Source organism: Mycobacterium sp. Soil_C_30 (assembly GCF_057656995.1).
Genome location: NZ_JBDGJH010000002.1, coordinates 174,145 through 525,395, shown reverse-complemented (window position 1 = coordinate 525,395; position 351,251 = coordinate 174,145). Strand labels below are relative to the sequence as shown.

General features: G+C 66.7%; 335 protein-coding genes, 3 tRNA genes and 8 pseudogenes. 146 read left to right on the top strand and 200 right to left on the bottom strand.

All coding sequences use genetic code 11. The features are described 5' to 3' along the window. Positions 1-165 precede the first annotated feature (165 nt). From AC3A6P_RS05500 to map, 3 genes are all read right to left on the bottom strand, one after another. Positions 166-732: an alpha/beta hydrolase gene (locus AC3A6P_RS05500; protein ID WP_487689293.1), complete on the bottom strand. Its 567-nt coding sequence runs from the start codon at positions 730-732 to the stop codon at positions 166-168. Positions 733-803: 71 nt separating this feature from the next. Then, entirely contained in the window at positions 804-1,472 is a 669-nt protein-coding gene (locus AC3A6P_RS05495; RefSeq protein WP_487689291.1) for a hypothetical protein, read from the bottom strand. 48 nt (positions 1,473-1,520) lie between these two features. Continuing rightward, positions 1,521-2,381 (bottom strand): type I methionyl aminopeptidase, encoded by an 861-nt coding sequence (map, locus tag AC3A6P_RS05490; protein WP_487689289.1) that lies wholly within the window; start codon positions 2,379-2,381, stop codon positions 1,521-1,523. An 80-nt stretch (positions 2,382-2,461) separates the two neighbouring features. Between map and AC3A6P_RS05485 the strand changes: the two genes are divergently transcribed. Beyond that, positions 2,462-2,821, top strand: a complete 360-nt coding sequence (locus AC3A6P_RS05485; protein ID WP_487689404.1) for a PaaI family thioesterase — start codon at positions 2,462-2,464, stop codon at positions 2,819-2,821. Here AC3A6P_RS05485 and AC3A6P_RS05480 read toward each other — a convergent pair. The 6 genes from AC3A6P_RS05480 to dxr all read right to left on the bottom strand — a co-directional run bounded on the left by AC3A6P_RS05480 (position 2,818) and on the right by dxr (position 9,839). Beyond that, on the bottom strand, positions 2,818-3,399 hold the full coding sequence (locus tag AC3A6P_RS05480) for a DUF1707 SHOCT-like domain-containing protein (RefSeq protein ID WP_487689287.1): 582 nt from the start codon (positions 3,397-3,399) through the stop codon (positions 2,818-2,820). The genes AC3A6P_RS05485 and AC3A6P_RS05480 overlap by 4 nt on opposite strands. 21 nt (positions 3,400-3,420) lie before the next feature. Then, positions 3,421-5,235, bottom strand: a complete 1,815-nt coding sequence (locus AC3A6P_RS05475) for a penicillin-binding transpeptidase domain-containing protein (protein ID WP_487689285.1) — start codon at positions 5,233-5,235, stop codon at positions 3,421-3,423. Positions 5,236-5,369: 134 nt separating this feature from the next. Further along, on the bottom strand, positions 5,370-6,224 hold the full coding sequence (locus tag AC3A6P_RS05470; protein ID WP_487689283.1) for a GNAT family N-acetyltransferase: 855 nt from the start codon (positions 6,222-6,224) through the stop codon (positions 5,370-5,372). 48 nt (positions 6,225-6,272) lie between these two features. After that, entirely contained in the window at positions 6,273-7,430 is a 1,158-nt protein-coding gene (gene ispG / locus AC3A6P_RS05465) for a flavodoxin-dependent (E)-4-hydroxy-3-methylbut-2-enyl-diphosphate synthase (RefSeq protein WP_487689281.1), read from the bottom strand. 28 nt (positions 7,431-7,458) lie between these two features. After that, on the bottom strand, positions 7,459-8,679 hold the full coding sequence (locus AC3A6P_RS05460; protein WP_487689279.1) for a M50 family metallopeptidase: 1,221 nt from the start codon (positions 8,677-8,679) through the stop codon (positions 7,459-7,461). Continuing rightward, the gene (gene dxr / locus AC3A6P_RS05455) at positions 8,676-9,839 is read right to left on the bottom strand and encodes a 1-deoxy-D-xylulose-5-phosphate reductoisomerase (protein WP_487689276.1); all 1,164 of its coding nucleotides are present in this window, start codon (positions 9,837-9,839) and stop codon (positions 8,676-8,678) included. The genes AC3A6P_RS05460 and dxr overlap by 4 nt, the downstream gene beginning before the upstream one ends. A 188-nt stretch (positions 9,840-10,027) precedes the next feature. Between dxr and AC3A6P_RS05450 the strand changes: the two genes are divergently transcribed. Together AC3A6P_RS05450 and AC3A6P_RS05445 are read left to right on the top strand one after the other, a co-directional pair. Then, positions 10,028-10,717 (top strand): fasciclin domain-containing protein, encoded by a 690-nt coding sequence (locus AC3A6P_RS05450; protein WP_487689274.1) that lies wholly within the window; start codon positions 10,028-10,030, stop codon positions 10,715-10,717. 505 nt (positions 10,718-11,222) lie between these two features. Then, on the top strand, positions 11,223-11,795 hold the full coding sequence (locus AC3A6P_RS05445) for a fasciclin domain-containing protein (RefSeq protein WP_487689402.1): 573 nt from the start codon (positions 11,223-11,225) through the stop codon (positions 11,793-11,795). 154 nt (positions 11,796-11,949) lie between these two features. Here the strand turns inward: AC3A6P_RS05445 and AC3A6P_RS05440 are convergent, their stop codons facing one another. The 3 genes and pseudogenes from AC3A6P_RS05440 to puuE form a co-directional block, all read right to left on the bottom strand. Continuing rightward, positions 11,950-12,159 (bottom strand): GyrI-like domain-containing protein, encoded by a 210-nt coding sequence (locus AC3A6P_RS05440; protein ID WP_487689272.1) that lies wholly within the window; start codon positions 12,157-12,159, stop codon positions 11,950-11,952. Between the two features lie 269 nt (positions 12,160-12,428). Continuing rightward, positions 12,429-12,554: pseudogene (locus tag AC3A6P_RS05435) on the bottom strand (MerR family DNA-binding transcriptional regulator); the annotation flags it as partial. A 76-nt stretch (positions 12,555-12,630) separates the two neighbouring features. After that, the gene (puuE, locus tag AC3A6P_RS05430) at positions 12,631-13,551 is read right to left on the bottom strand and encodes an allantoinase PuuE (RefSeq protein WP_487689270.1); all 921 of its coding nucleotides are present in this window, start codon (positions 13,549-13,551) and stop codon (positions 12,631-12,633) included. A gap of 70 nt (positions 13,552-13,621) precedes the next feature. Between puuE and AC3A6P_RS05425 the strand changes: the two genes are divergently transcribed. Both AC3A6P_RS05425 and AC3A6P_RS05420 read left to right on the top strand, forming a co-directional pair. After that, positions 13,622-14,926, top strand: coding sequence for a cryptochrome/photolyase family protein (locus AC3A6P_RS05425; RefSeq protein ID WP_487689268.1), 1,305 nt, complete (start codon positions 13,622-13,624; stop codon positions 14,924-14,926). Positions 14,927-14,984: 58 nt separating this feature from the next. Next, on the top strand, positions 14,985-15,239 hold the full coding sequence (locus AC3A6P_RS05420) for a DUF2631 domain-containing protein (protein ID WP_487689266.1): 255 nt from the start codon (positions 14,985-14,987) through the stop codon (positions 15,237-15,239). Between the two features lie 101 nt (positions 15,240-15,340). On the opposite strand, the gene rlmN is transcribed toward AC3A6P_RS05420, so the two are convergent. From rlmN to pyrH, 4 genes are read right to left on the bottom strand one after another with little or no spacing between them, the layout of a single operon-like run. Next, entirely contained in the window at positions 15,341-16,432 is a 1,092-nt protein-coding gene (gene rlmN, locus AC3A6P_RS05415; RefSeq protein WP_487689264.1) for a dual-specificity RNA methyltransferase RlmN, read from the bottom strand. A gap of 42 nt (positions 16,433-16,474) precedes the next feature. Then, entirely contained in the window at positions 16,475-17,344 is an 870-nt protein-coding gene (locus tag AC3A6P_RS05410; RefSeq protein WP_487689262.1) for a phosphatidate cytidylyltransferase, read from the bottom strand. Positions 17,345-17,350: 6 nt separating this feature from the next. Next, complete coding sequence (gene frr, locus AC3A6P_RS05405; RefSeq protein ID WP_487689260.1) at positions 17,351-17,908, bottom strand: ribosome recycling factor; 558 nt, start codon at positions 17,906-17,908, stop codon at positions 17,351-17,353. A gap of 53 nt (positions 17,909-17,961) precedes the next feature. Continuing rightward, positions 17,962-18,690, bottom strand: a complete 729-nt coding sequence (gene pyrH, locus AC3A6P_RS05400) for a UMP kinase (protein ID WP_487689258.1) — start codon at positions 18,688-18,690, stop codon at positions 17,962-17,964. Positions 18,691-18,968: 278 nt separating this feature from the next. On the opposite strand from pyrH, the gene AC3A6P_RS05395 reads away from it, so the two are divergent. From AC3A6P_RS05395 to AC3A6P_RS05375, 5 genes are read left to right on the top strand one after another with little or no spacing between them, the layout of a single operon-like run. Further along, the gene (locus AC3A6P_RS05395) at positions 18,969-20,558 is read left to right on the top strand and encodes an ABC transporter substrate-binding protein (RefSeq protein ID WP_487689257.1); all 1,590 of its coding nucleotides are present in this window, start codon (positions 18,969-18,971) and stop codon (positions 20,556-20,558) included. Then, positions 20,555-21,562: an ABC transporter permease gene (locus AC3A6P_RS05390; protein WP_487689400.1), complete on the top strand. Its 1,008-nt coding sequence runs from the start codon at positions 20,555-20,557 to the stop codon at positions 21,560-21,562. The genes AC3A6P_RS05395 and AC3A6P_RS05390 overlap by 4 nt, the downstream gene beginning before the upstream one ends. After that, on the top strand, positions 21,559-22,386 hold the full coding sequence (locus AC3A6P_RS05385; protein ID WP_487689255.1) for an ABC transporter permease: 828 nt from the start codon (positions 21,559-21,561) through the stop codon (positions 22,384-22,386). Before AC3A6P_RS05390 ends, AC3A6P_RS05385 begins: the two co-directional genes overlap by 4 nt. Continuing rightward, on the top strand, positions 22,386-23,153 hold the full coding sequence (locus AC3A6P_RS05380; RefSeq protein WP_487689253.1) for an ATP-binding cassette domain-containing protein: 768 nt from the start codon (positions 22,386-22,388) through the stop codon (positions 23,151-23,153). Before AC3A6P_RS05385 ends, AC3A6P_RS05380 begins: the two co-directional genes overlap by 1 nt. Next, on the top strand, positions 23,150-23,797 hold the full coding sequence (locus AC3A6P_RS05375; RefSeq protein WP_487689251.1) for an ABC transporter ATP-binding protein: 648 nt from the start codon (positions 23,150-23,152) through the stop codon (positions 23,795-23,797). The genes AC3A6P_RS05380 and AC3A6P_RS05375 overlap by 4 nt, the downstream gene beginning before the upstream one ends. On the opposite strand, the gene AC3A6P_RS05370 is transcribed toward AC3A6P_RS05375, so the two are convergent. From AC3A6P_RS05370 to fmdA, 6 genes are all read right to left on the bottom strand, one after another. Beyond that, on the bottom strand, positions 23,755-25,773 hold the full coding sequence (locus AC3A6P_RS05370; protein ID WP_487689249.1) for a primary-amine oxidase: 2,019 nt from the start codon (positions 25,771-25,773) through the stop codon (positions 23,755-23,757). The genes AC3A6P_RS05375 and AC3A6P_RS05370 overlap by 43 nt on opposite strands. Next, entirely contained in the window at positions 25,770-27,275 is a 1,506-nt protein-coding gene (locus AC3A6P_RS05365; protein WP_487689246.1) for an APC family permease, read from the bottom strand. The genes AC3A6P_RS05370 and AC3A6P_RS05365 overlap by 4 nt, the downstream gene beginning before the upstream one ends. 34 nt (positions 27,276-27,309) lie before the next feature. Then, positions 27,310-28,050 (bottom strand): ABC transporter ATP-binding protein, encoded by a 741-nt coding sequence (locus tag AC3A6P_RS05360; RefSeq protein ID WP_487689244.1) that lies wholly within the window; start codon positions 28,048-28,050, stop codon positions 27,310-27,312. A gap of 7 nt (positions 28,051-28,057) precedes the next feature. Beyond that, a complete protein-coding gene (locus AC3A6P_RS05355; RefSeq protein ID WP_487689241.1) occupies positions 28,058-28,624 on the bottom strand; it encodes an ABC transporter permease in 567 nt (188 codons plus the stop codon). Next, positions 28,621-29,820, bottom strand: a complete 1,200-nt coding sequence (locus AC3A6P_RS05350) for an ABC transporter permease (RefSeq protein ID WP_487689239.1) — start codon at positions 29,818-29,820, stop codon at positions 28,621-28,623. The genes AC3A6P_RS05355 and AC3A6P_RS05350 overlap by 4 nt, the downstream gene beginning before the upstream one ends. 127 nt (positions 29,821-29,947) lie before the next feature. Further along, complete coding sequence (gene fmdA, locus AC3A6P_RS05345) at positions 29,948-31,201, bottom strand: formamidase (RefSeq protein ID WP_487689237.1); 1,254 nt, start codon at positions 31,199-31,201, stop codon at positions 29,948-29,950. A 61-nt stretch (positions 31,202-31,262) separates the two neighbouring features. On the opposite strand from fmdA, the gene AC3A6P_RS05340 reads away from it, so the two are divergent. Beyond that, positions 31,263-31,547, top strand: a complete 285-nt coding sequence (locus AC3A6P_RS05340) for an FmdB family zinc ribbon protein (RefSeq protein ID WP_487689235.1) — start codon at positions 31,263-31,265, stop codon at positions 31,545-31,547. Here AC3A6P_RS05340 and AC3A6P_RS05335 read toward each other — a convergent pair. Then, on the bottom strand, positions 31,533-32,957 hold the full coding sequence (locus AC3A6P_RS05335; RefSeq protein ID WP_487689233.1) for an amidase: 1,425 nt from the start codon (positions 32,955-32,957) through the stop codon (positions 31,533-31,535). The genes AC3A6P_RS05340 and AC3A6P_RS05335 overlap by 15 nt on opposite strands. A gap of 55 nt (positions 32,958-33,012) precedes the next feature. On the opposite strand from AC3A6P_RS05335, the gene AC3A6P_RS05330 reads away from it, so the two are divergent. Beyond that, a complete protein-coding gene (locus AC3A6P_RS05330; protein WP_487689231.1) occupies positions 33,013-33,723 on the top strand; it encodes a sensor domain-containing protein in 711 nt (236 codons plus the stop codon). Positions 33,724-33,847: 124 nt separating this feature from the next. On the opposite strand, the gene tsf is transcribed toward AC3A6P_RS05330, so the two are convergent. Both tsf and rpsB read right to left on the bottom strand, forming a co-directional pair. Then, positions 33,848-34,675, bottom strand: coding sequence for a translation elongation factor Ts (tsf, locus tag AC3A6P_RS05325; RefSeq protein WP_487689229.1), 828 nt, complete (start codon positions 34,673-34,675; stop codon positions 33,848-33,850). A gap of 18 nt (positions 34,676-34,693) precedes the next feature. Beyond that, positions 34,694-35,521: a 30S ribosomal protein S2 gene (rpsB, locus tag AC3A6P_RS05320; protein ID WP_487689227.1), complete on the bottom strand. Its 828-nt coding sequence runs from the start codon at positions 35,519-35,521 to the stop codon at positions 34,694-34,696. Between the two features lie 289 nt (positions 35,522-35,810). Here rpsB and AC3A6P_RS05315 point away from each other — a divergent pair, with 289 nt between their 5' ends. Together AC3A6P_RS05315 and AC3A6P_RS05310 are read left to right on the top strand one after the other, a co-directional pair. After that, positions 35,811-36,305 (top strand): peptidoglycan DD-metalloendopeptidase family protein, encoded by a 495-nt coding sequence (locus AC3A6P_RS05315; protein WP_487689225.1) that lies wholly within the window; start codon positions 35,811-35,813, stop codon positions 36,303-36,305. Positions 36,306-36,315: 10 nt separating this feature from the next. After that, the gene (locus tag AC3A6P_RS05310; RefSeq protein WP_487689223.1) at positions 36,316-37,287 is read left to right on the top strand and encodes a TIGR03621 family F420-dependent LLM class oxidoreductase; all 972 of its coding nucleotides are present in this window, start codon (positions 36,316-36,318) and stop codon (positions 37,285-37,287) included. On the opposite strand, the gene AC3A6P_RS05305 is transcribed toward AC3A6P_RS05310, so the two are convergent. From AC3A6P_RS05305 to AC3A6P_RS05290, 4 genes are all read right to left on the bottom strand, one after another. Then, entirely contained in the window at positions 37,271-38,080 is an 810-nt protein-coding gene (locus AC3A6P_RS05305; RefSeq protein ID WP_487689221.1) for an alpha/beta fold hydrolase, read from the bottom strand. The two genes, AC3A6P_RS05310 and AC3A6P_RS05305, sit on opposite strands and share 17 nt — an antisense overlap. A gap of 300 nt (positions 38,081-38,380) precedes the next feature. Next, positions 38,381-39,304: a tyrosine recombinase XerC gene (locus tag AC3A6P_RS05300; RefSeq protein WP_487689219.1), complete on the bottom strand. Its 924-nt coding sequence runs from the start codon at positions 39,302-39,304 to the stop codon at positions 38,381-38,383. Between the two features lie 54 nt (positions 39,305-39,358). After that, on the bottom strand, positions 39,359-40,207 hold the full coding sequence (locus AC3A6P_RS05295; protein WP_487689398.1) for a siderophore-interacting protein: 849 nt from the start codon (positions 40,205-40,207) through the stop codon (positions 39,359-39,361). Between the two features lie 69 nt (positions 40,208-40,276). After that, positions 40,277-40,930 (bottom strand): cytochrome b, encoded by a 654-nt coding sequence (locus tag AC3A6P_RS05290; protein WP_487689217.1) that lies wholly within the window; start codon positions 40,928-40,930, stop codon positions 40,277-40,279. Positions 40,931-41,007: 77 nt separating this feature from the next. Here AC3A6P_RS05290 and AC3A6P_RS05285 point away from each other — a divergent pair, with 77 nt between their 5' ends. Continuing rightward, entirely contained in the window at positions 41,008-41,970 is a 963-nt protein-coding gene (locus AC3A6P_RS05285) for a GlxA family transcriptional regulator (protein ID WP_487689215.1), read from the top strand. A 7-nt stretch (positions 41,971-41,977) separates the two neighbouring features. Here the strand turns inward: AC3A6P_RS05285 and AC3A6P_RS05280 are convergent, their stop codons facing one another. Further along, positions 41,978-43,048: an NAD(P)H-dependent amine dehydrogenase family protein gene (locus tag AC3A6P_RS05280; RefSeq protein ID WP_487689213.1), complete on the bottom strand. Its 1,071-nt coding sequence runs from the start codon at positions 43,046-43,048 to the stop codon at positions 41,978-41,980. Between the two features lie 103 nt (positions 43,049-43,151). Between AC3A6P_RS05280 and AC3A6P_RS05275 the strand changes: the two genes are divergently transcribed. The 7 genes from AC3A6P_RS05275 (at position 43,152) to AC3A6P_RS05245 (ending at position 48,358) form a co-directional block, all read left to right on the top strand. Next, positions 43,152-43,754, top strand: a complete 603-nt coding sequence (locus AC3A6P_RS05275) for a TetR/AcrR family transcriptional regulator (RefSeq protein ID WP_487689211.1) — start codon at positions 43,152-43,154, stop codon at positions 43,752-43,754. A gap of 69 nt (positions 43,755-43,823) precedes the next feature. Then, the gene (locus AC3A6P_RS05270) at positions 43,824-44,519 is read left to right on the top strand and encodes a hypothetical protein (protein WP_487689209.1); all 696 of its coding nucleotides are present in this window, start codon (positions 43,824-43,826) and stop codon (positions 44,517-44,519) included. Between the two features lie 217 nt (positions 44,520-44,736). Then, positions 44,737-46,269: a nitric oxide reductase activation protein NorD gene (locus AC3A6P_RS05265; protein ID WP_487689207.1), complete on the top strand. Its 1,533-nt coding sequence runs from the start codon at positions 44,737-44,739 to the stop codon at positions 46,267-46,269. Then, the gene (locus AC3A6P_RS05260) at positions 46,266-47,048 is read left to right on the top strand and encodes an AAA family ATPase (protein ID WP_487689205.1); all 783 of its coding nucleotides are present in this window, start codon (positions 46,266-46,268) and stop codon (positions 47,046-47,048) included. The genes AC3A6P_RS05265 and AC3A6P_RS05260 overlap by 4 nt, the downstream gene beginning before the upstream one ends. 16 nt (positions 47,049-47,064) lie before the next feature. Further along, complete coding sequence (locus AC3A6P_RS05255) at positions 47,065-47,193, top strand: hypothetical protein (RefSeq protein ID WP_487689203.1); 129 nt, start codon at positions 47,065-47,067, stop codon at positions 47,191-47,193. Positions 47,194-47,306: 113 nt separating this feature from the next. Next, positions 47,307-47,912, top strand: coding sequence for a hypothetical protein (locus tag AC3A6P_RS05250; protein WP_487689396.1), 606 nt, complete (start codon positions 47,307-47,309; stop codon positions 47,910-47,912). 20 nt (positions 47,913-47,932) lie between these two features. Next, positions 47,933-48,358, top strand: a complete 426-nt coding sequence (locus AC3A6P_RS05245) for a hypothetical protein (RefSeq protein ID WP_487689201.1) — start codon at positions 47,933-47,935, stop codon at positions 48,356-48,358. A 1-nt stretch (position 48,359) separates the two neighbouring features. Here the strand turns inward: AC3A6P_RS05245 and dprA are convergent, their stop codons facing one another. From dprA to rplS, 7 genes are all read right to left on the bottom strand, one after another. Beyond that, entirely contained in the window at positions 48,360-49,517 is a 1,158-nt protein-coding gene (dprA, locus tag AC3A6P_RS05240) for a DNA-processing protein DprA (protein WP_487689199.1), read from the bottom strand. Further along, positions 49,514-51,025, bottom strand: a complete 1,512-nt coding sequence (locus AC3A6P_RS05235; RefSeq protein ID WP_487689197.1) for a YifB family Mg chelatase-like AAA ATPase — start codon at positions 51,023-51,025, stop codon at positions 49,514-49,516. Before AC3A6P_RS05235 ends, dprA begins: the two co-directional genes overlap by 4 nt. Beyond that, on the bottom strand, positions 51,025-51,402 hold the full coding sequence (locus tag AC3A6P_RS05230) for a YraN family protein (protein WP_487689195.1): 378 nt from the start codon (positions 51,400-51,402) through the stop codon (positions 51,025-51,027). Before AC3A6P_RS05230 ends, AC3A6P_RS05235 begins: the two co-directional genes overlap by 1 nt. A gap of 219 nt (positions 51,403-51,621) precedes the next feature. After that, positions 51,622-51,927: a DUF2469 domain-containing protein gene (locus AC3A6P_RS05225; protein WP_019346355.1), complete on the bottom strand. Its 306-nt coding sequence runs from the start codon at positions 51,925-51,927 to the stop codon at positions 51,622-51,624. A 43-nt stretch (positions 51,928-51,970) separates the two neighbouring features. Beyond that, positions 51,971-52,684 (bottom strand): ribonuclease HII, encoded by a 714-nt coding sequence (locus AC3A6P_RS05220; RefSeq protein ID WP_487689193.1) that lies wholly within the window; start codon positions 52,682-52,684, stop codon positions 51,971-51,973. Continuing rightward, positions 52,685-53,554 carry a signal peptidase I gene (lepB, locus tag AC3A6P_RS05215; protein ID WP_487689191.1) on the bottom strand — a complete coding sequence of 290 codons (870 nt, stop codon included), beginning with the start codon at positions 53,552-53,554 and terminating at the stop codon, positions 52,685-52,687. A gap of 61 nt (positions 53,555-53,615) precedes the next feature. Further along, positions 53,616-53,957 (bottom strand): 50S ribosomal protein L19, encoded by a 342-nt coding sequence (gene rplS / locus AC3A6P_RS05210; RefSeq protein ID WP_487689394.1) that lies wholly within the window; start codon positions 53,955-53,957, stop codon positions 53,616-53,618. 316 nt (positions 53,958-54,273) lie between these two features. Between rplS and AC3A6P_RS05205 the strand changes: the two genes are divergently transcribed. Beyond that, entirely contained in the window at positions 54,274-55,212 is a 939-nt protein-coding gene (locus AC3A6P_RS05205) for a serine hydrolase (RefSeq protein ID WP_487689189.1), read from the top strand. Here AC3A6P_RS05205 and trmD read toward each other — a convergent pair whose 3' ends face one another. The 5 genes from trmD to AC3A6P_RS05180 all read right to left on the bottom strand — a co-directional run bounded on the left by trmD (position 55,213) and on the right by AC3A6P_RS05180 (position 57,728). Then, entirely contained in the window at positions 55,213-55,890 is a 678-nt protein-coding gene (trmD, locus tag AC3A6P_RS05200) for a tRNA (guanosine(37)-N1)-methyltransferase TrmD (RefSeq protein WP_487689187.1), read from the bottom strand. It lies immediately after the preceding gene. 6 nt (positions 55,891-55,896) lie between these two features. After that, a complete protein-coding gene (rimM, locus tag AC3A6P_RS05195) occupies positions 55,897-56,427 on the bottom strand; it encodes a ribosome maturation factor RimM (protein WP_487689186.1) in 531 nt (176 codons plus the stop codon). Positions 56,428-56,440: 13 nt separating this feature from the next. After that, positions 56,441-56,683 carry an RNA-binding protein gene (locus AC3A6P_RS05190; RefSeq protein ID WP_197380899.1) on the bottom strand — a complete coding sequence of 81 codons (243 nt, stop codon included), beginning with the start codon at positions 56,681-56,683 and terminating at the stop codon, positions 56,441-56,443. Continuing rightward, complete coding sequence (rpsP, locus tag AC3A6P_RS05185; protein ID WP_487689184.1) at positions 56,680-57,129, bottom strand: 30S ribosomal protein S16; 450 nt, start codon at positions 57,127-57,129, stop codon at positions 56,680-56,682. Before rpsP ends, AC3A6P_RS05190 begins: the two co-directional genes overlap by 4 nt. 179 nt (positions 57,130-57,308) lie before the next feature. After that, complete coding sequence (locus AC3A6P_RS05180) at positions 57,309-57,728, bottom strand: nuclear transport factor 2 family protein (protein WP_487689182.1); 420 nt, start codon at positions 57,726-57,728, stop codon at positions 57,309-57,311. Positions 57,729-57,842: 114 nt separating this feature from the next. Here AC3A6P_RS05180 and AC3A6P_RS05175 point away from each other — a divergent pair, with 114 nt between their 5' ends. From AC3A6P_RS05175 to AC3A6P_RS05165, 3 genes are all read left to right on the top strand, one after another. Further along, positions 57,843-59,453, top strand: coding sequence for a diflavin oxidoreductase (locus tag AC3A6P_RS05175; RefSeq protein ID WP_487689180.1), 1,611 nt, complete (start codon positions 57,843-57,845; stop codon positions 59,451-59,453). A 47-nt stretch (positions 59,454-59,500) separates the two neighbouring features. Then, a complete protein-coding gene (locus AC3A6P_RS05170; RefSeq protein WP_487689178.1) occupies positions 59,501-60,403 on the top strand; it encodes a D-alanyl-D-alanine carboxypeptidase family protein in 903 nt (300 codons plus the stop codon). A gap of 69 nt (positions 60,404-60,472) precedes the next feature. Beyond that, positions 60,473-61,318, top strand: coding sequence for a D-alanyl-D-alanine carboxypeptidase family protein (locus AC3A6P_RS05165; protein ID WP_487689176.1), 846 nt, complete (start codon positions 60,473-60,475; stop codon positions 61,316-61,318). Here AC3A6P_RS05165 and AC3A6P_RS05160 read toward each other — a convergent pair. Genes AC3A6P_RS05160 through AC3A6P_RS05135 form a run of 6 tightly spaced genes read right to left on the bottom strand, consistent with a single transcriptional unit; the run spans position 61,315 to position 67,848 of the window. Further along, entirely contained in the window at positions 61,315-62,382 is a 1,068-nt protein-coding gene (locus AC3A6P_RS05160) for an amidohydrolase family protein (protein ID WP_487689174.1), read from the bottom strand. The genes AC3A6P_RS05165 and AC3A6P_RS05160 overlap by 4 nt on opposite strands. Before the next feature lie 2 nt (positions 62,383-62,384). Further along, positions 62,385-63,947: a signal recognition particle protein gene (ffh, locus tag AC3A6P_RS05155; protein ID WP_487689172.1), complete on the bottom strand. Its 1,563-nt coding sequence runs from the start codon at positions 63,945-63,947 to the stop codon at positions 62,385-62,387. 24 nt (positions 63,948-63,971) lie between these two features. Next, positions 63,972-64,910 carry a S1C family serine protease gene (locus AC3A6P_RS05150; protein WP_487689170.1) on the bottom strand — a complete coding sequence of 313 codons (939 nt, stop codon included), beginning with the start codon at positions 64,908-64,910 and terminating at the stop codon, positions 63,972-63,974. 12 nt (positions 64,911-64,922) lie between these two features. Next, positions 64,923-65,900, bottom strand: a complete 978-nt coding sequence (locus AC3A6P_RS05145) for a VWA domain-containing protein (RefSeq protein ID WP_487689168.1) — start codon at positions 65,898-65,900, stop codon at positions 64,923-64,925. Beyond that, positions 65,897-66,820: a DUF58 domain-containing protein gene (locus tag AC3A6P_RS05140; RefSeq protein ID WP_487689166.1), complete on the bottom strand. Its 924-nt coding sequence runs from the start codon at positions 66,818-66,820 to the stop codon at positions 65,897-65,899. The genes AC3A6P_RS05145 and AC3A6P_RS05140 overlap by 4 nt, the downstream gene beginning before the upstream one ends. Then, positions 66,817-67,848: an AAA family ATPase gene (locus AC3A6P_RS05135; protein ID WP_487689164.1), complete on the bottom strand. Its 1,032-nt coding sequence runs from the start codon at positions 67,846-67,848 to the stop codon at positions 66,817-66,819. The genes AC3A6P_RS05140 and AC3A6P_RS05135 overlap by 4 nt, the downstream gene beginning before the upstream one ends. A 104-nt stretch (positions 67,849-67,952) precedes the next feature. Here AC3A6P_RS05135 and AC3A6P_RS05130 point away from each other — a divergent pair, with 104 nt between their 5' ends. From AC3A6P_RS05130 to AC3A6P_RS05120, 3 genes are all read left to right on the top strand, one after another. Next, a complete protein-coding gene (locus AC3A6P_RS05130; protein ID WP_487689162.1) occupies positions 67,953-68,654 on the top strand; it encodes a response regulator transcription factor in 702 nt (233 codons plus the stop codon). Next, a complete protein-coding gene (locus AC3A6P_RS05125) occupies positions 68,654-69,862 on the top strand; it encodes a HAMP domain-containing sensor histidine kinase (protein ID WP_487689160.1) in 1,209 nt (402 codons plus the stop codon). The genes AC3A6P_RS05130 and AC3A6P_RS05125 overlap by 1 nt, the downstream gene beginning before the upstream one ends. 87 nt (positions 69,863-69,949) lie before the next feature. Beyond that, positions 69,950-70,855, top strand: coding sequence for an alpha/beta hydrolase (locus AC3A6P_RS05120; protein ID WP_487689158.1), 906 nt, complete (start codon positions 69,950-69,952; stop codon positions 70,853-70,855). Positions 70,856-70,870: 15 nt separating this feature from the next. Here the strand turns inward: AC3A6P_RS05120 and AC3A6P_RS05115 are convergent, their stop codons facing one another. From AC3A6P_RS05115 to ftsY, 4 genes are all read right to left on the bottom strand, one after another. After that, entirely contained in the window at positions 70,871-73,387 is a 2,517-nt protein-coding gene (locus AC3A6P_RS05115) for a [protein-PII] uridylyltransferase (protein ID WP_487689156.1), read from the bottom strand. Between the two features lie 80 nt (positions 73,388-73,467). Then, positions 73,468-73,806, bottom strand: a complete 339-nt coding sequence (locus AC3A6P_RS05110) for a P-II family nitrogen regulator (RefSeq protein ID WP_003881099.1) — start codon at positions 73,804-73,806, stop codon at positions 73,468-73,470. A gap of 51 nt (positions 73,807-73,857) precedes the next feature. Beyond that, complete coding sequence (locus AC3A6P_RS05105) at positions 73,858-75,210, bottom strand: ammonium transporter (RefSeq protein ID WP_487689151.1); 1,353 nt, start codon at positions 75,208-75,210, stop codon at positions 73,858-73,860. A 214-nt stretch (positions 75,211-75,424) separates the two neighbouring features. Continuing rightward, positions 75,425-76,828 carry a signal recognition particle-docking protein FtsY gene (gene ftsY / locus AC3A6P_RS05100; RefSeq protein WP_487689149.1) on the bottom strand — a complete coding sequence of 468 codons (1,404 nt, stop codon included), beginning with the start codon at positions 76,826-76,828 and terminating at the stop codon, positions 75,425-75,427. A gap of 34 nt (positions 76,829-76,862) precedes the next feature. On the opposite strand from ftsY, the gene fni reads away from it, so the two are divergent. Continuing rightward, on the top strand, positions 76,863-77,879 hold the full coding sequence (fni, locus tag AC3A6P_RS05095; RefSeq protein ID WP_487689147.1) for a type 2 isopentenyl-diphosphate Delta-isomerase: 1,017 nt from the start codon (positions 76,863-76,865) through the stop codon (positions 77,877-77,879). Here the strand turns inward: fni and smc are convergent. The 13 genes and pseudogenes from smc to AC3A6P_RS05030 all read right to left on the bottom strand — a co-directional run bounded on the left by smc (position 77,876) and on the right by AC3A6P_RS05030 (position 92,715). Further along, a complete protein-coding gene (smc, locus tag AC3A6P_RS05090) occupies positions 77,876-81,484 on the bottom strand; it encodes a chromosome segregation protein SMC (RefSeq protein ID WP_487689145.1) in 3,609 nt (1,202 codons plus the stop codon). The two genes, fni and smc, sit on opposite strands and share 4 nt — an antisense overlap. A gap of 201 nt (positions 81,485-81,685) precedes the next feature. Beyond that, the gene (locus AC3A6P_RS05085; protein WP_487689143.1) at positions 81,686-81,967 is read right to left on the bottom strand and encodes an acylphosphatase; all 282 of its coding nucleotides are present in this window, start codon (positions 81,965-81,967) and stop codon (positions 81,686-81,688) included. Next, the gene (locus AC3A6P_RS05080) at positions 81,964-82,377 is read right to left on the bottom strand and encodes an OsmC family protein (RefSeq protein ID WP_487689141.1); all 414 of its coding nucleotides are present in this window, start codon (positions 82,375-82,377) and stop codon (positions 81,964-81,966) included. The genes AC3A6P_RS05085 and AC3A6P_RS05080 overlap by 4 nt, the downstream gene beginning before the upstream one ends. 96 nt (positions 82,378-82,473) lie before the next feature. Continuing rightward, positions 82,474-83,322, bottom strand: coding sequence for a bifunctional DNA-formamidopyrimidine glycosylase/DNA-(apurinic or apyrimidinic site) lyase (gene mutM / locus AC3A6P_RS05075; RefSeq protein WP_487689139.1), 849 nt, complete (start codon positions 83,320-83,322; stop codon positions 82,474-82,476). 9 nt (positions 83,323-83,331) lie between these two features. Further along, entirely contained in the window at positions 83,332-84,045 is a 714-nt protein-coding gene (gene rnc / locus AC3A6P_RS05070; protein ID WP_487689137.1) for a ribonuclease III, read from the bottom strand. Next, positions 84,042-84,638, bottom strand: a complete 597-nt coding sequence (locus tag AC3A6P_RS05065) for a YceD family protein (RefSeq protein WP_487689135.1) — start codon at positions 84,636-84,638, stop codon at positions 84,042-84,044. The genes rnc and AC3A6P_RS05065 overlap by 4 nt, the downstream gene beginning before the upstream one ends. Positions 84,639-84,679: 41 nt before the next feature. Beyond that, entirely contained in the window at positions 84,680-85,417 is a 738-nt protein-coding gene (gene sepIVA, locus AC3A6P_RS05060) for a cell division protein SepIVA (protein ID WP_487689133.1), read from the bottom strand. A 122-nt stretch (positions 85,418-85,539) separates the two neighbouring features. Further along, a complete protein-coding gene (coaD, locus tag AC3A6P_RS05055) occupies positions 85,540-86,016 on the bottom strand; it encodes a pantetheine-phosphate adenylyltransferase (protein WP_487689131.1) in 477 nt (158 codons plus the stop codon). Between the two features lie 20 nt (positions 86,017-86,036). Then, on the bottom strand, positions 86,037-86,600 hold the full coding sequence (rsmD, locus tag AC3A6P_RS05050) for a 16S rRNA (guanine(966)-N(2))-methyltransferase RsmD (RefSeq protein WP_487689392.1): 564 nt from the start codon (positions 86,598-86,600) through the stop codon (positions 86,037-86,039). Continuing rightward, complete coding sequence (locus AC3A6P_RS05045) at positions 86,597-89,980, bottom strand: pyruvate carboxylase (protein ID WP_487689129.1); 3,384 nt, start codon at positions 89,978-89,980, stop codon at positions 86,597-86,599. Before AC3A6P_RS05045 ends, rsmD begins: the two co-directional genes overlap by 4 nt. A 201-nt stretch (positions 89,981-90,181) precedes the next feature. Continuing rightward, positions 90,182-90,823 (bottom strand): vitamin K epoxide reductase family protein, encoded by a 642-nt coding sequence (locus tag AC3A6P_RS05040; protein ID WP_487689127.1) that lies wholly within the window; start codon positions 90,821-90,823, stop codon positions 90,182-90,184. 2 nt (positions 90,824-90,825) lie between these two features. After that, positions 90,826-91,557, bottom strand: a pseudogene (locus AC3A6P_RS05035) (DsbA family protein); the annotation flags it as partial. Positions 91,558-91,623: 66 nt separating this feature from the next. After that, the gene (locus tag AC3A6P_RS05030) at positions 91,624-92,715 is read right to left on the bottom strand and encodes an alpha/beta hydrolase (protein ID WP_487689125.1); all 1,092 of its coding nucleotides are present in this window, start codon (positions 92,713-92,715) and stop codon (positions 91,624-91,626) included. A gap of 129 nt (positions 92,716-92,844) precedes the next feature. Between AC3A6P_RS05030 and AC3A6P_RS05025 the strand changes: the two genes are divergently transcribed. Next, entirely contained in the window at positions 92,845-93,696 is an 852-nt protein-coding gene (locus AC3A6P_RS05025) for an aldo/keto reductase (RefSeq protein ID WP_487689123.1), read from the top strand. 128 nt (positions 93,697-93,824) lie between these two features. Further along, complete coding sequence (locus AC3A6P_RS05020; protein ID WP_487689121.1) at positions 93,825-94,382, top strand: class I SAM-dependent DNA methyltransferase; 558 nt, start codon at positions 93,825-93,827, stop codon at positions 94,380-94,382. Here AC3A6P_RS05020 and AC3A6P_RS05015 read toward each other — a convergent pair. Genes AC3A6P_RS05015 through AC3A6P_RS05005 form a run of 3 tightly spaced genes read right to left on the bottom strand, consistent with a single transcriptional unit; the run spans position 94,310 to position 98,851 of the window. After that, on the bottom strand, positions 94,310-94,981 hold the full coding sequence (locus tag AC3A6P_RS05015) for an HNH endonuclease family protein (protein ID WP_487689390.1): 672 nt from the start codon (positions 94,979-94,981) through the stop codon (positions 94,310-94,312). The genes AC3A6P_RS05020 and AC3A6P_RS05015 overlap by 73 nt on opposite strands. A 29-nt stretch (positions 94,982-95,010) precedes the next feature. Further along, positions 95,011-97,203: an ATP-dependent DNA helicase RecG gene (gene recG / locus AC3A6P_RS05010; protein WP_487689119.1), complete on the bottom strand. Its 2,193-nt coding sequence runs from the start codon at positions 97,201-97,203 to the stop codon at positions 95,011-95,013. Position 97,204: 1 nt separating this feature from the next. Beyond that, a complete protein-coding gene (locus tag AC3A6P_RS05005) occupies positions 97,205-98,851 on the bottom strand; it encodes a DAK2 domain-containing protein (RefSeq protein WP_487689117.1) in 1,647 nt (548 codons plus the stop codon). Positions 98,852-99,105: 254 nt separating this feature from the next. Here AC3A6P_RS05005 and rpmB point away from each other — a divergent pair, with 254 nt between their 5' ends. Both rpmB and AC3A6P_RS04995 read left to right on the top strand, forming a co-directional pair. Beyond that, on the top strand, positions 99,106-99,303 hold the full coding sequence (rpmB, locus tag AC3A6P_RS05000; protein ID WP_068916327.1) for a 50S ribosomal protein L28: 198 nt from the start codon (positions 99,106-99,108) through the stop codon (positions 99,301-99,303). Positions 99,304-99,374: 71 nt separating this feature from the next. Then, positions 99,375-99,608 (top strand): hypothetical protein, encoded by a 234-nt coding sequence (locus AC3A6P_RS04995; RefSeq protein WP_487689115.1) that lies wholly within the window; start codon positions 99,375-99,377, stop codon positions 99,606-99,608. Between the two features lie 66 nt (positions 99,609-99,674). Here the strand turns inward: AC3A6P_RS04995 and AC3A6P_RS04990 are convergent, their stop codons facing one another. Together AC3A6P_RS04990 and AC3A6P_RS04985 are read right to left on the bottom strand one after the other, a co-directional pair. Then, the gene (locus tag AC3A6P_RS04990) at positions 99,675-100,355 is read right to left on the bottom strand and encodes a uracil-DNA glycosylase (RefSeq protein WP_487689113.1); all 681 of its coding nucleotides are present in this window, start codon (positions 100,353-100,355) and stop codon (positions 99,675-99,677) included. A gap of 9 nt (positions 100,356-100,364) precedes the next feature. Next, positions 100,365-101,342, bottom strand: a complete 978-nt coding sequence (locus AC3A6P_RS04985) for a thiamine-phosphate kinase (protein WP_487689111.1) — start codon at positions 101,340-101,342, stop codon at positions 100,365-100,367. Between the two features lie 82 nt (positions 101,343-101,424). On the opposite strand from AC3A6P_RS04985, the gene AC3A6P_RS04980 reads away from it, so the two are divergent. Then, a complete protein-coding gene (locus tag AC3A6P_RS04980) occupies positions 101,425-101,661 on the top strand; it encodes an Lrp/AsnC ligand binding domain-containing protein (protein ID WP_487689110.1) in 237 nt (78 codons plus the stop codon). A 20-nt stretch (positions 101,662-101,681) separates the two neighbouring features. After that, positions 101,682-102,221 (top strand): DUF3515 domain-containing protein, encoded by a 540-nt coding sequence (locus tag AC3A6P_RS04975; protein ID WP_487689108.1) that lies wholly within the window; start codon positions 101,682-101,684, stop codon positions 102,219-102,221. A gap of 6 nt (positions 102,222-102,227) precedes the next feature. Here AC3A6P_RS04975 and AC3A6P_RS04970 read toward each other — a convergent pair whose 3' ends face one another. Genes AC3A6P_RS04970 through AC3A6P_RS04960 form a run of 3 tightly spaced genes read right to left on the bottom strand, consistent with a single transcriptional unit; the run spans position 102,228 to position 105,517 of the window. Continuing rightward, positions 102,228-103,349 carry a D-alanine--D-alanine ligase family protein gene (locus AC3A6P_RS04970; RefSeq protein ID WP_487689106.1) on the bottom strand — a complete coding sequence of 374 codons (1,122 nt, stop codon included), beginning with the start codon at positions 103,347-103,349 and terminating at the stop codon, positions 102,228-102,230. A 48-nt stretch (positions 103,350-103,397) separates the two neighbouring features. Beyond that, complete coding sequence (locus AC3A6P_RS04965) at positions 103,398-104,501, bottom strand: cystathionine gamma-lyase (protein WP_487689104.1); 1,104 nt, start codon at positions 104,499-104,501, stop codon at positions 103,398-103,400. A 5-nt stretch (positions 104,502-104,506) separates the two neighbouring features. Then, positions 104,507-105,517: an NAD(P)H-dependent glycerol-3-phosphate dehydrogenase gene (locus tag AC3A6P_RS04960; RefSeq protein WP_487689102.1), complete on the bottom strand. Its 1,011-nt coding sequence runs from the start codon at positions 105,515-105,517 to the stop codon at positions 104,507-104,509. 125 nt (positions 105,518-105,642) lie between these two features. On the opposite strand from AC3A6P_RS04960, the gene cofC reads away from it, so the two are divergent. Genes cofC through mutT1 form a run of 3 tightly spaced genes read left to right on the top strand, consistent with a single transcriptional unit; the run spans position 105,643 to position 109,518 of the window. Further along, complete coding sequence (cofC, locus tag AC3A6P_RS04955; RefSeq protein ID WP_487689100.1) at positions 105,643-106,305, top strand: 2-phospho-L-lactate guanylyltransferase; 663 nt, start codon at positions 105,643-105,645, stop codon at positions 106,303-106,305. A gap of 33 nt (positions 106,306-106,338) precedes the next feature. Continuing rightward, positions 106,339-108,522 carry an RNA degradosome polyphosphate kinase gene (locus tag AC3A6P_RS04950; RefSeq protein WP_487689098.1) on the top strand — a complete coding sequence of 728 codons (2,184 nt, stop codon included), beginning with the start codon at positions 106,339-106,341 and terminating at the stop codon, positions 108,520-108,522. 30 nt (positions 108,523-108,552) lie between these two features. Then, complete coding sequence (mutT1, locus tag AC3A6P_RS04945) at positions 108,553-109,518, top strand: 8-oxo-(d)GTP phosphatase MutT1 (RefSeq protein ID WP_487689096.1); 966 nt, start codon at positions 108,553-108,555, stop codon at positions 109,516-109,518. Positions 109,519-109,595: 77 nt separating this feature from the next. On the opposite strand, the gene AC3A6P_RS04940 is transcribed toward mutT1, so the two are convergent. From AC3A6P_RS04940 to leuC, 3 genes are all read right to left on the bottom strand, one after another. Then, positions 109,596-110,321: an HU family DNA-binding protein gene (locus AC3A6P_RS04940; protein ID WP_487689094.1), complete on the bottom strand. Its 726-nt coding sequence runs from the start codon at positions 110,319-110,321 to the stop codon at positions 109,596-109,598. Positions 110,322-110,542: 221 nt separating this feature from the next. After that, positions 110,543-111,139, bottom strand: a complete 597-nt coding sequence (gene leuD, locus AC3A6P_RS04935) for a 3-isopropylmalate dehydratase small subunit (RefSeq protein ID WP_487689092.1) — start codon at positions 111,137-111,139, stop codon at positions 110,543-110,545. Between the two features lie 37 nt (positions 111,140-111,176). After that, positions 111,177-112,595, bottom strand: a complete 1,419-nt coding sequence (gene leuC / locus AC3A6P_RS04930; RefSeq protein ID WP_487689090.1) for a 3-isopropylmalate dehydratase large subunit — start codon at positions 112,593-112,595, stop codon at positions 111,177-111,179. A gap of 89 nt (positions 112,596-112,684) precedes the next feature. Here leuC and AC3A6P_RS04925 point away from each other — a divergent pair, with 89 nt between their 5' ends. Then, positions 112,685-113,386 (top strand): IclR family transcriptional regulator, encoded by a 702-nt coding sequence (locus AC3A6P_RS04925; RefSeq protein WP_487689088.1) that lies wholly within the window; start codon positions 112,685-112,687, stop codon positions 113,384-113,386. A 46-nt stretch (positions 113,387-113,432) separates the two neighbouring features. Next, positions 113,433-113,936, top strand: a complete 504-nt coding sequence (locus AC3A6P_RS04920) for a pyridoxamine 5'-phosphate oxidase family protein (RefSeq protein ID WP_487689086.1) — start codon at positions 113,433-113,435, stop codon at positions 113,934-113,936. Between the two features lie 14 nt (positions 113,937-113,950). Here the strand turns inward: AC3A6P_RS04920 and AC3A6P_RS04915 are convergent. From AC3A6P_RS04915 to AC3A6P_RS04895, 5 genes are all read right to left on the bottom strand, one after another. Then, a tRNA-Glu gene (locus AC3A6P_RS04915) sits at positions 113,951-114,026 on the bottom strand. A gap of 99 nt (positions 114,027-114,125) precedes the next feature. Further along, positions 114,126-114,197, bottom strand: a tRNA-Gln gene (locus AC3A6P_RS04910). Positions 114,198-114,339: 142 nt separating this feature from the next. Next, entirely contained in the window at positions 114,340-115,794 is a 1,455-nt protein-coding gene (gene gltX, locus AC3A6P_RS04905; RefSeq protein WP_487689084.1) for a glutamate--tRNA ligase, read from the bottom strand. Next, positions 115,791-116,585: a fumarylacetoacetate hydrolase family protein gene (locus AC3A6P_RS04900; protein WP_487689082.1), complete on the bottom strand. Its 795-nt coding sequence runs from the start codon at positions 116,583-116,585 to the stop codon at positions 115,791-115,793. The genes gltX and AC3A6P_RS04900 overlap by 4 nt, the downstream gene beginning before the upstream one ends. 116 nt (positions 116,586-116,701) lie before the next feature. Beyond that, the gene (locus tag AC3A6P_RS04895; RefSeq protein WP_487689080.1) at positions 116,702-117,895 is read right to left on the bottom strand and encodes an alpha/beta hydrolase family protein; all 1,194 of its coding nucleotides are present in this window, start codon (positions 117,893-117,895) and stop codon (positions 116,702-116,704) included. Positions 117,896-117,981: 86 nt separating this feature from the next. Between AC3A6P_RS04895 and AC3A6P_RS04890 the strand changes: the two genes are divergently transcribed. Next, positions 117,982-119,190 carry an MFS transporter gene (locus AC3A6P_RS04890; RefSeq protein WP_487689078.1) on the top strand — a complete coding sequence of 403 codons (1,209 nt, stop codon included), beginning with the start codon at positions 117,982-117,984 and terminating at the stop codon, positions 119,188-119,190. 1 nt (position 119,191) lies between these two features. Here AC3A6P_RS04890 and AC3A6P_RS04885 read toward each other — a convergent pair whose 3' ends face one another. Continuing rightward, positions 119,192-119,578, bottom strand: coding sequence for a MarR family winged helix-turn-helix transcriptional regulator (locus AC3A6P_RS04885; protein ID WP_487689076.1), 387 nt, complete (start codon positions 119,576-119,578; stop codon positions 119,192-119,194). Between the two features lie 243 nt (positions 119,579-119,821). On the opposite strand from AC3A6P_RS04885, the gene AC3A6P_RS04880 reads away from it, so the two are divergent. Continuing rightward, positions 119,822-121,015, top strand: a complete 1,194-nt coding sequence (locus AC3A6P_RS04880; RefSeq protein ID WP_487689074.1) for an MFS transporter — start codon at positions 119,822-119,824, stop codon at positions 121,013-121,015. On the opposite strand, the gene AC3A6P_RS04875 is transcribed toward AC3A6P_RS04880, so the two are convergent. From AC3A6P_RS04875 to serA, 3 genes are read right to left on the bottom strand one after another with little or no spacing between them, the layout of a single operon-like run. After that, entirely contained in the window at positions 120,997-121,533 is a 537-nt protein-coding gene (locus AC3A6P_RS04875) for a hypothetical protein (protein ID WP_487689388.1), read from the bottom strand. The two genes, AC3A6P_RS04880 and AC3A6P_RS04875, sit on opposite strands and share 19 nt — an antisense overlap. Positions 121,534-121,577: 44 nt before the next feature. Beyond that, positions 121,578-122,588 (bottom strand): 3-isopropylmalate dehydrogenase, encoded by a 1,011-nt coding sequence (locus AC3A6P_RS04870; RefSeq protein WP_487689072.1) that lies wholly within the window; start codon positions 122,586-122,588, stop codon positions 121,578-121,580. Next, entirely contained in the window at positions 122,585-124,171 is a 1,587-nt protein-coding gene (serA, locus tag AC3A6P_RS04865; RefSeq protein ID WP_487689070.1) for a phosphoglycerate dehydrogenase, read from the bottom strand. The genes AC3A6P_RS04870 and serA overlap by 4 nt, the downstream gene beginning before the upstream one ends. A 31-nt stretch (positions 124,172-124,202) precedes the next feature. Between serA and AC3A6P_RS04860 the strand changes: the two genes are divergently transcribed. Together AC3A6P_RS04860 and AC3A6P_RS04855 are read left to right on the top strand one after the other, a co-directional pair. Then, entirely contained in the window at positions 124,203-125,660 is a 1,458-nt protein-coding gene (locus AC3A6P_RS04860; RefSeq protein WP_487689068.1) for a phytoene desaturase family protein, read from the top strand. 42 nt (positions 125,661-125,702) lie between these two features. Next, the gene (locus AC3A6P_RS04855; protein ID WP_487689066.1) at positions 125,703-126,404 is read left to right on the top strand and encodes a class I SAM-dependent methyltransferase; all 702 of its coding nucleotides are present in this window, start codon (positions 125,703-125,705) and stop codon (positions 126,402-126,404) included. Positions 126,405-126,439: 35 nt separating this feature from the next. Here the strand turns inward: AC3A6P_RS04855 and ilvC are convergent, their stop codons facing one another. Genes ilvC through AC3A6P_RS04840 form a run of 3 tightly spaced genes read right to left on the bottom strand, consistent with a single transcriptional unit; the run spans position 126,440 to position 129,864 of the window. Then, positions 126,440-127,441, bottom strand: coding sequence for a ketol-acid reductoisomerase (gene ilvC, locus AC3A6P_RS04850; RefSeq protein ID WP_487689386.1), 1,002 nt, complete (start codon positions 127,439-127,441; stop codon positions 126,440-126,442). Between the two features lie 54 nt (positions 127,442-127,495). Continuing rightward, on the bottom strand, positions 127,496-127,996 hold the full coding sequence (gene ilvN, locus AC3A6P_RS04845) for an acetolactate synthase small subunit (RefSeq protein ID WP_487689064.1): 501 nt from the start codon (positions 127,994-127,996) through the stop codon (positions 127,496-127,498). Beyond that, positions 127,996-129,864, bottom strand: a complete 1,869-nt coding sequence (locus AC3A6P_RS04840) for an acetolactate synthase large subunit (protein WP_487689062.1) — start codon at positions 129,862-129,864, stop codon at positions 127,996-127,998. The genes ilvN and AC3A6P_RS04840 overlap by 1 nt, the downstream gene beginning before the upstream one ends. Positions 129,865-130,118: 254 nt before the next feature. Between AC3A6P_RS04840 and AC3A6P_RS04835 the strand changes: the two genes are divergently transcribed. Further along, complete coding sequence (locus tag AC3A6P_RS04835) at positions 130,119-130,538, top strand: PH domain-containing protein (protein ID WP_487689060.1); 420 nt, start codon at positions 130,119-130,121, stop codon at positions 130,536-130,538. On the opposite strand, the gene AC3A6P_RS04830 is transcribed toward AC3A6P_RS04835, so the two are convergent. Next, a complete protein-coding gene (locus AC3A6P_RS04830) occupies positions 130,535-131,398 on the bottom strand; it encodes a DoxX family protein (RefSeq protein ID WP_487689058.1) in 864 nt (287 codons plus the stop codon). The two genes, AC3A6P_RS04835 and AC3A6P_RS04830, sit on opposite strands and share 4 nt — an antisense overlap. A gap of 145 nt (positions 131,399-131,543) precedes the next feature. On the opposite strand from AC3A6P_RS04830, the gene AC3A6P_RS04825 reads away from it, so the two are divergent. Beyond that, positions 131,544-132,665, top strand: a complete 1,122-nt coding sequence (locus AC3A6P_RS04825) for a PQQ-dependent sugar dehydrogenase (protein ID WP_487689057.1) — start codon at positions 131,544-131,546, stop codon at positions 132,663-132,665. 209 nt (positions 132,666-132,874) lie between these two features. On the opposite strand, the gene gatB is transcribed toward AC3A6P_RS04825, so the two are convergent. From gatB to gatC, 5 genes are all read right to left on the bottom strand, one after another. Continuing rightward, entirely contained in the window at positions 132,875-134,383 is a 1,509-nt protein-coding gene (gene gatB, locus AC3A6P_RS04820) for an Asp-tRNA(Asn)/Glu-tRNA(Gln) amidotransferase subunit GatB (RefSeq protein WP_487689055.1), read from the bottom strand. A 16-nt stretch (positions 134,384-134,399) separates the two neighbouring features. Continuing rightward, positions 134,400-134,522, bottom strand: coding sequence for a hypothetical protein (locus tag AC3A6P_RS04815; RefSeq protein ID WP_487689053.1), 123 nt, complete (start codon positions 134,520-134,522; stop codon positions 134,400-134,402). A 78-nt stretch (positions 134,523-134,600) separates the two neighbouring features. Beyond that, a complete protein-coding gene (locus AC3A6P_RS04810) occupies positions 134,601-135,632 on the bottom strand; it encodes an ATP-dependent 6-phosphofructokinase (protein ID WP_487689051.1) in 1,032 nt (343 codons plus the stop codon). A gap of 17 nt (positions 135,633-135,649) precedes the next feature. Next, positions 135,650-137,134 carry an Asp-tRNA(Asn)/Glu-tRNA(Gln) amidotransferase subunit GatA gene (gene gatA, locus AC3A6P_RS04805; protein ID WP_487689049.1) on the bottom strand — a complete coding sequence of 495 codons (1,485 nt, stop codon included), beginning with the start codon at positions 137,132-137,134 and terminating at the stop codon, positions 135,650-135,652. After that, a complete protein-coding gene (gene gatC / locus AC3A6P_RS04800) occupies positions 137,131-137,430 on the bottom strand; it encodes an Asp-tRNA(Asn)/Glu-tRNA(Gln) amidotransferase subunit GatC (RefSeq protein ID WP_487689047.1) in 300 nt (99 codons plus the stop codon). The genes gatA and gatC overlap by 4 nt, the downstream gene beginning before the upstream one ends. A gap of 81 nt (positions 137,431-137,511) precedes the next feature. Between gatC and AC3A6P_RS04795 the strand changes: the two genes are divergently transcribed. Beyond that, positions 137,512-138,171, top strand: coding sequence for an ACT domain-containing protein (locus tag AC3A6P_RS04795; protein WP_487689045.1), 660 nt, complete (start codon positions 137,512-137,514; stop codon positions 138,169-138,171). Here the strand turns inward: AC3A6P_RS04795 and AC3A6P_RS04790 are convergent, their stop codons facing one another. The 7 genes from AC3A6P_RS04790 to ligA are packed head-to-tail and all read right to left on the bottom strand — an operon-like array spanning position 138,172 to position 145,348. After that, positions 138,172-138,897: a hypothetical protein gene (locus tag AC3A6P_RS04790; RefSeq protein ID WP_487689043.1), complete on the bottom strand. Its 726-nt coding sequence runs from the start codon at positions 138,895-138,897 to the stop codon at positions 138,172-138,174. It abuts the gene before it with no gap. After that, entirely contained in the window at positions 138,894-139,799 is a 906-nt protein-coding gene (locus AC3A6P_RS04785) for a hypothetical protein (RefSeq protein ID WP_487689041.1), read from the bottom strand. Before AC3A6P_RS04785 ends, AC3A6P_RS04790 begins: the two co-directional genes overlap by 4 nt. Further along, the gene (locus tag AC3A6P_RS04780) at positions 139,796-140,887 is read right to left on the bottom strand and encodes a hypothetical protein (protein WP_487689039.1); all 1,092 of its coding nucleotides are present in this window, start codon (positions 140,885-140,887) and stop codon (positions 139,796-139,798) included. The genes AC3A6P_RS04785 and AC3A6P_RS04780 overlap by 4 nt, the downstream gene beginning before the upstream one ends. Then, positions 140,878-141,363, bottom strand: a complete 486-nt coding sequence (locus AC3A6P_RS04775; RefSeq protein WP_487689037.1) for a hypothetical protein — start codon at positions 141,361-141,363, stop codon at positions 140,878-140,880. The genes AC3A6P_RS04780 and AC3A6P_RS04775 overlap by 10 nt, the downstream gene beginning before the upstream one ends. Beyond that, positions 141,353-142,216, bottom strand: coding sequence for a DUF58 domain-containing protein (locus AC3A6P_RS04770; RefSeq protein WP_487689035.1), 864 nt, complete (start codon positions 142,214-142,216; stop codon positions 141,353-141,355). The genes AC3A6P_RS04775 and AC3A6P_RS04770 overlap by 11 nt, the downstream gene beginning before the upstream one ends. Before the next feature lie 8 nt (positions 142,217-142,224). Then, a complete protein-coding gene (locus AC3A6P_RS04765) occupies positions 142,225-143,223 on the bottom strand; it encodes an AAA family ATPase (RefSeq protein WP_487689033.1) in 999 nt (332 codons plus the stop codon). Between the two features lie 19 nt (positions 143,224-143,242). Further along, a complete protein-coding gene (gene ligA, locus AC3A6P_RS04760; RefSeq protein WP_487689031.1) occupies positions 143,243-145,348 on the bottom strand; it encodes an NAD-dependent DNA ligase LigA in 2,106 nt (701 codons plus the stop codon). A 57-nt stretch (positions 145,349-145,405) separates the two neighbouring features. On the opposite strand from ligA, the gene AC3A6P_RS04755 reads away from it, so the two are divergent. Beyond that, positions 145,406-145,822, top strand: a complete 417-nt coding sequence (locus tag AC3A6P_RS04755) for an MmcQ/YjbR family DNA-binding protein (protein WP_487689029.1) — start codon at positions 145,406-145,408, stop codon at positions 145,820-145,822. Continuing rightward, on the top strand, positions 145,819-147,435 hold the full coding sequence (locus AC3A6P_RS04750) for a 4-coumarate--CoA ligase family protein (RefSeq protein WP_487689027.1): 1,617 nt from the start codon (positions 145,819-145,821) through the stop codon (positions 147,433-147,435). The genes AC3A6P_RS04755 and AC3A6P_RS04750 overlap by 4 nt, the downstream gene beginning before the upstream one ends. Before the next feature lie 161 nt (positions 147,436-147,596). On the opposite strand, the gene AC3A6P_RS04745 is transcribed toward AC3A6P_RS04750, so the two are convergent. Next, a complete protein-coding gene (locus tag AC3A6P_RS04745; protein ID WP_487689025.1) occupies positions 147,597-148,274 on the bottom strand; it encodes a TetR-like C-terminal domain-containing protein in 678 nt (225 codons plus the stop codon). A gap of 69 nt (positions 148,275-148,343) precedes the next feature. On the opposite strand from AC3A6P_RS04745, the gene AC3A6P_RS04740 reads away from it, so the two are divergent. The 4 genes from AC3A6P_RS04740 to AC3A6P_RS04725 all read left to right on the top strand — a co-directional run bounded on the left by AC3A6P_RS04740 (position 148,344) and on the right by AC3A6P_RS04725 (position 154,795). Next, positions 148,344-150,323 (top strand): alpha/beta fold hydrolase, encoded by a 1,980-nt coding sequence (locus tag AC3A6P_RS04740; protein ID WP_487689023.1) that lies wholly within the window; start codon positions 148,344-148,346, stop codon positions 150,321-150,323. A gap of 562 nt (positions 150,324-150,885) precedes the next feature. Next, positions 150,886-152,478, top strand: coding sequence for a linalool dehydratase/isomerase domain-containing protein (locus AC3A6P_RS04735; protein WP_487689021.1), 1,593 nt, complete (start codon positions 150,886-150,888; stop codon positions 152,476-152,478). Between the two features lie 69 nt (positions 152,479-152,547). Next, the gene (locus AC3A6P_RS04730) at positions 152,548-152,937 is read left to right on the top strand and encodes a SaoD/DsrE family protein (RefSeq protein WP_487689019.1); all 390 of its coding nucleotides are present in this window, start codon (positions 152,548-152,550) and stop codon (positions 152,935-152,937) included. A gap of 250 nt (positions 152,938-153,187) precedes the next feature. Further along, positions 153,188-154,795 carry an AMP-binding protein gene (locus AC3A6P_RS04725; protein ID WP_487689017.1) on the top strand — a complete coding sequence of 536 codons (1,608 nt, stop codon included), beginning with the start codon at positions 153,188-153,190 and terminating at the stop codon, positions 154,793-154,795. Here the strand turns inward: AC3A6P_RS04725 and AC3A6P_RS04720 are convergent. Then, positions 154,792-156,099, bottom strand: a complete 1,308-nt coding sequence (locus AC3A6P_RS04720) for a PucR family transcriptional regulator (RefSeq protein ID WP_487689015.1) — start codon at positions 156,097-156,099, stop codon at positions 154,792-154,794. The two genes, AC3A6P_RS04725 and AC3A6P_RS04720, sit on opposite strands and share 4 nt — an antisense overlap. A 142-nt stretch (positions 156,100-156,241) precedes the next feature. Between AC3A6P_RS04720 and AC3A6P_RS04715 the strand changes: the two genes are divergently transcribed. The 13 genes and pseudogenes from AC3A6P_RS04715 to AC3A6P_RS04655 all read left to right on the top strand — a co-directional run bounded on the left by AC3A6P_RS04715 (position 156,242) and on the right by AC3A6P_RS04655 (position 168,974). Continuing rightward, on the top strand, positions 156,242-157,762 hold the full coding sequence (locus AC3A6P_RS04715) for a flavin-containing monooxygenase (RefSeq protein ID WP_487689013.1): 1,521 nt from the start codon (positions 156,242-156,244) through the stop codon (positions 157,760-157,762). Next, a complete protein-coding gene (locus tag AC3A6P_RS04710; protein WP_487689011.1) occupies positions 157,759-158,625 on the top strand; it encodes an alpha/beta fold hydrolase in 867 nt (288 codons plus the stop codon). The genes AC3A6P_RS04715 and AC3A6P_RS04710 overlap by 4 nt, the downstream gene beginning before the upstream one ends. Positions 158,626-158,665: 40 nt before the next feature. Continuing rightward, positions 158,666-159,187: pseudogene (locus AC3A6P_RS04705) on the top strand (acyl-CoA dehydrogenase family protein); the annotation flags it as partial. A gap of 198 nt (positions 159,188-159,385) precedes the next feature. Next, positions 159,386-160,513 (top strand): zinc-binding dehydrogenase, encoded by a 1,128-nt coding sequence (locus AC3A6P_RS04700; protein WP_487689009.1) that lies wholly within the window; start codon positions 159,386-159,388, stop codon positions 160,511-160,513. A gap of 230 nt (positions 160,514-160,743) precedes the next feature. Beyond that, positions 160,744-161,793: an NAD(P)-dependent alcohol dehydrogenase gene (locus tag AC3A6P_RS04695; RefSeq protein ID WP_487689007.1), complete on the top strand. Its 1,050-nt coding sequence runs from the start codon at positions 160,744-160,746 to the stop codon at positions 161,791-161,793. Positions 161,794-161,976: 183 nt separating this feature from the next. Beyond that, a complete protein-coding gene (locus tag AC3A6P_RS04690) occupies positions 161,977-163,029 on the top strand; it encodes an AraC family transcriptional regulator (protein WP_487689005.1) in 1,053 nt (350 codons plus the stop codon). 146 nt (positions 163,030-163,175) lie between these two features. Next, the gene (locus AC3A6P_RS04685; RefSeq protein ID WP_487689004.1) at positions 163,176-164,129 is read left to right on the top strand and encodes a 3-hydroxyacyl-CoA dehydrogenase; all 954 of its coding nucleotides are present in this window, start codon (positions 163,176-163,178) and stop codon (positions 164,127-164,129) included. Positions 164,130-164,175: 46 nt separating this feature from the next. Continuing rightward, positions 164,176-165,099: an alpha/beta fold hydrolase gene (locus tag AC3A6P_RS04680; protein ID WP_487689002.1), complete on the top strand. Its 924-nt coding sequence runs from the start codon at positions 164,176-164,178 to the stop codon at positions 165,097-165,099. A gap of 20 nt (positions 165,100-165,119) precedes the next feature. Continuing rightward, complete coding sequence (locus tag AC3A6P_RS04675) at positions 165,120-166,034, top strand: metal-dependent hydrolase (RefSeq protein ID WP_487689000.1); 915 nt, start codon at positions 165,120-165,122, stop codon at positions 166,032-166,034. Further along, complete coding sequence (locus tag AC3A6P_RS04670; protein WP_487688998.1) at positions 166,031-167,152, top strand: PDR/VanB family oxidoreductase; 1,122 nt, start codon at positions 166,031-166,033, stop codon at positions 167,150-167,152. Before AC3A6P_RS04675 ends, AC3A6P_RS04670 begins: the two co-directional genes overlap by 4 nt. Before the next feature lie 160 nt (positions 167,153-167,312). After that, a complete protein-coding gene (locus tag AC3A6P_RS04665) occupies positions 167,313-168,230 on the top strand; it encodes a short-chain dehydrogenase/reductase (protein WP_487688996.1) in 918 nt (305 codons plus the stop codon). A gap of 272 nt (positions 168,231-168,502) precedes the next feature. Next, a pseudogene (locus AC3A6P_RS04660) lies at positions 168,503-168,577 on the top strand (hypothetical protein); the annotation flags it as partial. Positions 168,578-168,779: 202 nt separating this feature from the next. Continuing rightward, positions 168,780-168,974 (top strand): hypothetical protein, encoded by a 195-nt coding sequence (locus AC3A6P_RS04655; protein WP_487689412.1) that lies wholly within the window; start codon positions 168,780-168,782, stop codon positions 168,972-168,974. 321 nt (positions 168,975-169,295) lie between these two features. Here AC3A6P_RS04655 and AC3A6P_RS04650 read toward each other — a convergent pair whose 3' ends face one another. Next, positions 169,296-169,967, bottom strand: a complete 672-nt coding sequence (locus AC3A6P_RS04650; RefSeq protein WP_487688994.1) for a TetR/AcrR family transcriptional regulator — start codon at positions 169,965-169,967, stop codon at positions 169,296-169,298. 117 nt (positions 169,968-170,084) lie between these two features. On the opposite strand from AC3A6P_RS04650, the gene AC3A6P_RS04645 reads away from it, so the two are divergent. The 7 genes from AC3A6P_RS04645 to AC3A6P_RS04615 all read left to right on the top strand — a co-directional run bounded on the left by AC3A6P_RS04645 (position 170,085) and on the right by AC3A6P_RS04615 (position 177,816). Beyond that, on the top strand, positions 170,085-171,068 hold the full coding sequence (locus AC3A6P_RS04645) for an enoyl-CoA hydratase/isomerase family protein (RefSeq protein WP_487688992.1): 984 nt from the start codon (positions 170,085-170,087) through the stop codon (positions 171,066-171,068). Continuing rightward, entirely contained in the window at positions 171,065-171,982 is a 918-nt protein-coding gene (locus AC3A6P_RS04640; protein ID WP_487688989.1) for an alpha/beta hydrolase, read from the top strand. Before AC3A6P_RS04645 ends, AC3A6P_RS04640 begins: the two co-directional genes overlap by 4 nt. Next, positions 171,979-172,587 carry a carboxymuconolactone decarboxylase family protein gene (locus AC3A6P_RS04635; protein WP_487688986.1) on the top strand — a complete coding sequence of 203 codons (609 nt, stop codon included), beginning with the start codon at positions 171,979-171,981 and terminating at the stop codon, positions 172,585-172,587. The genes AC3A6P_RS04640 and AC3A6P_RS04635 overlap by 4 nt, the downstream gene beginning before the upstream one ends. Further along, positions 172,584-174,077, top strand: a complete 1,494-nt coding sequence (locus AC3A6P_RS04630; RefSeq protein ID WP_487688983.1) for a class I adenylate-forming enzyme family protein — start codon at positions 172,584-172,586, stop codon at positions 174,075-174,077. Before AC3A6P_RS04635 ends, AC3A6P_RS04630 begins: the two co-directional genes overlap by 4 nt. After that, the gene (locus AC3A6P_RS04625) at positions 174,074-175,093 is read left to right on the top strand and encodes an NADP-dependent oxidoreductase (protein WP_487688982.1); all 1,020 of its coding nucleotides are present in this window, start codon (positions 174,074-174,076) and stop codon (positions 175,091-175,093) included. The genes AC3A6P_RS04630 and AC3A6P_RS04625 overlap by 4 nt, the downstream gene beginning before the upstream one ends. Beyond that, positions 175,090-176,721 carry a GMC oxidoreductase gene (locus AC3A6P_RS04620; RefSeq protein ID WP_487688979.1) on the top strand — a complete coding sequence of 544 codons (1,632 nt, stop codon included), beginning with the start codon at positions 175,090-175,092 and terminating at the stop codon, positions 176,719-176,721. Before AC3A6P_RS04625 ends, AC3A6P_RS04620 begins: the two co-directional genes overlap by 4 nt. Positions 176,722-177,126: 405 nt before the next feature. Further along, a complete protein-coding gene (locus tag AC3A6P_RS04615; protein ID WP_487688976.1) occupies positions 177,127-177,816 on the top strand; it encodes an SDR family oxidoreductase in 690 nt (229 codons plus the stop codon). 4 nt (positions 177,817-177,820) lie between these two features. Here AC3A6P_RS04615 and AC3A6P_RS04610 read toward each other — a convergent pair whose 3' ends face one another. Further along, complete coding sequence (locus AC3A6P_RS04610; protein ID WP_487688973.1) at positions 177,821-178,249, bottom strand: tautomerase family protein; 429 nt, start codon at positions 178,247-178,249, stop codon at positions 177,821-177,823. 157 nt (positions 178,250-178,406) lie between these two features. On the opposite strand from AC3A6P_RS04610, the gene AC3A6P_RS04605 reads away from it, so the two are divergent. Continuing rightward, on the top strand, positions 178,407-179,141 hold the full coding sequence (locus AC3A6P_RS04605; RefSeq protein WP_487688970.1) for a TetR/AcrR family transcriptional regulator: 735 nt from the start codon (positions 178,407-178,409) through the stop codon (positions 179,139-179,141). Between the two features lie 217 nt (positions 179,142-179,358). On the opposite strand, the gene AC3A6P_RS04600 is transcribed toward AC3A6P_RS04605, so the two are convergent. Then, a complete protein-coding gene (locus tag AC3A6P_RS04600) occupies positions 179,359-179,934 on the bottom strand; it encodes a TetR/AcrR family transcriptional regulator (RefSeq protein ID WP_487688967.1) in 576 nt (191 codons plus the stop codon). A 111-nt stretch (positions 179,935-180,045) separates the two neighbouring features. Between AC3A6P_RS04600 and AC3A6P_RS04595 the strand changes: the two genes are divergently transcribed. Both AC3A6P_RS04595 and AC3A6P_RS04590 read left to right on the top strand, forming a co-directional pair. After that, complete coding sequence (locus tag AC3A6P_RS04595; protein WP_487688964.1) at positions 180,046-181,290, top strand: NADH:flavin oxidoreductase/NADH oxidase family protein; 1,245 nt, start codon at positions 180,046-180,048, stop codon at positions 181,288-181,290. Next, positions 181,287-182,147, top strand: coding sequence for an alpha/beta fold hydrolase (locus AC3A6P_RS04590; RefSeq protein WP_487688961.1), 861 nt, complete (start codon positions 181,287-181,289; stop codon positions 182,145-182,147). Before AC3A6P_RS04595 ends, AC3A6P_RS04590 begins: the two co-directional genes overlap by 4 nt. 8 nt (positions 182,148-182,155) lie before the next feature. On the opposite strand, the gene AC3A6P_RS04585 is transcribed toward AC3A6P_RS04590, so the two are convergent. Beyond that, a complete protein-coding gene (locus AC3A6P_RS04585; protein ID WP_487688959.1) occupies positions 182,156-182,602 on the bottom strand; it encodes a MarR family winged helix-turn-helix transcriptional regulator in 447 nt (148 codons plus the stop codon). Between the two features lie 31 nt (positions 182,603-182,633). Between AC3A6P_RS04585 and AC3A6P_RS04580 the strand changes: the two genes are divergently transcribed. The 3 genes and pseudogenes from AC3A6P_RS04580 to AC3A6P_RS04570 all read left to right on the top strand — a co-directional run. After that, complete coding sequence (locus AC3A6P_RS04580; RefSeq protein WP_487688956.1) at positions 182,634-183,200, top strand: PaaI family thioesterase; 567 nt, start codon at positions 182,634-182,636, stop codon at positions 183,198-183,200. Positions 183,201-183,216: 16 nt separating this feature from the next. Beyond that, positions 183,217-183,711, top strand: coding sequence for a MaoC family dehydratase (locus AC3A6P_RS04575; protein ID WP_487688954.1), 495 nt, complete (start codon positions 183,217-183,219; stop codon positions 183,709-183,711). 108 nt (positions 183,712-183,819) lie between these two features. Next, positions 183,820-184,191 (top strand): annotated as a pseudogene (locus AC3A6P_RS04570) (aldo/keto reductase); the annotation flags it as partial. A 557-nt stretch (positions 184,192-184,748) separates the two neighbouring features. On the opposite strand, the gene AC3A6P_RS04565 reads toward AC3A6P_RS04570, so the two are convergent. The 3 genes from AC3A6P_RS04565 to AC3A6P_RS04555 all read right to left on the bottom strand — a co-directional run bounded on the left by AC3A6P_RS04565 (position 184,749) and on the right by AC3A6P_RS04555 (position 186,644). Next, positions 184,749-185,069 (bottom strand): ArsR/SmtB family transcription factor, encoded by a 321-nt coding sequence (locus AC3A6P_RS04565; RefSeq protein ID WP_487688951.1) that lies wholly within the window; start codon positions 185,067-185,069, stop codon positions 184,749-184,751. Then, the gene (locus AC3A6P_RS04560; RefSeq protein WP_487688948.1) at positions 185,066-185,548 is read right to left on the bottom strand and encodes an SRPBCC family protein; all 483 of its coding nucleotides are present in this window, start codon (positions 185,546-185,548) and stop codon (positions 185,066-185,068) included. Before AC3A6P_RS04560 ends, AC3A6P_RS04565 begins: the two co-directional genes overlap by 4 nt. Before the next feature lie 70 nt (positions 185,549-185,618). Then, the gene (locus AC3A6P_RS04555) at positions 185,619-186,644 is read right to left on the bottom strand and encodes a uroporphyrinogen decarboxylase/cobalamine-independent methonine synthase family protein (RefSeq protein WP_487688945.1); all 1,026 of its coding nucleotides are present in this window, start codon (positions 186,642-186,644) and stop codon (positions 185,619-185,621) included. Between the two features lie 22 nt (positions 186,645-186,666). Here AC3A6P_RS04555 and AC3A6P_RS04550 point away from each other — a divergent pair, with 22 nt between their 5' ends. Next, positions 186,667-187,302, top strand: a complete 636-nt coding sequence (locus AC3A6P_RS04550; RefSeq protein ID WP_487688943.1) for a sensor domain-containing protein — start codon at positions 186,667-186,669, stop codon at positions 187,300-187,302. Between the two features lie 26 nt (positions 187,303-187,328). On the opposite strand, the gene AC3A6P_RS04545 is transcribed toward AC3A6P_RS04550, so the two are convergent. The 5 genes from AC3A6P_RS04545 to AC3A6P_RS04525 form a co-directional block, all read right to left on the bottom strand. Further along, positions 187,329-188,168 (bottom strand): bifunctional allantoicase/(S)-ureidoglycine aminohydrolase, encoded by an 840-nt coding sequence (locus tag AC3A6P_RS04545; RefSeq protein ID WP_487688940.1) that lies wholly within the window; start codon positions 188,166-188,168, stop codon positions 187,329-187,331. A gap of 185 nt (positions 188,169-188,353) precedes the next feature. After that, positions 188,354-189,826 carry an NCS1 family nucleobase:cation symporter-1 gene (locus AC3A6P_RS04540; RefSeq protein ID WP_487688937.1) on the bottom strand — a complete coding sequence of 491 codons (1,473 nt, stop codon included), beginning with the start codon at positions 189,824-189,826 and terminating at the stop codon, positions 188,354-188,356. Between the two features lie 63 nt (positions 189,827-189,889). Further along, positions 189,890-191,665, bottom strand: a complete 1,776-nt coding sequence (gene gcl, locus AC3A6P_RS04535; protein WP_487688935.1) for a glyoxylate carboligase — start codon at positions 191,663-191,665, stop codon at positions 189,890-189,892. Next, positions 191,662-192,546 (bottom strand): 2-hydroxy-3-oxopropionate reductase, encoded by an 885-nt coding sequence (locus AC3A6P_RS04530; protein WP_487688932.1) that lies wholly within the window; start codon positions 192,544-192,546, stop codon positions 191,662-191,664. Before AC3A6P_RS04530 ends, gcl begins: the two co-directional genes overlap by 4 nt. After that, positions 192,539-193,351 carry a hydroxypyruvate isomerase family protein gene (locus tag AC3A6P_RS04525; protein ID WP_487688929.1) on the bottom strand — a complete coding sequence of 271 codons (813 nt, stop codon included), beginning with the start codon at positions 193,349-193,351 and terminating at the stop codon, positions 192,539-192,541. Before AC3A6P_RS04525 ends, AC3A6P_RS04530 begins: the two co-directional genes overlap by 8 nt. A 257-nt stretch (positions 193,352-193,608) precedes the next feature. Here AC3A6P_RS04525 and pucL point away from each other — a divergent pair, with 257 nt between their 5' ends. The 8 genes from pucL (at position 193,609) to AC3A6P_RS04485 (ending at position 203,530) form a co-directional block, all read left to right on the top strand. Further along, positions 193,609-194,520, top strand: coding sequence for a factor-independent urate hydroxylase (gene pucL / locus AC3A6P_RS04520; RefSeq protein WP_487688927.1), 912 nt, complete (start codon positions 193,609-193,611; stop codon positions 194,518-194,520). 164 nt (positions 194,521-194,684) lie between these two features. Further along, complete coding sequence (uraD, locus tag AC3A6P_RS04515; protein ID WP_487688925.1) at positions 194,685-196,619, top strand: 2-oxo-4-hydroxy-4-carboxy-5-ureidoimidazoline decarboxylase; 1,935 nt, start codon at positions 194,685-194,687, stop codon at positions 196,617-196,619. 11 nt (positions 196,620-196,630) lie between these two features. Next, a complete protein-coding gene (gene uraD / locus AC3A6P_RS04510; RefSeq protein WP_487688923.1) occupies positions 196,631-197,131 on the top strand; it encodes a 2-oxo-4-hydroxy-4-carboxy-5-ureidoimidazoline decarboxylase in 501 nt (166 codons plus the stop codon). Then, a complete protein-coding gene (uraH, locus tag AC3A6P_RS04505; protein ID WP_487688921.1) occupies positions 197,132-197,455 on the top strand; it encodes a hydroxyisourate hydrolase in 324 nt (107 codons plus the stop codon). Between the two features lie 84 nt (positions 197,456-197,539). Next, the gene (locus tag AC3A6P_RS04500) at positions 197,540-199,024 is read left to right on the top strand and encodes a xanthine dehydrogenase small subunit (protein ID WP_487688918.1); all 1,485 of its coding nucleotides are present in this window, start codon (positions 197,540-197,542) and stop codon (positions 199,022-199,024) included. Further along, positions 199,021-201,408: a xanthine dehydrogenase molybdopterin binding subunit gene (gene xdhB, locus AC3A6P_RS04495; protein WP_487688915.1), complete on the top strand. Its 2,388-nt coding sequence runs from the start codon at positions 199,021-199,023 to the stop codon at positions 201,406-201,408. The genes AC3A6P_RS04500 and xdhB overlap by 4 nt, the downstream gene beginning before the upstream one ends. Positions 201,409-201,419: 11 nt before the next feature. Next, the gene (gene xdhC, locus AC3A6P_RS04490) at positions 201,420-202,244 is read left to right on the top strand and encodes a xanthine dehydrogenase accessory protein XdhC (RefSeq protein WP_487688912.1); all 825 of its coding nucleotides are present in this window, start codon (positions 201,420-201,422) and stop codon (positions 202,242-202,244) included. Further along, a complete protein-coding gene (locus AC3A6P_RS04485) occupies positions 202,244-203,530 on the top strand; it encodes a guanine deaminase (protein ID WP_487688909.1) in 1,287 nt (428 codons plus the stop codon). The genes xdhC and AC3A6P_RS04485 overlap by 1 nt, the downstream gene beginning before the upstream one ends. Before the next feature lie 59 nt (positions 203,531-203,589). Here AC3A6P_RS04485 and AC3A6P_RS04480 read toward each other — a convergent pair whose 3' ends face one another. Then, positions 203,590-205,551 (bottom strand): HNH endonuclease signature motif containing protein, encoded by a 1,962-nt coding sequence (locus AC3A6P_RS04480; RefSeq protein ID WP_487688906.1) that lies wholly within the window; start codon positions 205,549-205,551, stop codon positions 203,590-203,592. 345 nt (positions 205,552-205,896) lie between these two features. Then, complete coding sequence (locus AC3A6P_RS04475; protein ID WP_487688903.1) at positions 205,897-207,174, bottom strand: DUF6986 family protein; 1,278 nt, start codon at positions 207,172-207,174, stop codon at positions 205,897-205,899. A gap of 72 nt (positions 207,175-207,246) precedes the next feature. Between AC3A6P_RS04475 and AC3A6P_RS04470 the strand changes: the two genes are divergently transcribed. Continuing rightward, positions 207,247-208,008, top strand: a complete 762-nt coding sequence (locus AC3A6P_RS04470) for an IclR family transcriptional regulator (RefSeq protein ID WP_487688900.1) — start codon at positions 207,247-207,249, stop codon at positions 208,006-208,008. 24 nt (positions 208,009-208,032) lie between these two features. On the opposite strand, the gene AC3A6P_RS04465 is transcribed toward AC3A6P_RS04470, so the two are convergent. The 4 genes from AC3A6P_RS04465 to AC3A6P_RS04450 are packed head-to-tail and all read right to left on the bottom strand — an operon-like array spanning position 208,033 to position 212,112. Beyond that, complete coding sequence (locus tag AC3A6P_RS04465) at positions 208,033-208,464, bottom strand: DUF5078 domain-containing protein (RefSeq protein WP_487688897.1); 432 nt, start codon at positions 208,462-208,464, stop codon at positions 208,033-208,035. Further along, a complete protein-coding gene (locus AC3A6P_RS04460; RefSeq protein WP_487688894.1) occupies positions 208,461-208,799 on the bottom strand; it encodes a DUF732 domain-containing protein in 339 nt (112 codons plus the stop codon). Before AC3A6P_RS04460 ends, AC3A6P_RS04465 begins: the two co-directional genes overlap by 4 nt. Then, entirely contained in the window at positions 208,796-211,690 is a 2,895-nt protein-coding gene (locus AC3A6P_RS04455; protein WP_487688891.1) for an MMPL/RND family transporter, read from the bottom strand. The genes AC3A6P_RS04460 and AC3A6P_RS04455 overlap by 4 nt, the downstream gene beginning before the upstream one ends. Then, entirely contained in the window at positions 211,687-212,112 is a 426-nt protein-coding gene (locus AC3A6P_RS04450; protein ID WP_487688889.1) for an MmpS family transport accessory protein, read from the bottom strand. The genes AC3A6P_RS04455 and AC3A6P_RS04450 overlap by 4 nt, the downstream gene beginning before the upstream one ends. 271 nt (positions 212,113-212,383) lie before the next feature. Between AC3A6P_RS04450 and AC3A6P_RS04445 the strand changes: the two genes are divergently transcribed. Continuing rightward, positions 212,384-213,046, top strand: a complete 663-nt coding sequence (locus AC3A6P_RS04445; protein ID WP_487688887.1) for a TetR/AcrR family transcriptional regulator — start codon at positions 212,384-212,386, stop codon at positions 213,044-213,046. Between the two features lie 3 nt (positions 213,047-213,049). Here the strand turns inward: AC3A6P_RS04445 and mnmA are convergent, their stop codons facing one another. The 6 genes from mnmA to AC3A6P_RS04415 form a co-directional block, all read right to left on the bottom strand. Next, a complete protein-coding gene (mnmA, locus tag AC3A6P_RS04440; RefSeq protein WP_487688885.1) occupies positions 213,050-214,108 on the bottom strand; it encodes a tRNA 2-thiouridine(34) synthase MnmA in 1,059 nt (352 codons plus the stop codon). Further along, entirely contained in the window at positions 214,108-215,304 is a 1,197-nt protein-coding gene (locus AC3A6P_RS04435; RefSeq protein ID WP_487688882.1) for a cysteine desulfurase family protein, read from the bottom strand. Before AC3A6P_RS04435 ends, mnmA begins: the two co-directional genes overlap by 1 nt. A gap of 56 nt (positions 215,305-215,360) precedes the next feature. Further along, positions 215,361-216,197 (bottom strand): lysophospholipid acyltransferase family protein, encoded by an 837-nt coding sequence (locus AC3A6P_RS04430; RefSeq protein ID WP_487688880.1) that lies wholly within the window; start codon positions 216,195-216,197, stop codon positions 215,361-215,363. Further along, positions 216,194-217,015: a GNAT family N-acetyltransferase gene (locus AC3A6P_RS04425; protein WP_487688877.1), complete on the bottom strand. Its 822-nt coding sequence runs from the start codon at positions 217,013-217,015 to the stop codon at positions 216,194-216,196. The genes AC3A6P_RS04430 and AC3A6P_RS04425 overlap by 4 nt, the downstream gene beginning before the upstream one ends. 170 nt (positions 217,016-217,185) lie before the next feature. Then, a complete protein-coding gene (locus AC3A6P_RS04420; protein ID WP_487688875.1) occupies positions 217,186-218,142 on the bottom strand; it encodes an electron transfer flavoprotein subunit alpha/FixB family protein in 957 nt (318 codons plus the stop codon). Positions 218,143-218,184: 42 nt separating this feature from the next. After that, the gene (locus AC3A6P_RS04415) at positions 218,185-218,976 is read right to left on the bottom strand and encodes an electron transfer flavoprotein subunit beta/FixA family protein (RefSeq protein WP_487688872.1); all 792 of its coding nucleotides are present in this window, start codon (positions 218,974-218,976) and stop codon (positions 218,185-218,187) included. 239 nt (positions 218,977-219,215) lie between these two features. Here AC3A6P_RS04415 and AC3A6P_RS04410 point away from each other — a divergent pair, with 239 nt between their 5' ends. The 3 genes from AC3A6P_RS04410 to AC3A6P_RS04400 are packed head-to-tail and all read left to right on the top strand — an operon-like array spanning position 219,216 to position 222,801. Next, complete coding sequence (locus AC3A6P_RS04410) at positions 219,216-220,028, top strand: class I SAM-dependent methyltransferase (RefSeq protein ID WP_487688869.1); 813 nt, start codon at positions 219,216-219,218, stop codon at positions 220,026-220,028. Then, on the top strand, positions 220,025-221,578 hold the full coding sequence (locus tag AC3A6P_RS04405; RefSeq protein WP_487688867.1) for a 1,4-alpha-glucan branching protein domain-containing protein: 1,554 nt from the start codon (positions 220,025-220,027) through the stop codon (positions 221,576-221,578). Before AC3A6P_RS04410 ends, AC3A6P_RS04405 begins: the two co-directional genes overlap by 4 nt. Then, positions 221,575-222,801: a glycosyltransferase family 4 protein gene (locus tag AC3A6P_RS04400; RefSeq protein WP_487688864.1), complete on the top strand. Its 1,227-nt coding sequence runs from the start codon at positions 221,575-221,577 to the stop codon at positions 222,799-222,801. The genes AC3A6P_RS04405 and AC3A6P_RS04400 overlap by 4 nt, the downstream gene beginning before the upstream one ends. Here AC3A6P_RS04400 and AC3A6P_RS04395 read toward each other — a convergent pair. From AC3A6P_RS04395 to AC3A6P_RS04380, 4 genes are read right to left on the bottom strand one after another with little or no spacing between them, the layout of a single operon-like run. Beyond that, positions 222,787-223,203 (bottom strand): EVE domain-containing protein, encoded by a 417-nt coding sequence (locus AC3A6P_RS04395; protein WP_487688861.1) that lies wholly within the window; start codon positions 223,201-223,203, stop codon positions 222,787-222,789. The genes AC3A6P_RS04400 and AC3A6P_RS04395 overlap by 15 nt on opposite strands. Next, on the bottom strand, positions 223,203-223,520 hold the full coding sequence (locus tag AC3A6P_RS04390) for a DUF202 domain-containing protein (RefSeq protein WP_487688859.1): 318 nt from the start codon (positions 223,518-223,520) through the stop codon (positions 223,203-223,205). Before AC3A6P_RS04390 ends, AC3A6P_RS04395 begins: the two co-directional genes overlap by 1 nt. Beyond that, the gene (locus tag AC3A6P_RS04385) at positions 223,517-223,876 is read right to left on the bottom strand and encodes a YidH family protein (RefSeq protein ID WP_487688857.1); all 360 of its coding nucleotides are present in this window, start codon (positions 223,874-223,876) and stop codon (positions 223,517-223,519) included. The genes AC3A6P_RS04390 and AC3A6P_RS04385 overlap by 4 nt, the downstream gene beginning before the upstream one ends. 13 nt (positions 223,877-223,889) lie before the next feature. Continuing rightward, on the bottom strand, positions 223,890-224,627 hold the full coding sequence (locus AC3A6P_RS04380; RefSeq protein ID WP_487688854.1) for an acyltransferase: 738 nt from the start codon (positions 224,625-224,627) through the stop codon (positions 223,890-223,892). An 85-nt stretch (positions 224,628-224,712) separates the two neighbouring features. Between AC3A6P_RS04380 and AC3A6P_RS04375 the strand changes: the two genes are divergently transcribed. Further along, positions 224,713-226,002, top strand: a complete 1,290-nt coding sequence (locus tag AC3A6P_RS04375; protein WP_487688852.1) for an outer membrane protein assembly factor BamB family protein — start codon at positions 224,713-224,715, stop codon at positions 226,000-226,002. A 27-nt stretch (positions 226,003-226,029) separates the two neighbouring features. Here AC3A6P_RS04375 and AC3A6P_RS04370 read toward each other — a convergent pair whose 3' ends face one another. From AC3A6P_RS04370 to AC3A6P_RS04335, 8 genes are all read right to left on the bottom strand, one after another. After that, entirely contained in the window at positions 226,030-226,719 is a 690-nt protein-coding gene (locus AC3A6P_RS04370) for an esterase (protein WP_487688849.1), read from the bottom strand. Positions 226,720-226,737: 18 nt separating this feature from the next. Continuing rightward, entirely contained in the window at positions 226,738-227,949 is a 1,212-nt protein-coding gene (locus AC3A6P_RS04365; protein WP_487689384.1) for a class I SAM-dependent methyltransferase, read from the bottom strand. Next, entirely contained in the window at positions 227,907-228,881 is a 975-nt protein-coding gene (locus tag AC3A6P_RS04360) for a class I SAM-dependent methyltransferase (protein ID WP_487688847.1), read from the bottom strand. The genes AC3A6P_RS04365 and AC3A6P_RS04360 overlap by 43 nt, the downstream gene beginning before the upstream one ends. A gap of 10 nt (positions 228,882-228,891) precedes the next feature. Then, positions 228,892-229,632: an enoyl-CoA hydratase gene (locus AC3A6P_RS04355; RefSeq protein ID WP_487688844.1), complete on the bottom strand. Its 741-nt coding sequence runs from the start codon at positions 229,630-229,632 to the stop codon at positions 228,892-228,894. Between the two features lie 148 nt (positions 229,633-229,780). Further along, positions 229,781-230,599 (bottom strand): NUDIX hydrolase, encoded by an 819-nt coding sequence (locus AC3A6P_RS04350; protein WP_487688841.1) that lies wholly within the window; start codon positions 230,597-230,599, stop codon positions 229,781-229,783. After that, positions 230,596-231,435, bottom strand: a complete 840-nt coding sequence (locus AC3A6P_RS04345) for an ABC transporter ATP-binding protein (protein ID WP_487688838.1) — start codon at positions 231,433-231,435, stop codon at positions 230,596-230,598. Before AC3A6P_RS04345 ends, AC3A6P_RS04350 begins: the two co-directional genes overlap by 4 nt. Further along, positions 231,396-232,067, bottom strand: a complete 672-nt coding sequence (gene yczE / locus AC3A6P_RS04340) for a membrane protein YczE (protein ID WP_487688835.1) — start codon at positions 232,065-232,067, stop codon at positions 231,396-231,398. The genes AC3A6P_RS04345 and yczE overlap by 40 nt, the downstream gene beginning before the upstream one ends. Beyond that, a complete protein-coding gene (locus tag AC3A6P_RS04335; RefSeq protein WP_487688832.1) occupies positions 232,064-232,228 on the bottom strand; it encodes a hypothetical protein in 165 nt (54 codons plus the stop codon). Before AC3A6P_RS04335 ends, yczE begins: the two co-directional genes overlap by 4 nt. Positions 232,229-232,313: 85 nt before the next feature. Here AC3A6P_RS04335 and yczR point away from each other — a divergent pair, with 85 nt between their 5' ends. After that, positions 232,314-233,759 carry a MocR-like transcription factor YczR gene (yczR, locus tag AC3A6P_RS04330; RefSeq protein WP_487688830.1) on the top strand — a complete coding sequence of 482 codons (1,446 nt, stop codon included), beginning with the start codon at positions 232,314-232,316 and terminating at the stop codon, positions 233,757-233,759. 2 nt (positions 233,760-233,761) lie between these two features. On the opposite strand, the gene AC3A6P_RS04325 is transcribed toward yczR, so the two are convergent. Genes AC3A6P_RS04325 through ctaD form a run of 3 tightly spaced genes read right to left on the bottom strand, consistent with a single transcriptional unit; the run spans position 233,762 to position 238,970 of the window. Next, the gene (locus tag AC3A6P_RS04325; protein WP_487688827.1) at positions 233,762-235,885 is read right to left on the bottom strand and encodes an EAL domain-containing protein; all 2,124 of its coding nucleotides are present in this window, start codon (positions 235,883-235,885) and stop codon (positions 233,762-233,764) included. Positions 235,886-235,943: 58 nt separating this feature from the next. Then, on the bottom strand, positions 235,944-237,173 hold the full coding sequence (gene serB, locus AC3A6P_RS04320) for a phosphoserine phosphatase SerB (RefSeq protein ID WP_487688824.1): 1,230 nt from the start codon (positions 237,171-237,173) through the stop codon (positions 235,944-235,946). 51 nt (positions 237,174-237,224) lie between these two features. Continuing rightward, a complete protein-coding gene (gene ctaD / locus AC3A6P_RS04315) occupies positions 237,225-238,970 on the bottom strand; it encodes an aa3-type cytochrome oxidase subunit I (RefSeq protein WP_487689382.1) in 1,746 nt (581 codons plus the stop codon). 134 nt (positions 238,971-239,104) lie between these two features. Here ctaD and AC3A6P_RS04310 point away from each other — a divergent pair, with 134 nt between their 5' ends. From AC3A6P_RS04310 to AC3A6P_RS04300, 3 genes are all read left to right on the top strand, one after another. Next, the gene (locus AC3A6P_RS04310; RefSeq protein ID WP_487688822.1) at positions 239,105-240,193 is read left to right on the top strand and encodes an ABC transporter substrate-binding protein; all 1,089 of its coding nucleotides are present in this window, start codon (positions 239,105-239,107) and stop codon (positions 240,191-240,193) included. 21 nt (positions 240,194-240,214) lie between these two features. Next, positions 240,215-240,490, top strand: coding sequence for a YciI family protein (locus AC3A6P_RS04305; protein ID WP_487688820.1), 276 nt, complete (start codon positions 240,215-240,217; stop codon positions 240,488-240,490). Between the two features lie 131 nt (positions 240,491-240,621). Further along, positions 240,622-241,668, top strand: coding sequence for an NAD(P)-dependent alcohol dehydrogenase (locus AC3A6P_RS04300; protein ID WP_487688817.1), 1,047 nt, complete (start codon positions 240,622-240,624; stop codon positions 241,666-241,668). A 3-nt stretch (positions 241,669-241,671) separates the two neighbouring features. Here AC3A6P_RS04300 and AC3A6P_RS04295 read toward each other — a convergent pair whose 3' ends face one another. Further along, positions 241,672-243,450, bottom strand: coding sequence for a penicillin-binding transpeptidase domain-containing protein (locus tag AC3A6P_RS04295; protein WP_487688813.1), 1,779 nt, complete (start codon positions 243,448-243,450; stop codon positions 241,672-241,674). A gap of 161 nt (positions 243,451-243,611) precedes the next feature. On the opposite strand from AC3A6P_RS04295, the gene AC3A6P_RS04290 reads away from it, so the two are divergent. Continuing rightward, a complete protein-coding gene (locus AC3A6P_RS04290; RefSeq protein ID WP_487688808.1) occupies positions 243,612-245,198 on the top strand; it encodes an APC family permease in 1,587 nt (528 codons plus the stop codon). Between the two features lie 65 nt (positions 245,199-245,263). Here AC3A6P_RS04290 and nrdF read toward each other — a convergent pair whose 3' ends face one another. The 4 genes from nrdF to AC3A6P_RS04270 all read right to left on the bottom strand — a co-directional run bounded on the left by nrdF (position 245,264) and on the right by AC3A6P_RS04270 (position 249,324). Then, positions 245,264-246,226: a class 1b ribonucleoside-diphosphate reductase subunit beta gene (gene nrdF / locus AC3A6P_RS04285; RefSeq protein WP_487689380.1), complete on the bottom strand. Its 963-nt coding sequence runs from the start codon at positions 246,224-246,226 to the stop codon at positions 245,264-245,266. A gap of 125 nt (positions 246,227-246,351) precedes the next feature. After that, a complete protein-coding gene (locus AC3A6P_RS04280) occupies positions 246,352-247,896 on the bottom strand; it encodes a flavin-containing monooxygenase (protein WP_487688805.1) in 1,545 nt (514 codons plus the stop codon). A 1-nt stretch (position 247,897) separates the two neighbouring features. Next, complete coding sequence (locus tag AC3A6P_RS04275; RefSeq protein WP_487688802.1) at positions 247,898-248,539, bottom strand: TetR/AcrR family transcriptional regulator; 642 nt, start codon at positions 248,537-248,539, stop codon at positions 247,898-247,900. A gap of 44 nt (positions 248,540-248,583) precedes the next feature. After that, the gene (locus AC3A6P_RS04270) at positions 248,584-249,324 is read right to left on the bottom strand and encodes a TetR/AcrR family transcriptional regulator (RefSeq protein ID WP_487688799.1); all 741 of its coding nucleotides are present in this window, start codon (positions 249,322-249,324) and stop codon (positions 248,584-248,586) included. Between the two features lie 177 nt (positions 249,325-249,501). On the opposite strand from AC3A6P_RS04270, the gene AC3A6P_RS04265 reads away from it, so the two are divergent. From AC3A6P_RS04265 to AC3A6P_RS04250, 4 genes are all read left to right on the top strand, one after another. Next, positions 249,502-250,689, top strand: coding sequence for an NAD(P)/FAD-dependent oxidoreductase (locus AC3A6P_RS04265; protein ID WP_487688796.1), 1,188 nt, complete (start codon positions 249,502-249,504; stop codon positions 250,687-250,689). 276 nt (positions 250,690-250,965) lie between these two features. Next, positions 250,966-251,367 carry a VOC family protein gene (locus tag AC3A6P_RS04260; protein ID WP_487688793.1) on the top strand — a complete coding sequence of 134 codons (402 nt, stop codon included), beginning with the start codon at positions 250,966-250,968 and terminating at the stop codon, positions 251,365-251,367. A gap of 10 nt (positions 251,368-251,377) precedes the next feature. Then, on the top strand, positions 251,378-251,794 hold the full coding sequence (locus AC3A6P_RS04255) for a VOC family protein (RefSeq protein WP_487688791.1): 417 nt from the start codon (positions 251,378-251,380) through the stop codon (positions 251,792-251,794). Further along, positions 251,791-252,267: an SMI1/KNR4 family protein gene (locus AC3A6P_RS04250; protein ID WP_487688789.1), complete on the top strand. Its 477-nt coding sequence runs from the start codon at positions 251,791-251,793 to the stop codon at positions 252,265-252,267. Before AC3A6P_RS04255 ends, AC3A6P_RS04250 begins: the two co-directional genes overlap by 4 nt. Here the strand turns inward: AC3A6P_RS04250 and AC3A6P_RS04245 are convergent. Then, complete coding sequence (locus tag AC3A6P_RS04245; protein ID WP_487688786.1) at positions 252,264-252,977, bottom strand: LysR family substrate-binding domain-containing protein; 714 nt, start codon at positions 252,975-252,977, stop codon at positions 252,264-252,266. The two genes, AC3A6P_RS04250 and AC3A6P_RS04245, sit on opposite strands and share 4 nt — an antisense overlap. A 28-nt stretch (positions 252,978-253,005) precedes the next feature. Here AC3A6P_RS04245 and AC3A6P_RS04240 point away from each other — a divergent pair, with 28 nt between their 5' ends. The 6 genes and pseudogenes from AC3A6P_RS04240 to AC3A6P_RS04215 all read left to right on the top strand — a co-directional run bounded on the left by AC3A6P_RS04240 (position 253,006) and on the right by AC3A6P_RS04215 (position 256,332). After that, positions 253,006-253,392, top strand: coding sequence for a DUF5997 family protein (locus AC3A6P_RS04240; RefSeq protein WP_487688784.1), 387 nt, complete (start codon positions 253,006-253,008; stop codon positions 253,390-253,392). 29 nt (positions 253,393-253,421) lie between these two features. Next, the gene (locus tag AC3A6P_RS04235; RefSeq protein WP_487688781.1) at positions 253,422-253,769 is read left to right on the top strand and encodes a WXG100 family type VII secretion target; all 348 of its coding nucleotides are present in this window, start codon (positions 253,422-253,424) and stop codon (positions 253,767-253,769) included. A 12-nt stretch (positions 253,770-253,781) separates the two neighbouring features. Beyond that, on the top strand, positions 253,782-255,626 hold the full coding sequence (locus AC3A6P_RS04230) for an RNase A-like domain-containing protein (protein ID WP_487688779.1): 1,845 nt from the start codon (positions 253,782-253,784) through the stop codon (positions 255,624-255,626). Next, on the top strand, positions 255,623-255,952 hold the full coding sequence (locus tag AC3A6P_RS04225; RefSeq protein ID WP_487688777.1) for a contact-dependent growth inhibition system immunity protein: 330 nt from the start codon (positions 255,623-255,625) through the stop codon (positions 255,950-255,952). The genes AC3A6P_RS04230 and AC3A6P_RS04225 overlap by 4 nt, the downstream gene beginning before the upstream one ends. Positions 255,953-255,991: 39 nt before the next feature. Continuing rightward, positions 255,992-256,126 (top strand): annotated as a pseudogene (locus tag AC3A6P_RS04220) (LppU/SCO3897 family protein); the annotation flags it as partial. A 35-nt stretch (positions 256,127-256,161) separates the two neighbouring features. Further along, positions 256,162-256,332, top strand: a complete 171-nt coding sequence (locus AC3A6P_RS04215; protein ID WP_487689378.1) for an LppU/SCO3897 family protein — start codon at positions 256,162-256,164, stop codon at positions 256,330-256,332. Positions 256,333-256,341: 9 nt separating this feature from the next. Here the strand turns inward: AC3A6P_RS04215 and AC3A6P_RS04210 are convergent, their stop codons facing one another. After that, on the bottom strand, positions 256,342-256,506 hold the full coding sequence (locus tag AC3A6P_RS04210; protein WP_487688774.1) for a hypothetical protein: 165 nt from the start codon (positions 256,504-256,506) through the stop codon (positions 256,342-256,344). A gap of 108 nt (positions 256,507-256,614) precedes the next feature. On the opposite strand from AC3A6P_RS04210, the gene AC3A6P_RS04205 reads away from it, so the two are divergent. Continuing rightward, on the top strand, positions 256,615-256,962 hold the full coding sequence (locus AC3A6P_RS04205; RefSeq protein WP_487688771.1) for a contact-dependent growth inhibition system immunity protein: 348 nt from the start codon (positions 256,615-256,617) through the stop codon (positions 256,960-256,962). Positions 256,963-257,006: 44 nt separating this feature from the next. Here the strand turns inward: AC3A6P_RS04205 and nrdE are convergent, their stop codons facing one another. The 4 genes from nrdE to AC3A6P_RS04185 all read right to left on the bottom strand — a co-directional run bounded on the left by nrdE (position 257,007) and on the right by AC3A6P_RS04185 (position 260,899). Further along, on the bottom strand, positions 257,007-259,175 hold the full coding sequence (gene nrdE, locus AC3A6P_RS04200; protein WP_487688768.1) for a class 1b ribonucleoside-diphosphate reductase subunit alpha: 2,169 nt from the start codon (positions 259,173-259,175) through the stop codon (positions 257,007-257,009). Further along, the gene (gene nrdI / locus AC3A6P_RS04195; protein WP_487688766.1) at positions 259,142-259,603 is read right to left on the bottom strand and encodes a class Ib ribonucleoside-diphosphate reductase assembly flavoprotein NrdI; all 462 of its coding nucleotides are present in this window, start codon (positions 259,601-259,603) and stop codon (positions 259,142-259,144) included. Before nrdI ends, nrdE begins: the two co-directional genes overlap by 34 nt. A 38-nt stretch (positions 259,604-259,641) precedes the next feature. Further along, positions 259,642-259,884, bottom strand: coding sequence for a redoxin NrdH (locus AC3A6P_RS04190; RefSeq protein WP_487688763.1), 243 nt, complete (start codon positions 259,882-259,884; stop codon positions 259,642-259,644). 457 nt (positions 259,885-260,341) lie between these two features. After that, the gene (locus AC3A6P_RS04185) at positions 260,342-260,899 is read right to left on the bottom strand and encodes an NADPH-dependent FMN reductase (RefSeq protein WP_487688760.1); all 558 of its coding nucleotides are present in this window, start codon (positions 260,897-260,899) and stop codon (positions 260,342-260,344) included. 87 nt (positions 260,900-260,986) lie between these two features. On the opposite strand from AC3A6P_RS04185, the gene AC3A6P_RS04180 reads away from it, so the two are divergent. From AC3A6P_RS04180 to AC3A6P_RS04170, 3 genes are read left to right on the top strand one after another with little or no spacing between them, the layout of a single operon-like run. Then, positions 260,987-261,592, top strand: a complete 606-nt coding sequence (locus AC3A6P_RS04180) for a TetR/AcrR family transcriptional regulator (RefSeq protein WP_487688758.1) — start codon at positions 260,987-260,989, stop codon at positions 261,590-261,592. Between the two features lie 4 nt (positions 261,593-261,596). After that, a complete protein-coding gene (locus AC3A6P_RS04175; protein ID WP_487688756.1) occupies positions 261,597-262,652 on the top strand; it encodes a DNA polymerase IV in 1,056 nt (351 codons plus the stop codon). Positions 262,653-262,701: 49 nt separating this feature from the next. Further along, positions 262,702-263,880 (top strand): AAA family ATPase, encoded by a 1,179-nt coding sequence (locus AC3A6P_RS04170; protein WP_487688754.1) that lies wholly within the window; start codon positions 262,702-262,704, stop codon positions 263,878-263,880. Here the strand turns inward: AC3A6P_RS04170 and AC3A6P_RS04165 are convergent. Both AC3A6P_RS04165 and AC3A6P_RS04160 read right to left on the bottom strand, forming a co-directional pair. Further along, the gene (locus AC3A6P_RS04165) at positions 263,846-264,742 is read right to left on the bottom strand and encodes an SDR family oxidoreductase (RefSeq protein WP_487688751.1); all 897 of its coding nucleotides are present in this window, start codon (positions 264,740-264,742) and stop codon (positions 263,846-263,848) included. The two genes, AC3A6P_RS04170 and AC3A6P_RS04165, sit on opposite strands and share 35 nt — an antisense overlap. 29 nt (positions 264,743-264,771) lie before the next feature. Then, the gene (locus AC3A6P_RS04160) at positions 264,772-265,416 is read right to left on the bottom strand and encodes a TetR/AcrR family transcriptional regulator (RefSeq protein ID WP_487688748.1); all 645 of its coding nucleotides are present in this window, start codon (positions 265,414-265,416) and stop codon (positions 264,772-264,774) included. A 149-nt stretch (positions 265,417-265,565) separates the two neighbouring features. Here AC3A6P_RS04160 and AC3A6P_RS04155 point away from each other — a divergent pair, with 149 nt between their 5' ends. Next, complete coding sequence (locus AC3A6P_RS04155; RefSeq protein ID WP_487688744.1) at positions 265,566-267,050, top strand: cytochrome P450; 1,485 nt, start codon at positions 265,566-265,568, stop codon at positions 267,048-267,050. Positions 267,051-267,072: 22 nt separating this feature from the next. Here AC3A6P_RS04155 and AC3A6P_RS04150 read toward each other — a convergent pair whose 3' ends face one another. The 7 genes from AC3A6P_RS04150 to AC3A6P_RS04120 form a co-directional block, all read right to left on the bottom strand. Next, positions 267,073-267,558 carry a homocitrate synthase gene (locus AC3A6P_RS04150; RefSeq protein WP_487688741.1) on the bottom strand — a complete coding sequence of 162 codons (486 nt, stop codon included), beginning with the start codon at positions 267,556-267,558 and terminating at the stop codon, positions 267,073-267,075. Between the two features lie 166 nt (positions 267,559-267,724). Then, positions 267,725-268,792, bottom strand: coding sequence for a phosphotransferase family protein (locus AC3A6P_RS04145; RefSeq protein ID WP_487688738.1), 1,068 nt, complete (start codon positions 268,790-268,792; stop codon positions 267,725-267,727). Positions 268,793-268,874: 82 nt separating this feature from the next. After that, the gene (locus tag AC3A6P_RS04140) at positions 268,875-269,723 is read right to left on the bottom strand and encodes an SDR family NAD(P)-dependent oxidoreductase (protein ID WP_487688736.1); all 849 of its coding nucleotides are present in this window, start codon (positions 269,721-269,723) and stop codon (positions 268,875-268,877) included. Position 269,724: 1 nt separating this feature from the next. Then, the gene (gene poxB / locus AC3A6P_RS04135) at positions 269,725-271,458 is read right to left on the bottom strand and encodes a ubiquinone-dependent pyruvate dehydrogenase (RefSeq protein ID WP_487688733.1); all 1,734 of its coding nucleotides are present in this window, start codon (positions 271,456-271,458) and stop codon (positions 269,725-269,727) included. Between the two features lie 13 nt (positions 271,459-271,471). After that, positions 271,472-272,851 (bottom strand): FadR/GntR family transcriptional regulator, encoded by a 1,380-nt coding sequence (locus AC3A6P_RS04130; RefSeq protein WP_487688731.1) that lies wholly within the window; start codon positions 272,849-272,851, stop codon positions 271,472-271,474. Continuing rightward, positions 272,852-275,017, bottom strand: coding sequence for an acyl-CoA dehydrogenase family protein (locus AC3A6P_RS04125; protein WP_487688729.1), 2,166 nt, complete (start codon positions 275,015-275,017; stop codon positions 272,852-272,854). 17 nt (positions 275,018-275,034) lie between these two features. Beyond that, entirely contained in the window at positions 275,035-275,793 is a 759-nt protein-coding gene (locus tag AC3A6P_RS04120) for an SDR family NAD(P)-dependent oxidoreductase (RefSeq protein WP_487688726.1), read from the bottom strand. 182 nt (positions 275,794-275,975) lie between these two features. Between AC3A6P_RS04120 and AC3A6P_RS04115 the strand changes: the two genes are divergently transcribed. The 6 genes from AC3A6P_RS04115 (at position 275,976) to AC3A6P_RS04090 (ending at position 284,082) form a co-directional block, all read left to right on the top strand. Beyond that, positions 275,976-277,526 (top strand): molybdopterin-dependent oxidoreductase, encoded by a 1,551-nt coding sequence (locus tag AC3A6P_RS04115; RefSeq protein ID WP_487688723.1) that lies wholly within the window; start codon positions 275,976-275,978, stop codon positions 277,524-277,526. 20 nt (positions 277,527-277,546) lie between these two features. Then, positions 277,547-279,067 carry an ATP-dependent DNA ligase gene (locus AC3A6P_RS04110; RefSeq protein ID WP_487689376.1) on the top strand — a complete coding sequence of 507 codons (1,521 nt, stop codon included), beginning with the start codon at positions 277,547-277,549 and terminating at the stop codon, positions 279,065-279,067. A 70-nt stretch (positions 279,068-279,137) separates the two neighbouring features. Continuing rightward, positions 279,138-281,441, top strand: a complete 2,304-nt coding sequence (locus AC3A6P_RS04105; RefSeq protein ID WP_487688721.1) for a carbon starvation CstA family protein — start codon at positions 279,138-279,140, stop codon at positions 281,439-281,441. Then, entirely contained in the window at positions 281,387-281,599 is a 213-nt protein-coding gene (locus tag AC3A6P_RS04100; RefSeq protein WP_487688718.1) for a YbdD/YjiX family protein, read from the top strand. Before AC3A6P_RS04105 ends, AC3A6P_RS04100 begins: the two co-directional genes overlap by 55 nt. 18 nt (positions 281,600-281,617) lie before the next feature. Beyond that, positions 281,618-282,544, top strand: coding sequence for a hypothetical protein (locus AC3A6P_RS04095; RefSeq protein ID WP_487688715.1), 927 nt, complete (start codon positions 281,618-281,620; stop codon positions 282,542-282,544). 137 nt (positions 282,545-282,681) lie between these two features. Next, positions 282,682-284,082: a DEAD/DEAH box helicase gene (locus AC3A6P_RS04090; RefSeq protein ID WP_487688712.1), complete on the top strand. Its 1,401-nt coding sequence runs from the start codon at positions 282,682-282,684 to the stop codon at positions 284,080-284,082. A gap of 4 nt (positions 284,083-284,086) precedes the next feature. Here AC3A6P_RS04090 and AC3A6P_RS04085 read toward each other — a convergent pair whose 3' ends face one another. Continuing rightward, complete coding sequence (locus tag AC3A6P_RS04085) at positions 284,087-284,719, bottom strand: hypothetical protein (protein WP_487688709.1); 633 nt, start codon at positions 284,717-284,719, stop codon at positions 284,087-284,089. Positions 284,720-284,846: 127 nt separating this feature from the next. After that, positions 284,847-286,070 carry an MFS transporter gene (locus AC3A6P_RS04080; protein ID WP_487688707.1) on the bottom strand — a complete coding sequence of 408 codons (1,224 nt, stop codon included), beginning with the start codon at positions 286,068-286,070 and terminating at the stop codon, positions 284,847-284,849. A gap of 335 nt (positions 286,071-286,405) precedes the next feature. Here AC3A6P_RS04080 and AC3A6P_RS04075 point away from each other — a divergent pair, with 335 nt between their 5' ends. Continuing rightward, on the top strand, positions 286,406-287,524 hold the full coding sequence (locus tag AC3A6P_RS04075; RefSeq protein WP_487688705.1) for an ROK family protein: 1,119 nt from the start codon (positions 286,406-286,408) through the stop codon (positions 287,522-287,524). 15 nt (positions 287,525-287,539) lie between these two features. On the opposite strand, the gene AC3A6P_RS04070 is transcribed toward AC3A6P_RS04075, so the two are convergent. The 10 genes from AC3A6P_RS04070 to AC3A6P_RS04025 all read right to left on the bottom strand — a co-directional run bounded on the left by AC3A6P_RS04070 (position 287,540) and on the right by AC3A6P_RS04025 (position 299,103). Further along, the gene (locus AC3A6P_RS04070; protein WP_487688703.1) at positions 287,540-289,504 is read right to left on the bottom strand and encodes an HNH endonuclease signature motif containing protein; all 1,965 of its coding nucleotides are present in this window, start codon (positions 289,502-289,504) and stop codon (positions 287,540-287,542) included. Between the two features lie 144 nt (positions 289,505-289,648). Continuing rightward, positions 289,649-290,626: a 2-hydroxyacid dehydrogenase gene (locus AC3A6P_RS04065; protein WP_487688700.1), complete on the bottom strand. Its 978-nt coding sequence runs from the start codon at positions 290,624-290,626 to the stop codon at positions 289,649-289,651. After that, positions 290,623-291,969: a glucarate dehydratase gene (gudD, locus tag AC3A6P_RS04060; protein ID WP_487688698.1), complete on the bottom strand. Its 1,347-nt coding sequence runs from the start codon at positions 291,967-291,969 to the stop codon at positions 290,623-290,625. Before gudD ends, AC3A6P_RS04065 begins: the two co-directional genes overlap by 4 nt. Before the next feature lie 23 nt (positions 291,970-291,992). Further along, the gene (locus AC3A6P_RS04055) at positions 291,993-292,808 is read right to left on the bottom strand and encodes an IclR family transcriptional regulator (protein WP_487688695.1); all 816 of its coding nucleotides are present in this window, start codon (positions 292,806-292,808) and stop codon (positions 291,993-291,995) included. A 39-nt stretch (positions 292,809-292,847) separates the two neighbouring features. Next, positions 292,848-293,570 carry a sulfite exporter TauE/SafE family protein gene (locus AC3A6P_RS04050; RefSeq protein ID WP_487688692.1) on the bottom strand — a complete coding sequence of 241 codons (723 nt, stop codon included), beginning with the start codon at positions 293,568-293,570 and terminating at the stop codon, positions 292,848-292,850. A 16-nt stretch (positions 293,571-293,586) separates the two neighbouring features. Then, positions 293,587-294,600: an ABC transporter ATP-binding protein gene (locus AC3A6P_RS04045; protein ID WP_487688689.1), complete on the bottom strand. Its 1,014-nt coding sequence runs from the start codon at positions 294,598-294,600 to the stop codon at positions 293,587-293,589. Then, positions 294,593-295,615: an ABC transporter ATP-binding protein gene (locus tag AC3A6P_RS04040; protein WP_487688687.1), complete on the bottom strand. Its 1,023-nt coding sequence runs from the start codon at positions 295,613-295,615 to the stop codon at positions 294,593-294,595. Before AC3A6P_RS04040 ends, AC3A6P_RS04045 begins: the two co-directional genes overlap by 8 nt. After that, complete coding sequence (locus AC3A6P_RS04035) at positions 295,616-296,599, bottom strand: ABC transporter permease (protein ID WP_487688684.1); 984 nt, start codon at positions 296,597-296,599, stop codon at positions 295,616-295,618. It abuts the gene before it with no gap. Between the two features lie 12 nt (positions 296,600-296,611). Continuing rightward, entirely contained in the window at positions 296,612-297,541 is a 930-nt protein-coding gene (locus tag AC3A6P_RS04030; RefSeq protein ID WP_487688681.1) for an ABC transporter permease, read from the bottom strand. 20 nt (positions 297,542-297,561) lie between these two features. Further along, positions 297,562-299,103 (bottom strand): ABC transporter substrate-binding protein, encoded by a 1,542-nt coding sequence (locus AC3A6P_RS04025; protein ID WP_487689374.1) that lies wholly within the window; start codon positions 299,101-299,103, stop codon positions 297,562-297,564. A 407-nt stretch (positions 299,104-299,510) separates the two neighbouring features. On the opposite strand from AC3A6P_RS04025, the gene AC3A6P_RS04020 reads away from it, so the two are divergent. Beyond that, positions 299,511-300,491, top strand: a complete 981-nt coding sequence (locus AC3A6P_RS04020; RefSeq protein ID WP_487688678.1) for a 2-hydroxyacid dehydrogenase — start codon at positions 299,511-299,513, stop codon at positions 300,489-300,491. 6 nt (positions 300,492-300,497) lie between these two features. Here AC3A6P_RS04020 and AC3A6P_RS04015 read toward each other — a convergent pair whose 3' ends face one another. The 4 genes from AC3A6P_RS04015 to AC3A6P_RS04000 form a co-directional block, all read right to left on the bottom strand. Continuing rightward, entirely contained in the window at positions 300,498-301,430 is a 933-nt protein-coding gene (locus AC3A6P_RS04015; RefSeq protein ID WP_487688675.1) for a LysR family transcriptional regulator, read from the bottom strand. A 76-nt stretch (positions 301,431-301,506) separates the two neighbouring features. Then, the gene (locus AC3A6P_RS04010; RefSeq protein WP_487689372.1) at positions 301,507-302,784 is read right to left on the bottom strand and encodes a glucarate dehydratase family protein; all 1,278 of its coding nucleotides are present in this window, start codon (positions 302,782-302,784) and stop codon (positions 301,507-301,509) included. Then, on the bottom strand, positions 302,781-303,725 hold the full coding sequence (locus tag AC3A6P_RS04005; protein WP_487688672.1) for a 5-dehydro-4-deoxyglucarate dehydratase: 945 nt from the start codon (positions 303,723-303,725) through the stop codon (positions 302,781-302,783). The genes AC3A6P_RS04010 and AC3A6P_RS04005 overlap by 4 nt, the downstream gene beginning before the upstream one ends. Before the next feature lie 27 nt (positions 303,726-303,752). Next, positions 303,753-305,366: an aldehyde dehydrogenase (NADP(+)) gene (locus AC3A6P_RS04000; protein WP_487688670.1), complete on the bottom strand. Its 1,614-nt coding sequence runs from the start codon at positions 305,364-305,366 to the stop codon at positions 303,753-303,755. A gap of 179 nt (positions 305,367-305,545) precedes the next feature. Here AC3A6P_RS04000 and AC3A6P_RS03995 point away from each other — a divergent pair, with 179 nt between their 5' ends. Together AC3A6P_RS03995 and AC3A6P_RS03990 are read left to right on the top strand one after the other, a co-directional pair. Beyond that, entirely contained in the window at positions 305,546-306,778 is a 1,233-nt protein-coding gene (locus AC3A6P_RS03995) for an acyl-CoA dehydrogenase family protein (protein WP_487688668.1), read from the top strand. Further along, positions 306,779-307,909, top strand: coding sequence for an acyl-CoA dehydrogenase family protein (locus tag AC3A6P_RS03990; RefSeq protein WP_487688665.1), 1,131 nt, complete (start codon positions 306,779-306,781; stop codon positions 307,907-307,909). It begins immediately after the preceding gene. A 51-nt stretch (positions 307,910-307,960) separates the two neighbouring features. Here AC3A6P_RS03990 and AC3A6P_RS03985 read toward each other — a convergent pair whose 3' ends face one another. Then, on the bottom strand, positions 307,961-308,425 hold the full coding sequence (locus tag AC3A6P_RS03985; protein WP_487688662.1) for a YbaK/EbsC family protein: 465 nt from the start codon (positions 308,423-308,425) through the stop codon (positions 307,961-307,963). Positions 308,426-308,546: 121 nt separating this feature from the next. On the opposite strand from AC3A6P_RS03985, the gene AC3A6P_RS03980 reads away from it, so the two are divergent. Next, on the top strand, positions 308,547-309,362 hold the full coding sequence (locus AC3A6P_RS03980; RefSeq protein WP_487688659.1) for a mycofactocin-coupled SDR family oxidoreductase: 816 nt from the start codon (positions 308,547-308,549) through the stop codon (positions 309,360-309,362). A 10-nt stretch (positions 309,363-309,372) separates the two neighbouring features. On the opposite strand, the gene AC3A6P_RS03975 is transcribed toward AC3A6P_RS03980, so the two are convergent. After that, a complete protein-coding gene (locus AC3A6P_RS03975) occupies positions 309,373-310,614 on the bottom strand; it encodes a cytochrome P450 (protein WP_487688656.1) in 1,242 nt (413 codons plus the stop codon). A gap of 136 nt (positions 310,615-310,750) precedes the next feature. Here AC3A6P_RS03975 and AC3A6P_RS03970 point away from each other — a divergent pair, with 136 nt between their 5' ends. Further along, positions 310,751-311,338 (top strand): TetR/AcrR family transcriptional regulator, encoded by a 588-nt coding sequence (locus AC3A6P_RS03970; protein ID WP_487688653.1) that lies wholly within the window; start codon positions 310,751-310,753, stop codon positions 311,336-311,338. A gap of 11 nt (positions 311,339-311,349) precedes the next feature. On the opposite strand, the gene purU is transcribed toward AC3A6P_RS03970, so the two are convergent. The 7 genes from purU to AC3A6P_RS03935 are packed head-to-tail and all read right to left on the bottom strand — an operon-like array spanning position 311,350 to position 318,560. Next, complete coding sequence (gene purU, locus AC3A6P_RS03965) at positions 311,350-312,258, bottom strand: formyltetrahydrofolate deformylase (RefSeq protein WP_487688650.1); 909 nt, start codon at positions 312,256-312,258, stop codon at positions 311,350-311,352. Between the two features lie 18 nt (positions 312,259-312,276). After that, complete coding sequence (locus AC3A6P_RS03960; protein WP_487688647.1) at positions 312,277-313,392, bottom strand: TIGR03364 family FAD-dependent oxidoreductase; 1,116 nt, start codon at positions 313,390-313,392, stop codon at positions 312,277-312,279. 15 nt (positions 313,393-313,407) lie between these two features. After that, positions 313,408-314,424, bottom strand: a complete 1,017-nt coding sequence (locus AC3A6P_RS03955; protein ID WP_487688644.1) for a zinc-binding dehydrogenase — start codon at positions 314,422-314,424, stop codon at positions 313,408-313,410. Next, positions 314,400-315,998, bottom strand: coding sequence for a phosphonate ABC transporter, permease protein PhnE (gene phnE / locus AC3A6P_RS03950; RefSeq protein WP_487688641.1), 1,599 nt, complete (start codon positions 315,996-315,998; stop codon positions 314,400-314,402). Before phnE ends, AC3A6P_RS03955 begins: the two co-directional genes overlap by 25 nt. Further along, positions 315,995-316,828, bottom strand: a complete 834-nt coding sequence (gene phnC / locus AC3A6P_RS03945) for a phosphonate ABC transporter ATP-binding protein (protein WP_487688639.1) — start codon at positions 316,826-316,828, stop codon at positions 315,995-315,997. Before phnC ends, phnE begins: the two co-directional genes overlap by 4 nt. A gap of 3 nt (positions 316,829-316,831) precedes the next feature. Beyond that, positions 316,832-317,800, bottom strand: coding sequence for a phosphate/phosphite/phosphonate ABC transporter substrate-binding protein (locus tag AC3A6P_RS03940; RefSeq protein WP_487688636.1), 969 nt, complete (start codon positions 317,798-317,800; stop codon positions 316,832-316,834). Between the two features lie 28 nt (positions 317,801-317,828). Then, positions 317,829-318,560 (bottom strand): phosphonatase-like hydrolase, encoded by a 732-nt coding sequence (locus AC3A6P_RS03935; protein ID WP_487688633.1) that lies wholly within the window; start codon positions 318,558-318,560, stop codon positions 317,829-317,831. Positions 318,561-318,669: 109 nt separating this feature from the next. Here AC3A6P_RS03935 and AC3A6P_RS03930 point away from each other — a divergent pair, with 109 nt between their 5' ends. Continuing rightward, entirely contained in the window at positions 318,670-319,404 is a 735-nt protein-coding gene (locus tag AC3A6P_RS03930) for a GntR family transcriptional regulator (RefSeq protein ID WP_487688630.1), read from the top strand. Here AC3A6P_RS03930 and AC3A6P_RS03925 read toward each other — a convergent pair. Then, complete coding sequence (locus AC3A6P_RS03925; RefSeq protein WP_487688627.1) at positions 319,401-320,267, bottom strand: SDR family NAD(P)-dependent oxidoreductase; 867 nt, start codon at positions 320,265-320,267, stop codon at positions 319,401-319,403. The genes AC3A6P_RS03930 and AC3A6P_RS03925 overlap by 4 nt on opposite strands. A gap of 57 nt (positions 320,268-320,324) precedes the next feature. Here AC3A6P_RS03925 and AC3A6P_RS03920 point away from each other — a divergent pair, with 57 nt between their 5' ends. Next, positions 320,325-320,981 (top strand): TetR/AcrR family transcriptional regulator, encoded by a 657-nt coding sequence (locus AC3A6P_RS03920; protein WP_487688625.1) that lies wholly within the window; start codon positions 320,325-320,327, stop codon positions 320,979-320,981. A gap of 45 nt (positions 320,982-321,026) precedes the next feature. Here AC3A6P_RS03920 and AC3A6P_RS03915 read toward each other — a convergent pair whose 3' ends face one another. Beyond that, a complete protein-coding gene (locus tag AC3A6P_RS03915; RefSeq protein WP_487688622.1) occupies positions 321,027-321,689 on the bottom strand; it encodes a DUF899 domain-containing protein in 663 nt (220 codons plus the stop codon). A 201-nt stretch (positions 321,690-321,890) separates the two neighbouring features. On the opposite strand from AC3A6P_RS03915, the gene AC3A6P_RS03910 reads away from it, so the two are divergent. Next, positions 321,891-322,649 carry an SDR family oxidoreductase gene (locus AC3A6P_RS03910; protein ID WP_487688619.1) on the top strand — a complete coding sequence of 253 codons (759 nt, stop codon included), beginning with the start codon at positions 321,891-321,893 and terminating at the stop codon, positions 322,647-322,649. On the opposite strand, the gene AC3A6P_RS03905 is transcribed toward AC3A6P_RS03910, so the two are convergent. After that, a complete protein-coding gene (locus tag AC3A6P_RS03905; RefSeq protein ID WP_487688616.1) occupies positions 322,646-323,395 on the bottom strand; it encodes a hypothetical protein in 750 nt (249 codons plus the stop codon). The genes AC3A6P_RS03910 and AC3A6P_RS03905 overlap by 4 nt on opposite strands. Before the next feature lie 212 nt (positions 323,396-323,607). Here AC3A6P_RS03905 and AC3A6P_RS03900 point away from each other — a divergent pair, with 212 nt between their 5' ends. From AC3A6P_RS03900 to AC3A6P_RS03865, 8 genes are all read left to right on the top strand, one after another. After that, positions 323,608-324,624, top strand: coding sequence for a tripartite tricarboxylate transporter substrate binding protein (locus AC3A6P_RS03900; RefSeq protein WP_487688614.1), 1,017 nt, complete (start codon positions 323,608-323,610; stop codon positions 324,622-324,624). A 13-nt stretch (positions 324,625-324,637) separates the two neighbouring features. Next, entirely contained in the window at positions 324,638-325,183 is a 546-nt protein-coding gene (locus tag AC3A6P_RS03895; RefSeq protein ID WP_487688611.1) for a tripartite tricarboxylate transporter TctB family protein, read from the top strand. 12 nt (positions 325,184-325,195) lie between these two features. Continuing rightward, positions 325,196-326,725 carry a tripartite tricarboxylate transporter permease gene (locus tag AC3A6P_RS03890; RefSeq protein WP_487688608.1) on the top strand — a complete coding sequence of 510 codons (1,530 nt, stop codon included), beginning with the start codon at positions 325,196-325,198 and terminating at the stop codon, positions 326,723-326,725. Next, positions 326,725-327,645, top strand: coding sequence for a 5-dehydro-4-deoxyglucarate dehydratase (gene kdgD, locus AC3A6P_RS03885; protein ID WP_487688606.1), 921 nt, complete (start codon positions 326,725-326,727; stop codon positions 327,643-327,645). The genes AC3A6P_RS03890 and kdgD overlap by 1 nt, the downstream gene beginning before the upstream one ends. Beyond that, positions 327,642-329,237, top strand: coding sequence for an aldehyde dehydrogenase (NADP(+)) (locus tag AC3A6P_RS03880; protein WP_487688604.1), 1,596 nt, complete (start codon positions 327,642-327,644; stop codon positions 329,235-329,237). Before kdgD ends, AC3A6P_RS03880 begins: the two co-directional genes overlap by 4 nt. An 89-nt stretch (positions 329,238-329,326) precedes the next feature. After that, positions 329,327-330,466 (top strand): L-talarate/galactarate dehydratase, encoded by a 1,140-nt coding sequence (locus AC3A6P_RS03875; protein ID WP_487689370.1) that lies wholly within the window; start codon positions 329,327-329,329, stop codon positions 330,464-330,466. Between the two features lie 32 nt (positions 330,467-330,498). Further along, the gene (locus AC3A6P_RS03870) at positions 330,499-330,879 is read left to right on the top strand and encodes a nuclear transport factor 2 family protein (RefSeq protein ID WP_487688601.1); all 381 of its coding nucleotides are present in this window, start codon (positions 330,499-330,501) and stop codon (positions 330,877-330,879) included. Between the two features lie 72 nt (positions 330,880-330,951). Beyond that, on the top strand, positions 330,952-334,254 hold the full coding sequence (locus AC3A6P_RS03865) for an ATP-binding protein (protein WP_487688599.1): 3,303 nt from the start codon (positions 330,952-330,954) through the stop codon (positions 334,252-334,254). Here the strand turns inward: AC3A6P_RS03865 and AC3A6P_RS03860 are convergent. Beyond that, positions 334,196-334,864 carry a hemerythrin domain-containing protein gene (locus tag AC3A6P_RS03860; protein ID WP_487688596.1) on the bottom strand — a complete coding sequence of 223 codons (669 nt, stop codon included), beginning with the start codon at positions 334,862-334,864 and terminating at the stop codon, positions 334,196-334,198. The two genes, AC3A6P_RS03865 and AC3A6P_RS03860, sit on opposite strands and share 59 nt — an antisense overlap. Positions 334,865-334,967: 103 nt before the next feature. On the opposite strand from AC3A6P_RS03860, the gene AC3A6P_RS03855 reads away from it, so the two are divergent. After that, complete coding sequence (locus AC3A6P_RS03855; protein ID WP_487688594.1) at positions 334,968-335,492, top strand: nitroreductase family deazaflavin-dependent oxidoreductase; 525 nt, start codon at positions 334,968-334,970, stop codon at positions 335,490-335,492. A gap of 38 nt (positions 335,493-335,530) precedes the next feature. Continuing rightward, on the top strand, positions 335,531-336,649 hold the full coding sequence (locus AC3A6P_RS03850; protein WP_487688591.1) for an NAD(P)-dependent alcohol dehydrogenase: 1,119 nt from the start codon (positions 335,531-335,533) through the stop codon (positions 336,647-336,649). A 51-nt stretch (positions 336,650-336,700) separates the two neighbouring features. Here the strand turns inward: AC3A6P_RS03850 and AC3A6P_RS03845 are convergent, their stop codons facing one another. After that, positions 336,701-337,339, bottom strand: coding sequence for a hypothetical protein (locus AC3A6P_RS03845; protein ID WP_487688589.1), 639 nt, complete (start codon positions 337,337-337,339; stop codon positions 336,701-336,703). 9 nt (positions 337,340-337,348) lie between these two features. Further along, positions 337,349-338,995 carry an alpha/beta hydrolase gene (locus AC3A6P_RS03840; RefSeq protein WP_487688586.1) on the bottom strand — a complete coding sequence of 549 codons (1,647 nt, stop codon included), beginning with the start codon at positions 338,993-338,995 and terminating at the stop codon, positions 337,349-337,351. Between the two features lie 208 nt (positions 338,996-339,203). Here AC3A6P_RS03840 and AC3A6P_RS03835 point away from each other — a divergent pair, with 208 nt between their 5' ends. Then, positions 339,204-339,428, top strand: coding sequence for a hypothetical protein (locus AC3A6P_RS03835; RefSeq protein WP_487688583.1), 225 nt, complete (start codon positions 339,204-339,206; stop codon positions 339,426-339,428). 165 nt (positions 339,429-339,593) lie between these two features. Continuing rightward, complete coding sequence (locus AC3A6P_RS03830) at positions 339,594-339,845, top strand: hypothetical protein (RefSeq protein WP_487688581.1); 252 nt, start codon at positions 339,594-339,596, stop codon at positions 339,843-339,845. Between the two features lie 1,289 nt (positions 339,846-341,134). On the opposite strand, the gene AC3A6P_RS03825 is transcribed toward AC3A6P_RS03830, so the two are convergent. From AC3A6P_RS03825 to AC3A6P_RS03815, 3 genes are all read right to left on the bottom strand, one after another. Then, positions 341,135-341,989: a hypothetical protein gene (locus AC3A6P_RS03825; RefSeq protein WP_487688578.1), complete on the bottom strand. Its 855-nt coding sequence runs from the start codon at positions 341,987-341,989 to the stop codon at positions 341,135-341,137. Between the two features lie 210 nt (positions 341,990-342,199). Beyond that, entirely contained in the window at positions 342,200-342,784 is a 585-nt protein-coding gene (locus tag AC3A6P_RS03820; RefSeq protein WP_487688575.1) for a TIR domain-containing protein, read from the bottom strand. A gap of 15 nt (positions 342,785-342,799) precedes the next feature. Continuing rightward, positions 342,800-343,666 carry a DUF4231 domain-containing protein gene (locus AC3A6P_RS03815; RefSeq protein WP_487688572.1) on the bottom strand — a complete coding sequence of 289 codons (867 nt, stop codon included), beginning with the start codon at positions 343,664-343,666 and terminating at the stop codon, positions 342,800-342,802. A gap of 737 nt (positions 343,667-344,403) precedes the next feature. Here AC3A6P_RS03815 and AC3A6P_RS03810 point away from each other — a divergent pair. Both AC3A6P_RS03810 and AC3A6P_RS03805 read left to right on the top strand, forming a co-directional pair. Continuing rightward, a pseudogene (locus AC3A6P_RS03810) lies at positions 344,404-345,454 on the top strand (IS110 family RNA-guided transposase). Between the two features lie 261 nt (positions 345,455-345,715). Then, positions 345,716-345,862 (top strand): annotated as a pseudogene (locus AC3A6P_RS03805) (tyrosine-type recombinase/integrase); the annotation flags it as partial. A gap of 144 nt (positions 345,863-346,006) precedes the next feature. On the opposite strand, the gene AC3A6P_RS03800 reads toward AC3A6P_RS03805, so the two are convergent. Beyond that, positions 346,007-346,438 carry a hypothetical protein gene (locus tag AC3A6P_RS03800; RefSeq protein ID WP_487689410.1) on the bottom strand — a complete coding sequence of 144 codons (432 nt, stop codon included), beginning with the start codon at positions 346,436-346,438 and terminating at the stop codon, positions 346,007-346,009. Here AC3A6P_RS03800 and AC3A6P_RS03795 point away from each other — a divergent pair. After that, the gene (locus tag AC3A6P_RS03795) at positions 346,437-346,748 is read left to right on the top strand and encodes a tyrosine-type recombinase/integrase (protein ID WP_487688569.1); all 312 of its coding nucleotides are present in this window, start codon (positions 346,437-346,439) and stop codon (positions 346,746-346,748) included. The two genes, AC3A6P_RS03800 and AC3A6P_RS03795, sit on opposite strands and share 2 nt — an antisense overlap. Before the next feature lie 67 nt (positions 346,749-346,815). On the opposite strand, the gene AC3A6P_RS03790 is transcribed toward AC3A6P_RS03795, so the two are convergent. The 3 genes from AC3A6P_RS03790 to pgm form a co-directional block, all read right to left on the bottom strand. Beyond that, positions 346,816-346,891: transfer RNA gene (locus AC3A6P_RS03790), tRNA-Ala, on the bottom strand. 54 nt (positions 346,892-346,945) lie between these two features. Continuing rightward, the gene (locus AC3A6P_RS03785) at positions 346,946-348,217 is read right to left on the bottom strand and encodes an MFS transporter (RefSeq protein WP_487688566.1); all 1,272 of its coding nucleotides are present in this window, start codon (positions 348,215-348,217) and stop codon (positions 346,946-346,948) included. After that, positions 348,214-349,860 carry a phosphoglucomutase (alpha-D-glucose-1,6-bisphosphate-dependent) gene (pgm, locus tag AC3A6P_RS03780; protein ID WP_487688564.1) on the bottom strand — a complete coding sequence of 549 codons (1,647 nt, stop codon included), beginning with the start codon at positions 349,858-349,860 and terminating at the stop codon, positions 348,214-348,216. The genes AC3A6P_RS03785 and pgm overlap by 4 nt, the downstream gene beginning before the upstream one ends. Before the next feature lie 74 nt (positions 349,861-349,934). Here pgm and AC3A6P_RS03775 point away from each other — a divergent pair, with 74 nt between their 5' ends. Then, on the top strand, positions 349,935-351,116 hold the full coding sequence (locus tag AC3A6P_RS03775) for an RtcB family protein (protein WP_487688562.1): 1,182 nt from the start codon (positions 349,935-349,937) through the stop codon (positions 351,114-351,116). Positions 351,117-351,251: the final 135 nt, after the last annotated feature.

The window sequence follows — 351,251 nt, the reverse complement described above, 5'->3', positions numbered from 1 at the left end:
AACCACGCGTGCGTGCCAGTCAGACCCAGCACGCACCGGCAGTGAGCGCTTGCGCGAACGACGCGTGCGTGCCAGTCAGACCCAGCACGCACCGGCAGTGAGCGCTTGCGCGAACGACGCGTGCGTGCCAGTCAGACCCGGCACGCACCGGAGTGAGCGCTTGCGCTACCAGGTACTACTGCGGAGCACGATCTCGGCAGCCAACTGGGCGGTCCCCTCGTGGGCATTGCGCCGGGTGATCATGTCGACCATCCGGAAGTCGCCATAGACGAACCGCTGGCTCGCGCGGGCATTCGCCCGTGCCGCCGACGAACTCACCAGCACGGTGGTGTTCACCTCCACCGCGGGGCAGTCCGGGTCGCGGACCGTCCCGGTTTTGTCCGGCACCCGCGGGTGCCCGCGATCGATGACGATCAGCGCGGTGAAGCGGTCCAGGCGCGATGCGGCCAGTTCCCAGGCCAAGTCGGCCCCGGCCCGGTCGCCGACCAGCACCGCCCAGCGCACCCCGATGACGTCGAGCACTCCGAGGACCGACTTCGCCGACAATCGGGTGTCGGCCCCCACCACCACCGTCCGCAGGTTGGCAGTGTGGAGGCGGGCGCACACCCCGTCATAGGCGGCGGTGGCCAGGTCGGCGGCCGCCAGCAGGACCACCACCGGGCCTTTCTGCGGTCCGGAGATGTCAACGGGGATGGCGAAGCCCTCGACGGTCGGGATCATCGTCGCGGGCATTGCGCCACGCTACAGGGCAACACGCCGGCGGGGCGTAGTTTCGCCGGCTTTGAGATTCCTCTCAGAGCGAATCAGGCCGCGGCGATGCGCTCGGACTGCTTCTTCACCACGTCCAGAAACGTCTGTGGCAGAGACGCTTTGACGCTGATGTCGGGATTGGGGGTCGGCATGCTCAATCCGAACATGGCCATCGGGCCGACGTTGGCGAACGCCATGAACATGCTGCTCTCGGTACCGCCGAGATCCATCGTCTGCTGGTACACCAAGCTGCCGTCATCGGATGGCAGCTTCTCCGTGGTCATCGGAATGCCGGCCGAGCTGGGGTCGAAGAACGTCTGGAACTCGGCGCATCTCTCCGCGGTCTGGGCCAGCGCGTCGAGATCCAGATGCCAGGAGAGGACGGTCATGACGATCCGCGCCCCGTCGTAGGTTGCGCTGTACTGCACAGCGCTGCCCGGCCCGCGTTGAGCCGATTTCGCGATGACATTGGTCAGGCCGTCGGAGCAGCCGGCCGGCTTGGACAGCATGGCCGGCGGTCCGCCTGCCCCGTCCGGCCGGCCGGGTTCGAAGGTGATCCGGTCGTAGCGCACGCCCTCGGGGAAGTCCGGGGCGGTCAACACCACCTTCTCCAGGGTGGCCCCGGGCCATGTGGGGGTGCCTGCGACCACGGTGCTGCAGGACGACACCAGGACCATCACCAGGGTGAGACAGGCGAGGACGGCGCTGTTGCGGCGGGTCACCGCTTCAGGCTACCGGCGCCATGGCGGGCAGCCCGGCTGCTCACCAGGTCAGGGCGCCAGCGTCAGGATGTCGGCGCCGTCGTCGGTGACCACCAGGGTGTGCTCGAACTGTGCGGTCCAGCGTTTGTCCTTGGTGGCGACCGTCCAACCGTCGCTCCAGATCTCGTAGTCCAGCGAGCCCAGGTTGATCATCGGTTCGATGGTGAAGGTCATGCCCGGTTCCAGGACGGTCTCGACGGCGGGCTGGTCATAATGCAGCACCACCAGTCCGTTGTGGAAGGTCTCGCCGATGCCGTGGCCGGTGAAATCGCGAACCACGTTGTAGCCGAAGCGGTTTGCATACGACTCGATGACGCGCCCGACCGCCGACAGTTGCCGTCCCGGCTTGACCGCCCTGATGGCGCGCATGGTCGCCTCATGGGTGCGTTCGACGAGCAGCCGGTGCTCCTCGGACACGTCGCCGGCCAGGAAGGTGGCGTTGGTGTCACCGTGCACACCGTCGATGTAGGCCGTCACATCGATGTTGACGATGTCGCCATCCTCGATGACGGTGGAGTCCGGGATGCCGTGGCAGATGATCTCGTTCAGCGATGTGCAGCACGACTTCGGGAAACCCTTGTAGCCCAGGGTCGACGGGTATGCGCCGTGGTCGATCATGTACTCGTGCGCCACCCGGTCCAGGTGATCGGTGGTCACACCGGGAGCCACGGCCTTACCCGCTTCGGCAAGAGCCGCCGCGGCGATCCGTCCGGCCACCCGCATCTTCTCGATCACCTCGGGTGTCTGCACCCACGGTTCGCTGCCCTCTTTGGCCGTCGGCTTCCAGGCGTACTCGGGGCGCGGGATCGATTTGGGCACCGGCAGCGTCGGGGAAACCTCACCGGAACGAAGAGCAGTGCGTACAGCCATGAGGTCAGGGTAGCGGGGAGAACGTTCATCTCGTAAGAAGAGAATGCTGATACCGTGCGGGAGTGCACATGCTTGATCAAATGGGCTTCCGCGACATCGAGGTCGGTACCGATCGCCTGGTTCTCGAGGTCGACAACCGCCCGGATCTGGCCAACCGCCGCGGCGCACTCCAGGGAGGCCTGGTCGCGACGATGATCGACATCGCGGCGGGCAGGCTGGCCGGTGATCTGGTGGGTGACCATCAGGACGTCACCACCGCCGACATGACAGTGCACTTCCTGGCCCCGGTGGTGCAGGGGCCGGCCCGTGCGGTGGCCACCGTGGTGCGGGCCGGGAAGAGAATCATCGTGACCGCAGTCGACGTCACCGACGCCGGCCGCGACCGGTTGGCCGCGCGAGCCACGCTGAGTTTTGCGGTGCTGGACCGGCGCGACACCTAGCCGTTACGCCGTCGCCAGCCTTTGCGTGGGCCGCGGATGTCCACCCCGCCGCACACCACCTTGCCGGTGAGGATCACATGCGGATTGCCTTCGGCGGGTGCGTCTTTGCGGTGGTCGTGGGCGCTGCCGACGATCACCTCGACGTCGTCGATGGAGGCGCTGGCTCCGTCGGGCAGCCGCAGATCCAGCCCGCCCATACGCAGGTCGAGTTCGATGACGACGATCGGGCCGCCGAACCGCGCCCGGGTCAGGTCCAGGTCCACCGACCCCATCCGCCGTACCAGCGCCAGCCGAGTGGGCACGGTCCATTCGCCGTGGCGTTTCAGCGAGCCCAGGACGCCGCGCAGTTCCACGCGGTCGGCGACGGAGGTGACGATGGCACCGGGGCCCGGGAGGTCACCGACCAGGACGTCGAGTTCGGACTGCAGACGGGCCGCCGAGACCTGCGCGGAGCGCTCCTCGAACTCCCCGATGTCGATCAGCCCGAGGGCCACCGCATTGTGCAGCCGGCGCAGCGTTCCGTTGCGGTCCGCGTCGGAGACACGCATCGCGGTGGTGTGTTCGTCGATTCCAGTCATGGCCGACTCCAACGGTACCGCTCAGGTCAGGTAGTCGCCCGGGAGACTGTCGAGCATCTGCCGGGTCATCCGCACCGCGTACTCCGAACTCCCGCCGCCGACGATCAGCGACGCGAAGGCCATGTCGCCGCGGTAACCGGCAAACCACGAATGCGAACCGCCGGCGAACTCGGCCTCACCGGTCTTTCCGTAGATCATCCCGGCGTCGGCCAGATCCTTGGCGGTGCCGTTGGTGATCACCAGCCGCATCATCGACCGCAGCCCGTCGAGCAGTTCGGGGCTGATCGGCCTGGCCTCGCCCGTGACCTTGGTTTCGTGCCCGACGATCAGGTGCGGCACCGGCGTCTTACCGGAGGCGACGGTGGCCGCGACGAGCGCCATCCCGAATGGGCTCGCCAACACCTTGCCCTGGCCGAAGCCGTCCTCGATGCGCTCGGTGAGGTTCACCGTCGGGGGTACAGAGCCGGTGAAGGTGGTCAGGCCCTCGATCTCGTAGTCCTGCCCCAGCCCGTACTGAGCCGCCGCCACCGTCAACCCGTCACGCGGCATGCGGCTGGCCAACTCGGCGAAGGTGGTGTTGCAGGAGCTGGCGAACGCCCGCGACAGTGGCACCACACCGAGGTCGAAACCGCCGTAGTTGGGCACGATGCGGTGCCCGATCTCGGCAGTGCCCGGGCAGCCCAGCAGCGTATTGGGTGAGGCCATATCGCGGTCCATCGCCGCACCCGCGGTGACGATCTTGAACGTCGATCCCGGCGGATACTGACCCGTGGCGGCGACCGGTCCGTCAGCGTCGGCGGCGGCGTTCTGGGCCACCGCGAGGATCTCCCCCGTCGACGGCTTGAGCACCACCAGCATGGCCTTCATCCCCTGGCCGTTGACGGCGTTCTGCGCGGCGTCCTGCACCGCCCGGTCCAGGGTGATGGAGATCGACGGGGCGGGTGACGGCGCCACCTCGTTGAAGATGTCGACGTCGACACCGTTCTGGTTGACGCTGACCACCCGCCAGCCGGCATCGCCGTCGAGTTCGTCGACGACGGCCTTCTTGACCTCGTTGATGATTGCGGGAGCGAAGCTCGGGTCCGTCGGCAGCAGGTCCGCCTGCGGAGTGATCACGACGCCCGGCAGCTGGCCGATGGCCGGGGCCACCCGGTCGTTGTCGGCCTTGTTCAGCGTGCCGAGGCTCAGCGCCCCGGCGGTCGAGCTGGCCTCCTCGGCGAGGCGCTGGGGATCCAGGGTGTTGTTGAACGGGCGCAGAGCGTCGGTGACCAGTCGTGCGGTGTTCATCAGGTCGCGGCCGGCCTTGGCGGCGTCGAGCTGATAGTGGTACAGGTTGCCGGGCACCAGGACGTCGGAGCCGCCGAGCTCGTTGACCGAGGCTCGCCGCGGCGGGTCGGACCTCAGCTGCAGCGACTGGTTCTCCCCGAGCTTGGGGTGCAAACCGGTTGCCGCCCAACGCACTTCCCACTGTCCCTCGTCGCGCACCATGTTTAGCTGGCCGTCATAGGTCCAGATACGGCCCTTGGGTAGGTGCCACGTGTACCGGTAGTTCACGCTACCGATGTCCTCGGTGTACTTGGCCCCGGTTATCTGGGCGTCGAGGTGTTGGGCTTGCAGCCCGCCCCACGCGTCGTTGAGGGCAGCGCGGGCTTCGTCGGGCTTGTCGGTGAACTGCGAGGCGCCGGTGGTGTCGCCGGTGGCCAGCGCGGCGAAGAAGCGTTCGGCCGCGGGGGTGGGTCCGTCCGGGCGCGGCGTGCACGCGGTGAGCCCGATGCCGAGCGTCGCGACGGCCAACGTTGCCGTTACGCGTGTTACTAGTGATCCATTTGTGACCATTGAGGCTGATGTTAGGGCGGGGATGCACCGCCGCCGGGGAGGCACACCGGTGGTGTCGCGAGGTTTCGTCGAGGCTGCTTGCACGCCCGGGAATCACGCCCGAACACCGGCGTCAGCGCAGTATCAAACCCGAGTCAGTCGAGCAGCACGGTGGCGAACGTGCCCACCTCGGTGAAACCCACACGCGCATAGGCAGCGCGGGCCACGGTGTTGTAGTTGTTCACATACAGGCTGGCCACCCGGCCACCTGCCACCACCGCCGCCGCCAACGCTGCGGTACCCGCCGCACCCAAGCCCTGGCCCCGCCGCTCGGGATGCACCCAGACACCCTGGATCTGGCCGACGCTCGGCGACTGCGAGCCCACCTCGGCCTTGAACACCACCTCACCGTGCTCGAAACGGGCCCAGGCCCGGCCGGCGGCGATCAGCCCGGCCACCCGGCGCCGATACCCGCGGCCGCCATCACCGATTCGGGGGTCGATGCCCACCTCGCCGATGAACATGTCGATGGCCGCGACCAGGTAAGCGTCCAGCTCATCGATGCGCACCCGTCGCACCAGAGGATCGATCGGCGACGACGGCGCGGCGGCCAGCGCCAGCAGCGGTTGCTCATCGCGGACGTCGCGGGCTGGGCCCCAAGCACTTTCGAGGCGCTGCCACATCGGCATCACCAACTCGGCGCGACCCACCAGAGACGAGCAGCGGCGGGCACTGCTCATCGCTTTGTCGGCGAACGCGTGCAGGTCGGCTGCCGAACCGCGCAGCGGGATCAGGTTGGCACCGGCGTAACAGAGGGACTCCTCGGCCCGTCGCCGCGTCCACAACTCACCGCCGATGGCGCCCGCGTCGATACCGTGGTCGGCGACCCGGGCCGCGACCATGCAGGAGCCCACCGGGTCGTCGTCGAACACCCGGTTGACGGCCGCGGCGTCGCGCACCACAGACACCCGCCGCTCGTCGACCAGACGAAACAGAGGTGGAGCCGACATGAGGACTCTTTCTCAAGACAGCGGCCCCCGGATAGCCGCCAACCGCCTCTAGCTTACGGTCACCACCGGCGGACCGGTGGTAGTTAGCTCATCACCGCGTTCCTCGGCGATTCGCAGTGCCTCTTCGATCAGCGTCTCGACGATCTGCGCCTCGGGCACGGTCTTGATGACCTCACCCCGGACGAAGATCTGCCCCTTGCCATTTCCGGAAGCCACGCCAAGATCGGCCTCACGGGCCTCGCCGGGGCCGTTCACCACACAGCCCATGACGGCGACGCGCAGCGGGACGTTCATGCCCTCCAGTCCGGCGGTCACCTCGTTGGCCAGGGTGTAGACGTCGACCTGGGCGCGCCCGCAGGACGGGCACGACACGATCTCCAGGCCGCGCGGACGCAGGTTCAGCGATTCCAGGATCTGGTTGCCGACCTTGATCTCCTCGACCGGCGGCGCGGACAGCGAGACGCGGATGGTGTCGCCGATGCCTTTACTCAGCAGCGCACCGAACGCGACGGCGGACTTGATGGTGCCTTGGAAGGCCGGGCCGGCCTCGGTGACGCCGAGGTGCAGCGGGTAATCGCACTGCGCGGCCAGTTGCTCGTAGGCGGCCACCATGATCACCGGATCGTTGTGCTTGACGCTGATCTTGATATCGCCGAAGCCGTGCTCCTCGAACAGCGAGGCTTCCCACAACGCGGACTCGACGAGCGCTTCCGGGGTGGCCTTGCCGTACTTCTTCAGCAGCCGCGGATCCAGGGAGCCGGCGTTGACACCGATCCGGATCGGGATGCCCGCGTCCCCGGCGGCCTTGGCCACCTCCTTGACCCGGCCGTCGAACTCCTTGATGTTGCCGGGGTTGACCCGCACCGCCGCACACCCCGCATCGATGGCGGCGAAGATGTACTTGGGCTGGAAGTGGATGTCGGCGATCACCGGGATGTTCGCCTTCTTGGCGATCACCGGCAACGCATCCGCATCTTCCTGACGCGGGCAGGCCACGCGCACGATGTCGCAGCCGGAGGCGGTGAGTTCGGCGATCTGCTGCAGCGTGGAATTGATGTCGTGGGTTTTGGTGGTGCACATCGACTGCACGGCGATCGGATGATCACTGCCGATGCCGACGTCGCCCACCATCAACTGACGCGTCTTGCGCCGCGGGGCAAGCGTGGGCGCTGGGGCTGCCGGCATACCCAAGCCGATGGAGGTCATCAACTCTTCCTTTTCTCAGTACGACCGACTACTGGAACAGCCTGATCGGGTTGACCAGATCTGCGGTCACGGTCAGCAGCATGTAGCCGACCACCACCACCAAGACTACGTACGTGGCGGGCATCAGCTTGAGGTAGTTGACGGGGGCGGCGGCCACCTTGCCGCGCGCCGTGCGCAACATGTTGCGGATCTTCTCGTACACCGCGATCGCGATGTGCCCGCCGTCGAACGGCAGCAGCGGAACCAGGTTCACCGCGCCCAGCACGAAGTTCAGCTGCGCCAGGAAGAACCAGAACGCCACCCACAGGCCCGCGTCCACGGTGTCGCCGCCGATGATCGAGGCCCCGACCACGCTGATCGGGGTCTCGGGGTCACGCTCGCCGCCGCCGATGGCATCCACCAGCGCACCCACCTTGGTCGGGATCTGGGCCAGCGACTTGCCCAGTTCGACGGCGAGGTCCCCGGTGAACGCGAACGTAGCCGGTACCGCCGAGAGCGGGTTGTAGTGGGTGGGGCCGAACTGCGCGGCGCTGACACCGATGGCGCCGACCTCGATGGTCTGCTCAGCGCCGTCAGTGCCGGTGATGCGCTGGGTCTGCGTGACGTCGACGACGGTGCTGAAACTCTGCCCGTCGCGTTCCACCACGAAGGTGGTGGGCGCCTTGAGGTCGCGGACCGCGGTCACCATCTCGTCGAAGTTGGCGACCGGGGTGTCACCCACCTTGACGATGGTGTCGCCGGCCTGGATGCCGGCCTGCGCGGCCGGACCGGTACCCGTGCACTCCCCCAGTTGGCCGCGTGTGACTTCGGGTGCCACACAAGCGGTTTGGCCGACGATCGCGGTGGTGGGCGGGTGCAGGTTGGGCAGACCCCAGATGACGGCGATGGCATAGATCAGCACCAGGCCGATGATGAAATTCATACCGGGCCCGGCGAACAGCACCGCGACCCGTTTCCACGTCTTCTGCTTGTACATCGCGTACCGGCGGTCTTCGGGTGACAGTTCCTCGACCGAGGTCATACCGGCGATATCGCAGAAGCCGCCCAGGGGTATCGCTTTGATGCCGTACTCGGTCTCACCGAGGCGGTTGGGCCGCCACGTCGACCACAGCGTGGGCCCGAAACCCACGAAATAGCGACGCACCTTCATTCCGGTGGCGCGCGCCACCCACATGTGTCCGCATTCGTGCAGCGCCACTGACACCAGGATGGCCAGTGCGAACAGCACGATGCCTAACGCAAACATCATTCTGTGGTGAGGACCTTCCGTGAGACGCGCTCCATCTGGGCTTGAGCGGCTTGCCGTGCCCAGCGTTGCGCGTCGAGTACATCGTCCACGGTAGCCGGTTCGGCTGCCCATTGATCCGCGGCGTGCAGCACGTCACTCACCGTTCGCACGATCGACGGAAACGAGATGCGACCGGCGAGGAACGCCTCGGCGGCTTCTTCGTTGGCGGCGTTGTACACCGCCGTCATGCAACCGCCGACGGTGCCGGCGTGCCGGGCCAGGTCCACCGCGGGGAACACGGCGTTGTCCACCGGCTCGAACTCCCAGGTGGAAGCGGTGGTCCAGTCGCAGGCCGACGCGGCGCCGGGGACACGGGCGGGCCAGCCCAGCGCCAGCGCGATCGGCAGTTTCATGTCCGGCGGGCTGGCCTGAGCCAGCGTGGACCCGTCGCAGAAGGTGACCATCGAGTGCACGATCGACTGCGGATGCACCACCACTTCGATCCGGTCGTACGGGATACCGAACAGCAGGTGCGTTTCGATCAACTCCAGACCCTTGTTCACCAGCGAGGCCGAGTTCAAGGTGTTCATCGGGCCCATCGACCAGGTGGGGTGGGCCCCGGCCTGTTCGGGTGTGACGGCCTCCAGGGCCTCGGCGCGCCAACCACGGAACGGCCCGCCGGAGGCGGTCAGCACCAGGCTGGCGACTTCGTCGGCGGTGCCACCACGCAGGCATTGCGCCAGCGCGGAGTGTTCGGAGTCCACCGGCACGATCTGGCCGGGGGCGGCCGCCTTGAGCACCAGCGGGCCACCGGCGATCAGCGATTCCTTGTTGGCCAGCGCCAACCGGGCGCCGCTGTGCAGGGCAGCCAGGGTCGGCTTGAGACCCAGGGCGCCGACCAGTGCGTTGAGCACCACGTCGGCCTCGGTGTTCTCGACGATGTGAGTGGCCGCGTCCGGTCCGCGGTACGCCGCCTCGACGACCGAGTCCGGGTCTGCGACCGCGACGTTACTCACTCCGGTCTGCTGCGCCTGCTGCGCCAGCAGGTCCGGGTTGCCGCCGCCGGCTGCCAGGCCGACGACCTCGAATCGGTCCGGGTTGGCAGCGATGACCTCGAGCGCCTGGGTTCCGATGGACCCGGTGCTGCCGAGGATCAGAACCCGCAGGCGGTTGGTTACCACCGCACTATTGTGCCGCGCCGGTGCAAACCGGCGTTCCTGCCTCGACGGAACGGCACAAAATATGACACAAGCGTGACAAACAGCCTCTGACGGCCGTCCGGGGCCCTCGGCGATCCGAATCGTGGGTACAGGAGCCGCACGGGATCCTGCCCGTTTGTCCACAGAAGAAGACAAGGAAGTCGCCGATCATGCTTACGATTCAGCACCGGATCTTCGCCGCCGGTTTCGCCGCCGCCACCGCCCTCGTCATGACAGCGTGTTCCAGCGAACAGGCCGAGAGCAACGTCTCCTCGGCCACCAGCGCAGCATCGTCGGCCGCCGAGGCGGCAACGGGTGAGTCCAGCACCTCGGCTGCCCCCACCAGTGCGATGGCCGATCCTGCCGCCAACCTGGTGGGCGCCGGCTGCGCAGCATATGCCGAGCAGGTGCCCGAGGGACCGGGATCGGTTTCGGGTATGGCCCAGGACCCTGTGACCGTGGCGGCGTCCAACAACCCGATGCTCAAGACGCTGACGCAGGCGCTCTCCGGTCAGCTGAACCCGGGCGTCAATCTGGTCGACACCCTCAACGGAGGCGAGTTCACCGTGTTCGCACCGACCGATGACGCGTTCGCCAAGATCGACGCCGCCACGCTCGAGCAGCTCAAGACCGATTCGGATCTGCTGACGTCGATCCTCACTTATCACGTGGTGCCCGGGCAGGCCGCCCCCGACCAGGTGGTCGGCGAGCACGTCACCGTGCAGGGTGCGCCGGTGACGGTCACCGGCGAAGGCGACGAACTCAAGGTCAACGACGCGGGACTGGTTTGCGGAGGTGTGCAAACCGCCAACGCGACCGTCTACATGATTGATACTGTGTTGATGCCGCCAGCAGCCTGACGGCCCGAGACCGGCAAGGCAGCCCGAACCCCCGACCGGGCTGCCTTGCCTTTCTCTACATGCACTCGAAAATGGTTCCGAGACAGCCGGTCCGACACTTCGTCGGGCCCTATAGCCGGTATCTCCCCGTGCATCCTGCCCGTGCTGCCGGTTATCTTCTTCAGCTGCGCCAGCGGACCATCGCAACCACCCGAGCCGACGGCATGCGGCCCCTATCTGGGAAGCACTTGCCCTGCGGCGCTGCAGAATTCGTGCCTTTCGAGCTCCCGCCCCAGACCTATCCGGACGTGGGCAAGGTGGTGAACAACGGCGGCCCATGGGCACTGGGTTGTGAAAGCGCGACGGTGCTGAGCCGAGAATGACTCATTGCGTTGGACTTTCACGCCAGAGACTTTGTTTACGCTTCACACCCATCCGGCTGTGAAGCTGCTGCGAATCACATGTGTCAGAGCACTCTGATTTTCAACGAAGCAGCCGAAGGAGTCGACGTTCGATGAAGACACAGATGAAGACCGCCACCGGAATTGCCGCCGCGATACTGGGATTCGCGGTCACCGCCGCGCCCGCCGCAGTGGCCGAACCCATGGGTCCCGTCGGCCCGGGCTGTGCGGCCTACGCAGAGCAGAACCCGACCGGTCCGGGTTCGGTGACCGGCATGGCGCAGGATCCGGTGACCGTCGCCGCGTCCAACAACCCCATGCTCACCACATTGACCGCGGCCGTCTCAGGTCAGCTCAATCCGCAGGTGAACCTGGTGGACACCCTCAACGGTGGCGAGTTCACGGTGTTCGCCCCGACCGATGACGCGTTCGCCAAGATCGATCCCGCGACCATCGAGACCCTCAAGACCGACGCACCCCTGCTGACGAACATCCTCACCTACCACGTGGTTCCGGGCCGGGTCAGCCCTGATCAGGTCGCAGGAACCCACGTCACCGTGCAGGGCGCGCCAGTCACCGTCGCCGGCCCGGCCGATCAGTTGACGGTCAACGACGCCTCGGTGCTGTGCGGTGGAGTGCAGACCGCCAACGCGACCGTTTACCTTGTCGACACCGTGCTGATGCCACCGGCCGCCTAATCGGTCAAAGCGTCCGACCGTCGACCAACCAGGTCCGCCCCGACGACGGCCGAGGCCGCATCGGAAACCCAAAAAACCGATGGCCGCGGCCATCTCGTCGGGGCGGGCCGGGTTTGCCCGCCCCGTACACCGGGATGCCGCCCCTGCCCCACACTCACACATGGGCTCCGGGTGCATCCGCACGGAACACCGGCCAACACAGGTCGGTCACCCACTGCGCGGAGTCCGTTGTGTCCCAGAAGAACCGGTGGTAGTACTCCCGCAGGGGCCCGTCCACACTGATCTCGTGCTGCCGCGCGTACTGACCGAGCTCGCTGTACGCCAGATCGACGTCGCCGTGCGGACCGGCATACCGGGTGACCACCAGCTCGGCCTGCGGCACCACCGTCGCTTGCACCCGCCCCTCTCCACGATCGCCACCGCTGGCGTCTCGGGCACGGTCCGCCGCTCGACGTGGGCGGCGGTCGGTTCCAGGATCGCGCGCGGCGATTCGACGGCGCGGCGGGTGGCCGCGAGCTCGGCTTCCAGCCGTCGCAGGTGCTCGCCGATCAGGACGTTGCGTTCACCGGGCGCCGCCGACAGCACGGAACGCACATCGGCGATCGGCATGTCCAGGTCGCGTAGCCGGCGGATCACCTGTGTGGTGGGGACCTGATCGTGCGTGTAATACCGGTAGCCGGTGGCCGGGTCGACGTACGCCGGCGCTACCAGCCCGACGTCGTGATAGTGCCGCAGTGTCTGCACACTCAGCTGGGTCATTCGGGAAAAATCCCCGATGGACAGCATCTCGGTCATGGGTTCATCGTCAGGTCTCCCCCAACCGGAGTGGCAACCGTCACGGCGGCGGGAAGTGCTGCACCCAGTGCCGGGCGATGTCCACCCGCCGGGTGATCCACACCTTGTCGTGCGCCTGGACGTGATCCAGGAACCGCTCCAGCGAGGCGATCCGCGCGGGCCGGCCCACCAACCTGCAGTGCAGCCCCACCGACAGCATCTTGGGTGCGCCCGCGGCGCCTTCGGCGTACAGCACGTCGAACGCGTCGCGCAGGTAGGCGAAGAACTCGTCACCGGAGGGAAATCCGCTGGTGGAGACGAACTTCATGTCGTTGGTGTCCAAGGTGTACGGCACCACGAGGTGAGCGCGCCCATCGACCTGCGTCCAGTAAGGGAGGTCGTCGGCGTAGGAGTCGGAGTCATACAGGAAACCGCCGTGTTCGACGACCAGCCGCCGGGTCTGGGGAGAGTCTCGCCCGGTGTACCAGCCCAGCGGTGCTGCCCCGGTGAGTTCGGTGAACAACGCCACGGCTTCGGCCAGGTGCTCCCGTTCCAACTTCTCGTCGGCCAGCTGGTAACTCAGCCAGCGCAGTCCGTGACAGGCGATCTCGTCGCCGCGTTCCAGGAAGGCAGCCACGGCCTCCGGGTTGCGCGCCAAGGCCATCGACACCCCGAATATCGTCAACGGCAGCTTGCGCCTGTCGAAGGTGCGCAGGATACGCCACAACCCGGCGCGTGAGCCGTACTCGTAGAGCGACTCCAGGCTCATGTGCCGATTCGGAAACGACTGTGCACCAATGACTTCCGAGAGGAACGTTTCAGACCCCGGGTCGCCGTGGAGGACGTTGTTCTCGGCGCCCTCCTCGTAGTTGAGGACGAACTGCACGGCGATGTTGGCTCCGCCGGGCCAGTGCGGATGGGGCGGGTTGGCTCCGTACCCCACCATGTCGCGGGGGTAGTCGTGCAGGGTCATGGCCGCCATTGTGTCAGCGTCACAGAGCCGTCATCGACTGAGAGTTTTCCCTTCCTGGAAATCGGGCAGCATCTCAGGCATGACACGGCTGTTGTGGTTCCGGCGCGATCTCCGTCTGGGCGATCTCCCTGCGCTGCTCGACGCGGGCGCCGAGGACGCGGAGGTGCTGGCCTGTTACGTCCTGGATCCCCGGTTGACGGCCTCGTCGGGGCCTCGACGCGAGCAGTTCCTCTACGACTCACTGCGGGAACTGCGCGACGCCCTCGACGGCCGGCTGCTGGTCATCCGCGGCCGTCCCGACACCGAGATCCCGGCGTTGGCCAAGGCCGTCGAAGCCACGTGGGTCCACGTCTCGGCGGAGTTCACGCCATTTGGCCGGGCCCGTGACGAGGCGGTGGCCAAAGCCCTCGGCGACATCCCGCTGGAGGCCTCGGGTTCGCCCTACCTGGTGTCCCCGGGGCGGCTCACCAAAGACGACGGCTCGACCTACAAGGTGTTCACCCCGTACTTCCGCAGGTGGCGCGAAAGCGGCTGGCGCGCCCCGGCGAAGACCGGTCCGGCGTCTGCACGCTGGATCAACCCGGCCGACGTGTCCGGGGTCGGTGAGCACCTCGAGATCCCGGACCCCGGCACCGAGTTGCCCTACCCCGCCGGGGAGAAAGCCGCCAGACGCAGGTGGAAGCGCTTCGTCGACGACGGCCTGACCGGGTACGCCGACCAGCGCAACCGCCCCGACCTGGACGCCACCAGCCGCATGTCGGCCTATCTGCACTTCGGCAACATCCATCCCCGCACGCTGGCCGCCGACCTCACCAGCAAGGCCGAGGGGCCCGCCGCGTATCTGCGCGAACTGGCCTTCCGCGACTTCTACGCCACGGTGCTCGCGGAATGGCCGCGCAGCGTCTGGTGGAACTTCAACTCCGACTTCGACGCCATCGAGGTCGACCAGGACGATGAGGCGCAGGCGCATTTCGCTGCGTGGAAGGACGGCCGGACCGGCTTCCCCATCGTCGACGCCGGCATGCGGCAGCTACGCGAATCCGGGTTCATGCACAACCGGGTCCGGATGATCACCGCGTCCTTTCTGGTCAAAGATCTGCACCTGCCGTGGCAGTGGGGGGCCAAGTGGTTCCTGGAGCAGCTGCTCGACGGCGATATGGCCAGCAACCAGCACGGCTGGCAGTGGGCGGCCGGTAGTGGCACCGACGCCGCGCCGTACTTCCGGGTGTTCAATCCCGATACCCAGGGCAAGAAGTTCGATCCCGACGAGGTGTACGTGCGGCGCTGGGTGCCCGAGTACGGCACCGACGACTACCCGCAACCGATCGTCGACCACAGCGCTGAGCGCGCTGAAGCGCTGCGCCGGTACAACGCGCTCGGCTGAATCGGCGTGTGCCAGAATGACCGGAGGAATTCCGGCCCCGATCGTGAGGAGCTCAGCAGTGGTCAGCACCGAGGTGCAGCGCTACGACGACGTCGATACTGCCGATGTGCCGTCCGCCCACTGGGGTTGGAGCACGATCAAGCACAGCACCTGGCACTTGGCCGGGCTGTTCATCATCTTCTTCCTGCTGATGATGCTGCACGGCAATCACCAGGGCCACGTCGAGGACTATTTCCTGATCGGATTCGCCGTCATCTCGACGATCTTCCTGGTCCGCGACTGGTGGGGCCGCCGCCGCGGCTGGCTGCGCTAGACGTACTTTCGGCCGCGAACCGGAGAGCCGCTACACGAGTGTGGACTTGATTCACGCCTCTACGTCGTGAGCGTGCCTCAAGTCCACAGTCACCGCGGTGTCTAGCCTTCGGCCGCCAGCTGGCCACACGCGGCGGCAATCTCCCGGCCCCGCGTATCTCGCACCGTGCACGACACGCCCTTGGCGCGCACCCGTCTCACGAACTCCCGCTCCACCGGTTTGGGGCTGGCGTCCCATTCGCTGCCCGGGGTGGGGTTCAGCGGGATCAAGTTGACGTGCACCAGCGGCCCGAACGCGGCATGCAGCTTCTTGCCCAGAAGGTCGGCACGCCACGGCTGATCGTTGACGTCGCGGATCAACGCGTATTCGACCGACACCCGACGGCCGGTCCGGTCGGCGTAATACCGTGCCGCGTCCAGCACTTCGTCGATCTTCCACCGGTTGTTCACCGGCACCAGGGTGTCGCGCAGCTCGTCGTCGGGCGTGTGCAACGACAGCGCCAGCGTCACGCCCAGCTTCTCGTCGGCGAGCTTGCGAATCGCCGGCGCCAGACCGACCGTCGACACCGTGACCGACCGCGCCGAGATGCCGAAACCGTGGGGCGCCGGCTCGATGATGCGGCGCACCGTGGCCACCACCCGGTTGTAATTGGCCAGCGGCTCACCCATGCCCATGAACACCACATTGGACAGCCGACCGTCGAACTCGTCGCGCACCGCGGCCGCCGCGGAACGCACCTGCTCGACGATCTCGCCGGTGGACAGGTTGCGCATCAACCCGCCTTGGCCGGTGGCGCAGAACGGGCAGGCCATCCCGCAGCCGGCCTGCGACGAGATGCACACCGTGTTGCGGTCCGGATAGCGCATCAGCACCGACTCGAACGTGGTGCCGTCGACCGCACGCCACAAAGTCTTGCGGGTCTCGCCGGCGTCACACTGGATCTGCTTGGCGACCGTGAGCAGTTGGGGAAACAGCGCTTCGGCGATCTGCGAACGCACCCCGGCGGGCAGATCGGTCATCTGCTCAGGGTCGGCGATCAACCGGCCGAAGTATTGCGACGCCAGCTGCTTACCCCGGAAGGCGGGCAGCCCCAGTTCGGCGACGGCGGCAGCGCGGGCCGCCGAGTCCAGATCGGCAAAATGCCGCGGGGGCAGTGCCCGCCGCGGCGCATCGAATACCAACGGAAGATTCATGATCGCAGTCCAGTATGCCGCCAACGGCGCCCTGAACCCGAATCACGCCAGGACGGCCAGCACGATCCAGGTGGCGGCGGCGGACGGAAGGATCGAATCGATGCGGTCCATGATGCCGCCGTGGCCCGGCAGCAAGGTGCCCATGTCCTTGATGCCGAGGTCCCGCTTGACCTGGGATTCGACCAGGTCACCGAGGGTGCCGGTGATCACCAGGAAGATACCGAGCGGGATTCCCACCCAGGCCGGCTGCTCGAGCAGGTAGGTCACCGCCAGCACCGACGCGGTGACGCCGGCCACCATGGAGCCGGCGAAGCCCTCCCAGGATTTCTTGGGGCTGATGGCCGGCACCATCGGGTGTTTACCGAACAGCACGCCGGCCACATAACCGCCGATGTCGGAGAACACCACTGCCAGAAGCATGCAGAGGACCCGGGCCCACCCGTCCTCGGGATAGATGAGCAGCACTCCGAAGGCACCGCACAGCGGAATCCAGGCGGCCAGGAACACCGTCACCGCGACGTCGCGCAGGTAGTTCAGCGGCGCAGTGGTGAGCCCCTGCGCCAGCAATCGCCAGATGAGGCAGACCAGCACCGTGCCGCCGAATCCCCCCAGCGCCCCGGCGGCGCCGAACGGCCACGTCAGCCAGATAGTGGCCTGACCGCCCACCAGCAACGGCACCACCGGGATGACGAAACCGCCCTCCCGGAGCCTGCGAACCACCTCGTGGGTGGCGACCGCGATGGCGACGGCCACGACGCCGATCCACACGTAGGGGGCAAACAGCAGGATCGCGATGAGCCCGAAGCCCAGGACGCAACCGACCGCGATGGCCGCCGGCAGATTACGTCCGGCGCGCGAGGCCTTGGGGGCGGGCTCGCTGCCAGTGTCGGTATTAGCCACGGGGGTGCTCACTGGAAGTCAGACTTCCAGCAACTCACCTTCTTTGTGCTTGACCAATTCGTCGATCTGGCTGACGTACTGCTGGGTGCTCTTGTCGAGGTCCTTCTCCGCGCGGGTGACCTCGTCCTCGCCGGCCTCGCCGTCCTTCTTGATGCGGCTCAGCTCATCCATGGTCTTGCGGCGGATGTTGCGCACCGAGACCTTGGCGTCCTCGCCCTTGGACTTGGCCTGCTTGACGAGTTCGCGACGACGCTCCTCGGTGAGCTGCGGGATGGCGACCCGGATGACGTTGCCGTCGTTGCCGGGGTTGACGCCGAGGTCGGAGTTGCGGATCGCATCCTCGATGGCACGCAGCTGATTGGCCTCGTACGGCTTGATGACCACCAGACGCGGCTCGGGCACATTGATGCTCGACAGTTGCGTGATGGGCGTCATCGATCCGTAATACTCGATGTTGATGCGGGAGAACATGCCCGGATTCGCGCGGCCGGTTCGGATGGACGCCAAGTCATCACGCGCGACCGTCACGGCCTTTTCCATCTTCTCCTCGGCATCGAAGAGCGCCTCGTCGATCACGGTTTCGTCTCCCGTCGCTTCGTTCGCCTCGTCAGTCGCCCCCTACGCATGCGTCAAGTGGTGACCAGTGTCCCGATCTTCTCACCTGCGACGGCCCGGGCGATATTTCCGTCGGTCAACAGGTTGAAAACCAAGATCGGCATGCCATTGTCCATGCACAAGCTGAACGCGGTGGCATCGGCCACCTTGAGTCCCTGGTCGATCACTTCGCGGTGCGTGACCGCGGTGAGCAGCGTGGCGTCCGGGTTGGTCCGTGGGTCGTCGGTGTAGACCCCGTCCACCGCCTTGGCCATCAGGACCACCTCGGCGCCGATCTCGAGTGCCCGTTGCGCGGCCGTGGTGTCGGTGGAGAAATACGGCAGGCCCATGCCCGCGCCGAAGATCACCACACGCCCCTTCTCGAGGTGTCTGCGGGCCCGCAAGGGAATGTAGGGCTCGGCCACCTGGCCCATGGTGATCGCCGTCTGCACCCGGGTGTCGATGCCTTCCTTCTGCAGGAAGTCCTGCAGCGCAAGGCTGTTCATCACCGTGCCGAGCATGCCCATGTAGTCCGAGCGGGTGCGCTCCATCCCCCGTTGCTGCAGTTGCGCACCGCGAAAGAAATTGCCGCCCCCGATGACCACCGCGACCTGTACGCCTTCGCGAACCACTTCGGCGATCTGCCGGGCCACCAACGCGACCACATCGGGATCGAGCCCCACCTGCCCGCCACCGAACATCTCACCGCCCAGCTTGAGCAGCACCCGCGCGTACTTCGGCCGGGGTATCGCGGTTGTCGTCATCAGCCTCCCCCATCGGATTTCGAGAAATCTCAGACATGCAATCGCCATCCGGGCCAGTGCCTGGACGGCTGGTCCTATCCTGCCTCATCGTCTCGCGCCCGACTGCACAGCGGGGCATACCCGCCCGGGCGCGCCTCGACCCTGCGGCCCCGGCCGGGACAGCACCTCGCAGAACCTCCACCACGGCGGATCGCCGACGTGGTGCAGGCCACGCTCGCAGACCCCTCATCGACTATGTTTCATCTGATCAAGTGAACAGATGGGCGAGAAGGGTGGCGATGACCGACCACAAGCGAACACGCAGCTGTCTCCGGCTCACCGCCCTGTCCACACTCGTGTTGGCGGGCTGCGCCGCACCGTCGTCCTCGGAGTCCCCGGATCAGATCGTTCTCGCCGAGGCCCAGGAACTCGGCAGCTACAGCCCGTTCGTCAGCTATGGCGAACTGGGCGTCTCCCCCATCTACGAGGGCCTGCTGCGACCGCAGGCCGACTCCGACGCCGAGATTCCCGACCTGGTGCCCGCCCTGGCCGCAGCGCCCCCGGAATCGATCGCCCCCGGACGCTGGCGCCTGCAGCTGCGCCAGGGAGTCACGTTCTCCGACGGCACCCCGTTCGACTCCGCCGACGTGGTGGCCACCTACGCCGCCCTCAAGGATCCCGTCGTCGCCGCCGAGATCGCGACCAACGTGGCTCCGCTCACCGCCGTCACCGCAGCCGGCCCGCATGCCGTGACCATCGACGTCGACACCGAAACCGACCCGTCCCCGTATCTGCTGACCGGCATCGTGCCGTCGGAGAAGGTGGAGCAGGCCCCCGCGGCGGACTGGGCCCTCAACACCGCACCGGTGGGCACCGGCCCGTATCGATTGGACAGCCTGCGACCCGACCAGGCGGTGATGGTGGCACGCGAGGACTACTGGGGCGGGAAGCCACAGGTGACCCGCATCGTCTACACCCACACCCCCGACGACAACACCCGCGCGCAGCGCATCACCACCGGCGAGGTGGACGGCGTGAATCTGCCGCCCAAGCTCATCAAGTCGGTGAACAGTGACGATGTGTCCACTGTCGCGGTGAAATCGGCTGACTGGCGCGGGGTTTCGTTTCCCGCCGGTCTCCCGTTCACCGCCGACCCACAAGCCCGGCTCGCGATGAACCTCGGTGTCGACCGCACCGCCGTCATCCGCGACGTGCTCGACGGCCACGGCCGGCCTGCCGACACCCCCATCGGCGACGTCTACGGCGGTGCCTACAACCCGGATGCCACTTTCCCTTTCGATGCGACACAGGCCGGCGCGATACTCGACCGCGCCGGCTGGCGCCCCGGACCCGACGGGATCCGTGAAAAGGACGGCGCGCGAGCCGAGTTCGAGCTGCTGTACAACGCCTCGGACACGCTGCGCCGCGACCTGTCCGTCGCATTCGCCGCCGCCATGAAACCGCTTGGCGTCCAGGTCAACCCGCGGGGCAGCAGCTGGGATGAGATCGACACACTCTTCGACACCTCCGCGGTGTTGCTCGGTGGCGGTTCGACCCCGTACAGCATCGACTCCCAGGTCTACGACACCCTGCACACCCGGGTCGCGGATTCCTCGCCGTACTCGAACCCCGGAAACTTCACCGCACCCGGTCTCGACGAGTTGCTGGAGCGGGCCCGCCAATCCGCTTCCGGCGAGGGCAAAGACGCGCTCTACCGCGAGATCCAGGCCAGCTATGTCGCGCAGCCGTCGAATGTGTTCCTGGCGTTCCTGGATCACACCTACACCTATCGCGACCTCGGTTGGAATCAGACGGCGCCGATCCTCGAGCCACACTCCCACGGGGTGACCTGGGGGCCGTGGTGGCAGCTGAACGCCTGGACCCGATGAGCGCCACGCTGACCGCGGACTGGCGTCGCAATCGACTACGGCCCGCCGCCCGACTTCTCGGAATCCGTTCGTTGATCGCCATTCCGGTCACACTGGCGGTGTCGGTGGGCATGTTCGGCGTGGCCGCACTGTCCCCGTTCGACCCGCTGGCGGCCTACCTGGGCAACAACTACCAGTTCGCCACCCAGTCCCAGCGTGAGGCCGTGCGGGCGGCCTACGACCTGGACCAGCCGTGGTGGCAGGCCTGGTGGCACTGGCTCACCGCGGCGCTTGACGGGGATCTGGGCTGGTCGTCCACTCAGTCGCTGCCGGTGGGTACCGTACTGGCCGAACGGATGCCGTTCACCCTGGGCCTGTCGGGCACCGCACTGCTCCTCGGCGCACTGATCGCCCTGGTTCTGGGGTGTGTCGCCGGAATGCGGGGCGGACTCATCGACCGGCTGTGCAACGGCTTCGCGGTGACGTTCGCGGCGGTTCCGCCGTTTGTGGTGTCGCTGGCATTGGTGACCGTGTTCGCCGTCGGCTTGCGCTGGTTGCCCACCTCGGGCGCCAGACCGCCGGGTGGTGACTACACCGTCAGCGGCGTGCTGACGTATGCCGTGCTGCCGCTGACTGCGCTGGTGGTCTCGCAGATTCCGTGGCTGCTGCTGGCCACCAGGGCGGCGGTGCTCGAGGCGCGGGACTCCGACGCGGTGCGGGCCGCCCGCGCCCGCGGTGTGCACGGCTGGCCACTGTTGCGTGCCCACATCGCACCGGTCTCGGTGCTGCCGACATTGGCGCTGCTGGGCACCCGACTTCCTGAGCTCATCGCCGGGGCCGCGATCGTCGAGACCATCTTCGGCTGGCCCGGAGTGGCCGCCGTCCTGGTGGATTCGGCTGCCGCGCTGGACTTCTCACTGATGGCAGCGCTGACGGTCGGTGCGGCGCTGGCCGTCCTGCTCGGCTCGGCGCTGTCCGATGCCGCGGCAGTCGCCTTGGATCCCCGGATCGGACTGCGCGCATGAGCTCGTCGATCCTGCCCCGGCGGGCCGTCGTCGGTTGGCCGTGGATTCTGTTGGCGACCATCGCGCTGGCCGCGGTGGCGATCCCACTCGGCGCGGGAGAACAGCTGGCCGATTTCGGCCGGGCACTGCAGCCACCCAGCGCCGCCCACCCCGCCGGTACCGACCATTCCGGCTATGACCTGTTGGTCAGGACCGCGCAGGGGCTGCAGATCTCGCTGTTGATCGCGGCTACGTGTGCAGTGGTGGCGACCGTGCTGGGCGCCGCGATCGGCGTCGGTTCGGCGCTGGCGGGCGGGTGGGTCGACGCAGCGGTCATGCGTGTCGTCGACGGAGTGAACGCCCTCCCACATCTGGTGGTGGGCATCGTGATCGCGGCGATGTGGCGCGGTGAGCCGTTGGCCATCATCGCCTCGATCGGTCTCACCCACTGGCCGGCTGTCGCCCGGGTGGTGCGCGCCGAACTGCTCGCGGTCACCGACGCCGGTTGGGTGCAGACCTCCCGGTTGGCCGGGGCGTCACGCTGGTTCATCGCGCGGCACCACCTGGCACCGGCGGTGACGGGTCAGGCGGTGGTCGCGATGGTGATGCTGCTGCCGCACGCGGTCTGGCACGAGTCGACGCTGTCGTTCCTCGGCGTCGGGCTGTCCCCAGACCGCGCGAGCCTGGGCACTTTGTTGGGACAGGCGCGTGGTGACATCCTGGCCGGAGCGTGGTGGACGCTGGTGGTACCTGCCGGCGCGTTGATCCTGACCGCGTTGTCCTTCGCCGCGGCCGCCTCCGCGGTGCGCCGGCGCAGTGAACCACCCAGCGGGCAGGTGTGGTGATGACATACGCCGCGCAGCTTCGTTCGTTCACCGTGGACATCGCCACCCGCCACGGTCGGCACTCCCCCGTGGTGCGCACCCTCGATGAGGTGGACCTGACGGTCACCGCGGGCAGCCTCACCGCGCTGATCGGCGAGTCCGGATGTGGGAAATCCCTTGTCGCGGCAGCCCTGTGCGGTCTGCTGCCGCCGGGTTCGCAGGCGCGCGGTCACATCCTCATCGGCGACCGGGATTTCAGCGCCGCCGAGGAGCGGGATTGGCGGGCGGTCCGCGGCCACCACATCGGGCTCGTGCCGCAGTCGGCGGCGACGTCGTTCACCCCGGTGCGCACCGTGGGCTCACAACTCACCGAGGTGTGCCGCCGGCTCGACGCCGACCGCAATGCCGCTGAACTGCTCCTCGCGGCGCATCTACCCGTAGAGGCCGGAGCGCTGTACCCGCACGAGCTGTCCGGCGGCATGGCCCAGCGCGCCGCCATCGCCGCTGCCGTGGCGGGCCGTCCGGCGCTGTTGATCGCCGACGAACCGACCTCCGCGCTGGATCTCGGGCACGCCGCGGCAGTGTGGGAACTGCTCGGTGCGATCGCCGCTTCCGGTGCCGGCGTCTTGGTCATCACCCATGACCTGGCGTCGCTGCTCGACGCCGGCGTCTGTGACGATGTGGCGCTGATGCGCGACGGTACCGTCATGTGCCAGGCGCCGCTGGCCGAGATGGCCGACAGCGCAGACCCGTACATCGGTTCGTTCTTCGCCGGAGTGCGCTCATGAGTACAGCCCTGACGGCCGAGGACATCTCGGTTGCCTTCGCCGGCCGGCCGGTACTGCGCGCGGTCAACCTGACCGTCCGCGCCGGCGAGATCGTCGGCGTGACGGGGCCGTCGGGCTGCGGTAAGACGACGCTGCTGCGGGTGCTGGCGGGGCTGCGCCGGCCCGATACCGGCAGGGTGCGCTACGGCAAGAAAGCCGTCGCACCAACGGGTTCGGTCGGTATGCTGGCCCAGCACCCGCGGTTGGTGTGCAATCCACGGTGGACGTTGCGCGCCATCGTCGCCGAGCCGGCCCGGATCCGCGGCACGGTGGCCGACGTCGAACGCATCAGCGCCCGCGTCGGACTGCGCACCGCGCTGCTGGAGCGCCACCCGGCCCAGGTCAGCGACGGACAACTGCAGCGCGCCTGCATCGCACGAGCCCTGTTGGCGGCCCCGCGCTTCCTGTTGTGCGACGAGCCCACCGCGATGCTGGATCCGATCGCAGCCGGTGCTATCGCCGATCTCCTCGAGCAGATCGCCGCCGAGGGCACCGGAGTGGTTCTGGTGAGCCACAATCCGAGGCTCGTCGATGCCCTCGCCGGCGATGTGGTGCAGCTGGGTCAGGACTCCCGCGCGACCTCCGCCACCGGCAACCCTGCGTGATGGGACGCATGGCACGCCTTGGGTGGTGACGGCGGCAGGTCCAGCGCCGGATTGCCGTCGAAGAATCCGATCGGCTTGAGATGGAACCCGGTGTACGCACACGGCATCACCGGCCAGTCCTCCGGTCGCACGACGTGATGTGCGCCCAGGGTGTACCAGAGCACCACGTCACTGTCCTCGAGCGGCGCATCGTCGGCGACGAACTCCGGCAGCCCCTGGACGTCGGCCGATTGGTACATGTAGTCACCGGCGGCAAACTTCTCGGCCGGGTCGTACTTCGTCACCCAGAGGTTGTGCTGCAGGAACCTGGCCCGGTCGTAGATGTAGGAACCCTCCTGCACCATCACCGGTACGACATCCTTGGGCACCAGCTTGTAGGCCACCGGGATGCCGAGCTCGTTGCGCTTCGACGGGTTGGTCACCTTCCAGTATCGGCCGGTCGACCAGTTCCAGTCCCGTGCGCCGTCGGCCTCGGAGGCCACCAGCGTGTCCTGGGTGATCCACGCGTTTTTGTGCGGGTTGCGTGCCGGATCGGGCTCTGGGACCGAATCCACCTCGTACACACTGTTTCCCGCGCCGTCGATGCTCATGTCGAGCCGGAAGTTGAAGAAGTGCTGATGGTTCGGACCGTAGATGCCGGGCGCCACCATCTTGCCCCAGCGCGGCTGCTCGCCGGGCGCCATCTCGACGGACCCGGTGGTCAGCACACCCGACAACTTCACCTCGACCTCGATGGAAGCGTCGTTGTAGAAGTACCAGAAGAAGCCGTACTCGTAGTTACCGACGGTGCAGATCATCGAGATCACCAGCCGCCGCGACCGCCGCACCTCCACCTCTTCGGTCCGGAAATCCGTGTGCTTCCAGGAGATCCCGTAGTCCTCCTCGTGCATGCAGATCGCGTTCGGGATCGTCACCGCACTGCCGCTGGAGTCGTTGACCGTCCCGTCGAAGTAGTGGATCTCGCCCAGGCAGTCACAGCCCAGGGTCAGCGGGTTGGCCGAGAAGCCCATCCCCACCTCGCCCATGTCGAAGACGTTCTTGTTCCAGTGCGTCGGTGAACTGTCCCCGTAGGGCACCACCATTTCCGACAGCGACCCGCGGTACAGGATGGGCCGGGTCTGGCCACGATCGGTGTAGGACACCTCGTGGATGGTCAGGCCCTCCCGCGGATTGAACCCGATACGCAGTGACCATTTCTGCCACTGCACGTTCCAGCCGTCGACGGTGAAACTCGGCCCGTCGGGCTGGGTGATCTCGATCGGCTTGACGTCATCGCGGAACTGCGTGAACGCGGGGCGGTTGTCCGGATCGAACATGAACTGTTCGGAGTAGTTGCCGGCCTTGGGCGGTAGCGGCACCACGCCGTGGTCCTCGATGTCGAGCACCTTCATGGCATCCAGATCGAAGGTGACGATCAACCCCTCGACCGGCCTGGCGTAGCCGTGTTCGGACGGCGCGGCCCGCATGAATGTCAACGGCCGGCAGATCAGCGGTGAGTTGTCGTAGTGGTCCTGCGCCCCGTAGTAGCCGGCCGGCCACGGGTCGATCATCGCCAGGCTGAAGTCGGTGACGCCGCGCTTGCGCATGGCTTCCTGCCAGCGGGGGTCCTCCCGGACCTTCTCCTCCACACCGGTCATGTGCTCCACCAGATACGACGGGAAGCGGCCCGGGACCTCCTTCCACGCGTCGATGGTGCCCGCCACGACGTCGACGATCGCCTCGTAGATCATCTTGGCGTCGTACATCGTGACGAACGCCTGACGGGGCAGCGGGATCGCGGGATCGAACGTCAGCGCCGGCGTCTTCTCCGGCTCGGCCAACTGGATCATCACGAATTTCAGTGTGGGGGTGCCATATTCGGATTCGGTGATGATCCTGGCCGCCGCCTCGATTTCCGCGCCGGACAGGGGGTCCAGTGGATAGCGGACTGAATCACCGGTGCCCGGCGTGTTCAGTAGGGTGCTGTCCATGGTCATTTGGTAGTGCCTTCCGATTCTGTGAGGTCGAACACCGCGAGGTGCGCCAGCGAGTCTTCCTGGCTGGTCTTGTGCGCCGAACGCCGCCCGAAGATGTAGACGACGAGGCCGAGGGCGAACATGCCCAGGCTGATCCCGCCCACCCAGGTCATCCAGGTCGCGGTCGGAACATCGATCCACGGCGTGACGAACGAGTAGTAGATGCCGCCGATGGTGCCCAGGGAACCGACGATGACGACCGCCCACACGCCGGCCATACCGCCGGGGATGCGCCAGAACGTCTCGTTCTCATAGCGATCGGCGTACTTCTTGCGGGCCACGACCACCGGGATCAGGAAGAAGAACCCGGACAGCAGCCACACGGTGCTCAGTCCGCCCTGCAGGTAGATGGTCACGTTGGCCATGCTGCTCTGCGAGTACAGCCCGACCAGGATCAGCGACGAGATGACACCCTGGATCAGGATGGCGGTCACCGGGTTACGGGTGCGCGGATTGAGGTGGGTGAAGATGCGCGGAAGGTGCCGCTCCAGGCCGGAGACGAAGATCAACCGCGAGTAGGCCACCTGGTATGTCATCAACGCGACGATGATGATGAAGGCCAGCACGATGGCGCAGACTTCCATCAGGCCGGGGAAGCCGGCGACGTCGAGCATGCCGATGATCCCGGTCACCGGGTCGATCTCGTCGCTGGGCAGCGCCATCATGGTGCCGAGCGTGGTCAGCAGGTAGATGGCCACCAGAGCCGTTGAGCCCCAGAGGATCATCCGGGGTCCGCTGCGGCGCACCGACAGGAACTCCGCGCCCATGTTGTACGGGGTCTCCACACCCAGCAGGTACAGCAGCACCGTGCCGTAGAGGAAGCCGGCCACCGCGAAGTTGGGGATGGTGGCCTCGGCCCAGCTGAACGGCGTGGCCGAGCCGTTGTTCACGGCGAACAGCAGACCGCAGATGAAGATGGTGAGTGTCAGCACGCCGTAGACGACGAAGACGATGTTCATGATCTTCTGATTGGCGGCCAGTTTGGCCAGCGCCAGACCGATCACCGTCCACAGGATCACCAGCTGCAAGATGATGCTGGTGGTCAGGCCCAGTTCGGTGTGGAACGCCAGCAGCAGGAACTGCAGCACCACCGCGGGCGAAGACGCGGCGTTGAGGATCACCGGCACCCACGACAGGTAGCCGCCGATGAAGCCCCAGGTCTCGCCCATGGTGCGGTAGGCCCAGATGTACACCCCGCCCTGGCCGGGCCACAGGTTGCCCAGCTCCACCACGGCCATACCCGCGGGGATCAGAAAGGTCAGAATGCCCAGGACCCACATCGGGATCGCGGTCCATCCGCCTGCGGCCATCACCGACGATCCGGTGACCCAGCAGATGATGAAAACGTAAGCGGCGGTGAGCCCGAAGGTGCTCATCACCTTGGGCAGGATTTGTTCGGGGACGAGCTCGGTGGTCATGAGTTTGTCGCGGTCGGCCGGTGGCGCGGCCTCTGCTTGTGTCATCGAATCTCCGAAAGGGTTGGGAGCGAAGGGGGGACTAGTTGAGGATCTGTCCGTCTTTCATCCGGACGACACGGCTCGCTTCATCGGCCACCGTGGGATCGTGGGTGCTGGCGACCACGGTGACGCCCAGCGTCGAACACAGGTCGCGCAACATGCGCACCACCGTCTCCCCCGTTCGGTGGTCCAAATTGGCGGTGGGCTCGTCGGCCAGCACCAGCGTCGGATTGCTGATCAGCGACCGCGCGATGGCGGTGCGTTGTTGTTCCCCGCCCGACATCTTGGTCGGCTGATGGTTGATCCGGTGACTCAACCCCACCAGCTCGAGCAGTTCGGTGGCCCGCTTGCGCAGCGACTTGCGGTCATACGGCTCGAACATCAGGGGTAGCTCGACGTTCTCGACCGCCGACAGGAACGGGATCAGGTTGTAGCTCTGGAAGATGAACCCGATGGTGTCGTGCCGCAGTGCGGCGAACTGGCTCTCGGACAGTTTCGACGTGTCCTGGCCGGCGATCTTCACGGTGCCCTTGGTGGGACGGTCCAGGCCGCCGATGATGTTGAGCAACGTCGACTTACCGCTGCCGCTCGGCCCCATCAGGCAGACGAATTCGCCCGGCATCACCTTTAATTCGGCGGCCACCAACGCCTTGACCACCTCGTCGCCCAGCTTGTGCAGCTTCCAGACATCGTTGATCTCGATCACCGGTTTCTTCGCCGTCTCGGTGTCGACGATCGAAACAGTGGCCTCGGATTCCGCTGACTCGTCCAGTGCGGTCATGCGCTGACTAACCTCCTGCGCTCAGGGATCGGATGGGGGGACGCGAAGCCGCGTTCCAGGTGGGCACCATGCTGGTCGCGAGGGCGGCGACGATGCTGACCGCCACGGCGATCGCGGCACCGAACCCCAGACCGCCGTAGGAGATGCCCGTGGGCACGAAACCCGCCAGGGCCGCCACGATTCCGGTGACCACGGCCAGCACGGCGCCCAGCAGAGCCCCCAGGATCGCCGCCACCACCGGTTCGACCAGCAGCGCGGCGACCACGGGGCCGCGCGGGATCCCGTTGGCGCTGAGCACACCGAGCTCGCGGGTGCGGTGAGCGACCGTCCTGGTGGTGGCCACCGCGACCTCGACGACACCGACGAGCAAGACGGTGACCGCGATCAGGATCACCGCACGGTTGATCTCGTCGGCATGTCCCAAAGTGGCGGACTGGGCGCTGATACCGGCGGACATCCCGAACACCAGGACCACCAGATAGGCACCGGTGGCGGTGGTGACGATGGGCAGCACCATCTCGCGGATACGCCGGCGTGCCGACAGGTACCCGTAGGCCAGCCCCTTGCTGATCATCGAGCCTCCAGGAGATCAACGGGTTTCTGTTGCAGCAGCCGATGCACCGGGACCAATGCGCCGACTATCGCCATGGCGGGCAGGAACGCCGCGACCATGGCCGAGGCCTGCGCCCAGGCGGTGACGGTGGCGATCTCCGGGATCACCAGTGCCACAGCAGCTCCGGCCCCCAGCACGCCTACCAGATAGGCGGCGACGAAGACCACCGCGGATTCGACGAGGAAGAAGTAGAGGACCTCATCGGCGAGCCCGATACTGCTCATGATCCCGAACTCGCGTTTGCGTTCCTGGACCGCCGCCAGGAACGACGACACCGCGATGACAAAACCCAGGCCGAGGCCGACGATCGAAATGAGGCCGAGGGTTGAACTGGTGACCTTGCCGGAGAACAACGCCGAGAATTTCTGTTCGAAGGTCAGCGGACCGGAACCGCCCACGGTGTCATAGATCAGGCCCGAACCCGCCGGATCGGGTTGCACCGAGGGATCGGGGGTCGACGGCATCCCCACCTCGTCGGCGAAGGCCTGCGCCAGATCGCGGCGGCTCTCCTGGCCCGCCGGGGCCTCGACCGTCCACCACCCGTGATCGCCGACCACCGTCTGCGCCAGCTCCGCCGGCACCAGCATGGACTGCCCCGGTCCGGAGACGTCCACCGTCAGGTCCTGTCCACCCACCGTCACCAAGTCACCCGGTGAGACGCCGAGGCGCTGCGCCAGATCGGCACCGAGAACGGCTTGGCCCGAGCGGATTTCGTCGCGCCCCCGCAGTGACACCACGGACCCGTCGACGGTGGTCACACCGGAGAGTGTGCGCACTCCCCGCCAGCCGTCGGGGATGCTGATGGCCGGGGCCGGCCCGTCGGCGACCAACGCCTGGGCCTCCTGGTCGAAGTGCACGCCCGCAGCCGGAACCGCCCACAGCGCCGAGCCGTCCAGGACCTCGCTCACGGAGTCGGCCCCGGTGATGGCGAAGCTGGCCGCGATGGTCCGCACCACCACCACGCAGGCGATGGCCAACGCGATGCCCAGCACCGACAGGACGAACCGTTCGGGCCGGCGTCGGATGTTGGCGAACGCGAACCGCACCAGGCACATGAACGTGTTGCCGGGTGCGGTCGCGACCGCCGGTGCTCGTGAGGTTGTCGCTGTGGGCGCAATGGTCTCCACAGCAGGAATGCTGAGATCGCCCTGTTTCATTGACTGCCGCGCGGAATGTCCAACGCGTTAACTCGGGCGGGCCCGGGTTAAGTCGGTGTGTCAGGAAGACAACGGATTTCGTTGCCCACCGACACAGCAGTACACAGCAACCTCAGAGGTACGACCTTCAGAAACTGGCGTGCGGTGCGCCGATTCCGGGGTCGATCTGCACCGGACCCGACGCCGACGGCGCCACCGGGAAGTCGAAGATCGCCGTCGGGATGTAGACGGTGGCACACGAGTTGGGGATGTCGACGACGCCGGACAACCGTCCCTCGATGGGAGCCGACCCGAGCAACAGATAGGCCTGCTCAGGGCTGTAGCCGAATTTGGTCAGGTATTCGATTGCGTGCAGGCACGCCCGCTGATACGCCAGGTCGGAGTCGAGGTACCGCTGTTCGCCGTCCAGCGTCACCGAGGTTCCGGAGAAGGCGATCCACTCCGAGTACTGCGGATCGGTGTTGCCCGGCATGAAGATGGCGTTCTCCCGCACACCGTAGGTGTCCATGCCGCCCTTGATGAGGTCGACGTGCAGATCCAAGAAGCCGCCCATCTCGATGGCCCCGCAGAAGGTGATCTCCCCGTCGCCCTGCGAGAAGTGCAGATCACCGAAGGACAGATTGGCCCCGGGGACGAAGACCGGATAGAAGACCCGGCTACCTTTGGTGAGGTTCTTGATGTCCTGGTTGCCGCCGTTTTCCCGCGGCGGCGCGGTACGCGCGGCTTCGCCTGCCACTCTTGTGAATTCGTCTCCGCTCAAGGAGCCCAGGATGGCCTGCTCGGGCTCCGGCGGAAGTGCCAGGGGCGGTACCCGGTCCGGGTCGGTGGCGATCAGCGCCCCCTCGCGGGCGTTCCAGGTGGCCAGCAGCTCGGCGCTGGGCGCGGTACCCATCAGACCGGGATGGACGATGCCGGTGTATTTGACCCCGGGCACGTGCCGGGAGGTGGCACTCTGACCGGCGAAGTCCCAGATGGCCTTGTACGCGTCGGGGAACTGGTCGGTGAGGAACCCGCCGCCGTTGAGTTTGGCGAAGATTCCGGTGTAGCCCCAGCCCTGGCCGGCCAGCGGACCGGAATCCTCCTGCGGTATCGGCCCGACGTCGAGGATGTCGACGATCAGCAGGTCGCCCGGTTCGGCCCCTTCGATGGCGAACGGCCCCGACAGGCAGTGCACGCCTTTGAGGGGCGCATTCAGGATGTCTTCGGCGGAATCGTCGTTGCGGATGGCGCCGTCGAACCATTCGCGGCAGTGCGCGCGGAAGGTGTCGCCGGGTTTCACGGTCACGGCGGCCGGGATGTCCGGATGCCAGCGGTTGTGACCGACGATCGGTTGGTCGGTGAACTTCTTGGTTGAATCCAGCGGGAACAGCAACTCGGGCACGCGGACCTCCTCTATTCGTTCCGGGACACCTCCATGGAACCGGAGGATTAGGCTCGACGCCATGCCCACCTATTCGTTCCGGTGCGAGCAGGAGTGCCCCGACTTCACCGCGCAGTTCCCCATGACGGCGATTCCCGATCAGCAGCTCTGCCCGGAGTGCGGCACTTCCGCGCGCCGGCGCGTCGGAAGTCCTTCACTGGGCAACGCCAACAGTGCAGCGATGCGCTTACACGACGCCACGCGGGGCAGCGCCGACAATCCGGCGGTGGTGAAGAGCCTGCCGCCGGGTCCGCGACGCGCTGCGGTGACCACCAATCCCCTGCACCGTCGACTACCCCGACCGTGAGTCCTGTATCCGCGGAAACGGTTGCGCCTCTTCGAGTTCGAAGGCCAGCTCCAGCAGCGTCGTCTCCCCGCCGGCCGGGGCGGTGAACATCATGCCGACCGGCAGCCCGGCTGCCGACTGCGCCAGGGGCAGGGAGATCGCCGGGTCACCGGTGATGTTCTGCAAGGGAGTGAAGGCCACCCAGTCGGAGAGCCGGCCGATGATCTGCTCGTAGTCCGCGGTGGGGTCCAGATACCCGATCCGGGGCGGCTCGTCCGCCAGCGTGGGGGTGAGCAGGACGTCGTATTCGCGAGCCAAGGCGGACAGGTGCCTTCGGGTCCTGGCCAGCCGCAGCAGAGTCAGCGGCAGCCGGTGCAGATTGCCCGCGGCGTGGCGATCGAGCCCGAGGGTGAGGTTGTCCAGCTTGGTGCGGTCGAAGGAGCCGCCGAACCTGCGTTTGCCCCCGCGCACCAGGGCCATGGCCAGCAGTGCCCAGTAGAGCACGAAGTCGTCTTCGAACGAGGTCGGCACCGGCGGCGCGACGTCGAGGAGTTCGACCCGGTGGCCCAGCCCTTCGAGCAGCGTCGCCGTCTTGAGGGTCAGATCGCGGATCTCGGGACCGCATTCCCGGCGGATCGAGGAGGTGAACACCGCCACCCGCAACCGGGTGCGGCCCGGGCCCGTCACGTCCCCGATCGGTGGCAGCCTGGTGTTGCGCCACGTGCGCTCCACCTCGCGGTAGAAGGCCGCGGTGTCGCGCACGGTGCGGGTCACCACTCCGTTGGCGACGATCCGGATCGGCATCTGCCTCATGTCCTTGTCGAGCGGCAACCGTCCGCGGGTCGGCTTGAGCCCCACCAAGCCGTTGCAGGAGGCGGGGATCCGAATCGACCCACCGCCGTCGTTGGCGTGGGCGATCGGCACGACACCGGCGGCGACGAACGCCCCCGCCCCCGACGACGAGGCACCCGCGGTGTGCTCGGGATGCCAGGGGTTGCGCACCGGTCCCAGTCGCGGATGCTCGGCTGCGGCGCTGAACCCGAACTCCGACATCTGCGTCTTGCCCAACGGTATGAGACCCGTCGCCAGGTAGGCGCGGGAGAAGTCGCCGTGGGCGCTCTGGGCCCGGGGCAGCCACGCGTCGGTGCCTTCCATGGTCGGCATCCCCGCGACGGCGACATTGTCCTTGATGAATGTCGGTACGCCGTCGAAGAATCCGCCGTAGGGCGTCGGTGCGGCGGCGCGGGCACGGGCCTCCTCGAACGCCCGGAACGCCACGCCGTTGAGGTGGTCGTTGACGGCTTCGACGCGGGCGATGGCGGCCTCGACGGCTTCGGCGCGGCTGATCGCGCCACGCGCGATGGCCGCAACAGTGCCCACGGCATCGAGGTCGGCGAGGGCATCGTCGGTGAATGCGGAGATCCGGGTCACACTCCCGACGCTAGCAATACACGTGTCTAATAAGAAATGTCGGTACGGTGTCGTCGTGTCCCACAGCAAATGGACCCGGTGGCTGGCCGCGGCGCTGTGCGCCGGCGCCGTGACCGGGTGCAGCACGACGGTGGCCGGCGTACCGGTCAGCGAGGGCGTCGACGAGACCATTTACCGCGACGTGACGGTCAACGACCTGCCCCAGCTGCTGCTCAAACCCACCGAGTTCGACGACATCCTCGGGACCGGCAACATGGCGATCAGCGACACCTCCGAACGTGCGGTGGCCCTCGACCCCGGGCAGACCGTCACCGGTGACGCCGGCTGCCTGGGAGCCGCGTTCTCGGCGATGGCCGATGTGTACCGCGGCACCGGCTACGTCACCGCCCTGGGCCAGCGGGTCACCCAGCCGGACGACAGCGCCGACTACATCGCATTCCAGTTCGTCGCGCTCTACCCCGGCGTTCGCGGCGCCGAACGCTTCCGCCGCGAGTCCGAGACCACCTGGCAGGGCTGCGCGGGCAAGCCCGTCAGCCTCAAACAATCCGACACCGTCACCGACACGTGGACCATCGGCGACACGTCCACCTTCGGCGGCATCGTGTCGGTGGTCAACATGCAGGAGGGCGGCGACGGCTGGGCCTGCTCACGCTCTCTGGGTGCGCGGTCCAATGTGGTGGCCGATGTGGCGGCGTGCGGCGCGGACGTGACCGTCGAGAGCAGCGCCACGATCGTCGCCAAGATCCTCGGCAAGATTCCCGGCTGACAGGCCGGCGGGGCACCGGAAAAGGAGAAACCCCGCGCCTGACCGGGATCACCGGCCCCGAACGCGGGGTCTCTGTGTCTGAGCGGATTGGTGTGCCGCTCAAGCCTGTTCTGCTAGTTGCCGGTTACTGCTGGCCGACCTCGAACCGGACGAACCGGGTGACGGTCACGCCGGCCTCGTCGAGCAGCGCCTTGACCGACTTCTTGCTGTCGGACACCGACGGCTGATCCAGCAGCACGACGTCCTTGAAGAACCCGGTGAGCCGGCCTTCGACGATCTTGGGCAGCGCCTGCTCGGGCTTGCCTTCCGACTTGGCGGTCTCCTCGGCGATGCGACGCTCGTTGGCCACGATGTCCTCGGGCACCTCGTCACGCGTCAGGTACTTGGCCTTCAGCGCGGCGATCTGCAAAGCCACGGCGTGCGCCGCTTCCTTGCCCTTGGCAGCGTCGGAACCGGTGTACTCGACCAGCACGCCGACGGCCGGCGGCAGGTCAGCGGCCCGCTTGTGCAGGTAGGCCTCGACCGTGCCCTCGAAGAACACGGCACGACGCAGTTCGAGCTTCTCACCGATCTTGGCCGACAGGTCAGCGACGGCCTGCTCGACGGTGCTGTCGCCCAGCTTGGCGCCCTTGAGCGCGTCCACATCGGCGGCCTTGGCCTCGATAGCAGCCTCGAGAACCTGGTCGGCCAGAGCCTGGAACTCGGCGTTCTTGGCCACGAAGTCGGTCTCGGAGTTGAGCTCGATCAGCGCGCCGCCCTTGGCCGCCACCAGACCTTCGGCGGTGGCACGCTCTGCGCGCTTGCCGACGTCCTTGGCGCCCTTGATGCGGAGCAGCTCGACGGCCTTGTCGAAGTCGCCGTCGGACTCGACGAGCGCGTTCTTCGAGTCGAGCATTCCGGCGCCGGTCAGCTCCCGCAGGCGCTTGACGTCGGCAGCGGTGTAGTTAGCCATATGAGCCTTCCTTCGAAATTACGAAGCGTCGGGGGTGGTCTCAGCGGACGGAGCCTCGGCGCCGGCGCCGGTGGTGGCACTGGCGAGCAGCTCCTGCTCCCACTCGGCCAGCGGCTCGCCGGCAGCGGCTTCGGGCTTGCCGTCGCCGCTGTTGATGCCGGCGCGCGCCTGCAGACCCTCGGCGACCGCGGAGGCCACGACCTTGGTCAGCAGCGCAGCCGAGCGGATGGCGTCGTCGTTACCCGGGATCGGGTAGTCGACCAGGTCGGGATCGCAGTTGGTGTCCAGGATCGCGATGACCGGGATGTTCAGCTTGCGGGCCTCGCCGACGGCGATGTGCTCCTTGTTGGTGTCGACGACCCAGACGGCCGACGGCACCTTCTGCATATCGCGGATACCGCCGAGGCTGCGCTCCAGCTTGTTCTTCTCACGCGTGAGCATGAGGATTTCCTTCTTGGTGCGACCCTCGAAACCACCGGTCTGCTCCATCGCCTCGAGTTCCTTGAGGCGCTGGAGGCGCTTGTGCACGGTGGAGAAGTTGGTGAGCATGCCGCCGAGCCAGCGCTGGTTCACGTACGGCATGCCGACGCGGGTGGCCTCATCGGCGATGGACTCCTGCGCCTGCTTCTTGGTGCCGACGAACAGGACGGTGCCGCCGTGGGCGACGGTCTCCTTGACGAACTCGTACGCCTTGTCGATGTAGGTCAGCGTCTGCTGCAGGTCGATGATGTAGATGCCGTTGCGGTCGGTGAAGATGAACCGCTTCATCTTGGGATTCCAGCGACGGGTCTGATGCCCGAAGTGGGTGCCGCTGTCCAGCAGCTGTTTCATGGTCACGACGGCCATGGTTGTGCCCAGCTTTCATTGTCGGTTGTCGTTCGGCCTCGGGTGATGCCGAACCCTGGCGTCTGCGTGCATGCCGGACCCGTGGTGGACACGGGACCGCCCGGCATGCGGATGCAACCCTCAGAAGTTCGGGGCCGCGGCGCAGGCGCGCGAAGTCAACTCACTCGCGCGAGTTGCGGGTAGAAGTTTACACCCTGCTAACAGGTGCTTTGTCCACACAGCGGCGCCGATCCCCAGGTCCGCCGCGGGTGGCTGGCGGACGTCGACGGCAACGCGCTGAACTGCGGAGATGCGCGTTCTGCTGACTGTACTGGTGGTTCTGGCGACTTTGGGCGCCGGGACGGCCGGTGCGGATGCCACCCGGTTGCAGTGGCCGCTGCGGCCGGCCCCCGCCGTGCTGAGACCATTCGACGCACCGGCGCCGAACTGGAAACCCGGTCACCGCGGCGTCGATCTGGGCGGCGCCGACGGCCAGCCCGTGTATGCCGCAGCGCCGGCGGTCGTGGTCTTCGCCGGCGTCCTGGCCGGACGCCCGGTGGTGTCACTGCAGCACCCCGGTGGGCTGCGCACCACCTATGAACCCGTGCAGGCTACGGTGCGGGCCGGCCAGCCGGTTGACGTCACGACGGCGGTCGGGACGCTGACATCCGGCCACGCCGGCTGCGGTGCACCGGCGTGCCTGCACTGGGGCGCGATGTGGGGTCCGGCCGCACGCGCCGACTACGTGAACCCACTCGGGTTGTTGACCACCACACCCGTGCGCCTCAAGCCCCTGCCGCCTTAACGTCGAGATCATGACGGCACCGACGAGCGCCCACCGCACCCGACCGCCTCGATTCGGCGTCACGGCCGCGGCGCCGCGGGGTCCGGACTGGGCCCAGTTCGCCGCCGGAATCGAAGCCGCCGGATTCGATGTCGTGACACTGCCTGATCATCTGGTGCCGACGCTGGCGCCGTTCGCCGCTTGTGCTGCCGCCGCGACGGCCACCACCCGGCTGCACACCGGCACCCTGGTGCTCAACAACGATCTGCGGCATCCGGTCGACACCGCCCGGGAGGCCGCGACGCTGGCCGCGTTGTCCGGTGGCCGCTTCGAACTGGGCCTCGGCGCCGGCCACATGAAATCGGAGTACGACGCGGCCGGGCTGACCTTCGATCCGGGCGCCACCAGAGTCGCCCGGCTGATCGACGCGGTGGAGATCGTGTGTGCCCTGCTCGACGGCCGCACCGTTGATGTCGAGGGCGCGCACTACCGCGTCCGCGCTGACGCCGGCGCACTCGTCGCACCGCCGCCACACCATGTACCGCTTCTCGTCGGCGGGAACGGCACCGAGGTGTTGCGCCTGGCGGGCCGGTGCGCCGATATCGCCGGATTTGCCGGCTTCAGCCACAACCGCGACGCCACTCGAGTCCGGTTGACCCATTTCGATTCCGAGGGCCTGCTCGATCGCATCGCCGTGGTGCGCGAGGCCGCCGGTGACCGCTTCGAGAGCATCGAGCTCAACGTGCTGATCCAGGCGGTGGTGCACACCACCGATCAGCACGGCGCTGCCCAGGAGCTGGCCGCCGCCTTCGGCTCCGGGGTCACGGCGGACGAGGTGCTGGCGTCACCGTTCGTGCTGATCGGCACCCATGAGCAGATGGCCGAGGCACTGGCCGACCGGCAGCGCCGATTCGGAGTCAGCTACTGGACGGTGTTCGACACCTGGGGCGATCGACCGTCCGCGGTTCCCGATCTGACCGAGGTGATCACTTTGTTGCGCTGACCCGGTCCAGGAAACCGAGGATCGCCGCGACCACCGTGTCGGGCTGATCGCGTTGTACCCAATGCCCCGCTCCCGCAACCACTTTCAGCTCCGCATCCGGGATCAGCGCGGCCGCTGCTCTCGCACGTGCCACCGGAACACCGGAGTCGCGGTCGCCGTGCACGATCAGTGTCGGCGGTCGCACATCCGCGAGCCGGCTGCGGTAGTCGGTGGCGAGGCGGTTCCAGCGGATCTGTTCACGCTGCCACTGCGCGAACGCCTCGAAGCCGCACCCGGACCGCGCTGCCGTCATCACCTGGCCCATCAGCTCGGTTGTGCGCTGGGCAGGATCACGCACCAGCGACGACATGCTCCACGCCATGCCCGCTCGACTGGCGGCCAGGCCCCGCGTCATCGCGCCCAGGAGCCCGCCGCGCAGCAACGCCCAGGTGAGCACCTGCCGGGGCAACGACCACAAACCGTCGCTCAAGCGCGGCATGAGCCCGTAGCTGCCCAGCAGCATCACCCCGCGCACCGCCTCCGGCCGCGCCAGCGCGTGACCGACAGCCATGCCCCCGCCCAGCGACAAGCCGCCGATGACATGCGGTCCGGCCGTGGTGGCAGCCACGAATTCGCCGACGTAGTCGACCAACCGCTGTTGCGAGGCCGGCCACGGCGCCGGCGGGCTCAGGCCGTAGCCGGGATGGTCGGGAGCCAGTACTCGGTATCCCGCAGCGGCGAGCCTGGGCGCCAGCCCAGCCCACGACAGCACGGCGTTGTCGACGCCACCACCGTGCAGCAACACGACGGGCACATCGGAATCTCTTGAGGGGGGCCGCCATTCGATGTAGGACACCTGACCCCAGGACAACTCGACGGTCGATCTGCGCGCGTCGATATGCTGCCCCTTTTGTTTCGACCGATGGGGCGATCCTAACCGGCCCGGCAGACTGGCCGCATCGGCGAGTTGAGGAAACGCCCCCCGGCAGCCGCGGTCTCGCGAGTCCGTCGACGTGCTGCTGGAGGCTCCCTGAACCCATCGTGGACTCGAACCCGAGCGCGGCCAACTCGCATTCGCACCGGCCCCTGACGTGCGACGACGGGCCGTCAGGTTTCAGGCCCGGGGATGGGCTTGATCGTGCACCGCACGCAACCGCGCCACCGTGACATGGGTGTACAGCTGAGTGGTGGCCAGCGTGGAATGGCCCAGCAGTTCCTGCACGATGCGCAGATCGGCGCCGCCCTCCAGCAGATGCGTGGCCGCGCTGTGCCGCAGACCGTGCGGGCCCATGTCCGGAGCTCCGTCCACCGCCGAGACGGTCTGATGCACGACGGTGCGAGCTTGCCGGGCATCCAGTCGGCCCCCTCGGGCGCCAAGGAGCAGCGCCGGCCCGGAGTTCCGGTTCATCAACGCGGGTCTGCCGTCGGAAAGCCACACCCGCAGCGCATCTTCGGCGGGTTCACCGAACGGGGCGGTGCGTTGTTTGTCGCCCTTGCCGAGCACCCGCAGCAGCCGCCGGTCCAGATCCACGTCATCGACGTCCAAGCCACACAGCTCGCTGACCCGGATACCCGTCGCGTACAGCAGTTCGACGATCAGACGGTCCCGCAGGGCAAGCGGATCACCTTCCTGCGCACCGGTTTTGGCGGCAGCCATGGCGGCCAGCGCCTGGTCCTGACGCAGCACCGACGGCAGTGTCCGTCGAGCCTTGGGCACTTGCAGTCGCGCGGCAGGATCGGTCTCGAGCAGTCCGCGCCGGGCCGCCCAGGCGGTGAACGTCTTGACCGCCGAGGTACGCCGGGCCAGGGTGGTGCGCGCGGCCCCCGCGCCGGCCTGCGCGGCCAGCCAGGCCCGCAGCACCGGCAGGGACAGGTCTCTCAGGCCTGCGGTCGGCGCGCGTTCGGCGGCGAACTCGAACAGTGACCGCAGGTCGCCGAGATAGGCACGTTGGGTGTGCGGCGAGCGGCCACGTTCCAGCGCCAGGTACTCGGCGAACTCATCGAGCACCTGTTCGAAGTCGTCTTCTCCGCGCGGCACTCCCCTACCGTCGCAGACGCCGGCCCCCGAGCGGCTCAGGTCACCTGCGCGTGTCTATCCCTCGCCACCCTCGGCCTTGGCCAGTTCCTGCTTCCACTGCCGGAACGTCTCCTCGGTGCGGCCGCGGCGCCAGTATCCGGAAATCGATGCCCACTTGGCGTCCACACCACGTTCCTTACGGATGTACGGCCGCAGGTTGTGCATCACCGCCTGCGCCTCACCGTGAATGAAGACGTGCACCTGACCGGGGAGCCAGGGTGCGCTCTTGACGGCCTCGATCAACGGGGCGTGGTCGCCGGCATGGTCCTCGGGTACCAGGTCCGCGCGCCCACCCCGGTAGATCCAGTGCACCTGCACGCCTTCGGGCGCGGGCAGGGGCAGCTCGTCGTCGGGTCCGGCGACCTCGATGAACACCTGCCCCGTTGCGTCGGCGGGCAGTGCGTCCAGCGTCGAACTGATCGCCGGGATGGCGGATTCATCGCCGGCGAGCAGATGCCAGTCGGCGGCCGGGTCGGGCGAGTAGGCACCGCTCGGTCCCAGCAGATAAACGCGTTCAGCCGGCTGCACCCTGCCGGCCCACGCGCCGGCGATGCCGTGGTCGCCGTGGGTCACGAACTCGATGGCGATCTCGCGGGCCCGGGGGTCGGCGTAGCGCACGGTGTAGGTGCGCAGGGTCGGCTGGTCGTGCGCCGGGAGTTTCTTGAAGCTGTCCATGGTCAGCGGGGTGGGCAACGAGGCCATATCCACCGCGGAAGGGATGAACAGGATCTTCACGTAGGAGTCGGCGAACTCGCTCGGAGTGAAGGTGTCGAATCCATTGCCTCCCAGAACAACTCGCACCATATGGGGTCCCAGTTGCTCAGTTCGCACTACTTCGAACGCGTGTAGTGGTCGGCCCGCCACATCGCCTCCCATCGTCGTTTGCTTAGACCATCGACTATACGAGCCGGGCGAGGCGCAGCGGTTGGTCCCTCACAGCATGCGGCGCAGCTCACCATTGCGACGGAACACCGTGTGGCGCAACACCAGGGCGACGTGCACCCCGATGATTCCGAGAAACACCACCTGCGCGGTGATGTGCAACCAGAGCCAGTCCACGCTCACCGCCACCAGGAGCAGGCCCGACACGGGCACCAGAAACAGCGAGGTGAGCAGGAGCTTCTCGGCCGCCGACTCCACCGTCCGTTCCCGCGCCGAGAGGTAGGGCGCCCACGGGGGAAGCGGAGCGGTGGTCCGCCACAGCACCCGCGCCAGCCCCAGAGCCAGCAGCGTCACCCCCAGGAGTACGTGGGCTTCGGGCAGGGAGATTCCGTCGCGCACACCCGCGCCGCTGAGCAGGTCGGACACCGCCACACCCACATAGTCGTCCTCCCGCGCATCGAGTTGATCCTCCAGGCCGTCGATGTACGCGTCGAACGCATCCTCACTTGCCTCGCCACCACGCTCGGCTGCCTCCTCACCGCGGTCCTCGAGTTCGTCGATGCGCTCGTCCTCGCGATCGATGGCGGCGTCGTCGGCCTCCATGGTGAGGCCGACGCCGAACTGCGCGGCGACGGCGAGCACGGTGGCCCAGTGCAGCAGCTTGGTGACCGCGCCGTAGCCGTGCGGACCGTTGCGCAAACGCATGCTGGTTACTGTCCCGCGACGCTCACTGTTTTGTTGGCCGAACCCGATCCCGACTACCTTCAGCTAGACTGAAGCTTGTGCACACAGTGGTGGTGGTTGCGTTACCCGACACCGTGGCGTTCGATCTCACCGTGCCCGTCGAGGTGTTCGGGCGCGTGAGGCTGCAGTCGGGCGAGCCGGCCTATCGTGTGGTGGTGTGCGGGCTCGAACCCGAGGTGGGCGCGGGCCCGTTCCGCATCGTCACCGACCGCGGCCTCGATGCGCTGGACCAGGCCGACACCATCGTGGTGCCCGGCCGCAACAACGTGACCACCCCGCCGCCGCATCCGGTGGCGGGAGCGCTGCACGCCGCGTTCGCCCGTGGCACCCGAATCGTGTCGATCTGCTCCGGCGCCTTCACGCTGGCTGCCACCGGCCTGCTCGACGGTCGCCGGGCCACCACACACTGGGTCGGCACCGAGGCATTCCGGTCGATGTACCCGAAGGTGCTGCTCGACCCGGATGTGCTCTACGTCGACGAGGGGCAGATCTTGACCTCGGCCGGCGCATCGGCGGGCATCGACCTGTGCCTGTATGTGGTGTACCGCGACCACGGCGCGGCCGTCGCCGCGGAGGCGGCCCGCCTGTCGGTGGCTCCGTTGCACCGACGCGGCGGTCAGGCCCAGTTCATCGTCCAACCCGTCTCTCCTCCTGCGGGTTTCGGTCCCCGCCAGGATCTCGACGACGTGCTCGGCTGGATCGAGTCCCATGCCCATCGCGAGCTCACCCTGGACGAGATCGCCAGGCAGGCGGCCTTGAGTGTGCGCACACTCAATCGACGGTTCCAGGCCGCAACCGGCCGGACTCCGATGCAGTGGGTGACCAGTGTCCGCGTGCGTCATGCTCAACAACTGTTGGAGACAAGCGATCTGGGGGTGGAGTCGATCGGGCGCCGCGTCGGGTTCAGTTCAGCGGCGAACTTTCGGGAGCAGTTTCGGCGGCTCACCGGGGTTCCGCCACGGCGCTACCGCGAGTCGTTCCGCGGTCCGCTGGCGGGTTGACCCGGCTTCACCACATGAGCCCGCGGATCAACTCCACCGGTGGGATGTCCTCGAGCGCGATGAGCCCGTGCGGCGCGCGGCACACCCAGTCGATCGCGTTGACCACCCGTGCCGCCGTCGAAAGGCAGCCGGCATCGGTGAGGTCCATCGCCGGGTGAGACACATGGGTGTTGAGCACCACGCGCGGTTCGCCCTCGACGATCACCCGGTGTACACCCGGCTGGTTGTCGGGCGGATATTCCCAGTCGGGTGCCGAGGCGGCGGTGAGCCGGTTGATGTGTTCCATGGTGATCACGGCAACCCCGTCGCGGACACCCTCTACCGCGAACCGGACCGCCGCCATCTGCCCCGGTTCCACCGTCGTCATCGGGCACTCGATGCGCTGGTCGGCGAACCAACGCTGCGAACGCTCGCGAATCTCGTCGAGCTCGATACCCAGTTGGTCGGCGAGATTGCGTATCAGGCCTCCCCACATGGACGCGATGACGCCCGGCATCAACGCCAGCGGTGTCTCCTCGGATGTGGAACCGAAACCCATTGTGACGCCCGTGAACTCGTAGTCGTCATAATTGCCGTAGTCGAAGATCTCCTGCACAGTGACCGACCTGGCCCGGGTGACGAGGCTCAGCGCGCTGTGCACTTCGGTGTCGCCGGAGTAGCCCGGATCGATACCGTTGACGAACAACGACGTGTTGCCGGTCTTGCACGCTGCCACCAGAGGAGCACACAGCCAGTCGTCGGCGAAGCGGGGAGCCACCAGCCACACCATCGACGTGGCGACTACGTTGACACCGGCGGCCAGAAAAGCCGACATCTGTTCGATTGCGACCGTCGGACGGGTCTCCCCCTGGGCGGTGTACACCACGCAGTCGGGCCGCAGCGCGATCAGTGCGTCGATGTCATCAGTGGCCAGAATCCCCGTCGCCTCGTCGAGGCCGCACAGTTCGGCGGCGTCGCGACCGATCTTGTCCGTCGCTGCGGCGTGCACGCCGACCAGTTCGATATCGGGCCTTCCGATGATGGCCCGCAGGGAGTGGCGTCCCACATTGCCCGTCGAGAACTGGACCACTCGGCGCATCTGTCCCCCGATCGCGGCAGTGGATACCTCCGACCAGAGTCAAACACAGATCCCGGATCGTACGGGCGTTTCACCGAACAGCGGCACGGGTTATCGTCGCACCATGGCAGTGGTGGACCGACCTTCGGCGCGAGAAGCCAAGCGTCTGCAGACGCGCGAGCGGTTGATGGGAGCCGCCATCGCGGAGTTCAAACGGTCCGGCATGGCTGACGCCGACGTCCGCGCGATCGTGGCCGCCGCGGGAGTTGCCCACGGCACCTTCTTCTTTCACTTCCCCACCAAGGAGCATGTACTGCTGGAACTGGAGCGGCGCGAGGAGGAGCGCATCGCCAAACAGCTCCGGCGTTTCGTCGCGGCGGACAACACGCTGTCAGAGATCCTGGACGAGGCCGTCCGCCTGGTCGTCGGGCTGGAGCGCCGACTCGGGGCCGTGTTGTTCAAAGACTTCCTGGCCCTTCACTTCTCCCAGAAGCGGCCGCAGACCGAAGGCACCGGCGACCACCCGGTGGTGGTGGCCGTCGGACAGGAGATCGAACGTGCCCAGGCCACCGGTGAGGTCGATCCCGACGTCAACCCGTTGAACAGCGCGGTGTTCTTTCTGCTCGGGCTCTACGCGCTGTTGACCACCACGCACGGCTGGGCGTCCCAGACCGCGCTGCTCGACGACTACGTGGTCAGGACGATGCGCAGCATCGAAGCGCGCTGATTGGTTGACTTAAGTCAGTTCGGGTGCCACTCTCGAGGCCGGGTTCATCGGCATCGAGGGGACGTTCACATGCCTGCATCAAGCCTGCACCGAACCGGCATGGGCCTGGATGAGCACCTGGAGCAGTCGCAGACCGCTCAACGACAGGCTGACAAGTGGCTGATCTCCGGCAGTTTGCTGATCGGCACCGCCGCCCTGGGCGTCCTCGGACTTCCGCTGTTTCTGCGAGGGGTGTGGTTGTTACGCCGGGCCCAGCGCGACGGCCTGACCGTGCGGCCCATGCTGGTGACGTTGATCGGATATCTCGTCATCATCGACGCTGCGATCAACACGGTTGGGTGGGCGTTGGACCTGGTGGCGAACCACACCCTGCTGGCCCGCGTACTGCTCAACGGCTGGGGAAACATGTTCGACGCCGGGTATTTCTGGCATTACAACGAGCTCTGGCTCGGTGGTGCCGCCGGACCCGGGGAGAAGGCACTCGAGGTGGGGCTCATCCTCACGGTGTTCACCATGCGAATCGCCGCAGCGATCGGCTTCTTGCAGATGAAAAGGTGGGGCCACCAGTGGATGATCATCACCTGCTGGATGGGTGTGGTGATCTGGTGTACGTACGTGTTCAACATGACGATGTTTGCCGACGTTCGGTTCGCCGGCACCGTGCTGCCGGTTGTCGGTTGGTGGCTCTATGACATCTTCTACATCACACCGTTCCTGGCCATCCCCTACCTGCACTCGGTGAACCGGGAGATCTTCTCCGACTGAAGCGCTCTACTTATTGACTTGAGTCAGTGAGATTGTTAGAAAGAACGGGCCGGGCGCGGGGGTGGCGACATCAGTGACATCGCCTGGCAGACCGGGAGGTTCGAAGATGGACTGGATCTGGGAGATCCTGCGTTACGTCGCGGCCTGGGGCGGCACCGGGTTGATCATCTGGTTCTGGTACTGGATGTTCTCGAACCTGGGCACGTTCTGAGCCGTCGTGACCGAGGCCGCAGATACACGCGCACAGAGCCTTGAACGCACCTGCGCGGTCACCGCGGTGGCACTCAGCGGCGGCCGCCGGCGGGGCGTGCACCTGGTGACCGGGCGGCAGCGACATTTCGGTGTCAACGTCGCAGTCGATACCGTCCGGGTGCCCTACCCCCCGCCCGTCCCGGAGTGGACCCGCAGGTCACTGACATGCGGTGTGGCCCTGCAATGTTCACCGTCCAAAGAGCGGCTGACCCGGTACCGGCTCAACGAGCTGTCGGCCCGCGAGCTGCGCGCGTTGGCCCTTGTCGAGGCCGGCGTCGCCGCGGGATGGATCGCGGCGAACTGGCCCGGACTGCTGCCCGAGGTACGCCATCAGCTCCCCCATCTCGAGATCACGCCCGCAGACACCGAGGCCGCCGACATGCTCGCCACTGCCGTCGCGATGGCCCGCACCGACACGCCGCTGGAGGTGCCGCCACTGATCGGCTCGCTGCCCTTGGCCTTCACCGCGCCGCAGGCGCTCTCGGACAAGCTGCGCCGCACGTTCGGCAGGATGCCCTGGACTTCCACGCAAAAGCGCCTTCCCCGCGCGCATTCGGTACCCGTCGGCGGCGACGGCGGCGTGCGCAACCCCAACCTGCCGCCACCGAGCCGGCCAGAGGACAACGACCTCGACGTCACTCCCCAGCACCGCCCGGGCATCCCGTACCCGGAATGGAACACATGGACCGACAGTTTCCTCCCCGATCACGTGGCGGTGCTGGAACGAGCACATCGCAACCGGCACCGGCCACCCGGTGCGGTATCGGCAGAGCTGCGAAAGTGGTTCCAGCAGCCCACTCATCGTGTGATGCGGGGCGGACTGGAGGACGGTTCCGACCTCGACGTCGACCGCTACGTCAGTCACTACATGAACTCACTCACCGGGGAGGCCGGTCAACCCCGGTTCTTCCGTGCGGAGACGCGCAGCGACCGTGATGTCACGACGGCGCTGCTGCTCGACGGCAGCTCCTCGCTGGGCGTCCACGGCGGCCAGATCTTCTCACTGGAACTCGCGTGCGCCGACGCGTTGTCGCGCGCCATGACCGCGGCGCACGAGCGACACGGCATCTTCACCTTCACCGGCAACACCCGGCATCGCGTCGAAGTGAACTGCCTCAAAGACTTTCATGACCGCCGGTTCGTCCCACCCGGCAGCCTCGGCCTGGTCACCGGTGGGTACACCCGCCTCGGGGCGCCGCTGCGTCACCTGACCCACCGGCTGGCCGCCCAGCCCTCCCAACGCCGACTGCTCATCGTGCTGGGAGACGGGCTGATGTCCGACGAGGGCTACGAGGGTCGCTACGCCTGGGCCGACACCGCCCATGCCGTCGAAGAGGCCGCCGACGCCGGGGTGAGCGTGTACTACGTCGGTGTCGGACCCACCCGGGTAGATCCGCTGCCGGAGGTGTTCGGCCCGAGGCGTTCTCAGCGGATTCGCCGCGTCGAGGATCTGCCGCGGGTGCTCGCCCATGTCCACCGCGAGCTGGTCACCGCATGACCACAACGACCTATCTCGCCCACGGCACCGAGGTCGAGTTGTTCGAACGGGCCTTCCATCAACGACTTCCCGTGATGCTCACCGGCCCGACCGGCTGCGGGAAGACCCGCTTGGTGGAGCACATGGGCGCACTGCTGGGGCGGCCGGTGGTCACGATCAGCTGTCATGACGACCTCACGAGTTCGGATCTCGTCGGGCGGTTCCTGGTGACCGGTGGCGACGTGGTGTGGAACGATGGTCCGCTGACCCGGGCGGTCAAAGCCGGTGCCATCTGTTACCTGGACGAGGTGGTCGAGGCCCGGCAGGACTCCCTGGCCATCCTGCACTCACTGACCGATCACCGGCGCACCCTGTATCTGGACCGAGCCGCCGAAATAGTGTCCGCACCAAAAGATTTCATGCTGGTGTGTTCCTACAACCCGGCATACCGCAGCTCCCTGAAGGAGCTCAAACCGTCGTTTCGGCAACGGTTCGTCACCTTGGCGATGACCTACCTGCCGGCCGCGCGCGAAGCCGAGGTGCTCGTCACCGAGGCGGGCGTCGACCTGGCCGTCGCACACCGGCTGGTGCGCTGCGCCACCGCAATCCGAACTGCCGACGAGGTGTTCCACTTCGAGCCGCCGTCCACCCGGACGCTGGTCACCGCCGCGCAACTGATCGCGGCTGGGACGACCGAACCGGAAGCCGCCGAAGTCTGCATGCTCGCCCCACTCTCCGGCGACGGCGCCGTGACCGACGGACTGCGAGAGATCGCGGCGGCCGCCCTGGCAGCCCTCTAGGAAAGGAGTACCAGCCATGGACCAGAAGGAGAAGAAACGCAAGCGGGCGTTGATCGTCCTCCAGATCGTCATCTACGGCTACCTGCTTGCGATGTTCCTCATCCAGCTCTACATGTCCTTCACCCGCGGCTGGTGGGAGTTGTGAACCTCCCTGGGCTCAGCACCGGCGCCGGCAACAGCGGGCACGCGGTCGCCACCGCGGCCCTCGATGACCACCACGATGCATCGCGTGCCGCCCAGCGCCGCGCGGACAAGTGGATGATCGTCGGCGCCGCGCTGATGGGCATGTGGGCACCGGGCCTGATCGGCTTCCCCATCTTCATGCGAGGTGTGTGGTTGCAGCGCCAAGCGCTGCGCGCAGGTCTGTCGGTGCGTCCGATGATCGTCACCCTGATCGGCTACCTGGTGTTGATCGACGGGATGCTCAACAGTCTGGGCTGGGCACTGGATCTGGTGGCGAACCACACCCTGATCAACCGTGTGCTGATGGTGGGCTGGGGCAACATGTTCGACGCGGGGTACTTCTGGCATTACAACGAGGCGTGGGTGGGTGGCGCGGCCGCCCCCGGCGAAAAAGCCTACGTCGCCGGGCTGATCTTCACGGTCTTCGCCATGCGCGTCGCGGCAGCGATCGGCTTCCTGCAGATGCGCCGATGGGGTCACCAATGGATGATCGTCACCTGCTGGATGGGCGTGGTGATCTGGGCGGCGTACGTCTTCAACATGACGATGTTCGCCGACGTGCGCTACGCCGGTGTGGTGTTCCCGGTCATCGGGTGGTGGCTCTACGACATCTTCTACATCACCCCCTTCCTGGCAATCCCTTATCTGCACACGGTGAATCGCGAGATCTTCACCGACTGATCCGTTGAAGGAGCATCGCCATGACCACCTCATCACCCCTCAAAGACGCTGCGTCCGAAGCTCTTCCGCCGGGGACCACCCCGTACTACGCGCGGATGCACAAGTACATCAAACGAGCAGTCCTGGTGTGCCTCGTGGCATTGGTGATCGAGGGCGCGTTCACCCTGCCCTTCATGGCGGTGTGGTACGGCTACCCCACATTGAGCCTCACCGAGGTGTGCAGTGAGCTCCTCAAGGTCCGCTACTCCGATGACACCCTGGAGTGCAAACACCCCTACCCCCCGCTCGGACCGCCCGAGGGCGCCGAGGGCAAGGACACTGCTCAGGACATCTGGGGTATCCAGCCGGTGCCTCAGTACAACCGCATCGGCTTCCGCGAACTGGTCCGCATCCACGAGGAGCGCGAAGCGCGTCAGGCCGCCGAACAGCAGTCGAACACACCCTGAGTCACCCTGCCATCGTCGTTGATTTCGTGATCCGCCACCTCCCCTCGTGGCGTTCCAGTAGCCCGCCGAGCTCCAGCAGTGCGAGTTGACCGAGTACCTGCACCGCGGGCACACCGGCGGCGACCGCGATCTCCTCGGCTGACCGGGCACCCCGCCTGGGCAGCGCCTCGTACACCCGCTGCTGCAGCGGGTCGAGGCCGTCCAGTGCGGTGACCGGCCGTGCTGGTTCCTCGGCCAGCTCACCGATGCGACCCATCACCTCGACGATCTCCTGGGCGCGCGTCACCAGCACCGTCTCCCGGTGGTGACGAAGCAGTTCGTGACAGCCCGCCGACGCCGCTGAGGTCACCGGGCCGGGGACCGCGCACACCGTGCGCCCGAACGTCCGAGCCCACGCCGCAGTGTTGGCGGCACCGCTGCGCAGGCCGGCCTCCACGACAACCGTAGCGCCAGACAGCGCGGCCACCAGCCTGTTTCGCGTCAGGAAGCGATAGCGCGCCGGCCGCACGCCCGGTGGGTACTCGCTGAGCAGCAGGCCGCTGCCGGCGATGCGGTGCAGCAGCGCCGAGTGCCCCGCCGGGTACGGCACATCGATACCACCGGCGAGCACCGCGACCGTAACCCCCTCGCACGCCAACGCCGCCCGGTGCGCGGCGCCGTCGATACCGAACGCGCCACCGGAGATCACCGCGACGTCACTGTCGACGAGTCCGGCCACCAGATCGGCAGTCACCTGCTCGCCGTAGGTGGTGCACGCCCGCGTGCCGACCATGGCCACCGCACGGTCGGTACGATCCGCCAGGTGCTCCGGGCCGATGGCCCACAACACCAGCGGTGGGTGGTCCTCGGGCTTGCGTTTGCCGTCCGAACGATGCCCATCGAAGGCCAGCAGCGCCCACTCGGGCCACTGCTCGTCATCCGGGGTGATCAATCGGCCACCACGACGCTTCAGGATCTCCAGATCATCAGCGGCGCTGTCGATCTCATGCCTGGCCCGCACGTGGCCGAGCAGCCCGTCGTCCACCTGTCCGCGGCGCACTCGTTCCGCCGCCTCGACGGGGCCGACTTCGGTGACCAGGGCGGCCAACGGTGGGCACGGCGGCTCGGCCACCCGGGACAGATACGCCCAGGCCAGTAACGCGGTGCGGTCCTCGCTCATCGCGCAGCCCCCGGCTGGCGAAAGCTCAACGCCATTCCCACATCGGCCAGGTTCGGCATCGCTCGGCCGCCCAGATCGGCGAGGGTCCAGGCGACTCTCAAACAGCGATCGACGCCCCGGATGCTCAACAGGCCACGGTCCAGCGCCGAGGCCAGTGGCTCCATGACCGATTTCGACGGCCGGTAGCGCCCTCTGCGCAGCAGCACGCCGCTGACCTCGGCATTGGTTCGGATCCCGTGGGATCTCCAACGCGCGGTAGCCGCTGCCCTGGCCGCCGCGACCCGTTCCCGCACAACGGCGGTGGGTTCACTGTCTTCGACGTTGAAGGCCGTGGTGCGTACCGGTTGCAGTTCGACCCGAAGATCCACCCGGTCCATCAGTGGGCCGGACAGCTTGCCGAGGTAGCGCCGCTTGTTCGCGGGAGCACACAGGCAGTCCCGCGGATCCGCCGGCGCGCACGGGCACGGATTGGCGGCCAGGACAAGCTGGAACCGGGCCGGGTAGTGCGCCACACCGTCACGACGAGCCAGGCGAATTTCGCCGTCTTCCAGCGGGGTTCGCAATGCCTCCAGCACACTCACACCGATCTCGGCGCATTCGTCGAGGAACAGGACGCCGCGGTGAGCCCGGCTGATGGCCCCCGGGCGCGCCATCCCGGATCCCCCACCGACCAGCGACGCGACACTCGAGGTGTGGTGCGGCGCCACAAACGGCGGCCGGGTGATCAGCGGCGTCGACTCCGACAACACCCCAGCCACCGAATGAATGGCCGTCACCTCCAGCGACTCCGACTCGCTCAACGCCGGCAACAGCCCCGGAAGCCGTTGCGCCAGCATCGTCTTGCCCACCCCCGGCGGGCCGGTCAGCATCAGGTGATGCGCCCCGGCTGCGGCGACCTCCACCGCGAACCGCGCCTGCGTCTGCCCCACCACATCGGCCAGATCCGCCGCGGACTCCACCGCCGGCGCCGCCACCGGGACCCGGCCGGGCAGCTGACCGCCCTCCAGCCACGCGGTGAACTGCCTCAGGCTGCTGACTCCGTAGACCTCGATACCGTCCACCAGACTGGCCTCGGCCAGGTTGTCCACCGGCACCACCGCCGCCTTCCAGCCGTCCCGCTGCGCCGCCAACAGCGCCGGCAACACCCCGCGCACCGGACGCACCCGGCCATCGAGTGCCAATTCACCCAGCAGCACACACTTTTCGAGTCGGTGCCACGGCTTCCCACTCTCGGCCGACATCACCGCCGCAGCCAGCGCCACGTCGTACACCGATCCCATCTTCGGCAACGTGGCCGGCGACAACGCCAACGTCAACCGCGACATCGGCCAATTCCCACCACTGTTGGTGATCGCCGAACGCACCCGATCTCGCGATTCCTGCACCGCCGCATCCGGCAGCCCTACCAGGTGAACTCCCGGCAGGCCGGAGTTGATATCCGCCTCGATCTCCACCGTCTCACCGGCCAGCCCGCGCACCGCCATGGAGAACGCCCGCCCCAGCGCCATCACCCCACCCCGACCACATGGCTGAGTTCCGGCTGCGGTGACCGACCCACCCGAACCCCGATCACGTCGATACGCACACCCGCCCAGCGCCGGTCCTGGCCGGCCAGCCACAACGACGCCAACCGACGCAGCCGGCGCACCTTGGCCGCCGTCACCGCCTCGGCCACCCCGCCGAAACCGTCCCCCGAACGCGTCTTCACCTCGACGAACACCACCGTGTTCGACGACATGTCCGCAGCCACGATGTCCAGCTCGCCGTACCGGCAGCGCCAGTTCCGGCTCACCACCTGCAGACCGGCGGCCTGCAGGTGCTCCACCGCGAGCTGCTCACCGAAGGCACCCAGCTCGGTCCGGCTCAGAGAATTCCGAATAGTCATGCCCGCAGACTGCGACCGTCCGCCGACATCGTGCACCCGCACACTGCCGGATCCGCGCTCAGCGGCCCCAGTTATCCACAGTCAGAACACCATCCACAGGGCGGCACGAACATCCGGAGTCTGCCGGGGCTCCTCCGGTTCCACGAACCAACGGCCCCTGCGGCTCATTCACGCCCGGGTTTCGACGTCGACCCACCCCGGTGCCGGAGTTGTCGCCGCCTACTCCGGCAGCCGCAGCTCGGGCTTTTCGACCTCTTCGATGTTGACGTCCTTGAAGGTGATCACCCGAACCTGCTTGACGAAACGTGCCGGGCGGTACATGTCCCACACCCAGGCATCGGCCAGCCGCAACTCGAAGTACACCTCGCCGTCGGAGTTGCGTGGGATCAGTTCGACGCTGTTGGCCAGGTAGAACCGACGCTCGGTCTCCACGACGTAGCTGAACTGGCCGACGATGTCCTTGTATTCGCGGTACAGCGAGAGCTCCATCTCGGTCTCGTACTTCTCGAGATCCTCAGCGCTCATCGGTCCAGCTGTCCTTCATGTCGGTCAGTCCCCTCATCTTGTCCTACCCGAAGTCGGTGCGCTGTTCCAGCACAGCGTCCACGTCGGCAAGCTCGGCCACCTGCATACCCGCCACCCGGCGCACGTTGATGAACGAGCGCCGGTGCTGCGCGCACGGCCCCAGTTCGGCGAGGGCGGTGCTGTGGGCGGCCGTGCTGTATCCCTTGTGCTCGGCGAAACCGTACCCCGGGTGCTCGGTGTCCATCTTCACCATCAGCCGATCCCGGCTCACCTTGGCCAGCACGCTGGCCGCGGCGATACACGCCGCCGCGGCATCACCGGAGATCACCGGCAGCGACGGCATCGGCAGGCCGGGCACGCGGAACCCATCGGACAGCACGTAACCGGGCCGCAGCGCCAGACCGGCGACGGCCCGGCGCATGCCTTCGATATTGGCGACATGCACTCCGCGCCGGTCCACCTCCGTCGACGGGATGAACACCACGTGATAGGCCAGGGCATAGCGCCTGATCAGCGGGAAAAGCCGCTCCCGCTCCTTTTCGTTCAGCTTCTTGGAATCGTCGAGACGCGCCAAGCTGGTCAACCGGTTGGGTCCCAGCACACAGGCTGCCACCACCAAGGGACCGGCACAGGCACCGCGGCCCACTTCGTCCACCCCGGCCACCGGTCCCAGGCCACCCCGATACAGCGCAGATTCCAGGGTGCGCAGACCCGCTGACTTGCGGATCACGGTGCGCGGCGGCCAGGCAGCAGGCACTCAGGCACCTTGACGGGACTCGGCCCCTAGTACGGGGGCGGCCGCCGTTTGGGGATCGAATGTCGTGACACCACCCCAGCGCGACGGCGGCCATGCGATGAACCGCGCCTTGCCGATGACGTTCTCCACCGGGATGGTGCCGTTCATCGGGTCACCCGTGCAGATCAGGCCCTTCTGGGCATCCACCGGTGAACTGGTGCAGTGTGCGCGGGAATCGGCCGAGTGGGTGCGGTTGTCGCCCATGACCCAGAGGCGGTTCTCCGGTACGGTCACCGGTCCGAACTCGTTACCCAAGCAGGGGTACACCGCCGGGTCGGCCATCATGGTGTTCGGGTCGAGGTAGGGCTCGTCGAGCGCTCGGCCGTCCACCGTCAGTCCGGTGTCGGCGCGGCACTCCACTGTCTGGCCGCCGACGGCGATGATGCGCTTCACCAGATCGTTTTCGTCCGGGGGGACGAAGCCGACGAAGGACAGCGCGTTCTGCACGGCGCGAATCGCCGGGTTGTCCGAGCGGATCGACTTGTATCCCACACTCCAGGACGGGGGTCCCTTGAAGACGATGACGTCGCCGGGTGCGGGATCGGTGAACCGATAACTCAGCTTGTCCACCATGATCCGGTCACCCACACAGCCGGGACAGCCATGCAGCGTCGGTTCCATGGACTCCGACGGGATCAGGTAGGGCCGCGCCACAAACGTCAGCATCACGTAATAGAGCACGAGAGCGATGGCAACCAGAATCGCACCTTCGCGCAGAGCGGAGTGCTTCTTCTTGGGCTTCTCGTCGTCGGCGGCGCGATCCACCTCATCGGCGAGATCGGTCTGTTCGTCAGTCCGATCGGGGTTGGCCGAGTCTTCGGTTTCGGTCACGGGATCAGCGTAGTCAGCGTCACCCGGGACCGGAGTATGCGGCGCTCAGGAGCGCGCAAGGTCAGCGCTTTTCCTTGATCTTGGCCTTCTTGCCACGGAGGTCGCGCAGGTAGTACAGCTTGGCGCGCCGGACGTCACCGCGGGTCAGCACCTCGACCTTGTCGATGTTGGGCGAGTGCACCGGGAAGGTGCGCTCGACGCCGACGCCGTAGCTCTCCTTGCGGACGGTGAAGGTCTCACGGATGCCACCGCCCTGACGACGGATGACGGCACCCTTGAAAACCTGGATGCGCTCCTTGGTGCCCTCGATGACCTTCACGTGCACGTTCACGGTGTCGCCGGGGCCGAAGGCCGGGATGTCGTCGCGCAGCGACGCCTGGTCGACGAAGTCCAGCGTGTTCATCGGTGACTCTTCCTTGCGGTCGCGGCCGCGGACAGCGCCCCGCACACTGTGCAAGACGGATCCTTGGCCGATGGGTCGGGCTTTCGGTCTATGTCGCTGCAGGCGATGCTTCGAGCCCGCGCAGACAACTTGTCAATTGTGCCAGACGCGGCGCACGCAATGAAATCGTGTCCTGAACGAGCCTCCTGCGAGGCGATGACGAGGCTGGCTATCCACGCCTGGGTGAGCCTATGCGATTACTCTGGTTTGACGGGCGGGCTTCAGTCATACAGGCCCCGGGGCGCCCACAACAGAACCTTCCGCATCGAGGAGAAGCATGCGTCGGCGGGCGTCACTACTGGTGAAGGGGACAACGGCCCTCATCAGTACAGCTCTGGTCGCCAGCTGTTCGGCCTGCGAGGCCAGGGTGTACGGCTCCCCCGGTCACGACAGCCCGGCCGGCCCGCAGATGTCGGTGGTGGCGCCGCAGGCTCCCGCCGAGGCGGCCGGCAGCCCGGCCGTCCAGTCCGCACCATCGTTCAACGGTCTACAGTCCCGCGCCGATCAGGCGGTGGCCGCAGCCTCCGAGGAAGGCGCCGATATCGGCGTCATGGTCCTCGACCGCGAGACGCGCGAGCAGGTGTCCGCGGGACGCACCTCCGGCTGGGCCACGGCGTCGGTGGTCAAACTGTTCATCGCCGACGATCTGCTGCTGCGCGAGCCGAACCTCTCACCCGAGGATCGCAAGTCACTCGATGTCATGCTGCGTTCGTCGGATGACAGCGCCGCCGAGGTCTTCTGGAATCGTGGTGGTGGCAGTGCGATCGTGAACCGCGTCACCGCCCGTTACGGCTTGGCCGACACCTCCCCGCCGGGCAACGGCCGGTGGTTCAACACCATCACCTCGGCGGCGGATCTGGTGCGGTACTACGACATGATGCTCGCCGGAAAGGGTGGTCTGCCCCCGGAACGGGCCAGCATCATCGTCAACAACCTCGCCGCCTCGACACCCACCGCACCCGACGGCACCCAGCCCGGCGGCATCTACCCTCAACGCTTCGGGATCCCCGAAGGGCTGCCCGCCGAACGGGTTGCGGTCAAACAGGGTTGGATGTGCTGCATCGGATCAGACTGGATGCATCTGTCCACCGGCATCCTGGGCCTCGACCGCCGCTACATCATGGTGATCTACGCCTTGCAGCCGGTGGGAGCCGAGGCGGCCCGGAAGACCATCACCCAGGCGGTTCGATCTATGTTCCCCGCCGGCAGCGTCTAGCTAGCCGAGCAGGTCCGGGCGCCGTTGTCGGGTGCGCTCCTCGGCGGCTTCGCGGCGCCACCGCGCCACCCTGGCGTGATCGCCGGACAGCAGCACTTCAGGCACATCGAGCCCACGCCAGCTCGGCGGGCGGGTGTAGCTGGGCCCTTCGAGGAGCCCGTCGGAATGTGAATCCTCTTGGTGCGACTTGGGATTGCCGATCACATCCGGTAGCAGCCGGATTACGGCTTCCAGCATCACCAGGGTCGCCACTTCCCCGCCGTTGAGCACGTAATCACCGATGGACACCTCTTCGACCCGCATCCGCCGGGCCGCATCGTCGGCGACGCGTTGGTCGATGCCCTCGTAGCGACCGCAGGCGAACACCAGATGCGATTCAGCGCTCCAGCGTGCCGCGGTCTCCTGCGTGAACAGCCGGCCCGCCGGCGTGGGAACCACGAGAAGCGTTTCCGGGGAACAGATCTCATCGAGTGCAGCACCCCAGATGGGGGCCTTCATCACCATGCCGGGGCCACCGCCGTAGGGCGAGTCGTCCACGGACTTGTGCACGTCGTGGGTCCAGCGCCGCAGGTCGTGGACCCCGAGTTCGATCCGGCCCGATTCGATGGCCTTCCCGGGCAGCGATTGCCGCAGCGGAGCCAGGTAGTCCGGGAAGATGGTGATGACGTCTATCCGCACGGCGCCTCAGGGAAGATCTTCGATGGCCAGCAGCCCGTCGGGCGGATCTATCTCGATCACGCCGTCGGTCAGCGACACCCTCGGCACGATCGCGGTGACGAAGGGGACCAGTATCTCGCGTCCCTCAGGGGTTTTCACCGACAGGAGTTCACCCGCGGCGGTGTGCAACACCTCGGCGACGGTGCCGACGCCGGCGCCGTCCACGGTGCGCACCGAAAGACCCTCGAGTTGATGGTCGTAATACTCGTCGGGTTCGCTGATGGGCGGCAGGTCGTCGGAGTCGACGAGGAACAGGGTGCCACGCAACGCGTCGGCGGCGTCGCGATCGGCGACGCCGGCCAACCGCACGAGCAGCCGCCCTCCGTGCTCACGCACGGAGTCGACGACGAAGTCCCGCTGCGCTCCCCCACGGGATGCCCTGCCGCGCAGGGTCTTTCCGCGCGCGAAGCGGCCGCCGGGATCATCGGTGCGCACTTCGACCACCACCTCACCGGTGATGCCGTGCGCCTTGACGATACGACCGACGACCAGCTCCACGAGCTTCTGCGCCCTACTGGTCGGTGTCCACCACGTCGACGCGGATCCCACGGCCTCCGATACCGGCGACCAGGGTGCGCAGCGCAGTGGCCGTGCGACCGCCGCGACCGATGACCTTGCCGAGATCGTCGGGATGCACGTGCACCTCGACGGTGCGGCCCCGGCGGTTGGTCACCATGTCGACGCGGACGTCATCAGGGTTGTCGACGATTCCGCGGACCAGGTGCTCCACGGCGTCGACGACGACAGCACTCATTCGGCGGCGGTCTCGGCGGTCTCGGCAGGCGCCTCGGCGGCAGCCTCGTCAGCCTTGGGCGCCTTCTTCTTCTTGGGCGTGATGGCCTCGCCGGACGGAGCGCCATCGGCCTGGGCCAGCGCTGCGTTGAACAGATCCAGCTTGCTGGGCTTGGGCTCTTTGAGCTTCAGCGTGCCCTCGGCACCCGGCAGACCCTTGAACTTCTGCCAGTCGCCGGTGATCTTCAGCAGGGCCAGCACCGGTTCGGTGGGCTGGGCGCCGACGCCGAGCCAGTACTGCGCGCGCTCGGAATCGATCTCGATCAGGCTCGGCTCTTCCTTCGGGTGGTAGCGGCCGATGACCTCGATGGAGCGACCGTCGCGGCGGGTGCGCGCGTCGGCGACGGTGATGCGGTACTGGGGATTGCGGATCTTGCCGAGACGGGTCAGCTTGATTTTCACAGCCATGGGGAAAGAACTCTCCTGTTGAGATGCCACGCTGCAATTCAGCGATCGGGGCAGGCTGCCCGGATCCGGTTTTGCCTCACGTGTGTGACCGCCGCACAGCCTGGGTCGTACGGCAGACAGCCGACCATTGTGCCAGAGTCGGCTCCCCCAACAGAAATCGTCGGCCGGAGGCTCTCGACCTACACCAGCTTGTCGAAACACTTGGTCTCGACGCGGCGGGTCAACCGCCATCCCTGGGGGGTGCGGATGAATTCGTCGTCGTACCAGAGGCCGCAGAACAGCACCTGCTTCTGGTCGCCACCGAGCACCATCGGGTTGAAGCAGATCACCCGGGAGGCCGCAGCGTCACCGGAGAAGGTGATCGACAGATTGCCCAGCATGTGGGAGTACGCCGGGAAGTTCGGCAGGACTTCCGCCAGCCACGCCTTGACCTCCGGATATCGGCCGTCGATACCGCCCATGGCGCGGTAGTCGATGTACGCGTCCTCGGTGAACACGTTGTCGAGGTCGTCGAATCGCCGGGTGTCGATCGCTGTCGAGTAGTCGACCAGCAGCTGCTGGATCTCCAGGCGGTCGGAGATCTCCTCGAGGCTGAGCATGCGCACAATTCAACACTCTCGGTAGCGAAAGTCGCCAGAGGAACGCACCCGATTCCCCGGCAATCCCAGTAAGGTCGCCCTAACTTAGGTCTACCTAACTGAAGGGTGTGAGTGTTGTCCGAGCAACCCGCGTTCTCTGTGACCGTCGGATACGGCTCCGAAACCGGCGGAGCCGAGCAGCTCGCCGGGCTGTTCACCGCCGCCGCCGAAGCGGTCGGGATCGCGGTCACCGCCGTCGAACTCAACGCCGTCGACGCGCGAGACCTGGCCACCGCGACCCACTTCATCGCCATCACGGCGACCTACGGCGAGGGCGAGTTCCCCTACAACGCCTCGCTGTTCTGGGAGATGCTCGAGTCGGACAGCGCACCGCGACTCGAGCAGCTGACCTTCGCCGTGCTGGGTCTCGGCGACAAGTACTACATCGACTTCGCCAACGCCGGGAAGCTGCTCGACGCGCGGCTCGTCGAGCTGGGAGCGACGCGGCTGATCACCCGGGTGGACTGCGATGTTGACTTCGATGACGACGCCGCAGCATGGACCACCGATGTCATCGCGCTCCTGTCGGCCGCGGCGGACGATTCGGGCGAGCCGATCAGCACCGACGCCGACGACCGCCGTGTCCACCCGTTGTGGAACCGCACCAACCCGTTCCCCGCCCAGCTCAGCGCCCGACGGCTGCTCACCGGAGACGGCTCCGACGACGAAGTGTGGCACTACGAAATCGACCTCGCCGACAGCGGAATGACCTACCAGGCCGGCGACTCGTTGGGAATCCATCCCGTCAACGACCCGGAACTGGTCGAGGCGCTCCTGGCGAAGCTGGGTCGCGACGCCGCCGACACCGTGCCCGGTCACGACCTGCCGCTGGGCACGCTGCTCGCCGAGCACTTCGAGATACGCACCCCGTCACGCGCCCTGCAGGCACTTGTCGCCGCCCGGACGCCGGACGCCGAGGCCGCCGCGGCGCTGGGCGGCGACGACCACACGGCACTGGACACCTGGCTCTTCGGTCGCGATCTGCTGGACCTCCTCGACCTCGCCGCATTGACCGCCGACGAGGTTCTCGCCACGCTGCGGCCGCTGCAGTACCGCGACTACTCGATCGCCTCGAGCCCACTCGCTCATCCCGACCGGGTGCATCTGACCGTGGCCACCGTGCGCTACCACCGCGGCGAGCGTCAACGCTCGGGCGTCGCCACAGGGCACCTGGCCGACCGCGCCCAGCAGGTGCGCATCCACCTGCAACCCAACAACAACTTCCGGTTGCCCGCCGCCGACGTGCCGATCATCATGGTCGGCCCCGGCACCGGGATCGCGCCGTTCCGGGCGTTCCTGCAGGAACGCGCCGCCACCCGCGCCACGGGAAGGTCGTGGCTGTTCTTCGGGCACCGCCGCCGGGCCAGCGACTTCCTGTATGAGCAGGAGCTGCAGGAGTACCTGGATTCAGCGGTGCTCGGCCGCTTGGACGTGGCGTTCAGCAGAGACTCCGACGCCGCGCGCTACGTCCAGCACCACATGCTGGCGCAGGCGGATGAGGTGTTCGCCTGGTTGCAGGACGGCGCACATCTCTACGTCTGCGGTGACGAGAAGCGCATGGCCAAAGACGTTCATCACACACTGCACGAGATCGTGGCGTCCGCCGGCGACATGGACGCCGACGCCGCCCACGCCTACGTCAACAACCTCACCAAAGAGCATCGCTACGGCAGGGATGTGTACTGACGCGGAGAATTCTGAGCCGGCCGCGATTCGGGTTAGGCTCCGTCTTCATGCGCAAGCTGTTGGTGAGTGTGTCGGTCACCCTGGGTCTGGCGTTGATCCTCGCCCTGGTGGCCTTCGCGCCGTCCGCGGACGCCGAGCCCGCGGGCGAGATCACCGCCGCTCAACCCGTCGGTTCGGTGCCCGTGCCCGGTGGACCGGCCCAGGCCTGGATCATCGCCGACATGGACACCGGGCAGGTGCTCGCCGGTCGCAACCAGAACAACACCTACGCCCCGGCGAGCACCATCAAGACGCTGCTGGCGCAGGTGATCCTCGACGAGGTGCCACTGGATGCGACGATCGTCGCCGAGGACGCCGACACCTTGGTCGAGTGCAACTGCGCCGGTGTACTGCCCGGCCACACCTACACCGCCCGCCAGCTCCTGGAGGGCCTGCTGCTGGTCTCCGGCAATGACGCGGCGAACACGTTGGCGCGCATGGTCGGTGGCAGCGGGGCCGCGGTGGCCAAGATGAACGCCAAAGCCTCGATGCTGGGCGCACACGGCACCAGCGCCGGCTCACCCTCGGGCATCGACGGCCCCGGTATCAACATCTGGTCCACCCCGCATGACCTGGCGGTGATCTTTCGCTCGGCGATGGCCAATCCGGTGTTCGCGCAGATCGTCGCGCAGCCCACGGCGGTGTTTCCGAGCAAGACCGGCGACCGGGTGCTGGTGAACCAGAACGAGCTGCTGCACCGGTATCCCGGAACCCTGGGCGGGAAAACCGGTTTCACCGATCTGGCACGAAAGACGTATGTGGCCGCCGCATCCCGTAATGGACGCCGCTTGGTGATCGCGATGATGTACGGGCTCGTCGTCGAGGGCGGCCCCACCTACTGGGATCAGGCCGGTGCCCTGCTGGATTGGGGCTTCGCGCAGAACAACGGCGCCAACATCGGCATCCTCTGAACCGGAAGTTGCTGATTCGCAACCGTTTCGAGATCACCACCGGGCGCAAAGTGGTTACGCTCGGCGGTCGTGCCCCTCAGTCCGCTCGCGGTGATTCTGAGCCTGTTGACCTTCACCGCGTCGGTGCTGGTCGCCAAACCGGCTGCCGCCGCCCCGGAGGTGGCGCCCGCGGGAGCGGTCACCGCCCCTGACGGTCCGGCGCAGGCCTGGATGGTCGCCGACATGGACACCGGCGCGATCCTGGCCGGCAAGAACCCGACCGCGGTCTCCGCGCCCGCCAGCACCATCAAGGTCTTGTTGGCGATGACCGTCCTGGACCATCTGAACCCGAACGCGGCGGTGCGGGCCGCACCCGTGCACACCCAGGTGGAATGTTCGTGCGTGGGCCTGGTGCCCGGTCAGGTGTACACCACCACGCAACTGCTCGCCGCCATCCTGATGGTGTCGGGTAACGACGCCGCCAATCTGCTCGGCGACATGCTGGGTGGCTACCGCCCCGCCATCATGCGGATGAATGCCAAAGCGAAATCGCTTGGTGCACAGAGCACCAGGGCGCTGTCACCGTCAGGACTCGACGGACCCGGCTGGGAATCGCTGACCACTCCACGCGATCTCGGTGTCATCTTCCGCGCCGCGCTGAGCTATCCCCTGCTGGCCCAGATCATGCGGGCGCCCTCGGCGCAGTTCCCCGATCGCACCGGCTACAAGACCATCCACAACCAGAACGAGCTGCTGGAACGCTACCCGGGAGCCCTGGGCGGCAAGACCGGTTTCACCAACCTGGCAGGCAAGACCTATGTGGGTGCCGCCCAACGAGGCGATCGGCGACTGGTGGTGGTGCAGATGAAGGGCAGCGGCGACCTGTACGGCCAGGCGATGGGCCTGCTGGACTGGGGTTTCAGCCAGCCTGGCTAGAACACCCGGCCGCGCAGGATCACCACGTCGGGCGCACTGAGTATGGTGGCGCTGCTGCGCGGATCTTCGGTGTAGCACACCAGATCTGCCGGGGCGCCGTGCTCCAGCCCGGGCCGGCCCAGCCAGTCCCGCGCCGTCCACGACGCCGCACCGAGCGCCTCGGTGGCCGTCATCCCGATGCCCTTGAGCGCCTCCACCTCATCGGCGATCCGGCCGTGAGCCACCATGCCGCCGGCATCGGTGCCGGCATAGATCGGGACGCCCGCCTCGCGAGCGGCAGCCACCCGCTCGCCACAGCTGGCGTAGAGATCGTTCATGTGCCGCGCGTAGGTCGGGTACTTGGCCGCCGCCGCAGCGATGTTCGGGAAATTCTCGATGTTGATCAGCGTCGGCACCAGCGCGGTGCCGTGCTCGAGCATCAGTTCGATGATGTCCTCGGTGACCCCGGTACCGTGCTCGATACAGTCGATCCCCGCGTTGATCAGCCCCGGTAGCGCGTCCTCACCGAACACGTGGGCGGTGACGCGGGCCCCTTCGGCGTGGGCGACGTCGATGGCGGCCTTGAGGATCTCGTCGGACCACAAGGGGGCCAGATCACCGACCCCGCGGTCGATCCAGTCGCCGACCAGTTTCACCCAGCCGTCGCCGAAGCGCGCCTGTGAGGCCACCACGTCCGGAAGTTGCGCTTCGTCCTCGATGTCGATCGGCAGACCGGGGATATAGCGCTTGGGTTTGGCGATGTGCTTGCCCGCGCGGATGATTCGCGGCAGGTCCTCGCGATCGTCGAGGGCGCGGGTGTCGATCGGTGAGCCCGCGTCGCGCAGCAGCAGTGCGCCGGCCTCGCGCTCGGTCTCGGCCTGCGAGATCGCCTCGTCATGCGTGGTGGGTCCACCGGGCCCCAGCCCGACATGGCAGTGGGCGTCGACCAATCCGGGGATGATCCAGCCCCCGTCGAAGATGGTCTCGGCACCGGAAACCGGTTCCGCGGAGAGCGTTCCGTCGACCACCCACCACTGCACCGGTTCGCCGTCGGGCAGCGACGTACCCCGCAGGTGCAGCCGCACGTTTACTTCTGTCCCGGGAACTTCAGCTTGGAGAGGTCGAAATCGGCCAGCCCGGGCGGCAGTTCGTCAAGGCCCTTGGGCATCGACGACAGATCGGGGAAGCCACCGGGCAGGCCGGCGCCGAGCGGGTTACGCGCCTTCGGCGGCGTCGGTCCCCTGCCCTTGCTCTTGCCCTTGCCCTTCTTGCCCTTGGCGCTCTTGCGATTGTTTCCCTTGCGGCCGAACGGCATTCCCATCTGGCCGGCCATCTGGGACATCATCTTGCGGGCTTCGAAGAAGCGGTCGACGAGTTGGTTGACCTCGGACACCGTGACACCGGAACCGTTGGCGATGCGCAGCCGGCGGGAGGCGTTGATGATCTTGGGATCGTCGCGCTCGGCCGGCGTCATGCCGCGGATGATGGCCTGCAGGCGGTCGAGCTGCTTGTCATCGACGGCGGCCAGGGCGTCCTTCATCTGCCCGGCGCCGGGCAGCATGCCCAGCAGGTTGCCGATCGGGCCCATCTTGCGGATCGCCAGCATCTGCTCGAGGAAGTCCTCCAGCGTCAGCTCACCGGAGCTGATCTTGGCGGCGGCGTCCTCGGCCTGCTGCGCGTCGAACACCTGCTCGGCCTGTTCGATGAGCGAGAGCACGTCGCCCATACCGAGGATCCGGCTGGCCATCCGGTCGGGGTGGAAGACGTCGAAGTCCTCCAGCTTCTCGCCGGTGGATGCGAACAGGATCGGTACCCCGGTGACTTCCCGCACCGACAGCGCGGCACCACCGCGGGCGTCACCGTCGAGTTTGGTCAGCACGACGCCGGTGAAGCCGACGCCGGAACCGAACGCCTCGGCGGTGGCCACGGCATCCTGGCCGATCATCGCGTCGAGCACGAACAGCGTCTCGTCGGGCCGCACGGCGTCGCGGATCCCCGCGGCCTGGGCCATCAGGACGTCGTCGATACCGAGCCGGCCCGCGGTGTCGACGATCACCACGTCGAAGTGCTTGGCCTTGGCCTCGGCCAGACCGGCCGCGGCGACGCTGACCGGGTCGCCGGGACCCGACCCCTCGGTTTCGGGAGCGCTGGGAGCGGTTCCCGGATGCGGGGCGAACACCTGCACGCCGGCCCGCTGGCCGACGATCTGGAGCTGGTTGACCGCGCCCGGGCGTTGTAGGTCGCAGGCCACCAGAAGCGGCGTGTGCCCTTGTCCGCGAAGCCATTTGGCGAGTTTGCCAGCCAGGGTGGTCTTACCGGCGCCCTGCAGGCCGGCCAGCATGATGACCGTCGGCGGGGTCTTGGCGAACCGCAGCTGGCGGGTCTCGCCGCCGAGGATGCCGATGAGCTCCTCGTTGACGATCTTGACGACCTGCTGGGCCGGATTCAGCGCACCGGAGACCTCCGCGCCCTTGGCGCGTTCCTTGATCCGGTTGATGAACGCACGGACGACGGGCAGTGAGACGTCGGCTTCGAGCAGCGCGAGCCGGATCTCCCGGGCCGTGGCGTCGATGTCGGCGTCGGTGAGCCGGCCCTTGCCGCGCAGGCCCGTGAGCGCACCGGTGAGCCGATCGGACAGGGATTCAAACACGGGCCAAGCCTACTTGGTACCCGCTCAACCGTTGGCGATGATCTCCCTGGCCACCTCGATCGCCCGGTCGATGGGCACCGCGAACCCGATGCCGATGTTGCCCGCTTCGGCTCCCCCGACGGTGGCGATCGCGGTGTTCATGCCGATCACCTGACCGGCCATGTTGGCCAGCGGTCCCCCCGAGTTACCCGGGTTGATGGACGCGTCGGTCTGCAGCAGCTGCTGTTCGGGCTGCGAACCCAGCCGTGCGGTCCGGTCGACAGCGCTGATGATGCCCGCGGTGACGGTGCTGGCCAGGCCCAGCGGCGCGCCGGCGGCGATCACCGGCTGCCCGATCGCCAGGCCGTTGCTCACCCCAAGCGCTGCCGGCGGTGGCGGATCGCCGGCCATCTCCAGCACCGCAACATCCATCTGCGGGTCCGTGCCGACCACCCGGGCCGCGCCGCGACGGCCGTCGGACAGCCGCACCAGCACTCGCTGGTACCCCTCGACCACGTGACTGTTGGTCATGATGCGGCCCTGGTCGTCGATGGCGAATCCCGAGCCGCGGCTGTTACCCGCTGCCACCTGCACCACGCTGGGCAGCAGCGCCTGGGCGGCGACCTGGGCGTCCGGCGCGGGCCCCCCGGGGGCCGCGACGGGTGCGCTCTGCCGGATCTGCGGGCCGGTGTTCATCTCGGCGGCCGCCCAGAGCCCGGCACCGGCGCCGGCGCTGCCGCCCGCCAGCAGACAGGCGGTGACGAGCAGCGCGGTGCCGGTTTTCGACCGGCGAGGCGCCGCCGGTGCCGCAAGGGGTGACGGCACCGGCGGCGCGGTTCGGGGAGCCCCGTCCTGGATCCGTGTCGGGACAGCAGGGATGGTCGGGACCGTCGGGGCTGCGGGCCGTGGCGGAGGTTCGGGGGCACTGCCGGGGGCCAGGAACGCCGGCCCGGCCGGGCGCCTGCCGAGATCGAATTCAGACATGTGTACTCCTCATCAGACGAGTCGGGAGAACCAGCGCATCGACAGGCCCGCGGCCACGATGCCGAGAGCAAGAGCGATCGCCGCCACGAACGGTGTGACCTCTCGCCATTCGGTGCGCCAGCCGATGGAGGAGCCGATATCGCGGTAGACGTCCTGCAGTTCGTCGCTGCTTGCGGCCGAGTACGCGATACCGCCGGTCGCCTCGGACAGCTCGGCCAGGGTCTGCGAGTCCACCGGCACCGGGATGGCGTAGCCGCCTTGCGACAGACCACCGTCCAGAACACCGTCCTCGGTTCCGTAGGCGATCGTCGAGACGGGCACGCCGGCGGCCACCGCCGCCAGCGCCGCGTCGTCGGTACCCCGGCCGCTGGTGTTGCTGCCATCTGAGAGCAGCACGATGTGCGCGGGCAACCGCTCCTGGCCCTCTTCCGGTTCCTGCTCGGGATCGGCGGCGACCGCCCGGATCTGATCCAGCGAGGTGAACACCCCCTCGCCGATCGCGGTCCTGGACTGGGTGCCCAGCATCTGCAGGCTGGCTCGGGCCGCGTCGTGATCGGTGTCCGGGGCGTGCACCACCGACGTGGCACCGGCGAAGGTCACCACACCCACGTTGAAGGTGTCGGGCAGCTGCTCGATGAAGTCGCCGGCCGCGGCCACCGCAGCGGTCAACCGGTCCGGGCTGACATCGCGGGCTTGCATGGACTCCGAGGTATCCAGCGCCACGATGATCGTGGCCCGCTCGTACGGCACCCGCACCGGCATCTCCGGCCGGGCGACGGCCAGGCCGCACAACGCGAGAGCGGCCAGCAGGAAAGCCGCGGGCAGATGCCTGCGCCACTGCGGTCGATCGGGGATCACCCTGTCCAGCAACGGAAGTGCCGCATACCGCACCGCGTAGCGCTGCCGTCGGCGCAATGTCACCACGTAGGTGAGCGCCAACAGCGCAACCGGCACCAGCATCAGGAGGCCGATCGGAAACAGGAACGTCATCGCGCCCGCCCCCTCGGCGCGCGCCTGCGGACCGTGCGTTGGCGCTCCCGCAGGAATCTGGCTAGGTCGCGGATCCAGTCACTGCCCGTGCTGGCCCGCAGATGATCGGCACCGGCTGCACGGATCGCGGAGCCGACGGCGTCGCGGTGAGCCGCGGCCGCATCCCGGTACTGCCTGCGCAGCCGCCGGTCGGAGGTCCAGACCTGGCGTTGCCGACCGGATTCGGGGTCCACCAGCGTCACCGCGCCGATATCGGGCAATTCCATCTCCCGCGGATCGACGATCTCGACAACGATCACGTCATGGCGGCTGGACAGCCGCCGCAGCGGGCCCTGCCAGTCGAACGGACCGTCGTTCGCCCCGTCGGGGTCCATGAAATCCGAGACCACCACCCGCAGCCCAGGCCCGCCCCGGCGCGACCCGAGCGAACTCACCGCTTCGGCCAGCCGGGGGGCGCCGGCGCCGGTGCGCACAGCTGAAGACACCAGCGTCTGCGCGGCGCGCGAGGCCGCCAGCTTGGCCTGGTCCGGCCGGTGCCAGCGCAGGCCGTCGGCGCCGAAAGTGGCCACGCCCATCGTGTTTCCAGGAGCATCGGTGAGCAGCCCCAGGGCCCAGACGATCCGGGCGGCCAGATCGGTCTTCTCGTCGCTGACCGTCCCGAAGGCCATGCTGGGGCTGGTGTCGACCAGCACCCAGGTGTCCAGACGGTTGTCGGCACGCGGTCGCCAGACATGGGGCTCCCCGGCACGGGCGGTGATGTTCCAGTCGATGCGCCGCACGTCGTCACCGGGCTGATAGCGGGCCACCTCTTCGCGTTCGGAGCCAACCCCGAGGCGCATCCCCTCGTGGTCACCGGCCAGCAGGCTGTCCACCCGGCGGCGCAACCCGAGATCCAGCGCCTGCCAGGGGTGGGCGGTCACGACGCCACCTCGGCGAGATCCTGGCTGTTCGGGGCGATCACCGGCGGAGCCACGCAGTCCAGCAGCGCGGCGATCACCGCGCGCGGATCCACCCCGTCGGCCACCGCGTCGAAGGTCAGCACCATCCGGTGCGCCAGCACGTCGGCCGCGATGTCGGCGACGTCACCCGGCAGCACGTAATCGCGTCCGCGCAGCACCGCCAGCGCACGGCTGGCCGACAGCAATCCGAGCGATCCGCGGGGGCCGATACCGTACTCCAGGACACCGCCGATGGAGTCCGCGCCGTAGTCGGCGGGCCGGCGGGTGGCCATCACCAGCCGGACGATGTAGTGGGCGACGGCATGGTGGACGAAGACCTCCTCGGTGGCGCGCTGCAGCCGCAGTACATCGGCCGGGGTCATCAACCGGCGCGCCCGCGGCGGTGTCGATCCCATGCGGGCCAGGATGGCCAGTTCCTCGAGCTCATTGGGGTGCGTCAGGTCGATCTTGAGCAGGAACCGGTCGCGCTGGGCTTCGGGCAGGTGGTACACGCCGTCTGTCTCGATCGGGTTCTGGGTGGCCAGCACCAGGAAGGGTTCGGGCAGCGCGAACGTGCGCCCGCCGATGCTGACCTGGCCTTCGGCCATCGCCTCCAACAGCGCTGACTGCACCTTGGCCGGCGCCCGGTTGATCTCGTCGGCCAGCACCAGATTGGCGAAGATGGGGCCCAGCTCGATGTCGAAGGTTTCCGTCGACGGCCGCCACACCCGGGTGCCCACTATGTCGGCGGGCATCAGATCCGGGGTGAACTGCAACCGGTGAAACGTCCCGCCGACCACGGTCGCCACGGTCCGCACCGCCAGCGTCTTGGCCAGTCCCGGAACACCTTCCAGCAGGATGTGCCCGCCGGCGAGCAGCCCCACCAGCAGCCGCTCCAGCATCGAATCCTGACCCACCACAACGTGTTTCATCTCGAACAGGGCACGCTCGATGAGTGCCCCGATGGCGGGTGCCGACACGGCACCCGGGTCGTCGACGTCATTGCTCATGCCGACACTTCATCAACAGAGGGCGAAAACCCCCGAAAACCTCAGCGAAAGCGGACCGAAAGTGAAGTGGTCGACCTGCGGCGGCGCCGCTACGCTCGGCGCATATGCGGGTACTGATCGTCGAAGACGAAGAGGGGTTGGTCAGCGCTCTCCGCATCGGCCTGCAGCGGGAAGGTTATGCGGTGGACACCGCGCTCACCGAGGCGGAGGCCACCGAGCGGCTGGCAGTCAACTCCTACGACGTGGCGCTCGTCGACGTGAACCTGCCCGACGGTGACGGCCTTGACCTGGCACGACGGTTGCGTGGGGGCGAGATCGAGTCACCGGCCGGCCGGGACATCCGGATCGTCATGCTCACCGCGCTCGGCACCCTGCCCGACCGGGTGCGCGGTCTCGACGCCGGCGCCGACGACTACATCGTCAAGCCGTTTGCACTGGCCGAACTGACCGCACGGCTGCGGGCCGTGCTGCGCCGGGAGGTGTCCGGGGACTCTTCGGTGCTGCGGCTGGGCGACATCACCGTGGACACCGCGCGCCAGATCGTGCGCCGGGGCGGGCGCGAGGTCGATCTGACCCTCAAGGAGTTCTCGGTGCTGCGGTACCTGATGACGCGCCCGGATCACGTGGTCTCCGCCGAGCAGATCCTCGAACACGTCTGGGATGAGAATGCCGACCCATTCACCCAGACGGTGCGGGTCACCGTCGGCACCTTGCGGCGCAAGCTCACCCTTGGCAGCGAACAGCAGGTGCTGCACACGCTGGTCGGGCGCGGTTACCGGCTGCGCACCCCTGCACAGACCGCGTGATGCGCACCATCCGCGTGCGGTTGGCGCTGACGACCTCGCTGTGGTTGTCGGTCATCTCCGCGGTGATCTTGGCCGGGGTCTACTTCGCTCTGTCGAAGACCATCGACGCCGCCCCGCTGGACCCGGTGACGGTGAAGAAGTTCGACCGCAAATCCGACGGGACCATGGTGTACCGGGTGGGCGAGAGCTTCCAGGCCGCCGACCTGGAGAGCGTGCAGCGGGCGGTGAACTACTCGACGCTGGAGACGCTGCGCAATTATTCACTGCTGGCTCTGGGCGCGATCTTCCTGATCAGCCTGGTGGTCGGGTGGTTCGTCGCCGGCCGGCTGCTGCGGCCTGTCGGCGAGATCACCGCCACCGCGAATCGCCTGTCGGCCAGCGATCTTTCGCAACGCATCAACGCCAAAGGCCCCAAAGACGAACTGCGTACCCTGGCCGACACCATCGACGGGATGTTGGACCGACTCGACGAGGCGTTCCGCACCGAACGCGCGCTGGTCGAGGACGTCTCGCATGAACTGCGCAACCCGGTGGCGGTGGTGCAGGCCAACGTCGAGGCGGTGCTGGCCGACGAGCACGCCACCGCCGAGGAGCGGGCCCACGCGCTGGCGGTGATCTCCCGGGCGACCAGCCGGATGTCGCGACTGCTGGAGGATCTGCTGGCCACGGCGCGGCGGCGGTCCGGTTCGTTCGCCGATCAGAAGGTGGACCTGCAGAGCTTCTGCAGCGATGTGGTCGACGAGCACCGCCTGCTGGCCGGCGAACGGCCACTGCAGGTGATCACCCGCCTGTCCCCCGGTCCGGTGGTGTACGCCGATCCGGAATCACTGGCCCGCGCCCTGGCCAACCTGCTGTCGAATGCGATCAGGTTGGCGCCCAGGGACTCTGAGTTGACCATCGCCAGCGGCAGCACCGGTGGGTGGGCGTGGGTGGCGGTGCGCGATCAAGGGCCCGGTATCGCCGAAGCCGACCAGCAGCGGGTGTTCGACCGGTTCCGGCAGGGGCACACGGCCACAGAAAAAAGAGGGGGCCGGGGTTCGGGCCTGGGGTTGGCCATTGCCCGCCAGATCGTCGAAAGCCATGAGGGCAAGCTGGCGTTGTTCAGCACCCTGGGAGTCGGCAGCACCTTCGTGATCTGGCTGCCGGACCGAGCGATCGCCGACCGGCCCGAGCGCACCGCCCAACCACTGTCGGCGTGCCCGCTCTGACTGCTCGATCTTCAACCCCGGGCCACACGGGAGTAGCGTGGCCCGTGCACCAGCGGGCTGTGTCTGCCACCGTCGAAGGAGCTGGTCATGCAGCGTCGCGATATCGAGTTCAACGCCGAAGGTGTCACCTTGCGCGGCTGGTTCTATCCCGGTCGGGATACCGGGAGTTCGCGCCCCACAGTCGTTATGGCTCACGGCTTCTCCGCGGTCAAGGAGCAGTATCTGGACCGCTACGCCGACGTGTTCGCCACCGCCGGTCTCAACGCGCTGGTGTTCGACAATCGTAACTTCGGCGCCAGTGACGGTACCCCGCGCCAGGAGATCGACCCGTGGCAGCAGGTACGCGATTACCGCCACGCCATCACCTACGCGACCACCCTCCCCGAGGTCGACGTCGGCCGCATCGGTGTGTGGGGCAGCAGCTACTCCGGCGGGCACGTCCTGGTGGTGGCCGCCCTGGATCGCCGCGTCAAAGCGGTTGTGAGCCAAGGCTCTCTGGTCGACGGGCGCCAGAACTTCCGCCGTCTGGTGCGCGCGGACTTCGTCGCGGGTTTCCGAGCGCAGTTCGACGCCGACCGCCTTGCCCGCTTCACCGGCGAACCACCGGTCATGGTGCCCGTCGTCGACGCGGATCCGCTCGCCCCATCGGCACTCCCCACCCCGGACTCCTATGAGTGGTTCACCGAGAGCAGTCGCGCCCTGGCGCCCTCCTGGAGGAACGAGGTGACATTGCGCAGTGTGGAAATGCTCAATGAATACGTGCCCGCCGACTTCATCGCCCACATCGCCCCGACCGCGCTGTTGCTCGTAGTCGCCGCTGACGACCGGCTCACCCCCACCGATCTGACGATCGCTGCCTACGAACGCGCCCGCGAACCCAAACGTATCGCGATCCTGCCCGGCGGCCATTTCGACATCTACACCCGAGGATTCCAGCGGTCCAGCACGCTGGCCTTGGAGTGGTTCCTCGAACACCTCGCCGCAGTTCAGTGAGCCGAAGCGATCTTTCTAGCTGGCTTCCTCCACCGGCTTGGGCTTGGCCGGCGGCGGCGCGGGCAGCACCGCCAACAACTCCTCTTTCAACCGCTCGCGCTGTGCGCCGTCCTCATCCGGGGTGGGCAACAGGATGCAGAACGCGTCGACCACCGACGATCCCAGCGTCGTCACCTTGGCCCAGGCGATGTCCACGCCGGCACGTTCGAACACCGCGGTGAGCGTGGTCAACAGCCCGGCGCGGTCGGTGGTGCGGATCTCGACCAGCAGTTCGTTGGACTGCCCCGCGCGCCCGTCGTGCCACAACACCCGCGGCGGCGCGGCAGGCGCGTTCACCGGAACCGCGGCGCGCACCTCACCGGCACGTCCGCCGGCGGCAGCCAGGTCGAGATCCTTCTGGGCCAGGTTGGCCACCACATCGAGATCCCCGTCGATTGCCAAGATGAACTGCTGACGCAGAAGCTCGGCGGCCGGCGGGGAGCCGAAGTGCGGGGACACGACAAAAGTGTTGATCGCCGAGCCCTGGTGACTGTTCACCGACGCCGAATGCACCCGCAAGGAGTTCAGCGCCAGCACGCCGGCAGCTTTCGACAGCACGCCACGCCGGTCCGGCGCGATCATGGTCACGTTGTACGTGTGGGCGGCCTCACCGGCCGTCAGATCCACGTGGACACCGACCTCCGTGGCCAGTTCGAGGTACCGCGGGTCCACCGGGTCGGCTTGGGGCAGAGGATCTCCGGCCATCACCAGCCGGCAGCGCCGCACCAGATCGCCGATCAGAGAGGCCTTCCAGTCGCCCCAGACGCCGGGACCGGTGGCCAGCGAGTCGGCTTCGGCCAGTGCGTGCAGCAGCTCGAGCAGCACGGTGTCTCCGCCGAGTGCGGTGACCACCGCGCTGATGGTGTCCGGGTTCTGCAGGTCCTTGCGGGTGGCGGTCTCGGCCAACAGCAGGTGATAACGCACGATCGCCGACAGCGTTTCCACATCGGAGGGCCACAGTCCGAGCCGGGTGCCGATCTGTGTGGCGAGTTCGGCGCCGATGATGCTGTGGTCGCCACCGCGACCCTTTCCGATGTCGTGCACCAGCGCACCGAGGACCAACAGGTCGGGGCGCGACACCCGGGTGGTGAACACGCTTGCGCGCGAGACGGTTTCCACCAGGTGCCGGTCGACGGTCCAGATGTGGACGACATCGCGCGGCGGCAGGTCCCGAACCGCGCCCCATTCCGGGAAGAGCCTGCCCCACAGTCCGGTGCGATCGAGGGCCTCCACGGTGGCTACCGCGGCGGGGCCCGCGGCCAGCAGCACCAGCAGATCCTTGAGCGCCTGCCGCGGCCATGGAGTGCGCAGTTCCGGCGCGGAATCGGCAAGACGGGACAAGGTGGACACCGACATCGGCAGTCCCGTCGTCGCCGACGCGGCGGCCACCCGCAGAATCAGCCCAGGGTCTTTCTCGGGACGGGCGTCCCTGGCCAGGATCACCTCACCGTTGAACTCGATGACGCCCTCGTCCAGGGGCCGCCGCACCGGCCGACGCAGTGCCGCAAAACCCCTGCGAGGCAGCGCATTTCCGGCTGTCCGCAGCCCGGCGTCGACGTAGTAGCTGACCGTTCGGGCGGCGTCGGAGAGCATCCGGGCCAGATCGAACCGGTCGCCGATGCGCAGCGCCGCACCGATCTCGTCGGCGTGCTGAGCCAACAGCTGGTCGCGACCGCGCCGCGATGCGCGGTGCAGTTCGGTCCGGACATTCAGCAGCGCCAGGTGCGCCCCGCCGAGTGACCCCGTGGGCGAGGCCAGCGAATGGCTCGGATACACGTCGGCGAGTTGGGCGATCGCCAACGCGTTGAGGAGCTGGACATCGCGCAGCCCGCCGCGTCCGCACTTGAGGTCCGGTTCCGCGCGGTGCGCGATCTGACCGCTGCGCTGCCATCGGGCCTGAGTGTGCTCGACGAGTTCCTCGAAGCGGGAAGCGATCCCGGTGCGCCACTGTCTGCGTGCGCCGCCGATCAGCAATGCCGACAGCGCGGAATCTCCGGCGATGTGCCGCGCTTCGAGCATCGCCAGCCCCGCAGAGATGTCCTCGGTGGCCACCTTCAACGCCTCGGGTACCGTACGCACGCTGTGATCGAGCCGAATATTGGCGTCCCACAACGGGTACCAGAGATGCTCGGCGACCGCGGAGACCACCTCAGCGGGCATATTGTCGTGCACCAGGGTCAGATCGAGATCCGAATAGGGCACCATTTCACCGCGGCCCAGCCCGCCGGTAGCCACGATGGCGAACCCGCTGGTCGGGGTGATCCCGATCTCGGTGGCCTTGGTGGTGAGCCAGAATTCGTGCAGATCCAGCAGCGCGTCACGCAGGGCCGGCGAATCCAGTTGCCGCGTCCCACCGTCCAGCAACTGCTGGACCGCCTTGGCGAGGTCATGCGCCGGGCGGGGTGGCTCGTTGAGAGATTGTTCGTCGAACGAGCCCGCCGCCGGGGCTCCCTTGCGGGAGTCACCGGCGGCGGGATCTGGTTTCTGCTTCATTTCGTCCTCATGTGTTTCCGTTACCGACCAACGCTCACTCGGCGCACGGCCTGGAGAGGACGTTCAGAAGTTGTTGCGACTCAAAGGGCGTCGGCCCCGCGCTCGCCGGTGCGGACGCGGACCACGGTGTCGACCGGGCTGACCCACACCTTGCCGTCACCGATCTTTCCGGTACGCGCGGCCTGCACGATGACGTCGACCACCTTGTCCACGGCGGAATCATCGACGACCACCTCCACACGAACCTTGGGCACGAAGTCGACGGAATACTCGGCGCCGCGGTAGACCTCGGTGTGTCCCTTCTGGCGGCCGTAGCCCTGCACCTCGCTGACGGTCATCCCGAGGATACCCGTCTGCTCCAGGCCCGTCTTAACGTCTTCGAGTGTGAACGGTTTGACGATCGCAGTGATCAGCTTCATTTGGTCGATCCTTCCAGAGTCACTGTGAATGCCACTGTCCATGGTCCCCGATCACACGAGTTCATAAGCAGTTTCCGCATGCTCGGTCTCGTCGATGCCGGTGTCCTCGTCCTCTTCGCTGACCCGCCAACCCAGCGGCTTGACGATGAAGGCGATGATGGCGGTGAGGACGGCGGTGAAGATCAACGCCACCAGAGCGATCACGATCTGCACGACCAACTGCTGGATGCCGCCGCCGTAGAACAGGCCGGTTTCGGTGGCCAGCAGGCCGATTCCGACGGTGCCCCACAGGCCGGCGACCAGGTGGACACCCACCACGTCGAGCGAATCGTCGTATCCGAACTTGTACTTCAGGCCGATGGCCAGCGCCGAGAGGATGCCGGCGACGGCGCCCAGGATCAGCGAGCCGATCGGGGACAGCGAACCGCAGGCGGGGGTGATGGCCACCAGGCCGGCGACGATGCCCGATGCGGCACCGACGCTCGTGGCGTGGCCGTCGCGGATGCGCTCCACCAGGAGCCACGACAGCATCGCGGCGGCGGTGGCGGCGGTGGTGTTCACCCAGACCAGGCCGGCGAGCATGTCTGCCGCGCCCTCGGAACCGACGTTGAAGCCGAACCAGCCGAACCACAGGATGGCCGCACCGAGCATGACGAACGGGATGTTGTGGGGACGGAAGGCGGTCTTGCCGAAGCCGCGGCGCTTACCGAGCAGGACGGCCAGAACCAAGGCGGCCATACCGGCGTTGATGTGCACCACGGTGCCACCGGCGAAGTCGATCGGCGACACATTCGCCGCGCCTTCGTCGTCGACACCGAAAATCATTGCCGCGATGCCACCTTCAGCACCGGAGAGCAGGCCGCCGCCCCAGACCATGTGGGCCAGCGGGAAGTACACCAGGGTCACCCAGATGCCGCCGAACACCAGCCAGGTGCCGAACTTCATGCGCTCGGCCACCGCGCCGCTGATCAGTGCCACGGTGATGACGGCGAAGGTCAACTGGAATGCCACCCAGACGATGGCGGGCACGGTACCGAAACCACCCAGCACATAGGTGCTCACACCGTCGACCTCGCGGGTCTCCAGCAGCTGCGTGAGGCCGAATAGCGAGAACGGGTTGTCGAAGATGCCGAGGATGTCGCTCTCGCCGGTGTGCCCGGAAGCGAAGGACATCGAGTATCCCCACAGCACGTAGATGACGCTGACCACGCCGAGCGAACCGAAGGACATCATCATCATGTTGAGGACGGACTTCTGCCGTGAGAGGCCGCCGTAGAAGAACGCCAGGCCCGGGGTCATGAACAGAACCAGGGCAGCGGATGTGAGTACCCAGGCGGTGTCGCCGGCGCTCAGTCCTTCCGGCCCGAAGGGCAGAAAGGCATCGTCGGGTAAGGCTAAGACCACTTTGTGTGAACCTCCTTGAAATACGCCGATCGGATCGGCCTCGCAGAGAAGGTTCTTTTGCCGTGGTTTCATCGGTGATTCTGTTGTGTTTCACCCAAGTGAACGCACAGCCGTTAAGCGTTACGCTCGTGTTTCACCCTTGACGGACAGCGAAATTGACGCGCGCATGGCAGACTGTAAAGCTCTTTCGGTCGGGCTAAAGGGACGCAGGCGGTCAGCCCAGCAGAGCGTCGACGAACGCCCCCGGCTCGAACGGCGCCAGATCGTCGGGCCCTTCACCGAGACCGACGAGTTTCACGGGAACACCGAGTTCCTGCTGCACCCGGAAGACGATGCCACCCTTGGCCGTGCCGTCGAGTTTGGTCAGCACCACCCCGGTGATCTCCACCACGTCAGCGAACACCCGGGCCTGCGCCAGGCCGTTCTGCCCGATGGTGGCGTCGAGAACCAGCAACACTTCGTCCACGGCGGCGCGCTTACCGACCACGCGCTTCACCTTGCCGAGCTCGTCCATCAGGCCGACCTTGTTGTGCAGGCGGCCGGCGGTGTCGATGACGACGACGTCGGCACCGCCCTCGATGCCCTTGTCGACGGCATCGAAGGCCACCGAGGCGGGATCGGCGCCTTCGGGTCCGCGGACCACCTCGGCGCCCACCCGCGACGCCCAGGTCTGCAGCTGATCGGCCGCCGCCGCACGGAACGTGTCCGCGGCGCCGAGCACCACCCGGCGGCCGTCGGCCACCAGCACCCGCGCCAGCTTCCCGACGGTGGTGGTCTTCCCTGTGCCGTTGACGCCGACGACCAAAAGCACGGACGGCGCATCGGCGTGGGGCAGTGCCCTGATCGACCGGTCGAATTCGGGGTGCAACTCAGCCATCAGAGCCTCCCGCAGCACCCGGCGGGCATCGGCATCCGTACGCACGCCGGCCGACGCCAGCTTCGACCGCAAGGTCTGCATCACCGACGCCGCGACAACGGGCCCGAGGTCGGCGATCAACAGGGTGTCTTCGACTTCTTCCCAGGAGTCCTCATCGAGGTCGCCTCCGCCGAGCAGGCCCAGCACACTGCGTCCGAGCGCGTTCTGGGATTTGGACAGCCGGCCGCGCAACCGGTCCAACCGCCCTTCGACGGGCGCGATGGTGTCCAGCACCGGAGCTGGTTCCGGCTCGGGCTCCGGCAAGGGCGCGGGTGCCGGCGCAGGCTCCGGCTCGGGGGTGGGCTCGGGCTCGGGCAGCGGTTGCGGCTCGGGCAGCGGCGCGGGCTTCGGGGCCGGCGCGGGTTCCGGTGGCGCCACGGTCCCCGGTTCGGGAAGCTGTACATCGGCAATCGATCGTTTGGGGGCATCCCGCGGGATCGTGGCATCGTCACCGACGGCGGGCAGGCCATCGGTGTCGATCCGCTCGGGCGGTCGAACCTTCTCAGGAGCCGGTGGCGCGGACTGGCTGAAGGTGATGCCCGATGTCGCGGTGTACCCACCGGAACGATCGACCGGTTTCGTGGTGTCCGGTGGCGGTGTCAGACTTATGCGCCGCTGTCGGTAGCGCACCAACCCGACAACCAGCGCAGTGACGAGCAGAACGGCGACAACCGCAATTGCGATCCAGAGACCTTCAGACACCCGGTCATTCTCCCAAAACGGGTATGTGGTGACGATGGCGCCCGAGGGGTCACCCACCCGCAAGCTTCGACACATCGACGTGTGCCTCACCCAGGCCGTCGAGTACACCGACGTCACGACCGGTTTCGAGGCCTACCGGCTGCCCTACAACGCGCTGACGCAGACCAGCCTGTCGGACGTGGACGCCGGCGTCGAGTTCCTCGGCGCGACGTTGCGCTCCCCCATCCTGATCGGGGCGATGACCGGCGGCGCCGAACTGTCCGGGGTGATCAACCGCAACCTCGCCGCGGCCGCTCAGCAACTGGGCCTGGCGATGATGCTGGGTTCACAGCGCATCATGCTCGACGACGAGGCCGCCGCGTCCAGTTTCGAAGTCCGTGACGTGGCTCCGGACGTCCTGCTGGTCGGCAACATCGGGCTGGCGCAGCTGAGCCCGTCCGCGCTGCCCTACCTGGACAAGGCGCTGGCCCGCGTGGGAGCCGACGCGCTCGCGGTGCACACCAACCCACTGCAGGAAGCTGTGCAGGACGGCGGTGACACCGATTTCACCGGCACACTGAGCCGGCTGACCGATCTGACGCACTCGCTGGACTATCCGGTTCTGGTGAAAGAAGTCGGGCACGGTCTCGGCGCCGTGGCCGCCCGTCAGCTGCGCAGCAGCCGCATCGCGGCCGTCGACGTCGCCGGCGCAGGCGGTACCTCGTGGGCCCGGGTGGAGCAACTGGTCCGCTACGGCGAAGTCCGCCACCCCGCGCTGGCGGAATGGGGCGTGCCGACCGCGGTGGCGCTGCGTGAGGTGCTGCGTGAACTTCCCGGTGTCCCGGTCATCGCGTCCGGCGGCATCCGGACCGGCATGGACGCCGCCAAAGCGCTGGCGCTGGGCGCCACCGCAGTGGCGATCGCGCGGCCGCTGCTGACCCCCGCCGTGCAGTCCGCCGACGCAGTGGTCGACTGGCTGGGCAGCTTCATCGACGAGCTGCGCATCTGCCTGCACGGCTGCGGTGCGGCCGACCTCACCGAGCTGCGGGCTCTGGGGCTCGCACCCCGCTAATCCGGGCTCGCCTCGCTCCTGCCCGCTTTGACCAGCTCCTGACCCCGCATCCGCTGCGAGATCACCTGCGTGATGCCGTCGCCCTGCATGGTGACGCCGTACAGCGCGTCGGCGATCTCCATGGTCGGCTTCTGGTGGGTGATGACGATCAGCTGCGATTTCTCCCGGAGCTGTTCGAACAGCCCGAGCAACCGGCGCAGGTTCACGTCATCGAGGGCGGCCTCCACCTCGTCCATCACGTAGAACGGTGACGGCCTGGCCCGGAAGATCGCCACCAGCATCGCCACCGCTGTCAACGACTTCTCGCCGCCGGAGAGCAGCGAAAGGCGTTTGACCTTCTTGCCCGGCGGGCGGGCCTCCACCTCGACGCCGGTGGTCAGCATGTCGCCGGGGTCGGTCAGCAGCAGACGACCCTCTCCGCCCGGGAACAGCGACGCGAACACCTGCTCGAACTCACGCTCCACATCGGCGTAGGCCTCGGTGAACACCTGCAGGATGCGGGCGTCGACATCCTCGACCACATCAAGAAGGTCCTTGCGCGCCGCCTTGACGTCTTCGAGCTGCGTGGACAGGAAGTTGTACCGCTCCTCGAGGGCGGCGAACTCCTCGAGCGCCAGCGGGTTGACCCGGCCCAGTTCGCGGAGTTCCTTCTCGGCGCGCTTGGCGCGGCGCTCCTGGGTGTCGCGGTCATAGGGCATGGGTGCCGGGGCGGTCACCTGTTCGCCGCGCTCGCGGGCCTGCTCGTATTCAGCCATCTCGAGTTCGGAGGGCGGCAGCCCGATGTGGGGACCGTATTCGGCGACCAAATCGCCTGGCGCCATGCCGAATTGCTCGAGCACCGTCTGCTCGAGCTGCTCGATCCGCAGCGCCGCCTGGGCCTTGGCCACCTCGTCGCGGTGCAGCGAATCGGTCAGGGCGGCGATCCGGTTCTTCAGGGCGTCCACCTCTTCACGCGCGGCGGCCATGGCCGTGGCGCGCTGCTGACGTTCGGCGGCCAGCTGATCACGGGTACGCGATGCCACGGTCACCACCCCGGCCAGGCGCTCGGCGAGGATGCGACCGGAATCACCGACCGCCGAGGCGATGGTTGCGGCATGCTCACGCGCCTCGCGGGCCCGCGCTGCCCTGGCCCGCGCCTCACGCTCGCCCGCGGCGGCACGGCGCAGTGAATCAGCCCGTCCGCGAACGGCGTTCGCGCGTTCCTCAGCCGTGCGCACGGCCAGTCGGGCCTCCACTTCTGCGGCGCGCACGGTGTCCACGACGGCGGTCAGGCGTTCCCGGTCGACGGGCTCGTCGGCCTCGACGGACGGCACGTCTTCGGCGTTGTGCAGCCGCTCCTCCAGCTCCGTGAGTTCGGCAACCGTCTGAGCCCGGCTGCTCTCCAGTTCGTCACGCTGCTGAATCTGCCTGCGCCAGTCATTGTCTGCGTTGCGGGCCTCCACGCCGAGCCGGCCCAACTGCTCGTAGATCTGCGAGATGGCGGCATCGGATTCGTTCAGCGCCGCCAAGGCGTGTTCGGCGGCGTCGTGCCGCGCCGCCTGCTCGGCGGTCGCCCCCGCCAACGCTGCCGCCAGTTCCTCGACTTGTGTTTCAGCAGCGGCCAATTCGGCACGCGACTTCTCGATCTCGGAGGTGATCTCGAGGGTGCTCGGTTTGCGGTCCGAACCCCCGGCGACCCAGCCCGGACCCACCAGGTCTCCGTCGACGGTCACCGCGCGCAACTCGGAGCGGCGCGACACCACATCGAGGGCACCGCTCAGGTCGTCGACCACCACGATGCCGGTCAACAAAGCGGTGAGGGCACCGCGCAACCGGTCCGGCAGGTCCACCAGATCCAGCGCCCAGCGCGCACCGTCGGGCAGTTGGCCGTCGACCCGCGTGACGTTCTCGGGCCAGTCCCCCAGTACGATCGCCGCGCGGCCGCCGTCGGCCTCCTTCAGTGCCGCGACGGCCGAGGCCGCCGCCTCGAAGTCGTCGGCGGCCAGCGCGTCGGCTGCGGCGCCGAGCACCGTGGCCAGCGCCACCTCGTAGCCGGCGTGCACCTTCATCAGTTTCGCCACTGAGCCGAAAAGGCCGGCATCAGAACGGTTCTCGGTCAGCCAGGCGGCGCCGTCCCGGCGTTCCAACCCGACGGCCAGCGCGTCGATCCGAGCACGCAGCGAAGCAACCTGACGTTCAGCGCTGCGTTCGGCGGCCTGCAGTTCGGCAACCCGCTCATCGGCCAGGCGCACCGCCGCGACCGTGCGGTCGTGGTGGTCGTCAAGGCCCACTTCGCTCTGATCGAGTTCACCGACGCGACCCTGCACCGTTTCGAACTCGGCCTGGGCCCGTTCGGCCCGCTGCCCCGCGTCCTCGATCCCCTCTGAGAGCCGGGCGATGCGCTCGTCGGTGGACTCGACGCGAGCCCGCATGGTCTCGACCTGACCGGCCAGCCTGGCCAGCCCCTCCCGGCGGTCGGCTTCGGCGCGGACGGCGGCGAGGTGGGCACGTTCGGCGTCGGCGGCCTCGCGTTCGGCCTCACCGAGTTCCTCACGCGCTGCCTCCAGCCGGGCCCGGGTTTCGGCCAGCTCCGCCAACAGCTGCTGTTCGAGCTCGGCCACCTCATCGGCTTCCGCGTCGAGCTCATCGGGATCGCGACCGCCGGTGTGCACCGGTTCGGCTTCCAGCAGCTGGGTGCGTTCGGTGGCGATGCGCACGGTGGCGCCGACCCGTTCGGCAAGTGCGGAGAGCCGGAACCACATCTGCTGGGCCCGTTCGGCCCGGTCGGTCAGGGTGCCGACGGCGGTCTCGTGCTCGGTGAGCTCATCGGTGGCGACCGCCAGACGCTCGGAGGCCTCCTCGTGCTCCTTGCGCAGAGTGGCCTCGGTACCACCCACACCTTCGAACTCGATCTGGCGTTTCACCAGGTCGTCGGCGGCCAGCCGCAGCCGGGCGTCGCGCAGGTCGGCCTGGATGGTCTGGGCGCGGCGGGCCATCTCGGCCTGGCGGCCCAGCGGCTTGAGCTGGCGGCGCAACTCGGTGGTCAGGTCGGTGAGCCGGGCCAGGTTGGCGGCCATCGCGTCGAGCTTGCGGACCGCCTTCTCTTTGCGTTTGCGGTGCTTGAGCACGCCGGCGGCCTCTTCGATGAAGGCCCGCCGGTCCTCGGGGCGCGACTCCAGGATCTGCGATAACCGGCCCTGGCCGACGATGACGTGCATCTCCCGGCCGATGCCGGAGTCCGACAGCAGTTCCTGGACGTCCATCAGCCGGCAGCTGGTGCCGTTGATCTCGTACTCCCCGGCGCCGTCGCGGAACATCCGGCGGGTGATCGACACCTCGGAGTATTCGATGGGCAGCGCATTGTCGGAGTTGTCGATGGTCAGTGTGACCTCGGCGCGCCCGAGCGGTGCCCGGGTGGAGGTGCCGGCGAAGATGACGTCTTCCATCTTGCCGCCGCGCAGCGTCTTGGCACCCTGTTCGCCCATCACCCAGGTCAGGGCATCGACGACGTTCGACTTGCCGGAACCGTTGGGGCCGACGACGCAGGTGATGCCAGGTTCCAGACGCAGAGTCGTGGGCGACGCGAAGGACTTGAAGCCCTTCAACGTCAGACTCTTGAGGTGCATGGCGTGCCAGAGTACCGCTAGTCGGTCGACGAGCCGGCGAGGCACGAGCCGGGGAGAGAGGGCCGACTACGCAACATTCAGTCGGTCGACGAGCCGGCGAGGCACGAGCCGGGGAGAGAGGGCCGACTACGCAACATTCAGTCGGTCGACGAGCCGGCGAGGCACGAGCCGGGGAGAGAGGGCCGGACTGACAAAGAGGAACTAACGCTCGCTGAATCCCCGGATCTGTTCCCCGGGTGCCGACCAATCGGCGATCACCTTGTCCACCCGCCCCGGTGTGGTGTCCCCACGCAACAGCTCGAGCAAACGCTCACCCGCCTCCCGCGGGCCCTGCGCCACCACCAGCACACGGCCGTCGGGCTGGTTACTGGCGTAGCCGGTGAGCCCCAGTTCGAGGGCTCGCGAACGGGTCCACCACCGAAAGCCCACCCCCTGCACGTTGCCGTGCACCCAGGCCGTCAGCCGGGCTACGTCCTCAGTCACGGTCGTTTGTCGGCAATCTCGAAGGTGACTTCGGTACCGGACTTGAGCGTGCGTCCCACGGTGCACACCTGATCGATGGCGCGGTTGACGACGGTGCGCACCCGTTCCGCTTCGGCCTGCGAGAGTCCGGACAGGTCGATCTCGAGGACCTCCTGCAACAGCGGGTAACGCTCCTGCTCGCGGTCCGGCGGGCCCGACACCTTGACGGTGGCCTGGTAGTCGTCACCGAGGCGGCGGGCCAGCGGCACGTCGCTGGCCATCCCACTGCACGCGGCCAGCGCAATCTTCAGCAGCTCCCCCGGGGTGAAGACACCCTCGACGTCCTCGGAGCCCACCAGCACTTCCGCGCCACGGGAGCTCTTCCCGGTGTAGCGGCGGGTCCCGGTGCGTTCCACCCAAAGTTCCGTCATGGTGCCTCTTCCCTATTCGGCGCGAGCGCGCGCTCTTGTACGCAACACGCCGAGCTCTGGTGTACAGACACGCGCGCTGGCGGGTTGTTGAACGTATCAACCACGCGGGCGTGGCTGGCATTTCGGGCAGTAGAACGAGGAGCGGTTCATGAACTTCTCGCGGCGCATCACCGCGCCGCAGCGCCGGCACGGTTTCCCCTCGCGACCGTAGGCGTCCAGCGAGCGGTCGAAGTACCCGGACTCGCCGTTGACATTGACGTACAGCGAGTCGAATGAGGTGCCGCCCTGACCGAGTGCGTCGCGCATGACATCGCCGGCGTGGTCGAGGATGCGGGCCAGCGTCGGCTTGGTCAGCGTCTCGGCGATCCGCACCCCGTTGACCTTCGCCCGCCACAGCGCCTCGTCGGCGTAGATGTTGCCGATGCCCGAGACCACCGTCTGGTCCAGGAGCTGACGCTTGATCTCAGAGTGCTTGCCGCGCAACACCTTCACTACCGCATCGCGGTCGAATGCGGGGTCCAGCGGGTCACGGGCGATGTGCGCCACGGGTTCGGGGACTTCGGTGCCGTCCACGGTCACCAGTTCGGTCAGCATCCACCCGCCGAAGGTTCGCTGGTCCACGAAGCTCAGCGCGGTGCCGTCGTCGAGCAGTGTGGCGATGCGCAGGTGTTCGGTGCGAGCGACTTCGCCCAGCAACATCTGACCGCTCATTCCCAGATGCACCACCAGCGCCTCGCCGCTGCCGAGGGTCAGCCACAGGTATTTGCCCCGCCTGCCGGTGCCGGTGATCTCGTTGTCCAGCAGCCGCGCCGTGAGGTCCGCCGGGCCGGCCTCGTGTCGCCGCACCGCCCGCGGGTGGTGCACCCGCACCGCGGAGATGGTGCGCCCGGCAACGTGATTCTGCAGGCCCCGTCGGACGACTTCGACCTCGGGAAGTTCAGGCATCGAGCGTTCTCACGCCTCGTCGTCGTCGAGTTCGACCAGCGCCTGCCAGGCCTGGGCCGCGGCCTTCTGCTCGGCTTCTTTCTTGGACCGGCCCACGCCGGTGCCGTATTCCATGTCCTTGACGATCACCGTGGCGGTGAACTGTTTGTCATGGTCGGGACCGGTGGAGGTCACCGCATAGGTCGGCGAACCCAAACCCTTTGCCGCACAGAGCTCTTGCAGGCTGGTCTTCCAGTCCAGCCCGGCGCCCAGAGTCGGTGCCGTGTCGAGCAGCTGGCCGAACAGCCGCAGGATGACCTTGCGCGCGGTGTCGATGCCGTGCTGCAGGTACACCGCACCGAGCAGCGATTCCATGCCGTCGGCCAGGATGCTCGACTTGTCGGCGCCGCCGGTGTTCATCTCGCCGCGCCCCAGCAACAGGTAGGAACCCAGTCCGTCCGGGGTCAGCCCGCGGGCCACACCGGCGAGGGCCTGGGTGTTGACCACGCTGGCCCGCAATTTGGCCAGGTCACCTTCGGTGAGATTGGGATGGCGATGGAACAGCTCGTCGGTCACGGTGAGGCCCAGAACCGCATCGCCGAGGAATTCCAGACGTTCGTTGGTGGGCAGGCCGCCGTGCTCGTAGGCATAGCTGCGGTGAGTCAGCGCCAGGGTGAGCAACTCGGCACCGACATCCACTCCGAGCGCGTCGATGAGGGGCTGGCGATCGTCCTGCGCAGTCATTCCCTGGATTCTCCCGAGGCCTCATCGGGCAGCAACGCCGCCAGCTTCGCCCAGCGCGGGTCGATGACGTCGTGGTGATGTCCGGGCTCGGCGGTGGCGAGCGGTACCCCGCAGGTCTGGCACAGGCCGGGGCAGTCCGGGCTGCAGACCGGCGAGAGCGGTAGCTGCAGCACCACGGCGTCCACGATCGACTGTTCGAGGTCGATGGTGTCGTCGACGACGTGGCCCACTTCGTCTTCCTCCGTCGTCGCCTCGGTGGTGCTGTCCGGATAGGCGAAGAGCTCGGTCAGATCGATCGTCACCGTTCCGGAGATCGGGGACAGGCAACGGGCGCACTCACCTGCGGTGGGGGCGGTGACGCTGCCGGTCACCAGCACCCCTTCGGAGACCGACTGGAGCTCGAGATCCAATTCCAGCGGTGCGCCCGGTTCGATCGCGATGAGGTCGAGGCCGATGCGCGACGGGCTCAGGACGGTCTGGGAGATCTGCATCATCGAGCCGGGCCGACGGCCCAGCCGCGAGATGTCGAAGGTCAGGGGTGTGTGGCGATGCGCTGCCGCGCTGTTGGACGCCGCTTTCTTGAACACCGACATGACGGTAATTCTACGGCGCACCGACTGGCGGCCACGCCAGCTCAGCGTTGCACGTAGTCGTGGGTGCCCGCGGCGGTACGCAACTGGTGCCGGCCCCGGCCGACCGAGCGCAGCGTTCCGTTGAGGTAGTCCTCGAACTCGGCGAGTTTGCTGTCGACGTAGATGTCGCATTCTCCGCGCAGGCGGTCGGCCTCGGCGTGGGCGGCGTCGATCAGGCGTGCGGACTCAGCCTGTGCGGACTGCACCACCTCGGTCTGCGACACCAGACGCTGCTGCTCCTTGATGCCCTCCTGCACGGCCTTCTCATAGGAGATGTTGCCGCTCTCGACCAGCCGGTCCGCTTCGGCCTTGGCGCGGCCCACCGCGGTCTCGTAATCGCGTTTGGCGTTGGCGGCCAACCGATTTGCCTCTTCGCGGGCCTCACCGACCATGCGCTCGCAGTGCTGGCGCGCCTCGGCCACCATCCGGTCGGCTTGCGACTTGGCGTCGGCGAGCAACCGGTCGGCCTCGCCTCGGGCATGCCCGAGGGTGGAGTCGGCCTCCGCAGTCGCCGAGGACACCAGGCCGTCGGCGTGCTGCTTGGCGTCGCGCAGCATCGTGTCGCGTGCGTCGAGCACGTCCTGAGCGTCATCGAGTTCGCCGGGAATGGCGTCTTTGATGTCGTCGATCAGTTCGAGCACGTCACCGCGCGGGACAACACAGCCGGCGGTCATGGGCACGCCGCGCGCCTCTTCGACGATGGCACCCAACTCATCGAGCGCTTCAAATACTCGGTACACGGCGCACCCTCCAGGCCTCGTTGTTGTTACAAGTGTGCCTGGTGTTGCGCCTGTGACTGTGGTGGCGACACCGGTGTGTCGCCACTTTGATGGACAAACCCGGCATACCCGGCCTCATTATGTCAGCCGCGCAGCTTGGCCTGCAGTCGTGCGTTCACCGGTTCCGGCAGCAGATCGGTGACGTCGCCACCCAACGAGGCCACCTCTTTGGCCAAGGACGACGACACGAACGAGTACTGCGGCGTGGTGGCGACAAAAAACGTGTCCACCCCGGCGACGTGCCGGTTCATCTGCGCCATCTGCAATTCGTACTCGAAGTCGGTACCGGTGCGCAGTCCCTTGACGATGGCGGTCAGCCCGCGCGCCTTCACAAAATCCACGACGAGCCCCTGCCCGGACTCGGCCCGCAGGTTCGGCAGATGTGTCGTCGACTCCTCGATCAGCGCGATTCGCTCCTCGAGGGTGAACATGCCTTTTTTGTTGGGATTCACCAGGACCGCGACGACCACCTCATCGAACTGCGCTGCGGCGCGTTCGAAGACGTCGATGTGTCCGAGAGTGACGGGGTCGAAGGAACCTGGGCACACGGCGCCGCTCATGGCACCCGACGCTAGCAGGGCTAATGTCCGTCGACCCGTTCGGCCATCTCCACTCTGGTGTCGCCGTAGCTGCGCGACCGCCACGCCAGCCAGCCGCGGGGCCAGCCGATCGGCTCGCTGCCTGTCGGCCGTTCCACCACCGCAACTGTTCCCGTTGTCGCCCAACCGTTTTCATCGAGCGAGGCCACCAGTACCTCCAGGTCGGCGGTGCGCACGTCATACGGCGGATCCGCGAACACCACGTCGACGGGCGCCCCCGCTCCCCCGGCGACCACCGAGTCGACGTGTCCTCGGCGCACCGCGGCGCCGGGGAAGCCGAGGGCCGTGATGTTCTGCGTTATCACCGCTGCGGCCCGCTGATCGCTCTCGACGAACAACGCCGAGCCGGCTCCGCGCGACAACGCCTCCAACCCCAGGGCCCCCGAGCCGGCGTAGAGATCAAGCACTGCCAGCCCGGTGAAATCCAGCCGCGCGACAAGCACATTGAACAACGACTCGCGCACCCGGTCAGTGGTCGGCCGGGTACCTCGGGGCGGCACGAGCAGCCGCCTGCCCCCGGCGGTTCCGGCGATGATGCGGGTCAGCTGACGACCACCAGGAGGTCACCGCCTTCGACTTGGGCGGTGGTCGAGACGGCGACGCGTTCGACGGTGCCGGCCTTGGGTGCGGTGATCCCGGCTTCCATCTTCATGGCTTCGATGGTGGCGATGGTCTGCCCGGCCTCGATGGCGTCCCCGGCGGCCACGGTGACGGTGACGACACCGGCGAACGGCGCGGCCACGTGGTCGGGGTTGCCGCGATCGGCCTTCTCCGCGGTGGGCACCTCGGAGGCGATGTTGCGATCCCGCACCACGACCGGGCGCAGCTGGCCGTTCATGATGCACATGACCGTCCGCATACCGCGTTCGTCGGCATCGGAGATGGCCTCCAGCCCGATCAGCAGCTCCACACCCTTCTCCAGCTGCACCCGGTGCTCGTCACCGTGGCGCAGGCCGTAGAAGAACTGGTTGGCACTGAGCTGGCTGGTGTCGCCGAACTGTTCGCGGTGCGCCTCGAACTCCTTGGTGGGGCCGGGGAACAACAACCGGTTCAGCGTGGCTTGGCGCTTGCCGCCGGGCTGGGCCAGCACCGCCTCGTCCTCGAGTGACAGCGCGGTTTCCGGCTTGGCCGGGCCGCGGCCGGCAAGGGCCTTGGTGCGCAACGGTTCCGGCCACCCACCCGCGGGATCGCCGAGTTCACCGCGCAGGAACCCGATCACGCTGTCGGGAATGTCATAGCGGGCGGGATCGGCGGCGAACTCCTCGGCCGAAATACCCGCACCCACCAACGCCAAAGCCAGATCCCCGACCACCTTCGAGCTCGGGGTGACCTTCACCAGCCGGCCCAGGATCCGGTCGGCAGCCGCGTAATTGGCCTCGATCTCCTCGAAGCGGTCCCCGAAGCCCAGCGCGATGGCCTGCTGCCGCAGGTTCGACAGCTGCCCACCGGGAATCTCGTGGGTGTACACCCGGCCCGTGGGCGCCGGAAGACCGGACTCGAAGGGCGCGTAGACCTTGCGCAACGCCTCCCAGTACGGCTCCAACTCACACACCGCACCCAGATCGAGTCCGGTGTCGCGGTCGGTGTGCGCCGCGGCCGCCACGATCGAGCTCAACGCGGGCTGGCTGGTGGTGCCCGCCAGCGGCGCCGCCGCCCCGTCCACCGCGTCGGCGCCGGCCTGCCAGGCCGCCAGATAGGTGGCCAACTGCCCGCCCGGGGTGTCGTGGGTGTGTACGTGCACCGGCAGGTCGAAGTTGCTCTTGAGCGCGGAGACCAAGGTGGCCGCCGCCGGGGGACGCAACAGTCCGGCCATGTCCTTAATCGCCAGCACATGCGCACCGGCGTCCACGATCTGCTCGGCCAACCGCAGGTAGTAATCCAGGGTGTAGAGGTCCTCGGCCGGATTCGACAGATCCCCGGTGTAGGACATCGCCACCTCGGCCACCGCGGTGTTGGTGGCCCGCACCGCATCGATGGCCGGGCGCATCGACTCGATGTTGTTCAGCGCATCGAAGATCCGGAAGATGTCGATGCCCGTCGAGGTCGCCTCATCGACGAACGCGCTGGTGACGATCTCCGGATACGGGGTGTAGCCGACGGTGTTGCGGCCCCGCAGCAGCATCTGCAGGCAGATGTTCGGCAGCGCCTCCCGCAACGCCGCCAACCGCTCCCACGGATCCTCTTTCAAGAACCGCAGCGCCACATCGTAAGTCGCGCCACCCCAGCACTCCACCGACAACAGCTGCGGCATCATCCGCGCCACATACGGCGCCACCATCAACAGACCCGTGGTCCGCAACCGGGTGGCCAACAACGACTGATGCGCATCCCGGAACGTCGTATCGGTGACCCCGACCGCCGCAGAGTCCTTGAGCCACTGAGCAAAACCCTGCGGACCGAGTTCGGCCAGCTTCTGCTTGCTCCCGGCCGGCGGGGCCACCGACAGGTCGATACCGGGCAGCTTGTCCTGCGGATACACCGTCGACGGGCGTTCACCATGCGGTTTGTTGACCGTGACATCGGCCAGATAGTTCAAGATCTTGGTGCCGCGGTCGGCACTCGAGCGCGCGGTCAGCAGTCCCGGGCGCTCGTCGATGAAGCTCGTGGTGACCCGCCCGGCCACAAAATCGGGGTCATCCAGCACCGCCTGCAGGAACGGGATGTTCGTCGACACCCCACGAATACGGAACTCCGCCACCGCCCGCCGAGCCCGGCGTACCGCGGTCGGGAAATCGCGGCCCCGACACGACAGCTTCACCAACATCGAATCGAAATGCGCACTGACCTCCGCACCCAGCAGGGTGCCGCCGTCCAGGCGGATCCCCGCACCACCCGGTGACCGGTAGGCGGTGATCCGGCCGGTGTCCGGACGGAACCCGTTGGCGGGGTCCTCGGTGGTGATCCGGCACTGCAGCGCCGCCCCGTGCGGCACGATCGACTCCTGGCTCAACCCCAGATCGGCCAGCGACTCCCCCGCAGCGATCCGCAACTGCGACGACACCAGGTCCACATCGGTGATCTCTTCGGTGACCGTGTGCTCCACCTGAATCCGCGGATTCATCTCGATGAAGACGTGGTTGCCGCGCTCATCGAGCAGGAACTCCACCGTGCCCGCACACGAATAACCGATCTGACGCGCGAACGCCACGGCGTCACTGCAGATCCTGTCGCGCAACGCCGGATCCAGGTTCGGCGCCGGCGCCAACTCGATGACCTTCTGATGACGCCGCTGCACACTGCAGTCGCGCTCGAACAGGTGGATCACGTTGCCCTGGGTGTCGGCCAGGATCTGCACCTCGATGTGGCGGGGATTGATCACCGCCTGCTCCAGGAACACCGTGGCATCGCCGAACGCCGACTCCGCCTCACGACTGGCAGCCTCGATCGCCTCCCGCAGCCCCGACGGCTCAGCCACCCGGCGCATCCCGCGCCCACCGCCACCGGCCACCGCCTTGACGAACACCGGGAACTCCATGGTCTCCGCGGCGGCCAACAACTCCTCGACATCCGCCGACGGCGCCGACGACGCCAACACCGGCAGGCCCGCCTCACGCGCGGCCGCGATCGCCCGCGACTTGTTGCCCGTCAGCTCCAACACCTCGGCACTGGGCCCGACGAAGGTGATACCCGCCGCCGCACACGCCGCCGCCAACTCCGGGTTCTCCGACAGAAAGCCGTAACCGGGATACACCGCATCCGCACCGGCCGCCACCGCCGTGGACACGATCTGGTCCACCGACAGATACGCCCGGACCGGATGACCGACCTCACCGATCTGATACGACTCATCGGCCTTCAGGCGGTGCACCGAATTGCGGTCCTCATACGGATACACCGCAACAGTGCCGACCTTGAGTTCGTACGCCGCGCGGAACGCCCGGATCGCAATTTCACCGCGATTGGCCACCAATACCTTTGAGAACACCCCAGCAATCTACCTGAGGGCGCACGTCAAGCGAAAGGTGCCTGAACAAATAGGTCATTCACTCTTGTGTAAACCGCACCTGGCAAATATGCGAATTTTGCAAACATCCATGTTGGCAACGCGGCTACCGACAACAGGAACGCCGCCGGCTGCTCCGTGGCGAACTCGGGCAGCGCAGCGGCGCAAACGAACACTCGACGGTCAGATCAGGGTCGACCAGTAATCCCAGAAGCGCACCAGGATCATCAGCACAACCGCGGTGAACCACAGCGCAACGATCGACCAGCGCCATTGATACAAACCGCGCAACACCACGTTCCCGGCCAGCGGACGAAGAGCGATCGACGCGGACACCACGAACAGCGGGATCATCACGGTCCAGACGACCATGCAGTACGGGCACAGCGCGCCGATGCGGTACAGGCTCTGGAAGATCAGGTAGTGCACGAAGACGACGCCCAGGGCGTTGCCGACCGCCAGCCCGACCCAATACCACTGCGGCAGCCGCACCTTGGCCACCGCGAGCACGCCCGAAACGATGACAACGGTGAAACCGACCAGGCCGATCAGCATGTTGGGAAAACCGAAGACCGACGCCTGCGGGGTGACCATCACCGAACCGCATGACAGCACCGGATTCAAGCTGCACGACGGCACATACGACGGATCGATGAGCAGCTCGATCTTTTCGATCGTCAGCGTGGTCGCGGCGGCCAGGCCGACGATGCCGGCGATCAGGATCCACAGGGCGCTCGGGCGTCCCACCGCGACGCCCGCACGCGACACCTGCTCGCCCGCCGGGGCCGGCGAAGGCGCTACGTGTGCGTCGGGTGTTGCGGTCACGGCACGTTGGGAATGTCGCCGACGATCTCCTCGACCTTCTTCACCAGGTCATCAGGAGTGCTGTACTGGTAGTCCTCGCCGTTGATCCGCACGCTCGGGGTCGAGTTGATGCCGGCGGCTGCGGCCAGCCCGTCCACCACATCGTTGTAGTTGCCGTTGTTGATGCACTCGGCGACGCCGCCCGCGACACCGGCCTGACGCGCGGTCTCGATCAGCGAGGCGTTGTCCGGAGCAGGCGAGCCCTCGGCCGGCTGCTGGGCGAACAAGGCCCCGTGGAACCGCCGGAACGAGTCCTTCATGGGGCTGTTGTCTTCCTCGGCAACGCAGTACGCGGCGTTGGCAGACCGGGTGGAGTAGTTGTTGTTGGTCGGCGTGTCCAGGATCGCGACCATGTGGTAGTCGATCGCGACGCCACCGTTGTCCACCAGCTTGTTCAGCGTCGGGCCCATGGTCTGCTCGAAGGTCCGGCAGTGCGGGCACTGGAAATCCTCGTACAGCGAGATCACGGCTTTGGGGTCACTGGAGCCCTCGTTGGTGATCACGTTGGCGGCCGCCACCCGCACCGCTTGGACCTCACCGCCCTGCTTCTTGTCGCTCGACATGACGATGTAGAGCACGAGCGCGACGGCGAAGACGACCACGACGGCGGTCAGCCCGATCTGAATCGCCAGGTTGCGTTTGCGCTCGCCCGCCTTCAGGTCGTACTTGGCGGGACGTTTGGGTTTGGTGGCCACAGTTTTGGTGATCCTCGTAATCGCGGGTTTGGCGTCTCCAGCGTACCGGCGCAGCGATACCGCTGGTTACCCGCGCCGCAGATGGGCCCGCAGCGCGGAGGTGATGTCCGCGACACTACGTTCCACCCCGCCGCCCAGACCGGCGAAATTCATGAATCCATGCACCATCGACCCCATTCGGCGCAGGTCGACGGGCACCCCGGCGCGTTGCAGCGCCGCCGCATACAGATCGCCCTCGTCACGCAGCGGATCGAAGCCGGCGGTCACCACCAGGGCCGGCGCCAACCCGGCGACATCCTCGGCGAGCAGCGGCGAGACCCTCGGGTCGGTGACTGCCAGCCCCGAGCGCGCGAGGTACCGGTCGCGAAAGACCGCCATGTCGTGGCCGGTCAAGATGAAACCGTCGGCGAAGAGGGTGCGGGAACGGGTCTGGGCACCCAGATCGGTGACGGGGTAGAGCAGCATCTGCAACGCCGGAGCCGGCACCGGGCTGTTCCTGGCCCACTGCGCGACCACGGCCGCCAGACCGCCGCCCGCGCTGTCCCCACCGACAGCGATTCGATCAGCCGGGACACCAAAATCCTCGGCGTGCTCGGTCACCCAGGTATAGGCCGTGCAGCTGTCGTCGACGGCCGCAGGGGCCGGGTGCTCCGGAGCGAGGCGGTAGTCCACCGAGAACACCTGTGTCTGCGCGTCGTGACACAAGCGCCGGCACAGCGCGTCATAACCGTCCAGGTCGCCGAGCATGTAACCGCCGCCGTGGAAGAACACCAGGGCCGACGACGAGTCACCGGCGCGGTAGTGGCGCACCGGGATGGCGCCGGCTGGGCCCGGCACCGACAGTGTGGTGATGTCGACCGACCGCACCGGACCCCCGAGTTCGACGCAGGTGTCGTGCATGACACTCCGGCTCGACGCCACATCGTCGTCGACGACGATGCCGGGGACACCGCTGAGCCGAAGTCCGGCCACGAACAGCTGCAGCGTGGGATCGAGGGTGTTGCCGTCGATGGTCACCGTGCGGAAGCCGGTCAGGGCCCGTTTCACCAAGGGCGGCAGCACGGACATCAGTGTGGGCGTGAGGCGGGTGCCGGCTTTCAACACCGGCAGCGGAACCCGTCTACGTCGCGCCGTCGTGTGAGTCATCACATTCACCATGGCCGAACACGGTAACCCGCCGAAACACCGCGGTCGTTGATTAGGAGACGTTAGACCTACGTAATACTGTGCTGTTGAGAACGGGCCGGGATGGCCCGGCGATACCACTTAAACCAACAGGTAGGTGAGATGACGTCGAACGGCCAGTCGGGGGCGACTGTTCCTTCCATCGGGCTCAATGACGAGAACATCATGCCGGCGCTCGGCCTTGGTGTCGGGGAACTCTCGGATTCCGAAACCGAGCACGCTGTCTCGACGGCGCTGGAGCTCGGGTACCGGCTGATCGACACCGCCGCGGTGTACGGCAACGAAGCGGCGGTGGGGCGTGCCATCGCCAAGTCCGGCATTCCGCGGGCCGAGGTGTTCGTCACCACCAAGCTGGCGGTCGCCGATCAAGGATTCCAGTCATCGCAGGACGCGTTGAAGGCCAGCCTGGAACGGCTGGGCTTGGATTATGTGGACCTGTACCTCATCCACTGGCCGTACGCCGAAGGCGGTAAGTACGTCGACAGTTTCGGCGGACTGATGCGGCTGCAGGCCGACGGCTTCGCCAAGTCCATCGGTGTCTGCAACTTCACCGCCGAGCACCTGTCGAACATCGTCGACCTGGCGTTCTTCACCCCCGCGGTCAACCAGATCGAGCTTCACCCGCTGCTCAACCAGGCTGCGTTGCGCGCGGTCAATGCCGACTACGGCATCGTCACCGAGGCCTACAGCCCACTGGGGATCGGCAAGGTGCTGGCTAATCCGGCGGTGACGTCGATCGCCGCGTCGTACGACAAGTCGCCGGCACAGGTGCTGATCCGGTGGAACCTGCAACTGGGCAATGTCGTCATTCCGCGGTCGTCATCGGCCGAACGCATCGCCGAGAACCTCGACGTCTTCGACTTCGAGCTCAGCACCGGTGACATGGACACCTTGAACGGCCTCGACGAGGGCACCCGGTTCCGGCCGGACCCGGAAACCTACACGGGCCCCTGAACATTTCGGCCCACCCCTCCACGCAGTACGACGCCATCGCGGCCGAGTACGCGGAGGCCTTCGGCGGCGCGCGCCACCCGTTCGACCGAAAACTGCTGTGCGACTTCGCCAGTGGGCTGGCTGGGCCGGTGATCGACGTGGGCTGCGGCCCTGGCTACGCGGCGGCCGAACTGGCGGCGGCGGGCCTGGACGTGCTGGGCGTCGACCGATCGGGCGCCATGATCGACATCGCCCGCGGCCGCTGCCCGCAGGCCCGATTCACCGTGGCCGACATGTTCATGTTGCCGGTACCGGACTCATCGTGTGCGGCGGTGTGCGGTTGGTACTCGATCGTGCACACCCCGGCTGCCGAGCTCCCCCGGCTGTTCGGCGAGTTCCGCCGGGTGCTCACCGACACGGGCCGGGTGTTGTTGGCATTCCAGACTGGCGCTCCGACATTGGAATTGACTTCCGCGTTCGGACACGACGTGGATCTGCGGTTCCTTCGTCACGACGTCGAAGCGGTGGTGCGCGCGCTGAGCGGCGCCGGTTTCACCCCACGGTGGCAGCACATCCGCGCCCGGAACGTCGCGGCCCGGGAGACGGCGGATCAGGCCTTTGTTCTCGCGCGGGTTCAGCCCGCCGGGCAGGTTTCCGCGCCCTCGCGCAGTGCCGCCGCCGAGGCCTCGTCGATGGTCAGCGCGTAACCGCGCAGCACCTCGACGAACTGGACCGCGTACTGGCAGTGGAACGCCGAGTTCGGTGGCATCCAAACCGCGGGTTCGCTGTCGCCTTTGTCCTGGTTCGCCCCGCCGGCCACGGCCAGCAGATTGGCGGGGTCGTTGGCGAACCGCAGCCGCATGGCGTCGGTCCAGTTGCGCGCCCCCATGTCCCACGCCAACGCCAACGGCACGATGTGGTCGATCTGCACCGACGCACCGATCTGGTTGCCGCGGGTGAAGGCGACGACGGCGTTGGTGTACGGGTCGTGCAGGGTGCCGGTGGCCACCGCCGTCGGACAGCGTTTGATGTCGGTGTAGGTCTTCTCGACGAGATCGCGTTGCAGGATGTCGTTTCGGGTGTCGCAGCCGTTGCGGCCCCCCGGGGCGTCGTTGTCGTCATCCCATGCTTCTCCGAACGCATCCCTGCGGTAATCGTTGACTCGTATCCTGGTGGGCACCACCATGATTCCGGCCAGCACATCGGATCCGGGCGCCACCGTGGGGATATCGGCCTGGGCGACGGAAGCACCGTCGGCGCTCTCCGAGACCACCTGATAGGCGACGATCACCGACAGCACGGCCATCAGGGCCAGCCACACCTGCGTGGAGCGCTTCACGACTTCTCCATGTAGGCGATGCGCTCCTGAGTGAAATACTCGGCCAGCCTCGCCAGCCCGGGATCGGTGGGCATCTGCGGGTAGACCAGTTCGCAGAAGGCGCGGGCTTCCTCGATGATCTCGCGGTGCTTGTTCAATGACAGGAATCGCAGATGAAGGGAGCGGCCGGACTGGTTCTGGCCCAGGACGTCGCCCTCGCGGCGTTCCTCGAGATCGAGATCGGCCAACTCGAAACCGTCCAGGGTGGAGGCCACCGCTTTGAGGCGCCGCCCCGCGTTCGACGATTCGGGGAACTGCGTCACCAGTAGACACAGGCTGGGGTGGCTACCGCGCCCGATGCGGCCACGCAATTGATGCAGCTGGCTGATCCCGAAGCGGTCGGCATCAGCCACCACCATCATCGTCGAGTTCGGGACATCCACACCCACTTCGATGACCGTGGTGGACACCAGCACATCGATGTCCCCGGCCTTGAAGGCCGTCATTACCGCATCCTTCTCGTCCGCCTCGAGCTTGCCGTGCATCAGCCCGACCCGCAGATCCTTCAACGGACCGGTACGCAGGAATTCATAGAGGATGGTGACGGGAATCGGGCGCGGGCCCTTCTCCTCGGTGACGGTGTCCTCGATCCGCGACGCCACCACATAGGCCTGCCGGCCGGCCTGCACCTCCTCGACGATCCGCTGCCACGCACGGTCCAGCCACTTCTTGTTCTGGCCGGTGAACACGGTGGTGGTGCTGATGGGCTGCCGGCCCCGCGGGAGTTCGCGCAGGGTCGACGTTTCCAGATCTCCGTAGACGGTGAGGGCCATGGTTCGCGGGATCGGCGTTGCCGTCATCACCAGCAAGTGCGGAGTCAGTCCGTCGGGGGCCTTGGCGCGCAACTGATCTCGCTGTTCCACGCCGAAGCGGTGCTGTTCGTCCACCACCACCAGACCCAGCCGCTGGAACTCGACCGCGTCCTGCAACAGAGCGTGTGTACCGACCACGATCCCGGCGTCGCCGGCGGCGATCTCCTCGCGGATCTGCCGCTTGCGGGCGGCCGAGACCGATCCCGTCAACAGCGCCACCCGGGTACCCGCTTCGTCCCCGCCGAGTTCGCCCGCCGTGGCGAGCGGGCCCAGCACCTCACGGATCCCCCGGGCATGTTGGGTGGCAAGCACTTCCGTGGGCGCCAGCAGCGCGCACTGATAGCCGGCGTCGATCATCTGCAGCATGCACAGCACCGAGACGATGGTCTTGCCCGAGCCCACCTCACCTTGCAGCATCCGGTTCATCGGATGACTGGCCGAGAGTTCATCGGAGATCACCGACAAGACCTCGCCCTGACCGGCGGTCAGCTCGAAGGGCATCTGGCCGAGCATCCGGTCGCGAATCCCGCCGGGCACGAGGGGGGCCGGCGGACCCGGCCGGCGTATTTCGCTGTGCCTGCGCGCCACCAGCGCCCACTGCATTCCCACCGCCTCGTCGAACGTCAACCGTTCGATGGCCCGCTCACGCTCGTTCGAGTTCTCCGACAGGTGGATCGCGCGCAAGGCTGCGTCCTCGGACATCAGGTCGCGCCGTCGCACGAAGGATTCCGGGAACGGATCGGGTACCGGATCGAGGACCTCGAGCACCTGGCGCACACAGGCGTAGATGTCCCAGCTCTGCATCTTGGCGCTGGCCGGATAGATGGGGAAGAACTCCCGCTCGAACACCGAGAAGTCCAGCTCACCGTCATCACCCCGGGCCGCCAGGGCCTTGAGGTTCTTGCTGCCCCGCAGCCGGCCCGTGGGCGAGTCGAGCACCAGGTGCGCGGGATGGGTGAGTTGCATCTGGTTGCGGAAAAACCCGATCTCGCCGGAGATCATCAGCCGAGTGCCCTCCACCAGACTGTGTTTCAGGTATTTCGCGTTGAAGAACGTGGCGGTGACCGGGCGGTCGGCCAGTGTCACCACCATCATCTCGCGTTTGGGCGACCGATTGGTCCAACGTAGATCGACCTTGGCGATGGTGTCCACGAAGGTGACGTGTTCACCCGCCTCCAGGGGTTCGTCCTTGTCCCCCACCATGGTTGCCCCCTTGTTGTACTTGCGGGGGTAGTAGCGCACCAGGTCGTTGACGGTGCGGACGCCGAAAACCTCGTCGAGTTTGGCCGCCGCCTTCTTGCCGATGATGAAGTCGAGCGGATCAGTCAACGCGGCCATCTCACTCCACTCCGATGATCACGACGTCACCGGCGTGGCCGGTCTGATAGCTGACGAGTTCGGTACCGGGATGGTGCAGGTGCACGTGGGCGGACAGCGCCGCGCTGACTGCCGGGGTCACCCCGTCACCCAGCAGCACCGTCACCAGTTCCCCGCCAACGCCCAGCATCAGGTCGATCAAACCCCTTGCGGCAGCGGTGATGTCGTGACGTACCACCAACACCTCCCCACCGATGATGCCCAGGCCGTCGCCTACCCGGCACGGGCCGGCCCACGTCAGCGCCGCTTCTTCTGCCACCCGCACCGAGCCGTATCGGGTGGCTCCCGCCGCGGCGGCCATGGTGTAGCCGTCGTCGACGGCCCGGCGGGCGGGGTCGTGCACCGCCAATGCGGCCAGCCCGTGCACCATCGAACTGGTGGGCACCGGAACCACATCGATACCCCAGCTGATCGCCGCTGTGCACCCCGCCACCAGCTCCTCGGCCGCGACATACCCGTTGGGCAGCACCATCACTTGCGCTGCGCCCGTGTCGATCACCGCCCGCACCAATTGCCGGGCATCGACGGCTGCACCGTCGGCCGGGTCAGGGCGCAGCACCGTCGCACCTTCGCCGGCGAACAGCTCGGCGGCGCCATCGCCGTCCACGACCGCCAGGACTGCACGCCCGACGCTGAAAGCACCCGGGGCCGGTTTGGCTGCGCCCGACGGGAGCACCGAGATCTGGATCCGGCTGGCGGCGCCGTATTCGAGCCCGGCTTCGATCGCCGCGCCCGCGTCGTCGGTGTGGATGTGTACCGAGAAACCGCCACCGGGCAGTGCTTCCGCCAGTGCCACCGAGTCGCCGAGTGCCTCCAGGCGGGCACGCAATTGGTCGACCGCGCCGGCCGGGCAGCCGGTGAGCAGGTACATCACCTCGAATTGCGGTGGCCCCTGAGGAGCCGGCCGCGGTGGTGCCGTCTTGTCGGGCCTCGGTTCGTAGGCCGGGCGTACCGGCGCGTGCGCGCTGACGGTGGTGCGCAGCGCGTCCAGCAGCACCACCAGACCGCGGCCACCGGAATCCACCACGCCGGCTTCGGCCAGCACCGTCAACTGATCCGGCGTCTTCTCCAATGCCACCACGGCCGCGTCCCCGGCGGCGGCCACCGCATCACCGAGGGTGCCGCCTTCGGCGGTGCTGTGTTCGGCCGCAGTGGCCGCTGCCTGCAGCACGGAGACGATGGTTCCCGGAACCACGTCACCGCCCAGCGAGGAGGCGACCAGCCCGACCGCGTGCCGCAGCGCCGCGGCAAGCACGGCCGCGTCGATCTCGAGGAGCCGTCCACCGGCGTCCGCGGCCGCCGTGACATCGGCGATGCCACGCAAGATCTGCGACAGGATCATCCCGGAGTTCCCCCGCGCGCCATGCACCGCGCCGCGTGCCAGACAGGACGCCACCTGCGCCACCTCGGCGGGGCCGGCTTCGACGGTCGGCGCGGTGGCTTCCGCCAGGGCCGCACGCATGGTGAACAGCATGTTGGTGCCGGTGTCGGCGTCGGCTACCGGGAACACGTTGAGCCGGTTGATCTCGTCAGCGTGAGAGATCAACTCTCCGACGCACGTGTGCGCCCACGACAGCAGCGCGGCGCCGTCGAGCCGACGATCCGCCATGACCCTCCTTCTACCCGCCCGCCACCCAACCGCCTACCCGCCCGCCACCCAACCGCCTACCCGCGCCCACCACCGCGTGCGGGCGCTAGCCTAATCAGTGCCGACGACAGCGACCGTCGAAAACAACCCGGCGAGGTGGGGCTGTGGGCAGCGTTTTGGCGATCGCCGCGTGGCTCGGTATTCTGTTCAGGTTGTCGGGTCACCCGCACCGCGGTTGCTGGCCCCGTTATTCGATCTTGGATGAGGAGTTCTACATGGCTGCCGTGTGCGATATCTGCGGGAAGGGCCCCGGTTTCGGTAAGTCGGTGTCGCACTCCCATCGCCGGACCAGCCGTCGGTGGGATCCGAACATCCAGTCGGTGAACGCCGTCACCCGTCCCGGTGGCAACAAGAAGCGCATCAACGCCTGCACCTCGTGCATCAAGGCCGGCAAGGTCGTCAAGCAGGGCTGAACGCTTCTCTGCGGCCCAATATTCCGCAGATGACGGGTTAATTGAATTCATTCGTGGGGTAGTCGAGAGGCATGACCTCACGTAAGCTCTCGTCCCGAACCATCGCCCTGACCGGCGCTGCTTTCGCGGCAGCGGCAATGATCACCGTCGGAGTCGCCTCCGCCGAGCCGACTCCGACTCCGGGGCCCGAGCCGGTACCCACGTTGACACCGACGACCACGACCATCGTGCCGCCGCCGGACTACTACCCCAACGAAACCGGTGGTGGTGACGACTCCTCCGAGGACTCGTCGAGCGGTTCGTGATCCGGCCCCCTTTGCACAGCAAGGCGCCGCACCCACTGGGTGCGGCGCCTTGCTGTGCGCAGTCGACTACGGCAGGCGCCAGTCGACGGGCGCCGCACCCATCTCGGTCAACAAGGTGTTGGCCCGGCTGAACGGACGCGACCCGAAGAACCCGCGCGAGGCCGACAGCGGCGACGGGTGCGGCGATTCGATGGCCACACACTCCGGCCCGAGCATCGGCTTCAGGGTGGAGGCATCGCGACCCCAGAGGATGGCCACCAGCGGAGTGGATCGCTGCACCAGCGCGCGAATGGCGCACTCCGTGACGGCTTCCCAGCCCTTGCCGCGGTGTGAGGCCGGTGTGCCCGGCCGCACGGTCAGCACCCTGTTGAGCAGCATCACGCCCTGCTGCGACCACGGGGTGAGGTCGCCGGTGGTCGGAGCCGGATAACCCAGATCGGCGGTGTACTCGGTGAAGATGTTCGCCAGGCTGCGCGGCAGCGGCCGGACCTCCGGGGCCACCGAGAAACTCAGCCCGATCGCGTGTCCGGGGGTGGGATAGGGATCCTGGCCGACGATCAGCACCCGCACTGATTCGAACGGAAAAGTGAAGGCGCGCAACACGTTCGGGCCCGCAGGCAGGTATCCCCTGCCCTCGGCGATCTCGGCACGCAGGAACTCCCCCATGCGCGCCACCTGATCGCGTACCGGGGCCAGCGCCTGCGCCCAGCCGTCGTCAACGAGTTCATCCAAAGGGCGCGCGGTCACGCCGACAAACTAGCAATCGCCGGCGAAGGACTCCCAGCCCGCGGCTCCGGACCACTCCTGCCCGTCGACAAGCACCCGCTCCGGGCCGGCGCCGTCACGCTGCCGCACCGCTCCGATCACCCGCCAACCCGGGGGCACCTCGCCCGGAAAACAGGCCACCAGAGCGTGATCCTCACCACCGCCGAGCACCCACGCGCGGGCGTCGGCACCGACGTCTTCGGCGGCGGGCTTCAGGATCGCCCACTCGGCCCGCAGCGCTTCAGCGGACAGATCGATGTCGACACCGGACATCTGCGCGATGTGGCGAAGATCGGCGACCAGCCCATCGGAGGTATCGGTCATCGCCGTGGCGCCGGCGCGCGCGGCGACCGGGCCCTGGCCGTACGGCGGCACCGGCGAGCGGTGGCGGTCGCGGAACTCGTCGTAGTCGTCGACCCCCGCGGCCAGCAGTGCGTATCCGGCTGCGGAGACACCCAGGTCGCCGACCACGGCCACCACCGCTCCGGGGCGCGCGCCACCGCGGGTGACCGGAGCACGGCCGCCGAGGTCGCCGAAGACGGTCACCGAGATCACCCAATGCGGGCTGGACACCAGGTCACCGCCGATGATCGGCGCGCCGGCACGGCCGGCCTCCGCCCACATGCCGTCGGCGATCTCGACGGCCTGGTCGACCGGGGTCGACGCCGGAGCGCCGAACGCGACGACGAAGCCCGTCACCGTCGCGCCCATGGCCTCGATGTCAGCGGCGTTCTGCGCGATCGCCTTGCAGCCCACCTGATGCGGCGACGACCAGTCCAGGCGGAAGTGCCGTCCCTCCACCAGCATGTCGGTGGAGACCACCACACGGCCGTCGGGCGCGGCCAACACCGCAGCGTCGTCACCGGGTCCGAGCTGCAGACTCTCCGGATACGGCCGGCCCGCGGTCAACCGTTCGATGACCGCGAACTCCCCCAGCTCGCCCAACGTCTGCCGACCCGGTTCATCCACACTCGTCCCGCTCTCGCCTGCTCTGAACGCACGCTCGACCTGCGGTACGTTGAGTCCCAACTTCGAGGCAGGAGATTACCGGGTGGCCGAGGCGTTCATGCTGATCCAGACCGAGGTGGGCCGCGCCGAGGTCGTCGCCAAGCAGGTGGCAGCGCTGCCCGGTGTGGTGTGCTCGGAGTACGTGACGGGCCCTTACGACGTGGTGGTCCGGGTCGGAGCCGACGACGACGAGGCCGTGCAGGGCATCGTGGGCGCGGTACAGCAGGTCGAAGGAATCACCCGCACGCTGACGTGCCCGATCGCCGGGACGTCCCACTAGATCGTGGCCGCTCGGAACTGATGTCGGAAATCGAACGCGACGGCCCACCCAGAGGTGCGCTGATCGCTGCTCTGGTCCTCGCCGTCGCCGCTGTGGTCGCGGTGTTGGCGATCGCGGCCACGCGCACACCCGAACCCACCCCGGTGGCGATCGCGGCGGCCCCTGCGCCGCAGGCCGACGGCCCCGACTGCGGCAGGCTGATGGCCGCTGTCCCGGATCAGCTCGGGGATTACCGGCGGGCCACCGCGGTGGAACCGGTGCCACCCGGCGCCGCTGCCTGGCAGGACGAACCGGGCGGCGAGCCGGTGATCCTGCGCTGCGGGCTGGACCGGCCCGCCGACTTTGTGGTGGGCGCCCCCCTGCAGGTGGTCGACGCCGTGCAATGGTTTCGAGTCACCGATCCGTCCGGCACGCTCACCACCTGGTTCGCCGTGGACCGTCCGGTGTACGTCGCGTTGACCCTGCCGTCCGGTTCCGGCCCCACCCCGATCCAGGAACTGTCCAGAGCCATCGAGAAGACCCTGCCCGCCAGAGCGCTCGACCCGGGGCCGCCGCGTTAGCCGCGTTCAGCGCAGACCGGTACCGCGCGCCAACGCCGTCTCGACCATCGCGGTCAGCAGCGTCGCATAATCCACTCCGCTGGCCGCCCACATCCGCGGATACATCGAGATGGTGGTGAAGCCGGGCATGGTGTTGATCTCGTTGAGCACCGGACCACTGTCGGTCAGGAAGAAGTCCACCCGCGCCAATCCCTGGCAGTCGATCGCCTGGAACGCCCGGATGGCGAGCTGCCGGATCTCGTCGGCCACCTCGTCGTCGACCTTGGCGGGCACGTCGAGCTCGGCGGCATCATCGAGGTACTTCGTGGCGAAGTCGTAGAAGCCGTCTTCGCGGCCGCGCACCCCCGCGACCCGGATCTCGCCGACCGTGCTGGCTTCGATCCTGCCGTCGGGCAGTTCGAGCACGCCGCATTCCAGCTCGCGGCCGACCACCGCGGCCTCGACGATCACCTTGGGATCGTGCTGTCGGGCGGCGGCGATGGCGTCGTCGAGTTGGTCCCAGGTGGTCACCCGGCTCACACCGATGGACGAGCCACCCCGAGCAGGTTTGACGAACACCGGCAGGCCGAGCCGCTCACGTTGCTCGGGCTCGAGGGTGCGCTGCCTGGGCCGCAACACCACCTGGTCGCCGATTGGGAGGCCTTCGGCGGCCAGCAGCTTCTTGGTGAACTCCTTGTCCATGCCTGCGGCACTGGCCAGCACGCCGGCTCCGACGTACGGCACCCCCGCGAGTTCCAGCAGCCCCTGGATCGTGCCGTCTTCGCCGTAGGGCCCGTGCAGCACCGGGAACACCACGTCGACGGTAGCCAGGATCGCACCGGCCCCCTGGCCGAGTGACACCAGCTCACCGCTGCGTCGCGGGTCGGTGGCCAGCGCGAGCGCCTGCCCGGACCCGTCGGTCACCTCCGGGAGCTTGCCGTCGGCGATCGCCAGGCTGGCGGGGGTGGCCGAACTCAGCACCCAGGAGCCGTCCGCAGTGATGCCGACCGGAACGGCCTCATACCGTTCGGGGTCGAGATTGCGCAGGATGCTGCCCGCCGACACACAGGAAATGGCGTGCTCGCTGCTTCGACCGCCGAAGACGACGGCGACGCGGATGCGACCGGTTGGTTCCGAGGGGGCAGTCACAACCTGGAGACGCTACCGCCCCCGGACCCACCGAAGCGATCCGAGAGGTCAACCGAGCGCATGTGCGAAATCGGCGAGGACGTCGTCGGTGTCCTCGATACCGAGGGAGATCCGGGCGAAGCCGGGGCTCACCGGGTCCCCCCACCGGGCGCGGCGATCCACCGAGGTGTGGATACCGCCGAAGCTCGTCGCGGCGACCATCAGCCGGCTTCGCCGCACCAACGTGTCGACCGCGGCGGCGTCGGCGAGCTCCACCGACACCAGTCCACCGAACTTGGCCATCTGCCGCGAGGCCACCGCGTGCGCCGGATCGGACGGCAACCCGGGGTAACGGACCGATCGCACCGCCGGGTGCTCGTCGAGCATGTGCGCCAGGGCCAGCGCGCTCTGGTTCTGCCGCTCGATGCGCAGACCCGCACTGCCGAGGCTGCGGATCAGCAACCACGCTTCGAAGGCGCCCAGGATCGGGCCGGCCAGCAGCCGTTCCCGCTCGACGGCGGCCATCAGTTCGGGGTCGTCTCCGGCGACGTAGCCGGCCAGCAGGTCACTGTGCCCGGACAGTGCTTTGGTGGCACTGGCCACCACCAGATCGGCACCCAGCGCCAAGGGCTGCTGTCCCAGCGGGGTCGCGGTGGTGTTGTCGACCAGCAGCCGGGCACCGCGGCCACGACACACATGCACCAGCTGGTGCAGATCCACGACATCGAGGCCTGGGTTGGCCGGAGTCTCGGCCACCACCACATCGGCGTCAGCGGCCGCCTCACAGATCTCGCTGCAGCGCGCTTCCCGAACGGTGACACCAAGCGGCGCAAGGTATTCCGAGGCATACGCGCGGACCTGGTAGTAGCCGTCCGCGGGCACCACCAGAACCGTCCCCGGCCGGGAGAGCACCCGCAGCGCGGCAGTGACCGCGGCCATCCCCGACCCGAACACCAGAGCCGCCGCAGCACCTTCCAACTGCGCGAGCGCCGATTCCGCCTGACGCCACGTGGGGTTGGTGGCGCGGCCGTAGGAGTCCAGGCCTTCTCCGGCGTCCGGTGCCAGATGGTAGGTGGCCGCCGACACCGGTGACGGCGCCACCGGTTGTCCCGGAACATGTTGTGAGCTCACTGCTTTCACGCTGCGCGTGGACGCGCCGAATTCGTCGGTCATACCTCTCACTCCGGTTTGGTGCTGCGGCCCAACAGCAGCGCGACGGCCTCGAACACCGACAGACCCCGGTGACAGACCCGGTGCACCGCGTCGGTCAGGGGCATCTCGACGTCGTAACTGGACGCCAGCGCCAGCACCGACTCACACGAGGTGACGCCCTCGGCGACATGTCCGCCGCCGGCGCGCTGCGCCTCTTCCAGAGTCTGCCCGCGGCCCAGACGCTCACCGAAGGCCCGGTTGCGCGAGCGCGGTGACGAGCAGGTTGCGACCAGATCGCCGACTCCGGCCAGCCCGGCCAGGGTGGCACCCTTGGCACCCAGGGCGATACCGAGTCGCATGATCTCGGCGAGACCCCGGGTGATGATCGCCGCCGCGGTGTTCTCCCCCAGTCCGACACCGGCGGCCATTCCGCAGGCCAAGGCGATGACGTTCTTACAGGCGCCACCGATTTCGGTGCCGATGACATCGGCATTGGTGTACGGGCGGAAGTAGCGGGTGTTCAGCGAGCGTTGCAGCGTCACGGCACGACCCGAGTCCTGGCAGGCGATCACCGTCGCCGCGGGTTGTTCGGCGGCGATCTCGGCGGCCAGGTTGGGACCCGACAGCACCGCGACCTGACTCGGGTCCACCCCGGTGACCTGGATGATCACCTGACTCATCCGCATGAGTGTGCCCAATTCGATGCCCTTGGCGAGACTGACCAGCGTCGCGCCCCGCTCCAGGGCAGGTGTCCAGGTCTCCAGATTGGCCCGCAACTGTTGAGAAGGAGTGGCCAACAACACAGTGGTCACCCCGTGCAGCGCCTCCTTCGCGTCGGTGGTCGCCCTGATCCGGGCGGGCAGTTCGACGCCCCCCAGGTACTCGCTGTTGCGGTGAGTGCGGTTGATCTCGTCGGCGACGGCGTCGCGGCGGGCCCACAACCGCACCTCACTGCCCGTATCGGCCAGCACCTTGGCCAGCGCCGTCCCCCAGGCGCCAGCGCCCATCACCGTTGCGGTGCCCACCGTGCCGGTCATACCTCGTCGAACCCCTTAATGATGGGACCGGCCCAGCGTCGCCCTCGTCCCGCGGCCGGTCCGTCGATCATGGAACCGCAACTACCTTGCGCCATCCTGCCAGCACCGCTGGCAGGATGGTCGACATGAGTGTCAGGCAGTCGGCGGGACCGGTACGAGCCGGGCTGATCATCGCGGTCAAACGGCTCAGTGCCGCCAAGACCCGACTCGCCCCCGCGTTGTCCGCCGAGGCGCGCGAGCAGCTGGTTCTGGCCATGCTGCTCGACACCATCGCGGCCGCCCAACAAGTATCAGCGGTGGCCTCGGTCACCGTGGTCACCCCTGACGAGACCGCGGCGGCTGCCGCCGCGCGGCTGGGGGCCGGGGCGCTCGACGACCCGACACCGCCCGGTGATCCCGACCCGCTGAACAGCGCCCTGCGCGCGGGCGAGGAGCTGGTCCGCAGGACCACCCCCAATGTCTTTGTCCTGCAAGGGGATCTTCCGGCTCTGACACCGCATGAGCTCGGTGAGGCCATCGCCGCCGCCCAAGCCTATCCGCGCAGTTTCGTCGCCGACCGGCACGGCGGCGGTACCTCCGCACTGTTCGCGTTCGGCGTCCCACTCGACCCTCATTTCGGCGCCGATTCCGCTGTGCTGCACCGCAATTCAGGTGCCATCGAGCTCGCCGGGTCGTGGCCGGGATTGCGCTGCGACATCGACACCCCCGACGACCTGTTGGCGGCGCGGAGGTTGACGGTCGGGCCCGCCACCCGCGAGGCCACCGCCAAGGCCGTCGGCCGGTGCTAGCGACGGCCATCGCGATGAGGAATGATCGGAGGCGTGACCGAAGCCCAGCAGACCAGCGAAGCCAGCACTGACGGTTGGGTCGCCACTGACTCGACCCCGGACTCACCGCCGGCGGCCACGGCCGCCGCGGCCGACAACGCCCTGCCCGAGGACCGTTACCTCAACCGCGAGCTAAGCTGGCTGGACTTCAATGCGCGGGTCCTGGCGCTGGCGGCCGACCCGTCACTGCCGCTGTTGGAGCGGGCCAAGTTCCTGGCCATCTTCGCCTCCAATCTCGACGAGTTCTACATGGTGCGGGTGGCTGGGCTCAAACGTCGCGACGAGACGGGTTTGTCGGTGCGCTCCGCAGACGGACTCTCCCCGCGGGAACAGCTGCGCCGCATCGCTGAACGCACGCAGCAGATCGCCAGCAGGCACGCCAGGGTTTTCCTCGACGCGGTCCGTCCTGCGCTGGCCGAGGAGGGCATCCTCGTCGTCACCTGGTCCGATCTCGATGACGCCGAGCGGTCGCGGCTGTCCACCTATTTCCACGAGCAGGTGTTCCCTGTCCTCACACCGTTGGCCGTGGACCCTGCTCACCCCTTCCCGTTTGTCAGTGGGCTGAGCCTGAACCTGGCCATCACGGTGCGCCAGCCCGAGGACAAGACACAGCATTTCGCACGCATCAAGGTTCCCGACAACGTCGACCGGTTCGTTGAACTGGCCGGCCGCGACGGCGATGACGGCGACGGCGCCGCCCGGGGGAAGGGGGTCGTGCGGTTCCTGCCGATGGAGGAACTCATCGCGGCGTTTCTGCCCGTGCTGTTTCCCGGCTTGGAGATCGTCGAGCACCACGCATTCCGCATCACCCGCAACGCCGATTTTGAGGTCGAAGAAGACCGCGATGAAGACCTCCTCAAGGCGCTGGAGCGGGAACTGGCGCGCCGCCGGTTCGGCTCACCGGTGCGACTCGAAGTCGCCGACGACATGACCGAGAACATGCTCGAGCTGCTGTTGCGCGAACTCGATGTCAATCCCGGCGACGTCATCGAGGTTCCAGGACTTCTGGACCTGTCGTCACTGTGGCAGATCTATGGAGTGGACCGGCCCGCACTCAAGGACCGCACGTTCGTTCCCGCCACACCGCCGGCGTTCGGTGAGCGGGAAACCCCCAAGAGCATCTTCTCCACCCTGCGCGACGGAGACGTGCTGGTACACCACCCTTACGATTCTTTCTCCACCACCGTGCAGCGTTTCATCGAACAGGCCGCCGCTGATCCGAACGTCCTCGCGATCAAGCAGACCCTGTATCGCACGTCCGGCGACTCCCCCATCGTCAACGCGCTGATCGACGCGGCCGAAGCGGGCAAGCAGGTGGTTGCCCTGGTCGAGATCAAGGCACGGTTCGACGAGCAGGCCAACATCAAGTGGGCCCGTGAACTCGAAAAGGCAGGCGTACATGTGGTCTACGGGCTGATCGGGCTCAAGACCCACTGCAAGACCTGCCTCGTGGTGCGGCGTGAGGGATCGACCATCCGCCGCTACTGCCATATCGGCACGGGCAACTACAATCCGAAAACCGCACGGTTGTACGAAGATGTCGGCCTGCTGACGGCCTCACCCGATATCGGCGCCGACCTGACCGATCTCTTCAACTCCCTCACCGGGTACTCACGAAAAGTCAGCTACCGCAACCTGCTGGTGGCCCCGCACGGCGTGCGCAAGGGCATCATCGAACGCATCGAGCGGGAGGTCGCCGCGGCCACCGACGGTGCCGATGCCCGGATCCGGTTGAAGGCCAACGCACTCGTCGACGAGCAGGTGATCGATGCGCTCTACCGCGCCTCACAGGCAGGGGTGCGCGTGGAAGTGGTGGTGCGCGGCATCTGTGCGCTCCGGCCCGGGGTGCCGGGTTTCTCCGAGAACATCGTGGTGCGCTCGATTCTCGGTCGTTTTCTCGAACACTCGCGGATTATTCACTTCCGCGCCATCAATGAGTTCTGGATCGGCAGCGCCGACATGATGCATCGTAATCTCGACCGCCGGGTCGAAGTGATGGCGCAGGTGAAGGATCCACGGCTGACCGCTCAGCTGGACGAGGTGTTCGAATCCGCGATGGATCCCGCCACCCGCTGCTGGGAACTCGCCGCCGATGGTCACTGGACCGCCCTGCCGTTCGAGGGGCAGACGGTGCGCGACCATCAGGTTTCCTTGATGGAGAAGCACCGAAATCCCTGAGCCGGCACCAACTGATCTGCAGGAGTGAGGGTGTCGAAGAACCCCAAGGTTTCGGATGCTCGCACCGCGCACCGGCCCCACGCAGTGGTGCGGGCCGCCGGTGCGGTGCTGTGGCGACCGCTGGAGGACTGGACGGGCGACGGCTCGACCCCCGTCGAGGTGGCAGTCATCCACCGTCCGCGGTATGACGACTGGTCGCTGCCGAAAGGCAAGGTGGACCCGGGTGAGATAGAACCGGTGACCGCGGTGCGGGAGATCGCCGAAGAGACGGGTTTCCGCGCGCAGCTGGGACGGCGGCTCACGTCGGTGAGCTATCCGATCGAACAGGGCACCAAGAAGGTCCGGTACTGGGCTGCGCGCGTCGACCCGACCTGTTCGCCGGGTGAATTCACGCCCAATGACGAGGTGGACAAGCTGCTCTGGCTGCCGGTCTCCGATGCGCTGACCCGGCTGGGCTACGCCCAGGACCGTAAAGTCCTGCGCCGGTTCACCAAACAACCGGCGGACACCAAGACGGTGCTGGTGGTCCGGCACGCCACGGCGGGCCGCAAGAGTCGCTACAAGGGTGACGACCGCAAGCGCCCGCTCGACAAGCACGGCCGGGCCCAGGCCGAATCGCTCGTCGCTGTGCTCTCGGCTTTCGGCGCCACCGACCTGCATGCCGCCGACCGCGTGCGCTGCACCCAGACGCTGGAGCCGTTGGCTGAAGAGCTGGGTGTCACGATCAACGAGGAACCCGCGCTGACCGAAGAGGCCTACGCCGACAGCCGGAAAGCGGCCCGGCAGCGCATGCTCGAGATTGCCGACCAGCCCGGCACCCGCGTGATCTGTAGCCAGGGGAAGGTGATTCCCGGCCTCATCGAGTGGTGGTGCGAACGAGACGGGGTCCGGCCGGACAAGTCGCGTAATCGCAAGGGCAGCACGTGGGTGCTCTCGATCTCAGAGGGTCGGCTGATCTCTGCCGACCACATCGACAGTCCACTGGCCACCGGCTGACACCTCACCAACACGAATACGCCGCGGGTGTACCTGACACCCGCGGCGTATTTGATTGTGCTGTGGACGAGCTCGGCCTACTTGCGGCCGCGCTTGGCCGGAGCCTTCTTGGCAGCCGGAGCCTTCTTGGCAGCGGTGGCCTTCTTGGCGGCGGGAGCCTTCTTGGCCGGAGCCTTGGTGGCCGGAGCCTTCTTGGCAGCCGGAGCCTTCTTGGCCGGAGCCGCCTTGGTGGCGGTGGTCTTCTTGGCCGGAGCCGCCTTGGTGGCGGTGGTCTTCTTCGCAGCGGTGGTCTTCTTGGCCGGAGCTGCCTTGGTGGCGGTGGTCTTCTTGGCCGGAGCTGCCTTGGTGGCGGTGGCCTTCTTGGCCGGAGCTGCCTTGGTAGCGGTGGCCTTCTTGGCCGGGGCCGCCTTCGTCGCAGGTGCCTTCTTCGCCGCCTTCGCGGGTGAAGACTTCTTGGCGGCGGTGCGCTTGGCCGGGCCGGCCACCACACCACGCTTGACGGCGGGGCCCTCGGCCGGGAGGCGCTGTGCGCCAGAGACAACGGCCTTGAACTGTGCGCCCGGACGGAAGGCGGGGACGGAGGTCGGCTTCACCTTCACGGTTTCTCCGGTGCGCGGGTTGCGCGCGACACGGGCTGCGCGCTTGCGCTGCTCGAAAACACCGAAGCCGGTGATGGTGACGCTGTCGCCCTTGTGCACCGCACGCACAATGGTGTCGACGACGTGCTCGACGGCGGCCGTCGCCTGCCGACGGTCCGAGCCCAATTTCTCCGTGAGTACGTCGATGAGCTCTGCTTTGTTCATGCAAATCCTCCGAAGCCAGTGGTCCTGTCTGAACCGACTAGAGGACACGGTAAACCCTGTCAAGGCTGATTTCCAAGAGCCACGCGCAATTTCAGGCGCTTCTGACCGAGAATTCGGCAATCAGCTTGGGCCCCTTCGGGGGTCAATCCACCATTTCGGAGCGGCTCCGGACCGGCTCCGAACCACGCTCGGGCGCCCCGAATTCGGGGCGCCCGGCGCTCTCAAGGAACGGGAAGCGTGCGGGGTTTCCACTCCGGCCGGGACGCCTCGAATGCCTCGATCGAATCGAGTTTCCGCAGCGTAAGGCCTATATCGTCGAGTCCTTCGAGCAACCGCCATGCCGTGTAATCGTCAATGGTGAACGGCACCACCACCGTTCCGGCGGTGATATTCCGATCTTGAAGATTCACAGTGATTTCCATACCGGGGTTCTGCTCGATGAGCTTCCACAGCAGTTCCACATCGTCTTGTGTGACTTCCGCCGCTAAGAGCCCGGCCTTGCCGGCGTTACCCCGAAAAATATCGGCGAAACGCGGCGAGATAACCACCCGGAAGCCGTAGTCCATGAGCGCCCACACGGCATGTTCGCGGGAGGAACCGGTTCCGAAATCGGCGCCGGCGACCAACACCGAGCCCTTGTCGAATGGACTCAGATTCAGAATGAAACCGGGGTCATTTCGCCAAGCGGCGAACAATCCGTCCTCGAAACCTGTTCGGGTTACCCGCTTCAGGTAGACCGCCGGGATGATCTGGTCGGTGTCCACATTCGACCTGCGCAATGGGACACCGATGCCGGTGTGGGTGTGAAAGGCATCCATCGAAATACTCCTTGAAGACTCTGGAGGGGGGGCTGACTCAGGCGTCGAGATCTGCCGGCGATGACAAGGTGCCGCGCACGGCCGTGGCTGCCGCCACCAAGGGCGATACCAGATGGGTGCGTCCACCTTTGCCCTGACGGCCTTCGAAATTTCGGTTCGAGGTCGAGGCGCAGCGCTGTCCCGGTTCCAACTGGTCGGGATTCATGCCGAGGCACATCGAGCACCCCGCCTGCCGCCATTCGGCACCCGCGGCGAGGAAAACGTCGCTGAGCCCTTCGGATTCGGCCTGAGCCTTGACCCGCATGGACCCGGGGACGACGAGCATCCGGACACCGTCGGCCACCTGGCGCCCGCGCAACACCTCGGCCGCGGCGCGCAGGTCCTCGATCCGGCCGTTGGTGCACGACCCGACGAAGACGGTGTCGACGGTGATCTCTCGCATCGGCATACCCGGACGAAGGTCCATGTATGCCAACGCCTTCTCGGCCGCCTGCTTGTCGGCGTCATTGGTCATCAGTTCCGGGTCGGGAACCGACGCCGAGAGCGCCACCCCCTGGCCCGGATTGGTTCCCCAGGTGACGAACGGGCTCAAGGTCGAGGCGTCGATGTAGACCTCGGTGTCGAATTCGGCGCCCTCATCGGTACGCAACCGGTCCCAGGCCGCCACCGCGTTGTCCCAGTCCGCACCCGTGGGCGCGTGCGGGCGCCCCTTCAAGAATTCATAAGTGATTTCGTCAGGCGCCACCATGCCCGCTCGCGCGCCCGCTTCGATGCTCATGTTGCAGACCGTCATCCGGCCTTCCATCGACAGTGACTCGATGGCACTGCCCCGGTACTCGATGACGTGGCCCTGGCCGCCGCCGGTACCGATCTTGGCGATCACGGCCAGGATGATGTCCTTGGCCGTAACGCCAGCGGGCAGTTGACCATCGACGTTGACCGCCATGGTCTTGAACGGTTTCAGGGGCAGGGTCTGGGTGGCCAGGACGTGTTCCACCTCCGACGTTCCGATACCCATGGCCAGCGATCCGAACGCTCCGTGCGTCGAGGTGTGGCTGTCACCGCACACCACCGTCATACCCGGCTGGGTCAGGCCCAGCTGCGGGCCGATGATGTGGACGATGCCCTGCTCGGTGTCGCCCATCGGATGCAGGCGGATACCGAATTCCTCGCAGTTGCGCCGCAACGTCTCCACCTGGGTGCGCGACACTGGATCCGCGATGGGCTTGTCGATGTCGATCGTCGGCACATTGTGGTCTTCGGTGGCGATCGTCAGGTCCGGGCGCCGTACCGGCCGTCCGGCCAGCCGGAGTCCGTCGAAGGCCTGCGGGCTGGTGACCTCGTGCACGAGGTGCAGATCGATGTAGATCAAGTCGGGTTCGCCGTCGCCTGACGCGACGACGTGGTCGGCCCACACCTTTTCGGCCATGGTCCGGGGCTGCTGCTCGTTGGCCATCACATCTCGATTCGTCAAATTTCCGTACCGCAGGGAGTGAGAAACGCTTGGGCTGGTTATCTCAACATGCGGGACGCTAGTATCTCACTGTGAGACAGGATAGCGGTATCGGCGTTCTCGACAAAGCGATGGGTGTGTTGCATGCGGTCGCCGATTCCCCATGCGGTCTGGCGGAACTATGCGAGCGCACCGGTCTGCCACGGGCCACCGCACACCGGCTCGCGGCCGGACTCGAAGTACACCGACTTCTGGCCCGCGACCCGGAGGGACGCTGGCTTCTCGGACCCGCCATCAGCGAGCTCTCCGCCCATGTTCACGATTCGCTGCTTTCTGCGGGCGCCGCGGTATTACCCCGGCTCCGCGAGATCACCGGCGAGAGTGTGCAGCTCTACCGGCGCGACGGCACCAGCCGGATCTGCGTCGCGGCGTTGGAACCGCCTGTCGGCCTTCGCGATACGGTGCCCATCGGCACCCGGCTGCCGATGACCGCCGGCTCTGGCGCGAAAGTCCTGCTCGCGTACGCGGACGCGGCCACCCAGCTGGCGGTGCTGCCGTCGGCGAAATTCACCGATCGCACCTTGGTGGAGGTACGCAAGCGGGGTTGGGCACAGAGCGCGGCCGAACGCGAAGCCGGGGTCGCCAGTGTGTCAGCACCGGTGCGCGACGCCAGAGGTGCTGTGATCGCCGCGGTGTCGGTGTCGGGACCGATCGACCGGATGGGAAGGCGGCCCGGCGCCCGCTGGGCGGCTGACCTGTTGGCGGCCTCGGAGGCGTTGACCCGCAGGCTGTGACAGGCCCCTGGCCGAGCCGGATGCTGTTCTCTGCGACACTCACGGGATGGGAAGCAACCAGCGCTCGCAGATCGTGATGGCCACCGATGAGATCACTGAATTCGTCGTCACCAGCCGCACCGGAACGCTCGCCACAATCGGCGCCGACGGTCAACCCCATCTCGTGGCGATGTGGTACGGCGTCATCGACGGTGAGATCTGGCTCGAGACCAAGGCGAAGTCACAGAAGGCCGTGAACCTGATGCGCGACCCCCGGTTCACCTTCCTGATCGAGGACGGCGACACCTACGACACCCTGCGGGGTGTGTCCTTCGAGGGGCGCGCTGAGATCGTCGACGACCCGGAGACGTGTTTCCGGGTCGGTGTGAGCGTCTGGGAGCGCTATACCGGCCCCTACAGCGAGGATATGAAGGCCGGGGTCGAACTGATGATGAACAAGCGGGTGGCCGTGCGTCTGGCTGCCAACCGCACCCGGTCGTGGGATCACCGCAAGCTCGGCCTGCCGGCGATGCCGCTCGCGGGTTCAACGGCCCCGAACGGGCCTCGGTGATGAGGGAGGTTGATTGGTAGCCCCGATGGGATTCGAACCCACGCTACCGCCGTGAGAGGGCGGCGTCCTAGGCCGCTAGACGACGGGGCCAGAACCAATCCGTGTGGTCCGCGCCGGGAGAAATCTCTCGGTGTGGACCGGAGAGCAGCATAGCTCAGCGCGTTGCGCCAACCTAATCGCCTGCTCCAGCTGGGGTACCAGGACTCGAACCTAGAATGGCTGAACCAGAATCAGCTGTGTTGCCAATTACACCATACCCCAATACGGCTCATAACCGCTGGTCAGCGCCGTTTCTCGCGATGTTCGCGCGGTCTTGCGGTGCTGTCCCGACTGTTGTGGGCCGACGAAGAGACTACCAAAGATTTCGGGGCCGATTTACCAGCCGCCGGCCGAGTACCCCTGCCTAGGCCCGCGGCGCCTCCCGCAGCCGCTGCAGGCTGCGGTCGCGACCCAGCAATTGCAGCGATTCGAACAGTGGCGGGCTCACCGACGAGCCGGTGGCGGCAACCCGGATCGGGCCGAACGCCTTGCGTGGTTTGAGTTCGAGCCCGTCGATCAGCGAGGTCTTCAGCGCGGCCTCGATGTTCTCGGTGGTCCAGTCGCCGACGCTTTCCAGCGCCGAGACCGCGGCGTCGAGCACCGGGGCCCCGGCGGCGCCGAGCTCCTTGGCCGCTGATTTCGGGTCCAGCGTGTACTCGGCGTCGTTGAGGAACCGCAACAGGCCCCAGGCATCGCTGAGCACCACGATGCGCGTCTGCACCAGTGCGGCCGCCTCGGCGAAGCCGGCGTCGTCGAGTCCGGTGTCGTACCCGTGTGTGGCGAAATAGGCGCTGAGGCGGCGGGTGAACTCCTCGGGTGGGAGCAACCGAATGTGCTCGGCATTGATGGCGTCGGCCTTCTTCTGGTCGAAGCGGGCCGGGTTGGAGTTGACGTTGCGGACGTCGAACGCCGCCACCATCTCGTCGAGGCTGAACACGTCATGATCGTCAGCGATCCCCCATCCGAGCAGCGCCAGGTAGTTCAGCAGCCCCTCGGGGATGAACCCGCGATCACGGTGCAGGAAGAGATTGGACTGCGGGTCGCGTTTGGACAGCTTCTTGTTGCCCTCGCCCAGAACGCTTGGCAGGTGTGCGAACTCGGGTACCCGGTCGGCCACCCCGATCCGGATCAGCGCCTGGTACAACGCGATCTGACGCGGTGTCGACGGCAGGATGTCCTCGCCACGCAAGACGTGGGTGATCTTCATCAGCGCGTCGTCCACCGGATTGACCAAGGTGTACAACGGATCCCCGTTGCCGCGGGTGATCGCGAAATCCGGTACCGAACCCGCGGCGAATGTCGTCGGCCCGCGCACCAGGTCATCCCAGGACAGATCCTCATCCGGCATCCGCAGCCGCAGTACGGGGTTTCGCCCCTGGGCGCGGAATTCGGCCCGCTGCTGCTCGGTCAGATCACGATCGTGATTGTCGTAGCCGAGTTTCGGATTCCGGCCCGCCGCGATGTGTCGGGCCTCGACCTCCTCGGCCGTCGAGAAGGCCTCGTAGACCTCGCCGGCTTCCAACAGTTTGGCCACCACGTCGCGATAGATCTGGCTACGCTCGGACTGCCGGTAGGGCGCGTACGGACCGCCGACCTCCGGGCCTTCGTCCCAGTCCATGCCCAGCCAGCGCAGGGCGTCCAGGATCGCCGCGTAACTCTCGGCGCTGTCGCGCGCGGCGTCGGTGTCCTCGATCCGGAAAACGAAGTCGCCCCCGGTGTGTCGGGCGTAGGCCCAGTTGAACAACGCCGTCCGCACCAAACCTACATGCGGAGTCCCGGTCGGGGACGGACAGAACCGGACTCGAACTTTCGTCATCATTTCCCTTTACGCACAACAGGATTGGTGAGGGTACCGATTCCCTCGACGGTGATGCTCACCGAGTCGCCGTTTTCGATCGGCCCGACACCTTCCGGCGTGCCGGTCAAGATGAGGTCACCGGGGAGCAGCGTCATCACCGCCGACACCCACTCGACGATGGCGCCGATGTCGTGGATCATCAGCGAGGTCCGGCTACGTTGCCGTACCTCACCGTTGACTTCGGTACGCAATTCCAGATCGGCCGGATCCAGATCGGTGACGATCCAAGGGCCCACCGGACAGAACGTGTCGTGACTCTTGGCGCGCATCCACTGACCGTCCTGCTGCTGTTGATCCCGTGCCGAGACATCGTTGGCGATCGTGTAGCCCAGAATGTTCTCAGCGGCTCGCGCGGCAGGCACATCCTTGCACGGCCGGCCGATCACGATGGCCAGCTCGCCCTCGTGGTGGACCGGAAAAGCATCGGCGGGCAGCAGGATCGGCGCGTTCGGACCGACGATCGCGGTGTTGGGCTTGAGGAAGATCACCGGATCCTCGGGCGCGGTCCCGCCCATCTCCTCGGCGTGGGCGGCGTAGTTCTTGCCCATCGCCACCACCTTGCTGGCCAGGATCGGCGCCAGCAGCCGGACATCGGCCAGCGGCCACTGCCGCCCGGTGAACGTCGGCGTACCGAACGGATGTTCGGCGATTTCGCGTACCACAGCGTCACCGGGAGCGTCACCGGTGCCGACGTCTCCTTCGATGCTGACAAAAGCGACCCCATCGGGGCTGGCGATTCGACCCAAACGCATGGGTCAAGCCTAGTGGTGGGCGACGAGGCGGTTGCGAGGCACGAGCAACCGGGCAGGAGAGCCACCACCAACAGGGCTAGTGGTGGGCGACGAGGGCCAGCCCACCACCATTGGGGTCAGCGCAGAGCGAACATCCGCTGGAGGAACGGTGTCGAGTCGGCCGTCGACGCCAGTACGGTGCCGCTGTGGTCCTCGTCGGGATAGACACGAAGCTCGACGTCCTGGCCGCTGGCCCGTAGTTCGTCGGCGAACGTCAGCGTTGAACTCGGTGGGACATCGCGGTCGAGCAGGCCGACGCCGAGGAACAGCGGGCGGTCGTAGCCGCTGGCCGGAATCCCCATGAAGCTGTCGAGTGCCGCGTCGATCCCGGGGATGGACGCCAGCGGCGCACTGAAGAATGCAGCCGGTGTGAAGTCGGCCAGTTCGTCGGCCAGAGGACCGACGCAGACGGTTTCTGCCCGTTCGGCGGCGGCCGCCCCCGCGGGCGTGAGCACGGAATCCAACCGTAGCTCGGGGTGGGCCTCGCGCAGAGCGGCCACGATATAGGCGGTGTAGGCGTTGGCCACCGGCGCCACCTCGGGGACGTCGAAATCGGGTCCGGCACGCTTGACGATCCGCTCGATGTTGGCCGGGGTGCCGGTGGCCACCACACCCCGGTAGTCCAGTCCGGAACCCGCACTGAATTCAGTGGCCCAGCGCGCGGTGCTGACGGCGGCCGCGCCACCCTGGGACTGCCCGACCACCGCCCACTGCGGTGAGAGCGCAACGTCCAATTGGTGTGCGGCGATGACGGAATCGACGACGCCGCGCGCGGTGGTGACGCTGTTCAGATAGCTCATCAGCCCCGGCGTGCCCAGGCCGGCGTAGTCGGTGGCCACCACGGCATAACCCTGATCCAGCCAGTGCGACAGGTACTCGTCATCGCGCGGGCTGCGCGGCAGCGCCGACGGTGTGCAGTCGTCACCGAGACCCACCGTTCCGTGTGCCCAGGCCAGCACCGGCCAGCCATCTTCCGGCGGTGCGCTCTTGGGGAGGAACACCGCACCGGTACTCACCGCGGCCGAATCGTGTTGATCGAGTGTCGAGTACAAGATCCGATAGGCACGTCCAGCGCCGGTGACCGACAGCGCCGGGTCCAGCGGCACCGATGTGATCAGCCGGCCTGGGGGCGGGATCGCGCCGTCGAAGAAGCGCGCGTCCAGTCCCGACCAGACCGGAGTGGCGGCGTACGCCGTTGCGGGGGTGCCGATCAAGGCGGCAAGGCACAACAGTGCCGCCGCAAGGTATCGCGATGTTCTGCTGGCCGTCACCAGGTCACCGTACCCAGCCGCGAAACCCGTCCCATATTTCGAGACGTGAATTCAGCATATTGAGACACCGTGGCACCATGTCAGCTATGCCCGCCTACGCGATCGGCTCCGTGCGCCGGTGGTCGATGTTGGTGATCGCGCTCATCTCGACGCTGTTCACCAACGTGTTCATCAACGGGATCGCCTTTCTGATCCCCACATTGCACGCCGAACGCGGCCTCGATCTCGCCGCAGCCGGCCTGATCGCCTCACTCCCGTCATTCGGCATGGTGGCGACACTGATCGTGTGGGGTTACGCCGTCGACCGGTTGGGCGAGCGGCTCGTGCTGACCGCCGGCGCCGCATTGACCTCCGCAGCGGCGTTCGCGGCCGCGTCGGTGCAGTCGTTGGTGGCCGTCGGCGTGTTCCTCTTCCTGGGCGGCATGGCGGCCGCGAGCTCGAATGCCGCCAGCGGTCGACTGGTGGTCGGGTGGTTTCCTCCGCACCAGCGAGGCCTGGTGATGGGTATCCGCCAGACGGCTGTGCCACTGGGAGCGGGGCTGGGCGCCTTGGTGATTCCTCGGCTGGCCGCCGCCGAGGGCGTCTCGGTGGCGCTACTGTTCCCCGCCATCGTGTGTGCGGTTTCTGCCCTGGTCTGCGGTGTGGGCGTACTCGATCCGCCGCGCCCGCCTCGCGCGCAGGCTCCTGCCCAGGACCTGGCCAATCCTTACCGTGGGTCGGCGGCCTTGGTCCGCATCCATGCCATCTCCGTGTTGCTGGTGGTTCCACAGGCTTTGGTGTGGACGTTCACGCTGGTCTGGCTGATCGCCGACCGCGGCTGGTCACCGACCGCGGCGGGGTTACTGGTGGGCGTCGCCCAACTCCTGGGCGCCGCAGCGAGAGTGGCCGCAGGCTACTGGTCGGACCGCGTTGGGCAACGATTGCGGCCCATCAGATTCATCTCGGTGGCCGCCGCAGCGACCATGGGGCTGCTCGCCCTGACCGATTGGCTGGACTCCCCCATCAGCATTGCTGTCATCCTCATGGCATCGGCGATCACAGTGGCCGACAACGGTTTGGCGTTCACCGCGATCGCCGAGATCGCCGGGCCGTTCTGGAGCGGCCGGGCACTGGGCACTCAGAACACCAGCCAGCATCTCGCCACGGCCGTCGCGGCACCGCTGTTCGGTGGGCTCATCGGGGTGGCCGGGTATCCGGCGGCCTTTGCGGTGTGCGCGCTGTTTCCGCTGGCGGCAGTCCCGTTGGTGCCGGTGGACGCCGACCCGCTGCGGACCGCGCCGAAGACCCCCGCCTGACTCAGTTTTCGGGCTCGGACAAGCGTTCCATCGCCAGAACGGCGACCTCGAGCGCACTGCGTTCGAGGTCGGTGAACCCGCGTAACCGCTCGTCGAGGTAAGCGTCGAATTGCGCGGCGGTGGCCGTCACCACCTCGCGACCTGCCGCGGTGGTGACAACCAAGGTGGATCTGCCGTCCCGCGGATCGGGGACCAACCGCACGAAACCCTGGTCCGCCAACCGGGAAACGATCCGCGTGATGGTCGACTTACCGAGGTTCTCGGCGCGCGCCAGATCAGTCATCCGGATCTGCTCGTTCGACACCACGAACGACAGCACCGCGAATCGCGACGGTGAAAGGTCGGCGTCATTACCGGCCTCCTGCCGCACCCGTTGGGCCAACCGCATCGAGGCCACCCGTAAACGGGTGACCAAAGGTGATTCACTGGCCACCATTACCCCGTCCCGACAACTTTTGGTTTCGAGTATGAACTATCTTCCCGAGTCGTGGGATGGAAAAACCGGCCTCTCGCAACAAAATCGAGACACAGCACCAGGGTGACGATAGATTCAATAGTACGAAGTCAGAACTAATTCGAGTGCTGCAAGGAGGTACTCATCTCGCCCTCCTCGCGGGCCACTGAAATTCGGGTGCCGTGGCGTCAACTCAGTCCGACGGCCCTGATCCCGAACCTGTTGCACGGCGCCGGCCAGGGCGCCGTCGTCCCGGCCATCCCCATCGCGGCCGTGGACTTCGGCGCGAGTTACGGATTGGCGGCCGTCACGGCCGCCATGCTCCCCGTCGGCCAGCTCCTGTTTGCACTGCCGTCCGGCTCGCTGGTGTCCCGGTTCAGTGAAAAAGCGGTCATGCTCGCCGCCGTGGTCACCACGTTGATCGGTGGGGTGTGTGCATTCCTGGCCCCCTCGCTACCGGTCTTGATGGCCAGTTCGTTCCTGATGGGCAGCGGGGTCGCGGTGTTTCAGATGGCCCGGCACGCCTGGATCACCGTGGCGGTGCCAGTCGAGGTGCGCGGCCGCTCGCTGGCACTGGTGGCCAGCTTCAACAGGTTGGGCATGTTCGTCGGCCCGTTCATGGCCGCAGCCGCGCTGTGGCTGGCCGACGACACCCGCAGCGCGTTTGTGGTGATCATCGCCACCGACGTCCTGTTGTTCACCCTCGTGGCCTGCGTTCGGTTTCCCCGCGGCGTGGCAGGCTCAGCGCCGGCGGCGGAGAAGAACCGGGCTGCGCCTGGGGTTTTGGCCACTCTGCGGCAAAACCGCGGCGTGCTGCTGCGGCTGGGCACCGTGACGTCGATCCTGGGCACCGTGCGGATGACGCGCAAGATCTTCGTTCCGCTGGTGGGCGTCGCGCTGGGCATGGACGCCGTGTCGGTGGCGGTGCTGGTGGGAGCGGCGGCCGGAGTTGATTTCGCGCTGACCTATGTCGGCGGCATCATCATCGACCGGTGGGGCCGGATGTGGGTGGCGGTGCCTCCCATGGTCATCTTCGGTCTCACCCACATCGTGATGGCGGTGGCGGGTTACCTTCCCGCGAGCCAGCTCTGGTTCATTTCCGCCACACTGTTGATGGCGGCCGGGAACGGGATCAGCGCAGGCGTCGTCGCGACCATGGGCTCGGACCTGGCCGACCCGCACAACCCCGGCCCGTTCCTGGGCTCGTGGCGGCTGATCACCGACTTCACCCCCTCGCTTGCCCCCCTGGCGATCTCAGCGCTGGTGGCGGTGTCGTCACTGAGCATCGCGTGCGCAGCGGCCGGGGTCATGGCACTGGCCGGCGCCACACTGCTACCGCGCTACATCCGCCGCTACCTGCCGCGGACCTGACGCCGCGGCAGCACCAGCAACGCGGCCGTCAGGAAGCAGAGCGCACCGAGGAAGGTGCCCAGATCGGCCAGTGTCGCATTGGCCGACGCACCGGTCTTGAACACGAACGCGCCCAGGGCGGACACACCGAAGGCCACACAGCCCACCATGTTGATCCATGCGGCCAACCCGTTCCGCGAGCGCATCGCCGTCAGCGACATCAGCCCCAGGATCCCACTGACCAGGAACGCCACCGACCCGGTGGCGTCCGGAGCCCACACGAAGCGCCGTTCAGTGGTGACGGCCGTGGCCCACACCGCGGTTCCGGTGCTGACGTTGAACAGCACGGTACCTGCGAATTGTGTTGCCGCCGAGAGCCATTCAAGCCTTCTGCGCGGATCGCTGAGCACCAGCTGCATCCAACCAGCGGTGGTGAACAACCACGAGCCGATGAAGCACAACGTGTTCGCCGCGACGGCCGGCGGGCCGATCCCGGGAATGGTGGCGACGGCGAACAGCGTCGAACCGATGGCGAACAGCCAGCACTGCCGGGTGAGCGACGCGAGCCGGACCGCCGCCCGAGCTACAGCTTCCCCGCGATCCGCTCGCCGACAGCTGATGTCGACAGCTTTTCGTCACCACGAGTCGCCAGGTGTTCTTCGACGGCCTTGTCCACGCGGGCCGCCGCTTCCGGCTCACCGACGTGCGCCAACAGCAAGGCCACCGACATGATGGCCGCCGTCGGGTCGGCAATGCCCTGGCCCGCGATGTCCGGGGCGCTGCCGTGCACCGGTTCGAACATCGACGGATTGGTGCGGGTGGCATCGATGTTGCCGCTGGCCGCCAGGCCGATCCCGCCGGACACCGCTGCGGCGATGTCGGTGACGATATCGCCGAACAGGTTGTCGGTGACGATGACATCGAAGCGGCCCGGATCGGTGACGAGGTGGATCGTCGCCGCGTCGACGTGCTGGTAGGCCACCTCGACGTCGGGGAACTCCTCACCGACTTCGCCCACGATGCGCGACCACAGCTTTCCGGCGAAGGTCAACACGTTGGTCTTGTGCACCAGGGTCAGATGCTTGCGCCGCTGCTGCGCGCGGGTGAAGGCGTCGCGCACCACGCGCTGCACACCGAAGGCGGTGTTGAGGCTGACCTCGGTGGCGACTTCGTGCGGGGTGCCCACGCGGATGGCGCCGCCGGTACCGGTGTAAGGCCCCTCGGTGCCCTCACGAACCACCACAAAATCGATCGGCGGGTTCCCGGCCAGCGGGCTGTTGACCCCCGGGTACAGCTTGGACGGCCGCAAGTTGATGTGGTGATCGAGCTCGAAGCGCATGCGCAGCAGTAGACCCCGCTCCAACACACCGCTGGGCACCGACGGATCGCCGATGGCCCCGAGCAGGATCGCGTCGTGGCCCTTGAGTTCCTCGACCAACCCGTCGGGCATCACCTCGCCGGTGGCGTGGTAGCGCTTGGCGCCCAGGTCGTAGCTGGTCTTCTCGACGCCGGGAAGCACGGTGTCGAGCACCTTCACGGCTTCGCCGATGACCTCGGGGCCGATACCGTCGCCGGCGATGATCGCTAGTTTCATGACAGGTCAACCACTTCCAGCGTCACGGCGTCGACAGCGGTTCCGATGGCCTGTCGCACCTCGTCAGGGACATCGCGGTCCAGTCGGAGCATGATGGTGGCCCCTTCGCCGTCGGCGTCCTGACTCAGTTGGGCGGCAACGATGTTGACCTCCGCGCCGCCCAGCAGCGTGCCGATCTTGCCGAGCGCCCCGGGCTGATCGTTGTAGTTGATGATGAGGTTGACACCCTCGGCGCGCAGGTCGAAGTTGCGCCCGTTGATCTGCACGATCTTCTGGACGAGCTGCGGTCCGGACAGGGTGCCTGCCACATTGTTGGAGGCGCCGTCGGCGTACACGGCGCGCACATCGACGACGCTGCGATGGTTGGGGCTCTCCGAGGCGGTGCTCAATTCGGCCGCCACGCCCCGCTCGGCCGCGAGCGCCGGAGCGTTGACGAAGGTCACCTGATCTTCGATCACCGCCGAGAACAGCCCCCGCAGCGCCGAGAGCCGCAGCACCTCAACCTCTTCGGAGGCGAGTTCGCCGCGGACCTGCACCGACAGCGACACCGGCAGTTCAGTGGACAGCGCACCGATCAGGACGCCGAGCTTGCGCACGATCTCCAACCACGGCGCCACTTCCTCGCCGACGACACCGCCGCCGACGTTCACCGCGTCCGGCACGAACTCACCGGCCAGGGCCAGCCGCACACTGGCGGCGACATCGGTACCGGCCCGGTCCTGTGCCTCTGCGGTCGAGGCGCCCAGGTGCGGGGTGACCACGACCTGGGGCAGATCGAACAGCGGACTGTCCGTGCAGGGTTCGGTGGCGAAGACATCCAGGCCAGCGCCGCGGACGTGACCGCTGTTGATCGCGTCGGCGAGCGCCTGTTCGTCGATCAGCCCGCCACGGGCCGCGTTGACGATGATCACGCCGGGCTTCGTCTTGGCCAGCGCTTCCTTACCGATCAGGCCCGCGGTTTCGGGGGTCTTGGGCAGGTGCACCGAGATGAAGTCCGCCCGAGCCAGCAGTTCATCGAGACTGAGCAGTTCGATTCCCAGCTGGGCCGCGCGGGCGTGCGAGACATACGGGTCATAGGCCACGACGTGGGTGCCGAACGCCGCCAATCGCGCGGCGACCAGTTGGCCGATGCGGCCGAGGCCGACGACACCGACGGTCTTGCCGAAGATCTCGGTGCCGGAGAACGACGAGCGCTTCCAGGTCCGCTCCCGCAGCGTGGCGTCGGCAGCGGGAACCTGGCGGGCTGCGGCCAGCATCAGGGCCAGCGCGTGTTCGGCCGCACTGTGGATGTTCGACGTCGGTGCGTTGACCACCAGGACACCGCGCGCCGTGGCGGCGTCGACGTCCACGTTGTCCAGGCCGACACCGGCGCGCGCGACGATCTTCAGTTTGGGCGCCGCCGCCAGTACCTCGGCGTCGACGGTGGTGGCCGAGCGCACCAGGAGTGCGTCGGCGTCGACCACCGCGGCCAGGAGTTTCTCGCGGTCCGGTCCGTCCACCCACCGCACCTCCACCTGGTCGCCGAGGGCGGCGACGGTGGATTGGGCGAGTTTGTCGGCGATGAGTACTACAGGCAAGCTCACGGCAGACAGCGTAGTGGGCTCTAATATGACGGTGGACGTCACCATCGTCGGAAGCGGTCCCAACGGGTTGACCGCCGCCGTCATCCTGGCTCGCGCAGGCCTGTCGGTGCAGGTATTCGAGGCACAGACCACTTACGGCGGGGGTGCGCGCACTCTCCCCGACCCGGAGTACCCCGGGATCGGTCACGACATCTGCTCGGCGATTCACCCGCTGGCGCTGGCCTCGCCGTTCCTGGCCGAGTTCGACCTGCCGGCCCGGGGCGTCGAGCTGGCGGTGCCGGAGATCTCCTACGGCAATCCGCTGCCGGACGGTCCGGCAGCGATCGGTTATCACGACATCGAGCGCACTGCCGCCGAGCTGTCCGACGGCGCCTCGTGGCGACGTCTGCTGGGTCCGCTCGCCGAACGTTCCCCCGGTGTGGTCGGCTTGCTGCTCGGTGACAAACGATCCGTGCCACCGGATCTGGTGGCCGCGGTCCGCGTCGCCCGCCGCATTGCCGAACAGGGCACCCCGGCTTGGGGGTTGTTACGCGGCACCGATGCCAGGGCGTTGTTCAGTGGTGTTGCCGCCCATGTGATTTCACAGATGCCGTCGCTGGTGTGCGCTGGGGCCGGGCTGATGCTGGCCACCCTTGCGCATTCAGTGGGCTGGCCGGTACCGGTGGGCGGCAGTCAGGCGATCGCCGACGCGTTGATCGCCGATCTGCGCGCGCACGGCGGAGTGCTGACCGCTGGCGAACCGGTCACCACCGCACCCCGCGGCGTGGTGCTCTATGACACCTCCCCCACCGCCCTGCTGGACATCTACGGCGATCGCATTCCGGAGCGGTACGCAAAAACCTTGCGGAACTACCGCTTCGGACCGGGAGTCGCCAAGGTCGATTTTGTGCTCTCCGGTGAGATCCCGTGGAAAGACCCGCGCCTGGCGCCGGCGCCCACCCTGCACCTGGGCGGTACCCGTGAACACATGGCGCTGGCCGAGAAGGAGATCGCCGCCGGCCGGCACGCCGACTGGCCGATGGTGCTGGCCGCGCTGCCGCACCTGGCCGACCCCACCCGCATCGACGAGGCCGGCCGCCGCCCGCTGTGGACGTATGCGCATGTGCCGTTCGGTTCGCCCGTCGACCAAACCGAAGCCGTCACAAGCATTTTCGAGCGGTTCGCACCCGGATTCCGGGATCTGGTGGTGGCGGTGCGCAGTACGACGGCCAATCACCTGTCCCACCACAACGCCAACCTGGTGGGCGGTGACATCGGCGTCGGCGGCAACAATATGTTCAGCGCCGTCACCGGCCCCGCCCTGCGTCTCAATCCATGGTCCACGCCGATCTCGGGGGCTTATCTGTGTTCGTCGGCCACTCCACCCGGTGGGGGTGTGCACGGGATGGCGGGCTACTACGCCGCGCGGACTGTGCTGCGGCGGGAATTCGGCATCAAGAAGCTGCCGTCGCTTCGGCCGGGACGGTTGCGATCTCCACACAGCGGGTAGAGGTGCGTTGTGCGCCGTGATCAGAGGGACCGGGGAAACGACGTGCCCGTCGCATTCGACTCGGGCGCCCACGCCTATGACGCGCTGGTCGGCGCCAATCCCGGCTACAACGATCATCTCCGGCTCTCCGCCGAACGGATGGGACTTCCGGAGGCGGGCCGCGGCCTTCGCCTGCTCGACGCCGGGTGCGGCACCGGTCTGTCCACGGCGGCGTTGCTGGCCGCCGCACCGGAAGCCGAGATCATCGCCGTCGACGGATCGGCGGGCATGCTGGCCGAAGCCCGCAAGAAGAACTGGCCGGATTCAGTGCGCTTCGTGCACAGCTATGTCGAGCATCTCGCGGATGCGGGCGTCGAAGGTCCGTTCGACGGGATCTTCGCCGCCTATCTGATTCGGAACCTGCCCGACAAGGACGCGGGGCTCCGGTCGTTCTTGAACCTCCTGCGGCCCGGCGGAACCCTTGCGGTGCACGACTATTCGGTGCGTGACTCCCTGGTGGCCACCGCGGTGTGGAATTTCGTCAGCTGCGCGGTGATCATCCCGTCCGGCCGCATCAAAACCGGCGATGCGGGGTTGTACCGCTATCTGCGCACCAGTGTGAACCGCTTCGACGGGGCCAGCGCGTTTCAGCAGCGCTTACGGGAGATCGGTTTCAGCTCGGTTCGCAGCGAGACCGTGCCCGGCTGGCAACGCGACATCGTGCACACGTTCCTGGCCAGAAAAGCGAGTTCGGCGCGCTCGTAACCGCGCAGCGGTTACGAGCGCGCCGAAATCACAAATCAGGCGGTCTCGGTGATCGGCCGGTCGACCCAGCTCATCAGGTCGCGCAGCTGCTTGCCGGTGACCTCGATCGGGTGCTCGGCGTTCTGCTTGCGAAGGCCTTCGAGCTCCTTGTTGCCGCCTTCGACGTTGGCGACCAGGCGCTTGACGAAGCTGCCGTCCTGGATGTCCTTGAGAATGGCGCGCATCCGGTCTTTGGTGCCCTCGTCGATGACGCGGGGGCCGGAGATGTAGCCGCCGAACTCCGCGGTGTCGGACACCGAGTAGTTCATCCGGGCGATGCCACCTTCGTAGATCAGGTCGACGATGAGCTTGAGCTCGTGCAGCACCTCGAAGTACGCCATCTCCGGGGCGTAACCGGCCTCGACCATGATGTCGAAGCCGGCCTTGATGAGCTCCTCGGTGCCGCCGCACAGCACGGCCTGCTCACCGAACAGGTCGGTCTCGGTCTCTTCCTTGAAGTCGGTCTTGATGACGCCGGCCCGGGTGCCGCCGATGCCCTTGGCGTAGGACAGCGCCAGCGCCTGGCCTTCACCCTTGGGGTCCTGGTGGATGGCGATCAGCGCGGGCACACCCTTGCCGTCGACGAACTGGCGACGCACCAGGTGGCCGGGACCCTTGGGAGCGACCATGCCGACGGTGACATTGGCGGGCGGCTTGATCAGGCCGAAGTGGATGTTGAGCCCGTGCCCGAAGAACAGCGCGTTGCCGTCCTCGAGGTTCGGCTCGATCTCGTTGGTGAAGATCTCGGCCTGCGCGGTGTCGGGTGCCAGCAGCATGATGACGTCGGCCCACTTGGCGACCTCGGCCGGGGTATCGACGGCAAGGCCCTGCTCCTCGACCTTCTCGCGGGACTTCGAGCCCTCGCGCAGGCCCACCTTGACGTCAACACCGGAGTCGCGCAACGAGAGCGAGTGCGCATGCCCCTGGCTGCCGTAGCCGATCACGCCGACCTTGCGTCCCTGGATGATCGACAGGTCCGCGTCGTCGTCGTAGAACATCTCAACTGCCACTTTTGGTTTCCTTCTCTTTCTCGCTCTTCTAGCGAACGTCGGTTATTTGCCGATGCCGCGCGGCCCGCGCGCCAGCGTGACCATTCCGGACTGGGCGATTTCGCGGATCCCGTACGGCTCCAGCAGGCGCAGCAGCGCCTCGAGCTTACCGGGCGTGCCCGTGGCCTCCACCGTCAGTGATTCGGCGGAGACGTCAACCACTTTGGCCCGGAACAAGTTAACAGCTTCGATGATCTGTCCACGGGTGGCGGCGTCGGCGCGCACCTTGATCAGTGCCAGTTCGCGGGAAACCGAGTTGTCCTCGTCCTGCTCGACGATCTTGATCACGTTGATCAGCTTGTTCAGCTGCTTGGTGATCTGCTCCAGCGGGAAGTCCTCGACGGAGACGACGATCGTCATCCGCGACAGGTTCTTCTGCTCGGTGGCACCGACCGCCAGCGACTGGATGTTGAACCCGCGGCGCGAGAACAGCGAGGCCACTCGGGCGAGCACGCCCGGTTTGTCCTCGACCAACACCGACAGGGTGTGCGTGGTGGTGGCCATCAGGCGTGCCCTTCTTCCGCGTCGCCGAACAGCGGGCGGATACCGCGCGCGGCCTGGATCTCGTCGTTGCTCACACCGGCGGCGACCATCGGCCACACTTGCGCGTCCGCGCCGACCACGAAGTCGATGACCACCGGCCGATCGTTGATGGCGCGGGCCTGGGCGATCACCGCCTCGACGTCTTCCTCACGCTCGCAACGCAATCCGACACATCCCAACGCTTCGGCCAGCTTGACGAAATCGGGGATGCGACGGCTGTGGGTGGCCAGATCCGTTTGGCTGTACCGCTCTTCGTAGAACAGCGTCTGCCACTGCCGCACCATGCCCAGGTTGCCGTTGTTGATCAAGGCCACCTTGATGGGCGCGCCCTCGATGGCACAGGTGGCCAGCTCCTGGTTGGTCATCTGGAAGCAGCCGTCGCCGTCGACGGCCCACACCTCGGCCTCGGGCCGCCCGAACTTGGCGCCCATGGCCGCGGGCACGGCGAAGCCCATGGTGCCCAGACCGCCGGAGTTCAGCCAGGTGCGCGGGTTCTCGTACTTGACGAACTGCGCGGCCCACATCTGGTGCTGCCCCACCCCGGCGACGTACACAGCCTCCGGGCCGGCGATCTCACCCAGCTTGGAGATGACGTACTCCGGGCTCAGGCTGCCGTCGCTCTGCGGGGCGTAGCTCAACGGATACGTCGAGCGCACCCCGGACAGGTACTCCCACCAGTTCGCGGTGGACAGCGTGCCGGCCGAAACCCCGTCTTGGCGCAGCACCTCGGTCAGATCGGTGATGACGTGCTTGACGTCGCCCACGATCGGAACGTCGGCGTGCCGGTTCTTGCCGATCTCGGCGGGGTCGATGTCGGCGTGGATCACCTTGGCTTCGGGCGCAAACGAGTCGAGCTTGCCCGTCACCCGGTCATCGAAGCGGGTGCCCAGGGCGATCAGCAGGTCGCTCTTCTGCAGTGCCGCCACCGCCGCCACGGTGCCGTGCATACCCGGCATACCGAGGTTCTGCGGGTGGCTGTCGGGGAACGCCCCGCGTGCCATCAGCGTGGTGACCACCGGGATTCCGGTCAGCTCAGCCAGGTCGAGCAGCTGCTCGTGGGCCTCCCCGCGGATCACGCCGCCGCCGACGTAGAGCACCGGCTTACGCGCGGCGGCGATCAGCTTGGCGGCTTCGCGGATCTGGCGGCTGTGCGGTTTGGTGTTGGGCTTGTAACCGGGCAGATCCATCTCCGGGGGCCAGCTGAAAGTGCACTGACCCTGCAGGATGTCCTTGGGGATGTCGACCAGCACCGCGCCGGGCCTACCGCTGCGGGCGATGTGGAATGCCTCGGCCATCACCCGCGGGATGTCGTCACCGTCGCGCACCAGGAAGTTGTGCTTGGTGATCGGCATGGTGATGCCGGAGATGTCGGCTTCCTGGAAGGCGTCGGTGCCGATCAGTCCGCGGCCCACCTGGCCGGTGATCGCCACGACGGGAATGGAGTCCATCTGCGCGTCGGCCAGCGGAGTGACGAGGTTGGTGGCCCCGGGGCCCGAGGTGGCCATCATGACGCCGACCTTGCCGGTGGCATGTGCGTACCCGCTGGCGGCGTGCCCGGCGCCCTGTTCGTGGCGGACCAGCACGTGGCGCAGCTTCTGCGAGTCGAACAGCGGGTCGTAGACCGGCAGCACGGCGCCGCCGGGGATACCGAAGATGACGTCGACGTCGAGTTCCTCGAGCGACCGGATTACCGACTGGGCTCCCGTGAGCTGATGCGGCGCAACTCTTTTCGCTGCGCTCTTGCCTGCGGGCTTACCAGCATGCACCGGGGTTCCGTTGGCCGGCTTGGGAGCGGCGGGTTCCGGTGGTCGCTTCGTGGGTGCGCTCACGGTGTCCTCAATGGGTTCAGGTGTCGAATTGTGGGTGTTTACAGCGACGATCTCTGACGGCGGGCAACAAAAAACCCCCGTCAGCTGGCTGCTGTACGAGGGTTGCGCGTTGGTGGTGCTTGTAGCTACGTGCGGTCACGCACCAACGCGCTGACCAATTACTACAAGCATTCCGAGAGACCGCATAACACGTGACGTTAGCTTCCGCACAGGTCACGAGTCAAATTCCGGCCGTCCAGACAGATCGTGGGAGCATGGCAGGTGTGAGTTCGCGATCATCGGCAGCACAGACCGGACAGCCGACCGGGAAACCGGTCGTGATCAAGATGTCGCAGATGGCCCACTTCGCCGTCGGGTTCTTCACCCTGGGGCTGCTGGTGCCGGTGCTCAACTGGCCTTGGACCACCCCGTTGTTGATCATCCCCGTGCTGCTGTCCGCTTCGGTCATCCGTTGGCGCACCGTCGCCGACCGTGAGACGGTCACGGCCCGCACACTGCTGCGCAGCACCACCGTGCGATGGGAGCAGATCAAGGGATTGCGGTTCGAGAAGAGTGCCTGGGCGCGCGCGCAACTCACCGATGGCTCTCAGTTACGGCTGCCTGCGGTGACGTTCGCGACGTTGCCGCTGCTGACCGAGGCCAGCGGCGGCCGGGTGCCCAATCCGTACAGCTAGGCCAGCGGGTTGGCGCCGTTGAGCAGCACCCACACCGCCACTCCGGCGCCGACGCCCAGCAGCAGCGCCACGAACGAGCCGATGAACGGCCGTCGCGCCCACCCCCGGCCGGCGTCGAAGCCGTACCGGCCCGGGCCCACCAGGATGATCGCGACCGCCACCACGATGAGAGTCAGCCAGAACTCCTGGCCGTCGGGCAGGAAGAACACCAGCCCGGGGTTCTCCTGCGCGGACACCGCCGCGAGCAGCCCGTTGATCAGGAAGGCCAGCGCACCCGCTGCCGCCAACGGCGTGAAGAGACCCAGCACCAGCAGGACACCGGCGGCGATCTGACCGCCGGCGGCGACGTAGGTGAGGATCTCGGCGTACTGGTAGCCCAGCCCTTCCAGGGATTCGCGGAAGCCGCCGAGCCCGGAGCCGCCCCACCAGCCGAAGATCTTCTGCAGGCCGTGCGCGATCAGCAGCGCACCGAAACCCACGCGCAGGATCAGCAAGCCCAGGTCCTGGGTGCCACGACGGTTCGCGTGGCGGGCGCGGTCGTAGTCTTCCGGCTCGATCTCGGTGGGTCCGATCATCGGGCCGCGCGCCGCTTGGGGCTGCACGTACGGCAGCGGTTCGGGGTCGTTCAGCAGCCCCAGACCGTTGCTCTGCGGGTGGCTGCTGTAGCCCACCGAACTCTGGTACGGGGATTGCTCTCCGTAATGCGGGATGGTGGTGGTCTCAAAGTCGCCGCCGTAGGTGGCCGACGGCAAATCGTCTTCGGGGTCGACCAGACTCGCCGACCCGGGCTTCGAGGTACCCGTCCCGGGGGATGCGGTGTCAGGCCGCTGCCAGGAGGGGTCATTCGATGGACTGGTCACGGGAGCCAGGGTAGGTCCAAAATTCCAGGAATCGGGGATTTGAGCGGCGCTTTTGCCTGGCAATATTGTGACGATTCGGTACCGCCGCGTGACGAGCGCGAGCGTGCGTGGCGCGCAGCGCCGGACAATCCGTAACCTGGCTGGCATGGTGAACCGTCGGCTGGTGGCTGCGTCGTGTGCGGGGTTGGCGGTCACGCTGACGTTGTCCACTGGATGCGCCCGGTTCGACGATGCTCAGTCGCAGCCGTTCACCACCGCGCCGCAGCTGGCCCCGCCGCCCCCGTCGACGCCGCCACCGCCGCCGCCACTGCCGGCCAAACCGTTCCCCAAGGAATGCCCGGCGCCCGGTGTCATGCAGGGCTGCCTGGAGAGCACCAGCGGGCTGATCATGGGTGGAGACGGCAAGACCGCCCTGGTGGCCGAGCGCACCACCGGTGTGGTGAAGCAGGTGTCGATCAGCGCCGAACCCAGGGTGCAGCTGACCATTCCGGTCGACGGCTCCGGTGACGGCGGCCTGCTCGACATCGTGAAGTCCCCCACCTATACGCAGGACCGCCTGATGTACGCCTACGTCAGCACCCCGACCGACAACCGGGTGATCCGGATCGCCGAGGGCGACGTGCCCAAGGACATCCTGACCGGTATCCCGAAGGGCGCCACGGGTAACTCCGGCTCGCTGATCTTCACCAGCCCCACCACGCTGCTGGTGCAGACCGGTGACGCGGGTAATCCTGCGCTGGCCGCCGACCCAGGTTCGTTGGCCGGCAAGGTGCTGCGCATCGAGCAGCCCACCACCGTCGACCAGGCACCGACGACGACGGCGATGTCGGGCATGGGAGCCGGCGGCGGCATGTGCATCGATCCGGCCGATGGGGCGCTCTACATCACCGACCGCACCCCCACCGCCGACCGGTTGCAACGCATCACCAAGGACTCGAAGACCTCCACGGTGTGGGAGTGGGCGAACAAACCGGGTGTGGCCGGGTGCGCCGCGCTGGAGGGCACCATCCTGGTGAACCTGGTCAACACCAAACAGACGGTGGCGGTGCGGCTGGCTCAGGGCACCGGCGCTGTCACCGGCGAGCCCGAGGTGGTACGCCAGGACCAGCACGGCCACGCCTGGGCGCTGCAACTCTCCGGCGACGGCAACGTCTGGGCCGCCACGGTGAACAAGACCTCCGGCGACGCGGGCAAGCTCGATGATGTGGTGTTCCCACTGTTCCCGCAGGGCGGCGGATTCCCGCGCACCAACGCGGAAGTCACCTAACTCCGGCCGTACACTCCAACCGGAGTTCGAGGCTGGTATCAGCCTGGCTCACAACACAATCGGATGTCATGCTGCCGAGACGCTGACCAGCCTCAGCCATCGTCCGCTTCGGCGATCACCGGAACGACACCGCAACGCGACGGTTTCGTGGTGCCCGCGGCCGCCGCAGGCACCGCCTGGTCAGCGCGCGCCGGGTACGAGCCTGCGGGTCAGCCCTGACCGCAGGCGGCCATCACCAGTTCGCGCACCCGCGCCGCGTCGGCCTGACCCTTGGTCGCCTTCATGACCTGCCCGACGATCGCGCCCGCGGCCTGCACCTTGCCGCCGCGGATCTTCTCGGCGATATCGGGGTTGGCGGCCAGTGCCTCGTCGACGGCGGCCTGGATCAGTGAGTCGTCGCGCACCAGTGCGAGTCCGCGTGCGGTCATCACCGCCTCGGGCTCGCCTTCACCTGCCAGCACACCTTCGATGACCTGGCGGGCCAGCTTGTTGGACAGCTTGCCCTCATCGACCAGCTTGACCACCGCGGCCACCTGGACCGGCGTGATGGCCAGATCCTCCAGCGCCACCCCCGCCTCGTTGGCTTTCTGCACCAGGAAGTTCCCCCACCACGCCCGGGCCGCCTCACTGGAGGCGCCCGCGGCCACCGTCGCCGTCACCAGCTCGATGGCGCCGTTGTTGACCAGGTCCCGCATCACCTCGTCGGAGATGCCCCAGTCGTCCTGAATCCGCTTGCGCGCCAGCCACGGCAGCTCCGGGATGGTCGCCCGCAGCCGCTCCACCAACTCGGCGCTCGGCGCCACCGGTTCCAGATCCGGCTCAGGGAAGTAGCGGTAGTCCTCGGCGGTTTCCTTGGTGCGGCCAGGGCTGGTGTAGCCGTCCTCGTGGAAATGCCGGGTCTCCTGGGTGACGGTGCCACCGGCCTCCAGGACCGCGGCCTGGCGGCGCATCTCGTAGCGCACGGCCACCTCGACACTCTTGAGCGAGTTGACGTTCTTGGTCTCGGTGCGGGTGCCGAACTCCTTGGCGCCCTTGGGTTTCAGCGAGGCATTGGCGTCACAGCGCATCGAGCCCTGGTCCATCCGGACATCGGAGACGCCCAGGCCGCGCAACAGATCCCGCAGCGCGGTGACGTAGGCGCGGGCGATTTCGGGCGCACGCTCGCCGGTGCCCTCGAGGGGCTTGGTGACGATCTCGATCAGCGGTACGCCGGCGCGGTTGAAGTCCGCCAGCGAGGTGGTGGCCCCGGCGATGCGGCCGGTGTCGCTGCCGAGGTGGGTCAGCTTGCCGGTGTCCTCTTCCATGTGGGCGCGCTCGATGTCGACCCGCCAGATGGTGCCGTCGTCCAGCGGCACGTCGAGGTAGCCGTTGACCGCGATCGGCTCGTCGTACTGGGAGATCTGGTAGTTCTTGGGCTGATCGGGATAGAAATAGTTCTTCCTGGCGAACCGGCCCCAGGGTGCGATGCTGCAGTTCAGCGCCAACCCGATGCGGATCGCCGATTCCACTGCGGCCTCGTTGAGCACAGGCAGCGCCCCGGGCATTCCGAGGCACACCGGGCAGACCTGGGTGTTGGGTTCGGCGCCGAAGGTGGTGGAGCAGGGGCAGAACATCTTGGTGGCGGTGGACAGCTCGACGTGCACTTCGAGTCCCAGGACCGGGTCGTATTTGGCGATGACCTCGTCGAAGTCCAGTAGCTCGGCGGTGGCGACACTCATACCGCGAGTCTAGTGTTCAGGCCTCGGCCGGCTTCGGGTGCACACCCGGGCTCATCCCCAGGCTGTGTGACACCTTCTGCGCCCGGCCGTGCTTGTCGAGATCGGGCGGCAACGCCCGCACCTTGTCGGTGAGCGTCACCGCGAATGCCCGCCGATCGGCGGGGTTCGGCGCCCGCGTGATCAGACCTTGGGCTCCAGGCTCAGCCAGAACCCGTACTCAGCCGAAGAACGCGGCGGCGTCGTCGTAACGACTCTGCGGCACCAGCTTGAGCTGCTTGGTGGCATCGGCCAGCGGAACCCGGCCGATGTCCTGACCGCGCAGCGACACCATCATCCCGTACTCACCGGCATGGGCGGCGTCGGCGGCGTTCACGCCGAAGCGGGTGGCCAGCACCCGGTCGTACGGAGTCGGAGTGCCGCCGCGCTGGACATGGCCGAGCACCGTGGTGCGGACCTCTTTGTTCATCCGCTTCTCGATCTCGATGGCCAGCTGATGCGCCACGCCGGTGAACTTCTCGTGGCCGAATTCGTCCATACCGCCCTGGCGCAGTAGCATCGACCCCTCGGCGGGTTTGGCACCCTCGGCGACCACGCAGATGAAGTGCGAATCACCGCGCTGGAAGCGCCGTTTGACCAGCCGGCACACCTCTTCGACGTCGAAGGGCTGCTCGGGGATCAGCGTCATGTGGGCGCCGGAGGCCAGCCCGGCGTTCAGCGCGATCCAGCCGGCGTGGCGTCCCATCACCTCGACGAGCATCACCCGCTGGTGCGACTCCGCGGTGCTGTGCAGGCGGTCGATGGCCTCGGTCGCGATGGTCAGCGCCGTGTCGTGCCCGAATGTGACGTCGGTGCAGTCGATGTCGTTGTCGATGGTCTTGGGCACCCCGACGACGGGCACCCCTTCATCGGAGAGCCAACTGGCCGCGGTGAGCGTGCCTTCGCCGCCGATCGGGATCAGGACGTCGATACCGTTGTCTTCGAGCGTCTGCTTGATCTGGTCGAGGCCCGCCCGCAGCTTGTCGGGGTTGGTGCGGGCGGTGCCCAGCATGGTGCCGCCCTTGGCGAGCAGGCGGTCATTGCGGTCGTCGTTGGCCAGCTGGATCCGCCGGTCCTCCAGCAGACCGCGCCAGCCGTCGAGAAAACCCACCACCGATGAGCCGTATCGGGCGTCGCTGGTGCGCACCACCGCCCGAATGACCGCGTTGAGCCCAGGACAGTCCCCGCCTCCGGTCAGAACTCCAATGCGCATACGTCTATCCTGCCCTCTCAGACCGCAGTCGGCAGCGCGCCCCGGGCGGCCTCGTAAGCCGCCCCCACCCGGTAGAGCCGGTCATCGGCCAGGGCGGGAGCCATGATCTGCAGGCCGACCGGCAGGTTGTCATCGGGCGACAATCCCGACGGCACCGACATGCCGCAGTGCCCGGCCAGGTTCAGCGGCAGGGTGCACAGGTCGAACAGGTACATCGCCAGCGGGTCGTCGACCTTCTCCCCCAGGCCGAAGGCCGTAGAAGGAGTCGTGGGGGTCACCAGCACGTCGACCTTCTGGTAGGCCTTGTCGAGATCGCCGGCGATCAGGGTGCGGACTTTCTGGGCCTGGTTGTAGTAGGCGTCGTAATAGCCCGCCGACAGCGCGTAGGTCCCGATCATGATGCGGCGCTTGACTTCCGGACCGAAGCCGGCAGCGCGGGTCAGGGCCATCACCTCTTCGGCGCTGTGCGTGCCGTCATCGCCGACGCGCAGCCCGTAGCGCATGGCGTCGAAGCGCGCCAGATTCGACGACACCTCCGACGGCAGGATCAGGTAGTAGGCGGCCATCGAGTGGTCGAAGTTGGGACAGTCCACCTCGGTGACCTCCGCGCCCAGTGCACGCAGCTGGTCCACGGCGGCGTTGAACGAGCTCAACACTCCAGGCTGGTAGCCCTCCCCTTCGTGGAGCTGCTTGACCACGCCCACTTTGACGCCCTTGAGGTCTCCGGCGGCACCGGCCTTGGCGGCGCCCACCACATCGGGCACCTCGGCTGTGACCGACGTGGAATCCCGCGGATCGTGGCCGGCGATCACCGCGTGCAGCAGCGCGGTGTCGAGCACGGTGCGCGCGCACGGCCCGCCCTGATCCAGCGATGACGCGCACGCCACCAGGCCGTATCGCGACACGGTGCCGTAAGTCGGCTTGACGCCGACGGTCGCGGTCAGCGCGGCGGGCTGCCGGATCGAACCTCCGGTGTCGGTGCCGATGGCCAGCGGCGCCTGGAACGCGGCCAGCGCGGCGGCGCTGCCACCACCGGAACCGCCGGGAACCCGGTCGGTGTCCCACGGGTTCCGGGTGGGGCCGTAGGCGGAGTTCTCGGTCGAGCTGCCCATGGCGAACTCGTCCATGTTGGTCTTGCCCAGGATCGGGATGCCCGCCGCACGCAATCGCGCCGTCACGGTGGCGTCGTACGGCGAGATCCAGTTCTCCAGGATCTTCGAACCGCACGTCGTCGGCATGTCGGTGGTGGTGAAGACGTCCTTGAGGGCCAGCGGGACACCCGCCAGGGCCGAGGGCAGCTGCTCGCCGGCGGCGACGGCCTTGTCGATCTGAGCCGCGGTGGCCAGCGCTTTGTCGGCGGCGACGTGCAGGAATGCGTGGTAGGCGCCGTCGGTGGCCTCGATCTGATCGAGGTGCGCACTCGTGACTTCGGTGGCCGAGAACTCCTTGCCGGCGATACCGTCGGCGAGCTCGGCGGCGGTCCGGCGGATCAGGTCACTCACTGGCTTTCTCCCAGGATCTGCGGAACTGCGAAGCGGCCGTCCACGGCGCGGGGCGCCTCGGAAAGCGCCTGCTCTTGGGTCAGGCAGGGTTCCACCACGTCAGGGCGGGTCACGTTCACCTCGGTGAGCGGGTTTCCGGTGGGTGCGACGCCGGTGACGTCCACCGCCTGGATCCTGCTGACATGCTCGAGGATCGCGTCAAGCTGACCGGAGAAGCTGTCGAGCTCGTCATCGGTCAGCGCCAGCCGGGCCAATCGGGCCAGATGGGCCACGTCATCTCGGGAGATCTGCGACACGAGGATCCAGCCTACAGTTCCAAAACCCGCCGACCAGCGCCCGGAGTGCCCGGCTCGGTGGGCTGTGCGACAGTGTTGCGCGTGCCTTCCTATCTGCTGCGGGTCCAGCTGGACGACCGACCGGGCAGCCTCGGCTCCCTGGCCGTCGCCCTCGGTTCGGTGGGCGCGGACATCCTTTCTCTCGACGTCGTGGAGCGCACCTCGGGCTATGCCATCGACGATCTGGTGGTGGACCTGCCGCCCGGCGCCATGCCGGACATGCTGATCACCGCCGCCGAGCGACTCGACGGAGTGCGGGTCGACAGCATTCGCCCGCACACCGGGCTCCTGGAAGCCCACCGCGAGCTGGAACTGATCGACCACATCGCCGCGGCGCCCGGCCGCGACGCCAAACTGCAGGTGCTCGTCGATGAGGCGCCCCGGGTGCTGCGGGTCGGCTGGTGCACGGTGGCCCGGCGCAGCGACGGCGGCATCGAGCGGGTGGTGGGCAGCCCGGCCGCCCCGGAAACCCAAGCCAAGTCCGCGCCGTGGCTGCCGCTCGACCATGCGACGAACCTGGACGGCACCGCCGACTGGGTACCTCAGGTGTGGCGCGACATGGACACCACCCTGGCCGCCGCCCCGCTCGGCGACCCCAATATCGCCGTCATGCTGGGCCGCCCCGGCGGGCCGGACTTCCGGCCCTCCGAAGTCGCCAGGCTGGGCTATCTGGCCGGGATTGTCGCAACGATCCTGCGCTGATCATTCTCGGCTGTCGCCGGCCGCGTTGGCGTCATCGAGCAGCTTGCGCAGCAACTCCTGCGGGTCGCCGGTGCCGAGGCGCCCTGGTTCTGGTTCGTCGGGTTGGGCGAGCGAGGGGTCGTCCGGCGCCGGCGCGCCGACAGGCGGTGGTGGTGGGGCCGCCGCCGGTGGGGGCGGCGGCGGGGCGACGGCGGGCCCGGACACCAGGGCCAGCTTGCGTTGCAGCCGCGGGATTGTGTCCGCGCGCACGGCGCGCCGCTGCTCATCGGGATCGCCATTCCCCTCGAAGCAGTTCGGCGGCGCCTCCTGCGCCGTTGTCAGCGCTTCCTGATAACCCCGGATCGCCTCATCACGATTCCCGTCACGAAAACCCAGGTCTCCCAACGTTTCCCGGACCAGCACCAGATTGATGCGCACCGGACAGGACTCCTCCATCCCGGTGTGCTGCAACGATTGCGCGAACCGGCGCTCGGCGTCGGGAAGCCGGCCGGTCAGCACGTCGCGGCTGCCCGCGGCGAAGTCGGTGGTACCCGGTTCGATGACATCGGCGATCTGCAACAGGGAAACATCGGACTCCAGAGCGTCGATGTCGTGGCTGACGAAGTTCGAGCGCGCCGAGTCACCGAGGATCACCACGCTGATCAGTTTCACGCTGATCAGCAGAACCAGAACGCAGACCGGCGCGGAGTACAGATACAGGCGGCGGCGCGTCGACATGGTGCTCATAACCGCAACCTGTTCTTGTGGTACTCACGCACCGTGAACGCCACTTCCGCGAGCACCAGCGCCGCCGCCAACAACGTCAGTAGCCAATAGAGTTCGCGCCGGTCGGCCACCTGCAGCGTCTCCCCTGACGCCGCCGTCTCCGGTGTCGGCGCGATACCGCCGATGGGCTGACCTTCCCGCAGCGAATAAGGCACGCCGAGTTGCCCGGCGATCTCCTGGAGCCTGGATTGGTCGATACCTTGTCCCGTGTCATAGCCCAGCACCGCTCCGCCGGCGACCAGGCCCGGCGTCATGTCGAACTCTCCCCGCGAGACAAGGGAGTCGGGGTCGCCGGTCCCCAGGTAGAACACCAGATTGGTCGATCCCGGGTACGCGGCGACGGCCTCGTCGGCCTTCGCGCGCAGCACATCCCGCGCGGCGAAGGCGTTGGCCTGCAACACCGGATCCGGCACGGTGGGCACATACGGCGACAACCCGGAAACGAACGACCGCAGGCTCCACACGTCGTCGGACAGTGGCCAGTCCACGGTGGCGCGGGTGCCGAACGAGATCACGGCGAACCGGGCGTCGGGGTATTGATCGATCAATGCGGTGATGTCCGAACGCATCTGCGGTACCGGGGAACCGACGGATCGGTCGACGACCACGAATACGTTCACCGCCGAGGACGTCGACACGGCACTGGCCTCGACCGCGCGGCCGGCGTCCATACCGGGCCGGGCCGCCGCGGCCAGGATCAGCAGCACCGCCGCGGTGAGGCCGGCCCACCGCAGCACCGCGCGGCGGCGCCGCGGTGACGAGGGTTGAGCCCAGATACGGTAGAGCGCAAACAGTCTGAGGATGATCAGAACGGCACCGATCACCATGATCAAGGTCAGTGAACCCACCGGAGCGAAGCTCATCGGCGTAACACCACCAATGTCAGGCTGAGCAGGACGGCTGCCAGTACCGCGGCGATGAGCGCCGGCTGCGGAGTGTCCCAGGAGTCACTGGTGATCAGCCGGCCGTCGGGAAGTTCGACAGCGGGCGGATTGTCCCGAATGTCGTCGAGATGCCTTTGGAGCATTGGGTCGATGCCGGGCTCGGCCGACGCGGCCTCGGACGGGTTGTACAGCTGGAACCGCCCACCGGTGGACTCGGCCAGCGAGCGCAGTGCATCGTTACCCTGCGGGGTGGATCGGATGACGTCGGCGCGCACGATCACGTTGATCTGCACATCGGCATCCTGGGCGAGTTGCCGTACTGCGTCGGCGGTGAACAGCGACGGGCGGGGGTCGGCTGGGTCACCCGATGCGCTGTACCCGAGGTAGACCAGTTGGCGACGCTGACCCGTGACGTTGCCCGTCTCGGGGAAACCCGACAGACACAGCGCCAGAACGTCTTCCACGCTCCGGGTGTAGTCGGTGTAGTCGAGTGACCGGGAGAACTCGGCGGCGCGCGCGGTCAGCTCCGCACGGTCGGCGTCCGATACCGGGGTGTCACCATCGAGGTCCTGCTGGATGCGGGCCAGCCTCGCCAGCCCCTGCAGGCGATCGGTGACGTACGTGCGATCCCGCGTCAACGGGATGACCCGAAGGGTCTCCGAGGTCAGTCCGAGCCGTTGCCGGTCGAACGACTGCGCCTGTTGCGCATAGTGAGTGAGGAACTCCGCGCTGGTGGGGTCGGTGACGTTCTCCCCCAGGCACAACATGGTGTCCTGGGGATGGGCGGCGTCGAACGCCTGTGTCGAGGCCGGTAACCCGGTGGGTCGTGCACTGGCCACCAGCGCGGCGACGAAGGTCAGCACCAGCAACACCAGCGCGGCCGCCAACGACACCACGTAGGCCCGGTAGGCCCGGACGTACTCGGGCAGAGTGGTCAGTCGTTTCAGGTTGGCCAAGGGGCGCATGTGTTGCCGGTCGGTGGCCAACGGGGCCACCCAGGCCACCGCCGTCGCGGCGACGAGGCCCGCCAGGCCCAGCAGGATGACCGGCCACCACTTCAGTTCCACGACGCGACCAGCTCCTCGGCCTGCTGCTGTAGCGCGGCGACGTCGGCTTCGGCGCCAGGATCGAACTGTGCCGTGGTGAGCTGATCCAGCAGCGGCGCTGCCGCGACCACCAAAGGCGCTCCGCTGACGGCTATTTCGCTCACATGCATGTATGGTGCCGGCGTCCCGGTGGCCTCGGCGAGGAAGCTGCGCAGGGTGGCGCTGAGTTCGGCACACGCCTGGCCTGCGGTCAGCGCCCCGCTTCGGTGCCGTTCGCCGATTCCCCGCACCGCGTTCTCGAAGCGTCTGCGCACCAGCCAGTTGTGCATACCCGCGACAGCGGGCAGCCGCTGCAAACGGCTTGCCGGCACGGTCCAGGCGTAAACACCGATACACCATGCGATCACGGCCACGATGCCCAACACACCCGCCACCAGCCACCACCGGGAGTACGTCAACGGTTCTCCGAGGAAACGCAGCAGATCCTCAGCCGGCATGCCGATACGCCTCACTGATCTGAACCAGCTCCGACCGGATATCGGTGCTCGCCGCGATCCGCGCGAACCGCACTCTGTTGGCCGTGAGGAAGGCGTCCAGGTTCGCTACGCGGCGTTGCTCAGCGGCGCGGTAGGCCGCCAGTACCCGAGGCCCCAACGCCGCCTCGCCGAGCACGAAACGCCCTGTTGCGACGTCGAATCCGTCCCGGTCATCGTCGGCGCCCACGGCAGACATGTCCGGGATCAGCAACCACAACACCTCGTGCCGGCCGGAGAGCTGCTGCAGCGCTTTCTCCAATCCCGGCGTGACGTCGGGTTCATCGGACACCACCACCAGCAACAGCCGTGTGCGGTGCGAGCGGGCGACATACTCCAGTTGCGCGACGATGTCGCTGGCGCCGTCGGCACTGTGGCTGTAGTAGCGCTCGAGCATGCTCTCGATGTGGTTCTCACCGCGACGGCTGCGGACGGTCACCGAACCACGATCGTCGCCGTACACCAGGCCGATCTCGTCACTGCGGCCCATCGCGATCACCCCGAATGCACCCATAAGGTTGGCGGCGATGTCGCGCTTGCACTCCCCGCTCGGCGCCAGCGCCGTGATGTTCCGGCCCGCATCGGCGACCAGCAGGATCTTGTGATGTTTCTCGGAGACGAACCGCTTGATCAGGACCTCACCCGAGCGCGCCGACGCCTTCCAGTCGATATCGCGGACGTCGTCACCGGGCACGTAGGGCCGCAACTCGTCGAGTTCGAGGCTGCGGGTGTGCAGAAGCGCGTAGCGACCGCCCTCGAGGAGGCCCCGGGTGTCGGTGCCGAAGTGTGATTTAGCGCGGTTGAGGTGCCTGCCCATGAGCTGTGTCAGGGCACTCGGACGGTCTGCAGTACCGCGTCGATCACCGCCTCGGGTGTGACGTCGACGTTCACCGCCTCGAAACCCAGGATGAGCCGGTGCCGCAGCACCCGGTGGGCGAGGGTGCGGATGTCCTCGGGCAGAACATGACCGCGTCCGGACAGCACCGCCTGCGCCTTGGCGCACCGGCAGAAGGCGATCGTGGCGCGTGGACTGGCGCCGTATTCGACGAGCCGCCCCAGCTGCTGGGGAAGGAACCGTCGTGGTTCGCGGGTGACGTGCACCAGCTCGCTGACATAGCGCACCAGTACGGGATCCATGTGAACACCGCGCACGGTGTTCTGCACACGCCGGATGTCGTCGAGAGTGACCACCGCCCTGGGAGTTTCGGTACGTTCGTATACCCCGGCCTCGATGCGGAAGATCATCTCCGCCTCTTCGTCGGGACTCGGGTAACGAAGCACCTCCTTGAGCATGAAGCGGTCGGTCTGCGCCTCTGACAGGGGGTAGGTGCCCTCCTGGTCCACCGGGTTCTGCGTGGCGACCACCAGGAACGGCTGCGGGATGGGGTAATTCACGCCGGCGATGGTGGTCTGGCGCTCCTCCATGGCTTCGAGCATGGCGCTCTGGGTTTTGGCGCTGGACCGGTTGATCTCGTCGAGCAACACGATATTGCTGTGCACCGGGCCCAGCTGCGTGGTGAAAACGTGCGAGGACGAGTCGTAGATCTGGGTGCCGATGATGTCGCTGGGCAGTAGGTCCGGTGTGCACTGGATGCGCCGGAATCCACCCGAGATGGATTCGGCGATGGTGCGAGCCGCGGTGGTCTTGGCCAGTCCGGGCACCCCTTCCAGCAGGATGTGCCCGCCGGTGAGCAACCCGATGAGCAGCGATTCCCGGAGATAATCCTGGCCCACCACCTTCGCGGAGAACGCGCGGGAGATGGCGTCGACGGTGCGGTTGGCGTCCTGCAGTGCGGCGTTGTCGAGTCGTGTAGGTGTACTCATGCTCGCCTAGGCGTACCCATCAGCCGTCCTGGCTAACGTCAGGCCCCTCTTCCAGCAACTTCCGGAACCCGTCCTCGTCGAGGATGGGCACCCCGAGCTCCACCGCCTTGTCGTATTTCGACCCGGGAGCGTCACCGGCCACCACGTAGGCCGTCTTCTTCGACACCGAGCCGGCCGCCTTACCGCCGCGCAGCAGGATCGCTTCCTTGGCCTGGTCGCGGGAGAAGCCGGTCAGCGACCCGGTGACCACGATCGACAGGCCCTCGAGGTTGCGCTCGATGCTGGTGTCGCGCTCGTCGGCCATCCGCACCCCGGCCTGTCGCCACTTCTCGACGATGGCGCAGTGCCAGCCGACGGTGAACCACTCCTTGACCGCGGCGGCGATGGTGGGACCCACCCCCTCGGTGGCGGCCAACTGTTCCTCGGAGGCCTCGATGACGGCATCCAGGCTGCCGAATTCGCCGGCCAGCGCGCGCGCCGCCGTGGGGCCGACGTGCCGGATGGAGAGCGCGACCAGCACCCGCCACAGCGGCTGGGACTTGGCCTTGTCCAGGTTGGCGAGCAGCCGTTTACCGTTGGCCGAGATCTCACCCTTCTGGGTGGTGAACAGGTCTGTGCGCAACAGGTCGTCGGCGGTGAGCGTGAACAGGTCGCCCTCGTCGGTGATCACCCCGGCTTTGAGCAGGGCGATACCGGCTTCGTAGCCCAGACCTTCGATGTCGAAAGCACCCCGGCCGGCGACATGGAACACCCGCTCACGCAATTGCGCGGGACATGAGCGCGAATTCGGGCAGCGGATGTCGGCGTCGCCCTCCTTGGCCGGCTTGAGCGGGGTGCCGCACTCGGGGCAGTGGGTCGGCATGACGAATTCGGTTTCGGAGCCGTCGCGCAGGTCGACGACGGGGCCGAGCACCTCGGGGATGACATCGCCGGCCTTGCGGATGACCACCGTGTCACCGATCAGCACGCCCTTGCGTTTGACCTCCGACGCGTTGTGCAGCGTTGCGAGTCCGACCGTGGAGCCCGCGACCTTCACCGGCTCCATGTAGGCAAAGGGCGTCACCCGGCCCGTGCGACCGACGTTGACCCGGATGTCGAGCAGTTTGGTGGTGGCTTCCTCGGGCGGGTACTTGTAGGCGATCGCCCACCGCGGCGCTCGTGACGTGGCGCCGAGGCGGCGCTGCAGCGACACCTCGTCGACCTTGACCACCAGGCCGTCGATTTCGTGTTCGACATCGTGGCGGTGCTCACCCCAGTACGTCACCCGGTCCTGTACCGCCTCGAGCCCCTGCACCTGCACGGTGTGCGAGGACACCGGCAGGCCCCAGGCTTTGAGCGCCAGGTACGCGTCGTGCAGGGAGGGCGGATTGAATCCCTCGGCGTGCCCCAGGCCGTGACAGATCATCCGCAACTTGCGCCGCGCCGTCACCGCCGGATTCTTCTGGCGCAGCGACCCGGCGGCGGAGTTACGTGGGTTGGCGAACGGCGGTTTGCCCTCCTCGACCAGGCTGGCGTTGAGCGCCTCGAAATCGGCGACGCGGAAGAAGACCTCACCGCGCACTTCCAGCACGTCGGGCACCGGATAGTCGGGATTCTCGGTCAGTCGCTCCGGAACGTCCTCGATGGTGCGGGCGTTGAGGGTGACATCCTCGCCGGTGCGCCCGTCACCGCGGGTGGCCGCCCGCTCCAACCGGCCGTTGCGGTACACCAACGCCAGAGCCACGCCGTCGATCTTCAGCTCGCAGAGGTAATGCGCCTCCGGGCCGATCTCGGTGCGCACCCGGGTGGCCCAGGCCGCGAGCTCGTCGGCGTTGAACACGTTGTCCAGGGAGAGCATGCGCTCCAGATGATCGGCAGCCCCGAACTCGGTGGCGAAACCCGCCCCGCCCACCAGCTGCGTCGGGGAGTCCGGAGTGCGCAGCTCGGGGTGCTGCTCCTCCAACGCGGCGAGCCGGCCCAGCAGTGTGTCGAACTCGCCGTCGGAGATCACCGGCGCGTCCCGGACGTAGTAGCGGAACTGATGACCGCGCACCTCGTCGGCCAGCTCTTGCCACTGCCTGCGCAAGTCGGCAGCGCTGTGGTCGGCTTCCGTCGTTGGATCTGGCGCTGTCTCGGGTGAGCTCACGTTCTCACGTTAGCGAAACGGACCGACACCGATCGCGGCCTGGCTAACCTGGGCTGCATGCCGCATCCGATCATGTTTCGCGATGACGATTTCGGCTTGGCGGATGTGCGGCGGATCGCGTTGGGATTCCCGGGAGCGTTCGAGAAGATCTCTCACGGCCGGCCGGTGTTCTACGCGAACAAGAGCTTCGTCTGGTACGGCGGCAGCTCCAAGGCCACCGGCGAGCAGGTGACCTACCCTTACTCGATCCTGATCAAGCCCAGCGAGACCGAGCGCCCCGCGCTGGAGCAGGACTCGCGGTTCTTCTATCCGATGTACCTGGGCCCCTCGGGGTGGCTGGGTCTGGATCTCACCGCAGACAGAGCCGATGCGGGCCCGGATTGGGATGAGGTGGCCGAACTGATCGACACGTCGTACCGGCTCGTGGCCACCAAGAAGCTGATCCACCAACTCGAAACCAAAGGAGCGACGTGACATTTGCCAGCCCCTACCCCGAGGTCGAGATTCCGGACACCGGCGTCTACGACTACCTCTTCGGCGACCTGTCGGAGTCCGACGCCGATCGGGTGGCGCTGGTGGATGCGCCCACGGGAGCCGAGCTGACCTATCGCGATCTGGTGACGCGAGTCGACGCCTTCGCCGGTGCACTGGCCGATCGTGGGATCGGCGTCGGCGACGTGGTGGGCCTGCTGTCACCCAACAGCTCGGGATTCGCGATCGCCTTCCACGGCATCCTGCGCGCCGGTGCCACCGCCACCACCATCAACGCGCTGTTCACCGCGAAAGACATCGCCAAGCAACTCACCGACGCGCACGCCAAGATGCTCGTCACCGTGTCGGCGCTGCTGCCCCAGGCCGCCGAAGGCGCCGCGCACGCGGGCCTGTCCCCCAGCGAGGTGGTGGTGCTCGACGGACCCGGTGAGGCGGACGCAGGTTCGGGCGGCCACCCCAGCGCCGACGACCTGCTGGCCTCCGGCGCCGACGCGCCCACCGTGAGTTTTGATCCCTCCACCCACCTGGCGGCACTGCCCTACAGTTCAGGGACGACGGGAAATCCCAAGGGCGTCATGCTGACTCACCGCAATCTGGTGTCCAACGTGGCGCAGTTCAGCCCCATCCAGGGCATCACCTCCGACGATGTGATCATCGCCGTGCTGCCGTTCTTCCACATCTACGGAATGACGGTGCTGCTCAACGCCGCTCTGCGGGCGCGGGCACGACTGGTGGTGATGCCGTCGTTCGATCTTCAGGCGTTCCTGGGCAACATCGCCGATCATCGCTGCACCGTCGGCTACATCGCTCCGCCCGTGGCCGTCGCGCTGGCCAAACACCCGGTGGTCGACGAGTTCGACCTGTCGTCGCTGAAGGTCGTGATGTCAGGGGCGGCTCCCCTGGACGAGGACCTGGGCCACGCCGTAGCCAAGCGGATCGGATGCCGGATGGTGCAGGGCTATGGCATGTCGGAGCTCTCACCGGTGAGCCACTGCATGCCCTTCGATGGTGGCGAGAAGTCCATCGGAGTGACAGCACCGCTGAGCTCGGTCGGCTGGACCGTGCCGAATGCGGTCAGCAAGATCGTCGATCCGGCCAGCGGCGCCGAGATCGGGATTCCGGAGTCGGGGCGCAGCGAGACCGGGGAGCTGTGGTTCTCCGGTCCCAACGTGATGGCCGGTTATCTGGGTAACGACAAAGCCACCGCGGAAACCATTGACGCCGACGGCTTTCTGCACACCGGCGATATGGCGTGTGTCGACTCCGACGGGTGCGTGTACATCGTCGATCGCCTCAAGGAGCTGATCAAGTACAAGGGTTATCAAGTGCCGCCCGCGGAGTTGGAAGCGCTGCTGCTGACCCACCCGGATATCGCCGACGCCGCCGTGGTCGGTGTCACCGATGACGACGGCGAAGAGATCCCGAAAGCGTTCGTCGTCAAACAGGCCGGCGCCTCGCTGGACGAGACCGCGGTCATGGACTTCGTCGCCTCGCACGTGGCGCCCTACAAGAAGGTGCGACGGGTCGAATTCATCGACGCCGTACCGAAATCGGCGTCGGGCAAGATCCTGCGTAAGGATCTTCGGACGCGCTGATCTGGTGATCGCAGGTTTGCGACCGCCCTGCGCTGCGTCACTTCGGAGCTGCCCAGACGTGAGCGCAGCCTCCACCGACTTTGGCTTCCCCTCCCGGGGTCTTGCTCACCGGTCTGTCGAACTTGCACACCCGAATCCAGTTGGCAGTTTGGCATTCAACCTCAGAGGTCGGTTCCCAAACGTGTGAGGGCACGAGTATGAGACCTCTCCACAGCGTCACGTGGCAACCCGAAGGCGGAGATGACGTTGACGGTCATCGGTTTCAGCACCCCTTCGACCGAGTTCTCGCCAAGATGCGCACCCATCTCCAACGTCACGAATCCGTGCACACAGCACCACAGCTGGTCCGCCAGGGATCCGGGATCGCCAGAGTCATAGGGATGCTCGCTGAGTACTCGTCGGCATGCTGCGACAAGTTGATCGTAGGCGTCACGGAACATTTCAGATTGGCCGCCACGGCGCTCGGGTTGCCATGCACGGTAGGTGCCGCGCGTGGATAGTCCGAACATGAGGTCGTAGCGGTGCGGGTTCGCCTGTGCGAAGTGCCGCATCGTGAGAGCGTGCTCGAACAGATCTGCTACTGCATCGGATGTACTGCCGATTCGCACGAATCGGTCAGCAAGTTCTGCGAAGCCGAGGTCCACGACGGCCTGTAGCAGTTCTGGAAGTCCACCAAGGTGGTGGTACACAGCGCTGGCTGACATTCCGGCGGCCGCGGCGACTGTCCGCGCTTTGAGTTGGTGAGGGCCCTCCTGCGCCAAGAGGTCGGTTGCCGCACGCACCAATGCGTTGACGGCCGCAGCCCGACTGAGCCGCGGCGAGGGGAGATGATCTGCCATGGCGGTCCATCGTTGCAGCACTGACATCGGGGGTTGCTAGCTGTGATCGGTAACACTACAGTCGCCACCATGTGTAACAAAGTTCTACTAACGCGATCGGCTGCAGATCTGCGGTCGATCAGGGTGGAGCTTCGAGAGGACGGGGTGCTCGTAGCCCGGCTCGAAACCGATCCGCACGGCCTGTTCAGCCGCGGACAGGCCGGTGACTTGGCTGCTTTGGTTCGACGGGCACACCGTGACCCGAGCATTCGGGCCGTGGTCCTCACGGGGTCACAGCCGGATCGATTCGTCAGTCACGCGGATCTGTCCTGGTTGCAGCGCGACGGTGCGGTTGTCCCTCCGCTGGGTTGGCGAGTGATGTCGGTCGTCGTGTGGTTGGCCTCGTTGATGAACTCCAACCCCATCACCAGGTGGCTGGCGCGTCGAACCCCGATCCAGGGAGCTGTGCAACTCGACCAGATGCACAAGACGTTGCGCCTGATGTCCAGGAGTTCCACGGTTTTCGTCGCAGCGCTCAACGGGTCGGCGCTCGGGCTGGGAGCCGAAATCTCCTGGGCGTGTGACGCCCGAGTGATGGCCAATGGCCCCCACGTGATCGGACACTTGGAGGTACTGCTCGGATTCGCCCCCGGCGCCGGCGGCACCCAGCGACTGGCGATGCTCGTCGGATCCCATCGTGCTCGGCGATTGATGCTGGACGGAGTTGGGCTGTCGCCGGACGAGGCGCTCGCCTTGGGCGCTGTCGACGAGGTGGTGGCTCAGCCCGAAGTGGTAACACGAGCGGTCGCGCTAGCGAATGTGCTGGCAAGTCGTCCGGTCTCGGCCATCGCCGCGATCAAGCGGGCCGTCGAGGTGGGCGAGGCCAGGGGGCTCCAAGCCGGCCTGCGGCATGAGCGGGCGGAATTCCTTGCGTCATTGCCTCAGGCCGAAGCACAAGCCATCATGCTCGACTACCTCAGCGAAACCGCCCGAGACGGGGAATTGCCGGTTTACCGGACCGGCGGGTTGGAGGCCGCCCGCGCGCGCGGCCGTGCAACTGGAGGACCAACTTCCTTGGGATCCAACAGTATCGAGTCTGTCGGCAAGCACGGTGTCACGCGCCAGACCGTGCACTTCACATCGGGTCCTTCGTGGTGTGCCGCATGGCTGTACTTGCCGGCCGGCGCAAGCGCTGATTCGCCCGTTCCTGGCGTGGTGATGGGGCACGGGCTCGGCGCGACTCGTGAGTTGGGGCTTGACCGCTACGCGGAACGATTCGCCGCAAGGGGCCTGGCTACGCTGGTTTTCACCTACCGTGGGCTCGGCGACAGCGGCGGACACCCCCGCCAGGTGTTATCGATGAGGCAGCAGTTGAAGGACTGGGATGCCGCCATCGACTACGCGCGTACTCGGCCGGAGATTGATTCGACGCGGGTCGCCATCTGGGGTAGTTCGCTCGGCGGCGGTCATGCGCTTGTCACGGCCGCCCGTCACCCGGACCTCATCGCGATGGTCGCCCAATGTCCTTTCACCGATGGGCTGGCGTCCGCACTGGCACTGGGCCCACGACGCGCGCTTGCGCTGATTGCCCCGGTGGTCGCAGATCTCGTGGCGGCGTTGCGCAGAAAACCGCCGGTGTCGATACCGGTCGCAGGGCAGATGAATGTCGTCGCCTTGATGAGTACGCCGGACTCGTTCGACGGGATGCAAGCCCTCGTGCCGGCAGGTCACCATTGGCGTAACGAGGCAGCAGCTCGGTCCGTGCTGAGCATCCTGCCCTACCGACCTGGGCGTGTGGCTCGCCGCCTCGTTGTTCCATCATTGATCTGCGTCAGTGCATCCGACACCGTGGCACCGGCTGGTCCGACACGTCGCCACCTGAGCGGGATTCCAGCCGCCGATGTCCGGACATACGATTACGGACACTTCGAGTTCTATGTGGGATCCGCTTTCGAGAAGCTGGTTTCCGAGCAAGGCGACTTCTTGGTGGAACACCTACAGCCCACCTCCGCACGTATTAGGTTGTCACCCAATACTTCTGGCGACGAGTTTCCTGGAATCGCCCAATGAGCGACATGCTCCTCACCGTGACTCTTTGGACCCTCGGAACGGTCATGACATCGGGGTCGCGATACCTGCCGAGATTGCGAGCGCAGATCACAAAGTCGCTCACGTTCGAGCTTTCCGCCGGCACGCGCGTAAGTCGCTATTGGGTTTTCGACGCGACACACCGTCGCGTTGTGTCGAAGGGGGGGCGAGTCCAGAATCCCGAGTGCGCCGTCCACTTCAAGACCAGTAGCCAGGCTATCCGTACACTCGCTTCGGCCAAGACAGTCGATCGAGTTGTGACCGGTCTGCATGACGGCTCGGTGCAGCTCCACGGTAGCGCCTTCGTCCTATTGTGGTTTCACGGATTGACGCGCATGTTCTTCAAGCGCGGTCGACCAGCTGGGCCGCGGTCGGAACTGCCCGGCCGTTACCTCGCACACGACCCAGCTGCGTGTGGTGTGGAGCGAATTATCATAGAGCCCAGCGTGATCCGGCTCGATCCGGAGTGGACCGCGGCGTGGCGGGCCCGAGCCACATTGCTCCAGGTGCGTTCGGCCACCGATGAACCTGTTTTGGAGCCCTGATGGCTGACGCGGCCGAACTGAACCGACTCAGCACAACGCAGCCGCAACAGCCACTTCACGAGTGGACGACCAGTACCCGTGCAACGGGTCTCAATGAGCGCAGCCTCGGCTGGCTGCGCTTCATGTGGGACAAGGCCACCACACCCGACGACTGGTCAGACCAAGGTGAGCCGCACCCGTGGTGGGATCGTTACAGCGAGCCACCGATGTGCGCATTCCCCCGGTTCGACATCGCCGAGATGGGCTATGTGCTTCCGATGATGATGGAGTGCACACCCGCTTGGCGTGAGGGGTACGTGCGAATCCTTGATGAGCTGATCGGGAGATACCAGTCATTTTGGGGTGCCGTGGACTGGAATACACTGATCGGTCCTGATCCCAACGTCGATCGCTATCCCCCGGAGTGGCTGACGGTCGCACCGGAGCACCTACGAGGTCGTTATGCGTTGCCGGGCTGGACGGGCAACGGTGTTGAGCCCTGGGGTCTGCAACCCGACCCGATCGGCTGCGACGGAAACCTGTTCTACCGTGGTTGGCTGACGCTGCTGATGAGCATTCGACGCTACATCTCCGGCTCCTCCTCGGAGACTGACGAGTTTCAGGTCACGGGATATCAGAATCGTCAATTCACATGGACTCACGAGCGAATGGCCCGGTTCATTTCCGACCAGCTGCGTGCGCGCCCGCAGGGTGCACACTGTGAGAACACCAAGATCTGGCCCTTCTGCATGAGCGCTGCCGGCCTCGGTCTACAGCTGTACGACGCTGTCCTCGGGACATCGGTAAACGAGTCGTTCCGCGACTGGATGAGGTACGCCCAAAGACACTACATGGGGCGCGACCGCAAGGGCAGGATCGATTGGGTTGCTTTCTATTACGACCCAATCGAGGACGCGACGATGACCTTCCCTGGGACAGTCAATGCCTATAGCGCCCTCATTCTGCTGCACTATCTGTCACCCCAGGATGAGCAACTCGGAATCGACCTCTACGAGTCGGCTATGCGCCAACTCGGCTGGAACAACCCCAAGGTGCCCGTCGTCCAGCTCGCTGATGACCCCCAACTACTGTCAACTGCACTGTGGATGGCCCGCGAACTCGGCGACGCCACCACATGGGATCGGCTCCGCGAGGTGGCCGAACGACAATTTGAGCCGAAGTTCTTCGGGGAGAGCAACTCTCGGTTCGCCTTCTGGTTTCAGGAAAACTCGCTGTGGCCCCGCGGGCAGCTCAACGCGACGCTGTCAATGATCGAGTGTGCCGAACCGGGAGCGTGGGCGCGAGTCTTCAATTCTCCGAACCTTTCCATCCACGAGGAGCCCACCCTCCGCGGGGTGGACTATCCCACCATGGGGATCCGCAGAACCCACCATGACGCAGCCAAAAAGACTCTTGAAATCGATACCTACGCCGCAACACCGACCCGGCAGGGTGATCGAACGGCCTTCTCTGTCGACACGCTAGACATCTCAGGCGAGTTCACCATGACGATCGACGGGCGCGCCAGCAGCACATGGCGGCGCGTTGCCGAGAACGCAGTTGAGATCGATGTGTGCGTCGATTCTCAGCGAATCGCCCTCACCTACGGCTGATCGGCGATTCGTTTTGGTTCCTGCGGCAGAGCAGGCCGACAGTCACCGCCACCGAAGAAAGGAAAGTACATGAAGGTCGCCTACGTGTTCTCAACCTCTGGACACACCGCGAGTTACAAACTGGGCAAGATGATCCTGCCCCAGCTCGAAGGGCGCAGTGGGTATCCCCAGGGCCACGGGGCTGACGTTGTGGGCATGTTCTTCTTCGACGACAACACCTATGTTCTTCGCGCCGGCGATCCAATTGGCGAACGACTGTCGAAAGTGGCCCAGGAACGCGGCATGTTGTTGATGATGTGCGATCAATGTTCGGTCGAACGCGGGTTGGCCGAGGGCACGCCTGGGGGCCCAGGCGGCGTCGCGCCCAAGGGCACGGTGCCCGGGGTGAGTGTGGGTTGCTTCCCAGACCTCTACACGGCGCTGGAGGGCAATCCGCCCGATCAGGTCATTACCTTGTAATGACTGGCTGGACTGCGCTGTTCAGCGGGCCCGGCGCGTGCGTGTTGCCAGTTGCACGCCGTCACGCCGACTTGTCCATTCGCCACAAGTACTCAAGGACTCTTTGAGCTCGGCGGACAAGCGTTCTTGGAACCCGATTCCGTAGCTTTCATGTGCCACACTGTTGCTTCCCCCGTGACTGCTGCAGCTGGACACGACTGTATCCGCGTGCAGCAGTGGGCGACCCAATGAATGGATACTCAAACCCCGCATGGTCATCGTTAGCCCTTTCCCTGATATCGCCATACCCGACAAGAGTGTGTTCGACAGCCTGTTCTCGGGCCTGACCGACACCGACCTCGACCGAGTCGCGATCATTGATGTTCCGACCGGACACCCGACGACTTACCGACGATTGGTCGAGCAGGTCAACGGTATCGCCGCTGGACTGGCGGCGCGCGGCGTCCGCGTCGGCGACGTGGTGGGTCTGCTTGCCCCGAACTCAGCACTGTTCGCCGCGGCTTTCCACGGCATTCTCCGCAATGGCGCCACAGCGACCACGATCAACGCACTGTTCACATCGGCAGACATTGCCAAACAGCTCATCGATTCACGTGCCACGTGCCTGATCACGGTCGGCGGGCTGCTAGCGCCGGCGGCAGAGGCTGCCCGCACGGCGGGGATGACCCCAGAGGATTTGATCGTCCTCGACGGCGATGGCACGGCCGCATGCGGCCATCCCAGCCTTGATGACCTGCTGGCGGCGAATTTTATAGCGCCGCAGCTAGATTTCGATCCCGCGACCCATTTGGCTGCATTGCCCTACAGCTCTGGAACTACCGGAGTCCCCAAGGGCGTGATGCTCAGCCACCGCAATCTAATCGCTAATGTCTCGCAGGTGCGGCCGCTGCTCGGACTGGGCCCGGACGACAAGGTACTGGCAGTTCTACCGTTCTTCCACATCTACGGAATGACGATGCTGCTCAACGCTGCGCTGATCGAACGCGCAACACTGATCGTGATGCCGCGGTTTGGTTTAGTCGAGTTCTTGGATGCGATTCAAAAATACGGTGTCACCTATGGATTCATCGCGCCACCGGTCGCAGTAGCCCTGGCCAAACACCCCCTGGTCGACGAGTTCGATGTGTCGTCGTTGCGCGCTCTGGTGTCGGGCGCTGCCCCGCTCGACGCCGCGCTCGGAAATACCGTGGCGAAACGACTCGACACGCAAGTGATCCAGGGCTACGGGATGAGTGAACTGAGCCCGGTCAGTCACTTCATGCCAATTGATGGCGGATATACACAATTCGGCGAGATCGCCCCGCTCGATTCGTGTGGGTGGCCCATCGCCAACACACTCAATAAAATTGTCGATCCGGCCACCGGACGCGAGATCACGGCACCCAGTTCGGGCCGAAGCGAACCTGGCGAGCTGTGGGTCAAGGGTCCCAACGTCATGACCGGTTACCTCGGAAATGACGCCGCCACAGCGGCAACAATCGACCAAGACGGATTCCTGCACACCGGTGATTTGGCTCAGGTCGACAACCGCGGCCGGGTCTACATCGTCGACAGGCTAAAGGAACTCATCAAGTACAAGGGGTACCAAGTCCCTCCTGCAGAACTTGAAGCACTGCTGCTGACCCACCCCGCCATTGCTGACGCCGCCGTCATCGGGGTCACTGACGATGATGGCGAAGAGATACCCAAAGCCTTCGTGGTCCGTGCCCCCGACTCTGATCTTCTCGAAGACGAGGTCATCGCCTACGTTGCCGGGCATGTGGCCCCCTACAAGAAGGTGCGACAGGTCGAGTTCCTCGACACCATTCCAAAATCGGCCTCCGGCAAGATCCTCCGAAAAGAACTACGCACCCACTAGATATGCCCGCGCTCTCCGCTCTCGTGCAGCAGTTCACGGACTGCGGGAAGCAGCGTAAGTGCAACCTGCAGATCGAGTGAGTCGCGGTTTACAGTCTTGTCCAGAAGTTCTTCGGCACGGTGGACGCGGTAACTCACGGTGTTGGGATGCACTCTGAGCAGAGCCGCGGCGCGGGTCCGGCTGCGGTCCTCTCTGAGATAGGCTGCCAGGGTGATTGCGAGGCGGTAGGTAGCTTCATCGTCCTCGGCCAGGCGCCCTAGTGTCGAGGCGACAAAAGCCGACGCATGATCGAGGTCGCTGGTACACATAGCGGCGACCGCAACCTTTCGATAATGAGTGACTGAAATGCCATCGTGCGCTGTCAATGAAGCCACTCGGCGGGCGTGGCCGGCCTGAACGAAGGTCCGTCGAAAGCCTTTGAGACCGTACCCAGGCTCCCCCACTGCGACGTGCACACCTATAGGCAGATTTACCGTCTGTCTCTGCGAATCTAATGCCGTCAATAGATGGGCGGAAAAAGGTCGGCGGCTGCTGAGCCAGGCCCCCAGCGCCAGCGACCCGGTGGGGTGGCTGATGTTGTGCTCAGCCCCCGCAACACGGGACACTTCGGCCACCGCGGCGCTTAGGCCCGACAATGCGTCACCATTATCCGGCAGGTGATCAACCCAGGCGATCATCCCGATGTGGTGTCGTGCGAGTTCGTACCGCAAACGTCTCGAGGCCGCCGAACTGTCTCTTTCACGGTCGCCAAGAATGTCCTCGATAACGACTGCGCGTGTCGCGGCTGCGCCCCGCAGCCACGTCTCGCGTTCCTCCTCGTAAGCCTGGTTGGCGCGCGTTACAGCGCTATCAACAAAGGCGAACAGCCAGAGCGTAGCTAGTCTCACCGCGAATTCTCGATCGTCGGGGTCGCGAGTGCTTGTCGTGATCGTGTCAAAGAGCCACTGCCACAGCTGATCCTGGGCCAGACGATAGAACCTGGTGTAGTCGGTGGAAGGGAGATTCCGCCACACCGCCGAACGAAATATTGCCAGTGTCGATGGCGGCAGGGCAACCTGTGCCGGGTCCGCGGCGACCTCGATGATCTGGGCCAATTGCCGCAAACTCTCCTCGGTGCTACCCAGCGCTTCTTGAACAGTCTGAGCATCGGGCAGTGTCGCGGGTATCTTGGCCTTGGCAAAGTCGACGAGTTGGGCAGCCAGCTCCGAGGCTGCAGTACGCAGCTGCGCAGCAACCGGCCGCAACACATCTCGCCACACCCGCTGCGCCTCAGGTTCTTTGACCGGCAACCACTGCACTTCCACGCTGTTGGAATGTACTCACCCTTGTGATCCGACAACAACGAAAACGGGGAATTTGGTGTCGTTCGACGAGCGACGTACCCGACCAGAGGCCTACGTTGTGACCTCAAGCACAACAACACGCACTGAGTGAAAGGCACCGCCCGTGACCCCACCTAATCGTCTCCGCAGCGCTTTAGATCACGTCGACGTGCTGGTCGTAGGAGCGGGAATCTCTGGCATCGGGCTGGGATGCCAACTGAAGCGACAACAACCGGGCCGCACCTTCGCCATCGTCGAAGCCCGCGATGCGATCGGCGGAACATGGGACCTGTTCCGATATCCGGGTATCCGATCCGACGCGGACCTGTACACCTTTGGTTACGGCTTCAGGCCGTGGACCAAAGACAATGCCCTGGCCAACGGCCATGAGATTCTCGACTACCTCTACGAGACGATCGCCGAATACAACTTGACCCCCCACCTGCACCTTGGCCACAAAGTGCTGCGCGCGGACTTCTCGCGGGAACGGGAACGCTGGACTGTCACCATGGAGCGCACGAGTGATGGCGCCCAGTTCGACGTCACGTGCAACATGCTCGTCTCAGCGTCCGGATACTACGACTACGACAAGGGCTACACCCCCCACTTCGAAGGCCGCAACGACTTCGGCGGACTGATCATCCACCCCCAGCATTGGCCTGAAAACCTCGACTACACCGGAAAAACCGTCGTGATCATCGGCAGCGGTGCCACCGCGGTGACCCTGCTCCCGGCGATGGCAACGAAGGCCAGGCACGTCACCATGCTGCAGCGGTCACCTTCCTACGTGCTGCCCATCCCCCGCCAGGATCCCATCGCCCATGGACTTCGCAAAGTGCTTCCTGACACCACCGCATCGACGATCACCCGCAAGATCAATATCAGGCGTATGCAGCTTCTTTACGGCGCAAGCCAACGTTATCCCAAGCTCGTACGCCGTCTGGTCCGCTGGGCGAATACCCGAGCACTGCCTGAGGGCTATCCCGTTGACACGCACTTCAATCCCGAATACAACCCGTGGGACCAGCGGATGTGTATGGTGCCCGACTCAGACATGTTCAAGGCCATCTCTCGGGGCGCGGCCTCGGTAGTCACCGACCGGATCGAGCGGTTCACCGAAACGGGAATACTGCTCGAATCGGGCCACGAACTGCCCGCCGACATCATCGTGACAGCCACCGGCTTGAACATGGTGCCGTTCGGCAAGATCGACCTCAACGTCGACGGCCGGCACATCGACCCCCACAACCACCTCACACACAAGTCAGTGATGCTCAGCGGCATTCCGAATTTCGTGTTCGTCATCGGCTACACCAACAATGCGTGGACCCTCAAAGTCGATCTGGTCACCGACTACGTGTGCCAGCTACTGGCTCACATGGACCGTCACGGATACACCACCGTCACCCCGGTTTCCGACGGACACGAAGGCACACACCGTCCCTATATCGACATGTCGTCGGGATACTTCACCCGGTCCACACATCTGTTTCCACAGCGCGGGACAAACGCCCCGTGGAGTGCCGAACAAGACTATTCACTTGACCGCGTGCTACTGGGGGTGGTCGATGATCCGGCATTGAGCTTCACCAAGAACACCGTGGCCACGGCCGTGCAACCTCCCGTCGAAACAGCGGCCGTATGACAACGCCGGCCATAGTCGAAGTCGGCGGCAGACGCGCCCGCGTTCGCCTCGAAGGAAACCCGGACGATCCGCCCATACTGCTGCTGCACGGGATCGGTCGCAGCTTGGAGGACTGGGCACCACAATACCCACGCCTTGCCACCGATCATCGACTCATCGCTCCAGACGTCGCTGGTTTCGGTTTCTCCGCTGCTCTACCACAACCCGCTACCTTGAAAGCACTGGCAGTCAGTGTGATCGAGACCGTCCGGGCTATCGGAGAGCTACGGCCGTTGCACATTGTCGGTAACTCTCTCGGGGGCGCGATTGCACTTCAGGTTCTAGCCCTAGAGCCCCACCGCGTGGCCAGTCTGGTGTTGGTCGACTCCGCTGGTTTCGGATCCGATGTGGCGTTGACCGTGCGACTGCTCACCATACCCGTGGTCGGCGAACTCATGACTCGACTCACGACACGGGCCGGCGCATTGATCACCGAACGCATGATCTATGCCGATCCTGCACTAGCCACCCGAGATCGCATCAACCATGCGCTGGCCATCGCAAAGCAGCCTGGCGCGGGCATTACCATGCTCCAGGTCGCCCGCGGCCTCGCCACCTGGCGCGGCGTGAAATCCGGCTGGCGTAGCGAGTTATTGGCCAGCGCAGCCAGGCACCCACGACCCACACTGATCATGTGGGGAGACCGCGACAAGGTCCTGCCGCCACACCATCTTGCTTCCGCGCAGCGCGCGCTCCCCCACGCACAGACGCAACTGTTCGCTGGTGTCGGGCACGCGCCGCAGATCGAGAAACCCGACGAATTCGCCGAGTGCATCCTCAAATTCGTAGCAGAGACCACGCTGACGACCCGCGAAATCCATTGAAATTCAGAATCTTTGGTAGCAAATGTAAGGACCACCCGGGGCAGAGACGGATCCCGAACGAGGAGCAAGCGGGATCTCGGCATTCGTGGTGCGTTGATGACGACGGTTTCACCGTAGGGCCGACAGAAAGAGAGCTAGGCATCAAGGGCAGCCCCATCACCAAGCTGTTCTTCGAGAACCGCCGCATCCCAGGTGATCGAATGATCAGCGAGCTCGGCGCGCGGTTCAAGACGGCCCCGGCCACACTCGACCACACGCGCCCGACCATCGGCGCTCAAGCGGTAGGCGTCACGCACGGCGCGCTGGGTTCCACGATCACATGCACCAAGGATCGCAGACAGTTCGGTACCGCAATCAGCAGCTTCCAGGGCGGATATTCCATGCACGCCGATGTGGCGATGAAGGTCGGGGCGACACGATTGATGGTGTACGTCGTGGCGGCGCGAGCCGAACGCGGGAAGCCAACCTCTGATTCATCTCAGCCGCATCCAAGTGCTTCGCCTCCGATGTAGCCATGGAAGTCACCACCGAGGCTGTCCAACTCCTCGGCGGTGCGGGATTTCCGCCGTGCACTGCTGCGCTAACGTGACCCGCTAACGGCCTTGCAACGCAGCATCATCGGCTCACCTAGGTGCTGCTGTCACCGAATGCCAACTCTCTGTCGTCACATGGCAAGAATCATGTCGACATCACTGTGACGATCGTCATAGCCCGCCTAGAGGCGGGCGTTCCCAAGCACTAATCGAACGGAGGCTGTCCGTTGACCAGAGCGACCGGACCGACCGGACCAGCAGTGCCGACGACGATGAGAGCTGTCGTACTCCAGTATGGTCAGCTGGAAGTACGATCCATCGCGGTACCTCAGCCGAGACAGGGCGAGGCCTTAGTCAAGGTGCGCGCCACCGGTATCTGCGGCAGTGACCTGCACTGCAGATCCCACACCGCTGAGTTGCTCGCAGCGTCCGAACTGGCCACCGGAAATGTGCTTTTCGACATCAACTCTCCAGTCGTGATGGGGCACGAGTTCTGTGCTGAAGTGGTGGCGTACGGTCCTGGGAGTAGAGGCACTCTCGCCCCCGGTACGAGAGTGGCCTCACCTGGTGTGTTGCTGCGCGATCCAGCTTTGCTGATCGGCTACGGCGGACCGGACACCCCGGGCGGATACGCCGAGTACATGCTCCTCTCGGAAGACCTGATGTTCCCGATCCCCGACACCATGGCTGACGAAATCGCCGCCATCGCCGAACCGATGGCGGTCGCCTTGCATGCAGTGAATGCTGGAAACCTCGGCCCCAACGATGTTCCGTTGGTGATCGGATGCGGTCCAGTCGGCCTCGCGGTGATCGCCGCGTTGAAGATGCGCGGCCACACCCCCATCATTGCTGCTGACTTCTCGCCCACTCGTCGCGAATTGGCCACCGCATTGGGTGCCGATGTGGTTGTCGATCCGCGATTGACCTCACCCTATGACGCTTGGCGTGCCGCGGCGCGGACCGACGACCCTGCTCGGATGGCACGACAGACGATGCTGGTGCCCGGCAGCTTCCGACCTCAGGCCATATTCGAATGTGTTGGCGTACCAGGTGTCATCGAGCAAGTGCTCGCCGGCGCTGCCGGATGCGCCAAAGTGATCGTCGCCGGCGTCTGCATGCAGCCCGACACATTCCAGCCGACGGTCGCCTCCATCAAGGAACTCACCTTGATCTACGCCATGGCCTTCTCCCCGCAGGAGTACGCCGAGGTACTCGACCACCTCGCCACCGGCAAACTCCAGGTCGCGCCGCTGATCACCAGCACCGTAACCCTTGCTGACATACCCGAGGCCTTCGACCGGCTCGCAGACCCCGAACGCGACGCGAAGATCGTTGTCCTCCCGCGGAAACAGTAGCGGGCGGATCTCGATGTGTGACCAGGCCGGTGGCTGGTTGTCGTCTCACCACAATCGGATGCCGAGGACTAGTAGCGAACGCACGAGCAACGGTATCTGCCACCGACGTAAATTGGCTCCACTTGACTATGCAGCAAATGGAAACCCCAAGGCCGAGCAAGAGGACGTCTTCGTCAAAGTCCATTGCGCACTTGCGGATTCGGAATCAACCGCCAGATGGAAGGGCTCGTATGACAACCAGCACCTACGCTTACGCCGCACCGTCGGCCACTGACCCACTGAGCAAGGTGACCATCGAACGACGCGATGTCGGGCCGTACGACGTCGCCATCGACATTCACTTCTCGGGTATCTGCCATACCGACATCCACATCGCCAAGAGCGAATGGGGTCCCGCCGCCTACCCGGTGGTGCCCGGACACGAGATCGCCGGCGTAGTCGCCGCGGTCGGCTCTTCGGTCACCCGACACAAGGTAGGCGATCGGGTGGGTGTTGGCTGCTACGTCGATTCCTGCCGGGAGTGCCCGAACTGCCGCGCCAATTTAGAGCAGCATTGCGTCGGTAGCGGGATGGTCTTGACCTACAACGGGGTTGGCCCTGACGGCCAACCCACGCTGGGTGGGTACAGCGGGGCGATCGTCGTCGACGAGAACTACGTGCTGCGCATTCCCTACGCCATCCCGCTCGACGCGGCGGCACCACTACTATGTGCGGGCATCACGGTGTATTCCCCACTACGGTCGTGGGGCGCCGGACCCCGAAAACGGATCGCCATCGTCGGCCTTGGCGGTCTGGGCCACCTGGCACTCAAGTTCGCCAAGGCGATGGGTGCCGAGGTGACGGTGCTCAGCCAGTCGCTGAAGAAAATGGAAGACGGCCTGCGCCTGGGTGCCGACCACTACCGGGCCACCAGCGATCCCACCACGTTCACCGACCTCGCCGGCGGCTTCGATCTTGTCCTCAACACCGTCTCGGCGAAGCTGAACCTGGGCGACTACCTCGGACTGCTCGCCACGGGTGGCACCCTAGTCGAGCTCGGCATGCCGGCTCGCCCACTCGAAGTGCCCGCCTTCCCACTCGCAGCAGGGCGGCGAAGCGTGGCAGGCTCACTCATGGGCGGTATCGCCGAGACGCAGGAGATGCTCGACTTCGCCGCAGAACACGACATCGTCACCGAAATCGAAGTGATCACACCGGACTACATCAACGCGGCCTACGAACGCGTGCTGTCAAGCGACGTCCGGTACCGCTTCGTCATAGACACCGGCTCCCTTCGGTAGTCAACCCCCGGCCTTGAGAATCTCGGCACACGCATACCCGGGGCAGCGCCGACGACTGGACACAGGAAACTCCAAATGCGAATCAGCTGAAGTCATTCCGGTCACTACCGACGCGAAGAACGTAGGAATCATTGCTCTCATATCTGTCGAGGGTTTCCAGGTCATGGCAACAGTACTGTCGCCATGCGACAACTGCCTGCCGCTAAAAGGGCCATGGCCTATTTGATACGCGGCACGGTGATCTCCAAGGCGGGCGAACTCGTCACCGAACTCGGCGGAAACGCCGACCAGCTACTGTGGGCACACGGTATCGATCCGCTCGCCATTGAGGATTTCGACCGGTATGTCCGTTACGAGGACGCGGCAGCCGTGCTGGGAGACGCGGTGCGTCAGTTGGACAGTCCGGATTTCGGGTTACGGCTTGGAGGCCGTCAGGGCATTGCGGCACTGGGACCTTTGGGCGTGCTGTTGCGCAATGCTGATACCGTCGGCAACGCAGTCGCTAGCGTTTGCCGATTCCTGCGGAATGTCGCACCAGCCGGTACCGCCGAGTTGGTACGTACCTCCGCGTCGGCGATGTACTCCTACTCGACGATCCTGCGCAACGACTGCGATCGCCGCCAGATGATCGAGAAGAACCAGGCGTTGGCCATGCGCGCGTTCAGGGTCGTTATCGGTGACAGTTTCACGCCAAGGAAGGTCACTTTCCAGCACGACCGGCTGGCCCCCTTGGAAAGCTACCGTACTGCCTTCGGGTGCGATGTCGAGTTCGGCCGCGACCTGAACACCATCCAGCTGGCACCCGGCGATCTGTCGCGCGCGATTGACGATCGCGATCTCGCCGCGCTCGCTCTCGCGGAGGAATACATGGTCAGGCTGCGACCCAATGTCGCATTGGCCGAGCATGTTCGCGATGTGACTCGACGTCTTCTCCTCCTCGACCAGGCCAGCATGCGTCGGGTGTCGCGGGCGGTATCTCTTCACCCCCGCACGCTGCAGCGTGAGCTCGCGAACGAAGGCACCACGTTCGAGGAGATCCTCGACGATCTGCGCAGCACGCTGGCGTGGGAGTTGGCCGCTACCGGGATGCAGGCAGCACAAATCTCGCGCGCCCTCGGATATGCCGAGCAGAGCAGCTTCACCCGCGCCTGCCGCCGTTGGTACGGCGAGTCGCCGCGTGCGCTCATCCGACGGCGTCGCGGCCGGCGCGCCGAGGAGACTCCTGCGCGGGTATGACCGAGCGGCCTCCGACAGTCAGCTTCGGCGTCGCCAAAAGACAATTCTGCGTCGCAGCAAGTCAAGTATTCGTGACCACTTTCTGCCAGCGTTGTGATGGGCATCACGGATGGTGATGACCACTCATCGACAGTGGAGCGGGTGGTGTGAACGTGTCGGATCTCAACAAGGTGGCGGTACTCGGCGGGGGTGTGCTCGGCGGGCAGATCGCCTGGCACAGCGCATTCAAGGGAAAAACAGTCGTGGTCTACGACATCTCCGAGGCCGCCATCGCGGGTTGTCACCGGGCGCACGAGGGGTACGCCGCGATCTACGTGAGCGAGATGGGCGCGACTGGCGCCGACATCCGGTCCACGCGGAATCGCCTCAGCTACACCACCGACCTGGAATACGCGGTTACCGACGCCGATCTCGTCGTCGAGGCCGTCCCCGAGGTTCCCGACATCAAGACCGGCGTATACAAGGAACTCGCAGACCTGGTTCCTGCTCACACCGTGATCGCCACCAACAGCTCAACCTTCCTGCCCAGTGACTTCGCTGCTGCCACAGGTCGGCCTGACAAGTTCTGCGCCCTGCACTTCGCCAACATGATCTGGGCGATGAATTTTGCTGAGATCATGGCTCACCCCGGAACCTCCACGCAGACGCTGACCGCCATCACCGAGTTCGCCATCGAGATCGGCATGCTACCGATCCCCGTGCGCAAAGAGCAGAACGGCTATGTCGTCAACACCTGGGTCGTCCCGCTGCTCAACGCTGCACAGACACTGGTGACAAATGGGGTCGCCACCCCGGAAGACATCGACCGCACCTTCATGGTCAACGGAGCCCGATTCGGGCCGATCGGCATGCTCGACATCATCGGCATGAAGACCGCCCACGACGTGCTCAGCTACTGGGGAGCACAAGCGGGCGATAACCAGATGATCGCGAACGCCGAGTACATCAAGAAACGGTTCCTCGACCGCGGGGAACTCGGGGTCGCCACCGGCTCCGGCTACTACAACTACCCGAACCCGGCCTATCAACAGCCCGATTTCCTCGCTGTGCCCGACCTCACCGCAGTCCCCGAGATCGTCTCACTCGTCGATCCGAGATAAACCTATCCGCACGTTCCACCGAGAAGCGCCACACCCAGGAGGTGTCTTGAACGCGAAGGGCGATACCAGCACCGTCAGGAACCAGCCGACCACGCTGCCGGCCGGGAGCCCGACCCGCTTCGCCGTGGCCAGCGACGGCGTGCGGATCGCGATCTACGAGCACGGCGACGGCAGTCGGCCCACCGTGGTCCTGGTGCATGGATTTCCGGATGACCACACCGTATGGCGGCCGGTAGCCGAGATCCTCGCCGAGGACTTTCACGTAGTCAGCTACGACGTCCGTGGCACCGGCGCCTCGGGGCAACCCGACATGCAAGCAGGATATCGAATCGCACAGCTGCGCAACGATCTCGAGACCGTCATTCAGTTGACCAGTCCCGGTGCCCCAGTTCACCTCATGGCCCATGACTGGGGCTCCATTCAAAGCTGGGGCGCGGTGACCGACCCTGCGTTTGACCACACACTGGTGTCGTTTACCTCGATATCGGGACCGAGCCTGGATATGGCCGGCGTCTGGCTGCGCAGCGGGCACCGCTACATAGGAAACTTCGCCCGCCAGGTTGCCGACATCTGGTACGTCTTCGCTTTCCAGCTGCCTCGCCTTCCGGAATTTCTCGTGCGGCGCGGCGTGGTCGATGCGCTGGTACGGCGCTCGGAGCACATCGGCACCCCCATTGCGCAACGAAAGCGGGGCCAGCATCGACCACGGCGGGACGCTGTCAACGGCATCGAGCTCTACCGCGCCAACATCGCGCGGATGGTGGCGCCGCGGCCCGCACACGCCGTATGCCCGGTACTGGTGCTCGCACCAGCAAACGACATCCATGTCACCGTGCCGCTCGCCCTGGAGGCACCGGCACCGTACGTCGAACACCTGCGCTCCCGCGAAATCCCGGGAAACCACTGGGTCGTCGAGCAAAATCCCGACCTGATCGTCGCCCACTTCAACGAGTTCGTCACCGCACTCTGAACCAAGACGAAGGTAGATAAATGGCCACCAAAATGGACCGTTCGTACGAACCCAACAAGATAGCTCTACACGCACGCAACGTGAAGTTCGACTGGAAGGGCCTACCCTTCCGGTGGATTCCGGGCGAACACTTCGCGTCCCATTACATCAACGTGCTGCACCTGCTACTGCCCGAGGGCGAGCGCTGGTTCGTCAAGGTATTCAGCGAGATTCTGCCGATGATCAACGACGAACGGCTGCGCGAGGACGTGATCGGATTCATCGGCCAGGAAGGCATCCACGCAGCCTCCCACCAAGATGTACAAGACTATTTCACCGCCAACGGACTCGATGTCAAACCCTACGTCGCCGAGTTGGAAACCATGTTCCGCAAAATCCTGGGCGACCGCGACCTGCAGGGCCGCGCGAGGGACGAATGGCTGGTCGAGCGGGCGGCGATGATCGCCGGCATCGAACACCTGACCGCAGTCTTGGGCAACTGGTCACTGAACTCCCCCAAGCTGGATGAACTCAAAGCCAACCCGACGATGCTCGACCTCATTCGGTGGCACGGCGCCGAGGAGATCGAACACCGCACGGTCGCGTATGACGTTTTTATGCACGTCGACGGCCGCTACTGGCGCCGGCTCCGCGCCTACGGCGTCGGCGGCATGTTGCTGTTTTCCCTGTGGTGGCGCGGCGTGCGCCATCTGATGGCCAACGACCCAACCATTCCCGATGCCACCAAGCGGCCCCGCGCCGCAATACGTAGGCTCATTTCCGCCGAGGCGCGCCGCATCGTACCGGGCCTGGCCATGTTCACTTCGGCCTCCTGGAGGTACTTCCTACCCAACTATCATCCGGCCAAAGAAGGCTCAACCTCGCAGGCGGTCGCCTACCTCGCGAAGTCCCCGGCGGCCCTGCGCGCCGATGCGCTGGCCGAGGCGCATGAATGATCAATGCTGTTGCCACCGAACTGATCCCAAGCCGGTGCTCTGGCCGTGCGGCCCGCTACACTGCTGGCGTCGACATCCCCGACCAGGCCGTTTACCGCTTCTTTGAGGCCGTCGTCGGCCGGTGGTGGACCAAGGCCGCCCACCGTTCCGGGAGCGGCCGCGAGGCGCTCGGCCATGTCGACCGTGACCTGCACGTCCGGATCAACCGGATCGAGGACCAGAGCGACGGCGTCCGAACACTGTGGTTCGCCCGCGCCGACGGTGCGCGCCTGCCCGCATGGGATCCGGGCGCCCACGTCGACGTGCTACTTCCCAGCGGCAAGATGCGACAGTACAGCCTCACCAGTGACCCTGACGACCTGCGCAGTTACCGGATCGCGGTGCGCCGCATCGACCCGGGCAACGGTGGGGGCGGAGGCTCCGCCGAAGTCCACACCCTTCAGGCGGGGGACGAGCTGACACTGAAAGGACCGCGCAACGCGTTCCCGTTCATTACCTCACCGCACGGATATCTCTTCGTCGCCGGCGGCATCGGCATCACCCCGATCCTGCCCATGCTCCGCGACGCCGTCCAGCGCGGCGATCGATTCACCTTCGTCTACACAGGACGCACCCGCGATTCGATGCCATTCATCCACGAGCTTCAAAACCTTTTGAGCAACAGAGGAATCCACCTATGGCCGGATGACGAGTACGGCGTGCCCGACGCCGCCCGAATCATCGACCTCGCCCCTCAAGGCGCCGCGCTGTACGCGTGCGGCCCGACCCCGATGATCGAAGCGATTCGCGCATACATTCCCAACCCTCAGATCGACACATTGCACTACGAGAGGTTCAGCCCTCCCCTGGTACTCGGCGGCAAGACTTTCGCCCTGCGGCTCGCGCACACCGGCACCCGCCTGCGAGTGGAGGCTGACGAGTCAGCCCTGAGCGCCGTCCGCAGGGTGCGTCCGGATCAGGCCTACTCCTGCCAGCAAGGCTTCTGCGGGACCTGCAAGGTGAGGGTGCAGGAGGGGCGTGTCGAGCACCGCGACAAGGTGCTGACTGACGATGAACGCGCCGATCACATGATTCTGTGTGTCTCCCGTGGGACAGGCACGGTCACGATCGAGGCATGACTATGACCCTGTCACACTTCCCGACCACTCCATGGAGCGCCGAGAACGCCCCCATAGGCCGAAAGCGAAGTGTTTTGTGCGACAGGGACCGCCATAGTGGCAGGTGCGTGAAGCCTTCGGGAGGCTTGCCTCTTCTGTATAACGAAGTTATAGTAATCCCGTGCGTCAGAATCTGCGAGGCAAGAGGATCGTCATCACCGGGGCCGCGCGCGGAATCGGAGAGAACGTGGCACGCCAGGCAGCCGCACGCGGCGCCAGGATCGCGGCGATCGGCCTGGAGCCCGAGCGGTTAAGCAGGCTGGCCGCCGACCTGGGTTCCGGCGCGGTGTGGCGAGAAGCCGACGTGCGCGACGGCGCAGCGGTCAAGACTGCGATCAACGAGTGCGCCGATGCGTTGGGCGGTATCGACGCGTTGGTGGCCAACGCCGGCGTGGTTGGCTACGGCACGGTGCGCCACACCGACGACGACGCCTTCGCCCGGGTGCTCGACATCAATGTGAATGGGGTGTTTCGCACCCTGAAGTTCGCCACCCCGCACCTGCACCGCAGCCGCGGCCATGCCCTCGTGGTGGCCTCGGCGATCTCGTTTACCCCGCTTGCGGGTCTGGCCTCCTACGCTGCCAGCAAAGCCGGCGTCGAGATGCTGGCACTGGCCTACCGCCAGGAGGTCGCTCACCTGGGCATCACGGTCGGGCTCGTGCATCCATCGTGGATCGACACCGACCTGGTCCGCGTCGTCGACGCCGACCTGCCCTCGATGCGGGAACTTCGCAGCCGGCTGCCCTATCCAGGCAACGTGACCACCAGCGCGGACAAGGCCGCATCGGCAATCGTGCGCGGGATCGCGCGTCGCCGCGGACGGATCTACGTCCCCCGCGCGGTCGCCATAGCCAACTGGGGAAAGGCGGCGGTGAACTCACCGGCGGCGTGGCCCTGGATGCGCCGTATCACCTCCGACCTCATGCCCAGTCTGGAGCGGGAGGTGACCGCGTTGGGCCGGCATCACCAACCCCTGCCGAGCGCCGACACGCCCCAGGACGGAAGCGTTGCCTACATCGTCGCTCCGCCAAATCCTTGAGCACTCAGATTCGAACCACTTGCAGCCGCACGGCTCGATCAGATGAGGTAACCGCCACGCTCCGCAGCATCTACACCCGTGACCACGACGAGTTCCGCAAGACGATCCGGCCGTTCCTCGAGCGCGAGGTGGTACCCGAGTTCGACGGCTGGTTCGAGGCCGGGCGGTGCCACGTGAGTCATACCGCAAACTCGGCGAACTGGGGATCTTCGGAATTGAGGTCCCCCTAGAAGTACGGCGAGGCCGGCCTCGAGTCCTACAAGTACACCGCCGTGCTCAACGAGGAGAGCGCGCTGGCGGGGATCAACTTCGGCAGCAGCCACGTGCACGTCGGGTTGTGTCTGGCTTATCTGCTGGCCTACGGCACCACTGAGCAGAAACAACGCTGGCTGCCCGGATTCGTCAGCGCCGCAAAGACAGTCATCACCGGCGGGATGTACGCCGGCCGCGTCATCGTGTGCGCCCGCACCGCCGCGACGGCATCTCGCTATTCGTGGTCGACACCGACTCGCCGGGCTTCAGCGTCGGACGCAACTCGACAAACTCGGATTGAAGGCCTCCGAGACCGCCGAGCTGGCGTTCGTCGACGTGCCATGTTCCGTCGAGGATTTCCTCGGCGAAGAGCACGCCGGGTTCTCCCACCTGGCCGATAACCTCACCGGCCAACGCCTCACCATCGCCCAACTGTCCTTCTGCCAGACCCGCGCCGCGGTCGAATTCTCGGACCAGTACTGGATGGGATGACCTCGAGTACGACACCAAATACGCACGAATAACCGAACAGGCGACCTTTCAACTGGTTCGCCACCGCGGCGGGCACACTGCCGGGTCAGCTTATTAGACCCGCCACACCGGCTGGTCTGGATCGAGAACCAGCCTCCCGACCCGGTCAACGAGGTCCGATTCGACCTCAAACGCGATCCAGCCGGCAAAACAACCCTGACACTGAGCAAGGAGTTCTGGCACTGATCGGCCACCGCACCGCTCGTCTGCACATTGCCGACATGCCACGAACGCCGGTTGCGGTGAGCCCGCGGCCCGAACCTGTCGGAGCGGCGATCTCGTTCACAAGTACCGTGACGCCGCGGCGTCATGGGACCTCTGTGCGCGATCGCGCGAATCTCCCAGGCCAACAGCGAAATTGACTCCCAGCGGCATGAGCACGTCCCGGACAGGGTCGGCACTGTCGGCGAAGGTACCGGCCAGCTCGAGAGTAATGAACCCGTGCACCTGGCTCCACAGTTGGGCGGCGATCGCCTCTGGGGCCTGCTCAACGACCCGTCCAGAGTCGACCAGCCGCGCGCACGCGGCGAATATCGGGACATACGCATCTCGAAACGCCCTGGACGTGCCCCGCTTTCCAGCATCGCACGGTACCAACGGTCGATAGGTAGCGCGGGTGGACAATCCGAACATCAGATCGTAGAGGTGCGGACTCTGGCGGGCAACCCTTCGACAGGTCAGTGCCAGCGCGGCCAGATCTGCCACCGGGTCATCGGTAATCGCGACCGCGCCGAATGCAATCCCCAGTGCGGTGAATCCGTGGTCGATCACGGCATGGGTCAGTTCCGGCACCCCGCCGAAGTGACTGTAGACCGCCATCGTCGAAAGACCGGCGGCCGCAGCGACCGTGCGGGCCTTGATCGCCGAGGGCCCCTGTTCGGCCAGCAGTCGGGTGGTGACCGCGATGAGCCGTCCCGCCACACCGTCGGGGTCGCGCCTTGCCTGATCCGTCATGCCGACACCCGTCCCTTCCCGTCGGCCGATGCAGCTCCGCGTCACCCCTTGCCGCATTATATAACTTCGTTATACTATCGGATAACTTCGTTATAAGGGATCGCGGAAAGGACTCTCATGACAGAGCAGGTACGAGGCGAACTCGTGATCGAGGACCGCGGGGCGGTGCTGATCGCGCGAGTGGACGGCGGGCCGCACAGTCTGTTCGGCGTCCAGATCGCCAACGAGCTCGACGCGTTGGTCGAGCGGGCCGACCGTGATCCGAACGTACACGCGGTGGTGTTCACCGGTGCGCGCGAGGGACGGTTCGTCAGTCACGCCGACGTGCGCTGGTTGCAGGCCGAAGGCGCGGCAGTGCCGACGTTGAGCCGTTCCCTGGCCTCGGCCGCGCTGCGCACGGCCCGCGGCATCGACCGTGCCCGCGCGCTGGATCCGGTGGTGCAGAAGACCCCGATGCGCGGTGTCGCCCAACTGGACCGGCTGCACAACACGTTCCTGCGAATGAACGCCAGCGGCGTCGTCTACGTTGCCGCCCTCAACGGCTCCGCCCTGGGTTTGGGCGCCGAATTCGCCTGGGCGTGCGATCTGCGGATCATGGCCAACGACGAAAAGTACTTCATCGGTCAGCCCGAGGTGCTGCTGGGCATCATGCCCGGCGGCGGCGGCAGCCAGCGTCTGACCCGGCTGATCGGCACCCACAAGTCGCTGGTCGCCATCCTGGAAGGCAAGCCGTTCACCCCCGCGCAAGCCCTGGACAACGGCGCCGTTGACGAAGTTGTCCCCACCGACGAGGTGGTCGCCCGCGCGGTCGAGGTGGCCGAGTACTTCGGCCGACGCACGAAGGGATCGGTCGAGGCGATCAAACGCTCGGTGTACTTCGGCGGCTCACTGTCACTGCCTGAGGGCCTTCACGTGGAGCGCACCGAATTCCTGGGCACCGACCAGTCCGCAAAGGGCCAACAGCTGATGCTGCAGTACCTCGACGACATCGACGCTGTGGGCGAGCTACCGCTCTATCACGGCGACACCTATGCCCAAGCCCTGGAATCGGGCACCGTGCCCGCTCTGTCCACCATCGACAGAAGGGTCGCCGGCAAATGAGTACCGCACCGCCTTTCACCCGTCACGACGTCTCGTTCGCCTCCGGCGATGACACCTGCAAGGCCTGGCTCTATCTGCCCACCGGCGTCACCGCACCACCGGTGGTGATCCTCGGCCACGGGCTGGGCGCCACCCGCGAGATGCGTCTGGACGCCTTCGCCGAACGCTTCGCAGCGGCCGGTATCGCCGCGCTGGCGTTCACCTACCGCCACTTCGGCGACAGCACCGGCCAACCCCGGCAACTGTTGTCGATCACGCGTCAACTGGCCGACTGGGACGCCGCCATCGCCCACGTCAAGGGCCGCCGCGACGTCGACGGCACCCGGATCGCGGTGTGGGGCAGCTCGTTCGGCGGCGGGCACTCCATCACCGTCGCGTCACGGCATCCCGAGCTGGCTGCGGCGGTGGCACAATGCCCGTTCACCGACGGGCTGGCCTCGGCGCTGGCGCTGGGTCCGGTGGCGGCACTGAAGGTGCTGCCCTCGGTGGCCAAGGACTACGCCGCCATCCTGCGGGGCAAGCCGCCGGCGATGATCCCGCTGGCCGGACGCCCCGGGTCGTTGGCCCTGATGAACGCCCCGGACGCACTGCCCGGTTATCAGGCGCTGCTGCCGCCGGATTCCACGTTCCGCAACGAGGTCGCCGCCCGCGTCGCCCCGACCATCACCATGTATCGGCCTGGCCGCCAAGCGCACAAGATCGCCTTCCCGATCCTGTTCTGCATCAGCGACACCGACACCGTCACCCCGCCCGCGCAGACCGAGCGCTACGCCAAGACGGCGCCGCGCGGGGAGATCAAGCACTACGACGCCGGGCACTTCGAGTTCTACCTCGGCGAACCGTTCGAACAACTGGTCGCCGACCAGACCGAATTCCTGACCCGTCACCTGGCGTCGACCGAGGTGCGGTCGTGACCGCCGATCCCGCCGACGCCCTGGGGGGACGGCTCCCGCTGGCCGACCCCACGGCGCTGACCGGCGAACAACGTGCCCTGTTCGACCGGATGATGGCCCGCATTGTGCCATGGGCCGACGAGGCCGGATTCGCCAGCACCGACGACGGCCGGTTAATAGGGCCGTTCAACCCCGCGCTGCTCAACCCCGCCGTGACGGCGTCGCTGCTGGACCTCAGTGTCACCGAACGCACCCACACCTCGCTGAGTGAGCGCGTGCGCGAGGTCGTCATCCTCGCGGTCGGCGCGGTCTGGCGAGCCGATTACGAGGTGTACGCCCACGTCGCGCTGGCCCGCACCGCGGGACTGTCCGAAGAGGCGGCCCGGATGATCGCCACCGGCCAGGAACCCGACGAACTCAACGAGCAGGAACTGATTGCCCAACGGCTCACCACCGCACTGTCGGTCGCTCACCGGGTCAGCGACGATCTCTACCGCCAAGCCGAAGACTCCTTCGGCGCTCAGGGTCTGGTCGACATCGCCTTCCTGATCGGCATCTATCACTCGGTATGCGCGGTACTGACGCTGTTCTCCATCCCTGCTCCCGGACAGGGGCCCCACTCGTGAAGCTGTCCACTCTGCCCGACCGCCGCGCCGCCGCCGACCCGCACGGCCCGGCCGTCGACGATACCCGCCTGCGGCTGACCAATTCCGCGCTGCGGGACCGGGTACACGCCGTTGCACATCAACTGTGCGACATGGGGATCGAGCCCGGGGACGTGGTGGCGGTCATGCTGCGCAACCGCACCGAGTTCGTCATCGTGCTGTTCGCCGCGTGGCGCGTCGGCGCGGCAATCACCCCGATCAATCCGAGTCTCACCGGCGACGAGGTGGCCCGCCAACTCGCCGACTCCAACGCCCGTCTGATGGTGATCGAAGACGACTGCACGACCGCCACCCACGTACCGGTCCTCGAGGCCACCGACCTGGCCGCCTCCAACGACACCGCCACGCTCGACACCATTGCGCCGGCGCACGACAACACCGCGGCACTGGCACTGGTGATCTACACCAGCGGCACCACCGGCACCCCCAAGGGCGTCATGCTCGACCACGCCAACCTCGACGCCATGGCTGATATGGGCCGCCGCGCCCTGGACATCGGCACAGCCGACCGGTGCCTGCTGATCCTGCCGCTTTTCCACGTCAACGGCATCGTCGTCAGCGTGGTCACTCCCCTGCTGGCCGGGGCCAGCATCGTCATCGCCGACCGATTCGACCCCGCCACCTTCTTCACGCTCGTCGAAGCCGAGAAACCCACCTTCTTCAGCGGCGTGCCGACGATTTACACCATGCTCGCCGCACTGCCGGCCGACATCACGCCTGACACCTCCTCGGTCCGGTTCGCGATCTGCGGCGCCGCCCCGGCCTCGCCGGAACTGTTGACACGCTTCGAGAACCGCTACGGTTTTCCCCTCATCGAGGGCTACGGCCTGTCGGAGGGCACCTGTGCGTCCACCATCAACCCACCTGAGGCGCCCCGCGCCGGGACCGTCGGAAAACCGTTCCCCGGCCAGCGGATCCGCATCGTCGATACCGCGGGCAACGAGGCCCCGCTCGGGGAGGACGGCGAGGTGCTCATCGCCGGACCCAACGTCATGCGCGGGTACCTCGGCCGCCCCGAGGACACCGCGCGCACCGTAGTCGACGGCTGGCTGCACACCGGCGACATCGGTCACCTCGATGCCGACGGCTACCTGTCTCTGGCCGGCAGATCCAAGGACATGATCATCCGCGGCGGGGAGAACATCTACCCCCGTGAGATCGAGGACGTCCTGGCCGGCGACCCAAGCGTGCTGGAAGCCGCCGTGATCGGCGTCCCCGACGAGAAGTGGGGAGAGGTCGTAATCGCCTATGTGACACCACGTCCCGGGGCCACCATCAATCCCGAAGAACTACACGCACGATGCACCAAGAGCCTCGCCGGATACAAACGACCCACCTCAATCGTCGAAGTGGCTGTCATCCCGAAGAACCCCGTTGGCAAGGTCGACAAGGCTCCGTTGCGCGCCGCCCACGGCCCAACACCGACAACAGCCAAGGAGGCACCACGATGAAGGCGTTCGCCGTTACCCGTTACGGAAAGAGCAAAACCATTGCGGCGACGCAGACACCCGAGCCGGCACTGCGTGACAACGATGTCCTGGTCCAGATCCATGCGGCCAGCATCAATCCGCTGGACCTGAAGATCCGCAATGGCGAACTCAAACCGCTTCTGCCGTATAAACTTCCTGTCATTCTCGGCAACGACCTGGCCGGTGTGGTGATCAAGACCGGCCCACGGGTGACCGGCTTCAAACCCGGTGACGCGGTGTTCGCCAAACCCAACCAGGACCGTATCGGCACGTTTGCCGAGTACCTCGCCGTCGATGAAAGCGATATCGCGCCAAAGCCCCAGCGCCTCACGATGGTCGAGGCCGCATCACTTCCCCTGGTCGCGCTCACCGCCTGGCAGGCCCTGGTCGTCAAGGCGCATGTGCAACCCGGCCAGAAGGTGCTCATCCACGCGGGTTCCGGCGGATTGGGCAGCATCGCCATCCAACTCGCCAAGCACCTGGGCGCCACCGTCGCCACGACCACGAGCGCCAAGAACGCCGACTGGGTCAAAGATCTTGGTGCCGATCTCGTCATCGACTACCGGACTCAAGACTTCTCGACCGAGCTCTCCGGCTTCGACGTCGTTTTGGACACCCAGGGCGGTGCCACGTTGGACAAGTCACTGCAGGTGCTCAAGCCCGGCGGCCTCGTCATCTCGGTGGCCGGTCCACCCGAGCCGGCCTTCGCCCACGAGTTCGGTGCGAGCTGGGTGCTGGTCCAGGCCATGCGGGCGTTGAGCTTTTCGATCCGCCGCAAAGCCAGGCGCCGCTCGGTGAACTACTCCTTCCTGTTCATGACCGCCAACGGCGCGCAGCTGCGCGAACTCGGCGCGCTCGTGGAAGCCGGGGTAATCCGGCCCGTCATCGACCGGGTCTTCGCGTTCGACGACACCCTGAAAGCCCTGGCCTACGTCGAAGGCGGGCACTCCAAAGGCAAAGTCGTCGTGGAAATGCCGACCACCACCCGACCGCTATGAGCGCCGATCTCGATTTCGACTGGCTGGTGATCGGATCCGGATTTGGCGGTAGCGTCTCGGCGTTGCGGCTGTCGGAGAGGGGGTTTCGCGTCGGCGTCCTCGAACGAGGCCGCCGCTACGCGTCCGCCGACCTGCCCGCATCAGCCTGGCAATCCGACAAGTACAACTGGGTCCCCCGTCTGGGCAAACTGGGCATCATGCGAACCTCGATGTTCCGCCATGTGTTCTTCCCGTCCCAGAGCGGCGTCGGCGGCGGCAGCCTGGTCTACGGCGGCGTGCTCTACCGCGCCAAAAAGGAGTTCTTCGACGCCGACCAGTGGAGTCGCCTCGGCGACTGGGAGCATCTGCTGTCCCCGCACTACGCCACCGCCGAACGGATGCTCGGCGCCGCCCCTGTCCCCTTCGATTCCCAACACCAGCAATGGATCCGCGACATCGGCCGCCATTTCGGCACCCAGGACACTGTCACCCGCGCCCCCACCGGCGTGTTCTTCGGCGAGCCCGGCAAGACCGTGCCTGACCCCTACTTCGGAGGCGCGGGCCCCGACCGCACCGGTTGCACCCGCTGCGGTGAGTGCATGGTCGGCTGCCGCGTCGGCGCAGTCAACTCACTGACCAAGAACTACCTGTGGTTCGCCGAGCGCAACGGTGTGCAGATCCTCCCCGAACATCAAGTGGTGGACGTCGTCCCGCTGGGCAGCCCCGACGGCAGTGACGGCTACCGGGTCAGCGTCGAGCACCCTCGCCGCGGACGCCATCGCGACCCGCACAGCTACACCACGCGCGGGGTCGTCTTCGCCGGTGGCGCGCTCGGCACCAACGAGCTGCTGGCAAACTGCAAACATGGCGGCTCACTACCCCGTATCAGCGACCGCCTCGGTGAACTGGTCCGCACCAACAGCGAATCCGTGCTCACCGTCCTGTTGCCCGAGGATCGCGGCAGCTGGCGCGACGTCACCGCCAGCAGCAGTGTGCACGTCGACGCCGACACCCACGTCGAACTGCTGACCTACGGACCACACGCCGACATGCTCAGCCTGCTGTACACCGTGCTCGTCGGCGACGGCACCCGCATCACCCGGCCACTGAAATGGCTCGCCACCATCGCCCGACACCCGCGCAGATGGCTGAAGACCCTGTGGCCGGTGGGCTGGAGTAGGCGCATGGTCATGCTGCTGGTGATGCAGTCACGCGACAACGCCATCTCCTTTCGCGCCCACAAACGTCACCTCGGCCGCGGGTACCGGCTCACCAGCGAGCAGAACAGCGACAATCCCAGCCCCACCTATATCGAGAAGGGCAACCAGGTTGCCCGCTGGCTGGCACAGCACACTGGCGGCATCGCCCAGAGCAACGTGCTCGAGGCACTGGGCAACATCCCGTCCACCGCCCACCTGCTCGGCGGCGCCGTCATCGCCGACGACCCCAGCCACGGCGTGATCGACAAGAACCTGCATGTGTTCGGCTACCGCAACATGCTGGTCTGCGACGGATCGGCGATGCCAGCCAACCCAGGGGTGAATCCTGCGCTGACCATAACGGCTCTCGCCGAATATGCAATGGCTCAAATTCCGCCAGCCCCATCACCGGTGCATCCAATCCAACTGCCGGACAACATGTTCCACTGACTTTGGCAGGCAATCGACGAGCGACCACTTCGAGACGCACTACCTATGTGGTTGCCGGCAAGTGACATGCACCGGGCACGACTCCATAAGGGTTGCTCGACCGGCCGTGGCACTCGGGGTGAGTTCGCAACTGGCCGAACTCGGGCGGCCGCGGCTGATATGTATATGGCTGCCCCATATACGAAGCCACGTGGCAGATACGGGGTGAACGGCCTTCGTTGCTACCGCTGGTCGTGAGTGATCGTTTCAGTTCAACGCCAATCGCTCTGCAATGAAGCCGGTCAGGAGACGCAGCACAACCGACTCACTACCATCAGGTAGACCGATTGATATAGTCAGCTAGAGGCCGCGGTGGCCCGGATCGAAACCATGACCAGCTAAATCCCTTATACGACAGGAGAACTCATGACCAGCCTTGCCGGACAGACCGTCCTCGTCACAGGTGCCAACCGTGGCATGGGCCGCGAGTACGTCGCCCAGCTTCTCGACCGCGGTACAGCCAAGATTTACGCCGCCGCCCGCAATCCCGACACTGTTGATGCCGCTGACCCGCGAGTGGTGCCGCTGCAACTGGACGTCGCTGACGCGGCTTCGGTAGCCGCGGCTGCCGAAGCCGCCGCGGATGTGTCCGTGCTCATCAACAACGCAGGCATCGCCCGGGGTGCCTCGGTGCTCTCCACCGACACCACACTCATGCGAGAAGAGTTCGAAACCAACCTGTTCGGCCCCCTGGCATTGGTGTCGGCATTCGCCGACAGGATCGCTGAACGCTCGGGAGCAATCATCAACGTCTCGTCGGTGCTGGCCTGGCTGCCGATCGGGGCCAGCTACGGCGTCACCAAGGCCGCGTTGTGGAGCGCGACAAACTCCATGCGTCTCGAGCTGGCTCCACGCGGCGTTCAGGTGGTCGGCGTATACGTCGGCTTGGTCGATACCGATATGGCCGCCTTCGCCGGCGATGTCCCGAAATCCGCACCGGCGGACGTGATCCGCCAGGTGCTCGACGGCGTCGAGTCCGGCGCCACCGAGGTGCTCGCCGACGAGATGACCCACCAAGCTCGCGCCCAACTCAGCGCGCCTCTCGGTGCTACGTAAGGCGCTACGGCGCGGACAGGATCGATCCGAGCTGGGCCCGATGGCGATCCAGCCACTCGGCCTCTTCACCGGGGGCGGGCATGATCAACCCCGCCTCCATGATCGACGTCGAGTCGACCTCATTGAGGCCGAGCAAAAGACTCCGGACATCTTGACCGGTGATGCGAACCCAGGCGTCCGAGAGCTGAGTCAACAGCTCAGCCCGAGAGTCCCTGGTCCGACCGGCGCGGATGGTGCCGCTGATCACCGATACGGCGCGGGGAACTCCGGCGGTGAAGAACATTGATGGCTGGTAGTCAAGGAAAACGACGTTCACAAAGGCGCGCGGCGCCCCGGTGACCGAGACGTGGATTGCAGTGATGGCCTCCGCCAGTTCCGAGCGTTGCTCGTCCTCCAGCGTCCCCGTGGGGGTCAGACATTGGTAAAGCGGCATGACTACGGACCCCCGAGATCAAAGGAATAGAACCTCGTTACAGTTTACCCCGGACTCGTGGGGCATGTGCACTATTACAGCCAGGGCAGCCGGAGGTTGCCCTGGCCTTGTACCCTCGATCCACGGCGGTCACTGGTACCGCCCTCGTGGGAGGTCGGTGGCAACTGCGATGCCCAAGTCCACGAAGACTGCCACCTCACCCAAGTCGACAAGGGATGGGGCCGCACGACTGGATCGCGATCAGGCCGTCAACCAGTTGGTTTCGGCCGCAATCATGCTGCTGACAACAGAGGGCCCTGCCGCGATCAAGGCCCGCACGGTGGCGGAGGCCGCCGGGCTGTCGACGATCGCTGTCTACCATCACATTGGCGGGCTGCCGGAGCTCATCCAGGAGGTCGTCGATCGCGGATTCCGCGATCTCGGTGACACCTTCTTGAATGCCCCCTCAAGCGATGACCCGGTCACAACGCTTTTCGCAATCGCGCTGGCCTGCCGCAACTTCGCGCAGGCCAGTCCACATCTGTACGACCTGATGTTCGGCTTGTCCACCAGGGGCAGCTACCGACCCCTCGATCCCGCAAAGACAGCGGCGCGCGGGCGCGTCGACAATTTCCAGAAGGCCTACAACTATCTGATCGAGGGCTGTACCCGGCTGGCCGACAGTGGCCGCATCCACCGCGACCAGAAACCCGAATTGATCGCTCCCCAGCTGTGGAGCACGGTGCACGGGTTCGTGACACTTGAACTCGGCGCACACCTATCGATATTCGACAACCCGGTACGCGATGTGCTGCTGCCAATGATGGTCAATCTCGTGGTCGGGCTTGGTGACGACAGAAAATCGGCGACAGCTTCCCACCTTGCTGCCCTAAAGACGGCCGAAAAACACTAGCAGCGAAGTTCCGGCGCCGAGGTTTGTGACCTCACGAGAATGCGCCGAAGCGTCCGTCCTACAAGAGGTTCTTGGGACTGCTGAAGCTCAGCACCCCGCGAGTTGGACGCCACGCCGTGGGTGAAGCCAACCCGCCCCTGGCGGGGATAGCCTCAGGTCGCCATGCCGACTCCAAACACCATCATGAACCTTCAAGGTCGGAAGCCCACAACGTTCCTCATGATTGGAGGCGAACTCGTCGCGGATATCGATAGATCTTGACCAGCTCATCCAGATGACTGCAAGCCTGCTCAAGCGGACGAGTGGAACGGGCCGCACGCGACAACACTACCGCGCCCTCGATTGTGGCGATCACTGTGTACGACAGTGACTGTGCCACAGCAGACTTCACTCCATCTTCGATCAAACGATCAGCTAGTAGCGCGGCCCACTTGTCAAACACGTCGGCCGCCGCCGCTGCCGCCTGGGGCGCCGCATTGCTGCTGCATGCCGCAGCAAGAATAGGACACCCGCCTTCGAAGTCCGACCGCAGCAACTCCTCGCACCACATCTGCGCGAAAGCGACAATGGGTTCCGGCTGAACGAGGAATTCACGCAGCGCCTCTGCCAATGAATCGCCGGCCGCAGTGGTCGCGGCAGCCACAAGTTCAGCCTTCCCACCCGGGAAGTTCAGGTAGATCGACCGCCTCGCCACTCCACTGACCGAGAGAATCTCAGCAATCCCGGTGCCGGCCACACCGTTTCGCTGCATCAGCGTAGTTGTCGCCGACATCAGACGCTCCCGCACTCGCATACTTGCACTATACCAACTGGTCTACTACGGTCGACGTGACTTTACGTAGATCGATCGGTATACCCATTCCTGTGTTGAGCGTCGCCCGTTGCGGAGCGAGAGGACCTAGGCATGACATCCCTGCACGACCCACTCCACCTGCCGTGCGGCCAAGTGCTGCCCAATCGCATCATGAAAGCGGCGCTCAGCGAAGGGTTGGGCGATAAACAGCACGCGCCCGATTCGCGACTGGAGCGACTGTTCACCAGTTGGGGTCACGGGGGCTACGGCCTCATCATCACCGGCAACGTGATGGTCGATCACACGCAATTGGGAGAGCCTGGCAACGTCGTGATCGAGGACGAGCGGAATCTGCCGGCACTGACACGCTGGGCCAAATCGACCAAGGATATGGGCGTGCCGATCTGGGTTCAGCTCAATCATCCTGGACGCCAGTCCAATCCGCTCAATCTTGGGCACACTCCGGTGGCACCAAGCGCCATCGCGGTCAACATGCCCGGTGCAGCCACTCCACGTGAGCTCACGGGGTCTGAGATCGAGCAGATCATCGAACGGTTCGCGACCGCCGCTCAGGTGTGCGAAACCGCAGGCTTCGACGGCGTCCAGATTCACGGTGCGCATGGCTATCTGGTGGCCCAATTCCTCTCGCCGCTATCCAATCGGCGCGACGATGACTGGGGAGGTGACGCGAAGCGGCGTATGCGCTTCGTCCTCGAGATCACTCGAAGAATCCGGTCTCGCGTCACACCGGGCTTCGCCGTCGGCATCAAGCTGAACTCAGCGGACTTTCAGCGCGGTGGATTTACCGAGGACGAATCTCGGGCTGTACTCGCGGCGCTGGCCACCGAAGGGATCGATCTGTTCGAGATCAGTGGTGGCAGCTACGAGCAGCCCGCCATGATGGGGGCCACCGCAGCCAGCACCCGCGCACGAGAGGCCTATTTCCTAGATTACGCCCGCACCGCCCGCAGTCTCATCGGCGACATCCCACTGGCCGTCACCGGCGGCTTCCGGTCGCGCGCAGCAATGAATGACGCGGTGTCCAGCGGCGAGTGCGATATCGTCGGACTCGGAAGACCGACGGCCACGACCATCGACGCTGCGCATGCCATCCTGTCAGGGCACAGGGAGTCGCTGCCCACCCATCAGATGACCTTCGGGATACCCCAGCCGCTGGCCAAGCTGTTCAACACCAAGACCTTCGACGGTCTGCTGGACCTCAGCTGGCACATCGACCAGTTGCACCGCGTCGGCGCAGGCCTGCAACCGGATCTCAATCGGGGCCGGATCGCAACCACCTTGGCGATGGTGCGCCGCAACGGGCGCGCGTCCTTCGTTCGCAGGCGCGGGCTGTGAGCAAAAGGGATGACAATGCAGAAGAGACCGCCACCGCCACCACAGCACGCACGCAGTACCTGACCGTCGGGGGTACACCTTTCGCCTACCGCGTTTTCGGCCCAAGCCGAGGAGTACCCCTGATCGGTCTACACCACTTCACAGCCACCATCGACGACTGGGATCCACGTGTCATCGACGGAATCGCCGCCCACCGTCGCGTGATGATCTTCGACAACCGAGGTGTAGGCGGCAGCGAGGGACGCACGCCCACAACGGTTTCGGCAATGGCCGACGATGCGATCGCCGTAATCCGCGGGCTGGGCCTCGCCGAAGTGGACCTCATGGGGTTCTCGCTCGGCGGCTTCATTGTCCAAGCAATCGCATCGAAGCAACCAACACTGGTCAGACGAATTATTCTCACCGGAACCGGTCCAGCCGGCGGCGACGGAGTCGGCAACATCTCACTGCGACTCATCTCCGACACCCTCCAAGGATTGCTGACCCTCACCGACCCCAAGCGCTACCTGTTCTTCACACGAACACCCAACGGCAAGGCCACGGCAGCGGAGTATATGCTCCGGTTAAAGGAGCGCACTGTTGATCGGGTGAAGCCCAGCACACCGTTGACGATGGCCGCGCAGCTACTGGCAATCCGCCGGTGGGGCAATCAAACTCCCATGGATTTGGCGGCGATTACCCACCCTGCGCTCGTTGCCAATGGCGAAGACGATCGGATGCTACCCACGCGAGCGTCATTCGACCTTGCGCATCGGCTTCCCAACGCTCAGTTGCGCATCTATCCCGACTCGGGCCACGGCGGGGTATTCCAGCATCATGACCGATTCGTACCTCATGCGCTCACGTTTCTGCGATGAACCCCGTTTCACTGCAAACCGGCCAGGGTATCGTCCACCAAGCGGTGCAACTCGGTAATGCGCTCCCCACCCAACTGCTGTTCAAGCGACCGTTGCGCCTGCTTCCACGCCTTGCTCGACCGAAGGCGCTGCGCGTCTCCCTCCGCGGTGATGACGATCAGTCGACTCCGGGCACTTTCTCCGTGCTCGATGGTCACCCACCCTTGAGATGACAGCGGTCGCATATTGCGAGTCAGGGTCGAGGCATCCATCTGCAGCCAGCCGGCCAGGTCCGTCGGACGGATCGGACCCATCCGTGAGATGGCCGAAAGGAGCGCGTACTGGGTGTTCCTGATACCAGATTCGGCAAGAAACCGGTCATAGTGCCGGGTGAGTGCCCGGTCTAGCCTGCGCACCGCCAGGTTGGTACATCGGAGGTGACCGTCAGGATCATGCACGTGCGGTACGGTGGACATAACACTTGTATATACAACAAAATGGGGCAAGATGGGCACAACCGACATCGATGAGACTCTTGAGCGCTGGGAGGCCGACGAGAAGAACGTGCGCGCGAGACTCGGCGCTGCCGCGGTCGCACCCCTGGAACAGACACTCCCCCGCACCGGCATACAGTTTTTCGACGCTATCTTCGCTGGCGAACTACCGAGACCACCGATCGGCGACGCACTTGATTACGTACCCATCCACATCGAGCCGGGACTGGCGGTATTCCAGGGCCGACCGGCGCCGAGGTTCTACAACCCTCTCGGCACAGTCCATGGTGGCTGGTACGCTACGCTGCTCGACTCAGCTCTCGGGTGTGCAGTGCACAGCACACTGGCAGCCGGAAAACGTTTCACCACACTCGAACTGAAGATCAACATGATCCGCGCGCTGACCTCCTCGGTACCAATGGTTCGTGCCGAGGGGCGAGTCGTACATGTGGGCCGACAAGTCGCCACCGCCGAGGGCCGACTGCTCGGCCCGGACGACAAGCTCTACGCACACGCCACCACGACCTGCCTGATCTCGGATGCGCCTGGATCACCAGCGGGAAAGGATCGACATGAGTAGCCCATCAAGTCACGAAATGGACGACCGAGCGGGACTCTACCTCGAGGATCTTCACGTCGGACAGTGCTTCTCGGGACAGGACCGCGTCACCGTGGAGCCAGAACGAGTGAAGTCCTTTGCAGAAGAATTCGATCCCCAGCCGTTCCATCTCAACGAGTGTGCTGCGCAAAACTCGATCTTCGGAGCACTTGCGGCCAGCGGTTGGCACACCGCCGCGATCACCATGCGCCTGCTCGTCGCCGGTGCATTCAAGCCCGCGGGGGGAATAGTCGGGGCCGGCTTCACCGAACTCAAGTGGCCTCGACCGGTCCGGCCCGGGGACGAACTCCGGGTCGAGACTGAGGTGCTTGAGGTTCGCCCATCGAAATCCCGGCCCACACAGGGAATCGTCACCACACGAACCTCGACATTCAACCAACGCAACGAGGTGGTCCAGGTGTCGGTGGGGCAAGTGATCGTTCAGCGACGACCGCAGCGCACCTTGACATCTCAGGAATGGGCCGAAGGATGAACTACACACGTTTCGGCAGAACCGGATTGCTCGTGTCCGAGTTGGGTACTCGGCACCGGTAGCCTCGGAACGGGATGGGGCTATGGCAACGACCCGGACACGGGTGCCGAGATCTTCAACGCCTATGCCGACGCGGGCGGGAACTTCATCGACACTGGCGACGTCTACTAATTCGGCCAGTCCGAGGAGCATCTCGGGTCGCTGCTTCGGGGGCGCCGTGACAACTTCGTACTGGCAACAAAGTTCACCAACGGGGCTTCCCCCGGTGCTAATCCGCTAGTTCTCGGAACAGTCGAAAAGCGATGGCCGCCTCCTTGGAGGCGAGCCTCAAGCGTCTCGGCACCGATCGCCATCGGTATCTACTGGGTGCACCACCCCGACGGAGTGACTCCCGCCGAGGAGATTCTGCGCGGACTCGACGATCTCGCACGGTCCGGGAAGATCCTCTATGCCGAGCTGTCGAACTTTCCCGCATGGTGACTGGGCCGTGCGGTTGACAATGGGGGATCTCACCTGCTGTGTTCCGATCGCCGCAGCACGATGCGAGCACAGCCTCGTCCACCGCGAGCCCGAGACAGATCGCGACATCCCGGCCTTCACGACCGGCCCCGGTACGGATTTGGTGCCGGCGTTGCCGGCCAGTCCGTCGCGGTTGATCTCGGCGATGATCTCCACGATCCGGCCCTCGATGGCATTACGCTGCCCGGTCAACTCCGCCAGCGTATCGAACAACACGTCAAGCCGCTGCGCGGGAAACATCCCGGCATCAGCCAAAGGTGTTGCGGAGGAAACGAACCCATCAACACAAAAGGGGTGTGACAAAAACCGGGCCGCAGAACGCAACGGCCACGGCGGCGTTAGGGCATTGCGTTTCGCGGGGTCCGCCAACCATCCACCTGACGAAACACCGAGGCTGCCTGAATACCGTGCGGGACTCTCCGAAGTGTTGAACCACAACACCTTCGAGCTAAACTGTAGCCGGATGGAAGCGGATCCGCAGGCGGCTGCTTCAACGAAGCCCGGCCCGTTCGCCACCTCTAGTCGTCCTCCACGAACGCTTTCAAGCGTCCGAGCGCACGGTCCCACCTGGTCGACAAAGCTGCCAGGTAATCACCGGCGGCGTTGAGCGGCGTGGGCTCGACGGTCCAGATCCGTTCGCGTCCGCGTTTGGCGCTGCTCACCACCCCGGCCGTCTGCAACAGTTCGAGGTGCTTGGTGGTTGCCTGGCGACTCAGCGTGATGGACTGCGCCAGTTGCAGAGTCGAGCGTGGCCCGGCGTCACACAGAGCGATCACGATGTCGAGGCGATGGGGATCACCCAGAGCGCCGAACACCGTCGCGGTTGACGCAGTGGTCATCGCTGCGCTTCGAGCGCAAGGAACTTGCCGACCAGTCGGGTCTGCAGCTCCCAACCCTCGCTGTTGCCGCGGAAGGTACCGTCGCGATGTTCGGCGGGCAGCGCATCGAAACCGGACTCGACGATCTCGAGCAGGGTCCCGGCTTCCTGTTCGGTGAGCGTGAACTCGACCAGCGTGGTGAGGTCGGCAAACTCCGTTTCGGACAGCGGATTCCACCGGAAGGCGAGCCGGCGCCCGGGCTCAACGGCGACGATCGACAAGGTGACCGGCGCCCCGACATACGGGCGTTGCTTGGCCGCGACCTCGTCGTCGACGGATGTCTCGGTGATCTGTCCGGAGACTCGTTGACCTTCGACGAAGGCCCCGTCGACCTTCATGCCGAACCAGGTGCCGAATTTCGTGGAATCGCTGATGGCATCCCATACCCGCTCCAGCGGAGCGGCGAGCAGGACGGATTTTTCGATCCGGTCGGCAGTCATAGGCAACCTCCTTGTTGCCTATCAGCTCACCACACATGCCAGAGAAAGGCAACCTTTCAGTTGCGTGAATTCAGATGGCCTCGGGATCCTGATCGAAGCCGTCGGCGACCTTTTGCGCAAGCCCGATGGCGGTGCGGGCCCACGCCGCCGTGGCACCGGCGAGACCGCATGCCGGTGTCACACCCACCTGGTCACGCAGGACCGCGCGTGGAAAGCCCAGGCGGTCGGTCACCTTCGCGGCGGCTGCGGCCACTTCCTCCACCGCGGGACGAGGTGCTACCTCCAGTGCCGGGACGACGCCGAGAAGCACGGCGCGCCCCGCTTCCAGGAACTCGCCGATACCGTCGAGGTCCTGCGGCTGCAACGTGGAAACGTCAACCGCCACCGCGCTGATTGCGCTGCGCTGCAAGAGCTTCCACGGCAAGTCGGCGGCGCAGCAGTGGATCGACACCTCCGCCCCTGCGGCGGACACACAGGCGTCGATGAGCTCGATCGCCAGCGCCTCGTCGACGGGATGCACCGGCGTGACGCCGGTGACCCCGGTCAGCCGGCCGAGCAGCGCGGCCGGCAGTGTGGGTTCGTCGAGTTGCACCACGACGTCGGTGTCCAGACGGCGCGCCACCTCGGCGCGGTGCTGGGCGAGACCCTCGGCCAGCGACTCGGTGAGATCTCGTAGTGCACCGGCGTCGGTGATCGCCCGATGGCCGCTGCCCAACTCGAGTTGCGCTGCCAGGGTGATGGGTCCGGGTGCCTGCACCTTGACGGTTCGCCTGGATCCGCCCAGACCGGCTTTCTCCCACGACTCTTCCAGCGCGTCGAGGTCCTCCCCGAGCAGGCTGCTCGCCCGCCGCACCACGGCTCCGGGCCGCGCGGCGATGCGGTAGCCGCGGGGCACTGTGTCGATCGCGATGTCGACCAGCAGCGCCCCGGCGCGACCGATGAGATCGGCCCCGACTCCCCTAGCAGGCAGTTCGACCACATGAGTCAGGGTGTGCAGTTCGCCGACCACCACCTCGGCGGCATCTCGTGCCGAGGTTCCAGGCCAGGACCCGATGCCGGTTGCCGCCGAGAATGCAGACGGCGCTGCTGCGCTCATGGCCCAACCGTAGCCTGGGTGGATGAGGGCGGGCGCACGGATGTTCACGTGCTGCTCTGCGGTGCTGGTCGTCGGCTGCAGTCAGCAGGTGAGCGGTTTCGCGGTTCTGCCCTACTCCGAGCACCCCGGCCCGCCCGGCGCCGTCGATGTTGATGCGCTGATGCTGGATCTGTCCCGCATGCGTGCGTTGACCGGCGCCGGCGAGGATCTGAACATCATCCCGAGCATGGACGGCAAGTCTCCCGTCGATGTCGATCTGCTGGCCCGCGACGTCCCGGAGCCCTGCCGATTCGTCTTCGCCGAGACGCAGACCTTCGGCGCCGACATGGCCGACTTCCACAAGACCACCTATCAGAGCCCACCGGATTCGGCGTTGATCTCCCAGGCCGCGGCGCGGTACCCGGATCCCCAGACCGCCCGCGTCGCCTTGGACGATCTGTCCGACGCCGCCACCGCCTGTGCCGCCACCTCGTTGGGCCCGCTGCTGGTCGGTGACGTCCAAACCCAGCCCGAGACCCTGAGCACTCGAACCTCGACCACCTGTGGCCGTGATTATCGGGTGAAGGCGTCGTTACTCGCCGAGGTGACCTTCTGCGAATTCCCCGAGTCGGTGTCCGAACTCGTGATGACCAACCTGCTCGCCGGCGTTCCGGGTTAGGCCGACACCCGAGCCCTCGGGACCCGTCAGACGAACTGGCGACTCAGCTTGGCGTGCCGGTTGACGTCTTTGTACAGCAGATACCGGAAACGTCCCGGACCGCCGGCGTAACAGGCCTGCGGGCAGAACGCGCGCAACCACATGAAGTCACCCTCTTGCACCTCGACCCAATCTTTGTTGAGCAGGTACACCGCCTTGCCCTCGAGCACGTAGAGGCCGTGTTCCATCACGTGTGTCTCCGGGAAGGGGATGGTGCCGCCGGGTTCGAAGTTGACGATGTTGACGTGCATGTCGTGGCGGACATCGGACGGGTCGACGAACCGCTGTGTGGCCCAGCGACCCTGTGTCCCCGGCATTTCGATGCCCTCGACCTGAATCTCATTGGTGACGAACGGCTCGGGCACCTCCAGCCCGTCGACGCGCTCATAGGCTTTGCGGATCCAGTGGAAGCGCGCTGTCTCGGCGGTGTCATTGCGCAGCGTCCAGTCGCACCCGGGCGGCAGGAACGCGTAACCGCCCGGGCTCAGGGTGTGCTTGTCGCCCCCGATCACGAGGGTGAACCCGCCCTCGACGACAAAAAGCACTCCCTCGGCGCCGGGATCGAGCTCGGGTCTGTCGCTACCGCCACCCGGCGAGACCTCGACGATGTACTGCGAGAACGTCTCCGCGAAGCCGGACAGCGGGCGTGCAATCACCCACAACCGGGTGTCGTCCCAGAACGGGAGGTTGCTGGTGACGATATCGCGCATGGTGCCGCGCGGAAGTACGGCGTACGCCTCCGTGAAAATCGCTCGGTCCGTGGTCAGTTGGGTCTGCGGTGGCAGTCCACCGGCCGGCGCGTAATACCGTGGCGTGTTGTCAGTCATGTTCGGCTCCCACTCGCTGCGGTCTTCACTCCCGCTCCCCTTCTTGTTGTCATGCTGCGCCTCTGCTCAGGCGCCGGCCCTGCGGCTCGTTGTTGGTGTCGATTCTCCTGCCTGGCAACGGGCGCTCCGCACCTGCCCCGCCAGCGGGCGACCGGAGGGGGTGATCGTGTTCGGATCACGGTCGGTCATGCTTGTGCCTCCCGGGGTCGAGTGGTGTCCAGCTCCGGCTGCCTGAAGTCGCGCACGGAGATCGCGTAGTAGAGCACCGCGGCGATGATCACGCCCACGAACCAGGAGAACGCCGACCACGCCTCCCACGGCTTGTACAGCGCGACGAACAACGAGAACGATGCCGCGACGGTGCCGGCGATCAACGCCCGGGGGTTCCAGCCGCGCTTGTAGTAGTAACGGCTGCGCGGGTCGTCCAGATACAGCTCCTCGATCGAAACCCGTTGTCGCCGCAGCAGGTAGTAGTCGGTGAAGATCACCCCGAAGATCGGTCCGAGCAGCGCGCCCAGGCCGCCGAGGAAGTAGAAGATGGCCGCGGGGCTGCTGTAGAGGTGCCACGGCGTGATCACCACCGCCGCGACCGCACTGATCAAGCCACCCCGCCGGAAGTCGATGTGTTTGGGCGCGAGGTTGGCCAGGTCGTAGGAGGCCGAGACGAAATTCGCGACGACGTTGATCCCGATCGTGGCGACGACGAACGTGATCGCGCCGATGACGGTGACCCAGACGTTGTCGATCCTCGCGACGATCTCGACCGGGTCGGTGATCGCTTCGCCGAACACCGCGATGCTGCCCGCGGTGACCGCGACGGTGACGATCGCGAAGGCCATGAAATTGACCGGCAGGCCCCAGAAATTGCCGCGCAGGACGGTGCGCCGGTCCGGCGCGAACCGGGAGAAGTCGCAGAAATTGAGCAGTAGCGTCGAGAAGTAGGTGATGGTGAGCGCGCATGCCACGAAGAAGGCCTGCACGGCGGCACCGCCGGACTTCTGCTCGTCGGTCAGGTTCAGTGAGAAGTCCGAGCCGGCTTCGATGACGATCCACACGGCGAGTACGAACATCACCACCCAGATGGCCGGGCCCGCCCAGTCCTGGAACCGCCGCACGGTCTCCATCCCGCGGCGGATGACGAACAGTTGCAGCACCCACAGCACCGCGAACGCTGCCCAGCCCAGCATGTCGAGGCCGAGAAAGTCCGCACCACGATGGCGGGCGACGTCCGGCCACGCCGCGATGGCCAGCACCACCACCGCCTGGGAAGCCAGCCAGGTCTGGATGCCGTACCAGGCGATCGCGATCACCGCCCGGATCAGTGCTGCGAGGTTGGCACCGAACACCCCGAACGAGATCCGGGCGATCACGGGATAGGGCACCCCGGTGGCCTGGCCGGCGAAACCGGTGAGATTCATCAGGAAGAACACCACGGTGATACCGAGCACCAGCGCGAGGAAGACCTGCCAGCCGACCAGCCCGGTGAAGAACAGGCCTGCGGCGAACGTGTAGCCGCCGATGCTGTGTACATCGGACATCCACATCGCAAACAAGCTGTAGGTGCCCCAGTTTCGCTCCCTGGCGGGCGCCAGATCGTCGTTGTACAGCCGTGGACTCGGCCCGTCGGCTTGGGATCCACTGACGGTGGTGTCGGTCATGATTCCTACTCCCTGTACGCACCCGGCCTGATCCGGCGCACCCCTCGTGCGTCGGTCTCGGGCCTAATCCAGCAACGCGATCGCCGTGGGAGCGTCCTCGCCCTTGAGTGCCAGTTCCTCGAATTCGACGACGTTGTCGATCTCGGTGCCCATCGACACATTGGTCACTCGTTCCAGGATCACCTCGACCACCACCGGCAGCCGATGTTCTCTCACGAGTTCTTTGGCGCGCTCGAGCGCCGGCAACACACTCTCGGGTTTGGTGACCCGGATCGCCTTGCAGCCCAGCCCTTCGGCCACCTTCACGTGGTCGACCCCGTACCCGCCCAGCTCGGGGCTGTTGACGTTGTCGAAGGACAACTGGACGCAGTACTCCATGTCGAACCCGCGCTGCGACTGCCGGATCAGGCCCAAGTAGGAGTTGTTGACCACGACGTGGATGTATCCGATGTTGAACTGGGCGCCGACCGCGAGTTCTTCGATCAGGAACTGGAAGTCGTAATCACCCGACAAGGCGACGACGGTGGCCTCCGCGTCGGCCGTGGCCACCCCGAGTGCGGCGGGCACGGTCCACCCGAGCGGACCGGCCTGCCCGGCGTTGATCCAGTGCCGCGGCTTGTACACATGCAGCAGCTGTGCGGCCTGGATCTGGGACAACCCGATGGTGCTGACGTATCGGGTGTCGGGTCCGAAAGCCTTGTTCATCTCCTGATACACCCGCTGCGGCTTGATCGGAACGTTCTCGAAGTTGGTTCTGCGCAACATGTTTCGCCTACGCTCGCGGCAGGACTGCGCCCACGAGCCGCGGTCGGGCAACCGGCCCTCGGCGTACCACTCCGTGGCGACCTCGACCAGCACTTCCAGCGCCGCCCTGGCGTCCGAGACAATCGCGTAGTCGGGTGCGAAGACGCGCCCGATCTGCGTCGGTTCGATGTCGACGTGGACGAACCTGCGGCCGCGTGTGTAAGTGCCCAGGCCGCCGGTGTGCCGGTTGGCCCACCGGTTGCCGATGCCGAGCACAAAATCCGATTCGAGCATGGTGGCGTTGCCGTAGCGATGCGAGGTCTGCAGCCCCACCATGCCCGCCATCAGCGGATGGTCATCCGGGATGGTGCCCCACCCCATCAGAGTGGGGACAACGGGAATCCCGGTGATCTCGGCGAAGGCCACCAGCAGGTCGGCACCGTCGGCGTTGACCACTCCGCCGCCGGCGACGATGAGGGGCCGCTGCGCCGTCGCCATCATGGCCAGCGCCTTCTCCGCCTGCTTACGGGTGGCTGCGGGCCTGGGCACCGGTAACGGCTCGTAACTGTCGATGTCGAAGTCGATCTCGCCGAGTTGCACATCCATCGGCAGGTCGATCAGCACCGGGCCGGGGCGGCCCTCCCGCATCACCTGGAACGCCTTCTGGAAGGTCCCGGGAACCTGCGCCGACTCCATCACCGTGACCGACCATTTCGTGACCGGCCCGGCGATGTCGGAGATGTTGATCGCCTGGAAGTCCTCCTTGTGCAATTTGGCCACCGGAGCCTGTCCCGTGATGCACAGGATCGGGATCGAGTCGGCCGACGCGGAGTACAGCCCGGTGATCATGTCGGTACCCGCGGGGCCCGACGTCCCGATGCACAGGCCGATATTGCCGGCCTTGGCCCTGGTGTAGCCCTCGGCCATGTGGGACGCGGCCTCGACGTGCCGGGCGAGTACGTGCCTGATGCCGCCGTGGGCCCGCATCGCACTGTAGAGCGGGTTGATGGCCGCACCGGGGAGCCCGAAAGCCTGGGCGGCGCCCTCCTTTTCGAGGATCAGCACTGCGGCGTCGACGGCACGCATCTTGGTCATGATCGAGTCCTTCCGCTCAGTCGTTCGACTCCGCGCAGCAGTCCGGAGTGGTCGAGTGCGCCGTCGCCGTTGGCGAGGGCGCTGGCCATCAGCTGGGCCACGACGGCGCCCAGCGGAACGACCACGCCCGCTTCCCGCGCAGCCGCGGTGACGATGCCGAGATCTTTGTGGTGCAACGCGATCCGGAAGCCCGGGTCGAAGGACCGTTCGAGCATGTTCTGCTTTTTCTGATCGAGCACCTTCGAGCCGGCCAGGCCGCCGCCGAGCACCTCGAGGGCCGCCGCGGTGTCCACGCCGTACGCCTCGAGGAACACGACCGCCTCGGCGAGCGCCTCGATGTTCGCGGCGACGATGAGTTGGTTGGCAGCCTTGACCGTTTGGCCCGCCCCACTGGGTCCGACGTGGACGACGGTCTTGCCCACCACGTCCAGGTAGGGTTTGGCCGCCTCGACATCCTCGGCCCTGCCGCCCACCATGATCGACAGGGCCGCGTTGACCGCTCCCGCCTGGCCACCGGAGACGGGGGCGTCGACCAGCCGCAGGCCCCTGGCCGTGGCCTGCTCGGCGAGTTGTGCGGTGACATCGGGTCGGATGCTCGAGAAGTCGATGACGAGCGTGCCCTCCTTCGCGTTGTCGAACACGCCGTTGTCCCCTGCGAGGACATCGCAGACGTCCGGCGAGTCCGGCACCATCAGGCAGACCACATCGGCGTCGCGCACGGCGTCGGCCACCGACTCCGCTGCGCGGCCACCCGCGTCGACGAGCGGGGCGGCTTTCTCGGGCGAGCGGTTGTAGCCGGTCACCTGGTGGCCGGCCTTGGCGAGGTGAACAGCCATGGGGCTGCCCATGATTCCGAGTCCGATGAAGGCGATGTCAGACATCGTGTGTGCTCCTCAGTTTCTTCATCCAGCCGAAGCTGTCGGCGGAAGCGCCAGATGGCTTGTATTCAAGGCCCACCCAGCCGTCGTACCCCGCGTCCCGGAGGTCGGTGAGCTGTCGAAGCAACGGCAGTGAACCGGTGCCGGGCTCGTTGCGGCCGGGGGCATCAGCAATCTGTACGTGGGCGATTCGATCGGTGTGGGCGGCTATGACCTCGTCCACGTCGTCGCCGTTGACCGCCAGGTGGTAAAGGTCAGCCAGCAGAGCGACGTTCGGCTCGCCGGCCCGGTCGATCACCGCGAGCGCGTCGGCGGCGGTCTTGAGCGGGTATGCCGGCGCCCCGCTGACCGGCTCGACCAGAACGGTGCCGCCGATTCGGGCAGCCCCCTTGGCCGCGAGCGCCAGATTCTCGGCGCCGAGCTGGTCTTGGTGTTGCGGCGACTCACCCTCGATGCGGTTGCCGTACAGCGCGTTGAAAGCCTTGCAGCCCAACCGCTCTCCGATACCGATCGTCACATCGATGTTGTCGCGGAACTCCGCGCAGCGCCTCGGCCATGACACGAGACCGCGGTCACCGGCGGGCATGTCGCCGGCGAAGAAGTTGAGGCCCACCAGCTGCACCCCGGCGTCGTGTATCGAGGCGATGAACGTGTCGATGTCCTTGTCGGCGGGCACGGCCTCGGCGAACGGCCACCAGAACTCCACGCCTTCGAAGCCGGCTTGCTGCGCGGCTGCGGCGCGTTCCAGCAAAGGCAGCTCGGTGAACAGAATGGAGCAGTTGACCTCGAAACGAAGCGGTGGATTCATGATGTCCCCACTCTTCCGTAATGCGGAATCTTGCTTCTGTATTACGGAAGCAGAGCGTACGCCTGTGGCGTAGGTCACGTCAAGACTCACCAAGACGGTCAAACCGAGTCGACGGATCGGCCGCCCTTGACAAGATATGTGAGTTAGGTCACCATCGAATCGGCATTAACGGAATTGAACTTTCGCTATACGGAAACTATGTAGCCCATTGAGCGGCGATCGTCCGTGGTGCGAACAACACGTCGCAAGGAGCAGCAATGGGTATCGCGCTCGGACCGAACCAATACGGCAAGGCAGAGAACCGAGTCGTGCGCGTGTACCGCGACACCGACAGACATCACATCCGCGACCTGAACGTGTCGACGTCGCTGCGCGGCGACTTCACTGCAGCCCATATCAGCGGCGACCAGGGCGACGTGCTGCCCACCGATACGCAGAAGAACACCGCCTTCGCTTTCGCCAAGGAGAAGGGTGTCGCCTCCCCCGAACAGTTCGGGCTCGCGCTCGGCGCGCACTTCCTGGAGGCAGCCCCCAAGGCAACGGCGTCGCGGATCGGCATCGAGGAGTACACGTGGGAGCGCATCGAGGTGGACGGCTCCGGTGGGCACGATCACTCGTTCATCCGGCGTGGCCCCGAGTTCCGCACCACCGTTGTCACCACCGACGACAGCGCCGGCGAGCGCCGGGTCTGGGTGGTTTCCGGTGTGCAGGATCTCGTCATCCTCAAGACGACGGGGTCCGGCTTCAAGGGCTTCCTCAAAGACAAGTACACGACCCTGCAGGAGACCGAGGACCGGATCATGGCCACCGCGTTGACCGCGCGGTGGCGTTATGAGCACACCCAAGTCGACGACTGGAACAAGATCTACGACGACATCAAGCGGACGATGCTCGAGGTGTTCGCCGGCAGATACTCAAAAGCGTTGCAGCAGACCCTGTATCAGATGGGAGAGGCGGTGCTGGAGGCGCGCCCCGAGGTGGCCGAGATCAGATTCTCCGCGCCCAACAAGCACCACTTCGTCGTCGATCTGTCGCCGTTCGGTGTGGAGAACAACAACGAGGTCTTCATCGCCGCCGACCGGCCTTACGGCCTGATCGAAGCCTCTGTGGTGCGCGAAGGCGGCTCCGACCCCGGCGATGCCTGGTTGAACACTCCGGGATTCTGCTGAGGCAACCATGAAGCCACTCGCGGCAGGCGTGCAGGGCGCCGGACCGCCGGCCCGTTTTACACGAAACGCCACCTTCGCCGTCGACGGGCGAGTCCAATTGCGGTAGCGGCTCAACCACCGTCGGTCACCCGATATCCCGCCTTCAGCCGAAAGGACGGCATCCAATGACCAGATCACGATCCGCCACCGCCGAGAAGCCTCGGACCGCCAGGCACCCCGTCGACGAAATCCTGCCCATCCCAAAGCTTGCGGTGTACGGCTTCCAGCACGTCCTGGCGTTCTACGCCGGCGCCGTGATCGTCCCGATCCTGCTGGCGAACTCGATTGGGCTGACCACCGAACAGCTGATTCACCTGATCAACGCGGACCTGCTCACCTGCGGTATCGCCTCGATCATCCAGTCCGTCGGGTTCTGGAAGATCGGTGTGCGACTGCCGCTACTCCAGGGCGTGACGTTCACCGCGGTCTCCCCCATGATCGCCATCGGGCTGGCCGCGGGAGGCGGCACCGACGGCCTGCTGGTGATCTACGGCGCGGTGATCGTGGCGGGGCTGTTCACCTTCCTGATCGCCCCGTACTTCTCCCGGCTGATCCGTTTCTTCCCGCCGGTGGTGACGGGCTCGGTGATCACCATCATCGGTATCGCCCTGTTGCCGGTGGCGGCAGCCGACGCGGCAGGCGGGGCGGGTCCGACGCTGGATCCGACCAGCGGCAAGAACCTGGCCTACGCGATGGGCACCCTGGCGCTGATCGTCCTCATCCAGCGCGTGTTCAAGGGCTTCATGGCCACCGTCGCGGTGTTGGTGGGCTTGGTCGTCGGCACCTTGGTGGCCTGGCTCCTCGGCGATGCCCACTTCGACGCGGTGGTCACCTCGTCCTGGTTCGGGGTGACGACGCCGTTCTACTTCGGTTGGCCCAAATTCGCTGCGGCCGCCATTGTTTCGATGATCGTCGTCATGCTGATCACCGCTGTGGAAACCACCGGTGACGTGTTCGCCACCGGTGAGATCGTCGAGAAGCGGATCGTGCGCGAGGACATCGCCCGCGCGCTGCGCGCGGACGGTCTGGCCACCACACTCGGCGGTGTCCTGAACTCGTTCCCGTACACCTGCTTTGCCGAGAACGTCGGCCTGGTCCGGCTGACCAGGATAAAAAGCCGGTATGTGGTGGCGACGGCCGGCGTCATCATGATCATCCTCGGGTTGCTGCCGAAAGCGGCGGCGATCGTGGCGGGCATCCCGCACCCGGTGCTCGGCGGCGCGGCCCTGGCCATGTTCGCCACGGTGGCGGTGGTCGGCTTCCAGACCCTGTCCCGCGTGGACTTCCACGACCACCGCAACGTGGTGATCGTGGCGACCAGCGTCGGCCTGGCCATGTATGTGACCGCCCAACCCGACGTGGCCAAGGCAGTGCCGGAGTGGGCGCAGATCATCCTGGGCAGCGGAATCACACTCGGCAGCATCACCGCCATCGTGCTCAACCTGGTGTTCTTCCACATCGGCACGAGCCGCGGCCCTGCTGTCGCCGGCGCACCCGGCGCGGGGCTGGTGCGGCTCTCCGATGTCAACAACATGTCCTTGGAGCAGTTCAGGCGCACCTTCTCCGGGCTGTTCCAGGGCCCGGACTGGGTGGTCGAGCGGGCCTACGCCCGGCGCCCCTTCTCCGACACCCAGGACCTGCGCCGGTCGTTCCAGGAGGCGCTGTTCGCGGCGACGCCGGAGGAACAGGATCAGCTCATCGGCGCCTATCCCGATCTGGGCGCCGTCTCCGTGGCCACAGGCGAGGAAGGCGAGGACTCGATGTCCGATCAGTCGGTGCTCGGACTCACGCGGCTCGCCGAGCAGGAACACCAGGAGCTGGCGGCGCTGACCCAGGCGTACCGCGACCGCTTCGGCTTCACGCTGATCATGGCGGTGCGCGACCAGGCCAACATCGAGCAGTTGCTGCGGCACGGCTGGGAACGACTGAACAACTCACCCACCCAGGAACACGCCGCGGCGTTGATCGAGATAGCGAAGATCGCCACCTACCGATTCGACCAGCTGGTGGCCGAGGCCAACCCGATTCATTCGGCCCGCACCCGGCACGTCGAGAACTAGGAAGGCACAGCATGACCGGCGGCGTCTCCGTCGACGGATTCAACGCGCTCCCCGAATCAGAGGCCAGGCGAAGGCTTCTCACCTGCCTGAACGCACCGCGCTGGGCGGAGGAGGTGGCCGGCCGGCGACCGTACGCGGACTACGCCGCGTTGACCGCCCAGGCCGCGGCGTCGGCGGCCGAGTTGTCCGACGACGACCTGTCGGCCGCGTTGAACGGGCACCCCCGCATCGGGGAGCGCGCCGGTACGGGGCATGCCGCCGACTTCTCGGTCCGGGAACAGGCGCAGGTGGATCGCGACGACGTGGACGTCATGGCCGCGTTGGCGGCGGGCAACCGGTCCTACGAACAGCGTTTCGACCGGGTCTTCCTGGTCCGCGCCGCCGGCCGCAGTTCCCCGGAGATCCTGGCCGAATTACGCCGCCGGCTCGGCAACGACGACGACACCGAAAGGGCCGAAACCGTCGCAGCGCTGCGCGAGATCGCCTTACTCCGACTGAAGGATGTGGTGTGAGTGGGAACCCTGAGCACCCATGTACTCGACACCAGCGTGGGACGAGCGGCCAAGGGCGTCCGGGTGGAGCTCGAACAGGACGGCGCCCGGATCGGCGATGGTGTCACCGACGCCGACGGGCGTATCGGCTCCATCGGTCCGGAGCGGCTCGGCGCGGGCGACTACACGCTGCGCTTCCACACCGGCGGCTACTTCGCCGACGGCGGCCGGGACTGTTTCTATCCCGAGGTCGTCGTGGTTTTCACCATCGCCGATCCGGATCAGCATTACCATGTTCCGTTGCTGCTCAACCCTTTCGGCTACGGGACCTACCGTGGTACCTGAGCGCACCACCCACTCCGCGGTTCGCGCGCACTGCACCCTGCTTGCTCGCGCGAGTACCGTGGCCAGCACGGAAGGAACAGCGTCATGAACTGGACCCCAACGTCACCCAGTGTTTCCGTCAACGGTGAACGGCGCCGTGTCGTCGATGTCGCGCCGTATGTCACGGCGCTGGACTGGCTGCGCGATCAAGGGTTCACGGGCGCCAAGGAGGGTTGCGCCGAGGGCGAGTGCGGCGCCTGCTCCATCATGGTGGCCCGGCCCGACGTGAGCTCTGATCATCAGGGCCACACCCGCTGGACCGCGCTCAACGCCTGTCTGGTGCCGGCGCTCTCACTCGACGGCCAGGAACTGGTCACCGCCGAAGGGCTGGGCAAACCCGGCGCGCTGCACCCGGTACAGCGGGAGATGGCGCAGCGCGGTGGGTCCCAGTGTGGTTACTGCACACCTGGATTCATCTGTTCGATGGCCGCCGAGTACTACCGCCCCGATCGCGCCCCTGTCGATCCGAGCGGCAACGGCAAGCGCGCGGCCGACCACGAACACGGACCCAACGGGTTCGACCTGCACGCGTTGAGCGGTAACCTGTGCCGCTGCACGGGATACCGGCCCATCCGGGATGCCGCCTACGCGCTGGGCCGCCCGCCCGCCACCGACACCTTCGCCCAGCGGTGCGCGACGCCCGCGCCCGCCGCACCTGCCACTCGGGTGCGGGTCGGCGACGCCGAATTCGTCCGGCCCGCTGACCTTTCCACCGCACTCGCCCTGCTGGCGGAGCGGCCGGACGCCACCGTGGTCGCCGGGTGCACCGACTGGGGCGTCGAGGTCAACCTGCGCGGCACCCGCGCCCCTCTGGTGGTGGCCGTCGACCGGCTGCCCGAACTGCGCACGTTCGACGTCGGTTCCTCTCATATCGAGGTGGGCGCCGCGCTCACCCTGTCGGAGGCCGAGCGACTGCTGGACGGACGGATCCCGCTGCTGGACCAACTCTGGCCGCAGTTCGCCTCGCGACTGATCCGTAACGGCGCCACCCTCGGCGGCAACCTCGGCACCGCCTCCCCGATCGGGGACGCAGCGCCGGCGTTGTTGGCGCTGGAGGCCACGCTGGTGCTGACCGGGCCGGACGGCGACCGCGAGGTGGCGCTGGCCGATTACTTCACCGGCTACCGGCAGACGGTCAAGCAGGACGGCGAACTGATCCGGGCCGTGCGTATCCCGATGCCGCCCACCCCGATGGCCGCGTTCCACAAGATCGCCAAGCGGAGGTTCGACGACATCTCCAGCGTGGCAATCGCCTTCGCGCTACAGGTCGTCGGCGGTGTGGTCGAACGGGTGAGCATCGGCCTCGGCGGGGTGGCGGCCACCCCGCTGCGGGCCACCGCCACCGAAGAGGCGTTGCGGGGACACCCCTGGACCGCGGAGACCGTGCGCGCCGCCGCCGCCGTGCTGGGCCGCGAGGGCACCCCGATCGACGACCACCGGGCCAGTGCCGCGTTCCGCGCGGCGATGCTCGAACAGTCGCTGCTCAAGTTCCATGCCGAATCCGCTGTACCCGAGGGGGCCACGTCATGAGTGAGCTCAGCACCCGCCCGTCGCGCCCGGTGGTGGGCGTCGAGATACCGCACGAGAGCGCCGACCTCCACGTCACCGGGCTCGCGCTGTACACCGATGATCTGGTGAGCCGCTACCCCGGCGCGCTGCACGCCTATCCGGTGCAGGCCCCGCACGCGCACGCTCTGGTGCGTTCCATGGACACCGGGCCCGCGCTGGCCATGCCGGGGGTCGCCTGTGTGCTCACCGCCGCCGACGTGCCCGGTGTCAACGACGCCGGCGTCAAGCACGACGAGCCGCTGTTTCCCAGTGAGGTCATGTATTACGGGCACCCGGTGTGCTGGGTGCTGGCCGACACGTTGGAAGAGGCCAGGATCGCCGCAGGCAAGGTGGCCGTCGACTACGAACCGCTGCCGTCGCTGATCACGGTCTCCGAGGCCATCGCCGCGGACAGTTTCCAGGGCGCGCGGCCCGTGCTGCGCCGCGGTGAACCGGAAGCCGCTTTCGGCACGTGTGCTCATGTTTTCGAGGGCGAGTTCGAGTTCGCCGGTCAGGAGCACTTCTACCTGGAGACCAATGCGGCCCTGGCCAGTATCGACGAAAACGGCCAGCTGTTCATCCAGTCCTCGACGCAGCATCCGACCGAGACGCAGGACATCGTGTCGCACGTGCTGGGCAAGCCCAACCACGAGGTCACGGTGCAATGCCTGCGCATGGGTGGGGGTTTCGGCGGCAAAGAGATGCAGCCGCACGGGTATGCGGCCGTCGCCGCACTCGGCACGGTGCGCACCGGCCGCCCGGTGCGGGTGCGATTCAACCGGACTCAGGACATCACCATCACCGGCAAGCGGCACGGGTTCCACGCGGTGTGGAAGGTGGGGTTCGCCGCGGACGGCACCATTGGGGCGTTGACGGCGACGCTGACCGCCGACGGCGGCTGGAGCCTCGACCTGTCCGAGCCGGTGCAGGGCCGCGCGCTCTGTCATATCGACAACGCCTACTGGATCCCGAACATCGAGGTGCACGGGCGGATCGCGAAGACCAACAAGACCTCGCAGACCGCGTTCCGCGGGTTCGGCGGGCCGCAGGGCATGCTGGTGATCGAGAACATCCTCGGCCAGTGTGCGCCGGCGTTGGGCATCAGTGCCCGCGAACTGCGCAGGCGCAACTTCTATTCGGCGGGACAGACCACTCCTTACGGCCAGGAGGTACGCCATCCCGAACGGATCGAGCGGGCCTGGAACCAGGTCATCGAAAGCGGGGATGTGGACCGTCGCCTGGTTGAGATCGAGGCGTTCAACGCCACCCATGAGCACACCAAGCGCGGGCTCGCGGTCACGCCCGTCAAGTTCGGCATCTCGTTCAACCTGACCGCGTTCAATCAGGCCGGCGCGCTGGTGCACGTCTACAAGGACGGTTCGGTGCTGATCAACCACGGCGGCACCGAGATGGGCCAGGGCCTGCACACCAAGATGCTGCAGGTGGCCGCTACGGCGCTGGGAGTGCCGCTGTCGGTTGTCCGGCTGGCGCCCACACGAACCGACAAGGTTCCCAACACCTCTGCCACAGCGGCGAGTTCGGGAGCCGACCTCAACGGCGGCGCGGTGAAGAATGCGTGCGAGCAGATCAAGGCCCGGCTGGCCGAGGTGGCCGCCGAAGAACTCGGTCACGTGCACCCGGCCGACGTCCGGTTCGTCGACGGCAAGGTGACCGGGCTGGCGGCCACCGACCGTGAGCTGGATTTCGCCGAGCTGGTGAATCTGGCGTATCACCAACGTGTTCAGCTGTGGGCGGCGGGTTTCTACCGCACCGCAGGGTTGTACTGGGATGCCGCCCGGATGCAGGGTTCGCCGTTCAAGTACTTCGCCTACGGGGTCGCCGCCAGCGAGGTGGAGGTGGACGGGTTCACCGGCGCCTACCGGTTGCGCCGGGTGGACATCGTGCACGACGTCGGCGACAGCCTGTCTCCGCTTGTCGACCTCGGCCAGGTGGAGGGCGGATTCGTTCAGGGCGCCGGCTGGCTGACCCTGGAGGACCTGCGCTGGGACACCGGTGACGGGCCGTCCCGCGGCCGATTGGCCACCCAGGCGGCCAGCACCTACAAGCTACCCAGCTTCTCGGAGATGCCCGAGGAGTTCAACGTGACGCTGCTGGAGAAAGCCCACGAGGACGGCGCGGTGTACGGGTCGAAAGCGGTGGGCGAGCCGCCGCTGATGCTGGCCTTCAGCGTCCGCGAGGCGCTGCGCGAAGCGGTCGCGGCATTCGGCCCGACGGGTCACTGTGTGGATCTCGGCTGCCCGTCTACGCCCGAACGGGTGTTTTGGGCCATCGAGCGCGCCCGCTCGAAGGACGCACCGATGCGCCCGGAGGAGGCGGCCGCCGCCCAACTGGCCGGAGGCGCCTAGCCATGCACTGGATGAGTGCCATGGCGCGGCTACGCGAGCAGCGTCGCCCCGGTGTGCTGGTGACCCTGACGGCCGTGCGCGGCCACGCACCCCGCGACGCCGGAGCCAAGATGGTTGTGGCGCAACATGATTGCTGGGGCAGCATCGGCGGCGGCAACCTGGAGCAGTCGGCGCTGCTCGCCGCGCGCGAGCTGCTGGCCGCAGGGAGCCGGGAACCCGAGACCAGGACCTGGGGTCTCACCGAACAGTCGCGGTCGGTGCACGGAGTCCAATGCTGCGGCGGTGAGGTGACGGTGCTGTTCGAACCGCTGCCCACGGTGCCTGCGGTGGCGATCTTCGGGATGGGGCACGTGGGCTGCGAGCTGGCCCGGATCCTGGCCCGGCACGACATCGAACTGCACCTGGTCGACTCGCGGGCCCAGCACGCCGAACCGGAACGGTTGGCGGCGCTGACTTCCGACGCCGAGGCGCGGGTGCACACCCATCATGCGGTGGTGCCGGAGTTGGTCCTGGGTGAACTCCCCGCCGGGTGCCACGTGCTGCTGATGACCCACGACCACGCCGAGGACGTCGCCCTGTGCGATGCCGCGCTGCGCTGCGGCCACCTGGGTTCGATCGGGCTCATCGGGTCGTCGGTGAAGTGGCGCCGGTTCGCCAAACGGCTGACCGAAGAGGGGCACGACGAGTCTGCGCTGGCCCGCATCATCACACCCATCGGACTTCCCGACATCACCGGCAAAGAGCCGGCGACCATCGCGGTGAGCGTGGCCGCCGATCTGCTGCTGACGTTTCAACGTGAGAGTTCCGGGCGCGCCCAGGTGGCGGAGACCACTTGATGAAGATCTACCGCGGGACCGTGCTGGACACCCCCGAGTCACCGTTCACCGGCGCAGCGCTGCGTGCAGAAGCCGACGCGGGGATCGCCGTCACCGACGGTGGTGTGATCACCGAACGTGGTCCTTACCAACAGATTCGGGCGGCGTACCCCGGCGCCGACCTGGTGGACCTGACCGGCGGTGTGGTGTTGCCGGGTCTGGTGGACACCCATGTCCACTTCCCCCAGGTGCGGATCATCGGCGCGTTGGGCATGCCGTTGCTGGATTGGCTGGATCGCAGTGCGCTACCCGAGGAAGCGCGGATGGCCGATATCAGCTACGCGAGCGAGGTGGCCGGTGAGTTCATCAACGGGCTGGTCGCCGCGGGCACCACCACGGCGCTGGTCTTCGGCGCGCACTTCCCGTCCGCGGTGGACTGCCTGTTCGAGCAGGCGGCGCGCAGCGGATTGCGGATCAGCTCCGGTCTGGTGGTCAGCGACCGGCTGTTGCGCGACGAGCTGCTGAGCACGCCGGAGCAGGCGCATGCCGACGGACTGGCCCTGGCCGGCCGCTGGCACCGCAAAGACCGGTTGCGCTACGCCGTGACACCCCGGTTCTCGCTGTCGGCGAGTGCACCGATGCTGGAGTCCTGCGCGGCGCTGCTGGGTGATGTCGAGGGCGCCTTGTTCACCTCGCACTGTAACGAGAACACCGCCGAAGTCGACACGGTCCGCGGGCTGTTCTCCGAATGCAGCTCGTACGTCGACACTTACGGCCGGTACGGGCTACTCGGGCGGCGCAGCGTGCTGGCGCACAACGTGCATCCCACCGACGCAGAGCTACGGCAGCTGGCGTCTGCGGGTGCGAGCGTGGCGCACTGCCCGTCGTCGAACAGCGCGCTGGGCAGCGGGCTGTTCCCGTTACGCAGACACATCGAGCACGGCGTGCGGGTGGCGTTGGGCACCGATGTCGGTGCGGGAACCAGCTTCTCGCTGTTACGCGAAGGCCTGCAGTCGTATTTCATGCAGGCCCTTCTCGGAGCCGACGGGCTGCCGCTGACGGCGGCCCACATGCTGTACCTGGCCACCGCGGCCGGCGCCGCCGCGCTGGAGTCCGACGGCGAGATCGGCGATTTGTCGGTGGGCAAGCAGTTCGACGCGGTCTGGGTCGCCCCGCGGCCGGGCAGCACCCTCGACGTCGTGCTCGAGCACGCCGCCGACGCCAACGACGCCCTGGCCAAGGTGTTCGCCCTCGGCGGGGTATCAGACGTGGGTGGGGTGTGGGTCGGTGGAGATCGGTTGCGTTAGCCAAGTGTGTTCCGCGGGTCCGCCTTTCGTGGACCGTTTGCTGCCAGATCCGGATCTGGTCAAAAGGGTGGGGGGTCGTTGGGGTCGGCGTTCTGGGTGTACTGGCCGAAGAAGAGGCGGTATCCAAAGTCGTCTTTGGGGGCGGCCGCGCTGGCGGTAGGCCTACCGCCGCTGGCGCGGTAGGCGGCGTTGAGTGCGCGCTCTGCAGCGATGCGGTAGGCGCGGTCTTCGGCTTTGGTGCGTTTTCTTTTCGGCATCTTCACCGACTTGTCGGCGGCCGGTTGTTTTCTTGGGCTGCCCCGCTGCACGGGTGCTGAGGTGGTGTTGGCGCGTGGGAACAGGATGCGGCTCAATGGGATGCTGGTGTAGGTATGTCCGGTGGGCGTGATGATATGCATTGTGCCGTCGGGCTTTTGGATCTCCGACCAGCCATCGCGGAAGGTTTTCAGTAGGTGGCAGCGCCGGCAGTATCCCTTCTGGTTGGAGGGGTGGGTGGGTCCGCCGACGCCCCAGGTGATGGTGTGGTCCAGGTCGGCGTCGTGGATGGGGCGGTCGCAGCCTGGCATGCGGCAGGTCAAGTCGCGGGCTTGGACGAAGTCGCGGTCGGCGTCGCGGAGGCGGTAGCTCTCGGTCGGCTCCACGCTGGGTGGCTTGATGTGGCGGACCTCGGCGCCGGCGGCGATCAACGCGGCGATGAGCGCATTGGGCACCACCCCGTAACCGGGGATGAACCCCGGTGCCCGACCGACTGTGGAAGGTGCTGTGGGAGGCATGACTTCGGCGTCGTCCGTCTCACCCCGGGCAGGGTCCTCCGGCTGGGCGTCCGGGGTGGTGGGGGCCGGGCAGTGCCGCGGGGTCGACGACGCCGACTCCTGGTCTGAAGCTGGCTCGTCTGGCCCCGTCTCGGCGGGCTTGGACTCGGCGACGGGGGCGTTCGCGGGTGCAGGCTCGCCGCCCTCGGCGGCAGGAGCGGCGCAGTGCTGCGGGGACGAGGACCGCGGCTCCTGGTCGGTATCAGGCTGGGCCGGTTCGGCGTTGGGGGCGGGCTCGTCTCCGGTTCCGGCCTCGGCCACGGGCTCCTCGGCAGGCTCGGTCTTGTCGCCTTTGGTGGGGTACTTGATGGTGACGTTGTCCGGGCCGGTGGGAAACACGCCGTCGCCGTGGATCAACGGATCGGGTTCGCCCTGCAACATCTCGGCGTCGCCGTAGATATGCACCACGAACTTCGCGGCCACCCCGTCATCCGCGGCCGCAGCACAGGTCGGGGACCCGCACAGGCATGCCAGGCGGCGGGCGCCGATGTGCAGGGCTTCAGCCGCATCGGCCATGCGCTGATCCAACGTCCGGGGATCATTGGCGCAGACGGCCTTGGCCATGGTGCGCAAGGTCCCCATCAACAGTGCCCCGCCCGGTCTGGTCAGCCGCATCTTGATGGTGGTGATCCCGGCCTGGTCATCGGTGTGCTCGACCGACACTCCCCGTCCGCGCACGGTGTTGCGGACCCGCCGCACCGCGTCGGGGTCGAACCGTTCCACCCACACATCAACGGCGTTCTTCAACCGGTAGTACGACAGTCCGCTCCACCCACACAGCGCCGCCGCCTCCACACACGCGGTGTCGATCTGGGCCAGCACATCGTCGTCGACGACCAGCAGGGTGCGCTCCACCACGGTGGCCATCACCTGCGCCGAGATCTCGCCGCGCAGGAACATCGCAGCCAATTTCGGGAAGCGTTCCCGCATCGCCGCCCCGACCTGCAGATCGCTGAACGCCCGACGGGTGGAGATGCCGAAGGCCACACCCATTTGGGCTACCACGTCGTCTTCGGCATCGACGGCACACAAACCACTGTCGTCGTCCTCGTCGGCGAGGAACACCGCGGCCCACTCGGCCATCCCCGCACAACGCTGGGCTGCCGAAGCGGCTTCCACCCGAGCCCACCCCACCGCGGCATCGACGAGCGGGGCGGCATCACGGCCACCTCGCAATTCGTCGATCAGCGTCGGCAATGGAGGGAACATGCCTCGACCATACCGACCAGGTCCGACAACAATCCCCCGCGAAAAGACAAGCGGCAGAATATCTTTACTGTCACACCGTTGTCGCACAGACGCGGGCACAAGGAACTAGAACAGGCACCGCGGTTCTGCCTGTTGGAAGTCGGTGTGAGGCCGAAGATCTCGGTGCCCGGCACGGCCACCGAGCGGGCCGACGCGGCATTGGCGTCGGTCATGCTGACGGTGGTGTTGACGTTGACGACCAGAATTTTGACGGCTGCTCCCAGGGCCCACCGACCCAGCACTACTTTTCCGTATTACGGATCTTTGTTTCCGATAGGCGTATCGTGAGCGCGAGCATAGCCGCTGTCAAGAGGCGTGGCGCCGCTTCGCGAGAACAGCCAGCGAGTCGGGGTCGACGCCGGCCAGGGTGTCGAGTTCCGCGGAATCGACAGCGCCGCACTCCAGCCCACGCAGCAGATACCCCGCCATGGCCGCCGCCGTCGCCGGCTCGTCGAGGAAGCCGGACTGCCCGCCGTGTACGTAAGCGCGGAGCCGGCCGGCCGCGCTCGGCAGGCCCTCCCGGAAGAAGGAGTACGTCGCGAGATACCGGCTGGGCAGATGGCCGGGATGCATATCCCAGCCCTGGTAGATCCCCTGCTCGAGTGAACGGCGGACCAGCCGGACGTGCAGGCGCCACGCGGCGTGCACCGCGTCCCGATCGCCGACGGGAAGCACGTTGGTGGAACCGTCCGATACGAACACGCCGGTGCCCGCGGCCGCGAGCTGCATGACCGCCTTGGCATGGTCGGCGACGGGATGTTCCAGGCTCTGATAACCGGCCGCAACACCGAGTGACGCCGAGTAGTCGTAGGTGCCGTAGTGCAGTCCGGTGACGCGTTCTCCCCCCGCGTGCACCATGCGGGCGATCAGCGCGGTGCCGTCCTGGCCCAGGATCGCCTGCGGGGTCTCCACTTGGATCTCGAAGCGCAACGTGCCGGGGTCGAGTGAGCACGCCTGCTCCACCCTCTCGAGCGTGTACACGAACGCCTCGACCTGCTCGACCGAGGTGACCTTGGGCAGCGTGGTGACGAAGCCGTCGGTCAGCCCGCCCGCCTCGACCAGCGTGTGCATGAACAGCTGCAGCGTGCGCACCCCGCGACGACGCGTCGGCGCCTCGAAGCTCTTGATCCGAATCCCGTGGAACGGCGCGGCTTTTCCGGCCTTGACGGTCTCGGCCAAGGCATGGGCAGCGGCCGTCGCGGCAGCATCCTCGTCCTCGTCGGGCCTGATGCCGTAGCCGTCCTCGAGGTCGATCCGCAGGTCCTCGATGGGCTCGGTGTCCAGTTTGTGGCGGATACGCCCGTGGACCTGTTCGGCGATGTCAGGCTGCAGGCCGAGCGACTGGGCCAGTTCTGTCGCCGATGCACCATGGGTGGTCAACGCCTGCCGGGCTGCCTGCGCCCAGTCCCCCACCGTGTCAGCGTCGTAGCGGTCCGCCGGGACGTACACCGTGTGCACGGGTTGCCGACGGCCGCGGTCACCGGGATAGGCCGCCGCGAGAGCGGCATCGGCACTTGCCAGCCGGGTGTCGAGTTCGTCTGCGAGAGCGTCGAAGTCCTGAATCATCGCTTTCCCCCGCTTCATCGCCGTTTCCGTATTGTGGAGATAGTATCTCCGAGAGCGGAAAACAGAACACGACTAACGGGAGATCACGCAATGGCAGCGAGCGAGGCAGGCGCCCGAACGGGATCCGTGCAGTCGATCGGCCGCGCCTTTGCACTTCTGGAATTGCTGGCTGACGCCGGGGGCACCCTTGCGCTCTCTCAGCTCGCCAACCAGTCCGGCCTTCCCCTGCCCACCATCCACCGACTGCTGCGCACGTTGGTCGATCTCGGCTACATCCGCCAGGAATCCTCACGGCAATATGTACTGGGCCCCCGTCTCATCCGGCTGGGCGACGCCTCGTCGAAGATGCTCAGTGTCTGGGCGCGCCCGCATCTGGCGAGGCTCGTCGACGAGTTGGGCGAATCGGCCAATCTCGCCATGCTCGACGGCGACGAGATCGTCTACGTCGCACAGGCGCAGTCCCGGCATTCCATGCGGATGTTCACCGAAGTGGGCCGCCGGGTCGAACCTCATTGCACCGCCGTCGGGAAGGCCATCATGGCTCACATGCCGCTCGACGAGGTACGCGAAATCCTGAGGCGGTCAGGCATGCCGCGCCATACCGACACCACGATCACCGATCCCGATCAGTTCGCCACACAACTTCGGTGGTCGGCCGAGCACGGTTACGCCGTCGACGAGGGCGAACAGGAGACCGGTGTGCGCTGTGTCGCCGTCGCCATCCCCGACACGTCATCACGCCTTGCTCTGTCGGTGTCAGGGCCGGCAGGCCGCGTCACCGACCAGCTCGTCGAGCGCGCCGTGCCGCTGCTGACGGAAGTGGGCAAGGCGTTGTCGGCCGAGCTGCGCTGAGGCGGGCTCAGCACAAATGACCGACTACCAGGTCCAGACGGTCGGGTCCACCGGCGGGTAGGTCATGCACACATCGGTGCCGTGCGCGACGACGCCCTTGTTGTTGAAGAACAGCTTGGCCCAGTTGGGCCAGTTCCAGGCCAACGTCTCGTAGAACGCATTGGTGGCGGTCTCCTCCGAATACGCCCGCCGCCCCGCGTAATCCATCGAGAAGAACCAGCTGATGCGGTCCCGGGCCCACTTCTGCACATCGGGGGACTTGTTGTTGTAGTCGATGATGTAGCGCTCGTAGTACACCGGATTGGTATCCCGCACCGCGGCCATGTACTGATCCACCGTGCAGGTGGTCTTCAGCATCCGACTCGGGATCGGATACTCATCGGTGGCATCCGCAGAAGCCGGGGCAGCCAGGACTACCGACAACGCGGCCACGACGACCACCAGAAGACGCTTCATCGTTCACTCCGATCGGCGGCGGCTTGTAGCACGAACAGTTGATCCGGGCAGTAGATCGGAATGCCGGCACCGACGAACTGCCAGGCCTGATCAGTGGTGCTGCCCTTCTGCAACTGATCGTGGACGAACTTCGCCGAGGCGAACGCGTCCGCGTCGTGGCCGTTGCGCAGGCGCTTGCACATCAGCTTGCCGATCCAGGCGTTGAAATCCTTCTGCCCGTAGATCCCGAACCCGTGTAACTGATCGGCGAACGCCTCATCCGGATCGGCGGCAGCCACCGGGGCGAACGCGAGAGCCAACGCGGCGAACACCGCCACCGTCATAGTGCGAATCATGATGCGGTCTCCACCAATTCACGCTTGGGCCATGGCTGCGGTTTCGGGCGGGGACGCACATGCAACGGCCACCAGAACCACCGCCCCATCAGTGCCGCGATGGAGGGCGTCATGAGCGAGCGCACGACCAGGGTGTCGAACAGCAGGCCCAGGCCGATGGTGCTGCCCACCTGACCGATCACGATCATGTCGCTGACGAGCATGCCGATCATGGTGAACGCGAACACGAATCCCGCTGCGGTCACCACTTGTCCGGTGCCGGCCATCGACCGGATGATTCCGGTGTTCAGCCCGGCGTGGATCTCTTCCTTCATCCGCGACACCAGCAGCAGGTTGTAGTCCGCGCCGACGGCGAGCAGCACGATCACCGACATCGGTAGCACCATCCAGCCCAACGGGATTCCGACGATGTGCTGCCACAGCAGCACCGAAAGACCGAAGGACGTTCCCAAGCTCAGCACCACAGTTCCGACGATGACGGCGGCGGCCGCCACAGCCCGGGTCAGGATCACCATGATCAGGAAGATCAGGATCAGCGAGGCCACCGCAGCGATGAGCAGGTCGTAGTCGGCGCCCTGTTGCATGTCCTTGTACGTCGCCGCACTGCCGCCGACGTAGATGGTGGAGCCCTCCAGCGGCGTGCCCTTGATGGCGTCCGCGGCCGCGATGCGCATCGGCTCGATGCGCTCGGTGCCGTCCTCGGTCAATGGATCACCCTGGTGAAACACGGTGAAGCGCACTGCTTTTCCGTCCGGCGACATCATGAGCTTCATACCGCGCTGGAAGTCGGCGGTCTCGAAGGCCTCCGGCGGCAGGTAGAAGGTGTCGTCGTTACGGGCGGTGTCGTACGCCTCGCCCATCGCCGTGTTGTCTTCCTGCATGGCGATGTTCTGGTCCTGCTGCATCTTCTGCGCTTGATACTGATTCAGCATGATCTGCTTCTGATTCTTCATCGTCTGGATCATCGCCGGCATCAGGGCCGCCATCTGGGGCGTCAGCTGGGCCATCCGCTCGATGTCGGGAACCAGTTCGGTGAAGTCCTCGGACATGGTGCCGATGCCGTCGAGGCTCTCGAAGATCGAGCGCAGCGACCAACACATCGGAATGTTGAAGCAGTGCGGCTCCCAGTAGAAGTAGTTGCGCAGCGGCCGGAACTGGTCGTCGAAATCGGCCAGATGATCGCGCACGTCGTTGAGGTTGGTCGACGTGTCCTGCATCTTGTCGGCCATCCGGCGGGTGACGTCGGCCAGCTCGAGGGTGATGCTCTGCATCTTGGTCATCGAGTCGATGGTCACCTGCATCTCATTGGCCTGCTGCAGGGTGTTCTCCAGCACGGTCTGCTGGAAGTCGTTGTTCATCAGCTGTCCGGTGCCGCTCTGGCTGACCGTGTACGCGATCGAGGCGTGTTTGATCGGTTTGCCGTCCGGCCGGGTGATGGTGGTGACCGAGGCGATTCCGTGCACCCGGACCAGCGCCTTGGCGATCTTCTCGATCACCAGGAAGTCGGCGGGGTTACGCATGTCGTGATCGGCTTCCACCATCAGCAGATCGGGATTCATCTTGGCATCGGAGAAATGCCGGTCGGCTGCGGCGTAACCCACGTTGGCGGGCACGTCGTCGGGCAGATAAATCCGGTCGTTGTAGGTGGTGTGGTAGCCGGGCAGGGCCAGCAGACCCACCATGCACAGCACGGTGGCCATCACCAGGATGGCGCCGGGCCAGCGGACCGTCGCCGCGCCGAGCCTGCGCCAACCGCGGGCACGGGCATTGCCCTTGGGCTCCAGGACTTTTCCGAACCGGGTCACGATCGAGATCAGGGCCGGTCCCAGCGTGAGTGCCGCCGCGACCACGATCGTCATACCGACCGCCAGCGGAATCCCCATGCTCTGGAAGTACGGCAACCGGGTGAAGTGCAGACACAGCGTGGCACCGGCGATCGTCATGCCCGAGGCGAGCACCACGTGGGCAGTGCCGTGAAACATGTCGTAGTAGGCGGATTCTCGGTCCATCCCTGATCGGCGGGCCTCTTGGTATCGGCCGATCAGGAAGATCGCATAGTCGGTGGCCGCGGCGATCGCCAGCGTCACCACCATGCTGGTGGCGAAGGTGGTGAGGCCGAACACCTCGTAGAAACCGAGGAATGACACGATGCCGCGGGCCGACAACAGCCCGATGAACACCATCGCCATGGTGACGAGCATCGTGACAAAGGACCGGTAGATGATCAGCAGCATCACGATGATGATCGCGATGGTCACGCCCTCAATGGTTTTCATGCTGGCGTCACCGACGATGTTCTGGTCGGTGGTCAGTGCCGCGGGTCCGGTGACGTATGCCTTCACACCGGATGGAGCCTCGTTGCTGTCAACGATGTCGCGTACCGCCTGCACCGACTCGTTGGCCAGCGCCTCACCCTGGTCACCGGCGATGTAGACCTGCACGTAGGCGGCCTTGCCGTCGATGCTCTGGGCGCCGGCCGCGGTCAGGGTGTCGCCCCAGAAGTCCATGACGTGCTGGACGTGGGTGGTGTCGGCGTTGAGTTCGGCAACGATGTTGTCGTAGTAGGTGTGCGCGTCCGGTCCCAGCGGTTCGTCGCCTTCGACGACGATCATCACCGAGCTGCTGGTGTCGTACTCCTGGAATTTCTCGCCGACGTGCTTCGTCGCGATTAGCGACGGTGCGTCGTTGGGGCTCATGGACACCGCGCGCAGCTTGCCGACCTCTTCGAGCTGCGGCACCACCGTGTTGAGCAGCGCGACTACGGCGATCCACGCCAGCACGATGGGCACTGCGAACATCCGGATGAAGCGCGGCAGCTTCGGACGGCGGACCGCCGCGTGTCGCGCCGGCGGCATGGGGCTGGTCGGCGCGTCGTCTGAAATGGTTGTCATGCTGCCTTCACCAGGCAGTAGGTGGCGGCGTTCATCCCGTCAGCCGTCCTTTCGTCTTTCACCTCGTCATCGACGGTGACGCGGCAGCTGATGGATTGACCGTCACCCTGGGCCATGATGTTCGGCATCACCGACGGCAGCGTCGTCTCCAGGGTCAGAGACCAGGGCAGACTCACCTGGCCGGTGCGCTGCGGCTTGCCGTCGAGGTCGGCGTAGTTGATGGTCGCGGTGGAGCCGGTGCCGAACACCTCGTACGTGACGACCTTGGGGTTGAAGTTCTCGGCGGTGTCCGCGTCCACCGAGGTCACGATGGCGCCGTCCGAGCCGAAGACCGAACGGAGATTCGAGACCGCCACCGCGCCGATCGCCACCGCGGCCACCACCAAGACGGGCAGCCACACCCGCTTGACCACCGTGATCATCGGGACCATTCCCTGTGATCGGCGTTGCCGCGCAAGGGTTTCGCGGCCGGAAGAGCGCACGCGACGATTACAGGCAAGGTCGTGCCTTTCGGTGAGGGACGCCGCGAGCCACCAGTCGGCATGCGATCTTAGGGAAATCTAAGCCTGCAAGTGGATAGAGTCAATCCAGTTATAGCGATTTCGTAAGGCACATCACTAATCTGGGCCCTGTGTTTGACAAACCTCGCGCAGCCTGGGCAAGAACGGGTTCGGCGTCCGTACACTCGGCGTCATGACTGCTGGGGATCTGGAGGCATCGAGCCTCCGCAAGGATGCCGAGCGCAACCGACGCCGCATCATCGAGGCCGCGCGGGAACTGTGCGCTACGCGCGGCCTGGAAGCCACGCTCAACGAGGTGGCCCACCACGCCGGCCTCGGTGTCGGCACGGTGTATCGGCGCTTCCCCAGCAAAGAGGCGCTGTTCGCGGCCATCTTCGAAGACAGCATCAACGAACTCGTCGCGCTCGCCGACACGGCACTGACCGCGCCGGACTCCTGGGACGGCCTCGAGTGGTTCGTGATCCAGCTGTGTCAGGTCACCGCGACCAACCGCGGGGTTCGTGAGATCGCTTTCAGCAGAGCCAAATGCGGTGAGACCGTTGACTGCGCACGTGACCGGCTGGCACCGCGGGTGTCAGAGCTGGTGGATCGAGCCATCCGGGACGGTTACGTACGACCGGAGCTGTCGTCGACCGATATGCCGATCTTCGGGCTACTGGCGGGCGCGGTCACCGAGTTCGCCGGCGAGATCGACGCCGACCTGTGGCGCCGCTACACCGGAATACTGCTGGCAGGCATCCGCTGCCACCGTGGCCAGCAACGACTGCCGGTCGACGCGCTCAACCCGGACCAGTTGGACACCGCGATGCACGGCTGGCAGCCCGCCGGCCTGTGACGATCAGCGGGTGATGGTGGCGCTGGCGAGCACTTCATCGCCGTCCCGGTAGAGCACCATCGTCTGCCCGGGCGCCACACCACGCAGCGCAGAGCGCAACCGCAGCTGAAGGCGGCCATCCACCACCTCCGCCACCACGGGGGCGATACCGCCGTGTGCGCGCACCTGAACCTCACACTCGACGGGCCCGGTGAACGCGGTGCCCGAGGTGAAAACCGGGTCTACTCCGGTGAGTTCCCAGACTTCGAGTTCGGCGGCGTCGCCGACGCGGACGGTGCCTGTGGCCGCGTCGATCGAGGTGACGTAGCGGGGCCGGCCGTCGGGGCCGGGCCCGGCGATCCCGAGGCCCTTGCGTTGCCCGACCGTGAAACCGTGCACGCCATCGTGTTCGGCCAGCACTGCACCACTGGAATCGACCACCGAGCCACGGCGCACACCGATCCGGGCCCCGAGAAAGGCCTGGGTGTTACCGGACGGAATGAAGCAGATGTCATGGCTGTCCGGCTTTTCCGCCACCAGCAGCCCGCGCCGGGCCGCCTCTGCACGAATCTGCGGCTTGGGTGTGTCCCCCACCGGGAACGCGGCGTGCCGCAATTGCTCAGCGGTCAACACCGCCAGCACGTAGGACTGGTCTTTGTCCGCGTCGACGGCGCGACGCAGCCGGCCGTCCGACAGCTGGGCGTAGTGACCGGTGGCCACCACGTCGAATCCCAGTGCCAGCGCCCGCGCCGACAGCGCCGAGAACTTGATGCGCTCATTGCAGCGCACACAGGGATTCGGCGTCTCACCGCGGGCATAGGCCTCGACGAAGTCGTCGATCACATCTTCTTTGAACTTGTCTGCGAAATCCCAGACATAGAACGGAATTCCGAGCACATCTGCCACGCGCCGCGCGTCCGAGGCGTCTTCCTTGGAGCAGCATCCCCTGGACCCGGTACGCAGTGTGCCGGGCGCCGAAGACAGCGCCAGATGAACCCCCACCACGTCGTGTCCGGCGTCGACCATCCGGGCGGCGGCCACCGAGGAATCGACACCGCCGCTCATCGCTGCGAGAACCCGCATCAGCGCACCTGCCCTGAGGCAGCCAACGCAGCTTGGCGAGCCCGCTCCACCGCGGCGGGCAACACCTCCAACGCGGCATCGACATCAGCCTCGACGCTGGTGTGCCCGAGTGAGAGCCGGATGGATCCGCGCGCGGTTTCGGGGTCGGCCCCCATCGCGATCAGCACATGCGAGGCCTGCGCCACACCGGCGGTACACGCCGAGCCCGTGGAGCACTCGATTCCCTTGGCGTCCAACAACATCAACAGTGAGTCACCTTCGCAACCACGGAACGTGAAATGCGCATTACCCGGCAACCGCGATTCGCGCGCACCGTTGAGCACCACATCGTCGATCACCTCGAACACACCCTCGATCAACCGGTCACGCAGTCGGCGCAGGCGCGCGCTGTTGGCGTCCATCGACTCGACGGCCACCTTGGCTGCGGTGGCCATGGCAACCGCACCGGCGACGTCGGCCGTGCCGGAACGCACGTCACGCTCCTGACCTCCGCCATGGGTCAGCGGCACACAGGCGGTGTCCCGGCGCAGCAGCAGGGCCCCCACACCGATGGGCCCGCCGAACTTGTGTGCGGTCACGCTCATGGCCGCCAGCCTGCTATCGGCGAAGCTCACCGGCACCTGACCGATGGCCTGGACCGCGTCGCTGTGCATCGGGATGTCGAACTCGGCCGCCACGGCACACAGCTCGGCGATCGCGAAGAGCGTGCCCACCTCGTTGTTGGCCCACATGATGCTGACCAGCGCCACCTCGGAACCATGCTCTTCGAGCACGGCGCGCAAGGCCGCGGGCGTGACGGATCCGTCGGCCTCGGTGGGCAGGAAAGTCACCAGAGCGCCCTCGTGCTCGGTCAGCCATTCCACGGCATCGAGCACGGCGTGGTGTTCGACAGCCGTGGTGATGATCCGGCGGCGCTGCGGCTCGGCGTCGTGGCGCGCCCAGTAGATGCCCTTGATCGCCAGGTTGTCGCTTTCCGTGCCGCCGGAGGTGAAGATCACCTCGGAGGGACGGGCACCCACCGACGCGGCCAGGGATTCGCGCGCCTCCTCCAGCCGCCGGCGTGCGGTGCGGCCGGATGTGTGCAGCGACGACGCGTTACCGACGGTGCTCAACACAGCCGTCATGGCCTCGACGGCAGCAGGGTGCATCGGGGTGGTGGCGGCGTGATCGAGATAGACCGGCTTGGCGGGGCTCATGACCTGTCCAGGATAGCTGCCGGACAGGTCGACCTTGACAGCCGCGCAGACCCGGCTCAGGCGGCCAGCGCGTGCCGGTGCGCAGTGTCCGGCCGCGACCCGCCGCCCCGCACCGCGGTTTCGCACCGTGCGGCCAGGGCCCGGCGGTCGCCGACGGGCAGCTGCAGGGACTCCACGTGGACGTGGACGACGGTGCGTCGCGCCACGATGAGGCGGCGAATCGAGCCGAGCAGGGTGTCATCGCCGATGAACGCAGGCACCGTCGACGTGCGCCCGTCGCGATGGTGGTAGCTGAGCCGGAGCGGTTGCACAGGCCGGCCGGCGTCGATGGCCGCCTGGAACATCGCGGGCTTGAACACTCCGTAGGCCAACCCGCAGAAGGTGGTGCCCTCGGGGAAGGCGACCACGGTGTGGCCGGCGCGCAGCCGGGCCGCGATGGCGGCCACCACGTCGGGCAGGCGGCGCAGACTCGCGCGCTCGATCGGGATCACCTTCATCAGCCGCGCCAACCGGCCGAGAGCGGGCCAGTCGATGAGGTCGGCACGCGCGACGAACGACCCCGGCATGACGGCGCCGATGGAGAAGATGTCGACCCAGGACACGTGCGGGCTGACCACCAGCACGCCGCGCAGATTCCGGATCGGGCCTCCTGAGACCGTGATCCGCACCCCGAGGCAGCGCAGCACCAACCGGCAATACCCGCGTTGCAGATGTGACCGGCCCGGCATCGGGACCGCCAGCAGCGGCAGCGCCGGGATGAGTACCAGCGTCAGCATCACCCGCAAGGTGGTGCGCAGCGCCACCACCGTGCGTCGGCCTGCGTCGGCGGCGCCGGCACTCATGCAGCTCTCGTCACACGAGGCCCGCGGCAGCCACGCATGTTCGTTGCTCATGACACCGCCCCTTCGGCGGCGGACATCGATCGCAGTCGCTTCAGGTACCGGGTGTCGGCGTTGCGCTTGTCGAGCAGGGCCGGGAAGTCGCCCACCCCGAATTCGGGATCGTGGGCCGGCTCGCCACACACCTGTGCCCCCAGGCGCAGGTAACCACGCATCAGCGCCGGCACCGTCGGGCGGGCGGGCGGTTCGATGTCGTCGAGTGTCCTGCCGTCGAGCACCACCGGGCGGTAGGGCCGAACGGTGTATTCGGCCGGCGCGGCGTGGCGCCGGGCCACGAAATCGCGGACCCCGCGGACGTGGCTGCCGGGCGCACCCTCACCGTGGGTGGGTACCGAAACGCAGCCCGTCACATAGTCGTAGCCGCTGCGATCCAGGTAAGCCAGGATGCCCGCCCACATCAACAGCACCACCGCACCGTTGCGGTGATCGGCCCGGACCACGGCTCGGCCCATCTCGACCAGTGACGGCCGCAGCGGATCAAGCGCCCGGACATCGAATTCCGTTGCGGTGTAAAGGCCTCCGGCGGCGATGGCTCCCGGCGGCGGCAGCATGCGGTAACAGCCGACCAGTTCACCGGTGTTGTCTTCGCGGACCAGCAGGTGGTCACAGTGCTCGTCGAAACGATCCGCATCCCGGTCGGCGTCCTCGGTACGGGTCAGCGCGAAACCGGGTTCCGAGGTGAACACGTCATAACGCAGCCGCTGAGCGGCATCGATCAGATCGGGGTCGGTGGACAGCAGCAGTGTGTAGCGCGGGGTGTCCGCTGACGAAAGAGGTTGATCAGCGGGGATGAGTACAGAAGCAGTGCTCATACCCAGCACGGTCGCTGAACTGTTGGGCGTCACGGCAATCTCTGCATGACATGTCTGTGCACGGTAGGTGACGAGTTATCGCCGTCACCCCTTGCGGACCCGGACACGTCGGGAACACAAGACCCCGGCGCACCGAGTGCGCCGGGGTCTTCGAAATGTGTAGCGGGCCGTCAGCCCTTGCGCTTCTTGATGGCCTCGGTGAGCTGCGGGGTGACCTTGAACAGGTCGCCCACGATGCCCAGGTCGGCGATCTCGAAGATCGGCGCCTCTTCGTCCTTGTTGACCGCCACGATGGTCTTCGAGGTCTGCATACCGGCGCGGTGCTGGATGGCACCGGAAATACCCAGGGCGATGTAGAGCTGCGGCGAGACCGTCTTACCGGTCTGCCCCACCTGGAACTGACCCGGGTAGTAACCGGAGTCCACCGCCGCACGGGAGGCGCCCACCGCACCATTCAGCGAGTCCGCCAACTCTTCTACGACACTGAACTTCTCGGCGCTACCGACACCACGGCCACCGGCCACCACCACCGAAGCTTCGGTGAGCTCGGGACGGTCGCCTGCCACCGCGGGTTCACGCTTGGTGATCTTGGTGGCATTCTCGGCCGCGGCGGGCACCTCGACGGTGACCTGCTCACCGGCACCATCGGCCGGCTCGGCGTCCACCGAACCCGGACGCAGCGTGATGATCGGGGTGTCACCGGTGACCTGGGCCTCGACGGTGAACGCGCCACCGAAGATCGAGTGGATGCCCTTGCCGCCTTCGTGCACCTCGACCACGTCGGTCAACAGACCCGAGCCGATGCGCGCCGCCAACCGGCCCGCGATCTCCTTGCCGTCGGCATTGGCAGCCAGCAGCACACCCGCCGGGGTGACCTGCTCCACCAGCGCGGCCAGCACATCGACCTGCGGGGTGATCAGGAACTGCTCCACCTCGTCGGATTCGGCGACGTAGATCTTGGCGGCACCGGCCGCCTTCAGATCATCGGCCAGCCCCGCGGTGGTGCCGGGCGCGGCGACCACGACGGCCGACGGCTCACCCAATGCCCGGGCGGCGGTGATCAATTCGGAGGTGACCTTCTTGACGGCACCTTCGGCGTGCTCGACGAGCACAAGTACTTCAGCCATGTTTTCTTGAGCCTCTTATGTGTCTCGGGGGAAGGGGGTGTCTTAGATGAGCTTCTGACCAACCAGGTACTCGGCGATCTTGGAACCGCCCTCACCTTCGTCGGTGATCTTCTCGCCCGCGGTCTTCGGCGGCTTCGGCGTGGCCGACAGCACCGACGAACCCGCATTCGCCACACCCACCTCGTCGGCCTCGACACCGATCTCGGCCAGCGTCAGGGTGGTGACTTCCTTCTTCTTGGCGGCCATGATGCCCTTGAAGGACGGGAAGCGCGGCTCGTTGATCTTCTCGTTGACACTCACGATGGCCGGCAGCGTCGCCTCCAGGGTGAACACCCCGTCGTCGGTCTCCCGCTCGGCGGTGACCTTGCCCCCCTCGACCGTCAGCTTGCGCACGTGGGTCAGCTGCGGCAGACCCAGGTACTCGGCGATGATGGCCGGCACCGCGCCGCCCACCCCGTCGGTGGCCTCGTTACCGGCGATGACCAGCTCCACCCCTTCGACGGTGCCCAGCGCGCGGGCCAACGCCCACCCGGTCTGGATCATGTCGGAGCCGTGCAGGCCCTCGTCCTTGACGTGCACGGCCTTGTCGGCACCCATCGACAGCGCCTTGCGAATGGCCTCGGTGGCCCGCTCGGGCCCGGCGGTCAGCACGGTGACAGTGCTGTCCCCGCCTTCTTTCTCCTTGATCAGCAGCGCCTCTTCGACCGCGCGCTCGTTGATCTCGTCGAGCACCGCGTCGGCGGCTTCACGGTCAAGGGTCCAGTCACCCTCCGAGAGCTTGCGCTCCGACCAGGTGTCAGGGACCTGTTTGATCAGGACCACGATGTTCGTCATGACTCTGTTTCGTCCTCCTTGACGGGCCTCGAACGCAGCCGGACTTCGCAGTCTGGCGGAGCCGAGGAGCCTCTTGCCTACAGCCTGGGTTCGTCCCACTCGCAATGTTACTAGTCGGTAACTTATGGTGGTCCGTTCGTTCACCATAGCGGGTCGTCCTGCGGATTCTTACCCCTGTCGCCTCTGGCCGAACCGCGAAGGCTAGGGAAAGACATGGCTTCGGGTTAGCCTGCCTTCCAATGAGCTCCTTTGTCACCGACGGCGCCGGTCGTAACGCCGCAACTGGAACAGGTTCCACACCGGATGAGGGCCTGGCCCTCACCGGGGAACGCACCGTGCCCGGCCTCGACATCGAGAACTACTGGTTCCGCCGTCACGAGGTCGTCTACCAACGGCTGACCAACCGGTGCGTAGGGCGTGACGTGCTCGAAGCCGGTTTCGGCGAGGGATACGGAGCCGACCTGCTCGCCACCGTGGCCCGCTCGGTGGTGGGTGTCGATTACGACGAGTCCGCGGTCAACCATGTTCGGGCCCGGTACCCCCGGGTGCGCGCCCTGCAGGGCAATCTGGCCGAGCTGCCGCTGGACGCCGAGTCGGTGGACGTTGTGGTCAACTTCCAGGTGATCGAACATTTGTGGGATCAGTCACAGTTCGTCGGCGAGTGCCGGCGCGTGTTGCGACCCGGCGGGCTGCTGATGATGTCGACGCCCAACCGCATCACCTTCTCCCCCGGTCGCGACACTCCGATCAACCCGTTCCACACGCGAGAGCTCGACGCCGGCGAACTCACCGAACTGCTGGAGGCCGGTGGCTTCGACATCGAGGGCGTCTGGGGTGTTTTCCATGGCGCCCGGCTCCGCGAGCTGGACGCCAGACACGGGGGGTCCATCATCGACGCCCAGATCGAGCGGGCACTGGCAGACGCACCGTGGCCGGCCGAGCTGCTGGCCGACGTGGCGGCCGTGACCACCGACGACTTCGACCTGCTGCCGGCCGCAACCGCCGACATCGATGCCAGCCTGGACCTGGTGGCGATCGCGGTGCGCCCGTGACCCGACCCGACCCGCCGGAGGTTCCGGGGCTGTTCACCCTGGTCCTGCACACGCACCTGCCGTGGCTGGCCCACCACGGGCGCTGGCCCGTCGGCGAGGAATGGCTCTACCAGTCGTGGGCGGCGTCCTATCTGCCGCTGCTGCGGGTCCTGCGCACCCTGGCCGCCGAAGACCGTCAGGGGCTGGTGACGCTGGGCCTGACACCGGTGGTCACCGCCCAGCTCGACGATCCCTACTGCCTCGACGGCATGCAGCACTGGCTGGCCAACTGGCAGCGACGCGCCCTGGAAGCCACCACCCTACGCGGCCAGGATGCCTTGCGGGAGTTCGGTTTTCGCGAGTACCAGGAAGCCGAGCGCGCGCTCGCCGACTTCGACACGCAGTGGCGTCACGGCGCGAGCCCGTTGCTGCGGAGTCTCATCGACGCCGGCACCGTCGAATTGCTGGGCGGCCCGCTGGCGCATCCATTCCAGCCCCTGCTCACCCCCCGGTTGCGGGAGTTCGCACTGCGGGAAGGCCTGGCCGACGCCCATCAGCGCTTCGCGCACACTCCCACCGGGATCTGGGCGCCCGAATGCGCGTACGCCCCCGGGATGGAGGAGGGTTACGCGGCAGCCGGAGTCGGGCACTTCATGGTCGACGGTCCCTCGCTGCACGGTGACACCGCACTGGGCCGGCCCGTCGGCACGTCGCCGGTGGTCGCGTTCGGCCGCGACCTGCAGGTCAGCTACCGGGTCTGGTCACCGAAATCCGGTTACCCCGGCAACGCCGCCTACCGCGACTTCCACACCTTCGACCACACCACCGGGCTCAAACCCGCTCGCGTCACCGGACGCAACGTGCCCTCGGACCAGAAGGCACCGTATGACCCGCAGCGTGCTGACGCCGCCGTGGACGCCCACGTCGACGACTTCGTCGGCGTCGTGCGCCGCCGGCTGATCTCCGAGAGCGAACGGATCGGCCGGCCGGCTCATGTGGTCGCCGCCTTCGACACCGAATTGTTCGGCCACTGGTGGTATGAAGGCCCACTCTGGCTGGAGCGGGTGCTGCGCGCCCTACCTGCCGCCGGCGTACAGGTCGGCACCCTGAGCCAGGCCAACGCCGCCGGTTATGTCGGTGCCCCCGTCGAATTGCCGCCCAGCTCTTGGGGTTCGGGTAAGGACTGGCAGGTGTGGGCTGGTGAACAGGTGGCCGACCTGGTGCAGCTCAACACCGAGGTGGTCGACACCGCCCTCAGTACCGTGGACAAAGCCCTGGAGCAGGCCACCGCGCCCGGAGCACGGCCTGCCCGGGACTTCATCGCCGACCAGATCCTGCGGGAGACCCTCCTGACGGTCTCCAGTGACTGGCCCTTCATGGTCAGCAAGGATTCCGCGGCCGATTACGCCCGGTACCGCGCGCACCTGCACGCGCACGCCACCCGTGAGATCGCCGGTGCGCTGGCCTCCGGGCGCCGTGACGCGGCGACCCGACTGGCCCAGGACTGGAACCGCGCCGACGGCCTGTTCGGCGCCCTGGATGCACGACGCCTCCCTGGACGGGTTCCGTGAAGATCCTGATGGTGTCGTGGGAGTACCCGCCGGTGGTGATCGGTGGATTGGGCCGGCACGTGCATCACCTGGCCACCGAGTTGGTGGCGGCCGGCCACGAGGTGGTGGTGCTCAGTCGCCATCCCACGGGCACCGACCCGGGCACCCACCCCACCACCGACGAGGTCACCGAGGGAGTGCGCGTGGTGGCCGCGGCCCAGGATCCGCACGAGTTCAGCTTCGGCACCGACATGATGGCGTGGACGCTGGCGATGGGGCATTCGATGCTGCGCGCCGGGCTGACACTGGGCAAGTGGCGGCCCGATGTCGTACACGCCCATGACTGGCTGGTGGCCCATCCCGCGATCGCGCTGGCCGAATTCCACGATGTACCTCTGGTTTCCACCATCCACGCCACCGAGGCCGGCCGGCACTCCGGCTGGGTGTCGGGCTCGATCAGCCGCCAGGTGCACGCGGTGGAGTCATGGTTGGTGCGCGATTCGGATTCGCTGATCACGTGCTCGGCGTCGATGAGCGACGAGATCACCGAGCTGTTCGGTCCCGACCTCTCCGAAGTGCGCGTCATCCGCAACGGAATCGACACCGCCGGTTGGCCTTTCGCTCCACGTCCGGTGCGCACCGGGCCGGCGGAACTGTTGTTCGTCGGACGCCTGGAATACGAGAAGGGCGTGCATGACGCGATCGCCGCACTCCCGCGCATCCGTCGCACCCACCCGGGCACCACGTTGACCATCGCCGGCGAGGGCACCCAGTTGGGCTGGCTGCGCGAGCAGGCACGCAAGCACAAGGTGCTCAAGGCAACGAACTTCGTTGGCCGCGTTGATCACTCAGAGCTGCTCGCCATGCTGCACCGCGCCGCGGCGGTGGTACTGCCCAGCCACTACGAACCGTTCGGCATCGTGGCGCTGGAGGCGGCCGCCTCCGGGGCACCGCTGGTGACATCGAATGTCGGCGGGCTGGGCGAAGCGGTGCTCAGCGGCCAAACCGGGATCTCGTGTCCCCCGCGGGATATCACCGCGTTGGCCGCAGCGGTACGCACGGTGCTCGACCATCCGGACGCAGCCCAGCAGCAGGCGATCGCGGCGCGGGACCGACTGACCTCCGATTTCTCGTGGACCACGGTGGCATCCGAGACCGCGCAGGTCTACCTCGGCGCCAAACGCCGGGAGCGCGAGCCGCATGCCCGGCGCACCATCGTCGAACAGCCGTTACCGGGCCGCTGAGAGCAACGGCTCCAGAATGGCCCACTCGTCGCGGCTGACCCACGACGGGTTGGACTGCTGCGGCGCCCGGAACACTTCCATCGATTCCAGACCGGCAATCGCCTTCAGTTCCGCCGCGGTGACCGGCTCGTCGAACAGCGGAATGGACGTCGTCACGCGAAGTGTCCCGCCGTCGAGCACAGGCTCTGTGGTGATCCGGCCGGCACCCCAGATTCCCCGCTTCGGGTGCGCAGACACCCAGAAGAGCACCCGCTGATCCGGCGCCATCACCCGGGACCGGTAATTGTCGGCGACACACCACATCGACGTCGCCCAGCCGGATCTGAGCATGGGCGTCAGGTTGGTCTTGGCCGGGTTGCACTTGATCACCCAGGCACCGAGCGTCTCGGGGCTGACGCGCATCACGGGACCACCAGCGCCGCCACCGACACCACGATCAGGATGACCACCGCGGCGGTGACGGCCACCACCTCGACGCGCGCGGTGATGGCCACCGGCAGTGGCTGTCTGGCCAGAATGCGCTGGCGACGCACCCCGATCAGGTACGTCAGCGCGGCGACGGCCGCTGCGACGCCCGCCGCGGCCAACCCGAAGCCCACGCGATGGTGGGCGATGTCGTGCAGCATCAGCAACGCGCCGTTGGCCAGCACCGCGAGCGAGGTGCGCGTCCACGCCAGCGAGGTGCGCTGCGCCTGCAACCCCGCCTCGACGGCGCTCATCCCGAGACCAGCTTCACCACAGCCACGCCGAGCACGAGCAGCGCGATGACACCGAGCCCGACGGCCAGATAGACCGGGACCGGGTGAGGGGGCAGGGCCGTTCCGTGCCGCATGGCGCGATCGACCTGTTTCCACCGCCACAGACCGGAGAGGGCGGTCACCGTCGCCAGCACCGCCAGCAGCGAACCGAGCGCGTAGCGCCCGCCGGGTATCGCCGGCTCGCTGACGAACTGGATGACGGCCACCGCCGCGGCGAGCAGCCCGAGCGCGGTCCGCTGCCACGCCAGGAACGTGCGTTCGTTGGCGAGGGTGAACCGATAGTCGGGTTCGGTTCCGGTGCCGTCAGAGTCGCCCATCTACCTCCGTCGGTCAGCGCGCGGATTTCTTGCGTTCGATGTCCGCCAGCGCGGCGGCCAGTTCCGCCCGCTGCGCGGCCGAGGTGTCCCAGGCCAGCTTGCGGTTCTTCACCACCTTCGCCGGCGCGCCCACGGCGATCGAATGGTCCGGGATGACGCCCTTGACGACGGCGTGTGCGCCGAGCACGCACCCGCGGCCCACCGAGGTGTCGCGCAGCACGGTGACCTTCGCTGCGACCCAGGTGTCCGGCCCGATCCGGACCGGGCCCTTGACGATGCCCTGGTCCTTGATCGGGATGTTGATGTCGTCCATCCTGTGGTCGAAATCGCAGACGTAGCACCAATCGGCCATCAGGACCGAATCGCCGAGTTCGATGTCGAGATAGGTGTTGATCACGTTGTCGCGGCCCAGGACCACCTTGTCGCCGATACGCAGCGAACCCTCATGGCAGCGGATGGTGTTCTTGTCGCCGATGTGCACCCACCGGCCGATCTCCATCTGCGACATCTCCGGGGTGGCCTGGATCTCGACGCCTTTGCCCAGGAAGACCATGCCGCGGGTGATGATGTGGGGATTGGCCAGTTTGAACTTCAACAGCCGCCAGTAACGGACCAGGTACCACGGCGTGTACGCCCGGTTTGCCAGCACCCATTTCAGTGATGCCCGGGTCAGAAAGCGGGCCTGACGTGGGTCACGCAGCCGCGAACCGCGCCAGCGCTTGTGGATCGGAGCTCCCCACATGGTCGTCATGGCCGGAAAGCCTACGCGAGGCCGTAACCGGTTCGGGTTACCCTCGGTGGGCTTTCGGGGATGACTGGGAAGAGAGGACAACAGGTTGCACCGGCGAATCGCCACGCTGGCGGTAGCGCTGCTCGGCGTCGTGCCGCTGGTGGTCGCAACGGGCTGCAGTGACACGAACTCCTGGGTCGAAATCTCACCCGGGGCCGGCTGGCCCGCCCAATACAGCGACTCCGCCAACAGCAGCTACACCTCGACCACCGGCGCCCAGGATCTGGAGTTCGGCTGGACCCGATCGGTCAAAGGTGAGCTCGGTGCCGCGGTGGCCCTGGGCTCCAACGGTGAACTGGCGGCCAACGCGGAAAGCCCCGCCGGCTGCACGCTGATGCTCTGGGAGAACGACAACAACGGCCGGCAACGCTGGTGCACACGGTTGTTCCCCGGCGGCGGATTCACCAGTGCGCTGTTCGACGGCTTCTCCAACCTCTATGTCGGTCAGCCCGGTGTCATGGTCTCCTACCCCACCACGCAGTGGATCCGCTGGCGCCGCCAGGTGATCGGGATGCCGCAGACGCCAAGGCTTCTGGGCGACGGCCGGCTGCTGGTGGCGACCCATCTGGGCCAGGTGCTGGTGTTCGACGCGCATCGCGGTTCGGTGGAGGGCAATCCGGTGGACCTGGTGTCGGATCTGGACCCGACGGATTCCCAGCGCGGTCTGACCGACTGCCCGCAGTCCGGCCCGGAATGCCCGGTCGCGACGGCCCCGGCCTTCTCCCCGGCGTCGCAGATGATCGTGCTGGGGCTCTGGCAACCGGGCGCTCCGGCGGCGACACTGGTGGGCCTGCGTTACCAGCCCGGGCAGAGCCCGGTGCTGGCCCGCGCGTGGACCAGTGACGCCGTGACCGACGGAGTGCTGGGAGCCCCGGTGTTGTCCGCTGACGGCAACACCGTCTACGTCAACGGCCGTGACCGGCAACTGTGGGCTCTCGATGCCGGCGATGGAACCGTGAAATGGTCTCAGCCGCTTGGTTTCCTGGCCCAGACACCGCCCACGGTGGGCCCGGACGGGCTGATCATCGCCGGCGGCGGCCCCGAAAGCGCCCTGGTTGCGGTCCGCGACGAGGGCGACCGCGGCGAGCAGGTGTGGCGAGACGACGAGGTGACCCCCCTGACCACCGCGGGCCGCGCCGGCGACGTGGCCTACAGCGTGGTGCGCGATGGCACCGGCATGGCGCTGCTGGTGTTCGATCCCGCCGACGGCCGCAGTGTCAATCGGTACCCGTTGCCCGAGGCGACAGGGTTTCCGGTGGGTGTGTCGATCGGCGCCGACCGCCGGGTGGTGGCGGCCACCAGTGATGGCCAGGTGTACAGCTTCGCTCCGGCCTGATCGCTCTGGCCGACGTGGACGGTTCCGTCAGAGCTGCAGCGGCGGGATGGCGCTGCGCGGCACGCTGGCCTGCAGCGCTCCGGCCGCCTCGGGCAGCAGTTCGCCCTGCCCGAAGAAGAACAGCACCGCGTCGTCGGTGATCGCGAAGTTCTGGTAGTGCTGCGGGTCCAGCCCATCACCGAGCGGGGTGATGGACGGCTCCCCCAGCTGCTGCGCCAGCGTGCGCAGCACGATGGGATAGATGGCTTCCAGCGGTTCGGTTCCCGGCGCGAACAGGGTGTCGAAGGTGAGGGGCGCCTTGGCGGCGTCGTCGTAGGTGAAAGCCTTGAACCACGTGGAGGGGTGCGCGCCGCCCACGTTCTGGTACACCTCCAGCACCACCGACCGGGTACCGGTGCCCGCCGCGCCGGCGCTGTAGCGGGTGGACTTGATGTCCAGGGCGTACGGCAGATTCCAATTGCCCGGCATCTCGGCCACATTGACGAACCCGTCTCGAGTTTGCGCCAGGTAGTCCGACAGTGCGGCACAGTCCGGATAGTCCACCGGGAAGACCATGTCGAGCATGTACCGGGGATCTGCGAGGTGCACCTCGCACATCTGCTCGGCGGCGAGTGTGCCGCCGAATTGCGCGCACACCGGCGGCGTCTCGGCCGACGCGGTTGCCGGCCAGAGAAGGCTCGTCGTCACAGCCGCAGCGGCGGCTACCAGTGTGCGCATCGCCCATAGGTTACGTGGCTAGCGGGACGGCCTGCAGACGAATGCGACGGCGCGGCTGAGGTGTCCCGCGCCGATGCGCGTGATCACCACCGACAGGGCCTGCCCGCCTCGCGGCTTCAGCCGGCGGCGCAACGCATCGGGGTCGACGCCGACACCGCGCACCAGGATCTCCAGAGTGCCGCAGTCGAGTGCGGAAAGCACTTGGCGCAGCTTCTTTTCCGTGAATGGCAGCTGGTCGATCACCTCGAAGCCGCGCACTCCCTCCGGCAGGACGTCCCCGGTGAGGTAGGCGATGTCAGGGTCCAGTTGCCACAGCCGGTGCCGTGCCCCGTACTGGCGCACCAGGCCCGCCCGCACCACGGCACCATCGGGGTCGACGATCCAACGCCCCGCTGCCGCTGCGCCGCACTCGCCGGGGTCGGCATCGGTCAGTTGTTCGCCGGTGTCGAGCACGGTGGCCCGCCGACGGATACCGGGCTCCGTCAGTCCGGGCGACCACAGACAGGCCTCCCGAACCGAGCCGCCCAACGACGTCACCTCGATCTCGCCCTCGAAGCCGAGCTCGGCCACGGCGGCGAAATCGATTCCCGGAGCACACTTCACCACCAGATCGCGGCCGCGGTACACCTGCAGCACCCGGTCGAGCGGCGGGGTGTAGGCCGTGGGATCGAACCGTCGCGCACCTCCGCTGCGGCGCGCCGGATCGATGACGACGACAGCGCCGGTGGTGATCGGATACAACGCGTCGGCGCGGCACAGCGGCGGGCGCGGTGCGCCGCCCAGTCCGAGATTGTGCCGGGCCATCGCCAGTCGTACCGGGTCGATGTCACTGCCGACGAGTTCGTCGGTGACTTCCCGGAGCGCGGCGAGCTCGGTGCCGATGGAGCAGGTCGCATCGTGCACCACGCGCCCCGTCAGCCGCCGCGACCGGTGCCGGGCCACTGTGGTGGCGGTGGCTTGCTGCAGGGCGTCGTCGGTGAACAACCACCCGTCGGTACCCGCCAGTTTGGCGTGGGCGCGGCGCCGCAGAAGGGTGGTCTCGACCAGTGCGGGGGTGTGTTCGCCGTGGCGGGCGCGCACCGCGGCGACATCGGCCACCAAGTCGGTCAGCGCGAACTCATCCACCTCGGCCAGTGCGGCGGCACCGTCGTCCGACGTCAGATAACCGACGTCGTCGAGGGTGAAGTTCAGGACGGCTTCACCCCGGTGACCATGACGTTGTAGAACCAGCCTTTGGGCACGACGTTGCGCCAGAGGTTGGCGTCCACCCAGGACAACGTGGTCCAGCTGCCGAATGCGAACTTCGCCCAGCCCCAGCCCAGCTTGCCGGGCGGCACCGCGGCCTCGAACGTCCGCACGGGCCAGCCCAGCATCGCCGCGGTGAACTCCTCGCTGGCGGTCTCGACGTCCACGGCGCCGGCATTGCGCGCCATCCGTTCCAGGTCGGCGGGGTCGAAGGTGTGGAGGTCCACCACGGCTTCCAGCGCCGCAGCGCGCGAGGACTCGTCGAGTTCGGTCTGCGGCCGGCGCCAGCCGGACAGCCCGGGCAGTTTGGTGATGTTGGTGGCCGCGCGCCAGGTCAGGGTGGACAGCTGGCGTGCGTAGGTGTTGCCCACCGTGGTGGGCTCGCCGGCGAAGACGAACCGCCCGCCCGGCTTGAGAACGCGCACGACCTCACGCAGCGACAGCTCGACGTCGGGGATGTGGTGCAGGACGGCGTGGCCGACCACGAGGTCGAAAGTATTGTCCTCGTAGGGAATGCCTTCGGCATCGGCGACCCGGCCGTCGATGTCCAGACCGAGTGACTGGCCGTTGCGGGTGGCCACCTTGACCATGCCCGGTGAAAGGTCGGTCACCGAACCGCGCCGGGCCACCCCGGCCTGGATCAGATTGAGCAGGAAGAAGCCGGTACCGCAGCCGAGTTCCAGGGCGCGGTCGTACGGGAGTTCACGCTGCACATCCTCGGGCACGATCGCGTCGAAGCGGCCACGCGCGTACTCCACACAGCGCTGGTCGTAGGAAATCGACCACTTGTCGTCGTAGGACTCCGCTTCCCAGTCGTGGTACAGCACCTGCGCCAGCTTGGTGTCGTGGCGGGCGGCTTCGACCTGTTCCGCAGTGGCGTGCGGATTCGGGACGGGGCTTTCGTGCGTGCTCGTCATGCAGGGCAGCCTAACCCGACCGGTTGTGCGCCTGTCCGGCGGCGAAGACCTCGATGTAGCGCTGGCGTTCCTCGGTGACGCGTTTGGACTTCAGCGCCACCGATCCGTCGATCACGGCTTTGGCCGCCGCCAACGCTTCGGCCGGGGCGTCGACCAGCCGCTGCGCCCACGTCATCGCGCCGTCGAAGACGTGATCGGGAGCCACCAGCTGATCGAGCACGCCCAGAGCGGCGGCCTCGTTGGCGTCGACGAACCGGCCACTGAAGACCAGGTCCTTGGCGCGGCTGACGCCGACGGTGCGGGCCAGCCGGGCCATGCCGCCACCGCCGGGAATGAGTCCGGCCAGGATCTCGGTGGCCCCGATCTTCACGTTGTCGCCGCCCACCCGCCAGTCGGCGGCCAGCGCGAGCGTCAGCCCGCTGCCCAGCGCGTATCCGGTGACGGCGGCAACAGTGGGCTTGGGAATGGCGGCGACGGCTTCGATGGCGTGGTGGCGGATGTCCGCGCCTTTTTCGGCTTCCTTGGCGGTGAGGGTGCGGAGCTCGGGTACGTCGTCGCCGGCCGAGAAGATCTCATGGCCCCCGAACAGGATCACCGTGGCGATGTCAGTGCGCGTGGCCACCTCGGCCGCGGCGTCGGCCAGTTCGCGGTACATCTGCCGGGTGAAGGCGTTGTTCGGTGGCCGGGACAGCACGATGGTGCCCACGCCGGGGTGCTCGGACGCAGTGTGGACGGTCACGAACTCCCGCATCAGGATCCGATCGCTCGCCAGCTCAAGGCCCGACTACTCGCCGGCTCCTCCCCGGGCCTCGTCCCTCGCCCCGCCTCGTCGCGGCTCAAGGCCCGACTACTCGCCGGCTCCTCCCCGGGCCTCGTCCCTCGCCCCGCCTCGTCGCGGCTCAAGGCGCGCGTCCGTCGCGTGCAGCGTTGTACCGCTCTCCGTCGAAGAACTCGATGGCCCACGTGCCGCGGCCCATGGTCAGGCTGGGCTGGATCGCGACGATCTCGCGCTCGATGGCCAGCACCTCGGCCACGGTCTTGCCGGCCAGCGAATCCAGCTGCGTCCATGTCGGCGGCAGCAGGAACGTGCGCCTGGCCGCGAAATCGTCGAGCGCCCGCTCCGGTGTGGCCCAGCCGACCCTGTCCGATTCGGTGTTCTCACCGTCGGCGCGCTGCCCCTCCGGCAGGGCGGCGACGAAGAAGAACGTGTCGTAGCGGCGGGTGCGCTCCTCTTCCGGGGTGATCCAGTTGGCCCACGGCCGCAACAGGTCCGCCCGCAGCATCAGGCCTTCCCGGCGCAGGAAGTCGCCGAAGGACAGCGTGTTGTCGGCCAGCGCCAGCCGGGCGTCCCGGTACACGCTGGCGTCGTCGACGATCAGATCGGGATCACCGGATGCCCCGGCGAACAGCACCCCGGATTCCTCGAACGTCTCCCGGGCCGCCGCACAAACCAGGGCCAGCGCCAGATCCTCGTCCACCCCGAACCGCTGCGCCCACCACGACGGCGGCGGACCGTGCCAGTCGATGTCGGCGTTACGGTCCCGGTCGTCGACCCCGCCGCCCGGAAAGACGATGACGCCGCCGACGAACTCCATCGCCCGGTGCCTGCGCATCAGGAACACCTCGACCCCGCGCTCACCGTCGCGTACCAGCATCACCGTCGCGGCGGGCCGGACGGGCAGAGGGACAAACGGCTCCTCCGACGAAGAAGTGCTCATGCTCGCCTCCGATGTGCAGCGCGGCTGCGGACCCGCCGCGCGAAGTAGCGGCCTTCGATCATCTCCAGCGCGATCGACTGGCCGAATGCCTTGGACAGGTTCTCCGATGTCATGACCTCGCTGAGCAGCCCACCGGCCACCACCTTGCCCTCCGACAGGATCAACGCGTGCGAGAAGCCCGGCGGGATCTCTTCGACGTGGTGGGTCACCAGCACGGTGGCGGGTGCGTCCGGGTCGGCGGCCAGGTCGGCCAGCCGCGCCACCAGCTCTTCGCGGCCGCCGAGGTCCAGGCCGGCTGCCGGCTCGTCGAGCAGCAGCAGTTCCGGATCGGTCATCAACGACCGGGCGATCAGCACACGTTTGCGCTCGCCTTCGCTCAGGGTGCCGTAGGTGCGCTCGGCCAGATGCTCGGCGCCGACGCTTTCCAGCATGTCGACCGCCTGCTCGTAATCGACGTCCTCGTAGGCTTCGCGCCAGCGCCCCAGCACCGCGTATCCGGCGGAGACCACCAGATCGCGAACCACCTCACTGTCCGGAACCCGTTGCGACAGAGCCGAACTCGAAAGGCCGACCCGCGCGCGCAGCTCGGCCATGTCCACTTTGCCCAGGCGTTCACCGAGCACGTAGGCCCGTCCGGTGGACGGGTACTCCATGGCGGCGGCGATGCGCAGCAGCGAGGTCTTACCGGCCCCGTTGGGTCCGATGACCACCCAGCGTTCATCGAGTTCGACCTGCCAGGAGACCGGGCCCACCAGGACCCGGCCCCCGCGGCGGAGCGAGACTTTCCGAAAATCGATCAGCAGGTCTGGGTCGACGGAGTCCTCTGCTTCGGGCACTCGATCATGGTAGTCATGGGCGTCTCGGCGCCGAACTCAGCGAGCACCTGCGCCGGCATCACCCGCAGGATCAGCTGCACCAGCGGACCGATTCCGAACGCGTAGATCACGGTCCCGATGCCGACGGTGCCACCCAGCAGCCAGCCGGTGGCCAGAACGGTGGCCTCGATCGTGGTGCGCACCAATCGCACTGACCATCCAGTGCGGGCCACCAGACCGGTCATCAGCCCGTCCCTGGGCCCCGGCCCGAGTCCGGCGCCGATGTAGAGCACGGTGCTGATGGCGTTGAGCACCACGGCGCCGAGCATCACCGCCACCCGGACGGGTAGCGACCCGAGCTCGGGCAGCACGGCCAGGGATGCGTCGACCGTGACGGCGATGACGATGACGTTGGCGACGGTGCCGACGCCGGGCCGGTTGCGCAGCGGGATCCAGGCCAGCAGCACCGCGACCCCCACCAGCGCCGACGCGGTGCCGATGGTCAACCCGGTGTGCCCGGCCAGGCCCTGGTGAAAGACGTCCCATGGGTCGAGCCCGAGGCCGGCCCGCACCATCAGTGCCATCGAGAAGCCGTAACCGGCCAGGCCCAACAGCAGTGCACCGAGACGGATGGGCGTGAGCCGGGCCCTCATGCGTGGTCCGGGAATCGGACCCGGACGGCGTCGAGGTCCTGAATGGCGCGGCGGTAGTCGGCGTCGAAATCACGACGGTCCCACATCTCGTCGCCCTGGCTGGGCCGCACCGCCGCGGCGGCCATCCGCGCACCCAGGCGCGTCAGCCGAGCGGACCACATCGATAACCAGTTTTCGTTCATGGAGACATCTTCTGGGCCCACTGGCTTGCCATTCAATAGCCAGTTGGCGAATACTGGCCTGAACATGACCATAGAAATGGGGCGACGCGCCCTCGATGTGGACCTGCTCAGCCGCGAGCTCGGGAACTGGCGTACGGCCAACCGGGCCGGTCCCGCGTACCAGGGGCTCGCAGATGCCATCCGGCTGCTCATCGTCGACGGGCGTGTTCCCGTAGGCGCCCGGCTCCCGAGCGAGCGCGCCCTGGCCGACGCGCTGCGCGTTTCCCGCACCACCGTCACCGCGGCGTACACCCAGCTCGGTGAAGACGGTTATCTGCATGCCCGCCGCGGGGCCCGCAGCACCACCGCGCTCCCGGTCCTGCCGGCGGTCCAGACCAGTGCGGCCACCGCGACCGTCAGCCTGGCCGCCGCCGCATTGCCCGCACCACCGGCGGCCGTGCTCGACGCTTTCGCCGATGCCGCCGCTCAGGTGGCGCCGTACCTGCACGCGCCCGGTCACGAGCTGGTGGGCGTCGATGCACTACGCCTGGCCGTTGCCGAAAGATACTGTGCGCGTGGACTTCCCACTGAACCCGAGGACATCCTGATCACCAGCGGCGCGCAGCACGCCATCAGCCTGATCCTGGCCGCCTACACCCAGTCGGGCGACCGGGTGCTGGTCGAACAACCGACCTATCACGGCGCGCTGTCGGCGATCGCCACCGCGGGTGCCCGCGCGGTCCCGGTCGCGATGACGGACTCCGGCTGGGAACTGGATGCCGTGCACGCCGCGATCCGGCAACTGGCTCCCAATCTGGCCTACCTGATACCGGACAATCACAACCCGACCGGTTTCACCATGGCCGACGGCGACCGGAAACGGTTGGCGCACATCATCACCGAGACACGCACCCGCACCGTCATCGACGAGACGATCCTGGACATGTGGATCGATGACGAGCCGCCGCGACCGCTGGCCGCCGAGTTGACCAGCCGGCGCGACCTGGTGCTGACCATCGGCTCGATGTCCAAGTCGTTCTGGGGTGGACTGCGGATCGGTTGGATCCGGGCTGAACCGAGTATCGTCGCCACGCTGGCCGCGCTGCGGCCCTCACTCGATCTGGGCACCGCGATTCTCGAACAACTGGTCGCCGCAAGCCTGCTCGACGGCGCTGAAGGCATCCTGGCCGAGCGTCGCGAGATCCTGCGCTCCCGGCGCGCTTTCCTGGTCGATCTGCTGGCACGCCGGCTCCCCGACTGGCAGCCAGGTCACGGAGTGGGCGGGATGTCGCTGTGGGTGCGGCTTCCCACACCGATGAGCACCGCGCTCTCGGCGTCGGCGTCGAGGCTGGGGTTGGATCTGCCTGCGGGCCCGCGATTCGGTGTGGACGGCACCCTGGAACGCTTCATCCGGGTGCCCTATGCCCTGCCCGAGGACCAACTCGAGGAGGCCGTCGAATTGATGGTGCGCGCTTGGCATTCCGTCACCGGAGTCGGTGTCGCAGATGTGGGTGCCGCCGTCGTCGTGTGACCTCACGGCGCAGCGGTATCGCGGCGGCCTCGCCGGCGCTCATACATCGCGCGGTCGGCCCGTTCGAGAACCATGTCGATGGACAGACCGTCCCCCGGCCGGTGTGCGGCGAAACCGATGGTCAACGCCACCGGAAGCTCCGCACCATCGGCAAGCCTGACCGGCGTGCGTCCCACCGCGGCGATGATCCGGTCAGCCAGCAGTCTGAGCCCGTCGTGGTCGGTGACGTCGGTGGTGATCAGGAACTCGTCGCCGCCCCAGCGTGCCACCAGGTCACCGTCGCCGACAGCGCCGAGCAGGCGGCCCGCCACCTCGATCAGCAGTTGATCGCCGGCGTGGTGGCCGCGCCTGTCGTTGACCGTCTTGAATCTCTCGATATCGCAGAACAGCACGCCGTAGCCGAGTTCACCCGCTTGCAACCGCTCGAGCCTGCTCCACGCGGCGGACCGGTTGGCGATCGCGGTGAGTGGGTCGGTGGCAGCCTGCCGCGCCAGGTCGGCCTCCCGGATGCGGTCAGCGGTGACATCCACGATCTGCGAGACGAAGCACCGGGGCCGGTCACGCGGGGCGTGCACCAGCACAGCGGTCAGGGCGCACCACACCACGCGCCCGTCGGCGGCGATGTAACGCTTGTCGATGCGGTACGACCGCCGCCGCCCCGCCAGGCACTCGGCGACCAGGGCCAGATCGGAGTCCAGGTCATCAGGATGGGTGACCTGCTGGAAAGTCATCTCGGACAGCGCCTTTCGGCTGTATCCGAGCATCACCCGCAGCGCCCGGTTGGTACGCAGGAACGTGCCGTCCAGACCGACGACCGCCATACCGATGGGCGAATGCGCCAACGCCAACTCAAACCGCCGCTCCCCCAACAGGTCGAAGGTCTGGGGTAGCAGATCATCAGGCGCCGCAGTCACTTCCGCGGCGGGAAACCCGTGCGCCGGGGGCTTCGGACGACTGAGGTGATAGCCCTGGGCCCACGTGATGCCGGCCGCGCTGACGGCGTCGAGTTCTCCTTGCGTCTCCACCCCTTCGGCGATCACGGTGGCGCCGATCTGGCCGGTGAACTCGGCGATCGCCTGCGCCAGCCGCCGCCGCGCATCGTCACCGTCGATGTTGCGGGTGATGGACAGATCGATCTTGACGAACTCCGGCTCCAGTTCGAGGACATGGGAGAACGAGGAGAAGCCGGCGCCGACGTCGTCGACTGCCACCCGCATCCCCCGTGTCCGGCAGGCCTCCAAAACGTCGTCGAGAGCCCCGTAGTTGTGCACCGCGTCGTGCTCGGTGATCTCGAGCACGATCCGCGACGCGTCGGCATCGGCCAGCAGCTCGGCCCACGGCACCTGCAGGACGGCCGCCGGCGAGATGTTGATGGCGACGAACACGTCGGCGGGAAGTTGCGGCATCATGGCCACGACGCGCATCACGATGGCCGTCTCGAGTTCGATGTTCAGGCCCAGCGCCGCGGCCCGCGTGAAGAAGGACGCGGGTTGAAACGGTTCGCACGGGAACCGGGCCAGCGCTTCGACACCCACCACCTGACCGGTGCTCACATCGTGAATCGCCTGGAAAACCACTTCGAACAGCCGATCGGAGACCACCCGGCGTATTGCCCGGCTCTGCTCGGCCGTGGAGTCGGCGCCGCGCGCCGGCGATTCCATCAGGGCCCCGATCAGTTCGGCGACGTGCCGGACGATCCGCACGTCGACATCGGCGAGGTCCGGCTTCGCGTGTTGGCTCACCGCGCACACCGTTCCCAGCGTGGCCCCGTCGGCGTCGAGCACCGGCACGCCCACATAGGCGCCCAGCCCCAGCTCGCGCGTGATCGGCAGCGCAGCGGTCGTCTGGTTGGCGATCGTGTCCGGGATGACAGCGGGCAACCTGCCATCGATGACACGCACGCAGTAAGACCCCGACAATGACGACCGCTCGCCCGACGAGAGGCCCAGCGCTTCGGCATCCCCGTCGAGGACCTCGAACACCTGCATTCCGTCGCGGAAGCACGACAGCCAGGCGGTGTCCAGACCGAGTCGGGAGCGCAGCACCCCCAACAACGTGCGGACCAGGTCGACGGGGATGTCAGGCTCGCCATCCGCGAGGGCCTTGTCAACCCCGTCGACGTGCATGGCAAGAAATATAGACCTGCACGTGACCGGACCTACTGCTCAACGAGGCAGCGGCCCGCTACTCGGAGGGAATGTCCACCCGACCGCCGAGCCCGTCCACCGCATCGGCCGCCTCGATCTCCGCGCGGGTGACACCGAGGATGAACAGCACGGTGTCCAGGTAAGGATGGCTCAACGACGCGTCGGCCACCTCACGCAACGCGGGCTTGGCGTTGAACGCGACACCGAGACCGGCGGCGGCCAGCATGTCGATGTCATTGGCTCCGTCACCGACGGCCACGGTCTGTTCCATGGGCACATTGACCTGGTGCGCGAAGTCACGCAGTGCTTTGGCTTTCCCGGGCCGGTCGACGATCTGCCCGACCACCCGGCCGGTGAGGATTCCGTCGACCACCTCGAGTTCGTTGGCCGCCACATAGTCCAGCATCAGTTCGTGCGCCAGCGGATCGATCACCTGCCGGAAGCCGCCGGAAACGACACCGCAGTGGAACCCAAGGCGCCGCAACGTCCTAATGGTGGTGCGGGCGCCCGGAGTGAGCTCCAACTGGTCGGCCACCTCGTCGAGGACACTGGCGGGCAGACCCTCCAGAGTCGCCACCCGCTCCCGCAGCGATTCGGCGAAGTCGAGTTCGCCGCGCATCGCAGCCTCGGTGATCTGCGCGACCTTGGCTTCGGCGCCCGCCCGGGCGGCCAGCATCTCGATGACCTCGCCCTGGATCAGGGTCGAGTCGACATCGAAGACGATGAGCCGCTTGGCTCGCCGGCTCAGGCTGTACGCCTCGATCGCGACGTCGATGCCCTCCTCGACGGCGACCGCGGCCAGTGCCGCCTGCAGCTCACTGCCGACCCCGGGCGGGACCGACACCCGCAACTCAAGGCCGGTCACCGGATAGTCGGAGACACCGCGGATGAAGTCGATGTTGACCCCGAGCTTGGCGGCCTCACGCGCCAGCACACCGAACGCCTGCGCCGTGACCGGCCGTCCCAGCACCACGATGGAGTGCGTCGACGGCTCCCGGATGATCGGCAGATCATCACTGCGTTCGATCGAAACATCCAGTCCGACACCATGAATCGCGGCGCGGACTTCGCTGTGGAAGTCGTGTCCACCCAGCAGTACCGCAGGAGGACCCGATACCAGCACCCCGAGGGTGAGCCGCCCCCGGATGACCACCTGTTCGACATTGAGCAGTTCGACTTTGTGCCGTGAGAGCACTTCGAACAGCGCGGACGTCACGCCAGGTTGATCAACTCCGGTGACGGTGATCAACACCGACGCCTTCGGCACGCTAAGCCCCCCGCTGACTAACTCGTATGCCTCGGAGAATCACTGGGTGAATCAGGTACGGACGTTCTCGTCGTCGAGTCGCGTCACGTCACCGTCGGACGGGCCGTGCGCACGCCCGATGTGGGCCTCTGCGCGCATCCGGTCGATCATGTGCGGGTAGTGCAACTCGAACGCCGGGCGCTCGGACCGGATCCGGGGCAGCTCGGTGAAGTTGTGCCGCGGCGGCGGGCAGCTGGTGGCCCACTCCAGGGAGTTGCCGTAGCCCCACGGATCGTCGACCGTGACCACCTCGCCGTAGCGCCAGCTCTTGAACACGTTCCACAGGAACGGCAGCGTCGAGATGCCCAGGATGAACGCACCCACGGTGGAGACGATGTTCAGCGTGGTGAAGCCGTCGGTGGGCAGGTAGTCGGCGTACCGACGCGGCATGCCCTCGTCACCGAGCCAGTGCTGCACCAGGAATGTGGTGTGGAAGCCGATGAAGGTCAGCCAGAAGTGCAGCTTGCCCAGGCGCTCGTCGAGCAGGCGGCCCGTCATCTTCGGGAACCAGAAATAGATACCCGCGTAGGTGGCGAACACGATGGTGCCGAAGAGCACGTAGTGGAAGTGCGCGATGACGAAGTAGCTGTCGGTGACGTGGAAGTCCAGCGGCGGGCTGGCCAGCAGCACACCCGAGAGGCCACCGAGCAGGAACGTGACGATGAACCCGACCGAGAACAGCATGGGTGTCTCGAACGTCAACTGGCCCTTCCACATCGTGCCTATCCAGTTGAAGAACTTGATACCCGTGGGCACCGCGATCAGGAAGGTCATGAAGGAGAAGAACGGCAGCAGCACGGCGCCGGTGGCGTACATGTGGTGCGCCCACACCGCGACCGACAGCGCGGCGATGGCCAGCGTCGCGTAGATCAGGGTGGTGTAACCGAAGATCGGCTTGCGGCTGAAGACCGGGAAGATCTCCGAGACGATGCCGAAGAACGGCAGCGCGATGATGTACACCTCGGGGTGGCCGAAGAACCAGAACAGGTGCTGCCACAGCAGGACACCGCCGTTGGCGGGGTCGTAGACGTGGGCACCGAGATGGCGGTCGGCGGCCAGACCGAACAGCGCGGCGGTCAGCAGCGGGAAGGCCAGCAGCACCAGGATGGACGTCACCAGGATGTTCCAGGTGAAGATCGGCATCCGGAACATCGTCATGCCGGGGGCGCGCATGCAGACGCAGGTGGTGATCATGTTGACGCCACCGAGGATGGTGCCGAGACCACCGACGGCCAGACCCATGATCCACAGGTCGGCGCCGGCACCCGGTGAGTGGATGGCGTCGGTCAGCGGCGAGTAGGCGGTCCAGCCGAAGTCGGCGGCACCACCGGGGGTGATGAAGCCGGCGGTGGCGATCAACGCGCCGAACAGGAACAGCCAGAACGAGAATGCGTTCAGCCGCGGGAACGCCACGTCGGGCGCACCGATCTGCAGCGGAAGCACCAGGTTGGCGAACCCGAACACGATCGGGGTGGCGTAGAACAGCAGCATCACCGTGCCGTGCATGGTGAACAGCTGGTTGAACTGCTCGTTGGACAGGAACTGCAGCCCCGGCAGGGCGAGCTCGGTCCGCATGAACAGCGCCATCAGGCCGCCGATGAGGAAGAAGGCGAAGCAGGCGACGCAGTACATGATGCCGATCAGCTTGTGATCGGTGGTGGTAATCAGCTTGTAGATCAGGTTGCCCTTGGGGCCGACCCGCTCCGGGTACGGACGCGCGGCTTCGAGTTCTCCAAGCGGGGGCGCTTCGGCGGTCAAGAGCTCCTCCAAGAAATCACTTCAGGCCACCGAACGGTAGCCACTGATCTTCTGGACGAATCCTATCCCCCGTTCCTGTGTCTGTCGGCACGGGTCCGACAAAGTGTCGTAGATGCCGGTGTTACGGTCGGGCCGTGCTGATCAGCCGTCTGCGCCCGGGGGTCCTCACCGCTGCCGCAGCCGTGCTCACGGCGGTCACCGTGACGTTGAGCGCCGGCTGCTCCGCCCCCCAGGGCATGACCCCGGTGGAGCCGTCCCGCAGCATCGTCACCAGCACCACCAAGATCGCCGACGCCGCCGTGTTGGGAAATCTGCGCCGGCCCGACGAATCCTGCGCACCCGAACCAGCTGCGGTGGATCCCGGACCTCCCACCCGCCCCGTCAACAGCGGTACCGACCGCGGTGACATCGAGGTGCCCGCCGACCCGCAACGCATCGTCGCCCTGTCCGGCGATCAACTCGATGCCCTGTGCGCCCTGGGATTGCAGTCACGCGTGGTGGCCGCCGCCCTGCCCGACGGCTCCGATCAGCAGCCGTCCTACCTCGGCACCGTCATCCACCAGGTGCCCGGCGCCGGCCCGCGCAGCGCTCCCGATACCGCCGCCGTCGCCGCGGCGAGCCCGGACCTCATCCTCGGATCGACAGCCCTGACGCGGGAGTTCTACAGCGACTTCCTGGCCATCGCGCCCACGGTGTTCACCGGGGCGCCCGGCGCCAGGTGGGCCGACACCGTGCGCACCGTGGGCGCGGCGACCGGCCGTGCCCGCGCCGCCGAGGAGCTGCTGGCCAGGTTTGCCGACGAGGCCAGGGAAACCGGACTGACCAACGACGCCACGCACTACCAGGTCTCGGTGGTGCAGCTGACCGACACCGCGGTGCGGGTGTTCGGGGCCGACAACTTCCCGGCGTCTGTCCTCGCCCAGGTGGGTGTGGACCGGCCCGCGTCGCAGCGCTTCACCGATCAGCCGTACGTCGAAGTCGGTATGGACGCCGCGGACCTCTCGGCCGCGGACGGTGACATCATCTACGTCTCGTTCGACTCGCCGGCGGCCAAGGAGCGCGCCGCATCCTTCATGACCAGCGACGCGTGGCGCGCGCTGTCGGCCACCCGGGACCATCGTGTCTTCGTCGTCAACAACGAGGTGTGGCAGACCGGCGAGGGCCTCGTCGCCGCCCGCGGCGTCGTCGAGGACTTGCGATTCGTCAACTCACCGGTCAACTGAGGCTGCACTAGATTCGTGGTCGTGTTCCACGTACTGACACTGACCTATCTGAAGCCCCTCGACGTGGTCGACCAGACCCGCCCCGCGCACGTCGAGTGGATCAACTCCGAGATCGCCAAGGGACGGTTGCTGCTGGCAGGGCGCCAGGAATCGGAACAGGGCGGAGTCCTGATCACCGGCGACATCCCCGTCGAGGCCGCCGAGGAACTGATGGCCGCCGACCCCTACACGGGGGCCGGACTGGTGACTTACGAGCGGGTCGGCTTCAACGCTGCGCTGCGGGCCCCGGGTCTTTAATCTCACAATCGGACCCGTCGGGGAGTAAACCGGGGGCGCGACCCGTTGCGCCAATTCGGGTAACCGCGAAGACGCGGGCTTGATATGTCCGAATTCGCACATCTGCACACGAGCTGAAGAGGGCTAGTTATATGACCACGACCGTTTCCGCCTACGCCGCGACCTCCGCCACCGAGCCGCTCACCAAGACCACCATCGAGCGCCGCGATGTGGGCCCGCATGATGTCGCCTTCGACATCAAGTTCGCCGGCATCTGTCACAGCGACATCCACACCGTCAAGGCCGAGTGGGGCCAGCCCAACTACCCGGTGGTGCCCGGCCACGAGATCGCCGGCGTCGTCACTGAGGTGGGTTCCGAGGTCACCAAGTTCAAGGTCGGCGACCACGTCGGCGTCGGCTGCATGGTGAATTCCTGCCAGAATTGCGAGAACTGCAAAGCCGGTAAAGAGCAGTACTGCACCGGCGGCGGCATGATCGGCACCTACAACGCCACCGACAAGGACGGCACCCCGACTCAGGGTGGCTACAGCCAGGCGATCGTCACCAACGAGAACTTCGTGCTGCGCATCCCCGACTCGCTGCCGCTGGACAAGGCCGCTCCCCTGCTGTGCGCCGGTGTCACCCTCTGGTCACCGCTGAAGCACTGGAACGCCGGACCGGGCAGCAAGGTCGCCGTCATCGGCCTCGGCGGCCTCGGCCACATGGGCGTCAAGCTCGCTGCCGCCCTGGGCGCCGAGGTGACCGTGCTCAGCCAGTCGCTGAAGAAGATGGAAGACGGGCTGCGCCTGGGCGCCAGCGAGTACTACGCCACCAGCGATCCCGACACCTTCAAGAAGCTGGCCGGAAAATTCGACCTGATCCTCAACACTGTGTCGGCCAACCTGGACCTCGGCCTGTACCTGGGCCTGCTGAAAATCGACGGCACGCTGGTCGAGCTGGGCGCCCCGGAGCAGCCCCTCGAGGTGCCGTTCTTCCCGCTGGCCGGCGGCCGCCGCAGCCTGTCCGGTTCGATGATCGGCGGCATCCCCGAGACCCAGGAGATGCTCGACTTCTGCGCCGAGCACGATGTGACCCCCGAGATCGAGGTCATCGAGGCCTCCTACGTCAACGAGGCCTACGAGCGGGTGCTGGCCAGCGACGTGCGCTACCGCTTCGTCATCGACACCAGCACCATCTAGTAGCTAGATCCCCCGCAGGAAGTCTCCGGAGACGGTGACCGCGGGCGCCGACGAGTCGCCGCCCACCACCAGCGTCGCGAACGCGACGTCTCCGGAGATTCCCGCGAACCACCCGTGAGAGCTGGTGTTGTCCCCGAATTCGGCGGTGCCCGTCTTGCCGCCGAGTTCGGGGATGTCGCGTAATTGGGCGGCGGTGCCCTCGGTGACGGTTTGCCGCATCATCGCCCGTAGCGGCTGAGTCACGTTGGGCGGCAACGGAACCGACTCCGCATCCGCCTCGGTGGCCTCACCCTCGACGAGGGTGGGCGTGACGGTGGCCCCGTGCGCGAGGCTGGCCTCGGCCACGGCCAGACCGAAGGGGCTGACCGTCACCGTGCCCTGCCCGATCCCGTTCTCCACCCGCTGCGCCGGGGTGTCCGCCGCTGGTACCGCGCCGGTGACCGTGGTCAACCCGGGGATCACATAGTCGACGCCGATGCCGAAGTCGCGCGCTGTGGTGGTCAGGGCGCCGGGCGGCAATTGGTCGGCGAGCTGTCCCATGGTGGTGTTGCACGATCGTGCGAATGCCGTGGCAAACGGCACCGTCCCCAGATCGAAGTTGTCATCGTTGGGGATGGTGCGGTTGTCGATGGTCAAGACGCCCGGGCAGCTGACCGGGGTCTCCGGTGCCACCAGTCCCGCGCTCAGAGCGGCCGCCGAGGTGATGGTCTTGAACGTGGACCCCGGCGGATAGAGTCCCGAAAAGGCCAGGGGGCCTTGAGCATTGGCTGCCACGTTCTGCGCCGCGGCAAGAATGCCGCCGGTGGAGGCGGACAGCGCCACCAGAACGGTGGGCCGGGGCTCGACGGACACCGCCCGCTGCGCCAGCAACTGCAGCCGCAGATCCACAGTGGTACGAATCGGCTCGGTGGGCTTCGGCGGCGACGACTCCAACCGCTGTGCCAGTGCGCCGTCGGCATCCACCAGGGACACCGACCAACCCGAGTTGGCCGTGATCCGGTTGTGCCACAGTTCAGGCAAACCGGCGATGGCCGGCGACGACAGGTTTCGGTCGGCGGTCAGCAGCTCACCCTGCTGGACGACGGTGACACCAGGGATGGTGGCCAGCGCGGGCGAGATCAGGGCGAGGTCGGCTTCGCGCAGCTTGATCACGGTCACCCGGTCATCGGTGTTGCCGGCGAACAGGGCGGCGATCGACTCGGGGGTGACACCCGGCTCGAACGGCACCAGCAGTGGCGCCAGGGCCGCGGCTGACGCCTGCTGCGCCCTGTCCAGGCTGATGACCCCGACGGTCTGCCACGTCAGCAGCGGCTGACCGGTGCGGTCCAGGACCGGGGTCTGCAGATCGCTGTCCTGGCTGAACTGGAAATTCAACCCCGGCTGCAGGTCGCGGTGCAGCAGCGTCGGCGACCAGGTGATGCGCCAGTCCTCTCCGTCTCGGGCGACGGTCGCATCGGTGTCGTAACGCATCTCGCGGCCCGGCCCGAACGTCCACTGGTACGAGACGGCGAACTCGGCATCCTGGCCGTCGACCTGGACGGGAGTCGCTGCCACCGATGCGCCCTGTCCCATGCCGTCGAGCATGCCGGCGATCACCGGCTCCGCGGCGGCGGGATCCGTGGTCTCGGCGGCTGCGGCCCGAGCATCCTTGCGTTGCAGCGCGTTTGCGAATGCCGTGAAGCGATCACTCGGGTCAGGGCCGCCGGAACAGCCGACCACGCCGAGCAGCATGGCGAGCGTCGTAACGATCAGGACCACCTGGTGCACTCTGCGTCGCCTCATAGACCTCCGAGTTAACCGCTCCGAGCCGCACAGCTCAACCTGTCAAGTTGCTGCGAATACCTGTGGCCAAGTTGTGAGGCCCATTCCCCGATGCGACGCTCGCTGCGGATTCGCAACGCCGCGGAACCCTCAGCATCCCTTTTCGATCCAGGAGGCCCGCGGTGAGTACTGATTCCGCAGCCGTTCAGTCACCCGATACTCCATCGGGACTGAAAAAAGGCGCCATCGGCATGGTGGCCGTTATTTTCATGGCGGTCGCCAACGCGGCGCCCATCACCGCGATGACCGGCAACACGCCCATCGCCGTCGGGTTCGGCAACGGCCTCGGCGCGCCCGCCGGGTTCCTCTTCGCGACCATCATCCTCACGCTGTTCGCACTGGGCTACGTGGCGATGGCCAAGCACATCACCACCACCGGCGCCTTCTACGGCTTCATCTCGCACGGCCTTGGCCAGGTGTGGGGCATGGCCAGCGGGATGCTCGCGACATTCGCCTACGTGGTCTTCGAGGGATCCCTGATCGGCGGCTGCGCCTATTTCGCCAACGATGCGGTCAACACCATTGTGGGCGTGGACATCCCGTGGCTGGTGTTCGCCGTCGGCGCGGTGCTCGTCATAGCGGCGCTGTGCCACTTTCACATCAGCCTCACCGCGGCCATCCTCGGTGTCACGCTCGTGGCCGAGGTGCTGGTACTGCTCGCGCTGGCGTTCTCGGTGGTCTTCTCCGGCGGCGGCCCCGACGGTTTCATGCTGGACAAGACCGTGCTGCTGAACAACGCCTTCTCCAGCCTGCCCGAGGGCGCCTTCGGCACCGCGGCGGCGGCCGGGTCCATGGCGATCGGGCTGTTCTTCGCGTTCTGGTCCTGGGTCGGATTCGAGACCACGGCGGTGTACGGCGAGGAATCCCGCAACCCGAAGAAGATCATCCCGCGGGCCACCCTGATCGCGGTGATCGGCCTGGGGCTGTTCTACACATTTGTCTCGGCGATGGTGCTGGCCGGCAACGGCGCCGCAGCCTCGGTGGAGGCCTCGATCAGCGCCTCGCCGCTGGATCTGTACTTCGGTCTGGTGGAAGCCAACCTCGGCACCGTCCTGCTCGACATCTACAAGATCTTGTTGGTGATCGGTTCCTTCGCCTGCGCGCTGGCGTTCCACAACGCCGCCTCGCGCTACCTGTTCGCCCTGGGCCGCGAAATCCCCTCGGCCGCAGTGCAGAAGAGCATCGGCGCGGCGCATCCCAAACACGGCTCGCCGTACATCGCCTCGGCGGTGCAGAGTGCGATCACCCTGGCGATCGTGTTGCTGTTCGCGTTCTTCACCGCCGTGCAGGTGCCCGACGCCGACGGTGTGCCCGTCGACACTCCGGCGCTGGTGCCCTACACCAACATCTACGGACTGCTGGCGCTGATCGGCACCGCCGCGATCCTGCTGGTGCAGGCCATCTGCTCGTTCGCCGTGATCTGGTACTTCTGGGTGCGAAAGACCCACCGCGGCAACATCATCACCACGTTGGTGTGCCCCCTCATCGGTGGCGTGGCCATGCTCTACGTGGTGTGGCTGCTGTGGGACAACCGCGCCTTCGCCGCGGGTTATGCCGCCAACTCCCTGGTGTTCAAGGCCGGTCCGTACTTCATCCTGGCCGTCTTCGTGCTCGGGCTCGTGTACGCGCTGTGGCTGCGGTCCGCACGGCCCGAGGTCTACGCCGCGATCGGGCGGACGGTGATGGAGGACGCCCACGAACGCGCCTGAGCGCACCTGAACGAAACCCCCTGTGGCACACAGCGCCACAGGGGGTTTCGTTTGTGGTCGACGATCTAGAAGTCCCAGTCCTCGTCTTCGGTGTTGACGGCCTTGCCGATGACGTAGCTGGAGCCCGAGCCGGAGAAGAAGTCGTGGTTCTCGTCGGCGTTGGGGCTCAGCGCCGACAGAATGGCCGGGTTGACGTCGGTCTCGTCCTTCGGGAACAGCGCCTCGTAGCCCAGATTCATCAGCGCCTTGTTGGCGTTGTAGCGCAGGAACTTCTTGACGTCCTCGGTGAGCCCCACACCGTCGTAGAGATCCTGGGTGTATTCCACCTCGTTGTCGTACAGCTCGAACAGCAGCTCGTAGGTGTAGTCCTTGAGCTCGGTGCGCTTGGCCTCGTCGACCTGTGCCAGGCCGCGCTGGAACTTGTAGCCGATGTAGTAGCCGTGCACGGCCTCGTCGCGGATGATCAGCCGGATCATGTCGGCGGTGTTGGTGAGCTTGGCGCGGCTGGACCAGTACATCGGCAGGTAGAAGCCCGAGTAGAACAGGAAGCTCTCCAGCAGCGTCGAGGCCACTTTGCGCTTGAGCGGCTCGTCACCTTTGTAGTACTGCATGACGATCTCGGCCTTGCGCTGCAGGTTCGGGTTTTCTTCCGACCAGCGGAACGCCTCGTCGATCTCGGCGGTGGAGCACAGCGTGGAGAAGATGTTGCTGTAGCTCTTGGCGTGCACCGATTCCATGAACGCAATGTTGGTGTACACCGCTTCCTCGTGCGGGGTGAGCGCGTCGGGGATCAGGCTGACCGCACCGACGGTGCCCTGGATGGTGTCGAGCAGCGTCAGGCCGGTGAACACCCGCATGGTGAGCTGCTTCTCGTGGTCGTTGAGCGTGCCCCACGACGGGATGTCGTTGGACACCGGGACCTTCTCCGGCAACCAGAAGTTGCCGGTCAGCCTGTCCCACACTTCGCCGTCTTTGTCATCGTGCAGACGATTCCAGTTGATGGCCGAAACGCGGTCGATCAGCTTGATTCCATCAGACACCGGAAACCCCTTCTGCAACACCGTGACGGCGAATCGCCGCTTGTGCCCGCAACACTACAACTGGGGTGAGACAACAGGCCGCAACACAAGACGTTGTGTCGTCACGAGTTTTCTCAGGCCGGCGCCGACACGCGTTCGACACGCCGGGAAGGCCCGATGAGCCGGTACTCGTCGAGGTCCAGCGTGCGCGTCGCCGCCCAGTACTGCCAGGTGAACCCGCCCCACAACGTGCGGTTGTTGCCGTGCTCGTCGAGATACCAGCTACGGCAACCGCCGGTGTTCCACACCGAGTGCGACAGGTCCTCCTGCAGCTTGTCGTTGAATCGGTTCTGCGCCTCCCGTGTCGGTGTCAGCGCGTCGGCCCCGGCTCTGTCGACCGCCGCGATGGCCTGCGCGACGTAGCGGATCTGCGATTCGATCATGAACACCACCGAGGTGTGGCCCAGACCGGTGTTCGGGCCGAGCAGGAAGAACAGGTTGGGCATACCGGCCACTGTGATGCCGCGATGGGCCACCACTCCTTCGGCGTTCCACCGGTCGACCAGGTCTTCCCCGCCGGGTCCCTTGATGTCGACGTAGGTGTAGGAATCGGTGACGTGGAAGCCCGTCGCGAAGATGATGACGTCCGCAGCACGCTCGGTGCCGTCGGCGGTCACCACGCCACCGGGGGTGATCCGCGTGATCCGGTCGGTGATGACCTCGGCGTTGGGCCGGGCCAGCGATTGGTAGTAGTTGGTGGAGTACAGGATCCGTTTGCATCCGGCCCGGTAGTCGGGAGTCAGTTTCGCCCGCAGAGCGCGATCCGAGATGGCACGGCGGATGTTCCACTTCCCCATGGCCTCGTAGACGCGCAGCAAGCCCGGTCGCCGGGTCAAGCCGAACGCGGTGCCTTCGAGGAACCAGTAGATGCCGGCGCGCAATGCCGCGCGCACCCCGGGCACGCGGGCGAACACCTGCTGCAGCCGGGGTGAGATGTGGGCGTTGGGACGCGGGAACACCCAGGGCGGGGTGCGTTGGTAGAGCTGGAGGTGCGCCACCTGCCCGACCACCTCGGGCACGATCTGGATGGCGCTGGCGCCGGTGCCGATCACCGCGACCCGCTTGCCGGTCAGATCGATGCCCGGATCCCACTGCGCGGAGTGGAACGCCGAGCCGGCGAATGTGTCCAGCCCCTCGATCTCGGGAATCGACGGTATGTGCAGCGCACCGGCACCGGAGATCAGGAACTGTGCGACGAACTCCTCACCGTTGTCGGTGAAGACATGCCAACGGTGTTCGTCGTCGTCCCAGTGCGCCCGCTCCACCCGGGCGCCGAACCGGATGTGGCGGCGCAGGCCGTACTTGTCGGTGACTCCCCGCAGGTACTCCAGGATCTCCGGCTGCGGCGAGAACATCCGGGACCAGTCGGGTTTGGGTTCGAAGGAGAACGAATACAGATGCGACGGCACATCGCACGCACACCCGGGATACACGTTGTCCCGCCAGGTGCCGCCGATGTCGTCGGCTTTCTCCAGGATGAGGAAATCGGCGCCCTGTTTCTGCAGGGCGATCGCCATCCCCAAGCCGGAGAACCCGGTGCCGATGATCAGGGCGCGAAAACGGGGAACCTTCTCGGAGATCATGGGACCCACGGTACTGGGTAAAACTGCGTCGCTCACCCTACTCGGCGAGCATTACGATCGAACGCCGCAACTGCTGTTCAGGCGCCGCCGGCGGAAGCGGTTCGGCCGGGTGAACGGCAAACGCGTTGATGATCAACGCCGCGAATCGACGCCACGGCTCAGCCCCCTGGGCGGAGCCGGAATTCGCCGTCGCCGAGACCACTCCCGCGTTGGCCAGCAGCATCACCACCACATCGCCGGCGACGACATCGCGGCGCAGGGCTCCGGCCTGTTGTGCACGCTCGATCAGCGTGCCCAATTTGGCCAGTGCGTCGCCGGCGCGTTTCTCGATGATGCTGCTGGCGGGAAACGACATGGTGAGCAGTTCGCGCAGGCCTGCATCACTGGCCTGTAGTTGGCACAGTTCGTAGACCAGCGCCCGGAAGCCCTGCCACGGCTCGGAGTCGTCGAGGGCCCGGTCGACGGCCTCCGTGTAGCGGGAGAGGTTGCGCTCGAAGGTCGCGGCCGCCAGGTCGGCACGGGTGGGAAAGCGGCGATACAGCGTTGCGACACCGACACCGGCCTTGCGGGCCACTTCGTCGAGCGGCACTGCGATGCCCCGGGCGGCGAAGAGTTCGGTGGCCGCATCGACGATGCGGTCGCGGTTGAGTGCGGCGTCGGCACGCAATCGCCGGGTCACCCCTCCAGGGTAGCGACGTAAGCGGATGCGCCCGTCCGGTTGATTCAGCCGCCGACGTGGGTGCGGGGCACCGCTTTACCGATCGGCAGATCGGGGTCGATGCGGATACCCAGCAGCGCAGTGGTGCCGTTGATGGCCCCGACCATGATGGTGGTCAGGTATTCGATGAACTTGTCCCGTTCCATCCGGCGCGGGCTGTCCGAATCAGGCCCCAGCCACCAGTCCGTGGCCGACGTGGCCGAACCGAATGTGGTGTAGGCGGCGAGCTCGATGGCCGCGCGGTCGAGCTCCATCTCACGGAGCTCGTTGTTGAACATCTCCGCGATCGCCAGTGTGATCTCGCGGCCCTCGTTGAGCGCCCGCATGGTCGACTCGGACTGTTCCGGGAACCCCTGCACCAGGAAGCGGACGACGTTGGGATGCTCGTCGACCAGATACACGTACTGCTCGACGCTGCGCCGGATGACCTCGCGGGCGGGATCGGTGGCGATGTTGATGACCGGGAAGATGCCGGCCCACAGCATGTCGCGCATGCGTTCGCCGATGGCTTGGAACAGATCGGACTTGTCCGTGAAGTGCCGGTAGATCTTGGGCTTGGCAGTGCCGGCCTCTTCGGCGATCTCGCGCAGACTCACTTCGGGCCCGAGCTTGTCGATGGCCCGGAACGCCGCGTCGACGATCTCCGAGCGCACCTTCTTGCGGTGTTCACGCCAGCGTTCGCTGCGCGCGTCCACCTTGACCGCGGCGGTTTCCCCGCCGGGTCGGATCTTCGGACCTCTGCGCACCTGAGCACTGTACCGCTCGACGGGTGCTGACCTGGGCATACCGCTACCCACCCGCAGGTCAGGGCGGGTGTTATCACAGTCACAGCGGGCGAAGCGGTTGTTGCAACAGGTGCGTACCTAGCTTTGTGGACTACCATCACCACCCGACGCCCTGAATCTTTCGAACGAGAGGCACGAGTGACGCAGCGATATGACCTGGTCATAGCCGGCGGGGGCCCCTCAGGTTCGGCTGCCGCCTGGCAGGCCGCCCAGACCGGCGCCAAGGTGCTGGTGTTGGACAAAGCGGAATTCCCGCGGGCCAAACCGTGCGGCGACGGGCTGACCGCCCGCGCAGTCAGCTACCTGCAGAAAATGGGCCTGGCCGACGAGGTCGCCACCTACCACCGGGTCAACCGGGTGACAGTGTTCAGCCCCAGCGCATGGGAACTGTCGTTCCCCAAGCGCCCCGGCATGCCCGACCACGGACACACCGTCAGCCGCGAGCACCTGGACACCGTGCTGCTCAAGCACGCCGAGTCCGCCGGCGCCGAGGTGCGCCAGGGTGCCGAAGTCACCGGTCCTGAGCTCAACGAGAACGGCCGCGTCATCGGTGTGACGCTCAAGAACGGCGAGAAGGTCTACGGCGACGCGGTGATCGCCGCCGACGGCGCCTACTCCCCCATCAAACGCGCCCTGAAGATCGACTCGGAGTACAACGGCTACTCGGCCATCGCGATCCGCTCGGAGATGCCGGCCAACCGCGTCGACTCCGACAGCCTCGACATCTACCTGAAGCTGCAGTTCCAGGGCGATCAGCTGCCCGGGTACGGCTGGGTGTTCCCGATGGGCAACGGCATCTTCAACATCGGGCTGGGCTACGTCAACAGCTACAAGAACTGGCAGGCGATCAACGCCACCCAGTTCCTCGGCGAGTTCCTGCGCACCCTGCCCCGCGACTGGGACCTCCCGGCCATCGAGGAGCTGAAGAAGAACAAGAGTGTGCGCGCCTGGCGATTGCCGATGGGCTTCACGGCGTGGCCGCCGTGGCGTCCGGGTGTGCTGTTCACCGGCGACTCGCTGGGCGCAGGCAAGCCGGCGTCCGGCGCGGGTATCTCCAAGGCCCTGGAATCCGGCCTGGCCGCCGGTGAGTGCGCCATCGCGGCACTGGAGAACGGCGGACCCGACGACTTCACCAACTACGCGCAGCGCATGGAGGCCGCGTGGGGCCGGGAGTACAAGCGGGGCCGTTACATGCACAAGCTGATCGGTCAGCCCAAGCTGGCGAACGCCGGTATCAAGCTGATCGACAACGCCGCGTTCCGTGACCGGATGCTCAAGGCGCTCTACAAGAAGGCCCAGGGGCCGCAGCACACCATCAAGAAGTAGGACCACCCCGCCGCATCGTCGGCGCCGCCGCCGGGTGTGGACTTCCGTCCGCACTCGGCGGTTGTGGTTTTTCGCGGTCTGCCCGCACCGCAGCCTCCCTTCCCCGGTCACATATGTGTCGGTTAGGACGCGACACGCCGCGTGGCCGTCACTGGGCACATATATGTCGCTATGCGGGCCCGGCCATCGCGGGACATATGTGTGAATTCTGACGCGACACGCCGTGTAGCCGTCACTGGGCACATATATGTCAGAGCTCAGCGGTAGACCAGAGCCATGGCGACAGCACAGTTGACGGCGTTCATCTGCTACCGCGATCCCGACGCCATGGCGGGCTGGATCGGCGACGTGCTGGGCTTCGCGGTGGTTAGTGAGTTCCGCTATGACGGTCAGCTGGTGCACGCCGAGCTGCGCCACGGTGACGCTGTGGTGTGCATCCAGCACGACGACCGCAGTTACGACGTGCCCGCCGTCAAGGGCGACTGCGTGGGCTCCGGGCTGTACATCGTTGTTGACGCCGACGAGGTGACGGCCATTCATCAACGCGCAACCGACTGCGGCACAACAGTTCTCATCGCGCCCGCGACAACAGCCTGGGGCAACTTCCGCACCGAACTGCTGGACCCCGAGGGCAGGCAGTGGTCCATCGGGAGCTATCTGCCCGGCCAGGGCGAATAGGGTGGTTGCCATGGAGCAGCGCGTCAGCCTCATCACGCTCGGAGTCGACGATCTCGCCCGCTCCCGCGCGTTCTTCGAGCAGGGCCTGGGTTGGACGCCCGCCGCCGTCCACGACGAGGTCGCGTTCTATCAACTGCCCGGGATTGCCCTCGGATTGTTCGGACGCTCCGACTTGGCGGCCGACGCCCGCCACCCCGTCGACGGGAGCTTCAGCGGCATCACCATTGCGGTCAACCAACGCAGTCAGGCCGACGTCGACCAGGTCTTCGCTGAGGCCCGGGCAGCCGGGGCCACCATCCTCAAACCCGCTGAACGCACGGAGTGGGGCGGGTATTCGGGTTACTTCGCCGACCTCGACGGCCACGTATGGGAGATCGCGCACAACCCGCAGTGGACCGTCAACGACGACGGCACCGTCACCTTGTGAGCGAACCGGGCCTGACCGACGCCGAATTCCTGCGCGTCGAAGAGGCGTTGGGTTTCGAGTTCGCCGACGATCACCGGGCATTCCTGGCGGCACAGTTGCCGACGGGTTCCGGATGGCCCAATTGGCGTGGCGGCGTCCGCGGCCTGCAGAAGCAGATGCAGCTGCCGGTCGACGGAATCCTGTACGCGGTGGAATGGGACGACTTCTGGCATGACGGCTGGGGCCCGCGGCCTGCGCGCATGAAAGATGCTCTGCGCAGCGCCAATTACCACCTGGCGCGGGCGCCGCGGCTGGTCCCGGTGCACGGGCACCACTACCTACCGGCCGGACGCGGTACGAGCGGCCGACCCGTGTTGTCGGTGATCCGCACCGATGTCACCGTCGTGGGCGCCACGTTGACCGACTACCTCGGCTCTGACGACGGCGACCGTCAGCCGGGTGTCGTCGAGTTCTGGTCCGAGTTGATCAGCTAGCGTCGACCGCGCTTGGCCTGGCCGGGTTTGCGGGCCACCTTGCCTGCGGCGGCCCGGGCGGCCTGCTTGGCCAGCGTCTTCTCCCGGGCGGTGCGCTTGGGTGCCGGCTCGGCCTGGGCCCGCGATGAGCCGGCCTTGCGGCCCCGCACGATGCCGATGAACTCCTCGACCAGTTCCGACTGCGGACCGGCGGGGACGGCTAGCGCGACGGGGCAGGTGGGTGCATCGGCAATGGGACGGTAGGTCAGGTCCTTCCGGTGATACAGCCGAGCCAACGACTGGGGAACGACGAGCGCGCCCAACCCGGCGGCCACCAGTTCGATTGCGTCGCCGGTGGTTTCGGGCCGATGCTCAACCGGCGTTCCGGGTGCCTGCGGCCAGTTGACCACGTCGTCACACGGCAGCAGCCTCGGCTCGCCGTCGAGATCGGCGGCAGAGATCTCGTCGACGGCGGTCAAGAGGTGGTCGGTGGGCACCACAGCCACCGTCGTCTCCTCGTACAGCGGAATGATTGCGAGCCCGGAGATGTCGGCGGGTGGCCGGAGGAGCGCCACGTCGACGGCGCCGGTCCGCACGGCGTCGGCCGCCTCCGCGGCCGTCAGCGCGTGCAACTCCAGGGGTGAACCGGGGTGGCGCTCCGACCAGATCCTGGCCCACTTGGCGGGCGTCCCACCTGGGACGTAGCCGAGGGTGAGCGAGGCCGATGTCACCGCTTCAGGCTACCGATACGCTTGTCCCATGAGCAGGCCCGACTCACAGTCCATGAAACCCGCCACGGCGGCCAAGAAGCTGGACGTGTATCTGCCGGCCACGCCTGCGGAGTTCCAGGAGAACGTGATCACCCGCGCTGAACTCGCCGCCTTGCAGGAGGATCCGCCGCAGTGGCTCAAGGATCTTCGCAAGAGCGGGCCGCACCCGAAGAACCTGGTGGCGGCCAAGCTGGGTATCTCGATCGCCGGTCTCGGCCGCGGCGGTGTCACCGAGGCCCTGACCACCGAGCAGATCAATCAGTTGCTCGAGGAGAAGCCGGACTGGCTGGTTGCCGAACGCGAGAGCTACCAGAATGTGCTGCGTGAAGAAAGACGCGTGAAGGCACTGCACGCCGATAAGGCCCGCGAGAGGTGACTACCGCCTCCTGAACTTTGCTGCTAAGCATGTCTGCAGAGGAGGGGATGGCAGTGGCTCTAGAGGTGAACATCGAGGATCTGGCGGCCTCGGGTGTGAAAGTGACCAGTCACGGCGAAGACGTGGCCATGAAGCACTGCACTGCTGATGCCCGGATCGAAACCGCTCATGGTGGTTGGCAGGGACATTCGGCGGCATCGCTGACGTTGCGGATGGCGGCCTGGTCGAGCACGACGACGAGCCTACTGACCCAGCTCAGCGCACACGCCCAAGGCCTGCACACCTGTGCCCAGGAGTTCTGCGCCATGGAGGAACGCCACGCCGAGGCTCTCGAAGCACCAGGGCGACAGGCTGATTCCATCGCGACCCAGATGTAGAACCCCGCGATCGTGACGCTCACCATCGCCGACATCGAACGGTGGGATGCGGGAGATGTCCGGGAGGTTTTTCACGCCGCCACCAGCCGTGCACAAGCCGTACAGGACGCGGCTGACGGCATCGCCGAGTTGCCTGCCTTTGCCAGCTGGGGCGGCGAGGCGGCCGAGGCGGCCAAAGAGGCCATCGCCAAGACCCGGGCCGATCTGGAGGCTCACGGTGCGGAAGCCCTCGCTGTAGCCATTGCTGCCCGCGCGGCGGCAGACGAGATCGAGCGCATCAAGTCCGATTTGGCGACCCTCAAGGCCGACGCCGCCGCTCTCGGTATGGAGATCGACCCGGTATCAGGTCGAGTGGTCGCCGGCCCGGATTTCAACGGCGACCCGATGGAACTGTTACTCAAGCAGCAACAGCTGCAACCGCGGGTCGACACACTGCTCGGCGAGGCAAACCTGGTCGACATGGCCTTGGCCAACGCCATCGACATGGCCAGCGGGGAGACACCGGCTCAAGCACCGGCCGGGACGAACCCGCCCGACGCCGAAAACCCGGATGCGCCCACGAGTCTCGAAGACATGCTGATTCCGCCGGAGGCTCGCCAGACGGCCGAGGGCGCGGCTGGGACACCCCGTGAGATTCTCGCCGGCAGTACCACCACTGATCCCGGTCAACCCGAGAACCTCGACGACGCGCTGACCGACGTCGCCGGACAACCCGTGCCGGTGCCGCCCGATGCCACGGACCGCCTAGTCGGGGAGCTCACCGGTAAATCCGAAGACGGCACCCCCTACACCCAGGCGCCGTTGGCGGGACCCATTGCGGCCACTGACCCCTCCGCTGTCAATCGGCAACTCGCCAAGGTTCACGCCGCTGAGCAGAACGTGAAGGCCGCAGAGGCGGCACTCAACAATGCCGCCGCCGAGAACTACACAGCAGGCGCGGGGGCAGGCCCCAACCGCAACGCCACGGATTTGCTGACCCAGAAGCTGTTCGACGCGCGCCGCGAGCTCACCGACCAGCGACAGATCCTCGAAGACCTGAACTTCGCCGTGACCGAATCCGGCGGTCGAGGCGTCGAAGTTCCACCGCCCTTGCCCAACGCCGACGTCCAGCGGCTCCCGCCGGAGCCGTCGAAACTGGCGGAAGCGAGTCGCGCACTCAGTGAGGGCAGCTTCGGCATCATCCCGGATTACGTGGAAACCGCTGACGTGCTGACCAACTGGGGCGAGCAATCAGGGGCCGAACAAGCCGGAGCCCTGCTCGACATCGCCGGGTCTGTTCCGATCCCGGGCGGCAAGCTGGTCACCGAGGGAGTGGAGCACGGCCTCGACGCTCTTGGCGTGGTTGGTCGTCATGCCGACGACATTCCCACCGACGTTCCAACACCTCACGTCGGTGCCGATGATGTGCCGAGCAGCCCTGACCTGCCGGATGTCCCGGACGGTGCAGCCGACGACATCGGATCCGTGGGTTCTTATGGCATTGAGGACACCGCTGCACTGCTCACCGCCAGCGAGGCGTCCGGCGGGCATCTCATGGAGAGGCACGTTGGCCGCACCTTCGATGATCTCGCCGCGCGCTTGGAGTCACGTCCCCGTATGGAGGCTGCCTCGACATTCGTGAGTCAGGAGGAAGCGGCGGCCGCGGTCAGCACTACGCTCCAGCACAATCGGACAGCCATCGATAATTGGGTTGCCAATAACGCTGAGGACACGTTGGTGTTGGAGGCGCCATTCAACGGCGGATCGGTACTCGTAAGGGATGCGGCGGAGACGACCACCGGGTCCTCTACCCTTGTCGTCCTGAAGGGCGACGGAACCGGTAACTGGTACATATTGACGGGATACATGGAACCATGACCAAGGGCGCAGTCTCGGAGACAATACGGCAGTTCTTCGGAGGCAACTTTCACCAGGACTGGGACATTGTTGCTGAAGAGTGGGAGGGCGTCGTCGACAGTTTCGCGAAGGGAAAAGAGGCGGCGAGGCTCACCGCCCTTGCCCTCGAGATCGATGAATTACTTGACTGCAGCGATGAGCACACGCTCGAATATCTTGTGTCACGCCAGGCACACTCCGCGTACAACCCTCAACCGCTGACGACTTATCACGAGTGGCTGAGCCAGATAGCAGACCGACTCCGCCAACACGCCGCTTCCATTGAGCGGCGGGGAGCAATCTCGTAGTCGGGCGATGTATCACCGCCGACGCCTACCGCGACGGGCATGGATGTCGAACCCGTCGACTGCAGCCGCTCGGATGCCACGCTGCAACTTGCGGCTCGAGGCGACTCGACAGCGACCTGCCCTGACGGCAATCGGGAGGGCGGCCTGTATCCGGTGCTCGCCAGCGACTCTCGCACGCAGTGCTTCGTCCTCAACTTGAGTGAGGAAGGCTGCCACGCCATTGCCCGCAAGCGGTTCCGGTGGACTGCACTGACCCCAGCGCGAACGTCAAGGTCGCCAGCCGCGTCGAGAGCAGCGCCGAGGACGCAGCCTGCGACGCCGACGCCGAGGTGTTGGCCTACCGCCAGCCACCTCGTACGTTCTGCCTCGTCGTGCCTTGACCGCTGGCCCTACCGGTCGAACATGTCGCTGAGGCGATCAAAGAACCGATCGACGCACCGCTCCACCCGGGAGCCTCTCCCCCACTTCTCCCAGACGTAGATCAGGGCGAACATCGCGACGACGATCCCGACGACCAGTACAGTGACGAGGACCGCCACAACCAACGTCGACATCAGTTCATCATCACGCACACCCGGGTTGGCGCGCACCGGCCACTAGGATTCACGTCAACGTGGCGCAGAAATTCACTTCAACAGCAAGAACAGTTACCGACCACGACCATGACCGATGACTCGATCTCCTGGGATCTGGGCCAGTTCTTCGGCGCCTACTTCCACCAGGACTGGGATCTCGAAGCGGACGATTGGCAAGGCGTCGTCGACATGTACGTCGACGACGATCCCAATGCCGAGCAACTGAGAACGCTGGCCGACGAAATCGACGATCTACGCGCGAGCCGGCCGGAGCCGGAACTGGATCATTTCCTCCTGCACACCGCCGGTTGTTACTACTGCCCCGACCCGGTGCCTCACCGACACTGGCTCGGCGAGGTCGCGCACCGACTGCGCCTGCATGCAGACGGAATTGAGCGGAACGCCGCGTCCCAACGCAGAGCCAAGTGCAAATAGAAGCAGGCCAGGCGAATCCGCCTGGCCTGCAACTCAATTGACCGTCACAGCATGCAGCTGACGCAACCCTCGACCTCGGTACCCTCCAGGGCCATCTGACGCAGCCGGATGTAGTACAGCGTCTTGATGCCCTTGCGCCAGGCGTAGATCTGAGCCTTGTTCACGTCGCGGGTGTTGGCGGTGTCCTTGAAGAACAGCGTCAGGCTCAGGCCCTGGTCCACGTGCTGGGTGGCCGCGGCGTAGGTGTCGATGATCTTCTCGTAGCCGATCTCGTACGCGTCCTGGTAGTACTCCAGGTTGTCGTTGGTCAGGTAGGGCGCCGGGTAGTAGACGCGGCCGATCTTGCCTTCCTTGCGGATCTCGATCTTGGACGCCACCGGGTGGATCGAGGACGTGGAGTGGTTGATGTAGGAGATCGAACCGGTGGGCGGCACCGCCTGCAGGTTCTGGTTGTAGATGCCGTGAGTCTGCACCGACTCCTTCAACCGCTTCCAGTCGTCCTGCGTGGGGATGCGGATGCCGGCGTCGGCGAACAATTGGCGCACCCGCTCGGTGGCCGGCTCCCACACCCGGTCGGTGTACTTGTCGAAGAACTCACCGGAGGCGTACTTCGACTCCTTGAACCCACCGAACGCCTTACCGCGTTCCAGCGCAATGCGATTCGACGCCCGCAGTGCGTGGTAGAGCACGGTGTAGAAGTAGATGTTGGTGAAGTCCACACCCTCTTCGGAGCCGTAGTGGATCCGCTCGCGGGCCAGGTAGCCGTGCAGGTTCATCTGCCCCAGCCCGATGGCGTGCGACTCGTTGTTGCCCTGCTCGATCGAGGGCACCGAGGTGATGGAGGTCTGGTCGCTGACCGCGGTGAGCGCCCGGATGGCCACCTCGATGGTCTGCGCGAAGTCCGGCGAGTCCATGGCCTTGGCGATGTTGAGCGAACCGAGGTTGCACGAGATGTCCTTGCCCACTTTGGAATAGGACAGGTCGTCGTTGAACTCCGACGGAGTGGACACCTGCAGGATCTCCGAGCACAGGTTCGAGTGCGTGATCTTGCCAGCGATGGGGTTGGCCCGGTTCACGGTGTCCTCGTACATGATGTACGGGTAACCGGACTCGAACTGCAGCTCGGCCAGGGTCTGGAAGAACTCCCGCGCCTTGATCTTGGTCTTGCGGATGCGGGCGTCGTCGACCATCTCGTAGTACTTCTCGGTGACCGAGATATCGGCGAACGGCACGCCGTAGACTCTCTCGACGTCGTACGGCGAGAAGAGGTACATGTCCTCGTTCTTCTTCGCCAGCTCGAAGGTGATGTCCGGGATCACCACGCCCAGCGAGAGCGTCTTGATCCGGATCTTCTCGTCGGCGTTCTCGCGCTTGGTGTCGAGGAATCGGTAGATGTCGGGGTGGTGGGCGTGCAGGTACACCGCGCCGGCTCCCTGGCGGGCGCCGAGCTGGTTGGCATACGAGAACGAGTCCTCGAGCAGCTTCATGATCGGGATGACACCCGAACTCTGGTTCTCGATGTTCTTGATGGGCGCGCCGTGCTCACGGATGTTGGTGAGCAGCAAGGCAACTCCGCCGCCGCGCTTGGACAGCTGCAGCGCTGAGTTGATGGAGCGCCCGATGGACTCCATGTTGTCCTCGATGCGCAGCAGGAAGCAGCTGACCGGCTCACCGCGCTGCTTCTTGCCCGAGTTGAGGAACGTCGGGGTGGCCGGCTGGAAGCGGCCGTCGATGATCTCGTCGACGAGCTTCTCGGCCAAGGTGGTGTCACCGGCAGCCAGCGTGAGCGCCACCATCACCACGCGGTCTTCGAAGCGCTCGAGGTAGCGCTTGCCGTCGAAAGTCTTGAGTGTGTAGCTGGTGTAGTACTTGAACGCGCCGAGGAAGGTGGGGAACCGGAACTTCTTGGCGTAGGCCCGGTCCAGCAGCGTCTTGACGAAGTTACGGGAGTACTGATCGAGGACCTCGCGCTCGTAGTACTCCTTCTGGACCAGGTAGTCGAGCTTCTCGTCCTGATTGTGGAAGAAGACCGTGTTCTGGTTGACGTGCTGCAGGAAGTACTGATTGGCGGCTTCGCGATCCTTGTCGAACTGGATCTTGCCGTCCTTGTCGTACAGGTTGAGCATCGCGTTGAGCGCGTGATAATCCGTCTCGCCTGGAAGGGCGTGCACGCCGGTGGTTACTGGTTCTGCAGCTGTGACGGTTGGTGGCACGTCTGTTCCTTCCAAAAATCGGCTAGTCCGGCGCGAACCGCGAAGACGTCATCCGTCGTCCCCATCAGTTCGAATCTGTACAAAAAGGGCACGCCGCACTTGCGCGAGACCACATTGCCCGCGTAGCCGAATTCGGCCCCGAAGTTCGTGTTGCCCGCGGCGATCACGCCGCGGATCAACGATCGGTTGTGTTCATTGTTCAAGAAGGCGATCACCTGCTTGGGCACGTAGCCCCCGGCGTCGGGATCGGGACCGTTGGCGTGCCCACCCCCATAGGTGGGCACGACCAGCACATACGGGTGGTCGACCTGAATCCGGTCACGCAGCGGGATCCGGATCGAGGGAAGGTCGAGCTTCTGGACGAAGCGGTGGGTGTTCTCGGACACGCTGGAGAAGTAGACGAGGTTGGGTGCGGGCACGTCCGCCATCTCGCTCCCCTCTCCGGTCGATCTGTCCTTCGTGGTCGTCAGGCCGTGGCCGCGGCGGTGACGCCGAGCGCCTTGATCCGGTCCGGCCGGAAGCCCGACCAGTGCTCGTTTCCGGCCACGACGACCGGCGCCTGCAGGTAGCCCAGCGCCATCACGTAGTCACGGGCGTCCGAGTCCAGGGTGATGTCGATGACGGTGTAGTCGACGCCTTGCTTGTCCAGAGCCTTGTAGGTGGCGTTGCACTGCACACATGCGGGCTTGGTGTAGACGGTGACGCTCATGTTTCGTTCGACTCCCTCTTCGGCTCAGCGAAACGGTTATTGACCTGACTCGGACGAGGCTCACTACTGTTCAGCAGACCGCTGCGCCCCGAAATTCCAGTTGTCCGCCGGGAGTTTCGTTCTGATTTCTCCGTCATGGATCGATCGGAACTCTGACCTTCGGCTGCCTCTAGAGGTTGGGGTCTGTCGGCTCGTCAGACACTACACCTAGTGGCCGACATTCCGAAGAGATACCACATGTTCTGAACAACATTCATGAAATTCCCTGGTCGTAAGCACTTTGGCGGCGCGTCGGGCGGCGTGTTGCAGATCACAACTCACCGTCGCGGCGCCCTCCGCCCTACTACTACCAGTGCCCACCGACAGAACCGCCTCGGCGCCGCGTCGCCCTATAACACAGCAAAGCCGTCGACAGGTCATATCCGACCCGTCGACGGCTTCGTGTCGCGAAACCGCGTCAGCCGACCTCGGCGACCAGCTTTCCCACGATGTCGCGCAGTTTCCCGACCACCTCAGCACTGTCCTGAGGGTGCTTCCCGTCCAGGCTGGACGTCGGCAGGGAGAACTCGATCGACTCCACCACCCGGAGCCCCGCGACCCCGATGGACTTGCGCGTCTCGTTGTGCGCCCACACGCCGCCGTACTGTCCGAGCGCCGCCCCGATCACCGCGGCCGGCTTGTCCTTGAGCGCGCCCTGGCCGTAGGGCCGGGAGATCCAGTCGATGGCGTTTTTCAGCACTCCCGGGATGCTGCCGTTGTATTCCGGGGTGACGATCAGGGTGGCGTCCGCTTGCGCGGCCGCATCACGCAGCGCCTGCACCGGCTCGGGCACGGGGTCGACGTCGATGTCCTCGTTGTAGTACGGCAACTCCCCCAGCCGGTCGAAAAGGTTCAGCCGGACACCCTCAGGGGCGTTGGCGACCGCGATCTCGGCCAACTGGCGGTTCACCGACTGCGCCCGCAGGCTGCCTACCAGCACCAGGACATTGACGACATCGGACTTGATCTCTGACACAGCCGTGACTTCCTTTCGATTCCGCGAGAGTTGCCCAGTGTAACCGGACTGAGGTCCGAATAATTCCGGCTGCGTTACAGTGCAGTCATGAGCACTGTGGAGTTCCCCGGCGCCCTGCCGGTCACGGACGCACCGCAGGAACGCGGCGACGCGGCACGTAATCGCCTGCTGCTACTCGAGGCGGCGCGTCGGCTCATCGCCGAGCACGGCGCCGAAAGCGTCACGATGGACGATATCGCCACCGCCGCAGGCGTGGGCAAGGGCACGGTCTTCCGACGCTTCGGCAGCCGGGCCGGCCTGATGATGGTGCTGCTGGACGAGGACGAGAAGGCCAGTCAACAAGCCTTCCTGTTCGGTCCTCCCCCGCTCGGGCCCGGCGCACCGCCGCTGGACCGGTTGATCGCGTTCGGACGCGCGCGCCTTCAGTTCACCCACGACCATCACGCGCTGCTCGCCGATATCGGCCGCGACCCGGAAAGCCGCTTCAACGCTCCGGCGATGGTGCTGCACCGCCACGTCCGGGTGCTGCTGGACGAGGCGGGCACCACGGGGGACCTCGATGCCCAGACCGACGCCCTGTTGGCGCTGCTGCAGGCCGACTACGTGCAACATCAACTCGCCGACCGCCGTCTGACCCTCGACGAACTCGGCGACAGATGGGAAAGCCTGGCGCGGAAGTTGTGCGGGCGCTGACACGATGAAGCCGCGCTGGGTGCTGCACGTCGATCTCGACCAGTTCCTGGCCTCGGTCGAATTACGTCGCCGCCCCGAACTGGCAGGCCTTCCCGTCATCGTCGGCGGCAGCGGGGACCCCACGGAACCGCGCAAGGTGGTCACCTGCGCGTCCTACGAGGCCCGCGAATTCGGCGTACACGCCGGGATGCCGCTGCGCACCGCGGCTCGGCGCTGCCCGGAGGCCACGTTTCTGCCATCGGATCCCGAGGCCTACGACACCGCCTCCGAGCAGGTGATGGGCCTGTTGCGTGACCTCGGGCATCCGGTCGAGGTCTGGGGATGGGACGAGGCCTACGTCGGCGCCGACGTCGACGACCCGGTGGCACTCGCCGACCAGATCCGTGCGGTCATCGCCGCTGAAACCGGACTGTCCTGCTCGGTGGGTATCAGCGACAACAAGCAGCGGGCCAAGGTCGCGACCGGTTTCGGCAAGCCGGCCGGTGTCTTCATCCTCACCGACGACAACTGGATGTCGGTGATGGGTGACCGACCGGTGGACGCACTGTGGGGCGTCGGACCGAAGACCGCGAAAAAGCTTGCCACTTTGGGCATCACCACGGTCGCGGACCTCGCGGCAACCGATTCCACCGTGGTCACGTCGACGTTCGGTCCCACCACCGGACTGTGGATCCTGTTGCTGGCCAAGGGAGGAGGCGACGACGACGTACGGGCCGAACCGTGGGTGCCCAGGTCCCGCAGTCATGTCACCACCTTCCCCGTCGACCTCACCGAGCGATCCGAGATCGACGCCGCGGTATGCCGGTTGGCGTGCGAGACGCTGGCGGAGATCATCGAGCAGCGCCGAGTGGTGAGCCGGGTCGCCGTCACCGTACGGACCAGCACCTTCTACACCCGCACCAAGATCCGCAAACTTCCCTCACCGAGCGTCGATCAGGAGCTCATCACCGCAACGGCTTTGGATCTTCTGCACCTGTTCGAGCTGGACCGCCCGGTCCGGCTCCTGGGCGTGCGCCTCGAGCTCGTCATGCCTGAACCCCAGCCTTCCGCAGTGCGCTGACACGTCTGGTGCACTCCTTCTGTCACCGGTGATGGTTACCGTGGCAGTCATGTTGCACACCGTCGCCGTCCGGGGCTACCGATCCCTACGGGACGTCGCTCTGCCTCTGCAGCAGCTCACCGTCGTGACCGGCGCCAACGGCACCGGTAAATCGTCGTTGTACCGCGCCCTGCGGCTGCTGGCCGACTGCGGTCGCGGAGAGGTCATCGGCTCGCTGGCCAGGGAGGGTGGACTGCAGTCGGCGCTGTGGGCGGGCCCCGAGCAGACGAAGGGCGCGCGTCGCACCGGACGCACCGAAGGCACCACCCGAACCCGGTCGATCTCACTCGAAATGGGCTTCGCCGCAGATGATTTCGGCTACCTCGTCGACCTGGGCCTGCCCCAGATGGCGGGTATCCAGTCGGCTTTCGCCCGGGATCCGGAGATCAAGCGGGAGTCGGTGTTCGTGGGCCCGGCACCGCGCCCGAATTCGACGCTGGTGCGCCGTGGTGGTCCCCTGGCCGAGGCACGTTCGGAATCCGGGCGCGGCTTCGACCAACTGACCCGCGGCCTACCCACCTATCGCAGCGTTCTAGCGGAGTTCGCGCACCCCGGTGAGCTACCGGAGCTGTCCACGGTGCGAGATCGGTTGCGGTCCTGGCGTTTCTACGATGGTTTTCGTGTCGATGCCGCTGCGCCGGCGCGCCACCCGCAAGTGGGCACCCGGACCCCGGTGCTCGCTGACGACGGCAGCGATCTGGCCGCGGCCATCCAGACCATCATCGAGGCGGGGTCGGGATCCAATTCGGACGAACTGCACGCCACGTTCGCCGAGGCGTTCAACGGCGCCGGGGTCTCGGTGACGGCCACCGAAGGGCTCTTCGATCTCGCCGTGCACCAACCCGGAATGCTGCGTCCGCTGCGCGCCGCTGAGTTGTCGGACGGCACACTGCGTTTCCTGCTCTGGGCCGCTGCACTGCTGAGCCCCAGTCCGCCGTCGCTGATGGTGCTCAACGAGCCGGAGACATCACTACATCCCGACCTCGTTCGTCCCCTGGCCACCCTCATCCGTTCGGCGGCCAGGGTCACTCAGGTTCTGGTCGTCACACACTCGCGGTCGATGATCGATTTTCTCGACGAAGGCGAGCAGGAAACGGGACGCATCGAGTTCTTCAAGGACTGCGGTGAGACCCGGATCGTCGGGCAGACGCAACTCACCGCTCCGCCGTGGGATTGGGGTTCGCGGTGAGCGGCGGGGCGGTCGCCGGCTTGAGTACGCGGGTGAACACCGCATTCACTTGGCGCATCGCCACGCTGTACGGCCACCAGGCAACACGTTTGAACATGTACAGCGCCCGGATATCGGGTGAGGTGTAGACCAGGAAACGGTTCTTCCTGACTCCGGTCAGGATCCGCTCGGCGACATGTTCGGGTGAGACCGCGTGCCCGGAGAACCGATCCACCCACGGCGCCACCTTGGGGTGATCGCGGTCCACACCGGCGATCTCGACCGATTTCACCAGCGGGGTCTTCACCGCGCCGGGCACCACCACCGAGACCCCGATCCGGTACTTGGCCAGATCGAATCGCAACACCTCGGACAGCCCGCGCAGACCGTACTTGCTCGCGCTGTAGGCGGCGTGCCACGGCAACGCCACCAGTCCCGCGGCCGAGGACACGTTCACCAGGTGACCGCCCCGACGGGCGGCGACCATCGGCGGCACGAAAGTCTCGATGACGTGGATCGGGCCCATCAGGTTGATGTCGATCATCGACCGCCACTGCTGGTGGCTGAGTCGGTCCACAGTCCCCCAGGCCGAGACTCCGGCGATGTTGAACACCAGGTCCATCGGGGGGTGGGCAGCGTGGATATCGGTGGCGAACTGAGCCACGGCGTCGTAGTCGGAGATGTCGAGCGCGCGGTACGCGCGGACCTGCGCACCCAGTGCCCGGGCGTCGGCGACGGTCAGTTCCAGTCCCTCGGCGTCGCGGTCGGTCAGGAACAGCTCAGCGCCGTCGCGGGCCAGCCGCAGCGCAGTGGCGCGGCCGATACCACTGGCCGCCCCGGTGAGAAAACAACGCTTGTTCGCGAAATCGCCGAGCTCAGCCATAGGCGCGACCCTACCGACGCGACGCGGGCTCAGGCCGCAGCGCCGCCCCAGAAACCGTGCAGCCACAGCTGCTCGAGCACTGCGACCCCGCGTTGCAGGTCCCCCTCCGGGCCGATGAACGTCGAGTCGCCGGAGAGCATCCACGCGGTGGTGGCGCCGAGGGTGCGGACCAGCATCGGCAGGTCATCGCTGATGGGGTGGGCCGTCCCGGCGGCCACTTCGGCCGAGATGTTGGCGACGATCTGATTGATGATCGTGTCGATCTGGTCGTCGAGGATCTTGCGGATCTCCGCATCGGCGTTGCGGGCGATATTGCAGGCCGACATCACCGGGTCGTTGTGCGAGAAGACGACGACGGCACTGCCGACCATCCGCTTGGCGAATGCCGCCGGCGACTCGTCCTCTCCGCGGGCGGCGAAGAAATGGGTCAGTTCTTCGAGTTCCTGAGTGGCTTCGGCGAGGATCTGCGCCAGGACGGAGTACTTGGAGTCGAAGTAGAAGTAAAAGCCGGACCGGGCGACGCCGGCGCGGTCGCTGATGGCGCTGACCGACAGGTCGGCGAACGGGGTTTCCTCGAGCAGTTCCCGCACCGCCTTGACGATGGCGTGCCGCTGCCGGTCGCCGCGTCGGCGGGGGACGGAATCGCCCGGGTCGGACTGCTGGGGAACGCTCACGTTCTAACCATGCACCACACTTGCACTCGAATGAAACTTGACAGGCGTCAAGAAGGCCAGTGAATATGGAATAAGTGGCTCACGCCACACCGCATCGACATGGTCGATCGGTCACCAGCCCGCACGGAGCTTCTCGAGGAGTAGTGCCCATGCCCGCCACGATCAACACTTCCGACTACCTGATCGACCAGGCCAAACGCCGGCTGACGCCGACCATGAACAACCTCCCCGGTCTGGGAGTCGTCGAGAAGCGACTTCGTGAGCACGAGTTCAAGCAGTTCGTCCTGGCCGAGCCCCCTCCCGGCAGCGAGCTCAAACCGGTGATGGGTGATTCGGGCGTGCCGATCCTCGGGCACATGATCGAGACCTTCCGTGGTGGTCCCGACTACCTGTTGCAGGTGTACAAGAAGTTCGGCCCACTGCACTACGCGTACTCACCGGCGCTGCCCAGCGTCGTCGCTTTGGGCCCCGACGCCACGCAGGCGGTGTTCTCCAACCGCAACAAGGACTTCTCCCAGAAGGGCTGGGATCCGGTCATCGGTCCGTTCTTCAACCGCGGGCTGATGATGCTCGATTTCGAGGAACACATGTTCCATCGCCGCATCATGCAGGAAGCCTTCACCCGTACCCGGCTGTCCGGCTACGTCGAGCACATCGACAAGGTGGCCTCGCACGTCATCGCCAACGACTGGGTGGAGAACGATCCCCGCTTCCTGTTCTATCCGGCGGTCAAGGAACTGACCCTCGACATCGCGTCGGTGGTGTTCATGGGCCATGAGCCCGGCAGCGACAAAGAACTGGTCACCAAGGTCAACGACGCGTTCACCATGACCACCCGCGCCGGCGGCGCCATCATCCGCACCGGGCTGCCGCCGTTCAAGTGGTGGCGCGGGCTGCAGGCCCGCAAGGTCCTCGACAATTATTTCGAGGAACGGGTCAAGGAACGCCGCCGCGCCCAGGGCACCGACATGCTCACGGTGCTGTGCCACACCGAGGACGAGGACGGCAACCGCTTCACCGACCAGGACATCGTGAACCACATGATCTTCCTGATGATGGCGGCGCACGATACGTCGACGTCCACGCTGACCACCATGGCGTACCACCTGGCCGCCAATCAGGACTGGCAGGACCGCTGCCGCGAAGAGTGTGACCGCCTCGGCGACGGGCCGCTCGACATCGAGGCGCTGGAGAAGCTCGAAACTCTCGATCTGGTGATCAACGAGTCACTGCGCCTGGTGACGCCGCTGCCGTTCAACGTCCGGTCGACCGTGCGGGACACCGAGCTGCTCGGCCACTTCATTCCCGCCAACACCAACGTGGTGACCTGGCCGTCGGTCAACCACCATCTGCCCGAGCTGTGGACCGATCCGGAGAAGTTCGATCCGGCCCGCTTCGCCGAGCCGCGCAACGAGCACAAGCAGCACCGCTACGCGTTCGCGCCGTTCGGCGGTGGCGCGCACAAGTGCATCGGCATGGTGTTCGGCCAGCTGGAGATCAAGACGGTGATGCACCGCCTGCTGCGCCGCTACCGGCTCGAGCCGCCGCGTCCCGGATACAAGGCCCGATTGGACTACGGCGGCATGCCGGTGCCGATGGACGGCATGCCGGTCACCCTGCGGCCGATCTACTGAGGGCCGCGACCCCGGTGGTCGCTTAGCCGTTCGCCAGTCGGTTGGCGCACGCGATGACCGCGCGCAGCGCCGACTGGGTGGCGTCTTCGGCCCACGCCATCGCCCACTCGTCGTGCACGCCGTCGGTCCCGCGGATGAAGGTCACGGTGTCGCGACCCATCTGCCGTTGGTGGAAGTTGAGCATTTCGAGGCCGAAGCCGCGCTCGTGGAGCATGGCGGTCATCGCGGCGATGGGTCCCGGGGCCGACGCGCTGGCCGTGCTGGTGTGACCCCCGATGGTGAAGGTCGCCTGGTACGTACGCGGCCCGAGCCACCGGGAGACGCCGCGCTGATCGGTGCACTCCCAGTGGCTCAGCTCCAGCGGGCCCGCGCTGTGCCCGTAGGCGGCCAGGAAACCGTCCCAGGACATGTCCTCGGCCTGCTCACGGAGTCCGAGCGGCAGCGGGGCCCGGGACAGGTCGAGGCAGAGTGCGGGGGTGGCGGTGTTCGCGGTGATGTGTGCGGTCATGTCGGTCTTTTCGACTCGGAGGGAGACGACCGACAGGTAGTAGCTTCCGACCCACAGCGGGGGGTCGGTCTGGATCAGACCCCGCTGCGGGGAGCTACTACGAGAATGTGATGCACGGACGCGACACTAGCGGGTGCTCGCGTGGTCCCGCAACCGGTTTCGCGCCTCACACGAAAGGCTGATCGCCGGCGGCCACCCGGCGGCCGAGCTGGATCAGGTTGGCCGCGTTGTCGTGCAGGCGTTCGCCTGCGTCCCGGTCGGCCAGCCCGGCCAGATACCGCGCATAGGTCCCCTCGATCACGATCGCGAGCTTGAAGCACGCCAGCGCGATGTACCAGTCGAGCCGGTCGGTGGCGCGCCCGCCCGCGGCGCGGTACGCATCGATGATCTCGCCGCGGCTGGGCAGCCCCCCGAGCGCGGCGAGTTCGGACCCGGCATTGATGGGGTCCGGGTCGTCGGGCCAGCACACCAGGATCCAGCCGAGATCCAACAGGGGGTCACCGACGGTGCACATCTCCCAGTCGACGAAGGCGGCCACCTCCGGTGTCTCCCGCCGCAGCAGCACATTGTTCAGATGCGCGTCGCCGTGCATGATCCCGGGTTCGGCATCGGGGGGCCGGTTGTCCTGCAACCACTGCGCCAGAGATCCGACCTCGGGCAGCGAATCCGGAGAATAGCCACCGAGTTTGCGGTAGCTGTCGAGCAGGCTGAGGAAACCCGGCACCTGACGGCCCAGGAACGACCCCGGCTTGTGCAGCCGTTGCAGCGGAAGCCCCCGCCACCGGGCCTGTCCCAGACGCGCGAGGTCGGCGGCGTAGTTGAGCCCCACCTGATGCCGCATGCCCGCGTCGTGGATGTATGCGTCGGTGACCTCCGTACCCGGGTTGAAGCCGTCCACATCCTCCATCAGGTAGAACACCACCCCGAGGACATCGAGATCTTCACAGGCCCGGACGAACCTGGGATGCGGGACACCACTGTCGGCCAGCGTGGTCAGCACCGCGATCTCGCGTTGCATCGTGCGGTCGCTGTTGGGACGCGGATGCAGCGGCGGCCGCCGCAACACCAGGGTGCGCCCGTCGACCAGGACGCGCACCACGACGTTCTGCGTGCCGCCGGTCAGCGGTTCGACATCCGTGATGTCGTTACCGATGCCCTCGGCGCGCAGCCAATCGCCCAGGGCGTCCAGGCGCGTCGGTGACCACGGGTCGGCGTCATTCGAAGTCGAGGGCACGTCACTTTCTTACGTGAGCGAACCCCGCCCGGTCGGAAAATAGTGAAAGTGGTCGGCCCTCAGCGGGTTCCGGTGAACCGGATCAGCGCACCACGGCCGGGTGCGGCACCCTCGGCGAGCCGAGGATCTCCCGGTGCGAAGCCGGTCTGCGACCGTCCTCGTCGGTGATGCCGTAGCGCTGCGCGAGTTCGGCGCCGATCAACGTCTGGCCGCTGATCTCGGCGAGATCGGGATCGTGGTAGAGCGCATTCACCAAATGCCCGGTGAACTCCGGAGTTTCGGCGTGCTCGGCGAACTCGGCAAGGCCGTGCGGATTTCCCTCGAAGGCCCGGCGCAGCTTCTCGGTCAGCAGGATGCCCATCCAGATCGACACCACCGCAACACCGGTGCCGCGGAAATCCACCGCCATGTCAGCCGCCAACTTGTCCACGCCGGCCTTCTGCGCACCATAGGCAGGACCATGCATATAGCAGACCGACCCGGGCGACGAGGTGAACACGATCAGGCCCCGGTCCTGGCCCACCATCAACCGCGCCGCGTGCCAGGACGCGACGTAGCCGGACCGCAACCCGACGTCCAGCACGTCGGCCAACCCGATCGGTTTCTCCCAGAAGGGTGCGGGGTTGGTCAGATCCTCGTGGATGGCAGCGGCGTTGTTCACCAACAGATCCAGCCGACCCGACTCCTCGGCCACCCGCGCGAACAGCTGTCCCACCGACTCGTCGTCGGCGTGGTCGACACGGACCGGCACACCGTCACCGCCGGCCGCCGACACCTGGGCGGCGGTGGCCTCGATGGTGGTACGCCGGCCCGATTTCGCATCGGAGCGACCGGTCACGTAGACGCGCCATCCCGCGGCTCCCAGCGCTGCGGCGATACCCCGCCCCGCTCCCCTGCTGGCGCCGGTGACCACCGCTGTCTTGCGGTGCATGTCAGTCGAGCAGTCGTCGCGCGACGTTGGTGCTCACGAGGTCGAGCAGCTCGTCCGCGCGGCCGGCGAGGATGGTGCGAATGGCGTACAGGGAGAACCCCTTTGCCTGCTCGACGGTGATCGCGGGGGGGATGGACAGTTCCTGGCGGGCGGTGACCACATCGATCACCGCAGGACCGGGGTGGGCGAACGCGTCGCGCAACGCTGCGTCGAGGTCGCCGGGGCGTTCGACGCGGCGACCGAACATTCCCATGGCCTGCGCGACGGCCGCGAAGTTCGGGTTCTCCAGCTCGGTGCCGAAGTTCACGATGCCCGCTGCCTTCATCTCCAACTCGACGAAGTTCAGCGACGAGTTGTTGAACACCACCAGCTTGACCGGCAGCTTGTTCTGCATCAGGGTGATCAGCTCACCGAAGAGCATCGTCAGCCCGCCGTCACCGGCGAACGCCACCACCTGGCGGCCGCGGTCGGTGGTCTGGGCGCCGATGGCCAGCGGCAGCGCGCACGCCATGGTGCCGTGATTGAAGGAACCGAGCAGTCGCCGCCTGCCGTTCATCTGCAGATAACGCGCCGCCCAGACCACCGGGGAACCCACGTCGACGGTGAAGATCGCGTCGTCACTGGCCAGCTGACTGGTCAGGGCGGCAAGGTATTCCGGCCGGATCGGCGTCTTGTCCCGATCGTTGACCGCCAACGCGTCCAACGACTTGCGGGTTCTGCGGTAGTGCGCAAGGCAACGCTGCAGATGGGTGTCGTCGGTTTTCCGGGTGAGCAGAGGCGCCAACGCGGCCAGTGTGTCGGCCACCGTGCCCACCAGGGCGAGGTCGACGGGAGTTCGGCGGCCGATGTTGCGGCCCCGGATGTCGACCTGGATGACGGTGGCGTTGTCGGGATAGAACTGTTGATACGGAAAGTCGGTGCCCAGCATCAGCAGGACATCGGCTTCTTTGATCGCCTTGTAGCCGGACGCGAAGCCGAGCAGCCCCGTCATCCCGACGTCGTAGGGGTTGTCGTACTCGATGTACTCCTTACCCCTGAGCGCATGCACCACGGGTGCCTGCAACGTGGCGCACAGCTGCAGCAGCGCCTCGTGCGCACCCGCGACGCCCGCTCCGCCCAGAATGGTGATGTTGTTGGCGCAGTTGAGGATCGAGGCAGCGCGGGCCAGTGCGTCGTCATCGGGTCGCACCACCGAACTGGTGGGCAACACCGGCGCGGCCCACGGCGAGATGTCCGCCTTGGCGTTGAACACCTCCCCGGGGACGACGACGACAGCCACCCCGTTCTCCTCGACGGCGGCCCGCATGGCCATGGACAGGATGCGGGGCAGCATCTCCGGGGTGCTGACCAGTTCGCAGTAGACGCTGCACTCCTTGAACAACTCCTGCGGATGCGTCTCCTGGAAGTACTCGGATCCGATCTCGGTCCGCGGGATGTGGGCAGCCAGCGCCAGGACGGGAACACGGCTGCGTTGCGCATCGAACAGGCCGTTGATCAGATGCAGGTTGCCAGGGCCACAGCTGCCCGCGCACACCGCGAGCCGGCCGGTCACCGCGGCATCGGCGGCCGCGGCGAAGGCGGCCGCTTCCTCGTGACGGACGTGCTCCCAGGTGACTTCGGGTGCACGCCGGATCGCGTCGGTCAGCCCGTTGAGACTGTCACCGGGCAGTCCGTACACCCGGCGCACCCCGCTGCTCTGCAACGCTGAGATGACGTGATCGGCAACTGTGGTCATCGCACCAGCGTAGCTACCACCACCAGGAGGACAGCGCTTCGAGGTGACGTCGGCACCGGTGCCGGGCGATGCTGGTGTCGCCGTCGGTGATGGCCTCGATGATGCGGGCGTGCGCCCGGTGCACCTCGGCGGCGTCCTCGGCTCCCGGCATGGGATTCATGGTGGAACCCCAGTGCCTGCGGAAGAGCTCGACGAGAATACGCAGGTACAGGTTCAGGACCCGATTTCCGGCCCGCTCGGCGAGGTCGGTGTGGAAGTAGAACTCCGCGAGCCCGGCTTCCCTGGGATCGTGGTGGTCGACGACCGGGGGCTGCTCGGTGAGGAAGCGGACGACATCGGGGTCGTGGCGACGCTGAACCAGCCGCGCGACGTTGCTGATCTCGATGGCATCGCGGACCAGGCTCAGGTCCCCGCGGCTGGGTTTGCGGTATTCCAGGTACAAGGCCACGGCATCGACGCTGGCGCGGTGTACGGGCTCGGTGATGAACAACCCTCCACCCGGCCCGCGGCGCATGCGCGCGACAGAATGGTATTCGAGTATCCGAACAGCTTCGCGCAGAACAGATCTGCTGACCCGATAGCGTTCGAGCAGCTCGGTTTCAGTGCCGAACAATGTCGCTGTCGGCCACCCTCTGGCGGCGATGTCGTCATGGATGGCCGAGGCCACCACTTCGGCCAGCTTCTCCTGCGCGCCGACGGTCACCGGCGCATCGTCGGTCCCGCGCCCAGGCACGTGGTGGCGGCGCAACCAGGCCGCCACCCCCGCCACGTGCTTGCCGGTCAGGGTTTGTGCCGCGGCGGCGTCACCGGCTGCCACCGCCTCCACGATCCGGGCGTGGTCGGCGGTCAACCGCTCGACGGCCGATGCGATCTTTTCCTGCGGCGCTTGCGATTCGACCGCGTACCGCGCGGTCAGACGAATCAGTACGTCGATGAACAACGCGAGCACGGGGTTGCCGGTCAACTCACCCAGCACGGGGTGAAACTCCTCGACCACCGAACGCAGCCGCGCTATGCCGGCCTCGTCGATCTGCCGCGCGGCCAACTCGGCGGCCAGCGGCTCGAGCACCAGCCGGGCATCGAGTAGTTCGTCGATCGTCACGCCGAGATACTCGAGATAGATCACCACCGCGCGCGTGGCCGGTGCGGCGTCCGGGGCCACCACGATCAGCCCGCCGCCCGGGCCTCGCCGCATCCGGGCCACTTGATGGTGCTCGACCAGCCGGACGGCTTCGCGCAACACCGATCGACTGACCCCGTACTGCTGTTGCAGCGCGTGCTCGGAGCCCAGCGATTCGCCGACCGGCCAGCCGCGGCGGATGACGTCCGCCTCGATCTGGCGAGCCACCTGGGCCGCTTTGCCGGGCCGTTCGTCGTCGGGATCCGGACGCACCTACTTGATCAGCGGATCGCGCGGCATCCCGAGGATCCGTTCCGCAATCTGATTGCGGGACACTTCCGAGGTGCCGCCGGCGATCGCCATACCTCGTGCCCCCAGGGTCATCAGGTTCACCATCGCCGCCGAGCCGTCCATCAGCGCGGCATCGGCCCCGAGAAGCGCCGACGAGATCGCGGCGTGCTCGCCCATGTGCTCGGCGAGTTTGAGTTTGGTGATGTTGCCTTCGGGCCCCGGCCCGGCGCCTTCGATGCTGCGCACCGCCCGGCGCAGATTGAGCAACCGCATCGCGTGATCGTCGGCCAGGTAGTTGCCCACCCGGATCCGCACGCCTGCCACCCGGTCTGCGTGTTTGTCGGCCAGCGGCACCAACGCGGCGGCCGCGATCTCGCTGACGCCGGACCCGCCGCCGATGCTCACGCGCTCGTTGCCCAGGGTCGCGCGGGCCACCGTCCACCCGGTGTTCGGCTCCCCCACCACGTCCTCGTCGGGAACGAACACGTCGTTGAAGAACACCTCGTTGAACTCCGAGCCACCGCTGATCATCCGCAACGGCCGGATCTCGACCCCCGGCGCTTTCATATCGATGATCACCGTGGTGATACCGGCATGCTTGGGAACATCGAAATCGGTTCGTACCGTGGCCAATCCACGCCGGCAGTAGTGCGCACCGCTGGTCCACACCTTCTGCCCGTTGATCTTCCAGCCGCCGTCGACGCGGGTGGCGCGGGTCTTGATGCCCGCGGCGTCCGACCCGGCGTCCGGCTCGGAGAACAGCTGGCACCAGATCTCTTCTTTACGCAACGCGCGAGCAACGAAACGTTCGATCTGCGAGGGCGTTCCGTGCTGGACAAGGGTGAGGATCACCCAGCCGGTGATGGAGTAGTCGGGTCGTTTGATGCCCGCGGCGGCGAACTCCTCTTCGATGACCAACTGAGCGACGGCGTCTGCGGCCCGCCCCCATGGCCTGGGCCAGTGCGGCATCACATAACCGGTCTCGATCAGCTTGTCCAGCTGGTCCTGGTCGGCCAGCTTGGCGATCTCGGCGGCGTCGGAGCGGATCTGGGCACGCAGTTCCTCGGCCTCGGCGGGCAGGTCGAGGCTGTTGGCCCGGGTGACACCCACGGCGGTCAACGCGAACACATCAGCCGCGGGCCCGTCACCGCCCAGCACGGCGCGCAGCACCAACGCCCGCCGCAGATGCAGGTGCGCGTCGTGCTCCCAGGTGAATCCGATGCCGCCGTGCACCTGGATGTTCAGTTCGGCGTTACGCACATAGGCGGGCAGTGCCTGGGCGGCGGCTGCCGCGGCGATCAACTGGAACGCCTGCTCGTCCTCGGAGCTGGCTCGGGCGGCATCCCACACCAGTGCCACCGCGGATTCCGCGGCGACGATCATGTTGGCGCAGTGGTGCTTGATGGCCTGGAATGTGGCGATGGTGCGGCCGAATTGCTGGCGCACCTTGGCGTACTCGACCGCCGATTCCACGCAGTCACCTGCGCCGCCGACGGCTTCGGCGGCGAACAGGACCCGGGCGCGCGCGAGAGCCGCCGCCCGCGCACCGGCCAGGACGTCGTCGTCGGAGACATCGACGTCGTCGAGCACCACCCGTCCGGACCGCCGGGTCGGATCCAGGTTGTCGGGAACGTCGACGCTGATCCCGGCGCGGCCGCGGTCGAGCACCAGCACGTCGTCGCCGACGGCCAGCACCAGCAGGTCGGCTAGCCTGGCGCCGAGCACCACACCGGCTGAGCCGCTGACGCGGCCCCCGTCCAGGGTGAGGTCACCGCCGAAGCCCACACCGGCGAGCAGGGAGCCGTCGGTCAACCCCGGGAGCAAACGGCTTTTCTGGTCGGCGGAACCGGCATGGTCCACCACAGCGGATGCCACCACGGTCGGGACGAACGGGCCGGGGGCCACCGCCCTACCCAGCTCCTCGATCACCACCACCAATTCGGGCAAACCGTAACCGGACCCGCCGTATGCCTCGTCGACGTGCAATCCGAGCCAGCCCAACTGAGCGAGATCGTTCCAGAACAGCGGCCGGGGCTCGTCGGGCGAATCGAGCAGCTCGCGCGCGGCGGCCCTGACTTTCTGTGCGGTGAGGAATCCCCGCGCGACCTCACTGAGCTCGCGATGGTCGTCGGTGAGAGCGATAGCCATGAAAAGAGTGTACTGATTTACTTCGGGGCGAACCGCTGACCCGCATCGAGGCGTAGGCACTGCCCGTTGAGCATCGGGTTCTCCACGATCGCGGTGACCAACTTGCCGTACTCCTCGGGGCGGCCCAGCCGCTTCGGGAAGGCGGCGTCCTTGGTCAGTGCGGTGGCGAACTCATCGGGGATGCCCTTGGTCAATCCGGTGGCGAACAGGCTCGGGGCGATGGCGAGCACCCGGATCCCCACCGAGCCCAGGTCACGGGCCATGGTCAGGCACATCCCGGCGATCCCGGCCTTCGCCGCGGTGTAGGCCACCTGGCCGATCTGACCCTCGAACGCGGCGATCGAGGCCGTGTTGATGATGACGCCGCGCTCCTCGTCTTCCGGCTCGTTCTTCGCCATGTGCGACGCGGCGAGACGGCTGATGTTGAACGTCGCGATGAGGTTGAGGTCGATGGTCTTACGGAACGAATCCAGACTGTGCACACCGGCCTTGCCCAGCGTCCGCTCGCCGATGCCACCGCCGGCGGTCGTGACGATCACATGCAGGCCACCCAGGCCGTCGACGGCAGCGGCCAGCGCTTCCTCGGTTCCGTCGAAATCCGTCACGTCCACGGCATGGAACTCACCGCCGAGGGCGCTGGCGACGTCCTTGCCGTCGGAACCCTCACGGTCCAGGATCGCCACGCTGGCGCCCTTGGCCGCCAGCAGCTCCGCCGATGCCCGGCCCATACCGGAGGCACCGCCGACGACGATCGCCTTCTTGCCGTTGATTTCCATTGAAGAACCCTTCCTGGCGTGGTTGAGTTACAAACTTAGCTTGCCGTGTCACGTCTGGGAACCCGGCGCCGCTACCTGCGCCCACTGATTGAGTGTCAGGTTCTCGCGGTTGCCGGGGCGTGTCACCGTTTCTTCACGGGTCGCTGACACCGGACCGCCCGTGGCGCGGGTAGCTTGACGGCATGGCTGCTCCCGCGCCCGGCACGCGGATGATGAGCGGTATCGCCGCCGCCGCGGTTGCTCTCGGCGTGGCCCAACTCGCGGCGATTCCGTTCGGTTCATCGGCGGATGTCCGCAATGCGGTCGGGTCCACCGTCGTCGACCTGACCCCCGGCCCGGTCAAGGAATGGGCGATCCAGACTTTCGGGACCTCGGACAAGTTGTTCCTCGGCGCGGCGGTACTGGCCGTGATCGCCGTGATCGCCGCGGTCACCGGTTCGGCCGAGACCCCGCGCCGACCGGTCGGCAGCATCGCCATCGGGCTGGCCGGTATCGCCGGCTGTGCCGCGGTGTTGTCCCGCGCCGATACCGACATCCTCGACATCCTGCCGACACTCGTGGGCACCGCATGCGGTATCGCGGTGCTGCGGCTGCTGACCTCCGGCCGGATCACCAACGGGGAGCAGGACCCTGGCGACTCCCCCGCCGTCGACCCGGGCAGACGACTGTCTCTGGTGACCCTCGGCCTGCTCGGCTTCGGAGTGCTCTCGGGAGTGGTCGGCTCGATTCTCACCCGCAGGGTGCACTCCGTCGAGGAGGACCGGTCGACGTTCGCGGTGCCCCGGCCCCGAGTGAGCGCGCCGCCGATACCCCCTGAGGTGCAACCAGCCGGCGTCGAGCTGCCCAGCTTCGTCACCGGCAACGACGACTTCTACCGCATCGACACCGCGCTGAGCGTTCCCCAACTGGCCAGGGAGAAGTGGGCGCTGCGGATTCACGGCATGGTGGACCGCGAGATCACCCTCAGCTTCGACGATCTCAGCCGTTTCGAACTCGTCGAGAAGGTGGTGACGCTGGCGTGTGTGTCCAATCCCGTTGGCGGTGACCTTATCTCGAACGCCGTGTGGACCGGCTACCGGGTGCGCGACCTGCTTCGCGACGCCGGCGTCCACGCCGACGCCGACATGGTGTTGTCGACGTCCTCGGACGGCTTCACCGCCGGCACCCCCGTCGAGGCGTTGACCGATGACCGCGACGCCCTGCTGGCCATCACCATGAACGGTGAACCCCTGCCGGCCCGGCACGGTTACCCGGCCCGACTGGTGGTGCCGGGGCTCTACGGCTACGTGTCCGCGACGAAATGGGTGGTGGACCTCGAACTGACCCGTTTCGACCGGGCCGAGGCGTACTGGACCAGGCTGGGCTGGGCGCCGCGGGGACCCATCAAGACCGAATCCCGCATCGATGTTCCGCGCAGCGGGCAGGAGGTGCCCAAGGGCGCCGTCACATTCGGCGGGGTGGCGTGGGCGCAGAACCGCGGCGTGCGGAACGTGGAAGTCCGGATCGACGGACCTGCGGGCCAGGGCATCTGGCAACCAGCTCAGCTGGGGGCCAGCTATTCGGGCGAGACCTGGCGGTTGTGGAGTTTCCCCTGGCAGGCCACCACCGAAGGGCTGTACACCATCACGGTGCGCGCCACGGACAACACCGGCGAAACCCAAACCGAGGAACAGGCTGGTGTGCTCCCCGACGGCGCGACCGGCTGGCACGAAGTCTCGTTTTCAGTACGTTGACTCTTCAGTACGTTGACATGGTGCTGCTCGTAGACGTCGCCACCGCCTCCGCCGACGTGGGTGCCACCTCGGCGCGACTGGCCAAGATCAGCCGAATCGCCGACCTGTTGCGCGGTTGCGGCGCATCCGAGGTCGCCATCGTGGTGTCCTGGCTCTCCGGTGAGCTGCCCCAGCGCCAGATCGGAGTGGGCTGGGCGGCGTTGCGTTCACTGCCGCCACCGGCGCAGGAGCCCGCCCTGACGGTGGCCGAGGTGGACGCCGCGTTCAGCGAGATCGGCGCCATTGCGGGCAAGGGCTCCCAGGCGCGCCGGTCCGCCGCCGTGGCCGCCCTGTTCGGCGCCGCCTCGGAGATGGAGCAGACGTTCCTGAGACGGCTGCTCAGCGGCGAGCTGCGCCAGGGCGCGCTGGTGGGCGTCATGGCCGATGCCGTGGCCAAGGCCTCCGGCCTGCCCGCGACAGAGGTACGCCGTGCGGCCATGGTGGGCGGCGCGCTACCCGCCGTCGCGGCCGCGGCATTGACCGGCAGCAGCGAGGCACTGGCCGAATTCCGGCTCACAGTGGGCCACCCCGTCGGTCCCATGCTGGCCCAGACCGCCACCGGAGTCGCCGAGGCCATCGACAAACTGGGCGGCACAGCACTTTTCGAGGCGAAGCTGGACGGCGCACGGGTGCAGATCCATCGCGACGGTGATCAGGTGACGGTGTACACCCGCAGCCTCGATGACGTCACCGCCCGGCTGCCCGAAGTCGTCGAGGCCACCCTTGCGTTGCCGGTCAGCTCTCTGATCGCCGACGGCGAGGCCATTGCACTGCGCCCGGACGGGCGCCCGCACCGATTTCAGGTCACCGCATCCAGATTCGGCCGGGCCGAACGTTCCGATCAACCACTGTCGGTGTTCTTCTTCGATCTGCTGCACCTCGACGGCGTCGATCTGATGGACCGGCCGGCGATGGATCGCGCCGCCGCCCTGGACTCCGTGATACCCGGACAGTTCCGGGTGGACCGCTTGATCACTTCCGATGTGCAAGCGGCGCAACAGTTCTTGGACGCCACCCTGGCGGCGGGTCATGAAGGTGTGATGGCCAAGTCGCCGTCTGCACCGTATGAGGCGGGCCGCCGTGGCGCGGGATGGCTCAAGGTCAAGCCGGTGCACACCCTGGACCTGGTGGTGCTGGCCGTCGAATGGGGATCGGGTCGGCGCCGCGGCAAGCTGAGCAACATCCACCTCGGCGCCCGAGATCCGGCCGGTGATGGATTCATCATGCTGGGCAAAACCTTCAAGGGCATGACGGACGCGATGCTCGACTGGCAGACCGCGCGGTTCCTCGAACTCGCCGTGGGACCCACCAACGGTTACGTCGTCACGCTGCGGCCCGAACAGGTGGTCGAGATCGCCCTCGACGGCGTGCAAACCTCGACCCGCTATCCGGGCGGCATGGCCTTGCGCTTCGCCCGCGTTCTGCGGTACCGCGACGACAAATCCCCTGCCGAGGCCGACACCATCGACACCGTGCGCGCGCTGTACCAACGCAGCGACTAGGTCGACCGGTCTGAAGATCAACCCGCGCGTTTCGCCCAATCGGCGCGGCGCCAATGGAAGACTCAGGGATATGGCTTCATCTTCTGCAGCGTCGCAGGGCCGCGTCGTCACCGAAGAGCAGCACGACGGTGACATCACCTATCTCCGCACCGACAAGGACTCACCGCCGGTCGCGATCATCGACAGGTCGCCGATCACGGGCAAACACAAAGCGATCTTCGGGATCGTCGCGCTGGTGGGTGCGGTCGCATGGGCGGTGATCGCCTTCTTCCGCGGTGAGACGGTCAACGCCGTCTGGTTCGTGATCGCGGCCATCTGCACCTATGTCATCGGATTCCGTTTCTACGCACGGCTTATCGAGATGAAGATCGTGCGGCCCCGCGACGAGCAGGCCACCCCGGCCGAGGTCTTCGAGAACGGCACCGACTACATGCCGACCGACCGGCGGGTGTTGTTCGGGCATCATTTCGCCGCGATCGCCGGCGCCGGCCCGCTGGTGGGCCCCGTGCTGGCCACCCAAATGGGTTATCTGCCAGGGACCATCTGGATCATCATCGGCGCGGTGGTGGCCGGCTGTGTGCAGGACTACCTGGTGCTGGCCATCTCGACGCGCCGCCGCGGCCGGTCGTTGGGCCAGATGGCGCGCGACGAGTTGGGCGCCGTCGGTGGCGCCGCGGCGATCGTCGGCGTCCTGGTCATCATGGTGATCCTGCTGGCGGTACTGGCGCTGGTGGTGGTCAACGCGCTCTCCGAGAGTCCGTGGGGTGTGTTCTCCATCGCGATGACGATCCCGATCGCCATCTTCATGGGGCTCTATCTGCGCTTCCTGCGGCCCGGGCGGGTGTCGGAGGTTTCGCTGATCGGGGTGGCGCTGCTGCTGCTCGCGGTGGTGGCCGGCGGCTGGGTGGCCGAAACGGATTGGGGTACAGAGTGGTTCACCCTGTCGAAGGTGACGCTGTCGTGGTGCATCATCATCTACGGTTTGGCGGCCTCGGTTCTCCCGGTCTGGCTGCTGCTGGCGCCGCGCGACTATCTGTCGACGTTCATGAAGGTCGGCACCATCGTCCTGCTGGCCATCGGCATCGTGCTGGCCAGGCCCGTCATGGAGGCGCCGGCCATCTCCTCGTTCGCCGCCAGCGGCACCGGCCCGGTGTTCGCCGGGTCGCTGTTCCCGTTCCTGTTCATCACGATCGCGTGCGGGGCGCTGTCGGGTTTCCATTCGCTGATCTCCTCCGGCACCACCCCGAAGCTGCTGGAGAAGGAAAGCCAGATGCGCTTGATCGGCTACGGCGGCATGCTCACCGAGTCGTTCGTCGCGATCATGGCCTTGATCACCGCGTGCATCCTCAACCAGCATCTGTACTTCGTGATGAACGCGCCGGCGGCGCAGACCGGGACGACGGCGCAGACCGCCGCCGAGTACGTCAACGGGCTCGGCCTGTCCGGGGCACCCATCACTCCTGCGGAGATCGACGATGCTGCGGCGAGTGTCGGTGAGAATTCGATCATCTCGCGCACCGGTGGCGCACCGACGCTGGCGTTCGGGATATCGGAAGTGCTGCATCAGGTCTTCGGCGGTCAGGCGCTCAAGGCGTTCTGGTACCACTTCGCGATCATGTTCGAGGCACTGTTCATCCTCACCACCGTCGACGCCGGCACCCGGGTGGCCCGTTTCATGCTCTCCGACGGCCTCGGCAATCTGGGTGGGCCGCTGAAGAAGCTGCGCAATCCCAGTTGGCGGGTGGGCGCCTGGATCTGCAGCGTCGTCGTTGTCGCCGCCTGGGGGTCGATCCTGCTGATGGGTGTCACGGACCCCCTTGGCGGAATCAACACCCTCTTCCCGCTGTTCGGTATCGCCAATCAGCTGCTGGCCGCCATGGCACTGACCCTGGTGACCGTCGTCGTGATCAAGAAGGGCTATCTCAAGTGGGCGTGGATCCCCGGGGCGCCGCTGTTGTGGGATCTGGTGGTGACGCTCACCGCGTCGTGGCAGAAGATCTTCTCCGGCGACCCGAAAGTGGGCTACTGGACCCAGCATTTCCAGTACCGCAACGCCAGGGATTCCGGTGAGACCGCCTTCGGCGCGGCCAAGGACGCCGGCCAACTCGATGCCGTCATCCGCAACACGTTCATCCAGGGCAGTCTGTCGATCATCTTCGCCGTGCTCGTGGTCATCGTCTTCATCGCGGGTGTCGTCGCCGCACTCCAGGCAATCCGGGGCGGTGGCCGGCCCCTCACCGAGGACGATCCGGTACCGTCACGGATCTTCGCTCCGTCCGGCATGATTCCCACCCACGCCGAGAAGGAGGTGCAGAAGCAATGGGACGCGCGAACCGAACCGCACGCCAGATCGGTTGGTATTGCTCCAGGTTGACGTGGTTCTGGTCATCGTTGATGGGTGACAACCACTACCGTCGCTATGTCGAACACCGCACCCGGACACATCCCGGCGAACCGGTGATCGACGAGCGTGAGTACTGGCGGATGCGGCACGCCGCCGCGGAATCGAACCCCGGTTCCCGCTGCTGCTGACGGCACGGGATGTCGGCGTTGCGTGCTTTGGGCCTCGTCGGCGACGAGGTGTGGACCTACCGGTACCTGCGCATCGGCCTGGCCGGTGCGGTGGCGTTTCTGGCGGTGTCGGTGGTCGGCACCACCGTGTCCACGGGCCGGTGGCAGCCCTCCATCAGCGCGTACTACTTCACCATCTCGCACGCTGCCTTCATCGGCGCGCTGTGCGCGGTCGGTCTCGGCCTGATCGCCTACCAGGGCAGCACGGCCACCGAGGACGTCCTTCTCAACTCCGCGGGATTCCTGGCGTTCGTCGTCGCTCTGGTGCCGACGTCCAGACCACCGTGTGACGGTGCGCCGGCCACGTGTGGGCAGTGGCTTCCGGATTATGAGGACGCAACGGCCGCGGTTCCGAACAATCTTGTTGCGCTCGTGGTGGCAACCGGCGTCGGGATCGCGTTCTACGTGACCGTCTGGGTGATGAACCCCGCCCCGCAGACCCGGTGGCCCGCCCCGCGACCTCCCGGTTGGTGGGCCTGGCTCGCCCGCCTGGCGCAGGCCGCCTTCGTCGCGGTCGGCCTCATCGTGCTGTGGCGCTGGCCGGCGGTGTTCTACACGTGGGCTCACGACGCGGCCGCGATCGCGATGTTCGTCGCGATCATCCTCGTGGTGGCCCACTACGCCTGGTACTCCGCGAGGCGGCCGAAGCCACACGATGCCCCACCCCGCCGCATCACCCAGGCCTACCTGGTGATCGTCGGAGTCATGACCAGTGCCCTGCTGCTGGCGATGGTGCTGCAGCCCGGCGGTTTGGTCCTGATCGTCGAAGCCATTCTGGTCACCGGGTTCGCGGCGTTCTGGTGTGTACAGACCGTCGATCTGTGGGAGAACGAGGACAAATACTGCCGGATTGGTCACACCCGGTCATCGCGACGCAGGTCGCGAGACCAGGGTGCGGTAAGCTGACCTCACACGCTGGCAGCGCACACGCGCACACCAGTACGTCGCTGAACGAGCGCGCCGAGACCTTCTCGCCACCGCCATGGTGGATTCGCGCAATTGAAACCGGCTCCTTTCGCGGCGAACGACATTGCCCACCGGCAATGTCGCCACCGATGCCCGAAAGGCACTCCTTGACTTCCCCTGTGAACTCCCCCGACGTGACCTTCGCCGACCTCGGCGTATCCGATCAGCTGGTCCGCGTCCTCGCGAACCGCGGTATCACGCAACCCTTCCCGATCCAGTCCAAGACATTGCCGGACACCCTTGCCGGGCGTGACGTCCTGGGGCGCGGAAAGACCGGTAGCGGAAAGACTTTGGCGTTCTCGCTGCCGCTGGCCAGCCGGCTCACGGGCACCCGTACCAGGGCGGCCCGACCGGCGGGCCTCGTGCTGGCACCCACCCGTGAGCTCGCTACACAGATCACCGCCTCGCTGGAACCGCTGGCCGCCGCCAACGGCCTGACCGTCACCACCATCTTCGGTGGTGTGTCGCAGAACCGCCAGGTCAGTGCCCTGCGGTCAGGTGTCGATATCGTCGTGGCCTGCCCGGGCCGCCTCGAGGATCTGATGCGCCAGCGCGAGATCAGCCTCGACGCTGTGGAAGTCACGGTGATCGACGAGGCCGACCACATGGCCGACCTGGGCTTCCTGCCGGGTGTCACCCGCATTCTGGCCGCCACCCCGGCCGGCGGCCAGCGCCTGCTGTTCTCCGCCACCCTCGACAACGGGGTGGACAAGTTGGTCAACCGCTTCCTCAACGAACCGGTGCTGCACTCGATCGACGAGGCCAACTCGCCGGTGGCGGCCATGACGCATCACGTTTTCCACGTCGCGGGCGTCGAGGCCAAGAAGAAGCTGGTACACCAGCTGGCCTCGGGCACGGGCCGCCGAATCCTGTTCATGCGCACCAAGCATCAGGCGCGCAAGCTGGCCAAGCAGCTCACCGACGCGGGCGTGCCATCAGTTGACCTGCACGGCAACCTGTCTCAGCCCGCCCGTGACCGCAACCTCGCCGCCTTCAGCTCGGGCGAAGCCAGGGTGCTCGTCGCCACCGACATCGCCGCTCGCGGTGTGCACGTCGACGATGTGGAACTGGTGGTGCACGTCGATCCTCCGATGGAGCACAAGGCGTACCTGCACCGCTCGGGCCGCACCGCACGCGCGGGCAGCGCGGGCGATGTGGTGACACTGGTGCTGCCCGAACAGCGCAGGGACACCCAGGCCCTGTTGCGTAAGGCCGGAATCACCGTCAAACCGCAAGACGTGCATGCTGATTCAGAGTCGGTGCAGACACTGGTCGGCGAAGTCGCGCCGTATCAGGCGCCCGCGCCCAAGGTGGCGCAGGCCCCGACTCAGGCGCGCCCGGCTCGCAACCGTGGTACCGGCAACGGGTCTCGCCGTGGCGGACAGCCCGGCGGTCGCCGCGGCCAGTCCAGCAGCCGGTCCAGCGGCAACCGCAGCCAGCATGGCGGCAACAGCCGCAACGCCGCACGCAGCCGCTAGACGGTTACGAGGCTCGGGCCAGGTCCGTCACATCGAGGCGGACCGCCCTCTGGCGGTGTTCGGCAACGAAGCTGTCGGCGAACGTCTCGATCGGGCAGTCACGTAACCCCACATCGAGCCGCGCGACCGGCAGTTCGTCCGGCGCAGCCGATTCGGGCCCGTGAAGCGCGGCCCAGCCGAGACCGTCACGCTCATGGGGGTAGGTGACCACCACGGCATCGCCGGGAGCCATCTGATCGAGCACCGTGGCCACCGGGTCTTCGGGTTCGGCCAGCACCACCACCGCTTCGACGCCGTGGCCGGCCGCCGAACCGAGGTAGGCCCGCACCTGGTCCTGGAGCTCACCGGGGGTGAGCAGACGCTGCAGGAACATCCGGTCGGTGAGTCTGTCGCGGTGCACCGCACCGACCTTGCTGCGAACCCAGATACCGGCGACTTTCGCTTCGACGTGCTCGACCACCGGCGGTAGGTCATACCGTTCGACGTTCAGCAGCTCGGTCAGCTCCGCGCGATAGGACGTGCGGGCTTGCGCCAGGGTTTCCGCAGTGCCGGCACACTGGCCGGGCATCGAACGGTAACTGATGACGGGTTGACCTTCGGGTGCCGTCCGATAGACGACATTTTCAGTAACAGCCATGACTACCTCGCAGGGACGACTTTCAGGAGTTCGAACCCCTTGCCCCGCAGGGTCAGGGTGAACTTTCTACCGGGCAGGAACAACTCCACCCGGGTGCGTTCGACACTTGACTGGTTTCCGCATCGGTTCACGCGGAGACCTCCTTTCCTTTGCGCTGCACCACCATCGCGAGGGTGAGCACCACGAGAGCACTTGCCGCCAGCATCGCGCCCGCGGCGGCCGGGGCGGTATAGCCAAAGCCGGCGGCGATCACCAGGCCACCGATCCAGGCACCCGCGGCGTTGGCGACGTTGAGCGCCGAGTGGTTGAGCGCGGCGGCCAGCGTCTGCGCGTCGGCGGCGACATCCATCAACCGGGTCTGCAACGCCGGCCCCACGGCCGCACCGCTGGCGGCGATCCCGAAGAGCAGCACCAAAGCAGTGAACGGGTTGTGCGCGGCAAGCACAAAGAGCACCAGCATGATTCCGAGCGAGGTGATGGTCACGTACAGGCTGCGGATCACCGACTTGTCGGCCATCCGGCCGCCGACGATGTTGCCCACCACCATGCCGGCACCGAACACCATGAGCGCCAACGGAACCAGGTTCCGTGACATGCCGGCGACATCGGTCATGGTGGTGGCGACGTAGGTGTAGACGGCGAACATGCCGCCGAAACCGATCATTCCGACGGCCAGGGCCAACAGGACCTGCGGCCGCTTCAACGCCGCGAGTTCGGTGAGCGGGCTGCTTATGCGGTCGGACCCGATCTCGGGCAGCCAGGCCCAGATCGCGACGAGAGTGACCAGACCGATGAGCACCACCAGCGCGAAGGCGCTGCGCCACCCGAGCGCCTGGCCGAGCCAGGACGCGATCGGCACACCGACGACCGTGGCCACGGTGAGGCCGGTCATCACCTGAGCGACGGCTTTGGCACGCCGCGACGGTCCGAGCATGCGAGCGGCCACCAGCGCGGCCACGCCGAAGTAGGCGCCGTGCGGCAGGCCGGCGACGAAGCGGGCAGCCACCAACGTCTCGTAGTTGGGCGCCACGACGGTCGCGAGGTTGCCGAGGGTGAACACCGTCATCAGGCTCAGCAGCAGAACCCGGCGCGAGAGCCGGGTGGTCAGCGCGGCGATCACTGGGGCGCCGATCACCACGCCGAGCGCATAGGCCGAGATGACGTGGCCTGCCACCGGTTCGGAGATGTTCATCCCGGTTGCGATGTCCGGCAGCAGTCCCATCGCCACGAACTCGGTGGTCCCGATGCCGAAACCGCCGAGGGCCAGCGCGAACACCGCGAGCCGGAGCACGGGTGGCGGTGGCGCGACCACGGCAGTGGTCACCGACGGGCGGGGGGCAGTGAGAGTCACGGTCAGCTTTCGTGTGCGGCGGGTCGCAGCGCAGGCCGGTCGGCCCGTTCTACGACGTCGTGGTGGCACTCGCCGCATTGCAGAGCGCCTCGTCGTGGTTGAGCCTATCGAGACTTTCGGCGCGCATCCAATCGACTTTGGTCTTTTTGCGGACAAAGTGATGATCATTACAACCCTTGCTGATCATTTGTTCAGCTTGTTTAGATGGATGTCACCGCCCTTTCACGCACCACTTCGACAAGGAGCATCGGACTATCCGCAGGTCGAAAACCGGATCACGGTCCCCAGGAACGCCGGCGAGCGCCGGCGAGATCTTCGCGTTGATCCGCGACTCAGTGGCCACCACCCGAAGCGACATCCGCGCCATCACCGGCCTGTCCCGCACCGCCGTGGCCGCCCGCGTCGCCGAACTGACCGACTACGGCCTGGTGGTGGAGCGGCAGGAAGGCCTGTCGACCGGCGGCCGCCCCCCTACGCTCCTGGCGTTCAACGAGGACGCCGGTGTGGTCCTGGCCGCGGCGATCGGCCGCAGCCGCACCCACCTGTCGGTGTGCAATCTCGCGGGCCGCATGCTGGCGGTCACCGATATCGACGAACACGTCGGTGTAGGTCCCGACGAACTGATGCCGCAACTGGTCAAGAGACTCGAGGCCTTGGTGACCGACGCCGGCCGGCAGCCCTCGGCTGTCCTCGGGGTGGGCGTGAGCCTGCCGGGCACCGTGGACCAGCAACGCGGGTGCAGTCTGGACTCCCCTGTGATGAGCGGCTGGGACGGTGTGCCACTGGCACCGTACTTCCAAGATCTGACCGCTGCTCCGGTGCTGGTGGACAACGATGCGAACGTGATGGCGCTGGCTGAACGCCATGGCGATTTCCGGGGTATGGATGATCTGCTGTTGCTGAAGATCTCCACCGGCCTGGGCGCCGGACTGATCTGCGGCGGTGTGTTACAGCGCGGCGCGGTGGGCGCGGCCGGCGAGTTCGGCCACAACAAGACCTCGGCCGCCGACGGGCTACCGTGTCGTTGCGGTGACGCGGGCTGCCTCGAGGCCGTCGCCAGCGGGTGGGCGCTGGTGCGCGCCTTGAGCGAGCAGGGCCACGACGTGAGCCATCTGCGTGACGTGGTGGAGCTGGCCAACCGCGGTGACGCCGAGGCGCGCCGCCTCATCCGGGAAAGCGGCAGGCACGTCGGGGAAGTGGTGGCCCCCCTGGTCAACCTGCTCAACCCCGGTGTGGTGGTGATCGGAGGCGACATGATGGGCGCGTACGACCTCCTAGTGGCCGGACTGCGAGAAGCGTTGTACGGCAACGCGACCGCGCTGGCCACCCGCACCCTGCAGGTGGTTCCCGCCACGCACGGCGAGCGGTCCTCGGTAGCCGGCAGCGCCGCACTGATACTCGACACGATTCTCGACGCCGATGCCATCGACGCGGCGCTGCACGCCCGCCGCTAGTACGCCAACCCTGGCTCAGAAGGGCGGTGGGTCGTTGGGGTCGGCCCTTTGGGTGTGGTATCCGAAGAAAAGGCGGTAGCCCCAGTCGTCTTTGGGGGCGGCCGCGCGGCGGGTGGGGGTGCCACCGCTGGCGCGGTGGGCAGCGTTGAGTGCGCGCTCTGCGGCGATGCGGTAGGCGCGGTCTTTGGCTTTACTGCGTTTTCGTTTCGGCATCTTCACCGACTTGTCGGCGGCCGCCTCTTTTCTCGGGCTGCCCCGCTGCACCGGCGCCGAGCTGGTGTTCACCCCCGGGAACAGGATGCGACTCAACGGGATACTGGTGTAGGTGTGGCCGGTGGGCGTGGTGAAGAGGACGGTGCCATCTGGCTGTTGGACTTCCGACCAGCCGTCGCGGAAGGTCTTGATCAGGTGGTGATGGCGGCAGTCGCCCTTGAGGTTGGAGGCATGGGTGGGCCCGCCCTCGCCCCAGGGGACGGTGTGATCGAGGTCGGCGTCGCGGATGGGTCGATCGCACCCCGGAACCCGGCAGGTCAGGTCACGGGCTTGTACGAATTCGCGGTCCGCGGCGCGGACGCGGTAGCTCTCGGTCGGATCGACCGCCGGGGCCTTGATGTGCCGGACTTCGGCGCCGGCGGCGATCAGGGCCGCGATCAACGCATTCGGCACCACCCCGTAGCCGGGGATGAACCCCGGCGCCGTGCCAGTCTTGGGAGCCGGTGGGGCAGAAATGGTTTCGTCAGCCGCTGGCGTTGTCGCAGCAGCGGGCTCTGACTCGGGCTCATCCGTCTCGGTTACCGCCGCGCCTGCGTGAGTGGTTTCGCCGGCGGTAGGAGCCGCGCAGTGCCGCGGCGGAGAGGAGTGCGGCTGCTGGCCGGAGTCGGGTCCGGTTTCGGCGGCGGTCCCCTGACCGTCGTGATCGGTGTCGGTCTGTGCGTTCGGGCTCGGCTCGTCGGGCGGATCGGCGGCCTCGGACTGGTCGACGTTCGCAGGTACAGTCTTCTCTCCCACCTCGGCCTCGGCCTCGGTCTCGGCGGCAGCGGCCGCGGGCTTGGTGTCCTTGGTGGGGTATGTGATGGTCACGTTCGTGGGGCCGGAGGGGAACACCCCTTCGCCGTGGATCAGCGGATCGGGATCACCCTCCAGCGCAGGGGCGTCTGCGTAGATGTGCACCACGAACCGCGAGGCCACCCCGTCCTCGGCGGCCGCGGGGCAGATCTCCGAGCCGCACAGGCATTTCAGGTGATCGGCATCAGCGCCCAAAGCTTCGGCGGCATCGGCGAGCCGCTGGTCCAGCGTGCGGGGATCATTGGGGCACACCGCTTTGGCCATGGTACGCAGTTTGCCCATCAGCAACGCCCCGCCGGGTTTGGTCAACCGCAACGTGAGGGTGGTGATGCCGGCCTTGTCATCGGTGTGCTCCACCGTGACCCCACGCCCGCGCACCGTGTTACGCACCCGCCGCACCGCATCCGGGTCGAAGCGCTCGACCCACACATCGACGGCGTTCTTCAACTTGTAGTACGACAGCCCACTCCACCCGCACGTGGTGGCAGCCTCGACGCACGCGGAATCAATGGCCGCCAGCGCCTCCTCGTCGACCACCAAGAACGTGCGTTCCACCACGGTGCACATCACCCGCGCTGAGATCTCCCCGCGATGGAACAGGGCGGCGAGTTGGGGGAAGCGTTCCCGCATCGCCGCGCCGACCTGCAGATCGTTGAACGCCCAGCGCGCCGAGATGCCGAACGCGATCCCCATCTGGGCCACCACATCGTCTTCGGCGTCGATGGCACACAAACCGGCGTCCTCGTCCTCGGCGGCGTCGGCCAGGAACACCGCTGCCCATTCGGCCAGCGCCGCCAACCGCTGTGCTTCCGCGGCGGCGGCCACCCGAGCCCAGCTCACCGCGGCATCGACGACCGGGGCGGCAGCACTGCCACCTCGCAACTCGTCGATCATCGTCGGCAACTGGGGGAACATGCCCCGACCATACCGACCACCACCGACAAAAAACCTTCACCAAAAGGTAAGCTGCAGAACGCTTTTACTGTCGCTCAATTGTCGCGCCCAGGCGGGCACAATCACTCGAGCAGGCCCCGATTGGCGGTCGGAGCCTCCTTCTGACTAGCGGTTCACCACATTGCGCAGCGGCTCGCCGCGGTCGAGTCGCACGATGTTGGCGGCGATGTCGTCGACCCGGCCCCGGAAGGTGTCCCGGGTGACGCCGGAGGAATGCGGGGTCATCAACACGTTGGGCAGCTCCGCGAACGGCAGCCTGCTGGGCTCGCCGCGACCGTCCGGACCCGGGTAGGTGTACCAGACATCAATGGCCGCAGCGGCGATCACGTTGTCACGCAGCGCACCGTAGAGGTCAGCTTCCACCACCAGCGGACCACGACCGACATTGATCAGCACCCCGGCAGGCCCGAGCGCACGCAACTGGGGCGCCCCGATCATCCCGGTGGTCGCCTCCGTCAACGGCGCGGACACCACCACGATGTCCGACTCGGCCATCAGCCGCTCCAGCGACGAGGTGTCAGCCGCCCACTGCAGGCCGTACTCCCCCGCATCCACCCGGCCCGAACCGGTCACCGCGGCCCCGGTGGCACCGAACGCCCGGAACAACTTCCAGGCACGCTGCCCGATGTGGCCGAACCCGACGAATCCCACTCGCGCATCGCTCAATGTGGCCGGCTGGGCGATACCGGCGTCGTACACCGACGTCGCCCACCGGCCCTGTCGCAGGGCTCGGTCCTGGGCCAGGAAGTCACGGCGCAGCACAACGGCCGCCGCCACGATGTACTCCGCGATGGACGCCTCGTGATGAAAGGTGTTGGCCACCAGCACCCCCGATGCCAACGCCGCGAAATCCACCTTGTCGGTCCCGGCGCCGGCGACGTGGATCAACCGCAGCTTCTCCGCGGCAGCGGCCAACTCGGCACCGAACCACCCACCCACGTAGACATCAGCGTCGCGTACGTCCTCGAACAGGTCCTGCGGACTACAGCCGATACGCCAGCACACCTCGAATGACGACGGTAACGCCGCCTCCAGCTGGGGACGGTGCGGCACCAGATTCACGTCGGCGACAACGATTTTCATCGGTCGAGTGCCGGACGCTTGCTGTCGAACGTCCATCCCGGCACCAGATACTGCATCGCCAGTGCGTCGTCGCGGGCGCCGAGGCCTTCCTTCTGATACAGCTCGTGCGCGGCGGCCACGGCCTCTTCGTCGAGCTCGACGCCGAGACCCGGCCGCTCGGGCACGGTCAGGTAACCGTCGACGATGTCGTAGGGCTCCTTGGTGATCCGCTGGCCGTCCTGCCAGATCCAGTGCGTGTCGATGGCGGTGATCTCCCCCGGTGCGGCCGCGGCCACATGGGTGAACATCGCGAGCGAGACGTCGAAGTGGTTGTTGGAGTGCGATCCCCAGGTCAGCCCCCACGCGTCGCAGAGCTGAGCCACCCGAACCGAGCCGTTCATGGTCCAGAAGTGCGGGTCGGCCAGTGGGATGTCGACGGCGCCGGAGCGGATCGCATGGCCCATCTCACGCCAGTCGGTGGCGATCATGTTCGTCGCCGTGGGTAACCCGGTGGCGCGTTTGAACTCCGACATCACCTCACGACCGGAGAATCCGCCTTCGGGCCCCACCGGATCCTCGGCGTAGGCCAACACATCGGCCAGGCCGCGGCAGGTGCGAATGGCATCGGCCAGCAGCCAACCACCATTGGGGTCCAGGGTGATCCGGGCATCCGGGAACCGCTGCGCCAGAGCGGTGACGGCCGCGGCCTCGTCAGCGGCGGGCAGCACGCCGCCTTTGAGCTTGAAATCCGCGAACCCATAACGCTCATAGGCCGCCTCCGCCAGCCGCACCACACCTTCCGGGGTGAGCGCCTCCTCGTGCCGGACCCGCAGCCACGCATCCGCGGAGTCGGGCTCATCCTCCGGCGACAAATAGGCCAGGTCGGTCTTGGTGCGGTCGCCGACGAAGAACAGATAGCCCAGCGCCTGCACCTTGCTGCGCTGTTGACCATCGCCCAGCAGCGCCGCCACCGGCACCTCGAGATACTGGCCCAGCAGGTCGAGCAGCGCCGATTCCACGGCCGTCACCGCGTGCACGGCGATCCGCAGGTCGAAGGTCTGTGCGCCGCGGCCGCCGGTGTCGCGGTCGGCGAAGGCCGTGCGCATGGCGGCCAGCACCGCGTGGTAGTCGCCGACGGTGTTGCCCACCACCAGGCTTCGCGCGTCCTCCAGGGTGCGACGGATCGGTTCGCCGCCGGGCACCTCACCGACACCGGTGCGGCCATCGGAATCGGTGAGGATCACCAGGTTCCGGGTGAAGTACGGCGCGTGGGCGCCGCTGAGGTTGAGCAGCATGCTGTCGTGTCCCGCGATGGGGATCACCGTCATGTCACTGACAACCGGGGTGCGTTTGGCAGAACTCATCGTCGAACCTTCATCTCTTGTCGTCATGACGCAAACCATTTGTCACCGTTGGCCACCGGCCGCACCACGCGGGACACCTTGTCGCACACGGTGTGCAGGGCCTGCACGATCTCGGCTTCCCGTTCTGCCGTGAGCCGTGACAACGGCACCGATGCGCTGATCGCATCCTGGGCCGGATGGGTGTAGCGCAGCGTGACCGCGAAACAACGCACCCCGACGGTGTTCTCCTGGTTGTCGGTGGCGTGCCCGCGGATCCGGACCTCTTCCAGGGTCTCCTGCAGTACCGCGGGATCGGTGATCGTGTGCGGCGTCAGGGAGGTCAGCGCGGCCGGGATGTGGGCGGCGCGGTCCGCGCCCACCCGCTCGGCGAGCAGCGCCTTGCCGAGCGCGGTGGTGTATGCAGGTAGTCGGCGGCCCACCCGGTTCGCATTGCGCAGGTACTGTTTCGACTCCCGCGTGGCCAGGTACACCACATCGGTGCCGTCGAGGCGCCCGAGGTGGAAGGTCTCGTCCAGCTCGGCGCGCAGTTCGTCGAGGAACGGGGTGATCAACGGGAGGTACGGGTCGCTGTCGAGGTAACTCGTGCCCACCAGCAGCGCCCGCATGCCGATGCCGTACTGCGTGCCCGACTCGTCACAGCGCACCCAGCCCTGCCCCATCAGCGTTCTGAGCAACGCGTGGGTACTGCTGCGCGGCATGTCCAGGGCCGCGCAGATCTCGCGGATCCGGGCCGGGTTGTCCTGGCGGCCGGCCAGATACTCGAGCAGTTCGACCGTGCGGACGGCCGACTTGACCTTGCGTACGTTGACATCACTGTCGTCCGCGGCGTCTTCAGACACTTTCATCTCCTCCCACGTCCTGCCACTCCGAAGCCCGACTCACAGCAGCTGGCGGACGATCAGCACCACCGCGCCTGTCGCCGACACCCCGATGGCCAACCACCTGAGCCGTGCCGGGTCCAGGAACCGGTTCACATACCTCGACAGCACATAGCCGACCACCGTGGCCGGCGCCAGCACCGCGAACGTCATCAGCGTGTGGGAGCTCACCGCGCCGGTGAACCACAACGCCGCCAACGACATCAACGAACCGACCAGGAAGAAGCCGCTCATCGTGCCGCGAAGCCGCGCACCGCTGTTGCCCTGCCACACCAGCGCCATCGGCGGACCACCGATGGAGGTGGCGGTCCCCAGCAGCCCGGAGGTTGCGCCCGCGAGCACGACATTGCGACGCCGCGGTGCCGGCACCCACCCGGCAGTGGTCAGCACGACGCCCAGCAGCACCACCGCGGCCAGCATCACGGCCAACCCTTTCTCCGGCAGGGCGGCCAGCAGCAGCGCGCCGGCGATGGTGCCCGGCACCCGGCCGACCAACGCCCACTTCGTCCCGCTCAAGTCGATGGCCGCGCGTTCCCGCACCGACACGATGAGGGTGACGAAGGTGGCCAGCATGATCAACGTGCCGGGAATCAGGGCGGGGTCGACGATGGCGACGACGGGGGCTGCCAGCATTCCCATGCCGAAGCCGATCGATGCCTGCAGGCACGAGGCCAACAGCACCGCCACCGCCACCACGGCGAAACCCGCTGCCGTCGTGGTCATTGGCGCGCATCATCGCTCACGCCGGTACCGCTGTTGCGCTCTGCTCCACGTTCAGCGGGTGGAAGCACTCCGCACGGTGGCCCTTGCCCGCGGTGTCGAGCACCAGCGGTGGCCGGGTGCTGGCGCACTCGTCGGTGGCCTTCCAGCACCGGGTGCGGAACCGGCAGCCCGACGGCGGATTCAGTGGTGACGGGATCTCCCCCTTCAGCAGGATCCGTTCTTTGCGCTGGGCGGCGTTGAGCTTGGGGGCCGCGGACATCAGCGCCGCCGTGTACGGGTGGTTGGCCCGGTCGAACACCGAGTCGGTGTCGCCGGATTCGATGATGCGGCCCAGGTACATCACGGACACCCGGTCGGCGACATGGCGCACCACCGACAGGTCGTGGCTGATGAAGATGTAGGAGATCTGCAGTTCCTTCTGCAGATCGTTGAGCAGGTTGAGCACCTGCGCCTGTACCGAGAGATCCAGTGCCGACACCGGCTCGTCGCAGATGATGACATCGGGATTCAGCGCCAGGGCGCGGGCGATGCCGATGCGCTGGCGCTGCCCGCCGGAGAACTCCTGGGGGTACTTGCCTGCCGCCTTGGCGCCGAGACCCACCATGTCGAGCAGCCCGCGCACCCGCATCTCGCGGTCCTTGCGGCCGGGATAGAGGGTCTTGTGGGTGCGCCACGGCTCGGCGATGATCTCGCCGGCCGTCATCCGGGCGTTGAGCGAGGCGTACGGATCCTGGAACACCATCTGGACCCGCCGCCGGAATGACAGCAGCTCTTTGCCTTTGAGGGTGAAGGGGTCGATGTCGTCGAACGTCACCGAGCCGGAGTCCGGGCGTTCCAGCATCATCAGTGTCCGGGCCAGCGTCGACTTGCCGCAGCCCGACTCCCCCACCAGTCCCAGCGTCTCGCCACGCGCCAGGTCCAGATTGATGCCGTCCAGCGCGCGCAACGAGTTCTTGGCACCGGGAACCCTGAACGTCTTGGTGAGGTCTTTGACCTCGAGCACCTTGGACGTCCGCTGTTGATCAGACATTGACGACCTCTTCCGGGAAGTGGCAGGCGGCTTTGCGGCCGGTGCCGGTGGCGGTCAGGCTGGGCCGGGTGGTGGCGCACAGATCGCGGGCCAGCGGGCAGCGCGCCTGGTAGACACAGCCTTTCGGAATCGAATGCAGATCCGGCGGCGCACCCCCGATGGACTTGAGTTCCTCGCCGCGTTCGGCATCGACCGGGACCGAGTTCAGCAGGCCCTTGGTGTACGGGTGCTTGGGGTTGGCGAAAATCTCTGCCACCGGCCCAGTTTCGACGATGTTGCCGGCATACATCACCGCCACCCGGTCGGCCTCCTCGGCCACCAGCGCCAGATCGTGGGTGATCAGCACGACGGCCATGTCGTACTCGGTGCGCAGGTCGCGCAGCAGCGCCATGATCTGCGCCTGCACCGTCACGTCGAGTGCGGTGGTCGGTTCGTCGGCGATCAGCACACTGGGGTTCAGCGCCACCGCCATGGCGATGAGCAGACGCTGGCGCATACCGCCGGAGAACTGGTGCGGGTAGGAGTTGACGCGGGTCTCGGGCTGCGGGATGCCCACCCGCTCCATCAGTTCCACCGCTTTGCGTTTGGCCTCTTTGGCTTTCATGCCATGGTGGATCTGGAACGGCTCGGCCAACTGGGCGCCCACGGGGTACAGCGGGTTCAGCGCGGTGAGCGCGTCCTGGAACACGATGGCCAGTTCCGTGCCGGCCAGTTTGCGGCGGGTCCTGCGGTCGACGGCGAACAGGTCCTGCTCGGCCAGGATCGCTGAACCCTGCGTCACCTCGGCGACGGGTTCGAGCAATCCGACCAGCGCGGTGGCCGTCATGGACTTGCCGCACCCGGATTCGCCGAGCAGCGCCAGGGTCTCGCCGCGGTGCGCCTCGAACGTCACGCCGTTGACGGCGCGCACGGTGCCGGTGATGGTGCGGATGTCCACGCACAGGCCGTCGACCTTGAGTGCCGGGTCGGCGGCGACGTCGTGCTCGGCGGACACGTGATCAGCTAACACGGTCATCTACAGGGCCTTTCCGGACTTGGCGAAACGGGACAGACGCTTCTGCGGGACGGTGAGCCGCCACCGCTGCCCGGGATCGGTGGCGATCCGGGCCCAGGCGGCGAGGATGGTTGCCGAGACGGTGGTGATGACGATGGCCAGGCCGGGGAAGAACGACAGCCACCAGGCGGTGTGCAGGTAGGTGCGGCCCTGGGCGACCATGAGGCCCCAGCTGACGTCCGGCGGCTGGATGCCGATACCCAGGAAGCTCAAGGAGCTCTCGGCCAGCATCACGTAGCAGAAGTCCAGGGTGGCGACCGTCAGCAGGGTGGGTAGCACCACCGGCAACACGTGGCGGACGATGATGGCGTTGCCGTTGGCCCCGAAGGTGCGAGCGGCGTCGACGAAGACCCGCGTCGACAGCTCCGCCGACTCGGCCCGGGCGGTGCGCAGGTACACCGGGATGCGGGTGATGGCCAGCACCGCAACGATGTTGGCGGCACTCGGCGAGAACACGTAGAGCACCACCACCGCCAGCAGCAGCGAGGGGAAGCTCATGATGACATCGGCGACGCGCATGGCCACCGTTTCCCGCCAGCCGCGGTAGAAGCCGGCCCACATGCCGATCAGCGACCCGATCACGGCGCTGATCACCACCGCCGGGATGGCCACCGAGAGGGTGGTCTGGCTGGCGACGATCAGCCGCGCCAGCATGCTGCGTCCGAGCGGGTCGGTGCCGAGGATGTTGGCCCAGCCGTGGGACAGGGTGAAGGGCGCCTGGTTGGAGTTGTCGAGGTCGATGCGGGTGGCCAGTTCGCCCATCAGCATCGGGCCGAGCAGGGCGGTGAGGAACACCACCGCCAGGACGATCGCCGCGGCGGCGGCCACCCGGTCGTTGACCAGGAGGCGCACCCAGGTGGACCCGGCACGTTTCTTGGGCGTTGCGGCCTCTCCGACGATCGGGGTGGTCGGCTTGACCGGGACCATATCGATTTGAGTGCTCACGTTCTGGCTCCCTTAGACTTTCGCCGGTTCGCGAACGCGTGCGTCGAGCAGCGCGTAGCAGGCGTCGATGAAGATGTTGAGCAGGAAGATGCTCACGGCGGTCAGCAGAACCGCGGCCTGCAGCACCGCGAAATCACGTTGCAGGATCGCGTCGATCATCAGCTTGCCGATACCGGGCCAGCCGAAGATGGCCTCGACCACCACCGCGCCGTTGATGAGGCCGACGGCCAGGTCACCGGCGACGGTGAGGGCGGGTGCGGCGGCGTTGCGCAGCGCGTGATGGGTGACGACGCGAAAGTCGCCGGCGCCCTTGCTCCGCGCCAGCCGGACGTAGGGCGCGGACAACGCCGAGACCATGGCACCGCGGACCACCTGGGTCAGCACCCCCAGCGGGCGGATCATCAGGGTGGCGATCGGCAGGATCCAGGACAGCATGCCCGCGTCGGTGCCGGAGGTCGGCAGCCAGCCCATCAGCACCGAGAACAGCCACACCCCGGTGATGGCGAACCAGAAGTCGGGGATGGATGCCGCGGTCATGGACAGCAGGCTGGAGAACCGGTCGGCCAATGAGTTGGGCCGGTAGGCCGCCCAGCAGCCGATCACGACAGCCAGGACGATGGCCAGAAGCATTGTGGTGACGGCCAATTGGAGCGTGGCGGGGAATGCGCGCAGCGCCATGGTGGAGGCGGACTCCCCGGTGCGCAGCGAGGTGCCGAAGTCCAGGTGCAGCACGCCGGAGAAGTAGTTCATCAGCTGCGTCCACACCGGCTGGTTGAGGCCGTTGGCTTCGGCGAACTCGGCGCGCTGCGCTTCGGTGGCCGACTCCGGCAGGTACAGGCTGGTGGGGTCACCGGTCAGCCTGGCCAGGAGGAACACCCCCAGCAGCACGATGATCAGAGGGAGGGCGCTGGTGTACATCCGGCGCCTGACGAACGAGAACATGGGCGAAGCCTCCTGTGCGATCAGGTGTTGTCGGTCTGGGCGGCGTCAGCGCTGGCCGGTGTCATCTCGGCCAGTCGCATCTCGTCGCCGGTCGCCGAGTTGGGGGTGTAGGCGACCCGGGCCGATTTGCCGAGGATGCCCTTCATGTGGGCGAGGTAGGCCATCTGCATGATCTCCTGCGGTTCCTCGGCGAACAGCTGCGCGAACGCATCCTGGCGGGCCTGGCCGGTGAGGGCTTCCGCGGCTCTGATCTTGGCGTCGAATTCCGGTGTGCCGTAGGCCGCTTGGGGGCCGTCGGACAGCATGTACTGATCCAGGGTGAAGGCGGCGTCACCGGCCTGGTTGCCGTGCATGATCATCAGCAGGTACGGGCCGGTGTTCTCCGGGAACGGCCGCAGCTGGTATTCGAGCTGGGCGGCGGTGTCCATCATCTCGATCTTGACGTTGAGACCGATGTCGCTGAACTCGCTCTGCAGCACCTCGATGGTCTCGGCGATCTTGGGAAATTGTGCGGTGCGGCCGATCAGCCGGATCTCGTTGTCCACCGGCACCCCGTCGGCCTTCGCCTCGGCGATCAGTTGCTTGGCCTTGTCCGGGTCGTAGGGCCACAGCGGCAGGTCGGCGTTGTAGCCCACCACGCCCGAGGGGATCAGCTGCGAGGCCGGATCGCCGAGCCCGCGGAACAAGGCCTTGACGATGCCGGGGCGGTTGACGGCGTAGTTGATCGCCTGCCGCACCCGCATGTCGTCGAGCGGCGGCTCTTCTGCCTGAATGCGCAGCGCGGTGGTCTCGTTGTTCTGGAACGGCACACCCAGATCGCCCGCACCGTCTTCAGGTCCGAGTGAGGTGGCGATATCAGCTTCGTCATTGGTGATCATCGCCGCCCGGACGCTGCCCTCGCTGCGCCACTGGTACTCGGCACGCGCGAAGGCCGGCGCGGCACCCCAGTAGGTCTCGTTGCGGTGCAGGGTGAGTTTCTGTCCGTACTCCCAGTTCTCGATGGCGTACGGGCCGGTGCCGATGGGCTCGCGCACCTTCTCCGCGGTGCTGGTGCTGCGCGGAACGATCTCCACGAACGAAAGCCGCAGTGGCAGAATCGGATCCGGGGTCTGGGTGGTGACTGTCAGCGTGGTGGGATCCACCACGGTCAATCCCAGCTCCTCGTCGCCGAACACGTAGCCGTCGACATTGCACTGCAGATCGGAGTTGACGGCGCGGTCGATGGAGAACGCCGCGTCGTCGGCGGTGAACGGTGCGCCGTCGGAGAATGTCACGCCTTCACGGATCGTGAAGGTCCATTCGGTGGGCGTGGCCTGTTCCCACTGCGTTGCCAGCAAGGGCTGCAGTTCGCCGGAGTTGGGATCGCGCTCGACGAGCGGTTCGGTGATGTTGGACCGCACGACGATTCCGGTCGAGGTCAGTGAGCTCTCGCACGGTTCCAGGGTCGGCGGCTCCTGGGACAGCACCACCCGCAGGGTGTTGGGGTCGTAGCCGCCGTGGCCGGAGTTGGCCACCGTGCAGCCGCTGGCCGTCACGCACACCCCGGTCAGGGCCAGGGCCATCACGCGGCGAGAAAACGGGCCTGCGTGGCTCATGAGGGTCCTCCAATTCGAGGGGTCAGATGAGCGCTGGGCTGGAGCGCTCCGGGGTCTCGAGTGACGTCCACGTATGTAGATGACAGCTGTGATCGCAGACACAAGGTAAGAACGTGCCAACAGCCCCGTCAACCCCGCCGAGGGCGCCTGAAACCGGTCGTCACAGCCCAAATCCGTTGGGACAACGAAGCCGCCCACTGGCAGAAAAGCACTCTGAGCAGGGGTTTTTCTCGTAACGGACACCGATCCATGCCGTCACGGACGGCGCGCTGGCCTAGTTATTCGCTTTCGGCAACAATCGATGCTAATTCCGTGTTGGACAGGTATTCGCGCCCGGACTTACCGTCGCTACACACCGTTGGAGGAGAATCGTTGTGACCAGCCCCGGCCAGACCCCCGCCACCGCCGTGCTGCAGGTGGGCCCCCTCAAGCCCTCACTGCAGGACACACTGCGCTCGTCGTACGGCGCCGTGGTGCTGCCCTCGGACCCCGCACAACGCGCCGACTTCCTGGCCGAGCACGCCGACCACATCACCGTCGCCGTCACCTCGGGGCGTACGGGTGTCAACGCCGAGTTGATCGCAGACCTGCCGAAACTCGCGGCGATCGTGCACTTCGGCGTCGGTTATGACACCACGGACCTGGACGCCGCGGCCTCGCGCGGCATCGTCGCCAGCAATACACCGGACGTGTTGACCGATTGCGTCGCCGACACCGCGGTGGGGCTGTTGATCGACACGCTGCGACAGTTCTCGGCCTCGGACCGGTTCGTCCGCGCCGGGTCCTGGTCAGCGACGAACAATTACCCGCTGACCCGTCAGGTCAGCCACACCCGGGTCGGGATTCTCGGCCTCGGCCGCATCGGCGGGGCCATCGCGCAGCGCCTGACGGCGTTCGGCTGCCGGATCTCGTACCACAACCGCAGTGAGGTGCCGGACTCGCCGTTCACCTACGCCCCGTCGGCGCTGGAACTGGCGCGGCAGGTGGACGTCCTCATCGTCGCCGCCGCGGGCGGGGCCGGCACCAGGCATCTGGTGGACGCGGAAACCCTTGCCGCGCTTGGCCCCCAGGGTTATCTCGTCAATGTCGCACGCGGCAGTGTGGTCGACGAGGACGCCCTGGTCGAAGCGCTGACCAACGGCCGCCTCGCCGGTGCCGGGCTGGATGTGTTCACCGACGAGCCCAACGTCCCCGAGGCACTGCTGGCCCTCGACAACGTGGTGTTGTTGCCCCATGTGGGCAGCGCCACGGTGCAGACCCGCGCCGCCATGGAGGATCTGACGCTGCGCAATCTGGACAGCTTCCTGCAGTCCGGCGAGCTGGTCACTCCGGTGCCCATGCCGTCGACCGTCTGAGGCAGGTCAACGGAGGATGGTGTCGTCCTCGACCAGATCGTCGGTGGTCCACTCACGCGGCGGCAACACGTCACGCAGCAGCCTCAGCAGCGCCGGGTTGGTGCTGTCACTGCGCCAGACGGCATCCAGTTCCACCGGCCGTTCCCGGAACGCCCCGATGGACCGGAACACCACGTCGTCGGGATGCAGCGTGGACGCCGACGCCGGCACCAGTGCGATGCCGAGTCCGGAACGCACCAGCACCAGCATGGTGTGCACCTGTGTCACGTACTGGACGTAGCGCGGCGTCGCCCCGGCGATGGTGAACGTACTGATCAGCAGCTCGTTGAAGTACCGCGCCTGGACCGGCGAGTACATGATGACGTCCTGGCCGTCGAGGTCGGTCAGCGTCAGCTGACGCGGCAGTGCCGCCAGCGGATGCCCGGACGGCAGCGCGGCCACCAGCTGCTCATGCAGCAGCGGACGCGACACCAGGCCGGGCCGTTTCAGCGGGGGCCGGGCCATCCCCAGGTCCAACTCGCCGGTCATCAGGCCTTCGAGCTGGACGGCGGTGACCATCTCGCGCAGCTCCAGCTTCACGTCCGGTAGGTGCGCGCGGGCGCTGTCGAGCAGCCGCGGCAGCACCGCGTGCGCCGAGGCGGCGGTGAACCCGATGACGACAGTGCCGAGGTCACCGGCCGGTACACGTTTGACGGTCAGGGCAGCACCCTCGGCGAGCTGCAGGATGCGACGGGCATCGGGCAGGAAGGCCACCCCGGCCGGTGTCAGCGTCACCGAACGGGTGGTGCGGTCGATGAGCTGCACCCCGAGTTCGGTCTCCAGCTGCTGGATCTGCCGTGACAGTGGGGGCTGCGTCATGTGGAGACGCTCGGCGGCACGGCCGAAGTGCAGCTCCTCGGCTACCGCGATGAAGCAGGACAACCTCGCCAAGGAAAACACGGCACACTCCGATGCGCTCTCCGCATAACTGCCTGGTTGTTATGCCTCTTGGTGCATCAGTGTACGAAACACAGAGCTACCAGCGCGGGCTGATCGACTCGAAAGACGGGTCGACACTGCGCATGTAGCCGGTGTCGTCGCGGTCCCGGATGCCGCTGCGCAGATACTGCTCGTGCAACGAAGCCAGCGCGTCGGCATCGAGCTCGATGCCCAGCCCGGGGGACGTGGGTACTGCCACCGATCCGTCCCGGATCTTCAGTACACCGGGTTTGACCACATCATTCGGCGCCGCCTCCTCCTTCCACGGCCAGTGGGTGTCACAGGCGTAGGTGAGGTTCGGGGTGGCCGACGCCAGGTGCACCATCGCCGCCAGCGAGATGCCCAGGTGCGAGTTGGAATGCATGGACAGGCCGAGTCCGAAGGTGTCGCAGATGCCGGCCAGCAGCCGGGAGCGCTGCAGTCCGCCCCAGTAATGGTGGTCGGAGAGCACCACTTTGACCGCCCCGGCGGCAACCGCCGGCGCCAGCTGATCGAAGGCCACCACACACATGTTGGTGGCAAGCGGTATCGGCGCCTGCTGGGCCACGTCGGCCATGCCCTCGATACCGGGCGTCGGGTCCTCCAGGTATTCGAGGATGCCGGCCAGCCCGGAGGCCACCTTCACCGACGTCTGCGGTGTCCAGGCCGCGTTGGGGTCGAGCCGCAGCGGGTGGTTCGCGAACGCGGCATGCAACGCCTCGATGGCGGCCATCTCCTCTTCGGGGGGAAACACGCCACCCTTGAGTTTGATTGCGGTGAAACCGTATTCATCGATCATGCGGCGTGCCTGGGCGACAATGCCGTCGGGGTCCAGAGCCTCACCCCACGAGTCCGGCTCGGCACCGGGATGGGCCGCCCACTTGTAGAAGAGGTAGGCGCTGAACGGCACCGCCTCGCGCACGGCGCCGCCGAGCAGATCCGATACCGGCCGTCCGGTGGCATGGCCCTGGACATCCAGGCACGCCACCTCGAACGGCGAGAGCACCTGGTCGACAGCACTGGCCGAGGTGATCATCCCCGCGGTGCCCACGGCGGCGTCGTCGCCGTGCAGGCGGACCGCGATCGCGGCGCGGATCTCGTTGAGCGCAAACACGTCCAGGCCCGTGATGGCCTCGGCCGCGGCGTGCAATCGAGCCAGGTGCCGGGTGTCGGCGTAGGTCTCCCCCAACCCGGTCAGCCCGGCGTCGGTGTCGAGTTCGACGATGGCCCGCAGCGCGTACGGCTGATGGACCCCGACGGTGTTGAGCAGCGGCGGGTCGGCGAACGCCACCGGGGTGATGCGTGCCCCGGTGATCCGGATCGGCCCGGACATCAGCGCACCGCGGCGAGTTCGTTGGCGATCACGGCGCGGCCGGCCTTGAGCATCTCCTCGAGCTGGGCCACGTCCTCGCGCGCCGCATCGATCAGCGGCGGCCGCACCGGTCCGGCTTCGATGCCCTCCAGGGCCACGCCGGCCTTGATGAGGGACACGGCGTAGCCGGGCACCGTGTCGCGCAGGCGCACCAGCGGGTGGAAGAACTCCCGCAGCAGCGCCGCGACCAGTGCTTCGTTACCGCTTTCCAGCGCCTCGTAGAACGCCAGCGCGAGTTCGGGTGCAAAGGCGAACGTGGCCGACGAGTACAGCGTGACGCCGATGGCGCGATACGCCTGCTGAGACACCTCGGCGGTGGGCAGACCGTTGAAGAACTGGAACGGCTTGCCGGACGGTTCGAGGGCATCGGTCACCGCGCGCACGATGCGGGCCACCCGGTCGATGTCACCGGTGCCGTCCTTGAAACCGACGACGTTGGAAATGTGGGCGACCTCGACGGCGGAGGCCTCGGTGTAACGGGCATTGGCGCGGTTGTAGACGATCACCGGCAACGAGGTGGCGCCGGCGACAGCGCGGGTATAGGCCACCAGGCCGGCCTGCGGCAAGCTCACCAGATACGGCGGCAGCAGCAGGATCCCGTCGGCGCCTGCGGTCTCGGCCGCCCGGGCGAACACCTTGGCCTGCGCCACCGATCCCCCGGCGCCGGCGTACACCGGCACCCGACCGGCGACGGCCTCCACGGCGGTGCGCACCACCGCGGCGAACTCCTCCGCCTCCAGCGCGTGGAATTCACCGGTACCGCAGGCGATGAACACACCGCCCGGCCCGGCGTCGACGCCCTTGGCGACGTGCTCGGCGAGCTTGTCGAGATCGACGTCACCGGTCGCGGTGAACGGGGTGACGGGGAAGAACAGAACGCCGTCGAGTTGGGTGCCTGAGCGCATGAGGAGTCTCCTAGTGGGGTGTGAGGGTCAGTCTTGGACGAGGCGGCCGTCGATGCGACGCCAGAGGTGATCGGGATTGCCATCGGCGATTGCGCTGGGCAGCAGGGCTTTCGGGACATCCTGGTAGGCCACCGGCCGCAGGAACCGTTCGATGGCGCGTGCGCCCACCGAGGTGGTACGAGAATCCGAGGTGGCCGGGAACGGTCCGCCGTGCACCATCGCGTAGCCCACTTCCACGCCGGTGGGCCAGCCGTTGAACAGGATTCGTCCCGCCTTGAGCTCCAGGATCGGCAGCAGACGGGCAGCGTCGGGGTGGTCGCTGTCGTCGGCGTGCACCGTCGCCGTCAGCTGGCCCTCGAGTTTGCTTGCCACCGAGGCCACTTCATCGGTGTCGGCGCACCTGACGACCAGACTCGAAGCGCCGAAGACCTCGGCCTGCAGCACCTCGGAGCCCAGGAAGCTGGCGGCATCGGTGGAGAACAGCGCGGCCTGGCAGGTGGTGGGGTTGGGGCCGGACTCACCACGCGCCACCAGATCAGCGGCGCCGTCGAGATCGCGGACCCCGTCGGCGTAGCTCTGCGCGATGTTCGGGGTCAGCATGGGCGTGGGAGCGGTCTGGCCCAGGGCTTTCCCGGCCGCGGCCACGAACGCATCGAGATCCGGTCCGTCGACGGCGATGACGAGGCCGGGGTTGGTGCAGAACTGCCCGGATCCCATGGTCAACGACGCCACGAACGCCTGGCCGAGTTCGGCGGCACGGGTGCGCAGCGCACCGTCGAGCAGGAACACCGGGTTGATGGAGCTCATCTCGGCGTAGACCGGGATGGGTTCGGGACGGGCAGCCGCGGCGGCCACCAGAGCTGTTCCCCCCGAGCGTGATCCGGTGAACCCGACGGCCTTGATGCGAGGATCGGTGACCAGGGCGGTGCCCAGCGACCGGCCGGAGCCGAACAGCAGGGAGAACGTGCCTGCGGGCAGTCCCGAGTCCGCGACGGCTTTGGTGATGGCGCGGCCAACGATCTCGGAGGTGCCGGGGTGTGCGTCGTGCGCCTTGACCACGACGGGGCAACCGGCGGCCAGCGCCGACGCGGTGTCGCCACCGGCCACCGAGAACGCCAGCGGGAAGTTGCTTGCTCCGAAGACGGCGACCGGCCCCAGGGGTACGGCGCGCTGCCGGATGTCGGCGCGCGGCGCAGGGGTGCGCTCGGGCTGCGCCGGGTCGATGCGGGCTCCGTTCCAGCTGCCCTCGCGCAGCACCGCGGCGAAGAGCCGCAGCTGGCCGCACGTGCGCCCCACCTCGCCGGCGATGCGCCCTTGAGGCAGACCGGTCTCGGCGACCGCCCGAGGCACCAGGGTGTCGGCGACGGCTTCGATGTTGGCGGCAATGGTCTCGAGGAACTGCGCGCGGTGTTCGGAGGTGGTGGCCCGGTAGGGGCCGAACGCCGCGGCCGCTGCGGCACACGCGGCCTCGACGTGGGTGGCGTCGCCGTGCCGGTACGCCGGTTCCAGAGGTGCGCCTTCGGCGGGGTCGAAAGCGCGGACCTCGGAGCCGGTACCGGTGACCAACGCGCCGGCGACGATCAGCTGCCCGGTCAGGGCGTCCGCGGGAGCAGAGGTGATTTCGGAGAGAGAGCTAGTCACGAAACCCACGGTAAGGCGGCCATCAATTCATGTCCAAGACCAATTTTGACCCCAGAAATTCAACAAAGGCATCAATCAAAGATTTGATCAAATATCGGAAATCGCCGTATATTCGAGCGGCAGTCATTCCACCAACCAGTTGTGCGGTGTCCGCGCCGTCAACATGTCAAAGGACAGCCATGGACCTGGAGTGGTCGGACAAAGATCTCGAGTTCCGCGACGAGGTGCGCGCATTTCTCGAGGAGAAACTGACCCCGGAGCTTCGGCGGGCCGGACGCTTGATGACCAGCGTCTACGCCGATCACGAAGCCAGCATGGCCTGGCAGGCCATCCTGCACGAACGCGGTTGGGCCGCCCCGGCCTGGCCCGTCGAGTACGGCGGCTGCGACTGGACCTTGAGTCAGCACTACATCTTCAGCCGCGAAGCCACGCTGGCCGGTGCGCCCACACTCTCGCCGATGGGCATCAGGATGGTGGCGCACGCGATCATCCGGTTCGGCACCCCGGAGCAGAAGGACTTCTTCCTGCCGAAGATCCTCACCGGCGAGGTGTTCTTCTGTCAGGGCTACTCCGAGCCCGAGTCGGGGTCCGATCTGGCGTCCCTGCAAATGGCCGCGGTTGACGACGGCGATCATCTGGTCTGCACGGGCAGCAAGATCTGGACCACTCACGCCACCGAAGCCAACTGGATGTTCGCCCTGGTCCGCACCTCGCGCCGGGAACGCAAACAGCAGGGCATCACCTTCGTGCTCATCGACATGAGCACACCGGGAATCGAGATCCACCCGCTGGTGATGACCTCGGGCGAGGAGGTCCAGAACCAGGTGTTCTTCGATGCCGTCCGGGTGCCGAAGTCCAATGTGCTCGGCCAGATCGACGATGGCTGGACGGTGGCGAAGTACCTACTGGAGTTCGAACGCGGCGGCGGTGCCACCGCGCCGTGGCTGCAGGTGATGGGCGAGGAGATCGCCACCGCCGCGGCCGAGCAACCCGGCCCGGCCGGCGGGCGCCTGATCGACGACGCCTCCTTCGCCCACAAGCTCGCCGACGCCCGGATCCGCACCGAGGTGTTGGAGATCCTGGAGTTCCGCACGCTGGCCACCGTGGCCGAAGGCAAGAATCCCGGCCCGGCGTCGTCGATGCTGAAGGTCCTGTCCACCGAGTTGAGCCAGACGCTCACCGAACTGGCCCTCGAGGCCGCCGGTCCGCGGGGCCGTGTGTACCAACCGCATGTGACCGCGCCCGGTGGGCCGGTGACCGAGTACGACCCGCCCGCCGATGGGTACGCCTCCGGTGATCCCTGGCAGGCCGTGGCGCCCCTGAAGTACTTCAACGACCGCGCCGGCTCGATCTACGCCGGCAGCAACGAGATTCAGCGGAACATCCTGGCAAAAGCGGCATTGGGGCTGTAAATGGACTTCAAGCTCTCTGGAGAACAAGAACTCCTGCGTGACGGGTTGGCCAAGTTCCTGGCCACGCGCTACGACCTGGAGAAGAGCCGCGCGGCGGCCAAGACGGGTCCGGGCTGGCAGCCGGAGATCTGGCGGGGCTTCGCCGAGGAACTGGGAATCCTGGGCGCCACCTTGCCCGAGGAAGCCGGCGGGCTCGGCGGTGGGCCGGTCGAGGTGATGGTGATCGCCGAGGCACTCGGTTACGCACTGGTGGTCGAGCCCTACATCGACACCGTGGTGGTGGCGGGCGGGTTGCTGCAACGCGCAGGCGGCCGACGCGCCACCGCGGTGCTGGAGCAGATCGCCGAGGGCACCGCGGTGGTGGCCGTGGCGGTCACCGAACCGGGCAGCGGCGACGACCTCACCGGAATCGCCACCATCGCGGAGCGGACCGGTGACGAGTGGACGATCAGCGGCTCGAAAATCGTGGTGGTGAGCGCTCCGCTGGCCACCCATCTGCTGATCGCCGCACGGACGCCGGAGGGACTGTCGCTGTTCCTCACCGAATTCGACGCCACGGCCCCACCGGCCGGCACCGAGGTGCACTCCTACCGCACCATCGACGACCGCCGCGCCGCCGACCTGACCTTCGACGGTCTCCGTGTGCCCGCCGATGCACTGCTGGGCGAGGCGGGCCAGGCCGAGGCAACGCTGCTGCGTGCCCGCGATGAAGGCGCTGCCGCGGTGGTGTCCGAAGCCGTCGGCGGTATGCGCAAGGTGGTGGCCGACACGGTCGAATACAGCAAGCAGCGTCAGCAGTTCGGCCAGCCGATCGGCAGCTTCCAAGTGCTGCAGCACCGCATGGTGGACATGTACATGGAGCTCGAACAGGCCGTCGCCGCGGCGTATCTCGCCGTGCTGAACCTCGACGCCGAGCCGGTTGTCCGGGCCCGTGCGGTCTCGGCCGCCAAGGTCACCGCCGGACGCGCGGCACGGTTCATCGGACAGAACGCCGTGCAGTTGCATGGCGGTATGGGCATGACCGAAGAACTCGCGATCGGCCACTATTTCAAGCGGCTGACGGCGCTGCAGTACGAATTCGGTACTACAGCAGCGCATCTGAGCAGGTACGCCGAGCTGACCAAGCCGTGACCACCGGGGTGCGGTTGCGCCCCATCTGCTGGGCGGGGCCGGCGCACTGATTCAGCGCACCTGAATCTCCTGGCCACCGGTCACCACGAGCAGCTGCGGAAAGGTCAGCGGCATCACCGAATCCGCGGTGCCCGCCGCCGTCCACACCACCGGATACTGCGCGAGTGTGGCATCGACGACGGTGCGAAGCGGCGCCGGGTGGCCGGTGGGCGCCACTCCGCCGATCACCTGCCCGGTGGCGGCCTTCACCACCGCGGCGGTGGCTTTGCTGACGACCGTGGCACCCAGCTGACGAGCCACGACGTCGGTGTCCACCCGGGCCGCCCCACTGGCCATCACCAGCAGCGGCTCGCCGTCGCAGTCGAACACCAGGCTGTTGGCGATCGCTCCGACGGCACAGCCCAGCTGCGCGGCCGCCGCAGCAGCGGTCTTGGCGTCGGCGTCGAGGATTCTGATGGTCGGCTCGATGCCGGCCGCCGCCACCGCGGCGGCCACCCGCGCGTTACGTTCGTTCACGTCCTCGATTCTGCTGGGCCGCTCAAGTCGATTTCCGATCGGTAGCCACCGTGTCCGGCGTGTGGTCCATCGTTTGGGCGATACGGCCATGCGCACTGCACACTTTCGCTAACTTGTGCACATGACAGACCTGACCGGCAAGGTCGCCTACGTGACGGGGGCGGCCCGCGGGCAGGGTCGCGCGCACTGTGTGCGGCTGGCACGTGCAGGCGCCGACATCGTGGCCATCGATGCCTGCGCGCCGGTGGCCACCCACAACGGCTACGCCGCGTCCACCCCGGAGGACCTCGCCGAGACCGTCCGGCTGGTGGAGAACGAAGGCCGCAAGATCCTGGCCCGCGAGGTCGACGTTCGAGACGCCGCAGGACAATTGGACATCGTCGCCGACGCCGTCAGTCAGTTCGGCCGGCTCGACATCGTGGTCGCCAACGCCGGGGTGCTGAACTGGGGCAGGCTGTGGGAGATCTCAGCCGAGCAGTGGCAGCAGACTCTCGATGTCAACCTCACCGGAGTGTGGAACACCATCAAGGCGGTGGTACCGCCGATGATCGCCGCCGGCAATGGCGGGTCGATCATCACCATCAGCTCCGCGGCGGGCATCAAAGCCGTCCCGGGCTGCGGGCATTACTGCGCCAGCAAGTTCGGCGTGGTGGGGCTGACCAATTCACTGGCCGTCGAGCTGGGTGAGTTCGGCATCCGCGTCAACTCCGTGCACCCGTACGGCACCGACACCCCGATGGGCAACGACGTGTCGATGTACCAGACGTTCGCCGACCATCCCCACTACATTCACAGTTTCTCCCCCGGCGCCCTGCCCACCGAATCACTGGCCGATCCGAATTTGATCTCCGATATCGTGCTGTGGCTGGCCGGCGACTCCTCGTCGCTGGTGACCGCCGCCCAGATCCCCGCGGACAAGGGCTATCTGAAGATCTGACAGCCCGCTGTCAGCGGTAGGCGACCTGCAGATCCTTGATGCCGTTGATCCAACCCGACCGCAGCCGCTGTGGCTCCCCCAGGACGGTGATGTCGGGAATCAGGTCGGCGATGGCCTCGAAGATCAGCCGGATCTCGGTTCGCGCGAGGTTGGCGCCGATGCAGTAATGAATTCCGTTGCCGCCGAAGCCCAGATGCGGGTTCGGGCTTCGGGTGATGTCGAACTGATGCGGCCGGTCGAACACGTCCTCGTCGAAATTGGCTGAGCTGTAGAACAATCCGACCCGCTGCCCCTGGCGGACGGTGACGTCACCCACCCGCGTGTCGGCCAGGGCGGTGCGCTGGAAACAGTGCACCGGTGTCGCCCAGCGCACGATCTCGTCGACCGCGGTGGCCGGACGCTCACGTTTGTACAGCTCCCATTGTTCTGGGTGGCGCGCGAATGCGAGCATGCCGTGCGTCATGGCATTGCGGGTGGTTTCGTTGCCGGCCACCGCCAGCAGGATGACGAAGAACGCGAATTCGACGTCGCCGAGCGAGTCGCCGTCGACGTCGGCCTCGATGAGCCTGGTCACGATGTCGTCGGCCGGGTTGCGCCTGCGCTCCTCGGCCATGGCGTAGGCGTAGCCCATCAATTCGGCATTGGCCACCGCGGGATCGACGTCGTTGAAGTCGGGGTCGTCGGTGTTCATGATCGAGTTGGTCCAGTCGAACAGTTTGCGCCGGTCGGCGTCGGGGACGCCGATCAGATCGGCGATCGCTACCAGCGGCAGCCCCATGGCGATGTCGTCGACGAAGTTGCCCGTGCCCTTGGCGGCCGCGTCGGTGACGATCTGCCGTGCGGTGTGCTGCAGCTTCTGCTCCAGCGCTGCCACCGCGCGTGGGGTGAACAGACGTGACACCAGCTTTCGCAGCCGGGTGTGCTCAGGCGGGTCGTGATTGACCAGCAGCGCCTTGGTGAGGTCGAGCTGATCGGCGGTCACACTGTCCGGCAGCCGCATGACGGCACCTTTGGTATTGGTGCTCCACACCTCGCCGTCGCGCGAGATCTGCTTGACGTCCTCATGTTTGGTGATCACCCAGTACCCGTCGTCACCGAAGATGGAGGCGCCGGGCGGCTGCTGGTTCCACCACACCGGTGAAGTGCGGCGCAGTTCGGCGAACTGCTCGACCGGGATCCCGTTTTCCAGGATCTCCGGGGAGGTGAAGTCGAAACCCGCGCCGAAACGCAGGTTGTCATCGGTGACCGTCATCGCGTTCCTCTCGAGGGACCGCCGAAAATTTCTGGACAACTGTATGAAATATCTCTAGCAGATTAGCCGTCGCCGCCACCGCTGACAAGACAGCACAGGGCACCTGCATGGTCTGTCCCCCGTTATTCTGGGGGTCGTGTCCAGCGAAGCCGTCGCAGATCCGCGCCCCGTATCGAGCGCGACACGAAAACGGGACCGCCGCCCCGAACAGACCATCCGCAAGGTCCTCGACGCGGGATTCGACGAGCTGCGCCAGACGTCGTTCAGTGCGCTGACGATGCGCACCGTGGCCGCCAGGGCCGGGGTGTCACCGGCGAGCGCCTACACCTACTTCCCCTCCAAGAGCGCCCTGGTGGCGGCGATCTACCTGCGGCTGCTCCGTGACGCACCCGTCCACACCGACGTCAACCAGACCACCAGGACCCGGGTCAGCACCACCTTGCGCGAAATGGCCCTCGTCGTCGCAGACGAACCCGAACTGACCGCGGCGTGCAGCGCGGCGCTGATGGCCGACGACCCCGCGGTGACTCCGATCCGGGAACAGATCGGCACCGAGGTGATCACCCGGATCCAGGCTTCGCTGGGGCCGGGCTGGCCGCCCACGGTGGCCACCACCTTGCTGATGACGTTCGCGGGCGCCTTGATGACGGCACGCTTCCTGTCGTTCCACCAGATCGCCGATCAACTCGACGCCGCGGTGGCCCTCGTTCTCGGTGCGGACTGAACGCCCCTGGATCAGAACACCACGGTCTGGTTGCCGTACCGGATGATCCGGTCCTCGCAATGCCAGAGCACGGCGCGGGAGAGCACGGCACGTTCCACGTCGGCCCCGAGCCGCACCAGGTCTTCGACGCCGTGGCGGTGATCCACCCGCACCACGTCCTGTTCGATGATCGGGCCTTCGTCGAGGTCCTCGGTGACGTAATGTGCCGTCGCCCCAACGAGTTTGACACCCCGCTCCCTGGCCCGGCGATACGGTGCGGCGCCGATGAACGCGGGCAGGAACGAATGGTGGATGTTGATGACCGGACATCCCACCTCGGCGAGAAACGCCGGGCTGAGGATCTGCATGTAGCGCGCGAGCACCACCAGATCGACATTGCCCCGCAGCATGTCGAGCATCCGCGCTTCCGCCTCGGCGCGGATGTCCCGGTGCGCCGGGACGTGGATGAAGGGGACACCGAACGGCCGGACCTGGTCGGCGAGGTCAGCGTGATTGGCGATCACCATCACCACCGACATGTCGAGCTCACCCCGGCGGTTACGCCACAGCAGATCCAACAGGCAGTGATCCTCCCGCGACGCGAGGATGGCGACCCGCTTGGGACGTGAGGCGTCGGTGAGCCGGAAATCGATGGCGAACGGTTCGGCCACCTCGCGGGCGAACCCGTCCCGGAGTTCGTCGCGTGCCGCGGTGAGACCGGGGAGATGGAAGATGGTGCGCTGCATGAAAATCCCGCCGGACTGCTCCGTGGCATGCTGATCGAGTGAGATGATGTTGGCGCCCACCCCGGTCAGGTACGAACTCACGGCCGCCACCAACCCTGACCGGTCTTCACAGCGCAGCAGAAGGCGTCCGATGTCCTTGGTCTCGTAGGCATCCTTGGTGCGCGGAAACTGCTGCTGCGATTCGTCCCGTGGCATCCGTCAAGGGTCGCATCCTCACAGACGCAATGCATCGGCGGTCTGCTCCGCGATCACCGGACCCAGGGTCATCCCCCGCCCCCCGGGACCGGTGACCACCCAGACGGAGTTGTCCACCTGCCTGCGGCACACCAGCTCTGCGGGGTCGATGCACTGGCTGTACACCCCCGCCCAGCGCCGCACCACGGCCGGCAGCGGCCGGCCCAACAGGGCTTCGACGACCTCGCGCAGGTAGTCATACGGTGCCTCGTCGACATCGAAGGGGAACGGTTCGTCGTACTCGTGGGTGTCGCCGATGGTCAGGCCCCCGTGCAGTCGTTGCACACACAGCAACTGCATGTGATTGTCCGCCGCCACCGGCGCCTGGGGTTCGGCGGCCCGCAACGCCTCCAGCGCCGGTCCACCGAAGCCCGGGTAGTACCGCATGCTGTCGCCGTCGGCAATCGCGGTGGTCAGCTCCTCGCCGAGCGGCGCGGTCTGCATCATCTGCAGGCGCACCCGCCGCACCGGGAGGTCACCGGCGAGTTCGCGCAGCAAACCGGTATGGGCAGCACCCGGGCAGACCACCACCACGTCGGCGTCGTGCACCCGGCCGCGATCGTCGGTGACCGTGCCACCGCGGACACTGCGCGCCTCGGTGCCGCCGTGAAAGGTGTAGCGGCCGCTGGCCTCGGCGAACGCACGCATCGCAGGCAACGCGACGCGGGACTCGACGGCGGCGTCCTGGGTGCACAGCAGCCCGCCGGCGAATTCGCCCCGCAGCGCGGGGTTGACCCGGCGCACCTGGTCGGGATCCAGCAGTTCGAAGCCGCGGGCGTCGGCATCATGGCGCGCGAGGGCCTCGGCGGCCACCGCCATCTCGGCCTCGGAACGCACGATGGTGATCGAGCCGTTGGCCCGGAAGCCGATCTCGGGGATCTTGGCGCCGAGATCGGACCAGAGCTCACGGGAACGCAGCGCCGCCGTGAGTTCGTGTTCGGCGCGCCCCGACACCCACACCAGGCCGAAGTTACGTACCGTGGCGCCGCGGGCCTGCTGTTCACGTTCGAGTTGGATGACGTGGTGACCGCGCGAAATCGCTTCCAGGGCATGGGCGGTGCCGAGTATCCCGCCACCGATGATGATGATCTTCACTGAGTTCCTTGACTGTCAGGGCCTGATCGAGGTGCGAAGCAGACCAGGTGCGGGACGGACGAAAGCCCGGTTGATGGCATCCAGCGGCAGGGGTGCGGCGATCAGCGACTCCCAGGGGTAACGGCCGAGCGTCCTGTCGAGCAGGTCCACGGCCGCATCGAGATGCCGGGGCTCGTAGTTGTGCACGCCCGTGATGGTCAGCCACCGGCGCACCACCGCTTCGGGATCCACCGGGATCGCCGGACCCGGCATCACCGAACCGGCCAGCACCAGTCGCCCACCGACGTCCAGGCGTGCGAGCGCGTCCCCGATGGCCGCAGCCGCGCCGGAGAAGTCGACGGCGGCGTCGATGGTTTCACCCGAATCCGGGGCAGCCCCGAATTTTCGCGCGGTCTCCACCCGCACCGGATCCGGGTCGGTGACCATGACGTCGGCGCCGGCATCGGTGAAAGCCGCCACCGCCGCCACCCCCAGCATCCCTGCGCCGATGATCAGAACCCGTTGCCCCTCAACATTTCCCGCTGCTTCCAGCGTGGCCATCACCGTGGCGGTCGCACAGGCGGCCGGCGCGGCGACCGGGTTGGGGATGTGCTCGGGCACCGTCGCGACGGCGGTACCTCGCGGCAGCACGATGTGCTCGGCGTAGCCACCCGACAGCGCCCAGTCACCGTCGTAGGCTTCGTGGCCGACCTTGCGGACCGACAGGCATTTGGCGCTGCGTCCGGCGCGGCACCGCGAGCACCGCCCGCAGGAGACGGTGACCGACCAGATGATGCGCTCCCCTACGCCCGCCACGGCATTCGGGCCGGCCGCCACCACCGTGCCGACGGCCTCATGGCCCAGCACCGACGGGCAGGCACCGGGGCGGCGGCCGGTCACGGTGTGCAGGTCGCTGCCGCACACCGTGGCCAGTGCCACCCGTACCAGCAGGTCGCCGTCACTGATCTCGGGGACCTCGACGTCCCTGATGTCGACGTCGGAGCCACCGGTCCACACCGCGACGCGGGTCACACCAGGCGTGAGCGGATCCATCCGGACAACCTTTCGATGGCATAGACGATGACGAAGATGACCAGCACGATCGCTCCGGCAACGTCGAAGTTGAGTGTTCTTATCGACTCGAACAACAGGAAGCCGATGCCGCCCGCGCCGACGATGCCCAGGATCGTGGAGGTGCGGACGTTGACGTCGAACATGTACAGGCTCGACCCCACCATGGACGGCATGGCTTGGGGAATCACCGCCGAGGTCAACGTCTTCCACCAACCACCGCCGACGGAGCGTACGGCCTCCATGGGCCCGGAGTCGATCTCCTCGACGGAATCGGCCACCAGTTTCGCCAGGAACCCGATGGAGGCGATGGCCAGGGCGCAGGTGCCCGCGATGGGCCCCAGTCCCAGCGCCGCGACGAACACCACGGCCAGGATGAGCTCCGGGACCGCGCGCACCACCAGGATCCAGCCGCGCGCCACCCAGTACACCGCCGGGTGCGGAGTCACGTTGCGCGCGGCCAGGATTCCCACCGGAATGGACAGCACCACACCGATCGCGGTCGACACCACACCGATGGCCACCGTCTGCGCCGCGGCGATGAACAACTCGTTGCCGAGGGCGTCGAAGTTGGGCGGGATCATCCGGGTGAACACCTCCAATGACGGACCGACCCAGGTGAGAAGTGACAGCGGGTTGAGGTCGAGCACCACGAACGAGGCGACGGTGCTGACGATCAGCAGCGCCGAGAAGAACACCCGGGCGTAGCGGTCCCGCCGGGGATCGCCCTGCGACGCGCTCAGCAGCATCCGCCGGATGCCGATGGCCAGCAGTTCCATCGCCGCGATGATCACCAGGATCACCAGCACGATACCCAGGGCGCGGGGGTAGATCAGCCCACGCAGGGCGTCCTGGAGCGCGAAGCCGATGCCGCCGGCACCGACGAAGCCCAGCACCACCGACATCCGGAGGTTGATGTCGATGCGGTAGACGAAGGTGCCGATCCATGACGGGACCACCTGCGGGACAACAGCGTTGAGCATCTCCCGGAAGTAGCCGACACCCGTGCTGCGGACGGCTTCGCGTGGTCCGGCGTCGCTCTGCTCGATGGCGTCGGCGAACAGTTTGCCCAGCATGCCGATGGAGTGCAGCGCCAGCGCCAGGATCCCGGGCAGGACCCCGATGCCGAGGGCGCGGACGAACAGCACCGCGAACAGCAGATCGGGCATGGCCCGGCAGAACGTGATGAAAGCCCGCGCCACCGCGTACACCGCCGGGTGCGGGGTGGTGTTACGCGCCGCCATGAAGGCCAACGGCACCGAGGCGATCGCGGCCAGCACCGTCCCGAGGATGGCCATCAACAGCGTCTCGAATGCCAGCACCCCGATACGGCCGGGGTCGTCGAGGCGCGGGGGCACCATCCGTTCGAGCAGCGCCCACACTTTGTCCAGCTCGTCGATCAGTGCCAGCGGGGCGAAGTCGATGGACCAGGCCGACACCACGGTGGCCGCCGCGGCGAGCACCGCGATGATCGGCAGCAGCCCGGGTCGCAGGGGGCGCCGCGAGCCAGACCCGGCCGGGCGGGGCTCGGTGGGCCGTTCGGCGACGATGCTCACGGTCGCCCCTGGCGCGCGGATGCCGCGTTGGTCTGTGAGACGGTGGGATCCACCCGCTGGTAGATCGCCATCACCTCATCGCGCGTCATCCCCACCGCCGGGCGGTCCAGCACCTTCTCACCGGAGCGCAGACCGACGATGCGGTGCGCCCAGCCGAGCGCGAGATCAACCTGGTGCAGCGTGCACACGACGGTGAGCTTCTCCTCGATGCAGACCCGGAACAGCAGGTCCATCACCACACCGGCGTTCTCCGGATCCAGTGAGGCCACCGGTTCGTCGGCCAGCACCAACCCCGGCCTCTGCATCAGGGTCCGGGCGATCGCCGCACGCTGCTGCTGACCACCGGACAGCGTGTCGGCACGTCGCTCGGCGTAGTCCGCCAGCCCCACCCGGTCGAGGTGTTCCAGGGCTTCGGCACGCATCCGCTTCGGGTAGGTCAGGGCGCCGTAGCGCGGAAATCCCAGGCGGCCCAACCCGCCGATGAGCACGTTCTCCAGGCAGCTGAGCCGTCCGACGAGGTTGAAGTGCTGGAACACGAAGCCGACGTTGCGGCGCAGGGCGCGCAGTTCGCGCGAGCCGGCCTGGTCCACCCGGGTGCCGCCCACCTCGACGGTCCCCGATGTGACGGGATGCAGACCGTTGAGGCAGCGCAGCAGCGTCGACTTGCCGGAGCCGGACAGACCCAGCAGCACCACCAACTCACTGCGGTGCACCTGCACCGACACGTTGTCCAGTGCCAGGGTGTCCCCGAATCGTTTGGTGACGTCCCGGGCATCGACCACGAGATCGTCGCCGGCCACGGGATGACCGGCGGTACTGGACTCGCTCACCGGTCAGCCCTTGCACTTTTCGGAGCCGGTGACGTCGCAGACGTGGCGTACGCCGTCGTAGTCGGAGTCGCTGGCCGGCACCACACCCCAGGCCCGCTCGTCGGTGATGCGGCAGGCGTCACCCTCGCAGAAACCCTCGGCCTCGAAGGACGTCACGTTGGCCTTCTCGGTGAAGATGGTCTTCAGCTTGTCGACGGTCTCGGTGCCCAGGTCGTCGTTGGCGGCGAACACCGAGCCGGCGATCATCTCGGACTTCCAGACCGTCTTGAGCTGGCCCGGCTGCAGGTCGCCCTTCTCGATCATCGTGGTGTCGACCATCGTGTCGAACGCGAAGCCGGCGTCGCAGTCGCCGTTGGCGATCGACAGTGCGGAGGCGTCGTGGCCGCCGGCGTAGATGGGCGTCATGGCTGCCGAGATGTCGGCCTCGGAACCCGACTTGATGACGCCGGCCTCGATCAGCCCGGCGCTCGGGTAGAGGAAGCCGGAGGTGGAACCGGGGTCGACGAAGCAGACCTTCTTGCCGGCGAAATCGTTCAGGCTGTTGATGTTTGCCTCCTCGGAGCGGGCCAGGCCGTAGGACTGGTAGCCGGGCTCCTCCCCTTCTTCGCCGATCACCGCACCCAGCGGGGTGAGCTTGGCGCCGTTGATGCCGGCCACCACGTAGGCGAACGGGCCGAAGAAGGCCAGATCGACATTGCCCGCGATCATGCCTTCCACGACGCCGGCGTAGTCCGAGGCCTGCACGAACTCCACGGTCGATCCCGTCTCCTTCTCCAGGAGCTTGATCAGCGGGTCGTAACTGGCCTTCAGGTCGGTGGAGTTCTCGGCCGGAATGGCGGCCAGGGTGAGGGTTTCGGGGAAGCCCTGCTCTGTGGTGCCGGATCCGGAGTCCGAGCTCGAACACCCCGACATGACCAGGGTGGCGGCGGCGGCCAGGGTGGTGACGGACAGCAGTGCTTTGCGAGAGTTCATGGGAGCAGATCCTTTTCGAGGGGGTGGGTCAGGACGGGAGGAGCAGGCCCGGGAGTTCGGCCACGGAAGCCAGGACGTGGGTGGCTCCCGCAGCCAGGAGCGCGTCGCGGTCGTGCGCGCCGGTGAGGACACCGGCGACGATGGAGGCTCCGGCGCGGCGGCCGGAGAGAATGTCGCTTCCGGTGTCACCGACGACGGCCACCTGCGCCACGTCGTTCACACCGGTGCGCAGCAGGGCGTTGAGCACCAGGTCGGGGTAGGGCCGCCCCCGTCCGCCCTCACCGGGAGCCAGCACCAGGTCGGCCAGCTCCTCCCACCCCAGCGCGCCCAGGATGCGCGCCTGGGTGCTGGGGCTGAACCCGGTGGTGAGAACCACCCGGATGCCGGCGTTGCGCAGGGCGGTGATGGCGTCGGCGGCCCCGGGGATGGCGCGCACGCCGCCGTCGATGGAGGCGTCGTAGGCCTGTTCGAAGGCCGCATTCGCCGTCTGTGCGCGGCCCTCGTCGCCGAACAGTGCACGGAAGACCTCGATCTTGGACTGCCCCATGGTGTCCAGCACGTACTGTTGGGCGGTGGCGCGCTGCGGGCCGCTCGCGGGCAGTCCGGCAGCGGTGGCGGCCGCGTCGAAGGCCTGGAGAACCAGTCCGTCGTCGGCCACGGTGGTGCCTGCCATGTCCAGCACCACGAGTGAGATGTCAGGTGCGAATTCGCCTGCGGCCGTAGTGGGATCGGCGGCGTTGGCTTCGGTGTTGATCGACATGCGGACCACTCTGGCGGTTGGTATAGACCAAGGGGTGCCACGATGGTGGCCGGCAGATGAACAATTGTCGACAGCTTGGTCTAGACCAGTGCCTGATAATCTCGAACACGTGAGCGTCTCCGAGGAACCGAGGGTGCTGAAGCACCAGATCGTGCGTAGCCAGCTCGACGAGTTGTTGGACGGGCTGAGCCCGGGCGACGCCTTCCCCGCCGAACGCGTCCTCGCCGAACGCTACGACGTCGCCCGCGAAACCCTCCGCCAGGCCTTACGCGAACTCCTGGTCGCCGGCCGGATCGAACGTCGCGGCCGCACCACCGTCGTCGCCAAGCCCAAGGTCACCCTGCCCCTGGCCATGGGGTCCTACACCGAGGCATCGCGGGCCAGCGGTCTCGAAACCAGCCGAATCCTGGTGGGCTGGAGCGAATTCGACGCCGACGAGGTGCTTGCCGTGCAGCTCGACATCGACCTGGGTGCGCCGATCCTGCAACTCGAGCGGGTGTTCACCACCGACGGCGCCCGCGTGGGCCTGGAGACCACCAAACTTCCCGCCGAACGCTATCCGGGCTTACGGGAGGGTTTCGACCATCGCACCTCGCTCTACGCCGAACTCGGGCGGCGCGGCATCGTCTTCGACCGCACCGTCGACACCATCGAGACCACGTTGCCCGATGCGCGCGAGGCCGCGCTGCTGACGGTCGACGCCCGCACCCCGATGTATCTGCTGAACCGGGTCTCCTACGACCCGGACGGGATCCCCATCGAACAGCGCCGCTCGCTCTATCGCGGCGACCGGATGAAATTCACCACCATCCTGGACCGCACCCAGGACGGCACCGGCCGCTAGATCCTCACGTCCGGCGGGAACTCGACCGGAAACGGCTGCCCATAGTCGGCGGACCGACCGACGGCACCCCACAGCGTCGCCTCCCGGGCCTGCCGCTGCGAGTAGTCCAGTGCCATCTCGACGGCGTTGACCCCCACCAGCAGGTGCGTCGGCGGATGTTCACGTTTGACGGCCGCGACGATGATCTGCGCGGCGCGGGCGGGGTCACCGGCCGCGCCGATCCCGCTGTCGCGCACCCGCCGGTTGAAGTCACCGACAGTTGCCTGGTACTCGTCGGGGACCTCGTGCACGGTCATCGACGGGCCTGCCCAGTCCGTGGCGAAACCGCTTGGCTCCACGACCATCACGCGCACACCGAAAGGCGCCGCCTCGACGGCCAAGACACGGCTGAAGCCGTCGACGGCGAATTTCGCCGCCTGGTACGACGCGATACCCGGGGAGCCGCCCACGCGCCCCCCGACCGACGAGAACTGGACGATGGTGCCGCTGCCCTGAGCACGAAGCACCGGAAGTGCGGCGCGCGAAACGTGGTAAACACCCCAGAAATTGGTCTCGAACTGCGCGCGGAAGTCGGCCTCGTCGCCGGTCTCGATCGGCGCGACGTTGGCGTATCCCGCGTTGTTCACCACCACGTCGATCCGGCCGAATCGGGCGACGGCTGCGTTGACGGCCGCGCGGGCGGCGTCGGCGTCGGTGACATCCAGTGGGAGGGCAAGGATCGACTCGCCACCTTTGGCGACCAGATCGTCGAGGTCACCGGGTGTACGCGCGGTGGCGGCCACCTGATCACCCGCTTCCAGTGCGGCCGTGACGAGTTCGCGGCCGAAGCCGCGCGAGGAACCGGTGATGAACCAAACAGTCATGCATTTAGTACAACACCGTTGCGTTAATAGTGCAACGGTGTTGTGTAATATCTGTCCGTGGCCTCCGACACAGGTTTCCAGCGCGCGCGCTCGGCCGCGGCCAAACAGCAGCGTGAGCAGGCGATCCTGGACGCCGCCACCAGCCTGGGTACCGAGCACGGCATCCGGCAGATCACCTTGACGGACCTGGCCGCCGCCGTCGGTATGCACAAGTCCGCGCTGCTGCGTTACTTCGAGACACGCGAACAGATCTTCCTGCGGCTGACGGCCGGCGGCTGGCAGGAGTGGTCACAAGCGCTGCGGGCACGCACCGCGGACATGAAAGCGCGGACCTCAGCGGCGTCCATCGCCGAGGCCATCACGGAAACACTCCTGGCGCGGCCGTTGTTCTGCGACCTCTTGGCCCAGGCTCCGCTGAACCTGGAACGCAACGTCTCCCTCGACCAGGTGCGGGCGTTCAAGCTCGTCACCCACGCCGAGGTCGACGCATTGGTCACCGAACTCCGACGGCTACGCCCGCGCCTGGCCGTCGAGGAGGCGGTGGACGTCATCGCGACTGCGACGTCGATGGCGGGCGCCCTGTGGCAGATGGCCACCCCTGCTCCGGACGTGGCCCAGCTCTACCGCAGCGACCCGAAACTGCAGCTCGCCGTATTCGATGTCAGTGCGCGCCTGACCCGGATCCTGACCGCCCTGCTCGAAGGATATTCGTAACGCTGTCTACACCGCACCAAGCGAATCCACGGTGGTACCGCTCGGTCATTTCGCCTCCCGCCCATAGGCTTTCGCGACGTCCGGGCTGTCCAGCCAGCCGGAGTAGGTCGGCCGGGACGGCCAGCCCTCGGGTGAGTCCAGCCACTCCTCCTGACGTCCCCACGGCAGTACGTCGACGAGCCCGAAGGTGTGGCTGAGTTGCTCGGTGCCGCGGCCGTTGGTGTGCCAGGTGCGGTAGACGGTAGCGCCGTCGCGCAGGAAGACGTTCACCGCGAAGCCCTCCCCGGGTGCCGCGTCGACGTCGGCGCCGAACGAGCTCTCCGACGACGAGTACCACGCCATCTTGTTGCCCACCTTGTCGCGATAGGCCAGGGCCTCGTCGATCGGGCCGTTGGTGACGATGACAAAACGGGCGTCGTAGTTGTCCAGGAATTCCAGCCGGGTGAACTGGGAGGTGAATCCGGTACAGCCGCCGCACTGCCATTCGGCGCCGTCGGTCCACATGTGGTTGTAGACGATCAGCTGGGAGCGACCGGCGAACACATCGGCCAGCCTGACCGGGCCCTCCTCGCCGATGAGGGTGTACTCGGGGAGCTCCACCATGGGCAGCCGACGCCGTTGGGCGGCGATCGCGTCCAGTTCGCGGGTGGCGGCTTTCTCACGACGGCGAAGGTCTTCCAGGGCAGCACGCCAGGTCTGCACATCCACGACAGGCGGCTTCGCCGAGGCGGGGGCCGGGGCGGATTCGGTGGTCGTGAGGTTTCCTCTCCGAGCACGGTTGATGTCCGACTACCCGGATAGACCTCGGCCGCGCCCGGAAGTCATCGGCAGGCCCGGTAATGTTCGCGTGAACATAGCATTACCTAACCTGCATAGTGCGCTATCCACGACCTGCAAAGGCGGTTCTCGATGATCGGAAAACGCGACGACGTCGCCGGCCTGCGGCTGCTCATCGTCGGGGCGTCGTCGGGAATCGGTCACGGTGTTGCGCTCAGCGCCGCCGAGCAGGGGGCCACGGTGGCGGTCGCCGCCCGGCGAATGGACCTGCTGACCGAGCTCGCAGCCAGCACCGGCGGCACGCCGTTCGAACTGGACGTGGCCGATGAAGCGGCCATCAAGAAGGTGGTGGCGTCGGCCGTCGAGAGCCTCGGCGGCCTCGACGCCGTGGTGTTCACCAGCACCGCGGTACCGATCGCGCACATCGAGGACACCGATGTCGCGACGTGGATGCACGCCTACCTGGTCAACGCCGTCGGAGCCAACAACGTGCTTCGCGCCGCGCTGCCGCACCTTTCCGAGCACGGGGTCGTGCTGATCACCTCGAGCCACGATGTGGGCCGGCCGCGTGCCGGCGTCGCCGCGTACAGCGCGAGCAAGGCCGCACTCGACGAGATCCTGCACTCATGGCGTAGCGAACACCCGGACCTGTCCATAGTCCGTGTCGGTATCGGGCCGACGGAGGGCACCGAGATCTTGCGCGGGGCAGACCGCGACCTGCTGGCGGTCCTGTTCCGGTCCTGGGTCCAGCACGGTCAACTGCCCGAACAGATGTCGGCGCTGCGCGATGTCGCCGACACCCTGGTGGCCTTGGTGGCCCTGGCCCGCGCGAACCCTTCGGTGGTGCCTGAGATCGTCCAGCTGGCCCCGCGCATCGTGAAGAAAACCTAGACGCGGACCCCGGTGCCGGCATCCTCGGCGATCCACTTCCGCGCCCTCTTCGCCGCCCGCGACAGCGCACCGAGTTCGCCGAAGTAGCCGGCTACGGCGCCTACTGCGGGCAACATCCCGAGGTATTCGAACGGCGCCCGGGGATGCGGTCGCTTGGCCACCTCGTCACCCACCGCATTGAGTAGTCCCGCGAGTCTCCACAGCGCCTTGCCGATCCCCGCCGGGGTCCGCGGAATGTCCGGCGGCGGGTCAGCGGCCTCAGCGTTCCCCGGCGCGGTGAGGTCGCGACCGCACAGCACCGCGGCCAGCAGCCGCACCTGCCTCTGATGATCGGTGACGCCCAGTTCGCGTGCCACCGCGCACAACACGATGGCTTGGTTGACGAAGCCCAGCAGATCCTGGACGGGCAATTGCCGGGCCAGGACGCCCAGAAAGCCGGGGAACGCAACAGCGACGTTGTTCAGCGCACCCACCCGCCAGACCCACCAGTGGATCCGCTGGTCGACATCCAGTTCGTCCCAGGCGTCGGTGCCGGGGACATCGACGGCGTTGAGAACCCATCCGATGCTGCCCGCCACCTTGCCGACGGGCCCGCCGTCCTCGGTGCAGGTGCGCCGCTTGAGCCCCAACGGATCGGAGCCCCACAGCACGTCCAGCAGCGGACCGATGATCCGAACCGCAGAGCTGAGCGCGTCTTGGACTGCCGAGTCGGACAGGGTGGCCTCAGGCGCCGGCAACAAATTCACGCCTGCATGATGACCCGTACACCTGACCGGCAAACTCCGCGCGGCTCAGCGGAGGACCACCGCGGTCCACGCCTGAGGGCGATTGATTCAATCTCAGCACTGATTGATGCCAAATTTGGGTTGGACTGGCATCGGAGCGTGCGTAGCGTGAGTGACGACCACCACACGAACAGCACTGTGTGTCGTATATCACCAACACCGGGAGTCGCACCATGGCCATCCTCGAATCCCACCGTCCGACAATCCTCACCCGCGCCGGCGCCGTGGCGGCCGCCGCGGTGATGCTGACTGCCTGCGGCGGCGTGCAGAACACCACGGGCGGCGGAAGCGATGGAGATACCTATCCGTCCGGAACCGTCGAGATGTACGTCGGGGCCTCTGCGGGCGGATCGTCCGATCTGATCAGCAGAGCGGTGTCCCGCGGGCTCGAGCAGGAGTTGGGAGCCTCCTTCCCGGTGATCAACCGCGAAGGCGCCAACGGCGCGCTCGCGGCCGCCGAGGTGGCCAACGCCGCCCCGGACGGCAAGAAGATCGCCATCCAGAACGCCTCACTGTTCGCCATCACCCCCTTGGCCGTGAGCCCTGACGAAGTCACCTCGATCGATCAGTTCGATGTGGTTCAGGGCGTGTCCCGCGATGACTACGTTCTGGTCGCGAGCCCGGCCAGCGGTCTGCGCAACCTCCAGGACGTCCAGAACGCCGGACGTCTGATCCGTTACGCCACAACCGGTGTCGGCACCGGCGCCCAACTGTCTGCCGCCCTGCTGTTCAAGACCAGCAATGTGGACGCGCAGCCGGTGCCCTTCGACGGCGGCGCCCCCGCTCTGACGGCGGTACTGGGCAATCAGGTCGACGTGGCGTCCATCCAGACCGGGGAAGCGATCGAGAACATCCAATCGGGCAAGCTGACCGCACTCGCGGTGTTCTCCCCCGAGCGCATCGAATACCTGCCCGATGTGCCCACCGCCAAGGAACAGGGCCTTGATGTCGAGGTGACGCAGTACCGCTTCATGACGGTTCCCAAGGGCACGCCGCAGGAGGTGAAGGACCGGCTCGTTGAGGGGCTGGAGGCGACGTTCGCCACCGACGAGTACAAGGAGTTCAACAAGCAGAACAGCTTGACGCCCATGGAGATACCGGGTGAGGAAGTGCTCACCCGACTCCAGGAGGACCAGAAGCGTTACGCGGACCTGGTCACGCAGTACGGCATCTCCATGCGTGAGAGCTGAGCGGCAGCCCCCCATGAACGACATCCCCGGGCGCCCGGCACACCCGCATACGCGCGATGTGCTGGAGGAGGTCGAAGCCGAGATCGCTCACGAACTCGACGAAGAGCGACCCCCTGAAGGCGGATACCCCTATCAAATAATCTCCGGCACAGTCGGATTGCTCCTCGGCATCACCGGCGCGGTGCTGTCCTACGGCTACGGGCTGGGCTCGCTGCCAGAGCCCGGCCCCGGAACCTGGCCGTTCGTCGTCAGCGTGGCGGTCGCCGCACTGTCGGCCGTGCTGCTGGTGGTCGGCCGCCGACTGCACGACACCGAGGCGTTCACCCGCAGCAGCGTCCTGCCGGCCGTCGGCGCCGTCTCGTTTCTGGCGTTCGGAGCGCTGCTGCCCGTGACGGGGTTCGAGATTCCCGCGCTGGCCCTCTGTGTGCTCTGGATGCGGTTCCTCGGACGCGAGAGTTGGCGCAGCACACTGATCGTCAGCGTGCTGACCACCGTTGCGTTCTACTTCCTGTTCCTCTACGGGCTGCGGATCCCGTTGCCCCATCTCATTGCGTTCTGACTGCGAGCCACCATGGATTTCAATGCAGTGATCGACGGGTTCGCCCTCGTCACCGAGCCCAAGAACATGCTGTACTGCCTCATCGGCGTCCTGATCGGCATGATCATCGGCGTGCTGCCGGGGCTCGGACCCGCCGCCACCATCGCCATCCTGCTGCCGATCACCTACGGCATCAATCCGGTGGCGGCCATCATCATGCTGGCCGGGATCTACTACGGGGCCCAATACGGCGGCACCATCACCTCGGTGCTGTTGCGATTACCCGGCGAAGCATCCTCGGTGGTCACCGTGTTCGACGGCTTCGCCCTGGCCAAACAGGGCAAGGCCGGCACCGCGCTGGGCATCGCCGCCATCGGTTCCTTTGTGGGCGCCACGATCTCGATCATCGGGCTGTCCCTGCTCGCACCGGTGATCGCGGCGTTCGCCCTCGACTTCGGGCCACCGGAGTACGCCGCGCTGGCACTGTTCGGAGTGTTCCTCGTCGCGGCCATCGGCAGCGGCAACATCGTCAAGTCCCTCATCGCGGCCTCCGTCGGACTACTGCTGGCAACCGTCGGCCGTGACAGTTTCAGCGGAGCCTCCCGATTCACCTTCGACAGCCTGCAACTGGCCGACGGGATCGATTTCGTGATCGTGGCGATGGGGCTGTTCGGAGTCGGTGAGATCCTGTACAACCTCGAACAGCGGCACGGCCGGCCACACGTTCCGGCCAAGATCGGCAACGTCTGGCCATCACGCAAAGAACTCAAGCAGTCCTCCGGGGCGATCGGCCGCGGCTCCGTCATCGGTTTCATCCTGGGCGTGCTGCCCGGCGGTGGCGCGGTGCTGTCGTCTCTGGTCGCCTACGCCGTGGAGAAGAAGCGTTCCAAGACACCCGAACGGTTCGGCCGCGGTGCCGTAGAAGGTGTGGCCGCGCCGGAAACCGCCAACAACGCGGCCGCCACGTCCTCGTTCATCCCGCTGCTGACCATCGGTATCCCCGCCAACGCCACCATGGCGATGCTGTTCGGTGCCCTGCTCATCCTGGGCATCTCCCCGGGCCCACAACTGGTCGACGAACACCCCGACCTGTTCTGGGGCGTCATCAACTCGATGTACCTGGGCAATTTGTTGTTGCTGCTGCTGAGCATCCCGCTGGTCGGCGTGTTCGTCCGCATCCTGCGGATCCGTCCGGCGATCCTGGCTCCGATCACCGCCCTGATCACCCTTCTCGGCGTCTACACCATCAACAACTCCACCTTCGACATCTTCGTCATGGTCGCCTTCGGCATCGTCGGCTATCTGATGAAGAAGACCGGATTCGATCCCGGCCCGATGGTCCTGGCGTTCGTCCTGGGCTCACTGGTGGAATCCAATGTCCGGCGCTCCCTGCTGATCTTCGACGGCGATCCCACCGGATTCGTCACCCGGCCCATCTCCGGAACCATCTTCGCCGTGCTGTTCCTGGCGGTTCTGCTGCCACTGATCCGGCGTGTTTTCGCCCGGCGGCGAGACCGTAGAAGTGACGACGAATCCACCCCTACAAAGAAAGTCGGTGTCTGATGACTCCCGCCGAAGTCGCCGCGCGTCTGGGCTCGGGCCTGCTGTCCTTCCCGATCACTCATCTGCGAAGCGATCAGACCTTCGACGAGGACGCCTACCGCGACAACATCGCCTGGCTGAGTCAGTACGCCGGACACCACAAGGGTGTGGCCGGGCTCTTCGCCGCCGGTGGCACCGGCGAATTCTTCTCCTTGAGACCGGACGAGGTGCAGCAGGTGGTGTCGGCGGCGGTGGGCGAAGCCCCGGACGGGTTACCCGTGGTAGCACCCGCCGGATACGGAACCGCGATCGCCGTGGAGATGGTCCGGGACGCCGAAGCCGCTGGCGCACACGGAATCCTGCTCTTTCCGCCTTACCTGACCGAGGCCAGCCAGGACGGCCTGGTGGCGCACGTGCAGCAGGTGTGCGCGGCCACCCGCCTCGGTGTGATCATCTACTCGCGAGCCAACGCCATCTACTCGGAGACCGCCGTTGCGCGACTGGCCGAATCCTGTCCGAACCTGGTCGGCTTCAAGGACGGCTACGGCAACATCGAGTTGATGACGCGGATCTACGCGGGCATCGGAGACCGGCTCACCTACATCGGCGGGTTGCCTACCGCCGAGATGTTCGCACTGCCCTACCTGAAACTCGGCGTGACGACCTATTCCTCGGCGATCTTCAATTTCGTCCCACAATTCGCCCTCGACTTCTACGCCGCGGTGCGCCGGGAAGACTCACCCTGGGTGATCAACGCGCTCAACGAGTTCGTCATCCCCTACTGCAACATCCGCAACCGCAAGGCCGGGTATGCGGTCAGCATCATCAAGGCGGGCATGAATGTCATCGGACGCCCGGCGGGTCCCGTACGGCCGCCGCTGACCGATCTGGAGGCAGACGAGGCCGCCGAACTGGCAGATCTGATCAAGAAGGTGACATGAGCACTCCCTCGACCACCGAGGAACTCACCGGCGCGAGTCTCATCGGGTCGGCCGACTTTCACGACGGCCCGGAGTTCCGTCCGGTGAACCCGGCAACCGGCGAACAACTCGACCCGGTCTATCACGACGCCGGTAGCGCCGACGTGGACCGCGCGGCCGCCCTGGCATGGGAGGCGTTCGACGCCTACCGACACACCAGCATCCAGCAGCGATCGGCGTTCCTGGAAACCATCGCAGCCGAGGTCGACGCCCTGGGCGACACCCTGATCGCCAGGGTCACCGCGGAGACAGGCATTCCGGCGGCCCGGGTGGCCGGCGAATTGGCCCGCACCACAGGTCAACTGCGAATGTTCGCCGATGTGCTGCGGGAGGGTTCCTGGCTGCAGGCCCGGCTCGATCACCCCGACCCGGACCGCACGCCCCTGCCCAAACCCGACCTGCGTCAGCGTTCCGTGCCGGTGGGGCCCGTGGCGGTGTTCGCCGCCAGCAACTTCCCGCTGGCGTTCTCGGTCGCCGGTGGTGACACGGCGTCGGCACTGGCCGCCGGTGCGCCGGTGATCGTGAAGGCGCATCCAGGTCATCCGGGGACCTCCGAGATGGTGGGCCGCGCAGTCCGCAGAGCCGTTGCCGCGCACGGACTTCCGGAGGGCACTTTCTCGTTGCTGATCAGCGAGGGCTTGGGCGCCGGAGTCGCGCTGGTATCGGACCCTCGCATCGGCGCGGTCGGGTTCACCGGTTCGCGGCGCGGCGGACTGGCATTGGTGGCCGCCGCCGCCGCGCGTCCGGTTCCCATTCCCGTCTACGCCGAGATGTCGAGTATCAACCCGGTGTTCTTGCTGCCCCATGCGCTTGCGCAGAACGCGGACAACCTCGGCCGCGCCTACGTCGGCTCGATGATGACCGGCGTCGGGCAGCTGTGCACCAGCCCCGGTCTTCTGTTCCTCGCCGACTGTCCCGACGCCGACACCTTCATCACCTCGGCGGCGAAGGCGCTGGCCGAGGCGCCGGGCGGGGCGATGCTCAACTCCACCATCGCCACCACATTCACCGAGGCCGCCGCCAGGGCGGCAGCCACCCCGGGCGTCGAGGCGGTGGCCCGCGGATCCGTCGACGCCGGCCCCAGCTGTGGTGGCGCCGCCCAGTTGTTGGTCACCACGGCCGACGACTTCCTCCGGCACCCACACCTTTCCGAGGAGGTGTTCGGCCCGTCCTCGCTGATCGTGCGAACCCCCGAGGCCCAACTCGCCGCGGTCACCGGCGCGCTGGAAGGTCAGCTGACCGCCACTGTGCATGCAGCGCCCGCCGACCACCCGCGCGTCGCCGAACTGCTACCCCGCCTGGAGCTCATCGCCGGACGCATCGTGTTCAACGGTTGGCCCACCGGGGTGGAAGTCGGTCATGCGACGGTGCACGGCGGCCCGTTTCCGGCGACCTCCGCGCCGGCCACGACGTCCGTCGGCAGCAGGGCGATCGAGCGTTTTCTGCGTCCGGTGGCCTACCAGAACCTGCCCGACGAACTTCTGCCCGCCGAGATCCAACGCACCAACCCACTCGACGTTCCGCAACGCATCGACGGCCGCCTGCCGCACTGATCACACCTCCGAGGAGACCCATGACAACGCCCGCCGTCCACCACAAACCCACCAGCGCCCTGTCGGATCCCGGGGCCGCGCTTGCGGCGATGCGGCCCGGGGCCGCCACCATCGACCAGATCGAGTCGGTGACGCTGTCGTCGGTGGTACTGCCGCTGAAGAATCCCATCAGTGACGCCAAGGTGCTCACCGGCAGGCAGAAGCCGATGACCGAGGTGGTCTTCCTGTTCGCCGAGATCCGCAGTGCGCAGGGGCATCAGGGGATCGGCTTCAGTTATTCGAAGCGCGCCGGCGGTCCGGCACAGTTCGCCCATGCCCGCGAGATCGCGCCGGTCCTGCTCGGTGAGGACCCCAGCGATATCGCCAAATTGTGGACCAAACTGGTCTGGGCCGGGGCATCGGTGGGCCGCAGCGGCGTGGCCACCCAGGCCATCGCCGCCTTCGACATCGCCCTGTGGGACCTCAAAGCCAAACGCGCCGGCCTTCCCATGGCCAAACTGCTGGGTGCGCACAATGATTCGGTACGCACGTACAACACCTCCGGCGGGTTCCTGCACACGCCCATCGAGCAGGTGCTCGAGAACGCCTCGGCCGCCCTGGCCTCCGGTATCGGCGGCATCAAGATCAAGGTAGGACAACCGGATTGGCGGGCCGATATCGCGCGTCTGGAAGCGGTGCGTCAGCATCTCGGTGATGACGTTCCGCTGATGGTGGACGCCAACCAGCAGTGGGATCGCCCCACAGCGATGCGGTTGGGGCGCATTCTCGAGCAGTTCGACCTGGTGTGGATCGAAGAGCCGCTGGACGCCTACGACGCCGAGGGCCACGCCCAGCTGGCGCAGCGTCTCGACACCTCGATCGCCACCGGCGAGATGCTGGCCAGCGTCGGCGAGCACCAGCGGCTCATCGATGCCGGGGCGGTGGACATCATCCAGCCGGACGCCCCACGTATCGGCGGCATCAGCCAGTTCCTCACCCTCGCGACGGTGGCCCAGCTCAAGAACCTCCAGCTGGCACCGCACTTCGCGATGGAGATCCATCTCCATCTCGCGGCGACCTACCCGCACGGCACCTGGGTCGAGCACTTCGACTGGCTGGATCCCCTCTTCAACGAACACCTCGAGATCCGCGACGGACGTATGCATCTGTCGGACCGTCCCGGGTTGGGCTTCACCATGAGCGAACAGGCGCGCGCCTGGACTGTGGACACCGTGACCGTCAGGGGTTGAGAACGCCTGCGTCGGTGGGTATCCACCCGAACATGAGCGGAGACGAATCGCTACTGGACACGCTGCTCGGCCTGGAACGCGCCGGCTGGGACTCGCTGTGTGAGGCATCCGGGGCGCAGTTCTACGGCGCGTTGATGCTGCCCCAGGCGCTCATGGTGCTGGCCAACGGCATGGTGATGGACCGCGACACCGTGGTGTCGGCGCTCGCACAATCGCCGCCGTGGCGTACCTATGAGATCCGGGACGAACGCCTGCTGAGCGCCGATTCCGACAACGCGGTGGTGGTCTACACCGGGGTGGGCTACCGCGACGGTGAGGAGCCCGCATTCACCGGCGCGATGGCCAGCACCTATCACCGCACCGGCGACGGCTGGAAGTTGCTGCTGTACCAGCAGACCGAGATTCGCCGCTGAACGCCGCCGGTTCCAGTCGCCTGACCCCGCCGTGTGGTGACCGGACCCGGGCCTGCTTATCCTGAGTCGGCGATGAGCGAGATCCTGATCACCGTCTTCGGGCCGCTGACGGTCCGCGTGGCGGGTGAGATCGTCGAACTCAGAGGCCCGCAACCACGCGCCGTGCTGGCGCGGCTGACCGTGGCCGCCGGCGAAGTGGTGTCCACCGACCGGATCATCCACGACATCTGGACCTCCGAACCGCCACCCAAGGCGCTCGGCGGTCTGCAGGTGCACATCTCGAACCTGCGGCGGGTCCTCGAACCCGCGCGGGCCCGGCGCACTCCGGCCCAGGTGCTGGTGAGCTCCCCGCCAGGCTATGCACTGCGACTGCCCGTGGATGCGGTGGATTCGTGGCGGTTCGAGGCGCTGCTGCGCGACGCCGGCGCCGCCGCTGAACCCGAACAGCGCGCCGGGTTGCTGCGCGCCGCCCTGGACTGCTGGACCGGTGCGGTGCTCCCCGAGTTCGCCGATGCCGACTGGGCCGCAACCGAAGCGGTGCGACTGGGCGGCCTGCGGGCCATCGCCGTCGAGCAGTACGCGGCGATCGGTCTGGAACTCGGCTGGGATTCGACGCTGATTCCCGAATTGGAGCGTCATCTCGCCGCCGACCCGCTGCGGGAAGAGGCGGTGCGGCTGCTGGCGCTCGCGCTGTACCGGGCAGGCCGGCAGAGCGACGCGCTGGCGCAGCTGCGGACGGCGCGCGACCGGCTGGCCGACGAACTCGGTATCGATCCCGGGCCCGCGCTGCGGGAGTTGGAAGCCAAGATCCTCGACCAGTCCGATGACCTGCTGGGTTCGCCCCGGGCGGTCCCGGCCCCGCGGGCCGCCACACCCACCCACGTCGACCCGCCGGAGCCACTGACCCGGTACCGCGCCACCTTGGTCGGCCGCTCCGCCGAACTCACGCGGATCGACGCCGCAGCGGCGATGGTGACCGCGAAAGGCCTGCGGACCGTATGGGTGGGCGCCGACTCCGGCGCGGGCAAGACCACCCTGGCGGAGGTGGCGGCTCACCGGCTCGGCGCGCGCGGGTGGGCGGTCGCGCGGGGCCGTTGTCCGGAGGTCGACGGCGCTCCCCCGGCCTGGGCCTGGTCCGAAGTGGTTCAGTCCCTTGGCGATCCGGCACCGGAGTTCGGTTCGGCGTTCGAACTGGCGGCGGCGGTGGCGCGGCGGCTGCGCCACGTCACCGACGACAGTCCGCTGTTGGTGGTTCTCGACGACCTGCACCGAGCGGACGGCGCGACGCTGCAGCTGTTGCGTGGGTTCGCCCACGACCTCGCCGACCGCGCCATCCTGATCCTCGCCGCGCACCGCAGCGCCGAGGCCGGACCAGACCTGACCGCCACCTGGGCGGCACTGGCGTCCGTCACCGCGGAGCGGTTGGAGCTCGGCGGGCTCAGCCGGGAAGGCATCGTGGCGCTCGTGCGCGAACACGCACCCGACGGCGGCTTCGCCCGCGATGCCACGGTGATCGACCAGCTCATCGAACGAACGGGCGGAAACCCGTTGTTCGTCACCGAATTCGCCCGGCTTCTCGCCGCCGAAGGACCCGCCGCGGCGTCGGCGAGTGTCCCGACTGGTGTGCGGGATGTTTTGCGCCGACGCCTGAACCGGCTTCCCGGGACGGCCCGCACAGTGCTGCAGCAGGCCGCGGTACTGGGCCGCGAACTCGACGTCGATCTGCTGTTGCGGGTCGCTCGGCGCGACGAGGACGAAGTGCTCGACGGTCTGGAGGCCGCCGTGCTGGCGGGCCTGCTCGGCGAGCCCGGGCCCGGGCGGGTGCGGTTCACTCACGCACTGGTGCGCGACACCCTCTACGAGGACACCCCGGCGTTGCGCCGGGCCCGCTGGCATGCGGCCGTGCTGAGTGAACTGCGCGGCGCGCCGGCGCCGGACGTGGCGGCGCTGGCCCACCACGGCCTGGCCGCGGCCACCCCGGCCACCGCCGCCGACGCGGCCGAATTGGCCTCTGCCGCAGCTGGACAGGCGATCACCCTGAACTCTCCGGCCGAGGCCGTGCACCTGGCACAGGAAGCGCTGCGGATGACCGAGCTGGCTCAGAACGGCGTGCCCGTCGCCGCTCAGGTCCGGATGCTGGTCCAGCTCACTCGCGCAGCGGCGCAGGCGGGCGCGGCGACAAAGGCGCGTCCGGCCAGGGCGCGCGCCGTCCAGCTGGCCGGAGACAACCAGGCGCTCCTGCTGGAGGCACTGACCGCCTACCGGGCGCCGATCTCGTGGACCGTCAACGGTTTCGGCGCCGAGGACACCGCCATCGAACAGCCACTGCGCCGCGCCCTCGCCGAACACCCCGATGCCGACCCGGTGACGCGGGTCTGGTTGTTGGTCGCACTGATCTTCGAAACCGAGAACGACGCCGCCGCTTACGGTATGGATGAGGTGATCCGGTGGTCACAGGAAGCGCTGGCCACCGCCCGCCGGGCCGGTGATCCCAGCGCGCTGTGCGCCGCGCTCAACGCCCGCGCCTATCTGGCTCTGGGGCCCGATCTGGCCGATGAGCGGGAAAGCCTGGTGGCGGAACTGCTTTCGGTGGCGCGCGCCCATGACCTGCTCGGGTATCAGGCGCTGGCACACTGGTTCCTGTTCCTGTGTGCGTCGGCCCGCACCGACCTGCCAGAGGCCATCCGGCAAGCCGACCTCGCGGTCGAGCGCTCCACCAGCGGACAGCTCGCGGCCCTGGTCCAGGTGGTGGAGATCTACCACGCGGTGCTCTGCGTGCTGACCGGCCGGCTGGACGAGGCCGAGCGCGAGTACCGGCGCCTGGCCGCACAGATGGCCGACACCGGAATGTCGAGCGCGGCCGAAGCGGCACTGGTCTTCGAGCTTGTGCTCGGTTTCGCCCGCGGCGACATGTCCGGGCTGGTGGATGTGATGGTGGGCCTGCACGAGGTGTACCCGGACGCCATGAACGAAGCGCTGGTGCTGTGCCTGCTCGACGCCGGGCGGGGGCAGGAGGCCCACCAACGCTGGGGTCAGCGAGCGCCGTTGCGCCGCAACTACTATTGGCTGGCCCGGATGGCGTTGTTCGCCCACGCGGCGGTGCGGGTGGGTGACCTCGAGGCCTGTGCGCACGCCTACGCCGAGCTGGTTCCCTGGGCGGGGCGGGTGGCCGGAATCGACTCCGGTTCGGTGGCTTTCGGCACGGTGGACGATGCGCTGGCGCTGCTGGCCGACGCGCTCGGGCGCCCCGGCGATGCCGTCGGGCACCGCGCCGATTCCGAGGTGGTGCGCACACGCATCGCCGCCGACCTCGCGCTCAGCCCCAGATGGCCTTCTCCATCCGTCGATACCGCGGCCGGACCAGGGCCAGGATGACATTGATCATGGGACCGGCCTGCGCCTTGAGTGTGTCGAGCTCGGCCGGCGTCACCGCAGCGGCGATGCGGGGCAATTCGAACGACATCCGTGCGCACCTGCGGATCCGGGCCTCGACATCGTTCCAGTCCGCCACCGTCAGGTAACGCCGGATCACCGGGAACGTGTCGCGTTCCTCCTCGGCGATGTGCTCGTGCAACATGATGCGCATTTCCGTCAGCCGGGTCGCCACGACGGCCGCGGTGCGCTGCGTGGGCTCGGCGGCGAACAGACCGACGGCGACGCCGAGCCCGTCGAGTTTCGGATCGAGTGCTTCGTGATCCTCGGTCAGCGGAGCGAGGTCGATATGTGATCCGGCCCGCTTCTCGATGACCGGCCACAGGATGTCGTCCTCGGCACGGTGGTGATGGTGAATGGACTCGCCCATCAGCTCGAGGTAACGGACCAGCGCGCGTACCCGGCGGCGGCTGATCGGCACGCCGCCGTCGGCCATCGCCATCGTGATGCCGGTGGTGCGGTCCAGGTCGCGCAGCATCACCCGGTGGGCGATCGCCATGCCCAGGATGTCGGGCACATCGGCGGTGGGCACGTTGGCAGAGTCGGTGGTCATGGGGACACTCCTGGTCGACAGCGGATTCGGTCACTGCACTGTCGGCCCGGGTACTTGCCGCGGACTTGCCGGCGACTTGTCGGCCGGACCTATCATCGGGCGCGTGGGCATTCCCGAGGTGGACCCGACGGCCGGATCGTCGTTGCTGCGCGTCGGCGCCAAAGTGACCGGCACCAAACCCGGCCGGTGGCTCGCGCGCCGGGTGGCTCCGCGCATCGACCCGACGCTGCTGCGGCTGTCCCGCGGACGGTTGTCCTCAGCGCTGGTCACTCCGGAGCTTCTGCTGTTCCACAAGGGCTCCAAGACCGGGCGGTCCCGCACCACCCCGTTGACGTATTTCACCGACGGCGGCCGCGCGGTGGTGATCGCGTCGAACTACGGCGGCTCCCGCCACCCGGCCTGGTACTACAACGTCCTGGCCAATCCGCAGGTCCGCATCTCCGCGGGCGGCTACACCGGCTCGTTCGTGGGTGAAGAAGTCACCGGCGCCGAACGCGACCGCCTGTGGGATCTGGTCGTCGGGTTCATCCCGTCGTACGCCGACTACGAGCGCCTCGCCGGAAACCGCCGCATTCCGATCCTCGTGTTCACCGAGGTGCCCCGACCTCCCAACCAACCGGTAGGCTGACTCACCGACAACCGTCATTGTCGGATGAGGAGAACACTGTGCCGGCTGAGCTTCACACGGGTCGGGTTGCGCTGTTGGAGGCCGTCGGCACACCGCTGGTGTTCGCCGATGTGGAGTTCGGGCCGTTGCTGGGTGATGAGATCCTGATCCGGGTGGCCGGAGTGGGCATCTGCCACACCGACCTCACCGCGATACACGGCGCGCTTCCCCTGCCGCTGCCGGTGGTGCTCGGCCATGAGGCATCCGGTGTCGTGGCTGCGGTCGGTCCCGCCGTGACCGCCCTTGTCCCGGGTGATCACGTGGTGGTCAGCTTCGACTCCTGCCGCGACTGCCGATCGTGCACGTCCGGCCGGCCCGCCTACTGCCACCGGTTCGCGGCCCTGAACTATCGCGGTGTGCGCAGGGACGGGTCCACCACCATGACGCGCGCCGGGGCGCCGGTGCACGGAAACTGGTTCGGCCAATCCTCTTTCGGCACGCACGCCGTCGCCACCGCCCGCAACGCCGTCAAGGTGGACCCGACCCTGCCGCTGTCGCTGCTCGGACCGTTGGCGTGCAGTCTGCAGACCGGAGCCGGAGCGGTGCTCAACGTGCTGTCACCGAAGCCCGGTGACAGTATTGCGGTATTCGGTTTGGGCGCAGTGGGTTTGAGTGCCGTCATGGCAGCCCGCGCAGCACAGTGCAGCACCATCATCGCCATCGACGTGAACCCCGAACGGTTGGAGGTGGCGGCCGAGCTCGGCGCCACCCATCTGATCAACCCGTCCGGCATCGGCGACGTGGTGGCCGCGGTGCTGGCCGCCAGCCCGCGGGGCGTGGACCACAGCGTCGACGCCGTAGGGCTGAGTTCGGTGGTGCAGCAAGCGGTTGCGGTACTTCGCTCGCCTGGAACCTGCGCCACTCTCGGGCTGCAGGGGCCCTTGAACGACACGGTGATCAACCAGGGTCATCTGCTGATGGGCCGCACCCTCACCGGGGTGATCGAGGGCGACGCCGACCCGCACACCTTCATCCCCGAGCTGGTGCGGCTGTGGCAGGACGGCCGGTTTCCGTTCGACCGCCTGGTGCGCAGCTATCCGTTCGAGGCCATCAACGACGCGTTGGCGGCAGCAGCCGATGGCTCGGTGCTCAAACCGGTGGTCACGTTCGCCGACTAGGGATTTGGGCGCGCTCGTAACCGCTGAGCGGTTACTTGCGCGCCCAAATCCCTACTTGGGGCCGATGATCAACGGGGTCGTGATGCCGTCGGTGGCCAGATCGCCGGGGAAGCACGGCGAGATACCGCTGATGGTCGGCGGCTGCCCCGGCGGGCTCGACGATTCGATCTGCAGACGGTACCCGTCGGGGCCGTAGCCGAACTGGTTGGGCCGGGGGAAATCGTCGCGCTCGAAAACATGCCATCCCCAGCTGCGCCAGATCTCGCCCACCTCGCCGATCACGGTGGCACCGTCGGCTCCGGCGGGCAGCACGAGCTGCCGGACATCGGTGAACATCATCTCCGGCGCGTCGGGACCGGTGGGATTGTCGTCGCACGAACGGTTTCCGCTACCCACCCGGTAACGGGTCCCGTCCAGCGTGGTTCCCGCGGGCAGTCCTTCGACCGTCCTGGAGAGATAACCGATCACGGTGTCCTGCGCCTGTTGTTGGCTGGCCGGCACCACGGGTTCGAGCGTCCAGCCGGGTGGCGGTGCGGGTGTGGACGTCATCGGCGGTCCTCCGATCTCGGTTGCGCCTGTCGGGGTGGGCGCCCCCAACGCACCGTCATCACCGCCGCAGGCCGTTGTCGCGAGCAGCAACGCTGCGACGAGCGCGGCGGTACCCAACGACGGTCGTGGTTCGCTTCTCATCGCGTTCGATCATCCCCCGGGCGTCAGTCGGTGTGGCGGCGGTTGTCCGGCGATGATCGCACCCATGTTCAGCAGGGCCGGGTTGCCCTGGTCCCAGTAGCTGCTGTGCGCCTCCACCGAAGGCAGGTCGAGAATGGGCGGGCCCAGGTTCGGCCCCGGAGCCGCCTCGAGCCGGATGGCGCCGAAACCCTCGGTCGTCGGGCTGGGCCCCAAGCTGAAACCGGTCGCGATGTTGATCGGGTCGAACCTGGCCCGCATCGAGTAGACCTCGCCGCCGGCATCGAGATCCAGATCGCCCGCATGGTCGACGAGCATGCCGGGACTACCGACGGCGATGACGTTGTCGACCGGGAGTTCGTTACCGCCGGAAGCCGCGGCGCCGACCAGCGTCGACCCGTAGCTGTGCCCGACGACGGTGTTGACCGACCGGGTGCCCTCATGGGAGGCACGCATACCGTCCTGGAATGCGGCCAGACCGGCACCACCGTCGGTGGCGAAGCCCGGGTAGGCAGCCTGCCCCAGGTTCATCGGCCGGTCATAACCCATCCACGTCGTGACGGAGACGTCCTCGGGCATCAGGTTGGCGTCCGCGCGCAGAGCCGCCTGGTACATGGCTTCGGCGTCCTCGGTGCTGTACTGCAGCCGGGCCAGATCCTGCCCCGTCCCGGGAACGAAAGTCGCATTGCGCGAAGCGGTGTCGGGATTTCCGACCGACACCGCGGCGTGGCCTTCGTCGTCCAGAAGCCCCAGGTACCGGTGCACTCCGTCACCGGCCTGGAGTTCGGACCGGACGGAGCGGTATCCGTCGAGTTGGTCAGTGGCCTTGTTCCACTGCTGTTTCCACTCCCGGTAGGCGGGCGGATTCGGATTGGCCGTCGTCGGCCGTCCGTTGACCCACTCCGGGTGCGCCGCGGCCAACCGGTCCACCTCAGTCTGCGCGGCGCGCGTCAGGTCCTCCAGGTGCAGGCGGTTGTAGCGGTCCTTGTCCACAAACGGCATTCCGGGTTGATTGCCGATGTCGTGGTTGTGTTCGTAGAGCCAGTCCTTCTGTTCGGTGGTGAGTTTGTCCCAGAATTCGTTGAACTGCTCCGGGTCCTCCGGCAGCACACCACTGTTGAGCGCCGCCTGCACGTCAGGGTCATTCGAGTGCGGTCCCGCTGGGATCGGTGCACTTCCTCCGGCCATGTCGATGGCATTGGCCAACGTCGCGTCCACCAGATTTGCGTCGGCGATCAGCTTGTCCACCCGGGGCTGCAACTGCTGCTGCTTGAGAAGCAGTTCCATCGGGTTGCCCGAGAATCCGGGGCCTGCAACCACCCGGCCCGACGCCGGATCGATCTCCATGTCCAGGGCCTCGGCGTCGGCCTTCAGTGCCGCCAGTTCGGCCTTGATGCCCTCGATGTCGTCGGCGGCGCTGCGCGCGGCATTGGCGACGGCCAGCGCTTCCTGGCCGTGTGCGTCGAGGTCGGCGCGGGTCTTGCCGATCGCTTCCCGGGCGGACTGGGCCGCTTCGCCTCCCCAGGTGGTGAACGCCGGTAGCGTCGCCAGCCCGTCCGCGGCGTCCAGGGCCGCCTGCGCACGACTGCTCGCGGCGTGGAACACCTCGCGGACATCGCCGGCGTCCCATCGCTCGATATCGGCGACGGTCAAGGCCACGGGAGCGCTGCGCTAGAGCCGAGAGGCAACCGAGTCGGTGGCGGCAACGCCGGACGCCATCGGATTCTCGATGTCCACCCTCAATGCCACAGCGACCCCCTCAGCGCACTGTTGTTCGGAAATAATCAGCAGCAAACAGAGTAAGCCCGCCGGTGACCGCCGGTGTGCATCACGTTGGTTCGTTCGCTGGGCGGGTACTCGCCCAGGCATGGCTGACACATCGTGGAATGTCCAGATCGGCGAAGTGGACGATCCCGGCGACACGGGCATTCCCCCGGTGCCGAGGACTGTTTACGAGGGTGGCGAGGACGGCGCCAAAGCCGCGTACGAGGAATGGACCGCGAAAGCCACCGAGGGCGATTACCGCTACGTCCTGCTGCGGCACATCGGCGATGTCGTCGAGTGCTGGGGAACCCCGCCGGCCGTCGGTTGACCTTGCGGGTCTTTGCACTAGCGTCAATAATGTGACGCAGGCCACCCCCGTCAACCCGTTTGACCACCCCGTTGCTTCGGCTACCCTGCCGTACGGGGAGTGATCTTGAGTCGCTACCGGAACGGTTCATTGCTGTAACGACAGTTCCAGACGGGGGTCTGACGAATGTCAAATTTGCTGCAGAGGCGTTGGCGCCTACTGAGACACAAGGTCAAGTACCGAATTCGCGATCTGCGGACCTTCACCCATCCGGGGGTCAAGCTGGCGATCGTCGCCATCCTCATCATTGCGGCGCTCGGGGCGGTCATCTACGCGCTGCGTTCCGATCCGGCGAACCAACCGCCGCCGGGCGAACCACAGTCCAGTTCCGTGCCGGGATATTCCGCGCCGCCGCTCGGGCATCTCGCAGTCCGCTGAGACACCTTCGACAACGACAAAGCCCGCCCTGACCGGTGTCAGAGCGGGCTTGTCTGTTGGGTGGAGCTAAGGGGACTCGAACCCCTGACCCCCACACTGCCAGGACCAGGCGCGAGGCATGACCAGGCACTACCGACCTAGATTCGGCTTGTAGCTGTTGCTGCTTGCGTCGTTTCTGTCGTCGGGGTTGTCGTCAAGACTGTCGTCTAGCGCGCTGGCCTCGTCACCCATCAACCTTTCCGAATTGGGAGGCCGGATACCGGGCGCATGAAGCCAGTGGAGCCTTACCGCTATGGTCAGCCCCAGGGCAGCACCCTGCGCTTTAGGAGATAGGAGGCCAGATTTGGCGAGGACCGCGTTACGCAACTCCCACTACGACTCGGACGTGCACCTTGTGCGTCCTTCCCGAAGCAACAACGCGCTACAACGGCACCTCGTATTCGCGCGCTCCAGTCAAGAAGGGCGGTTTCCCGCCCCGGTGGAGACCCGTTTGCAGCTGTCGGACTGGTCCAGGTGCGTGCTCCCAGAATGGATCCAGCGCATGGCGTACCCGGAGGCAAACACCTTCTTCCCGGACTTCGGAGTCGCGAGGCTGTGACGCGCTATTCGGAACGCTTTTTTCGGAACAGAGCCGGAAACGTATCCGCGCGGTCCGCTTCCGAGTCATTGCGGACTGCCGCGAAATTTACAGAGGGGCCATTCGATATTTTCCTCAGCCACAGCTTCAGCGACGCTCAATTGATCTTCGGCATCCGCGAGTGGCTCGTATCGAAGGGGCTATCCGTCTACGTAGATTGGATTGACGATCCAGAGCTAGACCGTAGCGCCGTTTCCTACGCAACGGCAGCCCGCTTGCGTAAACAGATGGACCGATCGCGCAACTTGTTGTACGCAACCTCTCGCGCCGCCCGAACGTCGCGTTGGATGCCTTGGGAGCTTGGGTACTTCGACGGACGGAAGGGTGGCGAAAGAGTGTCCATACTAGCCTTAGACAATTCGAGTGACACTAAGTTCGTAGGAGAGGAGTATCTCAGCTTATACAAACGTATCGAACAGCTTGAAATTGGCGGTAAACACGGGCCCTACGCAATCCGCCCCACTGGCAGGTACGGAGAGTCGTTGAAGTCATTTGGCCTCGGTTGGCGTGACTATAAAGAGCTGAGCGGCCTTTAGCGATATCTATGAGCTACTAGCCACCAATCAAACCTGCCAGGACACACGCTCTAAATGGATACGACCGCTCATGTCGACCAAACGCTTCACTACAGAGGTAGCCTGAGGAGTGCAAGTCAATTAAAGATAAAGGCACTAATCAAGTCGCGTACAAAGGTTGCCAACGTAGGGTTTCGGCCCTGAAGCGTCGCCGGATCTGGGCGCCTGGTGCTCCCATGGACCAGCATGCAACGGTCTACGTAACTTCTTCTAAAGAGCTCCTTCGGGGACAGGCCGTCGTACAGATCAGTCAACAGGCGGGCTGCAAGTTCCTGACCCGCCTCACTGATTGATTGCTTTTTGACGTTTCCAAGCGCATTCAGTAACACGCTTTTCGCCGCAGGGCCGACGCCATCGAACGAATGAACCTGGTGAATCAACAAGTCCAAACTTTCAACGATCTCCGGGGGGCGTCTCGTCTGAACGATCAGTGATTCCATCGCGGTCACAAGTGTGACGCACCTTGTTTCTGGGTTCGATTCGAAATAGGAGGCATACAGCAGGTCAAGGGCCAATTCCTGACTTTCGCTTAGCGAATAGTCCAGTCGGCCAATCTCGGCAATTACGCCGTCAGCGAGCCCTTCCAGCAGCCTCGGGGAATCGACGCCCGGCCACGAGTCGCCGGATCCATGCATGAAGATTATTCTCGCGTCTTCTTCGTACACATTCAGACGGTTAATAGGCAGAGCAACTCCCTTACCTTCCGCCTCTGCTTGCGCGAAGACCTCTGGCCGCCAGGCATTCCCTGTACCGCCAAACTTTGCGCCTACGCCGGCCCGCGCGAGAGCCACCTTGAGGTGTCTGCTCCATTGCAGCCCTGCCGCGATTGCCCCCTCCGGCGTATCAAAACCATGGCCATATAGAACTAAAGCCCGTTCGCCGTCCTTGAAGAAACAGATGGAAGGACCAGACCCATCCAGCACGATTGCCATGTCATTAGGTGCGTCAGTCGAAACCGGGGTTTGGTAGCTTAGATGTACTTGGTGTCGAAATGCGTACGGCACAGAGTCGAACCCCTCCGTTTACTCCTGGATCCGCCGTCGTTTCGCGCCCGGCTTTTGATCCGCGACGCACGTAAATGGCCTACATTCCGACGCATCCGCCTGGCAAAGAACCAGTAAGGACAAACGGTCAATTATCAGCTACGGTCTGACGCGAGTTTTCGAGGCGATGGGAGCAGTCCGCTTTTCAAAAGCCTGCTCAATGTACTGCTCCGGATCAGAGTCAAAATCGTCCCAGTCCACTAGCACGCAGTAACGATCTTCTTCGGGGTAGGAGCATTTACCATTTGGAATGTAATAATTGTAGTTGAACTCCCTTATGGTAGTACTATCGTTTATCCTCACCGTGCTATGCGGGTTACCACAGGTGAGGCACGTGTACGTATCGCCATAAATTGATGTTCGTACGCTTGGAAGAACGATCCCCAGTATGCCGTTTTTGGAGTGCTGACTCGAGCTATACAAAGATGCCTGCAATTCTCGTTTTATGAAGCGCTGCTCGTAAGGCCCTAAGTTTTCGGCGCTATAAGCGCCTATCAAAAATATTGTTACGGTCGAGTCATACAGGTAATCCGAACGAATGCGCTGCATTATATAGTCTTCATCATTGGAGTTTATCGGAGTATTCAACGACTTATCAACGTAGTCCAGATTGTCCATTGTTTGAATGGCAGTCTTATAGGCAGCGTCTTCAGTTTTGAACGATATATAAACTTTTCTTCCCATTACGCAGCTATCTCCTCAAGTCAATCTCTCGGCACCTCTAGAGGCCAACCACATTGTATGTTCCCTACTAATGGCTTCCTCTGCATTGGCTACAGCCTCCGCCCAGTCATCAGCGTTAATTGTTGCAATGACGTTCTCTTGCAGCGCTAATTCAACGGCGGCAACGCGGTACGCTGACGCTAGCTGGGAGAATTGTTTTATGGCAACCCATGCTGCCACTGACGCTACAAGCGCCGCGATGATTCCCGCGAGGTCAATAAATTTGTCAGCCTGCAAGGTTGCGACGGCAGCAGTTATCGCCACAAGTTCGCCCATAACCATCGCCCAGCGCCCGATGTTTGCACGCCGAGCATTCCACGATGCTTTGTCTCGATACCACTTCTGTTGCTCTCGCGTTCGTTCGTCAAGGTATGTCTGCCGACGAACCTCTAGATCTGCGGCCCTGAGTCTTTTCATAGACTGTGTGACAACCGGCGCCTTGTCTACCAGATCTAACCGATCCTTGGCCTTTGACACGACCTCCGCTATTCGCTTGGTGAGTAGCTCGTCCGCCTGGCGTTCGTCTAGATCATACGAAAATGGTGCTGCACCCACCGCGTAGCGCCAAGCAAGGGTTTTCGTTGACTCGGCGATTGCGCGTCCTGCGTACCAGTCACGCTCGGGCTGCTCCGCGATCAACATAACCTCGGACGCAAAAGCGACCAAGAATGCGATGACAACGAACCATCCCACCCATGACCAAGTTTGATATAGGGCGCCTACAGCGCCGAAGACTGCTGCAGCTAAAAGTGCGGCAAGACGCGCGCCGCTCCGCATTAGGTAGTGACGCTGGCCCCGACCAGATGCAAGGTCAGCGGCGTCGTGGATCCCGGGCAGCTCCATCACACCTCCTCGGACGAAGTTTGCCACATCTCCGCTTTGCTGCGCGGCAGCCGCGACGACGGTGTGTTCGCCGCGGCCGTCCAATCTGGCTCACTCCGTGGGTCGCCATCTCGTGAAGAAACAAATTGTGCGACGACGCAAAATGTCGTTCGCCATGCCAGAACATCGCATGGGCAACATCAGCGGCCGCGCTCGCGCCGACCTGTGCGTCACCCGTCCCGCCTGCCGAGCTGTGCACATAGTCGATGGAGCTACCCGCGCTACTGGATAACTCGTTTCGCGGCTAAACGGCAGTGATAGGCGGCGCTGGACACGTCGAGCCTGTCGCAGATTAACCGTGGCCGCGCCGCCCACAGTGAGGCTCCGTGCGAGGAGGGCCGCGGCTGAGTGGGTTTAACGTAATTGAGCTGCAAATTCGGTGCTTTCAAGCGGCGGTTTGAGCTAATGTCTTTTTTGCATCCTTTCGCGTTTTGCCGAATCGCGCGGCACACCTTGAATATTCTTTACTTACCCTTCGGTGCGACGTCTGACTTCCCGGTGGAATGTCGATAGCGGGCTAACAGCCACTCTGTCGGCGGGGCACTACAAGGGGCTCGATCGTTTCGTGCGATCGGGCGAAGTATCCGACGCCTGGGGTCCGTCTGCCCGGAGGTTTGCCGCTGCACGAAAAGCTGGCTTTCAGTTCGACTGCCGAGACCACCAGGTGATCGGTGCCCGCTACGAGGGGAGGGCCTTCGGTGAATGTTGTTGTAGGAGTTGACGTTCACAAACGCAATCACACATTTGTGGTCGTAGACTCAAACGGCCGAAAGCTAGGCTCAAAGACAGTCGCGGCCACATCGTCAGGTCACAGTGCAGCTCTGCGCTGGGTTCGGGGTGGCTTCACGGGTGACCGGCTGTGGGGCGTCGAGGATGTCCGCCCTCTCGACGCGTCTCGAAATCGAGCTGTTGGAAGCGGGTGAAGCCGTTGTAAGGGTACCGCCAAGACTGACGGCACGGCATCGCGCCTCAGGACGGGCTCTAGGGAAGTCCGACCCTATCGACGCTCTCGCAGTCGCGCGGGCCGTCTTACGTGAACCTGACCTGCCAATTTCCCGGCACGACGGCGTATCCCGCGAAATGAAGCTGTTGGTCGACCGTAGACGCAATCTTGTCGACATGAGAACTGCCACGATGAATCGGCTGCTCAGCCCTCTCCACGAGCTCGACCCAGAGACGCGTCCCCCCTCTCGGTCGTTGAATCGGATCAAACATGGACAAGCTGTACTCGTCGTTTTGGAGTCGCACTCCGGTGTGCTTGCGGAACTCGCACGCGATGAAATGGCCGACCTCGTGCACCTGACGACTCAGGCGAGTCGGCTTGAAAAGCGCATCACGTCGATTGTGGAAGTGATAGCACCGAGCTTGCTTAAGATTTCAGGGTGCGGTGCGCTCACTGCCGCGAAAATAATCGGCGAAACTGCTGACATCGCTAGATTTTCAAGCGAGTCGAAGTACGCCTCCTACATCGGTCTGGCACCTGTGCCGCACTCCTCCGGGGGGTCGGACGTCCGATTCCGCGCATACAGACACGGCAATCGACAACTCAACAGCGCGCTGCATACCATCGGGCTGATGCAGATCCGCAACGCTGGCAATTCGTACTATCAACGCCGCCTTGCAGACGGGGACTCGCACGCGATAGCCATGCGGTGTCTGAAACGTAGGCTGTGCCGGATCGTGTACCGGAGCCTAATAACTGATCGCCCATTGCGGTCGGCCGGCGGTGTGATCGGTAACCGGTTGTAGGAGGAACAGCGCTCTATTGGCCTTGATGGCAGCACAACGCAGGACGTCCAGAAAGGCCGCCAACGGGCAAGGTGGCGTGTACCAGCGACCCGACGGGCGTTGGGAAGCCAAAATCTTCGTCGACACTCCCGACGGACGTCGGAAACGAGTCAGCGTCTACGCCAGCTCCGAGCGCGCAGCTCTCGATGAGCTGAACAAGCTGCGCGACCAGCAACGCCGCGGCATCCCAGTAACCGTCACGACGCTCACGTTGCGGAGTACATGACGTACTGGCTGGAACACATCGCCGAGCCTGGAATCCGGCGAACCACCTATGCAACATGTGAAGGAGACGTGCGGCTCCACATAATCCCGGGTATCGGAAGACGGAAGCTCAAGACACTGCAGGCTGCTGAGATTCGGGTATGGCTTAACAGCCTCCGGACGCTATGCCAGTGTTGTGCGCAGGGGAAAGATGAAAAGCGGACGACGCCGAGGTGCTGCGCCAAAAGGGTGCCGGATTGCTGTGGGGATACGCTCTCGGCTAGCTCGATCCAGCACGTCTTGCGGGTGCTAGGTGCAGCGCTCCAGGATGCCGTCGATGAGGAGCTTCTGAATCGCAACGTAGCGCGACTCGTGCAGCTGAGGCTGACGGAAGATCGGAAAGTCCGGAGCTTCACGCAAGCTGAGGCGCAGCGCTTCCTCAAGACCGCCGAACATAACAGGCTGTACGCGCTTTGGGCCGTTGCGCTTGCTATGGGGCTGCGCCGAGGAGAAGCGTTGGGCCTGTCCTGGGCTGACACCGACTTGGAAGCTGGCCGGCTGACTGTACGTCAAGCTTTGCACCGGGTTGACGGTCAGCTGAAGCTCGACAGCGTAAAGACGGAAGGATCCGTAGCAGTACTGCCCATCCCAACGCCCCTTGTGGCAATCCTCCGCGCTCATCGCATACGGCAGCAGGAAGGAGAGACTTGCGGCTGGCCCCGAGTGGCGTGACACCGGCATGGTCTTTACTGCGACCCAAGGCGGCTATCTAGAGCCGCGAAACGTGAACCGGGCATTCCGAGCCCTGTGTGAGCGCGCCGAGGTGCCGCTCCTGAGGGTGCACGATCTACGACACTCGTGCGCGACGCTCCTGTTCACGATGGGAGTGTCACCAGCAACGGTGCAGCGCATCTTGCGACATAGTTCCCTGGCCGTCACCACTGGGACGTACGTCGAGGTGATAGAGGCCGTACAGAGAGACGCCTTGGATTCCATGGGCATGCTGTTCGAACAAGCAGCCGAACCGCGGCCCCACGGGTTGTCGTCATAGAAGCCATTGTTGTCGTCGCGGTTGTCGTCAGACGGCCGCTTCGACCCTGCAAGAACTACATCATTCCTGGTGGAGCTAAGGGGACTCGAACCCCTGACCCCCACACTGCCAGTGTGGTGCGCTACCAGCTGCGCCATAGCCCCTTGTGGTGCGCTACGAAGTTACACCACCGGATGAACACCAACCAAAATGGCTGGTCAGGGCAGCTCTCCGCAGCCTTCCGGCCCCAGCGGGCGGGTCGGCGTGTGCACGGGTTCCGGCTTGGGCCGGGTCTCCGGGGCGAACACCCAGCCGACGGCGGCCAGCAGCAGGATGGCACCGCTGATCGCGAACGCCCATCCGAAGGACAGGTACTGGGCGATCAGGCCGACCAGCAGCGAGCCGCCGATGGACCCGACATCGGCCATCATCTGGAAGGCGGCCACCGCGGTGCCGCCGCGAGCCTTGCTGCCGATGATGTCGGCGACCGCGGCTTGCTGCGGCGAGCTGAAAATGCCCGTCGCGAAACCGGCGACGAACGCCGACACCAGAAACAGCGTCAGTCCGTCGGTGAACCCCACCACGGCCGTCGAGACGCCGGCGACCGTCAGGCCGAGGATCAACAGCACGCGCCGGCCCATCCGGTCGGACAGCCGCCCGCTGGGCACCACCGCACAGACGTTGCCGATGGCGAACGTCGCCAGTGCCAGTCCGGCGACACCGGCACCGCGGTCGAGCACCTCGGTGACGAACAGCGGCACCAGCGCGACACGCAGTCCCCACGCCGACCACCCCGTCGCGAAGTTCGACAACAGCGCCGCCCGGTAAGCCCCGTTGCGGAACGCTTGGCGCACCGTCACCTTCTCGGTGACCTCGGTGGCCGGCGCTGCCAGCGACGAGTGCCGCAGGCTGATGAACACCACCGCCGCCGCGATCAGCAGCGCTGCGCCGTAGATCAGGAACGGCGCCGACAGGCCGAACCCGGCGGTGAGGCTGCCCAGCACCGGCCCGCCGACCGATCCGACCAGGAACGCCGAGGAGAACATGCCCGCCACCCGCCCGCGCGCGTCGTCCGGGCTGATCCGGATCATCAGCCCCAGTGCGGAGATGAAGAACATCGTCGACCCGATACCGCCCAGGGCGCGGAACAGCAGCAGCTGCCAGTACGTCGCCGCAAAGGCGCACGCCCCGGTGGACAGGGCGACGATCACCAGGCCACTGACGTAGATACGCCGCTCCCCCAGCCGCTGCACCAACGACCCCGCGGCCGGGGCGAACGCCAGCCGCATCAGCGCGAACGCGGTGATGACGAACGTCGCCGCGCTGATGCTCACCCCGAAGTTGCGCGCGTACTCCGGAATGACCGGTGCCACCACGCCATAACCCAACGCGATCACCGCGTTGGAGAAGATCAGGATCCAGACTTCGCTGGGTAACTTCGGCTTTCGATCGGTGTCCGCCGAACAGTCACCCTCCGAGACAGCACTCACGAGATGACTGTATTGACCACCTCGCGGGCGGCCTCCTGCACCTGCGCCAAATGCTCCGGCCCCTTGAACGACTCGGCGTAGATCTTGTAGACGTCCTCGGTGCCCGACGGCCGGGCGGCGAACCACGCGTTCTCGGTGGTCACCTTCAGGCCACCGATGGCCGCGCCGTTGCCCGGTGCGGTGGTCAGCTTGGCGGTGATCGCCTCGCCGGCCAACTCGGTGGCAGCGACCTGCTCGGGCGAGAGCTTGCCCAGCTTCGCTTTCTGCTCACGGTTGGCGGGGGCGTCGATGCGGGCGTAGGTGGGTGCGCCGTACTTCTCGGCGAGCTCGGCGTAACGCTGCGACGGGGTCTTACCGGTGACGGCCAGGATCTCCGAGGCCAGCAACGCCAGGATGATGCCGTCCTTGTCGGTGGTCCACACCGAGCCGTCGGTGCGCAGGAACGACGCCCCGGCGGATTCTTCACCACCGAATCCGATGGTGCCGCCGATCAATCCGTCGACGAACCACTTGAAGCCGACGGGCACCTCCACGAGTTTGCGGCCGATACCGGCGACCACCCGGTCGATGATCGAGCTGCTGACCGCGGTCTTGCCGACGGCCACGTCGCCGGGCCAGTCGGGCCGGTGGGTGTAGAGGTACTCGATCGCGACAGCCAGGTAGTGGTTGGGGTTCATCAGGCCGCCGTCGGGGGTGACGATGCCGTGCCGGTCGGAGTCGGCGTCGTTGCCGGTGGCGATCTGGTAAGCCGTCTTGTCTTCGTCGAACTTACGGATCAGCGACGCCATGGCGTTCGGGGAGCTGCAGTCCATCCGGATCTTGCCGTCGGTGTCCAACGTCATGAATCGCCACGTGGCGTCCACCAACGGGTTGACGACGGTGAGTTCCAGCTTGTGACGCTCGGCAATGGCACCCCAGTAGTCGACGCTGGCGCCACCGAGGGGGTCGGCGCCGATGCGGATCCCTTCGGCGCGGATGGCGTGGATGTCCACCACGTTCGGCAGATCACTGACGTAGGCGTCCAGGTAGTCGTGGCGCTGATGGGTCCGCAAGGCGCGCGTCAGCGGCACGCGCTTCACGTCTTTGAGACCTTCGCGCAGAATATCGTTGGCGCGCTTGGCGATCCAGCCGGTGGCATCGGTGTCGGCGGGGCCGCCGTTGGGCGGGTTGTACTTGAAGCCGCCATCGCGCGGCGGATTGTGTGACGGGGTCACCACGATGCCGTCGGCCAGGTCCGATGTGCGCCCGCGGTTGTAGTTCAGGATCGCGTGGCTGACCGCCGGGGTGGGTGTGTAGCGGTCGGCGGAGTCGATCATCGCCACCACGTCGTTGGCGGCCAGCACCTCCAGTGCCGAGACCCAGGCCGGCTCCGACAGGCCGTGGGTGTCGCGGCCGATGAACAGCGGACCCGTGGTGCCCTGGCCCGCGCGGTACTCCACGATGGCCTGCGTCGTCGCCAGGATGTGCGCCTCGTTGAACGCACCGTCGAGCGCCGAACCTCGATGGCCTGACGTCCCGAACACCACCTGCTGGGCGATGTCCTCGGGATCCGGGTCGACCGTGTAATAGGCGGTGACGAGATGCGGGAGGTCGATCAGGTCTTCTGATTGCGCCGGTTGACCGGCGCGAGGGTTGGCAGCCACCCCTCAATTCTGCCCACCCAGGCCACTGGTCGCGCAATGGGTAAACCGTTGGACATCGGCTACACACTGAAGTCATGTCCGCTACGCGAATCGACGGCTACAAGCTGCTCAGCTTCGCCTCCCAGATCGACGACAACACGATCGAACAGGCCAAGCAAACGGCCGCTATGCCGTTTGTCCATCCTTACGTCGCCCTGATGCCGGATGCCCACAGCGGCAAGGGATCCGCAGTGGGCACCGTCATCCCCACCGTCGATGCCGTGATACCCGCAGCTGTCGGCGTCGACATCGGCTGCGGCATGATCGCCGCGCGGACGGTCTACTCCGACGCCGACCTCGCCGGCCGCCGGCTCAGCGAGCTCCGGGTGAAGATCGAATCCGCCATCCCGCTCTCCCCCGGCAACTACAACGCCAAGACCGATCGGTACCCGTTCACCCGAGCACGCCTGGACGCGCTCACCGCCGCGGCCCGGGACGGGCAGGTCGACCTGTCGCACTCGCCCAAGTGGCGTGAGCAGCTCGGTTCGCTCGGCGGCGGCAATCACTTCATCGAGCTGTGCCTCGATGAACAGCAGCGGGTGTGGATGTTCCTGCACTCGGGGTCGCGCGGTGTGGGCAACAAGATCGCCTCACGGCACATCAGGATCGCCCAGGAACTCTGCAAGGGCCAGCCGCTGCCGAACCGGGATCTTGCCTACCTGACGGCCGGCACCACCGCGTTCGACAACTACCTGCGCGAGCTGCGGTGGGCGCAGCAGTTCGCCTACGAGAACCGGGCCGAGATGATGGACCGGTTCCGCTGGGCACTGGCGGCGTGGATGGGCGACGACGAGTCCGGTATCGAAACCGAGCGGGTGAACGCGCACCACAACTATTCGGTGCAGGAACGCCACGGCGGCCGCGACGTGTGGCTGACGCGCAAGGGCGCCATCGACGCGCACGTCGGCGTGCGCGCGGTGATTCCCGGGTCGATGGGGACGAAGTCCTACATCGTGCGGGGAAAGGGCAACGCCGAGGGTCTGTGTTCGGCTCCCCACGGCGCAGGACGGCGGTTCTCACGCACCGAGGCCCGCCGACGGTTCACCGCCGCCGATCTCGCCGACCGGATGAAGGGCATCGAGTACCGACACGGCGAGGCGTGGGTGGACGAGATTCCCGACGCCTACAAGGACGTCGACGTCGTGATGGCGGACGCGGTTGACCTGGTGGAGGTGGAACACGTCCTGCGACAGGTCCTCAACGTCAAGGGCACCTAGGCCCGGGGCCGAGGCTGGCGAGGCACGAGCCAGGCGAAGGAGACCGGGCCCGACCGCCAGGCCCGGGGCCGAGGCTGGCGAGGCACGAGCCAGGCGAAGGAGACCGGGCCCGACCGCCAGGCCCGGGGCCGAGGC

Coding starts and splice junctions, on each gene's coding strand:
- AC3A6P_RS03975 (WP_487688656.1), bottom strand. CDS start 310,614: ATGACGGTCACCGATGACAACCTGCGTTTCGGCGCGGGTTTCGACTTC.
- AC3A6P_RS04640 (WP_487688989.1), top strand. CDS start 171,065: ATGAGTACCGCACCGCCTTTCACCCGTCACGACGTCTCGTTCGCCTCC.
- AC3A6P_RS04005 (WP_487688672.1), bottom strand. CDS start 303,725: ATGCGCTCAGGCACCCAACTCGACGGCGTTCTGTTCTTCCCCGTCACC.
- AC3A6P_RS04595 (WP_487688964.1), top strand. CDS start 180,046: ATGACATCCCTGCACGACCCACTCCACCTGCCGTGCGGCCAAGTGCTG.
- AC3A6P_RS04645 (WP_487688992.1), top strand. CDS start 170,085: ATGACAGAGCAGGTACGAGGCGAACTCGTGATCGAGGACCGCGGGGCG.
- AC3A6P_RS03880 (WP_487688604.1), top strand. CDS start 327,642: ATGAGCACTCCCTCGACCACCGAGGAACTCACCGGCGCGAGTCTCATC.
- AC3A6P_RS04460 (WP_487688894.1), bottom strand. CDS start 208,799: ATGATTCGCACTATGACGGTGGCGGTGTTCGCCGCGTTGGCTCTCGCG.
- AC3A6P_RS04085 (WP_487688709.1), bottom strand. CDS start 284,719: ATGGCTGTTACTGAAAATGTCGTCTATCGGACGGCACCCGAAGGTCAA.
- AC3A6P_RS05450 (WP_487689274.1), top strand. CDS start 10,028: ATGCTTACGATTCAGCACCGGATCTTCGCCGCCGGTTTCGCCGCCGCC.
- AC3A6P_RS04430 (WP_487688880.1), bottom strand. CDS start 216,197: ATGAGCAACGAACATGCGTGGCTGCCGCGGGCCTCGTGTGACGAGAGC.
- AC3A6P_RS03865 (WP_487688599.1), top strand. CDS start 330,952: ATGAGCGAGATCCTGATCACCGTCTTCGGGCCGCTGACGGTCCGCGTG.
- AC3A6P_RS05065 (WP_487689135.1), bottom strand. CDS start 84,638: ATGTCGGTGTTCAAGAAAGCGGCGTCCAACAGCGCGGCAGCGCATCGC.
- AC3A6P_RS05380 (WP_487689253.1), top strand. CDS start 22,386: ATGACATACGCCGCGCAGCTTCGTTCGTTCACCGTGGACATCGCCACC.
- pyrH (WP_487689258.1), bottom strand. CDS start 18,690: ATGACGACAACCGCGATACCCCGGCCGAAGTACGCGCGGGTGCTGCTC.
- AC3A6P_RS05120 (WP_487689158.1), top strand. CDS start 69,950: ATGCAGCGTCGCGATATCGAGTTCAACGCCGAAGGTGTCACCTTGCGC.
- AC3A6P_RS04565 (WP_487688951.1), bottom strand. CDS start 185,069: ATGACCACTGCGTCAACCGCGACGGTGTTCGGCGCTCTGGGTGATCCC.
- rplS (WP_487689394.1), bottom strand. CDS start 53,957: ATGAACACGCTGGACTTCGTCGACCAGGCGTCGCTGCGCGACGACATC.
- AC3A6P_RS03800 (WP_487689410.1), bottom strand. CDS start 346,438: ATGCCGGTGTCACGCCACTCGGGGCCAGCCGCAAGTCTCTCCTTCCTG.
- AC3A6P_RS03955 (WP_487688644.1), bottom strand. CDS start 314,424: ATGGATCCGCTCACGCCTGGTGTGACCCGCGTCGCGGTGTGGACCGGT.
- AC3A6P_RS04560 (WP_487688948.1), bottom strand. CDS start 185,548: ATGACTGCCGACCGGATCGAAAAATCCGTCCTGCTCGCCGCTCCGCTG.
- AC3A6P_RS04235 (WP_487688781.1), top strand. CDS start 253,422: ATGTCTGCAGAGGAGGGGATGGCAGTGGCTCTAGAGGTGAACATCGAG.
- AC3A6P_RS05005 (WP_487689117.1), bottom strand. CDS start 98,851: ATGGCGGATCGTCGGCTCGACGGCGCCGCGCTGCTGTCGTGGGCGCAC.
- rlmN (WP_487689264.1), bottom strand. CDS start 16,432: ATGAATCTTCCGTTGGTATTCGATGCGCCGCGGCGGGCACTGCCCCCG.
- AC3A6P_RS04770 (WP_487689035.1), bottom strand. CDS start 142,216: ATGGGCAGGCACCTCAACCGCGCTAAATCACACTTCGGCACCGACACC.
- AC3A6P_RS05290 (WP_487689217.1), bottom strand. CDS start 40,930: ATGCGTTTGCGCAACGGTCCGCACGGCTACGGCGCGGTCACCAAGCTG.
- AC3A6P_RS04140 (WP_487688736.1), bottom strand. CDS start 269,723: ATGCACCGCAAGACAGCGGTGGTCACCGGCGCCAGCAGGGGAGCGGGG.
- AC3A6P_RS04740 (WP_487689023.1), top strand. CDS start 148,344: ATGTGTAACAAAGTTCTACTAACGCGATCGGCTGCAGATCTGCGGTCG.
- AC3A6P_RS04735 (WP_487689021.1), top strand. CDS start 150,886: ATGGCTGACGCGGCCGAACTGAACCGACTCAGCACAACGCAGCCGCAA.
- AC3A6P_RS05470 (WP_487689283.1), bottom strand. CDS start 6,224: ATGTCGGCTCCACCTCTGTTTCGTCTGGTCGACGAGCGGCGGGTGTCT.
- AC3A6P_RS05365 (WP_487689246.1), bottom strand. CDS start 27,275: ATGACACAAGCAGAGGCCGCGCCACCGGCCGACCGCGACAAACTCATG.
- AC3A6P_RS04120 (WP_487688726.1), bottom strand. CDS start 275,793: ATGGAAATCAACGGCAAGAAGGCGATCGTCGTCGGCGGTGCCTCCGGT.
- AC3A6P_RS05340 (WP_487689235.1), top strand. CDS start 31,263: ATGCCCACCTATTCGTTCCGGTGCGAGCAGGAGTGCCCCGACTTCACC.
- AC3A6P_RS03900 (WP_487688614.1), top strand. CDS start 323,608: ATGGCCATCCTCGAATCCCACCGTCCGACAATCCTCACCCGCGCCGGC.
- AC3A6P_RS04415 (WP_487688872.1), bottom strand. CDS start 218,976: ATGACGAACATCGTGGTCCTGATCAAACAGGTCCCTGACACCTGGTCG.
- dprA (WP_487689199.1), bottom strand. CDS start 49,517: ATGAGCGAGGACCGCACCGCGTTACTGGCCTGGGCGTATCTGTCCCGG.
- smc (WP_487689145.1), bottom strand. CDS start 81,484: ATGCACCTCAAGAGTCTGACGTTGAAGGGCTTCAAGTCCTTCGCGTCG.
- mnmA (WP_487688885.1), bottom strand. CDS start 214,108: ATGCGGGTTCTCGCAGCGATGAGCGGCGGTGTCGATTCCTCGGTGGCC.
- AC3A6P_RS04300 (WP_487688817.1), top strand. CDS start 240,622: ATGACCACGACCGTTTCCGCCTACGCCGCGACCTCCGCCACCGAGCCG.
- yczR (WP_487688830.1), top strand. CDS start 232,314: ATGACCATAGAAATGGGGCGACGCGCCCTCGATGTGGACCTGCTCAGC.
- AC3A6P_RS05150 (WP_487689170.1), bottom strand. CDS start 64,910: ATGTCTGAATTCGATCTCGGCAGGCGCCCGGCCGGGCCGGCGTTCCTG.
- kdgD (WP_487688606.1), top strand. CDS start 326,725: ATGACTCCCGCCGAAGTCGCCGCGCGTCTGGGCTCGGGCCTGCTGTCC.
- AC3A6P_RS05245 (WP_487689201.1), top strand. CDS start 47,933: ATGACCACCTCATCACCCCTCAAAGACGCTGCGTCCGAAGCTCTTCCG.
- AC3A6P_RS03890 (WP_487688608.1), top strand. CDS start 325,196: ATGGATTTCAATGCAGTGATCGACGGGTTCGCCCTCGTCACCGAGCCC.
- gatB (WP_487689055.1), bottom strand. CDS start 134,383: ATGAGTGTCGCCACCGCCGAGCTACTGGACTTCGACGAGGTCATCGCC.
- AC3A6P_RS04240 (WP_487688784.1), top strand. CDS start 253,006: ATGAGCAGGCCCGACTCACAGTCCATGAAACCCGCCACGGCGGCCAAG.
- AC3A6P_RS05445 (WP_487689402.1), top strand. CDS start 11,223: ATGAAGACCGCCACCGGAATTGCCGCCGCGATACTGGGATTCGCGGTC.
- AC3A6P_RS04465 (WP_487688897.1), bottom strand. CDS start 208,464: ATGAAGCGTCTTCTGGTGGTCGTCGTGGCCGCGTTGTCGGTAGTCCTG.
- AC3A6P_RS04940 (WP_487689094.1), bottom strand. CDS start 110,321: ATGAACAAAGCAGAGCTCATCGACGTACTCACGGAGAAATTGGGCTCG.
- AC3A6P_RS04790 (WP_487689043.1), bottom strand. CDS start 138,897: ATGAGCACCATGTCGACGCGCCGCCGCCTGTATCTGTACTCCGCGCCG.
- AC3A6P_RS05425 (WP_487689268.1), top strand. CDS start 13,622: ATGACACGGCTGTTGTGGTTCCGGCGCGATCTCCGTCTGGGCGATCTC.
- AC3A6P_RS04625 (WP_487688982.1), top strand. CDS start 174,074: ATGAAGGCGTTCGCCGTTACCCGTTACGGAAAGAGCAAAACCATTGCG.
- AC3A6P_RS04900 (WP_487689082.1), bottom strand. CDS start 116,585: ATGCGTTTGGGTCGAATCGCCAGCCCCGATGGGGTCGCTTTTGTCAGC.
- AC3A6P_RS03815 (WP_487688572.1), bottom strand. CDS start 343,666: ATGGAGCTGCCCGGGATCCACGACGCCGCTGACCTTGCATCTGGTCGG.
- AC3A6P_RS04690 (WP_487689005.1), top strand. CDS start 161,977: ATGCGACAACTGCCTGCCGCTAAAAGGGCCATGGCCTATTTGATACGC.
- poxB (WP_487688733.1), bottom strand. CDS start 271,458: ATGACCACAGTTGCCGATCACGTCATCTCAGCGTTGCAGAGCAGCGGG.
- AC3A6P_RS05310 (WP_487689223.1), top strand. CDS start 36,316: ATGACGGCACCGACGAGCGCCCACCGCACCCGACCGCCTCGATTCGGC.
- AC3A6P_RS05025 (WP_487689123.1), top strand. CDS start 92,845: ATGACGTCGAACGGCCAGTCGGGGGCGACTGTTCCTTCCATCGGGCTC.
- coaD (WP_487689131.1), bottom strand. CDS start 86,016: ATGAGCGGCGCCGTGTGCCCAGGTTCCTTCGACCCCGTCACTCTCGGA.
- AC3A6P_RS04650 (WP_487688994.1), bottom strand. CDS start 169,967: ATGACGGATCAGGCAAGGCGCGACCCCGACGGTGTGGCGGGACGGCTC.
- recG (WP_487689119.1), bottom strand. CDS start 97,203: ATGGCCGCGTTGACTGATCCGCTCGACTTCATCATCGGCAAGAAGGCG.
- AC3A6P_RS05015 (WP_487689390.1), bottom strand. CDS start 94,981: ATGGCCGTGCTGTCGGTGATCGTCGCCTATCAGGTGGTCTCGGAGAGC.
- AC3A6P_RS05355 (WP_487689241.1), bottom strand. CDS start 28,624: ATGATCAGCAAGGGGCTGGCCTACGGGTACCTGTCGGCACGCCGGCGT.
- AC3A6P_RS03990 (WP_487688665.1), top strand. CDS start 306,779: ATGGACTTCAAGCTCTCTGGAGAACAAGAACTCCTGCGTGACGGGTTG.
- AC3A6P_RS04585 (WP_487688959.1), bottom strand. CDS start 182,602: ATGTCCACCGTACCGCACGTGCATGATCCTGACGGTCACCTCCGATGT.
- AC3A6P_RS04755 (WP_487689029.1), top strand. CDS start 145,406: ATGCCGCATCCGATCATGTTTCGCGATGACGATTTCGGCTTGGCGGAT.
- AC3A6P_RS04710 (WP_487689011.1), top strand. CDS start 157,759: ATGACAACGCCGGCCATAGTCGAAGTCGGCGGCAGACGCGCCCGCGTT.
- AC3A6P_RS04530 (WP_487688932.1), bottom strand. CDS start 192,546: ATGTCTGACATCGCCTTCATCGGACTCGGAATCATGGGCAGCCCCATG.
- AC3A6P_RS04205 (WP_487688771.1), top strand. CDS start 256,615: ATGACCGATGACTCGATCTCCTGGGATCTGGGCCAGTTCTTCGGCGCC.
- AC3A6P_RS04890 (WP_487689078.1), top strand. CDS start 117,982: ATGCCCGCCTACGCGATCGGCTCCGTGCGCCGGTGGTCGATGTTGGTG.
- AC3A6P_RS05250 (WP_487689396.1), top strand. CDS start 47,307: ATGATCGTCGGCGCCGCGCTGATGGGCATGTGGGCACCGGGCCTGATC.
- AC3A6P_RS04025 (WP_487689374.1), bottom strand. CDS start 299,103: ATGGCCCTGGCCCTGACCGGGGTGTGCGTGACGGCCAGCGGCTGCACG.
- AC3A6P_RS04835 (WP_487689060.1), top strand. CDS start 130,119: ATGGCAGGTGTGAGTTCGCGATCATCGGCAGCACAGACCGGACAGCCG.
- nrdI (WP_487688766.1), bottom strand. CDS start 259,603: ATGGCGGACGTGCCCGCACCCAACCTCGTCTACTTCTCCAGCGTGTCC.
- AC3A6P_RS04395 (WP_487688861.1), bottom strand. CDS start 223,203: ATGCGCGTCAGCCCCGAGACGCTCGGTGCCTGGGTGATCAAGTGCAAC.
- yczE (WP_487688835.1), bottom strand. CDS start 232,067: ATGAGGGCCCGGCTCACGCCCATCCGTCTCGGTGCACTGCTGTTGGGC.
- AC3A6P_RS05225 (WP_019346355.1), bottom strand. CDS start 51,927: ATGAGCGCTGAGGATCTCGAGAAGTACGAGACCGAGATGGAGCTCTCG.
- AC3A6P_RS04030 (WP_487688681.1), bottom strand. CDS start 297,541: ATGTTCTCGTTCGTCAGGCGCCGGATGTACACCAGCGCCCTCCCTCTG.
- AC3A6P_RS05475 (WP_487689285.1), bottom strand. CDS start 5,235: ATGGTCACAAATGGATCACTAGTAACACGCGTAACGGCAACGTTGGCC.
- AC3A6P_RS04675 (WP_487689000.1), top strand. CDS start 165,120: ATGGCCACCAAAATGGACCGTTCGTACGAACCCAACAAGATAGCTCTA.
- AC3A6P_RS04600 (WP_487688967.1), bottom strand. CDS start 179,934: ATGCGAGTGCGGGAGCGTCTGATGTCGGCGACAACTACGCTGATGCAG.
- AC3A6P_RS05110 (WP_003881099.1), bottom strand. CDS start 73,806: ATGAAGCTGATCACTGCGATCGTCAAACCGTTCACACTCGAAGACGTT.
- AC3A6P_RS03935 (WP_487688633.1), bottom strand. CDS start 318,560: ATGTCGATCAACACCGAAGCCAACGCCGCCGATCCCACTACGGCCGCA.
- AC3A6P_RS04175 (WP_487688756.1), top strand. CDS start 261,597: ATGAAGCCGCGCTGGGTGCTGCACGTCGATCTCGACCAGTTCCTGGCC.
- AC3A6P_RS04410 (WP_487688869.1), top strand. CDS start 219,216: ATGAGCTCCTTTGTCACCGACGGCGCCGGTCGTAACGCCGCAACTGGA.
- AC3A6P_RS04500 (WP_487688918.1), top strand. CDS start 197,540: ATGAACTGGACCCCAACGTCACCCAGTGTTTCCGTCAACGGTGAACGG.
- AC3A6P_RS04785 (WP_487689041.1), bottom strand. CDS start 139,799: ATGAGCTTCGCTCCGGTGGGTTCACTGACCTTGATCATGGTGATCGGT.
- cofC (WP_487689100.1), top strand. CDS start 105,643: ATGAGTGTCAGGCAGTCGGCGGGACCGGTACGAGCCGGGCTGATCATC.
- AC3A6P_RS05480 (WP_487689287.1), bottom strand. CDS start 3,399: ATGACTGGAATCGACGAACACACCACCGCGATGCGTGTCTCCGACGCG.
- xdhC (WP_487688912.1), top strand. CDS start 201,420: ATGAGTGCCATGGCGCGGCTACGCGAGCAGCGTCGCCCCGGTGTGCTG.
- AC3A6P_RS04470 (WP_487688900.1), top strand. CDS start 207,247: ATGGCAGCGAGCGAGGCAGGCGCCCGAACGGGATCCGTGCAGTCGATC.
- AC3A6P_RS04730 (WP_487689019.1), top strand. CDS start 152,548: ATGAAGGTCGCCTACGTGTTCTCAACCTCTGGACACACCGCGAGTTAC.
- AC3A6P_RS05205 (WP_487689189.1), top strand. CDS start 54,274: ATGCGTCGGCGGGCGTCACTACTGGTGAAGGGGACAACGGCCCTCATC.
- AC3A6P_RS05115 (WP_487689156.1), bottom strand. CDS start 73,387: ATGAAGCAGAAACCAGATCCCGCCGCCGGTGACTCCCGCAAGGGAGCC.
- AC3A6P_RS04885 (WP_487689076.1), bottom strand. CDS start 119,578: ATGCGGTTGGCCCAACGGGTGCGGCAGGAGGCCGGTAATGACGCCGAC.
- AC3A6P_RS04150 (WP_487688741.1), bottom strand. CDS start 267,558: ATGACCGCACACATCACCGCGAACACCGCCACCCCCGCACTCTGCCTC.
- AC3A6P_RS04425 (WP_487688877.1), bottom strand. CDS start 217,015: ATGAGCACTGCTTCTGTACTCATCCCCGCTGATCAACCTCTTTCGTCA.
- gltX (WP_487689084.1), bottom strand. CDS start 115,794: ATGATGACGAAAGTTCGAGTCCGGTTCTGTCCGTCCCCGACCGGGACT.
- AC3A6P_RS04920 (WP_487689086.1), top strand. CDS start 113,433: ATGGGAAGCAACCAGCGCTCGCAGATCGTGATGGCCACCGATGAGATC.
- fni (WP_487689147.1), top strand. CDS start 76,863: ATGGCGCCCGAGGGGTCACCCACCCGCAAGCTTCGACACATCGACGTG.
- leuD (WP_487689092.1), bottom strand. CDS start 111,139: ATGGATGCCTTTCACACCCACACCGGCATCGGTGTCCCATTGCGCAGG.
- AC3A6P_RS04695 (WP_487689007.1), top strand. CDS start 160,744: ATGACAACCAGCACCTACGCTTACGCCGCACCGTCGGCCACTGACCCA.
- AC3A6P_RS04295 (WP_487688813.1), bottom strand. CDS start 243,450: ATGAGGCGACGCAGAGTGCACCAGGTGGTCCTGATCGTTACGACGCTC.
- AC3A6P_RS05395 (WP_487689257.1), top strand. CDS start 18,969: ATGACCGACCACAAGCGAACACGCAGCTGTCTCCGGCTCACCGCCCTG.
- AC3A6P_RS05230 (WP_487689195.1), bottom strand. CDS start 51,402: ATGACTATTCGGAATTCTCTGAGCCGGACCGAGCTGGGTGCCTTCGGT.
- AC3A6P_RS05180 (WP_487689182.1), bottom strand. CDS start 57,728: ATGCTCAGCCTCGAGGAGATCTCCGACCGCCTGGAGATCCAGCAGCTG.
- leuC (WP_487689090.1), bottom strand. CDS start 112,595: ATGGCCAACGAGCAGCAGCCCCGGACCATGGCCGAAAAGGTGTGGGCC.
- AC3A6P_RS04360 (WP_487688847.1), bottom strand. CDS start 228,881: ATGACGAGCACGCACGAAAGCCCCGTCCCGAATCCGCACGCCACTGCG.
- AC3A6P_RS05375 (WP_487689251.1), top strand. CDS start 23,150: ATGAGTACAGCCCTGACGGCCGAGGACATCTCGGTTGCCTTCGCCGGC.
- AC3A6P_RS03925 (WP_487688627.1), bottom strand. CDS start 320,267: ATGACTGTTTGGTTCATCACCGGTTCCTCGCGCGGCTTCGGCCGCGAA.
- AC3A6P_RS04070 (WP_487688703.1), bottom strand. CDS start 289,504: ATGTTCCCCCAGTTGCCGACGATGATCGACGAGTTGCGAGGTGGCAGT.
- xdhB (WP_487688915.1), top strand. CDS start 199,021: ATGAGTGAGCTCAGCACCCGCCCGTCGCGCCCGGTGGTGGGCGTCGAG.
- AC3A6P_RS04255 (WP_487688791.1), top strand. CDS start 251,378: ATGGAGCAGCGCGTCAGCCTCATCACGCTCGGAGTCGACGATCTCGCC.
- AC3A6P_RS05125 (WP_487689160.1), top strand. CDS start 68,654: ATGCGCACCATCCGCGTGCGGTTGGCGCTGACGACCTCGCTGTGGTTG.
- AC3A6P_RS03875 (WP_487689370.1), top strand. CDS start 329,327: ATGCGGCCCGGGGCCGCCACCATCGACCAGATCGAGTCGGTGACGCTG.
- AC3A6P_RS03795 (WP_487688569.1), top strand. CDS start 346,437: ATGGTCTTTACTGCGACCCAAGGCGGCTATCTAGAGCCGCGAAACGTG.
- AC3A6P_RS04050 (WP_487688692.1), bottom strand. CDS start 293,570: ATGACCACGACGGCAGCGGGTTTCGCCGTGGTGGCGGTGGCGGTGCTG.
- AC3A6P_RS04105 (WP_487688721.1), top strand. CDS start 279,138: ATGGCTTCATCTTCTGCAGCGTCGCAGGGCCGCGTCGTCACCGAAGAG.
- AC3A6P_RS04575 (WP_487688954.1), top strand. CDS start 183,217: ATGGACGACCGAGCGGGACTCTACCTCGAGGATCTTCACGTCGGACAG.
- gcl (WP_487688935.1), bottom strand. CDS start 191,665: ATGACCAAGATGCGTGCCGTCGACGCCGCAGTGCTGATCCTCGAAAAG.
- AC3A6P_RS05390 (WP_487689400.1), top strand. CDS start 20,555: ATGAGCGCCACGCTGACCGCGGACTGGCGTCGCAATCGACTACGGCCC.
- AC3A6P_RS04190 (WP_487688763.1), bottom strand. CDS start 259,884: ATGAGCGTCACCGTCTACACCAAGCCCGCATGTGTGCAGTGCAACGCC.
- AC3A6P_RS05350 (WP_487689239.1), bottom strand. CDS start 29,820: ATGAAACAGGGCGATCTCAGCATTCCTGCTGTGGAGACCATTGCGCCC.
- AC3A6P_RS04550 (WP_487688943.1), top strand. CDS start 186,667: ATGAGGGCGGGCGCACGGATGTTCACGTGCTGCTCTGCGGTGCTGGTC.
- AC3A6P_RS04455 (WP_487688891.1), bottom strand. CDS start 211,690: ATGACAACCATTTCAGACGACGCGCCGACCAGCCCCATGCCGCCGGCG.
- rnc (WP_487689137.1), bottom strand. CDS start 84,045: ATGACTGCGCAGGACGATCGCCAGCCCCTCATCGACGCGCTCGGAGTG.
- AC3A6P_RS05315 (WP_487689225.1), top strand. CDS start 35,811: ATGCGCGTTCTGCTGACTGTACTGGTGGTTCTGGCGACTTTGGGCGCC.
- AC3A6P_RS05080 (WP_487689141.1), bottom strand. CDS start 82,377: ATGACGGAACTTTGGGTGGAACGCACCGGGACCCGCCGCTACACCGGG.
- AC3A6P_RS04065 (WP_487688700.1), bottom strand. CDS start 290,626: ATGAAAATCGTTGTCGCCGACGTGAATCTGGTGCCGCACCGTCCCCAG.
- AC3A6P_RS04210 (WP_487688774.1), bottom strand. CDS start 256,506: ATGTCGACGTTGGTTGTGGCGGTCCTCGTCACTGTACTGGTCGTCGGG.
- AC3A6P_RS04355 (WP_487688844.1), bottom strand. CDS start 229,632: ATGCGGGAGTTCGTGACCGTCCACACTGCGTCCGAGCACCCCGGCGTG.
- AC3A6P_RS03980 (WP_487688659.1), top strand. CDS start 308,547: ATGACAGACCTGACCGGCAAGGTCGCCTACGTGACGGGGGCGGCCCGC.
- AC3A6P_RS04155 (WP_487688744.1), top strand. CDS start 265,566: ATGCCCGCCACGATCAACACTTCCGACTACCTGATCGACCAGGCCAAA.
- AC3A6P_RS04450 (WP_487688889.1), bottom strand. CDS start 212,112: ATGATCACGGTGGTCAAGCGGGTGTGGCTGCCCGTCTTGGTGGTGGCC.
- AC3A6P_RS05485 (WP_487689404.1), top strand. CDS start 2,462: ATGGGCTTCCGCGACATCGAGGTCGGTACCGATCGCCTGGTTCTCGAG.
- AC3A6P_RS03845 (WP_487688589.1), bottom strand. CDS start 337,339: ATGAGAAGCGAACCACGACCGTCGTTGGGTACCGCCGCGCTCGTCGCA.
- puuE (WP_487689270.1), bottom strand. CDS start 13,551: ATGGCGGCCATGACCCTGCACGACTACCCCCGCGACATGGTGGGGTAC.
- uraD (WP_487688923.1), top strand. CDS start 196,631: ATGACCGGCGGCGTCTCCGTCGACGGATTCAACGCGCTCCCCGAATCA.
- AC3A6P_RS04525 (WP_487688929.1), bottom strand. CDS start 193,351: ATGAATCCACCGCTTCGTTTCGAGGTCAACTGCTCCATTCTGTTCACC.
- AC3A6P_RS05260 (WP_487689205.1), top strand. CDS start 46,266: ATGACCACAACGACCTATCTCGCCCACGGCACCGAGGTCGAGTTGTTC.
- AC3A6P_RS04225 (WP_487688777.1), top strand. CDS start 255,623: ATGACCAAGGGCGCAGTCTCGGAGACAATACGGCAGTTCTTCGGAGGC.
- AC3A6P_RS04545 (WP_487688940.1), bottom strand. CDS start 188,168: ATGACTGACAACACGCCACGGTATTACGCGCCGGCCGGTGGACTGCCA.
- map (WP_487689289.1), bottom strand. CDS start 2,381: ATGGCTGTACGCACTGCTCTTCGTTCCGGTGAGGTTTCCCCGACGCTG.
- ilvN (WP_487689064.1), bottom strand. CDS start 127,996: ATGGCCACCACCACGCACACCCTGTCGGTGTTGGTCGAGGACAAACCG.
- AC3A6P_RS04390 (WP_487688859.1), bottom strand. CDS start 223,520: ATGAGCGCCGTCGAGGCGGGGTTGCAGGCGCAGCGCACCTCGCTGGCG.
- AC3A6P_RS03995 (WP_487688668.1), top strand. CDS start 305,546: ATGGACCTGGAGTGGTCGGACAAAGATCTCGAGTTCCGCGACGAGGTG.
- AC3A6P_RS05030 (WP_487689125.1), bottom strand. CDS start 92,715: ATGGTGAATGTGATGACTCACACGACGGCGCGACGTAGACGGGTTCCG.
- AC3A6P_RS04325 (WP_487688827.1), bottom strand. CDS start 235,885: ATGCACGTCGACGGGGTTGACAAGGCCCTCGCGGATGGCGAGCCTGAC.
- AC3A6P_RS04610 (WP_487688973.1), bottom strand. CDS start 178,249: ATGCCGCTTTACCAATGTCTGACCCCCACGGGGACGCTGGAGGACGAG.
- AC3A6P_RS05255 (WP_487689203.1), top strand. CDS start 47,065: ATGGACCAGAAGGAGAAGAAACGCAAGCGGGCGTTGATCGTCCTCCAG.
- AC3A6P_RS03895 (WP_487688611.1), top strand. CDS start 324,638: ATGAACGACATCCCCGGGCGCCCGGCACACCCGCATACGCGCGATGTG.
- AC3A6P_RS04045 (WP_487688689.1), bottom strand. CDS start 294,600: ATGTCTGATCAACAGCGGACGTCCAAGGTGCTCGAGGTCAAAGACCTC.
- AC3A6P_RS04100 (WP_487688718.1), top strand. CDS start 281,387: ATGGGACGCGCGAACCGAACCGCACGCCAGATCGGTTGGTATTGCTCC.
- AC3A6P_RS05385 (WP_487689255.1), top strand. CDS start 21,559: ATGAGCTCGTCGATCCTGCCCCGGCGGGCCGTCGTCGGTTGGCCGTGG.
- AC3A6P_RS04810 (WP_487689051.1), bottom strand. CDS start 135,632: ATGCGCATTGGAGTTCTGACCGGAGGCGGGGACTGTCCTGGGCTCAAC.
- AC3A6P_RS03830 (WP_487688581.1), top strand. CDS start 339,594: ATGTCAAATTTGCTGCAGAGGCGTTGGCGCCTACTGAGACACAAGGTC.
- AC3A6P_RS05500 (WP_487689293.1), bottom strand. CDS start 732: ATGCCCGCGACGATGATCCCGACCGTCGAGGGCTTCGCCATCCCCGTT.
- AC3A6P_RS04475 (WP_487688903.1), bottom strand. CDS start 207,174: ATGAAGCGGGGGAAAGCGATGATTCAGGACTTCGACGCTCTCGCAGAC.
- AC3A6P_RS04615 (WP_487688976.1), top strand. CDS start 177,127: ATGACCAGCCTTGCCGGACAGACCGTCCTCGTCACAGGTGCCAACCGT.
- AC3A6P_RS04745 (WP_487689025.1), bottom strand. CDS start 148,274: ATGGCAGATCATCTCCCCTCGCCGCGGCTCAGTCGGGCTGCGGCCGTC.
- AC3A6P_RS04975 (WP_487689108.1), top strand. CDS start 101,682: ATGTCGGAAATCGAACGCGACGGCCCACCCAGAGGTGCGCTGATCGCT.
- AC3A6P_RS04620 (WP_487688979.1), top strand. CDS start 175,090: ATGAGCGCCGATCTCGATTTCGACTGGCTGGTGATCGGATCCGGATTT.
- AC3A6P_RS04090 (WP_487688712.1), top strand. CDS start 282,682: ATGTCGCCACCGATGCCCGAAAGGCACTCCTTGACTTCCCCTGTGAAC.
- AC3A6P_RS04870 (WP_487689072.1), bottom strand. CDS start 122,588: ATGAAACTAGCGATCATCGCCGGCGACGGTATCGGCCCCGAGGTCATC.
- AC3A6P_RS04995 (WP_487689115.1), top strand. CDS start 99,375: ATGACCTCACGTAAGCTCTCGTCCCGAACCATCGCCCTGACCGGCGCT.
- purU (WP_487688650.1), bottom strand. CDS start 312,258: ATGCCACGGGACGAATCGCAGCAGCAGTTTCCGCGCACCAAGGATGCC.
- AC3A6P_RS05130 (WP_487689162.1), top strand. CDS start 67,953: ATGCGGGTACTGATCGTCGAAGACGAAGAGGGGTTGGTCAGCGCTCTC.
- AC3A6P_RS03820 (WP_487688575.1), bottom strand. CDS start 342,784: ATGGGAAGAAAAGTTTATATATCGTTCAAAACTGAAGACGCTGCCTAT.
- AC3A6P_RS05270 (WP_487689209.1), top strand. CDS start 43,824: ATGCCTGCATCAAGCCTGCACCGAACCGGCATGGGCCTGGATGAGCAC.
- AC3A6P_RS04825 (WP_487689057.1), top strand. CDS start 131,544: ATGGTGAACCGTCGGCTGGTGGCTGCGTCGTGTGCGGGGTTGGCGGTC.
- AC3A6P_RS04115 (WP_487688723.1), top strand. CDS start 275,976: ATGGCTGCTCCCGCGCCCGGCACGCGGATGATGAGCGGTATCGCCGCC.
- rpmB (WP_068916327.1), top strand. CDS start 99,106: ATGGCTGCCGTGTGCGATATCTGCGGGAAGGGCCCCGGTTTCGGTAAG.
- AC3A6P_RS04040 (WP_487688687.1), bottom strand. CDS start 295,615: ATGACCGTGTTAGCTGATCACGTGTCCGCCGAGCACGACGTCGCCGCC.
- AC3A6P_RS05170 (WP_487689178.1), top strand. CDS start 59,501: ATGCGCAAGCTGTTGGTGAGTGTGTCGGTCACCCTGGGTCTGGCGTTG.
- AC3A6P_RS04960 (WP_487689102.1), bottom strand. CDS start 105,517: ATGACCGGCACGGTGGGCACCGCAACGGTGATGGGCGCTGGCGCCTGG.
- AC3A6P_RS04670 (WP_487688998.1), top strand. CDS start 166,031: ATGATCAATGCTGTTGCCACCGAACTGATCCCAAGCCGGTGCTCTGGC.
- AC3A6P_RS04725 (WP_487689017.1), top strand. CDS start 153,188: ATGGTCATCGTTAGCCCTTTCCCTGATATCGCCATACCCGACAAGAGT.
- AC3A6P_RS04335 (WP_487688832.1), bottom strand. CDS start 232,228: ATGTGGTCCGCTCGGCTGACGCGCCTGGGTGCGCGGATGGCCGCCGCG.
- AC3A6P_RS04370 (WP_487688849.1), bottom strand. CDS start 226,719: ATGCGCACACTGGTAGCCGCCGCTGCGGCTGTGACGACGAGCCTTCTC.
- mutM (WP_487689139.1), bottom strand. CDS start 83,322: ATGCCTGAACTTCCCGAGGTCGAAGTCGTCCGACGGGGCCTGCAGAAT.
- AC3A6P_RS04445 (WP_487688887.1), top strand. CDS start 212,384: ATGACTGCTGGGGATCTGGAGGCATCGAGCCTCCGCAAGGATGCCGAG.
- AC3A6P_RS05460 (WP_487689279.1), bottom strand. CDS start 8,679: ATGATGTTTGCGTTAGGCATCGTGCTGTTCGCACTGGCCATCCTGGTG.
- ispG (WP_487689281.1), bottom strand. CDS start 7,430: ATGACCTCCATCGGCTTGGGTATGCCGGCAGCCCCAGCGCCCACGCTT.
- tsf (WP_487689229.1), bottom strand. CDS start 34,675: ATGGCTAACTACACCGCTGCCGACGTCAAGCGCCTGCGGGAGCTGACC.
- AC3A6P_RS05280 (WP_487689213.1), bottom strand. CDS start 43,048: ATGCGCCGAGTGGTCCAGTTCTCGACGGGCAATGTGGGACGCCACTCC.
- AC3A6P_RS03775 (WP_487688562.1), top strand. CDS start 349,935: ATGTCCGCTACGCGAATCGACGGCTACAAGCTGCTCAGCTTCGCCTCC.
- AC3A6P_RS04540 (WP_487688937.1), bottom strand. CDS start 189,826: ATGACCGACACCACCGTCAGTGGATCCCAAGCCGACGGGCCGAGTCCA.
- AC3A6P_RS04170 (WP_487688754.1), top strand. CDS start 262,702: ATGTTGCACACCGTCGCCGTCCGGGGCTACCGATCCCTACGGGACGTC.
- AC3A6P_RS03940 (WP_487688636.1), bottom strand. CDS start 317,800: ATGAACTCTCGCAAAGCACTGCTGTCCGTCACCACCCTGGCCGCCGCC.
- AC3A6P_RS05190 (WP_197380899.1), bottom strand. CDS start 56,683: ATGAGTGCTGTCGTCGTCGACGCCGTGGAGCACCTGGTCCGCGGAATC.
- AC3A6P_RS05145 (WP_487689168.1), bottom strand. CDS start 65,900: ATGACGTTCCTGTTTCCGATCGGCCTCCTGATGCTGGTGCCGGTTGCG.
- uraD (WP_487688925.1), top strand. CDS start 194,685: ATGACCAGATCACGATCCGCCACCGCCGAGAAGCCTCGGACCGCCAGG.
- AC3A6P_RS04380 (WP_487688854.1), bottom strand. CDS start 224,627: ATGACGACCATGTGGGGAGCTCCGATCCACAAGCGCTGGCGCGGTTCG.
- AC3A6P_RS04435 (WP_487688882.1), bottom strand. CDS start 215,304: ATGAGCCCCGCCAAGCCGGTCTATCTCGATCACGCCGCCACCACCCCG.
- AC3A6P_RS05135 (WP_487689164.1), bottom strand. CDS start 67,848: ATGAGCAATGACGTCGACGACCCGGGTGCCGTGTCGGCACCCGCCATC.
- AC3A6P_RS03870 (WP_487688601.1), top strand. CDS start 330,499: ATGAGCGGAGACGAATCGCTACTGGACACGCTGCTCGGCCTGGAACGC.
- rpsP (WP_487689184.1), bottom strand. CDS start 57,129: ATGGCTGTGAAAATCAAGCTGACCCGTCTCGGCAAGATCCGCAATCCC.
- AC3A6P_RS04350 (WP_487688841.1), bottom strand. CDS start 230,599: ATGAGCACTTCTTCGTCGGAGGAGCCGTTTGTCCCTCTGCCCGTCCGG.
- AC3A6P_RS04485 (WP_487688909.1), top strand. CDS start 202,244: ATGAAGATCTACCGCGGGACCGTGCTGGACACCCCCGAGTCACCGTTC.
- AC3A6P_RS04165 (WP_487688751.1), bottom strand. CDS start 264,742: ATGGCTGAGCTCGGCGATTTCGCGAACAAGCGTTGTTTTCTCACCGGG.
- ilvC (WP_487689386.1), bottom strand. CDS start 127,441: ATGTTCTACGACGACGACGCGGACCTGTCGATCATCCAGGGACGCAAG.
- AC3A6P_RS03825 (WP_487688578.1), bottom strand. CDS start 341,989: ATGGCAATCGTGCTGGATGGGTCTGGTCCTTCCATCTGTTTCTTCAAG.
- AC3A6P_RS04180 (WP_487688758.1), top strand. CDS start 260,987: ATGAGCACTGTGGAGTTCCCCGGCGCCCTGCCGGTCACGGACGCACCG.
- AC3A6P_RS04385 (WP_487688857.1), bottom strand. CDS start 223,876: ATGGGCGACTCTGACGGCACCGGAACCGAACCCGACTATCGGTTCACC.
- pucL (WP_487688927.1), top strand. CDS start 193,609: ATGGGTATCGCGCTCGGACCGAACCAATACGGCAAGGCAGAGAACCGA.
- AC3A6P_RS03910 (WP_487688619.1), top strand. CDS start 321,891: ATGATCGGAAAACGCGACGACGTCGCCGGCCTGCGGCTGCTCATCGTC.
- AC3A6P_RS05370 (WP_487689249.1), bottom strand. CDS start 25,773: ATGACCATGGACAGCACCCTACTGAACACGCCGGGCACCGGTGATTCA.
- AC3A6P_RS05275 (WP_487689211.1), top strand. CDS start 43,152: ATGGCAGTGGTGGACCGACCTTCGGCGCGAGAAGCCAAGCGTCTGCAG.
- AC3A6P_RS04775 (WP_487689037.1), bottom strand. CDS start 141,363: ATGCCGGCTGAGGATCTGCTGCGTTTCCTCGGAGAACCGTTGACGTAC.
- AC3A6P_RS04125 (WP_487688729.1), bottom strand. CDS start 275,017: ATGGCTATCGCTCTCACCGACGACCATCGCGAGCTCAGTGAGGTCGCG.
- AC3A6P_RS04260 (WP_487688793.1), top strand. CDS start 250,966: ATGGCGACAGCACAGTTGACGGCGTTCATCTGCTACCGCGATCCCGAC.
- rpsB (WP_487689227.1), bottom strand. CDS start 35,521: ATGGCCGTCGTGACCATGAAACAGCTGCTGGACAGCGGCACCCACTTC.
- AC3A6P_RS04555 (WP_487688945.1), bottom strand. CDS start 186,644: ATGAGCGCAGCAGCGCCGTCTGCATTCTCGGCGGCAACCGGCATCGGG.
- AC3A6P_RS05235 (WP_487689197.1), bottom strand. CDS start 51,025: ATGGCGCTGGGGCGGGCGTTCTCCATGGCGGTGCGCGGGCTGGCCGGT.
- AC3A6P_RS04765 (WP_487689033.1), bottom strand. CDS start 143,223: ATGAGTACACCTACACGACTCGACAACGCCGCACTGCAGGACGCCAAC.
- AC3A6P_RS04580 (WP_487688956.1), top strand. CDS start 182,634: ATGGGCACAACCGACATCGATGAGACTCTTGAGCGCTGGGAGGCCGAC.
- AC3A6P_RS04965 (WP_487689104.1), bottom strand. CDS start 104,501: ATGACCGACGAATTCGGCGCGTCCACGCGCAGCGTGAAAGCAGTGAGC.
- AC3A6P_RS05360 (WP_487689244.1), bottom strand. CDS start 28,050: ATGACCGCACTGGACGAGTCAGCGGAATCCGAGGCCACTGTTTCGATC.
- gudD (WP_487688698.1), bottom strand. CDS start 291,969: ATGAGTTCTGCCAAACGCACCCCGGTTGTCAGTGACATGACGGTGATC.
- AC3A6P_RS03835 (WP_487688583.1), top strand. CDS start 339,204: ATGGCTGACACATCGTGGAATGTCCAGATCGGCGAAGTGGACGATCCC.
- AC3A6P_RS04480 (WP_487688906.1), bottom strand. CDS start 205,551: ATGTTCCCTCCATTGCCGACGCTGATCGACGAATTGCGAGGTGGCCGT.
- AC3A6P_RS04420 (WP_487688875.1), bottom strand. CDS start 218,142: ATGGCTGAAGTACTTGTGCTCGTCGAGCACGCCGAAGGTGCCGTCAAG.
- AC3A6P_RS03860 (WP_487688596.1), bottom strand. CDS start 334,864: ATGACCACCGACTCTGCCAACGTGCCCACCGCCGATGTGCCCGACATC.